Below are 461,373 nucleotides of genomic sequence, written 5' to 3'. Positions count from 1 at the left end.
TTACGAAAGAAACGTGTTTCGGGACACGGTGGTGACGCCTCTAAACTGACCGGGTGACCGAGAACGCTCAGCAGCAGCCAACAGCGCCCATCACCGAACTGCCGACCCAGTACGCGCCGGCCGAGGTAGAGGGGAAGCTGTACGAGCGCTGGGTGGACCGGGGATACTTCGCCGCCGACGCGAAGAGCGACAAGCCCGCCTATACCATCGTCATCCCGCCGCCGAACGTCACGGGCTCCCTCCACCTGGGCCACGCCTTCCAGCACACGCTCATGGACGCCCTGACCCGCCGCAAGCGCATGCAGGGCTACGAGTCGCTCTGGCTCCCCGGCATGGACCACGCCGGCATCGCCACCCAGAACAAGGTCGAGCAGCAGCTTGCCGAGGAGGGCAAGTCGCGCCACGACCTCGGGCGCGAGGAGTTCGTCGAGCGGGTCTGGCAGTGGAAGGAGGAGTACGGCGGCCGGATCCTGGGCCAGATGCGACGCCTCGGCGACGGCGTCGACTGGTCGCGCGAGCGCTTCACCATGGACGAGGGGCTGTCCAAGGCCGTCCAGACGATCTTCAAGCGGCTCTTCGACGACGAGCTGATCTACCGCGCCGAGCGCATCATCAACTGGTGTCCGCGCTGTCTGACGGCCATCTCGGACATCGAGGTGGAGTATCAGGACGACGCGGGCGAGCTCGTTTCGATCCGGTACGGCGAGGGCGAGGACAGCCTGGTCGTCGCCACCACCCGCGCCGAGACGATGCTCGGTGACACCGCCGTCGCCGTCCACCCCGACGACGAGCGCTACAAGCACCTCGTCGGCAAGCAGATCAAACTGCCGCTGACGGACCGCACCATCCCCGTCGTCGCCGACACGCATGTCGACCCGGAGTTCGGCACCGGCGCGGTCAAGGTGACGCCGGCCCACGACCCGAACGACTTCGCCATCGGGCAGCGCCACAACCTGCCCAACATGACGATCATGGACGAGCACGGTGTCATCACCGTCCACGGCCCCTTCCTCGGCCTGGACCGCTTCGAGGCGCGCTCCGCCGTCGTCGGCGCCCTGCGCGGACAGGGCCGGATCGTCGCCGAGAAGCGCCCGTACACGCACTCGGTCGGGCACTGCTCCCGTTGCTCCACCACCATCGAGCCGCGTCTGTCCCTCCAGTGGTGGGTCAAGGTCGAGACGCTCGCCAAGGCCGCCGGTGACGCGGTCCGCGACGGCCGGGTCTCGATCCACCCCGAGGAGATGTCCAAGCGCTACTTCGACTGGGTCGACAACCTCAACGACTGGTGCATCTCACGCCAGTTGTGGTGGGGGCACCGCATCCCGGTCTGGTACGGCCCGGACGGCGAGGTCGTCTGCGTCGGCCCGGACGACGAGACGCCGACCGGCGAGGGCTGGACCCAGGACACCGATGTCCTCGACACCTGGTTCTCCTCCGGCCTGTGGCCGTTCTCCACCCTCGGCTGGCCCGAACAGACCCCGGACCTGGAGAAGTTCTACTCGACCGACGTCCTGCTGACCGGCCACGACATCATCTTCTTCTGGGTCGCCCGGATGATGATGTTCGGCCTGTACGCCATGGACGGCGAGGCTCCCTTCAAGACCATCGCGCTGACCGGCCTGGTCCGCGACGAGCGCGGCAAGAAGATGTCGAAGTCCTTCGGCAACGTCGTCGACCCGCTCGACTGGATGGACAAGTACGGCTCCGACGCCGTCCGCTTCACCCTGGCCAAGGGCGCCAACCCCGGCACCGACGTCCCGATCGGCGAGGACTGGGTCCAGGCGTCCAGCAAGTTCGCCAACAAGATCTGGAACGCCACGCGCTTCGCCCTGATGAACGGCGCGACCATCGAGGGCGATCTCCCGGCCGCCGAGCGACTGACCGCGACCGACCGCTGGATCCTCTCCCGCCTGAACAAGACGGTCGCGCAGGTCGACGCGTACTACGACGACTTCCAGTTCGCGAAGCTCAGTGACGCGCTGTACCACTTCGCGTGGGACGAGGTTTTCGACTGGTACGTGGAACTGTCGAAGACGACCTTCTTCGCGGGCGGCGAGCAGGCAAAGGTCTCCGGCCGGGTCCTCGGCGAGGTCATCGACGTCATGCTGCGGCTGCTCCACCCGGTCGTCCCCTTCGTCACCGAGACGCTGTGGACGACACTGACCGGCCGCGAGTCCCTCGTCATCGCCGAGTGGCCCAAGGACAGTGGCTTCCGCGACGAGGCCGCCGAGGCCGAGATCGGTACCGTCCAGGCCGTCGTCACCGAGGTCCGCCGCTTCCGTAAGGAGCAGGGACTGCAGGACGGCCAGAAGGTCCCGGCCCGCCTCACCCTCGACGGCACGGCCCTGGCCGCGCACGAGGCGGCCATCCGCCAGCTGCTCCGCCTTCAGCCGGAGGAGGACGGCTTCCACGCCACCGCGACCCTCCCGGTCGCCGGTGCCACGGTCGCCCTCGACCTCTCCGGCACGATCGACGTCGCCGCGGAGCGGAAGCGGCTGGCGAAGGATCTCGCCGCCGCGGAGAAGGAGAAGGCCCAGGCGCTGGCCAAGCTCGGCAACGAGGCGTTCCTGGCGAAGGCCCCGGACAACGTCGTGGACAAGATCCGAGGCCGCCTCACCAAGGCGGACGAGGACATCACCCGCATCCAGACCCAGCTGGACGGCTTGCCGCAGGCGTAGCCGGCCGGTTTTCTCGCCCCCGCCGCCCCTACCCGTCCCATCCTCGGGGGCGCTACCCCCGAACCCCCGCTCCTCAAACGCCGGAGGGGCTGATTTTCAGCCCGTCCGGCGTTTGAGGACGAGGCCCCTTCAGGGCCGTAGCGGGGGTCTGGGGGCGCAGCCCCCAGGGATGGGACGGGTAGGGGCGGCGGGGGCGAGGCTGCTCCGTAGACTGGACCCGTGAGTGACCCCTTCGACGAGATCGTCGCGACCGAGACCGACCGAGACCCCGACCTCGCGGTGATCGAGGCCGGCAGCCGTACCCTGCGCACCCAGGGCGGAGCCCCGGACGGGGATCTGCCGGGCCGGCCCCGGGACCCCGAGGTCGACAAGGCCCTCCGCGCGGTCGAGGCGGACCTCGCCACCCGCTGGGGCGAGACCAAGCTGGAGCCGTCCGTCAGCCGTATCGCCGCGCTGATGGACGTCCTCGGGGAGCCGCAGCGCGCGTACCCCTCGATCCACATCACCGGCACCAACGGCAAGACCTCCACCGCCCGCATGATCGAGACCCTCCTCGGCGCCTTCGACCTGCGCACCGGGCGGTACACCTCGCCCCACGTCCAGTCGATCACCGAGCGGATCACTCTCGACGGGGCGCCGATCTCCGCCGAGCGGTTCGTCGAGACGTACGACGACATCAAGGCGTACGTCGAGATGGTCGACGCCCAGCAGGACTACCGGCTCTCCTTCTTCGAGGTCCTGACCGGCATGGCGTACGCCGCCTTCGCGGACGCCCCGGTCGATGTCGCCGTCGTCGAGGTCGGGATGGGGGGCAGCTGGGACGCCACCAACGTCATCGACGGTGACGTGGCCGTCGTGACGCCCATCGACCTCGACCACACCGACCGGCTCGGCGAGACCCCTGGTGAGATCGCCGTCGAGAAGGGCGGGATCATCAAGCAGGACGCGACCGTCATCCTCGCCCAGCAGCCCGTCGACGCGGCCCAGGTGCTGCTGAAGAAGGCCGTCGAGGTGGACGCCACGGTGGCCAGGGAAGGGCTGGAGTTCGGCGTCGTCAGCAGGCAGGTCGCCGTCGGCGGGCAGATGCTGACGCTGCGCGGGCTCGGCGGGGAGTACGAGGAGATCTTCCTGCCCCTGCACGGCGGCTACCAGGCCCACAACGCGGCCGTCGCCCTCGCCGCCGTCGAGGCGTTCTTCGGCGTGGGCACCCAGCGGCCCGAGCCCCTGGACGTCGACACCGTGCGCAAGGCGTTCGCCGCGGTGACGTCCCCGGGGCGGCTGGAGATCGTACGGCGCTCTCCCACCGTCGTACTCGACGCCGCGCACAACCCGGCGGGCGCCCGGGCCACGGCCGAGGCCGTGGGCGAGGCCTTCGACTTCAGCCGGCTCATCGGGGTGGTCGGGGCGAGCGGCGACAAGAACGTGCGCGGGGTCCTCGAGGCCTTCGAGCCGGTCTTCGCCGAGGTCGTGATCACCCAGAACACCAGCCATCGCGCCATGGGCGCCGACGAACTGGCCGCCGTCGCCGTCGAGGTCTTCGGCGACGACCGGGTCCAGGTCGAGCCGCGGCTCGACGACGCCCTGGAGGCCGCCATCACCCTCGCCGAGGAGGACGGGGAGTTCTCGGGCGGCGGTGTGCTCGTCACCGGCTCCGTCATCACCGTCGGCGAGGCCCGACTGCTTCTGGGAAGGGGCTGACCTTCCGTGCGTACGCTCTGCGCTTCGACCCTGATCGGCGAGGTCTTCCTGATCGGCTTCGCCGGTCTCGTCGCCATGAAGGACCCCGACCTGTCCATGTCGACGGTGTGGACGGTCAGCGGCATCGCCATGCTGCTGTGCGTGCTGCTCTGCGGTGTGATCACCCGGCCCGGCGGGGTGCAGCTCGGCTGGGCCCTGCAGATCGCGCTCATCGCGTCCGGCTTCATCATGCCGACCATGTTCTTCATGGGCGCGATGTTCGCCGCGCTGTGGTGGGCGTCCGTGCACTACGGCCGGAAGATCGACGAGGCGAAGGCCCGCTTCGCGGCGCAGGCCGCGGGGACCAGTCCTGACGCTGCGTGACACCCGCCCGGACCGGCCCTGTAGCCTCTGACCACCGCACACACGTGACCCGAATGGAGCCACCCTCGTGACTCAGCGCACCCTCGTCCTGCTCAAGCCCGACGCCGTCCGTCGCGGCCTGACCGGCGAGATCATCGGCCGGATCGAGCGCAAGGCCGGCTGGCGGATCACCGCGCTGGAGCTGCGTACGCTGGACCAGGACACGCTGGAGCAGCACTACGGCGAGCACAAGGGCAAGGTCTTCTACGAGCCGCTCGTCGAGTTCATGGCCTCCGGCCCCGTCGTCGCGCTCGTCGTCGAGGGCGAGCGGGTCATCGAGGGTGTCCGCGCGCTCGCCGGACCCACCGACCCGATCGCCGCCGCCCCCGGTTCCATCCGCGGCGACTACGGCGTGATCGTGCGCGAGAACCTCATCCACGCCTCCGACTCCGAGGAGTCCGCCGAGCGCGAGCTGAAGATCTTCTTCCCCGGCCGCGACTGAGCCGTCGTCCCGATCACCGGCTGAGGGATCGTCACCTCACCCGGATGTCGACCGATGCTGACCTGGGACGGCCGCGGAAAACCGGTCGTCCTGCGGCATATGCGCGCCGATCGGGGGAACGCCTACCCCCGAACGCTCGTCTCCAGAAGCGAGACGGCACATCGCATGCTGACAATGGCGAAGACCCTCGCGTGGTGTTCGTGCAGGCGCGACTACGATGTAAGCCTTGCAAGCCTGTTCGTCACCGCACCCACTTCGCCGTCCCGAACCAGAGCCATCACACGCTTCACTTGGGAAGGCCAGTCGAATCCTGATGGGGAACTCAATGTCGTTCATCGGCCGTGACATGGCTGTCGACCTCGGGACCGCCAACACGCTGGTGTACGTCAGGGGTCGCGGGATCGTACTCAACGAGCCGTCCGTCGTCGCGATCAACACCAACACCGGTGGCATTCTCGCGGTCGGATCGGAAGCGAAGAAGATGATCGGTCGGACGCCCGGCAACATCGTTGCCGTGCGCCCGCTCAAGGACGGCGTCATCGCCGACTTCGAGATCACCGAGCGGATGCTCCGCTACTTCATTCTGAAGATTCACAAGCGGCGGTATCTCGCCCGTCCCCGTGTCGTCGTCTGTGTGCCCTCGGGCATCACGGGCGTCGAGCGCCGCGCCGTCATCGAGGCCTCGTCCCAGGCCGGCGCGCGCCAGGTGCACATCATCGAGGAGCCCATGGCCGCGGCCATCGGCTCCGGCCTGCCGGTCCACGAGGCCACGGGCAACATGGTGGTGGACATCGGCGGCGGCACCACGGAGGTCGCGGTCATCTCCCTCGGCGGCATCGTCACCGCCCAGTCCATCCGTGTCGCTGGTGACGAGCTGGACAGCTCGATCATCCAGCACATCAAGAAGGAGTACTCGCTCCTGCTGGGTGAGCGGACTGCCGAACAGATCAAGATCACGATCGGTTCGGCGTACGACCTCGACAATGACGAACACACCGAAATCCGAGGCCGGGACCTTGTCTCCGGCCTGCCCAAGACCGTCGTGATCTCCGCGGCCGAAGTGCGCAAGGCGATCGAAGAACCCGTCAACGCGATCGTCGACGCCGTGAAGACCACCCTCGACAAGTGCCCGCCCGAGCTGTCCGGCGACATCATGGACCGCGGAATCGTTCTGACCGGTGGCGGGGCCCTGCTCCGCGGACTCGACGAACGGCTGCGCCGTGAGACCGGCATGCCCATCCACATCGCCGAGGACCCGCTGGACAGCGTGGCGCTCGGCTCCGGCAAGTGCGTGGAGGAGTTCGAGGCGCTCCAGCAGGTGCTGGACGCCTCGCCGCGCAGATGACGTAACTCTTCGATTCCGCCGTACGAGATGATCCCCTCTCGTGCGGCGGATCGTTGGTATAGAGGCATAAGCTCCCACAAACAACTCTTCTTGGCTCAACTCCCTTCTTTAACTCCTTTCTTTCCCAACTCTTCTGCCCCGAAAAAACTCTCTTGAGGAAGGCACGCCGCCGCACGTGAGGGACACACGAGAGAGCCGGCTGCTCCTGGTGCTGCTGATCGCCATCGCGTTCGCGCTGATCACGGTGGACATCCGCGGTGGGGAGGACTCACCGGTCGACGGTGCCCGGCAGGCCGCGGCAGCCGTCTTCGGCCCGGTCGAGGACGGGGTGGCCACCGTGGTCGACCCGGTCGGCGATGCCGTCTCGGCGGTACGCGACTCCGGTGACCGCCACGACCGGCTCGCCACGCTGGAGAAGGAGAACGCGGCGCTCAAGGCCCGCCTCGGCAGCGACGACCGCAACCGCAGCCGCCTCGGCCAGCTCAACAGGATGCTGAAGACGGCCGGCGCCGGCCAGTACGGCATCAAGGGCGCCGAGGTCATCGCCATAGGAGCGGCCCAGGGCTTCTCCTGGACGGTCACCATCGACATCGGCGCGGGCGACGGCGTCAAGCGCGACATGACCGTCCTCAACGGCGACGGACTCGTCGGCCGCGTCACCACCGTGGGCCCCGGCACCTCGACCGTGCTGCTCGCCAACGACCCGGACTTCACCGTGGGGACGCGGATGGAGGGCAGCGACGAACTGGGCTTCGCCTCCGGGCAGGGCGACCGGCCGCTGCGCGTCCAGCTCCTCAACGGCAAGGCCAAGGTCAGCAAGGGCGACCGGCTGGTCACCTTCGGCTCGCAGGCCGACAAGCCGTTCGTGCCCGGCGTACCCGTCGGCTTCGTGTCCCGGGTCGACCCCTCGGGCGGCGACCTGACCCGCACGATCTACGTCACGCCGTTCGTCGGCTTCACCAAGCTCGACATCGTCGGTGTCGTCGTCGAGGCCCCGCGCACCGACCCGCGCGACACCGTCCTCCCGGCCAAGCCGAAGCCGACGCCCACGCCGACGGTCACCGTGACGGTGACACCGTCCCCGTCCGCATCCGACGGCCAGTACCAGCAATAGCAGTAGGAGCTGAACTCCCCCATGCCTTTCAACCGGATGCTCCTCTCCACCGCCCTGGTGGTCGTCGCCATGGTGATCCAGGTGAGTGTCCTCGCCCGCCTCCACCTCCCGGGCGCCGTCCCCGACCTGCTGCTGCTGACCGTCCTCGGCCTCGCCCTGGTGTACGGCCATGTCGGCGGCGCCCTCGTCGGCTTCGGCGCCGGACTCCTCGCCGACCTCGCCCCGCCCGCCGACCACGCGGCCGGCCGCTACGCCCTGGTGCTGTGTCTCATCGGCTATCTGGCCGGTCTCGTCAAACCCGAGAACGGCCGGCTCAGGTCGGCCACCGGCCCGATGGCCGTCGTGGTCGCCGCTGCCGTCGGCACGACCCTCCTCTACGCCGGTGTCGGCGCCCTCGTCGGCGACACCGCGGCCCGCCATGTCGGCCTCCCCAGCCTGCTGTTCACGGCGGCGCTGTACGACCTGCTGCTGGCGCCCTTCGTGGTGCCCGGCATCATGTTCCTGGCCCGCAGAGCGGAGAACGACCCGCTCGCCGAGGCCAACTCCGCGGCCAAGAAGACCGACATCTCCTCCGGCTGGCTGTCCTCCGGCACCGGCCTGCGCATCGGCAGCCAGCGCGGCGGCCTCAAGGTGAAGGCGGCCCGCTCGAAGGCCGCCCGCGCCGGCCGCATCAAGGGGGTCAAGCGCCTGTGAACGCCCACGAGTCGAACCCCGACACCCACGCCCACAGCTTGCTCGTGTACTCGTATGCCTCGTACGTCCGCGTCCCGCACGCGCACTGAGAGGCGGAGGCAGCACCAGTGACCAACATTCCCGAGACCGGCCGGACGCCACGCGTCCAGATCCGTCTCGTCGTCATCCAGATCCTCGTCCTCTCCCTCCTCGGCACCCTCGGGGGCCGGCTGTGGTACCTCCAGATCCGCGAGGGGGACGCCTACGCCAAGGAGGCGTCCGGCAACCACGTACAGCAGGTCGTGCAGCCCGCCGTACGCGGCTCGATCCTCGACGCGCGCGGGGTGCCGATCGCGGACAACGAGACGCGTCTCGTCGTCTCCGCCTCCCGCACCGACCTGCTGAAGATGAAGGACGACGGTGACGCCGTCCTCACCAAGCTCGCCGGGGTCCTGGGCCTGAAGCCCAAGGAGGTCAAGGACAAGGTCCGGCTGTGTGACGCCAAGACGCCGCAGCCCTGCTGGAACGGCTCGCCGTACCAGCCGATCCCCATCACCGACGAGGCCACCGCCCGCCAGGCGCTCCAGATCCGCGAGCGCTCCGAGGACTTCCCCGGCATCACCGCCGAACCCGCCGCCGTGCGCCGCTACGCGGGCCCCGGCGGGTCCAACACCGCCCAGGTCCTCGGCTACCTCTCCCCGGTCACCGACGAGGAGATCACCAAGGCGCGGGACACCGACTCGCCCTACCTCCGCTCCGACCAGGTCGGCCGGTCCGGCCTCGAGCGGGAGTACGACAAGGAACTGCGCGGCAAGGCCGGCGTCACCCGCTACGAGGTCGACAACCTCGGCCGCGTCATCGGCACCGCCGAGGCGGACCCCGCCCAGTCCGGCTCCAACCTCGTCACCAGCATCGACGCGCGCGTCCAGCGGGTCGCCGAGTACGAGCTGAACAACGCGATGAAGCTGGCCCGCAAGGAGCACGACGACAACACCGGCGAGAACTACAAGGCCGACGCGGGCGCGGTCGTCGTCATGGAGGCCAAGACGGGCCGGGTCGTCGCCATGGCGTCCAACCCGACCTACGACCCGAACGCCTGGGTCGGCGGCATCTCCGCCAAGGACTACGCCAAGCTGACCGGCAAGAACTCCAACTACCCGCTGCTCAACCGGGCGATCCAGGGCCAGGCGGCCCCCGGCTCGATCTTCAAGGCCATCTCCACCGCGGCCGCCGTCGACGCCGGCTACCCCTTCGACGGAAACTACGACTGCTCCAGCTCGTACTCCATCGGCGGCCAGGTCTTCAAGAACTACGAGTCCAAGGGGTACGGCCCGATCAGCCTCGGCCGCGCCATCGAGGTCTCCTGCGACACCGTCTTCTACCGTCTCGCCCACCAGGAGTGGGTGAAGGACGGCGGCCTCAAGCCGAAGAAGACCGCGAAGAACTGGTTCTACACCACCGCCCACAAGTTCGGCCTCGGCGCCGTGACCGGCATCGACCTGCCCAACGAGGTCTCCGGCCGCGTCCCCGACCGCAAGTGGAAGCAGGACTACTGGAAGGCCAACAAGGCCTCCTGGTGCAAGTACGGCAAGAAGGGCGGCTCGTACGCCCAGCAGATCGCGTACGAGAACTGCCTCGAAGGCAACCTGATGCGCGCCGGTGACTCCGTCAACTACTCGATCGGACAGGGCGACATCCTCGTCACGCCGATACAGATGGCGACGATCTACTCGGCGGTCTCCAACGGCGGCACCCTCTACGACCCGACCGTCGGCAAGGCGATCGTCAGCGCCGACGGCAAGTCCGTGCAGGCGATCGCGCCCAGGTCGCACGGCAGACTGCCGGTCACCCCGGCGACGCTGAAGGACATGAACGCCGCCTTCGAGGGCGTCGTCACCCGCGGTTCGGCGGCCTGGCGGTTCGGCGGCTGGCCGCAGGACAAGATCCAGATGCACGCCAAGACGGGTACGGCCGAGGTCTACGGCAAGCAGACCACCTCGTGGTTCGCGACGTACACCAAGGACTACACGATCGTCATGACGATCTCCCAGGGTGGTACGGGCTCCGGAGCCTCCGGCCCGGCCGTCCGCAAGATATACGAGGCTCTGTACGGCGTCTCCCCGGACGGCAAGATCGACAACAGGAAGGCGCTGCTGCCCACCCCGCAGAAGGGCCTCCCGAAGATCGAGGCGGACGGCTCGATCGACGCCCCGAAGATCAAGCCGTACGTGCCGCCGAAGGAGGCCACCGAGGAGACGCTCGCCCTCGCGGGCGGCCAGCTCCCGCCGGCCACCGTCGCGACCGAACGGACGGGCACCAACCGGGCCCACCGCAGGCGCAGGCCCGGTAAGCGCAGTACGCGAAGGACGACGACATGACCGGCGCGAACACCTTCTCCGTCTCCGGCTACGGCCCCGAACGCTCGTCCATGTCCCGTCTGCTGGCCCGCGACTCGCTGGCCCGCAGGCTGGACTGGCCGATACTGCTGTCCGCGCTCGCGCTGTCCTTCATGGGTGCGATCCTGGTCTACTCGGCGACCCGCAACCGCACCGAGATCAACCAGGGCGACCAGTACTACTTCCTGATCCGGCACCTCATGAACACCGGCATCGGGTTCTGTCTGATGATCGGCACGGTCTGGCTCGGCCACCGCAACCTGCGCACCGCGGTGCCGATCCTGTACGGCCTCTCCGTCCTCCTGATCCTCATGGTGCTGACCCCGCTCGGCGCGACCGTCAACGGCGCCCACGCGTGGATCGTGTTCGGCGGCGGCTTCTCGCTCCAGCCCTCGGAGTTCGTGAAGATCACGATCATCCTGGGCATGGCCATGCTCCTGGCCGCCCGGGTCGACGCGGGCGACAAGCCCTACCCCGACCACCGCACGGTCCTCCAGGCACTGGGCCTGGCCGCCGTACCGATGATGGTCGTCATGCTGATGCCCGACCTCGGGTCGGTCATGGTCATGGTCATCATCGTGCTCGGCGTGCTGCTCGCCTCCGGCGCCTCCAACCGCTGGATCTTCGGCCTGCTCGGCACGGGCGCCCTCGGCGCCGTCCTGATCTGGCAGCTCGGCGTCCTGGACGAGTACCAGATCAACCGCTTCGCCGCCTTCGCCAACCCCGAACTCGACCCGTCCGGCGTCGGCTACAACACCAACCAGGCGCGCATCGCGATCGGTTCCGGCGGCCTCACCGGCACCGGCCTGTTCCACGGCTCCCAGACCACGGGCCAGTTCGTCCCGGAGCAGCAGACCGACTTCGTGTTCACGGTCGCGGGGGAGGAACTGGGCTTCGTCGGCGCGGGCCTGATCATCCTGCTCCTGGGCGTCGTCCTGTGGCGCGCCTGCCGCATCGCCCGCGAGACGACCGAGCTGTACGGCACGATCGTCGCCGCCGGCATCATCGCGTGGTTCGCCTTCCAGGCGTTCGAGAACATCGGGATGACCCTGGGGATCATGCCGGTCGCCGGTCTGCCACTGCCCTTCGTGTCGTACGGAGGATCGTCGATGTTCGCCGTGTGGGTGGCGGTGGGGCTGTTGCAGTCGATCAGGGTGGAGCGGCCGATGTCGGCGTAGCGCTCCGCTGGACGGGGGGTTCTATGGCCGCGGGCCCGGTGGGGGCTGGTCGCGCAGTTCCCCGCGCCCCTGGCCTGGGGCGCGGTTGGGCACCGGGATGACCTGCGGGGGTTGTTCCGGTGAACGGGGAATGTGTCCCGGATGACCAATAAGCACCCTTGAGGGCTGCCGTCGACGCCGGATCGTGACTAGATTCGATTCATGGCGGACACAAAGCGGGAAATCGAGCGGAAGTATGAATCCGACGACAGCGGACTGCCCGACCTGACCGGCGTCGCCGGGGTCGCGGACATCCTCGACAAGGGCACCGCCGAACTCGACGCGACCTACTACGACACCTCGGACCTGCGGCTGGCCGCGGCCTCGATCACGCTGCGCCGCCGCACCGGCGGCTCGGACGCCGGCTGGCACCTGAAACTCCCGGTCGCCCCAGGCGTGCGGGACGAGATCCAGGTCCCGCTCTCCGACACCGTCCCCGACGAACTGACCGGCCTGGTCCGCGCCCGAGTCCGCGAGGGCCAGCTCGTGCCGGTCGTGCGGCTGCGCTCCACCCGCGACCTGCGCGACCTCGTCGGCACCGACGGCCGCCGGCTCGCCGAGGTCGGCGTGGACACCGTACGGGCGGAGCGGCTGTTCGGGGGTGAGGGCACCGCCCAGTGGACCGAGATCGAGGTGGAGCTCGCCGACGGCGACGACCAGCGCTTCCTGGACAAGGTGGAGAAACGCCTGCGCAAGTCGGGCGTACGGCCTTCGAAGTCCACGTCGAAGCTGGCCCGGGCGCTGGCGGAGACCAAGGGCGGGCAGCCCCGGCCGAAGGACGAACCCGCCGAACCCGTCACCGCCGGCGACCACGTCCTCGCCTACGTCCGCGCCCAGCGGGACGCCGTCCTCGACCTCGACCCGGCCGTGCGCCAGGACGCCGAGGAGGCGGTGCACGACATGCGGGTCGCCACCCGCCGACTGCGCAGCACGTTCAAGTCCTTCCCCGAGATCCTCGACCGGAAGGTCACCGACCCGATCGGTGACGAGCTGAAGTGGCTCGCCGGCGAACTGGGCGTCGGCCGAGACCAGGAGGTCCTGGCCGAACGGCTGAGCGAGGCCCTCGACGAACTGGCCCCCACTCTCCTCCACGGGCCCGTCCGGGACCGGCTGGGCGCCTGGTCCAGGGCCGAGCACGGCGGAGCGCGGCGCCGACTGCTCGGCGTGCTGGACTCCCCGCGCTATCTGACGCTCCTCGACACCCTGGACGCCGTGGTCGCCGACCCGCCGGTCCTCAAGGCGGCGGCGAAGAAGCCGGACAAGGGGCTCGCCAAGGCCGTACGCAAGGACTTCGCGAAGGTGTCCGCGCTGGTCGAGGAGGCTCTGGAACAGCCGCCCGGCGCCGACCGCGACCTCGGGCTGCACGAGGCCCGCAAGAAGGCCAAGCGCACCCGCTACGCCGCCGAGGCGGCCACCCCCGCCCTGGGCGGTCCGGCCAAGGCGCTCACCAAGTCGATGAAGTCCCTCCAGAGCCTGCTCGGCGACCACCAGGACAGCGTCATGGTCCGCACCACGCTGGGCGAGCTGTCCGCCGTGGCGCACGCGGCGGGGGAGAACACCTTCACGTACGGGCTGCTGTACGGGCGCGAGGAGCGGCGGGCCACGAGGGTGGAGGAGGCGCTGCCCGGCGAGTGGCGGGCAATTCGGGGCGCGATGGAGGTCTAGCACCCGGTTTCACACCGGTTTCGCCCCGCTTCGGCGCCGGTTTTCACGCGGGCGGGGGAGTCCTCCGGGCGGGTTACGCTTGGTGGTCATCCCCGTCAGCTCACGAAGGTAACGCCGCGATGTCTGCCGAGTCGGTTTTCCCGCAGCTCGAAGCCCTGCTCCCGCATGTGCAGAAGCCGATCCAGTACGTGGGCGGCGAGCTCAACTCCACGGTCAAGCCCTGGGAGGACTGTGACGTCCGCTGGGCGCTCATGTACCCGGACGCGTACGAGGTCGGGCTGCCCAACCAGGGCGTCATGATCCTCTACGAGGTGCTGAACGAACGCGAGGGCGTCCTCGCCGAGCGCACGTACAGCGTCTGGCCCGACCTCGAGGCGCTGATGCGGGAGCACGGCGTCCCGCAGTTCACCGTGGACAGCCACCGGCCCGTGAAGGGCTTCGACGTGTTCGGGCTGTCCTTCTCCACGGAGCTGGGCTACACGAACATGCTGACGGCCCTGGACCTGGCGGGCATCCCGCTGGAGTCCAAGGACCGCGGCCTGGACGACCCGATCGTGCTGGCCGGCGGCCACGCGGCCTTCAACCCCGAGCCGATCGCGGACTTCATCGACGCGGTGATCATCGGCGACGGCGAGCAGGCCGTCCTCGACATGACGGACATCATCCGCGCCTGGAAGGCGGAGGGCCGTCCGGGCGGACGCGAGGAGGTCCTGCTCCGCCTCGCGAAGACCGGCAGCGTCTACATCCCGGGGTTCTACGACGTCGAGTACCTGGCGGACGGTCGGATCGCCCGCGTCGTACCCAACAGGTCGGGTGTCCCGTGGCGGGTGTCCAAGCACACGGTCATGGACCTGGACGAGTGGCCCTATCCCAAGCAGCCCCTGGTCCCGCTCGCGGAGACCGTCCACGAGCGCATGTCGGTCGAGATCTTCCGCGGCTGCACACGCGGCTGCCGCTTCTGCCAGGCCGGCATGATCACCCGCCCGGTCCGTGAACGCTCCATCACGGGCATCGGCGAGATGGTCGAGAAGGGCCTGAAGGCGACCGGCTTCGAGGAGGTCGGCCTGCTCTCCCTGTCCTCGGCGGACCACTCGGAGATCGGCGACATCGCGAAGGGCCTCGCGGACCGCTACACCGACGACAAGATCGGCCTGTCGCTCCCCTCCACCCGCGTGGACGCCTTCAACGTGGACCTCGCCAACGAGCTGACCAGGAACGGCCGCAGGTCGGGTCTGACCTTCGCGCCCGAGGGCGGCTCGGAACGCATGCGCAAGGTCATCAACAAGATGGTGTCCGAGGAGGACCTCATCCGGACCGTCTCCACGGCGTACGGCAACGGCTGGCGCCAGGTGAAGCTGTACTTCATGGTCGGCCTGCCGACGGAGACCGACGAGGACGTCCTCCAGATCGCCGACATGGCGACGAACGTGATCGCCGAGGGCCGCAGGGTCTCCGGCCAGAACGACATCCGCTGTACGGTCTCGATCGGCGGCTTCGTACCCAAGCCGCACACCCCGTTCCAGTGGGCCCCGCAGCTCTCCGCCGAGGAGACGGACGCGCGCCTGACGAAGCTCCGGGACAAGATCCGCGGCGACAAGAAGTACGGCCGCTCGATCGGCTTCCGCTACCACGACGGCAAGCCCGGCATCGTCGAGGGCCTGCTGTCCCGAGGTGACCGGCGCATCGGCGCGGTCATCCGCGCGGTGTACGAGGACGGCGGCCGCTTCGACGGCTGGCGCGAGCACTTCTCGTACGACCGCTGGATGGCCTGCGCGGAGAAGACGCTGCCCGACTTCGGCGTCGACGTCGCCTGGTACACGACCCGTGAGCGCACCTACGAGGAGGTCCTCCCGTGGGACCACCTCGACTCGGGCCTCGACAAGGACTGGCTGTGGGAGGACTGGCAGGACTCCCTCGACGAGACAGAGGTCGAGGACTGCCGGTGGACTCCGTGCTTCGACTGTGGGGTGTGTCCTCAGATGGACACTAGTATTCAAATCGGACCAACGGGCAAGAAGTTGCTGCCGCTGACGGTCAAGCAGGACGCTGCGGCCGGCGGACATGTGCACTGACTGACGTGAGTGAGGCGTCGGGGGCGCAGGCCCCCGCGCCTGGCAGGGGGTCAGGTCGTGAGGTGGTGGGTCCTGGCGGCCGGGGTGGTGTTCTTGCGCAGTTTGGCGCGGGCGAAGTCCCTGTTCGCGAGGGTTCGTTGGCGGTGCTCCTCGGGGAGCGCTGTTCCGTCCAGCAGTTTTTCGCAGCACTCCAGTGACTCGCGGTACTCGCCCATCCAGTACGACGACACGGCCAGCTCGTCCAGCGCCCGCCAGTCGTACCAGCCGTCCTCGACGAACAGGATGTCGTTCGGCCGCGGGATCTCCGCCGCGCGTCGCGCGAACATGTAGGCGAGCGGCCAGCGCTCCCCGTTCACCCTGTACAGGTGTGCGAGCTCGCCGAGCGGTTCGGCGCGGGTGGGGCGGTACTCGTGCGCGTCCAGGAACCGGGCCGTGACCTCGGGCATCCGGCGTCTGGTCGCCGATGCGAGCCGCGCCGCGTAGAGGCGCGCGCAGAACGCCTCCTCCTCGAAGCCGCCCATGGCCGCACGCCGGTCGTACGCGGCGAGTGCCTTCGCGGGTTCGTCGGCGTCGCGCCAGCTCTGGGCCAGGTAGAAGGCGTAGCGGGCGTTGCCCGGTTCTTTCGCGAGCCCTTCCTTGAGGACGGCGGCGTCGCGCAGGTACTTCTTCCGCTCGCTGCCCTGGAGGCGTCCGCCGCCGCCCATGATGACCATGCGCGCGCCCTCGAAGGTCGCCCGGCTGAAGGCCGTGCCGCACTCCAGGTACTCGTGCAGTACTCCGACGTACCGCCAGGGGAGGCGGGTCGACACCATCGTCGGGCGCCAGTGGACGACGGGGCCGTGGCGCACCTCGAAGTCGTAGCAGTCGTGGGTCGGTTCCGGCATCGTGAACCCGGGGCCGGTCTCCATCACGTCGTCCGCGTCGATGAAGAGGAGGTAGTCCGCGTGGTCCCGTGCGAGGTCGATGGCCTCGGTGCGGCTCAGGTCGAAGCCCTTCCAGGGGCTCTCGTGCAGCACGCCGGGCAGGTCGGCGAGAGTTTCACGGATGACGTCCTGGGTGCCGTCGGTGGAGCCCGTATCGAGGATCACCCAGGTGTTGACAAGGGGACGCACGGATTCGAGACAGCGGCGAATCACATGCGCCTCGTTCTTGACGATCATATTGAGGCAGACCGTTTTCATGACTTTTGAATTTAGTGAGTTGTAGAACCCCGTGCAAGAACCGCCACCGGTATAAGTGGGCAGTCCTGCTGCATGGCATGGGAGATTTTCATGGTATTCACCGCGCCGCTTCCCCTTCCACGCGAAGAAACCCGGACGGCTGAGACGGCCGATCCCGGAAACCGTCGGCCGGGGCTCTGGCTGTGGCCGTTCGTCCTTGCCGTCGGCCTGGTCGGCTACGGTATGACGGACCCTCTGCTCGGCCGCGACGAGCTGGTCACCTGGGACATGGTGAACCGGAGCACCGGCCAGATCCTCGCCACTCTCCAGAATGTCGACGCCGTGCACGGCGCGTATTATCTGCTGATGCACATGTGGGTGGGGATCTTCGGTGATTCCGTCTTTTCCCTGCGGCTCCCCACCGTATTGTCCATGGCTGCAGCGGCGTCCGTGGTGAGCCTCATCGGCAACCGGCTCTTCGGATACCGCGCGGGAATGTGCGCCGGAATTCTCTTCGCGCTGGTGCCGGCGGTGAGCCGTTATGGCCAGGAAGCCCGCAGCTACGCTCTGGTGGTTCTCGCCGTCGCTGTCGCGTCGCTGCTGCTGCTCCGGGTGCTGGACGATCCCCGCAGCTTCCGGCGATGGGCCGCGTACTCGCTCACGCTGACGTTCGTCGGACTTCTCCACCTGATCGCGCTGTCCGTCGTGCTCGCCCATGTCTGTGTGTTCGTGGCCCGTGCGCGGCAGCACCGCTCCCTGTGGTGGAAGTCCGCCCTCGCCCTCCTGGCCACCGCCGCCTGTGTCACCCCGGTCGCCCTGCTCGGCCGTTCACAGGCCCGACGGCAGCTGTACTGGGTTCCGGAACCCGACGGCTGGGCGCTGCTGTCCCTTGTGCGTGACGTGTTCGCCTCCACCCTGTGCGCCGGGGCGTTGGTCACGCTCGCGCTGCTGGCCCGCTCGCCACGCAGGGTGCCCCTGTTGCTGTGCGGCGTCTGGGCGCTTGTGCCACCCGTCCTGGTCTGGCTCGCCTCGCACGGCGAGGTCTCGTACTTCCGCCTCGTCTACGTCCTGTTCACGCTGCCTGCCTGGGCTCTCCTGGCCGGCGCGGGCCTCGACGCGGTCTCCCGTTCCCGGAAGGCCACCGCCGTGCTGCTGGCGGCGCTGGTCGTGCTCGTGCTGCCCGACCAGAAGCAGCTGCGGCAGCCGTTCGAGCACGATGTGCCGGTGCCTCTCGACTACGCGGCGGCGGCCGATGTGATCAGGCAGCACCACCGGCCCGGAGACGCCGTCGTCTACGACCGCGAGAACACGTGGAAGCTGGACAGCGGGGTGCAGTACTACCTGCCCCGCGCGTTGAGGATGCGGGACGTGTTCCTGGCCGAGGACCCCGTCGGGATCGATGACCTCTACCCGCTGCAGTGCGCTGTTCCGGATCTCTGCCTCGACCGGGAGCGGCGGCTCTGGCTGGTGACCCAGGGGCCCGACCTCCCCTTCGACGCGATCGATCGGCAGCAGGTGAACGCGCTGCGAAGCCGGTACGACATGTCCTCGAGCGAGTCGGTGACGGGGATGACCGTGAGCCTGCTCGTACGCAGGGGGGAACGTTGACGGCCCGAGTTCCCTCCGGGCGGGGAGGGAACTCGGGCCGGGCGTCACCGGGGGCCGGTCATCCCGCCGGGGCACCGCCGTTGGCGGCGCCGGTGACGGGCTGGAGCGTCACCTGGCTCCAGGGGTAGGGATTGCCGTTGGCGTCGTTGCAGTTCAGCGTCGCCGGGTTGGTGCTGTTGACCTCGTTGCACCGGGTCTCGTAGACACGACCGGTGTCGGTGATGACGTCGAACCTGACGCCGAGTGAGGTCTGGTGCTCGGCGATGGCGACCCCGCACGGGGTGCCGATCGGGCGGTTCTGTCCGTCCGTGCCGCCTGCCGGGTAGCCGGGGTGGGTGGTGAGGTCCGTCCACAGGAAGGAGGGGTTGGGGTTGTTCCCGCTGTAGTCGCGGATGCCCGCGTACGTCCGTCCGGCGGCCAGCGCGACCCGGAACTCCAGGTTGCCCTGGGGGTGGAAGGCGTCGATGTCGGCGCACACCCCGGTCGCGCCCGTGGCGCCCGTGGCGCCGGTGGCACCCGTCGCGCCTGTTGCACCGGTTGCCCCGTCGGAGGGGCCGGTCGCGCCAGGCGCGCCCGTGGCTCCGGTCGAGCCCGTTGCCCCGGTCGCACCCGTCCCGGTGGCACCTGTTGCCCCGGTCGCGCCCGTGGCGCCGGTCGCGCCCTTCGGCCCGGTCGCCCCGGTGGCGCCCTTGCACTCGTTCTTGTTCGTCTTGTGGGGTTTGCCCTGCTTCTTACACTTGTCGTTTCCGCCGGAGAGCCTTGTCGTGGCCTCGTGGTCGCTCACGCTGCGCGCTGTCGCGGCGGCGGGGCCGACCACGCCGGTCGCCAGGACCAGGGTGAGCGAGGCCAGCATTCCGGCCTTCTTGAACCCGTCCCGCGCCAGCGGCCCGAGAAGTGAACGCGTCCTGTACTCAGGACTCATGGATGTGCTCCTTGCGTCGACTTGCCTTGACCTGTTCTTGACCTGCTTCGACCGGTTCGGGTGATGGCTCGAACCTGAGCGCGAGCTTGACCTGAGTGCGATACGTAAAGCGGTAACAAGTCCGGCAAGGCGTGTGTTTATCAACGCATAGGACTAATCAGTACATTCGGATGGGCTACGGGTACACCCGGTCACCCTTCCGGGTGGGCGCTGAGCCGGCACGGGTGTGCGAGGAGGTTGCCCAGCAGGCCTTCCGTGTCGCCACCGGGCTTGTGGGCCCGTGCCACGCCTCTGAGGCTGCCGTTGTCGTGGTGGAGGTGGAGTGACAGGGACGGGCTGTTGAGCCGGGCGTCCGCCGTGGGGAGTTGCAGAGGGAAAGCCGCCTGGAAGGCATAGGTCTGCGACGCGCTCGCCGGAGCTTCCGCACTCTCGCCGTTCAGGTGCAGACGGGCCCGGTCGTTCTCCGGGGAGAGCGTCAGCGACACCGGGATGTCTCCCTCGGGGGTGCTGATCGTGCCGCGCCAGTCGGTTGCCGGGAGGTTCGTGGGGCGTGCCGGGTCGGCGGTGAAGGGGGAGATCGACTCGGAGGTGAAGCCGGGGACGAGGGTGGCGAGGATGTGGTGGGTGATCCGGTCGCGGGCTGTCTTGTCGGTGCTGTTGGTCAGTACCGACACCGACAGGCGCTGTTCGGGCACGGTCACGACGATCGCCGCCACTCCGCCCATGCCGCCACCGTGGCTCTGCACCAGCGGGCCGGCACCGCGTGACAGGCACCAGCCGAGCCCGTATCCGAGGCCCGGGTTGACCGGGCGGGCCTCGCGGACGGCCGCCGCCGTCTCCGGTTTCAGCAGACGGTCGTACGACTGGGCGAAGAGCGCCAGTTGGGCGGCCGGGGCCCAGCCGAGGGTCGCGCCGGGGTGACTGGTGTCGCAGTACGGCGGGTAGGGGCGGCCGTCGGGGGTGTAGCGCGTCGCCCGGGGAGCAGGGCCGGGGTAGGTGGGGCCCAGGTGGAGGGCGGCGAGACCCAGCGGCTCGAACACCTGCTCCCGTACGAAGTCCGCGAGGCTCTGGCCCGTCGCCTCCTCCAGCAGGTTGCCCAGGGCTCGGTAGCCGAGGTTGGCGTACTCGAAGGCGGTGTCCGGGGCGCGGTGCGGTACGGCGTACGGGGTCGCGTCGATGCGTTCGCCGTCCCCGGGGTCGCCGTAGTGGAAGTCGTAGTGGGCGCCGAACCCGCCTCGGTGCCGAAGGAGATGGCGGGCGGTCGGGGCAGGCCATCCCTGGTCGCACGCTGTGAACGCGGAGACGGGGGCGTCCAGGTCCAGCAGGCCCTGGTCGGCCGCGACGCAGATCGCCGTCGCCGTCATCGGCTTGGTGATCGAGGCGAGCGCGTAGGCCGTCTCGGGGGTGGCCGGGCGGCCCGAGGCGATGTCCGCGAGGCCGTGGGCCTCGGCCAGAACCACTTCGCCGTGCTCCACGACCGCCGTCGAGACCGAGGGGCAGTGGTGCTCCTCGATGGTCGAAGCGCAGTACTCGGCCAGCCCGTTCAACCCGTTCAGCCCGTTCAACCCGCTCAGCGCGCTCGGTGCGTTCGGCATCCACGCATTCTGGCAGGGGCCAAAGTCGTATGTTTACGGCCGATGTCCCTCGTCCTGGTCACTTTTCGGATACACCGCATCCGGACGGGGGGTTGGCGCGTCTACGTCGGTATGGATCTGGAGAAACCGGCCGCCGAGGCACGGCGGCCCGAGCGGCAGCCCGAAGGGTGTCTCGTCGTTGCGATTCGCCTCCCTGTGCGGATCGTCGTGCTTGTGCTGGTCGTGCCGGTACGGATGGTGTGGGACGCGCTGGTCGCCGGCTGGCGCCTCCTCACGGACACGGTGCTGCGGCCCCTCGGGCGGGCGCTGGCCTGGGTCGCGCGGGCCGTCCTGATCTGGCCGTTCGTCGGGCTGTGGCGGTACGTCGTCGTGCCCCTGGGCACGGCGCTCGGCTGGCTCGGGAAGGTGCTCGTCGTCCTGCCGCTGGTGTGGCTCTTCCGGCACGTGCTGACGCCTCTGGGGCAGGGGATCGTCTGGGTGCTCCGGGGGATCGGCGCCGGGCTCGTATGGGTCTACGCACGCGTGCTCACGCCTGTGGGACACGGCGTGCTGTGGGTGTTCCGGGGGATCGGCGCAGGGTTCGCGTGGGTCTACGCGCGCGTGCTCACGCCCGGCGGACACGGGCTGCTGTGGGCGCTCAGGGGGATCGGGGCGGGCATCGCCGCCGTCGGGCTCGGCCTGTACGCCGTCGTCGCGTGGCTCGCGCGGTACCTGGTCGTCGTACCCGCGAAGTGGCTGTACGAGTGGGTCCTCACGCCGGTCGGCAGGGCCGTCGCCTGGTGTGCCCAGGGGCTTCAGTGGCTCGTGAGCATGGGGTTCATGGGGATCGGGTTCGTCCTCCACTGGGTGCTGCGGCTGCTCCTGGTGCTGCCCGCGCTCGCCCTGTGGCGCTGGGTCCTGGCACCTCTCGGGCGCGCCCTCGCCGTGATCGGGCGCGAGGTCGGGACCGCGCTCGGACATGCCTGGCGCATCGCCGGGCACATCTCGCTCGCCGTCGGACGGTTCCTGGGGACCCTCCTTCGGTGGATCTTCGTGGAGCCCGTGCGCTGGGCCTACCAGGTGGTGCTGACGCCCGTCGGACACTTCGTCCGGGACGCCGTTCTGCGGCCCGCCGCCGAGGCCGCGCGCAGTGTGGGCCGGGTCACCCGGCAGGCGCTGGCCACGGCGCGCGACTCGGCCCGGCAGGCACGCGCCGACTTCCGCCGGATGCTCTTCGGGGAGTCGAAGGAGGAACGCCCGCAGGCGGTCCCCGCGCCCCGGCGGGAACCAGGAAGCGCCGACGGACGTACTCTAGGTAGCAGTACGACCGCACTCACGAAGGACTGAACGACACTGGGCAAGCGACAGCCCGAAGGCCCGCCGCCCGCACTCGCGGTGCAGCGCATCCGACTGCGCTACACCAAGCGTGGCCGCCTCCGGTTCACCAGCCACCGTGATTTCCAGCGCGCTTTCGAGCGTGCGCTGCGCCGTGCCGAGGTGCCGATGGCCTACTCGGCGGGGTTCACGCCGCATCCGAAGGTGTCGTACGCCAATGCCGCACCCACCGGCACGGGCAGTGAGGCGGAGTATCTGGAGATCGCGCTCGCCGAAGCGCGCGATCCCGGCAAGCTGCGTGAGCTGCTCGACGAGTCGCTGCCCACCGGCCTCGACATCGTCGACGCGGTCGAGGCCCGGACCTCCGGGCTCGCCGACCGGCTCACGGCTTCCGTATGGGAGCTGCGACTGGAGGGTGTGGCGCCCGACGACGCGCGCCGCGCCGTCGACACCTTCAACGCCGCCGAGACCGTCGAGGTCCAGCGCCTCGCCAAGAACGGCATGCGAACCTTCGACGCCCGAGGCTCGGTAGCGCACCTCGAGGTACGCGAAGCGGGCGTCGGGGCACGTGTCGAAACCCATTTTGAGACGTACAGTCCACAAGCTGATAGGCCGACCGACCAGCCCTGTGCGATACTGCGGCTGGTTGTTCGGCACGTGACGCCTGCTGTTCGACCCGACGACGTCCTGTCCGGTCTTCGCGCCGTGGCCGACCTCGCGCCGCCGGTCCCCGCTGAGGTGACCAGGCTGGCGCAGGGGCTGTTCGATGAAGAGACCGGCACGGTGACCGACCCGCTCGCGCCCGACCGCGAGGCAGCGGTGGCCCTCTCCATGGCCACTCCGACTGCCGCCGCGTCGCAGGCGCCGGCGTAAGGAAGGTCCCGCGAAGGGACGCACGTCGTAGCGTCGCCCTCGTACTCGGGAGCCACCTGGGTCGGGCAGCGCACAGACCACAAGACTTTCGCCAGGCCGTACGCAACATGGCGTACGGAACCGGCGAGACAGGACACAGAGAGCTCCCGTGCGGCGCCCGCGCCCCGGACGGCGGCACCGCGCACTGCGCGAGCCGCGGACGTCACCGGCACCCAAGCCGGACCGGGCGCGGCGCCCGGGAGCCTGACGGGAGAACTGCCCGCATGCTCGAACCGACCGAACCCGCTTCGGAGCCCACCGAGGGTTCCGCACACGACACCCCCAGCGACACACTGCCGCCGCGCCGACGGCGCCGCGCAGCGTCCCGCCCCGCGGGACCGCCTGTCGCCGGAACCGAGGCCGCCGCCGCGGCCGAGACCACCGCGCCGGCCATACCGGCCGCGGAGGTCGACCAGGTCGCCGTGGCCGATCAGGCCGCCGAGACCGAGCGAGCCGCGGAGGAAGAGGCCGCGCCCGCTCCTCGTGCGCGTCGTCGGGCCACCCGGCGCGCGTCAGCGCCCGCCAAGGCTGCTGAGGCTGCCGTTGACGAACCGGCCGTGACCGCCGTATCCGCCCCGACTGCCGAGGAGAGCGGCGAGCAGGGCGAGAAGAGTGACGAGGAGAGCGCGGCCGTCGAGGCGCCCCCCGTCGTGGAGGAGGCCGCCCCCGCTCCACGTACGCGTCGTCGGGCCACGCGCCGCGTCTCCGCGCCCGCCGCCGTCGAGACCGAGGAAGCAGCCGCCCCGGAAGCTCCCGCGGCAGCGGCGCCCGCAGTAGTCGCCGAGGCTCCGGCCGAGGTGGAGGCCCAGCCCGAGACGCAGCCCGAGACCGAGCCCGCCGCTGAGGACGCCGCGCCGCGTCGTGGGCGTCGTCGGGTCGCCCGCAAGGCCGCTGTCGGGTTCTCCGCGCCCGCGCCCGCCGTCAAGAACGGCGAGAGCGAGGGCGGACGGCGTCCCGCGCGTCCCGCGGTCGCCGTGTTCCAGGCGCCCGTCTTCACCGAGCCGATGTTCCAGACGCCCGAGCGGGCCGCCGCAGCGGCTGCCGCCGAGGCGGCCGAAGACGTCGAGGAAATCGCGGTCGAGGAAGAGGTCGTCGAGGCCGCTCCGGCCGCCGAGGCCGTCGAGGAGCACGCACCGCGCCGCCGGCGCCGTCGTCGCGGTGGCGACGAGGAGCCCGTGGCCGCCGCGCCCGTCGTGGTCGAGGAGCCGGAGTCCCCGGAGTACACGGAAAGCGTCGACGACGCCGACGAGTCCGCCGAGGACAGCGTCGACCAGGACGACGACGGCGACGACGAAGGCGCCGGTTCGCGTCGGCGCCGCCGCCGCGGTGGCCGTCGTAGGCGCCGTGGTGAGTCCGCCGACTCCGAGGGCGAGTCCGGTGACGACGACTACGCCGCCGAGCAGGCCGCGCGTGGCGACGAGGACGCTGCGGACACCGCCGACCAGGTGGACGAGGACGCCGAGGAGGACGAGCGCGACGAGCCGGGCGGTTCCGGTTCCGCCAGCAGCCGTCGCCGGCGCCGTCGGCGTCGTCGTGCCGGTGACTCCTCCGGCGAGAGCGAGCCGGTGCTGGGTGACAGCGACCCCGAGCGCACGGTCGTCAAGGTCCGTGAGCCGCGCCCCAAGAGGGACGAGCACCCGAGCGACGAGGTGCAGTCCATCAAGGGCTCGACGCGCCTGGAAGCCAAGAAGCAGCGCCGCCGGGAAGGCCGTGAGCAGGGACGCCGACGCGTTCCGATCATCACCGAGGCCGAGTTCCTGGCCCGCCGCGAGGCCGTCGAACGCGTGATGGTCGTACGCCAGTACGGCGACCGCACGCAGATCGGTGTCCTTGAGGACAACGTGCTCGTCGAGCACTACGTCAACAAGGAGCAGTCGACCTCGTACGTCGGCAACGTGTACCTGGGCAAGGTCCAGAACGTGCTGCCCTCCATGGAGGCCGCGTTCATCGACATCGGCAAGGGGCGCAACGCCGTCCTGTACGCCGGTGAGGTCAACTTCGAGGCGCTGGGCATGGCCCACGGGCCGCGGCGCATCGAGAGCGCGCTGAAGTCCGGCCAGTCGGTGCTCGTGCAGGTCACGAAGGACCCGATCGGCCACAAGGGTGCCCGTCTGACGAGCCAGGTCTCGCTGCCGGGCCGCTACCTGGTCTACGTCCCCGAGGGGTCGATGACCGGCATCAGCCGCAAGCTGCCCGACACCGAGCGCGCGCGTCTGAAGACCATCCTCAAGAAGATCGTCCCCGAGGACGCGGGCGTCATCGTGCGCACCGCCGCGGAGGGCGCGAGCGAGGACGAGCTGCGCCGTGACGTCGAGCGGCTCCAGGCGCAGTGGGAGGACATCGAGAAGAAGTCGAAGGGCGGCAACGCGCCGACCCTGCTGTACGGCGAGCCGGACATGACCGTCCGCGTCGTGCGCGACATCTTCAACGAGGACTTCACCAAGGTCATCGTCAGCGGAGACGAGGCCTGGCAGACCATCCACGGTTACGTGTCCCACGTGGCCCCGGACCTGGTCGACCGGCTGTCGAAGTGGACCTCCGAGGTCGACGTCTTCGCGACGTACCGCATCGACGAGCAGCTCGCCAAGGCGCTCGACCGCAAGGTGTGGCTGCCCAGCGGGGGCTCGCTGGTGATCGACAAGACCGAGGCGATGATCGTCGTCGACGTCAACACCGGCAAGTTCACCGGCCAGGGCGGCAACCTGGAGGAGACGGTCACCAGGAACAACCTGGAGGCGGCCGAGGAGATCGTGCGCCAGCTGCGGCTGCGCGACCTGGGCGGCATCGTCGTCATCGACTTCATCGACATGGTCCTGGAGTCGAACCGGGATCTGGTGCTGCGGCGTCTGCTGGAGTGCCTGGGCCGTGACCGTACGAAGCACCAGGTGGCCGAGGTCACGTCGCTGGGGCTCGTGCAGATGACCCGTAAGCGGGTCGGGCAGGGCCTCCTGGAGTCGTTCTCCGAGACCTGCGTCCACTGCAACGGCCGCGGTGTCATCGTGCACATGGAGCAGCCGACCTCCGCCGGAGGCGGCGGCAAGCGCAGGAAGCGCGGCCGTGGCGGTGCCGAGGGCGAGCACACCCACGAGCACGATGTGCTGGTCGACGGGGCCGAGGAAGAGGCCGACGCCTTCGAGGAGACGGAGGCGGAGGTCGCCGCCGAGGTCGCGGCTCCCGTCGCGCTGTCGGCGCCCGCCTTCGTGCCCGACGAGGAGCTGTACAACAGCGCTGCCGAGGCGGAGGCCGCGGCCGGCCGCGGCGGCCGTTCGAGGCGGCGCGCGAGCAGGCGGGCCTCGGCTCCGGCCGGAGCGCCGCGGGCGGAGACCCGCCGTGCCGACGGGCGTTCGTCGCAGGGACGTGGCTCGGACGCTGTCACGGCCGAGTCCGTCGTCGCCGAGGCTCCGGTGGAAGCGGACGTGGTGCCGGAGGTGACCCCGGTCGTGGTTCCCGAGGCCGTGGCTCACGCCGAGCCCGTGGCCGTCGAGGACCCGGTGGTCGAGGCGCCGGTCGCCGAAACGCCGGTCGCGGTGCAGGACGACGCGGCTCCCAGGGGCCGTACGCGTCGGCGGGCCACCCGCAAGGTGTCGGCGCCGGCCGGTTCGCCGAAGGCGGCCGACGAGGCCGCTGCCGAGACCGTGGTGACGGCCGTCGTCGAGGCGGTCGCGGAGCCCGTGGCGGCTCCGGCTCCGGTCGAGGCTCCCGTGGTGACCGAGAGCGCTGCTCCGGCCCGGCCGCGGCGACGTGCCGTGCGCAAGGCCACCGCGCCCACCTCCTCCGCGGAGGCGGCCGTCATGGTCGTCCCGGCGGCGGTCACCGAGCCTTCGGCGCCCGCTGACGCAGCCGAGGCCGAGGATGCGGTTCCCGCCAAGAAGACGGCGCGCAAGACCGCCGCCAAGAAGGCGACCACGGCCAAGAAGGCCGCCGTGAAGAAGACCGCGGCGGTGAAGAAGACGGCCGCCAAGAAGACGACGACGGCCGCCAAGAAGGCCACGGCGAAGAAGACGGTGTCGAAGAGGACGGCTGCCGCGACCGAGCAGTCGGCCGAGGCGTCCGTCTCGGCGACCACGGAGGACTGACTTCCTGAGTCAGTGGTACGAGCGGTAGTGGTACGGCGGTCCGTCCGGGTTCCTCCGGGCGGGCCGCCGTCGTCGTCGGGGGGTTTGCGAGCCTCGTGAGCGGGGAAATGGGGCTCAGTTTGACCCGTTCAGGTCGGGCCCGTAATCTTGAGCGTCGGCGTGTCCATAGTTTGTCCATGGCGCGCTACATCCCCGTAAACCTCATCCTCCTGAACACCGGGCATTTTCGGTGCGGCGGGAGAGGCCGTTCGCCTCTGTCGGGCGGCTGGACTGCGGGGGTGCCGTTCCCGAGCGAGAGAGTGAGATCCGCGTGTACGCCATCGTGCGCAGCGGTGGTCGCCAGCACAAGGTTGCTGTCGGCGACATCGTTGAGGTTGACAAGATTTCCACTGCCAAGGTTGGCGACACGGTCGAGCTCTCGACCCTGCTCGTTGTCGACGGCGACGCCGTGACCAGCGACCCCTGGGTGCTGGCCGGGATCAAGGTCCAGGCCGAGATCGTGGACCACCACAAGGGCGTCAAGATCGACATCCTTCGCTACAAGAACAAGACCGGTTACCGCCGTCGTCAGGGCCACCGCCAGCAGTACACGGCGATCAAGGTCACTGAGATCCCCGCGGCTGCGAAGTAAGGGACTGAGGAGAGATGGCACACAAGAAGGGCGCATCGTCCACCCGGAACGGTCGCGACTCCAATGCTCAGCGGCTCGGCGTGAAGCGCTTCGGCGGTCAGGTCGTCAACGCCGGTGAGATCCTGGTCCGCCAGCGTGGCACCCACTTCCACCCCGGCGCGAGCGTCGGCCGTGGCAAGGACGACACGCTGTTCGCGCTGGCCGCCGGTGCGGTGGAGTTCGGTACCCACCGTGGTCGCAAGGTCGTGAACATCGTTCCGGTCGCCTGATCGGTTCTTTCGCGAGGCGGACCTCACTTCCCCTACGGGAAGCGGGTCCGCCTTTCGCGTGTTTTACCTGTGCGGAGAACTCGTGGTTCTCTGCCCGAAGACTTTCGTACGTAACTGGAGGCACATCCCATGACCACCTTCGTGGACCGCGTCGAGCTGCATGTCGCCGCGGGTAGCGGAGGTCACGGCTGTGCCTCCGTCCACCGTGAGAAGTTCAAGCCGCTCGGCGGGCCCGACGGCGGCAACGGCGGACACGGCGGTGACGTGATCCTCACCGTCGACCAGTCCGTCACCACGCTGATCGACTACCACCACTCCCCGCACCGCAAGGCCACCAGTGGCAAGCCCGGCGAGGGCGGTAACCGGTCCGGCAAGGACGGGCAGGACCTGGTGCTGGCGGTGCCCGACGGGACCGTCGTCCTCGACAAGGAGGGCAACGTGCTCGCCGACCTGGTCGGGCACGGGACCTCGTACGTCGCCGCCGAGGGCGGGCGCGGTGGGCTCGGCAACGCCGCGCTGTCCTCGGCCCGGCGCAAGGCGCCCGGTTTCGCGCTGCTCGGCGTACCCGGAGGGCTGCGGGACATCGTCCTGGAGCTGAAGACCGTCGCCGACGTGGCGCTGGTGGGATACCCGAGCGCCGGCAAGTCGTCGCTGATCTCGGTGCTCAGCGCCGCCAAGCCGAAGATCGCCGACTACCCGTTCACGACGCTGGTGCCCAACCTGGGTGTCGTCACGGCCGGGGCCACTGTCTACACCATCGCCGACGTGCCCGGGCTCATCCCCGGTGCCAGTCAGGGCAAGGGACTTGGGCTGGAGTTCCTGCGGCACGTGGAGCGGTGCAGTGTGCTCGTGCACGTGCTCGACACGGCGACGCTGGAGTCCGAGCGGGATCCCGTCTCCGACCTCGACATGATCGAGGAGGAGCTGAAGCAGTACGGGGGGCTGGGGAACCGGCCGCGCATCGTGGTCCTGAACAAGGTCGACGTGCCGGACGGTCTGGACCTCGCCGAGATGGTGCGGCCCGAGCTCGAGGCCCGCGGATACAAGGTGTACGAGGTGTCCGCCGTCGCCCATATCGGGCTGAAGGAGCTGTCGTTCGCGCTCGCCGAGGTCGTCGGGCAGGCGCGGGCCGCCAAGCCCAAGGACGAGGAGACCCGGATCGTCATCCGGCCGAAGGCCGTCGACGACGCGGGCTTCACCGTCGTCCAGGAGGAGGACGGACTCTTCCGCGTGCGGGGCGAGAAGCCCGAACGCTGGGTGCGCCAGACCGACTTCAGCAACGACGAGGCGGTCGGCTATCTCGCGGACCGGCTCAACCGGCTGGGTGTCGAGGAGAAGCTGATGAAGGCGGGTGCCCGGGCCGGGGACGGCGTTGCCATCGGTCCCGAGGACAACGCGGTGGTGTTCGACTGGGAGCCGACGGTCATGGCCGGGGCGGAGATGCTCGGGCGGCGTGGGGAGGACCATCGGCTGGAGGAGCCGAGGCCTGCTGCGCAGCGGCGGCGGGATCGGCAGGCGGAGCGGGACGAAGCGCAGCAGGAGTTTGACGACTTCGAGCCGTTCTAAGGGTGCGGTGGGGGTGGGTGGGGTGTTTTCGCCCCCGCCGCCCCTACCCGTCCCATCCTGTTCCTGGGGGCTGCGCCCCCAGACCCCCCTCCGGCCCTGAACGGGCCTTGTCCTCAAGCGCCGGACGGGCTGGGGGGTGCGGGCCTGCGGTGAAGAGGTGCCGCTGAGGCGGTGGGGGGCGGGTCCTCAAGCGCCTGACGGGCTGGAACTACGGGCCGGTGTCGAGAGGTGCTGTAAGCGCACCCCGCCTGTGGGTTCGTAAAAGTCGTTTTCTATGATCACCCCCTGTTCATTTCTCAGGGGTCTCCTGTTTGTCCGTGTACTCGCGCTGCCATGGGAGCTTCCGTAGGTCCAAGAGGCCTTCCAGGCAACGGAGTTCGACGATGAGTGGAGTCGTTTCGCCCGGCAGACGCCGGTTTCTGACCGTCGGTGCAGCCGCTGTCGGGGCCGCCGCGTCCGGGCAGCTGTTGCTGGCCGGGACCGCCCGGGCCGCGCAGACCCCGTTGCCTGCCGGGGTGTTCAGCCTCGGGGTCGCCTCCGGGGATCCTCTGCCCGACGGCGTCGTCCTGTGGACCCGGCTCGCTCCCGACTCGCTCAACGGTGGCGGAATGCCCGACCGGGCCGTGGTCGTGGAGTGGCAGATCTCCGAGGACTCCCGGTTCCGGCGCAAGGTGAAGCGCGGATACGCCTGGGCGAGGCCCGAGTTGGGGCACAGCGTGCACGCCGACGTACGGGGACTGCTCCCCGACCGGCACTACTGGTACCGGTTCCGGACCAGTGGGCAGCTCTCGCCGGTGGGCCGTACTCGTACCGCTCCCCGGCAGCTCGTCTCCGGCAGCCATCTGCGGCTCGCGCTCGCCTCCTGCCAGAACTGGCAGCACGGCTACTTCACTCCGTACGCCGACATGCTCGCCCAGGACCCGGACGTCGTCGTCTTCGTCGGCGACTACATCTACGAGTCCACATCCGCGATCACCGGCGTACGCCAGCACGAGGGCACCGGTGAGCCGTTCAGCCTCGTCCAGTACCGGAACAGGTACGCCCAGTACCACAGCGACCCGCACCTCAAGGCGATGCACGCCGCCGCGCCCTTCGTCGTCACCTTCGACGACCACGAGGTGGACAACGACTTCGCCGGTGACGTGCCGCAGGACCCCGACAAGCAGTCCCCCGAGGCGTTCGCCGCGCGGCTCACCGCCGCCTACCAGGCCTACTACGAGCACATGCCCGTGCGCGCCACGGCCGTGCCCAACGGCCCCCACATACGGATGCACCGGCGGCTCGACTTCGGGCGGCTCGTGCGCCTCAACATCCTCGACACCCGGCAGTTCCGCAGCGACCAGGCCACCAGTCAGGCCGGCGCCCAGGACCCGGCGATGACCATGCTCGGCGCCGCGCAGAAGCAGTGGCTGCTCAGCAGCCTGCACGGGTCGCAGGCGCGCTGGAACCTCATCGCCTCGCAGATCATGATGGCCGAGACCGACCTCAAGATCGGTGACGGCAAGCTCTGGTACTACGACGCCTGGGACGGCTACCAGGTCGAACGCAACGCGCTGCTCGCCGAGTTCGGACACGTGCGTAACCCCGTCGTCCTCTCCGGCGACCGTCACCTCACCATGATCAGCGACCTGAAGCGTGACTTCGCCGACCCGGGCTCGGCGGTCGTCGGTTCCGAGTTCGTCGGTACGTCGATATCGAGCGGCGGGGACCAGGACCCCGTCGCCTTCCACAAGGAGTGGGACGCGCGGCTGGGTGACAATCCGCACTGGAAGGTCATCGACAACCACCGCGGCTATCACCTCTTCGACATCCGGCGCGCGGGTATCGACGCCCAGGTCCGGATCGCGGACACCGTGACCAGCTCCACCTCCGCCTCCCGGACTCTCGCGAAGCTTCATGTGGAGTCCGGAAAGCCGGGGGTACAGAAGGTCTGACGGGGAAAGGGCCACGGGCGGCCGTCCGCGGAATCGCCGACGCAATTTCTGTGCCATTACTCACAGCCATTCGGGTGGTGCCGGATGAATGACAGGTTGCGCGCGCATATGCGGCGGAGGGCGCTCACCTTGCACTGCGGTAACGGCAGGTGGGACGATTTCAGGGTTCTCCGTTGCCCCGAGGTAGGTCGCCCGTGTCCCAGCACAAAGCCAAGCCCCGCACCACCGCCGTCGTCCTCGCGGGCGGCACCGGTCAGCGGGTGGGTCTGTCGATTCCGAAGCAGTTGCTGAAGATCGCGGGCAAGGCGGTCATCGAGCACACCCTCAGCACCTTCGAGCACGCGGACTCGATCGACGACGTGATCGTCCTGATGGCCCCGGGCTATGTGCCGGACGTCGAGAAGATCGTCGCCAAGGCCGGATTCAAGAAGGTCACCCGGATCATCGAGGGTGGTGCCACCCGCAACGACACCACCGAGGCCGCCATCGCGGCCCTGGGGGAGGGGCTCGCCGAGGGTGAGGACCGCAACGTCCTGTTCCACGACGCCGTACGGCCGCTGCTGTCCCAGCGGGTCATCAACGACTGTGTGATCGCCCTGGAGCGTTACCAGGCCGTCGACGTCGCCATTCCCTCCGCCGACACGATCATCGTCACGCGCACGCACGGCGAGGACGGTGAGTTCATCACCGAGATTCCCGACCGCTCACGGCTGCGGCGCGGTCAGACGCCCCAGGCGTTCAAGCTGTCGACCATCCGGCGGGCCTACGAGGTCGCGGCCGGCGACCCCAACTTCCAGGCCACGGACGACTGTTCGGTCGTACTCCGGTATCTGCCGGACGTACCGATCCATGTCGTCGCGGGCGACGAGTACAACATGAAGGTCACCCAGCCCGTCGACGTCTTCATCGCCGACAAGCTCTTCCAGCTCGCCTCCGCCGCCACGCCTGAACAGATGAGCGAGGAGGCCTACCGTGAGCTGCTCACCGGCAGGACGCTCGTCGTCTTCGGCGGGTCCTACGGCATCGGCAAGGACATCGCCGTGCTGGCCGAGGGGTACGGGGCCAAGGTGTACGCCCTCGGGCGCTCCACCACGGGCACGCACGTCGAGAACCCGGAGGAGGTCGACGACGCGCTGTCCAAGGCGTACTCCGAGACCGGGCGCATCGACTACGTCATCAACACGGCCGGCGTGCTGCGGATCGGCAAGCTCGCCGAGACCGACAACGCGACCATCGAGGAAGCGCTGAAGGTCAACTACCTCGCCCCCGTGCAGATCGCCCGTTCGGCCTACAAGTACCTCGCCGAGACCAAGGGGCAGCTGCTGCTCTACACCTCCAGCAGCTACACGCGCGGCCGGGCCGAGTACAGCCTCTACTCCTCCACCAAGGCCGCGATGGTGAACCTCACCCAGGCCCTGTCCGACGAATGGGCAGGTGATGGGGTCCGCGTCAACTGCGTCAACCCGGAGCGCACGGCCACGCCGATGCGCACCAAGGCCTTCGGCCAGGAGCCCGCGGGTTCGCTGCTGTCCTCCGAGGCGGTGGCCCGTACCTCGCTGGACGTGCTGCTGTCCGAGCTGACCGGGCATGTCATCGACGTCCGCCAGCAGGACCCGACAGCCGCGGCCGGCCGGGCCTCCGGCTTCGAACAGGCACTCGCCGGCGTCCTCGACCGGCAGAACGACGACCTGGCGTAAATTCCACACCGTATTCACAACAACCGCCGGACCGTCACCCAGCAAATTCCTGATTACTTCCCGAGCAATTCCCAGATTTTCCCGGGACTTTCCCAGATACAGGTTCTCCTTGATCTCCACTGCTATTCGCGTCGCCCGGGTGGGCAGCCCGGCCGAGTTGGCCGCGGCGGTCCTCATGATGCTGGGCTTCCCCTGTCTCATGCTGGCCGCGCTCCTCCCGAGCGTGCCCGCCTTCGCCGTCGCCGCCGCAGTGACCTATCTGGCGGACCACTATCTCCACCGTCGGGGCAGCTATCTGGTCAACCGCCTCAGCAAGGTGCGGGCGGGAGTCTCCATCCGGTTCCTGCTACGGGAACTGCTGGTGCTGTTGCTGCTGGCCCGCGCGGACCTCTCGCGAAGCATGATCTTCTACGCGGCGATCGCCTGCTTCATCGCCTTCTACGGCTTCCAGGCCCCGCACGGCGCCCTGATCACGCTGATCCGCAACCGCCGCCGGATGCCGGTCGCCACCCGCAACGTCGACCTGGCCTCGCGCATCGCCATCCCCGACGCCCCGCCGCGCTTCCTGCTGGACCGTTCCACCGAGAAGATGCTCCACCTCGACCTGGCCGCGCTGACCGGCATCCTCATCACCACCGAGACCGGCTCGACGGTGTTCGGCATGACCGGCGTCGGCGTCACCCTCGGACTGGCGTTCCTGTACGTCGTCGCCCTCGCACCCTACGTCCGGGGGCGCCGCATCCCGCCGGACGCGGAGACGGTGCTGGCGGCGACGGACGCGTGGCTGCGCGAGTACCGGCCGCAGACGGTGCTGTACTTCTCCGGCTCCAAGGACTCGGCGTACCAGGTCAACATGTGGCTGGAGACGATGGAGCAGCTGGACACCCGGCCGCTGATCGTCCTCAGGGAACGCGTCATACTGCAGAACCTCGCGCCCACGACCGTCCCCGTCATCTGTGTGCCCGGCGGCATCCATCTGATGAACCTGGACCTGCGCACGGTCCGGGTCGCGCTCTACGCGGCGAACGTCGGCAAGAACATCCACCTGCTGCGCGTACCGACCATGAAGCACGTCTTCATCGGGCACGGCGACAGCGACAAGATCGCCAGCGTGAACCCGTTCAGCAAGGCCTACGACGAGGTGTGGGTCGCCGGGCGAGCCGGGCGCGACCGGTACGCGATCGCCGACGTGGGGGTCAGGGACGAGGACATCGTCGAGGTCGGGCGACCCCAACTGGCGCCCATCCGCGGGTCGCAGGGGGCGCCCGGAGCCCGTATCCCGACCGTCCTGTACGCGCCCACCTGGGAGGGCTGGGACGACGATCCCGGCAACACCTCCCTCCTGCTCGCCGGTGAGAACATCGTGCGCGAGCTGGTGTGGGCGGACCCGCCGGTCCGGGTGCTGTACAAGCCGCACCCCTTCACCGGCACCCGCAGCGACGAGGCCAGGGCCGCGCACGAGCGGATCACCGCGCTCGTCGAGAAGGCCGCGGTGGAGCGGGCCGCCGACCCGCGCTTCCTGGGCGACCTCGGCGAGCAGACGGGCGCCAAGGCCGACCTCGCCCGTATCGAGGCACGGCTCGCCGAGCTGGCCGGGCCCGCCGGTGAGAAGGGCGACGAGGCGGAGGCGACCCGGGACGGGGTGGTCGACGTGGAGCGGCACGAGGAGATCGCGAAGCTGCGCACCGAGTGGAACGACGCGTACTGGCGTTCGTTCGGCGCCGGGGAGCACCGGGTCGTCACGGGCGCCGAGCCACGGCTGTACGACTGCTTCAACGTGTCCGACGCGATGGTCTCCGACATCTCCAGCGTGGTCTCCGACTTCATCGCCAGCGGCAAGCCGTACGCCGTGTCGGACTCGGCGGCGCTGGGCGCGGAGGAGTTCAAGCGGCAGAACACCGCCGTACGAGCCGCCGTGATCCTCTCCAACAGCGCCGCGGAACTGGGGCAGTTGCTGGACGCGGTGCGCGACCCGGCGGCCGATCCGCTGGCCGGTGAGCGGGCGGAGCTCAAGCGGTATCTGCTCGGGCCCGACGAGCCGCCGTCCATCGAGCAGTTCAACACCGCGACGGCGGACCTCGCGGTGAAGGCCGAGACACGCAACGCGGGGCAGAAGCGGCAGGCGGCGGCGACCGCGCGCACCTGAGGGGGCGCGAGCGCCGGGGCGCGGCCCCTGCGCGCGCGGGCCGGCAGGGCGCGCAGGCCCACGGCGCCCGGTCGGGTGGGCGGGCTCCGGTCCACGCTCGGGCCGCCGATGTCCCCGCAGGCACTGCGACCGGGGGTGATGCGGGGAGATGCCCTCCGCGGACGGGGCCCCGGCAGGCGCGGATCGGCGGTGAGATCCGCCGTCCGCCCACTGGACCGACGCACACCCCCGCTCCTGTTCGCGTAAATTGCGCGTCAGCGCAGCCGGACGATCCGCGCCGGACGACCGAGGGGACAGCACGCAGGTGGCAGGGGCAAGGCAGGCCGTCGCAGGGGCTCACAGGATTGTCGTCAAGGTGGGTTCCTCGTCGTTGACCACGGCGGCCGGCGGCCTCGACGCCGACCGGGTCGACGCGCTCGTCGACGTCCTCGCCACCAGCCGCAGCGGCGGTGAGAAGGAGATCGTTCTCGTCTCCTCCGGCGCCATCGCCGCCGGCCTCGCCCCGCTCGGTCTGCGTCGGCGCCCCAAGGACCTGGCCCGTCAGCAGGCCGCCGCCAGCGTCGGGCAGGGGCTCCTCATCGCCCGCTACACCGCCTCCTGCGCCCGGCACGGCATCCGGGTCGGCCAGGTGCTCCTGACCTCCGACGACACCAGCCGCCGCGCCCACCACCGCAACGCCTCGCGCACCCTCGACAAGCTCCTCGCGATGGGCGCCCTCCCGGTCGTCAACGAGAACGACACCGTCGCCACGGACGAGATCCGCTTCGGCGACAACGACCGCCTCGCGGCCCTTGTCGCCCACCTCGTACGGGCCGACCTTCTCGTGCTGCTGTCCGACATCGACGGTGTGTACGACGGCGACCCCAGCAAACCCGGCACGTCACGGATCGCCGAGGTGCGGAGCCCGGCGGACCTCGCCCAGGTCGACATCGGCAGTGCGGGCAAGGCCGGCGTCGGCACCGGCGGCATGGTCACCAAGGTCGAGGCCGCCCGGATCGCCGCCGCCGCCGGTATCCCGGTGGTCCTGACCAGCGCGGTGCACGCCGCCGACGCCCTCGCCGGCCGGGACACGGGCACCTACTTCCACGCCACCGGCAGGCGCTCCGCCGACCGGTTGCTCTGGCTCCAGCACGCCTCCACCCCGCAGGGCTCGCTCAGCCTCGACGACGGCGCCGTGCGCGCGGTCGTCCAGGGGCGGAAGTCGCTGCTGCCGGCCGGGATCGCCGCCGTCGAGGGCGAGTTCGTCGCCGGTGACCCGGTCGAGCTGTGCGACAGCGCGGGCCGCGCCGTCGCACGCGGGCTCGTCAACTTCGACGCCAAGGAGATCCCGCAGCTGATCGGCCGCTCGACGCGCGAACTGGCCCGCGAACTGGGCCCCGCGTACGAGCGCGAGGTCGTGCACCGGGACGACCTGGTCATCCTGAACCCCTGAGCCCTGCAGCCCTGCAGCCCTGCAGCCCTGGGGCGCGTCGGCCGTCTCCTTTCACCTCCTTTTACTTCAGTCCCGCAAAGGCCGAAAACAGGGGGAACGCCCCGCAAATCCGCCCGCCGTGAGGTGGACGTTCCGCAAAAGTGCCCCATGAAGCGTGCGCACCTGCTTCTCTCTGTTTCAGGGAGATTCCGCACGACCATCGGGTAAAGGAGGCCGCCGTGAGACGAGTGCGCCCTGGGGCGGCGACGTCCCGCGGTGGAAGCGCCTCCCGCAAGGTGGGCGAGGAGCGCGCCCTGACCAGCGTCGCGGCGGGCGCCCACTTCGAGGAGGCGTTCGAGGAGCCGAAGGACATGCCGCGTCTGTGGCATGTGACGCTCAGCGTCTCCGGCGCCGAGGCTCCGCTGAAGGAGGTCCGGCGCGGTCTGGAACAGCTCGCCCACGACCACCCCTTCCTGCTGACCAGCAGATACGCCAACGACCACGCGGAGATCCGCTACTGGGAGGAGGCCCGCGATCTGCACGACGCCGCGGCCGTCGCCCTGCGGCTGTGGGGCGAGCACCGCCAGACCGCGAAGCTGCCGCCCTGGGAGATCGTCGGCCTGGAAGTCATCGACCGTGAGACCTACCACTACCGCATCGCCGAGGGCTTCGGCCCCCTGCCGGCGACCCCGGTGGGCGTCCACCCCTTCTAGGGGCCGTCCGGCGGATTTGAGGGGTCTCCTTGCGGGGTCTCGGGGGCCTGTCTCGGGGTTTGGGATAGCCGCTGGACGGTTCCGCCCGGCGCACTACGCTTTCCTCATGCCCACGCTTTCGCCGTACGACTCGATGTCCCCGGTCACACAGGCCGCCTACCGTGCCAAGTCCGCCGCCGCTGACCTCGCCCCCCTGCCGCGGGCCGAGAAGGACGACGCGCTCCTCGCCGTCGCGGACGCGCTGGAGGTCCGTACGAGCGAAATCGTCGAGGCCAACGCCAAGGACATCGCCCGCGCGCGGGAGGCCGGCACCAGCGAGACGGTCATCGACCGGCTGACGCTCACCCCGGAGCGGGTGCGCGCGATCGCCTCCGACGTCCGGGACGTGGTGGCGCTGCCCGACCCGGTCGGCGAGGTCGTCCGCGGGTCCACGCTCCCCAACGGCATCGACCTGCGCCAGGTCCGCGTCCCGCTGGGCGTCGTCGGCATCATCTACGAGGCCCGCCCGAACGTGACGGTCGACGCCGCCGCCCTCTGCCTGAAGTCCGGCAACGCGGTGCTGCTGCGCGGCTCGTCCTCGGCGCACGAGTCGAACACCGCCCTGGTCCGGGTGCTGCGCGACGCCGTCGGCGGAGCCGGCCTGCCCGCCGACGCCGTGCAGCTCGTACCCGGCGAGGGCCGCGAATCCGTACGGGAACTGATGCGCGCCCGTGGCCTGGTCGACGTACTCATCCCGCGCGGCGGCGCCTCCCTGATCCGGACCGTCGTCCAGGAGTCGACCGTCCCCGTCATCGAGACCGGCACGGGCAACTGCCATGTGTACGTGGACGCGCAGGCCGACATCGACATGGCGATCGAGATCCTGATCAACTCCAAGGCCCAGCGCCCGAGCGTCTGCAACTCCGCCGAGACCCTCCTCGTCCACCAGGACATCGCCCCCGAGTTCCTGCCGCGCGCCCTGGACGCGCTGGCGGAGGCCGGGGTCACCGTGCACGCCGACGAGCGGGTGCTGGCGTACGCGAAGGACTCGAAGGCCACGGTGGTCGAGGCGACCCTGGAGGACTGGGAGACCGAGTACCTGTCGTACGACATCGCCGCAGCCGTCGTCGACTCGCTGGAGCGGGCCGTCGACCACATCCGGCTGTGGACCTCCGGGCACACCGAGGCGATCGTGACGACCTCGCAGCAGGCCGCCCGCCGCTTCACCCAGCTGGTCGACTCGACGACGGTCGCCGTCAACGCCTCGACGCGCTTCACCGACGGCGGTCAGTTCGGTTTCGGCGCGGAGATCGGCATCTCGACGCAGAAGCTGCACGCGCGCGGCCCGATGGGGCTGCCGGAGCTGACCAGCACCAAGTACATCGTCACCGGCGACGGGCATATCCGCCGCTGAGAGGCATGGTCGCGGGTCGTCCGCCGGGGCGCCCGGCGGACGGCGGGCGTACGCCCGGCGCTGTGCCCCGGCGGGCCGGCGCGGGCGACGGCGGCCGACGACGAATGAAACGCATCTCATCCAGTAGCTGAATTTCCCTACCGTCTGCCCAAATTGACACCCCCGGTCTACTCTGGATCCGTGCCGGAGGACGTGGGGGGCACGCCGTTCTTCCCTGACGGCTGGGAGCCCGACGACGACCACGACCGCGGGGTGTCGGACGAAGAGTTCGCCTCCGTGGTCTTCGACGAGGCCTTCGTACAGGCGGCCGTGGTGCACGAGCCGACCGCCGTCGAACGCCTCCTTGCCGCCGCGCAGGCGAGAGCGGAGGCCTCCGAGGCCGAGGCCCGCCGGGCGCACGCCAGAGGCCTCAGAGACGAGCGCCACGACGACTCCTTCGGGCCCGACGACCCCGCCTACTACGGCCACGGCCGGGATCTCCACGACCTGGACGACGCCGACATCCTGGAGGGCCGCTACGGCGCTCCGGGCACGCACGGCAAACAGGTCTCCCGCTGGCACCGCCCCGTGGCCTGGATGCTCGCCCTCGTGATGGGGATCGGCATGGTCGCGCTGGCCTTCACGGCGGTCTACCGGGGGGCGTCCTCCAGCCGCGAGGAGCAGGTGCCGCCGCCCGCCTCGACCAATCTCGAGCAGGGCGGAAAGACGACACCTTCGGCCTCGGCCGACTACTCCCGGCCGGCCGTGTCCGCGTTCCCCCGCACTCCCTGACCCGAATGCACCCGCGCCCTGTCCCTTCCTGGTGGGAACCTGTCAGAACTGTCGAGCAGCGGCGCGTTTACCGAGGCTTCGGGAGACCTACTCTGAAGGTATGGGCGGACCAGGAGACCCACCTGAGGGGACACCCGAGGCTGCCCCTGGTGGCGGCGAGGACGAGTACCGATCCGTCGTCTTCGACGAGTCGTTCGTCCGCGCTGCCCGGCTCCAGGAGTTCTCCGCGCAGGAGCGTCTGGACGACCACGCACCGGCCGTACGCCGTCGCCAGCCCCGGCACCGGGGGCTGTCCTGGCAGGCGCTGACCCTCGTGCTGTTGATCGCCGTCGCCTTCGGCACCGCGATCTACATGGGCGTACGGAATCCTTACCAGAGCCCGGTCGCCGAGTCGGCCCCGGAGCCGCTGCGGATGACCGTCATCCCCCTCGCGCCGCAGGGCGCCGTGCCCGGCGCCACCGATCCTGAACAACTGTTCGAGCACAGTCCGGCGGCCCAGTTCGGCATAGGCGCCGAGGGCATCTCACTGCCCGCCACGCGACGCACCGAGCACTTCTCGGACAGTCAGGTCGTGACCGCCCTGACCGCCGCCAAGGACTATCTGGTCGAGTCCTCGCTCTATCCGGAGGTGCTCGCCGGCGGCGAGGTCCGAGCCGTGCGGGTGATGCTCGATCCCGACCAACTCGACCAGTTCGACCAGAGTTTCGATCAGCCGACCGCCGACGGCAGGCACGCGCCCACCGGCTGGCTGGTCCGCTTCGACCCCTCCCGCGCCCAGCTGGCCGACGACAGGATCCGCGTACGGGGCACCCTGCGGGCCACCGAGACCGACTCGGCGACCCTGGAGGTCGTGGCCGACCACACCTTCGTGTACGCGGTGCGCCCGACCGGCGCCGGGGAGCGGGCGAAGGCGTCCCTGTTCACCGTCCGGCGCGAGCTGCACTTCAGCTTCGACCGCGACGACCTGCGCATGCACCAGGTCCGGCTGGTCGTCTCCTACGTCCAGGCCGGACCGCTGTCCTGCGCCGAGGACTCCTCGAACCACTTCCGCCCGCTGCTGGCCGGCCAGACCGCCAAGGCGGGCGGGCCCGCCGGCACGGATCCGTACGCGACGGGCGGTGCGACGGCGCTGTGCGGCTCACTGGCGGCAGGAGCGCAGCCGAAGGTGTGACCGGTCAGGCCGGCGGCCGGCGAGCCTCCTGGAGCGCTTGTCAGGCGTCGTCGCGAGGGGGCTGGTCGTTGGGCGGGGTGGAGTCGCCGGGCGCCGGGTTGCCTTGTCCGCCGAAGCCGCGCCGGACCCGCCCGCCGAGGTCGCCCGCCCCGCCGGCGATGTCGGAGACCAGCTTCATCAGCGGGTCCTTCGAGTTCTTGACGTTGCTCGCGTAGCTCGCCGCCGACTCACGGAAGGAGCCGGACACCGAGGTGTCCTTGTCCTCCGTGCGGCGCGGGTAGTGGCCGTCCATGATCCGCTGGAAGTCGCGGGACTCCGCCCACTTCTTCAACTCGGCGGCGCGCACGGTGGTGAAGGGATGAGTACGGGGCAGGACGTTGAGGATCTTCAGCACGGAGTCGCGCAGGTCGCCCCCCGCCTCGTACTCCTCCGCCTGGGCGAGGAACGCGTCCACGTTCATCTCGTGCAGATGGTTGCCGCCGGCGATCTTCATCAGGCCGCGCATGGACGCCTTGAGGTCCTGGCCGACGAGCAGTCCCGCGCGGTCGGCGGACAGCTCCGACTTGCGGAACCACTCGCGCAGAGCGGTGACGATCGCCATGATCGCGAGGTTGCCGAGCGGGATCCAGGCGACGCGGACGGCCAGGTTGGTCAGGAAGAGCAGGATGGTCCGGTAGACGGAGTGCCCGGAGAGGGCGTGTCCGACCTCGTGCCCGATGACCGCCCGCATCTCCTCCTCGTCGAGCAGTTCGACGAGGCCGGTCGTGACGACGATGATCGGATCGTCCAGACCGATGCACATCGCGTTGGGCTGCGGGTCCTGGTTGACGTACATCGGCGGGACCTTCTCCAGGTCCAGGATCTGGCAGGCATCCCGCAGCATGGCGTCGAGATGGACGAACTGCTGGTCCGAGACGCGCACGGAGTCGGACAGGAACAGCAGCCGCAGACTGCGCTCCGGAAGCAGCGCGCTGAGCGCCTTGAAGACGGTGTCGAACCCGCTCAGCTTGCGCAGGGCGACCAGGGCGGAGCGGTCGGCCGGGTGTTCGTAGGCCCGCGAGGAGATCCCCGGGAAGCGGGTGCGCTGTCTCCCGGGCACGTTCTCGTGGCCCTCGGGCCCCTGACTGTTGCTGTCACGGCTGTCGTCGGACATGTGTTCCCCCACGCGTCTGATTGCCCTATGTGCCCCCCGAAGCGGAGTCCAGCCTAGGCGGAGATACCGTGGCGGGGCAGCACACCCTAAGGAGCGATCCGATGGACCACACCCCCGTAACCGACTGGATCACCGAGGCCGCGAGCGCCGCCGAGAAGCAGGGATCCGGCGATCTGCTCCGGGTCGTGCTGATCGTGATGTTCTTCGGCTGCATCCTGACCGCGTGGTTCCTGCTGCGGGGGTACAGGCAGAAGGACGACTGAGACGGGCCGGAAGTTCCCCCGCCGGCCCCTCCCCGGGCCTGTCGGCGGAGTCGGCGTGATCCTCGTCGCAGGGCACGCTTACCATGAGCCGACGTCGTTATCCCGCCCTCACCGGATAGGTCCTGCCGAAGATGAGCCTCCACAGCACCGCAGCCCAGTTGGTCACCCTCGCAGCCGAGGGCGAGGAGCACGGCGGCAACCACGAGAGCCTCAGCCCCTACCTCACCGGTGGCGGCGCCCTCTTCATCCTGCTGCTCCTGCTGTGGGTCACCACCCGCTTCAACCGCGACCGCTGAGTCGGTTCCGGGAGGGTTCGGACACCGCGGCCGGTGCCCTCGGGCCGGGCCGGTAGGGTCTGCCGCATGGGAGAGCAGGACATGCCTACCGGTCCGGCGGACAACGCCGGCGACCGTCCGGCGCACGACGCGAAGAGCCGTCCGGGGCTCCGGCGCGTGCTCGGCAACGGTCCGTCGAGCCCCGGCAAGCGCCGCCTCGGTGTCATGGGCGGGACATTCGATCCGATCCACCACGGACACCTCGTGGCGGCCAGTGAGGTCGCCGCGCAGTTCCACCTCGACGAGGTGGTGTTCGTACCGACCGGACAGCCGTGGCAGAAGACCGACCGCAGTGTGTCGCCGGCCGAGGACCGCTATCTGATGACGGTCATCGCGACCGCCGAGAACCCGCAGTTCTCGGTCAGCCGCATCGACCTCGACCGCGGTGGGCCGACGTACACCACGGACACCCTGCGCGACCTGCGCGCGCTCAACCCCGAGTCGGACTTGTTCTTCATCACGGGCGCCGACGCGCTCGGCCAGATCCTCACCTGGCGCGATGCCGACGAACTGTTCTCCCTCGCGCACTTCATCGGAGTCACCCGGCCCGGCCACACCCTGACCGACCCCGGACTCCCGGAGGGCGGTGTCTCGCTCGTCGAGGTTCCCGCCCTGGCCATCTCGTCCACAGACTGCCGTGCGAGGGTCGCCAAGGGCGACCCGGTCTGGTATCTGGTTCCGGACGGTGTGGTGCGCTACATCGACAAGCGCGAGCTGTACCGCGGCGACTGAGCCGAGAGGGGCACCGGTGAACGACCGACACGACTCGGGGTACGACGGCGACCAGCAGTACGAGCTCGCCGGCTACGACGACTACGGCCGGCCTGTGTACCAGCAGGTGCCGCCACCCCAGCAGCAGTACCAGCAACAGCAGCAGGCACAGCCGAACCCGCAGCCGTACGACCCGTACGCGCAGCCGACCCCACAGCAGCAGGGATACGAGGGGTACGGCTACGACCCGTACGCGACCGGGCAGCAGCAGCCCACCCCGTCCTACGACCCGTACGGCGCCGGGAACCCGGCCACGGCCACCGGGTACGACCCCTACGGGCAGCCGGCGAACAGCGGGCAGCAGCCCCGGGTCGCCGAGCAGGCACCGCCGTCGGTGCCGACGGCCCGGACCGCGCAGGCAGCACCGACCGCCTACGTCCCGCAGCAGGGCGGTCCGGCGGACGGGGACCTGCCACGGGTCCAGGGGGCCCAGGACGCCTCGCAGGACCAGGGTGAAGGCGCCTACAGCACCCAGCAGTTCGCCTTCGTCGAGGAGCCCACCGGTGACTCCGAGGACGTCATCGATTGGCTGGACTTCACCGAGAACCGCAGCGAGCGCCGCGAGGAGGCCAAGCGCCGCGCCCGCGGTCGCGCCATCGCCCTGATCGTCGTCCTCGCCCTGGTGGCGGTGGGCGGGGTCGGCTACCTCTGGTACGCCGGGAAGCTGCCGGGGGCATCGTCCACGGACAGCGGGACCGGCGGGGCCACCACCGCGGGGCCCCAGAAACGGGACGTCGTCGTCGTCCACCTGCACAACACCAAGAAGGGCGGCACCTCCACGGTGCTGCTCGTCGACAACGCCACCACCAAGCAGGGCACCACGGTCCTGCTGCCCAACTCGCTCGCTCTGACCGACGACGACGGCACCACGACGACGCTCGCCAAGTCCGTCGACGACGACGGCTCCTCCGGGACACGCGACGCGCTCGACACCGTCCTCGGCACCGACATCGAGGGCACCTGGCGGCTCGACACCCCCTACCTGCAGAACCTCGTCGAACTGGTCGGCAACATCGACATCGACACCAACACGGACGTACCCGACCCGGCTGCCAAGAAGGGCGAGGCGCCCCTGGTGAAGAAGGGCGAGGCCCAGACCCTCAGCGGCAAGATGGCCGTCGCCTACGCCACCTACCTCGCCCCCGGCGAGGCCCAGGACGCCCAACTGGAGCGGTTCGGGCAGGTCATACAGGGAGTGCTGCGCAAGCTCTCCTCCGACGCGCAGGCGGCGACGGTCACCGTGCAGACGCTGGCGCAGATCCTCGACCCCTCGCTGACCGACAAGGACCTCGGCAGCTTCCTCGCCAGGCTCGCCGACCTCGCCAAGGGCGGCGACTACAAGACAGCGCTGCTGCCGGTCAAGGGCGACGGCACCCTGAGCGCCCAGGCCGACTCCTCGGTCGTGAAGACCGTGCTCGGCGGCACCGCCAAGAGCCCCGACAAGGACGCCGCGGTCCGGGTCTCCGTCCAGAACGCCACCGGCGACAAGGGCGACACCGAGAAGGCCCGCGTGATCCTCCTGAACGGTGGCTTCACCTTCCTGGAGGCCGGTACGGCCGACACCGCGCGCGCCACCTCCCTGGTCACCTATGGCGACGCCGCCGACAAGGAGAACGCCGTCGAGACCGCCAAGACCCTGGGGCTGCCCACGAGCGCGGTCAAGAAGGGCACCGTCTCCTCGAACGCGGACGTCTCCGTGATCCTCGGCCAGGACTACAAGCCGACCTCGTGACCGCGCACACCCCGGGCCCTCATTGGGTGCCCGGGGTGTGATCCCGTAATGACGTGGGGTGGCGTCGGCGGTCCGTGAGACCCTTGGGTAAACCCGTACGGGTTCCCGACCGCCGACCGAAAGCCTTGTAGTGACCGCCACTGACCGTTCCATCGAGCTCATCTCCGCCGCCGCGCAGGCGGCTGCCGACAAGCTCGCGCACGACATCATCGCCTACGACGTCAGCGACGTGCTGTCGATCACGGACGCCTTCCTGCTGGCCTCCGCACCCAACGACCGCCAGGTCAAGTCGATCGTCGACGAGATCGAGGAGCGGCTCGGCAAGGAACTCGGCATCAAGCCGGTCCGCCGCGAGGGTGACCGCGAGGCCCGCTGGGTGCTCCTGGACTACGTCGACATCGTCGTCCACGTCCAGCACAGCGAGGAGCGCGTCTTCTACGCCCTGGAGCGGCTCTGGAAGGACTGCCCCGAGCTGGAACTGCCCGCCGACGCCAAGGCCACCCGCGGCAAGGCCGCCGAGCACGCCAAGCTCCAGGCCGAGGAGGACCCCGCCGACTTCGGAGGTCTGCGGTGACCGCACCCTCGTCCACTGGGACCGGCCGCAAGCCGGGCCAGGGCCGACGCCTCATCCTGTGGCGCCACGGCCAGACGTCGTGGAACGTGGAGCGGCGCTTCCAGGGCACCACCGACGTCGAGCTCACCGAGACCGGCATCGGTCAGGCGCGCCGCGCCGCCCGGCTGCTCGCCTCCCTGAAGCCCGACGCGATCGTCGCCTCCGACCTCCGGCGCGCGGCCGACACGGCGCGCGAACTCGCCGAGCTCACCGACCTCACGGTGACGCACGACGAGGGCCTGCGGGAGACGTACGCGGGCGTCTGGCAGGGGCTGACGCACGAGGAGATCATCGGCCGCCACGGCGACGAGTACGCCGCGTGGAAGCGTGGTGAGCCGATCCGCCGAGGCGGCGGTGAACTGGAGACCGAGGTCGCCGACCGTGCCGCCCCCGTGGTGCTGCGGCACGCCGAGAAAATCCCCGAGAACGGCACCCTTGTGGTCGTCAGTCACGGTGGCACCATCCGGACCACCATTGGGCGCCTGCTCGGCCTGGAATCCCGCCATTGGGAGAGCCTCGGCGGTCTCTCCAACTGCTGCTGGTCCGTCCTCGGCGAGGGCGCCCGCGGCTGGCGTCTGCTCGAGCACAACGCCGGCACACTGCCCGAGCCGGTGCTCGGTGACGACGACTGACCCGGATTTCACTTTCCGGCAGGCCGCAGGCTAAAGTTCTTCTTGTTCGCCCCGCCGGGCGGGAAGAACAGACGGGGCTATAGCTCAGTTGGTAGAGCGCCTGCATGGCATGCAGGAGGTCAGGAGTTCAATTCTCCTTAGCTCCACAGTAGATGGTCGGTTGATCAAGGTCCCGCCCCCTCCGGGGGGCGGGATTTTTCGTTCGCCCTGCTTGAGTCACTTGGGGGCCCGGAGGCGTATACCTCTCCGGAAGCTCTACTTGTGTGCGCGTTCGCACCGGCTCCGACGGCCTCGGTGGGTGCCGTGTCCGGACTGGTACGAAGGCGTCGCTGACCGTATTGGCCCGGCCGTGGCAGAATCAAACGGCCGGAAGGGGGCGCGGCCCGACGGGAGGGAGTTGCGATGCCTGCGAGCATCCTCAGGGAGGTCGGTCACCTCCCTGATGCGGCGGTCATACGGGGCAGAAGAACCCGTCTCAGCTGTCCTTCCTGCGGTTCCGGCCATGTCGCCCAGGTGCTCGGTGACAACGGTGGCGTTTCCTACGTGTGCACGGCCTGCGGCCACAGCTGGAGCTGATCGATGGGTGCACACAGGAGGAAATGCGACTGGTGCGGCAGTGGTACGCCCATCGTCCGTGACATGGAGCCGGTGAACCACGACTACCAGTACTGGTGCGAGGAATGCGCGCGGGCGCTGATCATAAAAGGCGACCCGATCGAGACCTACCGTGAGCTGGAGGGCGAGCCGATCTACGGGCGGCTCCTCGAGGAGCACTGCACCCTCAAACGGTTCTACTCGTTCGTCACGGCCTGACCCCCGGCACCCCTGCCGGGGGACGACGGGGGGGCGACGGAAACGATTTGGTGCTGCACCGGGGGACCGGTAATGTTGGCGTCGCCGCCGGGGAAACCTGGCGGAACACCGCGAGGGGCTATAGCTCAGTTGGTAGAGCGCCTGCATGGCATGCAGGAGGTCAGGAGTTCAATTCTCCTTAGCTCCACAGAAGTCGAAGGCGGGTCATCCGAACAGGATGGCCCGCCTTCGTCGTTGTGCGTACGCAGAGTGCACGGGGAACTCGAACGGCGGGCGACTCGACCGATCCGAGTGGCCCGCCGTGGTTGCTCTCGCGTGTCTCCGGGTGTCTCCCGCGTGTCTCAGCGACCGCTGCCGAGGGCGCGGCGGCCCCTGCCACCGCGCTGGGAGAGGACCGGCAGCCGGTCCGGGGCCGAGGCCTTGGTGTCCTCCTCAAGACGCAGCGCCAGCGCCGGGCAGCGACGCACGGCGCGGAGCGCCTTCGCCTCCGCGTACCGGGGCACCTTCGCCTGCGCGACGGTCGGGAAGCCGTCGGCGCCCAGTTCGAAGACCTCCGGGAGGATGTCGGCGCACAGGCCGTGGCCCCGGCAGAGGGTCCAGTCGACGTAGATCTTCTGACGGCTGGGGCCGCTCTCCTCCTCCGCCTGGCCGCCCGGGATGCCCGTGGGGGTCTGACCGCCCTCGAAGAGCGGCAGAACGCCCTCTACGGGCCTTCCGCAGCCGTTTCCGAGGACATGGGCGGCGAGGTCGTCCGTGAACGCCTTGATGGTCGATTCCAGGAACATCGCCGAGCCGTCCGGATGCGAGCACGCGCCGCGCCGCTTCACGGACTTGGCGACCTGCTTGACGGCCTCCAGGGCGGCCGGGCCGCCGCCGTTGAGGATGTCCGCCATACCGCGCGCCGCGGCGGGCAGACCGAGGTAGCAGGGGCCGCACTGCCCGGCGCTCTCCTCGGCCAGCCACTGGGCCACGCGCAGGGACTCGCCCAGCGGGCAGGTGTCCTGGCTGATCGGCAGGATCGCGCCGGCGCCGAGCGCACCGCCCACCGCGTCCAGGGAGTTGCGCGAGACGATCGCCTCGTTGACCGTCGCTGCGTCGATCCACTTGCCGTGGTAGCCGCCGGTCAGCACCCCCTGCGGGACCGGCGGGGCGCCGGCGAGCTGGAGGACGTAGCGCAGCGGGACGCCCGTCGGCACCTCGATCACCATGGGGCGGGCGACCGCTCCGGAGACCGTGAGCATGACCGTGCCCGGCTCGTCGTACAGGCCGGTGTTGCAGTAGCGCTCGGCCCCCATGCGGGCGGCGATCGCCAGCTGGGCGTACGTCTCGGCGTTGGACAGCAGGGTGGGTGCGCCGCCGACGCCGCTCTGCGAGGCGCTGATCTTGCGGCCGGGCGGGATCGCCGGGCCGCCGTCGATGGAACGGATCAGTGAGGCGGCGGCGCCGGTGACCATGCGGATGGGATTGCGCTGCACGCGCGCGCGGAGGGCCGATCGGCGGCCGTTGTTCAGGCCGCGCTCGGCGAGCGCGGCCTCCATGGAACGCTGGGTGGATTCACGTGTCACCCCGATGACGAGGGTGCGGGCGCCCATGGCTTCCGCGCACAGCAGGGCGCCGTCCAGGATCAGGTGCGGGGCACGGTTGACCAGCACCGTGTCCTTGCGGCAGGCGGGCTCGTCCTCGCTCGCGTTGACGACGACGACCGGCCGCACACCGCGGCGGATCGCCGTCTCGGCGACCGACCGCAGCTTCTTGTGGAAGGGGAAACCCGCGCCGCCGCGGCCCTTGAGGGAAATACGTTCGGCGAGCTGCGCGAGCTGCTCGCCGCCCATCGGTTCGAGCGGCCCATGCACCTTGAGGTGCATGGGCAGGTCAAGTCTCTCGACAAGGTCGAAACCCGACGTGAGCTGGGGAAGCCCGACCACGCGGACTTCGGGTACGTCGGGCAGAGCCTCGTTCACTTAAAGCCTCCGGAAGGCGCGTTCCAAGGTTCGCCCGAACCCGGTGCGTCGAAGTCATAGGAAGCACCGGGGTTTGCATCAGTGGCGGGACCGCTGTTGTACGTGTCGTTCGCGTTGTACGTGCCATAGGCGGCATTCGACTCACCGGTGTTGTACATATCACTCGTGCCGTACGCGGCCGTGCCCGGATTGCCGTAGGCCGGGATGTTGTATCCGGTGTCGGCCATGGGGTCGTACGCCGACACGGGAGCCTCGCCGACGGGCGGCGGGGACGGGATCGGCCAGCTGCCCGACGTACTGCCGTCCATCCGCGGCATCGCCTCGGTGGCCTGGATGTCCATGCGCGCGGTCTGGTCCATGTACGAGTCCTGCGCGCTCGGGGGCGTCTGGGTGCGGTAGGCCGCCGCGAACCCGTCCTGCGAGGGTTCGGGGGTCATGGTGCGGCTGGTCGGAGCGTCGTAGAACGGCGACGCGGCGGGGGGCGCGCTGCGCTGCGGGGGCACCCCGGAGTCCCCGCGCGCGGGCCTCCCGGCGGACTGGTTCTCGTAGCCCGCCAGGGTGGACTCCCCGAGGCGAGCCCGGCTCGCGTCCAGGCCCTCGCGGCCCGGTCGCTCCTGGGAACCCAGGATCGCCATGATCTGGGCGGCCACCCTGCGCTTGAACGGGCGGGGCGCCGAGCGCAGTGCCAGGGCCGCGATGACCGCCAGCAGGCACAGGCCGTAGAGGATCGTGAAGATCGGCTTCGCCTGGCGTCCCGCGTACAGCCCGTGGACCAGCGCGAAGCACCAGGCCGGGTAGGCCAGCATGTGCATCGCGCGCCAGCGGGCCGCGACCGGTGCCGGGGAGGCGAACCGGCTGCGCAGGGCGCCGGTGACGGCCGTGAAGATCATGAGCAGGCCGGCCATCGAGCCCATGCCGATGAGACCTGAGGTGCCGGTGACGCCCAGGCTGAAGGGGATCAGCGCGGCGATCAGGGTGACGTGGTCGAGTGCCAGCTTGACCGAGACGTGCAGCAGGAGGAAGGCGACCGAGGAGACGGCGGTCGTCCGGTGCACGGCCTGTGCGATCAGTCGCTGACGGGTGTTCAGGAATACCCGGTCGGTTGCGACCAGGCCCCAGATCACCGAGCAGGAGAGGGCGACCAGCGACAGGACGCCGGCACCGAAGTTGAGGAAGTCCTGGACCGAGTCACCGCCGACCAGCACGATCACCGGTATGAGCAGCAGCATGGCAGCCGTCGCCATCCCGGAGACCGAACGGCCGGTCGCGGGAAGCGAACTGTTACTACGAGGGTTCATGGGGGCAACTCCGAGCGGTTCGGGAAGGCGGTCCCGCGTCGAACTCTAAGTCGAGACATACCGAGGAGTACGAGGTTTGAGTTATTGCGCTGTTACCAAAGGGCTACGAGGCCGTTGTGATGTCCCATAGGGGTTGTTACGCGAAGTAATTTTTGAACCTGGTTCAGGTATTGCTGTGTGGCGACTCACGTTTCCCACTGAGGCACGCGGGTGAGGTGTGGGGGTCCTGTGGGGACTTCCGGGACTCGTTCCAGGTATGGCACCCGGTGCCACGCACCCGGTGAACTCCGTCGCGGCACGCTCGACGGCTGCGGTACCCTGACGCCATGCGTGCCGTACGCCTTCTGCTTAGTGAGCCGCGCTGATCAGTCCCGACCACTGAAGAATCGTGGTCGGCATCGGCGCGGCGTCCCCTCCTGTGCGAGGGGATTTTTCATTTCCAGCCGCTGGCAGAGACGATCGATGGAGCTTTGAACACCATGAGCGAGACGAACCCCGCTGCCGCCGAGGTCGCAGCGCCGCACCGCTACACGGCTGCCATGGCGGCCGACATCGAGGCACGCTGGCAGGACTTCTGGGACGCCGAGGGCACGTACTCCGCCCCGAACCCGAGCGGAGATCTGGCGGACGACCCGGAACTGGCCGCCAGGCCCAAGAAGTTCATCATGGACATGTTCCCGTACCCCTCCGGTGCGGGTCTGCACGTCGGCCATCCGCTGGGCTACATCGCGACCGACGTGTACGCCCGCTTCCAGCGCATGACCGGCCACAACGTCCTGCACACCCTGGGTTTCGACGCCTTCGGCCTGCCCGCCGAGCAGTACGCCGTGCAGACCGGCACGCACCCTCGGGTGTCCACCGAAGCCAACATCGAGAACATGAAGGTCCAGCTGCGCCGGCTGGGTCTGGGCCACGACAAGCGCCGGTCCTTCGCCACGATCGACCCGGACTACTACAAGTGGACCCAGTGGATCTTCCTGCAGATCTTCAACTCCTGGTACGACGAGGAGGCGGACAGTGCCCGTCCCGTCGCCGACCTGATCGCCCAGTTCGAGAGCGGCGAGCGCGCCGTACCGGGTGACCACGCGCGCGCGTGGAACGAGCTGACCGCCGCCGAGCGCGCGGACGTCCTGAGCGAGTACCGCCTGGCGTACGCCTCGGAGGCGCCCGTCAACTGGTGTCCGGGACTGGGCACCGTACTGGCGAACGAGGAGGTCACCGCCGACGGCCGTTCCGAGCGGGGCAACTTCCCCGTCTTCAAGGCCAAGCTGCGCCAGTGGAACATGCGCATCACCGCCTACGCCGACCGGCTGCTGAACGACCTGGACGCGCTGGACTGGCCCGAGGCCATCAAGCTGCAGCAGCGCAACTGGATCGGCCGCTCCGAGGGCGCCCGCGTCGACTTCCCCGCGGGCGCCGAGGCCATCACGGTCTTCACCACCCGCCCGGACACCCTGTTCGGCGCCAGCTACATGGTCCTGGCACCCGAGCACCCGCTGGTCGAGAAGCTGACCCCGGCCGCCTGGCCCGAGGGCACCCACGACGTCTGGACGGGCGGCCACGCGACGCCCACCGAGGCCGTCGCCGCCTACCGCGCCCAGGCCGCCTCGAAGTCGGACGTCGAGCGGCAGGCCGAGGCCAAGGACAAGACCGGTGTCTTCATCGGCTCGTACGCGACCAACCCGGTCAACGGCGAGAAGGTCCCCGTCTTCATCGCCGACTACGTCCTGATGGGGTACGGCACCGGCGCGATCATGGCCGTACCGGCGGGCGACCAGCGCGACTTCGAGTTCGCACGCGCCTTCGAGCTGCCGATCCCCTGCATCGTCGAGCCGACCGACGGACGCGGCACCGAAACCTCGACGTGGGACAACGCCTTCGGCGCGTACGACGCGAAGATCATCAACTCGGCCAACGACGACATCTCGCTGGACGGGCTGGCCGTCGCCGACGCCAAGGCGCGCATCACCGAGTGGCTGGAGAGCAAGGGGATCGGTCGCGGGACCGTCAACTTCCGGCTGCGCGACTGGCTGTTCAGCCGCCAGCGCTACTGGGGCGAGCCCTTCCCCATCGTCTACGACGAGGACGGCGTCGCCCACTCGCTGCCCGAGTCGATGCTGCCCCTGGAACTGCCCGAGGTCGAGGACTACTCGCCGCGCACCTTCGACGCCGACGACGCGAACACCTCTCCGGAGACCCCGCTGTCCCGCGACGCGGACTGGGTCAACGTCACCCTGGACCTGGGTGACGGCCGCGGCCCGCGGAAGTACCGCCGCGAGACCAACACCATGCCCAACTGGGCCGGTTCCTGCTGGTACGAGCTGCGCTACCTGGATCCGCACAACAGCGAGAAGCTGGTCGACCCGGCCATCGAGCAGTACTGGATGGGCCCCCGGGAGGGGCAGCCCCACGGCGGCGTCGACCTGTACGTCGGCGGCGCCGAGCACGCCGTGCTGCATCTGCTGTACGCGCGCTTCTGGTCCAAGGTCCTGTTCGACCTGGGGCACGTCTCCTCGGTCGAGCCGTTCCACCGGCTGTTCAACCAGGGCATGATCCAGGCCTTCGTGTACCGCGACAGCCGTGGCATCGCCGTCCCGGCCGCCGAGGTGGAGGAGCGCGACGGCGCCTTCTTCCACAACGGCGAGAAGGTCTCCCGGCTGCTGGGCAAGATGGGCAAGTCCCTGAAGAACGCGGTCACTCCGGACGAGGTCAGCGCCGAGTACGGGGCCGACACGCTGCGCCTGTACGAGATGGCCATGGGTCCCCTGGACGTGTCGCGGCCGTGGGACACGCGCGCGGTGGTGGGCCAGTACCGGCTGCTGCAGCGGCTGTGGCGCAACGTCGTCGACGAGGAGAGCGGCGAGGTCACCGTCGTCGACACCGAGGCCGACGAGACGACCCTGCGTGCCCTGCACAAGGCGATCGACGGCGTCCGCCAGGACCTGGAGGGCCTGCGGTTCAACACCGCAATCGCCAAGGTCACCGAGCTGAACAACCACCTGACCAAGGTGGGCGGTCCGGTCGCGCGCCCCGTGGCCGAGGCCCTGGTGCTGCTGGTCGCGCCGCTGGCCCCGCACATCGCCGAGGAACTGTGGCGCAGGCTGGGCCACCACGACTCGGTCGTCCACCAGGACTTCCCGGTCGCGGACCCCGCGTACGTCGTGGACGAGAGCGTGACCTGCGTCGTGCAGATCAAGGGCAAGGTCAAGGCCCGCCTGGAGGTCTCGCCGTCGATCACCGACGACGAGCTGGAGAAGGTGGCGCTGAGTGACGACAAGGTCGTCGAGGCGCTGGCCGGAGCGGGGATCCGCAAGGTGATCGTGCGGGCGCCGAAGCTGGTCAACATCGTCACGGCGTAGGCGCAGGTGTTGGTGCGGGCATCGGCGCAGACGTCGGCGTGAGTGCGGGTGGCTCGTCCGGCTCTTCCGGGTAGTCCCCTACGGGCAGGTTCGGGGTTCTTTTGGAACTCCGGACCTGCCCTTTGCGTTTACCGTTGAAGAGCGGCTCGAAGGCCGCGACCGGTAGGAGGAGGAGCGTCGTGGAAGCCGCTGTCGCAGTTGTCGCCCTGCTCTTTCTGCTGTTCGTGGTGCTGGGCGTGTACGCGACCGTGAAGGTGGTCGGCGCGGCCAAGAGAGGCGTGGACCGGACGATCTCGCAGGCCCGCCGCACGGTCGAGGACACCACGCTGCGCGCCAAGACCTACGCCCAGCCCGGCCCGGCCGGCGAGCTGGCCCAGCTCAGGCTGAAGCTGCGCACCTCGATGCGGGCCACACAGGACGCGCTGCACGCCGGAGTCGGCGAGGACGAGTCCCTCAAGGAGTCGCTCGGCCTCTTCGAGCGGCTCAGCTCGCACGGCCACGAGCTGGACGCGGAACTCAAGAGGCTGGAGTCCGAGCCCGACCGGGCGAGGCTCGTCGCGCGACTGCCCGCCCTGCGCGAGCGCACCGATCAGATCACGCAGGCGGCCGACTCGCTGCGCTGGGCGGCCCGGGACCGGGCGACGCGTTTCGCGGACGACGACCTGGACGCCCTGAGGACCCAGATAGACGTCGAGGCGGGCGCCCTGCGGCACTGGACGACGGCGGAGCCCACGCCTGCCGCGCCCCCTGCACAGACCCCCACCCCTGCCTCCGCTCCGGCGCCGTGGCCAGAGGCCCCGGCCCCCGACGGCGTGACGGCGCAACAGACCTGGCCGGACAACCCCGACGCGCGCCGGGCCACCGAACCGACCCGGCCGGCGATCACCCCGCCGGTCCAGCAGCCCGTCTACCCCTGGCAGAAGAAACCCCGTCCCGAGAGCACGACTTGATCCTGCGGCACGACTCCGGTCCCGCCGCAGGTGAAAGGGGCGGGCTGCCGCCCACCACCTACGGCAGGTAACCTCCAGATCATGTCCCGCCATGTCGCGATCGTCACCGATTCAACGGCCTACCTGCCGCCGCTGACGATGGAGCGCCACGGCATCATCGCGGTGCCGCTGACCGTGGTCCTCGGTGACCAGGCCCTCGAAGAGGGCACCGAGATCTCGGCCCGTTCCCTGGCCCAGGCACTCCAGAAGCGCCGGCCCGTCACCACCTCCCGTCCCAGCCCGCAGCTCTTCGCGGAGACCTATCGCAAGCTCGCCGAGTCCGGCGCCACCGGCATCGTCTCGCTGCACCTCTCCGCCGAGTTCTCGGGCACGTACGACGCCGCGGTGCTGGCGGCCCGTGAGGCGCCGGTGCCCGTGCGGGTGGTGGACACCGGCGTGGTCGCGATGGCCCTCGGGTTCTGCGCACTTTCGGCGGCCGAGGTGGCGGAAGCGGGCGGCACGGTGGACGAGGCAGTCGCCGCCGCGGAGAAGCGGGCCGCCGGTACGTCCGCGTACTTCTACGTCGACACGCTCGACTATCTGCGCCGCGGCGGTCGGATAGGCGCCGCGCAGGCACTCCTCGGCTCCGCCCTCGCCGTGAAGCCGCTGCTGCAGCTGGACGGGGGCCGCATCGAGCTGCGGGAGAAGGTCCGGACGGCGTCCAAGGCGATCGCCCGGCTGGAGGAGATCGCCGCCGATCAGGCGGGCAGCGCGCAGGTCGACATCGCCGTTCACCATCTGGCTGCCCCCGACAGGGCGGCGGCCCTCGCGGACCGATTGCGGCTACGGGTGCCGGGGCTGGCCGAGTTGCATGTGAGCGAGGTCGGGGCGGTGATCGGGGCGCATACGGGGCCCGGGTTGCTGGGAGTGGTCGTCTCGCCTCGGTAAGGGGTGTCGCAGGCTCTGATGACAGGGTTTTGCCTGTGCGCGGGACCCGTGTGGGTGACGGAGTTATCCACAACCGGCGGGTAATCCACCGAAATTGAGCAAGATCATCGCGAGTCGGAGGATTCCTCCATCCTCGGCGCATGGCACTTCGATCACGTTCACACGCAACCACTCCGACCAGTGGCCCGGGCCGCGGCCCGATGTCCGACGGCCGCGTCCGGCACAGCCATCGACGACGTCCGCACGGCCGGTCCCGGCAGCGGCAGGCCTCTGCCGACGAGATCCGCCGCCGGGCGGAGGTGCTCTTCGGCGAACAGGCGCTGCGACGAAGGGAGTCGGGGAACGGGCCGCCGGGCGGTGAGCGGGATGCGGAGGCGGGGGACCACGAGGAGAGGGTGCGGGGCGTCACTCCGACGGTGCGTCTTGACACCCCGGTTCACATCCCAGCCGATGTTCCGGTCGCAGTTCCGGCGGCTGATGTGCCGGTCGCGTTTCCTCGTGGACGGGCGGGCGTCACCAGGGACGCGCCTCGTGCGGCGGAAGTGCCGGAAACCGCGGAAATTCCGGTAGCGGTGGGCAGTGGTGTCGGTGGCCGTGCTGTGGGTGGTCGGGCTGTCGGGGCCTGGCAGGAGCGGGCCGGGCTCGCGATGCGGGAGCGGATGCCTGTCTGGTTGCAGGTGCGGTGCGGTCTGGAGCGGCGGAGCGTGCTGGCGCTCACGGTGGTGCTGGTCGCTGCCGCGGTGCTCGCCACGCAGCACTTCTGGACGGGGCGTGCCCAGTCCGTTCGGGCGCCGGAGGTCGTGCGGGCGGCGGCGCCGGTGGGGGCGGTGCGGGCGGGGGCGGGTGGTACGGCCGTGCCCCGGGGTGTCGCGGGGGCGGCAGGGGCCCAGATCGTGGTGGACGTCAGCGGCAAGGTGCGTGAGCCGGGAGTGCATCGGCTGCCGGCCGGGTCCAGGGTCACCGACGCCCTGCGAGCCGCAGGTGGGGTGCGTCCGGGTACGAAGACGGACGGGCTCAACCGCGCGCGCTTCCTGGTGGACGGCGAACAGGTGGTGGTCGGTGGGCCTGCGCCCGTACCGGGAGCCGTCTTGAGCGGTACGGGTGGCTCGGGTGGTGGGGGAGCGGGCGGTGCCATGGGCGGTCCGGCGGTTGGACCGGCGGCGCCTGTCCCGTTGAACACGGCCACGGTGGATCAGCTCGACACCTTGCCGGGGGTCGGCCCTGTGCTGGCCCAGCACATCATCGACTACCGCACCCAGCACGGCGGATACCGGTCCGTGGACGAACTGCGCGACGTGAACGGCATCGGTGACCGGCGCTTCGCCGACCTGCGAAATCTCGTGCAGCCATGAACCGGGTACCGCCTGTCTCGGAGCCCGAAGGGCCGCCCGGTCGTGCGGTGGCCGGGGCCGCGCACGAGGAGCCCCGCCCACACGATGACCCGGGCGCCCCCGCTCAGCGAACACCCCGCGCACGTGGGTCCGTGCACGCGGCCTCGGGGAAACGCCTGGGGGCGGCCAATCCCCGACAGGAAGGGCCGACGGACCTGCGGTTGGTGCCGCCCGCACTGGCGGCCTGGGCGACGGCGGCACTGGCGCTGGACGTCCCGCCCGGCTGGGTCACCGGCGGTGCGGTCGTCTGTTCGGTCGTGGCGGGTCTGCTCCTGCTGGCCCGACGCACTTCCGGGGAGCCCGGTCTCCCGTCGGCCGGACAGCCCCGGCGGGGCAGCTGGTCGCGGGTCTCCGTGGCCGCTGTGCTGCTCTGTGTCGCCGCCGCCGCGGTCTCCGCCGGGCTGCACGGGGCCGATCTGCGGCGGGGACCGGTGCCAGGGCTGGCTCGGCAGTATGCCGGTGTGACGGCCGAGTTGGAGGTCACCTCGGATCCGCGACTCACCCGGCCCCGTGTCCAGGGCGCCCATGCCCTGCCGTCCGCCGTACTGATCGAGGCCGACGTCCGGCGAGTCGAGAAGGCGGACGGGAGTGTGGTGGCGACGCGGACGCCGGTGCTGGTGACCGTCGACATGGGCGGGAAGCCGAGGAGGACGGGACCGTTCCGCCGGGCGGCGAACGCGGTGAACGCGGTGAACGCGGCGGAGTCGGTGAACGTGGGTAACGCGGCGGGCGCGGGTAAGTCGGCGGACGGGCCGGAGAGTTCGCCCTGGCTCGGGCTGCTGCCGTCCACACGGTTGCGGGTGACCGGGCGGCTCGTGCCCGCGCTGACGGGAGGCGACCGGGTCGCGGCCGTGCTGAGGGTACGGGACAGGGCCGCACCGGAGGTGGTGGGGCAGCCGTCGGCGGCGCAGCGGTTCGCGGGGCGACTGCGCGCGGGGCTGCGGGACGCCACCGAGGACCTGCCGGAGGACGCCCGGGCGCTGCTGCCCGGGCTGGTGGTCGGAGACACCTCCCGTGTCACACCCGAGCTGGACGAGGCGTTCAAGGAGACCGACCTCACGCACCTTATGGCTGTCAGCGGTGCGAACTTCACGATTCTGCTCGCCCTGCTCATCGGCCCGCCCGCCCTTGCCCAGCAGGTCGAACGGCGGGGCCTCGCACCGCGCCTGGGCCTCTCCCTCAGGGCGACCGCGCTGCTCGGCGGCGCGCTCACCCTGGGATTCGTCGTCGTGTGCCGACCCGACCCGAGTGTGCTGCGGGCCGCGGCCTGCGGATCCGTCGCGCTGCTCGCTCTCGCGACCGGGCGTCGCCGGTCACTGATCCCGGCGCTGGCGACAGCGGTTCTGCTCCTGGTGCTGTACGACCCCTGGCTGGCGCGGAGTTACGGCTTCCTGCTCTCCGTCCTGGCCACCGGAGCGCTCCTCACCATCGCGCCCCGCTGGAGCCCGGCGTTGCGCAGGCGCGGGGTGCCGCCACGGCTGGCGGAGGCGCTGGCCGCGGCCGGTGCGGCGCAGGCCTTGTGCGCGCCGGTTGTGGCCGTGCTGTCGGCAAGGGTGAGCCTGGTGGCGGTGCCGTGCAACCTGCTCGCGGAGTTCGCCGTCGCCCCGGCCACCGTGCTGGGCTTCGCGGCACTGGCCTCGGCGCAGGTCGCGATGCCGGTGGCCAGGATGCTGGCCTGGGGTGCGAGTTGGCCCGCGGGATGGATCGTCGACATCGCCCGTACGGGAGCGGCCCTGCCCGGCGGGGGAGTGGACTGGCCGGGGAGCTGGACGGGCGCGCTGCTGCTGGGGCTGTGCATGGTGCTCGTGGTGTTCGCCGGCGCGCGACTGCTCAGGCATCCGTGGTGGTGCGCGGCCTGCGGTGTGCTGTTGCTCCTGGTCGTGGTCCGGCCGGCACCGCTGACCAGGGTGATCACGGGGTGGCCGCCGCCGGGGTGGCGGTTCGTCATGTGCGACGTGGGGCAGGGGGACGCGACCGTGCTCGCGGCGGGGGAAGGCACCGGTGTGGTCGTGGACGCCGGACCCGACCCGGTACTGGTCGACCACTGTCTGCGCGAACTCGGCATCACCAAGGTGCCCCTCGTGATCCTCACCCACTTCCATGCCGACCATGTCGCGGGGCTGCCCGGCGTACTGCGCGGGCGCTCGGTGGGCGCGATCGAGACGACAGGGTTCGAGGAGCCCGAGGACCAGGCCGAGTTCGTGCTCAGAGAGGCGGTGGCCCGGGGCGTCCCGGTGACGCGTGCCGTCGCCGGTGAGCGGCGGCGGACGGGGGACCTCGACTGGGAGGTGCTGTGGCCGAGACCGGCGCCGGCCCCTGAACCGGAGGGCGCCAACGACGCCAGTGTCACCCTGCTCGTACGGTCGGCCGGACTGCGCCTGCTGCTCCTCGGGGACCTCGAACCTCCGGCCCAGCGCGCGCTGTTGAGTTCACCGGCCGCCGCTCAGGTGCGTGCCGTGGACGTCCTCAAGGTCGCCCATCACGGGTCGGCCTATCAGGACCCGGACCTCATACGGGCGGCTGCTCCACGGCTGGCGCTCATCTCGTGCGGCGCGGAGAACACGTACGGGCATCCGGCTCCCAGCACGGTGGCGGCGCTCAGGGAGGGTGGTGCTGTGGTGCTGCGGACGGACGAGGACGGGGCCCTGGCGGTCGTCGGTGCGGGCCGGGAGCTGCGGGTGGCGGGAAACTGAGGCCATGTATTCCGAACAGGCTGATGCCTACCTCCGCCGGTTGGGCGCCGAGCGTCCCGCGTCGCCCAGCTTCGACGTGTTGCGCGAGCTGCAACTGCGGCACCTGGTGTCGGTGCCCTTCGAGAACCTCTCGATCCATCTGGGCGAGGACATCGTTCTGGACGAGAACCGGCTGTTCGACAAGGTGGTGAACGCCCGTCGGGGCGGGTTCTGCTACGAACTCAACGGTCTCTTCGGAGCGTTGCTCACGGCACTGGGCTTCGACGTCACATTGCTGGCGGCGCGGGTGTACGGCGACGAGGACCGGCTCGGCATTCCCTACGACCATCTCGCGCTGCGGGTGCGGACGGCGGACGGCGGCGACTGGCTGGTCGACGTGGGCTTCGGGGCGCACAGCCACTGGCCGCTGGCCATCGGACGTCGGCAGGAACAGGAGGATCCGGGCGGTACGTTCCGGGTCGTCGAGGCGGGGCCGGACGCGGCGGGAGCACGAGGGGGCGGGGCCGACGCGGGCCTGGGTGACCTGGACGTGGTCCGGGACGGCGTGCGCCGGTACCGGCTGGAGCTGCGGCCCCGTGTGCTCGGGGACTTCGTCGCCGGGGCCTGGTGGCACAGCACCTCGCCGGAGTCGCACTTCACGCGCTCCCTGGTCTGTTCGCGGGTCACGGAGGAAGGAGGGAGGATCACGCTCAGCGGCCGGAGTCTCACGGTGACGGCGCCGGGCGGGGAACGGGAGGTGCGGGAGCTGGAGACGGACAGCGAGGTGCTCTCCGTGTACCGGGAGCGGTTCGGGATCGAGGTGTCGGGTGTGCCGACGGTAGGGGGAACCGGTGGGGCGGCTGAGGCCACCGGGGTGGCTGGGTGACTGGGCGACTGGGGGAGGCCGGGATGAGCGTAGCGAGGGGATCGGGGCTCGGGGTGGCGGAAAATGTATCCGTGAACGATGTGAGACATGTGCTGGTGCTGCCCGACCGTGATGCTGCCGAGGACGTGGTGGAGGCGCTGCGTGACCGGTTCGGTATCGGTGAGGAGCCGCAGCTCGTACGGGATGCCCTGGCCGGTGAGGACGACGCCGAGGACGCGCAGTGGCTCGTGGTGCTGCGGGACGAGGCGGGGCGGCTGGATCCGAAGGAGCTGGACGATTTCGCGGGGGAGTGGGAAGGGTGGCGGGAGGAGCCGTAGCCGGTGAGCGGGAGGGCGGGGCTGCGGGCGGGCCGCGTTGTCAGTGGCTCGTGGGATGCTTTCCCCGATGGCCAAGAAGACCGCACATGACGACCCTCTCGCCCCTGTCACGCTTGCCGTGGGCCAGGAGGACCTCCTGCTCGACCGTGCCGTGCAGGAGGTGGTGGCCGCCGCTCGGGCCGCCGACGCCGACACGGACGTACGAGACCTGACCTCGGACCAGTTGCAGCCGGGCACGCTGGCTGAGCTGACCAGTCCGTCGCTCTTCTCTGAGCGCAAGGTCGTGGTCGTACGCAACGCGCAGGATCTCTCGGCCGACACGGTCAAGGATGTGAAGGCGTACTTCGGGGCGCCCGCGGAGGAGATCACCCTCGTGCTGCTGCACGCGGGGGGAGTCAAGGGCAAGGGGTTGCTCGACGCGGCGCGCAAGGCGGGGGCGCGGGAGGTGGCGTGTCCCAAGATGACCAAGCCGGCGGATCGGCTGGCGTTCGTGCGGTCGGAGTTCCGGGTGACAGGGAGATCGGCCACACCGGAGGCGTGCCAGGCGCTCGTCGACTCGATCGGCAGTGATCTGCGGGAGCTGGCGTCCGCGGTGACTCAGCTCGTCGCGGATGTCGAGGGGACGATCGACGGGGCGGTGGTCGGGCGGTACTACACGGGGCGGGCCGAGGCGTCGAGCTTCGAGGTCGCCGACCGGGCTGTCGAGGGGCGGGCGGCGGAGGCGCTGGAGGCGTTGCGGTGGTCGTTGTCCACCGGGGTGGCGCCGGTGCTGATCACCAGTGCGTTGGCGCAGGGGGTGCGGGCGATCGGGAAGCTGTCCTCCGCGCGGGGGGGCGGTCGGCCGGCGGATCTCGCGCGGGAGCTGGGGATGCCGCCGTGGAAGATCGACCGGGTGCGGCAGCAGATGCGGGGGTGGACTCCGGATGGGGTTGCTGAGGCGTTGCGGGCGGTGGCTGAGGCTGATGCGGGGGTGAAGGGGGGCGGGGATGATCCCGAGTACGCGTTGGAGAAGGCGGTTGTGGTGATTGCCCGGGCGGCTCGGTCTCGGGGGCGCGGGTAGGGGGTGGGGTGGTTTCGCCCCCGCCGCCCTTACCCGTCCCATCCTGTTCCTGGGGGCTGCGCCCCCAGACCCCCCTGTCGGCCCTGAAGAGGCCTCGTCCTCAAACTCCCCCAGAGGGGGGACCCCCAACGGGCTGAGGGCGCGGGCCTGCGTTGGAAAGGTGCGGCCGGGGCTGGTTAGGCCTTGTCCTCGAGCGCCGGACGGGCTGAGGGTGCGGGCCTGGGCTGGAAAGGTGCGGCCGGGGCTGGAGGGTGATGCCTGGCTCTGGAGAGGTGCCGGTCGCGCTGGAGCGGTACCGCCCGTGCCGGAGAGGTATCGGTATCGCCTCGCTGTTGAAGCGTTGTCGTTCATGCCGAAGGCCCCGGCAGTCGTCCTGGGGAGGACGGTGGTCGGGGCCTTCGGGGCAATCGTCTTCTGGTGCTGCTGGTGGCCTCACGCCCGCGTGGCGAACGCAGATCGTGCGTGGGGCCGGGGTGCCGGGTGGGGGCGGGAGAGAGGGCCCGCTCTGGTCCTCCGGCGGTTGGATCAGATCAAGGAAAGAGAGGTTCAGCCCTTGAGGGTGGCGACCTTGGAAGCAAGCGCCGACTTCTTGTTGGCGGCCTGGTTCTTGTGGATGACGCCCTTCGAGACGGCCTTGTCGAGCTGGCGCGCGGCAGCGCGCTGAGCCTCGGTCGCCTTCGCGACGTCACCCGCGGCAGCGGCCTCGCGGGCCTTGCGGATCGCGGTCTTCAGGGAGGACTTGACGGCCTTGTTGCGCAGCCGGGCCTTCTCGTTGGTCTTGATCCGCTTGATCTGGGACTTGATGTTCGCCACGAATGAGCCTTTTCAGGTTCAGGCGCACGAGGACATGCCTCACGCGCCGTTTGATTGCTTCTTGGTTTTCACTGCACGTGTGTCTCCTGCTGAGAGGGCATGAGACACAACGGCCCAGGCTACCAGTCACCCTCAGGACAGCCCAATCCGGTAGCCGGGGCCCGGCGAACCCGCCCAAACCGGTCCCCGCTCCCCGCCCGTGGGACCATGAAGCCTACGTATAGATCCGACCCGAGACCGCAGACACTGCGGACGCCTCAAGAATCAGGACCCTGCGTGCCCGCGATCCCTAGCCATGTGCCCGAGCCGAGCCGTACCGACCCGGCTCTGATCCGCAACTTCTGCATCATCGCGCACATCGACCACGGCAAGTCCACCCTCGCCGACCGGATGCTCCAGCTGACCGGAGTGGTCGACCAGCGGCAGATGCGCGCCCAGTACCTCGACCGCATGGACATCGAGCGCGAGCGCGGCATCACGATCAAGTCCCAGGCGGTGCGTCTGCCATGGGCCCCGACCGACGGTGACGGGGGCGGTCAGGGCAGGACTCACATCCTGAACATGATCGACACCCCGGGACACGTCGACTTCACGTACGAGGTCTCGCGGTCGCTCGCGGCCTGTGAGGGGACCGTCCTCCTCGTCGACGCCGCCCAGGGCATCGAGGCCCAGACCCTCGCCAACCTGTACCTGGCGATGGAGAACGAGCTCACCATCGTTCCGGTGCTGAACAAGATCGACCTGCCGGCCGCACAGCCGGAGAAGTTCTCCGAGGAACTCGCCAACCTCATCGGCTGCCAGCCCGAGGACGTGCTCAAGGTCTCGGCGAAGACCGGCGTCGGTGTGGACGCGCTCCTGGACCGGGTCGTCCGCGACGTTCCGGCCCCGGTCGGCGTCAAGGACGCCCCCGCCCGCGCGATGATCTTCGACTCGGTCTACGACTCCTACCGGGGCGTGGTCACGTACGTCCGTGTCATCGACGGCCAGCTCAACAAGCGCGAGCGCATCAAGATGATGTCGACCGGCGCCACCCACGAGCTCCTTGAGATCGGCGTCTCCTCTCCTGAGATGACACCGGCCGACGGCATCGGCGTCGGCGAGGTGGGCTACATCATCACCGGCGTGAAGGACGTCCGTCAGTCCAAGGTCGGTGACACCATCACCAGCAAGGAGAAGGGCGCCACCGAGGCCCTCGGCGGGTACAAGGACCCCAAGCCGATGGTCTTCTCGGGCCTCTACCCCCTGGACGGCTCGGACTACCCCGACCTCCGCGAGGCGCTGGACAAGCTCCAGCTCAACGACGCCGCCCTGGTCTACGAGCCGGAGACCTCCGCGGCCCTCGGTTTCGGCTTCCGTGTCGGCTTCCTCGGCCTGCTGCACCTCGACGTCATCCGTGAGCGCCTGGAGCGCGAGTTCAACCTCGAACTCATCGCCACCGCGCCCAACGTGGTCTACCGCGTGATCATGGAGGACGGGAAGGAGCACACGGTCACCAACCCGAGCGAGTTCCCCGAGGGCAAGATCGACAAGGTCTTCGAGCCGGTCGTCCGGGCCACGATCCTCGCTCCCAGCGAGTTCATCGGCTCGATCATGGAGCTCTGCCAGACCCGCCGGGGCACCCTTCTCGGCATGGACTACCTCTCCGAGGACCGGGTGGAGATCCGTTACACGCTCCCCCTCGCCGAGATCGTCTTCGACTTCTTCGACAACCTGAAGTCCAAGACCCGCGGCTACGCCTCCCTGGACTACGAGCCCACCGGAGAGCAGGACGCCCAGCTGGTCAAGGTCGACATCCTGCTGCACGGCGACCGCGTCGACGCCTTCTCCGCCGTCACCCACAAGGACGCGGCCTACGCGTACGGCGTACGGCTCGTCGCCAAGCTGCGCGAGCTGATCCCGCGCCAGGCCTTCGAGATCCCGATCCAGGCCGCCATCGGGTCGCGGGTCATCGCCCGCGAGACCATCCGCGCGATTCGCAAGGACGTTCTCGCCAAGTGCTACGGCGGTGACATCTCGCGAAAGCGGAAGCTGCTGGAGAAGCAGAAGGAGGGCAAGAAGCGGATGAAGATGGTGGGCTCTGTGGAGGTTCCGCAGGAGGCCTTCATCGCCGTCTTGTCGAGCGACGACAACGCCGGGTCGGGCAAGGGCAAGAAGTAGCCGACACCGATCCGTGGGAACCGGGAGAATGGGGGCTCGTCGCGTAGGAACGCGGTGGGCCCCCGTCGCGTACGTACCGTCGAGCCTGTAGGAAGCGAACAGTCGCTCTCTGCGGGAAGTGACAGGCCGTCGCCCCTTACGCGTCGGGCGGTCGCGCCTTACTCTGATCTCTGCTCGGTAGTTACTCGCGAGTCACTCAGGTTTCGCCTCGTGATGTGCAGGCCGGTCAAGCCCTGCTGACCTGCTTGTCTGCTGGGGGTCTGGGGGCCGTCCCCCGATAAGACGCGAAGACGCAGTAACAACAGCCGCAAATGAGCCAGCCGCCGCACTGCCGCGGGCCCCGGAGGATGTCGTGAGCGACACACAGACCTTGATCGAGAACCGTCCGCCGTCCGTCGCCGGTCTTTTCCTGGACCGCGTGGCCGCCACGCCGGACGCCGAGGCCTACCGCTACCCGGTGCCCCCGGCCGCCGGTGAGGGCCCCGACGACTGGAAGTCACTGACCTGGGCGCAGGCCGCCGAGCGGGTCTACGCCATCGCGGCCGGTCTGATCGAACTGGGGGTAGAGCCGGAGCAGCGCGTCGCGCTCGCCTCCGCCACCCGCGTCGAGTGGATCCTCGGTGACCTGGGCATCATGTGCGCCGGCGCCGCCACGACCACGGTGTACCCGCAGACCAACGCCGACGAGTCGGCCTTCATCCTCGCCGACTCCGCCAGCAAGGTGCTGATCGCCGAGGACGCGGCCCAGCTCGCCAAGGCCCAGGAGAAGCGCGCCGACCTCCCCGAACTCACCCATGTCGTGGTCATCGACCCGGCCGGCGTCGAGAGCGGCGAGGGGGTGCTCACCCTCGCCGAGCTGGAGAAACGCGGTGCCGCGTACCTGGAGGAGCACCCGAACCTGATCAAGGAGCGGGTCGGGGCCATCACCAAGGACCAGCTCGCGACCCTCATCTACACGTCCGGCACGACGGGCCGCCCCAAGGGGGTCCGGCTGCCGCACGACAACTGGGCGTACATGGCGAAGGCGACCGCCGCGACCGGCCTGATCAGCGCCGACGACGTCCAGTACCTGTGGCTGCCGCTTGCGCACGTCTTCGGCAAGGTGCTCACCTCCGGCCAGATCGAGGTCGGGCACGTCACCGCCGTCGACGGCCGGGTCGACAAGATCATCGAGAATCTGCCGGTCGTCGAGCCGACGTACATGGCCGCCGTGCCGCGCATCTTCGAGAAGGTCTACAACGGGGTCGCGGCCAAGGCGCGGGCCGGTGGCAGCGCCAAGTACAAGATCTTCCAGTGGGCCTCCGAGGTCGCCCGCGAGTACGCCAAGGCCAGCCAGGACAACTTCCGGCGCACCGGTACCGCCTCCGTGCCCTTCGGTCTCGCCGCGAAGCACAAGGTCGCCGACGCGCTCGTCTTCTCGAAGATCCGCGAGGCCTTCGGCGGCAACCTGCGCGCGTGTGTCTCCGGATCGGCCGCCCTCGCCCCAGAGATCGGCTTCTTCTTCTCCGGCGTCGGCATCCACATCCTGGAGGGCTACGGCCTCACCGAGTCCTCCGCCGCCTCCTTCGTCAACCCCGGCGAGGCCTACCGCACCGGCACGGTCGGCAAGCCGCTGCCCGGCACGGAGGTGCGCATCGCGGACGACGGCGAGATCCTGCTGCGCGGGCCCGGGATCATGGAGGGGTACCACGGGCTGCCCGAGAAGACCGCCGAGGTGCTGGAGTCCGACGGCTGGTTCCACACCGGTGACATCGGTGAGCTGTCGCCCGACGGGTATCTGCGCATCACCGACCGCAAGAAGGACCTCATCAAAACGTCCGGCGGCAAGTACATCGCGCCCGCCGAGGTCGAGGGACAGTTCAAGGCGGTCTGCCCGTACGTCTCGAACATCCTGGTGCACGGCGCCGACCGGAACTTCTGCACCGCCCTCATCGCGCTCGACGAGCCGTCGATCCTGGGCTGGGCGAAGGACAACGGGCTCGACGGGAAGTCGTACGCGGAGGTGGTGGCCGCGCCGGCGACGGTGGCTCTCATCGAGGGGTACGTCAAGGAGCTCAACGGGGGGCTTCAGCGGTGGCAGACCATCAAGAAGTTCCGGTTGCTGCCGCGGGATCTCGATGTTGAGCACGGGGAGATCACGCCGAGCCTGAAGTTGAAGCGGCCGGTTGTCGAGCGGGAGTACAAGCACTTGATCGACGAGATGTATGCGGGGTCTCGGGAGGCGTAGCGCGGGAGGGGAGGGGCGGGGGACCGGCTGCGGCTGCGGCTGCGGGCGCGGGTGCGTTGTGGCTGGTCGCGCCCGCGCGGCGGAGCCGTACATCGACGCAGCCCCCGCGCTCGCTCCTGGGCTAGAACTCATGGCCCTTGTTCAGTAGTTGGCGGAGTCCTCGGATCCGCCTCAGCAGCGCCTCGGTGCTCGGAGGGCTGTCGCCTGACAACTGGTACTCCAGCTCTGCCGGTTGGGCGCTGACCTGGCTGTCGTTGGCGTGCTCGCGGGTCAGTACGCGTTCCAGTCGCTGGTCGAGGTCGTCGCGGCGAGTAGCGGACGCGGATCGGATTGACGCAGATCGGATTGACGCGGATCGGATGCCCGAATCTGTCCGTCTCTGAGCACTTGCGTAGCACTGTTCTCACTCATGGTGGCCCACTTCGGTAACTCGGCGCTTATGGGCGTGGTCGGTCTGTCACTCTGTCCGCGTCCACTGAGGTGTATTCGTACGATCTGCTCGGGAGCTGCTGATGGGGGCCATTCCGACGCAACGGGAGACCGTGCCCCGTGTGCCGTCCCGTGCGCCCGGCGCGCCAGGTGTGCCCGCGCGCCGGGGTGCGGGTCGGCGTGCGGTGGCCCACGCCACGCTCGGCGGCGGCCCTCTCGCGCCCGGCGCCGCACGTGGACTCGTCCGCGGCGCCCTGGCCGAATGGGCCCAACTCGGCCTGACCGGCGCCGCGTCACTGCCCGACCGGCTCATCGACGACGCCATGGTGGTCGTCAGTGAACTCGTCACCAACGCCGTCGTCCACGCGGGAACGGACGTGGAGCTGCAGTGCCGCCTGGAGACGCCGGGGGAGTGGGGGGAACCGGGCGAGCTGGGCGAGTCGGAGGGCGACGGGCGTGACGAAGGGGAGGAGGAGGGGGAGGGGGTGGCCGGCGTCGCGCTTGTCGTCGAGGTGTCCGATCACCATCCCTCCCGCGCACCTCGGGACGGCGGTGCCGAACTCCCGTACGACATACCGGAGTACGGGCGTGGCCTGCGCCTAGTCTCCGTGCTCTCCGAGGCCTGGGGGGTCACCTACCGCACCGGCATCAAGACCGTGTGGGCGCGGATCCCCGCCGACGGCATGACGGTCGACGACGACCTCGACCCGTACGCCGGTACTCAGACGCTCGGGCAGGGGTTACGGGTCGCCGAGATCCTCGCCCCCGAGCCGCAGCGCGACCCGCACGACCAGGAGTGGCTCAACCACGGCGCCCTCTCCTTCCTTGCCGAGGCCTCCGACCTGCTCGCCGGACAGCTCGACGAGGACCTCGTCGCCGCGCTCACCGGACAGCTCCTCGTGCCGCGCCTCGCCGACTGGTGCGCGGTGTGGCTGGAGGACGAGTCCATGGGGCGCGGGAGCTGGGGCGACGGAGGCGGAGGTGGCGACGGGGACGGTGGTTACACCGGGCCCGGGCCACGGCTCGCCGGGGTCTGGCACGGCAGCGAGGACTCTATCGAGGAGCTGCGCCGCGCCCTGGAGAAGGACCCGCCGCGCCCGCCCGACACCACCAGAACGGGGCCGGTCACCGTGCCCTGGCCCGGCGAGGCGCTCGACGGGCACGGGGAGATCGGCTCCGCGCTCGCCTACCGGCTGGTTGCGGGCGGCCGACCGCTGGGCACGCTGGTCATCGGGCGGGCCGGGACGATCCGCTTCCCCGACGAGGTCACCGGCCTCGTCGAGGATCTCAGCCGCCGCGTGGCCCTCGCCATCGGCGCCGCCCGCCAGTACGCCCGCCAGGCCACCATCAGCCGCATCCTCCAGCGCGGGCTGCTGCCCGGCGCCGTCGCCGAGATCCCCGGCGTCAGCAGCGCCCTCGTCTACGAACCCTGCGACAAGGGCGGCCCCAGCGGCGACTTCTACGACCTCTTCCCGGCCGGCGACGGCCGCTGGTGCTTCGCCGTCGGCGACGTCCAGGGGAAGGGGCCGGAGGCGGCCGTGGTGATCGGGCTGGCACGGCCGTGGCTGCGGCTGCTCGCCCGTGAGGGGTATCGGGTCGCCGATGTCCTCGACCGGCTCAACCAACTGCTCCTCGACGACGCCACCGAGACGGCGGACGCGGCGGCCCGCGCGCTGGTCGCGGCGGACGGGCGGGCTGCGGCGCCAGTGGGTTCGGGCGGTTCGGTGGGTTCGGGCGGTTCAGGGGGGTCGGGGGGGTCGGGGGGTTCCGGCGGTCCCCTCGAACCGGCCGCGGTACGGCAGGGCGAGGGTCCGCAGACCCGTTTCCTCTCGCTTCTCTACGGTGAGCTCGCGCCCTTCGACGGGGGCGTGCGCTGCACCCTCGCCTCGGCCGGGCATCCGCTGCCGCTGGTGCTCCGGGCGAGCGGTGAGGTCCTTACGGCCGCCGAGCCGCAGACCCTGCTCGGGGTCGTCGAGGACGAGACGTACACGAGCGGAAGCTTCGAGCTGTGGCCGGGTGACAGCCTGCTGTGTGTCACCGACGGGGTCACCGAGCGGCGCTGCGGGCCCCGACAGTTCGACGACGGCGACGGGCTGGCGAGCGCCCTCGCCGGCTGCGCCGGGCTGGACGCGCAGCTGATCGCGGAACGTATCCGCCGACTCGTGCACGAGTTCGGGGAGAAGCCGCCCGAGGACGATCTGGCGCTGCTGGTGCTGCAGACCGACTGACGCGCCGGGGTGGTGAGCGGGACTTACGTGCCTGGATGGCCGCGCCCCGGTAGTGCCCATGTCATCTGTGGGGCGGGTTGTCGTGGCGGTGCTGGACAATGGAAGGCATGCCCTCCGCACTCCCCGACGGCGAACCCGTCCCCGACGACGGCGCCCTGCCCGCCCCCGCTCTCGCCGGGGCCGCGGACCGTCCCCTCGGGTTCTACCTCCACGTCCCGTACTGCGCGACCCGCTGCGGCTACTGCGACTTCAACACCTACACGGCGACCGAGCTGCGCGGCACGGGCGGTGTCCTGGCCTCCCGCGACAACTACGCGGACACGCTCATCGACGAGGTCCGGCTCGCGCGGAAGGTGCTGGGCGACGACCCCCGCGAGGTTCGCACGGTGTTCGTGGGAGGCGGTACGCCGACGCTTCTGGCCGCCGACGATCTTGTACGGATGCTGCGCTCGATCCGTGACGAGTTCGGCCTCGCGGCGGACGCGGAGGTGACGACGGAGGCGAACCCGGAATCGGTGGACGAGCGGTATCTGGCCACCCTGCGCGAGGGCGGCTTCAACCGGATCTCGTTCGGGATGCAGAGCGCGAAGCAGCACGTGCTGAAGGTGCTGGACCGTACGCACACGCCGGGGCGGCCCGAGGCGTGTGTCGCGGAGGCGCGGGCGGTGGGGTTCGACCATGTGAACCTCGACCTGATCTACGGCACGCCCGGTGAGTCGGACGACGACTGGCGGGCCTCGCTGGACGCCGTGCTCGGCGCGGGGCCGGACCATGTGAGCGCCTACGCGCTGATCGTGGAGGAGGGTACGCAGCTGGCTCGGCGTATCCGCCGGGGCGAGGTTCCGATGACCGACGACGATGTGCACGCGGACCGGTATCTGATCGCCGACGAGGTGCTGGGGGCGGCGGGCTACGACTGGTACGAGGTGTCCAACTGGGCGACCTCTGAGGCTGCCCGGTGCCTGCACAACGAGCTGTACTGGCGCGGCGCCGACTGGTGGGGCGCGGGGCCCGGGGCGCACAGCCATGTGGGGGGCGTGCGGTGGTGGAACGTCAAGCATCCCGGGGCGTACGCGGGGGCGCTGGCGGCGGGGCGGTCGCCGGGGGCGGGGCGTGAGGTGCTGTCGGAGGAGGATCGGCGGGTCGAGCGGATTCTGCTGGAGCTGAGGTTGCGGGAGGGGGTGCCGTTGGCGTTGCTGCGGGAGGAGGGGCTGGGGGCTGCGGGGCGGGCGTTGGGGGAGGGGTTGTTGGAGGCGGGGCCGTATGGGGAGGGGCGGGCGGTGTTGACGTTGCGGGGGCGGTTGTTGGCCGATGCGGTGGTTCGGGACCTGGTGGACTGAGGTGGGGGTGGGGTGTTTTCGCCCCCGCCGCCCCTACCCGTCCCATCCTGTTCCTGGGGGCTGCGCCCCCAGACCCCCGCTCCGGCCCTGAACGGGCCTTGTCCTCAAGCGCCGGACGGGCTGGGGGTGCGGGCCGGGGCTGGAGGGGTGCGGCCTGGGCTGTAGAAGCGGTGGGGGCGGGTGGGTGGGAAAGAAGTCGGCCCTGAACGGGCCTTGTCCTCAAACGCCGGACGGGCTGGGGGTGCGGGCCTGGGCTGGAGGCGTGGCCCGGCTCTGGAGGGGTGCGGCCTGGGCTGTAGATGCGGTAAGGGCGGGTGGGTGGGAGAGGAAGGTTGCGCTTAACCGGCTCTCACGTGTCCGTCGGTGCTGTGACGAAGTCGATCAGTTCCTCCACGCGGCCCAGGAGCTCCGGCTCCAGGTCCCTGTACGTTCGTACGCGGGCCAGGATCGCCTGCCACACCGCCCCCGTGTTCTCCGGCCAGCCCAGTTCCCGGCACACGCCCGTCTTCCAGTCCTGTCCGTGGGGGATCCGGGGCCAGCCGGGGATGCCCAGTGACGCGGGCTTCACCGCCTCCCACACGTCGATGTACGGGTGCCCGACCACCAGCGCGTGTTCGCTCGTCACCGACCGCGCGATCCGGAACTCCTTGGTGCCCGGGACCAGGTGGTCCACCAGGATGCCCAGGCGGGCGTCCGGGCCCGGGGCGAACTCGGTCACGATCGCGGGGAGGTCGTTGATGCCCTCCAGGTACTCGACGACCACGCCCTCGACCCGCAGGTCGTCTCCCCACACCTTCTCGACCAGTTCGGCGTCGTGCCGGCCCTCCACGTAGATCCGCCCCGCCCGGGCCACCCGCGCGCGGGCACCGGGAACCGCCACCGAACCGGAAGCGGTACGGGACGGACGTACCGCAGACGCGGCCGGTGACCCGGTGGGGCGGACCAGGGTCACCACCTTGCCCTCCAGCAGGAAGCCGCTCGGCTCCAGCGGGAACACCCGGTGTTTGCCGAAGCGGTCCTCCAGGGTGACCGTGCCCGCCTCGCAGCGGATCACCGCGCCGCAGAAGCCCGTACTCGGCTCCTCGACCACCAGGCCGGGGTCCGCCGGGACCTGCGGTACGGGCTTGGGCTTCTTCCACGGTGGGGTCAGGTCCGGAGAGTACTGGCGCATTCGGATGACGATAGGAGAAGCGGTCGCGCCGTCAGGCCACCGGCTCCCGCGACACGCCGAAACGCCTTGCCAGGGCGTCCCGTTGGGCCCGTACGAACGCCGCGTCCACCACCGCGCCGTGGCCGGGTACGTACAGCGCGTCCTCGCCGCCCAGGGCGAGGAGGCGGTCGAGGGCCGCCGGCCAGTGCGACGGTACGGCGTCGGGGCCCGCCTGCGGTTCGCCCGACTCCTCGACCAGGTCGCCGCAGAAGACGATCGTCGGGTTGGTGGTGGGGGTGGTGGGTACTACGACCGCCAGGTCGGTTCGGGTGTGGCCCGGGCCCACGTTCCAGAGGGTGGCTTGAGGGCCGCCGGGCAGTTCTATGGTGAGGCTTTTTTGGATCTGCTGACGTGGAACGACCAGGGTGTCCGCCGCCTCCTCCGCCGCGCGGACGTCCAGACCGTTGCGTACCGCGTCCGCGCGCAACGCCTCGCGCCCCAATGGCCCGAATTCGCTTCCTGAGCCGTCCTCGCCCCCTGCCGCCAGGACATGCGCACCCGCGAACGCCGCCGCCCCGAAAACGTGATCGAAATGGGGGTGCGTCAGTGCGAGAAAGTCCACACGGCGACCGGCTAGCGACTGGGCCTCCAGGCGCAGCCGTGCGCCCTCCGCGAGGCTTGATCCGGCGTCGATCAGCAGCGCGCCGCCCGGGCCGGTCACCAGTCCCACCGTGCAGTCCCAGACCGGCAGGCGGCACCGCCCCACCCCGGGGGCCAGGCGCTCCCAACCCAGGTCGCCCCACCTCGGCTCTTCCCAAGTCACCTTCATGCGGCGACGCTAGCCGCAGCAGGCGGAAGCGGGCGGAAGCAGAGGGAAGTCGTGGCGCCGAGCGGTTGCCGCGGACACGACATCGCAGGACAGGTCGGTACAGGTCGGCAGGTCGGCGCGGGCCGCCCTTGCCGGGGGTGTACCCGGCAGCCGTACACTGGGCCGGGGAAGTCTGGCACTCGGGCACGAAGAGTGCCAGGGAAGGCCAATGGAGAGCCGAAGAGACGTGCAGGTCGGTGCGGAAGCCCGGTTACCGGGGTAGGCACTCAGGGGACGACAGCTGGAGGTGTGCGCGATGCTCAGTGAACGCAGGCTCGAAGTGCTGCGCGCCATCGTCCAGGACTATGTCGGCACCGAGGAGCCGGTCGGGTCCAAGGCGCTCACCGAGCGGCACAACCTCGGGGTCTCACCGGCGACCGTCCGTAACGACATGGCGGCGCTGGAGGACGAGGGCTTCATCGCCCAACCTCACACCAGTGCCGGGCGTATCCCGACCGAGAAGGGCTACCGGCTCTTCGTCGACAGGCTCGCCGGCGTCAAGCCGATGACCGCGCCCGAGCGGCGTGCCATCCAGAACTTCCTGGACGGCGCCGTCGATCTCGACGATGTGGTGGGGCGTACGGTTCGGCTGCTTGCCCAGCTCACGCGGCAGGTCGCCGTCGTGCAGTATCCGTCGCTCACCCGGTCCACCGTGCGGCACGTGGAGCTGCTCTCGCTCGCTCCCGCGCGCCTGATGCTCGTGCTGATCACGGACACGGGCCGGGTGGAGCAGCGGATGATCGACTGCCCGGCGCCCTTCGGGGAGACCTCGCTGGCGGATCTGCGCGCGCGGCTCAACAGCCGGGTCGCGGGCCGCCGGTTCGCGGACGTGCCGCAGCTTGTGCAGGACCTCCCGGACGCCTTCGAGGTGGAGGACCGGGGCACGGTCACGACGGTGCTCTCCACCCTTCTGGAGACGCTTGTCGAGGAGGCCGAGGAGCGGCTGATGATCGGCGGAACCGCCAATCTGACCCGCTTCGGGCATGACTTTCCCCTCACTATCCGACCCGTTCTGGAAGCCCTGGAGGAACAGGTCGTACTTCTCAAACTCCTTGGTGAGGCCGGGGATTCGAGCATGACCGTACGAATCGGTCACGAAAACAAATACGAGGGACTCAACTCCACGTCCGTCGTGTCGGTCGGTTACGGTTCGGGCGGCGAGGCAGTGGCCAAGCTCGGCGTGGTCGGACCGACCCGCATGGACTACCCGGGAACGATGGGAGCGGTACGCGCAGTGGCACGGTACGTCGGACAGATCCTGGCGGAGTCTTAAGTGGCCACGGACTACTACGCCGTACTCGGCGTGCGCCGCGACGCGTCCCAGGACGAGATCAAGAAGGCGTTCAGGAGGCTCGCCCGCGAGCTGCACCCGGACGTCAACCCCGATCCGAAGACGCAGGAGCGGTTCAAGGAGATCAACGCCGCGTACGAGGTGTTGTCGGACCCGCAGAAGAAGCAGGTCTACGACCTCGGTGGCGACCCCCTCTCGCAGGCGGGCGGCGGAGGCGCGGGCGGCTTCGGCGCCGGTGGCTTCGGGAACTTCTCGGACATCATGGACGCGTTCTTCGGAACGGCGTCCCAGCGGGGGCCGAGGTCGCGTACGCGGCGCGGCCAGGACGCGATGATCCGGCTCGACATCGAGCTGGACGAGGCCGCCTTCGGGACCACCAAGGACATCCAGGTCGACACGGCCGTGGTGTGCGCCACCTGCAGTGGTGAGGGCGCGGCGCCCGGGACCTCCGCCCAGACCTGCGACATGTGTCGCGGCCGGGGCGAGGTGTCCCAGGTGACGCGGTCCTTCCTGGGCCAGGTCATGACGTCACGGCCCTGCCCGCAGTGCCAGGGGTTCGGGACGGTCGTTCCGACCCCGTGCCCCGAGTGCGCCGGTGACGGGCGGGTGCGGTCGCGTCGGACGCTGACCGTGAAGATCCCCGCGGGTGTCGACAACGGTACGAGGATCCAGCTCGCCGGAGAGGGCGAGGTGGGGCCCGGTGGCGGTCCCGCCGGTGACCTGTACGTCGAGATCCATGAGCTGCCGCACTCGCAGTTCCAGCGGCGCGGCGACGATCTGCACTGCACGGTGACTCTGCCGATGACGGCGGCGTCGCTGGGCACGAAGGTGCCGCTGGAGACTCTCGACGGGCTGGAGGAGGTCGACATCCGTCCGGGCACGCAGTCCGGGCAGTCGATTCCGCTGCACGGGCGCGGTGTCACGCACCTGCGGGGCGGGGGACGCGGTGACCTCATCGTCCATGTCGAGGTCATGACTCCTTCGAAGCTTGATCCCGAGCAGGAGAGGTTGCTGCGCGAGCTGGCGCTGCTGCGGGGCGAGGAGCGGCCCACAGGGCAGTTCCAGCCTGGGCAGCAGGGGCTGTTCTCGCGGTTGAAGGACGCGTTCAACGGTCGCTGAGCGAAGGTTCCGGCAAGGGTTCCGGCCTGATTCGGACTTGTGCGGAGGACGTGACAACATGCCGTCATGTCCTCCGCACTGACCGATCTTTTCCCTCACCCGATCGTGCAGGCACCCATGGCGGGCGGCGTCTCCGTCCCGCGGCTCGCCGGTGCCGTCGCCGATGCGGGCGGGCTCGGGTTCCTCGCCGGCGGGTACAAGACCGCGGACGGCATGTACCAGGAGATCAAGCAGCTGCGCGGGCTCACCGGACGCCCCTTCGGCGTGAACCTCTTCATGCCGCAGCCCGAGTATGCCGACCCCGCCGCCGTCGAGGTCTACGCCCATCAGCTCGCCGGTGAGGCGACCTGGTACGACACCGAGCTGGGCGACCCGGACAGCGGACGTGACGACGGCTACGACGCCAAGCTCGCAGTGCTCCTCGACAACCCGGTCCCGGTCGTCTCCTTCCACTTCGGGTTGCCCAGCAGCGACGTACTGGACTCCCTGCGGCGAGCAGGCACCCTCACCCTGGTCACCGCGACCACCGCCGAAGAGGCTCTCGCCGTGCAGCGGGCCGGTGCCGACGCGGTGATCGTGCAGGGCGTCGAGGCCGGTGGCCATCAGGGCACCCATCGTGACAACCCCGAGGCGGACGGGTCCGCCGTCGGGCTGCTCTCCCTCGTCGCCCAGGTCCGCGAGACCGTCGACCTCCCCCTCGTCGCCGCCGGCGGGCTCATGCGCGGCAGCCAGATCGCCGCCGTCCTCGCCGCGGGCGCGAGCGCCGCCCAGCTCGGCACCGCCTTCCTCGCCACCCCGGAGTCCGGCGCCCACGCCCTGCACAAGCAGGCGCTGACCAACCCGCTCTTCGTCCGTACGGAGCTGACGCGCGCGTTCTCCGGCCGGCCCGCCCGGGGTCTGGTGAACCGTTTCCTGCGCGAGCACGGCCCGTACGCGCCCGCCGCCTATCCCGAGGTCCACCACCTCACCTCGCCAGTCCGCAAGAAGGCCGCCGCGGCCGACGACGCGCAGGGCATGGCGCTGTGGGCGGGACAGGGGCACCGGCTGGCCCGTGAGCTTCCGGCCGGGGAACTGGTGAGGGTGCTGGTGGACGAGATCGAGTCCGCGCGGGCCGCGCTGCTGGGCGGGGGTGAGCGTTCGTGACCGCTCCCGTGTTCGTCGTCGAGCAGTTGCCCGATGTCCGCCAGTACGTTCTCGACGGGCCCGAGGGGCGCCACGCCGTCTCCGTGAAGCGGCTGCGGGCCGGTGAGAGCGTCGTCCTCACCGACGGCGCCGGGCGCTGGGCCGAGGGCGAGGTCGTCGCCGCCGAGGGCAAGGACCAGCTGGTGCTGCGGCTCGGGCCGGTCGTCGAGGAGGCCGCCCAGTCTCCTCGTATCACCGTCGTCCAGGCTCTTCCCAAGGGCGACCGGGGCGAGTTGGCCGTCGAGACGATGACCGAGACCGGCGTCGATGCCATCGTTCCCTGGGCCGCCTCGCGGTGCGTCACGCAGTGGCGGGGGGATCGTGGGCTGAAGGCGCTCGCCAAGTGGCGGGCCACCGCCCGGGAATCCGGCAAGCAGTCGCGCCGGGTGCGGTTCCCGGAGGTCGCGGACGCCGCGTCGAGCAAGCAGGTCGCCGCGCTGCTCGCCGAAGCCGACTTCGCCGCCGTACTGCACGAGGACCGCGAGTACGGCAGCGCCGCGCTGGCGACCGCCGAACTCCCCTCCACCGGTGACATCGTGCTGGTCGTCGGGCCCGAAGGCGGCGTCTCCCCCGAGGAGTTGGCCCTCTTCGAGGAGGCGGGGGCAAAGGCGTACCGGCTCGGGGCCAGTGTGCTGCGTACCTCCACCGCCGGGACCGCCGCGACGGCGCTGCTGCTCGGCCGCACCGGACGCTGGTCCTAGGGCCTTAGCGTCCTGGTTGTTGGGGGCGGAGGCCGACGCCTGTCCGTATCCGCTCTTCCGTGTCGGCGACTGCGGTGGCAGGCTGCCTTTCATGGGGGCATTGAGGCGGATTTGGCATCGGCCGAGCAGACACCGCAGGGTGGTCGCGGTGGCCGGACTCGTGGTGGCCGTCGGGGGTGGAGTCGTCGCCTGTGATCCCGGTGGGCTCAGCTCGGCCTCCGTGGCCTTCACCACCGACCGGACGGCGACCAAGGAGCTGGAGCGGCGGGACGTCGACGTCCAGTGGCTCACCTGCACGGCCTCGGTCGGCGGCGGCAACGGCAACAAGGCGTCCACGTCCAGGAGTTCGCCTTCGCCGAGTGAGGCCACCGTCGCCGACGTCGACTGCCGGGGCAGGACCACGGACGGCAAGGACATCACCGTCACCGGCAAGGTGACACGCGCCGTCGACGGCAGGTGCGTACGCGGGAACCTCGTCGCCAAGGTCGCCGGCAAGCAGCGGTTCCGCGTCAGCGGCCTCGGCGACTGCGACGCGCCCAGCACCCCGACGCGCACCACACCCGCCACCTGGCAGCCGCCGGACAACGGGCGGCCCGCGCCGACCGTCACTGTCACCGTGACGAGGACCATCTGGTGCCAGAAGGACCCGAACTGCCAGCCCGTCGAGGGCAAATGAAGAGGCGAAGAGAGCGCCGGGGTCGTGGTGGATTGCGTATGAAGTGATCCAAGCCCCTGTCAGCGGGCGTGATCGTTGCCTAGGGTGATCGGGTGACTCAGCCCTCTTCGCCTGCGTATCTCCGGTTTCCGCATCTGCACGGCGACTCGGTCGCCTTCACCGCCGAGGACGACGTCTGGGTCGCCCCGCTCGACGGCGGCCGGGCCTGGCGCGTCAGCGCCGACAACGTGCCGGTGAACCATCCCCGTTTCTCCCCGGACGGCACCCGTCTCGCCTGGACCTCCACCCGCGACGGCGCACCCGAGGTGCATGTCGCCCCGATCGACGGCGGGTCGACCAGGCGGCTCACCTACTGGGGCAGTTGGCGGACCCAGGTGCGCGGCTGGACCCCGGACGGGCTGGTCCTCGCCATCAGCACCCAGGGGCAGGCCAGCCTGCGCCGCTCCTGGGCGAGGGCCGTGCCGCTCGACGGCGGACCGGCAACCGTGCTGCCGTACGGGCCCGTTGGTGATGTCGCCCAGGGTCCGGCGACCGTTCTCCTCTCCGCTCCCATGGGACGCGAGGCCGCCTGGTGGAAGCGTTACCGGGGCGGTACGGCGGGCAAGCTGTGGATCGACCGGGACAGTCAAGAGGGCGAAGGCGCCGGGGAGTTCGTCCGGCTCCATGCCGACCTCGACGGGAACATCGAGTATCCGGTGTGGGTGGGGGAGCGCATCGCGTTCCTCTCCGATCACGAGGGTGTCGGGGCGCTGTACTCCTCCCTGGCCGACGGCTCCGACCTGCGACGGCACACCCCGGGTGGGGGCACCTCCCGTTCGAGCGAAGCCGAGAATGGGGGAGGTTTCTACGCCCGGCACGCCGCGAGCGACGGCAGCCGTGTCGTCTACTCCTCCGCCGGTGAACTGTGGCTCCTGGACGACCTGGACGGGTCCGAGCCGCGGCGGCTCGACATCCGGCTCGGCGGGCAGCGCGCCGATCTCCAGCCCCGTCCGGTGAGCGCCTCGCGCTGGTTCGGGTCCGGAGCGCCCGACCACACCGGGCGTGGCAGCGCCATCGGTGTGCGCGGCTCCGTGCACTGGGTCACCCACCGGTCCGGTCCGGCCCGGGTGCTCGCCTCGGGGCACGGTGTACGGGCCCGGCTGCCCCGCGCCTTCCGCGTGGACGGCGAGGAGTGGGCCGTGTGGGTGACGGACGCGGAGGGCGACGACGCACTGGAGTTCGCCCCGGCGACCGGCACCGCACCGGGGGCCACACCGCGCCGGCTCGCCGCCGGACAGCTCGGCCGGGTTCTCGGCCTGGCCATGGCGCCCGACGGCAGCCGGGCCGCCGTCGCCTCCCACGACGGGCGCGTGCTGCTCGTCGAGCGTGAGTCGGGGGAGGTGCGCGAGGTGGACAGCAGCGGCGACGGTGATGCGTCCGGGCTCGTCTTCTCGCCCGACTCCGCCTGGCTCGCCTGGTCCCACCCCGGGCCGAGTCCGCTGCGTCAGCTCAAGCTCGCCAACACCACCGACCTGTCGGTGACCGAGGCGACTCCGCTGCGGTTCCGGGACTACTCACCCGCGTTCACCGCCGACGGCAAGCACCTGGTGTTCCTGTCGGCGCGGTCCTTCGACCCCGTCTATGACGAGCACGTGTTCGACCTGGCCTTCGTCGGCGGCTCGCGCCCCCACCTCATCACCCTCGCCGCGACCACGCCCTCGCCCTTCGGGCCCCAGCGGCACGGGCGGCCCTTCGAGGCACCGGACAAGGACGAGACGCCCGACAGCGAGGGGGCGCCGGCGACCCGTATCGACCTCGACGGGCTGGCCGACCGTATCGTCCCGTTCCCCGTCGAGGCCGCCCGCTACTCCAACCTGCGGGCCGCCAAGGACGGCGTGCTGTGGCTGCGCCACCCCGTGCGGGGGGTTCTGGGCTCCTCCCGGGCCACGCCGGACGACCCCGACCCGAAGACCGAACTGGAGCGGTACGACCTCGCCCAGAACCGTATCGAGCACCTCGCCGGGGACGCCGACCACTTCGCCGTCAGCGGCGACGGCAAGCGCGTCCTGCTGTGGACCGACGGCAAACTGAAGGTCGTACCCAGCGACCGGCGCGCCTCGAACGACGACGAGAGCGACACCAACATCACCGTCGACCTTTCGCGCGTACGGCAGAGCGTCGACCCGGTCGTCGAATGGCGGCAGATGTACGCCGAGAACGGCCGCATCATGCGCGACAACTTCTGGCGCGCGGACATGAACGGCACCGACTGGGACGGCGTCCTCGACCGCTACCGCCCCCTCCTCGAACGCGTCGCCACCCATGACGACCTCGTCGACCTTCTCTGGGAGGTCCAGGGCGAGTTGGGCACCTCGCACGCCTACGTCACCCCGAGAGGCGGGTACGGCAGCGGCGAACGGCAGGGGCTGCTCGGCGCCGACATCTCCCGTCACACGGACGGCCCCCAGGACACCCCGCTCTGGCGCGTCGACCGCATCCTGCCCGCCGAGACCTCCGACCCCGACGGCGTCTCCCCGCTCGCCGCACCCGGCGTCGCGGTGCGCCCGGGCGACGCGATCCTGGCGATCGCCGGACAGCCCGTCGACCCGGTGACCGGCCCCGGCCCCCTGCTCGTCGGTACGGCGGGCAAGCCCATCGAGCTGACCGTCTCGCCGTCCGGCGGCGGCGACGCGCGGCACGTGGTCGTCGTACCGCTGGCCGACGAGGAGCCGCTGCGCTACCACGCGTGGGTCAACGACCGTCGGGCGTACGTCACCGAGAGGTCCGGCGGGCGGCTCGGCTATCTGCATGTTCCCGACATGCAGGCGCCCGGCTGGGCCCAGATCCACCGCGACCTGCGGATCGAGGTCGCGAAGGAGGGCCTGATCGTCGACGTCCGCGAGAACCGGGGCGGCCACACGTCCCAGCTGATCGTCGAGAAGCTGGCGCGCCGGATCGCCGGCTGGAACCTGCCGCGCGGGCTACGGCCGTACAGCTACCCGGAGGACGCGCCGCGCGGGCCCGTCGTCGCCGTCGCCAACGAGTTCTCCGGCTCGGACGGGGACATCGTCAACGCGGCGATCAAGGCGCTGGGCATCGGCCCCGTGGTCGGTACGCGCACGTGGGGCGGCGTCATCGGCATCGACAACCGCTACCGGCTCGTCGACGGGACCCGGGTCACGCAGCCCAAGTACGCCTTCTGGCTGGAGGGTTACGGCTGGGACGTCGAGAACCACGGCGTCGATCCGGATGTCGAGGTCGTGCAGACCCCGCAGGACCACGCGGCCGGGCGGGACGTCCAGCTGGACGAGGCGATCCGGCTGGCGCTGGAGTCGCTGGCGGAACGGCCGGCGAAGACGGCGCCGGGGTTGCCGGAGGTGTAAGGGGCCTTGAATCGAAGCCCAGTTGACTAGGCGGTCCTCGCTGCGACGCGTTGCAGAGAGGACCGCGAGGGGTATCGGCTAAGGGTGGGTGATCGTGGTCACGCCGATGAAGACCACCACTGCCCACACGGTCACGAGCGCAGTGGTGAAGGCGACCGACTTCCACTGCTTCCGGCGGGCCGGGAAACAAGCTGAGACGCCGTCACGGGATTTCACGTGCTTGCCTCCCTGCATACTGGTCGGCGCGGGCAGTGGCAGACACACGCGCACACCAGGTATCGCAGACCCGCTACGCCGCTTTCACGGTGTTCGCCGTCTCGGCACCGGTCGTGGGTGCCGATGGTGCAGGAGCCGGACAGGTAAGAGGGGTCCGGCGCCCAGGCCTGGTCGTGGGCGTTGCTCACTCGACTGTCTCCCCGACGGTGTTGGTCGCCGGGTAGAGCGGGATCAGGTTCCATGCGCCGCCCCGCGAGCCCCGGTGGTCACCAGCGTGCTCTTTGACAAGCACGCACGCGCCGCTCTCGCTGAAGATCGGTGCGCGGTACAGCAGCGAGGCGCGGACTGTGCCGCACGTGTCTGTGTTCGTCCCCGGCGTGGTCATCGGACCCCGCTCGCGAACGGAACCGTGTTGCTGTTGCGGTTGTCGAGGTGGAAGTGGGCAGCCAGGACTAGAACGTGCCGCCGCCTCCATCGCAGCACGCGTTCGCGTGCTGTCCAGCCGGGCCGTACCCGCGCGGTACGCGGTGCTGCAATCGTCTCTGGAATTTGGTCGTCGAGAGCGGGCAAGTACGGCCGTGACAGACGGGATGCGGAACCGTCCAGCGTTCCCCGGTCCGTGCTGTACGGCGACCGGCGCAGGGCCGGTACTTGCGCCGCCAGGTGCGCCCGATCTCTTGCCTTTCTGTCTGCGTGATTGCTGGACATGCCAGTTCGGTTCGGTTCTGGGTGCGTCTGCCGCCGCTTACCGGTGGCTGGGAGCACCCAGCGCAACAGGGGCAGCAGCGCCGCCCCGATCAATACAGCCGCGCTACGCTCGCGCATGTCGTCAACCTCCCAGGGTTGGTGGCCATGCCCCGGGGGTCCTGACCGACTCGCCGGGGTCTTCTGGTGGCAGCTGACTGTACGCCAACTTGGCACGTCTTGGTACGTCTCTACTCGTGATATGTCGACCTATGCTGACCCGAGTTGACCTCTTACGCTCCAACCATGATCGAGATCGACCGGGAGAGCATCACCCCGATGTACTTGCAGTTGGCATCCGTCCTGCGCGAACGCATCCGACGCGGCGTCATTCCGGTCGGCCGACGCATCCCCTCTCACTATGAGTTGGAACAGGAGACGGGTGGGGCGGTAAGTCGCCGCACCATCAAGTCGGCTATCGAAGTGCTTGCGGCAGAGGGGGTCGTTCGAGGTGTCCAAGGTAAAGGCGTGTTTGTCATCGCGAAGCCCGGGCCGCCCCGGTCGGTCGGTGGATCCGAGGGAGGGGAGTCCATCGGTTGACCTCCTGACGGCCAGCTGAAGTCGGTGCTTCAGTGCCCCAGTTGTGAGTCGTCGAGGCGGTCCATGATTCCGCCATATGAGATGTGGCGTCTCGAATCATGTATCGCAGCCGCATTATGTAGCGAAATTGAGAAAGTGATCAAAGTCACATTTGCTTGACGTGAAGGTTTGGGAAAATTCAAGATCGCCCCTTGTCTGTGAAAAATAAGTGAGACTCGGGGGTGGGGGCGGTGTCGGCTGAGGTGTGGCGTCGAATACGTCACAGCGTTTACGGAGCGGCGGTCGTGGCGTCGCTCATCACAGCCGTCCCGGTTCTCGGGGGACCGGCTTCAGCGCATGCGCCAGCTGGTTTGACTGCGCCATCCGAAGAGCTCTCTCCGGAGTCCAGAGCCGCTGAGTTGGCAGCCGAATCCGGTGAGCGGGTAGAGATCGCCCCGGAAACTACCGAGGTCTCTCAGATTTTCGCGAATCCTGACGGCACTTTCACCCAGGAGACGAGCGCCGCACCGGTACGTGCGAAGCAAGGTGACGGTTCCTGGGCTGACATCGATACCACCCTCGTGCGCGCCGTAGACGGCACGATCAGGCCCCGCTCCACAGCGACTCAGGTCGAGTTCTCTGGCGGCGGCGCTGGCAGCGAGATGGTTACCTTGGACAACCATGGCCGTGAACTGGCCTTTGGCTGGCCGACAGCGCTTCCGGAACCGCAACTTGACGGCAGTGTTGCGACGTACGCCGAAGTGCTCCCTGGTGTGGACCTCAAGCTGACTGCCGTCAGCAGAGGGTTCACCCTAGGTTCTGGTCGTCAAGAATGCTGAGGCCGCGACCAATCCCGCGTTGACGAATCTTCAAATCACCACTGAGGGCGAGGGCTTGAGCCTGGTGCCGGGAGCTGACGGTGGGTTTGTCGCACGCGACGAGAACGGGGCGAAAGTCTTCGAAGGCCCCGCCGGGCGTATGTGGGACTCCGCCGGGGACGCAGCGCAACGCACGGCTCCTGCCGTCACGCGCATGCGTGCGGCTGCAGTGTCAACTAGCCCTGAACCGCGGGGAGACGGCGGCCCGAACGATCCCGCAGCCGGGCCGGGGCCAGGGGACACGAGCGCGGACGTTGCGCTGAAGATCAAGGGTGACACCCTGGAACTCGCCCCGGACCTGTCGCTCCTCCGGGGCAAGGACACCGTCTACCCCCTGTATGTAGATCCGCCGACAAAGGGCGTCGTGCGGGGTGACTGGACCGCTCTCTCCTCTGACGGGGACAAGTTCTGGGAGTGGGACGGGGACAAGGGAACCGGCCGCTGCTCCAACTACGACGGTTATCTCTGCTCTTCCTCCCCGTACACCCAGCGTCTCTACTTCGAGTACCCGCTTTCCTCGCTCTACGGCAAGAAGGTTCTTGACGTCACGTTCTCGGCCTATCAGACGTGGACCTTCACGTGTGATCCGCGGTGGTACGACCTGAGTCTTGTCAACAAGGACATCTCTTCTTCCACCACGTGGTCGGGCCGTCCGGTTGCCAGCGACCTCATGGGTGATCGCAATGTCTCCTACGGCCGTGGTGGGCTGTGCAGCCCGTCGCAGCCGGCGAACTGGGTGCGTTTCAGCGACAACGTGGCCGATGAAGCGGACGAGAACCTCACCTTGAAGGTCCGCGAGTACGTGGAAGCGAAGAAGGCTGCCATCACGTTCTCCCTGACCGCTCACGACGAGTCGAACGCCGCCGCCTGGGCACGTTTTCGGGACGACGCCCAGCTCTCGGTGACCTATGTCTCGTATCCGGGCAAGCCGACGACGGTCGGTGTCCAGCAGGGCAATGCGGGCCAGGCCTGCAACACGTCCACGCTTCCGCTCGCCACGAGTGACACCACGCCGAAGATGATCGCCACCGTGCAGTCGGCGGACGGCTCCAATTCCCAGCTCCGTGCGGCGTTCGAGGTATGGAAGGCGGACGGCTCCAGCCGCGCCTGGTCTGCGGCTTCTCCCAGTGAGGCGTGGGTGGCCGATAACGCCAAACGCGATGCCTCCCCGACAACCGCGCTGGCTCCGCAGTCCGACTACCGGATGCGCGTGAAGACCCAGGCGTACTTCAAGTCGGACCGTGGCAGCACCGGCGTTCTGGATTCGGCTTGGTCCTCCTGGTGTTACTTCCGGGTGGACACCGACCAGCCGCCACCGCCCATCGTGACCAGCGCGGACGGTCTTTACCAGCCGAGCGAAACCAATCCGGCGTCAGGAGCGGTGGGCACCGCTGGCAGGTTCACGTTCACCCCGGCCGACACGAACGCGAGCACGGCCGGTATCCAGTCCGATGTCGTGACGTACAAGTGGCGCCTGAACAGCGGCGCTGTCTCCAGCCCGATCAACGTGGCCAAGGGCGCATCGACGACGGTCTCGATCACTCCGAACCAGGCCGGTGAGAGCACCATCCAGGTATGGGGATACGACGCCGCCATGCACAGCTCGGATACCGGCTCCTACAGTTTCCTGGTCAACGATGCGGAGAAACCCACGGGAATCTGGCACCTGGACAACAGCGGTGCGGACAGTACGACGGCGACGCAGCACCCACTCACTCTGTCCTCGGCCTCTTCTGGATCCGGGTACTCACTTCTGGAACGGGGTGGAACACGCTCGCTGAGGATCGACGGTTCCACGAGTTTCGCCCAGACGCCGACGGCTGTCCTGGACACGTCGAAGTCGTTCTCCGCCTCGGTCTGGGTGCGTCTGCAGGACACCGCGCGCAACTACACCGTGCTGACCCAGGCGGGCACGAATGCTTCTGGTTTCCAGCTGTCGTATTCGTCGGCGCACAACGCCTGGGTCTTCAGTCGGCACGGAAGCGACATCAGTAGCGCGACGGTCACTCGTTCCATTGCCACCAAGCCGCCGGTGTTGAACGCATGGACCCATCTCACCGGGGTCTACGACGCCGCCGATCACACCATTCAGCTCTACGTCAACGGGCGCGCGCAGGGTGAGCCGGTCAAGTTCACCACCCCGTGGACGGCGAGCGGGGCGCTCCAGGTAGGCAGGCTCCGTTACGACGGCACCTGGGGTGAGTACTTCAACGGCCGCATCGACGAGGTCAAGGTCTGGGCCCGTGCCTTGGCCGACACCGAGGTTGTTCAGGATGCCCGTCTGGAGGACGAGGACATCAGCGACGACACGGCAGGCGACCCGATCACCACGCTGCTCGGGGAATGGGACGCGACCGACACCACCCGCGCTCAGGGAACGACGATCACCGACCGTTCCGAATACATCCGCCCCATGACCCTGAGCGGCACGACTCTGGGCATTGACCCGGACACGGCCGACAACGCGGACCTGGGACTGCCCACCCGTCAGGTGATGACCCTGAACGGAACGAGTTCCTACGCCACGACCGACGGCCCCCTGGTCGACGACACGGGCTCCTTCACCGCCACGGCCTGGGTCCGGCTCGACGGCACCAAGCTGTCCGACACCACCAAGGCCTACTCGCTCCAGGTCTTCGGCCAGCCGGGAGCCACCCAGTCCTCCTGGGGCCTGTGGTACGAGCAGCCAGCAGGAGATAGCGCCGGCAGGTGGAAGTTCGGCCGTCCCAGCAAGGACGGCACGGGGGCCACCTGGACCACCCAGGACTCGGCTGTCGCACAGAAGAACACGTGGGTCCGGCTGACCGTCGTGTACGACGCGCAGTACGCCAGCGATGACGACGCGGATTCCACGAAACGTGGCGCGATCCTGCTCTATGTCGACAGCGGGCGAGTGGCCAGCGAGGACGGCAGCGCCTACATCGCCCCATGGCAGGGGACAGGAAAGTTCGAAGTGGGACGTGGCCGGATCGACGGCGCCGCATCCCGCTACTTCCCTGGCCATATCGCCAACGTGCGGGTCTGGGCCGGGGCGATGGACGACGGCACGATCGCCGATCTCTACAACGCCGAGCAGTGACCAGCGGCGGTGTCCGGGCGTCCGCCCGGGCACCGATCGGCTCCCCACCTCTTCATCCATTCCGCCAGGGATACCTCCCACGTCCGGAAACGGAAACCCACCGTGTCTGCCTCATCCCTCTCCCGCGTGCGGAGACCGAGCCCTCCGCTGTCGCGCTGGCTCGGCCGTGGCGCGCTCGTAGTCTCCCTCTCCGTCCTTCCCCAAGTCGTCGTTCCCTCGGGCTACGACGTGGCCGCTCAGGCCCAATCCCAATCAGCGCGTAGGCAGTTGGAGGACCAGGCCGAGGCGAAGATCGACAAGGTGGGCGTGCTTAAGCCCGGCACGTCCAAGGCCCCGAAGGACAAAGCCCCACCGGCGTCCCGCGAGACCCTTGAGCGGTTGAAGAAGGCCGCCTGGCCAGAGGCTGGGACGGTCACTGCTGAGGTGGAGGCGACCCGCGAGGCCGCTGTCACCGTCGGCGGGCTCAGCGTGAAGTTGGCCCAACAGCCCGCCACCGTTGGGGCCAAGGCACCGAAGAGCAAGGCAGCGGCGAAGGGCACCGGCCCGACCGAGAAGGTGGGGCTCCGCCTCCACTCTCAGGCAGCGGCGAAGAAGGCAGGCGTCAACGGCGTCCTACTCACCGTCGCCCCGGCGGGAACCGCATCCGGAAAGCCCTCCACTGACACCGACAAGCTCCGGGTCTCCTTGGACTACTCCTCCTTCAAGGATGTCTACGGCGGCAACTTCGGCCCCCGCCTGCGCCTGGTGACACTCCCGGCCTGTGCGCTGACCACCCCGGAGAAGAAGTCCTGCCGTACCCAGCGACCAGTGACGGGCGCGGACAACGACGCGAAGTCCCAGACGCTCACAGGCACCGTCTCCGCCCGTACCCTCGCGGCCGGCACCCCGATGGTGCTGGCGGCAGCGGCCGACAGCTCGGGCGGCGGCGGTGACTACGGCGCCACTCCGCTGTCCCCGACCGCGACCTGGGAGGCCGGCGGCAGTACGGGCGACTTCACATGGAACTACCCGCTACGGGTCCCCCCGGCCACAGCCGGTCCGGCCCCGAATCTTTCGATCTCCTACAACTCCGCCTCGGTGGACGGACGTACAGCCGGAGAGAACAACCAGACCTCCGTGATCGGCGAAGGCTTCTCGATCACCGAGTCCTACATCGAACGCAAGTACGGCTCCTGCAAGGACGACGGCCAGTCCGGCAAGGGAGACCTGTGCTGGAAGTACGCCAACGCCACCCTGGTCCTCAACGGCAAGGCGGTCGAACTGGTCAACGCTTGCACCGACAAGACGGCCTGTGACACCGCGGCCCTGTCGCAGGCGTCCGGTGGTTCGTGGAAGGTGAAGAACGAGGACGGCACCCGCGTCGAGCACCTGACCGGAGCCACCGGCAACGGCGACGACAACACCGAGTACTGGAAGGTCACGGACGCCTCCGGCATTCAGTACTTCTTCGGCAAGCACCGGATGCCCGCTTGGAGCGACAACGGCACCGCCGCCGACGACGCGGTCACCAACTCCGTGTGGACCGTGCCGGTCTTTGGCGATGACTCCGGCGAGCCCTGCTACAAGTCCACCGGCTTCGCCGACTCCTCCTGCGCCCAGGCCTGGCGCTGGAACCTGGACTACGCCGTAGACCCTCACGGCAACGCTTCCACCTACTGGTACACCAGGGACCCGAACTACTACTCCAAGAACGCTGACACCACCGTCAACGGCACGCTCTACTACCGGGGCGGCTACCTCAACCGCATCGACTACGGCCTGCGCAGCGACCTGATCTACAGCAAGCCCGCAGCCCAGCAGGTCAGCTTCGCTTACGCCGAACGCTGTGTTGTCTCGGGCGGCTGCTCCAGCCTTACGGCAGATACCAAGGCCAACTGGCCCGACGTGCCCTTCGACATGATCTGCGCGGCCAACACCAAGTGCACCACCCAGATCGGCCCGGCCTTCTTCACCCGCAAGCGCCTCACCGACATCACCACCTCTGTGTGGACCGGCACCGGCACCACCCAGCGGGACGTGGACACCTGGCACCTGGAGCAGAGCTTCCCCGACCCCGGTGATGCCTCTTCGGCGAGCCTGTGGCTGAAGTCCATCCAGAACACAGGCAAGGCCAACACCACCACGGCTGCCATGCCGCCGATCATCTTCGGCGGTATCCAGCTGTCCAACCACGTCGAGGGCAGCGGCCCGGACACCCTTCGCTACATCAAGTGGCGGGTGCGCACCATCAAGTCCGAGACTGGCTCCACCCTCACCGCCAATTATTCCGACCCAGACTGCATCTGGGGCACCAGCATGCCGACTGTCGTCGACAAGAACACGCGCCGCTGCTTTCCGGTCAAGTGGTCCCAGTCCGGGGCAACTCCGGTCACCGACTGGTTCCATAAGTATGTCGTCACGTCCGTCTTCCAGGACGACCCCTACGGTCACGGCGACACCGGCGAGAAGTACTACGACTACCAGGGCGGCGCAGGCTGGGCGTATGCCGACGACGAGGGCCTGACCAAGCCGTCCAACCGAACATGGTCGCAGTGGCGCGGCTACGGCAAGGTCGTGGAGACCTCCGGCGACTCGGAGGGCCCGCGCAGCAAGAAGTCGACGCTCTACATGCGCGGCCTGAACGGCGAGAAGGAACTCGACGGCACAGCCCGGGTGGAGAAGGTCACTGATTCCACCGGCACCGCCATCGACGACTCCCGCCAGTACGCCGGCTTCGTCCGCGAGACCATCGTCTACAACGGCACCGAAGAGCTCAGCGGAACCATCAACACCCCCTGGTCCTACAAGACCGGCAGCCACACCTACAGCTGGGGTACCACCGAGTCCCGGATCGTCCAGGCCGACGAGACCACCACCCGCACCAAGACCTCCACCGGTACTCGCACGGTCAAGCAGAAGACCACGTACGACACCACGTACGGCATGCCGATGACGGTTGAGGACAGCGGCGACGCCACCAAGACCGGCGACGAGTCGTGCGTGCGCACCAGCTACGCCCGCAACACCTCGGCCTGGCTGGTCAACACGGTCTCACGCACCGAGACCTACTCGGTTCCCTGCACGACCACCCCGGCGATCCCCGACAACGTCGTCTCCGACATCACCACGGCCTACGACAACCAAGCTGTCGGGGTGGCACCCACCAAGGGTGAGATCACCGCGTCCTACCGGGTGTCCGACTACAACGCAGTGGACAAGACCCCCGTCTACCAACAGGTCTCCAGCTCCACCTTCGACAAGCTGGGCCGCCCGCTCACCGCGACCGACGCCCTCAACCACACGATCAAGACCACCTACATCCCTGACGACACCGGCTACGGCCCCCTGACGTCCAAGATGTCCGTCAACCCTGACCCCAAGCTCTTCACCTACACCACCGAGGTGGATCCGGCCTGGGGTACGGCCACCAAGACCACCGACCCCAACGGCAATGTCACCGAGTGGTCCTTCGACGCGCTCGGCCGCCTCCAGTCGGTCTGGATGCCGAATCGTTCCCGAGGGCTCGGTGATGTTGCCAGCATCGTCTACGCCTACAGCATCAACGACAACAAGGAGACCTGGGTCCGCACTGATGCCCTCAAGGCGGACGGGAAAATGTACAACAGCTCCTATGAGATCTTCGACGGCCTGCTGCGGTCCCGTCAGAAGCAGGCTCCCGCCCCGAACGGCGGCCGGGTGATCTCCGAAACCCTCTATGACGACCGCGGCTTGGCTTACATCTCCAATGGCCAGATCCACGACAACAACGCGCCCTCGGGCACCCTAGCCAATACCTTCCAAGGCTCCGTCCCCGCCTCCACCGAGACTGTCTTCGACGCCGCCGGCCGAGCCACCGAATCGATCTTCAGGGTCTACGACCAAGAGAAGTGGCGGACCAAGACCGACGAGCAGGGTGACCGCACCGCTGCCACCGCCGCCGCAGGCGGTACCGGTACCCTGACGATGATCGACGCCCGTGGTCGGATCACCGAGCGCCGTGAATACGGCGGCCCCGTCCCGACCGGCACGGACTACACCCGCACGTTGTACGACTACACCCCCGGCGGCCAGCTCAAGAAGATGACCGGACCGGACGGGGCGGTCTGGACGTACGGATACGACCTGCGCGGCCGCAAGATCACCTCGACCGATCCCGACAAGGGCAAAGTCGACACCACCTACAACGATCTCGACCAGCCTCTGACGGCCACCACAACTCTCGACGGAGTCTCCCGCACACTGATAACCGATTACGACGAACTCGGCCGCAAGACCGGAACCTGGGACGGGGCGAAGGACAACACCCACCAGCTGACCAAGTTCACCTACGACTCGCTGGCCAAGGGACAGCCGACAGCCTCGATCCGGTACGTCGGAGGTACCACCGGCAAGATCTATTACCAGATCGTCACCGGCTACGACACCCTCGGCCGTCCCAAGGGCACCAGGACCGGCATCGCCGCCGCCGACGACCTGGTTGTCAACGCTGGCGCACCGCAGACGTTCACCACGTCCACCGCCTACAACATCGACGGCACTGTCCAGTCCACCTCGATGCCTGAAGTGGCTGGCCTGCCGGCCGAGACCGTCACCAACAGCTACAACAACCTCGGCATGCTCACCGGCACTGACGGCATGACCGACTACGTCCAGAACATCGGCTACTCCCCGTACGGCGAGATCGAGGAGACCCGCCTGGGCACCTCCACCGGTGCCAAGCAGCTCCAGATCCTCAACCGCTACGAAGACGGCACCCGCCGCCTGGCCAACACGCACACCGTCGACCAGACCAACACCGGCTACACCAGCGACCTCGACTACATCTACGACACCACCGGCAACGTCAAGTCGATCACCGACAACGCCAACGGCAAGGACACCCAGTGCTTCGCCTACGACGGCTACCGTCGCCTGACCGAAGCCTGGACCCCGTCTTCCAACGACTGTGCTACCGCCCGCTCGGCGAGCACTCTCGGCGGGCCGGCTCCGTACTGGACCAGCTGGACCTTCAAGCCCGGCGGCCTGCGCGACACCCAGACCGAACACAAGGCCATCAGTGACATCACGACTGGCTATGGCTACCCCCCCGTCAACGCCGTCGGCGCAGGCCAGCCTCACACTCTGACCTCAGTCACTGTTAACGGCGGCACCGCCAAGGCGTACACCTACGACGAGCAGGGCAACACCACCGAACGCTACGGCACCACCGGCACCGCGCAGAGTCTCGTGTGGGACATCGAAGGGGAACTCAGCCGCCTCACCGAAGGTACCAAGACCACCGACTACCTTTATGACGCCAACGGGGAACTCCTGATCCGCCGCAGCCCCGGCAAGACTGTCCTCTACCTGGCAGGTCAGGAACTCCACTACGACACGGCGGCCAAAAAGTTCACCGCCCAACGTTACTACCCGGCCGGTGACGCCACCGCAGTCCGGACTGAGTCCAGCCTGTCCTGGATGGTCGACGACCACCACGGCACCGCCTCGATGACGGTGGACGCAACCACCCAGGCCGTCACCCGCCGCTACACCAAGCCCTTCGGTGAGGCTCGTGGCGTCACCCCGTCTGCCTGGCCCGACGACAAGGGTTTCCTTGGTAAACCCGCCGACGCCGATACCGGACTCACCCACGTGGGGGCCCGCGAGTACGACCCGGCCACCGGACGCTTCCTGTCCGTCGACCCCGTCCTCGCCCCCGAAGACCACGAATCCCTCAACGGCTACGCCTACGCCAACAACACCCCCGTCACCATGTCCGACCCCACCGGCTTGCGGCCAATCACGGACTGCGAGCGCGGGTGCAGCGACGGCAAGGGGGGCCGATACCACGACTACATGACGATGGGCTCCAACGGCACCTGGGTCTACCACTCCACCCAGACCTACACGCAGACCGTCCAATACCAGAAGCCGGGTGGTGGCACCGGCAGTGGCACTATGACGATCACCATCCGCACGGACGGGGGCCACAAATCGGCGCAGATCGCATTCAAGAAGGGTCCTGACCCGAAGCCCGAGCGACGAGACGGATCGCAGTGCAGATCTTGCTGGGCCATGGGAACGAATCCCTATTACGACCGAAATGCAGACGATCTGCCAGATACGCCGAAGCATGCAACCTGGGTGAATGTCGTGGTGGGCGTCGTCGTGGGCGTGGCGGCGGCGATAGTCGCCGCCCCGGTCATTGCAGCTGTCGCTCCAGAAATCAGCGCAGCGTGCCTGGCGAACCCTGCAGGTTGCACTGAGGTCATAGCCGAAATGGGAACAGGTGGCGCCGCAGGTGGAAGCATGCCATCTGGTGCAGCATATGGGGGCGCAGCGAATTACTCTAATGGCGCCCGGCTTGCAAAGCAGCTAGAGTATGAGGTCGACGCTGCTGCAGCGGCCAAGATGTTCACCACGAACGGCGACCTTACCGCGGAAACCATCGCACGTTCCACGAAAATTCAAGAGGGCTCCAAGATGAAGAACGCCCACCTGAAGGAATACTTCGCGGCACACGGTGGTGCTGCTCAGTGGGGCAAGTATGCAACTCCGCGAAGCAACATCCCGGGCGGCGAGGGAACTCTGGAGGTTCATTTCTATAGAAATGAAGTGAGTGGAGAAGTTTACTACTATGACTACAAGGTGAAGCTGGGCGGAGGTCAGAGAAAGTGAGAGTTCGTTATCTGGGCGCCCCGGAAGCGTCTCCCAGCCCTGTTGATGGCAGATACCATTTCAGTCCAGGGCAGGAGTGCGTCGTACTCGAACTGCATGTACGGAGTGACGGTTCTTCTTCCCTGCGAATTGAGCACTCGGCTGGGGAACTCGCCGGGCTGTACAGCGGGAAGTGCTTTGAGCAGGTGTCTGATTTCGTCCCTTCCCAGTGGAGTGTGGAGATCTATCGGCGAGGCGGACTGAGCATGGGGCCGAAAGAATGGATCGCAGGAGATTTCTGGGAGCGCATGATGGAGCGTGATCCGGAAGCGGAAGCTGCCTTCGAGGTGACACGCGACGCGATCATGGCCGAGGATCCTGTGGCCTGATCCAGGTTGTGTCGTCAATCTGAAAAGATCCGTGGCACTCGCTGAAAACGAAGGCCCTGGCGTGGCGGGCGACGGATGTGAGTGCCCAGGCAGCCCGAGGTATCCGGTGCGAACCTCCCTTTCCCGGGCAGTGCTCGCGCCGGGCGCACGGGTATTTTCTGTCTTCTTGGGGTGGGCGGAGACAAACCATTGCCAGGAAAGGCAGCGTCAGCCTGACGGAGGCGGGGCGGCCGTGGGGTGCAGGCCGTCGGGTTCGACGACTCTGGTGGCGCAGGCAGTCGGTGTCGAGACCTCGACCGGGCGGGCACGAAGCTGAGGGCGCAAACGCGGTATCCGCGGCGAACGACAAGGGAAGGGAGGCGTGGGTGCACAGCGTTGAGGCACTCGACGTCGAAGCGGGGGCAGGCGGTAGTGCGCGCTGGACGCTCAGCGCCAAATCGTATCTGTCGGGGGCCGATACGATGCCGACGTACTGATCGGCAAGCGTGAGGAGGCACACGCATGCGAGACGAGAGCGAGAGCGGGACACCGCAGGACGACTGTCTGTTCTGCAAGATTGTCGCGAAGCTCATCCCGGCGACGATCGTCCAGGAGACGGACACCACCGTCGCCTTCCGGGACATCAACCCCCAGGCGCCGACGCACATCCTGGTGATCCCCAAGGTCCACCACCCCGACGCGGCCTCCCTCGCCGCCGCCGAACCCGGCATCACCGCCGATGTGCTGCGCCACGCCGGTGAGATCGCGGCCGAGGAGAAGCTGGACAGCTACCGCATCGTCTTCAACACGGGCAGCGGCGCCGGCCAGACCGTCTTCCACGCCCACGCGCACATCCTCGGCGGGCGTGGCCTGCAGTGGCCCCCGGGATAGCCGGGCCGAGCGAACCGAGAACGGTAACTTCCCTTGTCCGCACGTGAACTGGTGGTCCTCGGCACCGCCAGCCAGGTACCCACCCGGCACCGCAACCACAACGGCTACCTCCTCCACTGGGACGGCGAGGGCCTCCTCTTCGATCCCGGCGAGGGCACGCAGCGCCAGATGCTGCGTGCCGGGGTCGCCGCCCACGACATCAACCGGATCTGCGTCACGCACTTCCACGGGGACCACTCGCTCGGGCTCGCCGGGGTCGTCCAGCGCATCAACCTCGACCGCGTCCCGCACGAGGTGACCGCGCACTACCCGCGCTCCGGGCAGAAGTTCTTCGACCGGCTGCGGTACGCCACCGCCTACCGCGAGACCGTCCAGATCGGTCAGGTGCCGGTGTCGGGGGAGGGCGGGGTGCTGGCGGCCACGGCCGGTTACCGCCTCGAAGCCCGCAGGCTCTCCCATCCCGTCGAGTCGTACGGCTATCTCCTCGTCGAGCCCGACGGACGCCGCATGCTGCCCGAGCTGCTCGCCGAGCACGGCATCAAGGGGCCGGACGTCGGGCGGCTGCAGCGGGAGGGTTCTCTCGGTTCCGTCACCCTCGACGAGGTCAGCGAGGTGCGGCACGGACAGCGGTTCGCCTTTGTGATGGACACCCGGTTGTGCGACGGCGTGCACGCGCTCGCCGAGGGGTGCGACCTGCTCGTTATCGAGTCGACCTTCCTTGACGAGGATCTCCAACTCGCCGTCGACCATGGGCACTTGACCGCAGGGCAGGCGGGGGCGGTCGCCCGGGACGCCGGTGTGCGGCATCTCGTCCTCACCCACTTCAGCCAGCGCTACTCCGACCCGGCCGAGTTCGAGCGGCAGGCGCGGGCCGCCGGGTACGAGGGCGAGCTGACCGTCGCGTACGACCTGCTGAGGGTGCCGGTTCCGAAACGGCGGTAAACCGGTCGTACGATTCTTTGATGTCCCTCCCCAAAGCCGAACTGCACCTCCACATCGAAGGCACCCTCGAACCCGAGCTGGCCTTCGCGCTCGCCGCGCGCAACGGCGTGTCGCTGCCGTACGCCGACACCGAAGAGCTGCGGAAGGCGTATCTCTTCGACGACCTGCAGTCCTTCCTGAACCTGTACTACGAGCTCATGGCCGTCCTGCGCACCGAACAGGACTTCGAGGACCTCGCCATCGCCTATCTCGCGCGGGCCGCCGCGCAGGGCGTGCGGCACGCGGAGATCTTCTTCGATCCGCAGGCCCACCTCGCCCGGGGCGTGAGCATGGGGACGGTCGTCGAGGGGCTGTGGCGGGCGCTCGGCGACAGCGAGGCGGCGCACGGCGTCTCCACGCAGCTCATCATGTGCTTCCTGCGCGACGAGTCCGCCGAGTCGGCCATGGAGACGCTGGAGGCGGCGAAACCGTACCTCGACCGGATCGCCGGAGTCGGGCTCGACTCCGCCGAGGTCGGGCATCCGCCGGTCAAGTTCCGCGAGGTGTACGAGGCCGCCGCCGGGCTGGGGCTGCGGCGCGTCGCGCACGCGGGCGAGGAGGGGCCGCCCGAGTACATCACCGAGGCCCTCGACGTCCTCGGCGTCGAGCGGATCGACCACGGGCTGCGCTGCATGGAGGACCCGGAACTGGTCGCGCGGCTCGTCCGGGACCGGGTGCCGCTGACCCTGTGCCCGCTGTCCAACGTACGGCTGCGGGCTGTGGACGTACTGGCCGAGCACCCGCTGCCGGCGATGCTCGACGCGGGACTTCTCTGCACCGTCAACTCCGACGACCCCGCGTACTTCGGCGGCTACGTCGGTGACAACTTCGGGGCGGTGCGCGAAGCCCTGGGGCTGGGTGAGGAGCGGCTGCGGGAGCTGGCGCGGAACTCGTTCCTCGCGTCGTTCCTGGACCACGACGAGGAGCGGCGGGCCCGGTATCTCGCCGAGGTGGAGGCGTACGAGTTCACGCGGTGACCCGAGGTCTCCGCAGAGGTTCCGGGGGCGTACCCGGAGTGGAGTGACGGCCCGTTGTCAGTGGTGTGGTGCAGACTGGCCTGAATCCGCACCATCGTCAGGGAGCGCACCGTGATCGCGTCCACCGCGTCCACCGGAGAGGGATCGTCCGACCGTCAGGCCCAGGTCGATCCCCTGGCCGCCCTGCGCGCGCCCGACGAACCTCCGTGGGACGTGTATCTGACGGGCACCGTCTTCCTCGACATCATCTTCACCGGCCTCGACAGCGCCCCGGTGCGCGGCACCGAGTCCTGGGCGCGCGGGATGGGGTCCAGCCCCGGCGGGGTCGCCAACATGGCCACCGCGCTCGCCCGGCTCGGCCTGCGGACCTCCCTCGCCGCCGCGTTCGGCGACGACCACTACGGCGAGTACTGCTGGGACGCCCTCGAACAGGGCGAGCACATCGACCTCTCCACGTCACGCACGGTCCCCGGCTGGCACTCCCCGGTCACCGTCTCCATGGCGTACGAGGGCGAGCGCACGATGGTCTCCCACGGCCACGAGGCACCCCCGGAGGAACCGACCCCCGAGTGCCCGCCGCACTCCCGCGCCGCCGTCGCCTCCCTCACCCCGGGCGTCCGCGCCCCCTGGATCGCCCAGGCCGCCCGCAAGGGTGCCCGTATCTTCGGCGACGTCGGCTGGGACGACACCGGCCGCTGGGACCTCGCCGGCCTCGCCGACCTGGAGCACTGCGAGGCCTTCCTGCCCAACGCCGAGGAGGCGATGCGCTACACGCGCACCGACTGCCCCCGCCAGGCCGCCCACGCCCTCACCGACCACGTACCGCTCGCCGTCGTCACCCTCGGCGCCGAGGGTGCGTACGCGGTGGACGGGCGTACGGGGGAGACGGCGGAGGTGCCGGCCATCGCCGTCGAGGCCCTCGACCCGACCGGCGCCGGTGATGTCTTCGTCGCGGGCTTCGTCACCGGCACCCTCGCGAACTGGCCGCTCGCCGACCGCCTCGCCTTCGCCGGCCTCACCGCCGCCCTTTCCGTCCAGGACTTCGGCGGCTCCCTCTCCGCCCCCGGCTGGTCCGAGATCGGGGCCTGGTGGCGCGAGATCCAGTCGTACGAGCACCAGGACCCGGCGGCCCTCCGGCGGTACGCGTTCCTCGCGGACCTGGTGCCCAGGAGCGCCAGACCGCGCCCGTGGCCGCTGCGGCGGGCCGTTCCGACGATCGGTTTCCGCAGATCCGCCTGAGCGTGTGCGGCGGGCCTTGCGGTACGTACACCGGACCGTGAGCTAAAAGCCCTACGGCGTTGTCAGTGCACCGTCGTAGGCTTGGAGTGGAAGGCTACCCACGTGGTTAGCGTGCCCCATTGAGGAGGTCGTGCAGGCCTACAGGGCCGGCCCATGACTCAGACACCCACAGCTCAGCCCCCTGCGCGGGGGCAGGCACGAGCGCAGTTCACCGTTCCGGCCGCGCACCCCATGGTGACCGTGCTGGGTTCCAGCGACAGTCTGCTGCGCGCGATCGAGAAGGCCTTCCCGGCGGTCGACATCCATGTCCGGGGCAATGAAGTCAGCGCCGTGGGCGAAGCGGTCGAGGTCGCCCTCGTCCAGCGCCTGTTCGACGAGATGATGCTGGTGCTCCGCACCGGACAGCCGATGACGGAGGACGCAGTGGAACGCTCGATCGCCATGCTCAGAGCGAGCGGGAACGGGGAGGGCGACGGCCAGGAGACCCCGGCCGAGGTCCTCACGCAGAACATCCTGTCCTCGCGGGGCCGCACCATCCGTCCCAAGACCCTCAACCAGAAGCGCTACGTCGACGCCATCGACAAGAACACCATCGTCTTCGGCATCGGCCCGGCCGGTACCGGCAAGACGTATCTCGCCATGGCGAAGGCCGTCCAGGCCCTCCAGTCCAAGCAGGTCAGCCGGATCATCCTGACCCGCCCGGCGGTGGAGGCGGGCGAGCGGCTCGGCTTCCTCCCGGGCACGCTGTACGAGAAGATCGACCCGTATCTGCGCCCGCTGTACGACGCGCTGCACGACATGCTCGACCCCGACTCGATCCCGAAGCTGATGGCCTCGGGGGTCATCGAGGTGGCGCCGCTGGCGTACATGCGCGGCAGGACCCTCAACGACGCCTTCATCATCCTGGACGAGGCGCAGAACACCAGCGCCGAGCAGATGAAGATGTTCCTCACCCGCCTCGGCTTCGAGTCGAAGATCGTGATCACGGGTGACGTGACGCAGGTCGACCTCCCGTCCGGGACGAAGTCCGGTCTGCGGCAGGTGCAGGACATCCTCGAAGGCCTCGAAGACGTCCACTTCTCGCGGCTCACCTCCCACGATGTCGTCCGGCACAAGCTGGTCGGCCGTATCGTCGACGCGTACGAGAAGTACGACAACGAGAACGGCACGGAGAACGGCACCCACAAGGGTGTCCGGGACAGCCGCAACAAACGGAAGTAGACAGACCAGCACCATGTCGATCGACGTCAACAACGAGTCCGGAACCGAGGTCGACGAGCAGGCGATCCTCGACATCGCCCGCTACGCGCTCGCGCGGATGCGCATCCACCCGCTCTCCGAGCTCTCGGTGATCGTCGTGGACGCCGACGCCATGGAGCAACTGCACATCCAGTGGATGGACCTGCCCGGTCCGACCGACGTCATGTCCTTCCCCATGGACGAGCTGCGCCCGCCGTCGAAGGACGACGACGAGCCGCCGCAGGGGCTTCTCGGTGACATCGTGCTCTGCCCCGAGGTCGCCGAGAAGCAGGGCAAGGAGGCCGAGACGCAGCACTCCATGGACGAGGAACTCCAACTCCTCACCGTCCACGGCGTGTTGCACCTCCTCGGCTACGACCACGAGGAAGCGGACGAGAAGGCCGAGATGTTCGGCCTCCAGGCCGCCATCGTCGACGGCTGGCGCGGCGAGCAGGGGATGACCGGCCCGTCGCCCGCCCCGACGGTGTCATGACCCCCCAACTCGTCACCGGTGCCATAGCGCTGGTCGTCGTCGCCTGGCTCGCCGCCTGCGCGGAGGCGGGCCTCGCGCGTGTCTCCAGCTTCCGCGCCGAGGAGGCCGTCCGCAGCGGCCGGCGCGGCAGCGCCAAGCTCGCGCAGATCGCCGCCGACCCGACCCGCTATCTCAACGTGGCACTGCTGGTGCGCGTGGTCTGCGAGATGGCCGCCGCCGCGCTCGTCACCTACGCCTGCCTGCAGAAGTTCGACCGGACCTGGCAGGCTCTCGCCGTCGCCATCGGCGTGATGGTGCTCGTCAGTTACGTCGCGGTCGGCGTCTCGCCGCGCACGATCGGGCGTCAGCACCCCCTCAACACGGCCACGGCAGCCGCGTACGTCCTGCTGCCACTGGCCCGCGTCATGGGGCCGATCCCCTCCCTCCTCATCCTCATCGGCAACGCCCTCACCCCCGGAAAGGGCTTCAGGCGCGGCCCGTTCGCCTCCGAGGCGGAGCTGCGCGCGCTGGTCGACCTGGCCGAGAAGGAGTCCCTGATCGAGGACGACGAGCGCCGCATGGTGCACTCCGTCTTCGAGTTGGGCGACACCCTCGTACGGGAGGTCATGGTCCCTCGTACGGATCTGGTGGTCATCGAGCGGTACAAGACGATCCGGCAGGCCCTCACCCTCGCGCTGCGCTCCGGGTTCTCGCGCATTCCGGTCACCGGGGAGAACGAGGACGACGTCGTCGGGATCGTGTATCTGAAGGACCTCGTCCGCAAGACGCACATCAGCCGGGACGCGGAGAGCGAGCTCGTCTCGACGGCGATGCGGGCCGCCGCCTTCGTGCCCGACACGAAGAACGCCGGTGACCTGCTCCGCGAGATGCAGCGCGACCGCAACCACGTCGCCGTCGTCATCGACGAGTACGGCGGCACGGCCGGCATCGTGACCATCGAGGACATCCTCGAGGAGATCGTCGGCGAGATCACCGACGAGTACGACCGTGAACTCCCGCCCGTCGAGGAGCTGGGCGACGAACGTCACCGGGTCACGGCCCGCCTCGACATCACCGACCTCGGCGAGCTGTACGGCCTGGAGGAGTACGACGACGAGGACGTGGAGACGGTGGGCGGCCTGCTGGCGAAGGCGCTGGGCAGGGTACCGATCGCCGGGGCCTCAGCTGTCGTCGAACTGCCCGACGGACGCGAACTGCGGCTCACGGCCGAGGCCGCGGCCGGACGCCGGAACAAGATCGTGACGGTGCTCGTGGAGCCGCTCGACCACACCGGGGCACTGGAGAAGGAGAAGGAGGGGAACGAGGCGTGACTCCGCAGGAGCTGCGTGCCTTCTGTCTGTCCTTCAACGCGGCTGTCGAGGACTTCCCCTTCAGCCCGGAGGTCTCGGTCTTCAAGGTGCTGGGCAAGCTCTTCGCCCTGTCCTGGCTGGACAACCAGCCCCTGACGGTCAACCTGAAGTGCGTCCCGGAGGACGCGATCCGGCTGCGCGCCGATCATCCGGGGCTGATCATCCCCGGCTACCACATGAACAAGCGGCACTGGAACACCGTGACGGTCGACGGGGAGTTGCCTGATCAGCTTGTACGGGAGCTGATCGAGGACTCGTACGACCTGGTGGTGGCCGGTCTGCCGCGCGCGGAGCGGTTGCGGCTCGACCGGCCTTGACACTTACTGCGAACGAGTGCTGCGAACAGGCCTCAGTACGGCAGGATGCGGCCCGACGGGGTCCTGCGGTCGATGGGGAGGTCGCGGGGGGAAGGAGCGCTGGGCCGACGGATGACGCGGATGCGGGTCTGGCGGTTCATAACGCCTCCTCAGGGCTCGCGGTTCCTGGGTCATGCCCTGATCGCCCGTACCTGATACCTGTTCTTGTGTGACTTCCTTGTGTCATGAAGCCTCAGGTGGCCTCAGCAGGGGACAAACCGCGTAAGTATGCTCTTGGCATGACCGACAGCAACGCGCTCGACCTCGATCCCGAGGACCGCAAGATCGTCACCCTGGCCCGCTCCGCCCGGGCCCGCAACGGGGTCCCCGAGGGGGCGGCGGTACGGGACGAGACGGGACGTACGTATGTCGCCGGCACGGTCTCCCTCGACTCGCTGAAACTGAGCGCACTGCAAACGGCGGTGGCCATGGCGGTGGCGTCGGGCGCGAGTTCGCTGGAGGCGGCGGCGGTCGTGACCGGCGCGGAGGCGGTATCCGCGGCCGACCTGGCGGCCGTACGGGATCTGGGCGGGCCCGCGACCCCGGTGCACGTGGCCGCGCCGGACGGGGTGGTCCGGCTGACGGTGTCCGCCGGTTGAGGTGAGTCCGGGAGCCCGTGCGAGGTGAAACCGGGGAGCCCCTGCGAGGGTTGGTCTTCGGCCACTTTCGTGGTCTCCCGGAGATTTCGCAAAGTGTCTCTTGTAATCGCGAGCAACCCACGCATCAATGGAACCCGCTCTTCCGACGGACCGTCAGATTCCCCCGCGCGGCGCCCCGCACCCGCCCCGCGGCTGACCGCACCCGGCCGCCGTACCCCCCACATCGCAATTCCCCACATGGCAATTCCCGTACCAGGGAAGGGAATCCGATCGATGAGAAGCACGTCAGTACGCCTGCCTGAAGGCAGGCGACTTGGTATCGGTGCGGTACTCGCGGCGGGCACGCTCGCCGTCACCGGTCTGGCCTTCGCGCCGGCCGCTGCGGCCGTCGCCCCCACCAGCGCGACAGTCTCCTACAACTGCGGTCTGTTCGGCGGAGGTTCGACCGTACTCACCGCGACGCAGTCCGGCACCTCGGCCACCATCACGGTCACCTCGAACATCAACGCCCCCCTCGCCCTCGCCGCCGACTCGATAGCCTCCACGCTGACCTTGGGCAAGGCCGGCGGCGGGACCACCGCCTTCACCGGCACCAAGAACCCGGCCACGGCCAGCGGAACCCCGGTCGTCGTCGGTCCACTGTCCGGCACCGTCGCCTCCGGTGACAGCCTGGACGCCGGCGGTGGCACCCTCAAGATGGTGCTCTTCGGCATCACCGTGACCTGTACCCCGACCGGAAACCAGTCCCCGGGACCGTTCGTCTACGAGTGACGGTCCGCCTCCCCGCACCCTTCTGAAGTGCGGCCGGCGTCGCTCCCTTCGCAGCGGCGCCGGCCGTTTCCGTCCGGAAAGCCGGGAAGTGACAGGAACTGATGGACCGTCAGTTCACTTTGGGCGAGGCCCCGTTATTTGGTGAGATGGCATTGACTTCTCACACAACCTGCACATCAATGGCCCCCTGTCGGCGCAGACGAGCCGCTGCGCCCGCATCCCTCAGAGGGGGCAACCATGGCCAATTCGGCATCCATGGGTTCGACCGGTCGAAGACGACGACGCCTGGCCGCGCTGCTCGGGGCGACCGCACTCGCGGTCACCGCGGGCGGTGCGCTGGCCGTCCCGGCCGGAGCGGCCGCCACGGCGTCCGTCGCCGTCGACTTCGCCACGCACTGCGTACCGCCGCCGATCGCGGGCCTCCCGCCCATCGACGGCACCACCACCGCGCAGATCACGGTGGACAACGCCACACCCAAGGTCGGCGACACCGTCACCGCGACGTACACGGTGGTCAAGCCGGCCGCGAGCAATCCCACCGATCTCGCCCTGCCCGCCGACATCATGACGCCCACCGGAAAGGTCAGCCTGAGCGGAGCGCAGACCGGCGACTTCACCGTCGCGGGGCCCAAGAAGAACGACCCTGTGCCCGGCAAGGGCGTTTTCCCGTCCTTCTCGATGACCGGCACCTTCACGGTCACCGCGCCCGGCGAGATCACCCTCTCGCCCGGCGACTACAACATCCACACCAGCTACATCCTTGAGCTGGACACCCCGTGCACGGTCATCACCCCGCCCGCGCCCGGATCCGTGACGATCACGGCGACGGACGGGACCCAGACCAACACCCGTGCCATCACGCTGGGTTCGGCCTCCGGAGCACCTGGGGCCGGGGTCACCGTGAACGGCGCACACTTCACGCCCGGTGCGACGGTCACACTCGCCGGCCGGTCCGGGGCCACCCAGACCGCCGACAACGCGACCGTGACGGCCGACGCCCAGGGCGCCTTCAGCGGCACCCTCGCCGTCAGCGACAAGACGACGACCGGGGTCGTGGCGTACGAGGGCAGCGCGTGGAGCGACAGCAAGGGGGCCGGTCCGGCCGCCTATGTCGTCATCGACGACACGCCCATTCCCGACAACAGCCAGAAGATCACCACCACGGTCAAGGCCGGTGATCTGTCGATGACCCAGGCGGGGGACTCCGTCCAGCTGTCGACGGTCGACTTCGGCAAGGGCGGCGCCTCGAAGGGCCCGCTGCAGACGGTGACCGTCAAGGACTTCCGCGGCGGACCCGCGGGCTGGTCCCTGACGGGCAAGGTCACCGACTTCAGCGGGCCCGGCGCCAAGATCGGTGCCGACAAGCTCAGTTGGACCCCGGCCTGCACCACCAAGGCCGGCAGCCCCAGCACCTGCCGGCCCGGGTCCCCGGGTGTGGTGGGCGGTACGGGAGCCACCCTGGCCTCCACACCTGACGGAGCGGTCACCGGCGGCGAGTTCACCGTCGACGCCGGACTGTCGCTGGACGTACCGGCGTTCACCCCGCCGGGCACCTACTCCGGCGTACTCACCCTCACCCTCACCTGAGCGACGTCCACCCGGACAACGCTCAGCCGATCAACCGGCAGTTGAACTACCAGCACACGAACCACCAGTACCTGAACGGCCGTTCGTCATCCGGTGGCCGGGCGCGCACCCGCCCGCCACCTACCTCGTCCGTGGGGGTCCGCACCCATGCGTAAGCCGTACGTCCTTCTCGCGCTCCCCATGTTCCTGCTGGCAGCGCTCGGCACGTCACTCCTGACGTCCGCCCCCGCCCGAGCCGCCGACAACGGCAGCTGGTCGGTCTTCCCCGTCGCCTCCGCGGTGGCGCAGCGCCCGTACTTCTACCTCTCCGCCGATCCCGGTACGTCCGTCAAGGACAAGGTGGCAGTCACCAACAAGACCGGCAAGCCGCTCACCTTCCGGCTGTACGCGGCCGACGCCTACAACACCGTCCGCGACGGCGGGTTCGCCGTACGCACCCGCACCGAGAAGCAGCGCGGCGTCGGCGCCTGGGCGCGGCCCGTGAAGTCCCGGGTCATCGTGCCCCCGCACAGGTCGATCACCGTGCCGTTCACCCTCAAGGTGCCCGAGGGCGCCGAACCCGGAGACCACGTGGGTGCGTTGGTCGCCCTCGACGAACGGATCGACACCGGCGACGGTTCCCTCGCACTCGGGGTGCAGCGGGCGGTCGGGGCGCGGATCTACCTGCGGGTGAACGGGCCGGCCGTCTCCGCGATCGCCGTCGAGGGGGTCAGGATCAGCCACCACCAGCCCCTCGTGCCCGGCCTCGGCGACAGCACCGCGACGATCTCCTACACCCTCCACAACACCGGGAACGTCACCCTCGACCCCCGGGTGGAGGTGCGGGCACAGGGCCTGTTCGGCCGTACGCTGCTCGCCCGCGACCTCACGAGAATCCCCTCCGAGCTGCTGCCCGGCCAACGCGTCAGACTCACCGAACCCTGGCGCGACGCCCCCCAACTCGACTGGGGCGACGTCACGTTGACGGCGTCGGCCAAGGACACCCGCGAGTCGGCGAGCGTGTCCTTCTTCGCGCTGCCGTGGCTCATGGCGGTGGTCGTGGTGGTGTTCGGTGCGCTGGGGTCGGTGCTGGGGGTCAGATGGTTCAGAGGGCGTCGGGACCGCGCTCGCCCGTCCGAACCCGGACCACCGTCTCCACCGGAAGAACCCACACCTTCCCGTCCCCGATCTTTCCCGTTCGCGCGGCCTTGACGACGGCGTCCAGCGCGGCGTCGGCGTCCCCGTCGTCGACGACGACCTCGATACGGACCTTCGGGACCAGGTCGACCTGGTACTCGGCGCCGCGGTACACCTCGGTGTGGCCGCGCTGACGGCCGTAGCCGCTGGCCTCGGTGACGGTCAGACCCTGTACGCCGAGTTCCTGGAGCGCGGTCTTGACCTCGTCGAGGCGGTACGGCTTGACGATCGCGGTGATGAGCTTCATGCCTGGCTCTTGACCTTCTGCGCGGAGGAGTGGGAGGAGTGGGACGCGTGTGCGGCGGAGGAGACCGGGGCGCCGTGGCCCAGGACGCCGTGATCGTATGCCGTCTCGGCGTGCACCGTAAGGTCGAGACCGGTGTGCTCCTCGTCCTCGCTCGCCCGGAACCCCATGATCCTGTCGATCGCCTTTCCGATGCCGTACGTGACGGCGAAGGCGTACGCGCCCACGGTCACCACGGCGACGGCCTGCCTGCCCAGCTGCCCGAGCCCGCCCCCGTACAGCAGCCCCTCGGCCCCGCCGGTCATGGACTCGGTGGCGAACACGCCGATCAGTAGTGTGCCGATGACTCCGCCGACCAGGTGCACGCCGACGACGTCGAGGGAGTCGTCGTAGTTCAGCCGGAACTTCCATCCGACGGCGTACGAGCAGACGACACCGGCGGCGAGCCCGACGACCAGCGCGCCGAGGAGGGAGACCGATCCGCAGGAGGGCGTGACGGCCACCAGACCGGCGACCGCGCCGGAGGCCGCGCCCAGGGTCGTGGGGTGACCGGCACGGCGCTGTTCGACGAAGAGCCAGCCGAGGAGGCCGGTGCAGCCGGCGGTGAGGGTGTTGAGGAAGGCGGCGGCGGCCAGCCAGTTGGCGCCGAGCGCGGAACCCGCGTTGAACCCGAACCAGCCGAACCAGAGCAGACCGGCGCCCAGCATGACCATGGGTAGGTTGTGCGGTCGCATGGCATCCCGCTTGAAGCCGAGGCGCGGGCCGAGGACCAGGCAGAGGGCGAGTCCGGAGGCGCCGGAGGTGATCTCGACGGGCAGGCCGCCGGCGAAGTCGAGGGCGCCCAGGTGGTCGAGAATCCAGCCGCCCGGGCCCCACACCCAGTGCGCGACGGGAACGTATACGAGCAGCGCCCACACGGGTACGAAGACCAGCCACGCCCCGAACTTCGCCCGGTCGGCGACCGCGCCGCTGACCAGGGCGGCGGTGATGACCGCGAAGGTGAGCTGGAAGGTGGCGAAGAGGAGGGTGGGCACGGTGCCCTGCACACTGTCGGGCCCGAGCCCGGCCATCCCCGCGTGCTTCAGCCCACCGATCAGCCCGCCGCCGACGTCGTCCCCGAAGGCGAGGGAGTAGCCGGCGGCCAGCCACACCACCGTGACCAGGGCGATCGACACGAAACTCATCATCAGCATGTTGAGAACGCTCTTCGTACGGACCATGCCGCCGTAGAAGAGCGCCAGGCCCGGGGTCATGAGGAGCACGAGGGCGGTGGCGGCGAGCAGCCAGGCGGTGTCGCCGGTGTCGATCCGGGCAGCGGCCAGGTTCACGGTGGTCTCGGTGGGCACAGTGTCTCCGGTCTCTCCAACGGGGGCGGGGGCTCGTCAGAGGGTCACCGGTGTGCGTTTCGAGTTCCGTACGGGGGTGTTTCCGGCGCGTTTCGTGTTGCGTGGGGGTTTCCGGAAGCTCACCGGTCACTCCGGCGGGCCGGCCCCGCCGGGTGTCCTGGAGGTGCCCTGGAGGTGCCTGGCGGGGCCCGGCGGGGCCTCGGCGTGCGGTGTGTCTCCGTGGATCAGGGACAATGGGCGCCATGAGTGTCCGTACCCCGTCATCCGAGCCGTCCGAGCAGTCCGTCGCGTCGCAGTCCTCGGCCGCGCACCGCGCCGGTTTCGCCTGCTTCGTGGGCCGCCCCAACGCGGGCAAGTCCACCCTCACGAACGCTCTGGTCGGCCAGAAGGTGGCGATCACCGCGGACCAGCCGCAGACCACGCGGCACACGGTACGGGGCATCGTGCACCGGCCGGACGCGCAGCTGATCCTGGTCGACACCCCCGGGCTGCACAAGCCGCGCACACTGCTGGGCGAGCGCCTGAACGACGTGGTGCGGACGACGTGGGCCGAGGTCGACGTCATCGGCTTCTGCCTCCCGGCGAACGAGAAGCTCGGCCCCGGTGACCGGTTCATCGCCAAGGAACTCGCGGCGATCAAGAAGACGCCGAAGATCGCGATCGTGACGAAGACCGACCTGGTCGAGGGCAAGGCGCTGGCTGAGCAGCTCATCGCGATCGACCAGCTCGGCCGGGAGCTGGGGTTCGAGTGGGCGGAGATCGTGCCGGTCTCGGCGGTCGCCGACAAGCAGGTGGACCTGCTGGCCGACCTGCTCGTCCCGCTGCTGCCCGAGGGGCCGGCGCTGTATCCGGAGGGTGACCTCACGGACGAGCCGGAGCAGGTCATGATCGCGGAGCTGATCCGGGAGGCGGCGCTGGAGGGGGTACGCGACGAGCTTCCCCACTCGATCGCGGTCGTGGTCGAGGAGATGATCCCTCGCGAGGACCGGCCCGCCGACAAGCCGCTGCTCGACATCCACGCGTTCGTCTACATCGAGCGGCCCAGCCAGAAGGGCATCATCATCGGGCCGAAGGGCAAGCGGCTCAAGGATGTCGGCATCAAGAGCCGCAAGCAGATCGAGGCGCTGCTGGGTACGCCGGTCTTCCTGGACCTTCACGTGAAGGTCGCGAAGGACTGGCAGCGGGATCCTCGTCAGCTGCGGAAGCTGGGGTTCTGAGCGCGGGGTCATCTGGGCCGGTGTTTTCGGGGTACCGCTGCTGCCGCTCGGGCCCTTTTTCCCACCCACCCACCCGTTTACCGCCTGATATCCACTTCACCTTCCGTGGGGTGACAAGTCCTGGGTTCCCACCACCCTCAGCAGTCGCAGGCGCTCGTACGACTCCGTGCCCGGGCGGGCTGTGTGGACGATCAGCAGCTGGCGGTGGTCGTGGGCCAGCATGATCTCGCAGTCGAGTTCCAGCACCCCCACCACGGGATGCACGAACCGCTTCGTCGCAGACCGCCGCACCTCCACCTCGTGCGCCTCCCACAGGCGCGCGAACTCCTCGCTCCCCGCCCGCAGTTCGGCCACCAGCGCCCTCGGCACCGGATCGTCGGGCCGGGCCGCGGCGACCGCCCGCAGGTTCGCCACGTGGGCGCGGGCGTGCTCGGCGAAGTCCTCCGGCGGGAACAGTGTCCGGGCCGCCGGGTCCAGGAAGAACCGGCGCAGCAGGTTCCGCTCCCGTGGCGGGCGGGCCGACACGTCCCCCGTCAACGCGCTCGCCATCGCGTTCTGCGCCAGCACCTCCCCGCAGTCGGTGACCACCTGGGCCGGGGTGTCGTGCAGCCGGTCGAGGATCAGCAGCAGCCCCGGCCGCACATGCTGTGGCACGCTCTCGCGCCGGGGCGGCTCCTCGCCCGCCAGGTGGAAGAGGTGGTCCCGTTCGTCGTCGGTGAGGCGCAGGGCCCTGGCCAGGGCGGTCAGCATCTGGCGGGACGGGCGCGGACCCCGGGACTGCTCCAGACGCGTGTAGTAGTCCACCGACATGCCGGCCAGCGACGCCACCTCCTCGCGGCGCAGACCGGGCGTACGGCGGCGGGCGCCGGGCGCGAGTCCCACCGCCGAGGGCTCCAGACGGGAGCGGCCATGACGCAGGAAGTCGGCGAGTTCGGCTCGGTTCACCCGTCCAGGATGTCGCCGCCCGCCCGGCTTATCCAGGGACTGCCGATCCCCTGATCCACGGGTCTCTCCCGCCGACCCCTCCACCGTCCGACGCTGGTGTCACCACTTGGACAAGTCGAACCAAGTCGAACGATGAGGAGCGGATCATGCTGACACTGGTGACGGGTACGACAGGGCAGGTCGGCCGGCGCTTCGTGCCGAGGCTGCTGGCGCAGAGCAGGCCGGGGGAGCGGGTACGGATCCTGGTGCGGGACGCGGCGCGGGCGGAGCGGTTCGCCGAGCTGGGCGCCGAGGTCGTGGTCGGGGACCTGCGCGACCCGGAGGCGCTCGGCAAGGCGGTCGCCGGGGTGGACTCGGTCGTGAACGTCGCCGCGTCCTTCCGGGGGGTACCGGACGAGGATGCGTGGGCCGTCAACCGGGACGCGGCGGTGGAGCTGGGCCGCGCCGCGCTGGCTTCGGGGGTGGGGCGGTTCGTGCAGGTCAGCACGCAGCTGGTGTACGGCACCGGACGGGGGCGCCCGTTGACCGAGGAGGACGAGAGCCGGCCCGGCGGCGAGATGTGGGGCGCCTACTGCGAGTCGAAGGTGGCCGCCGAACGGGAACTGCTCGCGCTGGAGGGCATGGACGTGCTCGTCGGCCGGCTCCCCTTCGTCTACGGCGAGGGCGATCCGCATCTCGCCCAGTCACTGATGTGGGCCCGGAACTGGGCGCCGGCCCAGCGGCTGCAGCTGGCCCACCACGCGGACGTCGCCCAGGGCCTGCTGCGCCTCCTGCACGCGCCGGGCGTCGCCGGCCGGATCTACAACATCGGCGACGACGCCCCCGTCACGGCGGTCGAGCTGCACCAGCTCAACGGGGCCGAGGTCCCCGCCGAACTCCACGAACACACCGACCCCGACCCGTGGTTCGGGATCGTCTCCACCGAGCGGATCCGCCGCGAACTCGGCTACCGCCCCCTCTACCCGACCGTCTGGGCGGCCCGGGACGCGGGCGCCCTGTAAGGCTGGCCCTGAGCTAGTCGACCCCCTTGATCCGCCCCACCAGCACCGCCCCCGCCAGTCCGATCACCGCGGACACCAGATACAGCACCGGGTAACCGCCCAGGTACGTCACGATCGGCGCCGCGAGGACCGGTGCCGTGACCTGGGGCAGGGCGTTGGCCACGTTGATGACGCCCAGGTCCTTGCCCCGGTCCAGCGCCTTCGGCAGCACGTCCGTCATCAGGGCGAAGTCGACCGACGTGAAGACGCCGAACCCGACGCCGAGCACCGCCGACGCGACGATCGCCCCCGGCCAGGTCTGCCACACCGCCAGCGCGGCCGTCGCCACCGCCATCAGCACCCCCGACCAGATCACGAACGGTTTGCGTCGGCCCACCCGGTCCGACCAGACCCCGCCGACGACCACCGTGGCGACCAGCGTCACGCTGTTCACCGCCGTCAGGATCAGGACTCCGCCCTCGGGGTCGGCGTAGTCGAGGCGGTCGCGCAGGTAGTACAGCAGGTACAGCAGCACCAGCGCGTTGCTCAGATTGATCAGGAAACGGGTCAGCCACGCCCACCCGAGGTCCGGATACCGGCGCGGGCTCAGCCAGAACCCGGCCAGGAAGGTCCGCCAGGACCACACCGGCCGGTCCTGGGCCGCGAGCCGCAGATCCTTGTGCCGCAGCACGTACGGCAGCACGCCCAGCAGCGTGAACGCGGCGCACGCCGCATATCCCGCGCCCACCCCGCCCGCCACCGTCGCCAGACCCGTCCCGCCGACCACACCGACAATCTGCGCGGCGCCCAACCAGCCGCCCACAGAGCCCCGTTGAAGCCTCGGAACGCGGTCGGGCACGGCCGCCGTGACGGCGGCGAAAGCAGCGTTCAGGGTCAGCTGGACCAGGCACCACCCCGCCACCATCGTCCACAGCCCACTCGCCCCCGCCAGCAGCAGCAGCGACAGCGCACCGCCCGCCGCGCCGGCCACGATCCACGGCGTACGGCGCCCCCACCGCGACGTCGTACGGTCCGACAGCGCGCCGAAGAACGGGTTCGCCGCCAGCGACACCAGGGCGCCCGCGGCCGCCACCCAGGCCAGCAGGGTCTCCTTCGACATCCCGGTGCCGGGCGCGAAGTCCTCGGCCTGGGAGGCGAGCAGGATCTGCAGCGGCCCGAACCAGCCCACCCAGATCGCCCCGTTGGCGAGCGAGAGCGAGGCGGTCCACCCCCGCCCGACCCGCTCCACGGGCTCGGCGAGCGCCGCCGGGGAAGGGCGGGACACGTCAGTCATCGCTGGTCCCTAGTCTCTCTGCGCCCGGAGCAGGTCCCTGAACCAGCCGTACGAGGCCTTGGGTGTCCGCTTGAGGGTCGTGCCGTCCTCGAAGTCCACGTGGACCAGCCCGAACCGTCGCGCGTACCCCTCCGCCCACTCGAAGTTGTCCAGCAGCGACCACACGAAGTAGCCGCGGACGTCCACCCCCGCCTCCACCGCCCGGTGCAGCGCCCGGACATGACCGTCCAGGTAGGTGATCCGGTCCTGGTCGTCGAGCCCCTCGTACGAGCAGCCGTTCTCGGTGATGACGACGGGCGGCAGCCGGTCGCCGTAGCGGCCCTGGAAGGTGGTGAGCAGCTCCGTGAGGCCCTCCGGTACGACGGGCCAGCCGAAGTCCGTCACCGGCACGCCCTCGATCTCCTGGACGGAGAAGGGGAGTTCGGCCGGGATCGTCAGTCCGCCGAACTCGATGTCGGCGCCCTGCGGCGCGCCCACCTTCGTCGGGGAGTAGTAGTTGACGCCGTAGAAGTCGAGGGGCTCCCCGATCACCTTCAGGTCGGCCTCCACGTCGCCCGGCATCAACTCGCCGAGCCCGTCGGGGTATTCGCCCAGCAGGATCGGGTCGGCGAACAGCCGGTTGAGGAGGAGGTCGTAGAAGCCGGCCGCCTCCAGGTCCGCCGGTTCCTGCGACGCCGGCCAGGTCGGTCCGTGGGAGTTGGCGATCCCGATGTCCGTGGCACCGGCGGCGCGCAGGGCCCGAACGGCCAGTCCGTGGCCGAGGAGTTGGTGGTGGGCGGCCGGGAGCGCGTCGAACATCAGCTGCTTGCCGGGTGCGTGCGCGCCCAACGCATGCCCGAACAGGGTGTGTTCGGCGGGCTCGTTGAGCGTGATCCACTTCTGTACGCGGTCGCCGAGCCGCTCGGCCACGACGGCCACGTACTCGGCGAACCGGGACGCCGTGTCCCGCTCCAGCCAGCCGCCCTTCTCCTGGAGGCGGGCCGGCAGGTCCCAGTGGAAGAGGGTCGGGACGGGACGTACGCCCGCCGAGCACAGCTCGTCCACCAGCCGGTCGTAGAAGTCGAGGCCGCCGGGGGAGTTCACGCGGGGCCAGGAGACGGAGAAGCGGTACGCGTCGACGCCGAGGCCGGCCAGCAGGGCCACGTCCTCGGGGTAGCGGTGGAAGTGGTCGCAGGCCACCTCGGCCGTCGAGCCGTCCTTCACGCGCCCGGGCTCGGCCGTGAAGGTGTCCCATACGGATGCTTCGCGCTGGTCCACCGCGCCCTCGATCTGGTGCGCCGAGGTGGACACGCCCCACAGGAAGCCGGCCGGGAACTGGGGTATCGGGTTGGTCGCCATGCGCCGGATCATGGGTACCGGGGGTAACGGGTGTCAACGGGCCGCTGTGAAATAGCCGTTACGCGCTGCTCGTCGGCACCCGCGGTATCCGCAATACCCGTTACGCCCCCTCCTTCAACACCCTTGAGATCAGCTTCCGTTGCTCGTCGGTGAGTCGGGGATCGGCGCAGTACACCGTCTTCCCGTCCACCGTGATCTCGTAGCCGAAGCCGTCCGGAACCCCGTTCGGAGGGGTGCCCTGGCCGCCGGCCACTGCCTGGTCGGCCAGGGCGTGCCACTCGGGGGCGTCGGGCCGCCCCGAGGTGTCCACCTCGGCGTGCCGCTCGATGCCCGCGAATCCGCCCGTACGTGTCACCTGAATACGCATGGGTCCCTGTCTAGTACGAGAACGGCTCCAGTACGAGTGTCACGTGACGGGCGCGGCCCGTACCGCTACAGGCCGTACCCCTGCAAGCCGTACCGCTACAGGCGGGGCCGGGGCGTGACGGGTACGCCGACGCGCTCCCACGCCTTCAGTACGGCCTGGAGCTCCTCGCCGTCGCCGTAGCGTTCGCTCGCGGTGGCGACGGTCAGCTGGGCGAAGTCGTCGAAGAACGCCCTCTCCTTCAGGTCGCCGCCGGTCAGCACGTCGTACCAGATCTGCCCGGCCCGCTCCCAGGCGTTGCCGCCGAGGGCGGTGGCGACGAGGTAGAAGGCGTGGTTGGGGATGCCGCTGTTGATGTGGACGCCGCCGTTGTCGCGGCCGGTGCGGACATAGCCGTCCATGGTCGCGGGCTGCGGGTCCTTGCCGAGCACGTCGTCGTCGTACGCGGTGCCCGGTTCCTTCATGGAACGCAGGGCGGAGCCGGTGACGCTCGGGGCGAGCAGGCCCGCGCCGATCAGCCAGTCGGCCTCGGCGGCGGTCTGGCCGAGCGAGTACTGCTTGATGAGCGAGCCGAAGACGTCCGACATCGACTCGTTGAGCGCGCCCGGCTGCCCGTAGTACGTGAGGTTCGCGGTGTGCTGGGTGACACCGTGCGTGAGCTCGTGGCCGATGACGTCGACGGAGTTGGTGAAGTCGACGAAGATCTCGCCGTCACCGTCGCCGAACACCATCTGCTTGCCGTCCCAGAAGGCGTTGTTGTAGCCCTCGTCGTAGTGGACGCTCGCGTCGAGGGGCAGGCCGTCGCCGTCGATCGAGTGGCGCTGGTAGGCCTTGAGGTAGAGGTCGAAGGTGGCGCCGAGGCCGGCGTAGGCGCGGTTGACGGTGGCGTCCTGGCCGGGTTCCGAGCCCTCGGCGCGCACCTTCGTGCCGGGCAGCGTGGTGCGGTGCTCGGCGTCGTAGATCGTGCGCAGCGGCTGGTCGGAGGGCGCCTTCACGGCTGCGGCGGCGGCCAGGCCGAACTCGGCGGTGATGCTGCGTTCGGCTCGTTTCCCGGCGTCGAGCAGCAGGGTGTGCTGTGCGGGGCCGGAGATGGCCGGGTCCTCGTGACGGGCGAGCGTGTGGAGGATGTGCGGTGGGACGATGGTGCAGAAGACGGGCTCAAAGCCCCCGTTTGTCGTCATGCCCGGCACCCTTGCACCGAGTCATTCGGCTGTCACTACACGCAACCATGATTGGTGAAATACCGGGACAAGGACCCCTCGCTCGGTGACTGAGTGGTATGAGCCGAGTCGAGCTGGGTGACGTCGAGTGGGATGGCGCACTTTTTGCCCCTTTTGCTCTCCCGCTCTCGCATACTGGTGGTCCCGCATAGTGATACAGACCCGCGCGTCCGGCGCGGCTCGGCTACAGTGCGGAGCATCATGCGTATCGGGCTGCTCCTCCTTAGCTGCCGCGGCGAGGGCCTGTAAGTAGAGGCCGACCCCCTCCCCGCGGAGTCTGGCGTTGCGCCGTCGGCCGTCCTTCAGGACACCACGAGGAGCCCACGCATCATGGCCCACAGCGCCAATCGCCAGCAGCCCAGTTCCATGCCGATCCACAAGTACGGCCAGTACGAGCAGGTCGACATCGCCGACCGCACCTGGCCCGGAAACCGGATCACCACCGCTCCCCGCTGGCTCTCCACGGACCTGCGTGACGGCAACCAGTCCCTGATCGACCCGATGTCCCCCGCCCGCAAGCGCGCGATGTTCGACCTGCTGGTGAAGATGGGCTACAAGGAGATCGAGGTCGGCTTCCCGGCCTCCGGGCAGACGGACTTCGACTTCGTCCGCTCGATCATCGAGGAGCCGGGCGCGATCCCGGACGACGTCACCATCTCCGTGCTGACCCAGGCCCGCGAGGACCTGATCGAGCGCACGGTGGAGTCCCTGAAGGGTGCCAAGCGGGCCACCGTGCACCTGTACAACGCCACCGCGCCCGTCTTCCGCCGGGTCGTCTTCCGCGGCTCCAAGGACCAGATCAAGCAGATCGCCGTCGACGGCACCCGGCTGGTCATGGAGTACGCCGAGAAGCTGCTGGGCCCGGAGACCGAGTTCGGGTACCAGTACTCGCCCGAGATCTTCACGGACACCGAGCTGGACTTCGCCCTGGAGGTCTGCGAGGCGGTCATGGACGTCTGGCAGCCCGGCCCGGGCCGCGAGATCATCCTCAACCTGCCTGCCACGGTGGAGCGTTCGACCCCGTCGACGCACGCGGACCGCTTCGAGTGGATGGGCCGCAACCTGACCCGCCGCGAGCACGTCGTCCTCTCCATCCACCCCCACAACGACCGTGGCACGGCCGTCGCCGCCGCCGAACTGGCGCTGATGGCCGGCGCCGACCGCGTCGAGGGCTGTCTGTTCGGCCAGGGCGAGCGCACTGGCAACGTCGACCTGGTCACCCTGGGCATGAACCTGTTCTCGCAGGGCGTCGACCCGCAGATCGACTTCTCCGACATCGACGAGATCCGTCGTACGTGGGAGTACTGCAACCAGATGGAGGTCCACCCGCGCCACCCGTACGTGGGCGACCTGGTCTACACGTCCTTCTCCGGCTCCCACCAGGACGCCATCAAGAAGGGCTTCGACGCCATGGAGGCCGACGCGGCCGCCAAGGGCGTCACCGTCGACGACATCGAGTGGGCGGTCCCGTACCTGCCCATCGACCCGAAGGACGTCGGCCGGTCCTACGAGGCCGTCATCCGGGTCAACTCGCAGTCCGGCAAGGGCGGAATCGCGTACGTCCTGAAGAACGACCACAAGCTGGACCTGCCGCGCCGGATGCAGATCGAGTTCTCCAAGCTGATCCAGGCGAAGACGGACGCCGAGGGCGGCGAGGTCACCCCGAAGGACATCTGGGCGGCCTTCCGGGACGAGTACCTGCCGAACCCCGAGAACCCCTGGGGGCGGATCCAGGTCAGTACCGGCCAGTCGACCACCGACAAGGACGGCGTGGACACCCTCACCGTCGAGGCCGAGGTCGACGGCGTCGAGACCACCCTGGTCGGCTCCGGCAACGGCCCGATCTCGGCGTTCTTCGACGCCCTGCAGGGGCTGGACATCGACGCCCGTCTCCTGGACTACACCGAGCACACGATGAGCGAGGGTGCCTCCGCGCAGGCCGCCTCCTACATCGAGGTCGCCATCGGTGACAAGGTCCTGTGGGGCATCGGCATCGACGCCAACACCACCCGCGCCTCCCTGAAGGCGGTCGTCTCCGCCGTCAACCGCGCGGGCCGCTGACTCACCCGACCGACTGGTTTCACGCCCCGTCCGCCCTCTGTGGCGGACGGGGCGGCCGTCGTTTACCGGCCAAACCAAGGTCCGGTCACCGGTAGGTCTGGTCCTGGGTACTGACTCCGCATCAACAATGTGGCTAACATCACGCCAGCGCGGCAGTGTTGCCGGTGGGGGTAACTCTCGCGCCCTGCAACAGGCAGTGGGGGAGTTACCGGAGGTGCTACGTGCTCTCAGGACAGGGGCGAGACAGCCGAGACGGCCGAGTCGTGCGCGGAGGCCGGACGGCACGCGTCCTGGGCTCCCGTACGGTCTGGGCCGGGGTCGGTGACGGCGAGTTCTTCTGCCCGAGCTGCGGCGGAGACCGCAACTACCAGCGCCTGACGGGCCGCCGCCGCTTCACGTTTCTCGGCCTACCGATTCTGCCGCGCGGCGAGACCGGCCCCGTCGTCGAATGCGCTGCCTGCCAGAGCCACTTCGGCATGGACGTCCTCGACCACCCCACCACCACCCGCTTCTCCGCGATGCTCCGCGACGCGGTCCACACGGTCGCCCTCGCGGTCCTCGCCGCCGGCGGCACCCACGCCCGCCTCACCCTGGAGACGGCGGCGACCGGCGTCCGCGCGGCAGGCTTCGACGACTGTACGGAGGACCAGCTGGAGGCCCTGGTGGAGGCCCTGGCCGCCGACACGGGCCGTCTCTTCGGCCCGCCGTGCGGCCCCGGCCTCGCCATAGAGCTCCACGAGGCACTGGACCCGCTGGCCCCCCACCTCGCCGCCCCCGGCCGCGAATCGATCCTGCTCCAGGGCGCCCGCATCGCGCTGGCCGACGGCCCGTACACACCGGCGGAACGCGATGTGCTCGCGACGGTCGGCGCGGCGCTGACGATCTGCGGGGACGACGTGACCCGGCTGCTGGCGGCCGCGCGTGCACATTCCTAGGTTCCTCTGCATCCCGTCGGTACTCCCCGGGGAGTAGTCCGGCCCCCGGGTCACCCCCGGGAGTAACCCCGAACTCGCCCTCCCGCGCGACGAATTGGCCCCTGCCCGACGGAATTCTGGTGAGCGTCATCCATCCATCCACCAGACATCCGGACGAGGGGAGGGCCTCAGCATGGAGGCCAAGGGGGCCAAAGGGGCCGACAGGTCCAAGGGGGCCGAGAGGACAGCGGCGGGCGCACGGCGTCGCAGACGAGCCGTGCCCTGGCTCGTGCTCGGGCTGTGGGTCGGGGTGCTCGCGATCGTGGGACCGTTCGCGGCGAAGCTCTCCGAGGTCCAGCACGACCGGATCACCGACTATCTGCCCGCGAACGCCGACTCGACCCAAGTAGCCCGCATCCAGGACCAGTTGCCCGGCGGCGAGACCACCCAGCTGGTCCTCGTCTACCACCGCGACGGCGGACTCACCCCAACGGACAAGGTGACGGCCGCCGAACAGGTCGACCGGATCGCCGGCGCGCACGTCCTGACCGCCGCCCCGAAGGGCGTACCCTCCGCCGACGGCGCCACCCTCATGTACCCGGTGAGCAGCAACGAGCCCGGCACCGACGAGAAGAAACGGGACGCCCTCGTCCACGACGTCCGCGAAGTCGCCCACAGCGACGGCGGGTTGAGCGTCGAGGTCGGCGGCCCGGGAGCGCTGGCCACCGACGCCGCCGAGGTCTACGACTCACTCGGCGGCCCCCTGCTCTACACCACCGTCGCCGTGGTCGCCGTCCTGCTGATCCTCATCTACCGCAGCCCGGTGCTGTGGCTGCTCCCGCTCGTCGTCGCGGGTATCGCCGACTACCTGTCGATGGGAGTCGCCTACGGCCTCAACCACGCCTTCGGCACCACGGTCTCGGGCCAGAGCTCGGCCATCATGACGATCCTCGTCTTCGGCGCCGGCACGGACTACGCCCTGCTCCTCGTCTCCCGCTACCGCGAGGAACTGCGGCACGTCGAGCGGCCGTACGACGCCATGGCCGCCGCCCTGCGCGGCTGCGGACCCGCCGTCCTCGCCTCCTCCGGCACGGTCGCCGTCGGGGTGCTGTGCCTGCTCGCCGCCGACCTCAACTCCAGCCGCAGCATGGGCCCGTTGGGCACGGTGGGCGTGCTGTGCGCGCTCGTCGCCATGCTCACGCTGCTCCCCGCGATCCTCGTCCTCCTCGGCCGCCGGGTGTTCTGGCCGCTCGTCCCCGCGTACGGCAGTACGCCCAAGGTGCGCCGGCTGTCGCTGTTCGCCGCGATGGGCAGCTCCGCCGGCCGCCGCCCCCTGGTGGTCCTCGCCGGCGGCGCCGTCCTGCTCGGCGTCCTCGCCCTGGGCGTGCTGAACCTGCCCGGGCCGGTCAAGGAGGAGGACGCCTTCGTCAAGAAGCCGGAAGCCGTCACCGCGATGCAGACCCTGGCCAGGGCCTACCCCGACCAGGGCACCCAGCCCATCACCGTCATCACCCCGGCCGGACAGGCGGACCGGACGCTCACGACGATCCGGGCCACCGACGGGGTCGGCGACGCGCAGAAGGGACGTACGGGCAAGGGAAGCACGGGAGCGGGCTGGACCGAGATCGACGTCTTCGCGAAGGACGCGCCCCAGTCGGCCGCCGAGACCGCGACCATCGAGCGGCTCAGGACGGAGCTGAAGGGCTCCTACGTCGGCGGCCCGAGCGCCCAGCAGATCGACCTCGTCGACACCAACGCGCGGGACGTGTGGGTCGTCGTCCCGATCGTGCTCCTCTCCGTGCTGCTGATCCTGATCGCGCTGCTGCGCTCGCTGGTCGCACCGCTGATGCTGGTGGTCGCCGTGATCGCGGTGTGGGGGGCCTCGCTCGGCATCGGCGGACTGGTGTTCGGCCCGCTGTTCGGCTTCGAGGGCACCGACCCCGGACTCGGCCTGCTGTCCTTCGTGTTCCTCGTCGCGCTCGGCGTCGACTACGGCATCTTCCTCATGCACCGGATGCGCGAGGAGGCGCTCCGGGGCGCGGAACCGGTGGCGGCGGCTCTCACGGCGCTGCGCACGACGGGCGGGGTCATCGCCTCCGCCGGGCTGGTCCTCGCCGCGACCTTCGCGGTGCTGACGAACATGGGCCTCGTCCAACTCGTCGAACTGGGCTTCGTGATCGCCGTCGGCGTGCTCCTGGACACGTTCCTCGTCCGGACGTACCTGGTGACGAGCGCGAGCGTGGCGCTGGGCCGGCGGGTCTGGTGGCCGGGCGCCCTGTCCCGCGGGTCGGACCCGGACGCCGTACGACCGGAACGGCAGCCGGAAACCGTATGACCTCCGTCGCACCAGTGAGCGGGCGTCGCGCCAAGCAGGCGCGGCGCCCGCCGACGGACAATGGTCGCGTGCAGTCGACGACAACCACCGGAAGAGCCAAGCCCGTTGGCTGGGGCGAGCGGATCATGGCGGCGATCACCCGTGACCCGCGCAGCGCCCCGCACGGGCTCCGCAACGACGTGCTGCTCGCGCTGGCCGGCGCCGCGATCGCCGTCGCCCTCGTCCTGTCCACCGACGGGGACGGCGGTTGGCCGGACACCCTCGACGACGGCGGGCGGCCGGGCGCGCTCGGCTGGGTGCTGCTGCTCGGCGCGTACGTGCCGATCGTGTGGCGGCGGCGCCGTCCGATGCCGGTGCTCGTCGCGGTGGTGGCGCTCGTCGTGCCGTACCACGCGCTCGACTACAACCACGGCGCGCCGACCCCGGCCGCGTACGTCGCGCTGTACACGGTCGCCGTCACCGGGCGCCCCCTGCGTACGATCGTGACCGGGGTCGTGGTCCTCGGCATCGCCATGAGCGTGATGCTCACCGTGAGCATGCACCAGGCCGTCGAGCTGCTGCAGACCTCCGGCTGGATCGTCGCGGTGCTCTTCCTCGGCATCGACGTCCGCTTCTACCGCCAGTACGTCTCGGCCATCGTCGAACGCGCCGAACGGGCCGAACGCACGCGCGAGGAGGAGGCCCGCCGCCGTGTCGCCGAGGAACGGCTGCGCGTCGCCCGCGACCTGCACGACCTGCTGGCCCACACCATCACCCTCGTCGGCGTCCAGACCTCCGTGGCCGCACACGTCCTGGCCGCCGACCCGGACCGCCTGGACCGCGCGGCGGTGGCCAGATCCCTGGACGACATCGCCGACACCTGCCGCACGGCACGCGCCGAACTGCGGACGACGCTGGAGGTGCTGCGGGAGGGCCAGGGGACGTCGACGGCCGACGGGCGCGGCCCCCTCCCCGGCCTGGCCGGCCTGCCCGACCTCGCGGAGACGGCGCGCGCGTCGGGCGCGAGGGTCGAACTGACCGTACGTGATCCCCAAGCGGCGGAAACGGTCCCCCCAGCCGTGGGCGCGGCCGCCTACCGGATCGTCCAGGAGGCGCTCACGAACGCCGTACGGCACGGGGGACGGAAGGATCTGACGGTACGGGTGCTGCTGTACGGGGGTGCGGGCGCGCTGCGGGTCGAGGTGGCGGACGACGGCGTCGGGGAGTGCGCCGCCGGCGCGTCCGACACGTCCGACGGCGGCTTCGGGCTGGTCGGGATGCGGGAACGGGCGCGGAGCGTCGGCGGCACACTGGACGCCGGACCGGGGGAGGACGGGGGGTTCACGGTGAGCGCGGTGCTTCCGTTGCCGGCCGCCCGGAAAGGGGAGGAGACCAGGTGACCGCCATTCGTGTGCTGCTGGCCGACGACCAGACGCTGGTACGGGAGGCGTTCGCGATGCTCGTCGAATCGGCGCCGGGGATGGAGGTGGTGGGGCAGGCGGGTACGGGCCGTCAGGCCGTCGAACTGGCCCGGAGCGCCCGTGCCGACCTGGTCGTCATGGACCTCCGCATGCCCGACCTGGACGGCATCGAGGCCACCCGGCTGATCGCCGCCGACGAGGATCTGGCAGGCGTGAAGGTGCTGGTCCTGACGACGTACGACACGGACGAGCACGTGGTGGAGGCGCTGCGCGCGGGCGCCTCCGGGTTCCTGGTCAAGGACACGAGGCCCGCGGAACTCCTGGACGCGATCCGCACGGTGGCGGCGGGCGAGGCCCTGCTGTCCCCCGGCCCGACGGCCCGCCTGATCGCCCGTCTGCTGCGCAGCGCCGAGGCCCCGGCGCCGACGGGCGGGCCCGAATGCCTGTCGGAACGGGAGCGCGGGGTGCTGAGACTGGTCGCGCGGGGCCTCAACAACACGGAGATCGCGGAGACGCTGGGCCTGAGCCCGCTGACCGCGAAGACCTACGTCAGCCGGATCATGGGGAAGCTGGGGGCGCGGGACCGGGCGCAACTGGTGATCGTGGCGTACGAGTCGGGGTTGGTGACGCCGGGGTCGGGGTGAGGGGTGGGGTGAGGCCGGGGGGAACGGCGCAACGGGGGTGGTGGTCGCGCGGGCACGTATGTTCCGTACGCACCCCGTGTGGTGACAATCCGTCAACGGAGTTACTGTCACCTCCTGTCACGTCATGCTCCCGTTGTACCGGCACCCTGGCGCCCTGGCACCCGCACGTCCCTACCCCCACTCCGCAAGGGAGAGCGATGACGCCCCTGAGCCGTATCCTGCTCGCCGCCACCACCGGCGCGGCCCTGATCACCGGCACCGGTATCGGCACCGACCTCACCGCGACGAAGGCCCAGGCGTCCACCGCCCGTTCGTACTGCACCTCGTCCGTCCCGTACACCGCGGGCAAGGGCGGCTACGACACCTATCGCATCCCCGCCACCGTCCGGACCCGCAAGGGCACCCTCCTGGCCTTCGCCGAGGGCAGACATGGCGGTACTGGGGACAGCGGCAACATCGACGTGGTCCTGCGCCGCTCCACGGACGGCGGCTGCACCTGGGGCCCGCTGTCGGTGGTCGCGGCCGGGCGCGGTGACACGCGGGGCAATCCGGCGCCGGTGGTGGACGAGAGGACGGGCGGCATCGTCCTGGTGACGTCGTACAACGACGGCGCGGTGACAGAGGCCCAGATCATGCGCGGCGAGGCGACGCCGCAACAGAGTCGCCGGGTCTTCGTCCAGACCAGCTCCGGCACGAACGACGGCCGCCGCTTCACGCCCCCGCGCGACATCACGGCCCAGGTGAAACTCCCGAACTGGCGCTGGTACGCGACGGGTCCGGGGCACGCCGTCTATCTGTCACGGGGTCCGCACGCCGGCCGGATCGTGATCCCGTCCAACCACTCGACGGCCCCACCCGTGGGCTCACCGGACACCGGCCAGGAGTCCAGGTACTACGGCGGCCACGCGATCTACAGCGACAACGGGGGCCGCACCTGGCACCTGGGCTTCGTGGACGACTCGTACGACGGCATCGAGAACGCCAATGAGACGAGCGCCGCCCAACTCCCGGACGGCAGACTGTACTTCTCGTCCAGAGACCAGAACGGCCTGATGCCCGGCAACCGGCTGGACGCGTACTCGAGCGACGGCGCGAAGTCCCTGGACCGCCCGTACGCCATCCAGCCGACGCTGAACGACGTCCCGGTGGTGCAGGGCAGCGTGCTCCAACTGTCGGGCATCTCGGACGCGTTGCTGTTCTCGGGTCCCTCGGAACCCACGGCGCGACGGTCGATGGCGATCTGGCGGAGCGAGGACGGTGGACAGACGTTCACGAAGGCCCTGACGCTGTCGAACCGGAGGGCGGCGTACTCGGACTTGGTGCGGGTGGACCGGCGGGTGGTGGGGGTGCTGTACGAGACGGGGACTGCGGGGACTTACGAGTCGATCGAGTTTCGGCGGTTGGGGCCGGTGGATCAGGGCTAGGTGGCGGGGACGCCACCTTCCTTGTGATGGCCGCTTTCCAAACGTCGATGGTATTGCCGCCGAGCTCGAAGACTCATCGCATGGTGAGAGCTACGTGCCTCCGCCTCGAAATCGGCGCCAGGCATCACGTACTCGCCCAGCGGATTCGATCACGTCGGGCATCTGATCCAGGAGCCCCTTCAAGGCGAAGAGGAGTACAGAGATCACGCCAGCCATGGCGAGAACTAAGAGGATGGCTGTGCCGTCCACCGATCCGCACCTTCCATGTCATGGCTCGGACCGAATGAGCAGCAGCCTCGACCGAACCCCCGCGTTGCCAACCAGGCTTCTGCGCATCAGATCTGATGGACCGACTCGTACTTGTCCAGGATCTTTTCCGCTTGGCCCAACATCCGGTCCTTGGCCCGATTTTGGGCGATCTCCGCGATCTCGGCCGGAGAGAACCCCAGCTTGCGCAGCGTGTTGAGCGCAATGCTGACCACGTCCACCATCTCGCGTGCTGCCGCCTCGCGATCCCCTGCGTCGAGGTGATCTCTGAGCTCGGAGAACTGGATCTGGACGGCCTGCTCGAAGTGGGAGATCGGTTTGCGTTCGATCTGTTCCTGGACTTCCACCCAGGCGTCCCAGACACCTTGAAACGGCCCCAGTTCGTCCGGCATTTCGCGACCTCCCGGCCATCCCGTGTCCCAGGTGACTCCGCACCGGCTTTCGCCCCCTGGGGCAGGCCGTGGCAGCACCGCCGCCGCACCGCGCTAGCGAAGGACACCTATGTGTAATAATACGCATAAGAGAGCGAGAGTCTACTGCTACTCAGATGCAAGAATGCGCAGTCCCTCCAGGTTCAACACGGTCAACCTCTGCCGACCTGTCGCGACCAGTCCTTGTTCACGCAACTTGCGCAGAGCGAGGGCGGCTGCTTCCCGAGAGGCGCCGACTCGGCTGCCCAGCTCCTGCTGGGACAGCGCCAAGTCGATCTCCCAGTGGCCGTCGACTTCTTTGCCGGTCTCCTGGGCCAGGTCGAGCAGCATGCGGGCAAAACGGCGGGTGATCGTGAGGCGAGCGAGCGAGGCTCGCTCATCGTCCGACTCGCGCCGACGGTGGATCGCGCTTCGGTAAATTTGCGGCCACAGGTGATTACGGTCAATGAATCCCAAGAGGTCTTCTGCCGTGACGTCCAGGCCTGCGACATCGCTCACGGCCCTGACAGTGGCTGACCTCGGCTCCCCCATCAAGGCGCCCTCGTCGCCCATCAACTCGCCGGGACCGCGGACAGCGAGTAGCACCTCCGAGTCGTCTGGTGCCGTCTGCATCACCGCAACGTTCCCTTCGTGAATGATCAGGACGGAACGCGACGGCTGTCCCTCCCAGAAGATCACGTGGTTGGAGGGGAACCGCACCCGGGTTCCCAGAGCCTCCAACTCCTGCCGCTGCTCCGCCGTCATTGCGGCCATCACGTCGCTCTGCATGTAGCTGAGTGTAGTTCTACGCAGAGAAACGTGCTGAAATGCTCAGCGTGATCGGAAGTCGAGGCGAGCGGCGATCCTCACCGGAAGCGTCGCTTGTCTATCCCCCTACAGCAACCCCGCCCCCGCCAAGAACTTCCCCACCCGCTCCACCTCGTCCTCCGACAGCGGGATCTGCGGATCGGCCGTGACTGGGCAGTCGATCACGCCCCGCAGGTACAGCGCCGCCTTGAACGCCCCCAGCCCCGCCGAACTGCCCCCCATTCGCATCGGATCCCCCGCCGCCACCATCCCGAACAGCACGCACAACCGTTCCTGCTCGGCTCGGGCCCGCCCCCAGTCGCCCGCGCGGCAGAAACGGTCCAGCCGTACGTAGCCGGCCGGGTCGACGTTCGCGAGGCCGGGTACCGCGCCGTCCGCGCCCAGGGCCAGTGCCGAGTCGACCAGCAGTTCGCTTCCCGTCAGGACGCTGAACCCGCTGATCCCGGGGTGTTCCCGCGCCCCCGTCACCACCGACCGGAACGACGCGAGGTCGCCGCTGGAGTCCTTCAGGCCTGCCAGGACGCCGTCCGCCGCCAGTTCCAGGACCAGGCCGGGGGGCAGCTTGCTGTGGACGGAGGCCGGGAGGTCGTACGCGACCACCGGGACCGGGCTGCCCGAGGACACGAGGCGGAAGTGGCGGGCGATCTCCGAGGGGTGGGTGCGGGTGTAGAAGGGGGCCGTGACCACGACCGCGTCCGCGCCCGCCGCCGAGACCGACCGTACGTGGTCCAGGACCCGCGGGGTCGTCATGTCGATCGCGCCCGCCAGGACAGGTAGCTGGCCGGCTACGTGGCCCACCACCGTCTCCACCACCAGCCTGCGCTGGTCGTCCGTCAGATACGCCGCCTCCGACGACGAACCGAGCACGAACAGGCCGTCCACGCCCGCCTCCACCAGGTGGTCGACCAGCCTGACGAGCGAGCGTACGTCCACCCCGCGGTCCGGTGTCAGCGGAGTGCAGACGGGAGGGACGACACCGGTCAGCGGGGTGGGGAAGGTCATCAGGGCTCCCTGGGGTCTTTCGGGGTGTGCGGTGGTGCGGGTGCGGCCGTTGCGGGGGGTTTTTGCAGGTCGGAGGGCATCTCGGGCGCGGCAGTGGACGCCTGGGCGACCAGGTCCCGCGTCGCCCGGCCCTCCTCCACAGGGTGATGGCAGCGGAAACGTTGACCCGGCATTGACGCGGCCGTGAACTCCGGCATCACCTCCGCGCACACCTCGGTCGCCTTCCAGCAGCGGGTGCGGAACGGGCAGCCGGAGGGTGGACGCGTCGCCGACGGGACCGGGCCGACCAACGGGATCGGGTCGATCGGGTCCAGCAGGCCCGGCGTCGCCGAGAACAGCGCCCGGGTGTACGGGTGACGCGCCCTGTCCGTCACCTCGTCCGCCGGGGACTCCTCCACGATCCGGCCCAGGTACATCGTGATCACCCGGTCGCTCATCCGCCGTACCGTCTGGATGTCGTGCGAGACGAAGACCAGGGCCAGGTTCAGGCGCTCCTTGAGGTCCAGGAGGAGGTTCAGGATCTGGGCGCGGACCGAGACGTCCAGGGCGCTGGTCGGCTCGTCCGCCACCACCAGGTCGGGGTCAAGGGCCAACGCCCGGGCAATCGCGACTCGTTGGCGCTGGCCGCCCGACAACTGGCCCGGCAGGCCGTCCGCCAGGGCTCGTGGGAGGCCCACCAGGGACATCAACTCCCTTACCCGTTCCTCCCGTTCCTTTGTCGTGCCGCGCCGGTGCACGTCCAGTGGGTCGCGGAGAATCTGGCGGATCGTGAGGCGACGGTTGAGGGCCGTCGACGGGTCCTGGAAGATCATGCCGGTGCCCGTGCCGATGGCCGACCGACGCTCCGCCGGCTTCATAGTCCACAAGTCGTCGCCACGGAACGACACTTGGCCCGACGTCGGTGGCTGTACGCCCACCAGCACCTTCGCCAGCGTCGACTTGCCGCAGCCCGACTCGCCCACCACGCCCACCGTCTCACCGGGCGCCACCGTGAAGTCGGCGGCTGTCAGGGCGTACACGCGGTCACGGGTGAACAGACCGCCGCTGCGGGCCTTGTGCACCACGTGTGTGTCGGACAGTTCGACGATCGGGCCCGGCACGGGAGTTGAGGTACTGCTCACTTCGCGATCTCGCTTCCCGTCGGCTCCGGCGTCGTCAGGTCGATCGCCGGGTGGTGGCAGGCCGCCAAGTGGGTTGCGGCGCCCAGGAGATCGGGGGCCGTCGAACGGCACACCTCCGCCGCCATCGGGCAACGGTCCGCGAAGCGGCAGCCCTTGGGGAAGTCGGCGGGGGAGGGGACGGTGCCCTTGATCTGGGTCATGCGGCTCGCCGCCGACTCCAGGGACAGCACGCTGCCCAGCAGGCCTCGGGTGTAGTGGTGGGACGGGGCGCCGACCAGGTCCGCCGTGACTCCCGTCTCGACGATCTGCCCGCCGTACATCACCACCACGCGGTCCGTCACGGCCGCCACCAACGCCAGGTCGTGTGACACCAGGATCAGGGCGAAGTCCAGCTCCTCGCGCAGGCGGAGGAGGAGTTCGATGATCTGGGCCTGGACCGTGACGTCCAGGGCCGTCGTCGGCTCGTCCGCGACGATCAGTTTCGGGTCACGGGACAGGGCCATGGCGATGAGGACGCGTTGGCGCTGGCCGCCCGACAGTTCGTGCGGGTAGCTGCGCAGGGTGCGGTCCGGGTCCAGGCCCACCAGGCCCAGGAGTTCCTCCGGTGTGCGGTGGCCTCCGCGGCGTACCACCTGCTTCAGCTGCGAGCGGATCGTCATCGCCGGGTTCAGGGACGACAGTGCGTCCTGGTAGATCATCGCCATCTCGTGGCCCAGCAGCCTGCGGCGTACGCGCATCGGTTCCGTGAGCAGGTTCCGCTGGTGGAAGCGGACTTGGCCGGTCACCCGGGCGCCCTTCGGTTCCAGGCCCATCACCGTCAGTGCCGTGAGCGACTTGCCGCAGCCCGACTCGCCCACCAGGCCCAGGACTTCGCCCGGGTGAACCTCGAAGCTGATGCCGTCGACGATGTTCACGCCCGAGTGGCGCGCGGCGAAGCCGATCGTCAGGTTCTCGACCGCCAGGACCGGTAGGCCCGTGGGGACCGGGCGAGCCCTCGCCCGCAGGCGCTCGGCCGCCTCCGTCAGGCCCGGCAGGGCCAGCACCTCGCCCGTCCCCGGCTCGGGCGCCTCCAGACGGTCCTCGTCCTCCCGTACCTCCACGTCCCGCGCGGCCGGTGCCGCCCAGGCGTCCGACACGCCCTCGGAGAGGACGTTCAGGGAGAGGACCGTGATCAGCATCAGCAGGCCGGGGAACACCGTCGCCCACCAACCGCCCGTCAGGACCATGTTCTTGCCGTCCGCGATGACGCTTCCCCAGGACGGGTCCGGCGGTCGTACGCCCGCGCCGATGAACGACAGCGACGCCTCGAAGACGATCGCCTCCGCCACCTGCACCGTGCAGAACACCAGCACAGGCGCCGCGCAGTTGATCGCGACGTGGCGAAGGACGATGTGGGGCGTGCGGGCGCCGATCACCCGTTCCGCCGTCACGTAGTCCTCGCCGTACTGGTCCAGGACGTTCGCCCGCACCACCCGCGCCACCGGCGGGGTGAACAGGAAGGCGATCGCGCAGATCAGGACGGTGATGCCGCCGCCGAAGACCGCTACGAGTACGGCGGCCAGCGCGATGCCCGGGAACGCCATCACGACGTCCAGGCAGCGCATGAGCGTCTCGTCGAGCGCCTTGCGCGAGGTCGCCGCGACCGCGCCGATCAGCGCGCCGACGGTGAGGGCGAGTGCGGTGGCGCCCAGGCCGATCATCAGCGACCAGCGGGCTCCGTACATCAGCCGGCTCATGATGTCGCGGCCCAGGCTGTCCTGGCCCATCCAGTGCTCGGCGGAGGGGGCTCCCGTGCCGCCGATCAGGGGCTGTTGGTCCAGGGGGTCGTGGGGGGAGACGAGGGGGGCGAAGACGGCCACGAACACCACCAGCGCCAGGAAGCAGACCGCGATCCGGGAGAGGACCGGGAGCCGGCGCCACCCGCGCAGGCGGATGCCCGGGCGGGACAGGAGGGCGGCCAGGCGCCCCCGTTCGAACATCATGAACATCAGGCCGCATCCCTCAGTCGCGGGTTGACCAGGAGGTAGAGGATGTCGATGACCAGGTTCACGACCACGAAGCCGGTCGCCGTCGTCAGGACCACTCCCTGGACGACCGCCGGGTCGCCGTTCTTCACGGCGTCGATCATCAGCTTGCCCATGCCGGGGAGCGAGAAGATCGTCTCGATCACGACCGCGCCGCCGAGCAGGTAACCGACGCGCAGGCCGAGCACCGTGAGCGGGTTGATGAGCGCGTTGCGCAGCACGTTGCGGCCCACCACCACTCTCGGTGGCAGGCCGCTGCCGATCGCCGTACGGACGTAGTCCTTGTCCAGCTCCTCGACCACCGCCGTACGGACGATGCGCGTGAGCTGCGCCGCGACCGGGAGGGAGAGTGCGAGGGCCGGGAGCGTCATCGTCTTCAGCCAGCCGGTGAAGGAGTCGGCCGGGTTGATGTAGCCGCCGGTCGGGAACCAGCCCAGGTCGACGGCCAGGTACTGGATCATCAGCAGCGCCAGCCAGAAGCCCGGCGCCGCGACACCCGTCAGCGACACGACGCGGATGATCTGGTCGGGGAGACGGTCCCGGTAGATGGCCGCGGTGACGCCGCCCAGCAGGGACAGGACCACCGCGATGGCCAGGCCCAGGAAGGTGAGTTGGAGGGTGAGCGGCAGCGCGGTGGCGATCTGGTCGAGCACCGGCGCGCGGGTCAGCGCGCTGATGCCCATGTCGCCGTGGAGCAGGTCGCCGATGAAGTGGAAGTAGCGGACGACGAACGGATCGAGCAGGCCGTTCTGTTCGCGGAAGTCGTGCAGTTGCTGCGGGGTCGGGTTGGCGCCCTGGAAGAACGCGGAGGCCGGGTCGACGTCCGAGAACCGCATGACGAGGAACACGAACATCACGATGCCGAGCATCAGCGGGATGAGCAGGATGATCCTGCGGGCCAGGATCCTGGCGATGGCGACCACGTACGTACTCCCGAACTCCCGTACGGCTAGGGCTGTTTGGTGGCGACCAGACCCACGCCTAGACCCACTTGGCCTGGAGGAGGTTGATGCCCGGGTACGGCTGTGCCCTTATGCCGGTGAGCTTCTTCGGGTCCCAGGCCGTCATCAGCTCGTTGTGGACGACCGGGTAGAGCACGGCCTCCTCGGCGACGATGTCGATGTAGTCCTGGATCATCGCCTTCTTCTTGTCCGGGTCGGGCTCCTGTGTCGCCTGGTCCATGTCCTTGAAGAGCTGCTTGGCCACGGAGTTGTCGGCCCAACGGGCGTAGCCCATCCAGAGGTTCTGCGGCCCGTAGTTGTAGTGCATGATCAGGTCCGCGTCGAGGCCGAACTGGTTGGGGTTCGAGGCCGCCGACACGACCTGGTAGTCCTGCTTCTGGTCCATCTTCGTGAACACCGCGGTGGTTTCCTGCGGGTTCAGGGTCGTGTCGACGCCGATCGCGTCCCAGGACGCCTTGATGGTGGGCAGGCAGTCGACGATCCAGCTGACGTTCACCGAGAGGATCTCGATCTTCAGCCCGCTGACCCCGGCCTCCTTCAGGAGCGCCTTCGCCTTCTCCGGGTCGTAGTCGTAGACCGTCTTCGCGGGCCGGTAGCTGGGGTTGCCTTCGTTGAGGAAGGACGAGGACGGCTTGCCGTGGCCCTTGAGAGCCACTTCGACCATCTTCTCCGTGTCGATGGCGTAGTGCAGCGCCTGGCGGACCCGTACGTCGTCGAAGGGCTTGCGCTTGGTGTTGAACATCAGGAACAGGTTGTTCATCCCCGCCCCGCCCTGGACGTCCATCCCTCCGCTCTTGAGCTGCTGGATGTTCGCGTACGGGATGTTGTCGGCGATCTGCGCGCCGGCACTGGACCCCGAGATCTTGGCGACGCGGGGCGCGGCATCCACTATCGTCATCCAGTTCATCTTCTTGAACGCGGCTTTGCGCGGCCCGTTGTAGGCGGCGAACGCCTCGAACGTCGTGTTCGACTTCGGGTGGTGCGCGGTCTGTCGGTACGGCCCCGAGCCGATCGCCTTTCCCTTGATCGCGTCGTCCCAGCCGCCCGGCAGCGAGAAGACGTGCTTAGGCATGATCTTCGCCAGGGTGAGCCGGGAAACCCCTTCGGGGAAGGGGAACTTCAGCACCAGCTCGACATTCTGCGCGTCGACTTTTTTCACTTCTTTCAGCCAACTGGCGAAAAACCCCTTGGCGAGTGTCTGCGTGTTCGGATCGAGGATTCGATCGAATACGAAGACCACGTCGTCGGCGGTGACCGGCTTTCCGTCGTGGAAGGTCGCCCCGGCCCGCAACGAGAACTTCCACGAGGTACTGCTGAGATCGCCGGGGACCGCTGTGGCGAGCGCGGCGTACGGCTCGCGGGAGATCGGGTCGGTGTCGAGCAGGCCCTCGTAGATGTGGTTGTTGGCCGCCATGGAGAAGGCGGAGGCCGTCTGTGTGGGGTCCCAGCTGCCGTCGTTGCCGTAGCCGATCACGGCCGTGAGCGTGCTGTTCGCGCCTCCGCCGCCGCCCCCGGTGTCATTGGTGGACTCGGGCCCGGACGAGCAGGCCGACAGCGAGGAGGAAATGGCGGCGGCGGCACCCAGCGCGCCGGTGTACTTCAGAAACGACCGGCGGTGCGGGGCGGTCGATACAGCGGCGGTTACGTCGCGGGTCACGTCGCGCACGATTCCTCCAGCGGGGTGGGGTCCGAAAAGGTGAGGAGATACGACGTCCTACGTCATAGGGGGCAGCGCGACCATAAGAGGGGCGGTGGGGCCGGTCAAGAGATCGCACACGAATGGCGTATCTGCCAGAGGTGCGACCAATGACGATATGAAATTCGACCAGCCTGTCGTCAGGTGTCGTCAGGGTTCGTTGAATTCACGGCAGTTGGATTCTGATATGCCTGGAGGTGGGACGTGGGATGTCCGGCGAGCGTACGATGCGCCGCATGTCTCAGGAGTCCGGGAAGCGACGCCGGCCCGAGCGGCGGGTGAGCGGCCAGGTCCAGCGCGAGGTCATGCAGCTGATCCTCGACCGCAAACTCCGGGCGGGCGCACCGCTGCCCACCGAGGTCGAACTGATGCGGGCCCTCGGCGTCAGCCGCAACTCCGTCCGGGAGGCCCTCAAGGCGCTCCAGGCCCTCGACATCGTGGAGATCAGGCACGGCTACGGCACATACGTCGGACAGGCGTCGTTGACGCCGCTGGTTGACGGACTGACGTTCCGTACGCTCGCCCGGCACGACGGGGACGGAGCCGCGCTCGCCGAGATCCTCCAGGTCAGAGAGGTGCTGGAGGACGGGCTCATCCGGCGGGTCGCGGCCGTGCTGTCCGACGCGGAGTTGACCCGGCTGGAGTCGGTTGTCACCCGGATGGAGGAGGCGGGACGCGCGGGCCGGCGCTTTCCCGAGCTCGACCGCGATTTCCACGAGGCGCTGTACGGCCCCCTCGGCAACGCCCTCGTGCCGCAGCTGCTCGGCGCCTTCTGGACGGTGTTCCGCCGCGTCTCGGGCGCCCGGGGCTGGCACGACGACCCCGAGCCGGAGCTGACGGCCCGTAGGCACCGGGACATCGTGACGGCGCTGCGCGCCCACGACGTCGAGGGCGCGCAGCGTGCGCTGGCCGTCCACTTCCGGGGGATCGAGGCGCGGGCGGCGCAGGAGTCACGGGGCGTGGGGTGAGTGACCGGGGGCGCCGACCCCTGTGCGGCGCCCCCGGTCACTTCCCCGTCGCCCCGCCGCCCCGCCGCCCCGTCTCTCAGTGGCTGCGGCTGCGGCTGCGGCTGTGGTTTCGGCCTACGGGAGCGTCTTCTCGTACCCCGCGTCGTCGTCCGAGTCGTAGACGACCTTGCCCGTGTTGTCGTAGCCCTTGACGTGCGGAGCGAGGGTGACCTGCTGGTTGAGGGTGCCGGAGGCGACGAACCAGCCGTGGTCCAGGGCGGCCTCGCTGGTGCTGCCGCCGTAGGAGACGGTCACGCGGGTCACGTTGGACTCGACCCGGCCGATGGAGCCCCAGCGGAAGGGTAGCTTCCAGTTGCCCTTGTCCATGAACGACTGCCGGTCGAGCTTGCCGTTGTCGTCGGGCATGACCGGGCCGCCGTTGTCGAACTTCAGGCCGCCGGAACTGCTGTTGAGGCCACTCGCCTTGCCGTCCTTGATGTTGCAGACCAACCGGACCAGTTGCGGCTGCTTCCTCTGCTGCTTGACGGCGACGACGAAGTAGCCGTCGCCGACGGCGTTGGAGTCGCCCGTGCTGTTCATGGCCAGGATGATCCGGTAGTCGGCGGCGTCGCCCAGATCGCTCCCCCGCATCTTGGGGGGCAGGGTCTTCTCGCTCTCACGGTTGTCCGCGAGGCACTTCTCCAGGCCGTCCGACGCCTGCGCCAGCGTGATCCCGTCGAGGAGTTGCCCCGGCGTCGCCGGTCCGGCCGGTCCGGTCGGTGCAACGGGCTTGGACTGTACGGGGGTTGGTGCTGCCCCCTGCGAGGAGCTGGTCGAGGGCAGTGGTGCAGCCGTGTTGACGGTGTCGTCGCTGCCGCCGTTCCCGTTCAGCGCGTACGCACCCACAGGCGCCGCGGCCAGCGCGACCAGGACCGCGCCGGCCGCCGCCACCCGCCGGCGCCGCTCGATCAGGCCCTTGCGGCGGATCGCCGGATACGGCGCCGACGAGGGCCGGATGGTGTAGGCGTCCTCCGCCATCATCTCGCGCACCTGTGCCTCGAAGTCCTTCCCCTGTTCGTTTCCCACGTGCTGTCCTGCTTCTCGTGACCGTTCCGCCCGCTCAGGCTGTTCCGGCTGCTCCGGCAGCTGTTTCTCGTTCACCGGACGCCTTCCCGCGCGGGTGACGCGTGACTTTGCTCGGGGCGGCCCACGACCTGTGCCAGCCCCGGATATGTACGCAACTTCGCCAGCCCCTTGGACGCCTGGCTCTTGACCGTGCCCTGGGAGCAGCCGAGGGTGTCGGCGACCTCGCCCTCGGACAGGTCCTCCCAGTAGCGCAGGACCACCACCGCCCGTTGCTTCGGCGGAAGTTGGGCGAGAGCACCAAGCAGGGCGCTGCGTTCGTCGGCCCACGAGACGGCCTCGTCGCGGCCCACCACGTCGGGCGGGGCGTCGGTCAGAGCCTCGCGTACGCGCCGCTTGCGGAACCGGTCACTGTTGCAAGTGACCAGCATCCGGCGGACGTACGCCTCCGGACTGTCGGTGCGCGAGACCCGCCGCCAGGAGCGGTACGCCTTCGCCAGCGCCGTCTGCGTCAGATCCTCGGCGTGATGGGCGTCGCCGGTCAGCAGATACGCGGTGCGCACCAGGTGGGACCACCGCGCTCTGACGAATTCATGGAACTGGGCCTCTTGTTCGGCCTGCATCGAGTACCCCCTCGCCCACCAGACCACCGTTTCACCGGAATCGGTTGCCCGGGTTCCTGGCCTGCGTTCGAATGTACGGATGGGCGAGCAGGGAGACGTGAGGATGGGGGAGCGGGCCGACGGGGGATGGGGTGAGGGAGACGCGGGTGTCCTGAGGCTGCCGTCCGGCCGCCTGGTCAGAGGGCGCGGCCTGCGCCACCCTCTCGATCCGACGGCGCCGGTCCCCTCGTACGCCCTCTACCTCCTCGGCAGCCAACCCCCAGCGGTTTCCTGGGAGTTCCGCTGGCTGCGGTGGCCCGACTTCCGGCTCCCGAAGGATCACGCGGACGCCCGCGCGGCCCTGGTCGAGGCGTGGGAGCGGGCGGCGGACGAGCGGGTGGAGGTCGCCTGCGGTGGCGGGCGGGGGCGTACGGGGACGGCGCTCGCGTGTCTCGCGGTGCTGGACGGGGTGCCGGCGGGGGAGGCGGTGGCGTTCGTGCGCGCCCACTACGACCGGCATGCGGTGGAGACGCCCTGGCAGCGGCGGTACGTGCGGCGGTTCGGGTGAGGTGGCCGACAGGGGCGTCTCACAGATGCAGCGTCATGACGAGGCGGTCGGCATTCGGCCCGAAATAGTCCTTGCGTGGGGCGGATTCAGCCGCGAAGCCGAGTGACTTGTACAGCTCTATCGCGGTGATGTTGCTCGGCTCGACCGTTAACAGCACCTCGCGCACGGCGTCGTCGCGCAGCTGGCGCAGCACGGCCGCCATCAGCTGCCGGCCGTACCCGCGCCCGCGCCGGTCTCGGGTGACTCCGAGGCTCAGTATCCAGCAGCGGTGGGCGTCCCGCGGCATGCCGACCAGGACGTAACCGTGCAGGCCGTTCTCGCCGCCGTCGAGGACGAGCATGTGGTCGGGGTACAGGTCGAAGAGCTGGCGGAGCGTGAAGAAGGGGTACGGGCCTTCGGGGAACGCCTCCTCGTCCAGCCGGACCAGTTCGGGCAGGTCGGTCTCCTCGACCTGGCGGATGAGCGACGATCCGTTCGCGGTGGGTGTCCGGAAATCATCTGCCGGAAGAGTGCTCATGCTTCCCCCTGTGGCGCGAAGTAAAGACACGTTGACACCCGTACGGGTGGTACGGGTGGGACGGTGCGTTCTCTGCGGTTCGCCTGCGTTTCGCCTACGTTCGGCAGGTGATCGATGGATTCCGACCAGCATTACGCGATCTGATCCGGTCGCTCAAGGCGCATTCAGGTCCAACGTAAGGTCACAGTTATATCGAGGGTCGTTCACGTTCTGTCAGAGGGGATCCGTAGTGCCCGTGATGTTGATAGCGTGAACCATGGACTTGGGAACGCCGGGCGAAAAAGACGAGCCAGTGGTGCTCAATGAGCAGGCTCCTTGGTCAGAATTTGACTCGGATGCCTACGTCGCCGGCAACTACCACGAGTTGCAGCCCGCGGACGCCGAGATCATCTCGATCATGCGTGATCACTTCGGTGGCTACTTCCGTGAGCATGCCGATCCGGTGATCGGCATCGACGTGGGAGCGGGTGCGAACCTCTACCCCGCGCTCGCCATGCTGCCGTGGTGCAAGGAGATCACTCTCTTCGAGCGCTCGCCCCGGAACCTGACCTATCTGAGAAGACAGCTGAAGGCGAAGTCGTACGACGGGAACTGGGACCAGTTCTGGGAAGCGCTGTGCAAGAACTCGGAATACGGCGAGTTCAAGGGGGACCCGAGGGAGAGGTTCCGCGAGGTCGTCCGGGTCGCGCCCGGCAACATCCTCGCCTCCGACCTCGGTGAACAGCTTGGCGAGAAGCGGGACTCCTGGTCGATCGGGACCATGTTCTTCGTCGCCGAGTCGATGACCACCTCGGAGGAGGAGTTCCAGCGCGGCGTGGCGTGCTTCATGCGTGCGCTCGCGCCCGGAGCTCCTTTCTTCGCGGCGTTCATGGAACATTCTGAGGGGTATCACGTGGGTGATGCGTTCTTCCCCGCGTACGACGTGGGCAGGTCTGAGGTGCTGGAAAGTCTGGAACCGTTCGCCGGTAAGAGTGGCACACTCCGGGTCGAGCGCCTCAAGACTCCGGTAAAAGTGCGGGCCGGATATTCGGGCATGATCGTTGCCTATGGCTGCCGAAATTCGGAAGACGATATTCCTGGATTCCAGGCAGGTAGCCGTACCTGAGCACGGCCTGTAGTAACTCCCAACAAAACATGGCAGCGCGGCCTGGTGAGGGGCAGGGGCATGCAGATCAAGCCACGCCAGCATCTGCTGGATGTCTGGCAGGCGGTTGGCCGGTACTCGTTCGACAGTGACGGCTGGGCCTGGGGCAAGTGGGGTGGGCAGAGCAGTGTGGCCGATGCCGAACGGCTGCTGTGTCTGCTCTACCCGGCCACCGAGATTCCGGCGTTCCGGATCGACGACCCGGACACGACACAGGACGACGTCCAGAAGGCGCTCCGGAAGGCCGGAGGCCGGCTGGAGATCCCGGTGAACATGCTGACGGCGACGGCCGAGTTCATGCGCAACCACACCGGGGACGACAAGAGACCGACCTTCGCGGGCGGTTACTACTTCCACTCCCGCGACAGCGCCCAGGACCTCACTCCCGAACAGCGTGAACTCGGCGTGGTGGACAGCTACTCGATGTCGGTCACCCTCTGCCTCGCCACCCTCGGCTTCCTCAAGATCTACGAGACGAAGACGCGCCGCACCGAGGTGCTGGAACTCATCCAGGAACTTCGGACGGCCACCAGTGTCAGGCTGACGGCGGCCATGGTGAGTCTGCTGCGTTCGTTCACCGTCAACGTCTTCGACATGGACTCCTCGCAGGGCCGAACGCTCTCCGAACTCCTCGGCCAGGGGCGGCTGTCCCAGCGGATGGTCCTGCAGAAGTTCCAGCGCCGCTTCGAGGCCCTGCGCGCCATCGTCAGCGAGAGCCTCGTCCTCGGTGTCGACGTCGAGGAAGGCCTCGCGGACCAGAACCAGCTCTTCGAGTGCGGCTGGGCCTGGAGCCTCGTCAAGGACGCGCCCGAGGTCGAGACCGAGGAAGAGATCGGTCCCCAGCCGGCCGGGGTGGCCAACGCCGTGCCCTACCTCTATTTCACCGTCGTCGCCCTCGACGGCATCGCGGACCTCTTCTCCGACCGCACCCTGACCCTGGGCCTGCTCAACGCCGAACAGCAGAAGCTCGCCGAGGCGTTACGACTGCGCTGGGAGATCACCCAGCAGTACTGGTCTGCCATCGCCCGCTTCGACGCCGACAACTGGCCCCTGGAGGACATCCCCTGGCGTACGACAGGGCAGAAGCTGGAGTCCGAGTACTTCTCGCTCTCCGTCGCCGCCATCCTCGTACACGACCTGGTCCGCCGCCGTGCCACCGACGACGATCTGACCCGCACGGTCGGCATCATGGAGCGGCTCGCAGAGCGCGGGCGCATCACCAGCCGGATGACCGGTACCGACAAGGCCGTTGAACTGCACAACCCGGGAATCATCCTGCCGCTCCAGGGCAGTGAACGCATAGGGCCGCCCATGCAGTGGCGGATGAACGACTTCTCCGCTCAACTCCTCAAGCGGACCATTCAGTTGTGCGCGCTCTCCCGCAACCTCGTCTCGCACGACCGGCTGCTGCGGCTGGCCGAGGACATCTTCGGGCACATGTGGAAGCGCCGGATCGGCGACGGCGACGGCGTCGACCTCTGGGACAACGTGCATGCCGTCTATCCCGGATCGCCCGCCTCCGACCGCCCGGTGTCCTGGAGCGTCACCGAGCGCGTCACCGAATGCCTGGTCAGCGCCCACCAGTTGTACCGGCAGCCGCCGATTCGCAGCGCCGAACTCGGTGTCCTGGCACGGGCGTTGCTCAGCGAGTCGACCCATCTGCTGGGCAACGAACAGATGGAGCCGGCGCCCGCCGCAGACGGCAGGCGTGGCATGGACCTCAAGGGCATCGAGGTCAAACTGCGCCGCGCCCGGCAGCTCATCGACGAACAGCCCGGCACCGCCTGCGCGTTGACCCTCGACGTGCTCGGACAGCTCGACGCCCTCGCCCGGGCCCGCGACGCGGCGACCCAGGGGGCGTGAAGCATGCTCATCTTCGCCGCCTCCGACAAGGGAGGCACGGGCCGCTCGGTCACCAGCGCCAACCTCGCCTACCACCGGGCGATCGCCGGTGACGACGTCTGCTACCTGGACTTCGACTTCGGCTCACCCACCGCAGCCGCCGTCTTCGACGTCGACACAGCGCAGCGCGAGGCGGGGAACCGGGGCCTGCACTCCTATCTGGAGGGCGACGTCGGTGAACCCGCACGCGTCGACGTCTGGGCGGAGACCGAACACCGGGTGCTGACCAACCGGCCGCCCGGCTCGGGCCGCCTCGTGCTCATGCCCGGTGACCTGGGCGGCGGCGAGTTCTCCACCACCGGCGAGAACCTGCGCCGCTGCGTCGACCTGCTGCTGCGGCTCAACAGCGAGTTCGACCTGATCATCGTCGACCTGAGCGCCGGCCGTAGCTACGCCGTCGAAATGGCCCTCAAAGCCACCGCGGAACCGCAGTTACGCGGCATAGAGGCCCGCTGGCTGGTCTTCCACCGCTGGACCCGCCAGCATGTGATGGCCGCCGCCGGACTGGTCTTCGGCCCGCGCGGCATCATGGCCGGAGGTATCGCCCGTGGCCACACGGAAGAGGCGCTGCGCGGCGCCATCCGCTTCGTACGGGCCGCCGTACCCGACCCGGAGTCGTCCCTGTGGTCGCAGGTGGCGCCCACCCAGTCGGCGTGGATGCGCGAGTGCGACGCCGACCTCCAGTCGCTCGCCTCCAACCGCGGTATCGGATACACGCAAGTGCTGGGCTCCGTACCGCTGGAGCCCGTCCTGCAGTGGCGCGAGCAGCTCATCACCGACGAGGACGTCCTCGACAGCCAGATCGCCAACATGGAGACCTGGCAGGCGATGAGCGACCTCGCCGGCCGGCTCACCGACGACAAGTACTGGGGGCAGCCGTGACCGGCCCGGTGTTCCGCGAGACCGCGGCCGAACCCCGTACCCAGTCCCTACCGCTGTCCCATCTCTCCCTGGAACTGGGCCACTTGTACATGGAGGACTTCGCGTCCGGCCCCGAGCGGCTGCGTGAGCACTTCGCGGAGGTACGGATCTGGGTGGACGCCGCCAAAGCGTCCGCGGCTCGGCGGCTGGGCGGCAGACGGCCCCGGATCAGCACCTGTTTCCTCATCGACGACTACTTCACCCGCTTCTCCACCCCCGCCGAACTGATCCCGCAGGTCCTCGCCGAGGCCGACCGGGCCGGACTCGCCATCGACTACCTGGCCCGCGAGTCGGGCTGCGCCGTCGCCGACAAGGTCGAGCTGGCCGAGTCCGTGATGCACCGCCTCGTCGAGTCCCCGCCGCCGGGCACCTACGGCTCCCGCCCGCCGGTCGGTGACACCGGCTGGCTCGCCAACGGACATCGCTCCCCCGGCTCGCGCACCGCCATGGCCGAAGTCACCGAGTGGCAGCCGCCGCACGAGACCGCGGCCCGTGTCCACTCCGTCTTCATGGACGTCGAGTTGTGGTCGGAGCGGAACGGCGGGCGCCTGTGGTCCTGCCCGTTCCTCGCCGCCGTCTGGCAGCTGGCCCGCCTCGGGCTGCTGCGCCACGGCGGGGAACCCGTGCTGGTCCCGCGCACCCGGCCCACCGGAGGCTTCCCCCACGACTGGGACGAACTGCCGCCGCTGCTCCAACTCACCGACTCCGCGCCGCCGTTCAGCGCGTACCGCACCTGCACGCTGGTGGGCAACCGGTTCCTGCCAGTCGAGGACGCCGTCCGGCTCATCCTCGACCAGGTCGAGGTGGACGCCGGCGCCCTGGCCCAGGCCGACGAGCGCTCCGCCCGTGAGGGCACGCCGGTGCCGGAGGCGGTCGCCCAGCGTGTCACGTACGTCTTCTACGAGGAGCCCTGACATGCGGCCCCGTACGGAGACCGCGACCCCCGTCCTCGCCTGCGGCGAGGTGCGCACCTGTCTGCTGCCCGCCTTCCAGGCCCTGGACAGCCGCACCGCCGCCCAACTGCTCCGGCTGCGCGCCGACGAACGCGTCCTCGTCTCCGAGCGACCCAACCTGTACGCGCTCTCACCGGACGTGCTGACCGGCGTCGACTGCCCGCTGCCCACCGCCAACGGTGCCAGGGTCCGGGCCGTCGGTACGGTGGCCACCCGCGCCGCGCTCACCGAGGGCCGGGTCCTGCAGGCCACGGCCTATTTCCGGATCCCGGCCACGGGACCCGACGTACGCCGGCCGTGGGGGCACTACCTCGTACGGCCCGGCGTGCTCGAGCCCTTCGGAAAACTGCCTGAACAGGCCGTCGTGGAAGGAGTTCTGAGAGACAGTCAGCGTGGCGCCCTGGACCTTGGGATGATCGCCGAGAGCCTGCTCGCCCAACTGCTGAGGCACCCGCTGCTCGACCAGAAGGCTCCTTTCAAGTCCCGGCGAACACACCTGCGTTGGGCGGCACTGCGGGCTCCGGGCGGCGCGGGGGCGTCGATCGAGAGCTTCGTGGTGTCCGAAGAGGGCCTGCGGACCGTGCGGTTGCGGGTGCCGGACGGTACGGAGGCGGCCGCGGTAGCAGGACTCTGCGAGGACTTCGCGCTGCACGACTGGCTGCTCACGACCGTGGTCCGCATGCTCGACCGCAGCCGGACCGGACCGGTGGACGGGCCGGAGGCGATCCTCGCGCTCCGTCCCGCCGTCGATCATCTGCTGCACGTGTGGATGCCGCGCGCGCGAGTGGATCGGGACCTCGGCCACCTGTGGGACGTACTCGAACAGGAGCCGGGTTTCACCCGCCAGTGGCAGACCCTGGTCCAGCGCATCCGCGATCAACTTGCTGTCCAGGCAATTCCGTTACTGCACAAGGCGTTGGCCATGAGCTGACGCTGACACATTGGAACACCCGACGGGGGAGGTTGAGGTGAACGGAGCACAGCAGGCACGACTAGCACAGCAGGCCCAGCAAGCACAGCAGGCGCAACAGGCACAGTTACAGGCCGTGGCAGGGCGACAGGAGCGCAACTCCAAGATGCTGCGCAAGACCCTGATCACGGCCCTGGTGTCCGCGAGCACCTACGTACTCACCAACGTGCTCAACCGGAACGCGGACGAACTCTGGAAGCTGACCGTGACCTTCCTCATCGGCAGCGCGGCCCTGATCGTCCAGTACCTGGTGGACTTCGAGGAGCGGCTCAACTCGATGGAGCAGAGCCTCTCCGCGCACCACGGAGAACTGCGGGCCGCGGTCGAGAAGAGCTTCGCGGGGATCAACGAGGCGACCGAACTCTTCAGCCAGGTGGACCGTTCGGTGCTCCGCTCCGACGGGGTAACCCGACTGGCGCGCGCCTACACGCAGTTGGGGCACCAGGAGTCCCAACTGGTGAAGACCTTCTCGCAGGAGGAGATCGGCCGTCTCGCCACCCAGATGGAGAGCCTCAGTTCCGGCAGCGTGACCTGTATGGGCGAGAACAACGACTGGCTGATCGACCTCACCACCTGTGTAGGGACGTCGATCTACGCCACCAGCACGGACGTCGACCGGCAGTTCTGGTACAGCGAGGCAGCGACCCGCTATCTGAAGGCGCAGGAGGACGCGCACCGGCACCGGAACGTGACGGTGCGGCGGCTGTTCCTCGTACGGACCCAGGCGGAGGTCACCGAGGAACTGGAACATCTCTGTGAGAGCCACCGGGCCCTGGGGATCGAGACGCGCATCGCCGTCCGGGAGTCGCTGGCGCCCAGTGCCCGGCTCCGTATGACGAACGACTTCATCGTCTTCGACGGTGAACTCTGCTACGAAACGACGCCGGACATGGACCAGAAGCCGGCCGAGACCACCCTCAAGACCGACAAGGAGCACATAGAGGAGCGGGTCAACCGGTTCGACGTCATCTGGGACGCCACGGAACCGGTCAGCCCGCCCGGCACGGCCCCCAGCGCCTCAGGGTCCGGCTCGAGCGCCTAGGAACCCACCGGGCTGAGGGCTGCGAGCTGTACGGTCCTCAGCCCAGCGCGTCCGCCAGCACAGCCGCCGTCTCCGCGACCAACGGATGGTCGGCGGCCGCGTCCTGGGCGGGCTTCGTCGTCTGGACGGCGAGGACGAGTGGGGTGCCGTTCTGGGTCCAGGCAATGCCCACGTTGTTGTTGGTGCCGTAGGCGCCGGCGCCCGTCTTGTCGGCGATCGTCCAGGTCGGGGGCAGGATCAGGCGGAAACGGTTGCCGCTGGTCGTGTTGGTCAGCAGCCAGTGGGTGAGGAGTTCACGGTCCGGACGGTTCAGCACGTCGCCGAGGACCAGCCGGGCGTACGTCCGGCCGATGGCGTACGGCGTCGTCGTGTCCGTGTGGCGCCACGGTTCCGCCGAGTTGAGCTCGGTCTCCCAGCGGTCGAGGCGGGTTGCCCGGTCGCCGACGGAGCGGGCGAAGCGGGTGATCGCGGTGGGGCCGCCCAGTTCGCGCAGGAGCAGGTTGCCGGCCGTGTTGTCGCTGAACCGGATGGCCACGTCGGCGAGTTCGGCCACCGTCATGCCCTCGGCGAGGTGCTTCTCGGTCTCTGCCGAGCCGTCGACCAGGTCATCGGCCGTGTAGTGCACGCGCTTTGACAGGACTTCGCCGCCGAGGTCCAGGTCGCGCAGTACGGCTGCCGCCGCGAGGGTCTTGAACAGCGAGCAGACCGGGAAGCGTTCGTCGGCGCGGTGGCGGATCGTCTGCCTCGTGCCCAGGTTGTGCGCGAACACGCCTACTCGGGCGCCGTGTTGGACCTCAAGGGCCCGCAGTCGGGCGGTGATGTCGGGGTGGTGGCCGGTGGCCGAGGCGTGCGAGGGTGCGGCCGAAGTCAGCACGGCTGTGGCGGTCGCGGCGCCGGCGGTGAGGAGGGTGCGGCGCGTCGGCCGGGAGTTCGCGGGGCCCAAGATCTCGGTTCTCCTTCGGTCGGGTTCGGATGACGATCCATCCATGTAGTGATCGACCCATGTAGTGATCGACGTGCCCTTCTCATACCTTGGTTGCGGTGCCGTAGACCTTCGGGGGACGGCGGGTTCTTCCCGGGCTCGACACAGTGAGGGCATGGAGAAGACCAGGAGCACAGAGGTCAGCGGGGGCAGCGGAATCAGCCGGGCGCGGTTTCTGGCCGGTAGCGCGGCTGTTGGGCTCACCGGAGCGTTGCTTCCGGCGGCCGGAGCGCGGGCGGCGGAGTTGCCCGGCACGGCAACCAGCCGTCGCGGCCGGGGTGGTGGCCTGACCCGTCACGGTGTCGTCTACACCCTCGTCGACGGCGAGACCCCCGCCACCGGCTTCAGTCCCGCCCGTATGCGCGCCGACATCCGCACGATCCGCAGGGATCTGCACGCCGACACCGTCGAGGTCACCGGCGACGGGGTCGAGCGGCTGAACGCGACCGCCGCCGAGGTCGCCGAACGCGGCATGCACGTCTGGCTGCAACCCACCCTCGGGGACGTGCCGGAACGGGACATCCTCGAACACCTCGCGGAGACCGGGCGGCACGCGGAGCGGTTGCGACGGCAGGGGGCGAGTGTCGAGTTCAGCGTGGGCTGCGAGTTCTGGCTGTTCGTGCCGGGCATCGTCCCCGGAGAGACCGTCATGGAGCGGATCGAGAACCTGCTCAACGGCACTGTGGACTGGGAGAAGATGCAGCGCCGGCTCGACCGGTTCACCGCCAAGGCGGCGGCCGTCGGGCGGTCGGTCTTCCATGGTCGGCTGAGTTACGCCGCCGGCCAGGACGACAAGGTCGACTGGAACCTCTTCGACGTCGTAGGCATCGACTACTACTCCTACTTCCCCAACCGGCGCGACTACGTACGTGAGTTGAGGAGGTACCTGCGCTGGGGCAAGCCGCTGGCCATCACCGAGTTCGGCACCTGTACGTACGAGGGGGCGCCCCAGGCGGGCGGTATGGGATGGAACGTCGTCGACTACGGCAAGGTCCCGCCGGAGATCAAGGGCGACCTCGTACGCAGCGAGCGCACCCAAGCCGCCTATCTGACCGACCTGTTGGGCGCCTTCGAGTCCATGGGGCTGTACGCGGCCATGGCCTTCGAGTTCGGAACCGCCGACGCCGAACACCGCCCCGACAACCCCCTCTACGACATCGACATGGCGAGCTACGGCATCGAGAAGGCCGTCAAGGACCGTCCGGGCGACCCCAGTTCGCCCTGGCACTGGGAGCCCAAGGAGGCGTTCCACGCGCTCGCCCGACGGTATGCCTGCCGGTAGGAGGAGATCCCGGCAGGCGCCTCCCGGCGGAGTCGACGGGCAGGGCAACCGATGGGGCGGAATCCGCTCGTCAGACGTCCCGCCGGTCCACGACCACCACCGCCACGATCCCCGCGACCACCGCCCACGCCCCGAAAGCCACCCAACTGCCCGTCACGGTCTCCGGATAGAAGCGGGGATAGATGATGTGCGCGTTGTGCCCGTACGACATGTCCACCAGGCGGGCCCACGCGTTGAACGGCAGCACGTCACGGACGGCGGCCGCCCAGCGGTAGCGGTCGGTGATGAAGGCGGGCAGGAGCAGCAGCAGGCCGGTGATGGCCACCATCGTCGTCGCGCTGTGCCGGATCACCGCGCCCAGGCACATACCGGCCAGCGCGCAGACCGGAGCCAGCAGGGCCGATGCGACGACCACCCGCCAGGCGCCCGGGTACGAGAGGGGCACGTCCGCGTTCCGGCCGGACAGGATGGCCTGCGTCGCCGCGAACGAGGCCCCGGCGACGAACGCTCCGTACACCGTCATGACCGCCGTCACGACCGTCAGTTTCGCCGTCACCAGTGCACGGCGGGCCGGCACCGCCGCGAACGTCGTACGGATCAGGCCCGTCCCGTACTCGCCGACGAGCGTGATCGCGCCGATGCTCGCCGCCGCTAGGATGAGGACCATCGCGGAGCCCGAGGTGAAGGCGTCCCGCAGGGCCAGATCGGCATTGGCATCCCGCATCACGGGCGTCATGCGCTCATAGTTGGCGAAGTGGACGCGGGCCGAGTTGGCGTTGAAGGCGATGATGGCGAGGGCGCTGGCGCCGAGTGCCCAGTAGGTCGAGCGCAGCGACCAGAGTTTGATCCACTCGGCGCCGAGCAGGTCCCTGAAACGGGCGTCCGCCCTGGTCGTCATCGACATGGTGCTCCGGTTCATCGGTGGTCTCCGGCCAGGAACTCGGCGCTTTCGGCGGTCAGTTCCATGAAGGCGGCCTCCAAGGAGGCGTTCTGCGGGGTCAGTTCGTGGATCGGCAGGCGGTGGCGCAGAGCCAGGTCGCCGATGAGTTCAGGGCCGACCCCCGACACGGCGAGGCCCTGTTCGCCGTACGACGTCACCTCGGCGCCCTCCGCGACGAGCACCTTCTCCAGTGCCCCGGGGTCGGGTGTCCGGACGTGCACGGATGTGCGGGTGCCGCGTGCCGCGAACGTCTTCAGGGGCTCGGCGGCGATCAGGCGACCTCGGCCGATCACCACCAACTCGTCGGCGGTGTGCTCCATCTCGGACATGAGGTGGCTGGAGACGAAGACGGTGCGCCCTTCCGAGGCGAGGCGCCGGAACAGTCGGCGCACCCACAACACGCCTTCCGGATCAAGGCCGTTGAGGGGTTCGTCGAACAGCAGGACCGACGGGTCGCCGAGCAGGGCGGTGGCGATGCCGAGGCGTTGTCGCATGCCCAGCGAGTAGCCGCCGACCCGGCGCCGGGCCGCCGAACCAGCCAGTCCCACCTCCTCCAGAACCTCCTCGACCCGCCCCCGTGGGATGCGGTTGCCGCGTGCGAGGGACGCCAGATGGGCCCGCGCTGTGCGTCCGCCGTGCACATCGCCCGCGTCGAGGAGCGCGCCGACGTGACGCAGCCCGCGCGGATGCCGGCGGAAGGGCTCCCCGCCCACGGTGGCGGTTCCGCCGCTCGGCTCGATCAGGCCCAGCAGCATGCGCAGGGTCGTGGTCTTGCCGGCGCCGTTCGGGCCGAGGAAGCCCGTGACGTGCCCCGGACGGACGGTGAAGGAGAGGTGGTCGACGGCGGTCGTCGTCCCGTAACGCTTCGTGAGTTCTTCGACTTCGATCACCGGAACAACGTCCCGCAGCCGTCCCCCTCACGGCATCGCTCCGGGGCCGACACTCCAGCTCGACCGCTGTCGACCCAGGTTGTACGTCCACGGTCCGATGCCCGGCCCCGACCACGCGCCTACGATCGACACATGCCCGCCGACTCGCCGCCGCCCCTTCTCAAACGCGTCCCACCGAGCGCCTGGACGGCGTTCGCCTGGTGCGCGGGCACGCTGTTCACGCACCTCACGCGCGTCCGGCTGCCCGGCGAGTTGGAGCCCGATCACTTGCCGGCCGCCCAGCTCTACCGCTGGGACGGTCTGGTGCTCCTGGTCCTGGCCACCGCCCTCGCGCTCGTCGGCGCCGCCCTTCTGCCCCGCCGTCCGCTGACGGCCGTGTGCCTGCTCCTGACCGCGGCTGTCTTCGAGACGACCAACCTGGGGGTGGGGGAGATTCCGCTGGCCCAGTTCCTGGCCGTGCAGACCGCCGTGTACTTCATCGCCGCCGGCCGCCCCCGCCGTACCGGAGCCGTCGCCGTCACCCTCTCGGTCGGTCTGCTCGTGGTCTATCTGGCCATACGCGTCAGCGCGGGCTGGGTCGTCGGTACCTCGGCCGAACTGGCCGTCGCCCTGGTGACGTTGATCGCCTGGCTGCTCGGCGACGCGGCTCACCGCAGCCGCGCGCACGCCGAACAGCTCGCCGCCCGCACCGCCGAGCAGGCGGTGACCGCCGAACGCCTGCGCATAGCGAGGGAGATGCACGACACAGTTGCCCACAGCATCGGCATCATCGCCCTCCAGGCCGGCGCGGCGGCGCGGGTGGTGGCGACCCGGCCCGAGGCCGCGCGGGAGGCGATGTCGGCGGTCGAGCGCGAGGGCCGGGACACCCTGGCGGGCCTGCGCCGCATGCTGGTCGCACTGCGGCACGCCGATCAGGAGGACGGCGGCGGTCAGCAGGCCTTGCCGGCAGCCGGGTTGGCCGACGTCGAGCGGCTCGCCGCAGTGACGAGCGCCGCCGGTGTGCGCGTACACCTGCGGTGGGAGGGTGAACGGCGTGAACTGCCCCCGGACGTCGACCTGTCGGCGTTCCGTATCGTGCAGGAGTCGGTGACCAACGTCGTACGCCATGCCGATGCCCGGTCCTGCCGGGTCACCCTCGACTACCGGGCCGACGACGCCCTCGCCATCGACGTCACCGACGACGGACGGGGCCGGGGGAGCGCCACCGACACCGGGTTCGGGCTGGCCGGTATGCGTGAGCGAGTCGCCTTGCTGGACGGGGAGTTCGAGGCCGGACCGCGCCCCGAGGGTGGCTTCCGGGTGGCCGCCCGGCTGCCGGTTCCCCGCACCGTCACGCTTCAGGCGGCGGGCCGATGACCATCCGGGTTCTGCTCGCCGACGACCAGCAGCTGATCCGTACAGCGCTGAGCATGGTCATCGCCGACCTGCCGGACATCGAGGTGGTGGGCGAGGCCGCCGACGGCGAGGAAGCGGTCGCGCTCGTCGGCCAACTCGCCCCGGACGTGGTGGTGATGGACCTCCGTATGCCGGGCATGGACGGCATCGAGGCGACCCGCCGCATCACCCGGGGGGCCGGGACGGAAGGCACCCGGATCGTCGTCCTCACCACCTTCGACGACGACGATCACGTCTACGGGGCGCTGCGCGCGGGCGCGTCCGGGTTCCTGGTCAAGGACATGGCCCTGGACGACATCCTCGCGGCGATCCGCTGCGTGGCCGCCGGGGACGCCCTGATCGCGCCCAGCGTGACCCGCCGCCTGATCCAGGACTTTGTCGCGAGTCGTCAACAGTCCATCCAGCAGGCAGAGTTGAGGGCGATCACCGACCGCGAACGTGAGGTGCTCACGCTCGTCGGCAGGGGACTGTCCAACACGGAGATCGCCGCCGAGCTGTGCATCAGCGTGGCCACGGCGAAGACGTACATCACCCGCCTGCTCGCCAAGCTGGACGCCCGCGACCGCGTCCAGCTGGTGATCATCGCCTACGAGGCGGGGCTGGTGTCCGCCACCGAGCGCAGGTAGGCGCCCAGTCGGGCGATCGCCGACGGATTGCGCGGGCTTTCGACGAGGTCGGCGTAGTCGAGGACGAAGACGCGCTTGTGTTTGACGGCGGAGACGTTCTTCAAGGGGCCGTAGGAGAGCAGGAACTCGCGCTTCTGCTCCGCGCTGACGTCCCCGTAGTCGCAGATGACGATGACGTCGGGGTCGCGCTCGACCACCGTCTCCCAGCCCACCGTCGTCCAGGAGTCGTCGAGGTCGTTCATGATGTTGACGCCACCGGCCTTGCTGATGACCTCCTCGGGAGCGGCGTAACGCCCGCTGGTGAAGGGCGAGTCCGTGCCGCTGTCGTAGAGGAACACCTTGGGCTTCTTCGCGGGCGCCTCGGCCTGCACGGCCGCGACCTGCTTCCTGAAGCCCGCGATCAGGGTGGCAGCGCGCTGCTCGACGCCGAAGAGCTTTCCGAGGTTGGTGAGGTCGGTGTAGAGGGCGTCCAGCGGTGGCATGATGCCGCGCGAGGTCTTCGTACGGCCGTTGCGGCAGGACTCGGTGAGGATGTACGACGGGATGCCGAGCTTCTTCAACGCGTCGGGCGTGAAGCCGTTGTCGTCGCGGAAACCGTAGTTCCAGCCGGCGAAGACCCAGTCGCCACGGGCGTCGAGGACGTTCTCCTTGGTGAGTTGCTGCTTGGACAGCCACTTCACCCTGTCGTAGCCGTCCTTCCAGGGCACGCCGGTCAGATCGCCCTTGTCGTCGGGCATGGCGAACCCTGCCATCCGGTCCTCCAGGCCGAGCGCGAACATCAGCTCGGTGATCCCGACGTCGTTCGTGACAACCCGCTCCGGAACCCTGTCGTAGGTCACCGGCCGGCCGCAGTTGGTGAGGGTGACGGCGGACGAGGACGCCTTCGCCGACGACTGCTTCTCCACGGTGGCGCCGCATCCGGTGGCGAGAAGAGAGAGGAGGGCGGCGGCCGCAACTGGCTTGCGCATACAGGTGGTTCCTTACCGGGAGGTCTCGCGCGAGGCGGGAAGCAGATCGAAGAGCAGCTGTACGGCGCCCGTCTCCGGATGCCGTACGGGATGGGCGCGCACCCCGAACACCGACGCCAGCAGCTCGGGTTGGAGCACCTCGTGCGGCGGACCCGACGCGACGACCCGGCCCCCGGCGATCACGTACAGCAGATCGCAGTGGGCGGCGGCGAGGTTGAGGTCGTGCAGGGCGGCCAGCGCGGTCAGGCCGCTGGCCCGGACCAGGGACAGGACGTCCAACTGGTGGGCGATGTCGAGGTGGTTGGTCGGCTCGTCGAGGACCAGGACGCGCGGCTGCTGGGCCAACGCCCTCGCGATGAGCACGCGTTGCCTCTCGCCGCCGGACAGGGCGAGGAAGCCGCGGTCGGCGAGGTGCGTGACGCCGGTGCGTTCCATCGCGGTGGAGCAGATGTCCCGGTCCCCGGCCGCCGTACGCCCCCGGTGCGGCAGCCGCCCCATCGCGACCACCTCCGCGACGGTGAAGTCGAACTCGGCGGACGACTCCTGGGGCAGCGCGGCCAGCACCCGGGCGGCGGCCCGGGGTTCCATGCCGTGGACCTCCACCCCGTCCAGCAGCACCGCGCCCTCCGTCGGCCGCAGCGCCCGGTACACGCACCGCAACAGGGTCGACTTTCCGCTCCCGTTGGGCCCGACGAGCCCCACGAACGCTCCGCTGTCCACCCGCATGGTGATGTCCTCGACGAGCCGTGCGGCCCCGGCGTCGACCGACACACCCTCCACATCGAGCCGCATCGCTCACCGCCCCCCGAAGGCGTAGCCGCCGCGTCGCATCAGCAGCAGGAACGCAGGCACGCCGACCACTGCGGTGATCACCCCGACGGGCAGCTCGGCCGGCGCGAGCAGCAGCCGGGACAGTACGTCCGCCCACACCAGCAGCACGGCCCCGGCGAGCGGCGCGACCGCCAGTACCCGCCGGTGATCCGCGCCCACGAGCATCCGTACGACATGCGGGACCATGAGCCCGACGAAGCCGATGGCCCCGCTGACGGCGACGACGGTGCCGGTCACGGCGGCGGTGACCAGGAACAACTCCCGTCGCAGCCCGGTCGGTCGGACCCCGAGGGCGGCGGCCGTCTCGTCCCCCATGGCGAGCGCGTTGAGCGACTCCGCGCGCCGGGCGAGCCACGCCCACCCGGCGAGGACGGTCACGGCGGCGATCGGCACCTGCGCCCAGGTGGCCCCGCCCAGACTCCCCAGCAGCCACATCATCGCCGACCTGGCCGCCTCACCCCGGGCCGCCCCGAACACCATCACCGTCGTGACGGCCTCGAAGCCGTACGCCAGCGCGGTCCCGGTGAGGATCAGCCGCAGCGGGGTGAGCCCGTGATCGGCGGACCGGGCAACCGCGTAGACGAGCACCATGGCGGCGAGCGCCGAGGCGAAGGCGGACACGGACAGCGCCCACACCCCGAGCCCGGCGAACGCCCCCAGCAGGATCACGGCGTTGGCCCCCACGGCGGCACCGGACGAGATCCCCAGGACGAACGGATCGGCGAGCGCGTTGCGCACCATGGCCTGCACGGCCACCCCGACGGCCGCGAGCCCCGCCCCGACGACGGCGGCGAGCACCACCCGGGGCAGCCGCAGTTCCCAGATGATCGTGTAGGAGGCGACATCCTTGGCCCGGATGGTCCCTCCGGTGATCCCGGCCCACAGGAACCGGAACACCTGCCCCCAGCCGATCCCGGACGCACCCAGCCCGACCCCGCACAGCAGGGAGAGGAAGAGGAGCAGAGTGAGCCAGGCAGCCAGCGGCAGGACGGGTATTCGGCGCACGGTCGGCGATCCTTCGCCTCGGCTCGCAGTCCGCGGCGAGCGGTCACAGGGGCACGCGCACCGTGGGTAATCGGGCTCGCACGCCGCAGTCCTGGCCGGACAGGGGGCGTGCATACCGTTGCGGGCCAGCGCCGGAGTCTCACCGGACTTCCCCCATGGGACGCGCCGCGAGCGTAGCAAACGCACCCGGACCGGCCGATTCCCGGGCGCCTTCGTGGGCGGCGGGGAAACTTTTGGCAACCGACCGGTGTGGATCACAACCGTTCGAGCGGCCCGACCGTCTGTGATGAGCGTGAAGACGCGAACAGGCATGCGAGTACTTACGCGGCCGACCACGGAACCGCCCACGCCACCGAGCACGCAACCGCCCACGCAACCGACCGGAGGTCCCGCGCCACGGCTCGACATCCAGGGGCTGCGTGCCGTGGCCGTGTCGCTCGTCGTCCTCAGCCATGCGGGCATGCGCGGGTTCGGTGGCGGCTATGTCGGCGTCGACGTCTTCTTCGTCATCTCGGGATTCCTCATCACCTCCCTGCTGATACGGGAGTTGGCCAAGAGCAGCGGACTGTCGATCCGCAGGTTCTACGCCCGCCGCGCGCTCCGGCTCCTCCCCGCGTCCACGCTCGTCGTCGTCACCACCCTCATCGGCTCCTGGCTGTTCCTGTCGAGGGTCCGCTTCGAGGAGTACGCCGGAGACGCGCTGAGCAGCGCGCTCTACGCGGTGAACCTCCGGCTGGCCGCGGGCGGCACGGACTACCTGGCGGAGGGGAGCCCACCGTCCCCCTTCCAGCACTTCTGGTCGCTGGCGGTGGAGGAGCAGTTCTATCTGCTGTGGCCGCTGCTGCTCCTCCTCACCTGGCGGCTGGTGCGCGGCAGGCGCCGGCTGGTGGCGATCCCCCTCGCCGCGCTCTGTCTGCTGTCCTTCGGCCTGAGCGTCGAGGTGACGCGGAGCAGCCCGTCCTGGGCGTACTTCGGCTCGCACACCCGGTTCTGGGAACTCGGCGCCGGCGCCCTCCTCGCCCTGTCCGCCGAGCGACTCCACGCACTGCCCGCCAGACTGGCGGCGCCGATGACCTGGACCGGCCTGGCCTGCATAGCCGTCTCGGCGACCAGCTACGGCAACGACACCCCGTTCCCCGGGTACTACGCGCTGCTGCCGGTGCTCGGAGCGGTCCTGGTCCTGGCGGGCGGCTGCGCTCCCTCGCGCCTTGGCGCCCAACTGCTCCTGTCCAGGCGGCCGTTGGTCTGGCTGGGCGGCCTGTCGTACGGCTGGTATCTGTGGCACTGGCCGCTGCTGCTCATCGGCCCCGTGGCACTGGGCAGACTCCCCGAGACGACCAGCGTGCGGCTCTCCCTGCTGTTCTGCGCGATCGCCCTCCTGCCGGCCTGGGCGACCCTGCGCCTGGTGGAGAACCCCGTACGCTTCCACCCCGCGTTCCGTGGCCGCCCCGGCCGCGCGCTGCGGCTCGGGGCGGCGCTGTCGGCGAGCGCGGCGCTGATCGCCGTAACGGGGTACGCGTTCCCGCCGGCGATCGACTCCGGCAGCCCCGCACTCCGGCTGCGGCAGGAGATGGCCACCGCGCCGGACCCCCAACTCCGGCTGAGCCGGCTCCTGGAGACCTCGGGCACCAGCCTGCCCAGCAATCTCGCCCCGCCCCTCCCCGAGATCAAGTCGACACGGTCGGCGGTCTACCGGGACGGCTGCCATGTGGCGTACGAGAGCACGAGCGCCCCGCCGTGCGAGTACGGGAACCCGGCCTCGGACAAGGTCGTCGTCCTGTTCGGCGACTCCCACGCGGCCCAGTGGTTCCCGGCGCTCAACCGCCTTGCCCGGGAGCGTGGTTGGAAGCTGGTGTCGCTGACGAAGGCGTCGTGCAAGGCGGCGGAGGTGACCCTGCGCCGGTCCGGCGGTCCGTACGCGGCCTGCGACACCTGGCGGGCCAGGGCGATCACCAGGATCACCGCACTGCGCCCCGACCTGGTGATCGTCTCGTCCTCGGACGCGGGCGACCCGATGTATCCGGAGTCCGACCTCGTCCAGCAGTGGACCGACGGCTTCCGCAAGACCTTCGGCACCCTCGCGCGATCCGGTGCCCGGGTGGCCGCCCTGCTCGACACCCCCTGGCCCAAGACGGACGCCGTGGACTGCGCCGCGCTCTACTCCCTGCGCCTGGACCGGTGCGCGAATCACCTTCCCGACGCGGTCCGGGACCCGTCCAGGCGCCAGTCGATCAAGGCCGCGGCGAAGGCCTCCGGCCCCTCCGTCTCGGTGATCGACCCCACCCCCTGGCTGTGCACCGGCACCGGCGACTGCCCCGTCCTCGTGGCGGACACCGTGGTCTACCGCGACAACAGCCACCTCGCCGAGGCGTACGCCGAGAGCATCGCGCCGGTGTTCGGGGACCGGCTGGACGAGGTCATGGCCGGGGAGTACCAGCCACGAGGCTGACGGGGCATGAGGTCCTCGGATTCGCAAGGGGGATCTCGCAGTACCTGGATCATCAGGGTCTCCCAGGCGTCCCAAACGCCTGTCAGCCTGTTCGAGTCGTAAGCGCCGACAGCACTGCATGGACGCGCATTCTTCCGCGACAGAAAAGACGGAGACCAATGACGGACAATCAATTCACCACTCATAAAGAGCTTTTCGATCTGAGTGGGAAGTACGCCCTTGTCACTGGCGGCACCAGGGGAATTGGAATGATGATCGCGCGCGGCCTTCTCCAGGCGGGCGCCCGCGTCGTCATCAGCTCACGCAAGGCAGACGCGTGCGCGGAGGCACAGCATCTACTGTCCGAATTCGGCGACGTTCGAGCAATTCCCGCCGACCTGTCCAGGCGCGACGAGTGTCAGCGCCTCGCTGATCTTGTCAACGTCGACTCGGAACGCCTGGACATCCTCGTCAACAACGCGGGAGCGATGTGGCGCGAGCCGCTGGCGACGTTCCCGGACGAGGCCTGGGACACAGTGATCGACCTCAACCTCAAGTCGCCGTTCTGGCTCGTGCAGGCGCTGCTCCCCGCACTTCGCAGGGCGGGCACCGCCGATGATCCCGCGCGGATCATCAACATCGGCAGTATCGCCGCCATCCACGTCGCCCAGTCGCCCAACTACTCGTACGCCAGCAGCAAGGCGGCACTCCATCAACTCACCCGAGTGCTTGCCAGGGAGCTGGGCCCACAGCACGTCACGGTGAACGCGGTGGCACCGGGGGTGTTCCCGTCGCAGATGATGGCGTCCACGCTCGATGCCATCGGCGACACGATCGCGGCGGCGGCCCCTCTGCGCCGGCTCGGCCGCGACGACGACATGGCGTGTATCGCCGTGTTTCTCGCCAGCAGGGCTGGGTCCTACCTCACGGGCGCCATCGTCCCGGTGGACGGCGGCGTTGCGACAACCGCGACGGGTACCCCTTAGGCAGCGGGACAGGCTTACGGTGAGGGGATGGTCATGATGGATCCACGCACCGAGATCCGGGAGTTCCTCAGCTCGCGTCGGGCCCGCATCGCACCCGAGCGGGCGGGCCTGCCCGCTTACGGCGGCAACCGTAGGGTCAAAGGTCTGCGCCGCGAGGAGGTGGCGCTACTGGCGGGAGTATCGGTCGACTACTACGTGCGCATGGAGCGTGGCAGTCTCGCCGGTGCCTCCGACAGCGTGCTCGACGCGTTGGCCTCCGCCTTGCAACTCGACGAGGCCGAGCGCGACCACCTGTTCCACCTCGCGCGCCAGTCCAGAGCGCCCAGCGGCCCACGCCGGCGCAGGTCTGCCGTGACGGTGCGCTCGACACTGCAGCAGGTGCTCGACGCGATCTCCGATGCGCCGGCCTGGGTCGGCAGCGGCCGTTATGACGTGCTCGCCATGAATCACCTTGCTCGCGCGCTGTATTCACCGGTGCTGGCCGACCCGCGACGGCCCGCGAACACAGCGCGGTTCGTCTATCTGAATCCCGAGGCGGCCAGGGATTTCTTTGTCGACTACGACCGGATCGCCGGTGACGTGGCCGCGAAGCTACGCATGGAAGCCGGCCGCAATCCGCATGACGAGGAGCTGATCGCCCTGGTCGGCGAACTGTCGACGTGCAGTGAGCTGTTTCGGCAGCGGTGGGCATCGCAGGACGTGCGGCTGCGCCGGTCCGGCCGCAAGCGTCTGCGCCATCCGATCGTGGGCCGGCTCGACCTGGACGTCGAGTCCCTGGCACTGCCCGCCGAACCCGGCCTGCACCTCAACATCTACACCGCACCCGCGGCCACACCGACCGCCGACAATTTGGCGCTCCTGGCGTCGTGGGTGGCCACCCAACAGACCCTGGCGACCGAGCTCGAAGCAGACAACGGATAGTGCGACCGTTCCTGTGGGCTGAGCGGGGGTGAGTCCGTTCAGCCGCGCGCCCCGAACGGTCTTGGGCGAGCTGGTCCCCGGCGTACTCGACCCGAGGCGGCGACACGCATCGTGTGCGTGGTCCGGGCCCTCCGATCATGAGACCTCGGTCACAGCCTCCACCTGGGGCCTATGGTCCGATGGATACTGTTAAGTAGCTTAGAGGTGGCTGTGTCTGTTCCATCGCCCTGAGTGCCGCATGCCGGAGTTGTCGCCGACGACCACTTCGTGTCAGTTGCGGACGGAGAGTGACATGACCGCACCCCAACGGCCCGCGACAACCGCGCTGTCAGCGAAGACAGACGTCTTTGATGATTCAGCACGGCTGCGAGCCGTTGGAAGGCGACAAGACGCGTGACCATCGAGATATCAGAGGTGGGGAATCTGCCCGCCGCCCTGACCACGTTCGTGGGCAGGCACCGGGAACTGGCCGAGGTGCGCCGAGGTCTGGGGACGACGCGGCTGCTGACGCTCACCGGTGCGGGCGGGATGGGCAAGACCCGGCTCGCGCTGGAGGTGGCCGCCGCGTCGGCGACGGACTTCGCGGACGGGGTCTGGCTGGTGGATCTGGCACCGGTGACGGACCCCTCGTTGACGGCGAACGCCATGGCGACCGCGCTGGGCGTGCCGGACCTGGGCACCAGACCGGTCATCGACCAGCTCGCCGCCTTTCTCGCCCACCGCGCTCCACTGGTCGTGCTGGACAACTGCGAGCACCTCGTCGACGCCTGCGCCGAGCTGGCACACACGCTGCTGTCGGCCTCCCCCGGGCTGCGCATCCTGGCGACCAGCCGCCGTACGCTGGGAATCCCCAGCGAGCGAGTCTTCACCGTCCCTCCGCTGGCACCGGACGACGCGGTGGCGCTGCTGCTGGACCGGACCACCGCCGTGCGCCCGGAGTTCCGGATCACCGACGGCAACCGCGCCCAGGTCCGCCAGTTGTGCGACGGCCTGGACAGGCTGCCGCTCGCCATCAAACTGGCCGCGTCCCGGCTGCGAACCCTCACCGTCGACGAGGCGTTGCACCGGCTGGAGGACCGCTTCAGGCTGCTCACGAGCGGCAGCCCGGTCGCCCGCCCGCACCAGCGGACGCTGCGTGCGTTGATCGACTGGAGCCATGAGCTGTGCACCCCGGCCGAGCGGCTGCTGTGGCACCGGCTGTCGGTCTTCGCCGGCGGCTTCGGCCTGGACGCGGCCGAGGCCGTCTGCGCGGGCGACGGCATCGACGGGGACGAGGTGCTCGATCTCCTGGACCGGCTGGTGGTCCAGTCCGTCGTGCTGGCCACCGAGCACGAGGGCCGGCCGCGCTATCGGCTGCTGGAGACGATCCGCCAGTACGGACGGGAGCGGCTCGCCGAGTCGGGTGAGGAGGAAGGGCTGCTGCGGCGGCACCGTGACTTCTTCCTCGCCCTCGCCGAGCGCCTCGCCGACCGCTGGTTCGGCCCCGGCCAGCAGGAGGGCCTGGTCCGGCTGCGGGTCGAACACGCCAATCTGCGAGCCGCACTGGACTGCGGCGGTGATCCGCAGGCCGCGCTGGCGCTGGCTGCGGCGCTGCGCTACCACTGGTGCGTCGGCGGGTTCCTCGGGGAGGGGCGCCGCCAGTTCGACCGGGTGCTCGCCGCCGCACCCGAGCCCACCCCGGCTAGGGCCAGGGCGCTGTGGGCCGCCGCCTGGGTGGCGGGGCTGCAGGGCGACCTGGGGGCTGTCCACCGCTGGCTGGACGAGGCCGGAGAGCTGGGAGAGCGGCTGGACGACCCGGTGGTACGCGCGTATGTCCAGAGCCTGCGCGGCACCTCCGCGTACTTCCGGGGGCAGATGGAGGAAGCCGTGCCGATGTTCGAGGGCGCGGTGACCGCCCACGCGGCGCTGGACGAGGGAGCCGGAACGGTCTTCACGCTGTTCCTGCTGACCGCCGCCCACACGGCCAACGGGGACCCGCGGGCCGCGGAGACCGGCAGGCAGGCGGTCGCCCTCGCCGAGGCGCACGGGGAGCGGTGGGGCCGCGCGCAGGCATTGTGGGCGCTGGGTCACGCTGCCTGGGCACGCGGCGACGGGGAAGAGGCAATTGCGCTGACCCGGCTCGCACTCGAGGCTCAGCGGGGCTTCAACGAATACGTCGGGACCGCGCTGGCCCTTGAGCTGCTCGCCTGGCCCACCGCCGCCGGCGGTGACCACCAGCGGGCCGGACGGCTGTTGGGCGCCGTGCGCTCTCTGTTTCGGGACATCGGGACGAGCCTGGAGGCGTTCGGTCCGTATGGGGCCGAACAGCACGCGCGCTGCGAGGAAGCCGTCGTACGGGCCCTGGGCCCGGCAGCGTACGAGAACGCCCTCGCGGAGGGCGGCAGCCACCGCGGTCCCGACGAGGCCATCGCCTTCGCCCTGCGCACCGAGCCCGAGCCGATCGCCGCGATCCCGGCGCCCGCGCCCGCACCGAGCCCGCTGACCCTCCGGGAGCGGGAAGTGGCCGAGCTGGTGGCCAAAGGCATGAGCAACCGGCAGATCGCCTCCGCGCTCGGACGCTCCCCGCGCACGGTCGACGGCCATGTCGAGAACATCCTGGCCAAGTTCGGCTTCGTCTGCCGCGCCCAGATCGCGGCCTGGTGGACAGCGAACCAGGCACCCACCGCGTAGCACAACCCCGTAGAACCACCCGGGTACCGGGCAGTGCCCGACCCCGTAGAACCACCCATGGTCCCTGGGCGGACCCCGCGGCGATCCTTCCGGCATGACGCACGACATGGCTTGCCCTCCTGCGCCGCGGGTCTCGTATCCGCGGCGCAGGAACGCGCCCGACCGATGTCAGTCACCGCTTCCGTGCCCCGTCGCGAACGGCACCCGGAAGCTACAGCCGGCCGGGGCCGCCAGCAGTGCGTGAGCGCCCCCATGCCGGCATGAAGGACACCGTCAAGATCGGCAACCGCCGCACGCCGCAATCCAGCCAATGGGTCGCTTACAAGAAGGAACTCAAGTGACGAACACAGAGCGGGGCCTTTCCCGTAGATCATTCCTGTCCGCTGCGACGGCCGTTGCGGCCGCCGGCGCTCTGGCCGGCGGCGTGGTGATGGCCGGCGCCTCCAGCGCCGGCGCCGCGACCGGCGCTGACGTCGAGTGGCGGATCAGCATGGTTGCAGGCAGCGGCCCGGGCACCGCTCAGCAGGGCTACGCCGCCATGCTCAACGGGATCAGGACGGCGATGGGCGCCAGGATCCCCATCGAGGGTGCTCTCCCGATCGACGTCACCGACATCAACGGGGCCCGCCGGTACATCGCCGTCGACCTGCACGCCTATGACAGTTCCCAGTTCATCCGGGTGTTCCTGCGCCGGTCGGACGCCTACTTCATGGGATGGCGGGCGGGCAACGAGAACGGTGGTGCTGTCACCTGGGGCCGCTTCTTCACACTGGAGGACACGGCGGAGGCAGGCGGGGCCTCGGCGCTGCCGGATGCCACGATCGCGAACACGGACACGCAGTACAACGGGCAGGCGGGCTACGACTCCCTGAGAGGACAGGGCGCATCCCGCGAGACCATGCAGATCTCTCCCGTCAGGCTCAACCAAGCCGTGCTGGACCTCCATAACGGTGCCGGGATCGACTCCAGGACCGCGGCAGGGTCAATCCTGCAGATCATCGTGGCGGTCGCCGAAGCCACCCGGATGCGGCAGCAAGCGAGGGACACCGCGAGGGCGTTCTACCTCGGCCAGGCGTTCGCCCTCACCACGGCACACATAGCGTTCCACAACAACTGGGGCAGGCTCAGCAGGGCGATGCTGCTGGCGGTCATGGCGGGCACCGCCGTCTTGGCGGCTCCTGTCGAGATCGCCGGCATCGTCATCGCGACCGTGGCGGTTGGCGCGACGTACCTCATGACGGTCCACCACTCGGACCAGGACACCAGCGGCAAACACCTGCTCGAGGGCAGCCTGCTGGCCGTCTCGCCGTACGGCGACGGCGATCACTGGACCGTGCAGGCCGCGATCGACCACGTTCCCAGCAGCGGGGCGAACACCATCGTCATCGAGAAGGGTGTCTACCACGAGGTCATCAGCGTCCCGAAGAGCAAGAGCTGGCTGACGATCAAGGGCGTCACCGGCAACCGCGCGGACGTCGTCATCTACAACACCAGATGCCACGGGATGATCAACCCGGCGACCGGCGCGCAGTGGGGCACCCAGGGCAGTGCCGTGGCCACCTTCAGGCCGCCCAACCTGACCGTCCAGGACCTCACGATCTCCAACACGTTCGACCGCGCTGCCCACCCGGAGATCAGCCCGTACGAGACACAGGCCGTCGCTGTCGCCGCCATGGGCGACCGGCAGACGTACCGCAACGTGGCGATCTGGAGCCATCAGGACACCCTGCTCGTCAAGGGGGAGACGCCCACGACCCAGGCCCGGCAGTGGTTCGTCAACTGCCACATCCGGGGCGACGTGGACTTCATCTTCGGCAGCGCCACCGCGGTGATCGACCGATCCACGATCCAGTGTCTCCCGTGGCCCAACGGCACGGTACTGGCGCCGAACACCGACCAGAGCAATGGTGACGGGATCCTGATCTCCAGTTGCACGATCAAGACCGACGGTGTGCCGAACGGCACGATGCACCTCGGCCGACCGTGGCTCAGCACCGCGGAGGCATATCCCCGGGCGACAGTGCGCAACTGCGATATCGGCCCGGGCATCGACGCCAACTCACCCTGGGTCGACATGATCCCCGGCCAACCTTGGACGTACAGGACAAACTTTCAGCAATACCAGAACTTCGGCCCTGGAACCAACAACTCACCGCCACTGTATGAAGGCTATGCGAACGTTTACACCGTCCAGAAGTTCCTGGCCGGCACCGACGGATGGAACCCGACCTGATGACCACAGCCGAGGTGACAGGCCCAGTGTCCGTCGGCACACTCACCGCCCTCGCGGCGCGGTGAACCACGGCGGGGCCGGGACGGCACGACGTCCCGGCCCCGCCGCCGCGTCAGGCCCGCGTCAGCCGAAGTAGTGCCCCGCCGCCAAGTCCGTTACCAGTCCGGGCTCTACGGGGTTCCAGTCGAGGCCCTCGCGGGTCAGAGCGCTGCTCGCCGGAAGGTCGAGGGCGAAGAAGGTGCCCAGCCAGCCGAAGTGGTCCTCGGTCTCCTCGGCCGGAACCGACCTCACCGGCACCCCCAGCCCCCGCCCGATCGCCTCGGCGATCTCACGCACCGGGACGCCCTCCTCGGCGACCGCGTGCAGCCGGGTGCCCGCCGGCGCCGACTCCAGCGCCAGCCGGAACAGCCGGGCGACGTCGAAACGGTGGGCGGTGGCCCAGCGGTTGGTGCCGTCGCCCGGGTAGGCCGAGACGCCCTTGTCGCGGGCGATGTCGACGAGGCGCGGTACGAAGCCGCCGTCCCCCTCGCCGTGCACGGACGGCGGCAGCCGCACGATCGACGTCCGCACCCCACGCTCGGCGAGCCGCATCATCGCCGTCTCGGAGGCGAGCCGGTACATGTGGGACTTCGTGGGGTCGCCCGGGTTGTCCTCCGTCGCGAGGACGCCCGGCGAGAAGGCGGTTCCGGAGCAGATGAGAAGGGGCCGGCCGGAGTCCACCAGCGCCTCGCCCAGCGTCTCCACGGCCCGCAGGTCGGTCCGGGCGGCGTCCGCCATGTCCTTGAAGTCATGGACGTACGCGGTGTGGATCACGCCCTCCGAGTCCGCCGCCCCCGCCCGCAGACTGTCGAGGTCGGCCAGGTCACCCCGGTAGACCTCGGCCCCGGTCTCCTTCAGCAAGGCGGCGGACTTGTCCGAGCGGACCATCCCGACCACCTCGTGCCCCGCGCCGAGCAACTCCCGTACGACGGCGGACCCGACGAACCCGCCCGCGCCGGTGACGAACACACGCATGATGAACTCCCCTTGACTGCCGACCTGTTGATGTCGGCCGGTGTGCTTTCAGCGTGCGCGCGGGGTCCGTTCGGTGTCCAAGACCTGTTCCGGAACGCGCAATGCGTATCAGGCATCACGGCAGCTCAGAGTGTTCGTACGGGGCTACGGTGCCCAACTACCCGATTACGCTGGGCACATGACCGACTCGCCGCCCGCACAACCGCCCGCCCCACCACCCGCCTCGCCGCCCGGAGGGCAAGGCCCCGATCTCGATCTGCGCCTCGTGCGCTACTTCACCGTGGTCGCCGAGCACCTGCACTTCGGACGCGCCGCCGAGGCCCTGCGCATCGCCCAGCCGTCCCTGAGCCGCCAAATCCGGAGCTTGGAGAAGGAGTTGGGCGCCCGGCTCCTGGACCGCACCCCGCAGGGCAGCCGTCTCACCGAGGCCGGTGAGGTGTTCCTGCCGCATGCCAGGGCGCTGCTCCGTACGGCCACCCGGGCCGCCTCCCAGACCCGCGCCGCCGCGCAGCCCAGCCGGCTCGTCGTCGGCTACACGTCGAACCTGATCGTCACCCCGGCCGTACGGGAGCTGCGGCGCCGGCATCCGGACGCCGACGTACGGGCCCTGCACCTGAACTGGGACGAGCCGAGCACCGCGCTGCTGGACCACAGGGTCGACGTCGTGATCACCCGACTCCCGCTCTCCACAGCCGAGTTGGAGGTGACCGTCCTCTACGAGGAAGCCCGGGTCCTGGTCGTCCCGCTCGACCATCGTCTCGTGGGCAAGGAGTCCGTCACCCTCGACGACATCGCCGACGAGCCGATGCCCCGGGTGCGGGAGGACGGGGCCTGGAACGCCTTCTGGCGTATCGATCCGCGTCCGGACGGCAGCCGGGCACCGGACGGGCCGCTGGTCGGGGCACTGGAGGACAAGTTCGAACTCATCGCGTCCGGGCAGGCGGTGGCCATCGTTCCGGGAGGTCTGGGCATGGAGCGGCTCCGCCCCGACCTCACCACGGTCCCGCTGGACGGCATCGACCCGAGCCATGTCGTCCTCGCCACCAGGGCGGACGACCGCAGCCGTCTGCTCGCCGCCTTCCGGAAGGTGGCGCGGGCCCTGCTGACCGGCGGCGCCACCTGAACTCAGGCCGCCGGCCACCCCGGTACCGTCGGCAGCACCTGATCGGCGAGCCAGACCAGTACGTCGCCGTTGGGGGGCAGGTCGTCCTGGCGCCAGATGGAGATCTCGTACGTACCGCCGCCGTCCTTGGGGTCCTTGGCGACCATGAGGTTGCGGGAGACGCCGCCGGGGCCCGAGGAGCCCTTGCCGTCCTTGAAGACGATTCCGAGGGTTCGGCCCGAGTAGAGGAACGCGGGGTGGCCCCGGACCTTTGTCCGCTCGCCCGATATGGACAGGAACTCGGAGTCGACCATGTCGGAGACCGAGATGTCCTCGGACTCCGTGAGCTTGATCGAGTAGCCCTCCAGCTGGACGGTGGCCTCGGGGTCGGTCGTCATGACGTCGGGATCCTTGCTGACCCGGCGTTCGTTGCTGTAGGCGCCCAGCGCGTGGTCGTTGGGTGTGGCGAGAAGCGCCGGCAGGTCCGGGCGGTTGAGCGCCTCGCACAGTTGCACACCTGAGACGGGCTTCGAGAGCGGCTCGTCGTCGTCCGAGCGGGAGCATGAAACCGGCGTCTTGTCGTCGGAGTCGGGCTGGTACTTCGCCATCACCCAGAAGCCCACCGCGAGGCATGCGACCACGATCAGAGCCGCCGCGACCTGCGCGCCCTCACGCATGCCCTTCTCGGCCCCGGCCGGTCCAGCCCCCGCTCCGGCCGCGGCTTCAGCCGACTTGGCCGATTCGCCCGATCCAGCCGATTCGGCGGATCTGGGTACGTCGATGTCGTTGGTCATGTTCCCCACCCCGTATGTCCCCCACCCCACGCGTTCGCGCCCGATGCGGCGCGCGCCGGGGGAGCCTAACCGTGCGATCTCCGGTTTTGGAAGCTCCGGAAGCGCTCCCGCGGCCGAAAACATGCGCTCGACCGGATGGATCCCAGCTGAGCATGACCATTTCAAGCCGTTGTTTTGGCATTCTCATGACAATGCGAGGCACGCAGTGCCACGCTTCTGCGCAAGTTCACCATTCCTTCACACCCGCACCTCCTTGCACCCGCCTGTCGTGCAGCGCTCCGGACCGGCCTCATCCCGTCGGTCCGACCCCCCACGTCGGTCCCCACCACAGGCCGACCGTCGCACAGAAGGAGAACCCGTTGCCCCGGCGACACCACCCCACCCTCGGGCGCAGACGCGCCACCGCCGCCCTCGCGATGACGACCATCGGGACCCTGCTCGCCCTGGGAGCTCCCGCCGGCTCCGCGACCGCGGCCCCGGCCCCGGTCGGCAAGGGCCCGGCCAAGATCATCGCCGTGCCTCGCGCAGGAGCCGCCGCCACGCCACTCTCGGCGGCCCGCCGTGCCTCGCTGATCAAGACCGCGCAGACCACCTCAGGCGCCACGGCCCGTCAACTCGCCCTCGGCGCCCAGGAGAAGCTCGTCGTCAAGGACGTCGTCCAGGACGTCGACGGCACCACCCACACCCGCTACGAACGCACCTACGCGGGGCTGCCCGTCCTCGGCGGCGACCTGGTCGTCCACCTCAAGAGCAACCGGACCACCGTCTCCAAGGCGAGCGGGGCGACCCTCACGCTGCCGACCCTCACCCCGAAGCTCTCCGCGGCCAACGCCGGCGGCAAGGCTCTCGCGGCCGCGAAGGGCGCCGACGTCACCGGCACCGCGGCCGAGCGCGCGCCCCGCCTCGTCGTCTGGGCCGGCACCACCAAGCCCGTCCTGGCCTGGGAGACCGTGGTCAAGGGTACGCAGCCGGACGGCACGCCCAGCGAACTCCAGGTCGTCACCGACGCGAGCACCGGCAAGCAGATCCTTGCGGCCGAGAAGGTGCACACCGGCGAAGGCACCGGCCAGTACGTCGGCACGGTTCCCGTCGGCAGCACCCTCTCGGGGACGACGTACCAGCTCACCGACGGCGGCCGCGCCGGGCACAAGACGTACGACCTGAACCAGGGCACCTCCGGCACCGGCACCCTCTTCACGGACGACAACGATGTCTGGGGCAACGGTCTGCCGTCCAACCGCCAGACGGCCGGTGTCGACGTGGCCTACGGTGCGGCAGCGACCTGGGACTACTACAAGGACGTGTACGGCCGCAACGGCATCCGCAACGACGGTGTCGCCGCCTACAGCCGGGCCCACTACGGCAGCAGCTACGTGAACGCCTTCTGGCAGGACAGCTGCTTCTGCATGACCTACGGCGACGGCTCGGGCAACACGCACCCGCTGACCGCCCTCGACGTGGCCGCCCACGAGATGAGCCACGGCGTCACCGCCGCCACCGCCAACCTGACCTACTCGGGCGAGTCCGGCGGTCTCAACGAGGCGACCTCCGACATCTTCGCCGCGGCCGTCGAGTTCCACTCGAACCTCGCCGCCGACCCCGGTGACTACTTCGTCGGCGAGAAGATCGACATCAACGGCAACGGCACCCCGCTGCGTTACATGGACAAGCCCTCCAAGGACGGCGCCTCCCGCGACAGTTGGAGCTCGACCCTGGGTGGCCTCGACGTCCACTACTCCTCGGGTCCCGCCAACCACTTCTTCTACCTGCTCTCCGAGGGCAGCGGCGCCAAGACCGTCAACGGTGTCGCCTACGACAGCCCGACCTCCGACGGTCAGGCCGTCACCGGCATCGGCATCGAGAACGCCGCCGCCGTCTGGTACCGGGCGCTGACGACGTACATGACCTCGTCGACCAACTACGCGGGCGCCCGTACCGCCACCCTCCAGGCGGCCGGTGACCTGTTCGGCGCCTACAGCCCCACCTACCTCGCGGTCGCCGACGCCTGGGCCGGCATCAACGTCGGCGGCCGGATAGCCCTCGGCGTCAACGTCGCCCCGATCGCCGACCAGACCAGCGGCGTCGGCCAGGCGGTCAGCCTCCAGGTGGACGCGTACACCACCAACTCCGGTTCGGATCTGACCTATGCGGCCACCGGCCTGCCCGACGGCCTCACCCTCAGCCCGAGCGGTCTGATCTCCGGGACACCGACCACCGTCGGCTCCAGTGACGTCGCCATCACGGTCACCGACGCCACGGGTGCGACGGTCACGGACACCTTCACCTGGCGGATCGCGTACATCTACGCCACCAGCACCCGCGTCGACATTCCTGACAACGGTCCCGCCGTGGAGTCCCCCATCACCATCGCGGGCCGCGACGGCAACGCGTCGGCCACCACCTCGGTCTACGTCAACATCGTCCACACCTACCGCGGTGACCTGACCGTCGACCTGGTCGGCCCCAACGGCACCGTCTACTCGCTCCTCAACCAGAGCGGCGGCTCCGCCGACAACGTCGACCAGACCTTCACGATCAACGCCTCGGCCCAGCCCATCAACGGCACGTGGAAGCTGCGCGTGCAGGACCGGGCGTCGATCGACGTCGGGTACATCCAGAACTGGCAGCTCACTCCCTGACCAGATCACTGCCTGACTTACGGCAGGCCGGTACCAGCATCAGCGCTGGTACCGGCCTGCTGCCGTCAGACGACGGCGCCGACGAACTCGGCCCAGGCGAGCGCCCCGACGAGGAGCACGGGGCCGTCCGTGACCTTGCTGTCCCGGACGGGCACGATGCCGGGGACTCCGTCGGCCCGGACGTAACGCCCAGTCCGATCGAGGGCGTCCTCGCGGAGATGGCCGCGGAGCATGCCCGGTCCGTGCGCTGAAGACCCGACTGCGCACTCGTCTCACGACGGGACCAGGTGGTCGTCACCGCCGATCAGGGCGAGGCCCAGCTCGGTGAGAGTGTGCAGAGTCGCGTTGCGATGCCGGTGGCTGGAGATCAGGGCCGCGTCGCGCAGTGCGGTGATGTGCCGGCTGGCGTTGGGTGCGGTGGTGCCGGCCCGGCGGGCGAGTTCGCCGGTTGTCGCGGTCCCGTCGGCGGCGGCGTGCAACAGGATGGCCCTGGTCGGACCGACGAGTGCGGCGAGGGCCCGGCCGTCGGCCGGACCGGCCTGTGGTGACGCCCAGTTGACCTGGTGCTCGATCGGATAGACCAGGACCGGAGGCAACGCCGGGTCGGCGAAGGCGGTCGGCGCGCGGCGGCAGAAGAAGGACGGCTGGAGCAGCAGACCACGTCCCTCGAGACGCAGCTCCTGGTCGACGGGGTAGTCGACCTGGAGCACCGGGTACTCCCAGCGTGCCGACGGATGCAGTGTGCTGAGTACGGCGTCCCAGCCCCCGCCCGCGAGCGTCGTGGACCGGCGCGACCGGTCCCGGCTCACTTGGGCCCGTATACGGTCCCAGTACGGTGCGAGGACGGCGCCGAAGTAGTCGGCCGAGGCGTCGGCCAGCCGACCGAGCGCCGACGCCTCGCCGGCCACCAGTTCGCGGCACCACGACGGAAGCCGCCGGGTGGGGTTGCGTCTGCCGAACTCCCGTAGATCCGTGTGGATCTGAGGAGCGGAGTGGCGCGCAGGGCTTCGATCCGTCCCTCGACGCCGCCACTGCCCACGGCGGGTGTGAGGAAGTCCACCGAGTAGCCGACGGGTGGCGCCAGCGCGGTCAGAAGCCGGGTCGTGGCCGGTACGCGGGGCAGCGTGTCCCGCATCCAGGAGCCGTAGACCACTCCCGCGTCCCGTCTGCGCAGCCGGTTCAGGCTGATCAGCAGCTCCCAGAGCGGGTCGGGCTCAGCGGCGATCCGGATGCGGGCCAGATCCTCGCCCGTGAAGTGGATTCGCAGCATCTCAGGCCACCTGAGCTGGGCAATTGCGTGCCAGCGCACACAAGTTCATGAAACTTCCCCCGTACTCGCAGACTCAGGACATCGGGTTCCTGGTCGAGTCCTGACCAGGTCATTTCCATGCGGAGTCCCAGTTGTGCAACCCGATGATGATATGTCATGTCCCCGTAATTACGTAAAGGTTGTCCTTTCATGCAGATGTCCGTCGTCAAGAAGTCGCTCGCCGTGGTGACCGCTTCGATCGCCCTCGCCGTCGGATTCTCCGGGAGCGCCGGCGCTGCCGCCTACGACAACCAGGACCCGATCGCCAGCGGCTGTGCGAACACCGCCATCACCGCGAGGTCGACCGCGATCTACGTCGGCAGCACCCGGGTCGGCACGATCGAGCTGCGCTACAGCACCGCCTGCCGCACCGTGTGGGGCCGGGTGCTCTCGACCGGTCCCTACGGCACCGCCAAGGTCAGCCGTACCTCGGACTGGGAGTGGAACGACTGCGCCAGCCTGTCGTGGAACTCCTCCCTGGGCCAGTACACCTGCTACACCGCGATGCTGAACGACGCGGGCGTCGAGTCCTACGCCATGGGCTCCGCCTCGGCGTCCAACGGCTTCAACTCGGACAACTTCGAGACCGGCCGCTACTGAGCCCGGCCGGGCTCCCGCTCCCGCGACTCCATCGACTCCCGCGTGCGCACGCGACCAACACGAGAAGGACATCAGGGATGAACCTCAAGAAGATCGCCGGCGCTGCCCTCGGCGTGGCCATGTTCGCAAGCCTCGGCACCGTGGCCATCGCCCCGACCGCGTCGGCGAACAGTAATTGCTACTTCATCCAGTACCACAACTCGGACCTCGCCCCGCACAGCTACTGGGTCCCCGACCACAACCTCTCCTACTCCCCCAGCAATCATGACGGCTGCGTCGTCATCCTGCAGCAGGAGCTGAACCAGGCCTACGGGGCCGGCCTCGCGACTGACGGCTACTTCGGCCGGAAGACCCTGGACTGGGTCAACAGGTTCCAGGGCGACTTCCACTGTGCCGGTGGTGTCGACGGCATCGTCGGGGCGAACACCTTCAGCTGCCTGAACTGGGTCACCGACAATTACCAGGCTTCCTAGGCTCGACCCGGAGTAGTGCCGTGTCGTCGGGGGGGGGCGGGAGTCAGCGCACGGCCGTGACGAACTCCGCCCAGGCGCCCGCCCCGACGAGCAGCACGGGCCCGTCCGAGACCTTGCTGTCCCGGACAGGCACGATGCCAGGGACTCCGTCGGCCACTTCGACGCAGTTTCCGCCGTTGCCGTCGCTGTAGGTGCTTTTGCGCCAGTGGGCGTTGCTCAGGTCGTACTCGCGCATCGTCTGTGATCCTCCGCCGCCGATTCGATCAGGGCCAGGGACGCCTCCGGCGACAGCGCGGCGGCCCTGATCAGATCGTATGACGCCTGCGCGCGCTTCACCACAGCCGGATCGTCCAGCAGATTCCCCGAATACACGGCTTCTGTATAGGCGGTTGGGGGAGCGTCCGCGAACTCCATGAGCCGCAGGTCTCCGGTCATGATGGCGTACGCCCCAGCTGAGTACGGCAGCACCTGGACCAGCACTGTCCGCTCCCGTGCGAGTGCCGCGATGTGCTCCAGCTGCTCGGCCATGACGGCGTGCCCGCCGACCGGAATCCGCAGCGTGTTCTCGTGCAGGATCGCCCAATACACGGGCCGTGTAGCGTCCTTGAGGATCTTCGCGCGCTCCAGTCGGCCGGACACCTTTTCCTCGATGTACTCGTCCGGCGCGAGCGGGTTCATGGCGATCGTGACCGCGCGTGCGTACGCGGCGGTCTGCAACAGCCCTGGCACCAGCGCGGGCGCGAACTCGGAGATCTCCGTCGCCAGCGCCTCAAGCTCCGCAGCCTTCGCGAAGTAATCCGCGTAGCGCTTGTCGTCGATGAGCTTGCGCCACGTGCGCTCGAAAATACCGTCGGTTTGCAGTACGTCGTCGAGCCGCATCGCCACATCCAACTGCGGCTTCCGAATCGCCTGCTCGAACTGTCCGATGTAGCCCCCGGAGACGAAAACCAGCGCCCCCAACTCCACTTGGGTTAATCCGGCCTCCTCCCTCCGCCGCTTCAACTCCGTCCCGAAGAACTCCCAAGCCGCCTGTCGCTGTGAACCATTGGCCATAACCGAACCGAACCCCCTTCGACTGCACCGCCGTTGCTGCGCCCAGAGCCTTCCGAGTGTAGGCACAGCACGTCATCGTAGAAGTGCGAAGAGTGAAACTCGATAAGTCAGGGGAGCACGGTGACGGCACGACAGACGGCACACTCGGCGGGCTGCGTCGAAGAGGCGGAGGAAATTGTGAAGGAATTGCGGATGGCGTTGAAAAACGCCGGGATTACCTTGCCGTCGCTCCGATTGGACGCGGCGAGTGTGGCCCGGGAAGCGCCCTGTCCGCTCATCGAATTGGGGCGCTGCAACGTCGAGACGGCGGCCCGGATCGCGGCGGCGCTGCGATGAACGACATGAAGCCGGCGGCACGGTCGGGGAAACCGGGGCAGCCGGAGATCGGGGAGTACGTCATGGACGGCCACACCGGGAAGGTCGGCGTCGTCATGGGGCACGAGGGGCCCTACGTCCAGCTCAGATCGTACGGCGGCGGCCGGGAGTGGGACGCGGCCCCGGACGGACTCCGGCCCGCCACCCCGGCGGAACGCCTCAGCGCGGCCACGGCGTACGCGAACGCCCGCAGCCGCGGTGAGGTTCCCTGACGGGGCCTGGCGGGTGAGGCCGGTCACCTCAGGACGTAGGACTCGTCCCCGAAGTCGGCGACGATCTTCAACCGTCCGCCGAGGGCCTGTACGTAGGCTGCGAGCGTATCCACCTCACTCCGCTCCAGCTCACCGCGCTCGATACGGGACACGAGGTGCTGGGTGACGCCCATGATCTGGGCGACCTCGGCTGCGGCCAGGCCGGCCCTGATCTTCGCAGCGCGTTCAGGGGTCGTACGTTCGGGGTCCATACCCAGAGCCTCGTCTGCGGGCAGCCCGCCGCCAGGCGAATCCGACCACGTTCACTGCCAAGGAGTACGGCCCCGTCCGAGGCCGCCGTTCCGTACGCGACAATGACCCCATGAGCCTGTTCCGTGACGACGGTGTCGTGCTGCGTACCCAGAAGCTGGGGGAAGCCGACCGGATCATCACGCTGCTCACACGCGGTCACGGGCGGGTACGGGCCGTGGCCCGGGGGGTCCGGCGGACCAAGTCGAAGTTCGGGGCCCGGCTCGAACCGTTCTCCCATGTCGACGTGCAGTTCTTCTCGCGGGGGAGTGAGCTGGTCGGGCGCGGGCTGCCCCTCTGCACCCAGAGCGAGACCATCGCTCCGTACGGTGGCGGGATCGTCACCGACTACGCCCGGTACACCGCCGGGACGGCCATGCTGGAGACGGCGGAACGGTTCACCGACCACGAGGGTGAGCCCGCTGTGCAGCAGTATCTGCTGCTCGTCGGCGGCCTGCGCACCCTCGCCCGCGCCGAGCACGAGCCCCACCTCATCCTCGACGCCTTCCTCCTGCGCTCCCTCGCCGTCAACGGGTACGCGCCCTCCTTCGGCGACTGCGCGAAGTGCGGCATGGCAGGGCCGAACCGCTTCTTCTCGGTGGCCGCCGGAGGCTCCGTCTGCGTCGACTGCCGGGTGGCCGGCAGCGTCGTACCCTCTCCTCAGGCCCTCGAACTGCTCGGCGCGCTGCTGACGGGCGACTGGGCGACCGCGGACGCGTGCGAGCCGCGGCACGTCAGGGAGGGAAGCGGACTGGTGTCCGCCTATCTGCACTGGCACCTGGAGCGCGGGCTGCGCTCCCTGCGCTATGTAGAGAAGCAGTAGCTAGCAATCACCGTAGGAAAGAGACGAGAGACTCATGGCCGTACGCGGAATCCTGGGGCGCCAGCGCCGCGAGTACAAGACGCCGGAACCGCACCCCTCCGGCGCCACCGCGCCGAAGCTCCCCGGCGAGCTCGTACCCAACCATGTGGCGATCGTCATGGACGGCAACGGGCGGTGGGCCAAAGAGCGCGGGCTGCCGCGTACCGAGGGTCACAAGGTCGGCGAAGGCACCGTCCTCGACGTCCTCAAGGGCTGCCTGGAACTCGGCGTCAGGAATCTCTCCCTCTACGCCTTCTCCACCGAGAACTGGAAGCGGTCACCGGAAGAGGTCCGCTTCCTCATGAACTTCAACCGTGACGTCATCCGGCGCAGGCGCGACGAGATGGACGAACTCGGTATCCGCATTCGCTGGGTCGGGCGTATGCCCAAGATGTGGAAGTCCGTCGTACAGGAACTCCAGGTCGCCCAGGAGCAGACCAAGAACAACGACGCCATGACGCTCTACTTCTGCGTCAATTACGGCGGCCGAGCCGAACTCGCCGACGCCGCAAAGGCGATGGCCCGGGATGTGGCACTCGGCAAGCTCGACCCCGACAAGGTCTCCGAGAAGACCATCCAGAAGTACCTCTACTACCCGGACATGCCGGACGTCGACCTTTTCCTCCGGCCCAGTGGAGAACAACGCACCTCCAACTACCTGATCTGGCAGTCGAGTTACGCCGAGATGGTGTTCCAGGACGTTCTCTGGCCGGACTTCGACCGCCGCGACCTGTGGCGCGCCTGCGTCGAATTCGCCTCCCGCGACCGGCGGTTCGGCGGCGCCGTCCCGAATGAACAACTGCTGGAAATGCAGCGGGACATGAAGGGCAACACGGGGGTCTGAACGTTCGGTGGGTCAGGGGATGAGCGTGAAACTCGCCCGGTAGACATAGCCCGGCATGGGGGTGCCCCACGCGAACCCGTGCCCCATGGTGAGGGTGCCTGTGTATCCGTCGGGATGGTCCACGCCGTTCATGACGTAACTGATGGTGTACGAGACCGTGGCCGGTGTCGAGCCGGACCACTCGTAGCAGGTGAGGATCTCCGGGAGCTCGTTGAAGTCCCTGGTGCCCGTGGGATTGTCCGCGTTGAGGAAGATGTGGCGGATGTACTGCGGGTACGCGGACCAGTCCTGGCACATGACCTCGGTTGTCGGGACGGCGGCCGAGGCGGCGGGGGTCGGCGCCGTTAGCGGAATGCCGAGGGCGGCGGCAACGGCCAGCAGGGCGGCGGATCTACGCATGGTCAGCTCCATGGGCAGGTTGGGTTGACGGGCCACTCATTGTGACAACGGCCGTCACCTTCCACAGGGCGGATTCGAGCCCTCTCGACAACGCCCGACAACGCCCAGCGGCACCCGGCGCCGAGAAAGGCGCCGGGTGCCGCTGTCGTACCCGTGGGGGGTTGGTCGGTGCGGGGTGGTCAGCTGGTCGTGACCGCCGTGTCGTCGATCACGAAGCTCGTCTGGAGGGACGTGTCCTCGACGCCCGTGAACTTCAGGGCGACCGTCGTGCCGGCGTAGGCCGACAGGCTGATCGTCTTCAGGACGTAACCGCTGGCCGCGTTCAGGTTGGAGTAGGTCGCCAGGGTCGTCGAACCGGCGGTGACCGTCAGCTTGTCGTACTGCGAGCTGGTGGTGGTCTCAGCCGTGTCGATGTGGACGTAGAAGGTGAGCTTGGTGCCCGTGCAGCCGCTGGGGATCGTCACCGACTGGGACAGGGTGTCGGTGTGGGTGGCGCCGTAGCCGTCGAGCCAGGCCTTGTAGGAGCCGGTGCGGGCCGCCTGGCTGGTCGAGTTGGTGATGACGCCGCTGGACGCGGTCCAGGTCGTGTTGCCGGACTCGAAGCCCGCGTTGCCCAGCAGTTGCGCCGAGGTGCAGGAGCCGCCGCCGGTCGCGCTGACCGTCCAGGTGAAGGACGCCGTACCGGTGGCGCCCGTGCTGTCGGTCACCGTGACCACGCTGCTGTAGGTGCCCGCTGTCGTCGGGGTGCCGGAGATGGCGCCCGTCGAGCTGCTGATCGACAGGCCGGTCGGCAGACCGGTCGCCGCGTAGGTCAGCGAGCCGCTGTTGGTGCTGCTGGCCGTGATCGCCAGGCTCACCGCCGTACCGACCGTCGACGACTGGCTGCCCGGGTTGGTGACCGAGACACCCGCGGTCGGCGGGGTGATGTGGCTGCCGACGGCGATGCCGGCGAAGGCGTTGCCCACACCCGCGTACTGGGTGGAGCTGGCGCCGTAGAGCGACGATGCGGCGTTCAGCGCGGCGGTGCGCGCCTGGGCGTACGTGGTGCTGGACGTCATGTACGTCGTCAGCGCCTTGTACCAGATCTGCAGCGCGGCGGCCCGGCCGATGCCCGCGACGGCGACACCGTCGGACGTCGAGCTGTTGTACGTGACGCCGTTGATGGTCTTGGAGCCGCTGCCCTCCGACAGCAGGTAGAACATGTGGTTCGCCGGGCCGGACGAGTAGTGCACGTCCAGGTTGCCGACGCCCGAGTACCAACTGTCCGCCGAGCCGCCGTCCTTGCTCGGCTTGTCCATGTAACGCAGCGGCGTACCGTCGCCGTTGATGTCGATCTTCTCGCCGATGAGGTAGTCACCGACGTCGGTGGAGTTGTTCGCGTAGAACTCGACACCCGTGCCGAAGATGTCGGAGGTCGCCTCGTTCAACCCGCCTGACTCGCCGGAGTAGGTGAGGTTCGCGGTGTTGGAGGTGACGCCGTGCGTCATCTCGTGCCCGGCCACGTCCAGCGAGGTGAGCGCGTGCGTGCTGCTCGTGCCGTCGCCGTACGTCATGCAGAAGCAGGAGTCGTCCCAGAACGCGTTCACGTACGCCGTGCTGTAGTGCACGCGCGAGTAGGCGGCGACCCCGTCGTTCTTGATGCCGCTGCGCCCGAACGTGTTCTTGTAGAAGTCCCACGTCATCTGGGCGCCGTAGTGCGCGTCCACGCCGGCGGTCTGCGTGTTGGACCCGGCGCCGGTGCCCCAGGTGTCGTCGGCGTCCGTCATCAGGGTGCCGGTGCCCGACGTGCCGTTGGCGAGCGTGTACGTCTTGTGGGTGCCGCGTGTGGTGTCGTTCAACTGGTACGTCGAACCGGACAGCGTCGTCCCGATGGTGACCGTGCCGCTGTACTGGCTGTTGCCGGTGCCGGTCTTGATCGCCTGGAACTGGTACAGCTTGGCGCCGGTCTGCGCGTCTGTGATGACGTGCAGCTGGCTCGGCGTGCCGTCGTCCTGGAAGCCGCCGATCACCGTCTCCCAGGCCAGCTTCGGCGTACCGCTGCCGGCCCAGATCACCTTGCGGGCGCTGTCGGTGGTGGCCTTCTCGGCGTCCAGCGCCTTGGCCGCGCCGAGCGCCTTCGTCTCGGCGGCCGACTTGGCGAACGTGGGGGTCGTGGACGCGACCGAGATGGTCCGCCGCGAGTTGAACGTGCTGCTCACCGTGCCCGAGGCCTTGGAGGCGGGCGGGGTGTGCACGACGAGGTCGCCGCCGAGAACCGGCAGACCGGCGTAGGTGCGCTCGTAGCGGGTGTGCAGGGTGCCGTCGGCGTCCTTGCTGACGTCCTTGACGACCAGCTTCTCCTTGGCGCCGAGGCCCAGGGTGCCGGCGGTCTGCGTGGTGTGCTGCGCCGCGGTCCTGATCAGCGCCGTGCGCTGGGCGGGGGTGAGCTTCGCCGGGACGGCGCCCGCGCGCAGCGGGCTGGGGGCCGGTGCGGCGGGCTTGGCGGCGGCGGGGACCGTCTGCACGCCGACGGCCAGGAGTGTGGCGGTGGCGAGCAGTGCGCCGGCCGCGGTGGCCTTGTTGGTGCGGCCGGATCTGTGGGGGGTGGTGCTGGACTTTCGTCTCACTCGAGACTCCTCCTGCGACGGCCGCGCCTTCTGCGGCCGGAAACAGAACCGGGCGAACGGGGGTGTGCGGCCCGGGATGAGCTGAGCAGTGCGTGATGTGCGCGATGTGCACGAGACGTGGGGGATGACTGCCGGAAGAGTGGCAGCATTGAGGAGTGCATGTCAGCAAAAAATAAGAGGTCGAGGGTTATCCCTGTGCGTGAGAACGCCCCTCAGTCCCGAGTGCGGGGCAGCAGCAGCGGAGTCGCGAGGATCAGGACGCCCGCGGCGCCGACGGCCGTCAGGGGAGTGGTGAGCGCCGCGAGCAGTCCCCACAGCGCGGTCAGCGCGGCGATCGTCAGCTTGCTGGACACCGACCAGGCGGAGAGGGTGCGGGCGACCCGGTCGGCCGGAGTGTGCTGGAGCCGGTAGGTGGCGTACACCGGGTTGAACACCCCCATGCTGGTGATCAGCCCGAGTTGCACGACCATCACCAGGACGAGCCCTGACGTGCCGCCGTGCAGGAACACCATTCCGACCGGCCAGCACACCCGCAGTGTTCCGAAGACGCGCATGATCCCGCGCTGCCCGTACCGCGCCACGAGCGGCCGGGACAGGCGCGAACCGATGAGGCCGCCGGTGCAGGGCACGGCGAAGGCGAGGGCGTACTGCCAGGGCGCGAACCCGAACCGCCCGAGCATGAGGACGGCGACCAGGGGAGCCGTCGCCATGATCAGCCCGCTGACCAGCACGGTGTTGAGGAACAGGGGCCGTAGTGCCGGATCGGCCAGGATGAACCGCCACCCGTCGACCAGATCACCGGCGCGCACCCGTGTCCGGGGTCCCCTTTCCGGACGGGCTTCCGGTGGGCCGCCCATCGCGCGGATACCGGCCGCCGACAGCAGAAAGCTCACCGCGTTCGCGACGACGGTGGTCACCGGGCCGAGCAGCGCGATGGCGGCCCCGCCCAGCGGCGGCCCGAGCACGCTCGCCGTCCACATGGTCGACTCGAACCGCCCGTTGGCGACGAGGAGTTGGGACGGCGGGAGAAGCGCCTTGAGGCAGGCCCCGCTGGCGGCGGTGAAGGTGATGTCGGCGGCGGCGACCACGACGGCCACCACCACGAGCTGCCCGAACGAGAGCGCGCCGAGCGCGTAGGCGAGGGGAACGGTGAGGAGCGCCCCGAACCGGACGAGATCCATCGCGACCATCACCGGCCGCTTGCGCCTGAACTCCACCCAGGGCCCGAGCGGCACCGCCACCACCGCCCCGACGGCCAGCCCGGCCGCCGCCAGCAACGACACCTGCGCGGGCCCCACATGCAGCACCAGAACGGCGATCAACGGAAACGAGTCGAACGCCAGCCAGGTCCCGGCCAGACTGGTGGCATAAGCAGCCCACAACCACCGAAACCCCCGCCCCAGAGAGGCAGAGCTCAACTGATCATCTTTTTCCCTGAGATCGCCCACCGCGAGAAGCTATCGGACCCAGGGGTAGCGGGCGCTTGCAGGGGCGCGGGGAACTGCGCGACAAGCCACAGCGAGCCGGCAGCCGAAGTACCGCCGAACCTACTCCCGCGAAACCGCAGAGCACTCCGCACAGGTACCGAAGATCTCCACCGTATGAGCGACGTTCACAAACCCGTGCTCGGCGGCGATCGCCTCCGCCCACTTCTCCACCGCGGGCCCCTCGACCTCCACCGCCTTGCCGCAGACACGGCAGACAAGGTGGTGATGGTGATCGCCCGTCGAGCACCGGCGATACACCGACTCGCCGTCCGACGTCCGCAGGACATCGACCTCGCCCGCGTCCGCCAGGGTCTGCAGCGTGCGGTAGACGGTGGTCAGCCCCACCGAGTCGCCCTTGTGCTTGAGCATGTCGTGGAGTTCCTGGGCACTGCGGAACTCGTCGACCTCGTCCAGCGCCGCCGCCACAGCGGCACGCTGGCGGGTGGATCGTCCCTTAACGGGCGGACCGGCCGTCGTCACCGTTGTTCTCCTCACGTCTGCGCTTGCCGGGCCATTGTGCCAGCCCGGACCGTGCGCGGTCAGACGCCCGCCTTGCCGGCGGCCTCTCTGCTGGCCGGAATCACACACTCCGCCGGGTCCCCGGCCGCCTGCGCGGCGGTCGCGGCACGGGCTCGGCGACGGGCCAGCGGGGTCGCCAGAGCGGTCAGCGCGATGAACGCGCCGATGGTCAGCAGGACGATCGTCGCACCGGGCGGGACATCCTGGTAGTACGACGTCACGGTCCCGCCGATCGTCACGGAAACCCCGATCGCCACCGCGATGGCGAACGTCGCCGCGAAGCTCCGGCTGAGCTGCTGGGCCGCCGCCACCGGCACCACCATCAGGGCGCTGACCAGCAGCAACCCGACCACCCGCATGGCGACCGTCACCGTGACGGCGGCCGTGATCGCCGTGAGGAGGTTGAGCGCGCGGACCGGCAGCCCCGTCACCCGGGCGAACTCCTCGTCCTGGCTGACCGCGAAGAGCTGCCGGCGCAGACCGACGGTGACCAGCACCACGAACGCCGCGAGCACACAGATCGCCGTCACGTCGGACTCGCTGACCGTCGAGAGCGAGCCGAACAGATACGAGGTCAGGTTGGCGTTCGAGCCCGTCGGCGCGAGGTTGATGAACATCACGCCGCCGGCCATACCGCCGTAGAACAGCATCGCGAGGGCGATGTCGCCGCGGGTCTTGCCGTACCAGCGGATGAGTTCCATCATCACCGCGCCGACGACCGAGACGCCCGTAGCCATCCACACCGGTGAGGTGTTCAGCAGGAAACCGAGGCCGACGCCGGTCATGGCGACATGGCCGATACCGTCGCCCATCAGCGCCTGACGCCGCTGGACCAGGTAGATGCCGATCGCGGGGGCCGTGATGCCGACGAGTACGGCGGCCAGCAGGGCCCGCTGCATGAAGGCGTAGTCGAGGAAGTCCATCAGCTCAGCAGTCCCGTCCGGATCGGTTCGGCGTCGTGAGCCGCGTGCGGGTGTACGTGGTCGTGGCCGGGCAGGGCGTGCTGTCCGACCGCCTGCGGGGGCGGCCCGTCGTGCATCACGCAGCCGTCGCGCAGCACCACCGCCCGGTCGATCAGCGGTTCCAGCGGCCCGAGTTCATGCAGCACGAGCAGCACCGTCGTACCGGCCGCGACCTGCTCCCGCAGGGTCCGCGCCAGCACCTCCTGGCTCGCCAGGTCGACGCCGGCCATCGGCTCGTCCATGATCAGCAGCTCGGGTTCGGAGGCAAGGGCGCGGGCGATCAGTACACGCTGGTGCTGGCCGCCCGACAGCGCGTTCACCGAGTCCTTGGCCCGGTCCGCGAGCCCCACGAGGCCGATGGCCCGCCGTACGGCCTCGTGGTCGGCCTTGCGCAGCACGCCGAAGCGGGCGCGGGAGAGCCGGCCCGACGCGACGATCTCCGTGATCGTCGCGGGCACACCACCGGCCGCGGTCGTCCGCTGCGGTACGTAGCCCACGCGCCGCCAGTCCGTGAAGCGGCGGCGCGGGATGCCGAAGAGCTCGATCTCGCCCGCGCTGACCGGGACCTGGCCGATGACCGTACGGATCGCGGTCGACTTGCCCGAGCCGTTGGCGCCGAGCAGCGCGACGACCTCACCGCGGCCCACGGTGAGGTCGATTCCGCGCAGGACCGGGCGTGAGCCCAGCTCGGCGCGTACACCGCGCAGCGAAATGACGGGCTCGCCCATGCCTGCATCCTCCGTGACGATCATCGGTTACCGCTCACTCGTACCGCTCACCTGGCGCCCAGAGCCGTCCGCAGGGCCTTGAGGTTGGACTCCATGACCGCGATGTAGTCGCTGCCCCGGGACTTCTCGGTGATGCCCTCCAGCGGATCGAGGACGTCCGTCGTGAGGTTCGCGTCCTCGGCGAGGGTCTTCGCGGTCTTGTCGGAGACGAGTGTCTCGTAGAAGACGGTGGTCACTCCGTCCGCCTTCGCCTCCTGCTGCAGTTCCTTCATCCGCGCGGCACTCGGCTCGCTCTCCGGGTCGACACCGGTGATGGCCTCCTGGGTCAGGCCGTAGCGCTCGGCGAGGTAGCCGAAGGCCGCGTGGTTGGTGAAGAACACCTTGGTCGCCGTGTTCTTCAGGCCGGCCTCGAACGAGGTGTTGAGCGAGGTCAGCTTCGCGGTCAACGCCCCGGTGTTCTTCTTGTATTCCGCCGCGTTGGCCGGATCGGCCTTCTGGAAGGCGGCGCTCACACCGTCGGCGATCTGGGCGTACCTCACCGGATCGAGCCAGACGTGCGGGTCGAGGCCGGAGGAGTCCTCCCCGGACTTCTCGGAGTGCGCTTCCTCACCCTCGTGGCTGTGCCCGGTGCCGGTGTGCTTCTCGAGGGTGGTGAGGGCCGCCGCGTCGATCTTCGTCTTCGCCTCGGACTGCGCCACCGCCTCGTCGACGGCGGGCTGGAGGCCCTTGAGGTACAGGACCGCGTCGGCCTTCTGCAGGTCCACGGTCTGCTTGGCGCTGATCTCCAGGTCGTGCGGCTCCTGGCCGGGCTCGGTCAGTGTGCTGACGGAGACGTGGGTGCCGCCTATCTGCTCGGCGAGGTACTGCATCGGATAGAACGACGCCACGACGTCGAGCTTCCCGCCGCTGTTCCCGTCGGCGGCGCTCGAATCCGAGGAACAGGCGGACAGGGCGCCGAGGCCGAGCGCGGTGGCCGCCGCGATCGCGGTGCCCGATATGAGTCGTCGTACGTTCATGACAGTCATTTTCAATGATTCTGGAAACGATTGTCAACAAGCGGGCTTTTGGGGCATGAGCGCGGCCCTCTACCCGGCCCTCTACCGGAACCGATTTGATTGGGGGGCGGGCCCCGCCGGTAACCTGAGTCATTCGCTCTGAAGCGCGTCCGCGTCCGCCCGTCCGAACGCGTCCGCTTCATCGCCCGTCGTCGTAAATCGTCGTAATGAAGAGAGCACCGTGGCCGCCGACAAGATCGACACCATCGTCAGCCTGAGCAAGCGCCGTGGCTTCGTATTCCCCTGCAGTGAGATCTACGGAGGCCAGAAGGCCGCCTGGGACTACGGGCCGCTGGGTGTCGAGCTCAAGGAGAACCTCAAGCGCCAGTGGTGGCGCTACATGGTGACGTCGCGCGAGGACGTCGTCGGTCTCGACTCGTCCGTGATCCTCGCGCCCGAGGTCTGGGTGGCCTCCGGCCATGTCGCGACCTTCTCCGACCCGCTCACCGAGTGCACCTCCTGTCACAAGCGCTACCGCGCCGACCACCTGGAGGAGGCGTACGAGGCCAAGCATGGCCGTACGCCGGCCAACGGCCTGGCCGACATCAACTGCCCGAACTGTGGCAACAAGGGCCAGTTCACCGAGCCCAAGCAGTTCTCCGGTCTGCTCTCGACGCACCTCGGCCCGACCCAGGACTCCGGTTCGGTCGCCTACCTGCGCCCCGAGACCGCCCAGGGCATCTTCACCAACTTCGCCCAGGTGCAGACCACTTCGCGCCGCAAGCCGCCGTTCGGCATCGCCCAGATGGGCAAGTCGTTCCGCAACGAGATCACGCCCGGCAACTTCATCTTCCGCACCCGCGAGTTCGAGCAGATGGAGATGGAGTTCTTCGTCAAGCCGGGCGAGGACGAGAAGTGGCAGGAGTACTGGATGCAGGAGCGCTGGAACTGGTACACCGGCCTCGGTCTCCGCGAGGAGAACATGCGCTGGTACGACCACCCGGCCGAGAAGCTCTCGCACTACTCGAAGCGCACCGCCGACATCGAGTACCGCTTCCAGTTCGGTGGCAACGAGTGGGGTGAGCTGGAGGGCGTCGCCAACCGCACCGACTACGACCTCAACGCCCACTCCAAGGCCTCCGGCCAGGACCTCTCCTTCTTCGACCAGGAGGCCGGCGAGCGCTGGACGCCGTACGTCATCGAGCCCGCCGCCGGTGTCGGCCGCGCGATGCTGGCGTTCCTCCTCGACGCGTACATCGAGGACGAGGCGCCCAACGCCAAGGGCAAGATGGAGAAGCGCACGGTGCTGCGCCTCGACCCGCGCCTGGCGCCGGTCAAGGTCGCGGTCCTGCCGCTGTCCCGCAACCCCGAGCTGTCCCCGAAGGCCAAGGGGTTGGCGACCGCCCTGCGCCAGAACTGGAACATCGAGTTCGACGACGCGGGCGCGATCGGCCGCCGCTACCGGCGCCAGGACGAGATCGGTACGCCGTTCTGCGTGACGGTCGACTTCGACACGCTCGACGACAACGCGGTGACGGTGCGCGAGCGCGACACGATGAAGCAGGAGCGCGTGTCGCTGGACCAGATCGAGGGGTACCTGGCTCAGCGTCTCGTCGGCTGCTGAGGTAGGTATGTACCGGTGCCGGGTCCCCTCGGAGGGGGCCCGGCATTGTCGTACCCGTTTCGGCGGCGGTTACAGGTCGACGTCCGCGTACAGCGCCGCGTGGTCGGAGGCCTCGTCCGCCTTCGACGTCACCGTGTCGAAGGACTTGAACGAATTCGGCGCCCACACCCCGCGCCGCTCCACGTCCACGTGCTGGATCTTGCTGAACAGCTCCGGCGAGAAGAGCAGGTAGTCGATCTTCTGGTCCAGTGAGTGGCCCGTCCCGTACGTGCCGGGGTCGCCCGTGTACGAGGGGTGGCTCATCGCGTCCCGAGCGCCGGTGACCAGCAGTTTCTTGACCGCTTCGCTGTCCGGCGAGTCGTTGAGGTCGCCGGCGACAAGGACGTGCGGGGAGCGTTCGAGGGCGGCGTCGTAGAGCTCCGCCGTCCGCTTGCCCTGAGCCAGACGCCGGGGGCCGCCGCCGCCCCGCTTGCTCTTGAAGTGGTTGCCGAGGACCCACAGGGGTGTGCCGTTCAGCTCGATCTCGTACTCGGGGCAGTCCCGGCTGTACAGCGGCTTGCCGTCGGCGCCCAGGTCCGCGATGTGCGACCGGATGGAACGGATCGGGTGGCGGCTGAGGATGCCGACGTCGATGCCGCGGCTGTCGTTGCCGTCGATCAGCAGGTTGTACCGGTACGGCTCCATGCCCCAGGCACCGCCCAGGACCTGGGTGTTGAACCGGTCCAGGGTGAGCCGGTCCTCGACCTCGACCGTGAGCAGGATGTCGGCGTTGATCTCTTTGATCACCCGGCCGGTGTTCCGCACCACGTCCCGGTCCAGGTCGCCGCGCACCAGCTCGGCCCAACCGGTCCACTTCTTACGGCCCTTGGCGACGACCTTGATCTCGGGATCGTTCTCCGACCCGTGCGTTTCGAAGAGGTCGGCGGAGCCGCCGCGGGTCTGGTTGATGAAGAACGGCGGGGGCTCGTGCGCCGGATTGGTGTCGTAGGCCCGGTGCTCCTTGATGAGCTGGGCGATCCGCGCCTGGTCCGTGGCGTCGTAGACCGGCTTGTCGAGCAGTGAGATCAGCTCGTTGAAGTGCTCGAGGACCAGCTCCCGCTCGGCGTCCGGGAGTTCGAAGACCCCGGGCCGGCGGAACAGGTTCTCCGTGTTGTAGGTGGCTATACGGACACTCATGGCGGCCTCCATGGGCGGCGCGGGAATGCCGCTGGGCCGGTGGCAGGCGCCGCCGAGGTGACTGCACGCCGACATATCTCATTGTCCTCGGGGTGCCCGGCCTGTCGACCGGAGGATGGCGGCACCACCGGCCCCCAGGTCTCCGCCCTCGGCCTCGGCTGCATGGGCATGTCCCCGATGTACGGCGACGTGGACCGGGCCGAGTCGATCGCGACGATCCACGCGGCCCTGAAAGCAGGCGTGACCCTGCTGGACACCGGCGACTTCTACGGCATGGGCCACAACGAGCTGCGGCTTGCTCGGCGTGAACCGATCTCTGAAACCCCGGCTCCGTTACGTCCGTAACGGAGCCGGGGTTTTTCAGCCCGCCGTCGGGTCCACCGTCGCCTGGTGTTCCTCGGCGAGGTGTTCCTCCGCCTTCAGCCAGGGCAGGAACTGCACCTTCTTCTTCCAGCCGCACGTGTCGCAGCTCATGACGCGGTGCGCGCCGGTGCGCTGGACATGGACCACGTGCTCGCGACCGTGCTGGTCCCAGCGGCTCACCTTGCTCGTGTTGATCTGCAACATGACCTCTCCGCCGTCCAGGGGATGCGTGCGGGCGTGCAGCTAGGAGTGTGCAGCAAGAGCAACATCAACAGGGGGCGACTGTGTGAAGAGTTGAGACATCCGCCGGGTGCTCAGGCGCCGCTCCCGCCCCAGGGGCGCGAGGGACTGCGCGACAAGCCCTGGCAGACCCGCACTCGCAGTCGATGGGTAGGCCCCGAGCGCTGGGGCGCTCTTTTCAGGGGCGCGGGGAACTGCGCGACAGGCCACGACGGACCGGCACCCGCTCTTTCAGGGGCGCGGGGAACTGCGCGACAAGCCACAACGCACCCGCACCCACAAGCGAACCCTCAGCCAATCCTCCGCGGCAACCGCAGGCTAAGCACCGTCGTCAGCGCGACACCCCCCAGCTGCACCACCAACGTCGTCACCAACGCATCCCGCATACCCATCCCAGGCGTCAACGAGAGAAACAGCGTGCCCAACGTCGCCACCCCCAGCGCCAGCGCCGACTGCTGCGTGGTGACCATGACACCGCCGCCCACACCCGCCCGCGCCGGCTCGATCTCCGAGAGGATGATCCGGAAGAGAACGGGAAGCTGAAGCGCCTGCCCCGCCCCCGCGACCGCCGCTCCCGGCAGCAACTGCACCAGACCCAGGTCCGGCCAGGAACGCCACACCGCGACGGCGATGAGCCCCACGCCCACCCCCTGGATCAGGCCCCCGACGGTCACGACCCGGGTGCCGTACCGGGCGACCAGGCGCGGCCCGGCGAGAGAGACGGCGAAGAACGCCACGGCCATCGGGGCCAGCGCCATCCCCGCCTGCACGGGCCCCAGACCCGCACCCCGCTGCAGGGCCACCGCGATCACGAACATGAACCCGCTGAAGCCGATCGAGAACGGCACGATCATCACCAGACCGCGTCGCAGTGACGTCAGCGCGAAAAGGGTCGGCGGTACGAGCGGAGTGCGCCCCTTGCGGTCCGCGCCACGCTCGGTCGCCCAGAACGCCGCCGCCGCGAAGGGGAACGCGGCCAGCGACAGCCACGTCCACAGCGGCCAGCCCGCCGCCCGGCCCTCGGTGAGCGGGGCCAGCAGCGTGATCAGGGAGACCCCCAGCAGGACCGTCCCGGGGACGTCCACCGGCTCCGGGTGCTGCGAGCGGGTCTCCGGGACCGAACGGGCGGCCAGGATCAGGCCGAGCAGCACCACCGGCACGTTCACCAGGAACACCGAGCGCCAGCCCGTGCCCGCGATGTCGGCGGCCACCAGTACGCCGCCGAGGATCTGGCCCGCCACCATCGACAGGCCCGCCGTCGCGCCGTACAGGCCCATCGCCCTCGCGCGGCGCGGTCCCGCCGTCGCCGACTGGATCGTCGCGAGCACCTGCGGCAGCATCGCCGCCGACGCCGCGCCCTGCGCGATACGGGCCACCACCAGCGTCCACGCCGTCGGCGCCAGACCGCAGGCCAGCGAGGTGACGGCGAAGGCCGCCATGCCGCCCAGGAAGAGCCGGCGCCGGCCGAAGAGGTCGCCGAGCCGCCCACCGAGGACGAGCAGGACGGCGTACGAGACCCCGTACCCGGCGACCACCAGTTCGAGGACGGCCTCGCTCGCCGAGAGATCCCGGCCGATGGTGGGCAGGGCGACGTTGACGATGAAGAAGTCGATGAGCGGGAGCGCCGCCCCGAGCAGCACGGTGAACAGGCCGAGCCCGCCGAGTACGGGTGGGTCGGCGGGGGAGCGGACGGTGGCGGTGGGTGGGGTGCTTGTGTTGGTCACGTCGACCAGCCTGCGCCGTCTCTGAGGGGGGTACCAGAGTGTCTTTATCCTGGTAGTAGGAGTACCTGGAAACAGGGTCGGGACGGACGACAAGTGGAGAGAGAGTGGGGACTGTGACCACCACCGCCCAGGAAACCACGGCCCAGCAAAGGCAGCAGGACCAGCCGGGCTCGCAGCAGCGAGAACCGCTGCAGCGAGAACCGCAGCGGCCCGGCGGGCGCGGCTCGGAGATCAGGCGCCACGAGCTCGCCGTCTTCCTGCGCAGCCGCCGCGAGCGCATCACCCCCGAGCAGGTCGGGCTGCCGCGCGGCCGACGCCGCCGTACGCCGGGTCTGCGCCGGGAGGAGGTCGCCCAGCTCTCCGCCGTGGGCGTCACCTGGTACACCTGGCTCGAACAGGCCCGCGCGATCCAGGTGTCCGAACAGGTGCTGGACGCCCTCGCCCGCACCCTCCTGCTCGACCCGAGCGAACGCACCCACCTCTTCCAGCTGGCCGGAGCCGTCGACCCCACCCCCGCCGCCAGCTGCCCGACGATCACCCCGGCCATCCGCGAACTGCTGCGCGCCCTCGACCCCGTTCCGGCCTGTATCCAGAACAGCCGGTACGACATCCAGGCGTACAACCGCACGTACAGCCGTCTCATGGGCGACCTGGACGCCGTACCGCCCGAGGACCGCAACCTCATGCTCCTCGTCTACACGAACGAGGAGTGGCGCTCGTCGGTCGTGCTGCTCGAAGAGACGATGCGGGTGATGGCGGCCAAACTCCGGGTTCAGCAGGCCGCCCATCTCGGCGACCCCGCCTGGAAGTTGATGCTCAAGCGGCTGCGTACCCGGTCCCCGGAGTTCTGTGCGATCTGGGAGCGGTACGAGGTGGTCGCCGCCCGCGGCAAGACCAAGCAGTTCCGCAATCCGTACGTCGGCCTGCTCACCGTCGACCACACCGACCTGTGGCTCGCCCCGGAACTGGGCACCCGCCTGGTGACGCTCGTCCCGACGGACGAGGAGACCCGCGAGCGCCTGGAGAAGCTGTACGCGATGGCCTTGAGCGAAGGTTGGGGAGAAGGCGCAGGGGAGTAGGGGAGTAGTCGGGAAGGGTCGACAGCCGGTCGAGTTCGGGTCGGGTTCGGTCGGAAGGCCAACCACTGTTGGTCAATTCTGCTCTCCGTGAGGGGTGTTGGGGGTGGCGGCAACGCCTGGCCGCAGTCGGTTCCCTAACGTCGTCGGGAGTTGATCATCAACGCCCGGAAAGGCGCCCTCGATGACCGAACACGCACCTGAGCATGCCCAAGGGCATACGCAAGGGCACGCGGACTCGACAGCCCGAAGCGTTCCCGTTCAGGCGCTGCGCCCCGGCGACCACGCCTGCCTGGACGTGCCCGACGCCCACGCCCACTGGCAGGTACTGACCGCCTACACCCGCACCGGACTGACCCGTGGCGAGAAGGTGATGGTCGTCCTCGACCCGGCCGACGTGGGCGACGACGACGCCCTCGCCCGTCTCGACACCGGCACCGGACAGGCCGAAGCCGCATGGCGCAGTGGCCAGTTGGAGATCGTACGCAACAGCGCTGTCTACGTCCCTGATGGCAGCTTCTCCATGGAGCGCCAATTCCGCCTCTACTCCGACGAGTTGGAGCGGACGCGAACCGACGGCTGGACCGGGCTGCGGGTCGGGGCGGACATGGCCTGGGGGCAGCGGGCCGGCGTCAGCGACGACCGACTCCTCGACTACGAGGCGTTCATGCGACCGCTCTTCGTGGATCCGCGCCTCACCGCGATGTGCTGGTACAGCCGTCACCAGTACACCGACCACCTGGTGGCCGCGATGCGGACGGTCCACCCGCTGCGGGTGATGACCCATCTCGACGCCCTCGAAGTGATCCGTACCGACGGCTCCGGCCCCTTCCGGTACGCACTTGACCTGACCGGCCTGTTCTACATGGAGGCGCACGCCGCCTGGCAGCTCATCGGCTTCGCCCGGGAACTGCCCGACGGCGACACCCTCGACGTCCGCTGCGACCCGATCCTCGAAGCGGTCCTCCGAGGCCTGGGCTCCGACGACGTAAGGCAGTTGAGGCTCCGCACGGAATCAGAGCCAGAGCCAGAGCCAGAGGTATAGGTGGGGGGAGAGCGGACCGGTCAGCGGGGCAATCCGCTGAACCAGGCCGCCACCTGGCTCCGGGCCGCGAAACCCAGCTTGGCGAGGATGCGTTCGGCATGTCCCTCGGCCGTGCGCCGGGAGATCACCAGCCGCTCCGCGATCTGCCGGTTCGTCAGGCCCGACGCGATCAGCGCGGCCACCTCCAACTCGCGCCGGGTGAGCCCGGTGTCGGGCACCGGCGGTGCGGGCCGCGCGGCGCGCCCGGCGGCGGTGCGCGGGTCGCCCAGCGCGTAGGCGAGGGCCTCGTGTGCCGACAGTTCGTAACCGCGCCGATGGGCCTCGCCGCACGGGCCGTCGACGGCCGTCGGGACGTGGCCGAGGTCGCGGCGGATACGGTGCGCCGCACCCCGCAGCACGGCCGCCCGCTCGGTGTCGCCCCGGGCGGCGGTGACGACGGCCAGTATCTCCAGGGCGCCGCAGACGGCGTGCGGCTCGCCGCTGACGTACGGCAGCCGCAGACAGTGCCGGGCACTCTCGGCGGCTGCCTCGTGCTCACCCAGTGCCCAGCGGGCGGTGGCGAGCGTGCCCAGGACGTATGAGCGGACCCACTGCTCGCCGTATGTCTCACACACAGCGAGGGCGTCCACGCAGAGCGGCACGGCACGTTCGGGGCGGCCGTGGAAGGTGAGCGTGGCCGCCAACTCGACGCGGCTGAGGAGGTGGAAGGCGAGCAGCCGCCTCTCGTCGTCGTGGTCGCCGTCGTCGCCGCGTCCCGATTGCCGGCGCAGGACGTCGGCCAGCGGTCTGACGTCCGGTATCTCGTGCGGGGCCAGTGTCGGGGGGTGCGGGGCGCCGGTCAGGAGCACGGCGTTCGTCCGGCTGCGGACCAGCGGGATCAGGGCGGCGGCCCAGTGCGCGCGGGTCAGTTCGGGTGCGGGACGGCGTCGGCCGCCGCGCAGGAGGAGCCGTTGCCACCAGTGCCGCAGTTCCGCCCAGGCGCCGCGCGCGATCCAGTAGAACCACAGGCTGCCGATCAGCCGCAGCCCGCGCGGGGTCTCGCCGGGGGTGGTGAGACAGAAGTCGAGCACCGCGCGCAGATTGTCGTGTTCGGCGCGCAGCCCGGCCAGAGTGCCCGGCTGATCCGGCCCGAACCAGCTCCGCTCATGCTCCTCCGCGACCCGCACGAAGTGCGCGCACAACCGCCGCCGGGTGTCCCCGGCCACCCCGAGCGCCTCCAGCTTCTCCAGCCCGTACTCGCGAAGAAGCCCGAGCATCCGATACCGCGCGCCACCCCCGCTTCCCGCCCCGTTTCCGGTCCCACTGTCGGTCTCGCATCCCTCCCTCACCAGCACGGACTTCTCCACGAGGCCGACCACGGCATCCAGCACGGCGACTCGGAGGGAGCCGAAGGCGTCGCCGCACACCGCCTCCGCGCCCCCCAGGTCGAAGCTGCCGGTGAACACCGACAGGTGGGCCCAGGCGAGTTGCTCCGCAGGGGTGCACAGGTCGTGGCTCCAGTCCACGGCCGAGCGGAGGGTCTGGTGGCGGGGTGGGGCGGCCGGGCTGCCACAGGTCAGGAGGCGGAAGCGGTCGCCCAGCCGGTCGCCGAGGCGTTCGTCGAGTTGCTCCACTCCCAGGGCGTGTATCCGTACGGCCGCCAGCTCGATGGCCAGCGGGAGGCCGTCCAGGCGGTGACAGAGACGGGCCACGGCCGCCCGGTTGTGGTCGGTGATCGCGAAGCCGGGCACCACGGCCGCCGCCCGGTCGGCGAACAGTCGCAGCGCGGGGAACTCCGCCCCGGGGCGGCCCTCGCCGGGGGACGGGGTGGCCAGCGGGGCCACCGGGAGCAGCTGTTCCTCGGTGAGGCCGAGCCGGTGGCGGCTGGTGGCCAGTACGCGGACCCCCTCGGTCGCCCCGAGCACCGAGGCCACCAGTGAGGCGCAGGCGTCCGCCAGGTGCTCGCAGTTGTCCAGGACCAGAAGCAACCGCCTGCCGCGCAGCTGCTCGACGACCGCGTCCAGCGGTGCCCGGCCCGTCTCGTCCCGGATACCGAGCGCGTCCGCCACCGCGTGCGGCACCAGCGCGCCGTCCCGCACGGCGGCCAGCGGCACCAGCCGGACCCCGTCCGGGAACCTCCGTACGGCTCCCTCCGCCACCCGCGCCGCGAGCCGGGTCTTGCCGACCCCGCCGGGGCCGGTGAGCGTCAGCAGCCGGGTGGTGGTCAACAGCCGTCTGGCCCGCGTCAGTTCATGGCGTCGGCCGACGAAACTCGTCCCCGGCACGGGGAATCCGACCGTCCGCCGAGACCCGGCTGCCCCCACGATCAGCCACACCCTCTTCGCGTTCGACGAGTTGATGGTGCCCTTGCGTCATCCCAACGGTGATCATCGGCAATGGGTTACACCAACGGCTCACTTCGCGGTACGCGCCCCCGCCGCACCTCGCGCGCCGGTCTCCCCGCCCCCACGCCCGTCGCGGTCGCCGTCGGCACGCGAGTCACCCGCACTCTCACTCCCGCCGACCCCGCCCCCGCCGGCTTCGTCCTCCAGGCGCCCGGCGGCCCGCTCCGCCGTCTTCCGGGCCCAGCCGCCGGTCGTGACGGCACCCAGCACCAGTACGGCCAGCCCGCAGCCCGCGATGATCCACCAGCCGGGCCGCGACGCGGAGACGAACACCTCCTTGTACGGGCCCGCCCCGATGCCCGACGCCAGCACCGCGCCGATCACCGCGACCCCCAGCGTGCCGCCGGTCTGGCGGCTGGTGGAGGCGACCGCGGCGGCCACCCCGGCCTGGGCCCGGGGCATGCCCGAGACGGCCGTGTTGGTGATGGGCGCGTTGACGAAGCCGAAGCCGAGGCCGAACAGGAAGTACCCGATGACCAGCGTCACGTTCGACGACTCCGCGTCGAACCCGGCGAACAGGACGCCGCTCGCGGTGATCGCCACCCCGGCCGTCAGGAGCGGGACGCGCGGGCCCCGGCTGCCGACCAGGCGCCCCGAGATCGGCGCGCAGACGAAGCACATCACCGCCATCGGCAGCATCCACAGCCCCGCGTGCAGCGCTGACAGCCCCCGCACGTTCTGCAGGTACAGCGTCGACAGGAACAGGAACCCGCTCAGCGCAGCGAACGCGCTGACCGCGACCACGGTCGCCCCGCTGAACGGCACCGACCGGAAGAACCGCAGGTCGATGAGGGGTTCGGTGCGCCGGGGCTCGTAGTACAGCAGTCCGAGCAGCGCGGCCAGGGCGACCGCACCGAAGGCGAGCGTGTGCGAGACCGGCGAATCGGGCGCCTCGATGATCGCGTACGTCAGTGAGCCCAGCAGCGCGATGACCAGGACCTGGCCGACCGGGTCCGGACGGCGGGCCTTCGGCGCCCGGGACTCCGGGACGTACCGCAGGGTCAGCAGGAGCGCGGCGAGGCCCACCGGCAGGTTGATCCAGAAGATCGAGCGCCAGCCGACGGAGTCCACGAGCGCGCCGCCGACGATCGGGCCGGCGGCCATGGATATGCCGACCACCGCACCCCACACACCGATCGCCCGGGCCCGCTCGCGCGGGTCGGTGAAGGTGTTGGTGATGATCGACATGGCGACCGGGTTGAGCATCGAACCGCCGACCGCCTGGATCATGCGGAACACGATGAGCGAGTCGAGGTTCGGGGCGAGCGAACAGAGCACCGAGCCGAGGGTGAACAGCACCAGCCCGGTCAGGAAGACCTTGCGGCGGCCGATCCGGTCGGCGGTCGAACCCGCCAGCATCAGCAGCGAGGCCAGCACGAGTGTGTACGCGTCGAGCGCCCACTGCATACCGGCCACACTCGCGCCCAGGTCCTTCTCCATGGCGGGCAGCGCGACATTGAGCACGGTGACGTCGAGGCTCACGATCAGCAGGCTCATACAGCAGATCGCGAGCACCAGCATGCGGCGGCGGGGACTCAGCTCGGACATGCGGTCCATAGTACGCCTAACTAACGACTTTGGCTGTACTCCGTTCGGTGCGCGAGAATGGCCGGATGTCCACGCCCGTCGCCACGCCCGTCGCCGCCCCCGCGAGCCTCCTCCGGATCGGCCCGCACGCCGTCCAGCCGCCCGTCGTCCTCGCCCCCATGGCGGGGATCACGAACGCGCCCTTCCGCACCCTGTGCAGGGAGTTCAGCGGAGGTAAAGGCCTGTTCGTCAGCGAGATGATCACGACCCGGGCGCTGGTCGAACGCAACGAGAAGACCATGCAGCTGATCCGCTTCGACGCGACCGAGAAGCCGCGCTCGATCCAGCTGTACGGCGTCGACCCGGCGACCGTCGGCAAGGCCGTCCGCATGATCGCGGAGGAGGGCCTCGCCGACCACATCGACCTCAACTTCGGGTGCCCCGTCCCGAAGGTGACGAGGAAGGGCGGCGGCTCGGCCCTCCCGTACAAGCGGCACCTGCTGCGCGCGATCCTGCGTGAGGCGGTCTCCGGCGCCGGGGACCTCCCCGTCACGATGAAGATGCGCAAGGGCATCGACGACGACCACATCACCTACCTCGACGCCGGCCGTATCGCGGTGGAGGAGGGCGTGACAGCCATCGCGCTGCACGGCCGCACCGCCGCCCAGCACTACGGCGGCACGGCCGACTGGGAGGCGATCGCCCGTCTCAAGGAGCACGTGCCGGAGATCCCCGTCCTTGGCAACGGCGACATCTGGTCGGCCGAGGACGCGCTGCGGATGGTCCGGGAGACCGGCTGCGACGGGGTCGTGGTCGGCCGCGGCTGCCTCGGCCGGCCGTGGCTGTTCGCGGACCTCGTGGCCGCCTTCGAGGGGCGTACGGAGGATCTCGCGCGTCCGTCACTCCGTGAGGTCGCCGATGTCATGGTCCGGCACGCCACGCTGCTGGGTGAGTGGATCGGGGACGAGGCGCGTGGGGTCATCGACTTCCGTAAGCATGTCGCCTGGTACCTGAAGGGTTTCGCGGTGGGCTCCGAGATGCGGAAGCGCCTTGCGATCACGTCGTCACTGGTCGAACTCCGTTCCGGGCTGGACGAGTTGGACCTCGACCAGGCGTGGCCCGTCGGTGCCGACGGGCCACGGGGGCGTACGTCCGGCAACAACCGGGTGGTGTTGCCGGAGGGGTGGTTGAAGGATCCGTACGACTGTGCGGGTGTGAGTGAGGACGCGGAGTTGGATACCTCTGGGGGCTGAGTTTTCGGCTGCGGGTTCGTTGTGGCTGGTCGCGCAGTTCCCCGCGCCCCTGATTGTCGGGGCTTCGCCCCTGACAATCAGCGGTCCCGATCGTTTACGGGTGAGGCGTTGAGCCGTAGGCCGTGAGGAACTTGTCGCGGAAGGCGCTCATCTTCCAGACCGGGGCGTTGTGGGCGGGGCGCAGGCCGTCCGTCCAGTTCCAGTCGGCGATCTTGTCGAGGATCTTCGGGTCCTTGGCCACCACCGACACCGGAACGTCACGGCTGGCATTGCTGCCGCTGACCCGGGACATGGGCTGGTGGTCGCCGAGGAAGACGAGGACGGTGTCGTCGGTGCCGTACCGGGTGAGCCAGTCGATGAGACTGGTGACCGAGTACTGGATCGACTTGCCGTACTCCGCCTTGGCCTCGGGGCCGTTGTAGAGGACGTCCTTGGGGTCCTTGCCCGCCTTCTGGATCGCGTCGAACACCGTGCCGTCGCCGAGCTGGTCCTGCGGGACCGTCTTCGGAAGCGGCGCCCAGGGCTGGTGGCTCGACGTCAGGATGATCTCCGACATCAGAGGCTTGGCCTGCTTCTTCCCGTGCTCCATGCGCTGGTAGGCCTCCAGCGTGTACTGGTCCGGCATGGTCGACCAGCTGAACTTCGGCCCCTTGTAACCGAGATCCTTCGACGAGTAGTTCTTCTCCAGGCCGTAGAACTTCGACTCGGGCCAGCTCTTCTGCACGCCCGGCATGACCCCGACCGTCCGCCAGTCGCCGGTGCGCCGGAACACCTCGGGGAGCGTGAGGCGGTCGCTGTTGACGAGGGTGCGGTAGCGCTGCTGGTTGTTGATCCACAGGCCCGACAGGAACGTGGAGTGACCGAGCCAGCTGTTGCCGCCGTACGTCGCCGAGGTCAGCCAGCCGCTCTTCGCGGCGAACCCGGCGTCCGTCAGGGCCTGGGTCTTGTCGGCAAGCGTCTGGTCCACGCCGGGCGACATGATCGGGTCCTCGATCGCGCTGCGGCCGTAGCTCTCGATGAACGTGAAGATGACGTCCTTGCCGCGCAGGTCGGGCACCAGCTGGTCACCGGGCGTCTTCGCGAACGGGTCGTTCTTCGCCAGCTCCTTGAACGCCGCCTCGTCGTGCAGCGTGTCGCTCACCCGCCGCGCGTGCACCTTGACGACCCCGGCGGTGTGGTCGGAGGCGATCGGCACCCCGGCGATCGTCAGGCCGAGGGACATGCAGGTGATCCAGACGGTGCCGGCGATGAGCGTCGCCTTGGTGGCGACCGCGTTGTGCCGGGCGAGCAGGTTGCTGAGCCGCACGGTCGCGAAGGCCGTCGCGACGAGCAGGAACAGCACGAGGAGGATCACCGCGAGGGTGGCGGCGAGCGAACCGGCCGTGCCGAAGGAGTCGGTGAGGTACGACTGCGCGTCGCTCAGCAGCACCCAGTCGAGCAGGATGTTGAAGTGCCGGCCGAGGAACTCGACGAACCCCATGTCCAGCAGGTTCACGATGGTGACCGCACCGAGGAAGGCGCCGATGGCCGCCGACGTGATCACCCGCGGCCGGCGCGGCATCGAGAGCAGCACGACCGACGCGACGATCGCCTCCGCCGGGAGCCGGAGGAACTCGGAGATCCGCAGGTTGCCGAAGGTGTTCGGCATCTGCAGCGAGACGAGTACGAGGAGCACGGAGAGGGCGGTCGCCGCCCAGCTGACGTTACGGGCGGCGATGGGCCGCCGGGCACGCCAGTCGACCTTGGGAGCCGCAGCAGCATCCTCGGCCTCGGTGGCCTCGGTGGCCTCGGTGGCCTCGGTGGCCTCGGTGGCCTTGGTGGGTGCTTCTGGCGCTTCAGGCGCCTCGGTGGGCTTGTCGGGTGCTTCGGTGGCCGTGGCCGGCTCGTGGGCGGGCTCGGCGTCCTCGGCGGGACTCTCGGCGGATGCGGTCGGGGTTTCGGCCGCCGGTTCACCCCCCGCCTTCGGCGCCGGTTCGGTGCGGGGCGACGGTGTCACGGCCGCCGTATCCGCCGCAGCCGCAGCCGTGTCCGGAGGCGCAGTCTCCGCCGAAGACACCTCCGCCGACACCTCTGATGGCGCGTCGGACGGTGCCTCGGAAGGTCCCTCGGGGGTGGCGTCCGTCGATGGGTTGGTGCTGGTGAACTGAGGCACCCCGGAGGTCCTTCCGTGTGAAGCCGTGCAGGAAGCGGCGGACCCGGCGCGGGAGCCGAGGTCCGCCGCCATCCGGTACGGCGGGCCCTCGGCCTCCGTTCACCCTTCGCGTCCAAGCACCCGGCAAACACCCGGCAAACGCCTCACCAAGCTGCCGGTCACACGCCCCCCGCACCTGCGGTCAGGCGCCCCCGACCGCCGTGAGCAGCGCCAGGGGGGCCGCCGCCGACCGGGATTCCCGTACGCACGCGTGCGGGTAGGGCACCGGTTCGCCGTGGGTGTCGCGGCCGTAGCCGGCGAGGACCTCGGGGAGGCGGTGGCCGGTGGCGGTCGCCGCGTCGACGAGGGCGTGGGCGACCGTACGGGCCTCGTCATGCAGGCCGTACCGGGCGAGGCCCAGGGTGATCAGGGCGTTGTCGTGGGGCCAGACCGAGCCCCGGTGGTAGGAGAGGGGATGGTAGGCGGGCTGGCCCGACGCCAGCGTCCGTACGCCCCAGCCGGAGAAGAAGTCCGGTTCGACCAGGCGCCGGCCGACCTTCTCGCCGTACTCCTTGTCGAGCAGCCCCGACCAGAGAAGGTGTCCCGCGTCGGAGGCCAGCGCGTCGACCTGGTTGCCCTCGCCGTCGAGAGCGAGAGCCGGGAAGGAGTGCTCCGGCATCCAGAAGTCCCGCTGGAAACGGTCCCGGAGGTCGGCCGCCGCCTGTTCGAGGAGAGCGGCGTACACCTCGTCGTCCCATACCGTGCGGGCGAGGTGGGCGGTACGGCGCAGGGCGTCGTACGCGTAGCCCTGGGCCCCCGCCGCCATCACCGGGCCGCTTGCGCGGGTGCCGTCGGCCGAGCAGATGGCGCCGGGGGAGTCCTTCCAGTTCTGGTTGGCGAGGCCGCCCTCGTCGGCCCGGTAGACCAGATAGCCGCGGGACGTCAGCCCGCTGTGGTCCAGCATCCAGCCGATCGCCGCGCGGGCGTTGGCTTCGAGGCGGCGGGCCAGAGCCGTGTCGCCGGTCTGCTCGACGTACGCGCCGAGGAGCACCAGGAACAGCGGTGTCGCGTCGACAGAGCCGTAGTAACGCCCGAACGGCACCTGCCCGAAGTGCGCCAGCTCGCCGTGCCGCACCTCGTGCACGATCTTGCCCGGCTGGGCCACGGAGTCGGGGCCCACCTCGGTCGCCTGGGTCGCGGCGAGCGCCGGGAGGGTGGCGGCGGCGAGTTGGGGGCGGTAGGGGAGCGCGAAGAGGGAGGTGAGGAGTGCGTCGCGGCCGAGAAGGGTGAGGAACCAGGGTGCGCCGGCGGCCGGTACGCGCAGCTCCTCGCCGTCCGGTCCCGTCGCGGGGACCTGCAGCGACGCCAGGTCGCAGAGGCCGCGCGCGCAGGCCGCCGCCAGCTCCGGCCAGCCGGTGGGGAAGGCGACACCCTCGACGAACTCCCCTTCCAGAGCGAGGAGTTGATCGTTCGCGGCGGTGGGGGAGGAGGGAACCAGGGGTTCCTTCGGCGCGCCGTGCGGACGGGCGGCGACGCGCAGCGTCAGTTCCGCCGAACCGTGCGCTTCGAGGTCCAGGGTCCATACGAGGCGCCGGGCGCCGGTGCCGGTCTCCTCGACACCGTCGGGGGCGGGCTCGGCGGTGACTCTCGTGGAGGACCGCCATTCACCGCGCCGGTAGCTGAACTCGACGCCGTCGTCGAGGACTTCACGTTTGCGGACGACGCCGGGCTTGACGTACGTACGGTGGTCGGAGCGCAGCTCGAACTGGTCGGTGAAGTCGGCGTCGGCGGTGACCGCGATCCGGACCGTCACCGGTACCGGACGGTTGCTGGTCACCCGCAGCGACTCGACGAACGCGCCGTCCCCGAGGGCCTGTTCACGGAAGAGCGTGTAGGCGGGCGGCTCCTGACGGCCCCCGCGCGGGACGAGAACACAGCGTGCGGTGTCCCCGTCGGCGACCGGGCTGAGCGTCTCGGGCAGGGCGCCGTCGACGGTGAGCTGCCAGCGGCTCAAGTGCCGTGCGTCGCGCACGAACAACCCGTCGGGCTGGCTGCCCCCGCGTACCCCGCTGATGTCCCCGCCGTCACCCACGGCCGCGAACGTCCCGCCGTGCACGAGCAGATGATGCCGGTCCGTCATCGCCGTTCCCCTCCCTGGTCACTCATGCCGAACACGTTGCTGATGTCATGGTCGTCAAAGGGCTGTTGGTGGAGCAGGTCGAGCGTGAGCGCGGCGGTCCAGCCGAAGCCGAGCGCCCCGCAGGCCTCGCCGGTGTACGGGTCCACGTACTCCGCGAAGTCGGTCGCGTCGGCGGTCTCCAGCAGTGCCGTGCGCAGGGTGTCGGCGTGCGCCCGCTCGCCGTGCTGCCGCAGCCCGCGCTCCACCAGCCACCCCGTGTTGAACCAGGCCGGCCCGCGCCAGTAGCGGTGCGGGTCGAAGGCCTCGCCGAGCAGGTCGTAGGACGGTACGAGACGGGCGGCTCCGCCCACCTCGAAGTGCGGTCCGCGCGCGGTACGGACGAGGGTGGCGGCGATGTCACGGGGGAGCGTGGGCAGGAGCAGGGGGATGAGCCCGGAGACGCTCCGCTCGGGGACGAGGGCGCCCGCGCGGACATCGCGGCAGAAGAACATCCCCTCCGCCGGGTCCCACAGCCGCTCCACCAGCGCCGCCGTCAGCCGTTCCGCGCGGGCGTTCCTCGCCGTCGCCGTCGCGCCCAGCTCCTGGGCGATCCGGGCCAGGGCGTGCTCCGACGCGATCAGCAGCGCGTTGAAGGAGGGGTCCTCGACGGCGAACTCGCCGGTGCCGTCCGCGTAGTCGCCGTCCCGGTAGTCCGTGGCCAGCCGGACGTACCGCCCGTAGTCCAGGTCGGTCGGCCGGTCCTCGGCGGCTCCGTGGTCGAGGTCGGCGCGGCGGAAGGAGCGGGCCGGGGCCGGGGTGACGCGGCTGAGCGGGGCGTCCCAGGTGGGGCTGTTGTCCATACCCTGTTCCCAGGGGTGCACGACCGACGCGAGGCCGCCCCCGCCCAGGTCGCGGCGGTGCAGCAGATAGCGGTGCCAGGCGGCGAGCCGGGGGTAGGCACGGGCGAGGAAGCCCCGGGAGCGGGACAGGCCGGGGTCAGCCTGGTGCACCAGCCAGACGGCCAGCGCGTGCACCGGTGGCTGCACGATGCCGGACGTCTGTACGGTGCGCGGGGCGCCCGCAGCGCGCCCCGCGGTCGAGGAGCGCCAGAAGTCGGGGCTCGGGAAGTACGCGTCGAGCGGGACGGAAGGGTTGAACACGATGTGCGGGATCCGGCCGTCGCCCCACTGGGCGGAGAGCAGCGTCTCCAGCTCCGTCTGGGCGCGCAGGGGCGACAGATGGCGCAGGCCGATCGCGATGAACGCGGAGTCCCAGGACCACTGGTGCGGATACAGGCCGCGCGAGGGAACCGTCGACGTGCCGGTCCAGTTGGCCGCCAGCACGTCGGCCGCCCTGGTGTGGAGGGCCTGGCCGGCATGTGGGGCGCGCAGGGTGCGCTGGACCTGCTGGGAATGTGTCGGCATGTCCGGTTCGTATACGACGGAGTACGCCGTGGCGTGTGCACGGGAGGTCAGCTGGGCACTGCGATCCACTCGGTCTCCCCGAAGACGTTCGGCCCGACCGGTTCGGTCGAGCCACCTTAGAGTTACGTCTATTTAACACGCATAACTCAATATGTAATGCAAGCTTGAGAAACACAAGGGGGTGCGCATGGGCGGTCGTACGAGTGGTCGCGCTCAGGCGAGCGCCGGAGATCTGCTCGAACTGGTACGCAGTGGACGCGCCACGACACGTGGTGCCCTGCAACAGGTGACGGGTCTCTCACGCGCGACGGTCGGCCACCGCCTGGACCGGCTGTTCCGCGCGGGCTGGCTGCGCGAGGGGGCCTCGGGCCCGGTCGACTCGCCGCTCGGCGGGCGCCCGTCGATCACTCTGGAGTTCGACGACGCCCATGCCGTCGTCCTCGCCGCCGACCTCGACACCCGTCATGCCCGCGCCGCCGTTCTCACCCTCACGGGTGAACTTCTCGCGGAACACTCGGGCACGCTGGCGGTGGACGACGGTCCCGACGCCGTGCTCGGCGAGCTCGGCCGCTGGTTGGCGGAGCTTCTGACGAAGGCCGGCCACAGCCCGTCCGAGGTGTGCGGCATAGGCCTCGCGGTACCGGGCCCGGTCGACATGGACACCGGCCGCGTCGTCCAGCCGCCGATCATGCCCGGCTGGGACGGCTACGACATCAGAACCCGTCTGGCCCGAGCCCTTGCCGAACACACGGACGAGCCGACCGCGGCGCTGATCCCGGTGCTGGTGGACAACGACGCCAACCTCATGGCGTACGGCGAACAGCGCACCGGACACCCTGACTGCTCGGCCTTCGTCCTGGTGAAGGTCTCGACAGGTATCGGCGCGGGCGTGGTGGTCGGCGGCTCGGTCTTCCGGGGCATCGACGGCGGCGCCGGGGACATCGGGCACATCCGCGTCCCGCAGGGCGCCGAGGCGCTGTGCCGGTGCGGGTCGTACGGCTGTCTCGCCGCCGTCGCGAGCGGGGGCGCCGTCGCCCGCCGCCTCGCCGAGACCGGGGTGCCGGCGGCGTCCGGCTCGGACGTACGGGACCTGCTCGCGGCCGGGCACCCGGAGGCGCTCGCGCTCGCGCGGGAGGCGGGCCGGAGCGTGGGGGACGTACTGGCGACGGTGGTGACGCTGCTCAACCCGGGCGTGCTGATGATCGCGGGAGACCTGGCGGGCACGCCGTTCCTGACCGGCGTACGGGAACTGCTGTACCAGCGGGCGCTGCCGCGCTCGACCGCTCATCTGGACGTGGTGACGTCGAGGCTGGGGGAGCGGGCGGGGCTGGTGGGAGCCGGGGCGATGGTCGTCGAGTACCTGTACGCGCCGGAGCGGGTGGAGGAACGGTTGTCGGCGCTCGGGGTGTGAGCGTGTGACACGGGTGTTTCCCCCCGTTGTCGGCGTCCGCATGCTGAAATCCCGGCGCCCGTGAGTGCGTGATTCTCGCCACCCTTGATAGGGGTTGCGCTCAGATGAGCGAATCGACGGCGACTGCATTTCTCAAAGGGTGGCACTCAGTGCCACCCTTTGATCGTTCATCGATAGAACTCAGGCGTGTTGCGTGCCGCTCAAGTGAGCGACAAAATGGACGTGGAGTCATGGTTGTCTTCAAGAAGTGAAAACACGCCACTCCTGCTGCTTGCCAAGCTTTGACTTTGGATCTGGTGGCGGACGGCTGGTTACAGGCACATGACGCGCAAGTGGACGTACCCAGACGCCTTCGATCTGGGTATGTTCCTGGCCGTCAGGGCAGCCACCGCGTCCCGAGGGAGTCGAGACCCGTGTCGGAAAACAAAGAGTCCCACGTAGCCAAGTTCGTTTACGACTTCACCGAGGGAAACAAGGACCTCAAGGATCTCCTCGGTGGCAAGGGCGCGAACCTCGCCGAGATGACCAACCTGGGACTCCCCGTTCCCCCCGGCTTCACCATCACGACGGAGGCCTGCAAGGTCTACCTCGACAGTGGCGACGAGCCGGCGGCACTGCGTGACGAGGTGAGTGCGCACCTCGACGCCCTCGAAGCGACCATGGGCAAGAAGCTCGGCCAGGCCGACGACCCCCTCCTGGTGTCCGTCCGCTCCGGGGCGAAGTTCTCGATGCCCGGCATGATGGACACGGTGCTGAACATCGGCCTCTCCGACAAGTCGGTCCAGGGCCTCGCCAAGCAGGCCGGCGACGAGCGCTTCGCCTGGGACTCGTACCGCCGCCTCATCCAGATGTTCGGCAAGACGGTGCTCGGCGTCGAGGGCGAGCTGTTCGAGGACGCGCTGGAGGCGGCGAAGACGGCCAAGAAGGTCGCGGTCGACACGGAGCTGGAGGCCGCCGACCTCAAGAAGCTGGTCACCAAGTTCAAGAAGATCGTCAAGACCGAGGCCGGCCGCGACTTCCCGCAGGACCCGCGCGAGCAGATGGACCTCGCGATCCACGCGGTCTTCGACTCCTGGAACACCGACCGGGCGAAGCTCTACCGCCGCCAGGAACGCATCCCCGGCGACCTCGGCACGGCGGTCAACGTCTGTTCGATGGTCTTCGGCAACCTCGGGCCCGACTCGGGCACGGGTGTGGCATTCACGCGCGACCCCGCCTCCGGCCACCAGGGCGTGTACGGCGACTACCTGCAGAACGCCCAGGGCGAGGACGTCGTGGCGGGCATCCGCAACACGGTCCCGCTCGCCGAGCTGGAGCAGATCGACAAGAAGTCGTACGACCAGCTGATGCAGATCATGTCGACCCTGGAGAACCACTACAAGGATCTCTGCGACATCGAGTTCACCATCGAGCGCGGCCAGTTGTGGATGCTCCAGACACGCGTCGGCAAGCGCACGGCGGGCGCGGCCTTCCGTATCGCCACCCAGCTCGTCGACCAGGGCCTCATCGACGAGGCCGAGGCGCTCCAGCGCGTCACCGGCGCCCAGCTCGCCCAGCTGATGTTCCCCAAGTTCGACGAGGACACGAAGGTCGCCACGGTCGGCCGTGGCATCGCCGCCTCACCGGGCGCGGCGGTCGGCAAGGCGGTCTTCGACTCGTACACCGCGGTGAAGTGGTCGCGGTCGGGGGAGAAGGTCATCCTGGTCCGCCGGGAGACCAACCCCGACGACCTCGACGGCATGATCGCCGCCGAGGGCATCCTGACCTCGCGGGGCGGCAAGACGTCCCACGCGGCCGTCGTGGCACGCGGCATGGGCAAGACGTGCGTGTGCGGCGCCGAGGAGCTCGAGGTCGACACCAAGCGGCGCCGGATGACGGTGCCGGGCGGGCACGTGGTGGAGGAGGGCGACCTCATCTCCATCGACGGTTCGAGCGGCAAGGTGTACCTGGGCGAGGTCCCGGTCGTGCCGTCACCGGTCGTGGAGTACTTCGAGGGCCGGATGCACGCGGGAGCCAACGACGCCGACGAACTGGTCGAGGCCGTCCACCGCATCATGGCGTTCGCCGACCGCAAGCGCCGCCTCCGGGTCCGCGCCAACGCGGACAACGCCGAGGACGCGCTGCGCGCACGCCGCTTCGGCGCCCAGGGCATCGGGCTGTGCCGTACGGAGCACATGTTCCTCGGCGACCGCCGTGAGCTGGTCGAGCGGCTGATCCTGGCCGACACGGAGACCGAGCGCGAGGAGTCGCTCAAGGGGCTGCTCCCCCTCCAGCGGCAGGACTTCGTCGAGCTGTTCTCGGCGATGGACGGCCTGCCGGTGACAGTCCGCCTCCTCGACCCGCCGCTGCACGAGTTCCTGCCGGACATCACCGAGCTGTCGGTCCGCGTCGCCTTGGCGGAGTCCCGCCAGGAGCCGCACGAGAACGAACTGCGGCTGCTCCAGGCCGTCCACCGGCTGCACGAGCAGAACCCGATGCTGGGCCTGCGCGGCGTACGTCTCGGCCTGGTCATCCCCGGTCTGTTCACGATGCAGGTCCGCGCCATCGCGGAGGCCGCGGCGGAGCGCAAGAACGCCAAGTGCGACCCGCGCGCCGAGATCATGATCCCGCTGGTCGGTACGGTCCAGGAGCTGGAGATCGTCCGCGAGGAGGCCGACCAGGTCATCGCGGAGGTCGAGGCCGCGACCGGCACGTCGCTCAAGCTGTCGATCGGCACGATGATCGAGCTCCCGCGCGCCGCCCTCACGGCCGGTCAGATCGCGGAGGCGGCGGAGTTCTTCTCGTTCGGCACGAACGACCTCACCCAGACGGTGTGGGGCTTCAGCCGGGACGACGTCGAAGCCTCGTTCTTCACCGCGTACCTCGAGAAGGGCATCTTCGGCGTCTCCCCGTTCGAGACGATCGACAAGGACGGCGTCGGCTCCCTGGTGAAGCTCGCCGCCGAGGCCGGCCGCGCCACCCGCCCCGACCTCAAGCTCGGTGTCTGCGGCGAACACGGCGGCGACCCTGAGTCGGTGCACTTCTTCCACGAGGTGGGCCTGGACTACGTCAGCTGCTCGCCGTTCCGCATCCCGGTGGCCAGGCTGGAGGCGGGGCGGGCGGCTTCGTCGGCGGCGGGGAGCGATCACCGGTAGCCGACGTGAACACCGCCAGGCCGTAGGCCTGTTGATCTCCGGAGCCGCCGTCGGTCACCCCGACCCTCAACGACCTGACGGCGACTCCGGTGCACGAGAAGAGGCGGCACCCCTGTGCGGGGGGTGCCGCCTCTTCGCTCGGCTTGGTGGCTTCGTTCACTCCTGGGCACAGGTCCCGAGAACTGGTCGCAGGACGGTAGTCGCCGGAGGTGCTCTCCGATAGCGTACCGACCAGACGGTACGAACGGGTGTGCCCCGCGCGCCGTCGTGTGCTCGATGAACAGCGGCACTTCATCCACCACAGGACGGCGAACCTCTGATGACACAGAACACGGACCACGACAGCCTGGTCTTCGCGCGCCAGACCTGGAGGACTCTCGAGCCCTACCACGGGGCTGTCTACTTCTCGCCCGAAGCCGCAAGCCAGTACGCCGAGTTGGGCGTGGACGCCAGGACGGGATACTTCGCGTCCCGCTCCGCCGCGCTCGGCACCGCTCCCGCGGGTCTGGTCATCGCCACGTTCAACAACTTCAATCCCCGACTCGTGCGCCGAGCCATACCCGCCGCATGGGAAGTCGCCACGCCGCAGCAGTTCACCGCCGCCCGCCTCGCCGGGATCGACGCCACGCTCCGCCGCATCCTCGGCGAGGACATCTCCTCACCGGCGCTGGCCCGCGCGGCGGAACTGGCCCGCACCGCCGCTGAAGTGACTGTGAGTCATCTACACGGCCGCCCCCTCTTCGCCGCGCACGCCGCGCTGCCGTGGCCGGACGCACCCCACCTCGTGCTCTGGCACGCGCAGACCCTGTTGCGGGAGTTCCGTGGCGACGGCCACGTGGCGGCACTGCTGACTGCCGGACTCAGCGGGCTCGAGGCCCTCGTCACGCACGCCGCCACCGGCGAGATCAGTGCGGCGGCGCTGCGCGACTCGCGGGCATGGACGGAGGAGCAGTGGGAGCAGGCCGTGCGGGACCTGCGTGAGCGCGGATGGCTCGACGAGGGACCCCAGCCGGCCCTGACCGAGGACGGTACGCGGCGCAGGGCGGAGATCGAGCACAACACCGACAGGCTGGCCGCCCTCCCTTACGTCACGCTCGGTCCTGCCGCTTGCGCCGAACTCCGTTCATTGGTGAGGCCGTTCAGCCTCGCGGTGGCCAAAGAGCTCATGCCGTGGGCGGTCGACCGGCTCAGCGAAGAGAGCACAGGAGTGAGGGGTACGACAGGCTTCAGCAGTAGGTGACCGGGCACCCCCGTCGCAGCGAGTGCTGTGCCGCGCGCAGGTAGAGGGCGACATAGAAGGACGCGTCGAGATCCTCGCTCCACGGGCCCGGCGCGGTGGTCGCCACCTTCTCCGCCTCGCCGTCCAGGAACCACATGGTCAGGTCCAGGTTGTCGCACATCTCCGGGACCCCGGGCGGCAGTTCGACCGCGGCCGCCAGCTTCTCGGCGATCGAGAGGACTTGCGGGGCGCCTGCGATCACCGTCACGTCGGAGTACGAGGACTCCACCGGCAACTCGATCTCCTCGGCCAGGGAAACCGGCACCAGGACCGACCAGCCGAGGAGCGTCTCCGTCGCCGCCGCCGAGAGATGCGCCCGGCACAGCGCCATCAGGCCGTCCATCGGCGGGACCAGTTTCTCCTCGAAGGACCGGCCGGAACCGCGCACGAAGCCCGCTGCCTCGGGCACGGTCTCGTACGGGGGCAGGCCACGCCGTGCCAGTACCGCGTTCAGGCCGGCCGCGATCTCCGCCCTCCCCTCCTCGCCCTCACCGAACCACCCCTCCGTATCGACATCGACCAGATATACGCCCATGACCGCAACGTACTGCGCACCACTGACATCGACGCCGGTGCGCAGTACGGACGTATGACGGGGCTGTGCGGGAAACGGCCCGGCACTCCCCGGTGGCCGTTCGAATGGCCGGAATGCTCTGGTGCCTGGTCGTGGATCTTCCCAACTTCCCCTTGGATACGACGAGTTCACCTACGTTGGTGCGCAAATGATCAGCACCGAACACACAGGAGGCTCCGCCGTGCCGTACGACGACCCCACCCCCTCGGTCGGTACCGGCGCCCGCGCGCGGGTGCACATCGACACCTCCAAGCCGCACTCGGCCCGCTTCTGGAACTACTTCGTCGGCGGCAAGGACAACTACGAGGTCGACCGGGAGATCGGGGACCACATCAAGGAGATCTTCCCCGGCCTCGTCGACGTGGCCGTCACGAGCCGGCACTTCTTAGGACGCGCCGTCCGCCACCTGGCCGACGAGCAGGGCGTACGCCAGTTCCTGGACGTCGGCACCGGGCTCCCGACCGCCGACAACACCCACGAGGTCGCACAGCGCGCCGCCCCGGACGCCCGGATCGTGTACGTCGACAACGACCCCGTCGTGCTGGCCCACGCGGACGCCCTGCTCGGCAGCACCCCCGAAGGCCGGACCGTCTATCTGAACGCCGACCTGTACGCCCCCGAGACCATCCTCGAAGCCGCGGCCGACACCCTCGACCTCTCCCAACCGGTCGCCCTGATGATCCTCAACACGCTCGGCCATGTCGCCGACCACGACCAGGCGCGCGACCTGGTGAGCCGGCTGATGGCGGGCCTGCCGTCGGGCAGTCACCTCGTGGTCAGCGACAGCACCGCCACCAGCGAGGGCATGATCGCCGCGTCGGACGCCTACAACTCGAGCGGCGCCGTCCCGTACTACGTACGGAGCCTCGGAGAGATCGCCGCCTTCTTCGACGGCCTCGACCTGCTGGACCCGGGCGTGGTCCAGGTGCCGCAGTGGCGCCCCGACCTCCGGGGCCCGGCCGGTCCCGCCACGGCCGTCGACGCGTACTGCGGGGTGGGCCGCAAGCCCTGACACGCGGCGCCGCAGAGCGTAGAACTGGCCATGGGGGCCGATCCGGCGCAGTCCGGACGCGGATCCGGACACCCGCCCGGATCCGCCGGAGCCGCCCGACTCGTCGCCCATGGAGGTCACCCGAACATGCCCGGCTGGAACACGCAGGACATCCCCGACCAGAGCGGCCGTATCGCCGTCGTCACCGGTGCCAACAGCGGTCTCGGGTACGTCACCGCGCGGGAGTTGGCGCGCAAGGGGGCGCGGGTGGTGCTCGCCTGCCGGAGCGAGGCGCGCGGGAACGAGGCCGTCGGGCGGCTGCTGGCCGAAGTGCCGGACGCCATCGCCGAGTTCTGGCCGTTGGACCTCGGAGACCTGGGCTCCGTAAGGGAGTTCGCAGACGAGCTGCCGTACGAGCGGATCGACCTCCTCGTCAACAACGCGGGCGTGATGGCGATGCCGTACGGCACGACGGCGGACGGGTTCGAGACGCAGTTCGGGGTCAACCACCTCGGCCACTTCGCGCTCACCGGGCTGCTGTTCCCGGCGCTGCTCGGTACGCCCGGCGCCCGGATCGTGAACCTCTCCAGCGGGGCCCACGCTCTCGGCAACATCGACATCGACGACCTCAACAGCGAGCGCAACTACCGGCGTTGGATCGCGTACGGCCGTTCCAAGACCGCCAACCTGCTGTTCACGCACGAGCTGGCGCGCAGGCTGGCCGCCGTCGGCTCCGGTGTCGTGGCCGCCGCCGCGCACCCCGGGTACGCCGCCACCAACCTGCAGACCGCCGCCGCGAAGATGCAGGGCCGCAGGGGCGCCGAGCGGTTCATGGAGATCGGCAACCGCGTCTTCGCCCAGTCCGCCGACGCGGGCGCCCTGCCCACCCTGTACGCGGCCACCGCTACCGACGTACGGCCCGACGCGTTCATCGGCCCGAGGATCCTGGGCTGGCGCGGTGCGCCCGCCAAGTCGTGGCGGGCTTCCTGGACGCTCAACGACCAAGCGGGAGACCGGCTTTGGGCCGCCTCCGAGCAGCTCACCGGAGTGACGTACGAGGGTCTCAAGGCGTGAACGCGAGCGGCGCCCCGGACGACGGTGTCCGGGGCGCCGCTCACGATCGGCATCATCGGTGGGTGGGTGCGTCAGGCGGCGGTACGCACCTCGTAGGCCGTCACAGCGACCGTCTCGTCGTCCAGGCAGCGGCCCGACTCCAGGTCGAAGCGCTGCTTGAGGAGCGGGGAGGCGACGTAGGGGCGGCCCTGGTGGGTGCCGGTCAGGCCGCGGGAGAGGACCGCCGCGCCGCCGAACGGATCGCGGTTGTCGATGGCGTACAGGTTGCCGGCGCGGTCGCGGAAGACGGCGGCCTGGCGGCCGTCCGGCAGCAGGGCCGCCACCCCGCGGCCGGGCAGCAGGACGCTCAGGTCGCAGACCGTGAACCAACTGTCGTCCGTGTCCGTGCTGTTGTCGATGCGCAGCTGGATCTTCAGGTCGGTCGTCTCGGGTGCCAGGGTCATCGCTGGGCACTTCCTTCCAGGACGTCGTCGGCGGGGCGCAGGCCGATGGACAGCAGCGGCAGGTCGGGCTTGATCTGGTCGCGCTCGGGGACGAAGCCGACGACCGGGTCCGGGGTGTCCGGCGCGTTCACGAAGGACACGAACCGGGCGAGCTTCTCGGGGTCGTTGATGGTGTCGGCCCACTCGTCGCGGTAGTGGGCTACGTGATCGGTCATCAGCGACTCCAGCTCCTCGCAGATGCCGAGGGAGTCCTCCACGACCACATCGCGTACGTGGTCCAGGCCGCCGGGGATCCGCTCCAGCCAGGTCGACGTACGCTCAAGCCGGTCCGCCGTGCGGATGTAGAACATCAGGAACCGGTCGATCAGCTTGATGAGTTCGGCGTCGTTCAGGTCCTGGGCCAGCAGGTCCGCGTGGCGCGGGGTGGCGCCGCCGTTGCCGCCGACGTACAGGTTCCAGCCGCCCGAGGTGGCGATGATGCCGAAGTCCTTGGACTGGGCCTCGGCGCACTCGCGGGCACAGCCGGAGACGGCGGACTTGAGCTTGTGCGGGGACCGCAGTCCCCGGTAGCGCAGCTCCAGGTCGATCGCCATCCGGACGGAGTCCTGGACGCCGTAACGGCACCAGGTCTGGCCGACACAGGACTTCACCGTACGCAGCGACTTGCCGTACGCGTGGCCGGACTCGAAGCCGGCGTCCACCAACCGGGTCCAGATCAGCGGGAGTTGCTCGACCCGCGCACCGAACATATCGATCCGCTGACCGCCGGTGATCTTCGTGTAGAGACCGAAGTCGCGGGCGATCTCCCCGATGACGATCAGGCCCTCGGGGGTGATCTCACCGCCGGGGATGCGGGGGACGACCGAGTACGAGCCGTTCTTCTGCAGGTTGGCGAGGAAGTGGTCGTTGGTCTCCTGCAGCGCCGCCTGCTCGCCGTCGAGGACGTAGCCGCTCGCGCCGATGGTCGGGGCGAGGGACGCGATGATCGAGGCGACCGCCGGCTTGCAGACGTCGCAGCCGTCACCGCCCTTGGCGTGGTCGCGGCCGTAGCGGTCCAGCAGATCCTGGTAGGTGTTGACGCGCAGGGCGAGGACGATCTCGTACAGCTCCTCGCGGGTCTGCGAGAAGCAGCCGCACAGGCCCTTGTCGACGACTACACCGCTCGCCTCCAGCTCGGCGGTGACGAGCTGGCCGAGGACCTTGACGCAACTCCCGCACGTCGTACCGGCCTTGGTGCACTTCTTCACCTCGGGCACGGTGGTGCAGTTGTGCTCGGTGACCGCGCCGCGGATCGTGCCCTTGGTGACGTTGTTGCAGGAGCAGATGATCGCGGCGTCCGGCAGCGCGGTCGGGCCGAGCTGGACCGGGCCGCCCGCGCCGGCCGGGAGCACCAGCGACTCGGGGGAGACCGGCGGGACCGTACCGGTGAACGCGCGCAGCGTGCCGTAGGCCTCCGCGTCGCCGACGAGGATGCCGCCGAGCAGCTTGCCGTCGCGGCCGATGACGAGCTTCTTGTACAGGCCCGAGCGGGAGTCGGAGTAGACGACGTCGAGGGAGTCGGCGGTGGCGCCGTGCGCGTCGCCGAAGGACGCGACGTCCACGCCGAGCAGCTTCAGCTTGGTGGAGAGGTCGGCGCCGGTGAACGTCAGCTCCTCGGCCTCCTCGTCCGCCGCGATGGCGGCGGCGGCGGTCTCCGCCTGCTCGTAACCGGGGGCGACCAGGCCGTACACCCGGCCGTCGGAGGCCAGCGCGCACTCGCCGATCGCGAAGACATGCGGGTCGTTGACCGTACGGCACTGCTCGTCGACCGCGATGCCGCCGCGCTCACCGACCGTGAGGCCGGACTCGCGGGCCAGCTGGTCCCTCGGCCGGACACCGGCACTGAACACCACCAGGTCGGTGGCGAGTTCGCTGCCGTCGGACAGCTTCATCCCGGTGACCGCGCCGTCCTCACCGACGACGATCTCCTGCGTACCCACACCCGTGTGGACTGACAGGCCCATGTCCTCGATGGTGCGCAGCAGCGCCGCGCCGCCGCCGTCGTCGACCTGCACCGGCATCAGGCGCGGCGCGAACTCGACGATGTGAGAGGTGAGTCCGAGGCCCTTGAGCGCACCGGCCGCCTCAAGTCCGAGCAGACCACCGCCGACCACGGCACCCGTCGTACGGGTACTCGCGTACTCCTCGATGGCGAGGAGGTCCTCGATGGTGCGGTAGACGAAGCAGCCCTGGGCGTCCTTGTTGGGGACCGGCGGGACGAACGGGTAGGAGCCGGTGGCCAGGACCAGGACGTCGTAGTCGACGACCAGACCCGAGCGGGCGGTCACCCGCTTCGCCTCCCGGTCGATGGTCTCGGCCGGGTCACCGATGTGCAGCTCGATGCCCTCCTTCTCGATGAACGCCATGTCCGTCATCGAGAGGTCCTCGGGCGTCTTGCCCGAGAAGTACGAGGTCAGCGCGACGCGGTCGTACGCCGGACGTGGCTCCTCGCACAGCACGACCACGCGGTGCGCGGCGGTCAGGCCGCGCTCGGCGAGCGCTTCGAGGAAGCGCTGGCCGACCATGCCGTGGCCGACGAGGACGATCGTGGGGGTGGCCCCATCAGTGGCGGTCATTAGGAGCCTCCATCGTTGGTGAGCAGGTGGAGCAGCGGGCCGCCGTCAGTGGGGAGCGGCTCTGCTCCCTCCCAGGCGCGCGCGAGGGCGCCGACGGTGCCGAGTTCGCCGACGAGCACCCCGCCGACCAGCCGGTCGTCACGGACGACGACCTTGCGATACGTGCCCCGGGTGGCGTCGGCGAGCTGGATGACGTCGTCGCCGGGGCGGGCGGTCGGCTCGCCGAACGCGGCGAGATCGAAGGGGTTGCCGGTGTCGGCGGTGAAGTCGGTGAGCGTGAGCCGGGTGAGGGCACGGGTGCCGGTGTAACGGACGCCCGCCGTCCCTTCCTTGTCGGCGATCAACTCGGCCAGTACGTCGGCCTGTTCGAGGGCGGGGGTGGCCAGACCGTAGATCGTCCCCTGGTGCTGGGAGCAGTCCCCGAGGGCCCTGATGTGCGGGTCGGAGGTGCGCAGTTCGTCGTCGACGAGGATGCCCTTGTGCACGGCGAGCCCCGCGTCGCGCGCGAGCCCCACCTTCGGGTGGACACCGCAGGCCAGTACGACGAGGTCCGCGTCGAGGGCGTAGTGGTCGGCCAGCTCGACCGACCGGACCCTGCCACCCACGCAGCGCACGTCCCGCACCCGGCACTCGGTGTGCACCTCGACGCCCAGGTCGTTGAGGTGCCGCAGCACCAAAGCCGAGGCACCCGGGTCAAGTTGACGTTCCATCAGGCGCTCGGCCTGCTGGGCGAGAACGACCTGCGCACCGCGTACGGCCAGCGCGCGGGCGGCGGACACACCGAGCAGCCCGCCGCCGATGACGACGGCCTTCGCTCCGGGACGCACCGCCTTGGACAGGCCGAGGCAGTCGTCCATGGTGCGGAACGCGTGGACGCCTTCGGGGAGTTCGTGATCCGGGGTGAACAGCCCACGCAGGGGCGGGAGTACGGGGTTGGAGCCCGTCGCCAGCACCAGCGTTTCGTACGCGATCGAGGAACCGTCGGAGCAGTGCACGATCCGCTCGGCCCGGTCGATCCGCTCGGCCCGCGCCCGGACCAGCCGGTCCGGCGTCGGCAGGGCGATCACCTCGGGGGCGTACCGCCCGGCGAGGACCTCGGCGAGCAGCACCCTGTTGTACGGGCGGTGCTCCTCCTCGCCGACGAGCACGACGTCCGAGGCGGACAGGCCGAGCTCGCCGAGCCGCCGGGCGAGCCGTACGCCCGCGAGCCCGGCGCCGATCACCACCACACGCGCATTCGAGGTCATGTACTGCAGCGTGCGTTGCCGGTGTTACCCGACCGCATCACGTCTGTTTCCCGGGAGGCACGCTTCCCTCAGCGGAGACCTGGATGAGGTGTGAGGGTTCAGTGGGGGCGAGCCGGGCGGCTGTGAGGTGCAGGAACGATACGGCAACAACTTAGGATCGCGACCATGCCCGAGATAACCCTGCCCATGATCGCCGCCCTCTGCGCCGCCGCTCTCGCGGCCGGCTGGATCGACGCGGTGGTGGGCGGGGGCGGCCTGCTCATGATGCCCGTACTGCTGCTCGGCCTCCCGGACACCTCCTCGGCGGCGCAGTACGCGCTCGGCACCAACAAGGCCATGGCGATCGTCGGCACCACGGGCGCGGCCGTGACGTATACACGCAAGGCGCCGGTGGACGTACGCCTCGCGGTACGCATCGGGCTCGCGGCGGTCGCCGGCTCGACGGCCGGGGCGTTCGTCGCGGCCGGCATGAGCACGGACACCCTGAAGCCGGTCATCATGGTCGTCCTGCTCGGCGTGGGCGCCTTCGTGATCTTCAGGCCCGCCTTCGGTACGGCCCCGGCGACCACCCCGGTCTCCGCGCGCCGCGTCCTCGCCGCGATCGGACTCGCGGGCCTGGGCATCGGCTTCTACGACGGCCTCATCGGCCCCGGCACGGGCACGTTCCTCGTCCTCGCGCTCACCGCGCTGCTCCACCTCGACCTGGTGACCGCCTCCGCCACGGCCAAGGTCGTCAACTGCTGTACCAACGCGGGCGCCCTCGCGATCTTCGCCTGGCAGGGCACGGTCTACTGGGAGCTGGGCGCGCTGCTGGCCGCGTTCAACCTGGTCGGCGGGATGCTGGGGGCGCATACGGCGCTGAAGAAGGGGAGCGGCTTCGTACGGGGGGTGCTGCTCGTGGTCGTGTTCACGCTGGTGGCGAATCTGGCGTACCAGCAGTGGATCGCGTAAGGACACTCGGCGGGCGTCGGCTGCTGCTTCTGCTGCTGCCGGTCAGGTGGGCGAAGACGACGACGTTCCCCTGATAGCCCGTACGGGGTGAGTAGCCGCCGCCGCAGGTGATGACGCGCAGCTCGGGCCGGGGTGCGGCGCCGTACACCTTGTCGTCCGGGAAGCGGTCCTTGTCGTACACCTCGACGGCGTCGACGGTGAAGAGGGCGGTGGTCCCGTCACCCCGCTCGACCCCTATGCCGTTGCCCTTCCGCAGGGCGCCGAGGCGGTAGAAGACGGAGGGTCCGTCGGCGTTGTCGACATGCCCGGCGACGATCGCGGTGCCCGTCTCACCGGGCACGGTGCCGTCCTCGTACCAGCCGGCCAGGTCCTCACGCTCGGCGGGCGGTACGTCCAGACTGCCGGTGGCGGTGAGGCCGAGGCCCATCAGCGGGGCGTTCACGCGGATGGCGGGGATGCGGATACGGAGGGGCGGGGAGGGCGGGAGTACGGGCGATTCCGGGTTGGCGGACTCCGGGTGGGTGGGCTGCGTACGGGCCTGGGCGGCGGACGGCTGCGGCGGGGCGTGGGTCTCGCCGCCGCTGCGGACCAGCCAGGCGCCGGAGCAGAGGGCGGCGACGGTGAGGGCGGCTATGAGGATGTCGGTGAATCTGCGCACGTGAACCACCTCCTGGACACCCTTGTTTCCCCCTGACGGTTCACCCCGGCCCCCCTCCGGGCCGCGAGGGGCGTCGGGCCCGGAGGGGAGGGGGACATGCGGTACCGGCCGACGGACGGCGGAGGGTGTCCGTCAGATCCCGTCGCCTCTCGCCCGGCGATGCAGGAGCCAGGTACCGCCCACGGCGGCGACGGCGAGAGCCGCCACACCGGCCGTGGTCTGCACGGGGTCGGGACCGAGCGCGCCACCGACCCCCGTCTTCACACTCCCCCTGGGCTGCACAGGAGGCTGCACGGGCGGTCGGGTCGAGGTCAGCGTGACGACGAGATCGCCACTGACCTGCCGCGCATCCGCCTTGCCGGCGCACCGGGCGACGATCTCGTACGTCCCGGGCTGCGCACCCGGCGGCACCCGGAACTGTCCGACGGCGACTTCCTTGTGCGTGGTCGGCGCGAGCACGAAGCTCCCGGCGCCCACCGCACTGGCGTCCCCGGCGGCCGTACCACCGCTTCCGCAGGCGGTCGTGTTGACGGTGACCCGGGTGCCGGGGGTGACGGTCGCCGGGTACACCTCCAGCGTCCCGCCGCCGCTTGCGTGGGCGGGCGCGGCGAGGGCGACGGTGAGGACCACTGCCGGTCCGGCGAGGGCGAGGGCGAGCGCGGTACCGGTCAGCGGACGGGCGGCGGCGGTACGTCGCATCGGACTTGCTCCTCCGGGATCCGAGAACTTGCGAACGAGGTGGTCTGCTACCGAGGTAAGTGGCAGGGGCCGGGACGCGCTCTCTGATGGTCCGTCAGAAATACGGTGAACGGGTGGCGCGGAACGCCCGAACGGCAGCCCCGTGTCGACGTTCCGGCAGGTCATCGCCGTACTGCGGACGCGTCGGGCAAGAGAACCCGACAGGCGGAGGCGGGGGGTGTGAACGGGTGACCCGGAGGGAGGGGGCAGTCGGCTTGACCTCAAGAGAGCTTGAGGTACGAGGCTGTGACGCATGCAGACACCGACTGAATCTGTCGAGCCCGTACGTGTCACCGTCGTCGTGGGCAGCAACCGTGAAGGCCGCTTCGGCCCGGTCGTGGCCGCCTGGCTACTGGACCGGATCGGCGAACGCGACGACCTGACGGCGGAGGTCGTGGACGTCGCGGACACCGCCCTCCCGACGACGTTCGCGACCGACGCCGACGCGAAGGCCCAGCTGGCGGGGATCACCCCGAAACTCTCGTCCGCCGACGCGTTCGTCGTCCTGACCCCCGAGTACAACCACTCCTACCCGGCCGGCCTCAAGAACCTCATCGACTGGCACTACACGGAATGGCAGGCCAAGCCGGTCGCCTTCGTCTCCTACGGCGGCGTCTCCGGAGGCCTCCGCGCGGTCGAACACCTCCGCCAGGTCTTCGCGGAACTCCACGCGACGACGGTCCGGGACACGGTCTCCTTCCACAACGCCGGCGCCGCCTTCGACGACGAGGGCCGCCTGAAGGACGCGGGCGGCCCGGACGGGGCGGCGAAGGTGATGCTGGACCAACTGGTGTGGTGGGGCCAGGCGTTGAGGGAGGGACGGGCGGTACGGGCGTACGGGGGGTAACGCGGACTGGGGTAGCGCATACAGGGGGTAACGCGGACGCGGAGGTTTCGGGACGCCACCGCATCCGACGCCGCGTACCCGACGGCCTGACCAGCGACAATGCCGGTCAGGCACACCATCGTCGAGATTCACGTACCTCTCCAGGAGTCCTCCGGCGGGCCCGAGGGCTCCTACCCCTTCCCCTTTATCGACCGAATCGAGGACTTCCTGGCCGACCTGGAGGAAACGGGTGATGCAGGGGGGAGCGCTCGCGGTGGTGCCGGACGAGGGGGTGGAGGAGATCGGGGTGGGGCGGCGGGTGGAGCTGAACACGCGCAGGTAGCCCCCGGGTTCAGCTCTACGACGTGGATGGCAGCGTGGGCGGGAGCGGAGGCGCCGTCGCAGGATCGGCGGAACGCTTGCACTTGCCTGATGCTCCGAAGGCGAGGGCTCCGGTGTAAGGGGCCGACTGTTCCTTGGCCTGGTCGGGCACGGCCCCGACTCCCAGGATGACCGACCACTCGCCCGATTCGAGGTAGGTTCCCTCCGCCATGGATATGGGGCCGTCCAGACGCCATCCACGCTTTTCCAACTTGCTTACAGTGGCCACCAGTTCACCTTTCCCGGGGATACCTGTGGACAGGGCGGTGGCGTAGACGACACAGTCACGCTTGTAGGGGTCCTTCGCGAGTCTCAGGCCCCCGTCGAAGCCCGTTGTTGCGAACCGGGCGTCACTCACCACGTCTGCCTGAGTCTTTCCGACGGCCGCAGACGATGCCGCCGGCCGCGCCGACACGGCTGCCTCGGGTGATGCCGACGCGGCCACATCGCCGCTCCCCTGGCAGCCCGAGATCAGCGGGACTGCGACAACAGCCGCTGTGGCAACAAGGCGTCTGAGCCTGGTCATTTGGATCTGTCCTCCCCGAAACGAACCCGGCGTTGAGGGCCGGGTCTGTGCGCGGAGTCTGTCATGACCGTGCCCGAGTGAGTGGGGGAGGGCAATCAGTCGCCGGAGTGGACTCGGCGTACAGCCGGAGGTATCCGTCGCCGTATCGATGCGCTGTCCTCGTCTGCCCACGGTGTGGAAGACAGGAAGACAGGAAGGCAGGGTGGCCGACCTGGGGTGGAGAAGGGCAGGGGGTGCGCGAGGCCCCGACCTGATGGCCGGGGCCTCGTCGAAATGATTCCTATCGACCCGTACTACTTGCCGTCGCCGGATTCCCGCTCACGTAGGTATTCCTCGACGACGTCAGGGTGTCGGCGCATGGCGGCGAGCAGTTGAGTCCGCCGATACCGATTCCGCCCCTCCTCCAGCTTTTTCTCCCAGCCTTCGCGGCCCTCGGCGAGCCGCTCCGTGATCAAGAACTCGATGACGTCCTCAATGCAGGGACGAAATCGCTTCCCGCCCACCGGGATGTGGAGTTTCTCCAGCGGGCGCTTTCGGTCGTCGCCCTCGTTCAGTGACTCCAGGGCCGGTGAAGTGCCGTAGACCTGGACGTGGGCGCTCGGGTAGCGATCCTTCTCGCGTTCAAAATCCCAGTGACACAGGCACGTCTTCAATTCCTCGTCTGTAAAGATCCCGCAGTACGACGAATGGACCGTGAGGAATTTGTTTTCGGTGTCCATTCGTACCTGGAATGAAAGATTCATCCAGGCGCGGGGCTTCTTCGGGCTGATGCTCAGCGGAAATGGTTTCGGCTGAGTGGGGTTCTGTCTTGTCAGGCCGTGGCCAACGGTGAACACGACGCCCGCTGTGGAATACGGGCGGAGTGCGGCTCGCATGCGGACATGCTGGGTCACTGTCCCGTTGAGGGTGTCGGTGAGCTCTTGAGCTAACTTGCCGGCCTGACTGGGCAGGTCAGAGGTCAACCGTGCTGCCGATGGAAACCCAGAGCGCGTGGGCCTGCGATGAGGTGAAGTCGCCGTCGTGGGCCTGCTCTTCGAGCTCGGCGTAGGTGAGTCCGAGCTCGTCGAGCGCGCGCTGGGCGGCATGCTGGAAGTCGTCGGCGGACATGACGATCACGGTGTCGTCTTCGTGATCTGTCGTTGCGTGTTCGCTGAAGGTCACACTCATCGTCTACCCCCTGGACGGTGCATGGTGTGGTTCGTACCACCACAGCATTGCGTAATCATCCGCTCGCGTGTAGTGACATACCCCAAATGGCTGATCCCTTACCGTCCAACCAGTGACCAGCCGCAACCCTGACCGAAATTGACGGCCCGTAACCAACTAGACGCGGCCGAGTCGTCCATGGTTCAACGAATAACACGATCCAGTCCGTGAGCTTTGCCACTCCGCCAGTCGTCGCCCCCGCGCCTGGCGATCTGGGTGTCACCGGGCCCTCCTGTCCCGCCGGTCCCCGCGAGCCTTGGGTTTCCCACGTCGGTGAGCAGTAGGTGGGCGTCATCTGCTGGCCGTATCGAGGCGCGCTCGGTCCGAAGTGGTTGCCGTGGTCCCTGGCTGCGGCTTACAGCGTCAGGGGAACGGCGGTGTCGTTGGGGCGTCTCGTCTCGGCAGTGGCCACAGCCTTCCTGGAGCTGTTCAATTTCTTTTACGACGGCGACAGTTGGCCTCGACCGTGGCAGCCCAGCTGGCGGGATTGCTGCTGCGGCTGCTACAGCCCGCTCCGGCTACAAGGCCACAACAAGGGCGCAACGGGTGGGTGGCGGCACCGACGCTCGACCCGGAGCGTCCCTACCCTCTGGCGTACAGGGGTACGAATAGTGACCCCGGCTCAGGGGGCACCGTGCACTCGACAGTTTCGTGGCCGTTGGTCCGGCGCTTCGTCGGCGCCCTCGCGGCCTGCGCCGCCCTGGCCGCAACCTCGGGGTGCATGGTCCCGGTTGACGCCGTCGCCGGCATCTCGGTGACCGACGACGGTCAGCTGGTCGGCGTCATGCTGGTCTGCGGACATCACATCGATGGCGCGACTCTCTACGTGGACAGCGATGACGCCGACAAGCAGGTGAACGTCGGCTCATGGACCGCCGCGCAACCGCTCAAGGCCGGCCTCTCCACGTGGACCCTAGACACTCCTGCCACCGGCTGGACCGCGACCACACCGCTCAAACCGCTCACCGCCAAGACCGCCTACACGCTCTACGGCTGGACGAAGGACAACTCGTGGTCGTCGAGCAGCGTTTCCTTCACCCTGCCCGACCGGGACCGACTCACCCCGGGAGTGGTCCGCTACGAGGGTGACGAATCCGCGGTCACTGTCCCCGTGGCGCAGTTCAAAGCCAAGGCTTGCGAGGGCGGTTGACGCCGGACAGCTCGCTCGCGCCACGACCGTGTCACCGGCGTCGCGCCCGGTGGAACAGGCTGGACACCGGCTACCAGCGCCCTTGACCGGGCTCGCTCTCGCTAGAAGAGGCCCGCGCGTATGTACTGGGTGAGGTTCTCGGGGCTCTCGCGCAGCCAGGGACTGCGGACGTCCGGCAGCCGCACCAGGGTGTGCTGAAATACGCGCAGATCGGCCTGGAACAAGGAATGGGGGCGGGGTGCGGGCGGGTCGTCGCGGAGGACGCCGTCGGGCAGGCCGCCCGACGCGGGAACCGGCAGGTGCGGTTTGGGGAAGGCCAGGCCCAGCCGCACTCCGAACGGCAGCGGCACCGGGTGGGCCGTGCTGGCCGAGCCGACCGGTGTCCAGGTTTCTCCGGTCTGCGGATGGGTCGGCACGAGGACGATGTCGGTGTCCGGCTCGGGGACGGGCTGTCCGGGTCCGGCGAGAACGGCGTGCTGTGTCGGTGGACCCGTGGGCAGCATGGCGTCGAGGGCGCGTTGGAACACTCGTTTGCTCAGACCGTCCGGGACGGTCACCGGCCGGCCCTGCGAGGCTGCCAGCAGGTGAGCGAGCGCCCGGCCGACCGCGGCCTCCCACTGCGGGCTCCAGGACCAGAAGTGGCTTGTCCCCAGCAGCGATCCCCATGTGGCAATCGGCTCGAACAGAGGCGTGGACCTCCCTTCCTTCACCAGCTCTGCCCAGGAGAGCGGTGCGGGGTCCGGATCACCGACGATCAGGCGGCGCACGGCGTCGGGCGCGAGCCGTACCGCCTGCCAGAGTGAGCAGTCGTCGATCCGGCTCGCCACGGGCAGGCCGCACGCCTCGCAGGCCATGTTGGGGCCGTCTGCTCCGTCGACGCCGCAACAGCAACCGGCGGCCCTATCCGGGATCAGCAGGGTGCCGCGAGCGTCACCGGGTGCGATGACGATCGATCCGGGCGCGCCGTCGGACAGGGCGTGGACCGGCGCGTGGACACCGCGGGCCACCGCCTCGTCCGGAGGGATCTCCTCCCAGCTGCGCCACGGCGGCCCCCAGGGCTCCGGGTCCTCGGCGAAAGTGCCCGACTCCATGAGCGCCGGGAGCTGCAGCCCGTTCCCGTACTCCTGACGAGCGTGCACCGGCAGAGCGACCCGGGACAGCGGGGCGGTCAACTCGGCGCCGCATCCCCCACACACGAAAACGAACAAATGCCCTCCGTCAGAGAATCGGAGGGCATCGTCGCAGCTCCGCCACCACCGGCCAACTGGTTTCGGATCAGGGGGCGTCGAGAACGCCATCCTCTTGGACGGGCACGTCAATCGCCTGCGGTGTCTCGGCCTCCCAGCGCAGCAGGTCGCCCGGCTGGCACTCGAGCACCTCGCAGAGCGCGGCGAGCGTCGCGAAGCGCACCGCCTTGGCGCGGCCGTTCTTGAGTACCGCCAGGTTGGCGGGGGTGATCCCCACGCGATCCGCGAGCTCGCCCACGGACATCTTCCGCCGGGCCAGCATCACGTCGATGTCGACGGCGATCGGCATCAGATCACCTCGTCCAACTCGGCCTGCATCCGCGCCGCTTCGACGTCGCGCGCGACGGCCTGGGTGAGCAGCATCCGCAGCACGAGCACGATGAGGGCGACCCCCAGGATGGCCAGGCCGACCCCGCCCATGATGACGGTGACGCCCGGGTCGTCCCGCTGGCCCGGCGCGTTGACGGCCGTGACCGTGAACCACAGGAGGGCAGCCGCCACGATCGCGCCGATCACGCCGTCCACGTACCGGAAGGCGGCGTGGGAGAAGACGGTGCCGCGTCGCACCATCGTCACCAGCCGCCATACGCAGACCAGAGCGACCTGGGCCGACAGCATGCCCAGGATCGTGATCACGCGCAGCGCGGTCAGGGGGAGCGAGCCGTCCTCCGGGTCGCGCCCGCTGACCAGAGTCCACACCATCAATGCCTGCACGAACACGGTGCCGACGAGCACCACCACGAGCAGGGCGCGCAGCGCACGCACGGCCAGCTTTCCCATGGCCCATCCTTCCATCGAATCGCGATGGGAATCTATCGAAATTCGATAGATGAGGCAAGGTTGGAGATGGAGACGGGGGTGTGGGGGTGGGTGTGGGGATGGACGTCGTTACGCGGCGCGGGTCAGGCGACGAGCCGGCGGGAATCGCGCCCCGGCCCCACCGCCGCCCTCACGCGAACCGCACACCCCCCTGCGGCAAGATGGACCGCATGAGCATCGTGAAGATCAACGTCCTCGAGGTCCCCGAAGAGCAGCGCGAGACGCTCGAGAAGCGGTTCGCGTCGCGGGCCGGTGCTGTCGAGGGGTCGGACGGGTTCGAGTGGTTCGAGCTGCTTCGGCCTGTCGAGGGCACCGACAGCTACCTGGTGTACACGCGGTGGCGCAGCGAGGAGGACTTCCAGGCCTGGATGGCGGGCCCGATGCAGTCGGCGCACCGCCCCGCGTCCCCGGGCGGGGAGCGGCCCAAGCCCGCCTCCTCCGCATCGACGCTCTGGTCGTTCGAAGTGGTCCAGCAGGCAGCCCCCAAGCAGGGCTGAGCCCGCCGTTCTGGCGCGCCGAGCAGCAGCCGCAGCAGCAGCCGAACTCGGCGCGCCGTAACGCGTACGGACCCTGGGTCAGGGCTTGCGCCCCACCCCGCCGTGCTGCCCGATCGCCGGCGCCGCCACCCCGGACGCGCTCGCCTCCGGCCGCCACAGGGGCACCGAGACCACCCCGGGCGCCACCAGGTCGAGCCCCTCGAAGTACGCCTCGATCTGCTCCACCGGCCGCAGGAAATACGGCACCGCGCCCGTCTCGTTGTACGCGTCCTGCGCCTGTTCGTAGGCGGGGTCGGTGCCGCGCGAGCCTTCGTTCAGCGACAGGTAACTGCCGGACGGCAGGCCCGCCATCAGGTCGCGGACGATTCCGCGCGCCGTCTCGAACTCCGTCACGTGCCCCAGGATGCCGCTCAGGATCAGCGCCGTCGGGCGGGTGAGGTCCAGCGTCTTCGCCGCCGCCTCCAGGATGCGCTCCGTGTCGTACAACTCGGCGTCCACGTAGTCCGTCGCGCCCTCGGGAGTCGACGTCAGCAGGGCCCGGGCGTGGGTCAGGACCAGCGGGTCGTGGTCCACGTAGACGATGCGCGCGTCGGGGGCCACCGACTGGGCCACCTCGTGCGTGTTGTCCACCGTCGGCAGGCCCGTGCCGACGTCCAGGAACTGGCGGATGCCCGCCTCGCCGGCCAGGTGGCGGATCGTACGGCCGAGGAACGCCCGGCTGCTGCGCGCGATCGTGACGATGCCGGGGAACACGGCCGTGTACGCGTCACCGGCCGCCTCGTCGACGGGGTAGTTGTCCTTGCCGCCCAGCCAGTAGTTCCAGATGCGGGCGGAGTGCGGTACCGAAGTGTCGATCTTCTGTTCGGATTTGGGCATGCCGACATCGTCTCCTCGGCTGTAACGGACGCCTTCGTGCAAGGTTCAACTTAACGCCCGAGCACCCGAGTCAACGATACGTATGCCGCCTCGTACGTGTCACCGCTGCGTCCGTGTCACCGAGTCCGCGAGCGACGCGGTGGCCACCCCGGGTCCTTCCGGGGTGGCCACCGGTCACACGCCCTGGACTACGGCCGTCAGCCCACCGACACCGCACTCCACGCCGCGCCCACCGCGGCGTACTCCGTGCTGCCCGCCCCGTACAGGTCCCGCGCCGCGTTCAGCGTGGCCGTGCGCGCGCCCGCGTAGTTCGTCGAGGACGTCATGTACGTGGTCAGGGCCTTGTACCAGATCGCGCCCAGCTTGGCCTGGCCGATGCCCGCGACCGTCGAGCCGTTGCACGTAGGGGAGTTGTAGTCGACGCCGTTCAGCGACTTGGCGCCGCTGCCCTCCGCGAGGAGGTATGCGAAGTGGTTCGCCACGCCCGAGGAGTAGTGGACGTCCAGGTTCCCGACCCCCGAACTCCAGCAGTTGGCCGAGTTCCCGTCCTTCGACGGCTGGTCCATGTAGCGAAGCGCCGTACGGCCGAAGCCCGACTTGACGATCTTCTCGCCGATCAAGTAGTCCCCGAGATCAGTGGAGTTGGCCGCGCTGAACTCCACCAGGGTGCCGAAGATGTCCGACGTCGCCTCGTTGAGGCCGCCCGACTCGCCCGAGTACGTCAGATTGGCCGTCGACGCCGTCACGCCGTGCGTCATCTCGTGGCCGGCCACGTCCAGCGCGACCAGCGGGCCGAACGTCGTGCCGTCGCCGTCGCCGTACGTCATGCAGAAGCAGGTGTTGTCCCAGAAGGCGTTGTTGTAGTTGCTGCCGTAGTGCACACGGTTGTACGAGCCGACCCCGTTGCCCTTGATGCCGCTGCGCCCGAACGTGTTCTTGTAGTAGTCCCAGGTCTTGTCGGTGCCGTACTGCGCGTCCACCGCCGCCGAGGCCCGGTCCGCCGTCGCGCCCGTGCCCCAGTGGTTGTCCGCGTCCGTGAAGAGCGTGGCGGGGGCGCGGACGATGCAGATGCCGAAGATGCACAGGTCGGTGCCGTTCGCGGCGTCGCCCGTGTACGTGTTGCCGCGCGTCGGGTCCTTCAGCTGGTACGTCGATCCGGAGAGCGTCGTCTCCAGCGGGACGGTGCCGCCGTACAGGGACTTGCCGTCGCCCGTCGCCGTCTCGATGCTGTCCCAGGCGTCGAGCTGGGCGCCCGTGCGCGCGTCGGTCACCACGGTGCGGGCGACCGGGTTGCCGGCCGAGTCCAGCGCCGCCACGTTCGTCTGCCAGGCGAGCTTGGGGGTGCCGTGCAGGGCGTCAACCACCAACTGGGGCTTGGAGGTTGCCTTCTTCAGCGCCTCGCCCCGGTTGGCCGCGCGCAGCGCCGACACCGCGAGGTCTGCGGCCTTCGGGGCCGACACCGCCGGGCTGATCGTGCTCAGGGATATCGGGCGGGTCGTGGCGCGGCTCGCGCTGCGGTAGGTGCCACTTGGGGTCAGGTGGACCACGAAATCGCCGCCGAGGACGGGGAGTTGGCGGTAGGTCCGGTCGTAACGGACGTGCTGGCTGCCGTCCTTGTCGACGATGACGTCCCGGACTTTGGCGCTCTGCAGGGAGGTCAGGCCCAGATGGGTGGCCTGGTCGGCGAGTGCCGTGGCCGCGTTCTTGATCGCGGTGTTCCTGGTCGGTCTGTCGGCCGCGTCGGCGGCGGGGGAGAGCGCGGCGGCCAACAGGGCCGCGACGCCGACCGTGGTGCCCGCCGCGGCGAGACGGGAACCTCGGATGCGCTGAACGTGGGGGGTGCGCTGTGTCCGACTCATCGGTCTCCTCGGGCTTGTTCGAGCGGGTGGGAGGACGCGCGACAGGACGTGGAGGGAGGCTGGGCAGGGACCGGTGACGTCCAACGCGCGTTGGGGACGCGGATGTTGTCTGAGATTTAAGTGTCCATGACATGGCGTGTCCATAGCGCCTTGTGTGTTCCCTGTGCGCTCTCCGCATGTGTCCGGATGTATCCGGCCAGGTCTTCCGCCGGTTGTGGCTGCCTGTCGCCGAACTGTGAAGTCCCTGTCAATGCCGTGCTGTTGTCACGTTCGTCACAAGAATCAACATCCACTTACGCCATTGGCTTTCACGCAATTTCGGCAATGATGTAGCCATGAGTGACCGGAAATCATTCCCCCCCGCCGGTTCCCTAGAACCCTCACCAGCCCTGCACATGGTCAAATCCCAACCACCCACACTTTCCGATCTGTTGAGCCTTGTCCGAGCTCCGGCCGCGCTCAGTGTCCCCGGCGACATCCTGGCGGGCGCGACAGCGGCAGGTCGCCCCCTCGGCGCTCGGACGGTCGGCGCGATGGCCTCCTCCGTCTGTCTCTACTGGGCCGGCATGGCCCTCAACGACTACGCCGACGCCGCCGTCGACTCGGTCGAGCGGCCCGCCCGTCCGGTGCCCTCCGGCCGCGTACCCCGCCGGACCGCGCTGACCGTCGCCACCGGCCTGACCGGCGCCGGCCTCGGCCTCGCCGCGGTGTCGGGCGGCCGACGCGGACTCGCCGTCGCCCTGCCGCTGACGGCGCTGATCTGGGCGTACGACCTGAAGTTGAAGTCCACTCCGGCCGGTCCGGCGGCGATGGCGGGCGCCCGTGCGCTCGACGTGCTGGCCGGTGCGGTCGCGGGCGGCGGCAGCCCACCGGCACACGGGTCCCGTGGCGGCGGCACGGCCGTCGCGCTAGCTCGCGGCGCCGTCCCCGCCCTTCTCACCGGGGTGCACACCTACACACTCACCGCCCTCAGCCGCCACGAGATCTCCGGCGCGCCCGCGCGGCTGCCCGCCACGACGCTCGCCGTGTCGTCGGCCACGGCACTGTCGACGGTGCTGCCTTCCGTACTCCCGGCGATCCTGCCGCGCCGGCGAGCCGTGCCCCGCGAGGAGATCGCCCGAACCGCCGTCGCCTCCGCCGGAGTTGTCGCCTACCTGGGGACGTACGGCTGGGCGCAGGCGCGTGCCGTACGCGACCCGAGCGGGAGTTCCGTACGGCGTGCGGTGGGGGCGGGCATCCTCGCCATGGTCCCCCTGCAGGCAGCGCTCACGGCGCGTGCGGGGGCGCCTGTCGCCGCCGCGCTCCTGGGTGCCGTGCACCCGGTGGCGCAGCGCCTGGCGAGACGGGTGTCCCCGACATGAGCAACTCGACGAAGGCGAAGGGCGCACCATGGGCCTGAGATTCGGCTACGGCACCAACGGGTTCACCCATCACCGCCTCTCCGACGTCCTCGGGATCCTCGCCGACCTGGGCTACGACGGCGTCGCCCTCACCCTCGACCACAACCACCTCGACCCGTACGCCGACGACCTGAACCACCAGGTCGACCGAGTGCGCACGCAGTTGGCGCAGCTCGGGCTGACCGTCACCGTTGAGACCGGGGCGCCCTACTTCCTCGACCCCTGGGCCAAGCACCAGCCGACGCTGATGTCCGGCCAACCGGACCGCCGTGTCGACCTGTTGCGGCGTGCCGTACGCATCGCCGCCGAACTCGGCTCGCCCACCGTCCAGTTGTGCAGCGGACCGGCCCCGGACGACATACCGGAGACGGAGGCCTGGCGGCGGCTGGCCGCCGGCGTCGGGGCGGCGCTGGAGACGGCGGAGGCGTACGGGGTCGCGCTGGCCTTCGAACCCGAGCCGCACATGTTCGTCGACACGGTCGCGAAGTGTCTGAGACTGCGTGAACTGCTCGGCGGGCACGAGCTGTTGGGCGTGACCCTCGACCTGGGACACGCCCACTGCGTGGAGGAGCCGTCGCTGCTCGACTGCGTCGGCCTGGCCGCGCCGCACCTGCTGAACGTCCAGATCGAGGACATGGTCCGTGGGGTCCACCGGCATCTGGAGTTCGGTGCGGGCGAGATCGACTTCCCGCCGGTCCTGGCGGCGCTGACCGATCTGGGCCACCGTGGTCTGGTGTCCGTCGAGATCCAGGGCGGCGCTCTGGACGCCCCCGACATCGCCCGCAGCTCCCTGGAATTCCTGCGCAGAGCCGAGGCCCGGAGCCTGCTCCCTTCCTGAGCGGTCAACCGACCGGCTGTTCACCAGCGTTCGGCATCACCTTTCCGACATTCCCGGGTACCCCTTTCTCTCTTCGCTCCCCACTACCTGGAAAGCCGTATGCCTCTTTCCGACACAGACCCCCTCGCCCTCACCCCCGAGGCCCGCGCCTGGCTCGACACGGCCCTGGCCGCAGTCGCCGCCGACCCCACCACCGTCCGAGCCCTCTTCCCCGCCGTCCGCCGCAACTGCGGCCGGGCCTTGCTTCCCGACGGCCGGACCGTCGACGAGACCGCCCGTGCCCTGCTCCTGGCCGCCCTGCCTCTGCACGGCCAGGCACTCGTCGACGAGGTGACAGCGCTCCACCGCTACGGCGACCCCGCTGAACAACGGGCCGTCCTACGGGCGTTGCCCCAGCTCGACCGGGAAGGGACCGGCGGGTTCCTGGACCTCGTACGACAGACCCTGCGTGGCAACGACACCACGCTGATCGAGGCCGCCCTCGGCCCGTACGCGGCGGTTCACCTCCCCGCGGACGAGTACCGCCAGGCCGTCCTGAAGTGCGTGTTCTGCGAGATCCCGCTGGCCCGCGTCGCCGGACTCGACGCCCGAGCCGACGCCGAACTCGCCCGCATGCTCACCGACTTCGCCCGCGAGCGGACAGCGGCCGGACGCCCCGTACCCGAGGACATCGGCCCGCTCGTACGCCCCTTCGCCACCACTGCCCGCAGCGCCAGTGACCCCACCACCACCGACTTCACCGCCCTCGCCTTCGACCCCACCGACGAAACCGTGTGAGCATGCGCATCTTCGACCCCCACATCCACATGTCCTCCCGCACCACCGACGACTACGAGGCGATGTACTCGGCCGGGGTCCGGGCCGTGGTCGAGCCCGCCTTCTGGCTCGGCCAGCCCCGCACCTCGCCCGACACCTTCTACGACTACTTCGACTCGCTGCTCGGCTGGGAGCCGTACCGGGCAGCCCAGTTCGGCATCCAGCACTTCTGCACGATCGCGCTCAACCCGAAGGAGGCGAACGACCCACGCTGCCTTCCCGTCCTCGATGAACTGCCCCGCTACCTCGCCAAGGACCGGGTCGTCGCCGTCGGTGAGATCGGCTACGACTCGATGACGAAGGAGGAGGACGAAGTCCTCGCCCGTCAGCTCCAACTCGCCGTCGAGCACGGCCTGCCCGCCCTCGTCCACACCCCGCACCGAGACAAGGCGGCCGGGACCAGGCGGACCCTGGACGTCGTACGGGAGTCGGGCATCGCCCCCGAACTCGTCGTCCTGGACCATCTGAACGAGCTGACGGTAGGCATGGTCCTCGACAGCGGCTGCTGGGCGGGGTTCTCCGTCTACCCGAGGACGAAGATGAGCGAGGACCGCATGGTCCGCATACTCCAGGAGCACGGGCTTGACCGGGTCATGGTCAACTCGGCTGCGGACTGGGGGAGTTCGGACCCGCTGAAGACCCGCAAGACCGGCGACGCCATGCTCGCCGACGGCTTCACGGACGACGACGTCGACCGCGTCCTGTGGCGCAACCCCTTCGCCTTCTACGGCCAGAGCGGACGCCTCGACCTGGACGACACCGACGGTGTGGCGAAGCCCGACGAGACGTCGTCGTTCGAGGGCAACTCCATCCGGCGCGGGGGAGAGTGAGCCGCCCGTGCGCTTCCGCCACCCCGACGGCACCCCCGTCCACCTCGCGTACTGCAGCAACGTCCACCAGGCCGAGGACCTCGCCGGGATCATCGCCCAGCTCGGCGCCCACGCCGAACCCGTACGGGAACGGCTCGGCGTCGGCCGGCTCGGCATCGGCCTGTGGCTGGCCCGTACCGCGGTCACCGAACTCGCCTCCGACGAGCGGGCGTTGACGTCCCTCAAGGCCGAACTCGCGGCGCGCGGCCTGGAGACGGTCACCCTCAACGCCTTCCCGTACGAGGGGTTCCACCGCGAGGTCGTCAAGAAGGACGTCTACCTCCCGGACTGGGCCGACCCGGCTCGCCTGGCCTACACCCTCGACTGCGCCCGGGTCCTCGCGGCCCTCCTCCCCGACGACGCCCGACGCGGCAGCGTCTCCACCCTCCCGCTCGGCTGGCGCACCCCGTGGCCGACGGGGCGCGCGGACACGGCACGTTATGCGCTGGACCAACTGGCGGCAGGACTGGCCGAGTTGGAGTCGAGCACCGGGCGCCGTATCCGAGTCGGCTTCGAACCGGAACCGGGGTGCGTCGTGGAGACCACCACCCAGGCGGTACGGGAGTTCGCCGACGTCGACCACGACTACCTCGGCGTCTGTCTGGACGCCTGCCATCTCGCCGTCCAGTTCGAGGAGCCCGGTGAGGCCCTCGGGCGGCTCGCCGACGCCGGTCTGCCGGTCGTCAAGCTCCAGGCGTCCTGCGCGGTCGAGGCCCCCGACCCCACCGACCCGCGCGCCCGCGCCGCCCTGCGTGAACTGGCCGAACGACGGTTCCTGCACCAGACCCGAACGGTCGTCGAGGGCACGGTGGTCGGTGTCGACGACCTGCCGGACGCCCTGGACGGCGACACGCTTCCGGCCTCGGGCGCCGACAACCCCAACCCTTGGCGCACCCACTTCCACGCCCCGCTGCACGCGGATCCCGAGCCACCCCTCCGTACCACCGCCGACCAACTCACCACCGTCCTGGACGGACTGCTCGGCGGTCCGAGCGCCGTGTGTGACCACATCGAGGTCGAGACCTACACCTGGTCCGTCCTGCCCCGCCCACCCGCCGACCTCGCCGCCGGCATAGCCGCCGAACTCGCCTGGGCCCGCGACCGGTTGACCGGCCTCGGCCTAAAGGAGGAGCACTCATGACCGTCTCAAGGAACTGCTCATGACCGAGATCCCGAACACCAACCGACTCGTCGTCCTCGACATCGTCGGCCTCACCCCCGCCCTCCTGCGGCACATGCCCGCTGTCGCCGCGCTCGGCGACCGCGGCTTCCAGGCGCCCCTCGGCACCACACTCCCGGCCGTCACCTGCACCGCCCAGTCGACCTTCCTCACCGGCGAACTCCCCTCCACGCACGGCGCGGTGGCCAACGGGTGGTACTTCCGCGACCTCGGCGAAGTCCTCCTCTGGCGGCAGCACAACGCGCTGGTCGGCGGCGAGAAGATCTGGGACGCGGCCCGAAAGCGGTCGCCCGGCTACAAGGTCGCCAACATCTGCTGGTGGTACGCCATGGGCGCCGACGTCGACTGGACGGTGACCCCGCGCCCGATCTACTACTCCGACGGCCGCAAGGAACCCGACTGCTACACCTGGCCGCCCTCCCTGCACGACGAACTCACCGAACGCCTCGGCCCCTTCCCCCTGTTCACCTTCTGGGGCCCGAACGCCGGCATGCCGTCCACCCAGTGGATCCTGGGCGCCGCCCGCCAGGTATTCGACGAACACGAGCCCGACCTGACCCTGGTCTACATCCCGCAGATGGACTACGAACCCCAGCGATCCGGCCCCCAGTCCGACGAATCCATCCGCGCCGCCCGCCAACTCGACGACGCTCTGCGCCCGTTGATCGAACACTTCCTGGCCGCCGGCGCCACGGTGGTGGCCCTGAGCGAGTACGGCATCACCCCGGTGTCCCGCCCCGTGGACATCAACCGGGCCCTGCGCCGGGCCGGACTGCTGGAGGTGCACACCCAGGACGGTATGGAGTACCTCGACCCCTGGACCTCCCGCGCCTTCGCGGTCGCCGACCACCAGGTGGCCCATGTCTATGTCCGGGACCCGGCCGACATACGCGAAGTCGCCAAGATCGTCGGTGAACTCGACGGTGTGGAGGAGGTGTTGGGCGAAATGGGCAAAGCGGCGCAGGGCCTGGACCATGAGCGCTCGGGGGAGCTGGTCGCGGTGGCGGACGCCGACGCCTGGTTCACGTACTACTACTGGCTCGACGACGACCGGGCTCCCGACTTCGCCCGCCAGGTCGAGATCCACCGCAAGCCCGGCTACGATCCGGCCGAACTGCTGTGGGACGACACCGTCCCGACGGTGAAACTGAAAGCAGCCGGTCAACTCGCCCGCAAGAAGCTCGGGTTCCGCTACCGCCTGCAGACGGTTCCGCTGGACCCCTCGGGCGTCCGCGGCAGCCACGGCCGCCTCCCGAGCGACCCCGACCACGGCCCCGTATTCCTGTGCTCCGAACCCGAGCACAGCACCGAGGCCGTCGCGGCGACCGAGGTCAAGGGCCTCCTTCTGAAACTCGCCGGCCTGCCACCGACCACACCCACCGACGACGCCTAGGGACGGTCGGCGCCTGCGCAAGGGCCTCACCGCAGGCACAGGCACAGGCGCAGACACGGGAGCGGGCACAGGCGCAGCCACAGGCGCGGGCGCAGGCACAGCCAGTTGCCCTGCGCCCGACGGCAGCGCCCCGCACGGGCACCACCCCACGCCTCCACCCCCCTTCCCCTCTGCCGCACCCCCAGCCCCCAGTTCCCAGCCCCCGGCCCCCGACCCCCACCACGCGGAGACCCCCACCATGTCCGAGACCCCCACCACGTCTGAGACCACCTACCCCCCGCTGCCCATGCGGCGCACGGCCCTGCTCGATCCCCCCGCCGAATACGCCCTGTTGCGCGAGCAGAGCCGGCTCAGCCGTATCACGCTCTGGGGCGGGAACACCCCCTGGCTGGTCACCCGGCACGAGGACGCGCGTGCCGTTCTGGCGGACGCCCGTTTCAGCTCGGAGAACCACCGGGAGGGTTTCCCCGGCCTGCAGCCGACTCCGCCGCCGCCCACCCCCGGCCAGCTCTTCGCCATGGACGCGCCCGACCACACCCGGCTGCGCCGACTGCTGATCCCGGACTTCACCTTCCGCCGCGCGGAGGAACTGCGGCCGTCGATCCAGCAGTTGACGGACCGGCTCATCGACGACCTGGTGACCAAGGGGCCGGACGTCGATCTGGTGGAGCAGTTCACCCTGCCGCTCCCGCTGCTCGTCATCTGTGAACTCCTCGGAGTGCCGTACGCGGACCGGGAGTTCATCCATCGCCATGCTGCCGCCTTCGCCACCGTGACCGACGGACCCGAGGCAATGCGGGCGGGCTGGGGCGCGCTCTTCGGCTACCTCATGGAGCTGCTCGCGACCAAGACCGCCGACCCCGGCGACGACCTGCTCAGCAGGCTCGCGTCCGAACGTGTCGCCACCGGCGAGGCAGCCCCCGCCGAGGCGGCCGGACTTGCGGTGATGCTGCTCATCGCGGGACACGAGACGACGGCGAGCATGCTGTCGCTCGGCGCGGTGACTCTGCTGTCCCACCCCACCCAACTCGCCGCCCTGCAGGCCGATCCGGAGCTGGTTCCGGGGGCGATCGAGGAACTCCTGCGCTACCTCGCGGTCGTTCACATCGGGATACGGCGCATCGCCACCCAAGACGTGGAGATCGGCGGTGTCACCGTACGGGCCGGTGAAGGTGTCGTCGTCTCGCTCCAGGCGGCCAATCGCGATCCGCGCGCCTTCGCCGACCCGGACACCTTCGACATCACCCGGGACACCCAGCACCACCTGACGTTCGGCCACGGCCTGCACAACTGCCTCGGCCAGGCCCTGGCCCGCGCCGAACTCCAGATCGCCCTGCCCACCCTGTTCCGCCGCCTGCCGACCCTACGGCTGGCGGCCCCGGCGGAGGAGAACTCCCACGAGGGACGCGCGGTCCACGGCGTACGCAGCCTCCCGGTCACCTGGTAGCACGCCGCCCCAACTCACCTGCCGTTCAAGGCCGTACGGTCTCCAGCCGTACCGCGCACGCCTTGAACTCCGGCATCCGTGAAGTCGGGTCGAGGGCCGGATTGGTCAGCGTGTTGGCCCGGCCCTCGCCCGGCCAGTGGAAGGGCATGAAGACGGTGTCGGGGCGGATCGAGGTGGTGATCCGCGCCGGCGCGACGGCCCGCCCACGCCGGGACACGACGGCGATGGCGTCCCCCTCGCCGGCCCCCAACCGCGCGGCGAGCCGGGGATGCAGCTCCACGAACGGCCCGGGCGCGGCGGCGTTCAGCTCGTCGACACGCCGAGTCTGGGCCCCGGACTGGTACTGAGCGACGACCCGCCCGGTGGTCAGCAGCACCGGGTACTCGGCGTCCGGCTCCTCGGCGATCGCCCGGTACGTCACGGGCGCGAACCGGGCCCGCCCGTCCTCGGTGGCGAACCGGTCGAGGAAGAGACGAGGAGAACCGGGATGCGGCGCCGCCGACGCCCGGTCGTTCCGCTCCTGAGGCTGACCGTCCCGCCCGTCCGGCTGCTCGTCCAGCGCCGGGCACGGCCAGAAGACGCCGTTATCCTCGGCGAGCCGCCGGTAGGTGATCCCCGAGTAGTCGGCGATCCCGCCCGCGCTGGCCCGGCGCAACTCCTCGAAAACCTCCTCGGGGTCGACCGGGAACCCCTTCTCCACCCCGGCGCGGGCGGCGAGTTGGTGCAGGACGTACAGGTCGCTGCGGACACCGTCCGGGGGAGAGACGGCCTGTCGGCGCAGCAGCACCCGACCCTCCAGACTGGTGGTCGTCCCCGTCTCCTCCGCCCACTGGGTCACGGGCAGGACGACATCGGCGAGCGCGGCCGTCTCGGACAGCACGACATCCGCGACGGCGAGGAAGTCCAGCGATTCCAGGCGCTGTTGGATGTGCGCGGCCCGGGGCGCGGACACCACCGGGTTGGACCCCATCAGCAGCAGCGAGCGAATGTCGGAGCCGAGTGCGTCGAGCAGCTCGTACGCGCTCAGCCCGGGCCCGGGCAACGAGTCGGGGTCGACGCCCCACACGCCGGCCACATGGCGCCGCGCCTCCGGGTCGGTCAGCTTGCGATAGCCGGGCAACTGGTCGGCCTTCTGGCCGTGTTCACGCCCGCCCTGCCCGTTGCCCTGCCCGGTCAGGCATCCGTAGCCGGAGTACGGTCGCCCCGCGCGCCCGGTCGCCAGGCACAGGTTGATCCACGCGCCGACCGTGTCAGTCCCCTTGGACTGCTGCTCGGGCCCACGCGCCGTGAGCACCATCGCAGTGGCAGGCTCGCAGAACATCCGTACGGCGTCCCGGAGTTGGGGCACGGGCACGCCGGTGATCCGTTCCACGTACTCGGGCCAGTGGGCCATCGCGGCAGCCCGAGTCTCCTCCCACCCGCTGGTCCGTGCCTCGATGAACGCCTCGTCGGTGCGCCCTTGCGAGACGACCAAGTGCAACAGACCCAGGGCGAGGGCGAGATCGGTGCCGGGACGCGGTGCGAGATGCAGATCGGCCTGCTCTGCGGTACGGGTCCGACGCGGATCGATGACGATGAACGTGCCCCCGTTCTCCTTGAGTTCGGTGAAGTAGCGGAGGGCGGGAGGCATGGTCTCGGCGAGGTTGGAGCCGACGAGGATGACACAGCCTGTCCTGGGAATGTCCTCCATCGGGAAGGGCAGCCCACGGTCGATCCCGAACGCCTTGTTCCCGGCGGCGGCAGCGGACGACATGCAGAAACGCCCGTTGTAGTCGATCTGGGAGGTCCCGAGAACGACCCGCGCGAACTTGCCGAGCGCGTAGGCCTTCTCGTTCGTCAGCCCACCCCCGCCGAAGACACCGCACGCGTCCGGACCATGTTCCGTACGCGTGCGGGTCAGTCCTTCGGCGACCCGGTCCAGCGCCTCCTCCCAGGAGGCGGGCACGAGGACCCCGTCCCGCCGGACGAGCGGCTCGGTCAGCCGCAGCGCCGGCGACAGCAGCGCGGGCGCGGTGCGTCCCTTGCCGCACAGCGCGCCCCGGTTCACCGGAAAGTCGACGCGCTCGGTGACCGTGACGCCCCCGCCCGCGACCGGCGTGAGGTTCATACCGCACTGCAGGGCGCAGTACGGGCAGTGCGTGGGCGTCACGGAGGTCTCCATACCGCCCAGCGTGCGGCGCCCGTGTTACACCCCGGAACGCCCCCCGTTACACAGCAGGCACGGGGACCTCCCGGGGGACCGGGAGGGCCGGTGAGGTTGCCCGCACCCTCCAGCCCGTCCGCCGCTTGAGGACGAGCGTGCTCAACACGGGGCGTCACGTATTCAGCGCAGGCCCGCACCTCCAGCCCGTCCGGCGTTTGAGGACGAGGCCCCTTCAGGGCCGGAGGGGGGTCTGGGGGCGCAGCCCCCAGGTACAGGATGGGACGGGTAGGGGCGGCGGGGGCGAAACCCTCACCCGGCATCCCCCCGCAACGCCCGCTGAACCCCCACCTCCACCGGCCCCAGGAAATGCGGATCAGGCTCGAACACCGCGTCCAACGCCGCCTTACCCGCCGCGAGGATCTCCCGAGCCCCGCCGTAGTACCAGGTCACATCATGCTTGGCCTCGACCCCGACCCCGTACGACTCCACCCCCGCCGCCTCGCACAAAGCGACCGCACGACGAATATGAAACCCCTGACTGATCAGCACAGCCCGGTCGACCCCGAAGATCTTCTTCGCCCGGACACACGAGTCCCAGGTGTCGAACCCGGCATAGTCGCTCACGATCCGCCCGTCCGGCACCCCGTGCCGCGTCAGATACGCCCGCATGGCGTCCGGCTCGTCGTAGTCCTCCCGGCTGTTGTCCCCGGTGACGAGGACCACCCTGATCCGCCCGGCCCGGTACAGCTCCGCCGCCGCGTCCAACCGATGCGCGAGATACGGAGACGGCTCCCCGTCCCACAACCCGGCACCGAATACGACGGCGACATCGGTACGCGGCGCGTCCGACACCTCGCGCAGCCGGTCACCGGTGGCGACGAACATCCACGTGGACGGGAGCAACGCCAGCACGCACAGCGACGCCACGACCTGCACGGCCCGCCGCTGACCGGCCCGCGTACGAGGCACCCGAACCCGCACGCGAACCCGACCCCACACAAGCCGCGCCCAGGCAGGCGACAACCACGATCTGCGCGCCTTAGGACTGCTCACCGAACTGCTCGGCGGACTGCTCATCGGACGGGTCCTCCCAGGTGGCCTTCGATCAAGGAAGACGCCCCCGACCCCGCCCCGGTTCGCCGCCCACGGCGTGACCAGCTTCACTCGCCCGCAGGAAACCGCAGGTCAATCCACCTCACACACCCCTTGCCCCGCACCGTGAACCCCCGGAAAAGACCCGTCATCACTGCGCAACGGCGTGGCAACCTCGTACCGTCACGATCGGTACATGACGGCCTCGCTCCCTCCACACGACGAGTCCCAGCAGCTCCCGCAGAGCCTCCGGCACCCCGGAGGCGTCCACCTCGACAGTTCGGCGCACACCATGGACCGGATCACCAGCCGGCTCGGCGGCCGACTCAGCTTCGTGCCGCTCGACGGCAGCCGTCGCCCCGCCCCGCCCGCCCTCGTCCTCGTGGGCCACGGCAGCCGCGACCCGCGCGCCCTGAGCACCGTCGGCGCGCTCGCCGAACGCGTCCGCGCGCTGCGCCCCGACCTGCCCGTGCACCTGGGGCACATCGAGCTGAACGCGCCCCTGCTCCCGGACACGCTCGCGGGACTCGGCACCGCTCAGGCCGTTCTCGTACCGCTGCTGCTCAGCCGCGGCTACCACGTCAAGCAGGACATCCCGGAGATGGCCGCGGCGGCATCGGCACGCACGCGCGTGGCCACCCCCCTCGGTCCGCACCCCCTCCTCGTCGAGACCCTGCACGCCCGTCTCGTCGAGGCAGGCTGGCGCACCCGGATGAGCAAGGAGCAGCGCCGGTCGAGCGCGGTCGTCCTCGCCGCCGCTGGTTCCCGCGACCCCGACTCGGACATCGACACCCACCGCACCGCCCGGCTCCTCGCCGAGCGCCTGGGCGTGCCCGTCGTACCCGCGTACGCCACCACGGCCGCACCGAACGTCCCCGCCGCCGTACGCGCCCTGGCCGCCCGAGGCCGCCACCGGGTCGCCGTGGCCTCGTACTTCACGGCTCCGGGCCGCTTCGCCACGGAGTGCGCGGAGGCCGCCCCCTGGATCGCCGCGGCCCCCTTGGGCGCCCACCCGGCCATGGCCGACCTCATCCTCCACCGCTACGACCAGACAGTGGCGACCCCGGAAACACCCACAACGAGAGAACTGGCCGCGGCACTATAGGGGCGCGGGGAACGGCGCGACAAGCCACAACGGACCCGCACCCGCAAACGAATCAGCACCCGGCAGACGCGCAGGCGCACACACGCCCAATAGGGGCGCGGGGCTGTATCGATTTGCGGCTCCGCCGCGTGGGCGCGACAAGCCACAACGGACCCGCACCCGCAAACGAATCAGCACCCGGCAGACGCGCAGGCGCACACACACGCCCAAATTGTCAGTACCTGCGCTTACTGTCGAACCATGGAAGGCACACGCACCAACACGACCCACACCCCCCAACCCCCCGATAACGACACCACCCCCACCGCCTACGCCCCGACGGCAGTCGCCCGCTGGGCTGCCGAGCCCGACAAGCGCCCGGGCCGCACCGCCTTCCAGCGTGACCGCGCCCGCGTACTGCACTCCTCCGCCCTACGACGGCTCGCCGGCAAGACCCAGGTGGTGACCCCCGGCACCCGCAGCCAGATCTGGGACGCCAGCCCCCGCACCCGCCTCACGCACTCCCTGGAATGCGCCCAGGTCGGTCGCGAACTGGGCGCCGCCCTCGGCTGCGATCCCGACCTCGTCGAAGCGGCCTGTCTCTCGCACGACCTCGGCCACCCGCCCTTCGGGCACAACGGCGAACAGGCGCTCAACGAGTTCGCGGCGGACTGCGGCGGCTTCGAGGGCAACGCCCAGTCGCTCAGACTCCTCACCCGGATCGAACCGAAACGCTTCGTGAACCGCGAACGGCTCGAAACCACGGGCGAATCCGGAACCACCGGTGACCTGGTCAGCGTGGGCCTCAACCTCACCCGGGCCACCCTCGACGCCGCCACCAAGTACCCCTGGCCGCGCGGCGCGCACCCCACCGACCCGGCGTCCCCGAAGTTCGGTGTCTACGACGACGACCGGCCGGTCTTCGACTGGGTCCGCCAGGGTGCCCCCGGTACGCGTACGACCTTCGAGGCCCAGGTCATGGACTGGGCGGACGACGTGGCGTACTCGGTGCACGACGTCGAGGACGGCCTCCACGCCGGGCACATCGACCCCAACTGCCTGCACGCGGAGCCCGAACGCCAGGAGATCTTCCGGGTCGCCACCGGCCGGTACGTGGCCGCCGACACCGACCCCGCCGAACTCGCCGAGGCCCTCGACCGCCTCCTCGACCAGGAGTGGTGGCCGCACGGCTACGACGGCACGGCCGTCGCCCAGGCCCGGCTGAAGGACGCCACCAGCCAGCTCATCGGCCGCTTCTGCCTGGCCGCGGAGGGCGCCACGCGCGCGGCGTACGGTGGCGGCAGGCTCACGCGGTACGCGGCGGAACTGGCCGTCCCGCGCGCGGCGCGGTTGGAGTGCGCCGTCCTCAAGGCGGTCGCCGACCGCTATGTGATGCAGCGCGCCGAACAGGAACTGCTCCGCGCGGACCAGCGTGTCGTCGTCGCCGAACTCGCCGAGGCCCTCACCGCCCGCGCCCCGGAAGGCCTGGACCCCCAGTTCCGCGCGCTGTTCGACGACGCGGCCGACGACCGGGCGCGCAAGCGGGTGATCGTCGACCAGATCGCGTCCCTCACCGACGCGTCGGCGCGTTCGCTGCACGCGCATCTGAAAGGCCGGGGCCGCATATGACCCGCATATGACCAATATGCGTGCCATATGCGGGTCATATGACACGAATGTGACCCTCCGTGGCCTGATCGGGCCACACCCTCTTCCCCCATCACACTGCGTGCGGGACGCTCGCACATGGCGGCATCGTTACAAGGAGGAATCAAGTGGTCGACGCGGATCAGACATTCGTCATCGTCGGAGGCGGACTGGCCGGCGCCAAGGCGGCCGAGACGCTTCGGACGGAGGGCTTCACCGGCCGCGTGATACTGATCTGCGACGAACGCGACCACCCGTACGAGCGGCCCCCGCTCTCCAAGGGCTACCTCCTCGGCAAGGAGGAGCGCGACAGCGTCTTCGTCCACGAACCCGCCTGGTACGCGCGCAACGACATCGAACTCCACCTCGGCCAGACCGTCGACGCCATCGACCGTACGGCGAAGACGGTCCGGTTCGGAGACGACGGCACCCTCGTCCACTACGACAAACTGCTCATCGCCACCGGCGCCGAGCCGCGCCGCCTCGACATCCCCGGGACGGACCTGGCCGGCGTCCACCATCTGCGCCGCCTCGCGCACGCCGAGCGCCTCAAGGGCGTCCTGGCCGCCCTGGGCCGCGACAACGGCCACATCGTGATCGCCGGCGCCGGCTGGATCGGCCTGGAGGTCGCGGCGGCGGCGCGGGAGTACGGCGCAGAGGTGACCGTCGTCGAGCCGTCCTCGACCCCGCTGCACTCGGTCCTCGGCCCCGAGCTGGGCAACATCTTCGCCGAGCTGCACCGCGAGCACGGGGTCCGATTCCACTTCGGCGCCCGCCTCACGGAGATCGTCGGCCAGGACGGCATGGTCCTCGCGGCCCGTACCGACGACGGCGAGGAGCACCCGGCCCACGACGTCCTGGCGGCCATCGGGGCGGCGCCCCGCACGGGACTGGCGGAGGCGGCCGGCCTGACCCTCGCCGACCGCGCGTACGGCGGCGGCATCGAGGTCGACGAACACCTGGGCACCTCCGACCCCGACATCTACGCGGCCGGTGACGTGGCCGCCTTCCACCACACCCTGTTCGACACCAGGCTGCGGGTCGAGCACTGGGCCAACGCCCTCAACGGCGGCCCGGCGGCGGCCCGCTCGATGCTGGGCCGCGAATCGACGTACGACCGCGTGCCCTATTTCTTCTCCGACCAGTACGACATGGGCATGGAGTACTCGGGCTGGGCGCCCCCGGGCTCGTACGACCAGGTGGTGATCCGGGGAGACGCGGGCAAGCGCGAGTTCATCGCCTTCTGGGTGAAGGACGGCCGGGTGCTTGCCGGGATGAACGTGAACGTGTGGGACGTCACAGAGCCCATCCAGCAGCTCATCCGATCCCGGGCCCAGGTGGACACGGAGGCCCTCGCGGACCCGCGCGTACCGCTGGACACCCTCGTCCCGTAGCCGTGGCGGGGCCCGGGACTGTCACGGGACTGTCGGTCCGCCACCGTAGAATCACTGCGTGGCCGGAAGGATCAACGACGAGGACGTGAAGGCGGTTCGGGACGCGGTCCCGATCGACGCCGTGGTGTCCGAGTACCTCCAGCTGCGCAACGCGGGCGGCGGCAACCTCAAGGGCCTGTGCCCCTTCCACGACGAGAAGTCACCGTCCTTCCAGGTCAGCCCGAGCAAGGGACTGTTCCACTGCTTCGGCTGCCAGGAAGGCGGCGACACCATCACGTTCGTGATGAAGGTCGACCACCTCTCCTTCTCCGAGTCGGTCGAGCGCCTGGCCGGCCAGGCCGGCATCACCCTGCGGTACGAGGAGGGTGGCTACAACCCCACCCACCAGCGCGGCGAGCGCATCCGCCTGGTCGAGGCCCACAAGATCGCCGCGCAGTGGTACGCGGAGCAGCTGGCCACCAGCTCCGAGGCTGACGCGGGCCGCAAGTTCCTCGCCGAGCGGGGCTTCGACCAGTCGGCCGCCGAGCACTTCTCCGTCGGCTACAGCCCCCAGGGCTGGGACCACCTCACCCGCTACCTCCGCGGCAAGGGCTTCTCGGACAAGGAACTCCTGCTGTCCGGCATCGCCCAGGAAGGCCGCCGCGGCCCCATCGACCGCTTCCGAGGCCGTCTGATGTGGCCGATCCGCGACATCGGCGGCGAGGTCGTCGGCTTCGGCGCGCGAAAGCTGTACGAGGCGGACACGGGCCCCAAGTACCTGAACACACCCGACACGGCGATCTACCGCAAATCCCAGGTCCTGTACGGCATCGACCTCGCCAAGAAGGACATCGCGAAGACGAGCCGCGCGGTCGTCGTCGAGGGCTACACGGACGTCATGGCCTGCCACCTGGCCGGCGTGACGACGGCGATCGCGACCTGCGGTACGGCCTTCGGCACCGACCACATCAAGATCCTCCGCCGGCTGCTGATGGACAACGGCTCGGCCCGTGTGATCTTCACCTTCGACGGCGACGCGGCCGGCCAGAAGGCCGCGCTGCGCGCCTTCGAGGACGACCAGAAGTTCGCCGCCGAGACCTACATCGCGATCGCGCCCGACGGTATGGACCCCTGCGACCTGCGCCTCGCCAAGGGCGACCAGGCCGTCGCCGACCTCGCCGAACCCCGCACCCCCCTCTTCGAGTTCGCCCTGCGCCAGATCGCCGTGCGCTACGACCTGGAGACCCCGGCGGGCCGCGCGGCGGCGCTGGACGAGGCGGCCCCGATCGTTGCCCGCATCAAGAACACCGGCGCACAGCACGAGGTGGCCGTCCAGCTCGCCGGCATGCTCGGCATCCTGGATACCCAGTTCGTCGTCAAAAGGGTGGCCCAGCTGGCCCGTTGGGCCCGGGACCGCGGCGGCAAGGGCCCGGCCCCCACCGGCGGGCAACGCCAGTCCCAGCCGTACGAGCAGACCTCCGCACGATCCGGCGGCCCCTCCGGCCCCGCCCTGAACCTCCGCAACCCGGTCTACGCCACCGAACGCGAACTCCTCAAACTGGCCCTCCAGCGCCCCGACCTGGTCTCCCCGGCCTTCGACGCCTACGGCATCGACGAGTTCACGGCAGCCCCCTACGCGGCCGTACGCCAGGCGATCATGGAAGCGGGCGGCGCGGAGTACGGCGCCGCCGACCCGCAGGAGTACCTGGTCCGCGTCCGTGAGATTGCCCCGGACAACACGGTCCGTGCCATGGTGACGGAGCTGGCGGTCGAGGCGATCATGCGCCGAACCGTCGACGACGTGTACGCGAGCGACCAGTTGGTCATGGTCCGCCGCAGAGCGGTGGAACGCCGCATCCAGGAGGTCCAGGTCACCCACACCCGCCTGGCCACCCACGGCGACCCGGCCGAACTGGCCGCCGTACAGAACGAGTTGTGGGTACTCCAGCAGTACGACCAGGCCCTGCGGGAGAGGGGCGCGGCAGCGCTCTGAGCCTCGGCAGCGGTTTCGCGGCGGACGGTGACACGCTTTCCGTACACGTGAGTTGAGCAGCGGGACCCGAGACGCACCGATCGTGCCAGGTCGGACCCCGAACGGGCACTCGACTTCGCGGCGACGGTAACCACTCGGTCACACACCGGACGCAGAAAGTCCTCGCACGCCCCTCGTGGCAGCGATGTGTCGTACTCCACACTGGGTTCCGGTGCCTGAGTCCTCGGAGCGCGGCCGACCCGTCCCCAACGGGTCCGACACCCCCGCGATTCCGCTCAACGCGTACGGGACGGACAGCGGCGAGGCCGCCCCCTCCGCCCCCCGAGTACCGCTGCCGTACGCCTCAGCAGCGATCATCCTGGAGGTCGCCCCCGTGCAGACCCAGACCCTCACCCAGACCGACAGCAGTACCGCCGAGGCGGAGTCCGGCGCCGCCGAGACAGAGACCGGCCCCGAGAGCGCGAACGTCACCGACGTCATCGGGGCCGTGCCTCCGCAGAGCCGCGCCGCGCACCACCCGGAGACGGCCGAGCCGGACGAACCCCCGGCGGACGTGGTGGAGCCGGCGGAACCGGTCGAGCTCGCCGAACCAGTCGAGCTCGCCGAACCGGTCGAGCCCGTTGAACTGCTCGATCCGGTCGATCCGGTCGATCCCGTCGAGCCGGCCGAACGGCTCCGCGCCCGCGCCCCGGCCCGCGGTCCCTCCCGCGCCGACACCAGCGGACCCTCCTCCGACCTGTTCCGCCAGTATCTGCGCGAGATCGGCCGCATCCCGCTGCTCACCGCCGCCGAGGAGGTGGACCTCGCCCGCCGGGTCGAGGCCGGCCTGTTCGCCGAGGAGAAACTCCGGCTCGCCTCCGACCTGGACAGCCAACTGGCCCTGGACCTCGACCGGTTGGTCGTCATGGGCCGGATGGCCAAGCGCCGTCTGATCGAGGCGAACCTCCGCCTGGTCGTGTCGGTGGCGAAACGGTACGTGGGCCGCGGCCTGACCATGCTGGACCTCGTCCAGGAGGGAAACCTGGGCCTGATCCGCGCCGTCGAGAAGTTCGACTACGCGCGCGGCTACAAGTTCTCGACGTACGCGACCTGGTGGATCCGCCAGGCCATGTCCCGCGCCCTCGCCGACCAGGCCCGGACGATCCGTGTCCCCGTACACGTGGTCGAACTGATCAACCGGGTCGTCCGCGTCCAGCGCCGGATGCTCCAGGAGCGCGGCTACGAGCCGACGCCCGAGGAGGTCGCCGCCCACCTGGACCTGCTGCCCGAACGCGTCAGCGAGGTGCTGCGCCTGGCCCAGGAACCGGTGTCGCTGCACGCACCGGTGGGCGAGGAGGACGATGTGGCCCTCGGTGACCTCATCGAGGACGGCGACGCCGCGTCACCGGTCGAGTCGGCGGCGTTCCTGCTGCTGCGGGAGCACCTGGAGGCGGTCCTGTCGACGCTGGGGGAGCGGGAGCGGAAGGTCGTCCAACTCCGCTACGGCCTGGCGGACGGACGCCCGCGCACGCTGGAGGAGATCGGCCGGATCTTCGGCGTCACCCGGGAGCGCATCCGCCAGATCGAGTCCAAGACCCTGAACAAACTCCGCGACCACGCCTTCGCGGACCAGCTGAGGGGCTACCTGGACTGAACCCCCGCTCCTCAAACGCCGGACGGGCTGACATACCAGCCCGTCCGGCGTTTGAGGACGAGGCCCCTTCAGGGCCGATAGCGGGGGTCTGGGGGCAGAGCCCCCAGGGATGGGACGGGTAAGGGCGGCGGGGGCGAGATCAATCCACCTCGGCCACCGCCTCCGCGAACTGCGCCTTGTACAGCCGCGCATAGGCCCCGTCCGCCCCCAACAGCTCCCCGTGGGCCCCCTGTTCGACGATCGCCCCGTTCTCCATCACCAGAATCGTGTCCGCGTCCCGAATCGTCGACAGCCGATGCGCGATCACGAACGACGTCCGCCCGTGCGCCAGTTTGGCCATCGCCTTCTGGATGAGAACCTCCGTCCGCGTGTCCACGGAACTCGTCGCCTCGTCCAGCACCAGGATCACCGGATCGGACAGAAACGCCCGCGCGATGGTGATCAGCTGCTTCTCACCCGCGCTGACCCCCGTCCCCTCGTCGTCGATCACGGTGTCGTACCCGTCCGGCAAGGTACGGATGAACCGGTCGGCGTGCGCGGCCCGCGCAGCCTCCTCGATCTCCCCGCGCGTCACCTCGCGCTCCCGTGCCGCCCCGTACGCGATGTTCTCCGCGATGGACCCACCGAACAGCCAGGTGTCCTGGAGGACCATCCCGATCCCGGCCCGGAGCTCGTCCCGGGACATCGACGCGATGTCCACCCCGTCGAGAGTGATCCGCCCCCCGGAAACCTCGTAGAACCGCATCAGCAGATTCACCAGGGTCGTCTTCCCCGCCCCCGTGGGCCCGACGATCGCGACCGTGTGCCCCGGCTCCACCGACAGCGACAGATCCTCGATCAGCGGCTTCTCCGGCTCGTACCGGAACGACACATGCTCCAGCGAGACCAGCCCACGCAGCTCGTCCGGCCGTACCCCCGGCACCGGATCGGCCTGCTGCTCCTCCGCGTCCAGCAGTTCGAAGATCCGCTCGGCCGAGGCCACCCCGGACTGCACCAGGTTCGCCATCGACGCGACCTGCGTCAGCGGCATGGAGAACTGACGCGAATACTGGATGAAAGCCTGCACATCCCCGATCGACAGCGCGCCCGAGGCGACCCGCAGCCCGCCCACGACGGCCACCAGCACGTAGTTGATGTTCGACACGAACATCATCAGCGGCTGCATGATCCCGCTGTTGAACTGGGCCTTGAACCCGGCCTCGTACAGCGCGTCGTTCTGCTCGGCGAACTGCTGCGCCGACTCGTCCTGCCGCCCGAACACCTTCACCAGGGTGTGCCCGGTGTACATCTCCTCGATGTGGGCGTTCAGCTTGCCGGTGGTCCGCCACTGCTGCACGAAGTGCGGCTGCGACCGCTTGCCGACGCGCGTGGCGATGTAGAACGACAGCGGAACGGTCACCAGCGCGACCAGCGCCAGCAGCCAGGACACCCAGAACATCATCGCCAGCACGCCGATGATCGTGAGGAGGGAGTTGATGAGCTGCCCCATCGACTGCTGGAGCGTCTGCCCGATGTTGTCGATGTCGTTCGTCGCGCGGGACAGCACCTCACCACGCTGCCGCTTGTCGAAGTACGACAGCGGCAGCCGCGACAGCTTCGCCTGAAGATCCGCGCGCATCCGGTACACGGTCCGGTTGACCGACCGGTTCACCAGCCGCGTGGCCACCAGCATCAGCAGCCCCGCGAACACGAACACCACCAGGGCGAGCCCCAGCACCTCGCCCACCGCGCCGAAGTCGATGCCCTTGCCCGGTGTGAAGTCCGTACCGGAGAGCATGTCGGCCATGCCGTCCTCGCCGCGCTTCCGCATACCGGCGAGAACCTCGGCCTTCGTACTGCCACTCTCGAACTGCCGTCCGATGATGCCGGAGAAGACCAGGTCGGTCGCCCGCCCCAGGATCTTCGGGCCCACCACCGACAGGCCCACGCTCACGAACACCGCGCACAGCATCACGTACATCGTGGCCCGTTCGGGCCTGAACTGGGAGAGGAGCCGTTTGCCGGACTCCTTGAAGTCCAGCGACTGCTGGTCGGGGCCGCCCCCGGCCATCATGCGCCCCATGGGCCCGGCCATCAGGCGGCCTCCGCTTCCGTGAGCTGGGAGAGCACGATCTCCCGATAGGTCTGGTTGTCCGCCATCAGCTCGTGATGGCGGCCGGTGCCGACGACCCGGCCCTCGTCGAGGACGATGATCCGGTCGGCCTCCCTGATCGTCGACACCCGCTGGGCGACGATCACGACGGTCGCCTCGGCGGTCTCGCGCGCGAGCGCCGTCCGCAGGGCCGCGTCCGTGGCGTAGTCGAGCGCGGAGAAGGAGTCGTCGAAGAGGTAGATCTCGGGCCGCTGGACCAGCGTCCGCGCGATCGCGAGCCGCTGCCGCTGACCGCCCGACACATTCGTCCCGCCCTGCGCGATCGGCGCGTCGAGCCCGCCCTCCAGCCGCTCGACGAACCCCTTGCCCTGCGCGACCTCCAGCGCCCGCCACAGCTCCTCGTCGGTGGCGTCCGGATTGCCGTAGCGCAGATTGCTCGCCACGGTCCCGGCGAACAGATACGGCTTCTGCGGCACCAGCCCCACCGTCCTGGCCAGCAGCCTCGGCTCCACCGTCGCCACGTCCACGCCGTCGACGAGCACCTCTCCGGCGGTCGCGTCGAACAGCCGCGGTACGAGCCCGAGCAGCGTCGACTTCCCGCTGCCCGTGGACCCGATCACCGCGGTCACCTCACCGGGCCGCGCCACCAGGTCGACGGCCTTCAGCACCGGCTCCTCGGCACCCGGGTAGTGGAACCCGGCCCCGCGGATCTCCAGATGCCCGTGCCGCCGCAGCTCCACCACGGGAGCGGTCGGCGGGACGACGCTCGACGACGTCGCGAGGACCTCCTCGATGCGCTCGGCGCACACCTCCGCGCGCGGCACCATCATGAACATGAAGGTGGCCATCATCACGGACATGACGATCTGCATCAGATAGGCGAGGAACGCGGTCAGCGCGCCGATCTCCATACCGCCGCTGTCGATGCGATGCGCGCCGAACCACACCACGGCGATCGACGAGATGTTGACGACGGTCATGACGATCGGGAACATCAGTGCGAGCAGCCGCCCGGTGCCCAGCGACACCTCGGTCAGCTCGTGGTTCGCCTTCCCGAACCGCTCCTTCTCGTACTCGTCCCGCACGAAGGCACGGATCACCCGGTTGCCGGTGATCTGCTCGCGCAGCACCCGGTTGACCGTGTCGAGCCGTACCTGCATCGTCCGGAACAGCGGCCGCAGCCGCCGCACGATCAACGTCACGCAGATGCCCAGCACCGGGACGACGGCGACGAGCACGCCCGACAGCGGCACATCCAGCCCCAGCGCGAGCACGATGCCGCCCACGCACATGATCGGCGCCGACACCATCAGCGTGAACGTCATCAGCGCGAGCATCTGCACCTGCTGGACGTCATTGGTCGTACGCGTGATCAGCGAGGGCGCGCCGAACTGCCCGACCTCGCGCGCCGAGAACGACTGCACGCGGTCGAAGACGGCGGCACGTACGTCCCGGCCGAGCGCCGACGCCGTACGGGCGCCGTAGTACACGGCGCCGATGTTGCAGACGACCTGCACCAGCGAGATACCGATCATCACGGCACCGGAGAGCAGGATGTAGCCGGTGTCGCCCTTCACCACACCCTTGTCGATGATGTCCGCGTTGAGCGTGGGCAGGTACAGGGTGGCGCAGGTCTGCAGGAGCTGCAGCAGCACCAGCAGCCCGATGGGTTTCTTGTAGGGCCTCAGATAAGTGCGCAGAAGTCGTATGAGCACGCTGAATCTCTCGGAGTCGGCGGTTTGTCCGTGACGGACGATGGGGAGTGCCCCACGCACCCATCGTCTGACACTCCACCCGTGTTACTTCAAGCGATTAATCCAACAGCGGACGAAGAAACCGACCCGCGCGAGGGCCACCCCGGACTCCACGGTCCCGAATCAGCCACACACCGGTCGGCCGTCAGCCACGCGTCAGCCAGGCTTGAGCCACGCGCGTAGCTCAAGCGTCAGCCACGCATCGCTAGCTGCGAAATGCCCCAGGATGCGTCTGCTCCCGCACGGACACGTACTGCTGCCGCACCGCCTGTCCCACCGCCAGCTCCTCGCCGGGCTCCAGCACCTGGGCGGATGCCCCCTGCCAGGCCGGCGGGGTCCGCGGGTCGAGCGTGCCCTGCGACACCCCGAGCGCCCAGGCGGCCTGCCGCGCGGCGCCGATCGCCGCGTAGTCGGCGGGCTGCGGTACGACGACCTGCGCCCCGAACAGCGGCGGCGCCGCGGCCTGTACGGCGGGCAGCTCGGCGGCGGACCCGAGCAGGAAGACGCGCTGTACGTCGACCCCGCGCCCCCGCAGCACGTCCAGCGCGTCGGCGAGCCCGCACAGCATCCCCTCGAAGGCGGCCCGCGCCAGATGCTCGGCCTTCATGGACTCCCGCCGCAGCCCGGCGAGCGTCCCGGCGGTGTGCGGCAGATTGGGCGTCCGCTCACCTTCCAGATAGGGCAGCATGACCAGCCCGTGCGCACCCGGGGTCGACTTCATCGCGAGATCGGACAGGCTCTCCAGATCACTGAGCCCCAGCAGCTCCGCCGTCCCCCGCAGCGTCCGTACGGCGTTCAGCGTCGTGACGACGGGCAGGTGCAGCCCGGTCGCGTCGGCCAGCGAGGTGATCATCCCGGTCGAGTCGAAGAGCGCCTCGGGGTGTACGGCCATCACGGACCCGGAGGCCCCGAGCGACACCACGACGTCCCCGAGCCCCAGCCCGAGCCCGAAGGCGGCGGCCATGGTCTCCCCGGTCCCGGCGGAGATGAGCAGCCCCTCGGGCGTCGTACCGGCGGCGTCGGACGGACCGAGCACCTCGGGCAGCATCGCCTGCCGCCCGAGCGCGAGTTCGACGAGGTCGCCGCGATAGGCGCCCATGGCGGCGGACCAGTACCCGGTCCCGGAAGCCCCGCCCCGGTCGGTGGTCCGTCTGACCGGCCGCCCGAGGAGCTGCCACACCAGCCAGTCGTGCGCCTGCATCAGTACGGCGGTCCGCTGCGCCGCGTCCGGCTCGTTCCGGGCCAGCCAGCGCAGCTTGGTCACCGGCTGCGCGGCCTGCGGCACACACCCCACGGCCTGCGCCCACGCCTCACGTCCGCCGAGCGCGTCGATCAGATCGGCCGCCGCGACCTGCGCCCGCTTGTCCCCGCCGACCATCGCCGGTCGCACGGTGTTGCCCTGCGCGTCGACCGGCACGAGGGCGTTCTGCTGCGCGGACACCCCGATGGCCTGCACACCTTCGAGCAGGCCGCCGCCGGCCGCCTCACCGAGGGAGAGCAGCCAGGCCTGCGGATCGACATCGGAGGGCCGTCCGCCGCCCCCGCCCTCGGGGCCTTCCACCGGATGCGGCGCATAGCCCTGCCGCAGCACGGACCCCGTGTCCGCGTCGCAGACGACGATACGAGTGAAATCGGGCGAACTGTCCAACCCGGCGACTATCCCCATGGCCAAAATTCTGCCGTACGCGGAGAGGTGAACGCGCCGGGTCGGACTTCCGTTGGTGAAGAGCCGCGCGTTGTCCGTGACCAGGGGCGTGCGGGTGCCGCAGATGTGTCCATGCCGACACCCTGTCTCTCAGGTGTTACTGGTGCCCCAGTCGTCCTCACCACCTCCCGAGCCGTTGCGCTCACGCAGGGAGCGAACCCGGCCGGCCACGGAGTCCGGAACCCGGTCGCCGACCTTCTCGCTCACGGTGTGGAACGCCTTGCCGGCGAACTCCCGCCCCTGCAGCGCGGCGGACTCGGCGGTGTTGCGGACGGCGGGGTTCCGCGCGATCCGCTGCCCGGACTTCTTCAACTGTTCGTAGCGCTCGCGCCCGGCCCGTGTGCCCAGCACGTAACCCAGGGCCAGTCCGGCGACGAACGTGAGCCGGTAACGCATGACGGCCACCTTTCCTTGACGTGTGTCGTGTGTCGAGTGAGGAGCGACGGGCGGTGAGTGAGGCGACGGACGGGCGACGGCTGGTGGACGAGGGGTGCCGGGTGCACCGGGTGCGAGGCACGCGGAACCGATTGGCGGAGCACCCCCCTGCTTGCGCTAATGTATGTGTCGCAGCGACCGCACGCCCCCTGGCGAATACCCAGGGAGGTACGTTCGATGCAACGAGGCAATCCCCTGTAGCTCAATTGGCAGAGCAGCCGACTGTTAATCGGCAGGTTACTGGTTCAAGTCCAGTCGGGGGAGCTTCGATCTTCCGTAGCTCAATTGGCAGAGCAGCCGGCTGTTAACCGGCAGGTTACTGGTTCGAGTCCAGTCGGGAGAGCGCTTGAACGAGGACCCCGTTGGGGTCCTTTTTCATGCCCGGGGGAACCGCGCGATCCGCGCCGATGTCCTCATGGTCATGCGAAGTCGACCATCCGAAGCAGGAGATCGTATGAGCGGCTATGCTGCGGCAGACGGCGCGCACAAATGTGCGCGACGCGCCGTAATGGGGCGGTAGCTCAGCCGGTTAGAGCAGCGGACTCATAATCCGTCGGCCGTGGGTTCGAGTCCCACCCGCCCCACCTGCGCAGGTTTCTGACCTGCGGAAACGTTCATTTTGTCCTGTCGGGGTGTCAACTTTCCCTGAACGGACTGAATCCGCTGCTCGTGAGTTTGATGCCACGTTGGTCTGCTTCGGCTGATGACTCTCTGACCTGCATGGACGTGCAATCGCTGAGACGGGTTCTGCTCGGCTCTGCTGCGGCAAAGCATGTATTGAGGCCCTCCTGAGGCCGGAGGTGCCCGTGAAGTGCGCCGGATGCGTTGTCCGACAAGTCGTCTGCGGGTGACTCAGGGCGTTTTGTGTGACGGCCGGGGCCTGCGGCTTCCGGGCAGTAGGTCTGGCGAGGGTCCAAGGAAACTGCCCCAACAGGAAACGGCCCGGAACGCAGGTGTAGCGGCCTTAGCCTCGATCTTGCATGACGGTCCGTCGGTTTCTCCGGCGGGCCGTTTCTCTGTTGTCGGTTGGTCGTGGGCAGGTTGATGGCCCGGCTGTCGCGTCGGGGGGCGCCGGGTTCCACTGCTCCGGTGGGGTGATGCTGTCCGCCGGGTTGATCTTGCTACGTTCGCCTACAACTCAAACGTCAGCTGCCCGCCGTTTCGAGCGCGGTATGCCGGGTCTGGGCCCGGATGCGGGCGTGGTGGTTACAGTCGTAGTGCAGGTGGCAGCCCTGGCATGGCTTTGAGGTTGGCCGGGTGACAGTTCTCCGGCGTGTAGTCGAGGTGCGCGCTCTCGTCGTCAGGATGGCCCGCGAACCGGTGCCGTACACGGGCTGTCCGGGCCGGTTGGGACACCGGCCGGGGTGACTGCCGCGTCCGCACTCGCCTTCACACTCGCACCGCCAGCCGGCGCGTTCGTTGATGGCGTTGGAGATGTCCGGCCAGTCGGCGGGACAACGCTCGCGGTCCTAGGGACGGATCGGCACGTGGGGTCACCGTTCCGCAGCGTCGAGCTGGTGGGGGACGGCGGAGGCGCGCAGGTCTTGGAGGTCGGGGATGTGGTTGTAGAGGGTGCCCGGGGAGATGCCCAGCATTTTGGCGATCGAGGTGATGGAGCGGCCGGGGTCGGGCAGCAGGTCGCGGGCGGCGCGGATGACTTCCTCGGTAGCGACGGTGGGGCGCCCTCCGACCCGGCCGCGGGCGCGGGCAGCGGCCAGGCCCTCGCGAGTGCCCTGGACGATGAGTTCGCGGATGAACTCCGCCAGAGCGGCGAAGACGTGGAAGACGAGTCGGCCGCCGGGGGTGGTGGTGTCGAGGTTCTCGTGCAGCGAGGTGAAGCCGATCCCGCGCGTCCGGAGTTCGGCGACCATGTTGATGAGGTCCTGGAGGCTGCGGCCGTAGCGGTCGAGCGACGGGACGACGAGGGTGTCGCCAGCGTCGAGAAAGGCGTGGCACGCCTTCAATTCCGGGCGGAGGGCGTTCTTTCCGGACTTCTTGTCCGAGAAGATCTTCCGGCATCCGGCGGTGGTGAGGGCGTCGATCTGCCGGTCGAGCTTCTGTCCGCCGCTGGACACCCGGGCGTACCCGATCTTGATCTCGGTGCAGACAAGCGGTTCGGCAACGAGGAGTTCGGGGTGGCCGGACGGCTCCGGAGTGTCACTCATGACCCCGGATCATGTCAGAAAACGGTGGTCGAGGGTTCTTGAATGACCCAGGTTTTTGAAGGGTTTTTTGAAGAGGCTGCGGGGTGTGCGGACCCCCGCACGGTGATCTTCAGAAAACGTTCGTTTTTTGAAGGCGAGGCTCGTCGACCCGCATCGTCTTCTTTGTTGGATGGGAGTGTCGCAGTAAGGGCGGTTGGTGCGATGCCGGGCCCTCATCAGCACCCCGGGCGAGACTATGACGGCACGGTCGGCGGCAGCCCGGCGGGGACGCAATGGGTCATCCCGGTTTCTGATCGATCTCGGCGAGTTGCGCCTCCACCTGGTCTCCCAATTCGATCAGCAGGTCCATCTGCGCAGGGGTCACGTGGTCGATCAGCACATTGCGCACGTCAGCCAGGTGGAGCGGGGCGGCTGCCTCGACGAGGGTGCGGCCCTGTTCGGTGATGACCACGACGGCCCCTCGCTGGTCGGTCGCGCATCGCTCGCGGCGGATGAGGTTGCGGTTCTGCATGCGGGTCAGATGCTGCGACAGACGGCTCTTCTCCCATTGCAGCGCATCTCCGAGTGCGAACGACCGCAGGCGTCCCTCGGGCGCCTCAGACAGGTGCGCCAGCACCTGGTAGTCGGCGGTGGACAGCCCGCTGTGGGTGCGCAGCTGCCGCTCGATGTATTCGGACAGGCCGGCCTGCATCTTCATGAGGCTGCGCCAAGCCCGCTGTTCACGCTCGTCCAGCCATCGCGGTTCGTCCATGAAGCCCATCCTACCGCTTTGGTTGACATGTTAACCAGTCCGTCGTACGGTTTGGTTAACACCTCAACCAAATGGACTTGCGGAGGTCGGAGCCGCCTACAGAAACGCGGCGACGACAGGCCGGACGACGAAGCCGCTCTGCCGCCTCGACAGCCTTCAGCAATTACTGGAACAGGGAGCACTCATGTCTGCAGACACCCGCTACGCCATCGTGGGCACCGGAAACATCGGTTCGGCGCTGGCGCGTCTCTTCGCCCGGGCCGGAGTCGAGGTCAGCATCGCCAACACCCGCGGACCGGGCTCGATCAGCGAACTCGCCGCCTCCTGGGGTTCCACGGTCCGGGCCGTGACGCTCACCGAGGCACTGGCGAGCGACGTCATCTTCATGGCCATCCCGTTCGGCGCAGTCGAGACGTTCGGCAACGCCCTGCCCGACTGGAACGGGAAGATCGTCGTCGACACCACCAACGCGCACTACGCGCCCAACGCGGGCGACATCCTCAAGGGTCGGCTCTCCTCGCAGTACGCGGCCGAGGTCCTGCCCGGCGCCCAGATCGTGAAGGGCTTCAACCACCTTCCCGCCCAGACGCTCGCCGCCGAAGTGCCCTCCGGCCAGGGCAAGCGCGTGGTCTTCGTCTCCAGCGACTCCGGGGAGGCTAGCTCCCAGATCGCCGAGCTCGCCCGCACGCTCGGCCTGTCGCCGGTGGAACTCGGCAGGATCGACGAAGGCGGACGCCTCATCGAGGTTCCCGGCGCACTGGTGCTCAGGAACTTCACCGAACAGCCCCTCACCTGATCGGCCGCGTTCCGCCTTCCACAGGCGGTGCGGCCGGCGCCGACGAGCCGTCCTGCCTCAGCGTCTGCCGTCACCGGCCGCACCGCGGCGGCCGGCGCCCGGCCCGCGGCCGGGTTGCCGCGCAGCAGCGCTCTCCATCGATGAGACCGCACTTCAGCAACGCTCACGCGTGAGCAGCAAAACCCGCCGGCACACCCATCCTCCACGGATGCCGGTCCCTCACAGCTCGGGCGGTCCGAATCACTCTCCAGAAAGGCATGACCCGTGTTTGTCTTCGCCGCCGTACTGAGCGTTCTGCTCGCCGTTGTCGGGCTGGCCGCCGGACTACCGAAAGCCCTGCTCAAGGGCAGCATTCCAGCCCAGTTGCAGTCTCCCGGAGGCTTCAGCGCCCCGCTGGTCCGGTTCATCGGGCTGGCCGAGCTGGCCGCAGCCGCAGGGCTCATCGCCGGTCTCTTCTGGCAGCCCATCGGCGTTGCCGCCGCCCTGGGATTCGCAGTCCTGCTCGTCGGAGCCGTCGGCTTCCACGCCAAGTCCGGCGACTACGCCAACCCCGAGACCCGCGGCAACGCGATGGCACCCATCATCCTCACCGTCATCGCGATCGCTGCCGCCGCCACGCTCGTCCTCGCCTCCTGACCAGCGCCTGAATCCGAGGCGCCACAGCTCACCTTCCGCCCGGCAAACCCGCCGGGTGATCGCGAGACGCCCTCGCCACGCGGACCGTCACCGATCATCCGCATTCCCGACCACTGCTACACCTGAGGAACATCCCATGGCCACTCTTCTGCATCTCGATTCCTCGCTGTTTTCCGGCGACGCCTCCTCCTCCCGCGCCGTGACCGCCGCCTTCCGCCGGACCTGGCAGGAGCACCACCCCGAGGGCACGGTCATCTACCGTGACCTCGCCACGAACCCCGTACCGCACCTCACCGCCGACGCCCACACCGCCGGCCAGACCGACCCGGCCACGCACACCCCCGCCCAGGCCGCCGCCCTCGCCCACCGGCTGACGCTGATCGACGAGCTGGAGAACGCCGACGCCATACTGATCGGCGCTCCGATGTACAACTACTCGATTCCTTCGACCCTCAAGGCGTGGCTCGACAACATCGTCCTCGTCGGCCGCACCGCCGGCGTGGAAAGCTCCAGGCTCAAGGGCACCCCCGTCACCGTCGTCGCCAGCCGCGGCGGCTCCTACGCCCCGGGCACGCCCCGCGAGGGCTACGAATACGTGCAGAACTACCTCACGGCCGTTCTGGCCGACGCGCTCGCCCTGGACGTGAACTTCATCGTCCCGGAACTCACGATGGCCGTACACAACCCGGCGATGTCCCAGCTGATCCCCCTCTTCGAAGCCTCCCGCCAGCAGGCACTGGACGACGCAGCCTCCACGGCCAAGGCGATAGCCCACCGCATCGCCGCCTAGAAACAGCGCCCTCCGGACGGCGGCCGTGAAGCACGCTTCACGGCCGCCGTGGGCGAACTCCAGCGGGGACAGGCGGCTGGCTGCCCTCGAAGGAATTTCTCGCCCCGGAGGAGCTGGACGACGCGAACCGGCGAATCGGCGAGGCGGCCGGCGCTGCCGGGCGGGACCCGAGCCGGACCAACCGGGTCTACAACCTGGTCGGTGACCGTTCGACTACGCAGCGGGTCGACCTGCTGACGAGCTGGCCGGTCGAGCACGGCATGAACGGCTACATCTTCAGCGGCCCGGTCGACGAGTCCGCGCTGCGCCCCATCATCGAGAAGGTCGCGCCCGCCGTGCGCGAGGCAGTCGCAAAGGAGCATCGATGATGACACAGCCGCAGGCGGGAACTGTCGCCGGCCGCCAGATGATGCAGCAGCTGCTGATGGCGCATGCGCCGCTGCGCAGCGACGTCGCCGCCCTGCGCAAGGGGCTTGAGGTGCTCGATGCGGCGACCACACGCGCAGAGGACATTGAGGAGCTGCTAAGGGATCAGAAGCAGGACCGGCCAGGCTCATTCTCCCAGGCGGTCACCCCGAGCGCGATGTGCAACCGCAGCTCTCACCCTCAGATCCTTGGAGGACGTTGCTATCGTGGGATTGGGTAGTCCGGCTTCGAGAGGGATTCGCTGATGGAGCCATCCCACACCCGGATCCTGGTCGAGGCGGCCTACGCAGCCGGAGCCGGTGACCGGCGCGAGGCCGCGATGACGGTGCTGAGCCTGCTTGAGCCGGTGACCCATCACGACGCCGGCGCCCTCATGCTCTGGGACCCGATGGCCCGTGCGCACCGCGCACTCGCTGTGGTCGCCTACGGTGATGAAACGGTTGCCGCACTGGGTGACCGCTATGCGGCAAGTACCGAGAACCGGCTGGTCCGGGAGCGGCGCCTGCCGATGCGGATCGACGACGTGCCGGGCGACTACCGACGGTCCCCGATGTACCGAGAGGTGCTCGGACCTGCCGGCTTCGCAGACGGCATGACCACCTGCCTCTTCTCGGACAGCGGTGTGTACACGGGCATGCTGCACTTCTCCGCGGCGGGGCGCGGCGCGTTCCGTGATGATGCGGCCGAACTCCTCAAGGCCCTGGTGCCCGCGCTGGCGCGGATGTGCGACGTGGCTCGGCGGCAGACCACCGGATGCGCCATACCGCCGGGAGCGAACGCCACCCTGATCGACTACACCGGCCGTGCCTGGGCCGTCGAGTCGTGCGCCCCGGCGCTCGCGCCCACGCAGCCCGAGTTCACCGGCTTTCTGCGTCGCTTCATGGCCTCGGCGCAGGTTGCCGCGACCGGGCTGCAGGCGTCGAGCGAAGGGTGGCTCGCGCTGCAGGTCCTGAAGGTGGCCGATCCGCTGGGACGGCCGGAACCGGCCGCACTGGTGCAGGAGCTTCCGACGGTCGGCCTGCCCTATTCACTCTCGCCGCGCGAGTACGACATCCTGAACGGGATGGCGGCGGGGTTCTCGAACCAGCAGCTGGCATCGCAGCGAGACGTCTCCCTGCGCACGGTGACCACGCACGTGGAGCGGATCCTCCACAAGATGGAGCAGCCGTCGCGAGCCGGCGCGGTGGCGTCGGCGCTGCGCGACGGGATTCTCAGCTTGAACCGCTGACCGCCGCTGTCGGTAGGAATGCGTATTGAGGCGCAAGGTGGCCGAGCGCCATATTCGAGGTGAAGACAAGCCCGCGCTGTAGGCGGTCCTCACCCGCCGAGCCGGCTGTTGCCGACCCCGCGTCTTCCCCTGCTGTCGCCGCTCACGGCACCGACAGCCGACCGGGGCTCGTTCATCCCTCAGGAGGCCCGGCCATGAACGTTCCAGAAGCTCGCCAAACAGTGCCCGAAAGACCTGGCGGCGCGGACGACCACCGCGACCGGCTGCACGAGCTCGGTTATGAGCAGGAGCTCGCCCGCACGCTCAGCCTGGCCGACGTCGTCATTTACGGCCTGATCTACATGGTGCCGCTCGCCCCCGTCGCGGTGTTCGGCATCGTCTACAACATGTCCGCCGGCGCCGTCGCCGCGGTGTACGTGGTGGCCGCCATCGCGATGCTGTTCAGTGCCATCAGCTACAAGGAGATGGCAGTCCGGTTCCCGGTCGCCGGCTCCGTGTACAGCTACGTGCGGCTAGGCAGCAACCGCTTCCTCGGGTTCGTCTCCGGGTGGGCCATCCTGCTCGACTACCTGCTGCTGCCCGCGCTGCTGTGCGTCTTCGCGGCCAGCGCGATGACCGGAGTGGTCTCCTGGGTGCCCGCCTGGATCTGGGTGGTGATCTTCGTCGCCGCGACCGCCCTGATCAACATCATGGGCATCAGCGTCACCGCGACGATGAACAAGATCTTCCTCTACATCCAGCTGGTCGTGCTGGCCGTGTTCCTGGTCTGGGCGGCCGTGCTCCTCCTCCAGGGTCGGGCCCATCTGTCGCTCAGCCCGTTCGTCCCCGCCGACGGCGGCTCCTGGTCCCTGGTCCTCGGTGCAGTTCCGGTCGCCGCGCTGAGTTTCATCGGGTTCGACGCGATCTCGACACTGAACGAGGAAGCCGAGGGCGGGGGCAGGACCGTCTCCAAGGCCACCATGATTGTCCTCTACCAGGTGACCGCGCTGTTCGTCGTACAGGTCTTCGTGGCGGGCATCCTGGTCCCGAGCGGGACGGAATTCGCCGACGGTGACCCGGTCAACAACGCCTTCTACAACGTGGTGGGCACGGCCATGGCGGGCTGGTTCAAGACGGTCCTCCTGCTGACCGCTGCCCTGATCGCGATCTTCGCCAACACCATCGCCTCCAACGCCACCTCCGCCCGCCTGGTCTTCAGCATGGCCCGCGACGGGCAGCTGCCGAAGTTCCTGTCGCGGGTCAGCGACAGACACCAGGTCCCCCTCAACGCGATGATCTTCATCGCAGTCCTGTCGGTGGGGGTCGGCATCCTCGGAGTGGAGCAGTCGGGACTGCTGACCACCCTGGTGACCTTCGGCGCGATCACCGCGTACGTCCTCCTCCACGTCAGCGTCTTCACCCACTTCGTCGTCCGAGGCGGCAGCTGCCGCTTCTTTGTCCACTGGGTCTCCCCGATCCTCGGCGGCGCACTCCTCCTGGTCGCGCTGTGGAACGCGGACTCCAACGCCAAGATCGTCGGCTCGTGCTGGCTCGTCATCGGCCTCGGCGTGGCGGCGTACTTCAAGCTCACCGGCCGTTCGCTCGCCAGCTCCGACGCCTGACCGCGCTCCCGCACACCGCCGGGCAGCACTCGGCATCGGCCCGAGACACCGTCGCCTGAGGCACAGTCCCCAGCCGCCGCCCGGCGCTCGCGAGCCCCTTCAACATGAGAGAGGCACCCTCCCGTGAGCCCATCGCCCTTGCCCCGCCGCACCGCAACGGTGTCCCAGCAGCAAGAGGTGCACTGATGCGCACCAGTGCAGACCGCTCATCCGAGCTGCTCGAAGTGTTCCGTCTGCGCAGCGAAGAACGCCTGCGCAAGGAGTGCACCGACGAGGTCGTCGCTGCCCATGACGCGGCTCCGCTGGGACTGCACGACGACCGCACTCAACGCGTGCTGCGGGCGCTGCGCAGCCTGCCCGTCTCGGGCAAGCACATCATCTTCTCCGAAGGACCCGACGGCCCCTGGCGCGTGGCGCAGATCGCCCTGGGCATGCCGGGCAACCTGCTCCTGACCGAGCAGTCCTTCGAGGACTACGAAGACGCCATGCGGCACATCTTCACCGCGCGCCGTGCGCAACTGCTGCAGAACTAGTAAGAAACGAGGAGCTCATGGCACTCTCGAGCGGCCGCACGACGACCCAGAACGTCTTCGGCTACACCGATCGCTTCTCCGCCCGCCCCGGCGAGCAACTGTCGTTCCACATCAGCTGTGAAGGCCCACCGGCCTACGACGCCGCCCTGGTGCGCCTGCGACACGGCTACGACGGGCAGGCGGGGCCGGGCTTCCTGGAGGACGAAGTCCCCTCCGCCATCGACGGGACGTATCCGGGGCAGTACCACACCTGCCAGCCTGGCTCGTACGTCGAAGTCCCCGACCCAAAGGGCCTGCTGGCGAACCCTGACGCGCTGGTCATCCGCGCCGCCGTCTTCCCGACCCTTCCGCGCGACAACCGCTCGGGGAGCCTGGGCGCCTATCGGGTCAGCCAGAGCTCGGTCGGCTTCACCGGCGAGCGCCAGGCGGTCATGGGTACCTGGGACGCGGCGACCATGACCGGCTGGGCCCTGCTGCTCGATGACGGCAAGCCGTCCTTCGTATGGAGCGAGGGCGGTCAGCGGCGGACCCTCACCCTGGAACAGGAGCTGACGGCCCACCAGTGGTACCGGCTCGAGGTCGAACTGCCACGGTCGGCGGGGCAGATCACCCTGCGGCAGGCCCCGCTGGACCACTGCGCGGACCGGGTGGCCCCGGCCGCCGCAGCCGCCGTACCCGAGCAGGCGAGCGCAACCGCCTCGGCGGTCTGGACGGCTTCCTCGATGCCGTTCCGTATCGGCGCGCTGGCTCGCAGAGCCGATGACCGGCTGCTCGCGGCAACCGCGTTCAACGGGAAGATCGGTGGCATCCGTATCGAACGGGCCATCGACGACGTCTCCACGGCGCGCGAGCCGGTGGCTGCCTGGCACTTCGGCCGTAGTCGGCGCCCCGACGGGCTGCTGCTGTGGGATGTGGTCGACGAGGGGCCTCACATGCTGCACGGCCGCTGCGTCAACGCGCCCGTCCGGGGCGTCACCGGGCCCGAGTTCCAAGGTGTCGTGGAGGACTTCCGGCTTGCGCCCGACGAGTTCGACGCCATCCACTTCCACGACGACGACATCGCTGATGCTCAGTGGCCTGCGGCGTTCACCTTCGAGGTGCCCGAGGACCTGCCCAGTGGCGTCTACGCGGTGCGGCTGCGGGCCGAGGGCATCGAGCAGCACGTGCCCTTCCTCGTTGGGCCGGGCCGTCGGCGCAAGGACGTCGCTGTCCTGTTCCCCACGGCGACCTACTTGGCGTATGCCAACGACCGGATCGCGTTCGAGGCGGACGGCATGGAGATGCTCCTCGGGCACACGCCCATCGTCCACAAGGAAGACCTGGTCCTGCAGGACCACCCCGAGTTCGGCCGCTCCCTGTACGAAATCCACAACGACGGGTCCGGCGTGGTGTTCGGGAGCGTCCGCCGCCCGCTGATCAGCCTGCAGCCGCGTTACCGCGCCTCGTTCATGAGCGAAGGCCCCTGGGGTCTGCCCGCCGACCTGTCCCTCGTGCACTGGCTGGAGACCGCTGAGTGCGAGTTCGACGCCCTCACCGACGAGGATCTCGATCGGGAAGGCCATGACCTGCTGCGCGACTACCGTGTCGTGATCACCGGAAGCCACCCCGAATACGTCACGCGGCGCGAGCTCGACGCCCTCGAGGAGTTCACCGCGAACGGCGGCCGGCTGATGTACCTGGGCGGCAACGGATTCTTCGCGACCGTCTCCTACGACCCCGACGCCCCGCACCTGATGGAACTGCGCCGGGCCGACGGCGGCACCCGCCCCCACCAGTCACCCTTCGCCGAACGCCGCCACACCACCTCGGGCGAGGCCAGTGGCCTGTGGCGCAACAAGGGCAAAGCACCACAGCGTCTGGTGGGAGTCGGCATGGTGGCCCAGGGCTTCGACCGCTGCACCTACTACGAGCGCCTTGCGGACAGCCAGGATCCGCGGGCGGCCTTCATCTTCGAAGGCGTCGGCGAGAACGAGCTCCTGGGCGACTTCGGCATCATCGGCGGCGCGGCCGGTGCCGAGATCGACTGCTGGAACCCGGCGCTCGGCTCGCCGCCCGGAACCCTGGTCCTGGCCACCTCCGGACCGTTCTCCGACAACTACCTGCTGGTGACCGAGGAGATCTTCGAAATGCTCCCGGGGATGGGCGGAACCGAGCAGCCGGCGGTCCGCGCGGACATGGTCTACTGCGCGCTGGAGGGCGGCGGCGGATTCTTCTCGGTCGGATCCATCGCCTGGACCGGGTCGCTGTCCCACAACGGGTACGACAACAACATCGCGAAGATCACCGGCAACGTGCTGCGGCGCTTCCGCGACGAGAAGCCGCTGGACTAGGCCACCCCCTGTTGCCCAAGGCGAGCAGCTCTGCCGGCGGAGCAGCTCGCCTTACGCCATCCGGCTGCGCAGACCGGCACTTGGCCCAGGGGCGTAGTCCCCGCTCTGCGGCGGCTTCCGCGCACCCCGGTACCCGGCACCGAGTCGGTGCCCGATCGGAGTCGGGGCACGTGGGAATTCACGGCACTGGCACCTGGTCCATGTCGGCACCGTGCTGGTGCTGCTGCTGTCCTCATCCCTGTCCACGTGGCCCAGCGGCTGCCGTCCGACATCACCCTCGACAACCGGACCCGAAATAACACGCGAGGAACCACCTATGTGCCAACTGGAGACCCAGTGACCACCGTTCTGCGCACGCTGCGAAACTACATCGGCGGCGAGTCCCTGGACGCCGCCGACGGGCAGACCATCGAGATCGTCAACCCGGTGACTGGCGAGTCCTACGCGACCTCGCCGCTGTCCGGCCGGGAGGACGTCGACGCCGCCATGGGCGCCGCCGCGGCCGCGTTCCCGGCGTGGCGCGACACCACCCCGGCCGAGCGACAGCGCCTGCTACTGAAGATCGCGGACGCTTTCGAGGCGAGGACCGGGGAACTCGTCGCCGTCGAGTCCGAGAACACCGGCAAGCCCCTGGAGCTGACGGCGAGCGAAGAGGTGCCACCGATGGTGGACCAGATCCGCTTTTTCGCCGGCGCCGCGCGCCTGCTCGAGGGCCGATCGGCCGGTGAGTACATGGACGGCATGACCTCCATCGTCAGGCGTGAGCCCGTCGGGGTCTGCGCGCAGGTCGCACCGTGGAACTACCCGATGCTGATGGCGGTCTGGAAGTTCGCCCCGGCGCTGGCCGCGGGCAACACCGTGGTCCTGAAGCCGTCGGACACCACCCCGGCCTCCACCCTGCTGATGGCCGCGATCATTGGGTCCATCCTTCCCAAGGGCGTTTTCAACGTCATCTGCGGTGACCGCGACACCGGGCGCCTGATGGTCGAACACCCCACTCCGGCGATGGCCTCCATCACCGGCTCCGTACGGGCTGGCAAGCAAGTCGCCGGGTCCGCGGCCAAAGACGTCAAGCGCGTCCACCTGGAGTTGGGCGGCAAGGCCCCCGTCGTCGTCTTCGCCGACGCTGACATAACCCAGGCCGTCGAGGGCATCTCGGTGGCCGGTTTCTTCAACGCCGGCCAGGACTGCACGGCCGCGACCCGCGTCCTCGTACAGGAGTCGGTCCACGACGAGTTCGTGACGGCGCTGGCGAGGGCCGCCACAGGCACGAAGACCGGTCGGCCCGACGATCCGGATGTGCTGTATGGACCGCTCAATAATGCCAACCAGCTCACGCAGGTCTCCGGCTTCATCGAGCGGCTGCCCGCCCACGCCAAGATCGAGGCAGGCGGCCACCGCGTCGGCGAGAAGGGCTACTTCTACGCCCCCACCGTCGTCTCCGGCCTCAAGCAGGACGACGAGATCATCCAGAACGAGGTGTTCGGCCCGGTCATCACCGTCCAGTCCTTCACGGACGAGGAGCAGGCCGTGGAGTGGGCCAACGGCGTGGACTACGCCCTGGCCTCGTCGGTGTGGACCAAGGACCACGCACGCGCGATGCGCATGTCCAAGAAGCTGGACTTCGGCTGCGTGTGGATCAACACCCACATCCCACTGGTCGCCGAGATGCCCCACGGCGGCTTCAAACAATCCGGCTACGGCAAGGATCTGTCCGCGTACGGCTTCGAGGACTACACCCGTATCAAGCACGTCATGACGTCACTGGACGCGTGACGCTCGCGCCGACGCCAGTGCCAGTGGGATCGCCCCGCAGGGGCCCCGACATCCGCCCGAAGTGAGGAAGGGATCCGCTGCGGAGGAGTTCGAGAACCCCTCTGAACTGGAGCAGTATCCGGGGAGTCGGGTTCTCCTCGTCCATCCTGGACGCGTTCGGGACGCAAGGATAGAAGCAGACCGATCTCCAGCCAGATCTGGTTCGGGGAGAAGTCGTGCAGGGGGAGGTTGCGCAGGCCGGTGGCACGGGCGTTGCGGATGCGGTCCTCACAGCGGGCGCGCGGACGGTGGCTCAGTTTGAGGCCGGCATCGCCCCGGGGATGTTGGTAGCAACAGGCGAAACGCATACGCTTGGCTGCAGCGGCACCCCGTCGAAGCGGCCGAGCTGGACGCGGACTGATTCCGGTCCTGTAGCTCGGGCTCTGTGTATACGCGTTGCTCGGTGAAAGTGCTCCCAGAGGCTCCGCCCTGGCGCCCTGGGGTGGAGTCTCTGTGCGTTGGAAGGGGAATCCGCTGCGGGCGAGTTCGAGGCGCACTTCTGAGCTGGGGCGATCGTCTCGGAATCCGGTTGGGCTGTCCTCCAGGACGCGTTCTGGACGCAGGTTGGACACAAGGATCGGAAAGACTGAGAGCGTTGTGGTGAACCGCGCTGCTGATCGATGACCTGTGCGTTTCTCCATTCGGTGGTTCTGCCGGGCAGCCAGCTGACGCATGGTGTTTCGTCTACTGGTTGGTTTGCTTGGTGTTGGGTCGCCGCCGCCCGCGGGTAGTGCGCGGTCCGGCAAAACAATGCGGCCGGAAGTGTTACCCGGCCGCCGCGCAGCCGTCACCTATACATCGAGGCGGACCGGGCGCGCGCGGGCGCCCGGCCGGTGAGCGAAGGAGTGCGGATGCGGGTTGCAGAGCGGGACGGGCGTGCAGATCAGGACTTGGTGGTGGCGGCGCAGGGCGGGGACCGCCAAGCCCTGGACGAGTTGATGGCCGCGTATCTGCCGCTGGTCTACAACATCGTCGGGCGGGCGCTGGACGGACACGTCGATGTGGACGACGTGGTCCAGGAGACGCTGATGCGCGCGGTGGACCGGATCGGGGATTTGCGCGACCCTACGGCGTTCCGAGCCTGGGTGGTGGCGATCGCGGTGCGCCAGGTGCGCGACCGGTGGCGGCGCCACCAGACGCAGCCCTCGGCGGCGCACGGCTGGGGCTTCGAGCTCGCGCCGGACGCGGCCGATCCCGGCGCGGACTTCGTGGACCTGACGATCCTTCAACTGGAGCTGTCGGGCCAGAGGCGCGAGACGGCTCTGGCGACGCGCTGGCTGGAGGAGGGTGACCGCGAACTGCTGGCGCTGTGGTGGCTGGAGGCGGCGGGCGAGCTGGACCGGGCGGAGCTGGCCGGGGCGCTGGGCATCGAGCCGGGACACGCGGCGGTGCGGGTGCAGCGGCTCAAGGCCAGGCTGGACGCCGCCCGCACGGTGGTGCGGGCGCTGGACGCCGCGCCCCGGTGCGCTGAGCTCTCCCAGATAGCGACCCGGTGGGACGGGTGGGCGGCCCCGTCGTGGCGCAAGCAGTTCGCGCGGCACGTACGCGAATGCGTAGCCTGCGTCGCGTCCTGGCAGGACCTGGTGCCCGCCGAGCGGCTGCTGGCGGGCTCGGCCCTGGTACCGGTACCCGCACTGCTCGCGGCCACATGGCTGCGGCACGCCCTGCCCCCGTCCGCGCCGAGCGCGCAGGCCGCCGCGGCGAAAGGGGTCGCGGGGAAAGGCAAGGCCGCGAAGCGGTTGCGCCACGGCAGCCACGGCAGCAGATCGGGCGGGCTGGCCGCGCACGTGTCCGCGAAACTCGTCGCGGCCGCGGTAGCTGCCGCCGTAGCCGTCGGCGCGGGCGTCGTCTACGCGGCCACCAGCCACCAGCCACAGGGTTCCCCTTCCGCCACGGCGGGGGCGCCGGGCGCTGCGGATGTCGCGGCGACCGTGGCGAGCGGTTCGGCCTCAGCCTCGGTGAGCGCGTCGGCGTCGGTGAGCGCGTCGGCGTCGGCGAGCGCCAAGGCAGCAGCGTCGTCGGCGTCGTCTCCTGCGGCCGATGGCGCCAGCTCGACGATACGTTTCATGGGCAAGAGCACGGTGTTGATCGGAAGAATATCGAATGATAAACCTTCGGTTGCCGCACCATTCGACGCTCAGTACCAATACGTCGTCAGTCCGCCTGCACCGTCGAGCAACGTGTACACGGCGAAGTCCTGCCCGAATGGGACGAACTGGTGGGGATGCGTATGGGGTGGGCGCGGAGGGCTCGTCCCCCATATGCAAGCCCGCGCTGCACAGGCCACCTATAAGGGTCAACCGCATCCGCAGACGATGATGTGGTCGTGGTTTGAACTCCCCCACCTCACCCCCAATGCGACGTGGCAGGACGAGGTGAAGGCGGTCAACCGGGTCGACCTCCTCACCAGGTACCTGAACGACTACCGTTTCTTCGTCCAGAAGATCGGCACCTCGCACGACATGATCGATCTCGAAGCTGATTTCTGGGGATTCGCCCGAGGGATGGGCGATGTGAACAAGGTCCCGGCGCAGGTGACTGCGGCGGCTCCGCACGAATGCGGAAATCAGGCGAACACTGTGGCGGGTCTGGCCCGCTGCCTGATCTCAATGACCCGCAAGTACGCTCCTAACGCGACCGTCGGCCTGCACCTCACCTGCTGGGACTGGCCGGGCAACGAGAAGAAATGCGCCAAGGATTACGTGGCCCTCGGGGCAAAAAATGCGGACTTCCTGGTCGGGGAGGTCGAAGCTGTGGACGCCGGCCTCAATGCCTTGCCGGAGAATGGCGGACACAACTCATTCTGGAGCGAAAAGAAGTGGACCGCGCAGCTCGCGTATTGGAAGACGATGGCGGACGCGTCCGGCAAACCGATCGTGGTCTGGCAGATCCCGGTCGGCAACATGCGACAGAACAACACCCCGTACCACTACAAGGACGACAAGGTGGACTGGCTGTTCTCGCACATGGACCAGGTCGCGAGCGCCCATGTCGCGGCTCTGATGTTCGGCCAAGGATCGGACAAGTCGACCACGATTGAAACCGACGGCGGCAACCTGTTCGCGAAGACGATCGCCTACCGAAACTCGGGTGGCACGCCGCTCAAATAGCGTGAGAAGGCTGCTGCCTTCACGGTCGGCATGTCGTTCAGCACGATCGGCCCGGTCCTGCGCGGCGTGATCCTGGCCGCCCGCGGGACGTCGGTGACGTCCGCGAGCTGCTGCCGTCGATGATGTCGGGTAGCCGGAGCACATTGCTGTGCCCCGGCTACCCGACCGTGGGCAATGTGAGCAAGGTCCAGGCGCAGGTGACTGCTGCGGCCCCGAACGACTGCGCAAATCAGGCGAACAGTGTGGCGGGTCTGGCCCACTGCCTGATCGCAATGACCCGCAAGTACGCTCCTCACGCGGCCGTCGGTATGCACCTCACCTGCTGGGACTGGCAGGGCAACACGCAGGCCTGCGCCAAGGATTACGCGATCCTCGGGGCGCAGAACGCCGACTTCCTGGTCGCCGACGTGTCGGACCGCGACGCGGGCTGGTACGCCGAGCCGGCGCACGGGAGCCGCGACATGTTCTGGACGGACCAGAAGGCCGCCGCCGAGCTGGGGGTCTGGAAGACGATGGCCGAGTCCGTGGGCAAGCCGGTGGTCCTGTGGCAGATCCCTGTGGGCAACATGGCGCAGAACAACACCCTCAACCACTACCAGGACGACAAGGTGGACTGGCTCTTCGCGCACATGGACCAGGTGGCGAACGCGCACATCGCCGGCCTGCTGTTCGGCGCGGGGCAGCAGGAACTGTGAGCGGTCGCGCAATTCGGCTCTGTCGACGATCTTGTGATGCTGTCCGGCTGAGCTGGGCATCTACTGGGTGTGCGGTTCAGGGGTTTTGGGGCGATTGCTGCCGCATTTAGCTGGTGTGGTCGTGGAGTCCGTCGAGCGGGTGGCCGGGGCGGTCACGTTTCGTACATCATGCCGGACGCTCCCAGCGAGATGTACGTCCTGTGCGATGCCTTCCTGGCGGGTGCACGGGCGATACCGGCGCCGCCTCGTTGACGCACCCATCGGTGCGGCCCCCGTTGTGATCGAGTTCTCGGTGCGGCGCTTCAAGTGCGTCAACTCCCGTTGCCCGGCGGTGACATTCGTCGTGCAGATTCAAGGGCTGACCAGCCCGCACGCCCGCTACACCCCACTGCTTCGAACGGTGCTCACCTCGATCGCCCTGACGCTGGCGAGCCGTCCCGGGGCGCGTCTTGCCGGCGCGTTGAGCATCAGCGTTGCGAAGGACACCCTCCTGCATCTCCTTCGCGCTGTCCTCAAGTCGCCTCCGGCCCAGGTCAGAGTGCTGGGCGTGGACGATTTCGCTTTACGCAAGGGCGATTCGTACGCCACCATCCTCATCGACCTGGAGGCCCGCCGGCCGCTCGATGTGCTGCCCGGCCGGGACGCCGCACCGCTGGCCGACTGGCTGCGCGGTCACCCCGAGGTGGAGATCATCTGCCGGGACCGGTCCGGCGCCTACGCCGAGGGCGCCCGTACCGGCGCCCCGCAGGAGACGCAGATCGCGGACGGGTGGCATCTGTGGCGGAACCTTGCCGAGGCCCTGGAGAGGACGGTCGGCGCCCACCACAGCTGCATCCGGGCCGCATTCGCGACCCTCCCTGGTCACCAAGGTGGACGCCGCCGGGGATCTGGTCACCGAGGAGCCGTCCACTGCGGAGAGCATCCCGTTCGTTCCGCCGGACGGGACGCTCGACTTCGCGGGCCGCCCGCGGTGCCTGGTGGCCCGCACCACCGAACGCTACGAGGCGGTGCAGGAGCGGCTGCCCGAGGGCAAGATCCTGGCCGTGATCCGCTGTGAACTGCGGCTAGGCCACTCCACCGTGCGCCGCTTCGCCCGCGCCCGCAGCCTCGACGAACTCCTGGTCAAAGCCACCAACCGCGCCACCCTCCTCGACGAGTACAAGCCCTACCTGCACCAGCGGTGGACCGACGGCTGCCACAGCATTCCCCAACGGGTGTGGCTCGCCTGAAGTGACCTGCTGATCTGCTGACCTGTCAAGCCGTCCTTAACGTCCGCGCCATGCGCAACAACGGCGACTTCGACACCCACTTGCGTTACCACCTCACTCGCGAACTTGAACGCCTCTACCAACCAGCTGGCCAGAGCGAATACACCCCCAGTGCCTGACCAGCACCCCACTCAAGACGAGCCGCACCCATCCCAATCCGCCTGTGGACAAGGCGATTTCCAGCAGTTCGTACCGCTCGCCCTCGAACGCGTTGAGGATGCGCCATTCTTCGCTGCTGAGATCCGCCGGGGCTGCACAGGGTGCCGAACGGCAGATGCTCCTGTCGAAGGTGCAGGCCGCCGAAGACGCCGCCGGCCGAATCGACTGGGATGTGTCCGTGGACTCCACCGCGGTCCGTGCCCACCAGCACGCCGCGGGCGCACGCCAGACAGCACCCGCCGCGGCCCTGCAAAAAAGGGGGGTGCCGCTGTCAGCGCGATCAAGGCAGGTAGATCGTTCTATCTCTGTGCCGGGATCGTTTGACCGTTGTGTCGGAGGTCGGGGGGCTTGTTGATCCAGGCGGCCCCGGGGAGTTTCGGTGGTTCGGGTGCCCCGCGGACGAATCGTTCGGGGTGCTGGCGGTAGACGCTCGTGAGGACGTCGGCGTGCATCTCGCGGAGCTGGTCGGCGAGGCCGAAGTGCACGTCGAAGGGGGTATGCATGGCTATTCCGGAGTGCCGGTGGGCGACGTTGTACCAGTCAGCCGCAGCCTGCCCGTTCCCATCAACCCGCTCTGGAAGAAGGCGACTGAGCCGGATAAGCTCACGAGGCGGCGTCTGGCCTATGAAAACAGCCACAGAGGCTTCTGCCCCGAGCAGAGGGCGGAGCCTCTCCGTGTTGGAAGGAGAATCCGCTGCGCGCGGGTTCGATCCCCGTCCTTGAGCTGGCGCGATCGTCTCCTGTGTCTTCAGCGCGTTTCTGTCGGGCCTCATTGAGGCCGAGTTGAGGCCGCAAGGACAGGAACAGACTGACAAGGGCTGACTAACCTCCACACGGATTACCGCATCTGACCTGCGAAAACGTCAAAGATGAGCGTGGATCGGCAAGGACCGCCAAGATCCTCAAAGGACTCATAATCCGTCGGCCGTGGGTTCGAGTCCCACCCGCCCCACCTGTGCAGGCTCTTGACCTGCGGAAACGTTCGTTTTTGGGTGTCGGGGCGTCAACTTCGCTTGGACGGACTGGATCCGCTGCTCGCGGGTTTGGAGTCGGGCGGTGTTCGGGGGAGCTCCCACCCCTCTGACCTGCGGCTGAGTGGATGGTCGAGGGTGTCGCTCGCGGTCGGGGTGACTGCTCTGAGGGTCGATGCCAAGACCCAGGGGCCGTACAGGGGCCGGGGCGGCGCAGACGTGTCCAGGCCGGCGGTGTCTCGGGGTCGATCCGTTGTCCCATTTGGTGGTGGCGCTGCTGGCGCAGCCATCCACGGGACGGCCGGTTGAGCACCGGGCCGGTGGCGGAGGCGGTGCTGATACCGGCGCGGCCAGTGCGCGGACGCGGGTGGGGCGACGTCGGCTGGTATCTGCGCTGTGGAGAGCCTGTCGCTGCTGAGGAAGTGTCCCGGCGACGGCCGAGGGGCAAGGAAACGGCCCGAAGAGGAAACGGCCCCGATGGGGTTATTCGACCCTCTCTCGTATGGCCCCCTAGCCCCAATGCCGTTGCGTTACGGGATTGCGGGTTGGGGTCGTTGAATGGTGATGGCCCGGGTGCCGGTGCGGGTGGGTTGGGGCCACGTGTGGTGTTCGGCCCGTTTGAGCCGGTAGTTGGACATCTTGCGTTTGACGACGCGGGGCTGGCTGCGCAGGCGTCTGAGCGGCAGGAGTCGTTCCAGCAGGTCCTGCTGGAGCAGGACGAGGGTTCTGACCAGGAGGTCAGGGGGAAAAACTGCCCGGCGTGACAGTCACACTGCGTCGGGCGGAGCGCAGGGTCTCGGTGAAGGAGATCCGGTCGGGGTCCAGGCACCGGGTCGCGGCCGTTCTCACCATCAGCTCGCGCAGGGCGCGGTGGACCAGCAGGTGGGCCCAGATCTGCTGCAGGACGCCGTCGGGGGTCTTGCTGCTGAGGACGACGTGGGCTCCGCGTTGATGGGTCTTGATCTCCGCGAAGACGCTCTCCACTTCCCATCGCTCCTGGTAGAGCGCGGCCAGCTGGCGGGCGGGATATCGGCGGGCATCCAGCAGGCTGGTCACCAGCCGGTAGCCCTCGGCGGCATGACCGGTGCCGTCCAGCTGGTAGGCCATCACCCGCACGGTGACCGGGTCGGTGTGGGCGGGATCGGTGTGGGCGTGGATGCGGGAGAGCCAGGATCCGTCCCGCAACTGTCGGTCGACGGGCAGGATCCGGTTGGCGGGCACCCGCCACAGCAGGTGGGCGCCGGTGGCGGTGAAGGACCGCCACAACGGCACACCGAGGAACTCACGGTCGGCCAGGACCAGTTGACCGGGGCCGCAGGAACGGGGCAGACGGCTCACCAACGTCACTTCCCCGGTGCGGCAGCCGGCGAGTTCCGCGTCGAGTACGAGGTGCGTGCCGACCTCCACCAGGCAGGCCATCCGCACCTGGGGAAAGCTGGACTTGTCGGGGCCGCGGCTGTTTCCGGGGCGTGCGAAGGCAGCCTCATTGGCCGGGCTGTCGGCGACGTCCCAGCAGGTCCCGTCCACCGCCAGCAGCCGCAGCCCGCGCCAGAAGGAGCCCGGGGTGGCTTCGGTACCCATCGGTTTCGCGGTCGTCGTGAACAGCACCCGCAGCGGCTCCGGGCCCAGCCGCTGCCTGGCCCTGAACAGCGACGACTTCGCCGGGACATGCCAGGCGCCCAACAGCCCCAGGCCCCGCAGCCCCTCGACCAGATGCCGCATCACGTCCAGATACGGAGCCGGCGAGAACAAGGCCAGCCCCAGCACGAAATACACCACCAGCCGGGCCGGAAGCAGGCGCTTGCGTTGCTCCGCACGACCGCACGCCGCCACCACCCGATCCACCAGACCCGGCGGATACACCCAGGTCAGCAGGCCCAAACCTGATAACTCAGAGACACTTGCAGCCACCCGAACCACCCCCGGGACACTGCACAGCAGCGTACGCCCGCAAGCTAACGCAACGGCATTGCCCCTAGCCCCGGGCGGCGGGACCGGCATGCGGGCCCGTCACCGGTGCTGCGCCATGCCCAGCTCGTCGGTGTACCGGCCGAGGCCGTCCTCGGCGGTGAGAGCGGGGGCGAACAGCTGCTCCTGGCGGCGGGGGTCGGCGACGTAGCGGCCGATGTCGAACCAGCTGAACATCGAGTCCCTGCCGGTGTACGTCGATGTCTTCGCCGGTCATCGAGGACTACAGCCAGACCGGTTTCGGGGCACGGTCGCCGGGCAGGCGATCAGCCTTCAGCCGGATCAACGTGCCGTGGATCAGCGGAGTTCGCCGCCGTGCTGGAGCCAGGGGCCGTGTGCCGCCAGGCGCGGGTGCATCCGGTGCTGGGACACGCCGTCCATGGACGGTCCTGTGCCCGAGACCTGGCTAGTGCTGTGACCGCATAGGTTCGCCGGGTCGGCGGTCGTGGCGGTTGCATGTGCGGTGACATCCGATCCGACCGCTGCAGGCGCGGTGGCCGAGCCCGTCCGTGTGCGCAGACTGACCGACCACGAGGGGCAGAAGCTGCAGCAGATCGTGCGCCGGGGCAGCACGAGTTCGGTGCGCTACCGGCGGGCGATGATGCTGATGGCCTCCGCTGGAGGGGGCCCGGCAGCGGATGCTCAGGCGGAGCCTGGCCGACTCGCGGAGCGGGTATGTGCGGCGCTGATGTGTCCTCAGACGCCCGCTTCCACCAGGTCATCGGTATGGAAGGTGCGGCGGTAGGAGGCGGGTGAGACACCGAAGGCGGTGCGCATGTGGGCGCGCAGGGAGTTGGCGGAGCCGAAGCCGCAGCGGTGGGCGACCAGGTCGATGGACAGGTCGGTGGTCTCCAGCAACTGCTTGGCCAGTTCCAGGCGTTGCGCGGTGAGCCACTGCACGGGGGTCATGCCGACCTCGTCGCGGAAGCGGCGGGTGAAGGAGCGCAGGCTCATCCGGGCGTGTTCGGCCAGGCGGTTCAGGGAGAGGGGTTCGCCGAGGTGTTCCAGGGCCCAGGCGCGGGTGGCGGTGGTGGTGGCGACGGTGGGTTCGGGCACCGGGCGGTCGATGTACTGGGCCTGGCCGCCGTCCCGCCAGGGCGGGACGACGCACGCGCGGGCGGCGCGGTTGGCGGCGGCGGCGCCGTGGTCGCGGCGGATCATGTGCAGGCACAGGTCGATGCCGGCGGCGACGCCCGCGGAGGTCAGGACGTCGCCGTCGTCGACGAAGAGGACCTCCTCGTCGACCTTGACGCGGGGGTAGGCGCGGCGGAACTCGGGGGCGAGGTGCCAGTGGGTGGTGGCGGGCCGGCCGTCGAGGAGGCCCGCGGCGGCCAGGACGTAGGAGCCGGCGCAGATGGACACCAGGCGGGTGCCGGGCCGGATGCCGGCGATGGCCGCGGTGACCTCGGGCGGCAGCGGGCCGCCGCGGCCCAGCTCGGGCATGGCGTGCGTGGGCGGGACGATCACGGTGTCCGCGGCGGCCAGGGCCTCGGGACCGGCCGCGGGCTGCACGGTGAACCCGGCGTCGCTGAGGACCGGGGCGCCGTCGGCGGTGCAGATGGTGACCTCGTACAGCGGGCGTGAGTCGGCGTCCATGACGCTGCCGAAGACGCGGGAGGGGATGCCGAGCTCGAAGGGCGGGACGCCGGGCAGGGCGAGGACGGCGATGCGGTGCCGCCCGGCCGCGTCGGCGCTCGGGTCGGTGTATGGCCACGGCATCTCACTCATGGCCAGATCCTGTCACATAGTGGCCAGACGGCCAACGCCATGGTGGGGGCGGATGCCGGATCGTGGACTGCGTCGCGCCGGGAAGGGCCCGGGCGGCCGGTATCCGATCAAGACAAGAAAGAGTGAGGCGGACAACATGCGTGCGGTAGTCGTGGAGCAGTGGGGCGGACCGGAAGTGCTCGTGGAGCGTGAGGTCGCCCGGCCCGAGCCGGGAGTGAACGAGGTCCTGGTGCGGGTCCACGCGGCCGGTGTGAACCCGGTGGACTTCAAGACCCGGGCCAGCGGGGCCATGGTCGCGTGGGGCGAGATCCCGGTGGTCGGCTGGGACGTCTCCGGCACCGTGGAGGCCGTCGGACCGGGCGTGGGGATGTTCCGCCCCGGGGACGAGGTGTACGGCATGCCGCTGTTCCCGCGGCAGGCCGGCGCCTACGCCGAGTACGTCGTCGCCCCGGCCCGCCACCTCGCGCCCAAGCCGGCGAACCTCACCCACGTGCAGGCGGCGGCGCTGCCGCTGGCCGGACTGACCGCCTGGCAGGCCCTGGTGGACACCGCCGAGGTGCGCGCCGGTGAGCGGGTGCTGGTGCACGCGGCGGCCGGCGGGGTCGGCCACCTGGCCGTGCAGATCGCCAAGGCCCGCGGCGCGTACGTAATCGGCACGGCCAGCGCCGGCAAGCACGACCTGCTGCGGCAGCTGGGCGCGGACGAGGTGATCGACTACCGCACGGTCCGCTTCGAGGACGCCGTCGGGGACGTGGACGTGGTGCTGGACGGGCTCGGCGGCCAGAACGCCGAGCGGTCCCTGACGGTGCTGCGCCCGGGCGGCCGGCTGATCACCCTGCCCGGCCCCGCCGACGTCCCCGCCGACGTCCCCGGCCACGTGCGGGCGGTGTGGATTCTGGTCGAGCCCGACCACCTGGGTCTGCGCGAGATCGCCGCCCTGGCCGAGCAGGGTGCGCTCACGCCCGTGGTCGAGACCGTCGTCCCGCTGGCCGAGGCCGCGAAGGCGCACGAGATCGGCGAGCAGGGCCGCACCACCGGGAAGATCGTCCTGAGCGTCGCCTGACGCCGGCCGCCCCGGCCGGGTCGGCTGCGGGCAGGTGGAGCGGGACTGGAGCCCCGGGACCGACCGGTCCTGATCTGACCTCACACCTGGATAAATCGGATGAAGACAAGGAGTAGTGCCCCATGAGAGCGTTCGTCGTCACCAAGTACAAGGAGCCGCTGCGGGAGGCGGACGTCCCCGAGCCCACCGTGGGGGAGCACGACGTGCTCATCCGGGTGGAGGCTGCCGGGCTGAATCAGCTGGATGAGAAGATCCGCGCCGGTGAGTTGAAGCAGATCCTGCCCTACAAGCTGCCGCTGATCCTGGGCAACGATGTCGCGGGCACCGTCATCAGCGTCGGGACGGCGGTTCGCGGCTTCAAGCCCGGAGACGAGGTCTACGGTCGGCCCGACCAGGACCGCATCGGCACCTTCGCCGAGCGCATCGCCGTCGCGGAGGGCGACCTGGCGCTCAAGCCCGCCTCGATCAGCATGGAAGAGGCGGGCTCGCTGCCGCTGGTGGCGCTCACGGCGTGGCAGGCGCTGGTGGAGCGCGGGAAGGTGCGGCCCGGGCACAAGGTTCTCATCCACGCCGGGGCCGGCGGGCTCGGTTCGATCGCGATCCAGCTCGCCGCACACCTCGGCGCGAGCGTCGCCACGACCGCCAGCGGTTCCAACGCGGACTTCGTGCGCGCGCTCGGCGCGGACACGGTGATCGATTACCGCAGCCAGGACTTCGAGCAGCTCCTGACCGGCTACGACCTGGTGTTGGACAGCCTCGGTGGGGAGACTCTCGAGAAGTCCCTGCGGGTGCTCAAGCCCGGCGGCAAGGCCATCGAGATCGCTGGTCCCCCGGAGCCCACTTTCGCGCGCGAGGCCAGCCTCAACCCGCTGCTGCGCCTGGGGGTCGCCGTCCTGAGCCGCAAGATCCGCAGGCAGGCGAAGAAGCTCGGCGTGACGTACGAGTTCATGCTCATGCACGCCAGCGGCGACCAGCTCCGCCAGATCACCACCCTCGTCGACCAGGGCGTGGTGCGTCCGGTCGTGGGAAAGGTGGTCGGCTTCGACCAGACTCCGCAGACGCTGCAGTCCCTGTCCCAGGGCGGCATCCGCGGCAAGGCCGTCATCGGCAGCAGCTGACCCGCCGCAACCGCGACGGGCGACACAGAACGTACGAGACACCACCCATGTCTGTCGCCTCCCGGTCGGTCGGACGGCGCGAGCGGAACAAGCAGGAGAAACTCGACCGCATCGTCGCTGCCGCCAGTGAACTGTTCGCCGAACACGGCGTCGATGAGGTCACGACCCAGCAGATCGCCGACAAGGCCGACATCGGCACCGGGACGCTGTTCCTCTATGCCAAGACCAAGGGCGAACTCCTCCTCCTTGTCCAGAACGCCAAGTACGTCGAAGCACTTGAGCAGGGCCGGGCGGACGCCGAGACCGTCCCGGGCGTGCTGGACGCGGTGCTGGCGATCGTCCGGCCGATCGTCGAGTGCAACCGCGTCCAGATCGACAACGGACGCACCTACCTGCGAGAGATGGTCTTCGGCGACCCCGAGGAGCCCCGGCACGGCGCAGCACTCGCCATCGTCGCGCAGACCGAGGAGGCCGTCGCCGCCGTGCTGCGCCGAGACGAACGGGTCGCAGAGGGCGACGCCGCGACGCTGGCACACATCGTGTCCGCCGTGATGTTCCTCAGCATGGCGGTGAGCGTGAACATCGCCTTGAGCGTCGAGGAGATCGTGCAGGACATCCGGAGGCAGGTCGAGGTCCTGCTGCCTCGCTGAAGCGCGGCCAGCCTCAGGCCCAGGCGACCATCCGGGTAGTCCTCGGCTGCGGCATGGCCCGAATCCCCAAATGACAGGTCATCCGGCCGTTGCTGCCCATACCGGCATGACTGGGCGGGTGGGGCGGCCGGCCGGAGGGCTACCGCCACCGCGTGCTGCTGGGATTCCGGAGATTGCCCACCTACGTGGCGTCGAGTCCCCCGTCGCACAGTCCCTGTCCGCAGGATTCCGGGTCGGGGCCCGTGTGGTGCGGTCAGGGCTTTGTGGGTCGATTCAGCAGTTCTAGGGCGCCCTGATGTGGTCGATGGGCGCGCCCAATGTTGGTGATGTATCTTGGGTACATACATTGTGGATGTTGGAGGTGTCCGATGTCCGTCACGCAGATTGATCTCGATGACGAGGCGCTGGCCGAGGCCATGCGGCTGATGGGTGTCACGACGAAGAAGGAGACCGTGAACGCGGCCCTTCGGGACTACGTGGCGCGGATCAAGCGGCTTGAGGCTGCGGAGAAGTTGGCCGCGCGGGGTGCGCGTGGTGAGTTCGAGCAAGCCGCGGCGGCGCATGACGCGGAGAAGCGTGCGCGGCGCGAGGCCTTCGAGTGATCACGTATCTGGTGGACACCTCGGCTCTGTGGCACCTGTTTCGCACCCCAGGTGCGTTGCGTCCCTGGGAGGGACACATTGCCGCCGGGGTGTTCCACCTCTGCGAGCCGACGCGTGCCGAATTTCTCTACTCGGCAACCAGCCCGTCCCATCGGGATGAGCTCGCAGAGGAACTGGATGCGCTCTGCTTGCTCTCGCCGGTTCCGAAGAACGCCTGGCGTTGGGTCGACACCGCCCAGTACAAACTGACCCAGCGGGGCCAGCATCGCGCGGCTGGAGCGATCGACCTGTTGGTGTGTGCGACAGCTGTACACCACGGGCACACCGTTCTCCACGTGGACAACGACTTCGCGACGGTGGCCGGAGTGCTCAAGGAAGTTCAGCAGCGGGACGTACGAGCCTGATCTTCTGGAGCAGCCGGTTCACGTTGTCGGTCCGTTGGCTTCTGGATGACCGATGCCCAAGTCACTGCCCTAGAATTGTGAACCTGGTCCGTCCTCTGAGCGCGGCCGCCGCACCGTCCAGATCCGCGAGCCGTGCGGCGAGGGTGGCCTCCGCGAGCCGGGTCGGCAGTGCCGCGCTGAACTTGAGGCCGTTCAGCGCACGCGCGTCCACTGTGGGAAGGCACAGTTGATCTGTTGCTTCCGCGATGGCCTTCCTCCATTCTGCGGGCGCCACGTCCTCGCGAAGTCGGATGCAGGTGTCTGTCGGCCTCTGGAGGGGATTGGCGATCGTGGTGAGTGCGGCGGCCGGGGTGGCGTTGGCCCGGTAGCCGGCCCAGGTCCACACCAGACCCGTGACCAGCAACTTCAGCTTGCACACCGCTCAGTGGTGCGGTGAGGTGAGGATGCCCTGGGAGAGAGCGAGGGTGACCGCTGCGGTGCGGTCGTTGACGCTCAGCTTGACGAACGTTCGCAGTAGGTGTGTCTTCACCGTCGCTTCGCCGATGTACAACTGCCGACCGATCTCGCTGTTGGACAGACCGCGCGCGACGAGGCCGAGTACCTGAACCTCGCGGGGGGTCAACTGCTCCCCGGACGGCGCCTGCATGTGGGTCACCAGCCGGGTGGCCACCGGCGGGGCGAGGACGGTTTCGCCGCGGGCGGCCGCCCGGATGGCGTCGGTCAGGGTGCCGATCGGGGTGTCCTTGAGCAGGTACCCGGTGGCGCCGGCCTCGATCGCCGGCAGGATGTCGGCGTCGCCTTCGTAGGTGGTCAGCACGAGCACGCGAATGCCGGGGTGGTCCTGGCGGATGCGCGCCGTCGCGGTGGCGCCGTCGGTACCCGGCATCCGCAGGTCCATCAGGACGACGTGCGGGCGCGTTGCGGCGGCGAGGACGATCGCCTCGTCGCCGGAGCCGGCCTCGCCGACGACCCGCAGGTCGTCGTAGGCCTCAAGCATGCCGCGGAGGCCGAAGCGTACGACGGGATGGTCGTCGACGATCAGGATGTGGACAGTCATCGAGCTGGTTCCGCCCGCTCAGTGGTCGGGTGTGGGGCCGAGATCATGTAGTAGCTGCAGGCTACGCGCCGCCTGCTCGGCCGGGGTCAGCGGCAGCTCGACCCGCACTGTGGTGCCTTGGCCAGGAGTCGATTGCACCGTGCAGGTTCCGCCGAGGCTGGAGGCGCGGGTGCGAATGCCGAGCAGGCCGTATCCACCCCCGATGACGGCCGGTGCGAAGCCCTGGCCGTCATCGGTCACTGCCAGTGCCACGAGGCCGTGGTAATGGCGTAGTTCGATCCGTACTTTCGTGGCGTCGGCATGCTTGCCGACGTTGGTCAGGGCCTCCTGCGCAGTGCGCAGCAGGGCGATGTCGGTGCCGGTGGGCGCGCCGGACCGCTCGCCGACGATCGACACCTCGACGTGCGTCCCCGTGTCGCGGGTGTGCCGGGCGGCGAGCCGGTCCAGGGCATCCGCGAGGCCGCGGCCGGTCAGATCGACCGGGGCCAACGCGGCGATCAGCGAACGTGCTTCCGCGAGGTTCTCGCGGGCGGTTTTCTCCAGGATGTCGAGCTGACCGTCCGCGGCTGTCGCATCACGGAACAGGGTCGTCCGCGCGGCCTGGGCGAGCATGAGGACGCTGGTGAAGCCCTGTGCCAGGGTGTCGTGGATCTCGGCGGCCAGGCGTTCACGTTCGGCATGGACGCCGGCCTCGTGGCCCGCGCGTTCCAGTGCGGCCCGGGTCCGGGTCAGTTCCTCGATCAGCTCGGCCCGTTTGCGGTTCTGCTCGCGGATGCCGGTCAGATAGGCGCCCGCGAGGATCGTCACGGTCATGGGTACGAGAACGGTCACGCCGGCCATCGCCAGCGTGTAGCGGCTGATGCCGACCCTCGCCAGCATGGCCCAGGCGAGTTCGGCGTAGAGGATCGACAGCAGTGGCAGGCGTACGCGCCACCTCGCGACCATCACGAACAGCTGCGGGCAGAGCGCGAACAGCAGTGCGCCACCGATCGGGGCGATGGCGAGCAGGAGCGGGAACGCGACCGCCAGGGCAGCGAAATAGACCGCGCCCCAACGCTCGTCGCGGTTCTCCATGGCATGCGGAGCGACCAGGGCGTACCAGGCGACGATGACGGCGAGCGTGATGAGAGCGAGCATGCGTTGCCCGAGCGCCACGGTGACGTCGGCCGCGATGGCGACGGCAAGAGGTATCGCGACGGCGCCGACGAGGACATGCCATCCGACGCGGTAGCGGAACCCGAAGTCGACGATATTGCGCACTGCCACCTCCTGCCCACCTTCGCTCGCCGTGATCCGGCCGCCAGTCTACGAACACCCATGTTCAAGGTGCCCTGTTCGGCGCCGGGGAACGTCCACGCACCGGTGGAGCCGTGCGTACGTCGATCGGTGGACAACGGGGTCCAACCAAGCGTTGTCGCCGCGGCGGCCACAGAACCGTCACGCTCGTTGTAGAGAACCCCGGTCCGCATCTGGAGGTACCCCATGAAGAAGAACTGGCTCGTCCTCGTCCTCGGCGTCCTGCTGTTTTTTTTCGGCGTGACCTGGACCTTGCAGGGAATTGACGTCATGAAGGGCTCGGCGATGAGCGGCGTGACGCTGTGGGCGGTCGTCGGGCCGATCGTGGCGCTCGTCGGTCTGGTCGTGCTGGGTGTCGGCATCGCCCGGCGACGCCGGGTCGGCCGATGAGCGCCAAACAGCTGTCCGGCGCCGGCGCGGAGGCTCAGGAGGCAGGTCTGCCGGCCCCGGAACGACCACTCAAACAGTGGTACGGCGAGCTTGCCGGCGTCGCGGCCACCGCGCTCGCCCTGGGCGTCGGTGAGCTGGTGGCGGCCGCGACGGGTGGGCCCTCAGCGCCCCTCGTGGCGGTGGGTGGCGTCGCCGTGGACGCCGCGCCGACTCCCGTCAAGGAGTTCGCGGTCACGGTGTTCTACACGTACGACAAGCTGGCGCTGCAGGCGGGAATCGTGCTGGTGCTGGCGGTCTTCGCCGCGATCATCGGTGTCATGGCCATGCGCCGGCTCGGGTACGGGTTGGCCGGGGTCGCTGTGTTCGGGACGATCGGCGTACTCGCGTCAGCGACCCGCTCCAGCGCCACGTGGGCGTACCCGCTGCCGTCGGTGGCCGGTGCACTGGCTGCCGCCGGCCTTCTGGCACTGCTGCGTCGCACCCTGCCGCGCCGTGCGGTGGTGTCGGCGCGGGACCTGAGCGACGAGACCGGCCCGGACGGGGGCGGGGCGGCGCAGGAAGTCCCCGCCCCCGTGCAGGGCGTCCGTCTGCCGTCGTCGGATACCGGCGTCCCGGTGGTGGACGGTGTGGGACAGCCACCGGGCCGGAGACGGTTTCTCGTGCTGGCGTACGGGGCGATCGGTGCGGCTGCGGTGGCCGTACCGGGCGGACGTCGGCTCTGGGCACAGCGTGTGGCCGCGGCCCGGGCCGCGGTGGTTCTTCCGTCCCCGTCGAGCCCGGCACCGCTCTTGCCCGCCAAGGTCTCCGCCGGCGTGCCCGGAGTGACGAAGTTCGTGACCGCGAATGCGGACTTCTACCGGATCGACACCGCGTTGACGGTGCCCCAGATGGAACCGAAGGACTGGCGGCTGAGGATTCATGGCCGGGTGAAACGGCCGCTGACGTTGACGTACGAACAACTGCTGGCACGGCCGATGGTGGAGCGGTACATCACACTGTCATGTGTGTCCAATGAGGTCGGTGGCGAGTTGGTCGGCAACGCGCGGTGGTTGGGGGTGTCGATCAAGGATCTGCTGGACGAAGTCGAGCCGGATGACGGGGCGGACCAGGTGGTGAGCCGTTCCGTGGACGGCTATACGGCCGGTACGCCGACGGCGGCGTTGCGTGACGGGCGGGACGCGTTGCTGGCGGTCGGGATGAACGGGGAGCCACTGCCCGTCGAACACGGGTTTCCGGTCCGGATGGTGGTGCCCGGGCTGTACGGATACGTATCGGCGACGAAGTGGCTGACGGAGCTGGAGCTGAGCAGCTTCTCGGACTTCAGCGCCTATTGGGTACGGCGGGATTACGCGGCGCTGGCTCCGGTGAAGACACAGTCGCGGATCGACACACCGACCGCGGGCAAGCGGCTGGAGCGGGGTCCGGCAATGGTGGCCGGAGTGGCGTGGGCGCAGCATCATGGCGTGAGCGCGGTGGAGGTCCGTGTGGATGACGGGCCATGGCAGCAAGCAATGCTCGCAGCCGTGCCGTCGGTGGACACCTGGCGGCAGTGGAGCTGGCCGTGGCAGGCGACGCCCGGCAAGCATCGGCTGCAAGTACGCGCCATCGACCACACCGGCCAGGTGCAGACAGGGCAGGCACACAAGCCGCTTCCCGACGGGGCAACCGGCTGGCACACGATCAAGGTCACGGTCACCTGAGCAAGGTCCGCCGACGAACCTGCCGGATAGATCGCGAAACCAGACTGGAGTATTGGTACTGCGTGGGGCTTCACCATTCCCGCTGGTCAGGAGCGTAGTTTCGAGCCTGGCGGGCTGACGGGGCGTCAGGGGGCAGTTCGGGTAGGGCGGCCGGTACGGCTGCAGAGGTCGCACACGATCGCCAGGATCTTGCGACAGCCGCCGGGCGGCGCGCCCTCGTCGGCCGCGTCGCTGCGGTGCGGGATGAGCAGGACTGCCCGCCCCGGAGGCGGACCGCCTGCTGCGCGCGCTGCTCGTCTTCGCGGAGAGTTTCATCAACGGACCTGAGCAGGCCGACAGCGAGATGACGCTGGCCGACGCAGTTCAAGGTCTTGTAGCCGTTGTCGGCCCAGGTTTTGGTGATGGTGGGGTGGTGCTCGCGGACTTTGCTCAGGAATGGGTGCCGGCGGCGGAGTCGTGGACCCTGGCGGCGGTGACGGTGACGGTGACGGTGACGGTGACGGTGACGGCGACGGCGACGGCGAGGAGGAAACCGAGCGTGTCGCCGAAGCACCTCTGCACATCAACCCGTACGCACCTCTGCACCTGAGCCCGTACGCCGACACCAAGCCCTCCTTCGGCGACGGACGCTAGTTCAGCACGATGCGCCAGCGGTTGTCGGTGGTGCCGTCGTCCGCGTCCTGGACCGCGAACGCGCCGACCGCGGTGGAGTTGCCCGCGATGGCGAGCAGCTTGCCGCTGTTCACGTTGCGGATCTTGTAGGTCCCGTCGCCCTGGTCGAGGAGGGTCCATTTGTGATCGGCGGTGCCGCTGTCCGACCACTGCAGAACGGTCGCGCCGTCTGCCGTGTCCATGTTCAGGACGCCGAGCATCTTGCCGCTGTTGGCGTTGCGGAAGCGGACCGCGCTTCCATCAGTGATCATTTCCCAGTTGTGGTCGGCGGTGCCGTTGTCCGTCCATTGCAGAGCGCGGCCGCCGTTGGACGTGGACATGTTCTGAATGCCCAGCAGGAGACCGCTGCTCGCGTTGACGAGACGGACGGTATTGCCGGTGGTGTTCCAGTAGACGGTGTAGTTGAAGCCGTGCGCGTCGTAGAACGGGCCCAGGTTGATGGTGGAGCCGCTGGAGGTGGCGGTGAAGGCGAGTGAACTGCTGCTGGTCCGTTTGATCGAGGACGTGGTCAGCGCAGGGAGGGAGCTGAGCGTGGAGTCACCGTAGTTGCCTGACAGGACCACCGGGCCGTAGGTGATCGCGGCGACGTTCGCGTTGTCGTTGGCCGGTCGGATGCCGATCCGCATGGGCAGGCGGACGGTGATCGTGTCGCCGGAGGTCCACGAGCGGTTCAGGGTGGCGTAACTGCCGGGCGTGGTGGTGATGTTCTGCGCGACTCCGTTGACGCTGATGGTGGCCCCGGTGGTCCAGCTCGGTATACGGATGCGCATGGCCCACGTTCCGCTGACGCTGCCGGTGACCTGAAGGGTCGTCGTGTCGCTGACAGGGTAGGTCGTCGTCTGGGTGACGGTGATACCGCGCTCCGTCCAGGTGAGCACCGACGGCACGAACATGTTCACGGTCAGCGTGGTGTCGTTGTGGAAGTAGATGGAGTCCATCAGCCGGGTGTGCATCTCCAGGCCGGTGCCCTGGCAGCACCAGAAGGTGCCGTAGTCGGTGCTCCAGGTGCCGCCGCCCAGCGCCGGGCCGACACCGCGGCGGCCCCCCGGCTTGAGGGGGGTGAAGTAGGTGACGTGGCCGTGGTCGTCGTCCGGGTTCTGCTGGCCGATGATCTGGTTCAGCCACGCCTGCTCGTAGTAGTCGAACAGTGCGACGCGGTTCGGGTCGAGTGTGAACAGCTCCCGGGTGAGGGTGAGCATGTTGATGGTGTTGCAGCTTTCGCACGTGTCGTTGGTCAGATAGCCGGCGATGGCGTTCGGGGCGCGGAAGTGCTCCGCCTGGCTGTTGCCGCCGATGGCGTAGGTGTGCGCGTTAAGGGTGATGTTCCAGGCGTTGGTGGCGATGTCCCGGTAGCGGGTGGTGCCGGTGGCCTTGTACTCCCGGGCGGCCCCGATCCACTTGGGGACCTGGGTGTTGGCGTGAATTCCGTTGAGCTGGTCCTGGTTGGCCGCCAGCGGGTCGAACACCGCGGCGTGGTCGAACCGCTGGGCGGCGGTGAGCCACCGCGCGTCGCCTGTCTGCTGGTAGAGATCGGTCAGCACGGCGTTCATGCCGCCGAACTCGACGCGCAGCATGGTCTGCATCTGTTGGGTGGTCAGCCGGCCGGTGCGCCAGTCGACCCATCCGGCCAGGGCGAGGAGCACGTCCCGGGCTTGTGTGCTGCCGATGTGGCGCCATACGTCCAGCAGGCCGGTGAGGGTCTTGTGGATGGTGTAGTACAGCACCTCGCCACTGGTTCCCTGCTCGAGAGCAGTGAAGTTGGACTCGGGGTAGCCGGAGAGGTATCCGGGGTTGAAACCGGCGGCGCTGTTGTTGGCCTGGCACTTGGCCAGTTCCGCGACCATGTAGGTGGCCTTGTCCCGGCAGGTGGTGTCCCCGGTCACGGCGTACGACTGTGACCATGCTGTGAGGAAGTGCCCCTGGATGTGGGTGCGGAAGCCGAAGTTCGGCGCGTCCCAGCCGCCGTTGGCGGTCGCGCCGTTGGTGGACAGCTTGTGGGTGGCGCGGAAGTTGTACAGCAGCCGGTCGACATCGATGAACCGCAGGTAGTTCTGGGTGCGGTTCTGGTTGTCCAGCCACCGGCTCGCACTGAGTCGGACCTGGCCGAGTGCGAAGGGGTGCGCCAAGACCCCGATGTCGGTCCTCGCGGGGACCACGGCCGCTTGGGCGGAAGACGCGCCGATGAAGGATCCGGTGGCAGAGCCGGCCACGGTGGCCCCGGCCAGTTGCAGGAGACGACGCCTGCTGACGGAGGAAGACATCTTGAGCCTTTCGATACGGCAGAGCGACTGCTTGGACTCCTGACGTGCCGGCTCACACGTCCGACGGTCGGGCGTGGCGCGTCACGGACTTGTGTGCTTCCGACGTGGCGCCCTATGGCCGACAGGCCGACCACACCTTCCTCACGTGGTTCGACTTTTCAAACGTCGTCCGAAATATGGAACGGATCTTCGCTGACACATGGGATGGATTAACGGATATGGACGCTGCTTGTGTCTAGCCGTGTGACACAAATTCTTACCGGCTGTCGGTTCGTCCCGTAGTCCTGCGGCTACGTGCTGCGGGGGCGCAGTTCCGTGCCCCGGTACACGATGACCTGCGGACGGGCCATGTACCGCTCTGCGAATGCGGGTTGGCGGCCGTCGTCCTCCCGGAAGCGGACGGGGTGTATCTCGTATGAACCGGGCCAGGGGGCTGGGGGAGTGCCGGATCGCTCATCTGTGCGTTCGGTGGATCGGATGTGTCGGATGTATTGACGCGCCCTCTTTTTCGGATTTAGCCTCTGCCCGATTTCACGAACAGTGTTCGATATGTCGTTCAACGTGCCTGATTGGACAGTGAGTCGGTCATGAAGCCTTCCGGTCGAAGCGCCGCCCACCTGAAACGCCTTCACGGGCGCTGAGAAGCACAGACACCCGGCCATGTCGCAACCCCCCCACCTGGGTGGACGCACGGCTCGCACGGCCTGACCCGCCGTCACCACGGCGTCCTGGGCGAAACGGTGAAACACCGCCGTTTGGATCCCCCCTTCCGGCCGGCGCGGTGTCCGGGTCCTGTCCCGTCCACTCCGAGACCAAGTTCCCCCCCGTCACCCCGCTCCCCCTTCGCCCGGCGGTGGCGCCCGCACATGACAGGAGATCCGATGTCTGCGCTCCGCGCCCGGCTGACGGTGATATTGCTCGCCGTCTGCCTCCTCTTCACGGGCCAAGCCCTCACCACACCCCAGCGTGCGGCCGCCGCCGATCCCGGCTACCTGATGGTGCACTTCACCGGCGACTCCGCGACCGGTCAGCAGCTCTACGTCGCGCACAGCGCGGACGGCCTGCACTGGAACGACCTCAACGGCGGACAGCCGGTCCTCAACTCGAAGATCGGCACGAAGGGCGTGCGCGACCCCGCACTGGTGCGCTCCCAGGACGGCAGCAAGTACTGGATCATCGCCACCGACCTGTGCATCAACTGCGGCTCGACGTACGCCAACGGCAGCCCCAACTTCGTGGTGTGGGAGTCGACCGACCTGGTGAACTGGTCGGACCCGTGGCTGCTCCCCGCCGCCTCACTGGTCCCCGGCGGAAAGAACGCGTGGGCGCCGGAGGCGATCTGGAACCCCGAGACCAATGACTACGTCCTGTACTGGGCGACGAACGCCACGCTGAACGGCATCAACAAGTACCGCATCTACGCCGCCCGCACCACGGACTTCCACACCCTCACCACCACCCCGCAGATCTGGATCGACCCGCCCGGCACCACCGCGGTCGTCGACACCCAGATGACCGAGGTGCCCGCAGGTACCGGCCCCTACCGCTACCTGAGGGCCTCCGGCGACGGCAAGAACAACATCGAGGGCAGCAACTCGATCCTCGGGACGTGGACCAACCTCGCCAGCATCGGCCTCACCGGCAACGTGGTCGAAGGCCCGGTCTGGATGAAGTTCCAGAACACCAATCAGTGGGCCCTCTACATCGACTACAACAGCCCCCAGGGCGTACGCGAATACCGGCCGATCCTGACGACCAACCCGTTCGACGTCAGCACCTACCAGCTCCAGCCGGCGGCCAACTACGACATGGGCGGCACCGCCAAGCGCCACGGCGCGATCATGGCCCTCACCTCCGCCGAGGAGAGCCGCGTCCTCGCACGCTGGCCCAACACCCCGGCACAGCGGCTCCAGTCGTACAACTTCCAGGACCGGTACGTGCGCCAGACCAACTTCGACGTGCGCATCGACCCGAACGTCACCCCCGTTCAGGACTCCCAGTTCCGGCCGCGGCCCGGCCTGGTAGGCACCGGCACCGTCTCCTTCGAGTCGGTGAACTACCCCGGCTACTACCTGCGCCACCAGAACTACGACTTCCAGCTCGTCCGCAACGACGGCTCCGCCCAGTTCGCCGCCGACGCCACCTTCAACAAGGTCGCCGGCCTCGCCGACCCGACCTGGTCGTCCTTCGAGTCGTACAACCACCCCGGCTACTACATCCGCCACTACGCCTTCCAGCTCCGCCTCGACCCGATCACCACCGCGACGGGACGCGGCGACGCCACCTTCCGCGTGACGAGCTGACCCGACCGTCTCACAGAGCGCTCTGCGGAATCCGCCGCTCCTCCGACGGACCCAACGCACTCCGGCGACGGCGCCCGCCGCCCTGGCCGGCCCCCGGAGCTAGCAGCCGGGCCGGGCTGCCGCCGTGATGGCGGCACCCGGGAGTTCCACTCACCTTCCGCTCCACTCTGCGTAGGAGTTCTTCATGATCAAGAATCAGTGGATACGAGGCGCCAGACGCGCGCTGCTGGCGGCAGGAGCCACCGCCGCCCTCACCGCCGGCCTGCTCACCGCCACTGCCGCCCCCTCGCAGGCCGCCACCCAGGGACCGTGCGACATCTACGCCGCGGGCAACACCCCCTGCGTCGCCGCGCACAGCACCACCCGCGCCCTGTACGGGGCGTACAACGGCCCGCTTTACCAGGTCAAGCGCGCCTCCGACAACGCGACCAAGGACATCGGCCTGCTGAGCGCGGGCGGATACGCCGACGCCGCGCAGCAGGACTCCTTCTGCGCGAACACCAGTTGCGTCATCACCGTCATCTACGACCAGTCGCCCAAGGGCAACAACCTCACCCAGGCACCCGGGGGCGGAGCCGCCGGCGGGCCGGACAACCTCGCCAACGCCGTAGAGGCGCCGGTCACCGTCGGCGGACACAAGGCGTACGGCGTCTACATCGCCCCCGGCACCGGCTACCGCAACAACAACACCAACGGCATCGCCACCGGCGACCAGCCCGAGGGCATGTACGCGATCTTCAACGGCAAGCACTTCAACGACGGCTGCTGCTTCGATTACGGCAACGCCGAGACCAACAACCTGGACACCGGCAACGGCCACATGGAGGCCCTCTACTTCGGCAACAACAAGGGCTGGGGCTGGGGCAGCGGCAACGGCCCCTGGGTCATGGCCGACCTGGAGAACGGTCTCTTCTCCGGGGTCAACCGCGGATTCAACGCCAATAACCCGAGCGTCGACCACCGGTTCCTGACTGCCATGCTCAAGGGCGGCGCGAACCAGTGGGCCCTGCGCGGCGGCGACGCCCAGTCGGGCGGCCTGTCCACCTTCTACAACGGAATACGCCCCACCGCCTCCGGCTACAACCCGATGCACAAGGAAGGCGCGATCATCCTCGGCATCGGAGGTGACAACAGCAAGTGGGCCCAAGGCACCTTCTACGAAGGCGTCATGACCCAGGGCTACCCCTCGGACACCACCGAGAACGCCGTCCAGGCCAACATCACCGCGGCCGGCTACAACAGCGGCTCGACCAGCACCGGCTCACTGACCCCCGGCTCCCGGATCTCCCTGCAGGCCACGACCTCGCCCTGCTGCACCTCGCACTACCTGCGTCACAACGACGCCGACACCAAGGTCGTCATCTCCAACATCACCGCCGGCAGCTCGGCCACCGACAAGGCTGACGCCACCTGGATCGTCCGCGCCGGCCTGGCCAACACCTCCTGCCTGTCGTTCGAGTCCGTCGACAAGCCCGGCCAGTTCCTGCGCCACTACAACTACCAGCTCAACCTGAACTTCGACGACGGCGGCAGCGCGTTCGCCAAGGACGCCACCTTCTGCCCCACCGCGGGCAACAGCGGCGTCGGCACCTCCTTCCAGTCCGCCAACTTCCCGACGAAGTACCTCCGCCACTACAACTACACGGTCTACATCGCCGGCAACGGCGGCTCCAACGCCTGGGACTCCACGACGTCATGGGCCCAGGACACCAGCTGGCTCACCGCGGCTCCCTGGAGCTGACGAGGGACCGAACCCGTGGGCGGCTCCGGGCCGGGGCCGCCCACGGGTTCTCCGTCCGCCCGCACCTTCCTGCGCCCCGGAGGCACCAGATGAGCGCAACCCCCCTCCCGTCGCGCCGGCTGTTCCTCGGCATGGCCGCGGCCGTGCCGCTGTCCACGACCGGCTTGCTGACCCTCGGCAGCGAGTCCGCGAGCGCCGCGACGACGTCCCCGTACGTGATGGCCTACTTCACCCAGTCACCGAGAAACCTCGGTACGGACTACGGCCTGCACCTCGCCGTCAGCACCGACGCGCTGCAGTGGATGCCGCTGAACCAGAACAACCCCGTCGTCACCCCGACCGCAGGCGACGGCGGTCTGCGCGACCCCGTCATCCTGCCCAAGCAGGACGGCACTTACGTCGTCATGGCGACCAATCTGAAGGGCCGACTGGACCAAGAAGAGCCCGTACATCCACGTCTGGGACTCCGCCGACCTGCGCTCCTTCGACAACTACCGCCTGCTGAAACTGCACGACATGGCCACTCACACCTGGGCGCCCGACGCCTTCTGGGACCCCTCCCGCGGCCAGTACGCCATCATCTACTCGGCCGTCAACAGCAGCGGCCACAACGTGATCATGGTGAACTACACGACGGACTTCCAGACCGTGACGGCACCGCAGGTCTTCTTCGACCCCGGTTACGACATCATCGACGCCACCCTGGCGAAGGACGTGAACGGCGTCAACTACCTGTACTACAAAGGCCACAACAGCCTCACGGGTGCGAAGTCCACCTCGCTCGATCCCGGCAGCTTCACCCAGTTCACCTCGGGCCTGGCACCTCAGGGAGGCATCGAGGGCCCGATCCTCGCCGAGGCCGCCGGCACCTGGTACCTGTGGGGCGACGCCAACGCGCTGTTCTACACCTGGCAGACCAGCGACCTCTCCACCGGCACCTGGACCGCCACCGACCGGCGCGTCTACACCCAGCCGCTGAACTCCAAGCACGCCGACATCAAGCCGATCCCCCAGACGGTGTACGACAACATGGTCGCCAAGTGGGGAAAGCCGGCCTGGAACCGGCTGAAGTCCTACAACTTCCCGGACCGATACTGGCGGCAGGTCGACTCCCTCGGCCGCATCGACCCGTACCCCTTCGACCCCTACACCGACTCGCAATGGAAGTTGGTGCCCGGACTGGCCGACTCCTCCGGCGTCTCCTTCCAGTCCGTCACCGACCCGACCCGCTACCTGCGGCACGCCTACTTCCAGCTGCGACTGGACGCCAACGACGGCACCGCGAAGTTCGCCCAGGACGCCACCTTCCACAAGACCGCTGGGCTCGCCGACCCGTCCTGGTCCTCGTTCCGCTCCCACAACTACCCGGACCGCTACATCCGGCACTACGACTACGTGCTGCGCATCGACCCGATCTCCAACGCCACCGGCAGAGCCGACGCCACGTTCTCCGTCTGGTACTGAGCTTGGCGGGTGTGTCACGTTGGTGATCTCCAGGTGCTCAAGTCTCGGCAGAGTTGCCGGAATTTGCTGACTGGCCCGGCTCGAGCCGATGGTTCACTGTCAGGCCAGCTGGACTGGCTGAGTCTGATGATGTTGGCTCCGGTGGCGGACCTACTGCCACGTGGCCTTGCCGTGGAGCCCGAGCCTTGTGATCGTGCGGCGGAGTGCGGTGCGGATCGCCTGCGTCGTCGACGGGTCGAGTGGGGTGGAGAGGTGGTCGAGTTCCAGCCCCGCCATGACCGAGAGGATGATGTCCGCGTCCGTCTCGGGATCGTCCGAGCCGAGTCGGCTCTGCCGTGCCGAGGACCGTGCTGCTCTTACCAGCCGTCACCGGGGCGGTAGGGAGATGTCGCGGGGAGGGCGTGGGTATGCAGGAGCTGGAGCGGATCACAAGCTCGCCGGACTGAACTGGACATGCTGGCAGAGGAGTTGGCCATGCAGCTGCAGGAGGTCCAGGCCGAGTGGAGGAACTGGTGATCGCGGAGTGGGTGCTGAACCGGTTGGCCGAGTACCTCACCTGCCAGCTCTGCCCGGCGAGGAGCAGCCGCCGAGGCCCCACCACCTCTTCGGTCAGCAGCGTGGATTGGTTGTGCCGATCTCGGTACGTCCCGAGAGCACCGTGAATTCCGGAGCCGTGGTGAACACCGCGGTGAGGTCCATGAAGTGCCGGTAGCCGAAGCGGCGTTCCGTCTCGGGGCCGATGAACAGCATCCCTCCGTCCTGGTCCAGGAATCCCTCCTCGACCAGCGGCGGCGTTTCGTGATCACAGGCCGGACGGCGGGAGTTCATCAGTCATCCGAATCTGCGCCCTGTGTCGTCCGAGAACAAGGCGTGCCGTAGAGGCCATGGCCTCGTCGACCATCTCGCCTTGGAAGGTCACAGCGCCCCTCCCGTCCTCCTGTGCCGCCTCGACGGCCGCTATCAGCTCTGCGCAGCGGTCCAGTTCGTCGGGGCTGGGAGAGAACACCTGGTTGATCACGGGGACATGGGAAGGGTGGATCGCCATCATCCCCTCGTAGCCGAGGGAGCGGTTCTGTTCGGCGAAGGCGCGGAGCCCCGGCAGGTCGGTGATGCGCGTCCACAGTCCGCTGACCGGGCACGGTACCTCGGCCGCCCGGGCGTCCAGCAGAACGCGGGAGCGCAGTGCCACCGTTTCGGTTCCCCCAGGGCTCCAGCGGTAACCGACGGCGCGTTCCACGTCGCCGCCGGGTGGGGTGAGAGCGCCCAAGTAGGCGATACGCGGGACGGCTCGGGCGATGTCGTAGGCCTCACGCAATCCACGGGCCGTCTCCAGCAGGGGCACCAGGGCGACCTGTCCCGGGGACAGGCCCTGTTCCTGTTCGCACCAGCCCAGCAGCCGGTCGGCAAGCTTCACGTCCTGGGCGGAGCGGACTTTGGGGAGCACGATACCGGCGAGCCCGCGCCGTACGACCGCCCGCAGTTCCTCGGCCCCCGCCCAACCGTCCAGGGGGTTGACACGGACGAACAGCGCCATCCGTCCCGCCTGATCCGCCGGCGCGGCGGCGGCCCGCGCGATGGCGTCGGCCACCTGTGCACGGGCGGCGAGCTTGCCGGTGGCGGGCACCGCGTCCTCCAGGTCGAGGATGGCCGCGTCGGCGCCCGCCGCCCGGGCCTTGGGCAGCCAGTCGGTTCTGGTGCCGGGGACGAAGAGCAGGGAGCGCAGCGGGGGCCGGTCGACCGCTGCCGCGTCCACCCCGGCAAACCTCTTCGAAGACGCTTCAGATGACATCGCTCTTCTCCAGGTCGGCCAGCTCGTTCTCGCTGAGTCCGAGCCACTGCCCGTAGACGAGGTGGTTGTCCTGCCCGAGGGCGGGACCCGTCCGCCAGACCCGGCCGGGCCGCTGCCGGAAGTGCGGGATCACCGCCTGCATGCGCACCGGACCGAGGTCGGGGTCGTCGACGGTGATGATGTCTTCGCGTTCGGCGTACACGGGGTCGGCGGCGATGTCCGCGGCGTCGAACACCCGTGAGGCCACGACTTCGGCGCGGGCGAACTCCTCGAGGCACTGGCCGGTGCCTCGCTCCGCCACCCAGTTGCGCAGGTTCTCGTCCAACTGCTCGCGTCGGTCGTACTGTTGCTGAGCTGTGGCGAACTCCTCCTCGGGGAGATCCAGCAGGCGGGCGATGTTGCGGACCGAGCGCAGCGTCGCGGAGGTCACTGTGATCCAATCGCCGTCTCGGGAGAGGTAGGTGTTGATCACGGCCGCGGGGGCGACCGCCAGCTGGTTGCCGGAGCGTTCGGGCACTCGTCCCAACTGGTCGTGGACGATGACCTGCCACTCGACGAGACGGAACAGGGACTCGAAGAGAGCGAGGTCGATCCACTCGCCGTCGAAATCGGGGTCGTGGTCACGGCGGTGCAGGGCGGCCAGGACGGCGTAGGCGCCCATCAGGCCGGTCACGGCGTCGCCGTGCGAGAAGCCGGTGTGGACGGGCGGGCCGTCGGGAAAGCCGGTCAGGTGGACGACTCCGCTGCGCGCCTCACCCATCTTGCCGAAGCCTGGGGCGTCCGCCTGTGATGAGGTGGCGCCGAAGCCGGAGATCTGCAGTAGTACGGCCCGGGGGTTGATCCGGTGCACGGAGTCCCAGTCGAGTCCCCAGCTGCGCAGGCGTCCGGCGCGCAGGGTGACGATGACGACGTCAGCCCAGGCGACGAGTCGGCGGGCGACGGTCCGGCCGGCCTCGTGATGCAGATCGAGGGTGACCGAGCGTTTGTTACGGCCGGCGACCTTGAACCACAGGGGGACACCGTCACGTTGCGGCCCCATGGCGCGGGCCGCGTCTCCGGTGCCGGGGGGTTCCACGTGTACGACGTCGGCCCCTTGGTCGGCGAGCATCGAGCCCGCCAGCGGCCCGGCCACCACATGGGCGAACTCGACCACTTTCAGCCCGCGCAACTGGCCGCTTCCGGTGGTGTTCCGCTCGTCGTCCGACACTGCTGAACTCCCTTGCCCTGCCGTTCGCGTGGGTTCCCGACAGCTCGGTCCGCGTCGGTGCGGCGCGGCCGTCGGCGTCTTCAGACTGCCGGAGCGCGGAAATGCCTGTCGAGCAATAAATGGCCATCAATCGATGCGAAAAACGCATGAATCACGGAAGGCCGGTACCGGTACCGGTACGCGGCCTCACGCCCACGAAACCCCGGGCGGAAGTGGACGCGCCTGGAGACGGAACTCCTCGAGCGTCTCCAGGAACCGCTCCGTCACGGTCGGGAGCGTTCGCCGAGCGCGCAGCGCGATGTCCAGGCGCCGGTGCACCACGGGGTCCACCAGAGGACGGCAGACGACGGGCCCGGCACCCATCAGCGGGAGCACGAGGGCGGGCATCGCCGACACCCCCAGGCCGGCGGCCACCAGTCCGCCCACCGTCGCGATACTGCCCGCCTCGGCCGCCGGTACCGCATGTACGTCGATCTGGGCGAACGCCGCATCGGTGAGGCGACGCACGCTGGAGTCGCGCCCGACGGCCAGGAACGGCTGACGAGCCAGGTCGTCCCAGGCGATCTCGGGACGGTCGGCGAGCGGGTGGTCTTCCGGCAGCACCGCGACGAAGCGGTCCCTGACCAGGGGGCGGTGCTCCAACTGCTCGGGCGGGTCTCCGACGGTGGTGATCGCGAAGTCGGCGTCACCGGACAGGACCCGGTCCAGTACCAGCCGCTCCAGGCCGTCGAGGAGGCGTACCGCCACCTGCGGCCGACGCTCGCGGAAGTCGGAGATCACCTGCGGCAGGAGTACCGCGGCAACCGAGGGAAGGGTCGCCACGGCGACTGTTCCCGACTCGCCGAGCAGGAATCGCCTGAGCTCCTTCATGCCCGCCCGGTGAGCGTTGACGATCTGCTCGGCGATACGCAGGGCTTCGACGCCCGCCGCGGTCAACTGCACGTTACGGGTGTCCCGTTCGAGGAGTTGGACGCCGAGCAGTCGCTCCAGGTCCGCGACCGCGCGGCTGAGCGAGGACTGGGACACGTGCATCTCCGCGGCTGCCGCGGTGAAGCTCGCGGCCCGGGCGACGGCCGTGTACGCCGCCAGTTGACGCAGGGTGGTGGACTCCATGGCCCACGAGCGTAGGGCGCACCCGCTTGAATTGATGCGCTTATCGCATGAACAGATCTCGGTTTGATGCTGGACACCGAGTCGTCAGTGCTTCGAAACTCTCGCGTAACACCTCGGTCTGTCCCCGCCCAGCCCCGCCCACCGCCGCCGAGGGCCGTCCCCGAGAAAGCGAGCGCCGCCATGCTGGCAGCCCTGGGCTTCGCCACGATCGCCGTCATACTGCTGCTCACCATGACCAAACGCGCCTCGGTACTGGTCGCTCTGATCCTGCTTCCGGTGCTGGCGGCGCTCATCGGCGGCTTCGCGGGCGATCTGGGCGAGCTGGTTCTCGGCGGGCTGTCCAAGGTGGCCCCCACCGGCATCATGATCGCCTTCGCGGTCCTGTACTTCAGCCTGATGGTGGACGCCGGGCTCTTCGATCCCCTGATCCGCGGTCTGCTGCGCGTGGCGCGGGGCGACCCGTTGCGGATCACCGTCGCCACGGCCGTCCTCACGCTGTGCGTGGCCCTGGACGGAGACGGCGCCTCCACCTTCCTCATCACCGTTTCCGCGCTGCTGCCGGTCTACAAGAGACTCGGTATGAACCCCCTGGTGCTGTCCGGAGTGGTCTGCCTGGGCGCGGGCGTGATGAACATGATCCCCTGGGGTGGCCCGACCGTACGCGCCATGGCGGCGCTGAAGCTGGACAGTTCCGAGGTCTTCAACCCCGTGCTGCCCGCGATGGGCTTCGGCGTCGCCTGGGTGCTGGTGGCCTCCTACCTGCTCGGCCGCCGGGAGCGCAACCGGCTCGGCGCGCTGTCCCCGCGGGGTCCGGTCACGGACGTGCGCAAGGACGAGGACGAGTGGGACGACCGTGAACCCGCCGCTTCGACGGCTGCCACGACTGCCGCGGCTGCCGAGTCGAGGGGGCAGGCCACTCCCACGACGGCCGAGGGGCACGAGCGGCAGGCCCTCCGATCCCCCGGGGACGGGCCCGGCACCGTCCGGGTCCCGCCGCTGCCGCGTACCTGGCTGAACATCTTCAATCTCCTGCTCACCATCGCCCTCGTGGTCTGCCTGATTCAGGAAGTGCTGCCGCTTCCGGTGCTGTTCGTCCTCGGGTTCGCCATCGCGGTGCTGGTCAACCACCCCACCTGGGAACAGCAACAGGCGCTGCTCGACAAGCACGCCAAGAGCGTGGTCCTGGTCACCACGATGATCTTCGCGGCCGGCGTCCTCACCGGGATCCTCAGCGGCACCAAGATGCTCGACGAGATGGCCGAGGCGCTCGTCTCCGTCGTCCCCGACTCCTTCGGGTCGCACCTGCCTGTCGCGGTGGCCGTCACCGGCATGCCGCTGAGCCTGCTCTTCACCCCGGACGCCTACTACTTCGGCGTACTGCCCGTACTCGCCGAGACCGCGAACGGGTTCGGCACGGACCCGGCCGAGGTAGCCCGGGCCGCCATCCTCGGCCAGATGACCACGGGGTTCCCGCTCAGCCCGCTCACCGCGTCCACGTTCATCCTGGTCGGCATGAGCGGTGTGTCCCTCGGCGAACATCAGCGCTTCATCTTCCGCTGGGCCTTCGCCACCACCCTCGTCATGACTGTCGGCGCCCTGATAACCGGCGCCTTCTCCCTGTGACCGGCGTCCCGGGCCCGAGCGGAGCCGCCGCCGGCCGCGGACTCCCGGCAGCCACCGCACATGCAGCTCAGGCCCACAACATGCCGCCCGCTTCCGGGAGTCCGGAGCCGGGCGACCGGATCCACACAGAGGCACCTGGTCCGGGTGCCCCACCGACTGAGACGAGGACCCATGAGAGGGATCACCAGACGCACGGTGCTCACCGCCACGGCAGGTGCGGTCACGGCGCCGGCCGTGAGCACGGCGACCGCCGCGGCCGCCGACACCACGACAGCCACATCCGAAGGACGACAGGCGGCCTCCGGACTCAATCCGGTCGTGCGAACGGATCTCGTCACGCGGGTGACGCCGAGGAACAACTGGCTGGTGACAGCCGTCGCCATCCAGTACGCGCATCGCATCGACTTACGCGGCGGGGTGATCCCGCCCTCCGCCTTCCAGGTGAAGGCCACTGTGGGCGGGCAGACAGCGGCTCGCACGGTGACCCGGGTCTACTCCAACACCGCCGCCGAAGTGGACGACCGATCCGATCCCGGACGGCCGGGGGACCGTCTGATCGTCGAGCTCGACCCGAACGACTCCAATGCGCGGGCCGCCGGCACCGATCCCCTTCCGCTCGACCGCGCCTACTCCGTCAGACAGGTCGCGGACGTGCGCACACCGGGAGGTGAACCGGTGCTCAAGGCCAGCCCGTTCGCGAGCCGGAACAACGACATCATCACTCCCGTGGTCGACGACTTCGCCGCCGGTTCCTTCACCGACTCCGCGGGTTTCGAACTGGACTTCCGGCTGTACCAGCCCGAGGGATTCGTACGCAATCCTCAGACGCACACGCGGTACCCGCTCGTCGTCACCCTGCACGGCGGTGGCGAAGTCGCGGACAACAACATGACCCAGCTCACTGCCAGCCGGATCGCGGTCACGTTCGCCAAACCGGAACGACAGCGCCGCAACCCCGCGTTCGTCCTCTCCCCGCAGATCCCCCTGCCCCGTCCCATGGACGGACCCGACGGCACGGACTGGACCGACGTCAAGGTCCAGGCCGCGCTGATCGAACTCATCGACACCTTCGTGAGCGAGCACTTCCGCAACGTGGACACAGACCGGCTCTACGTCGTCGGCCTGTCCTCAGGCGGGCGTGGCATCTACAGCCTGCTGGCGAAGCGACCCGAGGTGTTCGCGGCCGCCCTGCCCACGGCCGGCTGGGGCGACGCGGCCACCATGGAGAGGATCACGCACATTCCGATGTGGGCCGACCACTCCGTCGACGACCCGGTCGTCCCTTACCGGGAGGGCCGGTTCGGCAAACCCGGCACCTGGACACTGATGAACGCGCTGGAGACCGCCGGTGCACCGGTCAGCCGCGGAGAGTGGGCCAACGATCTGCCGAAGGCGCAATTCGAGGCCCGGTCGCGGGAGCTCCTACGGCAGGCCCGGGCCGCGCGCAGTCACGTCCTGTTCACGAGCTACACGCCCGGAACGACACCGGTGAGCCCCCACTTCGCATGGGCCCAGACGTACGAGAACGACGTGGTCATCGACTGGCTCTTCGAACAGTCCCGGTAGCCGGCCGCACGCGGCGGTCACCCGGTCCACCACCGTGGCGGACACAACCCGGTCACGTCCTCCCACGCCTGGGTGTTCGGCACCGGGCACCGGGAGGTGTGGGTCGGCTCCTCGTCGCGGACGCTCCCCCTGCACGGCGGCGTCGACGTCACCCGCTGACCGCCCGGCTCGCACCATCGGCCGGGTGACGAGCCGCGTCTGATGCCGGGCCGGCCCCGGCCCGGCTCCATCCCCCCACCACCAAGGGCGTCGGCCGCACTGCCGCGGCCGGCACCCGACCAGAGAGGTTCCCATCCATGACTGCCAGCAGAATCCGTACTGTCCTGGGCGGCGCGTTGGTCATGTCCCTCGCCGTCGTCGGGCTGCTGCCCGCGACGGCGTCCGCGACTGCGCCGACCGTGGTGCCCACCGACAAGGGCGCTGTGGGCGGCGCCACCTCGAAGGGCGTCGAGAGGTTCCTCGGCATCCCGTACGCGGCGGCACCCACCGGCTCCCTGCGCTGGAAGCCGCCGCGGCCCGCGGCGCGGTGGACCGGCGTTCGCGAGGCGGCCGACTTCGGCAATCCCTGCCCCGTACTGCCCAGCGGCAACGGACCACGCAGCGAGACCGAGGACTGCCTCGACGTCAACGTGTGGCGGCCGTCGGGCGTGCGGGCCGGCGCCCGTCTTCCGGTGCACGTCTTCATCCACGGCGGTGGCCTGACCAACGGCAGCGGCTCACAGAACGACGAGTCGAAGCTCGTCAAGGAGACGGGTGTCATCGGCGTCTCGCTCAACTACCGACTCGGCGCCTTCGGTTTCCTCGGCCTGCCCGCCCTCACCGAGGAGGGCGGCGAGTCCGGCAACTACGGGTTCATGGACCAGCAGGCCGCGCTGCGCTGGGTGCAGCGCAACATCGCCGCCTTCGGCGGGAACCCCGGTGAGGTCACCATCGACGGCGAGTCCGCGGGCGGCTGGTCCGTCTGCGGTCATCTGGTGTCGCCCGGCTCGCGCGGGCTGTTCGCCCGCGCCATGATCCAGAGCGGTTCCTGTCCCAGCGGGCCGCAGGCCCGGGCGGAGGCCGCCGGGACGGCGTTCGCCCGGCAGGCGGGCTGCGACGGCACGGCTCAGGCGGCCGTCCTCGACTGTCTGCGCTCATCTTCGGTGGGTACGCTCCTCGACGCGAGCCGGACCTTCTCGGCCGGCTTCGTCGACGGGACTCCGACGTTCCCGACGGGAGCGAGCGAGGCGCTGGACAGCGGGAGGTTCGCCCGTGTGCCCGTGGTCGTCGGTGCCACCCGTGACGAGGGCCGCACCTTCGCCGCGGGCTACATAGGCGCGGGCAAGGAGGCCTACCTCGCCTTCGTCCAGGGCACCGCCGGCGCCCGCGCCGACGAGGTCCTCGCCCGTTACCCCTGGCCCGATACGTCCGACCGGTACACCGCGGCGTACCTCATCGGCGGGATCATGACCGACTCGGGGATGATCTCGGGGATCGGAGGGTGCGGGCTCCGCACGCTCGCCCGGACCCTCGAGCGGTACACCCCCACCTATGCGTACGAGTTCGACCACCGGACCGGCCCTGGCCTGACGCAGATCCCCGGCTACGTCTGGGGGGCCGGCCACGCCGCGGAACTCGCCTACATCTGGCCCAGCTTCCACAACGGCACACCCATCGCCCCGCTGTTCAACGCCGACGAGCGCCGGCTCGCCCGCGAGATGACGCGGTACTGGGGCGCGTTCACGAAGACCGGCCGGCCGGCCGTCGCCGGGCAGACGGTCTGGCCCGGCTATCACAGGGGCAAGGGCCTGACGCTGTCGCTGCGGGCGGGGGGCAGGAGTGCCCTGATTGACGACGACCGGTACTCGACGGAACACCAGTGCGCGTTCTGGGACACGATGCCGGGCACACAGCACTCCTGAGTAGCTACAACCTGCCGCCCGTCACCGCCTACGACGTGCAGGTGTACGACAGCAGCGACAACCTGGTGCGCACGACCCCGGAGTCGCTGTGGGCCATGATCCCGCCGCGCCGCGAACAGTGGGGCGAGACCCAGTACGGCCTGACCGCCGAGGCGATCGAGCTGCGCGGCAAGGGAGTCATCACCGCCGAGGAGGCCCCCGGCATCGTGATCATCCTGCAAGATCCCGAGCACGGCCCGATCCGACTGGAAGCGGGGGAGGAGGTTCCCGAGCGGCTCGCCCCGCTCATTCCGAACTCGGTCGCATGGTCAGGGGAGGTTCACTCTGCGGCGGAGGAGAAGGACGCCCCTGGCTCGATCGGCACGGACAGGGAGGCGGAAGACACACCGACCGTGGCGGATCCTGCCTCGGAGCCGGAGCCGGAGCCGGAGCCGGAGCCGGAGCCGGAGCCGGAGCCGGAGCCGGAGCCGGAGCCGCGACGACGCGCCGCGAAGACGGCGGGCGCAGGTGTGTAGGTAGCGGCACATCACCAGTGAGGCTCGGCACCGCCACGGTGTCGGGCCTCACTTCGTACGACAGGAGCATCTTGTGGACGTTGCTGTACGCGCCTGGCTGCTGGCTCAGTTGGGCCCCACCACTGACCCCTCTGACCTGGATGCACGCTACGCGCGGCTGGACTCCGCCCGCGCTGTCGCGAACGAGGTCCTGGCCGAGCGGCGCGCGAAGCTGCTCGCCGAACCGCTCCGCATGACCGTGGACGGCGTCGTCACCGTCGACCAGTCCAACAACCTGACCGGCCTGGAGAGACAGATCGCCCATGGAGGACGTGCCCGCGCTTGACGATCCAACTGGCGGGGACACGCTGGTTATTGCCCCGCTGAAGCCCGCTCATCTCCGGTACCACCACGGGCGGCGGTAGTGGCCTACGCTTTCCCGCCGCTGCCCCCTGGGGACGTGGCCACCGTGGCGGCGCGTGTGTCGCCGCAGTGCTGGAAGATGCCTGGCAGCGCCTCGCCGCCGAGCAGACCGCCGTGATCGACGCGATAGGTAACAACGCCACTCCCGGATGGTCACGGCCCTCCTCGCCCAGTTCCAGGTCGCCATCACGGACTTCCAGCGGCGCGTCGATGCCGAGGCGAGAGCGTTCGTTGCCGGGCAGTTGTCCCACCTGTACGAGGAGGGGGCGCGCGCTGCGGCCCGCGCCGTCGGCGGGGACTTCTCGTGGACGCTCATCCACCGTGAGGCCCTGCAGTCGCTGGCCTCGGACTCCTACGCAGATTTCCTGCGCCGCTCCGAGGAGGAGCAGCGCAGGGCCACCCAGTTCTTCGGGCAGTCGGGAGGCGATGGACGTGTAAATCGCGCCCAAATGCGACCTGCGGACCCGCCCAAGATCGGCAAAAGACTATCCCAAGGCGTATGAGTCTGATTGCGGCTATTACATCGAGTATGCGACTACCTCTTTGTCATGCGACAGCAAAGTAAACATGGAGCCGATCGCGGAATGGAGGGACAAATAGGTATATAAGAAAAGCATCATTGTTCAAGTGTCGACCATGGAAAGGGTCATGACAGATTGTGATTTGCGTGTGAAGATCGCCGACTGGCGAGGCGATTGCGCCGGAAAGGACTTCACATGCCATCCCTGTTTCACAGACCCACGCGGCACAGGGCCGCAGGGTCTGAGCAGCCCTACCTGCAGGTATCCCCCTTGCAACGTCTGCGCCCGATCGCTGCGGCGCTGACTTTGCTGATGGCCGTCGAGGCTGCCGTGGTCATCGAATCGACGGGCCAAGCCGTCGCTCTGCCGCAGCAAACGAACGTCAAGAGCGCAACGGCCTCCGGTAAGAAACCGAAGAAGCTGGGTCCCGCCACTGCGGCCTCCGTTGCCGCTGCGCGGCTGAAGGCCAAGATTCAGAACCGCCGTATCGAGGCCACCGACGCTCGCACGGAGACCTCGACCACCTACGTGAACCCGGACGGTACGGTCACGGAGGAGGCGTACGCCGGACCGATCCGCTTCAAGGGCGACGACGGCTCCTGGCACAGCGTCGACCCGTCGTTGGAACAGGCTAGTGACGGTTCGATCAGGGCGAAGGGACACCCCCAGGGGCTGGTTCTCGCCGGAAAGCATGCCGCGCCCAAGGGGCTGAAGGCCGCTGGCGAGAAGAGTGCATCCGCCTCGGTGCCGCTTGCCACGGTGGAGGATCGTGCCGGTCGGCAACTTCAACTTGGCTGGTACGGGGCCCTGCCGCAGCCCACCATCGAGGGGACTGATGACACGGTCGCCCGCTACAAGGACGCGCTGCCGGCCACCGACCTGCTCATCGAGTCCACGCGGACCGGCTATGAGCAGTTCCTCGAGCTCAAGAATCGATCTGCCGTCGACTCCACCGGTGACGTCACCTACAGCCTGAAGGCTGAGGGGCTGACCGCGAAAGCGCATGCGGACGGATCGGTCACCTTCACCGACGCCAAGGGCAAGAGCGCGGGGGTTTTGCCCTCTCCGGTGATGTGGGATGCCCAAACGGACAAGAACTCCGGGGAACACACCCATCAGGCGAAGGTGGGGGTGAAGGTCGCACAGGACGGCGACGCCATCACCATCACGCTGACCCCGGACGCCGGGTTCCTTGGTGATGACAAGACGCAGTTCCCGGTCACCATCGACCCGTCCATCAACGTCGGCAGCAGTTTCGACACGTTTGTCGAGCAGGGTTACACCACCGACGAGTCGGCCGCGACCGAACTGAAGATCGGCAACAACGGCTCCAGCCAGGTAGCCCGTTCGTTCCTGTCGTTCCCGATGAAGAACATCACTGGGAAGCAGATCACCGCGGCGAAGCTGAACCTGTACGAGTTCCACTCCTGGTCGTGCACGGCCAAGGGCTGGGACGTGTACGGCACGGGGGCGGCCTCCACGAGCACCCGCTGGACGAGCCAGCCGAGTTGGGGCTCGAAGTACGCCACGAGCACGCAGACCAAGGGCTTCTCCAGCTCCTGCAACGACGGCTGGGTCAACGCGGATGTGACCTCGCTGGTGAAGGTGTGGGCCGGCAACGGCAACAGCACCAACAACCTGGGGCTGCAAGCCTCGGACGAAACTGACCCGTATGGCTGGAAGCGGTTCAACTCCGGCAACGCCGCCTCCAACACGCCCTACGTGTCAGTGACCTACAACTCCATCCCTGACGTCCCCACCCTGATATCGCCGGCCGACAAGGGGGCCACCAACGACACCACGCCGACCCTGTCGGCGAAGGCGCTCGACGGTGACGGCTCGCAGGTCACGCTGGATTACGAGGTCTGGGCGTCCAACGGCACCTCGGCGCTGCAGTCCGGCTCCAGCAGCAGCGTCGCCTCGGGCGCGACGGCCACCTGGACGCCGGCGGCTCTGGCGCAGGGCACCTACAAGTGGCGGGCACGATCCGGGGACGGCTCGGCGAACAGCGCCTGGTCAGCCTTCCGCACCCTCACGGTCGACACGACGGCGCCGGCGACGACCACGGCCTCCTCCACCGACTTCCCGGCCGGTCAGTGGTCGGGTACAGCGGACGCCAACGGCGACTTCACCGGCTCGTTCACCTTCACCCCGCCGACCAGCGATGTGAAGGAAGCCCAGTGGAACCTGGACGGCGGCACCTGGCAGTCGGTGGCCACCACCGGCGGCGCGGTCACCGCCAAGCCGGTCTTCCGCGCGGGCAAGCACACCCTGACTGTGCGCACCAAGGACGCGGCGGGCAACGTGTCCACGGGGAGTGCTTATATCTTCTATGCCGGTTCCGGCGCTGCCCTGCTGACCCCCGGCGCCGGGGACCGTCCCGCGCGGCGTACCGACCTGACAGGTCAGGGGAAGACGAGCGACACCGGAGTGCGCTACCAGTACCGGCGGGGCGAGACCGATACCTGGCAGGACATCCCCACAGCGGACATCCGCCGCAAGAGTGACGGCTCGACCCCGACTGCCTGGCCGGCGACCGTCACCGGCGGCAATGCCGAGGCCCTGGTCTGGAACATCACCGACACCCTCAGTGAAGACGGACCGGTCGACGTCCGCGCGGTGTTCACCGACGGCACGACCACAGACGTCTCCCCGGCCACCCGGATCACGGTGGACCGCAACGCAGGCCAAGCACCCAATGAGAAGGTCGGTCCGGGCAGTGTGAACACGCTGACCGGTGACTTCGGCCTGTCGGTCACCGATGCCTCTGCGTTCGACCTGTCGGTGACCCGGTCCTCCTCTTCTCGGCGCCCCGCCAACGGCACCCAGCAGGAGGGGCAGGTCGCGATCTTCGGACCGCAGTGGACTGCCGGCACGATCGCGGAGATCTCCGACAGCGACTGGGCATACGTGCGCAAGACGTCGGCCTCTTCGGTGGCGGTAGTGGACGTGGACGGCGACGAGACCGGCTTCACCGCGACCAGCAGTGGCGGCTGGAAGCCGGAGACAGGGGCGGAGGACCTGACGCTGACCGGCTCGCTGACGGGCTCCTTCACCCTGAAGGACACCGAGGGCACCACGTCGGTGTTCAGCAAGGTCGACTCCACCGCCACCACCTGGCAGTTGGCCACCACGTTCCTGCCGACGGACCAGTCAACCACCACGGTGATCTCGGAGAAGACCACGGTGGGCGGCAAGACGCTGGCCCGGCCGAAGTACGTGATCGCTCCCACCTCGGCGGTGTCGGCCGGCACCTGTGCGGCCACGCCGTCGACCAAGGGTTGCCGGATGCTGGAGTACGTGTACGCGACCTCCACCACCGCCACGAGTTCCGCTTTCGGCGACTACAACGGACAGGTGAAGCAGGTCCGTCTGTGGGCCACCGACCCCGGTGCCTCGGCCGCGACGGCCACGGTCGTCTCCCAGTACACCTACGACACCCAGGGGTTCCTGCGTGAGCAGTGGGACCCGCGCATCTCCCCAGTACTGAAGACGGCCTACGGCTACGACTCCGCTGGGCGTGTCACGGCGCTCACCTCTCCAGGTGAGCTGCCGTGGACCTTCGAGTACGGCAAGGCGGGCAGCAGTTCAGTGGCCGGCGACGGGATGCTGCTGTCGGCTTCCCGCCCGACCTTGAAGGCGGGCAGCAAGGACGAGCAGGACGGCGGCAAGGCTACGACCTCCGTCGTCTACGAGGTGCCGCTGTCCGGCGACAAGGCCCCCAACCAGGTCTCGCCCGGCGACGCCACCACGTGGGGCCAGACGGACGCACCCACGGACGCCGCTGCCATTTTCCCCGCCGACCAGGTTCCCTCCTCGCATACCGGAAGCGATCTGGGCGCGGCCGACTACGACAAGGCGACCGTCACCTACACCGATGCCTCCGGGCGCGAGGTCAACACCGGCCTGCCAGGCCGGCATCTGACCACCAAGCAGTACGACCGGTTCGGCAACACCGTCTTCGACCTGACCGCAACCAACCGTGAACTGGCCCTGGGCAGCGCGGACTACCAGGTCAGCACACAGAGCGAACTCGGCATCCTGTCCGACTCCACATCTGAGCGGGCCCGCCAGCTGGGCACCGTCTCGGTCTACTCGACCGACGGCAAGCGGCAGCTGGAGGAGTCCGGGCCACTGCACCTGGCCACTCTCACCAAGGCCCTCACCGGCGACGCGGACAGCCCCGACCTCCCGGCCGGAGTCCAGGTCGCGGCGCGTGAGCACACCGTCAACAGCTACGACGAAGGCCGCCCCACCGACGGCACCGCCACGGTGACCGACCAGGTGACCACCACCAATGTGGGCGCCACGATCGACGGCTACCCGACGGACGGCGACGTACGCACCACGGCCACCGGCTACGACTGGGTCAAGGGACTGACCACCAGTGTCGACACCGATCCCAACGGGCTGAAGCTGACCAAGACCACCAGCTACGACGCCCAGGGACGGGTCACCAAGACCACACTGCCCAAGTCCACCGGCACCGACGCCGGCGCCACGGTGACCAGCTACTGGTCAGCCACCGGAACCGGCACATGCGCCGGCCGCCCGGAATGGGCGGACCTCGTCTGCTCCACGGGCCCAGTCGCCGCAATCACCGGCGGCGGCTCCAACCCCACCGAACTGCCGGTCAAGACCACGGAGTACGACCGCTGGGGCAACCCTGCCAAGGTAAGCGAAACGGCCAACAGCGTCACCCGCACCACGACCAACACCTACGATGCCGCAGGCCGCTTGAAGCAAACACAGGTCACTGGCGGAGTCGGAACCGCGGTTCCGACCCAGACGACCACATACGACTCGACGAGCGGTGACGTAGCAACCGTCTCCAATGGCACGGCCACCATCACCCACACCACCGACCAACTCGGTCGGGAGATCGCCTACGACGACGGCGCGGGCAACGTCACCCGGACCGAGTACGACACCCGCGACCGCAGGACCCGGGTCACCGACTCGGCGCCTTCGACCGTCACCTACGACTACGACAACCCCGCCGGCCTGCCCAGCCGTATCCACGACTCGGTGATGGGCACCATCGGTGACGTCACCGGCTCCTACGACTCCGACGGCCGCCTGTACAAGGAAGTGTTGCCGTGGAACATGAACGTCGAGTTCGACCTCGACCCCACCGGCAATGAAACCTCCCGCTACTGGCACTGGGAATCCGGCTGGACCGTCCAGGGCGAATCCACCAGTGAGAACATCCACGACCAGGTCGTCAGCCGCACCGTCTACACCGGCGGAGGCGCCTACCAGGACTACGGCTACGACGCGGCGGGTCGCCTGACCAAGGTCGACGACTCCGAAGGCGGCGTCACCACCCATCGGGCCTACGCGTTCGACGACAACACCAACCGCAACTCGCTGACCACGACGGTCGACGACGTCGACGGCGGCACTCCCACCACCAACACCGTCAATTACACCTACGACAGCGCCGACCGGCTGATCGCCTCCGGCACCGTGTACGACGCCTTCGGCCGTACCACCGCACAAGCCAGCGGCGCCCAGAACGCCTACTACGCCAACGACCTCGTCCGCCAGATCACCGCGAGCGACAAGCGCACGACCTGGAACCTGGACGCGTCCGGACGACTCGCCTCCTCAACCACCGAAAGGCAGGCTGAAGACGGCACCTGGAGCACGGACACCACCCAGACCAGTCACTACGGCCGCGACGGCGACAGTCCGGACTGGACGGAGGAGGGCAACGGCGCCATCAGCCGAAGCCTGGAGGACCTGACCGGCAGCCTGATCGCCACCACCAGCGCGACCGGTGACGCCGTCCTGCAACTCGCCAACCTCCACGGCGACATCGCCACCCAGATCCCGCTCGTGGACAACACCACACCGGTCGTCAACACCTACGACGAATACGGCAACCTGCTACCCGGCACCGACCCCACTCGCTACGGCTGGCTCGGCGGCAAACAACGTTCCACGGAAACCCCCGACAACGTGACCCTCATGGGCGTCCGCCTCTACGACGCAACCACCGGACGTTTCCTGTCCGTCGACCCCGTCCCTGGCGGCAGCGCCAACGCCTACGACTACGGCTACGGCGACCCGCTCAACCACTACGACCTCGACGGACGCTGGTGGTGGGGGCACCACTATTGGCACCGTGTACACCGACGGATCAGTCACTGGGCGAGACGCCACCCGTTCGTGCGTCACACCTATTATGCTCTCCGGCACTGGGGCGGCCGCGTGTTGCGCAATCACTATGTCAGACAGTGCGGGTGGTGGGGCGGAGGCGCAGGTGGAGCGACTCTCGCGTATGGCTGGTGGGCTGGGCCGGTCGACTGGGCCGCGGCCGGGTTCAACGGCGCCTTCGGCTGCGTAGCCGGAATGGGCAGTTACCGATGGGGCTGAAAAGGAGCACAAATGCAATCCCCGGATCGTAAACCCGACCGTATCGGGTCTATCATCGCGGCCGTCGCAAGTGTGAGCAGTATCTACCTGGCTCATCTCGCAGCACCAAAGTTGCCACTCGGGTTCCTGGTCATCCCTGGAATCATCGTCGGGACAGCTATAGCAATCGCTGTACGCAAACCACGTCGAACGAGATAGTCGACGACTGCACGATAGCTGCGTAGCAAAGGGCACCCACCCGGAGAATCCATAATTTGGGAGCAGGATCTTCTCGGCCCCGCCAAGCTTAGGCTCGGCGGGGCCGAGAACTGCGAGCGAACAGTTGCGGGCACCTGTAACTCGCTGCACCCGGCGGAGGCAGAACACACCGCCGCAGAGGTGCGTCGATCATCATGGGCGCAACGTGAGGCACTTGATCGGACAGTCTCAAAAGCAGGGTCTGCGTCGGCATTGCTGATGGCAAAAATAAGGCATGGTGAAGTAAAGCGTCGCTGAGCAGGTCGACATGGAAAGGGCTTTCGTCGATACTTCAAGTATCGAGTTTGCGGGGCCGAGAGGCGCTGGAATATGGGCTTCGGGATCCTGGGCGAGTCCGTCGCGAATAGCAGGTGCTTTTCGGGAGCGATGTCAAGGTGTCCGCGATTATCGGTGTGCAACCCTATATCGTCAGTCTCCTGCGGCAAGGGGGATTTGAATGAGACTTCAGTGACCCGCCGCAGGCCCTTCCGGGAGTACCTTTTGATACGTCGTAGGAAACGCGATGAATCTCAGTCGCCATCGAATTCTCCGACCCCCGTGAAGGCTATTCAGATTGCCATTCCAGAGTTGATTTCCCTTGTTGGGGTTATTGAGCATGCTCAAGAAAGAATTGCCCAACTGAGCGATGCTGACGGCGGCACTATCGCCCGCGCCAGCGGAACCGCACTCGTGCCATCACTGTATGCGCGAGCGGGGTTGGCCTTGGTGAAAGGTGTTGACAGCATCCCCTTGCTTGCCGACGAGGTCGGCCTTCTTGAGGCCGCAGTAATCAATCTGGAGTCGTATCAGGGAAATGAAGTCGTCTTGTGTGCTGGCTATCAATTGTTGAATGATTTCGCGAATCGAGATGATGACTCCTATCCGTTGTGCTCCGTGCATGGAATCCTGATCTTCGCCGGAGATGCAGAGGATCCTGCCAGCGACCCGGCGAAACCTTCCCTGATGTGAGACGGGATTGATGCGCCGGTAAACGGGAACGTGGCGTCGTTACTGACCTTTTCGGCTTGCCTTCGGGTGGTGACGTTGGGTGATCCCTGCGGTGTGCCGGTGTTGTGCGGTACGCGGATGGTGGGGGCCTGACTGCTGAGAGGCGGGCCGTGCGTGAAGGGATCCGGCTGGGGGCCGGGCAGAGGTTCGCATGTGGCGACAGGACGTCGGACATCGCCAAGGACCTGCGGGTGAGTGAGCGTTCGGTGGAGCAATGGCGCCGGGCCTGGCGTGAGGGCGGCGTGGAGGGTCTGAAGTCGAAGGGGCCCGCGAAGCTGCCGAAGCTGTCGGACGTACGGTTCGCCCTGCTGGAACAGGAGCTGGCCAAAGGGCCGGCCGCGCATGGCTGGGAAGATCAGCGGTGGACGCTGGAACGCGTCAGAGTACTGATCGGCCGCCAGTTCGAGGTCAGTTGCTCGATCGCGGGAGTGTGGCGGCTCCTGCACCGCCACGGCTGGTCCTGGCAGAGCCCGGCCCGTCGCGCACTGGAACGCGACGACCATGCGGTCGAGCTCTGGAAGAAGGACGTGTGGCCGCAGGTGGAAGGACCGCGGCGGCGCTCGATGCCTGGGTCGTCTTCGAGGACGAGGCCGGGTTCGCGATGACGCCGCCACGGGCCCGCACGTGGGGCCGGCGCGGGCAGACTCCTGTGGTGAGAGTGCGGGGACGGTCCCGGCGACGGATCTCGGTCGCCGCGATGTGCTGCTGCCGGCCTGGCGAAAGGTCCCGGCTGATCTACCGGCCCCGCTTCCACTCGCTCCTCAAAGGAGCACGCAAGAGCTTCGCCTGGCAGGACTACCGCGACCTCCTGGTCCGCGCGCACCTGCAACTCGGCGCCCCGATCATCGTCGTCTGGGACAATCTGAACACTCATCGCACCGCCGGACTGCGCGCCTACGCCGCTGGCCATAACTGGCTCACGGTCAGTCAACTTCCTTCCTACAGCCTGGACTTGAATCCGGTGGAAGGCGTCTGGTCCCCTGTTACAGCGAGGGCCGACGGCCAACACCGCATTCACCGATCCCGACCACCTCCCCCGCACCCTCCGCCGAGGCCTCGCCCACATCCAGCGGCATCCCGGACTCGTCGACGGCTGCCTCACCGAGACCGGGCTGGCCCTCACTCCAGACCACCCGAAGCTAATGAGACAAGGTCAGTAGGTGTAGCGGGCCCAATGCGCTCGCCGAGCGTGCGTCCGGATGAACCACGCAAGTAAGTACCCGACGATTCACAGGAGATGACATGAGTCCCCGCATCGAGCACAGCACGAAGGCGACCCAGCTGGAACGCGCGGCCGAATTTTCGTGCACGAGCTGACCGGAATTTCCTGGGTGTCAGTCGCCACGCGATGCGAGAGATGGGGCCGATTATGGGTCCCAACTTCGTAAACCTGGGTCAGTGAGCGATGGCCTTGGCGATTGACGTCATTCGATTCGGGCTGCACCGGGACCTGCGGAAGATGCGCCAGGACTTCAAGCGGGCGATGCCGCGCTCGACTGGCGCTCGTGCAGCGGCCAGTGCCCGGTTGAGGGTCTTCTCTGTGGGGGTGAGTTCCTGCAGGGGCTTGCGTTTGATGCCGGTGGTCAGCCACGGGCCGGCGCCCTGGTAGGCGAGATCGGCCAGGATGGGAACGCCCTGGCGCTCGCAGATACGGATGATCCGGTGAGTGCGGGCCGCGGTCAGGTCGTGAGTGCGGCCCGGCAGAGCGGGCGAAAGCCACAGCAGCCGGCCGCCGGGGTCGGTGACGACCTGCACGTTCACGCCGTGGCGCCGGTGTTTGTGGGAATAGTCGGCCCGGCCGTCGCCGACCCGGTCGCACTCCGCGAGGGTTCCGTCCAGCAGGACGAAGTCCGCCTCGGTCTCGCGCAGGACCTTCAGCAGGCCCGGTGCTCGTTCGGCGAGCAGGTCGACGACCGCGCTGGTGTAGGCGTGGGCGGTGGACTCGCTGATCCCGAACCCGGCGGCGATCTTCGCCAGGGTGGTGTGCTCGCGCAGGTACACCAGTGCCACCATCGCGCGTTGGGACGGGCGGAGCTTGCAGCGGCGGTCACCTTCACGGGTGACGATCAGCATGGTGACCCACTCCACGAGTGCATGCGGCAGGTCGAGTGCGGCAGGATGGACGACCAACGAGGCCCCCGAGCAACGTGATTGAGACGTCAGACATCTCGATCAACAGCCCGGGGGCCTCGCTCGTTGCGCTTCACGCCCCAGCAGCCGAAGCACGGTAGTTGTCACCGGTAAGGCTGGCTGAACTGGTGAATACGACCGATCGAAGCAGCCTGGTTGTCACCTGCGAGGCATACGGCTTGTCACTTGTCACCAGTAAGCAAGATCGAAAGTGCCTGGCCGTCTGAGGCGGGATCCATCCGGTGACACTTCACAACCGTGGCGACCTCCCGAGCGTCCAAGTACTGAGCGCGTCGGCAGGAGCCGGCCACGGGGGGAACGGAACGCGAGTCATGCGGAAATACGCGGTCGATCCGCGCGTCACACGGTTTTTCTGGATTCCGCGAGGTGTAAGACGACAGCCACCCACGCCCGTCAGGCGGTTGGTAGGACTCTGGCTGGCGATGTTTGCTCTCGGCGCCGGATTCACCGCATTCGGCTGGGACGATGAACTAGGGGGCTCCCACCCCATGGCGGTGATGCTCCTTTTCCATGTCGTCGACGACATCATCGAAGGGGTACGGCACCGCTGGCCGGCCGCACTGGCGGCAGTGGCGCTCATGTGGGGAGCGAGCCGACTCACCAACATGGTCCTGCCCGGCTCCCTCGACGCGGCTTGGGCGGCAACCCTCGCCGCCGCCGTCGGTGTCACGCTCGGGTTGGCTGTGGCTGCAATGATCACACGGTTCCCGGAGCGTCGACTGCGTTGGCCCGTCAAAGGCCACTCCCGATTTGATGGCGGGCGCTCTTAGTAGACAAGACGTGCGGAACATAACGAACTTAAGTTCGCGCTGAGCCCGGTCGAAGACCGTCGCTCATGTACCGGGGAGGAACCATGGCCGAAGGCCAGAGCGACCAAGGAACGAACCATGCGGAAGCCTCTGACAATGTCGTGGATGAACGGACCGTAGTTGAACTGGCGTATCGACCCCAGTCCGCCGACACTCTGGTCGGCCTGCAGGTCCGTGAGCGGATCAAGAGGACCGGGCTACTACTGCGGGGAGCATCTTTCCTCCTGGGAGTAGGCCAATGGTTGGTCTCCACCGTCGTCCGCGGCAGTGTCGACGTGTTCTCGACGGCTGTGCTCCTGCTGGTCGTCTTGATGCTGTGGGGTTATCCGCGGCTGCAAGCCGCCCAGGTGCAGCGGCTCGTCGGATGGCAGGGCGAGTACCGTGTCACCGTGTCTCCGGCCGGGATCACCTGCCGTAACGACCACGCCACACTGATCCAGAAATGGCCCTTTTTCCAGGGTTACCGGGAAACGTCAGGTCACTTTGTCCTGCTCAGCCGGGATCCCAACATCATGTGCCTCGATGTCTTGCCCAAGCGGGGCGCCCATGACGCTAGGGACCTTGAGCGGCTACGGGCGATCCTGGACCAGTACACCCCTCGCGTGTGACAGATGTCCGCCGTGGTGACGACAGGCGCGTCTATGCGGTAACCGTTGTGCTTGGGCTCGCCCCTTGTGCCGACGCACGATAGTCGTCACTCCTAATTTGGGCCCCATGCGGAGGATGCGCGGTTGTGTATCGACGACTCTCAAGACCCCTTCGGCGTCGGGGGCGGTGACTTGGGTACTGAGATGTTGGAGTTCAGGGGCCATGGTGCCCTCAGCCCTCAGGCGTGCCCGCGGGACGAAGTAGAGCGACGCACCATGATCTTGGTGATAGCCGGCCTGCTTATGTGACAACTATCGTGCTTAGGCTCACCCCATCACCTGATCGGTGGCCAACTCGAAGAAGCTCAGTCAAAGAGGGCAACGACTCCATTTACCCAGATCGCGAGGAACGCAAGAACCCCAACCAGGCAGCCGACCCCCGCCAGCACACCGACGACCGTCCACGGCTCGGAGGGTGCTTCCTCGTACGCCTCCTCAAGGCCGTCCCGGTAGGAGGCGGGGTCGTCCCAGTCGACGGGGTGCCCCAGTTCCTCGCCGCAGGCGGTCCGTACCGCGACCAGCTGCGCCTCCGCGAAGGAATTGGCAGCCATCGTCTCGGGGCCGCACCAGGCGAGGGCCTTCATGCGCCACCCGGGAGACCCGTACCGCGCCTCGAAGGCGGCGGTCTCGTCGGCGTTGCGGTCCTCTTCGAGGTACATCCAGCGTCCGGCCTCGGCGGAGTCGCCGTAGAGTCGGTACACCTCGGCCAGACGTCGACGGAGCGTCAGGTCGTACGGGAAGGACGAGACGAGACCGCGCAAACGCTGACGCGCGACGGGAACCCGGCCGGCGGCCAGGTCCGCATCGACTCGGGCAAGGGTCTCTCTCAGAGGCATGAACGCATGATCGGTTACCGCACCGATCCGCGTCGACCTGGTTTCTCGCTCAGTGCTCACTCGCTCTCAACGGCATCGACCGAACCGCACTGAGACGGGACGCGCGAGAACAATCGAGATCAGGACGGCGCTTCATCTGTATCAGTGGGCGCATCGACTTGACTGAGTCCGAGCATAGCTGCTTCGTAGTACTGGGACATCCCTTGCAGAGCGAGGTAAAGAGCTTCCCGCGGAGGGGCTGGGGCGCTCAGTTCGCCTACAGAACCGACAGGCTCAACGGAGTATCCGACCCGTTTCGCTCCACCTTGTTGCTGCTGTTCTTTTCCGCTCTGCCGCAACTGGCTGCGTTCATGGAACCATCGAGTGACAGAGCCGATCAGTTTTTCCTCCCCGGCGACCTTCGGAGATTTTTTTTCTGGCTCTCCTTCTGCGGTTTCGTTGTTCCCTGCCATAACTTTTGCTCCTTGTTTCACATTCACTGTCCCCCCATGGCTCGCGCGAAGTGACTTGCTTTTTTACTGTTCCCTTTCAGCGAGGAATTTAAACGTCGCCGTATGCATGAGCCACTTGTAGATGATCCATGCGGCGTTGATGACCGATACAGCCACCAAGAACATCCACGGGAGGCGGCTAACTCCCAGGAACTCGAACCCCCATGTGTTCGGGTGTATCGGGAGCCTAACGTTTGAAACATTGATCATATATAGGCCGCTAGCAGCCATTGATACGGCTGTGGTGACGAAAAGAGAGACACGCGCCGTCAACGTTCCCTCGAAGAGCCTATTTGGCCTCGAATCGAATCCCAGCCAACTTGCCGCCACGCCAGGGAAAACCAGCAAGAATGCGGGAGCGTCTGTGCCAGGATCCCCCTTGATTGATATGACAAGGCCGATTGCCCATACAAGCCAGAAGCATGTGGCTGCCGCGATGGCAGCTCGGAATGAAGACCCTGGTGGAGTCTCGAAGAAGTGGAACGTGAGTGTCGGGGCTTGTTCTGGATTTTTCGGCTCAGGGAAGAACCGGCCATAGAAGTGAGCGTACGGCTGTCCGAGCCTGCGTCGAAACCTGTAATGAGGTGGGGTAGGGGCGTTGTATTGCACTTTGGTGAGATATTCCTCCCCTTCTTTGCCTGGAAGGAATTCCTGATGGGCAAGGTAGAGCCCCTCTGGACTTTGCACGCGGAGGTGGAAACTCTGGCAGGTACTCGCATTGTCGAGGGGTATCTTCAGGCTGACCGGTCGCGTACCCAGAAGGGCACGCAGCAACGCCTTGAGGCGTCTCTTGATGCCCACTCCCCAATCGCCGAATATGCTCGTGATCTTTTCTGGCACGAGATCGAGTTTGGGGATGGTGGTTTCCTCGTACCGGATGACGAAGCGTCCGTCTTGTGGAAGAGGGACGGACGCGATGAGTGCGTAGTTCTTGGCGAGTTTCTCTACCAGGCGAACGGCCAGATCGCGGTAGGCCGGATTGTGAATACCTTGCATCTTTAGCAGTTCTTCGCGTCCGCGTAGGGCTGCCTCGCTCTCATCGGAATTAGCGGCCCGGGGGATATCAGGATTATTGCGCTCGATAATCGACACAAGGGCGAGACGCTCGGCTTCGGCGACTTTCGGGCTCAATTTCTGCTCTTTTGACTGTAGTGCGCCGAGTATGAGAACGCGTAATACGGCGGCGCTGATAATCAAGGATTCTCGGTATGACAGAACTCCGAGCTTCTTGCCGCTCCCGTCGGTAACCTCGAGGTTGTCCAGGTACTTTCCTTTGCTGGCAAAGACGAAAGGTATGAAGACTCGCTGCTCTTTCGAGCTGGTTTTGCCGGGATCGGGCAATAGCTCAGGAGGAATTTGAAATTCGACAGTGACCGCTCGTTGAAGTGTACGCTTTTTGGGTATGTAAACTTCATCCACTCTTTGTCTCAGCTCGACTGGCTGCGTAACCGCGAGGGTGAAGATCTCGGACTGGAATACGTCAGTGTATCGGCCGGTCCCTGCGAGTTTCTGAAGTGTCTTTGCCCGGCTTTCAGGGACGGATTCATAGAACTTTCGCGCCTTAATTGAATTCTTAAGTTTCTTCACCTGATACCGCTGTCCTGCCCGGCAGACGCAGATGAAGATGGCTGCCGCGGCAAGGCTGCGTATGGCTGGTGCGTCCCAGGTCCACCCCAGTGCGCTGAGGGGGAAAAACGCGACTAGGGCGAAAGCGAGCAATGTGAGGATCAGAGTTTTCATGTCGTCCCCCTGCTGTGCTATGCCGTGGCGAGCGCCTCAGTATGCGGGTGGTCGCAGCAGCGCCGCTGGCACTTTGCCACCCCTTGGAAGAGGGTGCCGCGTTTCCGTCTGGTCGAACGCGAGATCCTCACCGACATTTATGAAGGGCACGGCGGGATCTTCCCCAAAGGTGATCCACGTATCGTCCTGCACCTGGAAAGCTAGGCGTACGTCGACGACTCCACCTCGAAGTACAAGCTGATCACGCCGCTAGACGCCCCGGTGGCTTCGCGCGAGGACACGGTGGGCGTCGTCAACGCCGCCGACCCGGCAGTGACCGTCACGACCTCATGGTCGGTCGCCCGCACGAGCTGACCCGCGCCATGCTCGCCCTGCTCCGGGAATGGGCCCTCGGCCAGTGGGGCGAGCCAGAGCCGGAAGACGGTGCATCCGCGCCAGTTCCGCGACCTCCTGCCGGTCCCACTGCGCGAACTGACTGACGTACCGCGCCCGCCGCGCCTCCCGCATCCTGCCGACCCGGCTGCGCCCCTCCTCCGTGAGGTGGACCAGCCAGGCCCGCCCGTCGGCGGGGTCCGGTTCGCGGGCGACCAGACCCGGTCCTCCAGCGCACGCAGCTGACGGGACATGGTGGCCTGCCGATGCCGATGCCGATGTAGACGGCGAGGTCGGTGGCGCTCCTGCGGCAGCCGGGGTGTCCACGCCGTGGCCGGACGGGGGTGACAGGCCGACGGTCTGTGAAGTCCGGTTGAGCAGTGCCGTGAACGGCGTGTGGTCCGGGACGACTGGCTGGTCAGCCCCTCGGGAGCCGATGGGCCTCTTTCGTCTCCGGTGATCGTTAGCGCAGTCGAAGTTAGGCCGATGGGATCGTCGCTGAACTCGTGTCCGAAGTGGACGGTCAGGTGTTGGGGACCCGTAGCTTGTCCCAACTGGTTTTACCGGGGATGCCGTTGGCGTCGTTGCCTTTAAAGCCGAGCTTTTGCTGCCAGGCGGCGAAGGACTTCACGTCGCCCGGGCCCCATACGTCGGCGTTGGCGCTCGACTCGTACCGGTTGCAGCCTTCGGTGACGAGTCGGTGGTGCATTGCGGCGATGATCGGTGACTTCTTTCCGGTGTGGAAGAACGACGCACCGGGGAACGGCTCGAATTTGGCGGGGCCGGCGGGCCCGCCATCCATGAACTGCTTGTAGGCCCCGTTCACGAACGTGGACCACTGCTTCCAGTTGTGTGCGTCCTTGATGGCCTTTGCCGTCTTGGCGTTGTAGACCGGGTCCTTGAGCTTTGCCGCAACCCTGAGTGTGTCCGGCTGGGAGAACTGCCCTGGATGCTTGAGGGAGCGTATCTGGAAGAGACCAATGGACGGCCCCCACTTGTGGTCGACCACATCCTGGTCTCCGATGATCCCTGGGTCGCCTTTGGACTCTGCCATGGCCACGGCCGCCGCGATTTTGACGTCATTGCCGGTGAACCCTGCCTGTGTGGCGAGGGCGCGCAGCTCGGTCAGGCTCATCTTCATTTTCCGACACCCCTCTAACGACCGGGAGGGTAAGGGATATCGCAGATCCTCTTAGCTGCACCTCCGTGGAATGCGAGGCGGCTTTGTGAGGCGCGAAGGATAAGTGATTTCCAGCGTATGGCGAGGTCAGGGATCGTGCAAACGGAGCGCCGACAAGCTCCAGCTCGTGCACAAACATGCGGCTTCAGTCGTTCTGGAGGCATCGACTGACAGTTGTGGCACCGAAGTTGACGGCGGACTCTACTGGAGAGCGGTTGCGAAGTCCGTCTGAATGCCCAGGTGCCCGTACGGCCCCTCCCTGCCGAACTCGTGGAACAGGAGGACTCGGTGAGGGCGTGGCTGGAGGAGCGCGTCCAGGGCATCGAGCGGTCGGTAGGTGTGTGATGTACCGAACGGTCCCCCAACTTGACTCGCTGACCCCGCTGCTCGCCACGTGGTTCCCGCAACTCTGCACGAGGACCCGACTACCCGAGGTCTCTGTCCAGGGTCACCCGGTGTTCGCCCTGCGGTTGCGGGGTCGGCTTGGCGCTGAAGAGCCCGGCATGCGGGCGGCATTTTGATGACTTAGCATGGAATTGCATGCTTGGTCAGTCGATTACTGCTCGGGCGGGAAAGCAGGGTCACATCATGTACATGCTTCGCGAGGTATACCAAGCTGAGCGCGGGAAGGCGCCGGAGATCGTGGCGGCGTTCAAGACCCTCACCAAGGTGTTTGAAGAGGCCGGGTTCGCGAATCGGCGAATCTACGTCGATTACGCAGGTCCCATGGATACGGTCGTCGGTCAATGGGAATTCGACAGCCTCGACCAGTACCTCACCATGGAGCGAGCGTTCTTCGTGAATCCGGATGAGAACGCCCAGTCACTGATCGACGCGTTCAACAGCAACGCGGTATCCGGCTACAAGGAGATCTACGAGGTCATCCAGTAGCGGATCACCTGGGCGACAGAGGCCGCCACCGTCACCCGCGCGTTCCCGGACCACGACCGGCTGCACCACTCAGCGGGACACCATCCTCAAGGCGGTTTATGCTCCGTGTAGACGTCTTGACCAACGACACCGGTCTAAAAGGCTCCACCCCAACTGCCGGGGTGGAGCCTTCGTGCGTTGGAAGGGGAATCCGCTATGAGGTCGTAACACGATCTTGTTGAAGTGGCCTGGTTGGGCGCGACCAACTGCACCGCATCCTGCTCGCCGAACTCAACGCGGCCGGCGAACTCCGGTCGCCGGTCGACCGGCGGAAATCCGGCAGCAAACACCATCTGATCTGCGACGGCCGCGGCACCCCGCTCAAAGGCATCACTACTGCGGGCCGACGTCAACGACGTCACCCAGACCCTCGCTCTCGTCGATGGCATCCCGCCCGTGGCCGAACGGCCCGGCCGCCCGCGCCGCCGTGCCCGACTCACTTCTCGGCGACAAGGGCTACGACTCCAACCCCAACCGGCGTGAGCTGCGCAAGCGGCGGATTCTGCCCGTCATCTCACGCAAGAGCGCCCCGAACATCAAGGGCCTGGGCAAACCCCGCTACGTCGTCGAGCAGACCTTCGCCCTGCTCCACCAGTTCAAGCGCCTCGCCGTCCGCTGGGAACACCGAACCGAACTCCGCGACCCCTTCGTCTCGTTGGCCTGCATCCTCATCTGCTGCAGACGTCTCACGAAGGCCCGCAGCATTTCAGAAGGGCAGCGGCTCGGAACTGAGTGACTCGGTGTACCCCAGGGACCACCGCCCGGGAACGGCGGCGCAGATCGCATCCAAATCGGCGCGGGTCCGGCCCCGGACGTGAAGCCAGCTGTGGACGCCCAGGCCGTCCTGGCGCAGCAACCTGCCCGGGGCAGAGAACCAACGCACCGGGAATTCCTCCGGACCCGTCCACATCGGGTAGTCCGGCAGTGGGACCCGCTGAAAGTGTTCGGGCACCGCACCAAGCAGGTCCGCGGGCAGCTCGCACGCGTTGTACAGCCGTCCCCCGCCGCCGAACAGCGCCTCACTCAGGACGAGTTCCACACAGGCCAAGGACACCCGGTCCAAGAACGGCACCCAGCCGTGCCGCGCCTGAACGAGCACCGGAGGATCGTCCCGGTCAAGGTCGGCAAGGCGCACCCCCCCCAGAAGGCACAGCCCTGGTTCTCACTGCGGAAGACGAGGACGCCGCCGCACTCGTCATGCACGAACACCTCGTGAGGCGGCAGCAGCGGATCCTGGTTGGCGACCAGGTCGGGCCGGCCACCCACGAGCGTATAGAACTCGTGCAGCGCAGTCGGCAGGGAGCAGCCGAGCATCGCCTCAGCCTGGGCCAACTCTGGACTGGGCGTGCCGTCATCCTCGGCCAGCGCATCGCCCCAAGCAGCAGCAAAGCCGCGGATAAATGTCCAGGCCCGCTCCCGATCAGGAATGCCGCCCTCCAGGGCGCGGGCCACGTCGAAGCTGCCACTCATGCCACGAAACGTATCGGAAGCCCGAACCGCATCACCAAGAGACCATCAAGCCGCCAGAGAGAGCCGCCCTCCAGGACCAGTCCGCAGTTTCGGCAACTCGCTAGAGGCCCAGCAGGGATCCAACAAACGCCATGCCTCGATGACACCACCACGATCGTGTTACGAGCTCTTAGTGGGATTTTTGTGAACCACGCGCACGGTCATGCTTTCCCACGGGGAGGGCGGTTGCGAGTCGATGCCCAAGGGCAGGGAAAGGCCCAACCCCGCCTCTCCCTGCCCTTCACATGAACCTGCCCTTCATATGAACAGCGGGTCGACCGGCGGCCATGGGTAGCCCAGTTGCTCAGCGTCATGCGAACCTCCCCAGACCTCGGCGGTGGCACGGGGATCGCCTGAGGTCAGCCGCGCTTCAAGGCGCTCGGCTTGATCCGATGGGGCGTCCGCGTCGATCGGGAGGGTCATCCCGAACTGGAGCCAGGGCAGATCTGCGTCGGCCCCGTTACGGGGATGCCTCAGGACGACGTGGATTCGATCGGGTTCCTTGCGGGAGGCCCAGACGCCTTCCAACTCGCAGTCCCACCTCACGAGCCAGTCCCCGTGTCCCCTCAGCGCCGTCTCGAGCAGCCGCGCAACCGCTCCTGCCGGCCACTCCCAGCTGCGGTCCTCTCCCGCTCGCAGGACCTCGGCCTCGTACTGACCTGCGGTGAACCTGAACCGTAGCTCCGGCAGGTCGAGGTCCTGATTGGCCAGGTCGCGCCAGCCTGCCCAGACAACGTGATCCCTGTTGCGCGTGACCGTCATGTACAGCGCGCCACAGCACTCCTCCACCCCGCACCCGGACCAAGCGAGACGAACCTCGTGGGGCGTCGCCGTGGCATGCAACGGCCCGTCCTGGCCCAGCAGATCCCTGGGGTCCACTCCCAGGTACCGGGAGCCTCCCACGCCACGGGGGAGCACCTCGGCCAGAAGATCCCGGCCATTGACGATCGGGCGGACCTCCACACTGCCCTCGTCGGGTGGAGGGCACGCGATGCTCAGACTGAGAAAGTCCGGTCTCGTGGTCATCGGCCGATGAGCGCTGAGCTGGCTCGCAACTGTCATGTGAATTCGCGTGGCCTCCGCTCAGGGCGGTAGTTCGGGCCGCTCTCCGGCACGCTGGCCTCGAATACCCATCCGGAACGACAGAATGGCAGCCTGGGGAATCACGGGCTCTGTCGAGGATCTTGTGACGGGCGGGGTGCTCAAAAAAAGAGGTGGACGCCCCCGGGATACTGGTTGCCATGGCCGTCACGCAGCAGCTTGCCCGAGTCTCTGCGGAGTATCTCGCCGCCTGCCGGACACGCGCCGAGGAGTCCTCCGATGGCTTTCACCAGTGGGATCCGCCGGAGGCTGACTGCCTCGACCTGGACTGGGCCCCAGCCTTGCTTGAACGTGCGTGCGAGATAGCCGGAGTCAGCGAAGTGCACCTCGCCGCGCTCGGGCAGGCCACGGAAGGCGGTGTGGCGATGGATGTCCGTTTCCTCAACGCTCATCCCCATGCCATCGGGCCCTTCGGGCCTGCACCAGCGGCACTTGAACCGTTGGCAGTCAGGCAGGTCTCCGGTCTGCTCGGGGAGATCGACGTCCAGGCCGTTCTGGCGGTGCTGCCACTCGACGTCCGTGAGGCAGGAACGCTGATCGGCCACGGAGCCGAAGGACTCGTCGACGGGCCCAGAACGTATCTGATGGGCCATTTCGAGGCCTTGCGAGGGTTCTATGCGGAAGCCTCGCAGCGGGGCTTTGCTGTCGTCTCATGGTGGGACTGACGTCCCGAGGCGGGCTGTTGGTCGCCGTGGCGGACTCGGGTGTGGGTAAGGGTTGGGCAGTCGTCTTCGCGGCGCTTTCGATCTCGGTCACCGGGGCAACCTTGTCGAGGCGGGGGCGGTCGACCGTCCGTCGGGCTTCAGGAGGTCCCTCGCCGGTCGTCCGGCGTGGCCCCCTCCGATCGGCGGCGGCCCGGTCTTGGTCGTACAGGAGCGCCCGACGGCGGGCTGACGTCCGAACTCGCGTCGGAACGGCATCCGTGGGAAGTGACCCAGCCCGGTGCGTCCTATCGGATGCGGTGGGCCAGTTCGGTCGCCCCGCCCATCAGCCATTCGAGCGGCCCTCGCTGGAAGAAGCGGGACCAGAGGGTGGCGAGGACGGTGACCGACGCGATGAAGCCGAGCAGGATGTGCAGGGGCGGGACGGCCGATGTCTCGGGGTCCAGGAGCCAGATGGCGGCGATGTGGTAGACGTACGCCGTCAGTGACATCGAGCCGACCGCGATGACGGGCCCTGCCAGGCGGCGCAGCCTGGGGAAGGCGTCCGTGGCGGCCAGGCACGCGGTGATCACCAGGATCGCCACACCCGTGGCGGCCACGATGGACAGGGTCGCCTCGCTGTGCGGGGCTGAGGCCAGCATCCCGGCGGGCGTGTCGCCGAAGATGCCGATGCTGTCGGGTGATACGGACGACATGGACGCCACGGACGACGTGCCCGGCCCCTGTTCGGCTTTCCGGACTGCTTCGGCCGCACCGGGTATGAGCCGCACCGCAAGCCAGGAGCCGCCGTAGCCGGTGATGGCGAGGGCGACGCCGGTGAGCGCGAGGCGTATCCGGACGGACGTGGCAGCCAGGTCGCAGCGGGCGACAGCCATACCGGCGATCACGAACGGGACCCAGGTCAGGGCCGGATAACCGCCGGTGAAGAACAGTGAGACGGGGCCGTCGGCCTGGCCGTAGGAGAGGAACACGCGGCCGCCGAACACCGGCTTCAGCGCGTACAGCAGCTGCGGGCCCACCAGGGCCCAGCCCACCGCGATCAGCGCCAGTGGCTTGGCGCCCAGCCGGTACAGCGGCAGCACGAGCAGGAAGAACAGTCCGTAGAAGGCGAGGATCGGCACGACCGGGGTTCCGGTCAGGGTCAGGGCCGTGCCCAGGGCCAGGAGGATCGCCGCCCGGATGACCACCTTGGCGACGGCCTGGCGGCCGGCCACGCCGGTCTTCGGTGTGCGGCGGCCGGTGATGAGGGCGACCGCGAAGCCGGCCAGGACGGCGAACAGGGCGGATGAGCGGCCTTGCGCCAGTTCCATGAGGAAGCCGATGACCCCGCCCTGGCCGGGGGCGGGGCCTACGTGGACCGCGTACATGCCGAAGACGGCCAGGCCGCGGGCCAGGTCCAGCCCGATCAGCCGCCCCACGCCGGGCGTGCCGGGCGTGCCCGGCGGGGGCTCACTGCGCTCGGGGTCGGGGGACGGCGCGTCGGCCGTAAGCGGCGGGGAGTCCGGGTGATGGGTCATGGCCCTCAGAGTGGAGACCCGGGCCGATCATGGGCTATCCGGCAGAAGGCTGCCGTGTCCCTGCCGAGTGGTGGGTGCTACCCCGCCGTGTGGCTGGAGCTGCCGTCCGCCGGGTGGCAAGAGCTCTACGTGGCTCTATGGTCGAGTCGGCATGGGCCGGAGACGGCATGAACAAAGGTGAGGCGGAGCGCGTGATCCGGGTAGTGGTGGTCGACGACGAGGCACTGGTCCGCTCGGGCTTCGAACTCATTCTGGGCGCGTCCGAGGACATCGAGGTCGTCGCGACCGCGAGCGGCGGCGACGCGGTGGAGACCGTCCGGCGGGAGCGGCCGGACGTGGTGCTGCTGGACATCCGGATGCCGGACGTCGACGGGCTCACCGTCCTGCGCGAGCTGCGGATGATGCCTGACGCTCCGGTGGTGGCGATGCTGACGACGTTCGACGCCGACGAGTACATCCTGACCGCGCTGAACTCCGGTGCGGCCGGTTTCCTGCTCAAGGACACCGAGCCGGAGCAGCTTGCCCACCTGGTGCGGACCCTGGTCGCGGGCGGTGTGGTGCTGTCGCCCAAGGCGTCGCGGACGCTGCTGCACGGCCACCCCGGCACCGAGGTGGCCGTCGACGAGGAGGCCGCGCGGGTCCGGCTGCTCACCGCGCGGGAGCGTGATGTCCTCGTCCTGGTGGCGGAGGGGCTGTCGAACGCCGACATCGGGGCGCGCATCCACCTGGGGGCGGGCACGGTGAAGGACCACGTCAGCGCGATCCTCACGAAGCTGCGGGTGACGAGCCGGGTGCAGGCCGCGCTGCTGGCGCAGCGGGCCGGGCTGCTCGACGAGCCCCCGCGGTCCGAGGCCGGCCGATGAGCCGTGCACGTGCCGTGTGGCAGCGGGTTCCCGAGCCGGTCGTCGACATCGTCGTGGTGGCGGTGGCGGCCATGGACGTGCTGGTGGTGAACATGGGGGAGTACACGCGCCCCGGGGCCGCGCTGGCCGCGGTCGGCTGCGCCGCGCTGGCGTTCCGGCGCCGGTTCCCGCTCGGCGTCTTCCTGCTCACCCTGCCCATCGTGCTGATGCAGGATGTCGCCGTCGCCATGCTCGCGGCGCTGTTCACGCTGGCCGAACGCTCCCGCGACCGCCGTCTCCTCGCGGTGTGCGTCGTCCTGGCCGCCGTCGCGAGCAGCGTGCCGTGGCCCCTGGCCGCCGAGGACCGGACCATGACGCTGGTCTTCTTCGTGTACGGCCTGGCAACCAGCGTCACCCCGGTCCTGTTCGGCCAGCTCGTCCAGGCACGACGGGACCTGGCGCGGCGGCTGGCCGAGGTCGAGGAGGCCAGGGAGCACGAACGGACCCTGCACGCCCAGGCCGTGCTCGCCCGTGAACGCGCCCAGCTGGCCCGCGAGATGCACGACGTGGTCTCCCACCAGGTCAGCCTGATCGCCGTACGGGCCGGGGCGTTGCAGGTCGCCGCCAAGGACGAGGACGCCAAGGAGGCCGCCCGCACGATCCGTTCGCTGAGCGTCACCACCCTCGACGAGCTGCGCACCATGGTCACCCTGCTGCGCGCCTCCGGCGGCAACGCCACCGAGCTGACTCCGCAGCCCACCCTGGCCGACCTGCGCAAACTGGTGGAGTCCAGCGGCACTCACGCGGAGCTGACGGGTGAGCTGCCGCCCACCGTGGGCACACCCGCCCAACGCGCCCTCTACCGCACGGTTCAGGAGGCGCTGACCAACGTCCGCAAGCACGCCCCCGGTGCCGACGCGCGCGTCGAGCTGTGGCAGGACGGGGACGGTGTCGGAGTGACCGTCACCAACACCCCTCCCACGCGCCCCTCCCTCTCCTTGCCCGGTTCGCAGCAGGGCCTGGTCGGTCTGCGGGAACGGGCCGAGATCCTGCACGGCACCCTGGACGCGGGCCCGACCGCGCAGGGCGGCTACCGGGTGCGGCTGAGGGTTCCCCTCAGCGCGGACTGACGTTCTGTTCCGTCGGCTTGCGGCTCACGAGGCTCACACGTGAGCCTCGGCCGGCGGGCGCCGACGCCCCTGGTGCCGTGTCAGCCCGGTGAGGATCCCGAACCCGTGGACCGGGCCCGCGCTGGCCGTGTTCGGCATGTACGTCGTGCACATCGGCCCCCCGCTGTCCGCCACGACCGGCGTCGCCGGCTGGATCGGGTACCTGGCGGACGGCCACTCGTCGGTCCTGTTCGCCACCCTCGCCGCTGCCGCCTACGGCATGTCCCAGCTGCTCGCCGGCTCGGGTGCGTTGCGGAGCACGGCGGAAGGTGGGCCGTCGTCCGGCGGCTCCGGTTCGATGCCACTCGACAGCGTATGACCGCCGGCGAGAGGGCGGCGAGCACGATGCCGGGCATCGAGTGTTCGGCTTTGCCTGTCCCGGTCAGCGCACGGACGGAGTCGACCGTGACGAACGCGGCGAGGGCAAAGAAGTCGACAGCGATGATCCGTAGCGTGCGCTTTTCCCGGGCCTCTCGGGTGGCGTGGTCGCGGGCGGAGAAACTGCCAGGCGACGGCTGCGGCGGAGGAGACCTCGATGCCTGAGTCGAGGCCGAAGCCGATCAGCGCCGTGGAGGAGGCGAGGGTGCCCGCGGTGAGGGCGACGATCGCTTCGATGGTGTTGCAGGCGATGGTCGCGGCAACCAGCAGGGATATCCGGCGGGTCAGTTCAGAAATTTATGGATTATGGGTGGGCGGGGGCGAGCCGGTGTTCTTCGCTCGCCCCCGCCCCTGGACTGGTTCGGTCAGACCACGGCAGGTTCGGGGTCAGCGGCGACGGGTGCCAGACGGCCGCCACGGTGCAGCCCGTACAGGGATCCGGCGCAGGCCATCCCCAGGACGAGCAGCGCCAGCCACGGCAGTGCGGACATGCCGGCCGCCCGGGCGGTGTCCAGGGCCGCTCCGGTGGCCAGGTTGCCCAACGTGATGCCGATGCCGCAGATGGTGTTGTAGAGCCCGTAGTGGGTGGCGACGAGGCGGTCGCCGGAGAGCCGGACGATCGTGTCCATCTCGAACGGGTACGCGATCATCGTGCCCAGCGCCAGCAGCAGTGCGGCCAGGATCGGCGGCACGGCGGCGAGCAGCCGGCGCCCGATTCCCTCATCCGGTACGGGCAGGGCCGTCACCGCGAGCAGCGGCACGAACGCGAGGCCCATGCTCAACAGCCCCCAGGCCAGGGCCTGTCCGGGTTCCAGCCGCGCCTTGCACCACGCGGTCACCCGGGTCTGGCCGAAGATCGTGGCAAGCCCTGAGGCGGCGAACAGCAGCGCCACGGCCGCGGTCCCGAACTCCCCGTCGCCGCCGAGGCGCCGCACCTCCAGCGGAAGCGCCAGATAGACCTGGAAGGTCAGGACGTACGAGCCGATCATGGCCGTGGCGAAGAGCAGGAACGCGCGGTTGCGCAGGATGCCCCGCCACTGCGTCAGCACACTCTTCTTCTCACCCGTTTCCGTGTCCTTGGTCCGGTCCGCCCGGCGGGCCGGCAGCGACCGGATCTGTACGACGCTCAGCAGCGCGAAGATCGCCGCTGAGACGAGGCAGGTGATGCGGAAGTCGAAGCCGGTCAGCAGCATCCCCACCAGTGGGCCGAGCAGGATGCCCGCCTGGTAGAAGACGTTGAACAGGGCGAAGGCCTCGACGCGGCGCTCTCCGGCGTCGGCCGCGAGGTAGGCCCGTACGGCCGGGTTGAACAGTGCTCCCGCGAAGCCGGTGGCAGCTGAGGCGGCGAGCAGCCCCGGGACCGAGTCGACCAGGCCGAGCGCGGCGAAGCCGACGGTGCGCAGGACGCATCCGGCGACGATCAGCGGCTTGTAGCCGAGCCGGTCGGCGAGGGTGCCGCCGACGAGGAACATGCCCTGCTGGCTGAAGTTCCGTACGCCCAGGACGAGTCCGACCAGCCAGCCGGCCAGGCCGAGGGTGCCGGACAGGTGGGCGGCCAGGTACGGCATGAGCATGTAGAAGCCGAGGTTGATGGTGAACTGGTTCACCAGGAGCAGTTGGACGCTCCGCTCGTAGGAGCGGATCTGCGTGAGCATCGCCTTCACTTCTCGCTGCCCTCCGCACCGGCTGTCTCGGCCATCAGGGAGAGCGGGTCGCTCACCGTCGCGCAGCGGGTCCAGCGGGTGACCTCCTTCTCGTCGGGGCGGCCGACGACCTCCGGCTCGGCTGCCGGTGTCATGCCCAGCAGCCCGTGTTCGGCGCAGTACTGGTCGTCGTACACGGTCTCCAGATATCGCTGCGGTCCGTCGGGGAAGATCGCCAGGATGCGGGTGCTCACGGGGTTCGTACGGGCGAGCCAGCCGGCCACGAGCGCGACCGCGCCGACGCTCCAGCCGCCCGTGGCGTAGTGCGAAGCGGCCAACTGCCTGCAGGCCCAGACCGATTCGCCGGGTGCCACCCAGTGCACCTCGCTGAAGTTCTCGTAGGCGACGTTGCGTGGGTAGATGCTGGAGCCGAGGCCGCGCATGAGGCGGGGCCGGGCGGGCTGGCCGAAGATGGTCGAGCCGACGGTGTCGACGCCCACCAGCCGCATGCCGGGGTACAGCTGGCGCAGGACGCGCGAGATGCCGGCCGAGTGGCCTCCGGTGCCGACGCTGCAGACGAGGACGTCGATGTGGCCCAGCTGGGAGGCGAGTTCGAGGGCGAGCGGGGTGTAGGCGGCGACGTTGTCGGGGTTGTTGTACTGGTCGGGGCACCAGGCACCGGGGCTCCGAGCCAGCAGTTCGGCGACACGCTCGCGGCGCGCCTCCTGCCAGCCCCCGGTCGGATGCGGCTCGGTCACCATGTCGACGGTCGCCCCGTAGGCGGCGAGCAGACGGTTCATCGACGGTTCGAGGCCCGGGTCGGTGACGAGCGTGACGGGGTGGCCGTAGACCATCCCGGCCAGGGCGAGGCCGAGGCCGAGAGTGCCGCTGGTCGATTCGACGATCGGACGGCCGGGCTGCAACTCACCGCGGGTCCGGGCCCGTTCGACCATGTGCAGGGCCGGGCGATCCTTGATTCCGCCGGGGTTGAAGCCTTCGAGCTTGGCCCAGAACCCGCGCTCGGGCGGAGTGAAGGGCTGGGAGACGTGCAGGACGGGGGTGTTGCCGACGAGCCCTTGGAGGGTGGAGCCGGCGGGGGTGAAGTCACTCGTGGTCAGGGAGTGCATGTCTTTTCTTCGCTCTCGTTCGGTAGGGACGCGTGCGGATGCTCGTCGCGTGCGGCGCACAAGGCGCGACGCGCGGCAGGTCGGCCGAGGCCGACCTGCGGGCGGCACCTATATGCGCCACCGGCAGAGGGCGGCGAGAGCGGACCGGCCGCCGCTTTGCGGCAGTCTTCGCGCGGCATCGGCGAGTTCGGTCGAGGAGCTGTCCGTCGTGTCCGTCGGTGGCGACGTGGTGACGGCGGGCGGCGGGACATGAGCCGACGACTGCGGGAGCGCGACGGTCACGCCGCGGAAGCCGAAGCAGCGGTCCGGGGACTCGGGTGCGCCGAGGATCTCGCCGTCGGGATTGCCCTCGGGACTGCCTTCGGGCAGGGGCGCTTCACTCGACGTGACGGCTAAACGGCCGTATGGCTGCTCCGGGCCGTGGAGCCGGTCGCCGAGACACGCCAGCAGCAGGAACAGCAGGGCGTACAGCGTGCTCCGGGCAAGCCGGCTCCTGCGGAGCGAACGCACCCGTGAGACACGGGCGCTGGGGATGAAAAGGGTAGGCGGCACACGTCCTCCGCGCGGCTGCTGCCCTCGCCGGAACACTCTCTCGGCAGGGACAGAGATCAGTGGGGGGTGATGGGAGAAGTCGTCGACCATCGCCGCGCCGCACTGTGGAACGCCGTGCGCAGGGGGTCAGACGCCGTGAACCGGTCGCGGAGGGGAAGGACGGCCACGGCCTTGGGCCGAGTCCGAGAAGTCCTCTGGAGACGTCAACCGGTCCGGGAAGCCTGACCTAGATTCGAAGAACCGCCGAGTCCGCCGCATGCGCTGTCGGGGCCATCGCATCTCGTGCCGCGGAGTGGCGGGGCTGCACCCGCCGGGGCGCGGCGCCGCCGTCACCTGTCTTCGCATACAGCGGAGACAGGCAGGGCACAGCCACAGCGGGGCCCTGGGGAGGTTGTCCGAGCGCGCAGTCCTCGCCGGTGTGCTGCTGCCCATGGCCGTCGTGATGGCCGGCCGGTCGCTCGTCCGCGGGCTGCGCCGAGGTGGCACTCGCAACGCGTTCGACTTCGGCAGTGGGCTCGAAATGAGCGCCGGAAGCCGAGACACTCCCGTCGGCCGCGAGATGACTCACCGTCGCATCGGGGCTGACGGCATGCGTATACAGCAGACCGCAGAGGAACAGGCCCAGCCCCAGCACGCGCCACAGAACCGCTGATGAGCGGTTCCACTGCGCGCCGGAAGGAGACCAGGCCGTAATCACGCCGTGATCCTAACCCTGCGCGGCAGCCCTGGCATTCCGGGCTGAGGCAACAGCGCGTGAACAAGCCACATGCCGACACCGCCACCACCCCATAGGCCCAATCCCATGGAAAGGCCGGGCACTTCACGGATCGCAAACGGTCCGATCCGCCCTCTGCGGGGACATGGAAAACGGTGTGGCCGACGGCGATCCATCCTGGGCACGGACCATCAGCCTCTTGCCTCTCAGGCACGGAAGAACCCGGTGGCCCGTAGCCGGACAGGGCAGGCGCCTACTATGGCCTTGCGTATTCGGCGGCGAAAAGGGAGTCGGGGCCATGCGGCGGCTGGGGGAACTCGAGGCAGAGATCATGGATCGTTTCTGGACGTGGAACCGTCCGGCGACGGTGCGCGAGATAGTGGACGACATCAACAGGATCCGCCCCGTCGCGTACACCACGGTGATGACCGTCACCAACATCCTTTACGGCAAGGGCTGGCTGCTGCGCGGCAAGCACGGCCGGGCCTGGCTGTACTCGCCGGTCCGCAGCCGCGAGGCGTACGCCGCCGCACTCATGGAGGACGGTTTGGGACAGAGCAAGGACCGCCCGACCGCACTCGTCCACTTCGTCGAGAACATGTCCGAGGAAGAGGTGGCCGCCCTGCGCAGGGCCCTGCGGAATGTGAACCGGCAGGCGAAGGCGGAGTCGTGAACGCGGCTCCGGCGCTGGTCGGATACACGGCAGCAGTCGGCTTCGTCGCTCCCCGACTCCTGCTGCGCAGCGGCTGGCCGCACCGGGCTCCGGCGCTGGCGGCGGCGGTGTGGCACGCCCTGGCGGTTTCGTTCTCCATCGGAGTCGCGCTCTCCGCGGCCAGCCTGGCCGCGCCGACGGAGCACCTGCACGCGGGACTGGTGGGCCTGCTGCACACCTGCGGGCTGACCGTCGGCGCGGGGCAGCCCGACGCCGATCTGGCGGATCGCCTGGCCGTCGGCCTCCCCGCCGTGATCGGGGTCGCCCTCGTCGCGAGCTTCGCCTTTCACGTCGTTCGCGCCCATCGAGCGCGCGCAGAGCACCGGGAAGCTGTTGACCTGGTCGGTCGCCGCTCGGCCCGGTTGTGCGCCACCGTGCTGCCGTACGACACTCCCGCCGCCTACTGTCTCCCCGGCCGCCACGCCCGGATCGTGATCAGCGACGCGGCCGTACGCCGGCTGACCCCGGAGCAGCTCGGCGCCGTACTGGAGCATGAGCAGGCCCATATCGCGGGTCGGCACCACCTGGTCCTGGCCACCGCGGAGGCGTTCCACTCGGTCTTCCGGCGGGTGCCACTGGCCCGCCACGCGCGGGAGCAGACCGCGTTGCTGCTGGAGATGGTCGCGGACGACCGGGCGCTGCGCAGCCACTCCCACGAGGCCCTGGCCACCGCGATGTACGAGATGGCCGCGGCCCGCACCCCGAAGGGCGCGCTGGCGGCGGGCGGTCCGAACGCTCTCATCCGCCTGAAGCGGGTCCTCGGTCCGCGCAAGGCTCCGCACCCCGCCCTGTGGGGCTCGGTCGCCGCGGCTGCCCTGGCGGTGCCTTTGCTGCCGCTCCTGGTCGCCTGCCCGCCCGGCCTCGGCTGAACATTCCCGGTGAGGCCCGCGTAGTCGGGACTCGCTTGCGAGGAGATCTACGAATCTACTAAGTTTTTACTCGCCTGCCCCGGCCGTTGCCGCGGCACTGATCCGACGGTCACAGCCCGTCGCTCGGTCCACAGACGCGCTAAGGAGTCCCCCCACGATGGGAACGCACCGCCGGCCGAAGCCGCCCAGCCGCGCCCGGATAGCCACCCTCGGCATGGCGGCCGGCGCGGTCGGTCTCCTTCCGGCGCAGAGCCAGGCGGCGCCGAACCCCTCGGTTGACGGGGTGCGCGAGCAGGTGGAGGAGCTCTACGAGGAGGCCGAGGCCCCCACCGAGGAGTACAACAGCGTCCTGGAGAAGCAGCGGAAGCTGCAGCGCGAAGTCGACAGCGCGCAGGACCGACTGGCCCGCAAGCAGCAGGAGATCAACGAACTGCGCGAGAAGATGGGCCCGTTGGCAGCTGAGCAGTATCGCACCGGCGCCATTGACCCCACTGTGCGGCTGTTCCTCTCCAGTGATCCGGACGACTACCTCGACAAGGCGCAGACGCTCGGCCGCACCAGTGACCGGCAGGCCGCCGCTCTACGGGCGTTGGAGGGCAAGCAGCGGGAGCTCGCCCAGGAACGCGCCGGCGCCGCGGAGCGGCTGAAGTCCCTGCGAGAGACGCGCATGAAGGCCAAGGAGAAGAAGGACGAGGTCCAGGCCAAACTCACCGAGGCGCGCGAGCTCCTGAACAGCCTGACCGCCGCGCAGCGAGCCCGGATGGAAGCCGCCCAGGAGCGCGAGGACGCCGCCGCCGGCTCCAGTGACGCACCCTCGAGCTACAACGGTCCGGCCAGCGGTCGCGCGAAGGCGGCCATCGAGTTCGCGTACGCCCAGCTCGGCAAACCGTACGAATGGGGTTCGACCGGCCCCGACTCCTACGACTGCTCGGGCCTGGTGGGCGCGGCCTGGCGCTCGGCGGGCGTCTCCCTGCCCCGCACCGTCAAGCAGATGTACGACGCCGGGCGCAAGGTTTCCCAGGCGGACCTGCAGCCCGGCGACATCATCTACTGGTACAACGACACCCAGCACAACGGCATCTACATCGGCGACGGCAAGGCCATCCACGCCCCGCGCACCGGCAAGAACATCGAGATCACCCAGGTGAGCTACATGCCGTTCTACACCGCGAGCAGGCCCTGAGCGTCGAGGCCCTGGCGAGCGACCTGAGCTGAGCCGGTTCGGCGGTGCCTCGCCGACGTGAGCGCCGCCGATGGTCAAGACTCTGTCATGTGCCACCAGTGGCTGAACGGGCCCGACGCTACCCGACGTACTAAGGAAGTAAGTAGAACGACTTCCGCCGAAGGGAAACTCCGTGTTCCGGCAACGCATCGTCCTCACTGCGGCCGCAGGGCTCGCCTCCACGCTCCTGCTGGCCGCCTGCGGCTCCTCGACGGACACCGCCTCCGACACGAGCCCCGGGAACGCCGCTCCCGTGGCCACGGCCAGCTCGGATCCCGCGACGTCCGCACCGGCTGACGGTGGTGACTCCGGCAGCGGGGACATGGCCACGACCACCATGCTGATGGCCAAGGAGATTCAGGGCATGGGGAGCGTCGTCACCGACGACAAGGGAATGACGCTCTACCGCTCCGACATGGACCAGGCAACCCCGTCCATGTCGATGTGTACCGGCGACTGCGCGAAGACCTGGATGCCGGTCATGGCGCAGGACTCCGTTCAGGCCATGGGTGTCGAGGAGAGCCTCCTCGGCTCGGTCGACCGCTCGGACGGCATGAAGCAGCTCACGCTCGGCGGCTGGCCGCTGTATCGGTACATGGGCGACACGAAGGCCGGGCAGATGAACGGCCAGGCCAAGGAAAAGATGTGGTACGCCGTCACCCCGTCCGGCAAGAAGTCCACCATGGCGGGCTGAGCGGAGTTTCGCGGCCGTCGGCGCCGTCGGCGCCGTCGCAGGGCGGTGTCAGCGACCGTCGGGCCGGGACGGCGGGGACCGCCTTGACTGCGTGGCGATGCCGTGTCCGCGACTCGCGCTGCCTGACAGTCACGAGTACTACTAGGCACCTAAGAGTCTTAGGGGGCGAGGTCGGGGCGTTCGGGACACCGCTCACGGACGTGCCCACCGAAACCGGCGGGCCCGTCCGTGAGGCGTACGGAACCTCAGGCCTTGTAGGCGACGTTCGCCATCATCCCGGCCTCGCCGTGGTACGCGTTGTGGCAGTGCAGCATCCACTGGCCCGGGTTGTCGGCGTCGAAGAAGACGGACAGCCTCTTCTTCGGCAGCACGATCGCGGTGTCCTTGCGCGGCCCCGAGTCACCGAGCTGGTACGTGTGACCGTGCAGGTGCATCGGGTGCCACATGTCGGTGTCGTTGAAGAAGTCCAGCCGCACGCGCCGGCCCTCTTCGACGACGATGGGGCTCGCCTCGGGATTCCTCATGTCGAACGGCGTGCCGTTGATGGCCCAGTTGTACTTGCCCATGCCGCCGGTCAGCCTGATCTGGTGCGTGATGTCGGTCCTGGCCGACTTCAGACGCACGCCGTCGGTGGCGCGCAGCTGGGACGCCGCCATGATCATGCCGTTGAGTTCCTCCGGGCGGACCGTCGCGGACGGCTTGCCGCCCGAGCCCGTGCGTACCAGAGCCAGGCCGTTCGCGTTCTTGCCCTCGGCCAGGGCGACCAGCGGGAAGACCCCGTCGCCCAGGGTGACGAGGACGTCGTACCGTTCGCCCATGCCGACGAGCAGGGCGTCCACCTCTTCGTGCTGGACCGGGAAGCCGTCGGTGTGGGTGATGGTCAACTTGTGTCCGCCGAGGGCGACCCGGTAGGCGGTGTCGCCACCCGCGTTGATGATGCGCAGCCGCACCTTGTCGCCTGGCTTGCCGGTGTAGACGTCCGGGTCGGTGGCGACCCGGCCGTTGATCAGGTGGTGCGGGTACCTCACGTCGCCTGCGTCGCCGCCGAGCAGTTCGCTCTCGGAGCCCGTGAGCATGAACTGCGTCGGCATTCCGTCGGACGAGGCGGAGGCGGAGGCGGAGGCGGACGGGGACGCCGAGTCGCCACCCATGTCCATCCCGCCCATGTCTCCCATGTCGTCACTGTCCGAGCTGCCGGAGCTTGAGCCGGTGCCCATGTGCATGCCGCCCATGCCCTGCTTGAGCTCGGCGAAGACCTCGTCAGGGGTGCCGGTGACGCCATCGACCCAGTCGTCGAGCAGGACGACCCACTCGCTGTCGTAGTCGAGGGTCTCCTTGGGGTCTTCGACGATCAGCGGTGCGTACAGGCCGCGGTCGAGCTGGACGCCGACGTGCGGGTGGAAGAAGTACGTGCCGGGGGTGTCGGCGATGAATTCGTAGGTGTAGGTGGAGCCGGCCCGGACGGCGGTCTGGACCGCAGGCGGTACGCCGTCCATGTCGTTGCGCAGTGCGATGCCGTGCCAGTGGATGGACGTGGTGGTCTTGTTCGGGAGCTGGTTGGACAGTTCGGCGACCAGGGTGTCCCCGACGGAGAGGCGGACCTCCTTGCCCGGGGTGCGGCCGTCGAAGGCCCAGGTCCTGGGCATGACGCCGCCGCCCAGGTCGATCATGGCGGGCGCCGCGGTCAGGGTGAGTTTCTGCTGCCGTCCCGTGCTCTTGCGCTTCTTCTCGGCGGCGGCGACCGCCGAGCCGGAGGGGTTGATCAGAGCGTTGGCGCTGCCGGAGCCGCTCTCACTGCTGCACGCGGCGAGCGCGCCGACGCCGGCGGCTCCCAGTCCGGCGAGCAGGACGGAGCGACGGTTGATGCTGGGCATGGGGTTGTGTCCTCTGGTCTCGTAACTGCCGATGTGGTCACGGAGGGACGGCACATCACGCGCCGTCCGGCGCGGCCTATCTGCGCAGTTGCGAGAGGACGTACAGGTCGGGCGGGGCGCGGCCGACAGTACTGGCGGGTGCGCGACCTGCCGCGGCCTCACGAAGATCCGCGAACAGCTTGGACTCGTTCTCGGCGGGGACGGCGAGCTGTACGGAGTCCACACTCGCCGCTGCGCAGTGCTGCATGCCCGGTGTCGCACAACCGCCGATGTCGACGGTGTTCGGCGAGGAGGGTTCCCAGGAGGCAGGCGTCCCCTTATCCGGTATGACGTGGCCGGTATGCGCGGCACCCGTCATGAGTGAGGCGCCCATGGCGGACATGGACGAGGCGTCCATCGTGGACGAAGCACCCGGCACAGGGGCAGTGCGCATCGCGGCAGTCTCGTGATGGACGAGCACGGCCAGCGCGGCGCACAGGGCGACGAACACCCCGTACACCCAGCGGACGGTCGTACCGCCGCCGCGAGCTGTCCGTATCGTCATGGGCTCACCTGTCATGTGCCTTCGCCGAAGTCGCCACTATACCCCCGATGGGTATGTGGGGGTCGGCCGACTGATGCGGTGCCTACCTGGCCGGCAGCCCTCCGCACGAGTGCGGACCTGTGAGGCGGATGTTGACGCCGGCCAAGTGGTTCTACGACCAGGTCAACCTCGGCGACCCGGTCACAGTCGTCGACTCCGTCGACACCGTGGCCACCAACAACGGCTACGGGGACTGGAACGTCGACTGGGCCGCATGGAAGAAGGGCAGCGCCCTGGACTGACCACACCGGTTTCCCTATACCCCTAGGGGGTATATTCTCGCCGCATCGGCCATCACCGACCATGAAGGCAGGCGGGACCATGAACCGGCTCATCACCGCGGCGGCCGGCGGGCTGCTGGCGCTGTTCGCGATGTACTGGGACGACTCGCTCCACACGGCCCTCTACTCCCGAAGCTGACGCGAAGTGACAAGTAGCTCTCTGTAGCCGATGTGACGGCCTGTTGTCCCGGTTTCCATGGATGTGACACAGGGCGCCGACCGCCGGAACTGGATCAGGTTCCCGCAGGTCGCCCTGTCTCAGAAGCTGGTGTCATAAGTCTTGGTCAAAACCCTCGTCACGGCGTCAAGTTATGGGACAGTCGCGGGATGGATCTTGCGTACTGCCGTGTGAGCACGACCGCTCAGGACCTCGACCGGCAGATCGACGCGGTCCGAGATGCGGGCGTCGCCGAGGAACACATCTACGTCGACAAGCGCACCGGCGCGAACATGGACCGCGAGGGACTGAAAGCCATCCTCGGCTTCGCCCGCCCTGGGGACCGGATCAACGTCCTCACCCTGGACCGGCTGGGCCGCAACATGCGCGAAACCCTCAACCTCGTGCACGACCTCACCGAGCGCGGCGTCTTCCTGCGCACGCTCGGCGACAAACTCGCCGTCGACACCAGCGAACCGGGGCCAGGAACGGACATGGCCATCGCGCTGCTGGCGATGTTCGCGCAGATGGAACGGATCTACATGCTGGAGCGCGCCGCCGGCGCCCGCGCCTCCAAAGAGGCCCGCGGTCTGCCGACCGGCCGCCCCGCGAAACTCAACGCGACCACCCGCGCCGGAGCCGCCCAACGGATCAAGGACGGCGCGATCCCCGAACAAGTCGCCGCCGAACTCGGCGTCAGCCGCTCCACGCTCTACCGGGAACTGCGCAAGCACCGCGAAGGAGCCACTGCCGAACCCGTCGGGCAGGAAGGCTGATCAGCGAGCCAGACGACATCCGCGCAGGCCAGCGATATTCGTTGTTTTTTCGGCGATTACTACGGGGACCCCTACAAGGCAGCCAAGTTGGCCGCCGGTGCCGCCCCGGGAGGACCGGCGTTCCTGCCCGTCGACCAGTGGGGCAACCAGGGCATCGCGCGCCTGTCTCCGGACGGCGTCGGCCGGGCGCTCGCACGCTGCGCGAAGTACGCAGGCCTGACCGGGCGCCGGATCACCGGGCACTCCGCCCGTCGCGGTCTGGTCACCACCGGGCGCAAGAGGGGCAAGCGCGCCGAGAAGCTGCGCCTCCAGGGCGGCTGGTCGCCCAACAGCCCGGTGTTCTGGGAGTACGTGGACGAGGGTGAGGCGTTCGAGGACGCCGTGACCGAGGGGCTCGGCCTGTGACCGCGACGCCCGCCACGAAGGAGAGGACCGGAAACCAATGACCGACCCCGCCAAGCCCGCCGCGTCCGGCGAGCCGACCCCCGCTGAGCTCCGCGCCCTGCTGGCCGAGGCGACTGTCCTCCAAGGGCGCATCAATGACATCCAGCAGCGGCTGAGAGCCAGCGAGGAGACCCAGTACACCGCCTTCCGCCTGGACGACGCCGCCGGATGGGTCGCGCAGGCCGGACGGGCACTCGGCGCCACCGCAAGCGACCTCGCCCGTACGCGGGCCGCCCGCGACCCGATCCTGTGCGACATCCCCTGGGGGGTGTGCCCGGTGCACGGCAACACGCTGCGCGGAACCGGCGGCCGCACCTGGTGCACCGACCCGACCTGCGGCAGGTCCTGGGGCCGCGGGTGGCCGTCAGTCGACGGAAGCCATGACGTTGAGCATCCTGCGGTTGATCTCCTGCGCGTGGTCGATCCGCGGTCCATGGCCCGTGCTGGAGAGGTTCGGGGAGCGGGTCTCCGCCCGTGTGCGGACCGCCGGGGACGGCGCCGGTCCGTGAAACGACGGTGGAGGCGCTGCTGATGGCGGCCCTGCCGACGGACGACGAGAGCCGCACCTTCCACCACCTCTACACCTCGTACGCCGTTCTGGCCGTGACCGACCGGGCGCTCGCGGACCAGCCCTTCATCAGGCGGAAGAAGCAGGTCATCTGAACCGAATCCTCCGCGCCGGTGACGCGGCTGGTGACGGACGGCCGCACACCCCGGTCGAGCCGATCTCATCACCGAGGCGTAGCCATCATGCATGCGCGTGGCCACCGCCGGCGGCTTGTCGGCCCTAAAAGTCCAAGCCCCGTGACAACAACGGCAGATGACGCTCATACAGGGCCGCGAGGTCCTCCTTTCCATCGCCCTCCACCCAGTGCCGTACGAGCGTGGTGAACACGGCGATGATGGCCGCTGCCGCACATCTGACCTCGAGGTCGGTCGGCTCACGACCGGTGCGTTCGGCGATGATGGCGGCGATGGCGTCCTCGCTGCGCTGCTGTTCGGCGACGTTGCGGGCCCGGATCGCGGGATCGTTGAAGGTGAGGCGGCTGCGCAGCAGAAGGTCTTCTCGGTCCTGCTGGAGCATCTGGCCCATAGGGCCCTTCAGGCAGTTGACGATCGCGTCCACGATGGGCTCGTCGGCCGGTCTGCCGCGCAGGGCCTCGGCGAGTGCGGGGTCGTACTCGTCCTGGATGACCACGTCCTCCTTGGTCGGGAAGTACCGGAAGAACGTGCTCGACGAGACCTCTGCCGCCTCCGCGATCTGGTCGACCGTGGTCGCCTCGTACCCGTGCTCGGCGAAGAGGCGGTAGGCCTCGCGCCGGATGCGCTCGCGGGTCTTCTGCTTCTTGCGCTCCCGCAGACCGAGGGGCGCGGCGGAGGTCTCGTGCATCGTCATGCCACCGATTCTGCGTGCTGGGCGGTGGACCGGGCCACCGTCCGGGAGCAGGTGGAGCGGCCCGGCATGAAGAGCGCGGCCAGGACGGCGGCCAGCAGGGCGATCACCCCGCAGGCCACGAGCACCAGGTCCATGCCGTGTACGAAGGCCTGGTGGGCGTGGGCCGCAAGGCCCGGGTCGTGCAGTCGGGCGGCTACCGCGTCGGCGCCGGAGACCGAGTCGCGGGCCGCGTGCGCCGCGGGGCCGGGCAGGCCGTCGGTGTGCACGCGGGCCAGATAGCCGTAGCCCAGCAGGCTGCCGAGGCCGGCGACGCCGAGGACCGAGCCGAGCTGCGGGACGGTCTCCAGAAGGCTGGTTCCCGAGCCTGTGTTGCCCTCGGGCAGTGAGCCCATCACGAGGCTGGTCGCCGGTACGACCGCGAGGCCGAAGCCGAGGCCGGTCAGCGCGAGCCACAGCGCGGTGAAGGCGTAGCCGTCGGAGGTGTCGGTGGTGGCGCCGAGCAGAACGCCCGCGGCCATCACCAGCATGCCCAACGGAACGACCGTACGGGCGCCGAGGCGCGGTACGACCGATTCGCTCGCCGTGGCCGCCGCCATCAGGCCGCCGATCAGGGGCAGGACGCGGATGCCGGTGCCGAAGGAGTCGTTGCCGAGGACGGCCTCGAGGTACTGCGGGACGACGAACAGGATGCCCATCACCGCGAAGTTGACGAAGACTGCGATCAACGTGCCCCACAGGAAACGCCGGTCGGCGAAGAGCTTCAGGTCGACGATCGGGTGCGCGGTACGGCGCTCGCGCAGGACGAAGCCGGTCAGCAGGACGACTGCCGCGACGAGGGAGGCAAGGGCCGGGGCGGACGTCCAGCCGTCTGCGGGGATCACGATCGTGCCGTAGACGAGCGCGACGATTCCGAGGCCGCCGAGGACGGTGCCGAGGGCGTCGAACGGGGCGGTGGTCGTGCGGTGTTCGTCGCGCGGCAGCAGCCACAGGCCGGCGAGCAGGGCCAGGACGGCGACCGGCAGGTTGAACAGGAACACCGAGCCCCACCAGAAGTGGTCGAGCAGCCAGCCGCCGACGACCGGCCCGACCGGCATGCCGAGCGCGGTGGCCGCGGTCCAGACGGCGATCGCCTTGGGCAGTTCGTCCTTGGCGAAGACGCGCGGAAGGATCGCCATCGACAGCGGCATGATCGCGGCGGCCCCGAGGCCCAGGACGGCCCGGGCCGCGATGACCTGGGCGGGTGAGCCGGCGAGCGCGCCGCCCAGCGAGGCGAGCCCGAAGAGGGTGATGCCCGACAGCAGCAGGCGCTTGTGGCCGTAGCGGTCGCCGAGCAGGCCGACCGGGAGCATCGCGACGGACAGGGCGAGCAGGTAGCCACCGCCGATCCACTGCAACTGGGAGCTGTCGGCGCCGAGTTGGCCCGCGATGGTGGGCAGGGCGACGTTGATGACGGTGCCGTCGAGGCCGACGATCAGCACGCTCAGGGTGAGCGCGGCAAGGGCGAGCCAGCGGCGGGGGGACGGGCTCGGAGCGAGTGCGGTCATGTGGACCTCCACTAGGAAGCAGCCTATAGCGAGAGACTACTCCCAAATGGGAGTGCACTGTCAATATATAACTGGCTAGCGAATGGGAGTCGACTGTCATAATGTGCCGTCCGGGCATGACTGCGAGGCGAGCGAGCCGAAAGGAGGGCCGACCACCGGGTACAGGAGGCGAGTGTCGACGGCGTCTGAACTCCCGTGCGGGGACAGGGCGTTCGCGCGGACCACACCTCGTGGAGGGGCCCCGGGTCGTGTTGTACCGGGCAGTCAGCGCAGCCCGCATCGCGATGGCCGCCGAGTCCTCGCCCTCCGGCACAAGCGAAACCACCAGCGCGGCCGCACTCATCACCGCGGCCCGGGGCGCGACCTCCTCCACCGCCCGCCACAGTGCCGCCGCGTCCAGATCCGCGCCGTGGCTCTCGACCAGCTCCAGTTCCTCGAACAGCACCTTCGCCGCCCGCGCCAGGGTCCGCGACGCCTTCTCCAACTGGGGCAGCGTCGAGAGCCGTTCCTTGTCGGTGGCCCTCTTCGCCGTGCTGATCAGCCTCGTCGCCATCAGCACCGAGAACAGGTCTAGCGCCTCATCGATCGCCTTGGCCTCAAGGTGGCGCATCACCGCGGTGAGCATCGCCGTGCGCTTGGGCTCCGCGGCCCGCCCCAGACTCGCGGCCTTGGACCCCAGCCCGTACCGGGCCAGCACCGCCAGCCGGTTCGGCGGGATCTGGGACAGCTTCAACCGACCCAGCTGGAACGCACCGATCTCATCGACTCGCTCCAGCGACCGCGCGAACGCCGTACCCGTCGTCCTCGTCGGCGGCCGGCGCAGCCGCTCCAACTCCGAGTACCGGCCGCCCTCAGGAGTCACCAGCGTGGCCACCAGGTCCGCGGGCAGCGCCGGGTCCGCGCGGTGAGCCGCCCTGGCCACGGTGGCGTACAGCCGCTTCTCCGCGGTCGTGCGAACCTCCGATACCTGCCGGGCCAGCACCGAGACACCCGGCAGCAGCACCCGGTTCCGCCGCAACCAGCCCACCGCCTGGTTGAACAGTGCGACCGGCCCCTCCGCGTGCGTCCACGCCCGGCCGTGCAGAAATGTCCGGAACTTCCGCCCCCACTCCGCGTCTTCGTACGGGTGGTAGCCGTAGGCGTCCCGGATCTCCCACGCGTGCTCATATGCCGTCTTCGGCCGCTCGGTGCACCGCTTCGCGCACGAGGGGTCCTCGATGCCGAGTTGTACGGCCAAGGCCTCCTTGCGGGAGAGCGCGAACTCCTTGAGTGCCTCGACCGTGAGGGTCGTCAGCGGCACCGGATGCAGGCTGTGGCCGTCGAGCGAGCCGTCCTCCAGTGGAGAGGCGGTGTACCCGACCTTCCGCATCGCCCGTTCGGTGAACTCGTCCGTGTCGACGATGATCTCCGCGCCGCGCGGCACATCGGCGATGTTCGCCTTCAAAGCGGCCGGGTTCATGGCCACGAGCACGTTCGGCGCGTCGCCCGGAGTGAGGATGTCGTGGTCGGCGAAGTGCAGTTGGAAGGACGAAACACCTGGCAGGGTTCCGGCGGGGGCCCGGATCTCGGCGGGGAAGTTCGGCAGTGTCGACAGGTCGTTCCCGAAGGATGCCGTCTCCGAGGTGAAGCGGTCACCGGTGAGCTGCATACCGTCGCCGGAGTCTCCCGCGAACCTGATGACCACCCGGTCCAGACGCACGCTCTCCTTGGTGTTCGTCACTGAGCCCCGCCTCCCCTGTGCGTCGGCCCCGGTGCGGAGTCGGCGTACGGGCAGTGGCCGCGTCCACGTTCTCGGGCCTCGGAGTCGAGGTAGAAGTTGGGGCGCTGGTCGGCCTGGTCGTAGTAGCGGTGGAAGACCGGGGTGATGCCGCCGGAGACCGGGGGCACGATCCAGCTCCAGTCGGCCGGGACGGACCGGCCGGCGCGCTCCTCCTTCGCCACGTGCGTCAGGAAGCGGCGGGATTCGGTGTGGTGGTCGCTGATCTTCACGTCCGCCTCGGTGAAGGAGTGCAGGACGGCGACGTTGAGTTCGACCAGGGCGCGGTCGCGCCACAGAGTGGTCTCGCTGCCGGTGTCCAGCCCGAGGCGGGCGGCGATCAGCGGCAGCAGGTCGTACCGGTCCGCGTCGACGAAGTTGCGGGCGCCGATCTCGGTGCCCATGTACCAGCCGTTGAAGGGGGCCAGCGGGTAGTCGATGCCGCCGATGCGCAGCCGCATGTTGGAGATGGCGGGGACAGCGTGCCAGCGCAGTCCCAGGTCGGCGAACCACTCGTGTTCGGGGTGGCGCAGCGGGACTTCGAGCACGGCGTCGGTGGGAACGTCGAAGAGCTGGGGTTTGGTGTCGTGGGTGCTGATGACCAGGGGCAGGACGTCGAAGGGGCCGCCTGGGGCGTTCCAGCCCATCGTGCGGACGAGTTCGGTGAAGTCCACGTATGCGGGGTCGCCGACCGCGCTGCCGTCGCTCTGTCGGTATCCGGCGTACCGGATGAGCTGTTCGTTCCAGACCCGGGGGCCGGGGCCGGTGGGGTTGTCGGGGGCGAAGACGGAGATGGTGGGGCGGATGCGGCCGCCGTTGGTGGCCTCGCGCAGGTGCGCGATCAGGTGTTGGTGGATCCCCTCGGGTGTGGTGGCGTCGCGCCGGTCCAGGACGCGGAGGCTGTTCCAGTACAGGCGGCCGATGCAGCGGCTGCTGTTGCGCCAGGCCACGCGGGCGCCGAAGGCGAGTTCCTCGGAGGTGTGCCGGTAGGTGCCGGTCTCATGGATCTGCCGGCGGATCTCCAGCAGGCGGGTGAGGAGGGACTGCGGCTGGTCGGGGTGTTCACGGTGATGAAGGCGTACGAAGTCCTCGGCCTCGGCGAGGTCGGCCCGGCCCGTGTCGGTGGCGACGGGAGGCGGGGCAGGGCGGTCGTACAGGGATGTGGTGGCGGAACGGAGCTGCGCGAGGGGCTCCGTCAGGGTGTCGGAAGTGTTCATGGCCTCGTCCTCGGAAGGGGCAGGCGCAGCCCGGGGCGACGATGGGGAAGCGCGGCGGCGGACGGCCGACTCGCAGGGGTGTTGCGTGGGCGCCCGCGCCCCGTGACCGGATCCGGGGCACCGACGACAGGTCGCGGTTCCGGCACGAGGGTGGGCGCCCACGCGGCTGGAAGGGGCGGGCGGTCTCAGGCGGCGCGGCCGGAGGCGGCTGCCCTGTCGGACTGCCCGCCGCGGGGCAGGCGGGCGATGGAGGTACCGAACAGCTCGTCCCAGTACGGGGCGCTGATGCCGAACCCCCTGGTGTCGTCCCGGAAGTGATGGCGCATGTGGTACTCGCGCAGGGTGCGCAGCAGCCGGTTCCTGGGCTTGCCGTGGTGCAGGTAGAGATGGAACAGGTCGTAGGCGAGGTAGCCGACCGTGTAGCCGGCGCCGAAGGCCAGCGGCAGGCCGCCCAGCACGCTGGAGAGGTAGAAGGTCCCGCCGACCATGGGGATGCTGAGCAGCGGGCTGAGGATGGAACGGCGGGCGTCCTGGGGGTAGTCGTGGTGGACGCCGTGCAGGATGTAGTGGAGTTTGGCGCCGAAGCCGCGCTCGGGTTCGTAGTGCAGGATGATCCGGTGGCCCCAGTACTCCGAGAGGGTCCAGGCCGCGTATCCGGCCAGGCCCCAGCCGGCGAGCGACCAGCCGCCTCCGCTCGTGACAGCGAGCGCGGTGGCCGCCGCGGCGACCGGCGTGAAGAGGACGGACGTGGTGACCGGGTGGACGTGGATGAGCCGGTCCAGCAGGGCGCTGCCGGTGACGGAGGGGGCGTTGCCGCGTCGGACCGCGCCCTTGGCGGCCGAGGACTGCCCGGTGGTGGACCGCTTGGAGCGTCGAGGCCCGTTGGTGAAGGATCGTCGGGTCGGGGTGGTCACAGGGCCGCCTCCCGGCGCTTCGTGCTGTGGCCGAGCCGGGCCTCGTAGCCGGTGCGGGCCTGGAAGTCGGTGGTGCGCAGCAGCTGGTCGGCCTTGAGGAGACGGCCCATGGCGTCGCGCCACGACTGGGGCAGCAGGAAGAGGGAGCGGGTGACGGGGTTGGTCCAGCCGGGCACGTAGCGGTTGTAGACGGGGCGGCGTGCGGTGCGTACGACGGCCTTGGCGATGTCCTGCACGGTGAGCAGGGGGACGAAGCGGCCCTTGCCGACGCCCGAGGTCAGCTCCGTCTGGGCGGGAATGGGCAGGACGATCGACAGGTCCACGCCGGTGCCGCGCAGTTCGGCGCGTACGGCTTCGGAGAGGCCGACGACGCCGTGCTTGGCGGCCGAGTAGGTGGCGCAGCCGGGCAGGCCGACCATGCCGACGGCGGAGACCATGTTGATGATGTGGCCGTGGCCGCGCTCGCTCATCGGGGCGATGGCGGCCTTCATGCCGTTGAGGGTGCCGAGCAGGTTGACCTGGATCTGGTGGAGCGTGGCCTCGTCGGACTCGTGCTCCAGCCTGCTGACGATCATTTCGCCCGCGTTGTTGACGAGGATGTCGATCGGGCCGAGTTCTGCTTCGACCATCTTCCAGAACTGCTGGACGGAGGCCGGGACGGTCACGTCGAGCTGGTAGGCGCGAGCGCCGATGGCGTCGGCGACCTTGGCGGCGAAGTCGAGGTTGCGGGCGCCGATAGCGACCTTGGCGCCCTGGTGGATGAACAGTTCGGCGGTGGCGCGGCCGATGCCGCGGCTGCCGCCGGTGATGGCGACGACCTTGCCGGTGAGATTCCGGGACACGTGTCCTCCTGTGGTGGAACGGGGGTTGTTCTCGGTTTCTGAGCGTGCTGAGCGGGGCGGTTGGTGGTCAGGCCAGGCTGTGGAAGCGGCGCGCGTACCAGATCAGGGGCCGGCTGTGGGCGTGGGCGAGGTCCTGGACGCGTCCGGTGACGATCGTGTGGTCGCCGCCGGGGTAGGTCTCCTGGACCGCACAGGAGAGCCAGGCCAGCGCGTCGTCGAGGATGAGCGCCCCGTCCGCCTCACGCCGGTGGGACACCCCGGCGAATCGGTTGTGCTGACCGGTGTCGGGATCGGCGAAGGCACTGGCGATGTCCGCCTGGTCCTGGCGCAGCACGTTGACGGCGAACGTGCCATGGTCCAGCAGACGGGCCAGCGTGCGGCTGCGATTGGCGACGCAGACCAGCACCAGGGGCGGGTCCATGGACAGGGAGCACACAGCGCTGGCGGTCATGCCGGCGGGGCCGTGGGGACCGTCCGTGGTGATGACGCTGACACCCGCCGGAAGGTGGGCCAGCACGTCCCGGAACGCCTGCGCGGTCGGGCGGGGGCAGACAGCTGTGGGCGCGTCGGTCAGGCCGGGGAGTGCGGGCAGGCCGACTGGGACACGCCAGGTCATGGCCGGCCGCCTGCACCGCCGGCGCCCACGGCGAGGGGCTCCGGCTCGTGCAGGGTGACACCGGCGCCGAACAGCCCGCGCGCGATCAGCCCGATCGTGTCGAGGAGCGTGGCGGCGGCGATGGGGTCGATGAGGGCGGCGAGGCTGGGGATGCCCAGGTCGAACACGGCGGTGAACCGGATCGTGGTGGCGATGCCGTCCTGCCGGACGTACCAGCCGCCGTCGAACTGTTCGAAGTCGCCGTCGGTCTGGGTGAACTCGATGGTGAGGCCGACGGGGTCGATGCGGTCGCGTTCGCTCCAGCACAGCACGCCGTTGCGGAAGTTGGCCGTCCACTTCGAGTCGATCGTGTTCTCGTCCACCTCGGTGACGCGGACCTCACGGATGGCGTCGGTGTACTCGGGGTAGGCGGCGAAGTCGCGCAGCCGGTCGAAGACCTTGTCGGCCGGGCTGTCGGGCACATGGATGTCGAGGGTCACTTCGGGCATGTCGGTCCCTTCGCGATGGCGTTGGCCGCGGTGGCGAACGCCGTGGAGATCTGGGCCAGGTCGAACGGGGTGAGGACGGCCGGAGGGGTCAGGCGCACGACCCTGTGGGCGTTGAGGGAGTGGTTGACGAGCAGTCCGGCCTCCAGCAGGTGGAGGACGAGTTCGCCGGCGAGGCGCTCGTCGCGCATCTCGATGCCGATGAGCAGGCCGCGACCGCGGATGTCGGTGACCGCGTCACCCAGGGGTGCGAGCGTTTCCCGGACGCGGTCGAGGATGTCCGCTCCCAGCAGGCGGGCCCGTTCCACGAGGCCTTCTTCGGCGATGGTCTGTACGGCGGCGCGTGCGGCGGCCATGGCGACGGGGGCGCCGGCGAAGGTGGAGGTGTGCAGGTAGGGGTCGCGGTCGAAGGGCGCGTACGCCTCGGCGGTGGCGACCGCGGCCGCGACGGGGATCACGCCGCCGCTGAGGTTCTTGCCGACGAGGAGGACGTCCGGCCGTACGTCCTCGGGGTCGGCGCCCCACCAGGTGCCCAGGCGGCCGAGGCCGGTCTGGATCTCGTCGAGGACGAAGAACGCTCCGTACTGGACGCAGAGCAGCTGGACGTCGCGGAGGTAGCCCGCAGGCGGCAGGACGACTCCGCCCTCGCCCTGGACGGGTTCGATGACGACGCAGGCCGGGGGCCCGGCGGCGAGGGCCGAAGCCAGGGCTTCGGCGTCTCCGTAGGGGATGTGTTCGGCCGGCAGCAGCGGGCGGAAGGGGTCCTGGTAGAACGGCTTGGCGGTCAGCGCGAGGGCACCGGTGGTCTTGCCGTGGTAGCCGCCGACGGTGGAGATGAGCCGCTTCAGTCCATGGGCGCGGGCCAGCTTGATGGCCGTCTCGGTCGCCTCCGCGCCGGAGTTGACGAAGTGGACGTAGTCCAGACCCGGCGGGGTCACCTCGGCCAGTGCCGAGGCCGCGCCGGCCGCGACCGGTTCCAGCAGCAGGCGGGTGGCCAGCGGGTGACGGCACACCTGCTCGGTGACGGCCTCGACGACCCGGGGGTGGCAGTGGCCGAGCAGGAAGACGCCGTAGCCGCCGCAGTCGACGTACTCCTTGCCGTCGGCGTCGAAGACCCGGGCACCATAGGAGGCGATCTCCATCACCCCGCCGGTCAGCGAGGCCAGCCGGGCTCGGCCGCGGCCGAGGTGCTTGCGGTAGGCGGCGAGGACGTCGGCCGCCATCTCCTGCGATGTCGCACGGCGCAGGGTCGGGGCGGTCATGCGGGCACCCCCTCGGGTACGGGCCCCAGTGGCGCGCGGCTGGAGGCGGTGCCCAGGCGCTTGGTCCGCGCGAGATGGCGGATGGTCTGGCGCAGCGCGTCCTCCAGCTGCGCGCGGGTCAGCGGGGGCGGACCCTCGGACACCTGGCCCAGCGAGGTGGGGAAGACGGGGGCGTCGGCGAACAGGGCCGTCATGGCGAGCATGTCGTCGAAGCGGCGCAGGGTGCGCTCGGGCAGTCCGTCGGCCAGGAAGGCCGGGCGGATGAGCCGGTCGACCATGTCGGGACCGACGAACCGGGGCCGGGCCGGGCTCAGTCCGAGTTCCGCGCACTCGTCGAAGACCGTCTCCATGACCTGGTCCGCGCGCAGTGCCTCGGGCCCCGAGGTCACCCACACCTCGCCCTCGCGCCGGCCCTCGAAGATCAGTGCGGCGATCGTGCGGGCCACCACGTCCTGCGGCACGAAGTCGATGAGGGAGCCGCGGGGCAGCGGGACCAGTGGCATCATCCCGCGCATCAGCATCTGCAGGATGCTGTGCAGCCCCTGGAAGGCGGAGATCTCCCCGGTGCGGGAGTCGCCGATGACGATCGACGGCCGGACGATCACCGAGGGCAGACCGGAGGAGCGGACGACGTTCTCGGCGGCCCGTTTGGAGTCCAGGTAGTCCTCCGGACGGGCACCGGCCGAACCGCTGTCGCGGCCCAGCCGTGAGCGGGTCAGCTCGTTGCGGGCGACGAACGCGGTGGACACGTGGTAGAGGGTGGCCCCGGCGTCGGCGGCGAACTCGGCCACGGCACGGGTGCCGGCCTCGTTCGTCGCGTGGGCGGCCTCCGGGCCGCTGGTGAAGTCGGTGACCGCGGCGCAGTGCACGACGGCGTCCACATTGCGGGCCAGGGCGCGGTACGTCTCGCGGTCCAGTCCCAGCCCGGGAGCGGTGAGATCGCCGCGGAGCTGGTCGTCGGCCGCCTGGCAGGGGCAGCGGTGGATCAGGGCGGTCACCCAGCAGCTGGCGGAGAGTTCGGCCAGGAGGGCGGTGCCGAGCACGCCCGAGGCTCCGGTGAGCAGGACGGTGGGAGGGGAAGAAGACACGATGGTGCACCTCGGGAGTCGGTCGACAGGGACGAAGCGCGACGAGGGCGCCGTGCGAGCGGATGCGGCATCACGTCGGGATGCGACGGCCGGCACTCCGCGGAGACAGCAACTGCGTGGACGCAGCGGGGTCGTTCGTTGTGGGCGTTGCTTCGGAAGCGCAACTGCCTTGTGCGGCGGGGCTGTTCAGGAAGAGCAATTGTCAATAGTTGTGGATCAGTTCGCTTCTTGACCATTCGTAGGACTGGTGGCCTCCAGCTGTTGGCGCAGACGCCTGATTTCGGCGACGAGGCGGGGGACGGTGCCGCGGGTGGCCGCGATGAAGTGCGCGTTCTCGTCCCATCGCTCATCGACGGCATCGACGTAGCGGGGTTGTTGGATGAGGGTCGCCGCCACGATTTCGCGGTGGTCGAAGCCCGGCCACCGCTCGCCGAGGCCGGTGTCGGGCACTGTGCTCACGGCGACAAGGCTCATGGCGTCGGCATCGTCGAGGCTGCGGACGAACCACGGGCCCGGAGTCGCGGCCCCTGCCAGCTCGTCGAGTTCGTCCAGTTCCTCGTCGGTGAGGGGATCCAGGGCGGTCATCAGGCCGCGACCTCGTTTCGCTCCACGAGCTGGCCATTCTCGAACCTCGCGCCCGCGCGGACCAGCGGGACCAGGTGTGCGCCGGTGATCGCCCGCCAGCGGGCCTGGGCGGACTCCACGAGCTTGAACACCATGGCGAGGGCCGCGGCTGGGCTGCCAGCGCCGCGAGTGACCTTGGTGCGGAGCTTGACCGTGGAGAACGTGGACTCGATCGGATTTGTGGTCCGCAGATGGATCCAGTGCTCGGCCGGGAAGTCGTAGAACGCCAGCAGTTCCTCCCGGTCGTCGAGGATCTTCGCGACGGCCTTGGGCCACTTCTGCCCGTAGGTCTTCGCGAACGCGTCGATTGCCTTCTCGGCGTGCGTGCGGTCCTCGGCGTTGTAGATCTCCTGCATCGCCTTCGTCGCGCCCGGCTGCGCGGACTTCGGCAGGGCGTTCGTGACATTTCGAGCCTTGTGAACCCAGCACCTCTGATGCCTGGCTGCGGGGAAGACCTCGGCCAGGGCCCGCCACAGCCCCATCGCGCCGTCACCGACCACCAGCTCCGGGTCGCGCATGCCGCGCCGGCGGCAATCGCGCAGCAGGTCGGCCCACGACTCCGTGGACTCACGCAGCCCCTCCGCGATCGCGATCAGCTCCTTCGTGCCGTCGACGCGCACCCCGAGCAGGACCAGGACGCATGAGTGCGCCTGCCCGAGCCGGACCTTGGGGTGCACCCCGTCAGCCCACACGTAGACGAAGTCCCGGTCGGACAGGTCACGGGCCTGGAAGGCGGCGTGGTCGTCGCCCCACTGCTTCGTCAGCCGGGTCACGGTGGCCGACGACAGTCCGGCGGCCGAGCCGAGGAACTGCTCCAGCGCCGGCACGAAGTCCCCAGAGGACAGTCCGTGCAGGTAGAGCAGCGGCAGCACCTCGCTGACCTTGGGCGACTTGCGGCACCACGGCGCAAGGATCTTCGACGAGAACCGCTTGCGCTCACCGGTGGCCTCGTCCACTCGACGGTCGTTCACCCGAGGCGCGGTGACCTCGACCGGCCCGGCTGCGGTGACCACGGTCCGGGGCCGGTGATGACCGTTGCGGACCACGAGCCGACGCCCCCGCTCGTCGGTCTCGGTCGTCAACTCGGCTATGTACTGGTTGACTTCGGCCTCCAAGGCGGCGGCCAGCATCCGGCGGGCGCCCTCGCGGACGATCTCGTCGATCAGGGAGCCGGTCTCGGTCGAGCCATCGGCGTTCACTACGCTGAGCACGGGCGTGCCTTCCCGACCCGCGCTGCGAACGCGGGCCTACTCGGTGACCATCAAAGGATCATTCGGGAAGGTACGCCCTTCGCACGCCCTCCCGGAACCGATCCACAAGTCCTGAGCATTGCTCGTTCAGGAAGGGATGCGGAGCGGTTCGCCGGTGAAGTACGCGGCCAGCGGTTCCGCCATGCGGGTACGGGACGGCGGATGGAAGGACAGTGCGCGACAGGCCGAGTTCAGGTAGGCGATGTCGCCGGAGGAGACGAAGGCCATGCCTCCGAGTGCCTCGACACACAGCTCCAGTACGCGGACGATCGCGTCCTGGGCGGCGTACCGGCAGACCAGGGCGCGGGCGAGGACGTCGTCCCCGATCTGTCCCTCGGCCGCCTCCGCGGCCAGTCCTTCGAGCATCAGGGCCACGGATTCCACGGCGGTGACGGCCTGGGCACGGACCGACGGTGCCGTCCGCGGGTCGGCCAGGGTCCGTTCGACGAGAGCGGAGGCGGCACCCAGGTAGCTCGCGGTCATCAGCGCCTCGAACCAGACGAACCCGACCGTGTTGAGGTGGTCGAGCCCGCCATCGGCGGTGACGTCGGTGCGGACGAGCAGGTCGGCGGGTACCTCGACGTCGGACAGCACCACCTCGTCGCTCTCCGCGCCGGCCAGGACGGGGCTCTTCCAGAAGGGCCGCCGTTCCAGCCCGGGGGCGTCGGCCGGGACGACCGCGACGGCCAGCCGCAGTGTGCCGTCCTCGTCCGGGAGGGCGACAGACGTGGTGAGCAGGTTCATGGACCAGGCGAGGCTGCAGGGCTTCTTCGAACCCGTCAGCCAGACCTTGTCGCCTTCCACCCGTGCGGTGATCGCGGGATCGAGGATGCCCTGGCCGGTGCGGCCCTCGGCGAAGCCCGAGGCGAGCAGCAGGTTCTCCTCGGCGATCGCCGCCAGGAGCATCCACTCCATGCCGTTGCCGTGGGCGGCGGTCTCCACCAGGGAGGCCGTGGAGAAGTGGTGCATGGTGGTGGCGACCGCCAGGGAGGGCGAGCGCGAGCCCACCGCCCGCTGTACGCGGACCGCGGTCAGCAGGTTCGCTCCTTTGCCGCCGTGTTCGGCGGGTACCAGCAGAGCGGGCCCGCCGGCCTTCCGGAATTCCTCGATTCCCGGATTCCCGGGCGTCTCCCATGTTTGCAGGGGGGACGAGGCCAGAGTCTTGTCGAGCCCCGGAAGGAGATCATCGAGGACTGTGCGTTCGTGTTCCAGGAATGTCATGTCCGCGAGTCCTCACATCATGTAGGCAAGATCGCAGGATCTCTCTGAACGCTGGGCGATGAGGAGAACGTCTCCTGCGCCGTTGCGACGAACCACACGCTATGTATCCGTGGTGCAGCGGCAGTGCAGACGAACGGCAGGAAGATGTCAGGGCATGTCTTATGGGGATTGCACTTGCCTGAGGTCTTCTTGAAGATGCAGGCAGCAGTTCTGCAGGACGCGGACAGGAGAAGAAGACACCGCGCGCGGCACACAGCCGCAGCGGGGCGGGCACCGAGGCCACGGCTTGCGGACAGACGGGTGACGTCGCGAAACGACGGCGAACTCAGCCTGACTGCGCCGGCTTTTCCGCCGCTGACTTGAGCTGCATCAGGGTGAGATCGATGTTGCGCCGGTTGCGCGTGTCACGGTCGACGACCCCTGTGACCGCGACGGAGAGCAGACACATGGCCTTGCCTCGCATGTCGCGCGTGCTCTCGGTGACGCGGCTGCCGCGTTCGGTGGGAACGATGTCGTAGCGCCAGGCGGAGACCGGCCTGCCGAAGCTCTTCACCTCGAAGGCGAGCGTCCGGAACGGCTCGGCGTGCAGCACCGTGGTGGTCGTACGCCACATCCACAGACCGTTGCGGTTCCACGCGTGGAACGTCGTCCCGGGAACGAGTTCACGGGGAAGGGCACCGCGCGGTATCCGTGTCTCGACGACGAAACTGTGCCAGGAGGAGAGATCCGTGATCAGGCCGTACACCGTGGCCGGCAAGGCCGCGATCTCGATGCTCCTCACGATTGCCGACTGGCGCATGCCGCTCCTTCCGAGGCCGGTCACTCGCCTTGCCGCCCGAAGACCCGGGCTCAGGATTCCGTGGGGCGACACCGCGTCGGAAAAACCCCTTGGGCACGGTCCGTGCTCCCGGTCGCAGAGCACCACTGCGGCCACCGACCCGGCCGGCGCTGCCCGGAATGGACCGACCCCCTTTGAATCGAAGTCAGCGCGTGCGGTGGTCGGAGGGAACTCTACTGACCTGAAATGCAGGGAATTTGCAGCTCGAGTTCAAGCGCACGACAGGTAACTTTCAGTGTGTGTCGCGCAGTTGTACGACTATGCTCGCCCCCGTCGGGTTCCGCGCTTCGCCAACCCTTCATGGGGGGTTCCATGCGTGTACTGCTGGTCGAGGACGACGAGCATGTGGCCGATGCGCTGGGCACGGCACTGCGCCAACAGGGCCACGACATCGTGCCCGTGTGCACCGGGGCTGCCGCACTGGCCGGGATGGAGGGCATCGAGCTGGTTCTCCTGGATCTGGGGCTGCCCGATCTCGACGGCCTTGAGGTGTGCAAGCGGATCCGGGCCATGAGTCCCGTGCCGATCATCGTCCTCACGGCGAGGACCGATGAGATCGACCGGGTGCTGGGCCTGCACGCGGGTGCCGACGACTACGTGCTCAAACCGTATTCGGTGCACGAACTACGTGCGCGGATGGAGGCCGTGACCCGCCGGGTCTGCCGGTGCGGGATCGCCTCCTCCGGTCACCAGGCGTCCTGCCACGGCACCCAGGAGATCGTCGCCTTCGGCCCTCTATCTATTAATCTACGTAGCAGAGACGTATTGCTGAGGGACCGGCCGCTCCAGCTGACGCGCAAGGAGTTCGACCTGCTCGCGATGCTGATGGAGGAGCCCGAGAAGGTGCACACCCGCGAGGACATCATCTCCCGGGTGTGGGACGAGAACTGGTTCGGTTCGACGCGCACGCTGGACGTCCACATCGGTGCGCTGCGGCAGAAGCTCGGGGCGTACGAGTGGATCGAGACCTCACGCGGGGTCGGCTTCCGCCTCGGCACCCCGCCGGAGGAGTCATGACCGTACCCGCCGGGAGACGCCTGTCGTGCGCCGCCGTCTACTGATCACCTACCTGGCCTTCACCGCGGTGTTGCTGCTGGGCACGGAGATCCCGCTCGGCTTCAACCTGGCCATGAACGACTACCACCACCTGGTGATCCGCCAGGTCTCGGAGACGTCCGCGCTCGCCTCCGCCGCGGAGGTCGACTCGCCCGCGGAGGATCTCCAGGTGAGTGCGGCGTGGCGGACCAGGGCCGACGCCTACGGCCGGAAGGGCAACGCGACGGTAGTGCTGTTCGACGCCCGAGGCCGGCAGGTGTACAGCACGCGCCCCGGCACACGGGCGGACCAGGAGACGGAGTGGAAGACGGTCCTGGAGCAGGCCCTGGCGGGCGAGAGCAGCGTGCCGCTGGACTACCCGTTCAACGTCAGCGCACGGCCGCTGTTCGTGGCCGAGCCGGTCCTGCAGCACGGGAAGGCGGTCGGAGCGTTGGCCACCATCACTCCGACCCGGTCCCTGCGCTCGCAGGTGGCGTCCGACGCGCTGCTCCTCCTGGCGGTCGGTCTGGCCGCCCTGCTCACGTCCGCCCTCATCGGAATCCCTCTCGTGCGGTGGTCGCTCGGCCCGGCCCATCAGCTTCAGGCCGCCGTCCGCAAGATCTCCCGGGGCGAGTACTCGGTGCGTGCCCCGGCCGACCGCGGACCAGTCGAACTGCGTGAACTCGCCAATGCCGTCAATGGGATGACGGACCGTCTGGTTTCGGTCCTGGAGGCACAGCGCAGCTTCGTCGCCGACGCCTCCCACCAGATGCGCAATCCTCTGACCGCGCTGCGCGTACGCGTGGAGGGTCTGGAGGCCGTCGTGCCGCCCGAGGGGCAGGAGAACCTGGCGGTGGCCCTCGCCGAGGCCGACCGCCTCAGCCGCATCCTCGATGAACTCCTGACGCTTGCCAACGCCTCGGCCGGCGACTCCGACACCGCCACCGTGGAGGTCCGCTCCGTGGTGGAGGCACGTGCCCAGGCGTGGAGCGACCAAGCGGCCCGGGCCGACGTCACCATCGCGGTCCAGGGCAGGCGGGCCGCCGCGACCTCCCTGCCCGGCGCCCTGGACCAGGTCCTCGATGTTCTGCTGGACAACGCCATCGGCTTCTCTCCGCCCGGTGGACGCGTCACCGTACGGACCCGCTCCGACGACACATGGGTCTATGTGGAGGTCGAGGACGAAGGCCCCGGCCTGCCGGACGCTGAAAAGGACCGGGCGACCGACAGGTTCTGGCAGGGACGGCAGCCCGCCGGCCGGAAGGGGTCCGGTCTCGGACTGGCCATCGCCACGGCCCTGTTGACCGCCGGCGGCGCCCGGCTGGAGATGGAGGACGCCCAGCCCCACGGCCTGATAGCGCGTACGGTGCTGCCCCGGCTCGTGCCGGCCTCGGCGACCGCGCGCGGCACCGAGGCCGGTCGGGAGCCCGGCGATCGTCCTTCGGAGGGCCCCGATGTCACTGCCGCCGGTCGGCGGCACCAGGGTTGACGGCGGCTCCCGCCGCCAGCAGTTCCTCCAACTCGGCGGCCGCCGCTTCGGCGCCGCCCGCACTGAGCAGCCGGGCCGCGACGCGCTCGGCCTCCGGCTTCTTCACGACCGCCGCACGCACCGCCTGACGCAGCCGTGCGGCATTCAGCCGCCCGGCGAGCAGTCGCGTTCCGGCCCCGGCGAGCTCGACCCGGCGCGCGACCTCCAACTGGTCCCGGCCGAAGGGCACGATGCACACGGGCACCCCGGCCAGCAGTGACTTCTGAGTGATCCCCATACCGCCGTGGCACACCACGGCGGCGGCCTTCCGCAGCACCTGGCTGTGCGGAACGAACCGGAACAGGTGGGCGTTGGCCGGTGCACGGAAGCTCGTGGGGTCGATCGACGCCGTGGTGACGACGACGTCGTACGGCTCGTCGGCCAGCGCGTCAAGGGCGACCTGGATGAGCTTGGCGTCGTCCTGGAACACCGTGGAGACCGTCACCAGGAGGATCGGCCGCTCGATACGGGCCAGCCACTCCGGCTCGTCCTCGTCCTGGGCGGGGTCCCAGCTGCTCGGGCCGACGAAGCGTACCGACGGCGGGAGTTCGGTGCGCGGGTACTCCAGCGGTTCCGCGGTGTACGACAGGACCAGCGGCGCCGTCATGTACAGATCCGGTACGTGCTTCACCTTCGGCAGCCCCAGACCCCTCCGCAGCCTGTTCACCGGCGGGAGCGCTATGTCGAACAGCGGGACCGCGCCCTGCCGCAGCACCTCGTCCCGCAGCCTGCCCGGCCAGCCGGCCGCGGGCTTCAGCCCCAGCCCGAACGGCGGCGCGTCCCGGGTGGTCAACGGCAGCAGGAAGGTGGCCAGTTGCGCCCAGGGCAGGCCTGACGCCGCGGCGGCGGCGGCCGCTCCCCAGCAGTTGTTGTCCAGGGCGATGATGTCCGGCCGTACCTCCGCGATCGCGGCCTGTACGTCGGTGACCTCGTGCCGCGCCCGGTCGACGTACATCGCCACCGAGCGCCGCAGCGCACCGATGGGGGTCCTGGCCTTCCAGGTGTCGTCCTCGCGCCGCTCGATCTCCTTGTGGATGGGCAGCGCCGTGAAGCCCTGCTTCCGCAGGGTCTCCAGCAGTGGCTCCTCGGCGCAGACGACGGCCTCGTGGCCGCGGCGCCGCAGTTCGTGGAGCGTGGGGATCAGCGGGTACACGTGGCCGCTGCCTGGTGCGGTGTAGAAGAGAAAACGGCTCATTGCGGGAGACCTCTCTGTGCGTCGCTCGTGGTCCGACGGGCTGGTGTGTTCCACCCCGGCCGGGCGTACTCGTTCACCGGTTCCGGCAGCGGGGTCCGGCTCAGTGCGCGGGCACCTGTACGGCGGGCTGGTCCGGGTCCGGGTTCTCCTTGGGGAAGTCGCGCCGGCGCATGAGGGCGAAGCCGAGTGCGCCGCCCACGATCGCGACGATCCCGCCGACGCGCATCACGAGGTCGAGGCCCGCCACGAAGGCGTCGTTGGCGGTGGCGGCCACCACGGCACGCTGGGCGGGAGGCACCGCGCCCGCCACCTCGGTCAGCCGACCCGCGGACACCATCGAGGCGAGCCGGTCCGCGGCGTCGCCGGAGAACTGTCCCGAGGCGGTCACCGCGGCCGAGAAGTCCTCGCTCATCCTGCTGTGCGCCACCGAGCCGAGCGCGGCGACCCCCAGGACGACGCCACCCTGCTGGAAGGTCTCGCTCATGCCGGAGGACATCCCCGCCTTCGACACCGGCACCAGCGCCACGGCGGCAGCAGCCCGTACGGGGTTGAACACGCCCATGCCGAACCCCGCGAGCAGCATGCCCGGAAGGAGGTCGGTCCACGGGGAGTCGGCGGTGACACTGTCGGCGGCGAGCATGCCCAGGCCCAACGCCGCACAGCCGACGCCGACGAGCAGTCTGGCGGGGATACGGTCCCCGAAGGTGCCCGAGACCGCGGCTGCGACGAACACCGCGAGGGTGAGCGGGAGATAGCGCAGCCCGGTGCCGTACGCGGAGAAGCCCAGGACGTACTGCATGTACAGAACCTGGAACAGGATCGCCGTCATCAGGGCCGCGTTGGCCGCCACGGTCGCGATGGCCAGACCGTTGAAGGAGCGGATGCGGAACAGACCGAGGTCGAGCATCGGGTCGCGCCGCTTCCGCTCGATCAGCACGAAGACAGGCAGCAGCACACCGGCACCGGCGAACAGCCCCAGGATGAGCGGATCGGTCCAGCCCTGCGCCTCGCCGCGAATGAGCGCGAAGACGAGCATGCTCAGCGCGGCCGAGAACACGGCGAGACCGGGCCAGTCGGTGCGCCTGCGCACCGGGTCCCGGGACTCGGCGACCCGGGTGAGCATGACGACGGTGACCAGGATGCCGATCGGTACGTTCAGCAGGAAGATCCACCGCCAGCTCACGGCGGTGAGGGCACCTCCCAGCAGCGGCCCGACCGCGACGGCCAGACCGGTGACACCGCCGGAGATGCCGAAGGCGACGGCGCGCTGCCTGCCGTGGAAGTCGTTGGCGATCAGCGCGGGTGCGACGGCGTACATCACCGCGCCACCGACCCCTTCCACTCCGCGCGCGAGATTCAGCATCAGGGGTGTGGTCGCCAGGCCGCAGAGCATCGACGCGACCGTGAAGACCGCGAGCCCGACGACGAAGACACGCCGTCGGCCGAGCTGGTCGGCGAGGGTACCGGCGGCGAGCAGGAAGACGGCGAGGGTCAGGGCGTAGGAGTCGATGACCCACTGCAGGTCGAAGAAGCTGGAGTCCAGCGACTGCTGGATGTCCGGGAGAGCCACGTTCACCACGGTGACGTCGAGCAGCAGCATGAACGTGGCCACCGACACGGCGCCGAGCATCCACCACTTGTCGGGGCGTACACGGGACTTCGGCACGGAGCCGGGCGGGGCTTGCTGGGCAGTGTCGTGGTCGACCATCTCTGGCACTCCGAGGGGGGTGAGGTGAGCAACTCGTTCGCGGCGAAGGCACGTTCGCGTTGTCGAACCTAGGGAGACGACCGGCAGCGGCAGCCAAAGCTGGTTGCAGGAGAGTGTTAAGAATCCCGCTGTGACGAGGCCGCCCGCTTTCCCGTCCCGATGTGGGCCGTACCGCTCTGTCCGGGAGAGATCCGATGAGCGGCGGGCGGTGTACACAGAACACGGCAAGGCCGCAGAGCCGGTGCCACGTTGTGTCGTGCGTCTGTCCGGCCCGGGGCGGAGGCTGTGCGCATGAGCGGGGGGTCTCAGCGGTGGACCGGAGCGGCCATCGTAGAAGCCCTCGCGCCGGCCGGTAATGGCGGCTGGTGCCGTGGTGCCGATCGCGGCCCTGCGCCGGCTCGCCGAGCGGGCTCGGTCGCCCAGCCCGCGGCAGTGGCAGACCAGCCGTCCCGCGGCGGTCGACAAGGTCATCGGCTTCGGCCGGGACGGGGCCCGTCGGCAGACGATCGGTGCTGCCCTACGGCTCGTCACAAAGACCACGGGGCGCATCCCCCACCAGCCACATGAACATCATCAGCACCCGCAACGTACTAAGGGCACTAGCAGTTGAGCCTACGAGGCGCCGCCATGGCGCTCGTACGACGCGGCGACGTCGACCACACGGACCCGCCGCGCTCGGACGATCGGAAAGGTGAAGATGGGAACCCTGACGCTCACTTGGACCGTAGCGCTGGTCGCTGCCCTGGTGGCCGCCGTCAGCGCGGTCCGGGTCGCGACCACCAGCGGTGAGGCCCGGTTCGCGGCGGGCGGCGACCTGCTGATGGGCCTGTGCATGGCCGCCATGGCACTCCCGGCGACGGTCGGCTGGTACGCGGGCTACGGCATGTGGTGGGCGGTGGCGTTCGGCACCCTCGGGCTCGGGGGCGTGGCGATGTCGGTCAAGCACACGCGCGAGCACGGGTGGAAGCACGGCCGCCACTGGGTGCACCTCATCGTCGGCAGCGCCGGCATGGTGGTCATGACCCTCGCTATGACGAGCACGTCGTCCGGACCCGTGCTCGCCCTCGGAGACGGGCACTCCATGGCGGGCATGCCAGGCATGGAGAACACGGCGAGCACGTCAAGCACGCATCAGACGGCCGGAACGGATTCCATGGAGGGGATGGAGGGGATGGAGGGCATGGGCTCCATGCCCGGGATGGACATGCCGGGCATGGCGAACGTCGCGGCCGGTGCGGGTTCCTCAGGGGGATCCGGTTCGGTGTGGCGGTGGTTGATCGCGGTGCTCGCCGTGTATTTCGTGCTGTCGATCGGCGCCTCCGTGTGGGCGAGGGTCCAAGGCACCGGCAGGCGCGGCCGGGTTACCGGCTCACGGGGTGTGAGCCGGTGGCTGCTCGCCATGCCGGACACGGTGTTCGTCTTCCTTGCGTCGCTGACGATCTCGGTGTGGGACAAGAGCAGGACGGCGCAACGACCCGGCCGGGGCGGGCGCGGCAAACTGGGAGCCGCGCCGGACGCGGCGCTGGCTGCTCACATCGGCATGGGCGCGACCATGTCGGCGATGCTGCTGATGATGACCGCGTGAGCGCCGGGCATGACTGACCGGCGCGGGGACGGCGTCGCCCACCAGGGCGGGACCGCGCAGGGGGCCGGCATCACCACGGAGCGGACCCGACCCGGCCCCGAAGCCTCGTATCCGGCGCCCGGGACGGAGTACGAACACAAGCGCGAACAGTGACGCCGACGCGGCAAGGACGATCGCTGTCACGGCGCGCCCCGCTGCTCCCAGGTCCGAAGGCTGAACTCGCACCACCGGCCCAGGAGACAGGGAACGGGCGTCCGGTTTCGACGCGCTCCGGCTCCGTGATTCCGGGAACCCGCGCGCTTCGGCCCGATCGCCGCTCGCAGTGGCAGGGGCGCCGAGGTGGGGCCGGCCGTCGTGGGCGAACTCGTGGACGTGGTCGGCGATGCCGCGATCCTGCCCGGCACCGGCGACAGCAGCGGGCCCTGGTCAGGAAGTCCGCGTCCGGAGCGACCAGGGCGAGGATCACCGCCGCGATGGCGATCAGGCCGCCCTGTTCACCGTCGCCTCGATGCGAAGTTGTCCTCGCAGGCCAGACTCCTACTAAGTGAATTAGCGGGATGAGCGGCTTTCGGAATACCCCTGGGGGGTATACCGTTGTCATCGGTCGAGAGGGTGAACAAACATCCCTTCCGCCGACGAGCGATCCCACGTACCCACACCGGAGGAAGAGGCCATGACCACCGAGACGAACACCAGCACGAGCTCCTGCTGCGGGTCCGGCGGCTGCGGGTCCGGCACCACGTCCGACGTCCAGATCGATGGCGCTGGTGCCACCACCAGCGTCTACAAGGTGTCCGGCATGACCTGCGGCCACTGCGAAGGCGCGGTCTCCCAGGAGATCTCCGCCCTGGACGGCGTCAGCGCGGTGACGGCCGTCGCCAAGACGGGCGAGGTCACCGTCACCTCCGCCGCCCCGCTCGACGAGGAGGCCGTCCGCGCCGCCGTCGACGAGGCCGGCTACAAGCTCGTCGGCCGCGCCTGACAGCTCCGCCGGGGCCCACGGCCCCGGATACGCGAATCCCTCCCCGCGCCGGGACGTACCGCTCCGCTGATACGGACGCCGTACGTCCCGGCCTCCCCCTGGAGATACGCATGACCAGCACGGCTCCCGAGAAGGCAGTCTCCGACACAGCGCCCGCGCCCGCCTCCGATGTCGAGCTCGCGATCGGCGGGATGACCTGCGCCTCGTGCGCGGCCCGCATCGAGAAGAAGCTCAACCGGATGGACGGCGTCACGGCGACCGTCAACTACGCCACCGAGAAGGCGAAGGTCTCGTACCCGGCGGGCATCGAGGTCGCCGACCTCATCGCCACCGTCGAGAAGACCGGCTACACCGCCGAGGAGCCGCCCCCGCCGGCCGCCGCCGACGAGAGCGGCGGTGAGACCGCCCCGGCGGCCGACGGCGAACTGCTGTCCCTGCGCGAACGCCTGTACGTGTCGCTGGTGCTCACCGTGCCCGTCGTGGCGATGGCGATGGTGCCGGCCCTGCAGTTCGACAACTGGCAGTGGCTTTCGCTGACGCTGGCCGCTCCGGTCGTGGTCTGGGGCGCCTACCCCTTCCACAAGGCCGCGTGGACCAACGCCCGGCACGGCGCCGCGACCATGGACACGCTGGTGTCCATCGGCACGCTCGCCGCGTTCGGCTGGTCGGTGTGGGCGCTGTTCTGGGGACACGCCGGGATGCCAGGGATGCGGCACGGCTTCGATTTCACGATCTCCCGTGGTGACGGATCGTCCTCGATCTATCTGGAGGCCGCTGCCGGGGTGACCACGTTCATCCTCGCCGGACGGTATCTGGAGGCTCGTGCCAAGAGGAAGTCGGGCGCGGCACTGCGGGCCCTGCTGGACCTGGGAGCCAAAGACGTTTCCGTACTGCGAGCACGTCGGGAAGTACGCATCCCTGTCGCGCAGTTGGCCGTCGGCGACCGCTTCGTCGTACGCCCCGGCGAGAAGATCGCGACCGACGGCACCGTCGTCGAGGGCGCGTCCGCGGTCGACGCGTCCATGCTGACCGGCGAGTCCGTACCGGTCGACGTGACCGTCGGCGACGCCGTGACCGGCGCGACCGTCAACGCGGGCGGCCGACTGGTCGTCGAGGCGACCCGCGTCGGCACCGATACACAGCTCGCCCGGATGGCGAGGCTGGTCGAGGACGCGCAGAACGGCAAGGCCGAGGTGCAGCGGCTCGCCGACCGGATCTCCGGGATCTTCGTCCCGGTGGTCATCTTCATCGCGATCGCCACGTTCGGGGTGTGGTTCGGGGCCACCGGCGACACCGTGGCCGCCTTCACCGCCGCCATCTCCGTCCTGATCATCGCCTGCCCCTGCGCCCTCGGGCTCGCAACCCCGACCGCGCTCATGGTCGGCACCGGGCGCGGCGCGCAGCTCGGCATCCTCATCAAGGGCCCCGAGGTCCTGGAGTCCACCCGCCGCGTCGACACGATCCTCCTCGACAAGACCGGCACCGTCACCACAGGCCGCATGCGGCTGCGGGACGTCTTCACCGCAACCGGTGTGGACAAGGACGAACTGCTGCGGCTGGCGGGCGCGTTGGAGTACGCCTCGGAGCACCCGATCGCCCAGGCCATCGCGGCCGGTGCCGCTGAGAGGGTCGGCAGCCTGCCAGTGCCGGAGAACTTCGAGAACATCGCCGGCCTCGGCGTCCAGGGCGTCGTCGACGGGCACGCGGTGCTCGTCGGGCGGGAGAAGCTCCTCAAGACGGGGGTCCTCCCGCTCGAGCGAAGCCGAGAGTGGGGGAGGGCCATCGAACTGCCCCAGGAGCTGGCCGAGGCCAAGGCCGCAGCGGAGGCCGAGGGGCGTACGGCGGTCGCCGTCGCCTGGGACGGCGAGGCACGCGGCGTCCTCACCGTCGCCGACGTGGTCAAGGACACCAGTGCGGAGGCAGTGGCCGAGCTGCGCCGCCTGGGCCTGAAGCCGATCCTGCTGACCGGCGACAACCAGCGCGTCGCCGAGTCCGTGGCCAGGGCCGTCGGCATCGACGAGGTCATCGCCGAAGTCCTCCCGCAGGACAAGGTTGCCGTGGTCAAGCGGCTGCAGAGCGAGGGCCGTACGGTCGCGATGGTCGGCGACGGCGTCAACGACGCCGCAGCCCTCGCCACCGCCGACCTCGGCCTGGCCATGGGCACCGGCACCGACGCGGCCATCGAGGCGGGCGACCTCACCCTCGTACGCGGCGACCTGCGCGTGACCGCCGACGCGATCCGCCTCTCCCGCAGGACCCTCGCCACCATCAAGGGCAACCTGTTCTGGGCCTTCGGCTACAACGTCGCCGCCCTGCCACTGGCCGCGTTCGGCATGCTCAACCCGATGATCGCCGGCGCCGCGATGGCGTTCTCCTCGGTGTTCGTCGTGACCAACAGCCTGCGCCTGCGGTCCTTCAGGTAAGGGCGCGCACCGTTCTGGCTCCGATCCGGTTCCGGCCGGCCATCGCGGCGTGACACGGAACCGCCTCCGACCTCTGCAGCCGAGGTCGGAGGCGGTTCCGTGGTCGCGAACGGCGGAAGCTCGGCAGGTCGAGGGCGATCACACGGCCCCGGCGGGCGAGGTCGGGAAGTTGTCTCCGGCCGGCGCTGCCACCCCCGCCCATCCCGTGCACAAGGACGAACATCTCTCCGCCCGAGCCGTGGTCGACGTAGCGGAGACGGCGGCCCTACGGGGAGAAAGTCCCTCACTCACGCCGCCCGGTCCGCGTCCCGCCAGAACGAGAGAGGCCGACCCGGCGTGGTCGTCCGCCCAAGGGACGGCGCGCGGGGGAGCTGACACTGAGCATCTTCCCGCCGGAGGGCGGAAGGTGCGCGCACGGGCAGTTCGTTCAGGAGGTTGCGCTCTCCTCTGCCCGTGCACGCGGCTGATGGGGCTACTTCAGGCAAGGGCCCTGCCGTCTACGGCCGCGCCCACCAACGCCAGGTGTCGCGGACGGCCTCGGCAGTCGCGTACTGGGCGCGAACCGCGCCCGCGCCCAGCCAGAGGGCGGGCGCCGGGTCGCGGCGCCGGGTCAGTAGACGAAGAGGCTCTTGCGGGCCAGCTGCTCGGACTCCATCGCCGCGATGGCGTCACGGCAGGCGTTGGTGAACTTCCAGAACTCGTCGTTGGCGGTGGCCGCACGGTTGCTCGCACCGGAGTAGTTGCCGAAGAAGCTCTGGCGGAGCTCGGTGGTGATCTCCAGCTGACCGCCGCCTTCGCCCGTCAGGGTGCGGTTGCAGATGTTCTCCGACACGTCGCCGTTGAGGTCCTCCGGGTCACCGCCGAGGACCTGGAAGCCCGCGCTGCTCAGTTTTGTGGACAGCAGCTCGCGGAAGCGGGCGTTCAGGCCGCCGACCACGACCGCCTTGGGCTGGCCCGCGGGGGTGCCCGCCTGGGCTGCGGTGCAGCCGTGCAGGCTGAGGACGTTGGCGCTGCCGGCGGCCATGGACCGGGCGACCGGGTCGTCGCAGTGCGACGAGGTGACGTGCAGGTCGCCGTTGTTGGAAGTGCGGATGCCCTCGAGCATCCAGTAGTCGTACACCGGGGCGCCCGCTGTGACCGCGGCGAGCGTGTCGGGCTTGTAACCCGCTATGGCGAGGCAGAGTTCGGAGGTGCCTATCTCGATTCCGCCTCCGTGGATGGCCAGCACAGTGGTCAGGCGGGGGAGAGGGGTGAGGGTCTTGTCGTTGTCGAACGCCTCGTGCCGTTTGAACCGGCGGGCGAAGTCCTGGCCCTCGATCGCCTTCGTGTACAGGTCCGAGTTCGAGGTGTAGAGGTCACTGCTGACGGCGGCGGCCGGAGTCGCGGCAACGCCGGTCAGGAGTGGGCCACCCGCGGCTGCGGCCACGAGAGAGGCGAGGATGGTCCTGCGGCCGGCGTGAAGCTGGGACATCATGATTCCTTCAGTGCTGTGTGGGCCGATCCGCGGATGCATGCGACCCAGGGTTCCTGGAACGGAAGCGGGAAGGACGGCGCATGCCGCACAGTGGCGCGACTGAAGAATCGGTCCCCCCTCCGATGGCGGGATTGTAGCGGCTGCTTCGAGGCGGCGTCCGCGGCCGCTCACGCGGGCAGCCGAGCCAGTCCATGGCCACATACCGGGTGACGTCCGCCAGGCCTCGGGTGGTCCCGTAGCGGGGGTTGCCGATGATGCCGAGGCAGCGACGTCTTCGGCGTCCGTGGCGATCGTTCGTCGGGGGAACGGCCCTCGTCCGCAGCGGCGGCTACGAGAGGATGTCGTCGTTGGAGTCGAACTGGTGGCTCTCGACGGGGAGGTCGGGGAAGTACTCGGTCTCCGCCTCGCCTGTCAGGACGGACAGGAGGAAGGCGGCGCACTGGTCGGCGTGGTGTTCCCATTCGGGGCCGCGGCCTTCGTTGAGCATGACCGTCCACTCGCTCGGCTTCTGCGCCGGCCGCCGCAGCCAGTACAGGTATGCGCCGCTCTCCTCGACGTAGGCCCAGGGAAGGACCTGAGCCTCGGCATCGTGCTGAAGCTCCGCCGGCCTGGCCTCGGTCTGCCACAGATCGGCGAGGATCTCGGCGCGTGCCGTCGCCTGGGCGAGGAGGTTGTAGTCCTCGTCGGGGCAGTCCGGGTCCAGCAGCCAGACGGTCTCGTCGAAGACGCCGCCTCCGTAGGTCTCGACGAGTTCCTTGTAGTCCTCCGGCAGAGGCGTGCCGAGCTGCTGCTCGGCGGTCGCCCAGTCGCGTGGGCGGCGCGGAGCGGCAGGCGGAATGATCTCGGTCAGGCGTTCCACCGCGGGGTGCATGGCGGCCGGATCCCTTCTGCAGCGGTTGCTGGTGCCGTGCTTCAGTGCTTCGGGACGTTCAGGATAGTGACGGAGTTCGTCGTGCCGCCGCTTTCGTAGGGGGTGAAGGCGAAGCCGTTGTTGCCCCGGGCGTTCACGGTGAGCCCCAGTGGTACGACGTCGCTCGGATCCTCGGACCGGTAGACGGGGGTGACGGAGTACTCGATGGTCTCGCCCCGGTCGACCGCCGCTCTGATCTGGTCCTCGATCTTCCGCATGACCGGCGAGTTGGCGAACCGGTGCATGGTGACGAAATTGCGTACGTCCTTGTTCGAGCCGCCGATCTGGGCGCCGAGCAGGTGCGTCTTGTTGAGCTTCATGTACTTCTGGTAGCCCGGCACGTTGACCTGGGGGTTGGTCTTTCCGCCGGTCATGTCCGACTCGATGGTGGCTTCCATGCCGGTGGCGCGTCCGCCCGGGCCGGGCGCACCGTAGCGGACGCGACCGCCCCAGGTGACGTCGGCCTCGTCGCAGGGCGTGAGCCCGAGCGGGTCGCACAGGGTGTGCGGGTTGTCGACGTAGGCGACGGGATTCGGCGCCGGGTCGAGGCCGAGTGGGTCCAGGGTGAGGTAGCGGGCGGTTTCCGGGTCGTAGTGGCGGAAGTAGTTGTGGTGCAGACCGGTTTCGGGGTCGTGGTACTGGCCCGGGAAGCGCAGCGGGGTGTAGGCGGTGGCATCCCGGTTCCACGTCGTCGTGCCCCAGAGAGTGGAGCGAGTACGCCAGGCGATGTCGCCGTTCTCGTCGACGAGTTCGGTGGGAGTGCCGATCTGGTCCGTGACGATGGCGAAGAACCGCTGGTCGATGATCTCTTGTGGGGCCGAGGCCGATGACCTGGTCTCCGTCTGCGCGAGGGGCGCGAGCCCGTCGTGGTCCCAGGTCAGCGTGACGAGTTCCGCCGCCCCGGTGACGCGGGTCGTCTGCTCCGTGAGGGTGCTGCCGTCCCAGGCGAAACGGGTCTCCTCGGCCACGGCTCCGTCCGCGGTGAGACGCTGCTTGGCGATACGGCGGCCGAGCGGGTCGTACACGTAGTTCCAGACGGTGCCGTCGGGTGTGGTGACCGAAGTGAGGCGGTCCTCGGCGTCCCAGGTGTAGCGCCAGGTGTCGGGTCTGCGTGACAGGCGCGTCTTCTGGCGCAGGATCGTGCGGCCCGCCGCGTCGTACTCGTAGCGGGTGCCGCCGGTGCTGGTCAGCCGGGTGCCCGTGTAGGTTCGCGGGCCGCGGGCCTCGCCGCCCGGATGCTGGTCCGGCCACGAGGCGTGGGTCTGGTTGCCCGCTTTGTCGTAGGCGTAGGACTCCTCCCAGTCCGCGGCGCGAACGGCGGTGACGCGGCCGGCCCGGTCGAGGGTGAAGGTACGGCTGCCGGTGTGCTCGTCGGTGACGGAGGTGAGGTGTCCGTCGGCCCGGTAGGCGTACGTCCGGTGGATGCGCGCCTGGTCGGTGCCGGGGAGGGTGAGGCTCTGGCCGGTGAAGCGGCCCTGATCGTTCCAGTCGAAGGCGAGAGTGAACCGGTCGCCCAGGGTGCGCTGGATCTCACGGCCCGCCGCGTCGTGGGTGAAGGAGAGCGTGCGGCCCGACAGAGTGAGGGCTTCGTAGTTTCCGCCGGGGCGGTAGGAGTACGTCGTCGTGACGCCGGCCGGGGTGGTGCGCCGGGTGCGGCGTCCCACGACGTCACAGGAGGTGGCGAGGACACGGCCGTCGACGGTCTCGGCCACGACGCGTCCCACCGCGTCGTACCGGTACTCCAGCGTCGAGTCGGGGCCGACGGCACGCAGCAGGCGGCCGGCCGGGTCGTTCTCGAAGCGGGTGGTGCGGCCGTCGGCGGCCTTCTCGACGAGCTGCCCCGTGGAGTCGTACCCGTAGGTGACGGTCTGACCGGCGGAGTTGGTCCGCCGCACCAGAAGGCCTCCCGCGTTGTACTCGTAGGTCATGGTGTGACCGTTGAAGTCGGTCTCCTCGACGAGCCGCCCGACAGGGTCGTAGCGGTAGGCCCAGGTGAGCCCCTGAGGGTCGGTGACCGTCGTCAGGCGTCGTGCGCTGTCGTAGGAGAACGCGTGACGTGTCCCGTCGGGATCCACCCGGGCCGTCAGCAGGTCGAAGACGTCGTACTCCCAGCGAACCGTCGCGCCGAGCGGATCCGTGTGGCTCGTGCAGTTCCCCTCGCCGTCGTACACCCACCTCTCCACCGAACCGTCCGGGCCCGTACGGGAGGTGAGCCGGCCCTCCACGGACCACGTCAGGCGGGTCGTCGCTCCGCCGGGACCCGCGACCAGCACCGGTCGTCCGAAAGCGTCGTACGTGTACCGCTTGAGCACCCGGGAGGCGCCGGAGACCGTCAGTGGGAGCCCGGCCGCGTTGGAGGTGATCTCGACGCGCTCACCGAGCGGGTTCGTGACACCCCTGATCGCGCCGTTGCGCCCGACGGTGTAGCGGGTTGCCTCGCCGGAGGGGTCGATGACGGCGGTGCGGTTGCCGCGTTCGTCGTGTTCATAGCGCCAGACGGCGCCGTCGGGTTCCGTCACGGCCGTGGGCAGATCGAGGTCGTCGTACTCCGTGTTGATCCGGCTGCCGTCGGGGCGGATGACGCCGCTGAGGCGTCCGAGGCCGTCGTGGACCGGGCGGGTTGTCTGCCCCAGGGGGTCGGTGACGGCCACCAGCCGGTGCTTCGCGTCCCACTCCTGGCGGGTGACGTGCCCGAGCGGGTCGGTGGTGCGGATGAGGCGGAACGCCTCGTTGTGCTCGTAGCGGGTGACGTTTCCCAGCGCGTCGGTGGTGGTCGTGGTGCGGGTGGCGTCGTCGTAGGTGAGCGTCCCGGACAGATAGCCGCCGCTGCCCTCGGCCCGTACGACGCGGCCGCGCTGGTCGTACGCGTAGGTGTACGACGTGTCGTTGCGGTCGGTCCAGGAGGTGATCCTCCCCTCGGCGTCGTAGGTGAACCGCAGGGGCAGACCGGAGGAGTTGGTGACCTCGGTGAGCTGGCCGGCCTCGTTGTATCCGTACGTCAGGAGGGTGGTCCCGTGGCTGCCCGCGTTCTCCGCGTCGTCGGGGTTACCGGTGTTGTCGGGGTTCAGGAGGCGCAGGGCGGTTATGCGGGGCAGTTCGCGGTGCCGGTCGATCGCGATGCGGTAGCCGCCGGAGTGCGTGATGCCCACGGGCGTGCCCATGCGATCGTACTGGATCGTGATGCGCTGTCCGTTGCGGTCCACGATGAACTGGAGCGGCAGTTCTATCGCGTTGCCGTCATCGGCGGGCCCGGGCGTGTGGAAGACGTAGGAGACACCGGTGCCGGGGTCGAGCAGACGCAGAGCGCCGTCGACCTCGGTGTCCCAGGACAGCGGCATCCGGGGACCGGCCCCTGGGTAGACGGGCTCATCGGTGTCGGACTCCAGGAGCGGATAGACGAGCCGGGAGCCGTCCGGCGCCGCATAGGTGATGGAGTCGTCGTCCGCCTGCAGACGCTGGTCGAGCGTGGACGCCCAGGACGGGCCGAACCAACCGCCCCACCGGTAGGAGGAAACGTGGGTGCGCCGCAGCAGCAGCGGCAGGACGCCGGGCAGTTCGACGTCGGTCTGGGGCAGCAGCATGTCGCCGGTGGCCACGTCGATCGGGTCGAGCTTGCACTCCTTCTCCGCCGCCTGAATGGCGGCTTCGAGCTCCTCGGCCTCACCGGGCCGCAGCCTGAGCCCTGACAGATCGTTTCCGCCGAGCTTCAACGCCTTGGCCAGCTTGGCGAGTTCGCTGGGCTTGAGTGCCTTCAGGCCCTTCCCGAGAGTCTTGCCGAGGACACCGAATCCGATGCCGACCAGTGCGCCCTCGGTCAGGATCCCCGCCAGTTTCTCCGGGTCCCTGAACGCCGCCGGGTCTTTGAGTAGCGTCTCGAACGCGGAGAACTTCGCCCCGTCCATCGCCATCTTCCCGGCCGCCGCCACGCCCCGGATCTCCTTCAGCGCCTTCAGGGCCCGCTCGACGTTCCGGATGACCTCCATGACCCCGCGCACGACGGAGCCGAGGGCGGTGCCCTCCTCCTCGATCCGGCCGACCAGCGCGATCACCTTCAGCGCCCGCTCGCCCGCGATCAGCGTCGAGGCCACCTCCGACGCGCCCGCGGTCAGGATGGACAGCGCCAGGCCGGCGATCTCGAACTCGACGATCTCCGCGAGGATCACACCGATCTCGGTCAGCAGCTCATGCGCCTTGTCCGCGAAGTCGTCCAGCGCCTTCGCACCCTCCCGCAGCGAGTGCGCCATCTCCGTCGCGCTCTTGCCGGCAGCCCTGGACCGCTTGTGGAAGGCCTTGGCCGCCTTTCCCTCCCACACCACGTCCGCCAACGCCCGGTCGGCGGCAGCCGAGGCGTCTTCCAGGCCGGTGGCCAGTTGGCGCCACTTCTTCGCGATCTCCCGTACGCCGTCCGGATCCACGGCCGGATCCGAGATCCCCAGGAACTCCAGACCACTGGCGACCGAGTCGCCGAACATGTGGTTGAACTTGTTGATGTAGTGCAGCGGGTTGAGGTCCACCATGAGCCGGCCGCTCAGCCCTTCTTCGCCCGGGCCTGCGCCGCCAGCAGCAGATCCAGCAGATCGAAGGCGTCGGACACGTCACCGATCAGCTTCGCCTCCGCCTCCCACTCCTCCTCCAGCTGTCCGGTCAGCTCGGACAGGGTGGTCATGCCCTTCTCGATCTCGGCCTTCGCACCCAGCAACGACCCGAGCGCCCCCAACGCGTCCAGGGCGTACGAGGCCGCCGTGAACTCCTGCAAGGGCTTGGCCGTGTGATGTCCCACTGTCCGAAGTCCCGCCGCCGCCCTGTGCATCGACGTGGCTTCCTTCGCCAGATCCGACATATGGCCAACCCCCGTAGGACTACCTCGTGCACCTCTTTATGCACATGCCAATCGACACGATCGACACTAGGGAGAGCGCTTATGCGGCAGGTATGCGCGGCGCCAAGCGGTAGCAAAGATCGCCGCAGTGGGGCCCCGATCGGGGATCAGGGCCGGACTCCGAGATCCAGGGGCGGACTCCAAGGTCGTCCCCGGCGAACCGGAGTCGGCACCCTAGCGTCGACTGCGCAGCAGTGATCCGAGGGCCAGGCCGGCGCCCAGCCCGGCCAGGGCACCGAGCGATGCCTGCCAGGCGGGCGACGCCCCCGCGACGGGCACGGCAGGCGGACGGGAGGCGACGGGCGAGCGAGTCGGCGGTCCGGAAGCGACAGCGCGAGCGTGCTCCTCACCCACGATGGCCAGGAAGCGACGGCCGACACGGCTCCCGGACGAACCGGCGATCCACGAGGTGTGAGCCCTGCTCCAGTAGTGCCGCCCAGCCTCATCGGCGACGACGCCTTCACCCGGTTCCCCGAGGTCGTCCCGGCCCTCGCCGCGAGGACCGCTCTCGGCCGGGTCGGCGAACCCGCCGACATCGGCGCGATGATCGCCACCCTGGTCTCCGACGAAAGCCGCTGGGTCACCGCTCAGAACATCGAGGTGTCGGGCGGCTACAACCTCTAGCCCGGGCGGCGATCCCAGGGGAGCGGCCCGCGTCCCTTCGTCAGATCCCGTGGGTCGCGAAGGCGATGAACTGCGTCACCTGGCGTGCGGCGAAGTTGTCGTCGGAGACCAGGACGACGGTGCGGCGGCCGTCGGGGAGGCGGGGGCCGAGGGTGATGCCCTCGACGTTGTCGACTCGGGGCAGCCCGGGGACGTCGGACAGGTCGGCCACCAGGGTCTTGCGGACCGGGCGGACGGGTCGTGTGGACGGGTCGGTGAGGGAGTCGCGGCCGAGGACGTCGGTGGCGTCGTGGAGGTCGACCAGGTAGATCCGGGCCTTCCAGTTGTTGTCGGCGAAGATCGAGGCGCGTTCCAGGACCAGGAAGCGGTCGTGGCCGAGGGCCACGATGTCGCTGACGCCGTTGGTGTCGGTGCTGCCCGCCGGAGGCGTGGCGAACAGCGGATCCAGGGGGTAGGCGTACTGGGCCAGCGGCTGTCCGGTGTGTGCGTCGTGGACGGTGATGCGGGTGAGCGCGCTGTGCTCGGGGGTGGGGTCGGCGCCGTCCTGGTAGAGGGGGTCCTCCATGGCGGTGACGATCCGCCGTCCGTCCGGGGTGAAGGTGACTCCTTCGAGGGTCTGGTTCTTGCGGGGGCCGAACTCCTGGGAGTTCATGTGCAGTTGAGGGGGCAGCGGAAGCTGGCCGGTGTAGGCGCCGGTCGTGGTGGCGCGGCGGATCCAGGGGTCGCCGAGGAGGGCCGGGCCGTCGGACGGGACGATGCGTTCGCCCTCGCTCGTCCAGACCAGGCTGCCGTCGTGCGGGTCGACGGCGATGCCCTCCGGGTCGGGCGCCACGGTGGAGGTGGTGGTCGACGTGGGCGGGACGGTGGTGGCGTCCGGGCGGAGCCAGGGGTGGGTGCCGGTGAGTTCGACGTCCTTGAGGGTGCCGCCGGTGAAGTCGATGCGAGCGGTGTAGAAGCGGGCCGGGCCGGTCCCTGACCGGTCGTCGCTGATCAGGTAGTACGTGCCCGTCTTCGCGTCGTAGCTGACGGCGGACAGCCCGCCGACGGTGGTGCCCTCGATGGCCGTCGCGTTCGGTAGTTCCCGCTCGCCCAGGAAGTCCAGCCGTACGCCGCTGTCGTGGGCGGCGGCCGGGGTGCCGGAGAGGGCGGGAAGCGCGGCGAGGACGACGGCGGTGGCGATGATCCGGGCGCGGGCGGCGCGGACGCTCATGGGGTCTCCAAGGTGGGCAGGCCGGGGGCAGGGGCGGGAGCGGTACGTGCCGCGCGGCGGCGGCGCCAGGCGAAGTACGCGAGGGCGAGCAGGGTGAAGGCGTACGGGATGGCGGAGACGAGCTGGGACGGGATGTCGAGGTTGCCGAGCTGGACGGCGAGGGCCTCGGCGGTGCCGAAGCCGAGGGCGGCGAGGAAGACGCCCCAGGGGCGCAGGGCGCCGAGGAAGACGGCGGCCAGGGCGATGTAGCCGCGGCCGGCGGTCATGCCGGTGACGAAGAAGGACACGGCGCCCATGCTCAGGAACACTCCGGCCGCTCCGGCCAGGGCGCCGCTGAGCGCCAGTGCGCGGAACTGGACCCGGTGGACGTGGATGCCGACCGAGCGGGCCGCCTCGGGATGCTCGCCGACGGCGCGCAGATGGAAGCCGAACCGGGCCCGGTACAGCAGCCAGGCGACCGCGGGGGCGGCGGCGAGGGCGGCCCAGGTCAGCACGTTCTGCCCGCTGAGTACCGCGCCGAGGCCGGGAACGTCCTCGACCAGGGGCAGCCGGACCGAGGGCAGCGCCCCGCTGTGCAGCCGGCTGGTGCCACCCTTGTCGCCGAGGAGGGCGTACACGGTGTACGCGGTCGCGCCGGCCGCAAGGAGGTTGAGGCCGATGCCCGCGATGATGGGATCCGCGCCCAGGTACAGGTGCAGCACGCCGAGCAGCAGCGCGAGCAGCGCGCCCCCGGCGATCCCGCAGACGGCACCGGCCCACACCGAGCCGCTGTACCCGGCAACCAGCGCACCCGTGCAGGCGGCGGTCAGCATCGAGCCCTCCAGGGCGATGTTGGGCACACCGGCCCGCTCGGCCAGCAGACCGCCGAGGGCGGCGAGGACGTACGGCGTGGACACACCGAGGATCGCCGCGAGGAATCCGGTGCTGAGCACGACGTCGAGCACGGGGCCCATCAGCGGGCCTCCCTTCGGGCGAGGTACCGCTTGACGAGTTCGGGCAGCGCCCGGGCGGTCACGAGCAGCACGATGACCGCCTGGATGATGGTCACGGCCTCGGAGCCGACGTCGGTCTGCTGCTCCATCACATCGCCGCCGACCCGCAGATACGAGTAGAGGAGCGCGGCGGCGACCACACCGACCGGGTTGTTGCGGCCCAGCAGGGCGACGACGATGCCCTCGAAGGCCAGGCCGCCGGCCATGTCGGGCTGCAGCCCGCCGTAGATCCCGAGCGCGAGGTGGGCTCCGGCGAGACCGGCCAGGGCGCCGCCGATGACGAAGCTCCACTCGATGGTGCGCGGCACGTCGAGGCCGCCGTAGCGGGCGAAGTCCGGGTTGGAGCCGGTGATGCGGATGCGGTAGCCGAGCGGTGTCCTGGCGAGCAGGAACCAGACGGCCGCCGCCACCGCGAGCATCCCGAAGAGGCCGACGTTCGCCTGGTCCAGGGGGACGCCGAAGAAGTCCGAGAGAAGTGGCAGCGCCGAGTCGGGGCGCACCGGGGCGGACTGTACGGCGCTGCTGTCGGGCGCCTTGAGATGGTCGGTGAGGAGATAGTCGAAGACCCGTACGACGACGGCGTTCAGCATCAGCGTGGCGACGATCTCGTTGGCGCCGAGCCGGGCCTTCATCACCCCCGGCACCGCGCCCAGCGCGCCCCCGGCGAGGGCGGCGACGACGAGCGGCACCACCACGGCGGCGACGGGCGGCAGGTGGAGGTTGATCGCCACCAGGGCGCTGGCCAGGGCACCGGCGTAGACCTGGCCCTCCGCGCCGAGGCTGATCTGCCGGGCCCGGAAGGGGATCGAGACCGACAGGCCGAGCAGTGCGAGGGTGGTGGCGTCGGCGAGCCAGCGGCCGATCCGGGGGGTGCGCTCCAGCGGGCCGGTGAGCAGGGCGTTCAGCGCGCCGGTGGCGTCCTTGCCGGTGGCCAGGACCACCAGGAAGGCGATGAGGACGGCGACGGCGACGGTCAGCACCGTCATCGTCAGCTCGACGACCGCCGTACGGCGCCGGGTGGCGAGGAACTCCCGCCGCCCCTGCGACTCGGGCCGGCCCTGTGCTTCCGCCGCCGGTTCCATGATCGAGGTCATCGGACACCTGCCGTGATCCGCTCGTCGGAATGCCGTTCCACACCGAGCATGTACAGGCCGGTGGCCTCCTCGGTGAGCCCGGCGGGATCGTCGAAGCGGGCGACGAGCCGGCCGTCCTTGACGACCAGCAACCGGTCGGAGAGCGCGAGCAGTTCACCGAGGTCGGCGGAGACCAGCAGTACCGCCGCGCCCGCGTCACGGGCCTCGACGAGCCGCTCGTACATGAAGTGCATGGCGCCGATGTCGACGCCCCGGGTGAGCTGTGCGGCGAGCAACAGGCGTGGCCGGGCGGAGAGTTCGCGGGCGACGACGACCTTCTGCAGGTTGCCGCCGGAGAGTGAACCGGCCGTCGCGTCGGGGTGGGGGGCGCGGATCGCGTAGCGGCCGATCAGCTCCTCGGCCAGTTCACGGATGCGGCGGGTGCGCAGGATGCCGCGGCGGGCGACGGGGGGCCGGTCGTGGCGGTCGACGATCAGGTTGTCGGCGATGGAGCGGTCCAGGGCCGCCCCGTTGGAGAGCCGGTCCTCGGGCACATGGGCGACACCGGCCCGGCGGTGGCCCGCCGCGTCGAGGTGGGTGACGTCGGTGTCGTCCACGGTGACCGTTCCGGCGGTGGGGCGGCGCAGTCCGGCGAGCAGTTCGACCAGTTCGGTCTGGCCGTTGCCCTCGACACCCGCGAGGCCGACGATCTCACCGGCCGCGATGTCCAGGGACACGTCGTGCACCGCAGGGCCCGAGAGTCCGCGCACCCGCAGGACGTTCGCCCCGGGCCGTGCCGGGGGCTTGCTCACGTCCAGGGACATCTCCCGGCCGACCATCATGGACGCGAGCTGCGCGGGCGTGGCCTCCTCGGTGCGTACGGTGCCGATCACCGACCCGGCGCGCATGACGGTGACGCGGTCGCTGATCTCCCGTACCTCCTTGAGCTTGTGCGAGATGAACAGCACGGTCATGCCCGAGTCGCGCAGCCTGCGGACCGCGCTGAACAGGTCGGTGGTCTCCTGGGGGGTGAGTACGGCGGTGGGCTCGTCGAGGATCAGGATGCGGGCGCCGCGGTGCAGGGCCTTGAGGATCTCGGCGCGCTGGCGCATGCCCACCGACACGGCGTCGACCCTGGCCTCCGGGTCGACGGCGAGCCCCGCCTCCTCGGCCAGCGCGGCGGTACGTGTCGCGGCGGCCGCCCGGTCGACCCGGCCGCGCGGGCCGGGCTCGACGCCGAGGACGACGTTCTCGGCGATGGTGAACGACGGCACCAGCATGAGGTTCTGGTGGACCATGCCCACCCCGAGGGCGATGGCGTCCTGCGGCCTGGAGAACCTGACCGGCCTGCCGTGCACGCTGAGTTGACCGGCCGACGGCTGTTCGAGTCCGTACAGCAGCTTCATCAGGGTGGACTTGCCGGCGCCGTTCTGCCCGACGATCGCCCTGATCTCGCCGGCGGGCACCGACAGGTCGACGTCGATCACGGCGCGGGTGCCGTTGGGGTAGGTCTTGCCCAGCCCCGTGGCCGCCAGGGCGGGCGGGGCCTGCTGCGCGGCATTTGGCACGGCCGCGTCGGATTCCTCGATGGGTTCCACCAGTGTTCCTCGGAGGTCGGAGGGCGGAGGTCAGAAGGCCGAAGGGACCTTGACAGCACCGGACTTGACCTTCGCGGCCTGCGTCTGGAGTTCGGCGCGTACGGCGGCGGGGACGAGCTTGTCGAAGTTGGCGTTGTCCACGTAGCCCACGCCGTCCTCGGCCAGGCCGACGGAGGCGGGCTTCCCGTAGGCGAGCGTGCCGGCGGTGTTCGCCTTGGCCGCCAGATAGAGGGCGTTGCCGGCGTTCTTGAGGATGGAGGTGACGACCGTCTGCCGCTGGTCGGCGTCGGTGAGCGTCTTGTACTGGTCGGAGTCGACGCCGAAGGCGTACCGCTTGGCGGCGACGGCCGACTCGAACACCCCGAGCCCGGAGGAGCCGGCGACGGGCCACACCAGTTCGGCGCCCTGTCCGTACATCGCCGAGGCGATCTGCTTGCCCTTCGCCGGGTCGCCGAACGGGTTGTCGCCGCCGACGTACTGCACGAGAACACCGGAGGACGGATTTCCGCCCGCCGCCTCGAAGCCCGCCTTGAAGCCGACGACGAAATCCTCGATGACCGGGATCTTCACTCCGCCGATCACGCCCACCTTCCCGTTTCCGGCGCTGCCGGGAAGGGACTTGGCGGCGACGAGTTTGTCGGCGAGGAATCCGGCCAGATAGGCGGCCTCGTTCTGCTTGAAGGTGACGGAGTAGACGTTCGCGCACTTGTTGGAACAGCCGCTCTTGCCCGTGTAGTCGACGGATCCGTCGAAGAGCCAGAACTTCTTGTCCGGGTATTCCGGGGCCAGTTTCGAGACGAAGTCGACGGTGTCGACGGTGCCAGCCGCGAGCACGTCGTAGTCGTCCCCGGCGGCGGCGTCCTCGAAGCCCGAGGCCCACTTGGTGCGGTCGCTGCCCAGTTCGACGACCTTCAGGCTGTAGCCGAGGTCCTTCTCGGTCTTCTGCAGGCCCGCGTACGCCGAGTCGAAGAAGGAACGGTCGCCGAGGTTTCCGTTGATGACGAACTTGATTCTCGGCTTGCCGGATTTCCCGGACGAGGCGGAGTCCGTGGAGGTCGAGGCACCGCATCCGGCGAGGGTGAGGGAGAGCGCCGCGACGGCCCCCAGAACTCTGATCTTGTTCATTGTTTTGATCTCTTTCTCGAGCGGGGACTGTTCTTTTCCATTGGCCGAAAGCTATGCAATGCAAAACGTTTTGGCTACGGCCGTCGTGTTAGGAAATTGTTTCCGCGAGGAGTGCGGTGGCCGCGATGGTGACGGCGCGGTCGAAGTCCGTCTCGCGTTCGGCGGGGGTGAGCGCCTCCGTGTGGCGCACATGGTCGCTGACCGTCAGCACGGCGAGCGCGTGGCCGCCCTCGGCGGCGGCGGTCGCGTAGAGGCCCGCGGCCTCCATCTCCACGGCCAGCGTGCCGTGGGCCTCCAGCCCCTCGAACAGCGCCGGGCGCTCCAGGTAGAAGTGGTCGGTGGTGAACACGGGCCCGACATGGACGTGCCGTCCGGGCCCGGCGGCCCGTGCGGCTGCCGCGGCCAGGCCGAAGGAGGCGGCGTGGCTGAGGTGCACACCGTCGATACGGCGGCTGCCCATCGCCGAGTCGGTGTGGGCGGCCGTCGCCACGACGACGTCCCGCAGCCCCACCGAGGCGGGGATGCCGCCCGCGGTGCCCACCCGCACGATGCGTCGCACGCCGTAGAAGCGGAACAGCTCGGTCGCGTAGATCGTGACGGACGGCATGCCCATACCGGAGGCCATCACGGACAGGGGCACCCCTCGGTATGTGCCGGTGTATCCCTCGATACCGCGTACGTCGGTGACCAGCCGGGCATCCTGAAGGATCGTTTCCGCGATCCGGCGGGCCCGACGCGGGTCACCGGGCATCAGCACGTCCGGCGCGAAGTCGCCGGGGGCGGCCGAGATGTGGGCGGTGACCATCAGACCTCCTCCTGCGTCGAGGCGCCGGCCAGCCAGCGGACCAGCCTGTCCCACAGCTCGGGGTAGCCCTCCCAGGCCAGGAAGGCGGGCGGCGCCCAGTGCGGTGCCAGGTCGGACGTGAAGGCCGCGGACCTGCCCGCGCCGTAACCGCCCACCGCCAGCAGCGGATGGCCCGCGCACTCGACGAGCAGGTCGGCGCCGTCCCGTACCGCCACCTCGTTGAGGCCGAGCAGGTCCGGCCAGGTCGCGTCCAGCCCGTCGACCACCGGGTGCCGGGCGAGAACCCGGGGCGCGGCCCCGGCGGGCAGTTCCACCCGGTCGTCCCGGTCGTACAGGGCGACCGGCAGCGCGGCGGCCAGCGGGGTGCGGCCCCAGCGGGCCTTGGCGTCGATGCCGGTGAAGGTGAGGTAGCCCCCGACCATCAGCAGCCCGCCGCCGCGCTCGACGTAGCCCCGGAGCAGTTCCGTACGGTCCGGCGCGGGGACCGAGTGGGCGAAGGTCTGCGGGGTGAGCTGGAAGCTGTTGGCCCCGACGTCGCTGATCACGACGACGTCGTAGGCCTCCAACTCCTCGGCGGTGGCGGGCACTCTGCTCGCTATCTCGTGCGCCGGGACATACGTCACCGTGTGGCCGCGGTCGCGCAGCGCGTCGAGGAAGACCTGGGCGCCCTCGACGTACTCGGAGGTGAAGAAGGAGTCGAACCCCTTCTGGTGGACGGAGTGGGTGAACCATGACTCACCCACGACGAGGACATGGGGCATCGCGATAGGACCTTTCCTGTGATGTGCGCGGTGGTTGATGTGCGCGGTGGTTGATGTGCGCGGTGGTTTTCGTGCGCGGGGGTTTCGTGTGCGGTGGTCAGGGGGCCGGGCGTACGGGGGCCGTGCTGGCGCGGATCTTCAGCTGGACCGGCAGGATGTGCCGGGAGGCGGGGGGCACCTCGTCCCGGTGGACGTAGCTCAGGAGCTGGGCGCCGGCCGTGCGGCCGATGTCGTAGGCGGGCTGGTGGACCGTCGTGAGGCGGGGGTGGACCCGGGAGGCGAGCATGATGTCGTCGAAGCCCGCCACCGAGACGTCGTCCGGAACGCGCAGGCCCGCGTCCTCCAGGGCCGCGACCGCGCCGAGCGCCATCAGGTCGTTCGCGGCGAACACCGCGGTGAAGCGACGCGGTCCGCCGTCCTCGAGGGCCGCGGCGACCAGGTTGTAGCCCGACCGCTCGACGAAGGCGCCCTCGACCTCGGTGACCCCCGCGTCCCCGAACGCCTCCCGGAAACCGGCGATCCGCTCCAGGCTGCTCACCAGATCCCCCGGGCCGCTGAGCGCCAGCACCCGGCGATGGCCCAGCTCCCGCAGGTGCTGCCCGATCAGCCGGCCGCCCGCTCGGTGGTCGGCGGTGACCAGGATGGTCTGCTCCAGCAGCCCGGGGACGACCTCGTCGGCCAGGGCGATGGGGAACCGCCCGAGCAGTGAGGCCAGCCGGCCACGGGAGGGCGGCGAGCCGGAGGCGTACACCATGCCGTCGATGAACCGGCCGCGGAGCATTTCCAGATAGCGGTCCTCGCGGTCGGGGTCGAACTCGGTGTTGCACAGGATGACCCCGTAGCCCAGGTCGTGGGCGGCGTCGTCGACACCCTTGGCGAGTTCGGCGAAGAACTGGTTGGTGATGTCGGGCACCAGCAGACCTATGACGTTCGTCGAACCGGCCTGCAGGTTGCGGGCCGTCGACGCAGGCACGTAGCCGAGCCGGGCGACGACCGCACGGACCCGCTCGGCGGTCTCCTCCGCGACCGGCCGGTTGCCGGTCAGCACGTGCGACACCGTGGTCGGGCTGACCCGGGCGGCCGCCGCCACGTCCTTGATCGACGCGGGCCGCCGCATCCGCCGACGGCCCGCGTCCTCGCCCTGCTCACGGGTCATAGTGCTGCACCGCTCTGCCGTGCGAGGTGTCCAGCAGCGCGGGCACCCGTGCCTCGACCTCGGCCAGCAGCCCCGGCAGGTCGACCGTCAGCAGCTGCCCGTCCCGGACCACGACCCGCCCGTCCACCACGACCGTGCGCACATCGCTCGCCCGCGCGCTGTAGACCAGGGCCGCCACCGGGTCGTGCACCGGGCGGCAGTGGACTCCGCCCAGGTCGACCAGCACGATGTCACCGGCTCGGCCCGGCTCCAGCGCGCCGATCCGGTCCCCGAGCCCGAGTGCGCGGGCCCCGCCGCGCGTGGCCAGCCGGACCGTGTCGGAGACCGTCATCCAGGTGGCGTCCCGCTCCGCCTGCTTCTGGGTCAGCGCGACCAGCCGCATCGCCTCCCACACGTCCAGCGTGTTGTGCCCTGCCGCCCCGTCCGTCCCGGCCCCGACGGCGACACCGGCGTCCAGCAGGCTCCGTACCGGAGTGAGCGGACTCAGCGCGTGCTTCAGATAGACCTTGGGGCAGCAGGCGACTCCGGTACGGTCCCGGTGCGCCGCCAGCGTCGGCAGGTCCTCGGGGACGATGCCGCAGCCGTGCGCGATCAGCGCGCCCGCGTCCAGCACCCCGGTCCGCTCCAGCACGGTGATGGGGGTGATGCCGCGCCGGGCGAGACTCGACTCGGTCTGCTCCAGGTGCTCGGCGGCGTGGATGTGGATGCGCAGGCCCGCCTCCCGGGCCAGCTCCGCGAGCCGGACCAGGTCCGCGTCCTCCACGGTGTACGGCGCGTGCGGGCCCAGCGACGCGGTGACCCGCCCGTCGCCGGTGCCGTGCAGGGCGGCGGCCGTCTCGGCGCTCTCCTCAAGGGCCGCGCGACCCCGGCTGCTGAAGCAGGTCGGCGCGATGTCGGCCCGGATGCCGGTACGTACGACGGCGTCGGCGATCCGCTCGGCGTGGAAGTAGTGGTCGGCGAACGTCGTCACCCCGCTGAGCAGCATCTCCGCACAGGCCAGCTCCGCACCGAGGCCGACGTCGGCGGGGGTGAGATTGACCTCCATGGGCCACACCCGCTCGTTGAACCAGGCCTCGACGCTCACGTCCTCGGCGGCGCCGCGCATCAGCGTCATCGGGCCGTGCGTGTGGGCGTTCACCAGCCCGGGTACGGCGACCAGTCCCGTACCGTCGACGGTCTCCGCCCCGGCGGCGTCCGGACCGGTGCCCGCCGGGCCCAGCCAGGCGATCACCCCGTCCTCGACCAGGATGTCCTGGTCCGTCTCCACTCGGCAGGCGCCCTGCCCGGGCACCAGCAGCACCGAGCAGGACGTCACGATCAGTCGGTGCGTCATGCGGATCCTTCCGTCCGAACCGGACGTTAAGGATCCAAAACGTTTTGCACAACCCCCGGTCGTGCCGAGTCACTCAGTCTGTGTGCGGCTCTCGGCAAGAGGAGAGGGCCTGACGGTGCCGGGCCGAGAACCGCCGCTTCAGACGCGGGCGGGCCGGTGCGGTCGTCAGGTGCCCTCGCGCAGGCGGTCGCTCGCTCTGCGCCCGTCCACCGGGGTCAGTCCGCGTCGGCGACGACGGAGCCGACGCGTTCGGCCAGGGTCGGGTCGCGGAGGACCAGGAGGGACGCGTAGCCGACGGCGGCGAGCAGGATGGCGACCGCCACGTAGGGGAACCAGTTGTAGGGCGCGGGCTGGCCCGGCTTGGCGAGGTAGTAGAGCGGGACCAGGATGGCCAGCGCGCCGAGCGCGGGCAGTACCAGATGTCGGACCAGCCGGAACTCCTGTGGCCGGTACCTGCGGTAGTACAGCGGCAGGGCGATGTTGGAGGCCAGGTAGACAAGCAGGATCAGGATGGCGCCGAGAGTCGATGACTCGGTGAAGAAGACGACCGGGTTCATCGAGCCGCCGGAGGACCCCAGCAGGTGGCCCAGGCCCCAGCCACCGATGATCAGCAGGGCGATGGCGGTGAAGGTGACGATCGCGTTGTTCGGCGTGCGGCGGATGGGGTGCACATAGCCGAAGAACGAGGGGAGCAGCCCCTCGCGTCCGGCACTGAACACCAGGCGGGCCTGGGAGTTGATGCCGGCGATCAGCACACCGAGGGTGGAGGTCAGTCCGCCGAGGTAGGCGAGGAACGCCAGCACGCCGAGGGTGTTGTCGGCCACCTCGATGAACGGGATCCGGGAGGCGCCGAGCCGGGCCACGTCGTAGCCGAAGCCGGTCACCGTGGCGTAGGCGAAGAGGATGTAACTCACCGTCATGATCGTGACGGAGGAGAACACCGCGCGCCCTACGTTGTGCCGCGGATTCTCCGTCTCCTCGGCGAGTGCCGCCGAGTTCTCCCAGCCGATGAACAGGTACACCGCCAGCGGGAAGCCGGTCGCCAGCCCCTTGAAGCCGTCGCTGATGTGACTGGGCAGGAACGGGTCGAAGGACAGCCCGCCGCGGTGTTCCACGAGCGCGGCGACCGAGACCACGACCAGCACCAGCATCTCCGCGCCGAAGAAGTAGCCGGCCCACTTGGTGGAGACCACCACCCCGCGCAGCATCAGCGCCACGGCCAGCCCGGTCAGCAGCAGCGTCCAGATGATCCACGGCAGGTCCACGCCGGTGTAGTGGTGCAGGGTGATCTGCACGAACCCGCCGGAGATCGAGATGACGCCGGCCATCGCGATGATGTAGCCCAACGCCGCCAGCAGTGCCGTGGTCACCGCGCTGACCGGCCCGAAGGTCTTCCCGACGAAGGTGATGAAGCTGCCCGCCGAGGGGTGGGCCCGGGAGAACTCCGCCAGCGTGTTGCCGAGGAGCGCCACCGCGATGCCCGCGGCCAGGATGGTCAGCGGTGACCCCACGCCCGCTGTGGTGGCCAGGAAGGCGAAACCGAAGAAGAAGCTCATGGCCGGGCCGACGTTGGCCATCGTGGCGGCGGCGATGTCCGCCATGCCGAGGACGCCGCCGCGCAGCCGCTGAGGCGCGCCGTCGACGGGCCCCGGCGGGGACAGCGGGCCGGCTCCGGGGTCGGGCATGGCGGCAACTCCTCCTGCAGTGTGGCGGCGTGATGAATGCGCGGGTTCTCGACGGCGGGGCCGGCCCCGACCGGGCGTCAGTGGTGCCGGGAACGGTGGTGTGCCTTCACCGCCCGTACAGCGGGATCGGTCGCACCCCGCCCGAGTTCGGCGAGCAGTTCGGCGTGCCAGTGGTTCTGCGCCCGCACGACCGCGGGTTCCGGCGCGGGCAGCAGCAGGCACAGTCGGCCGAGCAGGTCGGCGGCGAACTCGTGGATTCCGGCGCCGCCGAGCACCACCGCGAGGTCCAGATGGAATCGGGCCTCCAACTCGGCCAGGCGTGCCGGGTCGTCGGTCTGTTCCATCTCCTCGACCAGCGCCCGCAGCCCGTCCAGCCGTTCGGCCGGGACCTCACCCGAACCGTGTGCCACAAGACCGCATTCGATCAGGAGCTGGAAGGCTTCCAGCGAAGCGGCCTCTTCGGGGTCGTGGGTCAGAGCCACGACGGTGTCCCAGTCCTGCGCGACGAAGGTTCCGCCCGCCCGTCCGCGTCGGCGGTCGAGCAGGCCGTCCTGGCACATGCCCTCCAGCGCGCGGCGCACGGTGATCTCGCCGATTCCCAGCTCCTCGGCGAGGACTCCGGCGTCCGGCAGCCGGTCGCCGGGCCGCACGGATCGCAGGCGTACCCGCAGTGCTATCCGTGACCGGACGAGATCGGATCCGCTCTGGCCCCCGCCGGGCAGGGCGCGGGCGTGTCCCACACCGGTGACCGACGTCGTCCGGGCCGGGCCTGCCTGGTTGTAAGGCCCGAACTTGCCCGCTGCATTCGCCACGACGTCACCCTAACGGCCTGGCCATCGCGGTCGCGGCCGGCGACGGCCGACGCCACAGTGTGATGCACGGGGACCTCCCGGAGGTTTCGAACCGGCCCCGAACAGCCGGGGCGCGGCATGGCGCGGCACAGTACGGGCGTCGCGACGGGAGGAGCGGGTCACGACGCAGGAAAAATTAGAGCAAGGTGAACAGTTAAACAAGACCCTGCTGCGACCGGTCGGGAAGGCGGGGGACAGACAGGGGCAGAGGTAGGGGGGCGGCTGGTTCGCCATGCCCCGACCAGCGGATTCGCGCCCGGACGCAGCCGTCGCCGACGTCCGTCCCCGGCACGCGAGGGGGCGGGTGCGGGGCATTTGTGCCCGGGGATGCGGCGCGTCGACGCCATGGGCGGACGACGCGACCCCTTGTTTTATTCGATCGTCCTGAACTATTTTCCTGAACGCCACCGGTTCGCCCGGTTCCCCAGGCACCCGACCCGGTGGCCACGGTCCACCATGCCGTTCCGCCGGCCGTGATCGCCACCCCCACCGCTGTTCGGCGCTCCCCTGCATCCCCGCCATCCCGCCCGGGCGGGATCCACAAGGTCACCCCGCCCGATCCCGCTGGAACCCTCCTTCGTCCCCACCTGACTCCTGGATGTCCAGATGACCACACAAGCCTCCCCTCCCGCACCTGATCAGGTCACCACCACCGAGAGCGCATCAGAAGGATCCGGCCTGCAAGCCGGGCTGAAGAGCCGTCACCTGTCGATGATCGCGATCGGTGGCGTCATCGGTGCCGGCCTGTTCGTCGGCTCCGGCTCCGGCATCGCCGCCGCCGGTCCCGGCATCCTGATCTCCTACCTGCTCGTCGGCACCCTCGTCGTCCTCGTGATGAGGATGCTCGGCGAGATGGCCGCGGCCAACCCCAGTTCCGGCTCGTTCTCCGCCTACGCGGACCGTGCGCTGGGCCGCTGGGCCGGCTTCACCATCGGCTGGCTGTACTGGTTCTTCTGGGTCGTGGTGCTCGCCGTCGAGGCGACCGCCGGCGCCAAGATCCTGGCCGGGTGGATCCCCGCGGTCCCGCAGTGGGGCTGGGCCCTGCTCGTCATGGTCGTCCTCACCGCCAGCAACCTCGTCTCCGTCAGCTCCTACGGCGAGTTCGAGTTCTGGTTCGCCGGCATCAAGGTCGTCGCCATCGCCGCGTTCATCGTGGTCGGCGGACTCGCGATCTTCGGTCTGCTGCCCGGCTCGGACCACCCCGCATCCGGCTTCTCCAACCTCACCGCGCACGGCGGGTTCCTGCCCAACGGGCCCGGAGCGATCCTCACCGGCATCCTGATGGTCGTCTTCTCCTTCATGGGCAGCGAGATCGTCACCCTGGCCGCCGGTGAGACCGCCGACCCGCGCGCCGCCGTCACCAAGGCCACCAACAGCGTGATCTGGCGGATCGCGGTGTTCTACCTGGGCTCGATCCTGGTCGTGGTGTCGCTGCTGCGCTGGGACGACCCGGCCATCCTCAAGGACGGCTCGTACGTCGCCGCGCTGAACTCCGTCGGCATCCCGCACGCCGGCCAGATCATGAACGCCGTCGTGCTGACCTCCGTGCTGTCCTGTCTCAACTCCGGCCTCTACACCGCCTCCCGGATGGCGTTCTCGCTCGGCCGTCGCAGCGACGCCCCGGCCGCCCTCGCCCGCACCACCGGACGCGGAGTCCCGCAGGCGGCCATCCTGGCCTCGGTGGTCTTCGGCTTCGTCGCCGTCGCCTTCAACTACCTCTGGCCGGACACGGTGTTCCAGTTCCTGCTGAACTCCTCCGGCGCGATCGCCCTCTTCGTCTGGCTGGTGATCTGCTTCTCCCAGTTGCGGATGCGCAAGATCATCCAGCGGGAGTCGCCGGACAAACTGGTCGTGAAGATGTGGCTCTACCCCTACCTGACCTGGGCCACCATCGCGATGATCACGTTCGTCCTGGTCTACATGCTGACCGACACCGCCGACGGCGGTGGCCGCGACCAGGTCGTCCTGTCCACCCTGGTGGCCGGGGCCGTGGTGGCCTTCGCGCTGGTCCGCGAGCGGCTGGCACGCAACGCCCGACAGGACAAGGTCATCCCCTCGTAGCAGCCGGGGCCCGTTGTACGGCCGTCCCGACCCGCCGGTGACGCGGCCCTCCCGCCGCGTCACCGGCTTCACGGCCGCACCCGTCGTACCGCGTCGGTATGTCCTGCGGGGACGGACCGGTGCTCCGGTCGGGCCGCACGTGGTGCTGCAGATCGGATCGGATCACATCAGAGGCAGCCACCGAGCAGCACCTCTGACGGTCGGGCCCCTGGCTGCCTGATGTCACGGTGCACGTCACTTCCTCGGCACCGGATGCGGTTCGTCCAGGAGGAAGGCTCGCAGCAGTGCGGTGTAGCGGCCGGGCTGTTCGCCCGAGAGGGAGTGTCCGGCTCCCCTGACGGTCACCAACTCGGAGCCTGCGAGGGTGTGTTGGTACTCGGCGGTCACTGCGGGCTTGATGAAGTCGCACTCCCCTCGCATGATCAGCGAGGGGACGCGCAGGGTGCGCAGACGGGGCCGGGGGTCGGGGAGCCGCTCGAAGTCCCTGACGGTCAGCTGGTTGCCGTAGAAGCCCTGAGGGTTGTTGTGCGCCTTGGCGGGCGGAGCGTCCTCGCAGGAGGTGCTGTCCTTTCCCTGGAGGGCGACTTCGTGCATCCAGTGGTCGACCTCGCGGTCGCCGACCAGCGCGTGCGCGGCGCCGGGGTTGATCTGGAGGAGCAGGCTCGCCGCGATGATGCGGGGGGCGCTGTTCAGCCGGTCGAGCCGGGCCTTCTTGGCGGGGGAGAGGCGGTGCCATGGTTCCCCGGCCCCGGCGCCGGGGTACTGACGGCCCCACAGCGCGCCCGGCGAGGTGAAGACCGCCTTGGCGACGTGCTCGCCGTGGGCGGCCAGGTACTGGGCGGTGAGTGATCCGCCCCAGGACTGGCCGACCAGGATGATCCGGTCGGCGCCGAGTGTGCGCCGGATCGCTTCCAGGTCGGCGACCTGGCGGGCGACGGTGTAGCCGGTGACGTCCCGCAGCCGGGTGGAGCGGCCGGCGCCGAGCTGGTCGTAGGAGTAGACGTCGAAGCCGTCCGCCGCGAGTTCACGGCCCCCGGTGGGGACGCCCTCGCCGGGGGTGCCGGGACCGCCGTGCAGGAAGATCACCGGGGTCGGTCTGGCCCTGCCGGTGGCGGGGGCGTGGACGTAGGCGATGCGTGAACCGGTCGGCAGCTTCCAGAACCGCACACCGGGCGGGGCGGGGGCGGCGGTCGTGACGGGCATCGGACGCAGGACGGTGACGGCGGCGAGGAGGGCTACGGCCGCGGTCAGTCCGACCGTGAGGAACGCGGACGCCCGCAGGGCCGGGCGGCAGTCGAGGCCGAACAGGGCGAACGCCGCCCGGCCCAGCAGTCCGCCGGCCAGGGCGCCGCAGCCGAGACCGACGACGACCAGGACCGGCACGCTCGCGGTGACGAACGCCGAGGCGAGGAAACCGGCCACCGCCACGCCGGGGGTCAGCAGGAGCGCAAGGAACAGCAGGACGCCGCCGGCGACACGGCGGAGAAGTATGCGTGACATGCCTTTGAGGCTAGGAAGCAGACGCGGGCGATCCGTCCAGCTCAGGGACGGTTTTGTCGCGCGCGAGGGCCGCCCCGCGGCGGGGTGTCACCCCCACCTCACGGCGGGGTGCCCACTCACCTCACGGCCCACTGCCGGGCCTGATCAGCCCCGTTTCGTACGCGGCGATCGTCGCCTGCACCCGGTCGCGTACGCCGAGCTTGCCGAGGAGGACGGAGACGTGGTCCTTCACGGTGGGCGGACTCACCCCCAGCACCGCCGCGATCTCCGCGTTGGACAGCCCCCGCGCGACCTGCCGCAGCACCTCCGTCTCGCGCGGGGTGAGCGGGGAGAGGCGGGAGGGGTCCAGTGGGCCGGGCGTGTCCGTGAAGCGGTCGATCAGTCTGCGCGTGACCGCCGGGTCGAGCAGCGCGGCGCCCCCGTGGACCACCCGTACCGCGTCGATCACCCGCTCCGGCTCGGCGTCCTTGAGGAGGAAACCGGCGGCCCCGGCGCGCAGCGCGGCGAACAGGTACTCGTCGAGACCGAAGGTGGTGAGCACCAGAACCCGGGTCGCGGGGCTGCGTTCGGTGATCGCGGCGGTCGCCGCGAGCCCGCCGATCCCCGGCATACGGACATCCATCAGCGCGACGTCCGGCCGCGCCGACAGGGCGAGTTCGACCGCCGAGTCGCCGTCCGCCGCCTGCCCGACGACGCACAGGTCGGGTTCCGCGTCGAGGATCGCCGCGATCCCGGCCCGTACGACGGCCTGGTCGTCCGCGACGGTCACTCTGATCGCCATGGGAACGCCTCCGGGAGCCACACGCGTACCGCACCGCGGTCGGTCGTCGAGAGGGTACCGCCGGCGGCGTCCGCGAGGGCGCGCAGCCGCCGCTCCACCGAGGGAACGGCGGGTGCCGGACCGGAGACCTCCACGCCGTCGGGGAGCGTGCGCACGGTGAGGGTGACTCCTACGGCCATGAGCGCGGACGCGGTCCGGTACGCGAAGACCTCCACGGCGGCGGGCAGCGGACGGCGTGCTCCGGCGTACCGGACGACGGCGCCGTAGCGCGCGGCCAGCGCGGTGATCCCGGAGACGGTCGGCGGCGGGGCGTCGTCGGCGGCGTCCCCCGCGTGCAGCCCGGACAACAGGTCCCGCAGAGCGGTCAGTCCGGCGCGGGCCTCTTCCCGTACGCCCCGCAGGTCGCCGTCCTCCGCCGCGGCGACGACCGCCCGCGCGTGCCCCAGGGCCGTGTCCCGCAGCCCGGTGGCGAACAGCAGACGCTGCGCCGACACCGCCGCGTCGGCGTCTCCGTCGAGCAGGACCCGCCGCCGGGCGTCCGCGGCTCGCAGCCGCTCATGCTGCCGCGCGGTCCGGCGCCCCCACGCCCAGACGGCGAGGGCGGGAAGGGCCAGCACGCCCGCCAGTACGGCCCAGGCCCCCGTACGGCTGCCGGTGATGCCGCTGCCGCTCGCCAGCGCGAGCCCGCCCACGGCGGCCACGGCGAGCGGCGCGAACAGGCCCCGGCGCCACGGCAGCCGCACTCCGACGCTGTGGACGAGCGTCAGCTCGACCCATCCGTACACCAGGAAGATGTCGCTCACCGGCGGCTGGGTCCAGCCCGTCCGGTCGCAGGCCCACCACAGCAGCAGCGCCGACAGCACCGCCGCGAGCGCGCGGCCGGGCGCCCGTGAGCGCCAGGCCAGCGGTACGGCGTGCAGGCCCGACAGCACGACGGTCACCAGTGCGGGCAGCAGGCCGCCGAACGGGGCCGGGACATCGGCCGACAGCAGGCTCGCACCGAGCGACAGCGCGATCGCCAGGGCCACCAGCGCGTAGTCGAGCGCGACCGTCCCACGCCACAGGGGCCACCGGCGGAGGGGAAGAGCCGGCGCCGCGGGCAGCGCGGCCCGCACGCGCCAGCCCGCTCCCTCGCCATGAGGTCCGGCACGGAACGTCCCACCCGTTGCCGTGACCGTGGCCGCCAGCCCCGCGAGACCCCGCCCGGTCCCGAGGCCCGGCTCGACGGCCGTACCGCCGTCGTCCGTGACGGTGACGGTGAAGAGGCGCTCGCCGCCGCCCTGTTCGGACTTGTCCTCGTCGTCCGTCGGCTCGATCCGGACGCGCACTGTCGCGCCCTCGGCGTACCGGGCCGCGTTGGTCAACGCCTCCCGAACGACCCGGTACGTCGCTTCCGTACTGCCCGCCGGTGCCTTGTCGACCGTGCGCCGGTAGTCAACCGCGTGCGCGGCGGCCAGCGCGTCGACCTCGGCGAAGCCGGCCGCTGTCGCGTCCAGCTCGGTGAGGCGCTCCAGTTCGCGGACGGCCTCCCGGCCCGCCTCGTCGGCGTGCCGCAGCGCGTCACCGGTCCGGTCCCGGTCGGCGAGCCTGAGCGCGGCGCCCGCGGCCACCACGATCCCGGTCAGCCGATGCGCGGCCACGTCGTGCAACTCGGCCGCCAGCCGGTCCCGTTCCGCCAGCGCTGCGAACAGCGGGACCGCCGCCGTGCCGGCCTCGTAGTCCGCCAGCGCGGACCGGCGGGCCGACCGGTGCCGGCGGGAGCGACCCGTCGCCCAGACGACCGCCACCACCCCACCGGCCGTCAGCGCGACCCCCGCCACATAGTGCGGCGGTTCACCGCGCACGGCGGGGATCGCGGCGACGGCCAGCGTGAGCACGACGGCTCCCGTGAGGGAGGAACCGGCGGTCCTGCGTACTGCCAGCAGCCGGACCATGACCAGCGCGCAGACCGCCGCGCCGAGGGAGAGGACCCACACCTGCCCCGTGAAGCCGTTCATCGCCCCACGCCGACGGCGAGCGACCGCTCGACGATCTCCATTCCGGCAGGCTAACCCGGCTCATTCGGCTGGGTGACGAGACGTCGTCGGAACGGTGCTAGCCGAGCCAGGCCTTGACCTTGTCCGGGTTCGCCTCGATCCATTTCTTCGCCGCCGCCTCCGGTGTCATCCTGTCGAGCGCGATGTACTTGGCGACGGTGTTCTGGTCGGTGTTGGTCCACTCGAAGTTCTTCACGAGGTCGTAGGCCGGGCTGCCGGACTTCGCGAACCGGGAACTGACGACCTTGTTGAGGTCGAACACGGGGTAGTCGCAGGCGACCTTCGCGGGATCCGCGTCGCAGCCGTCCGTGTGCTGGGGCAGCTTGACGTGGACCAGCGGGATCTCCGAGAAGAACCACTGCGGCTCGTAGAAGTAGCCGATCACCCACTTCTTGTTCTTCTCGGCGTCCCGGAAGGCCTGGATGAGCGCGGTCTCGCTGCCCGCGAAGACCACCTTGAAGTTCAGCTTCAGGTTCTTGACCAGGGCCTCGTCGTTGGTCTGGTACGACGCGTCGCCGTCGAGGAACTGGCCCTTGCCGCCGGATTCCGAGGTCCTGAAGTTCGAGGCGTACTTGTTGAGGTTCTTCCAGTCGGTGATGTCCGGGTACTTCTTCGCGATCCACGGGGGGATGTACCAGCCGATGATGCCCTTGTTGCCGGTCGCGCCCAGGTCGACGGCGGTCTTCCGCTGGGTGATGTACGTCTTCTCCAGGTCGGGGTGTCCCCAGTTCTCGAGGATGGCGTCGACCTCGCCGGTCTCGAAGCCCTGCCAGCCGATCTCGGCCTTGAGGTCCTTCTTGACGACCTTGCAGCCGAGGTCGTTCTCCGCCACGGAGGCGACGACCGCCGCGTCCGCCTCGTAGCCCACCCAGGGGTTGACGGCGAGGTTGAAGGTGCCGCACTTGCCGGAACCGCCGGAATCGCCGGAACTCGCGCTGCTGTCACCGACCTTCGCCCCGCCGCAAGCGGTCAGGGTGAGGCCGAGTACCGCCGTGCCGGCCGCAACGGCGCGCCACTGTCCTGCCTGTCTGGCCATGGTTCTGCTCCTTGTGCGTGGCGCGGCGCGCCGACGCATGAGTGATCGCACGAGTGATCGGTGGTCGAAGTCAGGTGATGTCGAGGTCAGGTGATGTCGAGGGCGCAGCGGAAACCGACGTTGCCGGTGGCCGAGTCGGGGAGGAGGCCCTGCCGTGCGGCGACCCGGTAGCGACGGCAGTAGGAGGCGTGGCACAGGTACGAGCCGCCCTTGGTGACACGCTGTTCACCGCCGGGGGTGCGGGAGAAGGCGTCGTCGCACCACTCCCAGACGTTGCCGGTGGTGTTGTAGAGGCCGAAGCCGTTGGGCTCGTAGGCGTCGGCGGGACAGGTGCCGTACCAGGCGCCGGCCGTCGGGTGCCGGTGGGGGAAGTCGCCCTGCCACACGTTCATCCGGGGACGGCCGCCCGGCTCGAACTCGTCGCCCCAGGGGAACGTCTTCGCGTGCAGCCCTCCCCGGGCGGCGCGTTCCCACTCGGCCTCGGTCGGCAGCCGCTTGCCGGCCCAGGCGCAGTAGGCGCGGGCGTCGTCCCAGTCGATGTGGACGACCGGATGATCCGGCCGGTCCTCCCAGGTGGAGTGCGGCCCGTCGGGGTGGCGCCAGTCGGCGCCCTCGACCTGCCGCCACCAGGGCGCCGCCGCCACGCCTCGGGTGGGCGGGAAGTCGTCCGGAAGCAGCCCGGCGAACACGAACGACCAGCCGATGCCCTCGGTCGAGGTGCGGTACCCGGTGTCGTCGGCGAACCGCGCGAACCGCTCGTTGGACACCGTGCGGGCGTCGATCCAGAACGCCTCGACGTGCACCGTGCGCACCGGTCCTTCCCCGTCGGCCGGGTAGGACAGCGCGTCCTGGCTGCCCATGAGGAACTCGCCGGCGGGGACGGCCACCATGCCTTCGGGCGTCGCCCGGCGGACGACGGACGGCGAGGGCGATGCCGTGCGGTCCGCGCCCCGGCCACCGGACGGCGCACAGCAGCTCATTGCGCCCCCATGACACGCCGGTGCAGCCCACCGTCGAACTCGGACGACTCGGCGCTCAGGGCGCCCAGATCGATGCGTACGGTGTGGATGGTCCCGGTGAACTCGTTGTCGAGGACGGGGTATTCGTCGGTCACCGGGGTGCCGAGGTCCACGCCGACGCCGAGGGTCTCGTCGAAGGAGAAGTAGTACGGGATGGTCTGCTCGACCCGCGCGCCCGCCTGCTTCTCGCCGTCCACCAGGAGCGTGACGGTGCCGCCCTTTCCGAGCCCGCCGCCGTCGTAGCCGAACTCGAGCCGGATCTCGTGCCGTCCGGGCGCCACCGGCTCGCCGCCACGCACGCAGTACACGTTCATGCCGAAGTAGTTGTAGGCGTAGGCGGGCCTGCCCTCGACGAAGTACAGGGTCCAGCCGCCGAATCGGCCGCCCTGCGCGATGATCACGCCCGCGGTCCCGGTGTCCGGGAGCTCGACGTCGGCGGTGATGCTGTGGGACCGGTTCTTGACGTTGGGGGTGGTCTCCTCGGTGAACCGCCGCATTCCCGCGCGGTAGGTGACGGAGGTGCGGTCGCCGAGCAGGTCGACACGGCCGGCCATGACCGGGTTCTCCCGCTCGGTGACCCGGTCGTCCAGCGGAAAGACCTGGTACTTCGCCGCCTCGATCAGGAACAGGTCCTGCAGGCCGCGCAGCTTCTCGGGGTGCGCGGCGGCCAGGTCGTTGGCCTGACTCCAGTCCGTGGTCAGGTCGTAGAGCTCCCACACGTCGTCGGTGAACCTCCGGTGCCCCTCCGACACCATCTCCCAGGGGATGCCGTGCCGGGTGACCGCCATCCAGCCCTCGTGGTAGATGCCCCGGTTGCCGCACATCTCGAAGTACTGGGTACGGCGGTGCTCCGGCGCCCGAGGGTCGGCGAGCGTCGGCTGCATGCTCGTACCCTCGATCGGCTGCTGCGGTACGCCGTCCACGCTGAACGGCGCCGGGACTCCCACGCAGTCCAGGATCGTCGGCAGCACGTCGATCACGTGCGAGAACTGGTGACGGAGTCCGCCGCGCTCGGCGATCCCCCGGGGCCAGTGCAGGATCATGCCGTCCCGGGTGCCGCCGAAGTGCGAGGCGACCTGTTTGGTCCACTGGTACGGGGTGTTGAGGGCCAGCGCCCAGCCCGCCGGGGCGATCGGGTAGCTGCGCGGACCGCCGATCTCGTCGAGGTGCCCGATCATCTCGTCCGGGTCGTCCACGACGCCGTGGCCCAGCCGGTGCTCGACGATCGTTCCCTCGATACCGCCCTCGCCCGAGGCGCCGTTGTCGCCCAGGACGTACAGGACGACGGTGTTGTCGAGTTCGCCGAGTTCCTCCAGCGCGTCGAGGAACCTGCCGACCTGTACGTCGGCGTGCTCGGTGAAGCCGGCGAACGTCTCCATGAACCGTGCCGACAACCGGCGCTGGTTGTCGGTGAGTTCGTCCCAGTGGGGAACGCCCTCGGCCCATTTCGCGAGTTCCGTCTCCGCCGGCACGACACCGAGTTCCTTCTGCCGTACGAGGGTCAGCTCGCGCTGCCGGTCCCAGCCGTGGTCGAACTTCCCGCGGTACTTCTCCTGCCACTCGGGGCCGATGTGCAGAGGCGCGTGCGCGGCGCCCAGGGCGAGGTACGTGAAGAACGGCCGGCCGGGAGTCAGTGTGCGCTGGGTGCGCACCCAGTCGATCGCGTGGTCGACGAGGTCCTCGGACAGGTGGTAGCCGTCCTCGGGCCGACGGTCCGGCTCGACCGGGGTGGTGCCCTGGTACAGCAGCGGGTACCAGTGGTTCATCTCGGCGCCCATGAACCCGTAGAAGGTGTCGAACCCTTCCCCCGTGGGCCAGCGGTCGAACGGGCCGACCGCGCTGATCTCCCGCGGCGGGGTCTGGTGCCACTTGCCGAAGGCGGCCGTGCTGTAGCCGTTGCCCTGCAGGATCTGGGCCATCGTCGCCGCGCTGCGCGGCCGGAACCCGTTGTAGCCGGGGGCCGCGGTGGTCATCTCGGTGGTGCCGCCCATGCCCACCGAGTGGTGGTTGCGTCCGGTCAGCAGGGCCTGCCGGGTCGGCGAGCACAGGGCCGTCACATGGAAGCGGGTGTAGCGCAGTCCGTTGTCCGCGAGGCGTTCCGCGGCCGGCATCTCGCACGGTCCCCCGAAGGCACTGGAGGTGCCGAACCCGAGGTCGTCGACGAGCACGATCACCACGTTCGGCGCACCCTCCGGCGGCGGGACCGGGCCGATGGGGCTGAAGGCGGTCACCTGGTCGTGGATGTCCACCGCGGTCGTCAGCGGCCGACGGGTGTCGGGTCGGGGAAGTATGTGACGTCCGCCGGTGAACTCATTCATGTATTTCTCCGAAATTCCCCTGACCTGCGATTCGGTAAAAGTGTCAGTCGTTGCTCAGTCCGGTCAACAAAGAACCTTGCATTTCCGCGAACCGGTTTTGAATGAAGGCGATAGAAATCTTCTATACCTGCAGGAGTATCAGTTCTCGGCGGGTGAGGACGCCAGGTCCACGAACGCCTCGGCGGCGGGGGAGAGCGGACCCGACCGCCACACCAGCCGGCCGTGGCGCAGCAAGCGCGGCCGGTGAGCCAGCATCCGGGCCCCGCGCAGCGCAGCGTCCCGGGCCATGGAGGCGGGCAGCAGGGAGGCGCCGACGCCGGAGAGGACCAGCGGCACGATCATCGCGCGGTGCGCGGTCTCCACCGCGATCCGCGGTGCGATGCCCAGCGCGGCGCACAGGTCGTCCACCGCGGCCCGGGTCTCGGTGCCCGGCGGTGTCACGATCAGATCCAGCGCGGCCAGCTCACGCGAGGTGATGGTGTCGCCCACCGGATGCGGGTGGTCCGCGGGCAGCACGACGTGCATCTCCTGCGCCGGCAGGTCGATCCCGTTGAGGTCCGCGGTGCTCACCGAGGCGTCCACCAGGCCGAGTTCACACTGCCCGGCGGCGACCATGAGTGCCACGGCGGGTCCCTGCTCCGGGTCGACCACGCGTACGGAGACCTTCGGATGCGCGCGATGGAAGCGGCCCAGCATGTCGGCCAGGGGGTCGACCGACAGGGTCGTCTGGGAAACGATGTCGAGCCGGCCGCCGCTGAGTCCGAGGACCTCCCGGACCAGGGAGCCGGCCGTGGACAGGTCGCGCAGGACCTGTCGGGCGGGCCGGACCAGCACCTCACCGGCCGCTGTGAGGGCGACACCGTGCGGGAGCCGGTGAAAGAGCCTGCCGCCGAACTCGCGTTCCAGGGAACGGATCGCATGCGACAGCGAGGGCTGCGTGACATGGAGGGCGACGGCCGCGGCTGTGAATCCGCCGTGCTCGACCACGGCGAGGAAATACTCCAGCTGGCGTCGTTCCATCGGGTCTCCATCGGTTCTTCCGCACATCCCGGGGCCGCCGCACGCCCCGCTCGGGGGAGTGACGGGAACAGTGTCACCCGGGCGGCCCGAGGGTTCCGGCAGTGGCGTCAGTCGCGGGCGGGCCGTTGTGTCACGGTTGCCGGGGGGCCGCCGATGTCGTGTTGGGGGCGTCGAGCAGGCCTGCCAGCAGCTGGAGTCGTTCGTCGTCCGGGCCTCCCGGCTCGGCGGTGCAGGTGATGAGCACCGGACCGGGAGCACCGGGCATCGGGTAGGCGTCCCAGTCCAGGCTCAGCTCGCCGACCAGTGGGTGGTTGACACGCATCCGGCCGCGGGTGACCTCCTCGACGTCGTGGCGTGCCCACAGCGCAGCGAACTCGTCGCTGCGGACGGCGAGTTCACCCACGAGTTCCACGGCGCGCGGGTTCCCCGGATCGGCGACCACCTGTGTGCGCAGCATCGCGGTCAGTTCGGCGACGGTCGCCGCCCGGTCCGGGCACGCCTGGTCGGCTTCGGGGTGCAGCAGCAGTCCCAGCAGGTTCCGCTCGGTCTGGGGGAGTCGGGTGAACTCGCCCAGCAGCACACCTGCCAGCGGGTTCCATGCCAGGACGTCGAGGAAACGGCCGACGACCAGCGTGGGCGAGGTCATGGTGCGCAGCAGCCGCAGGGTGGTGGGCGGTACCTCCTCCGGCTCCGGGGCGTGCCGGCGTGGACCGCGGGTGGGTGTGCGCGCGGCGCCGGCGAGGCTGTGCAGGTGCCGGGACTCCTCGGCGGAGAAGTTGAGGGCGCGGGCGAGGGCGTCCAGGACCTGGTCGGAGGGCCGGACGTCGCGGCCCTGCTCCATACGCTGGTAGTAGTCCGCGCTCACCCCGGCGAGCAGGGCCAGTTCCTCCCGCCGCAGTCCGGCGACGCGTCGCCTCGGGCCGGGTTCCAGGCCGACTTCCTGCGGCAGCACCCGAGTTCGGCGGGTTCGCAGAAAGTCGGCGAGTTCGCGTCGGGGATCGTCACTCATGGCGAGGGGGTCGTCGGTCACAGCGCCAGTATGCCGTCGGCGCGGCCCGCGAGGGTGGGTCTGGCGGACCCAGGAAAAGGAGAACGACCACGATCCCGAGCGCGTGACCCAGTATCGGATCCACCACAGCGGGCCACGGAAGGACAGCGACATGAAGGCCGTTCAGATCACGAACTACGGTGCGGCGGATGTCCTACGGGTCAATGACGTGGACCGCCCCGAACCCGGTGCGGGCGAGGTGCTGGTGGCGGTCGAGGCGTCCAGCGTGAACGGGCACGACGTGATCGTCCGCGCGGGTGGGTTGAAGATGGTGTCCGGGCGCCGGTTCCCGATCGGTGTGGGGCTGGACTTCGCGGGCACCGTCGCCGCGACCGGCCCCGAGGTCGCGGGACATCGGGTCGGCGACCGGGTGTGGGGCATGGTGCACCCCCGGCAACGGCACGTCGTCGCCGGGGCGGCCGAGTACGTCGTGGTCTCGGCGGACCGGATCGCGCCGGCCCCGGCGAACCTCTCGTCGGTCGAGGCGGCCTCCCTGGTCGTCGCGGGCTCCACGGCGCTGATCGCGCTGCGCGACAGCGTGCACCTCACCGGCGGGGAACGGGTCCTGGTCCGGGGTGCGGCCGGCGGAGTCGGCACGGCCGCCGTGCAGTTGGCCCATGCGATGGGCGCCCATGTGACCGCGCTGGCCCGCGACCGCCACGCCCGGCTCCTTACCGACATGGGCGCCGACGAGGTCCTCGACTACGGCTCCACCACCTCGGAGGGGATCGGACCCTTCGACGTCATCGTCGACACCGTCGGCTCGGAACTGAACTGCTACCGGAGCCGGTTGGCCAAGGGCGGCCGGATGGTCACCGTGGGACTCTCCGCTCCGGCCCTGGCCGCGATCGCCGCGTCGAGTGTGTACGGTGCCCGCCGCATCCGCACGTTCAGCGCCAACCCCGATACCGCCGTGCTCCGCGAGCTGGCCGGCCACGTCACGTCACACGCGCTGCGCCCGGTGGTCGACAGCGTCTATCCGCTCGCGGACATCGCCGCCGCGCACCAGGCGTTCGAGCGCGGCGGAGTCGTGGGCAAACAGGTGGTCGCGGTCGCGGCGACCGCGTAGCCCAGTCCGCCCAGTCGCCCGGTCACTCCCGTGAGCAACGTCCTCAGCGGTCGGCGAGCAGACCCGCGTCGTGCGCCAGGACGGCGGCCTGTACGCGGTTGGCGCAGCCGGTGCGGGTCAGGATCCTGCTGATGTGCGCCTTGACCGTGCCGGCGCTCAGATACAACTGCCCGGCGATCTCCGCGTTGGACAGACCGGTGCCGAGCAACCGCAGGACGTCCCGTTCGGCCGGGGTCAGTTCCTCGGTCCTGCGCAGGGCGGTCTCGGTGTCACGGCCGGACCGTACGTGCCGTTCCAACAGTTGGCGGGTGATGCGCGGTGCCAGGACCGGTTCACCGCTCGCGGCCAGTCGCACGGCGCGGATCAGTTCGTTGGGGCCGGTGTCCTTGAGCAGGAACCCGCTCGCCCCGGCCCGCAGGGCGCGCGTCACGCTCGCCTCCTCGCCGAACGCCGTGAGCATCACGACGCAGGTGCGGGGCGAGAGACGGCCGATTTCCTCGGCGGCGGCGATCCCGTCCGTGCCCGGCATCCGGATGTCGAGCAACGCCACATCGATCTCCCGGGTGCGGCACGCCGCGACGGCTTCCAGACCGTCGCCCGCCTCGGCCACCACCTCGATGTCGTCGGCGTTCTCCAGGATCAGCCGGATCCCGACGCGCATCAACGCCTCGTCGTCGGCAACCAGAACTCGGATCACCGGCTCATCCTAGGGGCTCGGCACGCTCATCCCAGGCTCGCCGCCAGCAGCAGGAACACGAGGTACCCCACCGTCGGCAGGACCACCAGTACCGCCGCGCAGCCCGCTCCCAGGACACGCGGCCAGGTCAGGATCTCGTCCGAAAGCGGGGACCGGCTGCCTCCCTGTCCGGGCTGTCCCTTCTGCCCGGCGGCCGTTCCCGCAGGCACCGGCACATATGCCCGCGTGTGCTCCTGTGCCGGAGTCGGTGTGTGTGGCGGCAGCCATGCCGCCACACGGAAGCCGCCGCCCGGCACCGCACCCGCCTCGAACGCGCCGCCGAGCAACGAGATCCGCTCTTGAAGACCGGCCAGCCCGCTGCGGGTTCCGCCCTGGGAGTGGCCGTCCGTACGCGGTACGCCGTTGGTGACGGACACCTCTGTGCCGCCGCCCGCGCTCCTGACCTCCACCCGGGTGGACGCGCCGGACGCGTGCTTCAGTACGTTCGTCAGTCCTTCGCGGACCACCCGGTGGATCGCCTGCCGGGTGCGGTCACCCAGGACCGCCGAGTCGGCCACGGACCAGTCGAGTTCGATCGCGCCGCCCGTCCGGCGGGACTCCGTCACCAGAGCGGTGATGTCCGCACGTGTACCCCGGTCGCTCACGGACCCGTCCGCCGGTTCCGTGTGGCGCAGCACTCCGAGGATCTCGCGCAGCTCCTCCATGGCCGTACCGGCGGTCGTGCGCAGCAGCTCCGCCTGCCCGGCGAGGGGAGGTGCCTGGCGCCCTGCGGCGAGTTCCAGTGCCCCGGCGTGCACGGAGATCAGGCTCAGCCGGTGTCCCAGCAGGTCGTGCATCTCGCCCGCGATCCGGTTCCGCTCCTCCAGCCGGGCGGTCGAGACGCTCAGCGAACGGGCCTGTTCCAGATAGGAGTTGCGCTCCCGCAGCAGATTGACCAGGAGCCGTCGCCGTCCCAGCAGGGTGCCGGCGAGAGCGGGAAGCAGCAGGAGCAGGACCACGGAGACCGCGTTGCCGGCCAGTTCCACCGGCAGGTCCTCCCACCGGGGAGCCACCCGCACGACGGTCAGGGGGGCCACGGCGGCGCAGGCCGCCCCGACGACCTGCCAGGCACGCCGAGTCGGGGCGATACGTCGGGTGGCGGACAGTACGACCAGCGCCACCGCCGCCAGCGTCCATATGTTGTGACCGACGAGCAGCGGAGAGACACCGAGGACCGCGACGACCGGCCGGTACCGCCGCGCGGCGACGAGCAGCGTCGCCCACAGCGCCTCGAGTACCGCCAGAACGGGCCGGTCCGGCCGCACCAGCAGCAGGGGTATCAGCCCGAAGGACGCCACCAGGGCGCACAGCAGCAGCTCGGCGACGACCGTACGGCGCGGAGCCGTACGCAGCGCGGCCCAGCGTCGCCCCGAGTCTTCGAGCACCTGACTCATACTCACTTCTGCTCCAACTCCTGTTCCTACGACCTGTCTTGCAACCGGAGATGCAGCTCCGCCAGCAGGCCGGCCGTGTCCACCTGACCGGACGCCCGCAGCAGTCGTACGACCGAGACCGCGCCCTCGGTTCCCGGGCCCGCCTCCGCATCCGCATCCGCGGCGGGTACGCCGAGCAGCGCGGCCAGCAGATGGACCGTACCGGCCGTGGGGGAGCCGTGCTCGGCCGCGGTGAGCCGTGCGACAGCCATCGCCTGGTCGGCGGCGGCGGACAGCCGTACCCGAGTGACATCGGTGATGTCGGGCACTGGCTCGGAGGCAACCGCCGCGAGGGTCAGGGAAGCCTGCCGGACACCGTGCCGACGCAGCAGGGTCCCGGCGGAGTTGGCCGTCGCGAGGCTCTCGGGAAGCGACCGGCCGGCGACAGTGAGGGCCCGGTCCAGGGCCAGCACTCCCAGCAGGAGATCCACGGGTTCGGCCTCGGTGCGCCCGCGCCGGACCGCCTGCCGTACGGCCTCGACGGACACCGCGAACAGCACCGGCGAGCCGTTCTGGGCGGCCCCCGAGGTCCATGACGCGATCGCCCGGGTCAGCCGGTTGCCGCTCCTGCCCAGGGTTCCGGCCCGGCGGAGCAGGGTGACGCCACGGGACTCCGGGCCGTGGCTCCGGGCCGAGGCGTCCGCGTTCAGCGCGTCGAGCGCGGTTGCCGCCGCGGCAGGATCCAGCCCCCGCAGCAGCAGCGCCTCGCGGGCCCTGCCGCAGGGCAGGTCCACCAGGGCCCGGGCCACGTGCCGGCAGCGCACCGAGATCGTCCCTTCGGCGCGGGCCGACGCGAGCGCGAGCAGCAGGCACGTACGCAGCGCCCCGGTCATCCGGGGCCGGGCCCGGTCGCTCCGCGGGGCGGACCCGCGTGAGCCGATGCCGAGTCGCCACTGCGCATCGCGCCAGGCGGCGTCGACCTCCAGCGCGTCGGCGTCGGTCGCGGCCGGCGCGGCGCCGCCCTCGTCGTCGTCCGCCCAACCGCGGCCTGCCCGGCCGGAGATCAGGCCACTGAGCCCACCGGACACCCGTATACCCGGTGCTGTCGCCGCACCGGCGTCCGTGTCCCCCATGACGAGCGCGGCCAGCACCGTGTCCGTACCCACGGCCGGCGACTCGCGCTCGACCGCGCCGCGCAGCGCTTCCACCAGCAGGTCCATGACGTCGGGCTCGAACTCCGTGGTCGCACCGTCCACGGTCTTGGCGTCGGTGTGCGTTCCGGTCGTCGATCGCTGATCCATCGAACGTTCCCCTCGGGATCGGGTGTCGTGCCGCGGTGGCCCGACGAGAACGACGCTAGGCGCGCGCCCCGCGACACCGCGTCGGCCGACCGTCCAGGCTCCCGGTCCGATCGTCCGGATCCCCGGTCCACCCGGCTCGGCCGGGGATCGGTCAGTCCGCGCCGAGCGGGATCCGACCGCTCGTCCCCCGCCGCACGGAAGAAGGCCCACGCCTGGTGGCGTGGGCCTTCGACCTCTTGGGAACACCTGGCCGGTCAAGCCGTGACGAACCGGCAGGGGCCCGTGGCGGCGGTGCGGGTCAGTGCAGGGCGCCGACCTCGGTCGCCGACAGTGTGCGCGGGTAGACGTGGACGTCCGCCACGGAGCCGGGGAACGCCAGGTACGGGGTGGTGGCGGAGGCGCTGTTGACGCAGCCGCCGACCGTCAGAGGGAGTGAGGAGTCGTACTGGGGGCTGAGGTTGGTGGCGGTCCCCATCAGGGTGCCGTTCTGGTACAGGGCCATGTTGCCCGTGTTGGCGCTGCCGGCGACCGGTGCGCGGAAGGCGGCGACGAGATGGGTCCAGGTGCCGACCGGCGCGGTGTTGTTGTCTCCTTCGGCGGTGGGGAAGTCGGCGTTGTCGTCGTTGGTGGTGCTGGTCTGGAACATCCAGGCGCCACTGGGTTTGTCGTACGAGAGGTAGAAGGCCTGGTGCTGGGTGGTGCCCTGGCAGACGGCGGTGGTGCCGAGGGCTGAGTTGATCTTCACCCAGGCGGAGACGGTGTAGTCGCCGAGGGTGTTCACCGCGCTCTGCTTGCTCTTCAGGAGGCCGGTGCTGCCGTCGAAGGCGACACTGCCGGACAGCCCGCTCGGCGCGCCCGTGCCGAAGGTGGCGCTGCCGGAGGCGGTGAGCGGGTTGAGGGAGGCGGTGTCGGTGCCGTTGGCGGCGAGCTTCCACTCGTCCTCGGGCATGCCGTTCTGCCAGCCGCTGGGCACGATCACGCTGGCCGCGTCGGCGTCGCCGGCGGCCATGGCGTACGGGTAGACGTGGACGCCCGCCACGGAGCCGGGGAACGCGTTGTACGGGGTGGTGTCGTCGGGGCTGTTGACGCAGCCGCCGATGGTCAGGGGGAGTGAGGAGTCGTACTGCGGGGTGAGGTTGGTGGCGGTCCCCATCAGGGTGCCGTTCTGGTAGATCGACATGAGGCCGGTGGCGGCGTCGCCGTCCACGGGTGCGGTGTAGGTGACCAGGAGGTGGGTCCAGGTGCCTACGGCCCCGGTGTTGGCGGCTCCTTCGGCGGTGGGGAAGTCGGCGTTGTCGTCGTTGGTGGTCGTGGTCTGGAACATCCAGCCCTTGTTGCCTCGGTCGTAGCCCAGGTAGAACGCCTGGTGCTGGCTGGTTCCCTCGCAGATGGCGGTGGCGGGGTTGTCCGTGGAGTTGATCTTCACCCAGGCGGAGACGGTGTAGTCGGCGAGGGTGTTGACGGCGGTGTGGTCGCTCTCCAGGAATCCGGTGCTGCCGTCGAAGGAGGTGGCGGTGGCCGGGGCGTTGACCGCGTCGGGTCCGGCCGAGCCGAAGGTCGCGCCGCCGACCGCGGTGAACGGGTTGTCCCCGTCGTCGTCGGTGCCGTCGGCGGCCAGCTCCCACGCGTTCTCGGGAGTGTCGCTGCCCGTGGCGAGCGGGACGACCAGGTTCGGCGCGATGTTGACGAGGCCGTTGTCGGTGGTGGTGAGGTACTGGGCGGCGAGGTCGGCGTAGTACGAGTCGGCCGGGTTGCCGTTGTACAGGTCGGCCGTCTTCACGGTCGACGAGGTGGCCGTGCCGTCGGTCGAGACCGCCGCGGCGAAGTCGATGACCTGGCCCGGGTAGTTGGCGAGGAGGTCGTTGTTCACCAGCTCGCGCGCGGCCTCCTGGGCCGCCGTGCCCGGGTGGACGGCCGTGAACGGAGGGATGGTGGTGAGGTAGACGGTGATGTTGGAGTTCTGGGTGATGGGCCGGCCGTAGACGTCGTACGCCTGGCTGTCATCGGTGTAGTACGAGCTCAACTCGCTGTTCAGCGCGGCCAGTCCGTTCTCCACGCCGGTGGCGCACACGTCGGCGGTGCCGGTGCAGTTGAGCAGGTCGGTGGCGCCGGTGGAGACGAGGACCGTGCGTACGTTGGCCTGGGCCAGCACGTTGCGGTCCACCGGGTTGAGCGCGTTGATCGGTGTGGTGCTGTTGGTGATCTGCGGAAGCAGGTTGTTGCTCAGGTTGTAGCTGTTGGTGCCGGCGTTGAGTACGCCGTATTCCACGGAGTTGTCGCCGACGGGGTCGTTGACCAGGGCGTCGCTGAAGGCGTCGCTGAGGTGGTGCTTGCCGTCGCCGTTCGCGCTGTCGCTGTTGACGCTCTGGTCGCCGTAGAGGACCAGCGAGCCGGTGGGGGCGTCGGCGGGGGTGGTGACGTCGATGCCGGTGAGATACGGCAGACCGGTGAAGGCGGACGGCGTGTAGTTGCCGGCGGCGGTGTCACCGGTGCGGTTGGCCGCGTCGCTGACCCAGCTGGGGGACTGGGCCGCGCCGTGGCCCGCCATCGCGGACACGGAGCCGTGTACCTGCACGCTGACCAGGACGGTCGTCTGCTGCGCGACGGCCAGGGTCACCGGATCGCTGGTGACGTCGCCGCCCGCCGGGATCGTGACCGTGGCGGCGCCGCCGAAGGTCAGCGGTACCGGTGCCGCGGCTGCCGTGGCGCCGCCCGCCGTGCCGTCCTGCGCCGCGACGGAGGCCGCGTCGAAGGTCACCGGGGCGGTTCCCCGGGCGTTGGACAGATGGACGCGTACCCCGTTGCCGTCGTCGGTGCCGATGCTGATGTGGGCCGGGATGCGGATGGTCTGCCCGTTGACGGTCGCGGTGGTGCCGCTGGACCGCTGCACCGTGGCGGTGTCCTGGACGGCGGACCAGGTGCCGACCCAGTGCTTGGCGCTCGATCCGGTACCGGTGACGGCCAGCGGCCGTACACCCAGTCCGAGCACGTGCAGGGTGGGCTGGCCGGCCTGGACGCCGTTGGTGAACAGGGGCAGTGAGACGCTGCTGACGACCGAGCCGGGGCAGGCCAGCGGGACGCTGACGGCGTAGATCTTCGGGCCGGGGCTCGGGCTGGTCTGGGTGTTGTTGCTGTGGTTCTGGTGGACGAGGGTCAGCGTGGCCGCGGAGGCGGGGCCGCTCAGCCAGTCGGGCACGGTGTCCAGGGTGTACGGCTGGTCGGCGGAGGCGCCGTTCGGGTCCAGGCAGTTGTTCTTGGCGTAGGTGATGGTGCCGGTGGCGTCCTTTGCGGCGCCTCCGGTGGCGAACGCGAGGAAGACCACGGCACCGCCGGTGTTCACCACGCCGGTCCCCGGCAGGGTGACCGTCTGGCCGGAGGCCAGCATGTTGTCGTAGGTGCCGGTGCCGAACTTCGGCAGGGCGATGCTCGTACCGTCGACGGTCACCGTCTTGCCGCTCTGCCAGCCCGAAGTGCTCGTCAGGTCGGCGGAGTTGATGCTGTTGCCGGAGCCGTCGGCGTCGGCCGCGCTGGTCGTGGTGGTGAAGGTGCTGGTCGCGGTGTTGTTCAGGCAGCTGCTGGTGCTGTTCAGCGCGCAGGTCAGCGCGGGCGCGAGGCGCAGTACGTCGATGCCTGCCTGGTAGCCGGTGGAGCTGGGGTTCTTGCCGGTCAGGGTGAGGGTCAGGGTGTGCACGCCCTGCTTGAGGGTGAGCAGTTGACCGTTCGCGTCCTTGGGGATGCCGAGGTTGACGAACCGGGTGGTGTTGTACGAGTTGTAGGCGTCGAAGCCGCTGATCAGCGTGGCCTGGGTGGGCTTGCCCGCGTCCAGGACCAGACCGTAGATGCCGTAGTCCTTCGCCTTGGTCAGGTTGACCCCGAAGCTCCAGGGACCGTCCTTGGGAATGTCGAAGCTCAGCGTCGCGCTGTCTCCGCTGACCACCTTCGAGGTGGTGCTCTTGTTGGCGAGCATGGCCTGGTAGCCGTCGGCGAACTCGTAGCCGCTGTAGGCGATCTGGCTGATCAGCTGGCCGCCCTTGGACGTGGTGGTCGCCTTGGGCACGGCGGTGGTGGTGCCGTCGGTGTTGGTCGCCGTCCAGCCGGCGATCATCTTGTCGCCGTAGGCGTACGTCGGGGTGCTGGTCCCGGCGTAGAAGGCGTAGGCCGTCTGGGAGATGGACGTCGAGCCGGCCTGGTCCACCGCCTTCGCGTACAGCGTGTGCGGTCCCGCCTTGGCGGGGGCGAAAGCGGGGGAGGCGCTGCCGTTGATCGCCGAGGTGCCGGTGCCGGGGCCGTTGTCCGAGGTGGCGTAGTAGACGTGGCCCGGCACGATCGTCGTACCCACCACCCATTTGGTGACGCCGCTGCTGTAGACCGTGTTGCCGAGTGTGGCGTCCAGGGCGAACAGGTAGCCGGTGATGTTGTTGGTGTGGTTGTTGCTGAGCGTGAAGGTGCCCTTGTCGCCGAAGGCGGCGCCGATCTGCTTGGCCGGGAACTGACTTGAGGTCACCGTGGGTGCGGGTGGCGCGCTGGTGTCGACGGTGAAGCTCTGGGTCTTGGTCCAGGTGCTCGAGCCGGCGACGAGGGCCCAGTAGCCGGCCGCGTTCTGTGCGGTGGCGTTCCAGGTGTAGGTGCCGTCGGGCAGGCTCGGGGTGGTCCAGTCGCTGCCGTTGGTGTTGTAGCGGGCGCGCTTCTTGGAGTCCAGGTTGGGGCCGAAGCCCTGGTGGATCAGGGTGCCGGAGGAGTTGTGGACGTGGTAGTCGATGCGCACCAGTTCGCTGCCGCCGGCCAGGTCCGGGTTCACCGCGCGGGCCGACAGTGTCGGGGTGTGGGTGGTGGTCATCGTCTTGCCCATGCTCACGATGGACGGCTTGATGGCGGGGGTGCCGGTGCCGTTCTTGAGCTTGGGGCGGTAGCTGTAGGTGACCGACATGGTGGCGCCGCCGCCGTAGGCGAGCTGCTTCCACTGGGTGGCGTCGTTCATGTTGGGCGACTGGACCATCAGCGTCATGCTCTTCCAGCCGCCGGCCGCCGCACTCTGGGCCCGGGAGGTCACGTCGAACTCCAGTGACGGCGGGCTGACCCAGGAGTTCGCACCGTCGGTGACCGGGCAGGTGCCGGCCTCGTGGCTCTTGGGGTTGGTGCTGCCCAGGGAGCCGGTGCGTCCGCCGGGCTCATGGCCCCAGTACAGCGACGAGGAACTCCACCCGGCGGGGCGGTCGGTGCCGTAGACGGCGGCCGGGGTGTCCGCGCAGGACGCGGCGGAGAGCTGCTTCACGTACAGCGAGGCATGCGTGACCACGGCGCCCTTGATGCCGCTGGTGTTCATCTGGTAGTAGGTGCGGGCCCGTTCACCGTTGCCGGGAGTGTTGTTGTCCCAGCCCTCACGCGCGTTGGTCGCACCCGAGGTGGACGTCGAGTTGTAGACGTTCCACCCGTTGTCGGAGATCCGCGCCCAGTCCAGCTGGGAGGGCCTGCCGCTCCACTCGGGGTCGACGTAGACCGGGTAGGTGGTGCTCTTGGCGGTGAGCAACTTCTGGTCCAGGCCCAGCAGTTGACGGCCGTTTCGCAGACTCACCCGCACCTGGGCGCGGTGTGCGCCGACCTTGGCGGCAGCCTTCTGTTCGGCACGGGCCAGGGGGACGGTCGCCGTGCGGACCGAGGAGATGCCGGAGGGCTTCTGGCCGGCGCTGTCCCACATCAGCGCGGTGTCGCTGTGGAACACCGTCTCGCCGGTGCGCCTGTCGGTGGCCCGGGCCCCGCCGTCACGTGTGGGGGTCACCTCGACCTGGGAGGAGGTGGTGTTCAGGGCGAGGCTCCGCAGGCGCGGATCGGCCGCCGCCTTACGTGACTTGACCACGAGGATCGAGGAGTAGCCGGAGGCGTCCGCGGTCAGCTGCAGGTCCACCTGCGGCAGCACTTCGGGGTAGGTCGCGGTGGCTCCGGAGATCACCGGCTCGGGCAGCTTGCCCGGCCAGGAGAAGCCCAGCCGGTGACTGCCGCTGCGCATCGTGACCAGCGCACCCGAACCACCGCCGGAGAACAGCACGTTGGTGACGGCGGCCCTGGGTGCCCAGGTTCCGTTCGCCTGCCGCACCAGCTTCGTGTCGATCGGCACCCACTTCCCGTGCTGCAGCGTGCGCTGCGGCATCGAGGAGTCGGTGCGGGTGAAAGTGCCGTCCGGGTTGGCCACCACCAGCGTTCCCGTGTCGGTGAGTTGGTCGATCGTCACCGGCTCGCCGGTGGCCTTCGCTCGCGAGGACGCCGCCTCCGTCGGATTGAGACGCCGGGTGGCGGAGGGCGAACCGCCGCTCTTCGGCGTGGCCTTGTGCGAGGCGTCGGGCGCGGCCCCCGCGGGTGTCGCCGCGGCCAGTGAAGCCGCGGTCAGGGCTGTGACGACGACGCCGGCGATCGGTCTCGACAGCAGGAGTCTGGACATGCGCAAGGAACTGCGATGGACGGACATGAAGGTTGGGGTCCTCCGCTTTCCGGCGGTTCCCCCCGTGGGCCCCGCGCCGGAGTGCATTCTGTGGGGCCGATGTGAGCGGGGTCCATCGTCAATCGATCACTTGGTGACCGTATGAGGTCCATTTTTGACGTATAGCAGTCAATTTGAGTTCGAGCTTAAGCGATTCCTTTGCTTTCCATGTGCATGCGCTTTGCATGCCGTGTTGATCTCAGGCCCTAGCGTGAAGTTTCCGTGGGGGCTTGATCAACTGTGCCTCTCCTTTGGCGTGCGCCCAACCGGCCTGTTCCGAAGGAAAGTTGCCTGGGCGCCCGCAGCAACACCCGGGGGCGGCTTCCGCGTGCCCCGGGACGGGAACGGGGGAGGGCTCACGATGACGCGAACAACCGGGCTGGGGAGACGGATGCGACGGGGTGCCGGACGGCTCCGTGGCCTCAGCCTCCCGACCACAGGTGTCCTCCTGGTGAGCATGCTCGTCCCCGCCGCGGACGCGATGGCCGCGCCGGATTCGCACCGGCACATCCCCGCCCCCGCGGTGGTCAAGGACAAGCGGATTCCCTTCACCCACGCGAAGCCGAAGGCGGTCGCGGCTTCGAAGAGGTTCACACGGTTCGATCCCGCGAAGCACGCGTCGTTGCCGGGTGCCGGGAGCTCGACGGTGTCGCTGACCGTTCCGCCCACCGGTGGGCGTTCCGCGCACGCGGCGGCGGGCCCGGCGTCCTCGCGGCGGACGGTGTCGCGAGTGCGGGCGGGGTCGTCGCCGGTGCTGCTGTCGGCGGCACGTTCGGGTGCCTCGGCGCGCAGCGTCCAGGTGACCACGTTCGACCAGAAGACCGCACAGGCCGCCGGTGTGCACGGCGTGCTGTTCACACTGCGCAGCAAGGGCGGCTCCGGCAGCGTCGGGGTCGACGTGGACGACTCGGCCTTCCGGAACGCCTTCGGCGGCGACTACGCCGCACGGTTGCACCTGGTGCGGCTGCCGGCCTGCGTACTGACGACCCCCCGACTGCCACGGTGCCAGTCGCAGACACCGCTGCGCACCAGCGCCGGCACACCGTTGTCGGCCCAGGTCTCCCTGCCGGCGACGACTTCCAGGACGCTGACCGCGCAGACCGCCGCGGCTTCCGGCGGCATGGTGGCGCTGGCCGCGACCTCGGGGACCAGCGGCTCCTCCGGCGACTACGCGGCGACCAGCCTGACGGCCGGCGGCACCTGGTCCACCTCCGGCAACACCGGTGCCTTCACCTACAACTACCCGATCTCCGTGCCCGGAGCCATCGGCGGTTCGGCACCCACGCTGAACCTGAGCTACAACTCGGCGACCCAGGACTCACGTACCGAGGGCACCAACAACCAGTCCTCGTGGCTGGGCGACGGCTGGTCGACCTCGGACAACTACATCGAGCGGACCTACAAGTCCTGCAAGGACGACTCGTCGTCGGACGCGCCGAAGAACGACGGCGACGAGTGCTGGGCGGGCCAGATCCTGACCCTGTCGCTGGACGGGAAGTCCACGGCACTCGTCTACGACGACAGCACCAAGACGTTCCGCCCCGCACAGGACGACTCCACCACGAAGATCGAGGACCTGACCGGTGCTACCAACGGCACCGACAACGGTGAGTACTTCAAGGTCACCGAGAACGGCGTCCAGTACTACTTCGGCCGGAACCGTCTGCCGGGCTGGAGTTCGGGCAAGGACGAGACCAAGTCGGCCTGGACGATGCCCGTCTACAAGGCCCACAGCGGGGTGTCGGACTGCCCGGCGGGCACCGACTTCGCGTCCAGCTCCTGCACCCTGGGCTACCGGTTCAACCTGGACTACGTCGTGGACCGCCACAGCAACGCGATGGCGTACTACTACGCGCCGGAGACGGGCTACTACGGCCCGAACATGAAGAACACCGCGGTGGGCTACACCCGCGGCGGGACGCTGAAGCGCATCGACTACGGCATGACCTCGTCCACGGTCTACTCGGGTACCGCGCCGGAGCAGATCCTGTTCGACACGACGGCGGAGCGGTGCTTCTCGGGCACGCCCGCGGGCAACACGTGCTCGGACTCCCAGTTCACCAAGTCCAATCCGGAGTACTGGCCGGATGTGCCGATCGACCTGAACTGCGCCAAGGACGCGACGGACTGCACCAACCACGGTCCCAGCTTCTGGTCGCGCAAGCGGCTGACCTCGATCACCACTCAGGTGCAGGTCGGCGGGGCGACCAAGCAGGTGGACCGCTACGACTTCACCCAGTCCTTCCCCGACGGCGGGGACCATGCCCCGACCCTGTGGCTGGACGGCATCAAGCACACCGGCCTGGACCGGCTCGGCGGTGCCACAGCCGACGCCTCCACCCCGTCGGTCAGCTTCGATCCGCCGCTGCAACTGGCGAACCGGGTCGGGACGATCCCGCAGATGCCGCTGATGTACCACGACCGGATCCAGACGGTCACCACGGAGACCGGCGCGCAGACCACGGTCGCCTACGAGACCCCGGACTGCTCCAGCGCCCCGGCAAGTGATCCGGCCGACCCGGCGGACGCGGCGGCGAAGGGGTTCGCCTCGACGAACAAGCTGCGGTGCTTCCCGGTGTACTGGACGCCGGAGGGACAGCCCGCGCCGATGCTGGACTGGTTCTCCCTGCACCCGGTCAGATCGGTGACCACCCTCGACCCGCACAACAGCTACCAGGACGGCACCGAGCCGGAGTTGCTGACGGAGTACTCCTACAAGGGGAACCCGGGCTGGCACTACGACGACAACGAGACGGTCAAGAGCAAGAACCGCACCTGGGGTCAGTTCCGTGGCTTCCCGGAAGTCGACGTCACCACCGGTGACCCGAACGTCTTCCACTACACCGACGGGGCCAAGGTCTACGACCGCAAGACCCTCACCAAGACCTACTACTTCCTGGGCATGAACGGCGACACCATGCCGTCGGGGACACGCAGCGTGCCCGCGCTCACCAGCCAGGACGGCAGTGTCAGCGTCGCCGACGACAACGCGCTGGCCGGGCAGGTCTTCGAGACCGACACCTACACCGGGGTGAACGGCGCCATCGACAAGGCCGTCCTCAACGTTCCCAAGATCATCGGCCCCACCGCCACGCGGTCCCGGACCGGAGTCGCGGACCTGACGGCCAACATGGTCCGCCCCGCCAGAACACTGACCCGTCAGGCCGTCTCCTACGGCTGGCGGAAGACCGAGACCGACACCTTCTACAACACGACCCTGGGCCGGACAACCACCGGCATGGCCGTCCAGAGCGACGACCGCGGTGAGACGGGCGCCACCGGCAACACCGCCAAGTGCACCTTCACCCGCTATCTCGACGGCACCCCCGCGACCGTGGTGGTCACCGCCGAGAGCATCGTCACCGACCAGGACTGCAACAGCTCCGGGGCCACCCCCTCCGGGAACCTGGTCTCCGACACCCGCACCTCGTACGACGGGCACACCTTCGCCTACAACGGCGACGGCCAGACCAGCCCGGACCTGCCGAGCACGGGCGACGCCACTCTCGTCCAGAAGGCGTCGGCGTCCAGCGGGGCGACCGCCACCAGGTTCGTCGACCAGACCCAGAGCACGTACGACTCCTACGGCCGAGTGGTACTGGCCACCCGTACGCCCCGTGCAACCGCCCCGGACGGCAGCAGCCTGGCCCAGACGGTGGCGACCTCGTACACACCGGCCGCCGGTGCGCTGCCGACCAGCACCACCACCGCCACGCAGGTCACCCCGGGTGCGAGCTGCACACCGGCCACCACGTCGTCCAAGGACTGCCAGGTGGCGACCTCCGCACTGGACGCCGCCCGTGGCGTGCCCCTCACCAAGACCGACGTCGCCGGTCTGGTCACGTCGCTGTCCTACGACGCGCTCGGCCGGCTGACCGGTGTCTGGCTGCCCAACGCGAACAAAGGCGCCGGCGCCCCCGCCAGCATGACCTACGGCTACGCGCTCTCCGCCACCGCTCCTTCGGTGGTGACCACGGGCACCTTGCTGGACAACGGCAGCTACAGCGTCAACGAGACGCTGTACGACGCCATGCTGCGCAGCCTGCAGACCCAGGTGACGGCGGAGAACGGCAGCACCACGGTCTCGGACACCCAGTACGACTCGCACGGCTGGACCGTGGTCACCAACAACAGCTACGCGATCTCCGGGGACCCGCGCTCCAGTCTGGTGTCGGTCTCCCAGGTGAGCATCCCCGCCACCACCGTCACCGACCACGACGGTACGGGCCGGACCACCAGGAGCACCGAGGAGCGCGACGGGGTTCAGACCCGGAACACCCGCACCGCCTACACCGGGGACAGAACCACCGTCATCCCGCCCACCGGTGCGGTGGCCACCACCACGGTGACCGACGCTCGCGGTCAGAACACCGAACTCGACCAGTTCACCGCGGCACCGACCGTGAGCGGCAACGCGACCGACGGCTTCACCGTCACCGGCGGGACGTCCCACGCCACCCGTTACGGCTACGACGCGGCCGGCCGGCAGAACAAGGTGACCGGCCCCGACAACGCGGTCTGGTCCTTCGGCTACGACCTGCTGGGCCGCAAGACCTCGCAGGCGGACCCGGACGCCGGCTCGAGCCGTTACACCTTCGACGACGCCGGCAACCTCGTCTCCACCACCGACTCCCGCAACAACGAGCTGGACTTCACCTTCGACCTGCTCGGCCGCAAACTCACCGAGACGGACAAGGCGAAGAACTTCAAGGTCGCCTCCTGGCTGTACGACACCCTGCGGATCGGCCAGCAGACCTCGTCCACCAGCTATGCGCAGGGCGTGACGGGCGGATACACGGTCGCGACGACCGGCTACACCACCCTGGGCAAGTCGACCGGCACGAAGATCACGCTGCCCGCGAGCGAAGCCCCGCTGCCGGCCAGCTACCAGACCACCTACACCTACAGCGTCAAGGCGCAGCTGCTCGCCACGCAGACCGACCCGCGCACCCAGGGCCTGATCGGCGAGACCATCACCTACGGGCACGACGTGCTCGGCAACCCGACCACCACCGCGAGCAGCGCCCAGACCTACGTCGGCGGCACCGTCTACACCAGCTACGGCGAGCCCTCCCAGCTCACTCTGGGGGCGTCGACCAACCCCGCCTGGATCACCTACTCCTACGACGACCAGACCCGCAGGCCCACCGAGCGGCTCATCTCGCGTACGCAGGCGCCGGGGCCGGATGTCGACGACACCAAGTACACCTACGACGCCGCCGGCAACCCGCTGTCCGCCGTGGACCAGCAGTCCGAGACCGGCAACACGACCGGCGACACCCAGTGCTACCAGTACGACGCACTGGCCCGGCTGTCCCAGGCCTGGACCGCGAAGGCCGCCTGCCCGGCGCAGGGCACCGACCCCACCGCCGCGACCGTCGCCGGCACGGCCGGGTCGTACTGGCAGTCCTACGGCTACAACGCCGTCGGTGACCGCACCCAGGTGATCGATCACTCCACCACCGGTGGGACGGACACCACCACCGGCTACGTCGAAGGCTGCACCACCGGTTGCAACGCCACCGGCGCTCAGCCGCACACCCTCACCAGGACCACCGGCGGCACCGGCCCGACAGACTTCGTCTACGACGCCGCGGGCAACCTGCTCACCCGCACACCCACCGGCGGCGGCACGGGCCAGAACCTGACCTGGGACGACGAAGGCCATCTGGCCCAGGTCGACACCACCGGAAGCAGCCCCACCACCACCAAGTACGTCTACGACGCCGACGGCAACCAGCTGATACGCCGCGATCCCGGGAAGACCACGCTGTTCGCGGGCGACACCGAGATCGTCGTCAACACCGCTGTCACTCCGAACGTCCTGCTCGGCGCCGTACGCACCTACGCGCACGGCGGCGCCGGCAGCTCGGTGGCGGTCCGCTCCAGCCTGCCCGGCGGCGGCATCGACTACCTCTTCGGCGACGCGCACGGCACCGGCACCATGGCCATGGACACCACCACGCAGAAGGTGTCCCGTCAGCAGTACACGCCGTACGGGCAGCAACGGGCCAACGCCAACGGCACCGCGTGGCCCGACCCCACCCACTCGTACCTCGGCAAGTCCCAGGAATCCGCCACCGGTTACACCGATGTCGGCGTCCGCAAGTACGACCCGGCGCTGGGACGTTTCATCAGCGTCGACCCCAAGTTCGAGGCCACCGACCCGCAGCAGCTCGGCGGCTACGCCTACTCCGGTGACAACCCCGTCACCAACGCCGACCCCAGCGGCCAGATGTACCCGGCGGACATGGGCCCCGGCCCGTCCTACCGCCCGCCGACAGACGCGACGGACTGGCTGTTCCGCGGCTCCACCGTCGGTTTCGGCGGTTCGGAGAACATCCAGTCCACCGGGTTCACACCGACGTCCTCGGACCCCGGTGTCTCCACCCACTTCGCCACCCAGGCCGCGAACGACTATCACGGGCAGGGCGTGCTCCACATCCTGAACCGGCAGGACCTCACCGACCTGGAGATCATGGACAACTACTACCTGTCCCTCCCGCACGAGAGCGAGGTCTGGGTCGGGGCGTCCGCCACCGACGTCGCCGAGCGAGCCCGGGTGACGATTCCGGTCGAGCAGGCGCGGAGCATGCTGTCCAAGATGGGTGTCGACGTCGATCCGTCCACGAGACAGGTCGACCTGGACGACAGCCTCAAGATGACCCCCAAAATGACCCCGGGTCAGATCGAGGAGTTCGCCAAGAGTGCCGGGGCCACCGGTGGTTCGGGCAGCGGTGCCGCCTCGACCGCGAGCAAGCTGGCGGGCTCGGCGGGCGGCGACGCGGGCTTCATCACGGTAGGCGGCGCACTGAAGGGCAGCCTCTTCGTCGGAGCGGTGGCGCTCTCCGCCTACGACGTCGCCAAGGCACCGCCGGCGCAGCGGCTCCACACCGCCACCCGGGACGCCGCCGGCCTCGCGGGCGGCCTCGCGGGCGCCGCCTACGGCGCGGAGGTGGGGGCGGCCATCGGCTCGGCCATACCCGGAGCGGGTACCGTCGTGGGCGGTGTCGTGGGTGGTGTCGTCGGAGGCATCATCGGCAGCGGTGTGGCGTCCGAGGTGGCCGACAAGGTCATGAATTGGTTCTGAACCCGGATGGAGGCATCCTCAGCGTGAGCGGTACCGAGCCCGTCGGGCTACTGAGGGTTCTGATCGTGTACGAGCGGCCCTCGCCGAACAAGGTGGTCTGTCACGCCCGCTGTGTCAGCGTGGGGCGGAGCGTCTTCCCCGGGGATGCGGTCCTTCCGGAGGACGCCCCACCGGATGCCGGGACCTCCCCGGCCCGGGTGCTCCGGATGTACCGGCCGCCGGTGGGGGAGTTCACCGAACTGACGCCCGGCTGGAGCGCCGCCGTCGAACTGGAGGCGCCCGAGGGGACGGACCTGTCGTGGGTGCAGCCCGACGCGAACCTCAGAGTGGTATCGCCGACGACCGGCACGGAGCAGGGACAGGCGGGTTGAGTATGGAGGCATCCTCGGCATGAGTGGCACCGAGCCTGTCGGACTGCTGCAAGTGGAGATCGTGTACGAGCGGCTCTCGGCGCACAGGGTGGTCTGTCACGCCCGCTGTGTCAGCGTGGGGCGGAGCGTCCTCCCCGGCGATGCGGTCCTTCCGGAGGACGCCCCACCGGATGCCGGGACCTCCCCGGCCCGGGTGCTCCGGATGTACCGGCCGCCGTTCGGCGAGTTCACCGAACTGACGCCCGGCTGGAGCGCCGCCGTCGAACTCGAGGCGCCCGAGGGGACGGACCTGTCCTGGGTGCAGCCCATGGCGAGCCTCCGAGTGGTCCCGCCGGCAACCGGCGCGGAGCAGGGACAGGCGGGTTGAGCACCGTCTTCGGCGGCAGCCGACCGGTAGCTGTACCGCGGTGACCGGCCCGAGGCTGAGGACCTCCAGTCCGAGATCCTCAGCCTCGGGCCGCAGGGACGGGACGCCGAGCGCGCCGCGCTCGGCCAGGGCGTGACTGCGCGACGCGGCCAGGGCTACACCCTGCGGCGTGACCAGGTCACCCTGGAAACCGATCGGTTTTCTTTTGGGTCGTTTCGAGTTAATCTCGCGATATGACCACCGAAGTGAAACCAAGCCCCAGGGAGCGGCTGCTGGCGGCGGCGGCCGCGCTCACCTATCGAGACGGTGTCGGCATCGGCGTCGAGGCCCTGTGTAAGGCGGCGGGAGTGTCGAAGCGCTCCATGTACCAGCTGTTCGAGAGCAAGGACGAACTGCTGGCGGCAAGCCTGAAGGGGCACGCCTCTGCCTATGTGGCGACACTCCTCCCTGCGGCGGACGACGACCGATCGCCCCGTCAGCGGATCCTGCACGTCTTCGAGCAGGTGGAATCACAGGCGGATGCACCCGAGTTCCGGGGCTGTCGGTATCTGGCCGTACAGATCGAGCTCAAGGATCAGGGTCATCCCGCCAGCCGGGTTGCCCACCAGGTCAAGGCGAACCTGACCGCCTTCTTCCGTTCCGAGGCCGAGCGGGGCGGGGCGGGCGATCCCGACCTGCTGACCCGTCAGCTCGGCCTGGTCTTCGACGGGGCCAGCGCCCGCGCGGGAATCGGAGCCGACATTCTGACGGGGCTCATCGTGCCCACGGCGACCACCCTGCTCGACGCGGCAGGCGTGCACTGACGCATCACCCTTCTTGCATGCGAAAACCGATCGGTTTACTGTGGAGGAAAACCGATCAGTTTCCAAGAGGTGTGGGAGTCATGATGACGACGAACCGGCCAGTGGCACTCGTGACGGGTGCGTCATCCGGCATCGGCAGGGAAACCGCGCTCGCGCTGGTCGCGGCGGGTTTCGACGTGGTCGGAACAAGCCGGGACGCCGCACGCGTCGCCCCACTCGACGGTGTGACGTTCGTCGACCTGGACGTCGCCAGTGACGCCTCGGTCACCGCCGCGGTCCAGGAGACGATCGACCGGTTCGGCCGGATCGACGTCCTGGTCAACAACGCCGGCGTCGGCTCGACAGGTGCGGCCGAGGAGACCTCCGTCGCGCAGGCCCAAGCGGTCTTCGACACCAACGTGTTCGGGGTCATGCGCATGGTGACGGAGGTCCTGCCGCACATGCGCGCCCAGCGGCACGGGCGCATCATCAACATCTCGTCCGTCCTCGGCTTCATACCTCAGCCCTACATGGCCGTCTACGCGGCCTCCAAGCACGCGATCGAGGGCTACTCCGAGTCCCTGGACCACGAGGTCCGTGAGCACGGCGTCCGCTCGCTTCTCGTCCAACCCGCCTACACCAGGACCGGGTTCGAGGCCAACAGCACGAAGCCCGACTTGCCGCTGCACGCCTACGCCAGCCAGCGCCTCACCGTCGACCGCGTGATGGCGGAGGCGGTCAGGGACGGTGACGCCCCCGCCGTCGTCGCCAAGGCGATCGTCGCGGCGGCGACCGACGCCAAGCCGAAGCTGCGCTACACCGCCGGCCCCACGGCCGGACGCGTGAGCACACTGCGTCGCGTCGTTCCCGCCCGGGCCTTCGACAAGCAGATCCGCAAGATCAACCGTCTGGCCGGCTGACACACAGCCTCACGGGCTTTCCGAACGGCTGATCCACTCCACACAGACGAAGGACGTTTTGATGTCAGAGCGCAATCCCATCCTGGTCACCGGTGCCGCCGGCGAAATCGGCGGCGTGAGCCGGACGATGGTCGACATGCTGCTTGAACAAGGGCATCCGGTACGGGCGTTCGTGCGCCAGGACGACGAGCGCGCCCAGTCGCTGCGCCAGGCCGGGGCCGAGGTCATCGTCGGTGACCTGCTCACCATCGCCGACGTGACCGCCGCCCTGAAGGGTGTCCTGCGCGTCTACTTCAGCATGGGCCTGTCGCCGTACTACACCGACGCCGTGAGCCTGATGGCCGCGGCGGCGCGGGCCCAGGGCGACATCGAGGCGTTCGTCAACATCTCCGAGTACGAGCAGTCGTTCATGACCTTCGACAAGATGACCGCGCCGGAGGAGGAACGGTGTGCGCATCTCGGCGGACTCGTTGCCGACTGGTCGCCGCAGCAGCGGGCCCACTGGGTCGCCGAGCAGGTGCTGGAGTGGTCCGGCCTGCCGACCGTCAACATCCGGGGCGCCATGTTCGTCGAGAACCCCCTGATGACCTGGCTGGCCCTGGAGCCGCTGAGCAGGGGCGAACTGCGTCTGCCCTTCGGCGACCACCGCCTCGCGCCCATCGCCGGCTACGACGTGGCGGAACTGTGCGTGAAGATCCTGACCGACCCGGCGCCGCACATCGGCAGGTCCTACGACCTCAACGGCCCGGAGCTCAAGGACATGCACGGGTTCGCGCAGGACTACGCGGCCGTGCTGGGACGCCCGGTCACCTACGTCCCCGAAGACGTGGAGACCTGGAACAGGACCTACATAGACCCCGCCCTGGCCGCGATCCCGCACACCGCGGAACACCTCCGGACCCTGACCCGCCTGATGGGCGGCGGCGGATACCGAGGCACCACCGACCAGCTGGAAATCCTGCTCGGACGCCCCCCGAAGACCGTGCGCTGGGCACTGGAGAACCGCCCGCGCATCCGGAAACTGGCGGCTGCCTGAGCGGCAGAGCCGCCTCGAACTCGTCCGAGTAGTCCTTCATCGCCTTCATTGCGATCGGCGGTGTTCTCGCTTCCTCCGGATCAAGCAGATCCAGTATCAGCGTGTCCACCCCTCAGGGGGAGGCCCCGGTAGCGCACCCGGGAAGCCCAGACGCAAGAGACGGCTGGTTGCCGTTCTACTCCACCGGCTCGCGCCAGGCGGCGACGAGATTGTGGAAGTGCGGGAAACGGCTACCCGGAACAGTCTCGCCATTGACCGTCTCGCCGTTGAGCCAGCAGATGTCGAAGACGCCGGTCTCGGTGTCGAGCAGGCAACACACCCCACCGGCAGCGGCGGTGAGGTCGGAGAACACCTTCCTGACGCTCGCGGACTGCTCGAACATCCGACTCATGTCCGAGGTGGCCGCCGTGAACTGCAGTGACGCAAAGTTCGGGTGCCATGCGGACGAGAACCGGACGGTCAAGTAGATGTACCCGACTGACACTCTTCCCAGCTCGTCGACCCCGTCGACATCCCGGAGGTGGAACTCACGGATCGCGTCGTCGACGCCAACCATGATTGAGGTGTCCAGTTCGAGCGTGCCGCCTGCTGAAGAGTCGACTGGCTCGCTCTTGAACTTGGAGGTGAACGGTACGGTCAGTTGCTCGCCGCCCGGCAGAGTGACCGGAAGCGGCGGAGTGTCGCGGCCTTGGGGCGCGAGTTCGGCCAGCCGGGTCAGTGCTCGCGCAACGTTCCGAGGGGGCACGAAGATCTCGTAGCTGTAGTCCAGCCCCATGCTCGCCCCGCCTCCCCTGTCCTGAGCGGGCAGCCTTTCACGGTGTGGACCGATAGCCCAGCCGCTTTCTGGGGCGGCCGCGTTGATCTTGCGCGGTCGGGGATTCGAGCCAAGGACTACGCCGGCGACTGGAACAACCCCGAGAACCCGCCCGGGTGGACCGACGACTACGGGAACACCCCCACCTTCTGGCCCGACTTCACGCGCGGGATCAGTCATCTGTTCACGATCAGCGACCTCTACGCCCTCGAAGACGCGGTCACCGCTCAGGTGCAGCGCACGGCGACAGCGGTCACCGGGCATCCGGCACAGTACGTCGACACCGACCTGGACACGTATTGGAGCAGTCCGGACCTGGTGGGACTCGTCGATTCCCCGGCCGGATACAACGCCGATCCCAACGACAAAAGCACCATGAGCTTCCGCGACAACTTCACGGGCTTCTGGAACGTGTGGAAGCACGGAATCATCACCAGGGACTACGCCCTGCTCGACGAAATCCACCCCGACCGGATCAAGAGCGCCGAGGAATGGTTCCGTCGGGAGGACCAGGCGGGCAGGGAATCCGGCAAGGGAAGTCTCTGGGAGAGGGTCCAGCCGGAGAACTGGACCATGGAATCCGCGGTCCTCAAGAGCAGTGCGGATTTCAGGACGGGCAAGCTGTAGACGGTCGGCGGGGGTGGTGTCGGCGTACACCCGAACATGGTCGATCGGTCAGCCTGGTCAGGCCGTCGCCGTCGCAGGTCCGTAGTCACCTCAGGCCGCAGGTGGTCCCACGGCACCGGCCGGCCCCGCCCGACCGGTGGCCCCGCCATATGGCGGGGCCACCGGCGACGGTTCCAGCCACCTGCCGGTAGCCCTGCGGGCATCGGAACCGGAGAGTGGATTTCACCCGCTTCCCGTCGTCGTTCCCGAAGGAGAGAACAGATGGCAGCCCAGACAGCAGCAGACTTTTTCGGTGCCCCGACCATCCGGCCCCCGTTGGACCCGGAGCTCGCGCCCGTCGAGGAGGCGATGCGCGCTGCTTTTCCGACCGTGTCGGACGAGACCCTCGCAGAGACCCGACGGCTGCTGGTCGAGGGTCCCCCCGGGATGGAGCCGGTGGATCTGACGGCGGGCGGCAGGGTGCGGGTGGAGGAGCGTCAGGTACCCGGCCCGGACGGCGCGCCGGACATCACTCTGCTGATTCTCAGCCCCGTCGAGGACCGGGGCCCCAAGGGAGCCATCTTCCACATCCACGCCGGCGGGATGGTCGCGGGGGACCGCCGGACGGGCGTGAGCCTTTTCCTCCCCCATGTGATCGACGGGAGTGCGGTCGTCGTGTCTGTCGAGTACCGGCTGGCGCCGGAGCACCCCGACCCCGCGCCGCTCGACGACTGCTACGCGGGGCTGGTGTGGACGGCGAAGAACGCGGCCGAGCTCGGTGTCGACCCCGAACGGCTCCTGATCGCCGGCTCCAGTGCCGGCGGCGGCCTCGCGGCGGGGACCGCACTGCTCGCCCGCGACCGCGCCTTCCCCAGGCTCAGCCACCAGGTGCTGATCTGCCCCATGCTCGACGACCGCTTCCAGACGCACAGCAGTCGCATGGTGGACCGCGGGTGCGGATGGGACCGCCGCAGCAACCTGTACGGGTGGACCTCTCTGCTGGGCGAGCGGCGCGGCGGCCCGGACGTGTCGCCGTACGCCGCGCCGGCCCGTGCCGAGGACCTCAGCCGGCTGCCGCGCACCTACATCGACACCGGCTCGGTGGAGACCTTCCGCGACGAGATCCTGGCCTACGCCGGCCGCCTGTCCGAGGCGGGCGTGAGCGTCGATTTCCACATGTGGGGCGGAGGCTTCCACGGGTTCGACATGACGGCGGGCCATGCGGCTGTGTCGCGCGCCTCCAACGCGACCCGTGAGGAGTTCATCCGGCGGGCCCTTGAAGGGTGAGCGGTCGAAGGGCGAGCGGTGTGACAATGGCCGTGGAGGCTTCTGTGCGTGATCTCATCGTCAAGCTGGAAGTCGTCGACGACACGGCGGCCAGTGCGCTGCGCGTCGTCGACCACTTCGACCGCCTGATCGTGGAACACGCCTCGGCCGCGGCCATGGTCCGGGCAGTGGCCGCACTGGCGGGCTGCCCCGCCGGTCTGCACGACGCAGGCCGGGGCATCAGCCCTCGGTACGACTCCGGAGGGCGCTCCCTGCCCGAGGCGCAGAGCGGTTCATGGGCGCGCGTGGCGGTGCCCGACCGCCCCGGTTCCTGGGTATGGCTGGAGCGGACCGGCGAGGCGAGGCCGCTGGACGCCCTCATCCTGGAGCGCTCGGCCAAAGCGATCCAGGCAGTCACGGGAGCCTCCGTCGATCGCTCCGCCGACGCCGCGGTGCGGATCGCCTGCGACCCCGACGCCCCCGAGAACGACCGCCGCGACGCCGTCAAGCGGCTCGGGCTCGCCGGCCCGGTGACCGTCATCGTCATCGCCTCCCCCCAGCCACCGTCGCCCCACTCCACGCGGGTCGGCCGGCACGCGGTCACCCTGGTCGCCGGGACAGCGGTCCCGCCGTCGGACCTGCGGGCCGGGACAGCCGTAGCCCAGGAGCCGGCACACCTGCCGGCCGCCCTGGAACGTGCCCGTCTCGCGCTCCGGCTGACCGACCGGGTGAACGGCCCCGGCCCGTCCCTGGTGGCGTACGACGATCTCGGAGCCCTCGCCGTCCTCGCCGAGCGGACCACGCCCCAGGAGGCGGCCGGCATCGCCGACGTGCGCCGGCTGGACCAGACCCTGGTCACCCATCCCTGGGTGATCGACACTCTCCAGGCAGTGCTCGACCACGCCAGCCTGCGGCAAGCGGCGACCGGCCTCCACCTGCACCACTCGACACTCCAGGAGCGCCTGGTCTGGCTCGCCACCCAGCTCGGCTACACGGTCACGAAGCCGGGCGGGCGTCAACGCGCCACCGTCGCCGTCGCGTTCTGGCGGATCGCCCACAGCGAGGACGAACTCGCCGCCGACGGCGGCTGAAAGCGCCCACGCGCCTGCCTTCCAGGCAACTCGCAGCAACTCGCAGGACACCGCGGCAGACCGCAGCAGACGACCGGGACCGACCGAGGTCTGTCCACCGGTCTGTCACGCCCCCGCACACGCCTGCCCTCAATTGCCTTCAATTGCCCTCAATCTTTCAACGCTTAGGGACAACGCACATGACCACCGAGCCGCTCTCCAACCTGCTGAGAGAAGACCGCAGGTTCCCGCCCCCGCCCGGCTTCGCCGCGACGGCGAACGTGACGGCCCAGGCCTACCGGGCCGCCGAAGAGGACAGGCTCGGCTTCTGGGCCGAGCAGGCCCGTCGGCTGAACTGGGCCGAGCCGCCCCACCAGGTGCTGGACTGGTCGCAGGCGCCGTTCGCCCGATGGTTCGACGGCGGCAGGATCAACGCGGCGTACAACTGCGTGGACCGGCACGTGGAAGCCGGCCTCGGCGAGCGGGTGGCCATCCACTTCGAGGGCGAACCCGGCGACACCCGCACCCTTACCTACGGCGAACTGCTCCGCGAGGTGTCCCGGGCCGCGAACGCGCTCACCTCACTCGGGATCGAGGCGGGTGACCGGGTGGCCCTCTACCTGCCGATGATCCCCGAGACCCTGATAGCCATGCTGGCCTGCGCCCGCATCGGCGCCGTCCACTCGGTCGTCTTCGGCGGGTTCTCCGCGGACGCGGTCGCGAGCCGCATCCAGGACACGGAGGCGAAGCTGCTCATCACGGCCGACGGCTCCTACCGGCGCGGCAAGCCCACGCCCCTCAAGCCGGCCGCCGACCGGGCCCTGGAGTCCTGCCCGAGCGTGGAGAACGTCCTGGTCGTGCGCCGCACGGGCGAGGAGGTCGCCCTCACCCCCGGTCGGGACCTGTGGTGGCACGACGTGGTCCAGGCACAGAGCGACCGGCACATCCCGGAGGCCTTCGACGCCCAGCACCCGCTGTTCATCATGTACACCTCCGGTACGACGGGTAAGCCGAAGGGCATCGTGCACACCACCGGCGGCTACCTCACCCAGGCCGCCTACACCCATCACGCCGTCTTCGACCTCAAGCCGGAGACCGACGTGTACTGGTGCACCGCCGACGTCGGCTGGGTCACCGGCCACTCGTACATCGTCTACGGCCCGCTCGCGAACGCCGCCACCCAGGTGATCTACGAGGGCACGCCGGACACCCCGCACACCGGACGCTGGTGGGAGATCGTGGAAAGGTACGGCGTCACCCTCCTCTACACCGCGCCCACCGCGATCCGCACGTGCATGAAGTGGGGCGACGACATCCCCGCCCAGTACGACCTGTCCAGCCTGCGCCTGCTGGGATCGGTCGGTGAGCCGATCAACCCCGAGGCATGGATGTGGTACCGCGAGAAGATCGGCGGAGGCCGCTGCCCGATCGTGGACACCTGGTGGCAGACCGAGACCGGCGCCATGATGATCGCGCCGCTCCCCGGGGTCACCGCGACCAAACCGGGATCGGCCATGACCCCGCTGCCCGGCATCCGCGCCGAGGTCGTGGACGACACCGGAAAGCCGGTTCCCGACGGCAGCGGCGGCTACCTGGTCCTCACCGAACCGTGGCCGTCCATGCCCCGCTCCATCTGGCGCGACGACGACCGCTACGTCGAGACCTACTGGTCACGCTTCACCCGTACAACGGTGCTGCCCCCCGGCGAGGAAACAGAGACTCCCCTGTACTTCGCGGGGGACGGCGCCAAGAAGGACGCGGACGGCCACATCTGGCTCCTCGGACGCGTCGACGACGTCATGCTCGTCTCCGGGCACAACATCTCCACCACCGAGGTCGAGTCCGCACTCGTCTCCCACCCGTCCGTCGCCGAGGCCGCCGTCGTCGGCGTCACCGATCCGCAGACCACCCAGGCCATCGTCGCCTTCGTCATCCTGCGCGACAGCGACAGCGACAGCGACAGCGACAGCGACAGCGACAGCGGCGACGGCGACTCCGGCGTGGACGACGCAGCCGTCAGCGACGCACTCCGCGCACACGTGGGAGCTACCTTGGGCCCCATCGCCAAACCGCGCCGGATCGTCCTCGTACCCGAACTGCCGAAGACCCGCTCAGGGAAGATCACCCGCCGACTGCTCCGTGACATCGCCGAGAACCGCCGATCCGGCGACACCACCACGCTCGCCGATCCCTCCGTCATCGAGCGCATCACGGAACAGTTGTCCATCGCGCCCGCACCACAGCTGGGAGAAACGAACCCGTGCGCATCGTCCTGATCGGCCCGCCCGGAGCAGGCAAGGGAACCCAGGCCCGGGTCCTCGCCGAGCACCTGTCCATTCCGGCGATCTCCACCGGAGACCTCTTCCGCGCCCATGTCGAGCGAGGAACCCCGCTCGGCCGCCAGGCCCGGACATACATGAACGCCGGCGGTCTTGTGCCGGACGAAGTCACTACGGCGATGACAGCCGACCGCCTCCGGGAGGCCGACGCCGCCTCCGGCTACCTCCTCGACGGCTTTCCCCGCACGGTGCGACAGGGCGAACTGCTCGACGAGGTCCTGGCAGCACACAACGCGACGCTGGACCGCGTACTCGCCTTCGACGTCCCCGACGACGATCTCGTACGGCGTCTGGCCGGCCGGCGCACCTGCGGCGACTGCGGACTGGCACAGCACGCCACCGCTGCCTCCGGCGACGAGCCAGGCGCGTGTCAGCAGTGCGGAGGGGCCCTGCAACGTCGGAAGGACGACCAGGAGGAGACGGTCCGCAACCGCCTGGCCGTCTACACCGAGCAGACCGAGCCACTGCTCGACTGGTACAAGGCCCGAGGACTGCTGACCCGGGTGAACGCCACCGGCTCCGTCGACGAGGTGACCCGCCGGACCCTCGCAGCCGTCCTGCCCAGCACCTCACGTTCTGTCTGAAGAGGGCCGGTCAGCGGACCGCAGCGCGCGGTCTCCGACTGAGCCATGGCGGCGGCAAGGGAACATACGTACATGGAATACGTATTCCTACCGAGGTGTCCCTGACACGCGTGCCGTTTTCTTGTGTTCATGACGACACCGAGCGTGAAAGCGCAGATGCCGAAGAGCGTCCGGCAGGCGTTGGTGGGGGTGTGGATCCAGGCCGTACTGAACCTGGTGGTGGGATTCCTGTTGGTGGCCCTGGTGAGCGACGGGGCGGACCACGGTCGGGAGGACGGGGCCGGGCTGATCCGGTTCCTGGCGGTGGTGTCGCTGGTGATCGCCGGGGTGCTTCTGCTGTGCGGTGTCTTCGCGGAGAGGCGGTTGAAGGGGATACGTGTCACGGTCATCGTCATCGAGGCGCTGGGCGTGCTGATCGGTGTGGTGGGCGTGTTCCAGGGGGGAGTATCGGTTCTCCCGGGCATCGTCCTCGCCCTCGTCGTGCTGCGGGGCCTGAGCACCGCGGAGGCCAGGAACTGGTTCGACCGATGAGGTGCGTACCGAGGTACGTACGGAGGCGCGGACCCGGGCGGAAAGACTCCGTCGTGGCTGGCGTTGTGCCTGTCGTCGCGGCCCTCGCCGTGGCCGTCCTGTTCACCGGGGGGTGTTCGAGCGCCCACGGCACCGCCCTCTCCGGGGATCCGTCCGAGAGCGCGACGGGTGTGTCCGAGTCGCCGAGCCCTTCGCCGACCCCGTCCCTCACCCCTCCGTACCCGACCGGGGCGTCCGGCTGCCACGACAACAGGCGGTGGACGGTCGGGGAATCCACGGACTGGGTCGGGCTCGTCGTCGAGACGCCCAAGCAGAACTACGTGGACGACGGCAAGGGGCTGAGGGTTGTCAGCCTGCCGGGGTACAACGGACCGCTCTGCCGGAAGATCACCGTGCAGGTCGAGTTCTGGAAGCTGGTGTACGGAGTCGCGACCGGCACCGACGGCGAACGTCTCTCGGACGGGACGCGACCCGCCTACTACTTCGACATCCGCCGGGCGAAACGCGTCGAACTGCATACGGACGCGCGCGTCGAGCAGAAGATCGCCCTGCCCGCGTCCCTCTACGCGACGGACCGCAGTCCCTGCGTGGGTGCCCTCGTCTCGGTCACCGTGGGCAAGCCGCTGACGAGCAGGGAACTGCCCGAGGAGGTCAAGGTCGGCGGCGAAAAGGATGCCTGGGGGAGCACCTCCGTGGAGTTCCGGTCGCGGCGGGTCGCCGACTACGAGCTGTCCGAGCCCTCGGCACCGCAGGTGTGCAGCCAGGACGGCAAGCCCACCGCCGACCCGGCCGACGTACCCCCGCCGGGCTCCCAGCCGACGGACCTGTACCCGACGGACTTGTACCCGACGGATCTCTACCCGACTCCCGAGCGCAGTTTCGACCTCGACGACATCTTCGGCACGGCCTCACCCTGAGCCACCTGTTGGCCATTTGACCTTGTCACCTCACCTTGGGGGAATCACATGCGTATACACATGCACACAGCGGCCACCGTCGTTTCCGGCGCCCTCGTCCTCACGGCGCTCGTTCTTCCGGGCGCCGCCCAGGGAGCCGAGCGCCCCGGGACGGCGGCGGAGCTCAGAACCTTCGCCTCGCGGGGCGCCGTCCAGCCGAAGGACGCGCTGGGCGGCACCACGTTCAAGAACGGGGTCGTCAACAAGGGCAAGGACATCGTGCTCGGCGTGACGGGCAAGAAGGCCGTTCCCGTCACGTTCACCGCCTTCGACGAGGAAGGCGTAGCCCTCACCATGGCGTTCCTGTGGCAGGGCACCGACAGTTCGAGCACGGACACCATCACCGGCGCCCTGGGGACGGACGACAACCCCGTCTGCACGGAGACGCCGGTCGAGGGCGGCTACAGCTACAGCTGCAAGGCGGTCTTCAACATCGACCCCGCGGTCGACTTCAAGGACGGCAACGGCGTCGCGGGGGTCTGGAAGGTCTTCCTGGGCGCCTACGACCTCTACGCGAACGCCAGTTACAACGACGACGTCGCCAGGACCAGCATCAAGCGTGCCGCCAAGCTGACCGTCAACGCCACCCCGGAGCCGGTGAAGAAGGGCAAGACCATCACGGTCACCGGCAAGCTGACCCGCGCCGACTGGAGCACGGGCAAGACCACGGGATACGCGACCCAGCCGGTGAAGCTGCAGTTCCGCAAGAAGGGCAGCACCACCTACACCACCCTCAAGACGATCAAGACCAGCCGCACCGGCGCCCTGAGCACCACCACCAAGGCCGGCGTCGACGGCGACTACCGCTTCGTCTTCGCGGGCACCGCCACGACCGGCTCCGCGACGGTGCCCGGCGACTTCGTCGACGTCAAGTAGGCGGCTTCCCGGCCGAGTTGGCGAGACGGGGCGGTGACGGTGGCCGGTTCGCGGAGGCTCGCCGGTCACCGCCCCGAGGGCACTAGGACCAGGACCAAGGCCAGGGTCGGTCCGTCAGTCCTGTTCCGTGCGGGCGTCCCCGAAACGGCTCCCGGCGCGGCGGCGGGCCATCAGCGTGGCCAGGGCGGTGCGTGAGGAGACCCCGGTCTTGCGGAAGGCGCGGGAGACATGGGTGTCGACGGTACGCCGGCTGACGTAGAGCCGGTCCGCGATGGCCTGGCTGGTGAGCCCCTGCGCCACCAGCTCGGCTATCTCCAGCTCCCGGGCGGTCAGGGTGGCCAGTCGCCGGGTGAGTTCCGTGCGGTCCGGGGAACCGTACGGGGCCTCGGAGTCGACGCCGGGCGGTCGGGTGGCGTCGGCGAGGCCGACGAGCATGCCGCTGCCGCCCGCCTCGGCGAGCCGGCGCCCCCTGAGCCAGGCGCGCGCGCCGCCCCGGTCATGGCCCGCCGCCGCTTCCAGCGGGGCGCCGAGCAGCAGGGAGTGGGCCTCCCAGAAGACCGCGCCGCAGCGGGCGCTCTCCGCCGCGGCCTCCGCGAACAGGTCCGCCGCAGCCGCGGTGTCCCCCTGCGCCAGCGGCAGATGGGCGCTGCTGCGCAGCGCGGACGCCCGCTGCATCGACAGCCCCAGTTGTTCCGCCTCCTTGCGCGCCCGCTCGGCCCAGCCGCGGGCCTCCTCGGGCCGGCCCGTCACCAGCGCGGACGTGACCAGGATCTCCAGGTAGAGCGGCCGCATCGAGGGCTGGATCCGCTGCAGTTCGGGGCCGCCCGCCTGGAGCATCGCGTCCCGGGCCCGGACCGGATCGCCGGCCATGAGTGCGGCCCAGCCGAAGATGCACCAGGCCGTGGAGGCCCACCAGTCGACCCCGGTGCCGGCCGCGGCCACCGCCTCCTCGGCGACGGCGAGAGGGCGCGGATCGCCCGGCGGACAGCCGGCGACGAGTGCCGACGCCTTGCTCGCCAGTACGAACGCGAGCAACTGGTCGCTGCCGATCCCGCGGGCGATGTCCTCGGCCTGGTCGGCGAGTTCCAGCGCCGAGGAGACCCGGCAGGTCTGGACCCGGACATGGGACAGGCACAGCAGCAGATGGGGCACGACATAGAGCTGGCCGCTGCGGCGGGCGATGTCGAGGCCGCGCTCCGCGTGCCGTTCCGCGTCCGGGTAGTGCTCCAGGAAGGCCTCCGCCCAGCCCAGCCGGGCCAGGGGTTCGCACAGCGCGGTGAGGTCGTTGTCGGGCAGGGAGTCGACCAGGGCGGCGGCCTGCCGGGCCAGTCCGTGCGCGGCGGTCATGTTGCCCTCGTACGCCTCTCCCAGGGCGGCGACGGCGAGGACGCCCGCCTCCCCGACCTCGTCCCCCGTGGACCGGGCCGCCTCGAGTGCCATGTCCACGTCCGTGCGCACCTGGGCGTACGAGGTGTCGCTGTCCTGGGGCGCGGCCGAGCCCAGCTCCAGGCCGAGCCGGACGACGTCGGCCGGGGCGTGGCCGCGAGCCAGCTCGCGGCGTAACAGCGCGACCGCCTCGGTGCAGCGCCCCAGATGACGTTCCACCAGCGCGCACAGGACGACCGCGCGCACTCTGAGTCGGCTCTGGCTCTGACCGAAGCCCTGATTCTCACCGAGGTCCTGGTTCTCGCCGGTGGCCGGGGCGCCGGGTGTCCGCCGTGGGGTGGCGATCAGCTCCTGGAGCAGGTCGCGGCTCTCGCGCAGACCACCGCACGCGGCCAGGGCGCGGGCCCGCCTCAGCACCAACTCACGCCGCCGGGCGGTGTGTTCGGGCGTGTGCGGCAGGTGGCGGAGGGCCACGTCGAGCCAGTGGGCGCAGCTCGCCGGGGCGGTCCGGGCGGTTCGTGCGGCGGCCTCTTCGAGTACGGCCACCGCTGCCGGGTCCCAGGCGGTCAGCGACTGTTCGACATGGTGGGCCCGCTCGGCGGCGGAGACGCCCGCGTGGGCCAGTTCCCGCGCGGCGAGCCGGTGGATCTCGACGCGCCTCAGGAGGGGCGTGCTTTCGTGGACGAGGGTGCGTACGACCGGATGCCGCAGGGTCAGCAGGCCCTGCGGGGTGGGGCGCAGCAGGTCGCGTCGGGTGAGCGCGTGGACGTCGGCGGTGAACGCGGTGCCGGAGTGGCCGGTCACCCGGCTGACCATCGCCGGGGTGGCGTGCTCGCCCAGTACCGCCACGGCGTCGACGATGGCGCGCCGCGAGGGGGCGAGCACGGTCAGTTCGTCCAGCAGCAGGGTGCCGAGGCCGGGCGGCGCCGAGGACTCGGGCGCCGAACCTCCGCGGTGGGCCTGAAGGAGGGTCAGGAAGTAGAAGGGGTTGCCCTCGCTCGCGGCGTACAGCGCGGCGGTGTCGGCGGGCGGCAGGCCGGGGCCGGCCAGTTCGGCGCAGTCGCGTGCGCTCAGCGGTCTCAGAGCGAGTCTGACGACCGTGCCGGTGTCGACTTCCCGGGTGAGCCTGGCGGCGAGGGACTCGGGGCTCTGGCGGTCACGGCGGGTCACGGCCAGGACGACGGGCGCGTGCACGGGATGGCGTACGAGATGGTCGAGCAGCTCCAGTGACGCCGGGTCCGCCCAGTGCAGGTCGTCGAGGGCCAGCAGCAGTCCGGACGGGGCGGCGAGCCGGGCGAGCAGGACGGCCGTGGACCGGTGCAGTCCGAAACGGTCGACCGTGCCGCTCCGCTGGAGCAGGGGCGCCACCGCGTCGGTCTCCTCGAAGCCGTCCAGGGCGTGCGGGTCTAGGTGGGCGAGCGCGTCGGTGAACACCTGGAACGGCACCTGCCGTTCGTACTCCGTGGCTCTGCCGCGCAGTACGGTCATTCCGCGTCGCCGCGCCCGCGCGCAGACCTCGCCGAGCAGCCGGCTCTTGCCGATGCCGGCCTCACCGGTGATGTCGACGAGCCGGGAACCCCCGCTGTCACGGAACTCCCCGCCCCGTGCCATGTCGCGTGCGCTGTCTGCCGCACGGTCGAGCAGTGCGTCGAACCGGGCCAGTTCGACGGAACGGCCCAGTAAGAGAGCTCCGTTCCCGCCGTCCCCAACTACGTTGTCCGCCCCCACAGTTGCCCCCTGTCTTTACATTCCCCTCACATATCATTCTCTCCTGCTGATCGCCGTAACCACCGGGTCAGTGAATGACGGTCATGACGGCGAGTCGGGCCGCGCACGCCGCCCGAGGGGGGACCGGCACCTCAGATGCGCTGGTACTGGCGCCTGGACCCGCTGGCTCCCGAGCCGAAGATTGCCGGACATCGGCAATGCGCAGAGATCCCGCAGGGATGGTCCCCGAAGGCGTACCGATCGTGCTCGGCCTGCTGTCCGTGATCGCCGGCTCCGTCCTCGTACCCGCGCCGCGAAAAGACTGCACCTCACAAACACAGAGTCCCCGTCAGCACACCCACGAGGACTCTTGAACGATCGAGGACAACTTCAACAACGAGGCGCCAGAACATTGAGAGTGTTGAGAACGAGCGAGGTGGCATGGGCGGGTTCATTGTCCATGAACTGGGGGTTCCTGTTACTCCAGGATCCGTCGGGACGCTGCAGTGAGCGCAAGTGGGAAGCCATCTCGTTGGCCCAGGAATGCTCGCGGTCGTCGGCGGTGAGCAGTGTCTCGATCTCCAATTCATTTAGGCATTCCGCCATGAGCCACAGGTATAGGTACAGGCCCGCCTGACTCGGGTCGCCATGCCGGTCGGGAACGATTTCCACCGTATCGCCGCGATCGACGAAATGAAAACCTCTGGAGGACTTTAGTCGGGTCGCGGGCACGCTAGAACCCCGCGTTTCGGGATCATCGGTGACCGTCAAGCCGGGATGCCCCTCAGGCCAGTGCAGTGACTGGTCAAAATCAAATTTGAGTGCGTCGGCGTATCGCGCGTGTTCGCTGACGGTGTAGTACTGACGGAGCCAGTCGAGAGTGGTCGTCACCTCCGGTGAGGAATGGGACAGTCCCGCCCCGAGATAGATAAACATTCCCTGCAGTGTGGCGAGTCCGGTGGATATGATTGGGGTCAGGTTCTGACCCAGCGCTTCCCGCGCCTCGGGCCGCCGCCGGAAGCGGTCCAGGGTTAGAAAAATTCCTCCATCGCCGGAAAGGCGGAACCTGTTGTCGGCGAGATACTCCTGGATGTCTGGACGATTGTTGATCAAGGGAGTGTTGTGACAGCAATGGACGTAGTTCACCATCTCCCTCCAGAGAGGGTCGCTGGGTGCGACCTCCGCGTACCGCAGAGCCGTCGCAGAAAACATGGTATCGGTTATCGAGGGCCCACCCATGGTGACTTCTCGGTTCGGGTGGCTAGGAGTACTGAACACCCCTGTTCTCCCCTCGCCGAAACCACCGCGCTGCATTCCCTCCTTCTCCTGGCACCCCCTCAAGTAATCGACCGCCTTGGCGATCTGGGCGGCGTATCGTTCCCTGTCCACGGCGCACAGTAGCCGCGTCCCCATACCGGTGGCCGCAGGACGGTACAGGCGCCCGCTGGCTCCCTCACCGAATGCCCCATCCTCCAGCTGCTCGCCCGCCAGCCACTCGGCGGCCCGTTCGGCGGCCGCCCGATCAATGTTCAATAGCGCCAATCCGGACAACGAGGTGACGAAAACGCTCGGATCCGGCCCGTCGGCTTTAAGGCGCAACCCCCACGCTCCGGATGAGCCTTGATGCCTCAGCAGCCAGTCGCCGGCCCTTTTCCTCATCTCCAGGATTGACGCGGAACCCACTGAATTCACCCCATCTAGTGTCACTAATCGATCCCTTTGTCTTGTCGTTGTCGGTGAGGTTGGCGGACCTCGGTGTGAACCCAGCGGTCAAATTGTGTAGAGCATTCCCGGTCGGGCCATACCAGGTGGCGAGCCGAATTTGGCGAGGCTCTACCGCTCCGTCCACTGTCGCTGACAGATGTCTTGGACCCTGTCAAGAAGTGCTCGGGCATGGGTTTCCATCCGTTGCAATTCCGCACCCAGGAACTCTGAGCGTTCGCTCGCGAATGCGATACCGACGATGGCCGCGACGTCCCCGTTCTCGTCGCGTACCGGTAGCGCCACGGCGGCCTTAGCATTCACCGCCCGCGCCCCCGGTCGGACATCACCGCTGTCATCCGTCTGGATATTGCAGGACTGCACCGCCACCCCCCGCTCCAGGGCCAGCCCCGCCATGCCCTTGCCTCGAGGCACAAACGCTGTAACCTCCCGTACCTTCGGCGGCAGGTTGACGGCGGCAGCCAGCGCAACGCCTTCGCCTTGGCGCACATGAACAGAGCCAGCCACGCCGTCGTACGTTCCGATGAATTCCCGGAGCCAACTCTCCACCCCAGTTTCATCTGTGATCATGGTGGCCTCTTTCTGTCTGTGCCCGGAAGGGTATATGCCGGCGATCGGTTCAGGAACTCGTTGAGTGGGCCGGTTCCAATTCGAGGGGAGGACTTCTCTGGAATTCAGAGTTGCACAAGTAAAGCCGAAGTTCCAGGGGTTCCTTGAAGTTTTCAGATCTTATATCGACCGTTTCTGCACGATTCGCCCCACCTGGCCGCCCCGCCTGAAGGGCATGCGGGAATCCCGAGGTCTAAATTAAGCCAAAAGAATGATTTTGAGCCATGCCCATATATCTATCCACCCGTGACCCGGGAGGCGGCCTGCCCCTGTACGGCGTGGCCCTGCGGGACGCGATCCGGCGCCGGAGATCTTCCAGCAACTCGTGCGCTGCGTCACTCGACCTCGTGGCCGATGCCCGCGTCGTCGACGTAGGCGCGCTCGGCGCGGTACAGGCACCGGCCTGCGCGTACGAGGGTGTTCGCGGGTCTCGCCGCCCATTCCGGCCGGGCTGGGCATCAGGTGGAGAACGGCGGCAGTTCCGGCCCGGTCCCGACCACCTTCTCCAGCGCGATGTTGATCAGATCGGCCGGGCGGTTCTTAGCCGTGGCCTCCTTACGGACCGACTCCTCGGCGATCCGGCGGGCCCGCGCCTGGTGGTACGTCACGCCCACCCGCCCGCGCACCTCCGTACGCTGCCGCTCCGCCGTCGGCCCGTCGCCCACAACGCTGTGTGCCCTCCGGCAGCTCCACCGCACGACGGACGAAGTCGACCACCATCCCCGGGTACTCGTCCGCCTTCGGGAACCGCCCCATCCGCTGGTACGACTTCAGCGCCGGCAGCACCGTGAGCTGGTGGCCGTCAGCGTCCATCCGCTCAGCGGCCCGCGCCGCCTCCTCTCGCGTCGTCGAGAAGATCAGGTGCAGCTCATGCGCGGTGATCAGCCGCTTGAACCGCGGGTAAGCGGTCCGCTCGATCGAGGGCAGGATCCCCCCCGCCCACGACGAAAGCCCACCATCACACCGACGACACTGAGCGCTTTCCAACCTCACGCTGATGCGTGGTGAAGGACGACTAGGTTCTGTCTTGCCGATCTTGGGCTGTGGGAGAATGTCATCCATGACTTGCATCCGAAGGGGCCGTGCCTCGTAGAACACCAGCTTCGCTTCGGCCGCGGGAACTCGGCTGGGGTAGACCGTGGGTGCGGTATCGAGATGTCCCAGGTCTGGGACCATCCACGCGGGTGCGGGTGCGGCGACGACGTTCCGCGCCTGCCCGACGGTGGTGCGCCAGGTCGCAAAGGGTCAGGGCGGCCTGAACCACTACCAGGTCCGCAGCTGGATCGCCGGGCACAAGCACGTCACTCTGGCTATGTTCGCCCTGCCGTTCCTGGCCGTGGCCGCTGACGACGCGAGGGTGACCAGACCCTCCCGCGATGCGCCGAGTATCGAGGCGATTCGGTGATTGCTCCGGGCGAGGAGAAGTATCGGGCGGACGTGGTGCGACCGGTCCGGGTAGCGTGCGTAGGTGCTCTTCACGCAGATACCGCCGCGCCGTGTGCCTCCGAGGGAGGCACCGGGTGCGTTCCTTGTTCAGGACATGTGGGACGACTTCGGGTTCAAGACCAGTTTCACACTGTGGTGTTTCAACGGCTCACGGCAGATCGAGATCGGTATCTGCAAGGTTGCCTGCTACGGGATGGAACCGGGCAGGGTCGACCTCCCGCAGACGTTCGAGCGTCTCACCGACCGGTACTTCTCGCTGGGGGTCGACGAAAGCTACTACACCCAGTTGCGTGACGAGTTCGACTCCAGCACGCGCGAGTCCATCCTCAGGACGTTGAAGGACGCCGCGTTCGATCCCCACCTCTTCGAGGTCGCTTCCGAAGAGGCGGCGATGACAACTTCGCTCTTGCGAGGCACGGAACCCGAGACGGTGACCGGCCAGTTCCACCGCATCGCGACCGGAGGGCCGACACGCTCCAAATTCGACATCGACTACCGGCAGCGCGTCTCGGAGCCCGATCGGTCGTGGATCCGCCTGGGCCTTGAAGTCGACCCCGATGCCATGCCGCCGACCAACGTGCACGCACTGATCGGCAGCAACGGTGTCGGCAAGACCCACGTCTTGGACACACTCGCCCGCACAGTGCTTGGCGCGCGTCTTCAGCCGATTGATGGAAGTCGGCTCACCGACCGTGCGGGGAACTATGCCCATCCGTTCGCGAACCTGGTTTCTGTCGGGTTCAGCGCCTTCGACGCCCTTGAGCCGCTCGCCCCGACCCGGCATGTCGGCTACCAGTACGTCGGCCTGAAGAAACGCGGGGAAAGCAGCCTGAAAGGGCCATCCGAGCTCGGGCAGGAGTTCGCCGACAGCGCGAGCGCCTGCGTGTCCCAAGGCCCCGTACGCGAACAGCGCTGGCGTGAGGCCCTGGAGCGTTTGGAGGAGACCGACCCAATCTTCCAGGACCAGCGAATCGCTCTCCTCGCAGCCCCCGACGGCGAACGGCCCGACGCGAAGAGCGTCTTTGCCCCGTTGAGCTCGGGGCACAAGATTGTCCTTCTCACCCTGGCCAGACTGGTCGAGCACTGCACCGAGCGGACCCTGGTCCTGGTCGACGAGCCCGAGGCACACCTGCACCCGCCGCTGCTGTCGACTTTCATCCGGGTGCTGTCCGCACTGCTCCTGGACACCAACGGGGTCGCGCTCATCGCTACGCACTCGCCGGTGGTCCTCCAGGAGACACCGCGCCGCGCGGTGTGGGCGCTGCGCCGGGCGGGGAGCGACGTGGCGGTGGATCACCCCGAGATCGAGACGTTCGGGGAGAACGTGGGGGTCATCACCCGGGAGATCTTTGGTCTGGAAGTCACCCGCACCGGATTCCACGCCATGATCGAGCAGTTCGCGAGGGAGGGGTACACCTACGAGGACATTCTGGACGCCTTCGACGACGCGCTGGGGGCAGAGGGCCGTGGGCTGGCCCGTGTGGCCGCTCGCCGCCACCGGGACGGGACGCGCTGATGCTGCACATCGACCGCCCGGTGCAGGAATCCGGCCGTGAAGTCTTCCAGCTCTGCACCAGCACCAAGGTCGGCAAGGTGCAGGGAAAGATTCTGTCGGGATACGAGGAGTCCATAGTCAAGGCGGCAGAGACCTTCGACGCGGCGTGCACCGCGTCTGCGCTGCACTCACTGGACCGCGGGGCGTTCGGCCCGAACCCGCCCGATAAGAATCACACCAAGGCGCTGATAAGGCTTTACGACCGGCGGCTGCGGGACAAGGAATACCCCGGGCGCCCGCTCTACGACCGGATCAGGAACGCTCCGGGCAAGTGCCCGTTGTGCGGGATCGGCCGCATCAAGCAGGTGGACCATCACCTGCCGAAAGCCCACTACCCCTTCCTGGCGGTGGCGCCCAACAATCTCATCCCTGTCTGCGCCGACTGCAATACCGTCAAGCTCGATCGCTTCCCGGCCACAGGGGGAGAGCAGAGCCTCCACCCCTATTACGACGACATCGAAGACCAGCTCTGGCTGCGCGCCGAACTCCTCGTCCAACCTGTCCCGGGGCCGCTCGATTGGCGGGTCCGCTACTTCGTGGACCCGCACCCCGCCTGGGGTGAGGACCTCGCCGACCGCGTGCGGTTCCACTTCGATGCCTTCGAGCTCGACACGCTCTTCGCGAAGCAGTGCGCCGACGAACTCGTCACTGTCGGCGCGGCTCTGGAGGAGGTGTTCCTTGCTGGTGGGGCGGGGGACGTCCGGGCCGAGCTCGCAAGCTTGATGCGCTTTCGCAGCAAGCCCCGGCAGAACAACTGGATGGCGGCCCTGTACCGCGCGCTCGCCGACAGCCCCTGGTACTGCGAGGGCGGGTTCCGGGACATCGCTGCGGGGTGAAGACCGGTGCGGCACGGGCGCTCCGCGGTGAACGAGCCTGTTCCACTGCCGGACTGGCTTACTCGTTGGGCTGACAGCGCCAAGAAGCCCCTGGTAGATGGGTTTTCGACCAAGAGAACCAGATCCACCAAAGGCTTCGCGTGCTTATCTACCGCTCCGGCATCGACCTGTCCAGCTTCACCTTGCGCTTCCTGGCCGGCCAACTGCGCTCGCGGCATCGACGGCAGGGCACGCGGTGGCGGCGCCTGCCGCCGGGCCACCAGGCACTGCTGGTCCTGGCCCACCTGCGCAAGGGCGATACCTACGCCCAGCTCGCCGCAGGGTTCGGCATCGGCACCGCCACGGCCTACCGCTACATACGCGAGGCGATCGAAGTCCTGTCCGTCCTCGCCCCGACGCTCCAGCAGGCCATGGACGAGGCCCGACGCAAGGCGTTCCTGATCCTGGACGGCACGCTCCTGCCGATCGACCGGATCGCTGCCGACCGCCCGTACTACTCCGGGAAACACAAACGCCATGGAATGAACGTGCAGCTCATCGCCGATCCGCACGGCAAACTGCTGTGGGCCTCGCCTGCGTTGCCCGGTGCCACCCACGACCTGACCGCCGCCCGCACCCACGGGATCGTGGAGGCCCTGAGCACCACCGGGCTGACGACCTGGGCCGACCGCGCATACCAGGCGGCGGGGCGACACATCCGGGTGCCGATCCGCGGCCGGAAACTCAAGCGGTGGCAGCGCCACCACAACACAACCCACGCCAAGATCCGCTGCGTCGGCGAACAAGCCGTCGCCACGCTGAAGGGCTGGCGAGTCCTCCGCAAGATCCGATGCAGCACCAACCGGATCACCGACCTTGTCCGAGCCGTCCTCACCCTTCATCTGGCCAGGTCAACGCCAAGATGAAATGCGCTCACTGAACTGACCGGGTGATGGCTCCGCCAACGGGGACCCCGAGATCAACTACCCCAGGTTCTGCGTCCTGTCAGACGGACATGTGATGCGGTCCGGGTAACCTCGGTCAATCGAAATCCATCGGGAATTGCGGTAACCCTGCCGACATCCTTCCCGGGCGACCATGAGGGTGATGTTCGCGGCAGGTAGGAGATCACCTGATCAATCATTCCTGCTGAAGCAAGTCGAGAAAATTGATCGGCTGCACCGAATAGCAGAACAGACCGCGTTCCTGAGGTATTGAGTGCTTTCACCATCTCGTCGACATCGTCAACATCGTCGCCCAGTGCTCCAATCGGAAGATGGAATGCGTCCTTGCCATGACCCCCTGGCACTCCTTCTTCGATACCACCGTCCCGGCCAATCACGAGATCGTAAGATTCCCGAATTGAATCCATTTCTTCAAGGATGAAATCCTGTGCGAGATTGCGGTCTGGTTTCCCGTCCGTGCCCGCTTCGTAGATCCATGAAATGAATGGGCGGCCATCATTCAGGGAAGCTTGCCAAGTTCCTAGAACTAGAAGTGCCTCATCTCTCAGGAAGTCCAGTTCGACTTCCACTCCAGCTCTCCGTAGGAGCGCTGCCCCGCCCTCACCGCGAGATGTTGGGTCCATTATCGCAATGAGTACTCTCGCTACGTTCGCATTGATCAAGGCTTCGCGGCACGGTGGTGTGCGTCCATAATGATTACATGGTTCCAGTGTGACGACGGCGGTTCCACCCTCTGCCTGTTTTCCAGCGGCTGTAAGTGCATTGACTTCCGCGTGCGATTCACCTTTGCGTACGTGATACCCCTCGCCGGCCGTTCGCCCCTCGCTGTCGAGAATGACACAGCCAACAGGCGGGTTCGGGCTAGTCGACCCCAACCCCTGAGCCGAAATTGCGATTGCGCGACGCATAGCCGCTACCTCGTACGCATTCGCCACTTCAGGAATTCCCCTCTTCCTTAATGGCATCAAAAAGTTGAGACACTGACTGTGACGTGTGAACTTCCCCAAGTGCGTTAACTGCGAACACCGTCTCGTGCATCGTGCGCAATGAACCGGAACTGCGTGCGATGCTCAGTGCCGAGGTGGCTTGTGCTGCCGCCGAGTCGTACTCTCGTACTCCCGCGTATGCCAGTGCCAGGCGCGCCTGTGCAAGACCTCTGTCACGCTGGTAGGCGTCGGGAAGCTCGTCGAGTGCGGTTTCAAAAAGCGGCACGGCCAGATCGGGCCGCCCGAGGGTGAGCCAGCAATTAGCGCGCTGAATTTCGATGTAACTTGCAGTGCAGAAATCTCCGTGCCCGGTGCGGGCGTCTCCTTTTGTGTCCGGCGAGGCCGCAAATTCGTGGGCATCGTCCAGGCGTGAATGGCAGGAAACCTCGTCTGCGTCCAGAGCGTATCCGTGCGCTTCTTGCTGTATGGCCGCCGCCCGCATGGGTCGCGTAAGGTCGGAGCTGTTTCGCTGGGCGGCTTGAGCAAGACTAATAGCCTGTGCCGCATTTTTCTTCGTGGTGGCTTGTTGACTCTTGCGGAAGAGTGTCCATGTCACCATAGCCTGATCGCCGGACTCGGTTGCCCATTCCATGGATTGGCTGGTCCATCTTGTGGCGTTCGGGATATCTGCCGAGTCTTCATAAAGCCATGCGGCTGACTCGGCGTATTGTGCGGCAAGCCTCAGCAACTCGGAGCGCTGTGGACCTCTGGCGTATTCCAGAAGTGATTCAAGGATGGATAGTTGTTGGTGTACTGACGTAAGAGCGTGCCGTGGACCGAAGAGGTTGTCTGCTTGGACAAGGGAATGCCACATGTCTCGGAGGTGCTCTGTAGCTGCTTCGATACGGGTTGCGTCGAGTTTCGGCAACGCTGGGGGAACCGGACTGAATTCCTTGGCGGGTTCAGGAAGTCGCGCTGAGTCCGCTGCTTGCAGAGCGGCGCTGATCGCACCAGTGATCAGGGTTCGCCGGCTGACAGGCACGATGTGTTTCCTCCCTTCGATCCATACGGAGACAAGAAGTACATCGGAGTCAGCGACAGCGGTAATTTCTTCGTCGCTCTGTGGCAAGAGATATGCCGTTTCCGCCGCCTCTCGACTTGAGCCAGAGTAAGGCGAGGGTTGGGGCAGGTGTGCTTTCGCCGGGGAACCCTCCCACGGTCGTTGCGGTAATCCAAACATTTCGCCGGGGATGCCGAACCCGTCAGCTACGCGTTCGATCACTTCCTGCCCGCGAATTCTCCGTACACCACGGATCACATCACTCACGCGTGAGCTGGTCATCCTGCCGACTGCGGCAGCCATCACCGCGTAACTGGAACCCGTACGCCTGTTGACGAGACGGAAGATCTCCTGAAAGTCGCGGATCGCGCAGGCTCCGCGCATGGCGTCGCTCTGTAGCAGCGTGTCGGGGATCGTCAGCGAGTATCCGATGCGCCGTGTCTCGCGGTCGTCCATGAGCGCCACCACCTTGCAGGGACGGAAGTGATCTCGTCCAAGGGTAGTCCTGGCACTCCAGAGGGGTTCCCCAAATGGGCTTGCGGGGTTCCCCGTTCGCGGTTCCCGGAGGTGTCCCGTCGGGCTGAAGCTTTTCAGGCGGCGCGACCTACGTGCCGAACGGTCAGACCCCCGCGACGCGGCGAACGTCCGGGGGCGTGGCCACCAACCGGTAGGAGGTTGACGGCAGTGCCCAAAGCTACAACCAGAGTTCACGGAAGTCCCCAGCGCGCTGAGGATGACACCGACGCGAGACAGGGCGAGTACACGACCTATGCGCCACCGGGGGAGACGTGCCCCAACTGCCAGCAGCGGATCAAGACACTTGAAGCGTGCCGCCGGGTTGAGCTTGGGCAGGACTCACGCCGTCCGGCCGTTCGGTACCGGCACTTGGAGTGCCCCAGGTGACCGCCCCCGTGAAGCGGGCCCGCGTCCGCGTGAGCGCGTTACCCGCCCCTGAGCTGATCAGTCTCGTAGACGATCCAGTCGGACCGTACGCGGGTTCTCCCGAGGGCTGGTGGACGGAGTACGGCGGGGCGCTCGACACAGCGTCCGGGGTCGTGTACCTCCCCGGGCCCAACTCCCCTCCCTGCCCGCTCCTCTGTCCCCGGCACCAGGTGGTGAGCAACAGGTGAACGAACCGCCGCTCCTGCTCCTGGGCGCAGATCTGAGAATCCCTCGCGCTGACCGAGTGGACCCCGACACGTGCCCGGTGTGCGCCCGGCTACGCACAAGCCTGATTGCCGCCATCACGATGAACAGCCCTGTGATGGCTCGCCGAGTCGTGATCGACATGCACACTCACACCTTCTCCGGCCACCCGAACGACCCCCGCAACGTCACCAGGGAGACCAGCCAGTGACCAGGACCGACGACCGGGACCTCCCGGCGCCCACCGCCGAACTCACGGGCACGGTCGGGGACGACGTGCTGACCGTCCACAAGCTCAGCGAGGGAAACCCGGTATGCGGCGCAACCGGCAGGGTGACTGAGTGGCAGCGAGCCGCCACGTGCCCTGCCTGCCTGGATACGGACGAGAAACTGACGCCCTGAGGTTCTCGCGGCACACGCCCCGTCCGTGCACATGAAAACTCCCCGTGCGGCCCAAATGCCGTGCGGGGCTTCTGTTTTGCCTGATCTGCTCGAACCGAGTCCCGCCGCCTTCAGGCGGGTCCCGGGAACGGGGGGACGCGGTTCGGCCCGCGCCGCGCAGGGGGACCGGGCGGGGGTCGTCGAGGAACTCGCCGTACGTCGCCGTACGTCGCCGTGCATTGCACCGGCCGGGCCTCCGCCGGACGTCCGCCGGGCCGTCAACGCCCCACGTCGCTCTCGGCCTTCGTGAGTTCCGGGGACCCCGCCGGCGATGAACCGGAAGCGGATTCCGGGTGTCGGGGCGTCAACTTCCCCCGAGCGGGACGCATCCGCCGCACGGCGCCGAACCGGCTCCGGCACGGCGAAAGGGTCCGGCGTGTTTCGGAAACGTCACGAGTCTTGTCACGGGGGCGGGCGGCGTGTCACTGTCCGGCCATGGTTACGTAACCATGGCCGGTTTGCACGGGTCCGAGTAGCTGTTTCCGGACCCGTGGTTCCTCACCGAGTCGGCTCAGGTGACGAACCCGCACTCCGACCTCCGCGATTTCCGTCACTGGAGACGAAATGACCAAGACCCCGACGAGGTCGAGAAGACTGGCCAGTGTGCTCATGGCCGGCCTCGGCGCGACCCTCATGTTCCTGACCGCCCCGGCGCCCGCCCTCGCCCAGTCGGCCCCCGCGCACGCGCCGGCGAAGCCCGCGTCGAAGGGCGGTACCAGTGACTTCCGCGGGGTGAACTGGGCAGACCCGCGGGACAACTACGCCAGTGACGCCGTCGTGCCCAGCGGACTGTCGGTCACCGACAACTACCGCACGGTGTACCGCACCACGGATCACATGGTGCGCGGCTTCAGGAAGAACCTGGGCGCCAACACCCTGCGGCTGCCGATCAACCCGGCGAGCGTCGGCACCACCTGGTGGAAGTCGTACCGGGCGACGATCGACGCGGCCACGGCCTACGGCGACAAGGTCATCGTCAGCTACTGGGAGGCCGACACCAGCAAGGACGGGCTGGTCGACGACACGGCCGCCTGGAAGACGATGTGGAACACCGTTGTGCGGGAGTACAAGCACAACCCGCGTGTCTACTTCGAGCCCATGAACGAGCCGCACGGCTACACCCTGGACCAGTGGGTGTCCGTCACCAGCGGCTGGCTGGACCAGCACAAGGACGTCCCGCGCGGCCGTGTCGTGATCAGCGGCACCGGCTACAACGACAACGTCACCGGTGTCGGCGCGGCACCCGCCCTGCGGGGAACGCTGCTGTCGCTGCACTTCTACGGCTACTGGGCCAGCTACACGCAGCAGTCGGACTGGACCGCCGACCTGGGCGCCCGCCTCGGCAAGTACACCGGCCGGACCATCATCGACGAGGCCGGCTCCCCGATGACCATCGGTCTGAACTACGGCGCGTGGAACGGCAACGTCTACACCTCGTACCTCGCGGCCGTGGCCAACACCGCCCGCAGCAAGGGGATGGGCCTGGTCTACTGGCCGGGGCTGCGCAACGGCGACGCCTACTCGATCGAGTCGCTGGACGCCAACGGCAACCTGGTGGACAACAGCGACACCGGAGTCGCGCTGCTGCGCTGGGGCTACGGCTTCGGCAAGACCCCGCCCGTCAACAACCTGCCGCCCGCGCCTCCCGGTGAGGTCCTGCGCGGAGTCGGCTCCACCCGCTGCGTCGACGTGCCCGGCTTCAGCACGACCAACGGCACCCAGCTCGACCTCTGGGACTGCAACGCCGGCGGCAACCAGATCTGGAACTGGACCGCGGACAAGCAGCTCACCGTGTACGGCAACAAGTGCATGACGGTAGGAGGCACCGGTGCCACGGCGGGAGACCCCGTGGTCATCACCGACTGCACCGGCGCGGCGGCACAGCAGTGGAACGTGAACGCGGACCTCTCGGTGACCAGCGTCGCCAACCCGGCGCTCTGCCTGGACGCGGCCGGAGCGGGCACCGGCAACGGCACGTCGGTCGATGTCTGGTACTGCAACGGAAGCACCAACCAGCAGTGGGCCAGAAGCTGATCCCGGGCCGTTCAGCTGTTCGCCCGGATCACTGCCCCGAGCACTGATCCGGGTCGGGTCGAACCGAGCCGCTCCGGTCCGATCCGAACCGGCCCGTACGGGTCAGCGCCGCCGTTCTTCGCCTTCCGGCGAGGGCGGCGGTGCTTCCGTGCTCGCGCGGACCACCAGTTGGGTCGGGACCAGGGTCTTGTCGATCAGGTCGGGCCCCGTGCGTCCGATCTTGCCCAGCAGCTTCTGCAGGCTGAGCCGGCCGACCGCGGCGAAGTCCTGCCGGACGGTGGTCAGCGGTGGCCAGAAGGCATGGGCCTCCTCCACGTCGTCGAACCCCACCACGCTGACGTCCTCGGGAATCCGGCGGCCGAGCTCGTGCAGGGCACGCATGACACCGAGCGCCATGTGGTCGTTCGCGGCGAAGATCGCCGTGACCTCCGGCCTCCGCCCCAGAGCCAACCCGTGCTGGTATCCGGACCGGGTGGTCCAGTCGCCGTACAGCACCGGGGGCGGCACGATCCCGGCGTCCTCCAGGGTGCGCCGCCAGGACTCGACCCGGTGGGCCGCGGAGAACGAGGCCGGGGGGCCAGCGATGTGCCACACCTGCCGGTGGCCGAGTTCCAGCAGGTGTTCCGTCGCCTGCCGGGCGCCCTGTGCCTGATCGGTGTCCACCACGGTGTATCCGGGGCCGGTGTCTGAGTCGACGACCACCATCGGGACCCCTGGGGGAAGGCTGAACTCCGCGTCGTCCAGGAAACGCGCCTCGAAGACGAGGATCACTCCGTCCACGGCCGCCTCGCTGAGCCGGTCGTAGGCACCGGAAACCCTGCCCATGGTCGGGTCCGGCACGGGGATGAGGGTGACGGCGTACTTGGCGCGCGCGGCCTCGCTGGTGATGGCGTCGAGCGTGCGCGTGTTCCCGTACGTCCTGAGCGTGAACGTGATGACACCGATCGTGTTGAACCGCCCGCTTCTGAGCGCGCGTGCGGCTCCGTTCGGCCGGTAGCCCAGTGCCTGCATGGACTCCACGACCCGCTGCCTCGTCGCGGGGTCGACGTTGGTGTGGCCGTTGGACACGCGTGACACCGTCTGCGGCGCGACGCCGGCGTGCCGGGCGACGTCCGCCATCGACGGCCGGGGCCGTCCGGACATGGGCTTTTCCCCAATCGCCATGATTCCTTGTTCCCTGTTTCCCTTGTTTCCCCTGTTTGTCGGGTCCTGACAACAGCCTAGGCCCACCTGACGGGCGTCCGCGTGACGGAAGGAGTGCCGGGGCCCCGCATCCACCGGCCGCCGCCGGTCACTAGGCTGCGGGCGTGAACTACAGCGAAGTAGAGGCGGAGATCCTCCGGTTGATCAGTGGGGCCACCGAGGCGAACCTCCGGGCCTTCGGGGAGGAGACGGTCACCCGTCTCGTACGGCCGGAACTGCTTCGTGACGCCACCGACGACGAACTCACCGAGGACGCCCGGGCGGCACTCACCACCGCCGGCGCGGACATCCTGACGATCAGCGCCGCCGAACTGGACGACAAGCTCGCGACGATCTACGAGGGCATCCTGGCCGAGGACGGTCTGGACACCGGAGTCCTCACCGTCGTCGCGGCGCTGGCGCACTGGCACACCTACCTGCGGCAGCACCAGCGCGGGGAGCTCTACGAACTCGCCATCCGTTCCGTAGAGGACGTCGACCACCAGGTCTCCGCCGACCTCGACGACTTCCTCGCGACACCGGAGATGGCCGCCGAGTACGAGCGCATACGCCGACTGCTCGACCCCGGCACAGGCCGGGAACAGGAGACCCGCTCCACCTAGCCGCCCGCCCAACCGGTGCCGAACCGGTCTGCCGTCAGCCGTCAGCCGTCTGCCGTCTGCCGTCTGCCGTCTGCCGTCTGCCGTCAGCCGTCAGCCGTCAGTCGTGTTCGCCCAGCCCCGCGTCGCGGGCCAGCAGGGCGGCCTGGACGCGGTTGCCGGCGCCCAGCGCGCTGAGGATCCGGCTGACGTGTGCCTTGACGGTGCTCTCCCGCATTCCCAGTGCTCCGGCGATCTCCGCGTTGGAGTCGCCCTGCGCGAGCCGTGCCAGGACGTCCGTCTCACGGGGGGTCAGACCCGCGACACGGGACCGCGCTTCCGGTGCTCCGGGGCGCGCGGTGCGGTGGAAGCGGTCGATCAGTCGACGGGCGGCGGCCGGATGCAGCATGCCCTGGCCGTCCGCCACCACATGGACCGCGCGGATGATCTCGCGAGGCTCGGTGTCCTTGAGGAGGAAGCCGTCCGCGCCGGCGGCGAGCGCGTCGTAGACGTACTCGTCCAGGTCGAAGGTGGTCAGAGTGATCACTCGCGGCGGGTTCGGGAGCGCGCGCAGCCGACGGGTCGCGGTGATGCCGTCCATCCGGGGCATGCGTACGTCGACGAGGGCGACGTCGACCCGGTGCAGGCTCGCCCGCTCGACGGCGGCCAGGCCGTCCGACGCCTCGGCCACGACGGTCAGTTCCGGGTCGGTGGACAGCAGGTCGACGAGTCCGAGCCGGACCAGGGCGTCGTCGTCGACCACCAGGACGTTGATCATGGGACGCGCGCCGGAGGAGAGGCGGGGGAAGACACCGGCAGCCGGGCGGAGAGCCGCCAACCGCCGCCGGAGGCCCCGGTGTGCAGCTGACCGCCGAGCGCCGTGACCCGCTCCGCCAGACCGATCAGGCCATAACCACCACCGGCAGCCGCGGAACCCCCGGAGACCGGGGACCGGCCGGCGTGCTCGGCCTGCCCGGCGCGCTCTGCAGGGCCGTTGACCACCTCCACCGTCGTGACCGGCGGCCCGTAGTGCACGCTCACCGCGACGGGCGCGTCATGGGCGTGTCTGCGGGCGTTGGTCAGGGCCTCGCGTACGAGCCGGTGCACTGCCAGCCGGTGGCTGGTCGACGTGTTCTCCACATCACCGGAGACCACCGACTCGATCACCTGGCCGGCGGCCCGCGCCTCGGCGAGCAACTCGTCCAGGTCCCGCACGGCGGGCTCCGGAACGGGTGCCGTGCCCTCCGCCCCGGCGGGCCGGTCGGAGCGCAGTACTCCCAGCACCTCGCGCAGGTCGTCCAGCGCCCGCCCGGCCGTGTCCCGCAACAGGCCCAGCCGCTCCAGGCCGGCCGGTGACATTCCCTCCTCGCGCAGCTGAAGCACCCCCGCGTGCAGCGTCAGCAGGCTCAGCCGGTGGGCGAGCACATCGTGCATCTCGCGGGCGATCCGGGCCCGCTCCGCCAACCGCTCCTGCTCGGCGCGCAGTTCGCGCTCCACCCGCAGCTGTTCCACCTGGTCGCGCAGCGCGCCCAGCAGTCTGCGCCGACTGCCCGCCCACATCCCGAGAGCCAGGGCCAGGGCCACCAGCACGGCGTTCCCGACACCGGAACCGACCCAGGTCTGCAGCCGTACCCAGGAGAGAGGACGGTCCGACGCCAGCGCGACCGCCAGCCAGGGGAGTCCGGCGCCCGCCGCGATTCCCAGGCACACCCACACCGCCCGCAACCTGCCCCGCGACGCGAAGTGATACAGCGTGACCAGCAACGGGAGCAGCGAGCCCAGCGCGACCGAGACCAACGCCAGGGCCGCCACCGCCCGGGGGAACCGGTGCCGGCCGAGCGCCCCTGCCGCCGCGACCGCCGCGACCCATGGAGCGGGATCGGCCAGGGTGTCACCGGCCAGCCGGAAGCCTTCCAACGTCGACAGCAGCGCGAGCAGTACCGCCGACGGCACCTCCACCCACAGCGGCACACCACGTTCCGGCCCGGAAGTCACCCGGTCATCCTAAGGACGCTCCCGCCCCCGGACCCCCGACGAAGGGACATCGCGGCCCCCTACCTTCGTAGGGGGCCGACGCGGTCGGCGGCGTCAGACCGTGCCGCTCTCCCACCACCAGTCACGGCCGAGGTCGGCCCTGCTGTCGACGTGCTGGTGGTCGACGGTGTACCTCTCCAGCCCGGAGAACCCGCAGGTCTCCGCCTTCTGGTAGACGGTCTTGGTGGCCACGCCGGGCACGTCGAGGTCGGCCGCCGTGCCGTACAGGTGCATGCTGTCGCTGGCCCCGCCGATGTCGGCGTTGTGGGCGATGCTCCGGAAGCCGGAGTTCACCGTGATCGGCTTGTCGCCCAGCTTCTTGCGCAGTGCCTCCAGCTTGTACATGCAGCGGCGGGCGTTCTCCTTCACCGTGGCCGCGCTCACCTTGCCGCCGTTGAAGTTGCCGCTCGCCTGGTCGTAGAACTCGCTCCAGTTGAAGTGGAGTGTGGAGCCGTCCGACTGCTCCAGCGCGTTGAGCTTCGCCTGGGTATTGGGCCCGGCGCTGCCGTCGGCGGTGAGACCGTACGCCGCCTGGAACCGCTTGACGGCGGCCTCCGTACCGGGGCCGAAGTCGCCGTCTATGCCGACCCGGGTGTGGCTCGCGCTGTCGGCCGCCCAGCCCGCGACCCGGATCTGCAGCTCCAGCACGTCGGCGCCGTTGTCGCCCTGGTTCATGGTGCGCGGCCAGGAGTAGGCCTGGGCGACGCCCGAGAACAGCAGCTGCCCGAAGGCGGCGCCGGCGCCGACGGCCAGCGTGCCGCGCAGCATGCTGCGGCGGTCGAGCGAGCGGCTGCCGGCGGAACGGAAGAGGAAGGTCATCGTCGTCCTTTCGGAACGGTGGTGCGAGAAGGAGCGGAGAGAGGTCAGTAGGCGAGCTGGAAGTTCACGTTCTGCGCGTCGGTGTCATAGGGGCCGACGCGCAGGACGAAGCGGGTGCCGTCCTTGACGTCGGTGGCGACCGTCGCCCACGGGGTGCCGTGGAGCGAGTACGTGTTGTCGTGGTTGCACTTGTCGGTGTGGTCGACGAACACCACGCAGGCGTACAGGAAGCTCTGGTCGTCCGTGGTGAGCCGCATGTTGATGTCACCGCACCGCGAGGACGTGGTGAAGGGGCCGTACTCCTTGGGGCCCACCTGGTAGCGGTAGTTCAGGTTCTTCGCGCCGCCGTAGCAGCTGGTCGCCGCGGCCGAGGCCTGTGCGGCGGCGGGCGCGGCACCCGCTCCCAGCAGTGCGGCCACGGTGACGAGAGCCGAGGCGAGCATCCTGGTCCTGATCATGGTGGTCTCCGTTCGGTGAAGTGGGTGAGCGGGTCAGAAGGCGATCTGGAAGGTGGCTGAACTGCCTTCCAGATCGACGCCGTTGGGCACGGTGAACTTGGTTCCGTTCAGGACGTCGGTGGCGATGGTCGTCCAGCTCCGGCCGATCTTGGTCCAGTAGTTGCAGGCGCCGACTTTCGTGAACTGCACGCAGGCCCAGCCGAACTCGGCGTCGCCGCCGGTCATGCGCATGTTGATGTCCGTGCAGCGGCTCGTGGTCGTGTACGGGCCGAAGTCGCGCACCTCCCCGTAGTGCACCGTGACCGCCCCGCCGTAACAGCTCGTGGCGGCGGCGGCCGAGGCGGGCGCCGGAACGGTGAAGCCCAGGGTGACAAGCAGGGCGACGAGGGACGCGCGGGTGAACCGGTCGATCATGGGGATCCTCCTCGGTACGGCGGGGTTCACCGGTTGGCCAGCCGGTCCAGGTCGGCCTGGGTGCCGTTGAACACGTCCGCGGTCGCCGGTGCCTGGATGCCCGGGAAGAGCGCGGCGTCCGTGTACTGCCACATCGCCCAGGTCGTCGAGCCGTTCGGCAGCGGCGGCTGGGTGATCGACTGGCGGTAGTCCGCGAGTTGCAGCGGATACCGGGCGAAGGCGGTGGTCGAACCGAAACAGTCGTCCAGGACGGACTTCTGGGTGTAGATGATCGGCGTACGGCCGAAGGCCGCCTCCACCCGGTCGAGCCAGGCTCTGGTGTCTTCCACCGTGCCGTAGGTGGGACAGCGTCCGCTGCCGTCGTCCATGCGTTCCAGGTCGAAGACCGGCGGCAGGTCGCCCGGCCGCTTCCCGGTGTAGCCGGTCGCGCGTACGGCGGCGATGAACCGGTCGGCCTGGGCGCCACCCGTGTCCGCCGCCGAGCCCGTGTAGAAGTGGTACGGCGCGACGGCCAGCCCCGCCGCCCGCGCTCCCTGGAGGTCGGCGGTGAGGTACTCGTCGGTGACGTTCGTGCCCCGGGTGGCCTTGACCGTCGCGAACTCGACGCCCGAGGCCCGTACGGCCTTCCAGTCGATCGGCGCGCCGCCGGGGTGCTGGTACTTGGCGGTGTCGAGGCCGTCGATCGCGTACCCGGCGGGGCGCGGTGGCGTGCAATACGTGTTACGGCTGGACCAGTCCACCAGCTTCGCCCAGGTGTTCGGGCCAACGGTGCCGTCGGCACTGAGGTTGGCGCAGTGCTGGAACTCGACGACCCGGGACTCCGTACCGCCCCCGAAGTCGCCGTCGATCGTCAGCGGCGGATAGTGGAACGCCTCCATGGCGAGGTTCAGCCGGCACTGCGCCTCCTCGACCTCGGTGCTCTTCGCACCCCGCTTCAGCGTCGGCCGGGTGTCGGTGTGGCCGCACACGGTCGCCTGCGCCGTGCTGGACGTGCCCGGGGTCGCGCAGGTGTGCGGCTGTGCGGCCCAGGTGTTCAACGCCGCCCAGGTCTGGGGGCCGAGCACACCGTCCACCCCCAGCCCGGCACACCGCTGGAACTCCTTGACCCGCGTCTCCGTCGCCGGCCCGAACGAGCCGTCGGCCGCGATCGGCGTGTACCGGCTGGGCTTCGTCGCCAGACTCAGCTCGCACTGGGCCTCGACGATCGCCGGGTCCCCCGTCGCTCCCCGCTCCAGCGTGGGCTGCGCGCTCGTATGCCCGCAGACCGCGACCGCGGTCGCCCCCGCCTGCGCCGCCTGTACCGCCGTGGGCCCGTACAGGGGCAGGACCGCTGCCACGGCGAGGGTCAGGCCGCGCAGAAGCGTCCTTGGTCCCATCAGGATTTCCCCCTACCTGTCTTACGTATGGCTGGTGAATGCCTTTCGAGTGGCCGGTGGTCCCCGGCTGCCGGTCATGCTGGCAGCGGCCGTCCCGCAGCGGATCTTCCCGCTTCGGATCGGGACGCCGGGACAGTCGCACGCCTGTGACCTGCGAGGACGGACCGCTGTTGGGACGGACCTGGGATACGGAGGGGGTGAATTTCATCGAATCCGCGAAACCGCGGCAACCTTTTCGGCCGCGGTGGAGACTGAGGGCCGGAAGCTGCCTCAACCGGAGCCTCGCATCGAGCACTTGTACTTATCGAGCACCTGTACTTCCGGACCAGTTAAGGACCATAGCCGTGGCGTCCCGTTCCACACGACGTGCCCAGCGCCGTTCTCCCCGTCGCCGGCGCGGCGCTCTTGTCTGCGCCGCCGTGGCGGCCGTCGCGATCGTCATATCCCTGGTCATGGCTCTACGGCCCGACCACCAGACCGACGACGGGAGCGGATCGGTCGAGTCCGCCGCCGGCGTCCGGGTGATCGTCCCGCCCACCACGCCGGAGCCGTCGCCGTCCCCGACGCCCTCGGCCACCCGCTCCCCGGCCCCGAAGGCCACGCCGACGGTCTCGGCCGCCAAGCCGAAGCCGAAGGCCACGCCCAAGCCCCCGGCCACGGGTGGCGGCAGTGGCAGTAGCAGCGGCAGCGGTGGCGTTGCCGCCCGCCCGGCCTCCGGTTCGGCGCCGTTGGCGGGGCGGATCCAGCCCGGCACCACCTACAAGGGCGTCGCCACCTTCTACGACACCGGAAGCGGCGACGGCGCCTGTCTGTTCGGGCCGACCAGCGACGTGATGACCGCCGCGATGAACACCGCCGACTACGAGACGTCCAAGGCGTGCGGGGCGTACATCCTGGTCCGCGCGGCGAGCGGGGCCTCCGTCACGGTACGGATCACCAACGAGTGCCCCGGAGACTGCCTCCCCGGGCAACTCGACCTCAGTCCCCAGGCGTTCGCCAAGCTCGCCGCCCCCGTGACCGGCCGGATCCCGATCACCTGGAGTCTGCTGAGCCCCTCCGCGGCGGACCCGATCTCGATCCGCTACAAGACCGGGTCCAGCCAGTACTGGTGCGGCATCCAGGTGATCGGCCACCGCAATCCCGTGGCACGCCTCGAAGTCCGTACCGGCAGCGGCTGGGTCCGTCTCGCGCGCACCAGCTACAACTACTTCCTCTCCGAGAACGGCAGCGGGTGCGGCGGCTCGATCAGGATCAGCGACATCTACGGGGAGCAGCTGACCGTCGACGGGATCACGGTACGGCCGGACGTCGTCCAGCCCACCCGCGTCCAGTTCGCCGCGCACTGACCCTCCGGTCAGCGACGCCCCAAGGCCCCCAGTACGGCTTCGAGTTGGCGCAGCGGCTCGGCACCGACGATCCGGAGTACGACGGTGTCCGCGCCGGCCGCCGCCAGCGCGGCGATGTCCTCGGCGGCCTCCGGGGCGCTGCCGGACACGGTGAAGACGTCCTCCTGCGGGCGGCCCAGCCACTCACCGTGGCCCTGCGTGTGCGGGTGCAGGGTCCGCGCCACCTCGCCGGGGTCGTCGCCCACGGAGCAGAAGGCCAGCACCGTGAGGGTGTGGTCGGGGCCGGCGCCGCCCTTCGCGGTCAGCGCCCGGGTGTTCTCCAGGTCGCGCGGGCCGTGGCCCTCGGCGATCAGGGTGCCGTCGGCGACCCGGCCGGACAGCTCCAGCGAGAGAGGGCGCACCACACCCGCGACCACCGGCGGCGGTTCGGTGGCCGGGTGTACCAACTGGATGCCGTCCAGGCGCACTTCGCGCCCCGCCAGCTCGACCCGCTCGCCGCGCAGCAGGGCCCGCACGGAGGTGATCGTCTCCTCCAGCAGGGCCAGCGGTGAACGGGGGGCGACGCCGACCGAGGCCATCCACTCCCGTACTCCGTGCCCGATCCCGGCGACGAGCCGGTCCGGGAAGACCCGGGCCAGCGTGGCCAGTTCCATCGCCAGCAGCGCCGGGCTGCGCAACGGAGCCGGGGTGATCCCGATGCCCACCCGCAACCGCTGAGTCGCGCCGAGCGCCACGGCGGCCGCGGACACGCCGCCGTTCCAGCCGAGGTCCTCGACCACCCACAGGTCGTCCACACCGAGGGCCTCGGCCTGCCGCGCGAACTCGGGCAGCCCTTCCGGGGCCCAGTCGCGGTCGTACATCACACCGATCCGAAGGTTCGTCATACGCCCGAACCTATGATCCGGACCGGCGCCGATCAACGAGGTATCAGCCGAACGCCGAGCACCGAACCCCGGTGGTCGCTCAGCCCTTGACCGGCTTGCCGCGGCCCCAGCCCCAGGCGAGGCGGTCGGCGCCGGACTGGTTGGTGGTGGCCAGCCAGGGGCGGTTGGGATCGCCGACCAGCTTCTGGATCGAGTACATGTCGTCGGTGCGCAGGCCGGGCCAGTAGACGGAGCCCATCTTCAGCTCGCGGAAGGTGTCGGTGACGGCCTGCATGAAGTTGACGAAGTTGTTGTCCGGGGTCTTCTTGTTGTAGTCGAGGCCCGTGGTCATGAAGGCCCCGAACTCGTCCGCGACGGTCCGGTTGGCGCAGTCGCCGATACGTACTTTCAGGTCGGCCACCCACTGGTCGTAGGTCGCGTAGTCCTTCCAGAAGCCGTAGTGGTGCAGCGACAGGTAGGTGCCCTTCAGGCGCGGGTCGGCGCAGACGGACGTGACGTGGTCGTTGTAGCCGGCGCCGCTGACGAACACCTGGTTGCGCGGAACCGACTTGTAGGTCGCGAGCCACTTCGCCGCGATGTCGGCCCACTCGGTGTCGGTGTAGCCGTGCGGCTCGTTCATCGGCTCGAAGTAGACGTGCCGGTCGTTCTTGTAGGCCTTGACGACCCGGTCCCACATGGGCCAGTAGGTGGCCGTGTCGTCGATGAAGCCGTCCTTCTGGGCGCCGGTGCCCTCCCAGTAGGAGACGATCACCTTGAATCCCTGGTCGGACGCCGCGTCGATGACCGCGCGGTACGACTTCCAGTAGGAGCCGTTGACGGTGTACGGGTTGATCGGTAGCCGCACGGTGTTGGCACCGAGGTTCGCGCGGAAGGCGGCGATGATCCGGGTCGACTTGGCGTAGGTGCGGGCGTAGTTGTCGGAGGTCGACAGACCGGACAGCTGGAGCAGGTCGTCGGCGAAGTTGTCGCGCGGGTCCGCCCAGTTGACGCCCTTGAACTGGGTCGTGTCCTTGCTCGGCGCGCCGTCTGCGAGGGCGGCGGCAGGGGTGGAGGCGGAGGCGGGGCTCACGGCGACCGCCGTACCGCTGGTCGCGGCGATCGCGAGCGCCACGAGGGCGGCGCGCAGTCTGGGGGAGGGGCGGGTGGCGCCGAGGATGTTGCGCATCAACTTGCCCTTTCGCATGCCGGTCGGAGACCGAGGGGGGCGATGTTTACGTAAACATCGCGGCGCCGAAATCGTGGCACCCGCCACAGAGATCGTCAAGGTTTCCGGCACGTAACACGTCCGCCGGACAGAACGGATGCCGACGGGTCGAACGTCACGGAGTCCGGCGAGGGCGAGGGCGAGGGCGTGGACGTGTGCGTGGTGCCTTCACGCCGACAGCCTGCGGGCCCCGTCCCCGTTCCGGTTCTGCCAGTCGGCGCGGTGGGCGCGGGCCGCCGACTCGGCGTGGTGCAGGGCCGGGGCGGGCACCGGCAGGCGGCGCAGGGTGTCCAGGGTGGTCAGCATGTGCTGGGCGAAGCGGTGCCCGAGGGGGGTGAGACGGCCTGAGGACAGGGCGACGGTGGTCGCCTCGTGGGCGGCCAGACGCCAGCGGGCGAACTGGGCGTGCGCGGTGGCGCGCAGCGCCGGGTCGGGTTCCGTCTCCCGGCGGCGCTCCCAGAAGAGGGCGACGCCCAGATGCGCGTACGCCCCGTGGAACAGGCCGGGCAGCGGGCGGGGGTCGGGGCGCCAAGGGGCGTAGAAGCGGTCGGGGCCGCCCGGTTCGAACAGGTCGAAGAGGTGGAGCAGCGCCGCCAGTTTGTTGTGCTGTGTCTCGTGTGTGAGGGTCACCGCGAGGCCCGTCACCGAGGTCGGCGGGGACAGCGCCATGCAGCCGAACGTCTCCGCACTGCTGCCGCTCCTGTTGCCGTGGCCGGGACGGGTCAGCGGCACCAACAGGTGTGGTCCGGTGGCCAGTTCGGCGTAGGTCTCGGGATGGTCGGCGCGCAGGAGCCGGCAGGCGGCCCGGGCCGGGCCCGCCCACCGGTATGTCTCGGCGGTGGAGATGCCGTCGGGATGGCGGGCGGAGTGCGGGAAACAGGGCGGGTCGAGGGTGTCCAGCAGCAGCGGGGCGCCGCCGTCGAGGACGGCGAGCAGCCGCGCGCCGTGCCAGCGGCCGGTGTTGCCGTGGAAGCCGTCGGTGTCGCCGTCGGAGCCGACGGGTTCGTGGGCCGGGCCGCCCAACGGGCCGCCGGGGTACGGGAGTCCGGGCACCGTGACCGTCTCGCCCGCCGCTGTGACGCGGCAGCGGCCCGTCCCGTCGACACGCACCTCGGCACGGTCGCCGGGGCGGGCGCCGGGAAAGTGGGCCCGGCCCAGGGACGGCAGGGCCGCCCAGGAACCGGTGAGGGGCAGCTCGACCCGGGTCGGCAGCCCCGCACGGGCCGCCGCCGACACCGCCAGGGCCGTGAACCAGTGCACGGGCGGCGGGAGTTGACTGCTCGGGTGGCGCAGCTGAGCCAGCAGGCCGAACAGGGCGGGGCCCGCCGATGGGTGGGTCAGTACGGCCGACACCGCCTCGGGCGAGGCACGCGTGGCGTCGGTGAACAGCGCCCAGGCGTGCTCGGCCGCCTCGCCGACCGGGCCCCCGGTCTCCCGGGCCGCCACGGTCACGGCGTACGCACAGGCCAGCCGCCTGCTGTGCTCGGCGCGGCCCAGCAGCCGCAGGGCCGCCGCCCCGCCGCCGCCCCCGGCGATCGCGTCGAACAGCGCCCCCGGCATCCGGTACGGCGACGGGTTCATGCCGCTCCCGAGGGCAGCGGCACGCCGTGCCCGCCCAGGTCCGCGGCCACCCGGCGCCGTACGCGGCCGATCAGTTCGGTCAGGTCGGCGCAGTACACGCTCGGGTTGGCGAAGCCCGTGGCGCGGTCGTAGCGGGTGGCGTAGTGGCCGCCTCCGCAGACCCGGTGCAGGGGGCACGCGAGGCAGGCGGCGGACAGGGCGGCGGTGCCCCACTGGCGGGCCGCGATGCCCGGGTGGAGCAGCAGGGTGTCGAAGGAGTGGCGGTGGATGTCCAGGCCGGTGCGGACGGCGCCGTCGTACGCGGTGCGCAGCGTGTCGTCCTGGGTGAGGGAACCGTCCGTGTCGACCACGGCGTACCGCACCGGGGACAGCCCGAGTGCCTCGGTGCGCGGGGTGGCGCCGAGCAGCAGGGCGAGGAGGTTGTCGAGGAGGCGGACCGAGGTCTCCTTGGTCCGGGCGCCGTACCAGCGCTCGAAGACCGCCCACAGCCAGTCCGCGTACGGGGTGCGCCGGCCGCTCGGGTCGAGACCGGGCGGCGGGGTCTGCCAGTTGCCCAGCGGGAGAAGGAAGTCGACGGCCGGGGGACCGTGGGTCAGCAGGGCCTCGTAGGTGCGTACCGGGTCGTTGCGCAGGTCGATCGTGCACAGCAGCGCGCCGAACAGCGGTCGGTGGCGCTCGCTCGCCAGGCGGCGCAGCGAAGCCTCGACCCGGGCGTGGCTGCCGCGGCCGTCGGCGCCCCGCCGGTGCAGGTCGTGGGCGGCCCGGCCGCCGTCGGTGCTCACCCCGACCGTCACGCCCAACTCGCCGAGCAGGTCGAGGCGTTGCTCGGTGAGGCGGATGCCGTTGGTCTGCAGGCTCAGATACAGGCGTACCCCGTCGCCGATCACCGTGCGCAGGGTGCGGACCGTCCGTGCGAGCGCCTTGTCGCCGATCAGCAGCGGCTCGCCGCCGTGCAGGACCACGCCGGCCTCGGGGACCGCGTGCGTGGACAGGTGCTCGGCGATCCGCTCGGCGGTGCGGGTGAGGGTCGCCGGGGTCATCGTGCGGGGCTGGGCGCGCCAACTCTGGTCGTGCGAGCGGTACATGTAGCAGTAGTCGCAGGTCAGGTCGCAGCGGCTGTGCACCTTGAGGACGAAGGAGTCGAGCGGAACCGGCTGCCAGCCCGCCGCCCGGCGCGCGGCCACGTCGGCGGTCGTCGGCCAGGGCGGTTCGGCCCGGCCCAGTGGCGGTCGACTCATCCGCTTCCCCCCGAAGCCGTACGTCGCGGACCCAGGGCCTGTCCTGCGCCTGTCCGGTGCCCGTCCGGGCGTTGCCGACGGCGCACTCTGTTCGACGTGCGACCAGTATTCGGGCGGGTCAACTTCAGCGTCAACATCATGAATGAGCCAACGAAGGTCGACTGCGGGGAAGTTGAGCGACGATCATCCTCTCCGGCTTCTGCCGGAAGGGCAGTTGGCGGCGCTACGCTGGACAGCCCCTCCGTGTTCCTCCCACACCCCATGGAGTGACCCGCATGGCAGTCGCCGACGGCACCGCCCCCGCCGGGGCGTGTACAGGAGCGGGCCCGGGCGAAGGCCCGGACCCCGAGGTCGAGTCGGTCGTCCTCGACCTCGTGGCCCTGTCGCCCGAGGACATCGGTGCCCTGCCCGGCTCGGTGCTCGGCGCGCTGCTGCGCCAGGTGTACGACAGCTGCGCCGAGGGCAATCCCTTCGTCACCGGGCACAGCGAGAGCGTATGAGACACGGGGCACGCGGGAACGTTCCGGACGCCGTGCGTCAGGTGCGGTGCGTCCTATACTGGCGCTCCTCGGCCGCCCTTTTTGTCCCCCTTGTTCACCGCCGCGCCGAGCGGAGACGTGCCGAGCGGAGAAGCCATGCCAGACGCCAACACCCCTGACCGGCCAGGGCCGTTCGCGGTCTTCCTCACGACCTCCGAGAACCTCGGCCTCAGTACGACGCTGCGCAACGTGGCCGACATCCTCGCCGACACCAACCGCAGCGTCCTCCTCGTCGACGGCCGCTCCGGCGAACCCGACGCGAGCGAGCCCCTGCCCCGCCCCGAACCCGGCCGGGTGCACACCGCGACCGTCCCCGGCGGCCCCGCCCTGGCCGCACTCGCCGAGGACCCCGTCGCCGCCGCGTACGACCATCTCCTCGTCGAGGCCCCCGTACCGGACGCCTCCGAGGAGACGGAACCGGTGCGTTTCGCCGCGGACGCCGACACGCTCGTCGTCTGTTTCGCGATGACCGCCTGGTCCATCGACGGGGCCGCCGCACTCGCCGAGGACCTGATCGACCGCCGGGGCGGCCGGCCCGTACGGCTGCTCACCCTCGGCCTCAAGAGCGACATCGCCGTCCACGACCGGCTGCGCGAATCCCGCGAGCGGGTGCGCCGGAAGTTCGCCCCGGTCGCCGCCGCGCTCGGCAGGACCGACGTCGCCTTCCTCGAAATCCCGTACAACCCGCTCTACATGGACAGCCGCGACCTCGCCGTCGACGCGGAGGACGTCGGCACGATCAGCGGACTGCGCCCCTACTACGAGCAGCTCGCCGACTGGCTGCGCGCCCGCCGCGCCACCCGCCTCACCGACGTCACCGTCGTCCACTCGGCCCGGCACGCCCTGTGGGCCGCGTGGCTGCGCGACCGGCTCGCCGTCAAGGGAGTGCGCACCGAGCTGCGCCGCGCCGACACCTACGCCGGTGAACGCCCCGACCCCGGCGCCGCGTTGCTCTTCCTGTCGCCCGACGACGCCGACGACACGCTCCTCGAACAGATCGGCTCCCTCTCCCACGCCGACGTCCGCGTCCTCCTCGTCGACGAGCCGTTCCCGCACATCGAAGCCGCCCACCACGAGCGGATCGACCTGCGCGACACCACCGAGGACCAGGCGCTGCGGCTGCTGTACACCGGTCTCGGCCTCGGCGCGTCCGAACCCGGTGACAGCGGCGACGGGGCCGGGGCCGGGTTCCCGCGGTTGCCGGAGACCACCAACGTGGGGGCGCGCAACAACGCCTTCGTGGACCGCGCCGCACTCCTCGGCACGCTGCACGAGGAGCTGCGGGGCGCCGCCCGCGAGGGCGCGTGCCTGGTGCTGCACGGCCCCAGCGGCTGGGGCAAGAGCGACACCGCGTACGAACTGTGCCACCGGGTCGGCGCCTCGTACGACGTGGTGTGGTGGGTGCGCGCCTGGGAACGCGGCCGCGTCGAGCGCGGCCTCGGCCGGCTCGCCGGGCGCCTGGGCACACCCGAGGACCGGCTCGGCACCGACGAGGACGGCATCTCCCGGCTGCTGTCCCGGCTCTCCCGCACCGGCGCCGACGCGGACAGCTGGCTCATCGTCTACGACGGTGTCACCGACCCCGCCGAGCTGCACGGCCTGCTGCCCGTACCGCACGAGCGCGGGCACGTCCTCATCACCGCCCGGACCGCGCCGGCCGGGAGCGACCCCGCCGAGGACGTACGGCCGCCGTATCTGCGGCCCCTCGCCATCGCCCCGATGGACGCCGAGGAGAGCCGCGCGCTGCTCGCCGAGAAGGTGCCGGAGATCAGCGAGCGGCAGGCCCGGCAGATCGGCAGCGTCGTCGACTCCGTCCCGCAGGCCCTGCACCTCGCCGCCCACTGCCTCGCCGAGCGGACCGCCGCGCACCGCCGCGACGACCACATGAACCAGGACGCCGCGGTCCGCGCCGCCGTCGGTGACGTCCTCGCCGAGTACCGCGCCGGCAAGACCGAACTGCTGCGCACCACCGACGCGGTGTCCCCGGTGGCCGTGATGGTGCGGGTCGCCCAGCGTGTCGTACGGACCACGCCGGGCGCGCTCGCCTGGGGCGCCGAGAGCCCCGAACGCGACGCCGTGGGCTGGCTGTTGGGGGCCGCCTCCCTGCTCACCGGCCGGGGCATGGGCCTGGAGCTGCTGCGTTCGCGCCGCATCCTGTCCGAACTCGCCCGTGACGACGAGTCGTCGACGCCCGCACCCGCCGGCACCGAGGTCCTGCTGCCCGACGAGCACATGGTGAGCGTCGCCCTGTGGGCCCTGGCCCAAGTGGGCCTGCTGGACGTCGACTTCGACCGCACCCGGCAGCCGCTCGTCCAGCACCACGGGCTGCGCGACCTGATCCGGGCCGGCATGGACCCCGCCGAACGCGCGCACATCGAGTCCGTGCTGCGCAGCGTCCTGTCCGAACACGCCTCGCAAGGGGCGGACCTGCCCCCCGACTGGGCCCGCGAGGTGTTCTCACTGCGCCTGTGGGAGGACCCCCGGCCACGGGTGCGCCGTTCGCTGCTGCGGCACCTGGGCGCGCTCAGCCAGCGCGCCGAGGCCGCCGACCTCGACCGCCTCCTCGACATCGCCGACCGGGCCCGTGAGCAGTGGCGAGTCGACGACAGCGACGCCAGTGAAGGCAGTGACGACGGCGACGGCAGCAACGCCAACGACGCCGGCAACAACGGTGACGAGCAGTCACCCGAGTACCTGCGGCTGCTCAACTTCGTCGCCCGCGCCCACCGGCTGCGCGGCGACTACGACCTCTCCCGGCAGATCGCCCAGGACGCCCTGCGCGGCCACCGCCGACTCCTCGGCATCACCCACCCGCGCACCCTGCTCTCCGCCGACTCCTACGCCGCCACCCTGCGCGCGCTGGGCCGCTTCGACGACGCCCTGCTGCAACTGCGGCCCGTCCTCGCGGGCCTCACCCTGCTGCTCGGCCCGCAGCACCCGGCCACCATCCAGGCCGAGCACAACCTCGCCCTCACCGAGGCGCTCACCGGCCGGGTCGCCCCCGCCCTGGCCGCGATCCAGGACCGCTTCCGCTACCGCCAGGCCGTCGGCGGCACGGACGACCCCGTCGCCTGGAACGCCGCCGAACTGCTCGCCTACCTGTACCGCGCCGCCGGACGCGACGGTGAGGCCCGTGACCTGCTGCGCCAGAAACTGCGCCGGCACGGCGACAGCTGGGACCTCGTCCGGCTCCGTACCGAGGTCGGCCTCGCGGTCAGCGAACGCCGGCTCGCCGACGGCTTCCCCGCCTTCAAGGACCCCCTCTACAGCTACGAACTCGCCCACGAACGCGACCTGCGGGCTCTCGGCCTGTACGTCGACAGGTTCGGCCCCGACCGCTTCGACACCGTGCGCTGCAGGTTCAGCTACGCCGCCGACCTGCACGCCCTCGGCAAGGCGGAGGAGGCCGAACAGCAGGCCCGGCAGTGCGTGGACACCCTGGCCCGCTGGTTCGGCCCTGGGCACCCCTACACGGGCGTGGCCCAGGTACGCCACGGGGTCTATCTGCGGGCCGGCGGCGAACTGCGGCTGGCCGAGGAGGTCGGCCGGGGCACGCTCAACCTCCTCACCCACAAGCTGGGCCGGGCCCATCCCTGGGTCGCCGTAGCGGAGAACTCCCTTGCCGCCACGCTCGCTTCGGCGGGCAACGACGAGGAGGCCGTCGAACTCGCCCGCACCGCCCTGGCCCGCCTCGGCGACCTGGGCATCGCCCACCGCGTAGGCGGCCGCCGGGTCGCCGCCCACCTGGACCGCCTCACCGGCACCGACCCCACCCGCCCCACCCCACCCTCGGGCTACGACATCGACCTGGAACTCCCCGACGTGTAACCCCACCCACACACCAACCCCCGCCCATCGCCCGGCAAGCCCCCGCTCCGGCAGCCCCCGACCCGCAGGGCGCCGACCCGGCAAGCCCCCGATCCGGCAGCCGCCGACCAGCACGGCACCGAACGGCAAGCTCCCGCCCGAGCAAGCCCAATACCCGCACCGCACCCACCAGCGAGAGGTGAGCACCCGTGGCAGCCCCCGTACCGTTCCGGAGCACCACGCTGAAGGAGTCCCACTGGACTTCCAAGCGCCACGGACTGATAACCGCGCTGTGCGAGGAGACCGTCGCGCGGACGCCCGCGATCCGCTCCCTGGCCCACTACAGCAACGGCATCCTCGACTTCGCCGTGCTGAGAGCGGACCGCGCCCCGCTCTCCAGCCTGATCACGGAGATCGGTGACGACGCGCAGAACGAGTCGCTGCCCGGCTCCAGGCTGCTGCTCTGCGTCCAGGACCTCGGCGCCGTCCTGCGCCCGCTGAAGACCGGCGAGCTGATGCGCACGGTCCTCGCGGGCACGCGCGCCGGGCTGTGGGGCGGCCGGGCCCGGCCCGACGAGTTCCTGGCGGCGGTGACGGACGTACCCGACGCCGTGCCCGACATGGACGAGGCGATGAACGACCTCGTCACCCGTATCCGCACCGAAGTCCACGGACTGCCCGACGAGTTGCTCGGCGGTGACGTGCAGGCCAAGGCCCATCTCCAGAGCGGGGAGGCGCCGGCGGTCCCCCATGTCGACTTCGGTACGGCCGCCGCCCCCGACCCCGTGTACGAACAGCGACTGCGCGACCTGTGGCGCGTCCATGTGAACACCACGGACCTCCAGTACGCGGGCTACTACCGGGACTGGACCCTGGTCTGTGTCGGTGACGTCTTCGACAGCCAGGAACTCGGCCCGCGCTTCATGGACGTCAGTGTGCGCACCCGGCGGACCGCCTACCGCGACCTCTCGCGCAGCCTGCGCGGCCATCTGATCCGCCTCAAGGACGCGCTCGACCTGATCGCCCCGCCCCCGGGCGGCGGCGCCTCCGTCGAACGGCTCGTCCTCGACGTCCAGGAGGGGGCGGTGTACGTCCACTGGACCTCGCCCCGCGCCTTCCTCCTCGGCGTCACCCTCGACCAGCGGCAGGTGGGCAACGCCGAACGGCGGCTCGCGGACCTCGCCCGGACCACGGGCGGCGTGACCGTACCGCCGCCCCGCTGAACACCCGTACCAGGGAACAGCTAGGGCACAGCCGGAGCGCTCAGCGTCCCCCACACCTCCTCCGCCAGCACCTCCACCGTGCGGGCCGGCGTCAACGGGTGCTGGTGCTCGGCGGTGCCCAGCAGATGCACCGGCAGCACCTCGACCGCGCTCTCGTACTCCCGGCAGATCCGGCGCAGTTCGCTCAGCTGGACCTCGGTCGGCGTACCCGGCGTCGCCGCCCGGGCCCAGGTCGCGACAGCGCCCCGGAAGTCCTCCGTCAGCGCCCGCACCAGCGTCGCGCAGCCCAGCACGCTCAGCTCCGCCGCGCTCGCCGCCGTCCGCCGGTTCATGGTCCGGCCGGCCACCCGCCGGGTCACCGACTCCAGCATCGCCAGCGCGTCCCGGAACCGGCGCCACACCGGGCCCGGCAGCTCCTCGGTCGGCGGCGAGTCGGGCGCCGCGTGAACGGTTTGTGCGGCCCCGCCGGGCGCCCCCGTCGCGCCCGGACGCACCTCCAGCGTCATCGCGGCCAGGTTGCGCCGCATCTCGTCCAGATGGGCCGTCTGCTGCGCCAGGTTCCGGCGCATCCGCTCGCCCAGTTCGGCGAGATCCTCCTCCCGGCCCTCCTCCACGAGCCGCCGCTCCAACTGCAGCAGCGCCTCGTTCACCTTCTTCGGGAACCCGCCCTGCCGGTACACCAGCGGGCGGGAGCCGATCGACCGGCCGAGCCGGTCCTGCATCGCGTGCGACACCAGCCCGTTGACCACCAGCAGCGCCTCGAACCGCCCCGGGCGCACCGCCCCGCGCAGCCCGTTCACCTGCGTGACGATCCGTTCGACGTCGTCGGCGAGGAGCAGGGAGCGGGCGTAGACCACCGCGATGTAGGCGTTCGGCGCCGGCGACAGCCAGTACAGGACCTCCTCCCGGCCGCCCGCCGAGCGCGTGAGCCTCGCCGGCACCGGATCACGCGAGGCGATCCGCCACTGGCCCAGGTCCAGGGCGTCGTGCACATCGCCCCTGACCCGCTGGTAGGACACCCGCTCGTGCAGCTCCCGGACCGCCCTGAGCATCGTCGCACCGGGCACCCGGCGCACCACGGGCTCCCTGTTCGTTTCGTCGGCGTTCGTGTCATCGGCCGCCGCGGGTTCCTCGCTGAGCTGCCAGGCGAGCCGGGAGGTCTTGAGCACCTCGCGGGGCACGCCCTCGGTCAACTCGTGGAGCAGGCGCATGGCTTCGTCGTCGAAGGGCCCGGTGGGCGGCGGCTCATCGCCGGTCGTTGTGCCGGTCGCCTCGTCGCCGGTGGCCAGATAGCCGGCCACCAGTTCCCTCGTACGGTTCTCGTCGAGCCCCGTCGGCCACAACTGCACCACCCGCTCGTGCACGCTCTGGCGCAGCGCCCGCAGTCCGTCGGGCGAGGTGCAGAACACCAGCAGACCGCCGAGGCTCGTGTAGATGTTGATGAGGCGTTCGAAGGCGTCCATGAACGCCCGCCGGTTGGCGTCCGGCCAGTCCAGCACCTTCTCCAGCGAGTCGAGAAGCAGGACGTACGGCCGTGAGACCCGGCCGTGCAGAAAGCCCTGCACGGCCAGCGCGTCGAAGACCCGGTCGATGCCGGCCGCGAGGTCCGGGTGCTCGCCCGCGGGGCCGATCGCCTCGATGATGCCGCGCTCACGCAGTGGTTCGGCGGGCTCCGCGCCGTTCAGCCAGTTCCACACCATCCGGTTGAACGGCGGTTCGAGGAGCAGGGCGAGCGCGGTGGAGAACCTGCGGTGCTCGGTGACGTCGCCCAGCCTGCCGCGCAGATCGGCGTGGATCACCTCGGGGTCGTAGCGCAGCGCGGAGACGACCTTGTCCGGGTCGAGCTCACGGCGCAGCAGCCCGGCCGCGATGTCCTCCAGGGTGCCGCGACGCGGGTCGTCGTCATCGGTGCCCACCCAGCCGGCCGTCACATACGCGTAGTAGTCCCGCACCAGCTCCTCGAAGGACCGTTTGCCCTGCTCGGTGTCGCCGGGTCCGCGCAGCCGGTCGCGGTAGAGCCGCCCCATGTCCTGCGCCGGTTCGTCCACGATCCAGGTAGCCGCCTCGGGGTGCCGCGTCTGCATCGTCTGGTACGTCCGGCGCAGGGCATGACTCTTGCCGAGGCCGAACTCACCCACCAGGGCGATCGCCCGGCCCCGGCGGCCACCGGCGGCGGGCGGCGCGAAGTAGTCGTCGACCAGCGCCTCGATGTCCGTGATCAGCGGGGTGTCGATGTGGGCGTTGCCCGAGTTGGCGGCCCGGACCTGCGCCTCCCCCAGGTCGGACGAGGGCCCCAGGCGCACGACAGGGATCAGCGGGAAGGGGTTCCGGTGCCAGGTGTGTCCACTGGTCGGCGTCACGTCGGCACTCCTCTTGTGTCCGGTGTCGGCCTTGGGAGCGGCTAGCGGGGAATCGGGGACATCTGTTCGGTTCCTGTCTACGTTCCTGTGTACGGGTGGAACGCGCGCGTCGGGAGTCCTGCGGCTAGTCGGGTCTGAAGTCGTCGCGGGTCAGCCCCGCGATGTCGAGGCCGGGCGGAGTGAGATGACGGGCGGTCACCCGCACCCGGCCGTCCGCGAGCCGCTGCCGCTCGGCGATCCGGAAACACTGCTGGCGCAGATACCGTACGTCGGCGTCGCGCCACGGGTCGGAGTCCGGCTTCGGGCCCCGGACCTGCCCCGGAATCGCGGGCGGCGGCTCGTCCTCGCGGTCGGGATGGCCGCCGCGGGCGGCCTCGGTGAACTTCACGGTGTCCTCCGTGGCGAGTGAACCGAGCGAGAGAAGGGTGACCGCCGTTTCCCGGGGCAGTCCCGCGATCACCTCGCGCGCCGTACTCCGGTCCTGGTGACTCATCTCCACGAACAGTACGATCCGGCTCTGTGCGTGGCTCAGCCAGGTCTTGAGGAAGTTCGTCCGCACCTCGCCACCGGCGTCCCGCCAGTCGATGTGCGGGAGGATGGCGAACAGCAGACTGTTGTGCTGGACGAGCAGTCTGCTGATGCCCCTGAACGCCACGCGGATGTCGTCCCCGGTGATCGACGAGTCGAGCGGTGTTCCCCGAAACTCGTCCCTCAGGGTCTCGACGAGCTTGTCGCGTATGGCCGCGTTGATGTTCCTGGTGCTGGCGAAGTGGCCGCTGCCGTCCCAGCTGACGTCCTTACCGCCGTTCACGTATCCCCCGGCCATCGCCACGATGGGACGTGGTGCGAGGTGGGGCCGCTGCTCTTCCGTGAACCTCTCCGCGAGTTCCAGGAAGTAGTCGCGCGCCCGGTGCACACACCGGTGGATGAGGGTGGTCTTGCCCATGCCCACCGGCCCGGTCACCACGACCAGGTGCCCGCCCACGTCCGGCAGCAGCAGTCCGGTCAGCCGGGCCCGGAGACATTCCTCGAACAGGTCGAGCTGCTCCCGGGCGTGGTCGACGTCCACCCACTGGTGGGCATGACTCTTGTCCTTCCACGGCACCAGCGGATGGTCGTCCTGCGGCCGGGCGTGCCCCGCGGGCAGCAGGTCCCTGATCTCCGGCAGGAAGACGCCGAACGGGTTCTCGTCGTACTCGTCCTGCGCCACGGTCATTCCGCGTCCCCCGTTCCCGCTGTCCCGGCGGGCACCGGCCGGTTTCGGACCGTGCGCCAACGCCAGTACAGGGAAGCGCGGTTGAGCTCGGCCAGGGAGCGCAGCCAGCGGTCCACGGACTCCTGTTCGCTGTCGGCGGTACGAGTGCGGGTCTGCGGGACGGTCAGGTACGGGCCGTTGGCCTGTGGCAACGGCTCGGCCAGCGGCAGCCCGCCGGCGAGCCGCTCGGCCGCCGCACGCCGGGCCGGGGGATCGGGCACCCGGGCCAGCGCGAGGGCCAGCGCGTCCCGTGCGGCACGCACCGCCGTGTGGTCCGCCCGGTCGGTCTGCCGGTAGTGAGCGAGGTACTCCCGTACGGCCGCCCGGTAGGCGCTTTCCGTGGTCCCCAACTCCTGCCGTATTGCACGCCGTTCGGACTGGCCGCGTTCGTAGGACTGGCCGAACAGGGTGAGCACCGCACCCGCCAGGAGCAGGGGCAGCTGTTTCAGCAGGGCCACGAACCAGCCGTCCTCGCCGCCGCCCCCGTCCTTCTGCGCGGCCGACGCGGGGGTGTCCGACTCGGCGGCCATGAGCGCGGTGCAGGCCCGCCCGAAGTCCTCGTCGTGGACCTTGGCCCACCGCTCCGGCGAAACCTTCGCGTCGTCCTTCAACAG

At 69.4% G+C, this 461,373-nt stretch carries 374 protein-coding genes, 5 tRNA genes, 13 pseudogenes and 1 riboswitch (1 of these 393 running past the window's edge); of the genes and pseudogenes, 217 read left to right on the top strand and 175 right to left on the bottom strand.

From position 1 onward, the window contains the following. Positions 1 to 53: 53 nt before the first annotated feature. The 11 genes from OG241_RS19410 (at position 54) to OG241_RS19360 (ending at position 15,701) form a co-directional block, all read left to right on the top strand. Complete coding sequence (locus OG241_RS19410) at positions 54 to 2,678, top strand: valine--tRNA ligase (protein ID WP_405816802.1); 2,625 nt, start codon at positions 54 to 56, stop codon at positions 2,676 to 2,678. 219 nt (positions 2,679 to 2,897) lie between these two features. Then, positions 2,898 to 4,376 (top strand): bifunctional folylpolyglutamate synthase/dihydrofolate synthase, encoded by a 1,479-nt coding sequence (locus tag OG241_RS19405; RefSeq protein WP_405816801.1) that lies wholly within the window; start codon positions 2,898 to 2,900, stop codon positions 4,374 to 4,376. A 6-nt stretch (positions 4,377 to 4,382) separates the two neighbouring features. Next, the gene (locus tag OG241_RS19400) at positions 4,383 to 4,739 is read left to right on the top strand and encodes a DUF4233 domain-containing protein (protein ID WP_405816800.1); all 357 of its coding nucleotides are present in this window, start codon (positions 4,383 to 4,385) and stop codon (positions 4,737 to 4,739) included. A gap of 67 nt (positions 4,740 to 4,806) precedes the next feature. Then, entirely contained in the window at positions 4,807 to 5,220 is a 414-nt protein-coding gene (ndk, locus tag OG241_RS19395; RefSeq protein WP_366880135.1) for a nucleoside-diphosphate kinase, read from the top strand. Between the two features lie 325 nt (positions 5,221 to 5,545). Next, complete coding sequence (locus OG241_RS19390) at positions 5,546 to 6,565, top strand: rod shape-determining protein (protein WP_405816799.1); 1,020 nt, start codon at positions 5,546 to 5,548, stop codon at positions 6,563 to 6,565. Positions 6,566 to 6,740: 175 nt separating this feature from the next. After that, positions 6,741 to 7,679: a rod shape-determining protein MreC gene (mreC, locus tag OG241_RS19385; protein ID WP_405816798.1), complete on the top strand. Its 939-nt coding sequence runs from the start codon at positions 6,741 to 6,743 to the stop codon at positions 7,677 to 7,679. Positions 7,680 to 7,700: 21 nt separating this feature from the next. Next, positions 7,701 to 8,372, top strand: coding sequence for a rod shape-determining protein MreD (mreD, locus tag OG241_RS19380; RefSeq protein ID WP_405816797.1), 672 nt, complete (start codon positions 7,701 to 7,703; stop codon positions 8,370 to 8,372). A 107-nt stretch (positions 8,373 to 8,479) separates the two neighbouring features. Continuing rightward, positions 8,480 to 10,729 carry a penicillin-binding protein 2 gene (gene mrdA / locus OG241_RS19375; RefSeq protein ID WP_405816796.1) on the top strand — a complete coding sequence of 750 codons (2,250 nt, stop codon included), beginning with the start codon at positions 8,480 to 8,482 and terminating at the stop codon, positions 10,727 to 10,729. After that, positions 10,726 to 11,925, top strand: a complete 1,200-nt coding sequence (gene rodA / locus OG241_RS19370; RefSeq protein ID WP_405816795.1) for a rod shape-determining protein RodA — start codon at positions 10,726 to 10,728, stop codon at positions 11,923 to 11,925. Before mrdA ends, rodA begins: the two co-directional genes overlap by 4 nt. 201 nt (positions 11,926 to 12,126) lie before the next feature. After that, on the top strand, positions 12,127 to 13,629 hold the full coding sequence (locus OG241_RS19365; protein ID WP_405816794.1) for a CHAD domain-containing protein: 1,503 nt from the start codon (positions 12,127 to 12,129) through the stop codon (positions 13,627 to 13,629). Between the two features lie 119 nt (positions 13,630 to 13,748). Continuing rightward, positions 13,749 to 15,701, top strand: coding sequence for a TIGR03960 family B12-binding radical SAM protein (locus OG241_RS19360; RefSeq protein ID WP_405816792.1), 1,953 nt, complete (start codon positions 13,749 to 13,751; stop codon positions 15,699 to 15,701). A gap of 50 nt (positions 15,702 to 15,751) precedes the next feature. Here the strand turns inward: OG241_RS19360 and OG241_RS19355 are convergent, their stop codons facing one another. After that, positions 15,752 to 16,861 (bottom strand): glycosyltransferase, encoded by a 1,110-nt coding sequence (locus OG241_RS19355; RefSeq protein WP_405816790.1) that lies wholly within the window; start codon positions 16,859 to 16,861, stop codon positions 15,752 to 15,754. A gap of 111 nt (positions 16,862 to 16,972) precedes the next feature. Between OG241_RS19355 and OG241_RS19350 the strand changes: the two genes are divergently transcribed. Beyond that, positions 16,973 to 18,469: a glycosyltransferase family 39 protein gene (locus OG241_RS19350; RefSeq protein WP_405816789.1), complete on the top strand. Its 1,497-nt coding sequence runs from the start codon at positions 16,973 to 16,975 to the stop codon at positions 18,467 to 18,469. Positions 18,470 to 18,527: 58 nt separating this feature from the next. On the opposite strand, the gene OG241_RS19345 is transcribed toward OG241_RS19350, so the two are convergent. After that, positions 18,528 to 19,391, bottom strand: a complete 864-nt coding sequence (locus tag OG241_RS19345) for a hypothetical protein (RefSeq protein WP_405816788.1) — start codon at positions 19,389 to 19,391, stop codon at positions 18,528 to 18,530. A gap of 191 nt (positions 19,392 to 19,582) precedes the next feature. Further along, on the bottom strand, positions 19,583 to 20,986 hold the full coding sequence (locus tag OG241_RS19340; RefSeq protein WP_405816786.1) for a serine hydrolase domain-containing protein: 1,404 nt from the start codon (positions 20,984 to 20,986) through the stop codon (positions 19,583 to 19,585). 111 nt (positions 20,987 to 21,097) lie between these two features. Between OG241_RS19340 and OG241_RS19335 the strand changes: the two genes are divergently transcribed. The 14 genes from OG241_RS19335 to OG241_RS19270 all read left to right on the top strand — a co-directional run bounded on the left by OG241_RS19335 (position 21,098) and on the right by OG241_RS19270 (position 40,990). Then, the gene (locus tag OG241_RS19335) at positions 21,098 to 22,312 is read left to right on the top strand and encodes a hypothetical protein (protein WP_405826309.1); all 1,215 of its coding nucleotides are present in this window, start codon (positions 21,098 to 21,100) and stop codon (positions 22,310 to 22,312) included. 48 nt (positions 22,313 to 22,360) lie between these two features. Continuing rightward, positions 22,361 to 23,173 (top strand): TIGR03936 family radical SAM-associated protein, encoded by an 813-nt coding sequence (locus OG241_RS19330; protein ID WP_405816785.1) that lies wholly within the window; start codon positions 22,361 to 22,363, stop codon positions 23,171 to 23,173. Positions 23,174 to 23,436: 263 nt separating this feature from the next. Further along, complete coding sequence (locus OG241_RS19325) at positions 23,437 to 27,288, top strand: ribonuclease E/G (RefSeq protein ID WP_405816784.1); 3,852 nt, start codon at positions 23,437 to 23,439, stop codon at positions 27,286 to 27,288. A gap of 310 nt (positions 27,289 to 27,598) precedes the next feature. Continuing rightward, complete coding sequence (rplU, locus tag OG241_RS19320) at positions 27,599 to 27,919, top strand: 50S ribosomal protein L21 (RefSeq protein WP_006374708.1); 321 nt, start codon at positions 27,599 to 27,601, stop codon at positions 27,917 to 27,919. Between the two features lie 14 nt (positions 27,920 to 27,933). Then, positions 27,934 to 28,188: a 50S ribosomal protein L27 gene (gene rpmA / locus OG241_RS19315; RefSeq protein ID WP_006374707.1), complete on the top strand. Its 255-nt coding sequence runs from the start codon at positions 27,934 to 27,936 to the stop codon at positions 28,186 to 28,188. A gap of 129 nt (positions 28,189 to 28,317) precedes the next feature. Next, positions 28,318 to 29,754, top strand: coding sequence for a GTPase ObgE (gene obgE, locus OG241_RS19310; RefSeq protein ID WP_405816782.1), 1,437 nt, complete (start codon positions 28,318 to 28,320; stop codon positions 29,752 to 29,754). A 383-nt stretch (positions 29,755 to 30,137) separates the two neighbouring features. Next, entirely contained in the window at positions 30,138 to 31,688 is a 1,551-nt protein-coding gene (locus OG241_RS19305; RefSeq protein ID WP_405816781.1) for an alkaline phosphatase D family protein, read from the top strand. 194 nt (positions 31,689 to 31,882) lie between these two features. Continuing rightward, positions 31,883 to 33,385: an SDR family NAD(P)-dependent oxidoreductase gene (locus tag OG241_RS19300; protein ID WP_405816779.1), complete on the top strand. Its 1,503-nt coding sequence runs from the start codon at positions 31,883 to 31,885 to the stop codon at positions 33,383 to 33,385. Between the two features lie 109 nt (positions 33,386 to 33,494). Next, the gene (locus tag OG241_RS19295; protein ID WP_405816778.1) at positions 33,495 to 35,531 is read left to right on the top strand and encodes a hypothetical protein; all 2,037 of its coding nucleotides are present in this window, start codon (positions 33,495 to 33,497) and stop codon (positions 35,529 to 35,531) included. Positions 35,532 to 35,835: 304 nt separating this feature from the next. After that, positions 35,836 to 36,963 (top strand): glutamate 5-kinase, encoded by a 1,128-nt coding sequence (gene proB / locus OG241_RS19290; protein WP_405816777.1) that lies wholly within the window; start codon positions 35,836 to 35,838, stop codon positions 36,961 to 36,963. A 227-nt stretch (positions 36,964 to 37,190) separates the two neighbouring features. Next, complete coding sequence (locus OG241_RS19285; protein ID WP_405826307.1) at positions 37,191 to 37,655, top strand: hypothetical protein; 465 nt, start codon at positions 37,191 to 37,193, stop codon at positions 37,653 to 37,655. A gap of 106 nt (positions 37,656 to 37,761) precedes the next feature. Next, positions 37,762 to 39,048, top strand: a complete 1,287-nt coding sequence (locus OG241_RS19280) for a glutamate-5-semialdehyde dehydrogenase (protein ID WP_405816776.1) — start codon at positions 37,762 to 37,764, stop codon at positions 39,046 to 39,048. A 153-nt stretch (positions 39,049 to 39,201) separates the two neighbouring features. Then, positions 39,202 to 39,819 (top strand): hypothetical protein, encoded by a 618-nt coding sequence (locus tag OG241_RS19275; RefSeq protein ID WP_405816774.1) that lies wholly within the window; start codon positions 39,202 to 39,204, stop codon positions 39,817 to 39,819. Between the two features lie 100 nt (positions 39,820 to 39,919). After that, positions 39,920 to 40,990 (top strand): hypothetical protein, encoded by a 1,071-nt coding sequence (locus tag OG241_RS19270; protein WP_405816772.1) that lies wholly within the window; start codon positions 39,920 to 39,922, stop codon positions 40,988 to 40,990. Between the two features lie 40 nt (positions 40,991 to 41,030). Here OG241_RS19270 and OG241_RS19265 read toward each other — a convergent pair whose 3' ends face one another. Beyond that, positions 41,031 to 42,143: a M48 family metallopeptidase gene (locus OG241_RS19265; RefSeq protein WP_405816771.1), complete on the bottom strand. Its 1,113-nt coding sequence runs from the start codon at positions 42,141 to 42,143 to the stop codon at positions 41,031 to 41,033. A gap of 101 nt (positions 42,144 to 42,244) precedes the next feature. Between OG241_RS19265 and OG241_RS19260 the strand changes: the two genes are divergently transcribed. From OG241_RS19260 to OG241_RS19220, 9 genes are all read left to right on the top strand, one after another. Further along, positions 42,245 to 42,406 (top strand): hypothetical protein, encoded by a 162-nt coding sequence (locus OG241_RS19260; protein ID WP_006376179.1) that lies wholly within the window; start codon positions 42,245 to 42,247, stop codon positions 42,404 to 42,406. 131 nt (positions 42,407 to 42,537) lie between these two features. After that, positions 42,538 to 42,702, top strand: a complete 165-nt coding sequence (locus tag OG241_RS19255; protein ID WP_405816770.1) for a hypothetical protein — start codon at positions 42,538 to 42,540, stop codon at positions 42,700 to 42,702. Between the two features lie 66 nt (positions 42,703 to 42,768). Continuing rightward, complete coding sequence (gene nadD, locus OG241_RS19250) at positions 42,769 to 43,473, top strand: nicotinate-nucleotide adenylyltransferase (protein ID WP_405816769.1); 705 nt, start codon at positions 42,769 to 42,771, stop codon at positions 43,471 to 43,473. Between the two features lie 16 nt (positions 43,474 to 43,489). Next, positions 43,490 to 45,244: a LytR C-terminal domain-containing protein gene (locus OG241_RS19245; protein ID WP_405816768.1), complete on the top strand. Its 1,755-nt coding sequence runs from the start codon at positions 43,490 to 43,492 to the stop codon at positions 45,242 to 45,244. 130 nt (positions 45,245 to 45,374) lie between these two features. Beyond that, positions 45,375 to 45,818, top strand: a complete 444-nt coding sequence (gene rsfS, locus OG241_RS19240; protein WP_006376171.1) for a ribosome silencing factor — start codon at positions 45,375 to 45,377, stop codon at positions 45,816 to 45,818. Next, on the top strand, positions 45,815 to 46,489 hold the full coding sequence (locus OG241_RS19235) for a histidine phosphatase family protein (RefSeq protein ID WP_405816766.1): 675 nt from the start codon (positions 45,815 to 45,817) through the stop codon (positions 46,487 to 46,489). Before rsfS ends, OG241_RS19235 begins: the two co-directional genes overlap by 4 nt. Positions 46,490 to 46,562: 73 nt before the next feature. Beyond that, positions 46,563 to 46,635 (top strand) — tRNA-Ala (locus OG241_RS19230). A 433-nt stretch (positions 46,636 to 47,068) separates the two neighbouring features. Continuing rightward, positions 47,069 to 47,302, top strand: coding sequence for a hypothetical protein (locus tag OG241_RS19225; RefSeq protein ID WP_044472114.1), 234 nt, complete (start codon positions 47,069 to 47,071; stop codon positions 47,300 to 47,302). 114 nt (positions 47,303 to 47,416) lie between these two features. Then, positions 47,417 to 47,489, top strand: a tRNA-Ala gene (locus OG241_RS19220). A gap of 154 nt (positions 47,490 to 47,643) precedes the next feature. On the opposite strand, the gene OG241_RS19215 is transcribed toward OG241_RS19220, so the two are convergent. Both OG241_RS19215 and OG241_RS19210 read right to left on the bottom strand, forming a co-directional pair. Continuing rightward, positions 47,644 to 49,263: an NADH-ubiquinone oxidoreductase-F iron-sulfur binding region domain-containing protein gene (locus OG241_RS19215; RefSeq protein WP_405816764.1), complete on the bottom strand. Its 1,620-nt coding sequence runs from the start codon at positions 49,261 to 49,263 to the stop codon at positions 47,644 to 47,646. Continuing rightward, complete coding sequence (locus OG241_RS19210) at positions 49,260 to 50,561, bottom strand: cytochrome b/b6 domain-containing protein (protein WP_405816763.1); 1,302 nt, start codon at positions 50,559 to 50,561, stop codon at positions 49,260 to 49,262. Before OG241_RS19210 ends, OG241_RS19215 begins: the two co-directional genes overlap by 4 nt. A 479-nt stretch (positions 50,562 to 51,040) precedes the next feature. Between OG241_RS19210 and leuS the strand changes: the two genes are divergently transcribed. The 8 genes from leuS (at position 51,041) to holA (ending at position 62,123) form a co-directional block, all read left to right on the top strand. After that, positions 51,041 to 53,920, top strand: coding sequence for a leucine--tRNA ligase (leuS, locus tag OG241_RS19205; RefSeq protein ID WP_405816762.1), 2,880 nt, complete (start codon positions 51,041 to 51,043; stop codon positions 53,918 to 53,920). A 179-nt stretch (positions 53,921 to 54,099) separates the two neighbouring features. Further along, positions 54,100 to 54,870: a hypothetical protein gene (locus OG241_RS19200; RefSeq protein WP_405816760.1), complete on the top strand. Its 771-nt coding sequence runs from the start codon at positions 54,100 to 54,102 to the stop codon at positions 54,868 to 54,870. Between the two features lie 81 nt (positions 54,871 to 54,951). Further along, a complete protein-coding gene (locus tag OG241_RS19195) occupies positions 54,952 to 55,797 on the top strand; it encodes a DegV family protein (protein ID WP_405816759.1) in 846 nt (281 codons plus the stop codon). A 140-nt stretch (positions 55,798 to 55,937) separates the two neighbouring features. Then, positions 55,938 to 57,149: a helix-hairpin-helix domain-containing protein gene (locus OG241_RS19190; protein WP_405816757.1), complete on the top strand. Its 1,212-nt coding sequence runs from the start codon at positions 55,938 to 55,940 to the stop codon at positions 57,147 to 57,149. 131 nt (positions 57,150 to 57,280) lie between these two features. After that, positions 57,281 to 59,881: a ComEC/Rec2 family competence protein gene (locus OG241_RS19185; RefSeq protein WP_405816755.1), complete on the top strand. Its 2,601-nt coding sequence runs from the start codon at positions 57,281 to 57,283 to the stop codon at positions 59,879 to 59,881. Between the two features lie 4 nt (positions 59,882 to 59,885). Then, a complete protein-coding gene (locus OG241_RS19180; protein WP_405816753.1) occupies positions 59,886 to 60,746 on the top strand; it encodes an arylamine N-acetyltransferase in 861 nt (286 codons plus the stop codon). A 71-nt stretch (positions 60,747 to 60,817) separates the two neighbouring features. Next, positions 60,818 to 61,063 carry a hypothetical protein gene (locus tag OG241_RS19175; RefSeq protein WP_405816752.1) on the top strand — a complete coding sequence of 82 codons (246 nt, stop codon included), beginning with the start codon at positions 60,818 to 60,820 and terminating at the stop codon, positions 61,061 to 61,063. 67 nt (positions 61,064 to 61,130) lie between these two features. Beyond that, positions 61,131 to 62,123 carry a DNA polymerase III subunit delta gene (holA, locus tag OG241_RS19170; protein ID WP_405816750.1) on the top strand — a complete coding sequence of 331 codons (993 nt, stop codon included), beginning with the start codon at positions 61,131 to 61,133 and terminating at the stop codon, positions 62,121 to 62,123. 546 nt (positions 62,124 to 62,669) lie between these two features. Here the strand turns inward: holA and rpsT are convergent. Then, positions 62,670 to 62,936 carry a 30S ribosomal protein S20 gene (gene rpsT / locus OG241_RS19165; protein ID WP_006377997.1) on the bottom strand — a complete coding sequence of 89 codons (267 nt, stop codon included), beginning with the start codon at positions 62,934 to 62,936 and terminating at the stop codon, positions 62,670 to 62,672. A 276-nt stretch (positions 62,937 to 63,212) separates the two neighbouring features. On the opposite strand from rpsT, the gene lepA reads away from it, so the two are divergent. The 4 genes from lepA to hemW all read left to right on the top strand — a co-directional run bounded on the left by lepA (position 63,213) and on the right by hemW (position 71,317). Next, complete coding sequence (gene lepA / locus OG241_RS19160) at positions 63,213 to 65,093, top strand: translation elongation factor 4 (protein ID WP_405816748.1); 1,881 nt, start codon at positions 63,213 to 63,215, stop codon at positions 65,091 to 65,093. Between the two features lie 352 nt (positions 65,094 to 65,445). Further along, positions 65,446 to 67,320 carry an AMP-dependent synthetase/ligase gene (locus OG241_RS19155; protein WP_405816747.1) on the top strand — a complete coding sequence of 625 codons (1,875 nt, stop codon included), beginning with the start codon at positions 65,446 to 65,448 and terminating at the stop codon, positions 67,318 to 67,320. Between the two features lie 512 nt (positions 67,321 to 67,832). After that, positions 67,833 to 69,977, top strand: a complete 2,145-nt coding sequence (locus tag OG241_RS19150; RefSeq protein WP_405816746.1) for a SpoIIE family protein phosphatase — start codon at positions 67,833 to 67,835, stop codon at positions 69,975 to 69,977. A gap of 107 nt (positions 69,978 to 70,084) precedes the next feature. Then, a complete protein-coding gene (gene hemW / locus OG241_RS19145) occupies positions 70,085 to 71,317 on the top strand; it encodes a radical SAM family heme chaperone HemW (protein WP_405816745.1) in 1,233 nt (410 codons plus the stop codon). A gap of 349 nt (positions 71,318 to 71,666) precedes the next feature. Here hemW and OG241_RS19140 read toward each other — a convergent pair whose 3' ends face one another. Further along, positions 71,667 to 72,488, bottom strand: coding sequence for a DUF3097 domain-containing protein (locus OG241_RS19140; RefSeq protein ID WP_405816744.1), 822 nt, complete (start codon positions 72,486 to 72,488; stop codon positions 71,667 to 71,669). 31 nt (positions 72,489 to 72,519) lie between these two features. Beyond that, a complete protein-coding gene (locus tag OG241_RS19135; RefSeq protein ID WP_405816743.1) occupies positions 72,520 to 73,296 on the bottom strand; it encodes an MBL fold metallo-hydrolase in 777 nt (258 codons plus the stop codon). A 295-nt stretch (positions 73,297 to 73,591) separates the two neighbouring features. On the opposite strand from OG241_RS19135, the gene hrcA reads away from it, so the two are divergent. The 6 genes from hrcA to OG241_RS19105 all read left to right on the top strand — a co-directional run bounded on the left by hrcA (position 73,592) and on the right by OG241_RS19105 (position 81,666). Continuing rightward, positions 73,592 to 74,608: a heat-inducible transcriptional repressor HrcA gene (gene hrcA / locus OG241_RS19130; protein ID WP_405816742.1), complete on the top strand. Its 1,017-nt coding sequence runs from the start codon at positions 73,592 to 73,594 to the stop codon at positions 74,606 to 74,608. Then, the gene (gene dnaJ / locus OG241_RS19125; protein WP_006376132.1) at positions 74,609 to 75,745 is read left to right on the top strand and encodes a molecular chaperone DnaJ; all 1,137 of its coding nucleotides are present in this window, start codon (positions 74,609 to 74,611) and stop codon (positions 75,743 to 75,745) included. Positions 75,746 to 75,811: 66 nt separating this feature from the next. Beyond that, positions 75,812 to 76,888 (top strand): nitronate monooxygenase, encoded by a 1,077-nt coding sequence (locus OG241_RS19120; protein ID WP_405816741.1) that lies wholly within the window; start codon positions 75,812 to 75,814, stop codon positions 76,886 to 76,888. Continuing rightward, positions 76,885 to 77,628 carry a 16S rRNA (uracil(1498)-N(3))-methyltransferase gene (locus OG241_RS19115; RefSeq protein ID WP_405816740.1) on the top strand — a complete coding sequence of 248 codons (744 nt, stop codon included), beginning with the start codon at positions 76,885 to 76,887 and terminating at the stop codon, positions 77,626 to 77,628. The genes OG241_RS19120 and OG241_RS19115 overlap by 4 nt, the downstream gene beginning before the upstream one ends. Before the next feature lie 91 nt (positions 77,629 to 77,719). Beyond that, positions 77,720 to 78,304 carry a hypothetical protein gene (locus tag OG241_RS19110; protein WP_405816739.1) on the top strand — a complete coding sequence of 195 codons (585 nt, stop codon included), beginning with the start codon at positions 77,720 to 77,722 and terminating at the stop codon, positions 78,302 to 78,304. Positions 78,305 to 78,396: 92 nt separating this feature from the next. Further along, positions 78,397 to 81,666 (top strand): S41 family peptidase, encoded by a 3,270-nt coding sequence (locus OG241_RS19105; protein WP_405816738.1) that lies wholly within the window; start codon positions 78,397 to 78,399, stop codon positions 81,664 to 81,666. Positions 81,667 to 81,744: 78 nt separating this feature from the next. Here OG241_RS19105 and OG241_RS19100 read toward each other — a convergent pair whose 3' ends face one another. Beyond that, the gene (locus OG241_RS19100) at positions 81,745 to 81,882 is read right to left on the bottom strand and encodes a hypothetical protein (RefSeq protein ID WP_405816737.1); all 138 of its coding nucleotides are present in this window, start codon (positions 81,880 to 81,882) and stop codon (positions 81,745 to 81,747) included. Positions 81,883 to 82,872: 990 nt separating this feature from the next. Between OG241_RS19100 and OG241_RS19095 the strand changes: the two genes are divergently transcribed. From OG241_RS19095 to OG241_RS19015, 17 genes are all read left to right on the top strand, one after another. After that, complete coding sequence (locus tag OG241_RS19095) at positions 82,873 to 83,166, top strand: GntR family transcriptional regulator (RefSeq protein ID WP_405816736.1); 294 nt, start codon at positions 82,873 to 82,875, stop codon at positions 83,164 to 83,166. Between the two features lie 284 nt (positions 83,167 to 83,450). Further along, positions 83,451 to 83,984, top strand: coding sequence for a hypothetical protein (locus tag OG241_RS19090; protein ID WP_405816735.1), 534 nt, complete (start codon positions 83,451 to 83,453; stop codon positions 83,982 to 83,984). Between the two features lie 193 nt (positions 83,985 to 84,177). Beyond that, a complete protein-coding gene (locus OG241_RS19085) occupies positions 84,178 to 87,102 on the top strand; it encodes a LamG domain-containing protein (RefSeq protein ID WP_405816734.1) in 2,925 nt (974 codons plus the stop codon). Positions 87,103 to 87,249: 147 nt separating this feature from the next. After that, the gene (locus OG241_RS19080) at positions 87,250 to 93,738 is read left to right on the top strand and encodes an RHS repeat-associated core domain-containing protein (RefSeq protein ID WP_405826305.1); all 6,489 of its coding nucleotides are present in this window, start codon (positions 87,250 to 87,252) and stop codon (positions 93,736 to 93,738) included. 185 nt (positions 93,739 to 93,923) lie between these two features. Beyond that, entirely contained in the window at positions 93,924 to 94,106 is a 183-nt protein-coding gene (locus tag OG241_RS19075) for a hypothetical protein (protein ID WP_405816733.1), read from the top strand. Between the two features lie 501 nt (positions 94,107 to 94,607). Beyond that, positions 94,608 to 94,976 (top strand): histidine triad nucleotide-binding protein, encoded by a 369-nt coding sequence (locus OG241_RS19070; protein ID WP_405816732.1) that lies wholly within the window; start codon positions 94,608 to 94,610, stop codon positions 94,974 to 94,976. Between the two features lie 33 nt (positions 94,977 to 95,009). Then, the gene (locus OG241_RS19065) at positions 95,010 to 95,918 is read left to right on the top strand and encodes a ribonuclease Z (protein ID WP_405816731.1); all 909 of its coding nucleotides are present in this window, start codon (positions 95,010 to 95,012) and stop codon (positions 95,916 to 95,918) included. Between the two features lie 20 nt (positions 95,919 to 95,938). Beyond that, positions 95,939 to 96,934, top strand: coding sequence for an adenosine deaminase (locus OG241_RS19060; RefSeq protein WP_405816730.1), 996 nt, complete (start codon positions 95,939 to 95,941; stop codon positions 96,932 to 96,934). A gap of 111 nt (positions 96,935 to 97,045) precedes the next feature. Further along, complete coding sequence (locus OG241_RS19055) at positions 97,046 to 98,173, top strand: carbohydrate kinase family protein (protein ID WP_405816729.1); 1,128 nt, start codon at positions 97,046 to 97,048, stop codon at positions 98,171 to 98,173. Between the two features lie 153 nt (positions 98,174 to 98,326). Then, complete coding sequence (locus tag OG241_RS19050; protein WP_405816728.1) at positions 98,327 to 99,394, top strand: PhoH family protein; 1,068 nt, start codon at positions 98,327 to 98,329, stop codon at positions 99,392 to 99,394. 13 nt (positions 99,395 to 99,407) lie between these two features. Further along, a complete protein-coding gene (gene ybeY, locus OG241_RS19045) occupies positions 99,408 to 99,905 on the top strand; it encodes an rRNA maturation RNase YbeY (RefSeq protein ID WP_389360881.1) in 498 nt (165 codons plus the stop codon). Next, positions 99,902 to 101,215, top strand: coding sequence for a hemolysin family protein (locus OG241_RS19040; protein WP_405816727.1), 1,314 nt, complete (start codon positions 99,902 to 99,904; stop codon positions 101,213 to 101,215). Before ybeY ends, OG241_RS19040 begins: the two co-directional genes overlap by 4 nt. Further along, positions 101,212 to 101,571 carry an MmcQ/YjbR family DNA-binding protein gene (locus OG241_RS19035; protein WP_405816726.1) on the top strand — a complete coding sequence of 120 codons (360 nt, stop codon included), beginning with the start codon at positions 101,212 to 101,214 and terminating at the stop codon, positions 101,569 to 101,571. The genes OG241_RS19040 and OG241_RS19035 overlap by 4 nt, the downstream gene beginning before the upstream one ends. A 278-nt stretch (positions 101,572 to 101,849) precedes the next feature. Then, positions 101,850 to 102,209: a cytidine deaminase gene (locus OG241_RS19030; protein WP_405816725.1), complete on the top strand. Its 360-nt coding sequence runs from the start codon at positions 101,850 to 101,852 to the stop codon at positions 102,207 to 102,209. Between the two features lie 273 nt (positions 102,210 to 102,482). Beyond that, a complete protein-coding gene (locus tag OG241_RS19025) occupies positions 102,483 to 102,980 on the top strand; it encodes a hypothetical protein (RefSeq protein ID WP_405816724.1) in 498 nt (165 codons plus the stop codon). A 255-nt stretch (positions 102,981 to 103,235) separates the two neighbouring features. Beyond that, positions 103,236 to 104,567 carry a beta-xylosidase gene (locus OG241_RS19020; RefSeq protein WP_405826303.1) on the top strand — a complete coding sequence of 444 codons (1,332 nt, stop codon included), beginning with the start codon at positions 103,236 to 103,238 and terminating at the stop codon, positions 104,565 to 104,567. Positions 104,568 to 104,714: 147 nt separating this feature from the next. Further along, on the top strand, positions 104,715 to 105,758 hold the full coding sequence (locus OG241_RS19015; protein ID WP_405816723.1) for a WxL protein peptidoglycan domain-containing protein: 1,044 nt from the start codon (positions 104,715 to 104,717) through the stop codon (positions 105,756 to 105,758). On the opposite strand, the gene OG241_RS19010 is transcribed toward OG241_RS19015, so the two are convergent. Further along, the gene (locus tag OG241_RS19010) at positions 105,652 to 105,990 is read right to left on the bottom strand and encodes a P-II family nitrogen regulator (protein ID WP_405816722.1); all 339 of its coding nucleotides are present in this window, start codon (positions 105,988 to 105,990) and stop codon (positions 105,652 to 105,654) included. The genes OG241_RS19015 and OG241_RS19010 overlap by 107 nt on opposite strands. After that, positions 105,987 to 107,315 (bottom strand): ammonium transporter, encoded by a 1,329-nt coding sequence (locus tag OG241_RS19005; protein ID WP_405826301.1) that lies wholly within the window; start codon positions 107,313 to 107,315, stop codon positions 105,987 to 105,989. The genes OG241_RS19010 and OG241_RS19005 overlap by 4 nt, the downstream gene beginning before the upstream one ends. Before the next feature lie 251 nt (positions 107,316 to 107,566). On the opposite strand from OG241_RS19005, the gene era reads away from it, so the two are divergent. Next, positions 107,567 to 108,550 carry a GTPase Era gene (era, locus tag OG241_RS19000; RefSeq protein WP_405816721.1) on the top strand — a complete coding sequence of 328 codons (984 nt, stop codon included), beginning with the start codon at positions 107,567 to 107,569 and terminating at the stop codon, positions 108,548 to 108,550. Between the two features lie 96 nt (positions 108,551 to 108,646). Here the strand turns inward: era and OG241_RS18995 are convergent, their stop codons facing one another. Then, positions 108,647 to 109,495: a helix-turn-helix transcriptional regulator gene (locus OG241_RS18995; RefSeq protein WP_405816720.1), complete on the bottom strand. Its 849-nt coding sequence runs from the start codon at positions 109,493 to 109,495 to the stop codon at positions 108,647 to 108,649. A gap of 146 nt (positions 109,496 to 109,641) precedes the next feature. Between OG241_RS18995 and OG241_RS18990 the strand changes: the two genes are divergently transcribed. After that, on the top strand, positions 109,642 to 110,496 hold the full coding sequence (locus OG241_RS18990) for an NAD-dependent epimerase/dehydratase family protein (RefSeq protein WP_405816719.1): 855 nt from the start codon (positions 109,642 to 109,644) through the stop codon (positions 110,494 to 110,496). Positions 110,497 to 110,509: 13 nt separating this feature from the next. Here the strand turns inward: OG241_RS18990 and OG241_RS18985 are convergent, their stop codons facing one another. The 4 genes from OG241_RS18985 to OG241_RS18970 form a co-directional block, all read right to left on the bottom strand. Beyond that, on the bottom strand, positions 110,510 to 111,769 hold the full coding sequence (locus OG241_RS18985; protein ID WP_405816718.1) for an MFS transporter: 1,260 nt from the start codon (positions 111,767 to 111,769) through the stop codon (positions 110,510 to 110,512). A gap of 9 nt (positions 111,770 to 111,778) precedes the next feature. Further along, positions 111,779 to 113,119 carry a GH1 family beta-glucosidase gene (locus OG241_RS18980; RefSeq protein ID WP_405816716.1) on the bottom strand — a complete coding sequence of 447 codons (1,341 nt, stop codon included), beginning with the start codon at positions 113,117 to 113,119 and terminating at the stop codon, positions 111,779 to 111,781. A gap of 88 nt (positions 113,120 to 113,207) precedes the next feature. Continuing rightward, positions 113,208 to 113,474, bottom strand: a complete 267-nt coding sequence (locus OG241_RS18975) for a protealysin inhibitor emfourin (protein WP_405816715.1) — start codon at positions 113,472 to 113,474, stop codon at positions 113,208 to 113,210. Positions 113,475 to 113,569: 95 nt separating this feature from the next. Beyond that, on the bottom strand, positions 113,570 to 114,652 hold the full coding sequence (locus OG241_RS18970; protein WP_405816714.1) for a M4 family metallopeptidase: 1,083 nt from the start codon (positions 114,650 to 114,652) through the stop codon (positions 113,570 to 113,572). A gap of 369 nt (positions 114,653 to 115,021) precedes the next feature. Between OG241_RS18970 and leuA the strand changes: the two genes are divergently transcribed. From leuA to OG241_RS18940, 6 genes are all read left to right on the top strand, one after another. Then, the gene (leuA, locus tag OG241_RS18965) at positions 115,022 to 116,752 is read left to right on the top strand and encodes a 2-isopropylmalate synthase (RefSeq protein WP_405816713.1); all 1,731 of its coding nucleotides are present in this window, start codon (positions 115,022 to 115,024) and stop codon (positions 116,750 to 116,752) included. 221 nt (positions 116,753 to 116,973) lie between these two features. Next, entirely contained in the window at positions 116,974 to 117,687 is a 714-nt protein-coding gene (locus tag OG241_RS18960; RefSeq protein WP_405816711.1) for a TerB family tellurite resistance protein, read from the top strand. Between the two features lie 256 nt (positions 117,688 to 117,943). Beyond that, positions 117,944 to 120,001, top strand: a complete 2,058-nt coding sequence (locus OG241_RS18955; protein WP_405826299.1) for an MMPL family transporter — start codon at positions 117,944 to 117,946, stop codon at positions 119,999 to 120,001. A 125-nt stretch (positions 120,002 to 120,126) separates the two neighbouring features. Continuing rightward, positions 120,127 to 121,380 (top strand): sensor histidine kinase, encoded by a 1,254-nt coding sequence (locus OG241_RS18950; protein WP_405826297.1) that lies wholly within the window; start codon positions 120,127 to 120,129, stop codon positions 121,378 to 121,380. Further along, positions 121,377 to 122,045 (top strand): response regulator, encoded by a 669-nt coding sequence (locus OG241_RS18945; RefSeq protein ID WP_405816709.1) that lies wholly within the window; start codon positions 121,377 to 121,379, stop codon positions 122,043 to 122,045. The genes OG241_RS18950 and OG241_RS18945 overlap by 4 nt, the downstream gene beginning before the upstream one ends. Positions 122,046 to 122,242: 197 nt before the next feature. After that, a complete protein-coding gene (locus tag OG241_RS18940; protein WP_405816707.1) occupies positions 122,243 to 123,469 on the top strand; it encodes an exo-alpha-sialidase in 1,227 nt (408 codons plus the stop codon). A gap of 335 nt (positions 123,470 to 123,804) precedes the next feature. Here OG241_RS18940 and OG241_RS18935 read toward each other — a convergent pair whose 3' ends face one another. The 7 genes from OG241_RS18935 to OG241_RS18905 form a co-directional block, all read right to left on the bottom strand. Next, positions 123,805 to 124,128 (bottom strand): hypothetical protein, encoded by a 324-nt coding sequence (locus OG241_RS18935; RefSeq protein WP_405816705.1) that lies wholly within the window; start codon positions 124,126 to 124,128, stop codon positions 123,805 to 123,807. 147 nt (positions 124,129 to 124,275) lie between these two features. Beyond that, positions 124,276 to 124,935 carry a Crp/Fnr family transcriptional regulator gene (locus OG241_RS18930; protein ID WP_405816703.1) on the bottom strand — a complete coding sequence of 220 codons (660 nt, stop codon included), beginning with the start codon at positions 124,933 to 124,935 and terminating at the stop codon, positions 124,276 to 124,278. 105 nt (positions 124,936 to 125,040) lie between these two features. Beyond that, a complete protein-coding gene (locus tag OG241_RS18925) occupies positions 125,041 to 125,976 on the bottom strand; it encodes a dihydrodipicolinate synthase family protein (protein WP_405816702.1) in 936 nt (311 codons plus the stop codon). Beyond that, positions 125,976 to 127,097: an oligopeptide/dipeptide ABC transporter ATP-binding protein gene (locus tag OG241_RS18920; RefSeq protein WP_405816701.1), complete on the bottom strand. Its 1,122-nt coding sequence runs from the start codon at positions 127,095 to 127,097 to the stop codon at positions 125,976 to 125,978. Before OG241_RS18920 ends, OG241_RS18925 begins: the two co-directional genes overlap by 1 nt. Next, the gene (locus OG241_RS18915) at positions 127,094 to 129,076 is read right to left on the bottom strand and encodes a dipeptide/oligopeptide/nickel ABC transporter permease/ATP-binding protein (protein ID WP_405826295.1); all 1,983 of its coding nucleotides are present in this window, start codon (positions 129,074 to 129,076) and stop codon (positions 127,094 to 127,096) included. Before OG241_RS18915 ends, OG241_RS18920 begins: the two co-directional genes overlap by 4 nt. 8 nt (positions 129,077 to 129,084) lie before the next feature. After that, positions 129,085 to 130,044, bottom strand: coding sequence for an ABC transporter permease (locus OG241_RS18910; protein WP_405816699.1), 960 nt, complete (start codon positions 130,042 to 130,044; stop codon positions 129,085 to 129,087). A 58-nt stretch (positions 130,045 to 130,102) separates the two neighbouring features. After that, positions 130,103 to 131,749 carry an ABC transporter substrate-binding protein gene (locus OG241_RS18905; RefSeq protein ID WP_405816698.1) on the bottom strand — a complete coding sequence of 549 codons (1,647 nt, stop codon included), beginning with the start codon at positions 131,747 to 131,749 and terminating at the stop codon, positions 130,103 to 130,105. 266 nt (positions 131,750 to 132,015) lie between these two features. Between OG241_RS18905 and OG241_RS18900 the strand changes: the two genes are divergently transcribed. Next, entirely contained in the window at positions 132,016 to 132,747 is a 732-nt protein-coding gene (locus OG241_RS18900) for a FadR/GntR family transcriptional regulator (RefSeq protein ID WP_405816696.1), read from the top strand. A 114-nt stretch (positions 132,748 to 132,861) separates the two neighbouring features. On the opposite strand, the gene OG241_RS18895 is transcribed toward OG241_RS18900, so the two are convergent. Beyond that, the gene (locus OG241_RS18895) at positions 132,862 to 133,812 is read right to left on the bottom strand and encodes a hypothetical protein (protein WP_405816694.1); all 951 of its coding nucleotides are present in this window, start codon (positions 133,810 to 133,812) and stop codon (positions 132,862 to 132,864) included. Between the two features lie 71 nt (positions 133,813 to 133,883). Next, entirely contained in the window at positions 133,884 to 134,432 is a 549-nt protein-coding gene (locus OG241_RS18890; RefSeq protein ID WP_405816692.1) for a SigE family RNA polymerase sigma factor, read from the bottom strand. Between the two features lie 79 nt (positions 134,433 to 134,511). Between OG241_RS18890 and OG241_RS18885 the strand changes: the two genes are divergently transcribed. After that, on the top strand, positions 134,512 to 134,979 hold the full coding sequence (locus OG241_RS18885) for a protein-tyrosine phosphatase family protein (protein WP_405816690.1): 468 nt from the start codon (positions 134,512 to 134,514) through the stop codon (positions 134,977 to 134,979). Between the two features lie 19 nt (positions 134,980 to 134,998). Here OG241_RS18885 and OG241_RS18880 read toward each other — a convergent pair whose 3' ends face one another. Continuing rightward, positions 134,999 to 135,496: a GNAT family N-acetyltransferase gene (locus OG241_RS18880; RefSeq protein WP_405816689.1), complete on the bottom strand. Its 498-nt coding sequence runs from the start codon at positions 135,494 to 135,496 to the stop codon at positions 134,999 to 135,001. Between the two features lie 256 nt (positions 135,497 to 135,752). Between OG241_RS18880 and OG241_RS18875 the strand changes: the two genes are divergently transcribed. The 6 genes from OG241_RS18875 to OG241_RS18850 all read left to right on the top strand — a co-directional run bounded on the left by OG241_RS18875 (position 135,753) and on the right by OG241_RS18850 (position 142,428). Further along, on the top strand, positions 135,753 to 136,601 hold the full coding sequence (locus OG241_RS18875; RefSeq protein WP_405816688.1) for an SCO2525 family SAM-dependent methyltransferase: 849 nt from the start codon (positions 135,753 to 135,755) through the stop codon (positions 136,599 to 136,601). 60 nt (positions 136,602 to 136,661) lie between these two features. After that, positions 136,662 to 138,503, top strand: coding sequence for an SCO2524 family protein (locus OG241_RS18870; RefSeq protein WP_405816686.1), 1,842 nt, complete (start codon positions 136,662 to 136,664; stop codon positions 138,501 to 138,503). 3 nt (positions 138,504 to 138,506) lie between these two features. Further along, a complete protein-coding gene (locus OG241_RS18865; protein ID WP_405816684.1) occupies positions 138,507 to 139,424 on the top strand; it encodes an SCO2523 family variant P-loop protein in 918 nt (305 codons plus the stop codon). Then, on the top strand, positions 139,421 to 140,377 hold the full coding sequence (locus tag OG241_RS18860; RefSeq protein ID WP_405816683.1) for an SCO2522 family protein: 957 nt from the start codon (positions 139,421 to 139,423) through the stop codon (positions 140,375 to 140,377). The genes OG241_RS18865 and OG241_RS18860 overlap by 4 nt, the downstream gene beginning before the upstream one ends. Position 140,378: 1 nt before the next feature. Next, complete coding sequence (locus OG241_RS18855; RefSeq protein WP_405816682.1) at positions 140,379 to 141,347, top strand: SCO2521 family protein; 969 nt, start codon at positions 140,379 to 140,381, stop codon at positions 141,345 to 141,347. Positions 141,348 to 141,462: 115 nt separating this feature from the next. Then, positions 141,463 to 142,428 (top strand): DUF6879 family protein, encoded by a 966-nt coding sequence (locus OG241_RS18850; protein ID WP_405816681.1) that lies wholly within the window; start codon positions 141,463 to 141,465, stop codon positions 142,426 to 142,428. A 37-nt stretch (positions 142,429 to 142,465) separates the two neighbouring features. On the opposite strand, the gene bla is transcribed toward OG241_RS18850, so the two are convergent. After that, complete coding sequence (gene bla, locus OG241_RS18845) at positions 142,466 to 143,416, bottom strand: class A beta-lactamase (RefSeq protein WP_405816680.1); 951 nt, start codon at positions 143,414 to 143,416, stop codon at positions 142,466 to 142,468. Positions 143,417 to 143,525: 109 nt separating this feature from the next. Here bla and OG241_RS18840 point away from each other — a divergent pair, with 109 nt between their 5' ends. After that, positions 143,526 to 144,692: an abortive phage infection protein gene (locus OG241_RS18840; protein WP_405816678.1), complete on the top strand. Its 1,167-nt coding sequence runs from the start codon at positions 143,526 to 143,528 to the stop codon at positions 144,690 to 144,692. 70 nt (positions 144,693 to 144,762) lie between these two features. Here OG241_RS18840 and OG241_RS18835 read toward each other — a convergent pair whose 3' ends face one another. Both OG241_RS18835 and OG241_RS18830 read right to left on the bottom strand, forming a co-directional pair. Beyond that, entirely contained in the window at positions 144,763 to 145,611 is an 849-nt protein-coding gene (locus OG241_RS18835; protein ID WP_405816677.1) for an ABC transporter permease, read from the bottom strand. After that, a complete protein-coding gene (locus OG241_RS18830) occupies positions 145,608 to 146,522 on the bottom strand; it encodes an ABC transporter ATP-binding protein (protein WP_405816675.1) in 915 nt (304 codons plus the stop codon). The genes OG241_RS18835 and OG241_RS18830 overlap by 4 nt, the downstream gene beginning before the upstream one ends. Before the next feature lie 132 nt (positions 146,523 to 146,654). Between OG241_RS18830 and OG241_RS18825 the strand changes: the two genes are divergently transcribed. Continuing rightward, positions 146,655 to 147,878 carry a sensor histidine kinase gene (locus OG241_RS18825; protein WP_405816674.1) on the top strand — a complete coding sequence of 408 codons (1,224 nt, stop codon included), beginning with the start codon at positions 146,655 to 146,657 and terminating at the stop codon, positions 147,876 to 147,878. Continuing rightward, the gene (locus OG241_RS18820) at positions 147,875 to 148,543 is read left to right on the top strand and encodes a response regulator (RefSeq protein ID WP_405816673.1); all 669 of its coding nucleotides are present in this window, start codon (positions 147,875 to 147,877) and stop codon (positions 148,541 to 148,543) included. Before OG241_RS18825 ends, OG241_RS18820 begins: the two co-directional genes overlap by 4 nt. Here OG241_RS18820 and OG241_RS18815 read toward each other — a convergent pair. The 3 genes from OG241_RS18815 to OG241_RS18805 are packed head-to-tail and all read right to left on the bottom strand — an operon-like array spanning position 148,504 to position 151,347. Next, positions 148,504 to 149,511 (bottom strand): ABC transporter substrate-binding protein, encoded by a 1,008-nt coding sequence (locus tag OG241_RS18815; protein WP_405816672.1) that lies wholly within the window; start codon positions 149,509 to 149,511, stop codon positions 148,504 to 148,506. The two genes, OG241_RS18820 and OG241_RS18815, sit on opposite strands and share 40 nt — an antisense overlap. A gap of 12 nt (positions 149,512 to 149,523) precedes the next feature. Then, on the bottom strand, positions 149,524 to 150,303 hold the full coding sequence (locus OG241_RS18810; protein ID WP_405816670.1) for an ABC transporter ATP-binding protein: 780 nt from the start codon (positions 150,301 to 150,303) through the stop codon (positions 149,524 to 149,526). Between the two features lie 3 nt (positions 150,304 to 150,306). Further along, a complete protein-coding gene (locus OG241_RS18805) occupies positions 150,307 to 151,347 on the bottom strand; it encodes a FecCD family ABC transporter permease (RefSeq protein ID WP_405816668.1) in 1,041 nt (346 codons plus the stop codon). Between the two features lie 64 nt (positions 151,348 to 151,411). Beyond that, positions 151,412 to 151,501: riboswitch (cobalamin riboswitch) on the bottom strand. A gap of 132 nt (positions 151,502 to 151,633) precedes the next feature. Here OG241_RS18805 and OG241_RS18800 point away from each other — a divergent pair. From OG241_RS18800 to OG241_RS18780, 5 genes are all read left to right on the top strand, one after another. Continuing rightward, positions 151,634 to 153,796, top strand: a complete 2,163-nt coding sequence (locus OG241_RS18800; protein WP_405816667.1) for an acyltransferase family protein — start codon at positions 151,634 to 151,636, stop codon at positions 153,794 to 153,796. A gap of 158 nt (positions 153,797 to 153,954) precedes the next feature. Then, the gene (locus OG241_RS18795; RefSeq protein WP_405816665.1) at positions 153,955 to 154,761 is read left to right on the top strand and encodes an SDR family oxidoreductase; all 807 of its coding nucleotides are present in this window, start codon (positions 153,955 to 153,957) and stop codon (positions 154,759 to 154,761) included. 27 nt (positions 154,762 to 154,788) lie between these two features. Further along, entirely contained in the window at positions 154,789 to 155,682 is an 894-nt protein-coding gene (locus OG241_RS18790; RefSeq protein ID WP_405816664.1) for a helix-turn-helix transcriptional regulator, read from the top strand. 393 nt (positions 155,683 to 156,075) lie between these two features. Next, positions 156,076 to 158,352: a LuxR C-terminal-related transcriptional regulator gene (locus OG241_RS18785; protein WP_405816663.1), complete on the top strand. Its 2,277-nt coding sequence runs from the start codon at positions 156,076 to 156,078 to the stop codon at positions 158,350 to 158,352. A gap of 337 nt (positions 158,353 to 158,689) precedes the next feature. After that, positions 158,690 to 160,585, top strand: coding sequence for a pectinesterase family protein (locus OG241_RS18780; RefSeq protein ID WP_405816662.1), 1,896 nt, complete (start codon positions 158,690 to 158,692; stop codon positions 160,583 to 160,585). 123 nt (positions 160,586 to 160,708) lie between these two features. Here OG241_RS18780 and OG241_RS18775 read toward each other — a convergent pair whose 3' ends face one another. Then, the gene (locus OG241_RS18775) at positions 160,709 to 161,599 is read right to left on the bottom strand and encodes an SDR family oxidoreductase (protein WP_405816661.1); all 891 of its coding nucleotides are present in this window, start codon (positions 161,597 to 161,599) and stop codon (positions 160,709 to 160,711) included. A gap of 178 nt (positions 161,600 to 161,777) precedes the next feature. On the opposite strand from OG241_RS18775, the gene OG241_RS18770 reads away from it, so the two are divergent. After that, the gene (locus OG241_RS18770; RefSeq protein WP_405816660.1) at positions 161,778 to 162,722 is read left to right on the top strand and encodes a LysR family transcriptional regulator; all 945 of its coding nucleotides are present in this window, start codon (positions 161,778 to 161,780) and stop codon (positions 162,720 to 162,722) included. A gap of 2 nt (positions 162,723 to 162,724) precedes the next feature. On the opposite strand, the gene OG241_RS18765 is transcribed toward OG241_RS18770, so the two are convergent. After that, on the bottom strand, positions 162,725 to 163,495 hold the full coding sequence (locus OG241_RS18765; protein WP_405816659.1) for a DUF6215 domain-containing protein: 771 nt from the start codon (positions 163,493 to 163,495) through the stop codon (positions 162,725 to 162,727). Between the two features lie 416 nt (positions 163,496 to 163,911). Between OG241_RS18765 and OG241_RS18760 the strand changes: the two genes are divergently transcribed. Continuing rightward, on the top strand, positions 163,912 to 166,134 hold the full coding sequence (locus tag OG241_RS18760) for a M4 family metallopeptidase (RefSeq protein WP_405826294.1): 2,223 nt from the start codon (positions 163,912 to 163,914) through the stop codon (positions 166,132 to 166,134). A 65-nt stretch (positions 166,135 to 166,199) separates the two neighbouring features. Here the strand turns inward: OG241_RS18760 and OG241_RS18755 are convergent, their stop codons facing one another. Genes OG241_RS18755 through OG241_RS18745 form a run of 3 tightly spaced genes read right to left on the bottom strand, consistent with a single transcriptional unit; the run spans position 166,200 to position 167,404 of the window. Further along, positions 166,200 to 166,367, bottom strand: coding sequence for a DUF397 domain-containing protein (locus tag OG241_RS18755; protein ID WP_405816658.1), 168 nt, complete (start codon positions 166,365 to 166,367; stop codon positions 166,200 to 166,202). A 39-nt stretch (positions 166,368 to 166,406) separates the two neighbouring features. After that, positions 166,407 to 167,042: an ArsR/SmtB family transcription factor gene (locus tag OG241_RS18750; protein ID WP_405816656.1), complete on the bottom strand. Its 636-nt coding sequence runs from the start codon at positions 167,040 to 167,042 to the stop codon at positions 166,407 to 166,409. Further along, complete coding sequence (locus OG241_RS18745; RefSeq protein WP_405816655.1) at positions 166,940 to 167,404, bottom strand: hypothetical protein; 465 nt, start codon at positions 167,402 to 167,404, stop codon at positions 166,940 to 166,942. Before OG241_RS18745 ends, OG241_RS18750 begins: the two co-directional genes overlap by 103 nt. A gap of 189 nt (positions 167,405 to 167,593) precedes the next feature. On the opposite strand from OG241_RS18745, the gene OG241_RS18740 reads away from it, so the two are divergent. Both OG241_RS18740 and OG241_RS18735 read left to right on the top strand, forming a co-directional pair. After that, positions 167,594 to 168,043 carry a DUF2690 domain-containing protein gene (locus OG241_RS18740; RefSeq protein WP_405816654.1) on the top strand — a complete coding sequence of 150 codons (450 nt, stop codon included), beginning with the start codon at positions 167,594 to 167,596 and terminating at the stop codon, positions 168,041 to 168,043. Positions 168,044 to 168,120: 77 nt separating this feature from the next. Continuing rightward, entirely contained in the window at positions 168,121 to 168,516 is a 396-nt protein-coding gene (locus tag OG241_RS18735; protein ID WP_405816652.1) for a peptidoglycan-binding domain-containing protein, read from the top strand. Positions 168,517 to 168,559: 43 nt separating this feature from the next. On the opposite strand, the gene OG241_RS18730 is transcribed toward OG241_RS18735, so the two are convergent. Together OG241_RS18730 and OG241_RS18725 are read right to left on the bottom strand one after the other, a co-directional pair. After that, a complete protein-coding gene (locus tag OG241_RS18730; protein WP_405816651.1) occupies positions 168,560 to 168,751 on the bottom strand; it encodes a DUF397 domain-containing protein in 192 nt (63 codons plus the stop codon). Beyond that, complete coding sequence (locus OG241_RS18725; RefSeq protein ID WP_405816650.1) at positions 168,733 to 169,569, bottom strand: helix-turn-helix domain-containing protein; 837 nt, start codon at positions 169,567 to 169,569, stop codon at positions 168,733 to 168,735. Before OG241_RS18725 ends, OG241_RS18730 begins: the two co-directional genes overlap by 19 nt. A 120-nt stretch (positions 169,570 to 169,689) precedes the next feature. Here OG241_RS18725 and OG241_RS18720 point away from each other — a divergent pair, with 120 nt between their 5' ends. Together OG241_RS18720 and OG241_RS18715 are read left to right on the top strand one after the other, a co-directional pair. Further along, positions 169,690 to 169,905, top strand: a complete 216-nt coding sequence (locus tag OG241_RS18720) for a hypothetical protein (protein ID WP_405816649.1) — start codon at positions 169,690 to 169,692, stop codon at positions 169,903 to 169,905. A 62-nt stretch (positions 169,906 to 169,967) separates the two neighbouring features. Next, positions 169,968 to 170,156, top strand: coding sequence for a hypothetical protein (locus tag OG241_RS18715; protein WP_405826292.1), 189 nt, complete (start codon positions 169,968 to 169,970; stop codon positions 170,154 to 170,156). Between the two features lie 23 nt (positions 170,157 to 170,179). On the opposite strand, the gene OG241_RS18710 is transcribed toward OG241_RS18715, so the two are convergent. Next, entirely contained in the window at positions 170,180 to 170,407 is a 228-nt protein-coding gene (locus OG241_RS18710; RefSeq protein WP_405816647.1) for an XRE family transcriptional regulator, read from the bottom strand. 110 nt (positions 170,408 to 170,517) lie between these two features. Here OG241_RS18710 and recO point away from each other — a divergent pair, with 110 nt between their 5' ends. Together recO and OG241_RS18700 are read left to right on the top strand one after the other, a co-directional pair. Beyond that, positions 170,518 to 171,267, top strand: coding sequence for a DNA repair protein RecO (gene recO / locus OG241_RS18705; protein ID WP_405816646.1), 750 nt, complete (start codon positions 170,518 to 170,520; stop codon positions 171,265 to 171,267). Positions 171,268 to 171,301: 34 nt separating this feature from the next. Then, entirely contained in the window at positions 171,302 to 172,150 is an 849-nt protein-coding gene (locus tag OG241_RS18700; protein WP_405816644.1) for an isoprenyl transferase, read from the top strand. 12 nt (positions 172,151 to 172,162) lie between these two features. Here the strand turns inward: OG241_RS18700 and OG241_RS18695 are convergent, their stop codons facing one another. From OG241_RS18695 to OG241_RS18665, 7 genes are all read right to left on the bottom strand, one after another. Continuing rightward, positions 172,163 to 172,549 (bottom strand): hypothetical protein, encoded by a 387-nt coding sequence (locus OG241_RS18695; RefSeq protein ID WP_405816643.1) that lies wholly within the window; start codon positions 172,547 to 172,549, stop codon positions 172,163 to 172,165. Between the two features lie 179 nt (positions 172,550 to 172,728). Then, a complete protein-coding gene (locus OG241_RS18690; protein ID WP_405816642.1) occupies positions 172,729 to 175,155 on the bottom strand; it encodes a M4 family metallopeptidase in 2,427 nt (808 codons plus the stop codon). A 212-nt stretch (positions 175,156 to 175,367) separates the two neighbouring features. Next, the gene (locus tag OG241_RS18685) at positions 175,368 to 176,573 is read right to left on the bottom strand and encodes an MFS transporter (RefSeq protein ID WP_405816641.1); all 1,206 of its coding nucleotides are present in this window, start codon (positions 176,571 to 176,573) and stop codon (positions 175,368 to 175,370) included. Between the two features lie 129 nt (positions 176,574 to 176,702). After that, positions 176,703 to 177,122, bottom strand: a complete 420-nt coding sequence (locus OG241_RS18680; protein WP_405816640.1) for a Fur family transcriptional regulator — start codon at positions 177,120 to 177,122, stop codon at positions 176,703 to 176,705. Between the two features lie 59 nt (positions 177,123 to 177,181). Beyond that, positions 177,182 to 178,084 (bottom strand): metal ABC transporter permease, encoded by a 903-nt coding sequence (locus OG241_RS18675; RefSeq protein WP_405816639.1) that lies wholly within the window; start codon positions 178,082 to 178,084, stop codon positions 177,182 to 177,184. Then, positions 178,084 to 178,851, bottom strand: a complete 768-nt coding sequence (locus OG241_RS18670) for a metal ABC transporter ATP-binding protein (protein WP_405816638.1) — start codon at positions 178,849 to 178,851, stop codon at positions 178,084 to 178,086. Before OG241_RS18670 ends, OG241_RS18675 begins: the two co-directional genes overlap by 1 nt. Before the next feature lie 47 nt (positions 178,852 to 178,898). Beyond that, a complete protein-coding gene (locus OG241_RS18665; RefSeq protein WP_405816637.1) occupies positions 178,899 to 179,867 on the bottom strand; it encodes a metal ABC transporter substrate-binding protein in 969 nt (322 codons plus the stop codon). 220 nt (positions 179,868 to 180,087) lie between these two features. Here OG241_RS18665 and OG241_RS18660 point away from each other — a divergent pair, with 220 nt between their 5' ends. Further along, positions 180,088 to 181,470: a glycine--tRNA ligase gene (locus tag OG241_RS18660; protein ID WP_405816635.1), complete on the top strand. Its 1,383-nt coding sequence runs from the start codon at positions 180,088 to 180,090 to the stop codon at positions 181,468 to 181,470. Between the two features lie 69 nt (positions 181,471 to 181,539). On the opposite strand, the gene OG241_RS18655 is transcribed toward OG241_RS18660, so the two are convergent. Beyond that, complete coding sequence (locus OG241_RS18655) at positions 181,540 to 182,646, bottom strand: endonuclease/exonuclease/phosphatase family protein (RefSeq protein ID WP_405816634.1); 1,107 nt, start codon at positions 182,644 to 182,646, stop codon at positions 181,540 to 181,542. 81 nt (positions 182,647 to 182,727) lie between these two features. Here OG241_RS18655 and OG241_RS18650 point away from each other — a divergent pair. Next, a pseudogene (locus OG241_RS18650) lies at positions 182,728 to 182,985 on the top strand (aldo/keto reductase); the annotation flags it as partial. 21 nt (positions 182,986 to 183,006) lie between these two features. Here the strand turns inward: OG241_RS18650 and OG241_RS18645 are convergent. Together OG241_RS18645 and OG241_RS18640 are read right to left on the bottom strand one after the other, a co-directional pair. Further along, positions 183,007 to 183,213: a hypothetical protein gene (locus tag OG241_RS18645; RefSeq protein WP_405816633.1), complete on the bottom strand. Its 207-nt coding sequence runs from the start codon at positions 183,211 to 183,213 to the stop codon at positions 183,007 to 183,009. 326 nt (positions 183,214 to 183,539) lie between these two features. Continuing rightward, on the bottom strand, positions 183,540 to 184,973 hold the full coding sequence (locus OG241_RS18640) for an MFS transporter (protein ID WP_405816631.1): 1,434 nt from the start codon (positions 184,971 to 184,973) through the stop codon (positions 183,540 to 183,542). 188 nt (positions 184,974 to 185,161) lie between these two features. Here OG241_RS18640 and OG241_RS18635 point away from each other — a divergent pair, with 188 nt between their 5' ends. Together OG241_RS18635 and OG241_RS18630 are read left to right on the top strand one after the other, a co-directional pair. Further along, on the top strand, positions 185,162 to 186,052 hold the full coding sequence (locus OG241_RS18635) for a helix-turn-helix transcriptional regulator (protein ID WP_405826290.1): 891 nt from the start codon (positions 185,162 to 185,164) through the stop codon (positions 186,050 to 186,052). Between the two features lie 181 nt (positions 186,053 to 186,233). Then, a complete protein-coding gene (locus OG241_RS18630) occupies positions 186,234 to 187,094 on the top strand; it encodes an MEDS domain-containing protein (RefSeq protein WP_405816630.1) in 861 nt (286 codons plus the stop codon). A 20-nt stretch (positions 187,095 to 187,114) separates the two neighbouring features. On the opposite strand, the gene OG241_RS18625 is transcribed toward OG241_RS18630, so the two are convergent. Then, positions 187,115 to 189,358, bottom strand: coding sequence for an ATP-binding protein (locus OG241_RS18625; RefSeq protein ID WP_405816629.1), 2,244 nt, complete (start codon positions 189,356 to 189,358; stop codon positions 187,115 to 187,117). Between the two features lie 129 nt (positions 189,359 to 189,487). Beyond that, complete coding sequence (locus tag OG241_RS18620; RefSeq protein WP_405816628.1) at positions 189,488 to 191,026, bottom strand: MFS transporter; 1,539 nt, start codon at positions 191,024 to 191,026, stop codon at positions 189,488 to 189,490. A 65-nt stretch (positions 191,027 to 191,091) separates the two neighbouring features. On the opposite strand from OG241_RS18620, the gene dusB reads away from it, so the two are divergent. Continuing rightward, positions 191,092 to 192,258 (top strand): tRNA dihydrouridine synthase DusB, encoded by a 1,167-nt coding sequence (dusB, locus tag OG241_RS18615; RefSeq protein WP_405816627.1) that lies wholly within the window; start codon positions 191,092 to 191,094, stop codon positions 192,256 to 192,258. 94 nt (positions 192,259 to 192,352) lie between these two features. On the opposite strand, the gene OG241_RS18610 is transcribed toward dusB, so the two are convergent. The 3 genes from OG241_RS18610 to OG241_RS18600 all read right to left on the bottom strand — a co-directional run bounded on the left by OG241_RS18610 (position 192,353) and on the right by OG241_RS18600 (position 197,932). Next, entirely contained in the window at positions 192,353 to 194,410 is a 2,058-nt protein-coding gene (locus OG241_RS18610) for a CDP-alcohol phosphatidyltransferase (RefSeq protein WP_405816626.1), read from the bottom strand. 181 nt (positions 194,411 to 194,591) lie between these two features. Further along, complete coding sequence (locus OG241_RS18605) at positions 194,592 to 196,529, bottom strand: glycogen debranching N-terminal domain-containing protein (RefSeq protein WP_405816625.1); 1,938 nt, start codon at positions 196,527 to 196,529, stop codon at positions 194,592 to 194,594. Beyond that, entirely contained in the window at positions 196,526 to 197,932 is a 1,407-nt protein-coding gene (locus OG241_RS18600; RefSeq protein ID WP_405816624.1) for an MGH1-like glycoside hydrolase domain-containing protein, read from the bottom strand. Before OG241_RS18600 ends, OG241_RS18605 begins: the two co-directional genes overlap by 4 nt. A 187-nt stretch (positions 197,933 to 198,119) precedes the next feature. Between OG241_RS18600 and OG241_RS18595 the strand changes: the two genes are divergently transcribed. The 3 genes from OG241_RS18595 (at position 198,120) to OG241_RS18585 (ending at position 203,717) form a co-directional block, all read left to right on the top strand. Then, entirely contained in the window at positions 198,120 to 199,343 is a 1,224-nt protein-coding gene (locus OG241_RS18595; RefSeq protein ID WP_405816623.1) for an ROK family protein, read from the top strand. 413 nt (positions 199,344 to 199,756) lie between these two features. Further along, positions 199,757 to 202,477 carry a pyruvate, phosphate dikinase gene (gene ppdK, locus OG241_RS18590; protein WP_405816622.1) on the top strand — a complete coding sequence of 907 codons (2,721 nt, stop codon included), beginning with the start codon at positions 199,757 to 199,759 and terminating at the stop codon, positions 202,475 to 202,477. 319 nt (positions 202,478 to 202,796) lie between these two features. Beyond that, positions 202,797 to 203,717: an SCO6745 family protein gene (locus OG241_RS18585; RefSeq protein ID WP_405816620.1), complete on the top strand. Its 921-nt coding sequence runs from the start codon at positions 202,797 to 202,799 to the stop codon at positions 203,715 to 203,717. Here the strand turns inward: OG241_RS18585 and OG241_RS18580 are convergent. Continuing rightward, positions 203,704 to 204,291 carry a hypothetical protein gene (locus tag OG241_RS18580; protein ID WP_405816619.1) on the bottom strand — a complete coding sequence of 196 codons (588 nt, stop codon included), beginning with the start codon at positions 204,289 to 204,291 and terminating at the stop codon, positions 203,704 to 203,706. The genes OG241_RS18585 and OG241_RS18580 overlap by 14 nt on opposite strands. Before the next feature lie 187 nt (positions 204,292 to 204,478). On the opposite strand from OG241_RS18580, the gene OG241_RS18575 reads away from it, so the two are divergent. Then, the gene (locus OG241_RS18575; RefSeq protein WP_405816618.1) at positions 204,479 to 205,342 is read left to right on the top strand and encodes an SAM-dependent methyltransferase; all 864 of its coding nucleotides are present in this window, start codon (positions 204,479 to 204,481) and stop codon (positions 205,340 to 205,342) included. Positions 205,343 to 205,468: 126 nt separating this feature from the next. Further along, positions 205,469 to 206,395 carry an oxidoreductase gene (locus OG241_RS18570; protein WP_405816617.1) on the top strand — a complete coding sequence of 309 codons (927 nt, stop codon included), beginning with the start codon at positions 205,469 to 205,471 and terminating at the stop codon, positions 206,393 to 206,395. Positions 206,396 to 206,466: 71 nt separating this feature from the next. Here the strand turns inward: OG241_RS18570 and nirD are convergent, their stop codons facing one another. Genes nirD through OG241_RS18555 form a run of 3 tightly spaced genes read right to left on the bottom strand, consistent with a single transcriptional unit; the run spans position 206,467 to position 210,700 of the window. Continuing rightward, positions 206,467 to 206,838 carry a nitrite reductase small subunit NirD gene (gene nirD / locus OG241_RS18565; protein ID WP_405816616.1) on the bottom strand — a complete coding sequence of 124 codons (372 nt, stop codon included), beginning with the start codon at positions 206,836 to 206,838 and terminating at the stop codon, positions 206,467 to 206,469. After that, a complete protein-coding gene (gene nirB / locus OG241_RS18560) occupies positions 206,835 to 209,453 on the bottom strand; it encodes a nitrite reductase large subunit NirB (protein ID WP_405816614.1) in 2,619 nt (872 codons plus the stop codon). The genes nirD and nirB overlap by 4 nt, the downstream gene beginning before the upstream one ends. Further along, positions 209,453 to 210,700 carry an NAD(P)/FAD-dependent oxidoreductase gene (locus tag OG241_RS18555; protein WP_405816613.1) on the bottom strand — a complete coding sequence of 416 codons (1,248 nt, stop codon included), beginning with the start codon at positions 210,698 to 210,700 and terminating at the stop codon, positions 209,453 to 209,455. Before OG241_RS18555 ends, nirB begins: the two co-directional genes overlap by 1 nt. A gap of 165 nt (positions 210,701 to 210,865) precedes the next feature. Between OG241_RS18555 and OG241_RS18550 the strand changes: the two genes are divergently transcribed. Beyond that, entirely contained in the window at positions 210,866 to 211,651 is a 786-nt protein-coding gene (locus OG241_RS18550) for a sulfite exporter TauE/SafE family protein (protein ID WP_405816612.1), read from the top strand. On the opposite strand, the gene OG241_RS18545 is transcribed toward OG241_RS18550, so the two are convergent. Continuing rightward, positions 211,608 to 212,309, bottom strand: coding sequence for a class F sortase (locus tag OG241_RS18545; protein ID WP_405816611.1), 702 nt, complete (start codon positions 212,307 to 212,309; stop codon positions 211,608 to 211,610). The genes OG241_RS18550 and OG241_RS18545 overlap by 44 nt on opposite strands. A gap of 132 nt (positions 212,310 to 212,441) precedes the next feature. Then, positions 212,442 to 213,008: a hypothetical protein gene (locus OG241_RS18540; RefSeq protein WP_405816610.1), complete on the bottom strand. Its 567-nt coding sequence runs from the start codon at positions 213,006 to 213,008 to the stop codon at positions 212,442 to 212,444. A 292-nt stretch (positions 213,009 to 213,300) separates the two neighbouring features. On the opposite strand from OG241_RS18540, the gene OG241_RS18535 reads away from it, so the two are divergent. After that, on the top strand, positions 213,301 to 213,894 hold the full coding sequence (locus OG241_RS18535) for an NADPH-dependent FMN reductase (protein ID WP_405816608.1): 594 nt from the start codon (positions 213,301 to 213,303) through the stop codon (positions 213,892 to 213,894). Between the two features lie 337 nt (positions 213,895 to 214,231). On the opposite strand, the gene OG241_RS18530 is transcribed toward OG241_RS18535, so the two are convergent. The 3 genes from OG241_RS18530 to OG241_RS18520 form a co-directional block, all read right to left on the bottom strand. Further along, positions 214,232 to 214,780, bottom strand: a complete 549-nt coding sequence (locus OG241_RS18530; RefSeq protein ID WP_405816607.1) for a hypothetical protein — start codon at positions 214,778 to 214,780, stop codon at positions 214,232 to 214,234. A gap of 293 nt (positions 214,781 to 215,073) precedes the next feature. After that, entirely contained in the window at positions 215,074 to 215,655 is a 582-nt protein-coding gene (locus OG241_RS18525; protein WP_405816605.1) for a hypothetical protein, read from the bottom strand. A 76-nt stretch (positions 215,656 to 215,731) separates the two neighbouring features. Further along, entirely contained in the window at positions 215,732 to 215,947 is a 216-nt protein-coding gene (locus tag OG241_RS18520; protein WP_405816604.1) for a hypothetical protein, read from the bottom strand. A gap of 673 nt (positions 215,948 to 216,620) precedes the next feature. Here OG241_RS18520 and OG241_RS18515 point away from each other — a divergent pair. Next, on the top strand, positions 216,621 to 217,136 hold the full coding sequence (locus OG241_RS18515; RefSeq protein ID WP_405816603.1) for a hypothetical protein: 516 nt from the start codon (positions 216,621 to 216,623) through the stop codon (positions 217,134 to 217,136). A gap of 101 nt (positions 217,137 to 217,237) precedes the next feature. Here OG241_RS18515 and OG241_RS18510 read toward each other — a convergent pair whose 3' ends face one another. The 3 genes from OG241_RS18510 to OG241_RS18500 all read right to left on the bottom strand — a co-directional run bounded on the left by OG241_RS18510 (position 217,238) and on the right by OG241_RS18500 (position 219,163). Next, complete coding sequence (locus tag OG241_RS18510; protein ID WP_405816601.1) at positions 217,238 to 218,344, bottom strand: hypothetical protein; 1,107 nt, start codon at positions 218,342 to 218,344, stop codon at positions 217,238 to 217,240. A gap of 67 nt (positions 218,345 to 218,411) precedes the next feature. Then, positions 218,412 to 218,672 carry a helix-turn-helix domain-containing protein gene (locus OG241_RS18505; protein WP_405816600.1) on the bottom strand — a complete coding sequence of 87 codons (261 nt, stop codon included), beginning with the start codon at positions 218,670 to 218,672 and terminating at the stop codon, positions 218,412 to 218,414. Further along, complete coding sequence (locus OG241_RS18500) at positions 218,672 to 219,163, bottom strand: DUF2975 domain-containing protein (protein WP_405816599.1); 492 nt, start codon at positions 219,161 to 219,163, stop codon at positions 218,672 to 218,674. Before OG241_RS18500 ends, OG241_RS18505 begins: the two co-directional genes overlap by 1 nt. 209 nt (positions 219,164 to 219,372) lie before the next feature. Between OG241_RS18500 and OG241_RS18495 the strand changes: the two genes are divergently transcribed. Then, entirely contained in the window at positions 219,373 to 219,699 is a 327-nt protein-coding gene (locus OG241_RS18495) for an antibiotic biosynthesis monooxygenase family protein (RefSeq protein WP_405816597.1), read from the top strand. A gap of 78 nt (positions 219,700 to 219,777) precedes the next feature. On the opposite strand, the gene OG241_RS18490 is transcribed toward OG241_RS18495, so the two are convergent. Next, positions 219,778 to 220,575 carry an SAM-dependent methyltransferase gene (locus OG241_RS18490; RefSeq protein ID WP_405816596.1) on the bottom strand — a complete coding sequence of 266 codons (798 nt, stop codon included), beginning with the start codon at positions 220,573 to 220,575 and terminating at the stop codon, positions 219,778 to 219,780. Between the two features lie 197 nt (positions 220,576 to 220,772). Next, positions 220,773 to 222,434, bottom strand: a complete 1,662-nt coding sequence (locus OG241_RS18485) for a M4 family metallopeptidase (RefSeq protein WP_405816594.1) — start codon at positions 222,432 to 222,434, stop codon at positions 220,773 to 220,775. 431 nt (positions 222,435 to 222,865) lie between these two features. Here OG241_RS18485 and OG241_RS18480 point away from each other — a divergent pair, with 431 nt between their 5' ends. The 7 genes from OG241_RS18480 to OG241_RS18450 all read left to right on the top strand — a co-directional run bounded on the left by OG241_RS18480 (position 222,866) and on the right by OG241_RS18450 (position 230,377). Further along, positions 222,866 to 223,795, top strand: coding sequence for an SCO3242 family prenyltransferase (locus OG241_RS18480; protein WP_405816593.1), 930 nt, complete (start codon positions 222,866 to 222,868; stop codon positions 223,793 to 223,795). A 28-nt stretch (positions 223,796 to 223,823) separates the two neighbouring features. Beyond that, entirely contained in the window at positions 223,824 to 224,672 is an 849-nt protein-coding gene (locus OG241_RS18475) for a sugar phosphate isomerase/epimerase family protein (protein ID WP_405816592.1), read from the top strand. Between the two features lie 99 nt (positions 224,673 to 224,771). After that, entirely contained in the window at positions 224,772 to 225,449 is a 678-nt protein-coding gene (locus OG241_RS18470) for an EboA domain-containing protein (protein WP_405816591.1), read from the top strand. 2 nt (positions 225,450 to 225,451) lie between these two features. Next, positions 225,452 to 226,318, top strand: a complete 867-nt coding sequence (locus OG241_RS18465) for a TatD family hydrolase (RefSeq protein ID WP_405816589.1) — start codon at positions 225,452 to 225,454, stop codon at positions 226,316 to 226,318. Between the two features lie 7 nt (positions 226,319 to 226,325). After that, positions 226,326 to 227,498 (top strand): metabolite traffic protein EboE, encoded by a 1,173-nt coding sequence (eboE, locus tag OG241_RS18460; RefSeq protein WP_405816587.1) that lies wholly within the window; start codon positions 226,326 to 226,328, stop codon positions 227,496 to 227,498. Between the two features lie 19 nt (positions 227,499 to 227,517). After that, positions 227,518 to 228,930 (top strand): alkaline phosphatase family protein, encoded by a 1,413-nt coding sequence (locus OG241_RS18455; protein ID WP_405816586.1) that lies wholly within the window; start codon positions 227,518 to 227,520, stop codon positions 228,928 to 228,930. A gap of 238 nt (positions 228,931 to 229,168) precedes the next feature. Then, a complete protein-coding gene (locus tag OG241_RS18450) occupies positions 229,169 to 230,377 on the top strand; it encodes a cytochrome P450 (RefSeq protein ID WP_405816585.1) in 1,209 nt (402 codons plus the stop codon). 25 nt (positions 230,378 to 230,402) lie between these two features. Here the strand turns inward: OG241_RS18450 and OG241_RS18445 are convergent, their stop codons facing one another. Together OG241_RS18445 and OG241_RS18440 are read right to left on the bottom strand one after the other, a co-directional pair. Next, positions 230,403 to 232,538 (bottom strand): molybdopterin oxidoreductase family protein, encoded by a 2,136-nt coding sequence (locus tag OG241_RS18445; RefSeq protein WP_405816583.1) that lies wholly within the window; start codon positions 232,536 to 232,538, stop codon positions 230,403 to 230,405. A 291-nt stretch (positions 232,539 to 232,829) separates the two neighbouring features. Beyond that, positions 232,830 to 233,597 (bottom strand): vancomycin high temperature exclusion protein, encoded by a 768-nt coding sequence (locus OG241_RS18440; protein WP_405816582.1) that lies wholly within the window; start codon positions 233,595 to 233,597, stop codon positions 232,830 to 232,832. Between the two features lie 211 nt (positions 233,598 to 233,808). On the opposite strand from OG241_RS18440, the gene OG241_RS18435 reads away from it, so the two are divergent. The 5 genes from OG241_RS18435 to OG241_RS18415 all read left to right on the top strand — a co-directional run bounded on the left by OG241_RS18435 (position 233,809) and on the right by OG241_RS18415 (position 241,342). After that, positions 233,809 to 234,717, top strand: a complete 909-nt coding sequence (locus OG241_RS18435; RefSeq protein WP_405816581.1) for a sirohydrochlorin chelatase — start codon at positions 233,809 to 233,811, stop codon at positions 234,715 to 234,717. Between the two features lie 240 nt (positions 234,718 to 234,957). After that, entirely contained in the window at positions 234,958 to 236,325 is a 1,368-nt protein-coding gene (locus OG241_RS18430) for a deoxyguanosinetriphosphate triphosphohydrolase (RefSeq protein WP_405816579.1), read from the top strand. 146 nt (positions 236,326 to 236,471) lie between these two features. After that, a complete protein-coding gene (locus OG241_RS18425) occupies positions 236,472 to 237,737 on the top strand; it encodes an NAD(P)/FAD-dependent oxidoreductase (protein WP_405816578.1) in 1,266 nt (421 codons plus the stop codon). Positions 237,738 to 237,795: 58 nt separating this feature from the next. Continuing rightward, positions 237,796 to 239,709 carry a DNA primase gene (gene dnaG / locus OG241_RS18420; protein WP_405816577.1) on the top strand — a complete coding sequence of 638 codons (1,914 nt, stop codon included), beginning with the start codon at positions 237,796 to 237,798 and terminating at the stop codon, positions 239,707 to 239,709. 211 nt (positions 239,710 to 239,920) lie between these two features. Then, positions 239,921 to 241,342 (top strand): sigma-70 family RNA polymerase sigma factor, encoded by a 1,422-nt coding sequence (locus tag OG241_RS18415; protein WP_405816576.1) that lies wholly within the window; start codon positions 239,921 to 239,923, stop codon positions 241,340 to 241,342. 139 nt (positions 241,343 to 241,481) lie between these two features. Here the strand turns inward: OG241_RS18415 and OG241_RS18410 are convergent, their stop codons facing one another. From OG241_RS18410 to OG241_RS18395, 4 genes are all read right to left on the bottom strand, one after another. Next, entirely contained in the window at positions 241,482 to 243,416 is a 1,935-nt protein-coding gene (locus OG241_RS18410; RefSeq protein WP_405816575.1) for an ABC transporter ATP-binding protein, read from the bottom strand. Then, positions 243,416 to 245,149, bottom strand: a complete 1,734-nt coding sequence (locus OG241_RS18405) for an ABC transporter ATP-binding protein (RefSeq protein ID WP_405816574.1) — start codon at positions 245,147 to 245,149, stop codon at positions 243,416 to 243,418. The genes OG241_RS18410 and OG241_RS18405 overlap by 1 nt, the downstream gene beginning before the upstream one ends. 244 nt (positions 245,150 to 245,393) lie before the next feature. Next, positions 245,394 to 246,854, bottom strand: coding sequence for an FGGY family carbohydrate kinase (locus OG241_RS18400; protein WP_405816573.1), 1,461 nt, complete (start codon positions 246,852 to 246,854; stop codon positions 245,394 to 245,396). A gap of 129 nt (positions 246,855 to 246,983) precedes the next feature. Continuing rightward, a complete protein-coding gene (locus OG241_RS18395; RefSeq protein WP_405816571.1) occupies positions 246,984 to 247,289 on the bottom strand; it encodes a YtxH domain-containing protein in 306 nt (101 codons plus the stop codon). Between the two features lie 230 nt (positions 247,290 to 247,519). Between OG241_RS18395 and OG241_RS18390 the strand changes: the two genes are divergently transcribed. The 3 genes from OG241_RS18390 (at position 247,520) to OG241_RS18380 (ending at position 247,912) form a co-directional block, all read left to right on the top strand. Next, positions 247,520 to 247,592 (top strand) — tRNA-Asn (locus tag OG241_RS18390). A gap of 6 nt (positions 247,593 to 247,598) precedes the next feature. Next, positions 247,599 to 247,671 (top strand) — tRNA-Asn (locus tag OG241_RS18385). A 167-nt stretch (positions 247,672 to 247,838) separates the two neighbouring features. Then, positions 247,839 to 247,912 (top strand) — tRNA-Ile (locus OG241_RS18380). A 909-nt stretch (positions 247,913 to 248,821) separates the two neighbouring features. On the opposite strand, the gene OG241_RS18375 is transcribed toward OG241_RS18380, so the two are convergent. Together OG241_RS18375 and OG241_RS18370 are read right to left on the bottom strand one after the other, a co-directional pair. Then, complete coding sequence (locus OG241_RS18375; RefSeq protein ID WP_143606564.1) at positions 248,822 to 249,493, bottom strand: recombinase family protein; 672 nt, start codon at positions 249,491 to 249,493, stop codon at positions 248,822 to 248,824. 277 nt (positions 249,494 to 249,770) lie between these two features. Beyond that, entirely contained in the window at positions 249,771 to 250,244 is a 474-nt protein-coding gene (locus tag OG241_RS18370) for a MarR family winged helix-turn-helix transcriptional regulator (protein WP_057582258.1), read from the bottom strand. A gap of 184 nt (positions 250,245 to 250,428) precedes the next feature. On the opposite strand from OG241_RS18370, the gene OG241_RS18365 reads away from it, so the two are divergent. From OG241_RS18365 to OG241_RS18300, 14 genes and pseudogenes are all read left to right on the top strand, one after another. Continuing rightward, a complete protein-coding gene (locus OG241_RS18365; RefSeq protein ID WP_057582124.1) occupies positions 250,429 to 251,040 on the top strand; it encodes an NADPH-dependent F420 reductase in 612 nt (203 codons plus the stop codon). Between the two features lie 264 nt (positions 251,041 to 251,304). Beyond that, positions 251,305 to 251,676: a DoxX family protein gene (locus OG241_RS18360; protein WP_057582123.1), complete on the top strand. Its 372-nt coding sequence runs from the start codon at positions 251,305 to 251,307 to the stop codon at positions 251,674 to 251,676. A 136-nt stretch (positions 251,677 to 251,812) separates the two neighbouring features. Continuing rightward, on the top strand, positions 251,813 to 252,466 hold the full coding sequence (locus tag OG241_RS18355) for an FMN-dependent NADH-azoreductase (RefSeq protein ID WP_181649890.1): 654 nt from the start codon (positions 251,813 to 251,815) through the stop codon (positions 252,464 to 252,466). A gap of 364 nt (positions 252,467 to 252,830) precedes the next feature. Then, on the top strand, positions 252,831 to 253,112 hold the full coding sequence (locus OG241_RS18350) for a hypothetical protein (protein WP_328976306.1): 282 nt from the start codon (positions 252,831 to 252,833) through the stop codon (positions 253,110 to 253,112). A gap of 99 nt (positions 253,113 to 253,211) precedes the next feature. Continuing rightward, positions 253,212 to 254,120 carry a LuxR C-terminal-related transcriptional regulator gene (locus tag OG241_RS18345; RefSeq protein WP_405816570.1) on the top strand — a complete coding sequence of 303 codons (909 nt, stop codon included), beginning with the start codon at positions 253,212 to 253,214 and terminating at the stop codon, positions 254,118 to 254,120. A 221-nt stretch (positions 254,121 to 254,341) separates the two neighbouring features. Then, complete coding sequence (locus OG241_RS18340; RefSeq protein WP_405816568.1) at positions 254,342 to 255,721, top strand: APC family permease; 1,380 nt, start codon at positions 254,342 to 254,344, stop codon at positions 255,719 to 255,721. A 185-nt stretch (positions 255,722 to 255,906) separates the two neighbouring features. Further along, entirely contained in the window at positions 255,907 to 256,254 is a 348-nt protein-coding gene (locus OG241_RS18335; RefSeq protein WP_328976303.1) for a hypothetical protein, read from the top strand. A 17-nt stretch (positions 256,255 to 256,271) separates the two neighbouring features. Beyond that, positions 256,272 to 258,584, top strand: coding sequence for a N,N-dimethylformamidase beta subunit family domain-containing protein (locus tag OG241_RS18330; protein WP_405816566.1), 2,313 nt, complete (start codon positions 256,272 to 256,274; stop codon positions 258,582 to 258,584). Positions 258,585 to 258,920: 336 nt separating this feature from the next. Beyond that, positions 258,921 to 260,360, top strand: coding sequence for a gamma-aminobutyraldehyde dehydrogenase (locus OG241_RS18325; RefSeq protein WP_405816565.1), 1,440 nt, complete (start codon positions 258,921 to 258,923; stop codon positions 260,358 to 260,360). An 890-nt stretch (positions 260,361 to 261,250) separates the two neighbouring features. Beyond that, on the top strand, positions 261,251 to 263,509 hold the full coding sequence (locus OG241_RS18320) for an RNA polymerase sigma factor (RefSeq protein WP_405816564.1): 2,259 nt from the start codon (positions 261,251 to 261,253) through the stop codon (positions 263,507 to 263,509). Positions 263,510 to 263,685: 176 nt separating this feature from the next. Further along, positions 263,686 to 264,204 (top strand): hypothetical protein, encoded by a 519-nt coding sequence (locus OG241_RS18315; RefSeq protein ID WP_405816562.1) that lies wholly within the window; start codon positions 263,686 to 263,688, stop codon positions 264,202 to 264,204. A gap of 67 nt (positions 264,205 to 264,271) precedes the next feature. Then, positions 264,272 to 264,967 (top strand): annotated as a pseudogene (locus OG241_RS18310) (ISL3 family transposase); the annotation flags it as partial. Positions 264,968 to 265,073: 106 nt separating this feature from the next. Next, complete coding sequence (locus tag OG241_RS18305) at positions 265,074 to 265,433, top strand: hypothetical protein (protein WP_405826907.1); 360 nt, start codon at positions 265,074 to 265,076, stop codon at positions 265,431 to 265,433. Positions 265,434 to 265,749: 316 nt separating this feature from the next. Further along, positions 265,750 to 265,863: pseudogene (locus tag OG241_RS18300) on the top strand (transposase); the annotation flags it as partial. A gap of 67 nt (positions 265,864 to 265,930) precedes the next feature. On the opposite strand, the gene OG241_RS18295 reads toward OG241_RS18300, so the two are convergent. The 3 genes from OG241_RS18295 to OG241_RS18285 all read right to left on the bottom strand — a co-directional run bounded on the left by OG241_RS18295 (position 265,931) and on the right by OG241_RS18285 (position 268,747). Then, positions 265,931 to 266,269, bottom strand: coding sequence for a hypothetical protein (locus tag OG241_RS18295; protein ID WP_405826906.1), 339 nt, complete (start codon positions 266,267 to 266,269; stop codon positions 265,931 to 265,933). Between the two features lie 1,071 nt (positions 266,270 to 267,340). Continuing rightward, positions 267,341 to 268,483, bottom strand: a complete 1,143-nt coding sequence (locus OG241_RS18290) for an IS4 family transposase (protein WP_405816561.1) — start codon at positions 268,481 to 268,483, stop codon at positions 267,341 to 267,343. A 129-nt stretch (positions 268,484 to 268,612) separates the two neighbouring features. After that, positions 268,613 to 268,747, bottom strand: a complete 135-nt coding sequence (locus tag OG241_RS18285; protein WP_306501734.1) for a hypothetical protein — start codon at positions 268,745 to 268,747, stop codon at positions 268,613 to 268,615. Between the two features lie 316 nt (positions 268,748 to 269,063). Here OG241_RS18285 and OG241_RS18280 point away from each other — a divergent pair. Then, a pseudogene (locus OG241_RS18280) lies at positions 269,064 to 269,195 on the top strand (IS630 family transposase); the annotation flags it as partial. A gap of 71 nt (positions 269,196 to 269,266) precedes the next feature. On the opposite strand, the gene OG241_RS18275 reads toward OG241_RS18280, so the two are convergent. Continuing rightward, positions 269,267 to 270,298, bottom strand: coding sequence for a GlxA family transcriptional regulator (locus OG241_RS18275; RefSeq protein ID WP_405816560.1), 1,032 nt, complete (start codon positions 270,296 to 270,298; stop codon positions 269,267 to 269,269). Positions 270,299 to 270,434: 136 nt separating this feature from the next. Here OG241_RS18275 and OG241_RS18270 point away from each other — a divergent pair, with 136 nt between their 5' ends. From OG241_RS18270 to OG241_RS18250, 5 genes are all read left to right on the top strand, one after another. Next, positions 270,435 to 271,361: an NADP-dependent oxidoreductase gene (locus OG241_RS18270; RefSeq protein WP_405816558.1), complete on the top strand. Its 927-nt coding sequence runs from the start codon at positions 270,435 to 270,437 to the stop codon at positions 271,359 to 271,361. 122 nt (positions 271,362 to 271,483) lie between these two features. Further along, entirely contained in the window at positions 271,484 to 272,479 is a 996-nt protein-coding gene (locus OG241_RS18265; RefSeq protein WP_405816557.1) for an NADP-dependent oxidoreductase, read from the top strand. 47 nt (positions 272,480 to 272,526) lie between these two features. Continuing rightward, positions 272,527 to 273,129: a TetR/AcrR family transcriptional regulator gene (locus tag OG241_RS18260; RefSeq protein WP_405816556.1), complete on the top strand. Its 603-nt coding sequence runs from the start codon at positions 272,527 to 272,529 to the stop codon at positions 273,127 to 273,129. A gap of 368 nt (positions 273,130 to 273,497) precedes the next feature. Then, positions 273,498 to 273,731 carry a type II toxin-antitoxin system VapB family antitoxin gene (locus OG241_RS18255; RefSeq protein ID WP_053672219.1) on the top strand — a complete coding sequence of 78 codons (234 nt, stop codon included), beginning with the start codon at positions 273,498 to 273,500 and terminating at the stop codon, positions 273,729 to 273,731. Next, positions 273,728 to 274,135, top strand: a complete 408-nt coding sequence (locus tag OG241_RS18250; protein WP_365393829.1) for a PIN domain nuclease — start codon at positions 273,728 to 273,730, stop codon at positions 274,133 to 274,135. The genes OG241_RS18255 and OG241_RS18250 overlap by 4 nt, the downstream gene beginning before the upstream one ends. A 61-nt stretch (positions 274,136 to 274,196) precedes the next feature. Here OG241_RS18250 and OG241_RS18245 read toward each other — a convergent pair whose 3' ends face one another. From OG241_RS18245 to OG241_RS18235, 3 genes are read right to left on the bottom strand one after another with little or no spacing between them, the layout of a single operon-like run. Beyond that, entirely contained in the window at positions 274,197 to 274,553 is a 357-nt protein-coding gene (locus OG241_RS18245) for a hypothetical protein (RefSeq protein ID WP_405816555.1), read from the bottom strand. 3 nt (positions 274,554 to 274,556) lie between these two features. Next, positions 274,557 to 275,192, bottom strand: coding sequence for a response regulator (locus tag OG241_RS18240; RefSeq protein WP_405816554.1), 636 nt, complete (start codon positions 275,190 to 275,192; stop codon positions 274,557 to 274,559). Positions 275,193 to 275,210: 18 nt separating this feature from the next. Beyond that, entirely contained in the window at positions 275,211 to 276,458 is a 1,248-nt protein-coding gene (locus OG241_RS18235; protein ID WP_405816552.1) for a sensor histidine kinase, read from the bottom strand. A 216-nt stretch (positions 276,459 to 276,674) separates the two neighbouring features. Here OG241_RS18235 and OG241_RS18230 point away from each other — a divergent pair, with 216 nt between their 5' ends. Both OG241_RS18230 and OG241_RS18225 read left to right on the top strand, forming a co-directional pair. Next, positions 276,675 to 276,878 carry a hypothetical protein gene (locus tag OG241_RS18230; protein ID WP_405816550.1) on the top strand — a complete coding sequence of 68 codons (204 nt, stop codon included), beginning with the start codon at positions 276,675 to 276,677 and terminating at the stop codon, positions 276,876 to 276,878. After that, complete coding sequence (locus tag OG241_RS18225; protein ID WP_405816549.1) at positions 276,875 to 278,578, top strand: molybdopterin-dependent oxidoreductase; 1,704 nt, start codon at positions 276,875 to 276,877, stop codon at positions 278,576 to 278,578. Before OG241_RS18230 ends, OG241_RS18225 begins: the two co-directional genes overlap by 4 nt. 429 nt (positions 278,579 to 279,007) lie before the next feature. On the opposite strand, the gene OG241_RS18220 is transcribed toward OG241_RS18225, so the two are convergent. Together OG241_RS18220 and OG241_RS18215 are read right to left on the bottom strand one after the other, a co-directional pair. After that, positions 279,008 to 279,139, bottom strand: a complete 132-nt coding sequence (locus OG241_RS18220; protein ID WP_405816547.1) for a hypothetical protein — start codon at positions 279,137 to 279,139, stop codon at positions 279,008 to 279,010. A 68-nt stretch (positions 279,140 to 279,207) separates the two neighbouring features. Beyond that, entirely contained in the window at positions 279,208 to 281,511 is a 2,304-nt protein-coding gene (locus OG241_RS18215) for a beta-L-arabinofuranosidase domain-containing protein (RefSeq protein ID WP_405816546.1), read from the bottom strand. Positions 281,512 to 282,392: 881 nt separating this feature from the next. Here OG241_RS18215 and OG241_RS18210 point away from each other — a divergent pair. The 3 genes and pseudogenes from OG241_RS18210 to OG241_RS18200 all read left to right on the top strand — a co-directional run bounded on the left by OG241_RS18210 (position 282,393) and on the right by OG241_RS18200 (position 287,019). Beyond that, a complete protein-coding gene (locus OG241_RS18210; RefSeq protein WP_405816545.1) occupies positions 282,393 to 283,814 on the top strand; it encodes a glycoside hydrolase family 43 protein in 1,422 nt (473 codons plus the stop codon). 184 nt (positions 283,815 to 283,998) lie between these two features. Beyond that, positions 283,999 to 285,555 carry an alpha-L-arabinofuranosidase B gene (locus OG241_RS18205; RefSeq protein WP_405816544.1) on the top strand — a complete coding sequence of 519 codons (1,557 nt, stop codon included), beginning with the start codon at positions 283,999 to 284,001 and terminating at the stop codon, positions 285,553 to 285,555. Positions 285,556 to 285,644: 89 nt separating this feature from the next. After that, positions 285,645 to 287,019 (top strand): annotated as a pseudogene (locus OG241_RS18200) (glycoside hydrolase family 43 protein). A 150-nt stretch (positions 287,020 to 287,169) separates the two neighbouring features. On the opposite strand, the gene OG241_RS18195 reads toward OG241_RS18200, so the two are convergent. The 5 genes and pseudogenes from OG241_RS18195 to OG241_RS18175 form a co-directional block, all read right to left on the bottom strand. Continuing rightward, entirely contained in the window at positions 287,170 to 287,382 is a 213-nt protein-coding gene (locus tag OG241_RS18195; RefSeq protein WP_405826289.1) for a hypothetical protein, read from the bottom strand. Between the two features lie 184 nt (positions 287,383 to 287,566). Further along, positions 287,567 to 287,805: pseudogene (locus OG241_RS18190) on the bottom strand (ATP-dependent helicase); the annotation flags it as partial. 16 nt (positions 287,806 to 287,821) lie between these two features. Next, positions 287,822 to 288,772, bottom strand: coding sequence for an HpcH/HpaI aldolase/citrate lyase family protein (locus OG241_RS18185; RefSeq protein ID WP_405816543.1), 951 nt, complete (start codon positions 288,770 to 288,772; stop codon positions 287,822 to 287,824). Positions 288,773 to 288,797: 25 nt separating this feature from the next. Next, positions 288,798 to 290,015: a CaiB/BaiF CoA transferase family protein gene (locus OG241_RS18180; RefSeq protein WP_405816542.1), complete on the bottom strand. Its 1,218-nt coding sequence runs from the start codon at positions 290,013 to 290,015 to the stop codon at positions 288,798 to 288,800. Between the two features lie 186 nt (positions 290,016 to 290,201). Next, entirely contained in the window at positions 290,202 to 291,128 is a 927-nt protein-coding gene (locus OG241_RS18175; protein WP_405816540.1) for a LysR family transcriptional regulator, read from the bottom strand. 180 nt (positions 291,129 to 291,308) lie between these two features. Here OG241_RS18175 and OG241_RS18170 point away from each other — a divergent pair, with 180 nt between their 5' ends. The 10 genes and pseudogenes from OG241_RS18170 (at position 291,309) to OG241_RS18125 (ending at position 306,442) form a co-directional block, all read left to right on the top strand. Further along, complete coding sequence (locus tag OG241_RS18170) at positions 291,309 to 292,751, top strand: CitMHS family transporter (protein ID WP_405816539.1); 1,443 nt, start codon at positions 291,309 to 291,311, stop codon at positions 292,749 to 292,751. Between the two features lie 171 nt (positions 292,752 to 292,922). Next, complete coding sequence (locus tag OG241_RS18165) at positions 292,923 to 294,317, top strand: prolyl oligopeptidase family serine peptidase (RefSeq protein ID WP_405816538.1); 1,395 nt, start codon at positions 292,923 to 292,925, stop codon at positions 294,315 to 294,317. 296 nt (positions 294,318 to 294,613) lie between these two features. Then, the gene (locus OG241_RS18160; RefSeq protein ID WP_405816537.1) at positions 294,614 to 296,218 is read left to right on the top strand and encodes a carboxylesterase/lipase family protein; all 1,605 of its coding nucleotides are present in this window, start codon (positions 294,614 to 294,616) and stop codon (positions 296,216 to 296,218) included. Continuing rightward, complete coding sequence (locus OG241_RS18155) at positions 296,176 to 296,733, top strand: hypothetical protein (protein WP_405816535.1); 558 nt, start codon at positions 296,176 to 296,178, stop codon at positions 296,731 to 296,733. The genes OG241_RS18160 and OG241_RS18155 overlap by 43 nt, the downstream gene beginning before the upstream one ends. A 73-nt stretch (positions 296,734 to 296,806) precedes the next feature. Beyond that, positions 296,807 to 297,058, top strand: a complete 252-nt coding sequence (locus OG241_RS18150; protein WP_405816534.1) for a hypothetical protein — start codon at positions 296,807 to 296,809, stop codon at positions 297,056 to 297,058. Between the two features lie 226 nt (positions 297,059 to 297,284). Further along, positions 297,285 to 297,638 carry a hypothetical protein gene (locus tag OG241_RS18145; RefSeq protein WP_405816533.1) on the top strand — a complete coding sequence of 118 codons (354 nt, stop codon included), beginning with the start codon at positions 297,285 to 297,287 and terminating at the stop codon, positions 297,636 to 297,638. Positions 297,639 to 297,926: 288 nt separating this feature from the next. Further along, entirely contained in the window at positions 297,927 to 304,037 is a 6,111-nt protein-coding gene (locus OG241_RS18140) for a DNRLRE domain-containing protein (protein ID WP_405816532.1), read from the top strand. Between the two features lie 795 nt (positions 304,038 to 304,832). After that, positions 304,833 to 305,243, top strand: coding sequence for a hypothetical protein (locus OG241_RS18135; RefSeq protein WP_405816530.1), 411 nt, complete (start codon positions 304,833 to 304,835; stop codon positions 305,241 to 305,243). Positions 305,244 to 305,347: 104 nt separating this feature from the next. Next, a complete protein-coding gene (locus OG241_RS18130) occupies positions 305,348 to 305,887 on the top strand; it encodes a winged helix-turn-helix domain-containing protein (protein WP_405816529.1) in 540 nt (179 codons plus the stop codon). Beyond that, positions 305,884 to 306,442 (top strand): annotated as a pseudogene (locus OG241_RS18125) (transposase). The gene OG241_RS18130 and the pseudogene OG241_RS18125 overlap by 4 nt, the downstream one beginning before the upstream one ends. A 235-nt stretch (positions 306,443 to 306,677) precedes the next feature. Here OG241_RS18125 and OG241_RS18120 read toward each other — a convergent pair. Beyond that, complete coding sequence (locus OG241_RS18120; RefSeq protein ID WP_405816528.1) at positions 306,678 to 307,412, bottom strand: transposase family protein; 735 nt, start codon at positions 307,410 to 307,412, stop codon at positions 306,678 to 306,680. Positions 307,413 to 307,855: 443 nt separating this feature from the next. Here OG241_RS18120 and OG241_RS18115 point away from each other — a divergent pair, with 443 nt between their 5' ends. Together OG241_RS18115 and OG241_RS18110 are read left to right on the top strand one after the other, a co-directional pair. Continuing rightward, the gene (locus OG241_RS18115) at positions 307,856 to 308,203 is read left to right on the top strand and encodes a hypothetical protein (RefSeq protein ID WP_405816527.1); all 348 of its coding nucleotides are present in this window, start codon (positions 307,856 to 307,858) and stop codon (positions 308,201 to 308,203) included. Positions 308,204 to 308,286: 83 nt separating this feature from the next. Next, positions 308,287 to 308,850 (top strand): YcxB family protein, encoded by a 564-nt coding sequence (locus OG241_RS18110; RefSeq protein ID WP_405816526.1) that lies wholly within the window; start codon positions 308,287 to 308,289, stop codon positions 308,848 to 308,850. 344 nt (positions 308,851 to 309,194) lie between these two features. Here the strand turns inward: OG241_RS18110 and OG241_RS18105 are convergent, their stop codons facing one another. From OG241_RS18105 to OG241_RS18080, 6 genes and pseudogenes are all read right to left on the bottom strand, one after another. Then, positions 309,195 to 309,725 (bottom strand): DUF6584 family protein, encoded by a 531-nt coding sequence (locus tag OG241_RS18105; protein ID WP_405816524.1) that lies wholly within the window; start codon positions 309,723 to 309,725, stop codon positions 309,195 to 309,197. A 119-nt stretch (positions 309,726 to 309,844) separates the two neighbouring features. After that, positions 309,845 to 310,177: a hypothetical protein gene (locus tag OG241_RS18100; RefSeq protein WP_405816523.1), complete on the bottom strand. Its 333-nt coding sequence runs from the start codon at positions 310,175 to 310,177 to the stop codon at positions 309,845 to 309,847. A 63-nt stretch (positions 310,178 to 310,240) separates the two neighbouring features. Further along, a complete protein-coding gene (locus tag OG241_RS18095) occupies positions 310,241 to 311,956 on the bottom strand; it encodes a hypothetical protein (protein WP_405816521.1) in 1,716 nt (571 codons plus the stop codon). A 200-nt stretch (positions 311,957 to 312,156) separates the two neighbouring features. Beyond that, entirely contained in the window at positions 312,157 to 312,279 is a 123-nt protein-coding gene (locus OG241_RS18090; protein ID WP_405816520.1) for a hypothetical protein, read from the bottom strand. Positions 312,280 to 312,283: 4 nt separating this feature from the next. Further along, a pseudogene (locus tag OG241_RS18085) lies at positions 312,284 to 312,638 on the bottom strand (MarR family transcriptional regulator); the annotation flags it as partial. Between the two features lie 213 nt (positions 312,639 to 312,851). After that, entirely contained in the window at positions 312,852 to 313,469 is a 618-nt protein-coding gene (locus tag OG241_RS18080; RefSeq protein WP_405816519.1) for a peptidoglycan-binding protein, read from the bottom strand. A 627-nt stretch (positions 313,470 to 314,096) separates the two neighbouring features. On the opposite strand from OG241_RS18080, the gene OG241_RS18075 reads away from it, so the two are divergent. Next, on the top strand, positions 314,097 to 314,399 hold the full coding sequence (locus OG241_RS18075; RefSeq protein WP_405816518.1) for a hypothetical protein: 303 nt from the start codon (positions 314,097 to 314,099) through the stop codon (positions 314,397 to 314,399). 421 nt (positions 314,400 to 314,820) lie between these two features. Next, positions 314,821 to 315,174 carry a transposase gene (locus OG241_RS18070; protein ID WP_405816516.1) on the top strand — a complete coding sequence of 118 codons (354 nt, stop codon included), beginning with the start codon at positions 314,821 to 314,823 and terminating at the stop codon, positions 315,172 to 315,174. A 287-nt stretch (positions 315,175 to 315,461) separates the two neighbouring features. Here the strand turns inward: OG241_RS18070 and OG241_RS18065 are convergent, their stop codons facing one another. Together OG241_RS18065 and OG241_RS18060 are read right to left on the bottom strand one after the other, a co-directional pair. Then, complete coding sequence (locus tag OG241_RS18065) at positions 315,462 to 315,908, bottom strand: SMI1/KNR4 family protein (protein WP_405816515.1); 447 nt, start codon at positions 315,906 to 315,908, stop codon at positions 315,462 to 315,464. Positions 315,909 to 316,205: 297 nt separating this feature from the next. Next, positions 316,206 to 316,973, bottom strand: coding sequence for a hypothetical protein (locus OG241_RS18060; RefSeq protein WP_405816513.1), 768 nt, complete (start codon positions 316,971 to 316,973; stop codon positions 316,206 to 316,208). 215 nt (positions 316,974 to 317,188) lie between these two features. Between OG241_RS18060 and OG241_RS18055 the strand changes: the two genes are divergently transcribed. Continuing rightward, a complete protein-coding gene (locus OG241_RS18055; protein WP_405816512.1) occupies positions 317,189 to 317,713 on the top strand; it encodes a DUF1877 domain-containing protein in 525 nt (174 codons plus the stop codon). 284 nt (positions 317,714 to 317,997) lie between these two features. On the opposite strand, the gene OG241_RS18050 is transcribed toward OG241_RS18055, so the two are convergent. Then, a complete protein-coding gene (locus OG241_RS18050; protein ID WP_405816511.1) occupies positions 317,998 to 319,227 on the bottom strand; it encodes a DUF418 domain-containing protein in 1,230 nt (409 codons plus the stop codon). A gap of 167 nt (positions 319,228 to 319,394) precedes the next feature. Here OG241_RS18050 and OG241_RS18045 point away from each other — a divergent pair, with 167 nt between their 5' ends. The 3 genes from OG241_RS18045 to OG241_RS18035 all read left to right on the top strand — a co-directional run bounded on the left by OG241_RS18045 (position 319,395) and on the right by OG241_RS18035 (position 321,557). Then, complete coding sequence (locus tag OG241_RS18045; protein WP_405816510.1) at positions 319,395 to 320,090, top strand: response regulator; 696 nt, start codon at positions 319,395 to 319,397, stop codon at positions 320,088 to 320,090. Next, a complete protein-coding gene (locus OG241_RS18040) occupies positions 320,087 to 321,199 on the top strand; it encodes a sensor histidine kinase (RefSeq protein ID WP_405816509.1) in 1,113 nt (370 codons plus the stop codon). Before OG241_RS18045 ends, OG241_RS18040 begins: the two co-directional genes overlap by 4 nt. 88 nt (positions 321,200 to 321,287) lie before the next feature. After that, positions 321,288 to 321,557 carry a hypothetical protein gene (locus tag OG241_RS18035; RefSeq protein ID WP_405826904.1) on the top strand — a complete coding sequence of 90 codons (270 nt, stop codon included), beginning with the start codon at positions 321,288 to 321,290 and terminating at the stop codon, positions 321,555 to 321,557. Here OG241_RS18035 and OG241_RS18030 read toward each other — a convergent pair. The 4 genes and pseudogenes from OG241_RS18030 to OG241_RS18015 all read right to left on the bottom strand — a co-directional run. Beyond that, a pseudogene (locus tag OG241_RS18030) lies at positions 321,555 to 321,913 on the bottom strand (cation transporter); the annotation flags it as partial. The gene OG241_RS18035 and the pseudogene OG241_RS18030 sit on opposite strands and share 3 nt — an antisense overlap. A 68-nt stretch (positions 321,914 to 321,981) precedes the next feature. After that, the gene (locus tag OG241_RS18025) at positions 321,982 to 323,280 is read right to left on the bottom strand and encodes an MDR family MFS transporter (RefSeq protein WP_405816507.1); all 1,299 of its coding nucleotides are present in this window, start codon (positions 323,278 to 323,280) and stop codon (positions 321,982 to 321,984) included. Beyond that, the gene (locus tag OG241_RS18020) at positions 323,277 to 324,386 is read right to left on the bottom strand and encodes a PLP-dependent cysteine synthase family protein (RefSeq protein ID WP_405816506.1); all 1,110 of its coding nucleotides are present in this window, start codon (positions 324,384 to 324,386) and stop codon (positions 323,277 to 323,279) included. The genes OG241_RS18025 and OG241_RS18020 overlap by 4 nt, the downstream gene beginning before the upstream one ends. A gap of 108 nt (positions 324,387 to 324,494) precedes the next feature. Next, a complete protein-coding gene (locus OG241_RS18015) occupies positions 324,495 to 324,938 on the bottom strand; it encodes a hypothetical protein (RefSeq protein ID WP_405816504.1) in 444 nt (147 codons plus the stop codon). Positions 324,939 to 325,329: 391 nt separating this feature from the next. Between OG241_RS18015 and OG241_RS18010 the strand changes: the two genes are divergently transcribed. From OG241_RS18010 to OG241_RS17990, 5 genes are all read left to right on the top strand, one after another. Beyond that, complete coding sequence (locus tag OG241_RS18010) at positions 325,330 to 325,590, top strand: hypothetical protein (RefSeq protein ID WP_405816503.1); 261 nt, start codon at positions 325,330 to 325,332, stop codon at positions 325,588 to 325,590. Between the two features lie 361 nt (positions 325,591 to 325,951). Beyond that, positions 325,952 to 326,326 (top strand): BlaI/MecI/CopY family transcriptional regulator, encoded by a 375-nt coding sequence (locus tag OG241_RS18005; protein ID WP_405816501.1) that lies wholly within the window; start codon positions 325,952 to 325,954, stop codon positions 326,324 to 326,326. Further along, a complete protein-coding gene (locus OG241_RS18000) occupies positions 326,323 to 327,234 on the top strand; it encodes a M56 family metallopeptidase (RefSeq protein ID WP_405816500.1) in 912 nt (303 codons plus the stop codon). Before OG241_RS18005 ends, OG241_RS18000 begins: the two co-directional genes overlap by 4 nt. Before the next feature lie 157 nt (positions 327,235 to 327,391). Continuing rightward, positions 327,392 to 328,417, top strand: coding sequence for an NlpC/P60 family protein (locus OG241_RS17995; protein ID WP_405816499.1), 1,026 nt, complete (start codon positions 327,392 to 327,394; stop codon positions 328,415 to 328,417). A 172-nt stretch (positions 328,418 to 328,589) separates the two neighbouring features. Beyond that, positions 328,590 to 329,150, top strand: a complete 561-nt coding sequence (locus OG241_RS17990; protein WP_405816498.1) for a hypothetical protein — start codon at positions 328,590 to 328,592, stop codon at positions 329,148 to 329,150. A 245-nt stretch (positions 329,151 to 329,395) separates the two neighbouring features. On the opposite strand, the gene OG241_RS17985 is transcribed toward OG241_RS17990, so the two are convergent. Together OG241_RS17985 and OG241_RS17980 are read right to left on the bottom strand one after the other, a co-directional pair. Beyond that, positions 329,396 to 331,024, bottom strand: a complete 1,629-nt coding sequence (locus OG241_RS17985) for a multicopper oxidase family protein (RefSeq protein ID WP_405816497.1) — start codon at positions 331,022 to 331,024, stop codon at positions 329,396 to 329,398. Between the two features lie 76 nt (positions 331,025 to 331,100). Beyond that, positions 331,101 to 331,568: a hypothetical protein gene (locus tag OG241_RS17980; protein ID WP_405816495.1), complete on the bottom strand. Its 468-nt coding sequence runs from the start codon at positions 331,566 to 331,568 to the stop codon at positions 331,101 to 331,103. Positions 331,569 to 331,696: 128 nt separating this feature from the next. Here OG241_RS17980 and OG241_RS17975 point away from each other — a divergent pair, with 128 nt between their 5' ends. From OG241_RS17975 to OG241_RS17960, 4 genes and pseudogenes are all read left to right on the top strand, one after another. Further along, on the top strand, positions 331,697 to 331,849 hold the full coding sequence (locus tag OG241_RS17975; RefSeq protein WP_405816493.1) for a hypothetical protein: 153 nt from the start codon (positions 331,697 to 331,699) through the stop codon (positions 331,847 to 331,849). Positions 331,850 to 332,236: 387 nt separating this feature from the next. After that, positions 332,237 to 332,821: a recombinase family protein gene (locus OG241_RS17970; RefSeq protein ID WP_405816491.1), complete on the top strand. Its 585-nt coding sequence runs from the start codon at positions 332,237 to 332,239 to the stop codon at positions 332,819 to 332,821. A gap of 87 nt (positions 332,822 to 332,908) precedes the next feature. Next, positions 332,909 to 333,226, top strand: a complete 318-nt coding sequence (locus OG241_RS17965) for a hypothetical protein (protein WP_405816489.1) — start codon at positions 332,909 to 332,911, stop codon at positions 333,224 to 333,226. A 485-nt stretch (positions 333,227 to 333,711) separates the two neighbouring features. After that, a pseudogene (locus OG241_RS17960) lies at positions 333,712 to 333,907 on the top strand (TetR/AcrR family transcriptional regulator); the annotation flags it as partial. Between the two features lie 145 nt (positions 333,908 to 334,052). On the opposite strand, the gene OG241_RS17955 reads toward OG241_RS17960, so the two are convergent. The 15 genes and pseudogenes from OG241_RS17955 to OG241_RS17885 form a co-directional block, all read right to left on the bottom strand. Continuing rightward, on the bottom strand, positions 334,053 to 334,661 hold the full coding sequence (locus OG241_RS17955; protein ID WP_405826287.1) for a TetR family transcriptional regulator: 609 nt from the start codon (positions 334,659 to 334,661) through the stop codon (positions 334,053 to 334,055). Next, entirely contained in the window at positions 334,658 to 336,205 is a 1,548-nt protein-coding gene (locus OG241_RS17950; protein WP_405816488.1) for an MFS transporter, read from the bottom strand. The genes OG241_RS17955 and OG241_RS17950 overlap by 4 nt, the downstream gene beginning before the upstream one ends. A gap of 241 nt (positions 336,206 to 336,446) precedes the next feature. Next, a pseudogene (locus OG241_RS17945) lies at positions 336,447 to 337,448 on the bottom strand (DUF4158 domain-containing protein); the annotation flags it as partial. Then, positions 337,443 to 337,925 (bottom strand): annotated as a pseudogene (locus OG241_RS17940) (2-oxoacid:acceptor oxidoreductase family protein); the annotation flags it as partial. The pseudogenes OG241_RS17945 and OG241_RS17940, both read right to left, overlap by 6 nt. Beyond that, positions 337,922 to 339,178 carry a nitric oxide synthase oxygenase gene (locus tag OG241_RS17935; protein WP_405816487.1) on the bottom strand — a complete coding sequence of 419 codons (1,257 nt, stop codon included), beginning with the start codon at positions 339,176 to 339,178 and terminating at the stop codon, positions 337,922 to 337,924. The pseudogene OG241_RS17940 and the gene OG241_RS17935, both read right to left, overlap by 4 nt. Positions 339,179 to 339,363: 185 nt before the next feature. Beyond that, the gene (locus OG241_RS17930) at positions 339,364 to 340,092 is read right to left on the bottom strand and encodes a sterol desaturase family protein (protein ID WP_405816486.1); all 729 of its coding nucleotides are present in this window, start codon (positions 340,090 to 340,092) and stop codon (positions 339,364 to 339,366) included. Continuing rightward, complete coding sequence (locus OG241_RS17925; protein ID WP_405816484.1) at positions 340,089 to 340,934, bottom strand: SDR family oxidoreductase; 846 nt, start codon at positions 340,932 to 340,934, stop codon at positions 340,089 to 340,091. The genes OG241_RS17930 and OG241_RS17925 overlap by 4 nt, the downstream gene beginning before the upstream one ends. Positions 340,935 to 341,001: 67 nt before the next feature. Continuing rightward, positions 341,002 to 341,550, bottom strand: coding sequence for a flavin reductase family protein (locus tag OG241_RS17920; RefSeq protein WP_405816483.1), 549 nt, complete (start codon positions 341,548 to 341,550; stop codon positions 341,002 to 341,004). After that, entirely contained in the window at positions 341,547 to 342,038 is a 492-nt protein-coding gene (locus OG241_RS17915; protein WP_405816481.1) for a type II toxin-antitoxin system RatA family toxin, read from the bottom strand. Before OG241_RS17915 ends, OG241_RS17920 begins: the two co-directional genes overlap by 4 nt. Further along, positions 342,026 to 343,297 carry an aspartate aminotransferase family protein gene (locus OG241_RS17910; RefSeq protein WP_405816479.1) on the bottom strand — a complete coding sequence of 424 codons (1,272 nt, stop codon included), beginning with the start codon at positions 343,295 to 343,297 and terminating at the stop codon, positions 342,026 to 342,028. The genes OG241_RS17915 and OG241_RS17910 overlap by 13 nt, the downstream gene beginning before the upstream one ends. Continuing rightward, positions 343,294 to 344,385 (bottom strand): SDR family oxidoreductase, encoded by a 1,092-nt coding sequence (locus OG241_RS17905; RefSeq protein ID WP_405816477.1) that lies wholly within the window; start codon positions 344,383 to 344,385, stop codon positions 343,294 to 343,296. Before OG241_RS17905 ends, OG241_RS17910 begins: the two co-directional genes overlap by 4 nt. A gap of 216 nt (positions 344,386 to 344,601) precedes the next feature. Then, positions 344,602 to 344,970, bottom strand: a complete 369-nt coding sequence (locus OG241_RS17900) for a hypothetical protein (RefSeq protein WP_405816476.1) — start codon at positions 344,968 to 344,970, stop codon at positions 344,602 to 344,604. After that, on the bottom strand, positions 344,970 to 346,220 hold the full coding sequence (locus tag OG241_RS17895; RefSeq protein ID WP_405816475.1) for an IS256 family transposase: 1,251 nt from the start codon (positions 346,218 to 346,220) through the stop codon (positions 344,970 to 344,972). Before OG241_RS17895 ends, OG241_RS17900 begins: the two co-directional genes overlap by 1 nt. Positions 346,221 to 346,346: 126 nt before the next feature. Then, the gene (locus tag OG241_RS17890; RefSeq protein WP_405816473.1) at positions 346,347 to 347,480 is read right to left on the bottom strand and encodes an acyl-CoA dehydrogenase; all 1,134 of its coding nucleotides are present in this window, start codon (positions 347,478 to 347,480) and stop codon (positions 346,347 to 346,349) included. 325 nt (positions 347,481 to 347,805) lie between these two features. After that, positions 347,806 to 348,279, bottom strand: a complete 474-nt coding sequence (locus OG241_RS17885) for an SRPBCC family protein (RefSeq protein WP_405816472.1) — start codon at positions 348,277 to 348,279, stop codon at positions 347,806 to 347,808. A gap of 351 nt (positions 348,280 to 348,630) precedes the next feature. Here OG241_RS17885 and OG241_RS17880 point away from each other — a divergent pair, with 351 nt between their 5' ends. Together OG241_RS17880 and OG241_RS17875 are read left to right on the top strand one after the other, a co-directional pair. Next, entirely contained in the window at positions 348,631 to 349,335 is a 705-nt protein-coding gene (locus tag OG241_RS17880) for a response regulator transcription factor (protein ID WP_405816470.1), read from the top strand. A 25-nt stretch (positions 349,336 to 349,360) separates the two neighbouring features. Further along, entirely contained in the window at positions 349,361 to 350,842 is a 1,482-nt protein-coding gene (locus tag OG241_RS17875) for a sensor histidine kinase (protein ID WP_405816468.1), read from the top strand. Here OG241_RS17875 and OG241_RS17870 read toward each other — a convergent pair. Both OG241_RS17870 and OG241_RS17865 read right to left on the bottom strand, forming a co-directional pair. Beyond that, positions 350,811 to 352,076 carry a glycosyltransferase gene (locus tag OG241_RS17870; protein WP_405816466.1) on the bottom strand — a complete coding sequence of 422 codons (1,266 nt, stop codon included), beginning with the start codon at positions 352,074 to 352,076 and terminating at the stop codon, positions 350,811 to 350,813. The genes OG241_RS17875 and OG241_RS17870 overlap by 32 nt on opposite strands. A gap of 100 nt (positions 352,077 to 352,176) precedes the next feature. Beyond that, complete coding sequence (locus tag OG241_RS17865; RefSeq protein WP_405816464.1) at positions 352,177 to 353,784, bottom strand: MFS transporter; 1,608 nt, start codon at positions 353,782 to 353,784, stop codon at positions 352,177 to 352,179. A gap of 697 nt (positions 353,785 to 354,481) precedes the next feature. On the opposite strand from OG241_RS17865, the gene OG241_RS17860 reads away from it, so the two are divergent. The 4 genes from OG241_RS17860 (at position 354,482) to OG241_RS17845 (ending at position 358,774) form a co-directional block, all read left to right on the top strand. After that, positions 354,482 to 355,369: a DUF5134 domain-containing protein gene (locus OG241_RS17860; RefSeq protein WP_405826285.1), complete on the top strand. Its 888-nt coding sequence runs from the start codon at positions 354,482 to 354,484 to the stop codon at positions 355,367 to 355,369. A 9-nt stretch (positions 355,370 to 355,378) separates the two neighbouring features. Continuing rightward, on the top strand, positions 355,379 to 355,522 hold the full coding sequence (locus tag OG241_RS17855) for a hypothetical protein (RefSeq protein WP_405816463.1): 144 nt from the start codon (positions 355,379 to 355,381) through the stop codon (positions 355,520 to 355,522). Between the two features lie 520 nt (positions 355,523 to 356,042). Beyond that, positions 356,043 to 356,351, top strand: a complete 309-nt coding sequence (locus OG241_RS17850; RefSeq protein ID WP_405816461.1) for a heavy-metal-associated domain-containing protein — start codon at positions 356,043 to 356,045, stop codon at positions 356,349 to 356,351. A gap of 110 nt (positions 356,352 to 356,461) precedes the next feature. Beyond that, positions 356,462 to 358,774, top strand: coding sequence for a heavy metal translocating P-type ATPase (locus OG241_RS17845; protein WP_405816459.1), 2,313 nt, complete (start codon positions 356,462 to 356,464; stop codon positions 358,772 to 358,774). Between the two features lie 610 nt (positions 358,775 to 359,384). Here the strand turns inward: OG241_RS17845 and OG241_RS17840 are convergent. From OG241_RS17840 to OG241_RS17820, 5 genes are all read right to left on the bottom strand, one after another. Then, on the bottom strand, positions 359,385 to 360,248 hold the full coding sequence (locus tag OG241_RS17840; RefSeq protein WP_405816457.1) for a poly-gamma-glutamate hydrolase family protein: 864 nt from the start codon (positions 360,246 to 360,248) through the stop codon (positions 359,385 to 359,387). A 328-nt stretch (positions 360,249 to 360,576) separates the two neighbouring features. Then, complete coding sequence (locus OG241_RS17835; RefSeq protein ID WP_405816455.1) at positions 360,577 to 361,119, bottom strand: SMI1/KNR4 family protein; 543 nt, start codon at positions 361,117 to 361,119, stop codon at positions 360,577 to 360,579. 41 nt (positions 361,120 to 361,160) lie between these two features. Then, positions 361,161 to 365,675: a DUF6531 domain-containing protein gene (locus tag OG241_RS17830; RefSeq protein ID WP_405816453.1), complete on the bottom strand. Its 4,515-nt coding sequence runs from the start codon at positions 365,673 to 365,675 to the stop codon at positions 361,161 to 361,163. Positions 365,676 to 365,686: 11 nt separating this feature from the next. Further along, positions 365,687 to 365,938: a hypothetical protein gene (locus OG241_RS17825; protein ID WP_405816451.1), complete on the bottom strand. Its 252-nt coding sequence runs from the start codon at positions 365,936 to 365,938 to the stop codon at positions 365,687 to 365,689. 273 nt (positions 365,939 to 366,211) lie between these two features. Next, a complete protein-coding gene (locus tag OG241_RS17820) occupies positions 366,212 to 366,439 on the bottom strand; it encodes a hypothetical protein (protein ID WP_405826283.1) in 228 nt (75 codons plus the stop codon). On the opposite strand from OG241_RS17820, the gene OG241_RS17815 reads away from it, so the two are divergent. Beyond that, the gene (locus tag OG241_RS17815) at positions 366,377 to 366,661 is read left to right on the top strand and encodes an SDR family oxidoreductase (RefSeq protein ID WP_405816449.1); all 285 of its coding nucleotides are present in this window, start codon (positions 366,377 to 366,379) and stop codon (positions 366,659 to 366,661) included. The two genes, OG241_RS17820 and OG241_RS17815, sit on opposite strands and share 63 nt — an antisense overlap. Positions 366,662 to 366,701: 40 nt before the next feature. On the opposite strand, the gene OG241_RS17810 is transcribed toward OG241_RS17815, so the two are convergent. The 11 genes from OG241_RS17810 to OG241_RS17760 form a co-directional block, all read right to left on the bottom strand. Next, the gene (locus OG241_RS17810) at positions 366,702 to 367,871 is read right to left on the bottom strand and encodes an esterase-like activity of phytase family protein (RefSeq protein ID WP_405816447.1); all 1,170 of its coding nucleotides are present in this window, start codon (positions 367,869 to 367,871) and stop codon (positions 366,702 to 366,704) included. Further along, positions 367,868 to 368,824 (bottom strand): ABC transporter permease, encoded by a 957-nt coding sequence (locus OG241_RS17805; protein WP_405816445.1) that lies wholly within the window; start codon positions 368,822 to 368,824, stop codon positions 367,868 to 367,870. Before OG241_RS17805 ends, OG241_RS17810 begins: the two co-directional genes overlap by 4 nt. Further along, positions 368,824 to 369,957 carry an ABC transporter permease gene (locus OG241_RS17800; RefSeq protein WP_405816443.1) on the bottom strand — a complete coding sequence of 378 codons (1,134 nt, stop codon included), beginning with the start codon at positions 369,955 to 369,957 and terminating at the stop codon, positions 368,824 to 368,826. Before OG241_RS17800 ends, OG241_RS17805 begins: the two co-directional genes overlap by 1 nt. Further along, entirely contained in the window at positions 369,954 to 371,534 is a 1,581-nt protein-coding gene (locus OG241_RS17795; RefSeq protein WP_405816441.1) for an ABC transporter ATP-binding protein, read from the bottom strand. The genes OG241_RS17800 and OG241_RS17795 overlap by 4 nt, the downstream gene beginning before the upstream one ends. A 30-nt stretch (positions 371,535 to 371,564) precedes the next feature. Beyond that, positions 371,565 to 372,659, bottom strand: a complete 1,095-nt coding sequence (locus tag OG241_RS17790) for a BMP family protein (RefSeq protein WP_405816439.1) — start codon at positions 372,657 to 372,659, stop codon at positions 371,565 to 371,567. Between the two features lie 88 nt (positions 372,660 to 372,747). Beyond that, complete coding sequence (deoD, locus tag OG241_RS17785; protein WP_405816437.1) at positions 372,748 to 373,464, bottom strand: purine-nucleoside phosphorylase; 717 nt, start codon at positions 373,462 to 373,464, stop codon at positions 372,748 to 372,750. Beyond that, positions 373,464 to 374,225 carry a glutamine amidotransferase gene (locus tag OG241_RS17780; protein WP_405816436.1) on the bottom strand — a complete coding sequence of 254 codons (762 nt, stop codon included), beginning with the start codon at positions 374,223 to 374,225 and terminating at the stop codon, positions 373,464 to 373,466. The genes deoD and OG241_RS17780 overlap by 1 nt, the downstream gene beginning before the upstream one ends. 97 nt (positions 374,226 to 374,322) lie before the next feature. Further along, entirely contained in the window at positions 374,323 to 375,381 is a 1,059-nt protein-coding gene (locus tag OG241_RS17775) for a LacI family DNA-binding transcriptional regulator (RefSeq protein ID WP_405816434.1), read from the bottom strand. Further along, positions 375,371 to 376,714, bottom strand: coding sequence for an amidohydrolase (locus OG241_RS17770; RefSeq protein ID WP_405816432.1), 1,344 nt, complete (start codon positions 376,712 to 376,714; stop codon positions 375,371 to 375,373). The genes OG241_RS17775 and OG241_RS17770 overlap by 11 nt, the downstream gene beginning before the upstream one ends. Before the next feature lie 215 nt (positions 376,715 to 376,929). Continuing rightward, on the bottom strand, positions 376,930 to 378,399 hold the full coding sequence (locus tag OG241_RS17765) for an APC family permease (RefSeq protein WP_405816430.1): 1,470 nt from the start codon (positions 378,397 to 378,399) through the stop codon (positions 376,930 to 376,932). Between the two features lie 77 nt (positions 378,400 to 378,476). After that, positions 378,477 to 379,211 carry a FadR/GntR family transcriptional regulator gene (locus OG241_RS17760; RefSeq protein WP_405816429.1) on the bottom strand — a complete coding sequence of 245 codons (735 nt, stop codon included), beginning with the start codon at positions 379,209 to 379,211 and terminating at the stop codon, positions 378,477 to 378,479. Positions 379,212 to 379,856: 645 nt separating this feature from the next. Here OG241_RS17760 and OG241_RS17755 point away from each other — a divergent pair. Then, entirely contained in the window at positions 379,857 to 381,311 is a 1,455-nt protein-coding gene (locus tag OG241_RS17755) for an amino acid permease (RefSeq protein ID WP_405816427.1), read from the top strand. 234 nt (positions 381,312 to 381,545) lie between these two features. On the opposite strand, the gene OG241_RS17750 is transcribed toward OG241_RS17755, so the two are convergent. The 8 genes from OG241_RS17750 to OG241_RS17715 form a co-directional block, all read right to left on the bottom strand. Then, positions 381,546 to 382,811, bottom strand: coding sequence for an alpha/beta fold hydrolase (locus OG241_RS17750; RefSeq protein ID WP_405816426.1), 1,266 nt, complete (start codon positions 382,809 to 382,811; stop codon positions 381,546 to 381,548). Positions 382,812 to 382,932: 121 nt separating this feature from the next. Continuing rightward, complete coding sequence (locus OG241_RS17745; protein ID WP_405816425.1) at positions 382,933 to 383,592, bottom strand: response regulator; 660 nt, start codon at positions 383,590 to 383,592, stop codon at positions 382,933 to 382,935. After that, on the bottom strand, positions 383,577 to 385,589 hold the full coding sequence (locus tag OG241_RS17740) for a histidine kinase (protein ID WP_405816423.1): 2,013 nt from the start codon (positions 385,587 to 385,589) through the stop codon (positions 383,577 to 383,579). Before OG241_RS17740 ends, OG241_RS17745 begins: the two co-directional genes overlap by 16 nt. Positions 385,590 to 385,686: 97 nt before the next feature. Further along, positions 385,687 to 386,664 carry an ABC transporter substrate-binding protein gene (locus OG241_RS17735; protein WP_405816422.1) on the bottom strand — a complete coding sequence of 326 codons (978 nt, stop codon included), beginning with the start codon at positions 386,662 to 386,664 and terminating at the stop codon, positions 385,687 to 385,689. 86 nt (positions 386,665 to 386,750) lie between these two features. Further along, positions 386,751 to 387,644: a formylglycine-generating enzyme family protein gene (locus OG241_RS17730; protein ID WP_405816421.1), complete on the bottom strand. Its 894-nt coding sequence runs from the start codon at positions 387,642 to 387,644 to the stop codon at positions 386,751 to 386,753. After that, positions 387,641 to 390,001, bottom strand: coding sequence for an arylsulfatase (locus tag OG241_RS17725; RefSeq protein WP_405816420.1), 2,361 nt, complete (start codon positions 389,999 to 390,001; stop codon positions 387,641 to 387,643). Before OG241_RS17725 ends, OG241_RS17730 begins: the two co-directional genes overlap by 4 nt. Before the next feature lie 138 nt (positions 390,002 to 390,139). Then, entirely contained in the window at positions 390,140 to 391,021 is an 882-nt protein-coding gene (locus tag OG241_RS17720; protein WP_405816419.1) for a LysR family transcriptional regulator, read from the bottom strand. A gap of 130 nt (positions 391,022 to 391,151) precedes the next feature. Next, positions 391,152 to 392,051 (bottom strand): helix-turn-helix transcriptional regulator, encoded by a 900-nt coding sequence (locus OG241_RS17715; protein ID WP_405816418.1) that lies wholly within the window; start codon positions 392,049 to 392,051, stop codon positions 391,152 to 391,154. Positions 392,052 to 392,181: 130 nt separating this feature from the next. Between OG241_RS17715 and OG241_RS17710 the strand changes: the two genes are divergently transcribed. Beyond that, on the top strand, positions 392,182 to 393,138 hold the full coding sequence (locus OG241_RS17710; protein WP_405816417.1) for an NADP-dependent oxidoreductase: 957 nt from the start codon (positions 392,182 to 392,184) through the stop codon (positions 393,136 to 393,138). A 43-nt stretch (positions 393,139 to 393,181) separates the two neighbouring features. Here OG241_RS17710 and OG241_RS17705 read toward each other — a convergent pair whose 3' ends face one another. The 4 genes from OG241_RS17705 to OG241_RS17690 form a co-directional block, all read right to left on the bottom strand. Beyond that, positions 393,182 to 393,835, bottom strand: a complete 654-nt coding sequence (locus tag OG241_RS17705; protein ID WP_405816416.1) for a response regulator — start codon at positions 393,833 to 393,835, stop codon at positions 393,182 to 393,184. A 26-nt stretch (positions 393,836 to 393,861) separates the two neighbouring features. Continuing rightward, on the bottom strand, positions 393,862 to 395,268 hold the full coding sequence (locus OG241_RS17700) for a sensor histidine kinase (RefSeq protein WP_405826281.1): 1,407 nt from the start codon (positions 395,266 to 395,268) through the stop codon (positions 393,862 to 393,864). A gap of 26 nt (positions 395,269 to 395,294) precedes the next feature. Then, entirely contained in the window at positions 395,295 to 396,548 is a 1,254-nt protein-coding gene (locus OG241_RS17695; protein ID WP_405816414.1) for a hypothetical protein, read from the bottom strand. Between the two features lie 298 nt (positions 396,549 to 396,846). After that, positions 396,847 to 402,981: a LamG-like jellyroll fold domain-containing protein gene (locus OG241_RS17690; RefSeq protein WP_405816413.1), complete on the bottom strand. Its 6,135-nt coding sequence runs from the start codon at positions 402,979 to 402,981 to the stop codon at positions 396,847 to 396,849. A 496-nt stretch (positions 402,982 to 403,477) separates the two neighbouring features. Here OG241_RS17690 and OG241_RS17685 point away from each other — a divergent pair, with 496 nt between their 5' ends. The 6 genes from OG241_RS17685 to OG241_RS17660 all read left to right on the top strand — a co-directional run bounded on the left by OG241_RS17685 (position 403,478) and on the right by OG241_RS17660 (position 413,586). After that, positions 403,478 to 410,110: an RHS repeat domain-containing protein gene (locus OG241_RS17685; RefSeq protein ID WP_405826279.1), complete on the top strand. Its 6,633-nt coding sequence runs from the start codon at positions 403,478 to 403,480 to the stop codon at positions 410,108 to 410,110. 23 nt (positions 410,111 to 410,133) lie between these two features. Beyond that, on the top strand, positions 410,134 to 410,481 hold the full coding sequence (locus OG241_RS17680; protein WP_405816412.1) for a hypothetical protein: 348 nt from the start codon (positions 410,134 to 410,136) through the stop codon (positions 410,479 to 410,481). Positions 410,482 to 410,500: 19 nt separating this feature from the next. Beyond that, a complete protein-coding gene (locus tag OG241_RS17675; RefSeq protein ID WP_405816411.1) occupies positions 410,501 to 410,848 on the top strand; it encodes a hypothetical protein in 348 nt (115 codons plus the stop codon). Between the two features lie 233 nt (positions 410,849 to 411,081). Further along, a complete protein-coding gene (locus OG241_RS17670) occupies positions 411,082 to 411,651 on the top strand; it encodes a TetR/AcrR family transcriptional regulator (protein WP_405816410.1) in 570 nt (189 codons plus the stop codon). 83 nt (positions 411,652 to 411,734) lie between these two features. Then, the gene (locus tag OG241_RS17665) at positions 411,735 to 412,550 is read left to right on the top strand and encodes an oxidoreductase (protein ID WP_405826277.1); all 816 of its coding nucleotides are present in this window, start codon (positions 411,735 to 411,737) and stop codon (positions 412,548 to 412,550) included. Positions 412,551 to 412,611: 61 nt separating this feature from the next. Continuing rightward, positions 412,612 to 413,586: an NmrA family NAD(P)-binding protein gene (locus OG241_RS17660; protein ID WP_405816409.1), complete on the top strand. Its 975-nt coding sequence runs from the start codon at positions 412,612 to 412,614 to the stop codon at positions 413,584 to 413,586. Between the two features lie 175 nt (positions 413,587 to 413,761). On the opposite strand, the gene OG241_RS17655 is transcribed toward OG241_RS17660, so the two are convergent. Then, complete coding sequence (locus OG241_RS17655; RefSeq protein WP_405816408.1) at positions 413,762 to 414,361, bottom strand: hypothetical protein; 600 nt, start codon at positions 414,359 to 414,361, stop codon at positions 413,762 to 413,764. Between the two features lie 42 nt (positions 414,362 to 414,403). Here OG241_RS17655 and OG241_RS17650 point away from each other — a divergent pair, with 42 nt between their 5' ends. The 8 genes from OG241_RS17650 to OG241_RS17615 all read left to right on the top strand — a co-directional run bounded on the left by OG241_RS17650 (position 414,404) and on the right by OG241_RS17615 (position 422,628). After that, positions 414,404 to 415,027, top strand: a complete 624-nt coding sequence (locus OG241_RS17650) for a hypothetical protein (RefSeq protein ID WP_405816407.1) — start codon at positions 414,404 to 414,406, stop codon at positions 415,025 to 415,027. Positions 415,028 to 415,288: 261 nt separating this feature from the next. Then, a complete protein-coding gene (locus tag OG241_RS17645; protein ID WP_405816406.1) occupies positions 415,289 to 416,293 on the top strand; it encodes an alpha/beta hydrolase fold domain-containing protein in 1,005 nt (334 codons plus the stop codon). 44 nt (positions 416,294 to 416,337) lie between these two features. Beyond that, the gene (locus OG241_RS17640) at positions 416,338 to 417,363 is read left to right on the top strand and encodes a helix-turn-helix domain-containing protein (RefSeq protein ID WP_405816405.1); all 1,026 of its coding nucleotides are present in this window, start codon (positions 416,338 to 416,340) and stop codon (positions 417,361 to 417,363) included. A gap of 179 nt (positions 417,364 to 417,542) precedes the next feature. Next, positions 417,543 to 419,618, top strand: coding sequence for an acetate--CoA ligase (acs, locus tag OG241_RS17635; protein ID WP_405816404.1), 2,076 nt, complete (start codon positions 417,543 to 417,545; stop codon positions 419,616 to 419,618). Next, positions 419,603 to 420,265, top strand: a complete 663-nt coding sequence (locus OG241_RS17630; RefSeq protein WP_405816403.1) for an adenylate kinase — start codon at positions 419,603 to 419,605, stop codon at positions 420,263 to 420,265. Before acs ends, OG241_RS17630 begins: the two co-directional genes overlap by 16 nt. 129 nt (positions 420,266 to 420,394) lie before the next feature. Further along, positions 420,395 to 420,796, top strand: a complete 402-nt coding sequence (locus OG241_RS17625) for a hypothetical protein (RefSeq protein ID WP_405816401.1) — start codon at positions 420,395 to 420,397, stop codon at positions 420,794 to 420,796. A gap of 53 nt (positions 420,797 to 420,849) precedes the next feature. Next, on the top strand, positions 420,850 to 421,713 hold the full coding sequence (locus OG241_RS17620; protein WP_405816400.1) for a hypothetical protein: 864 nt from the start codon (positions 420,850 to 420,852) through the stop codon (positions 421,711 to 421,713). A 48-nt stretch (positions 421,714 to 421,761) separates the two neighbouring features. Further along, positions 421,762 to 422,628 carry a hypothetical protein gene (locus OG241_RS17615; RefSeq protein ID WP_405816399.1) on the top strand — a complete coding sequence of 289 codons (867 nt, stop codon included), beginning with the start codon at positions 421,762 to 421,764 and terminating at the stop codon, positions 422,626 to 422,628. 114 nt (positions 422,629 to 422,742) lie between these two features. Here the strand turns inward: OG241_RS17615 and OG241_RS17610 are convergent, their stop codons facing one another. The 5 genes and pseudogenes from OG241_RS17610 to OG241_RS17590 form a co-directional block, all read right to left on the bottom strand. After that, the gene (locus tag OG241_RS17610) at positions 422,743 to 425,742 is read right to left on the bottom strand and encodes an AAA family ATPase (protein ID WP_405816398.1); all 3,000 of its coding nucleotides are present in this window, start codon (positions 425,740 to 425,742) and stop codon (positions 422,743 to 422,745) included. A gap of 369 nt (positions 425,743 to 426,111) precedes the next feature. After that, complete coding sequence (locus OG241_RS17605) at positions 426,112 to 427,320, bottom strand: prenyltransferase/squalene oxidase repeat-containing protein (protein ID WP_405816397.1); 1,209 nt, start codon at positions 427,318 to 427,320, stop codon at positions 426,112 to 426,114. A gap of 234 nt (positions 427,321 to 427,554) precedes the next feature. Beyond that, positions 427,555 to 428,013 carry a GAF domain-containing protein gene (locus tag OG241_RS17600; protein WP_405816396.1) on the bottom strand — a complete coding sequence of 153 codons (459 nt, stop codon included), beginning with the start codon at positions 428,011 to 428,013 and terminating at the stop codon, positions 427,555 to 427,557. 497 nt (positions 428,014 to 428,510) lie between these two features. Further along, positions 428,511 to 428,717: a hypothetical protein gene (locus OG241_RS17595; RefSeq protein ID WP_405826902.1), complete on the bottom strand. Its 207-nt coding sequence runs from the start codon at positions 428,715 to 428,717 to the stop codon at positions 428,511 to 428,513. Between the two features lie 49 nt (positions 428,718 to 428,766). Next, positions 428,767 to 429,114: pseudogene (locus OG241_RS17590) on the bottom strand (hypothetical protein); the annotation flags it as partial. 163 nt (positions 429,115 to 429,277) lie between these two features. Between OG241_RS17590 and OG241_RS17585 the strand changes: the two are divergent. The 4 genes from OG241_RS17585 to OG241_RS17570 all read left to right on the top strand — a co-directional run bounded on the left by OG241_RS17585 (position 429,278) and on the right by OG241_RS17570 (position 432,794). Continuing rightward, entirely contained in the window at positions 429,278 to 429,457 is a 180-nt protein-coding gene (locus OG241_RS17585; RefSeq protein WP_405826900.1) for a hypothetical protein, read from the top strand. A 63-nt stretch (positions 429,458 to 429,520) separates the two neighbouring features. Continuing rightward, positions 429,521 to 431,014: an AAA family ATPase gene (locus tag OG241_RS17580; RefSeq protein ID WP_405816394.1), complete on the top strand. Its 1,494-nt coding sequence runs from the start codon at positions 429,521 to 429,523 to the stop codon at positions 431,012 to 431,014. Continuing rightward, positions 431,014 to 431,889 (top strand): hypothetical protein, encoded by an 876-nt coding sequence (locus OG241_RS17575; RefSeq protein ID WP_405816393.1) that lies wholly within the window; start codon positions 431,014 to 431,016, stop codon positions 431,887 to 431,889. Before OG241_RS17580 ends, OG241_RS17575 begins: the two co-directional genes overlap by 1 nt. Before the next feature lie 140 nt (positions 431,890 to 432,029). Beyond that, on the top strand, positions 432,030 to 432,794 hold the full coding sequence (locus tag OG241_RS17570) for a transposase family protein (protein WP_267813647.1): 765 nt from the start codon (positions 432,030 to 432,032) through the stop codon (positions 432,792 to 432,794). 53 nt (positions 432,795 to 432,847) lie between these two features. Here the strand turns inward: OG241_RS17570 and ribD are convergent, their stop codons facing one another. Next, positions 432,848 to 433,741 carry a bifunctional diaminohydroxyphosphoribosylaminopyrimidine deaminase/5-amino-6-(5-phosphoribosylamino)uracil reductase RibD gene (gene ribD / locus OG241_RS17565; protein ID WP_405816391.1) on the bottom strand — a complete coding sequence of 298 codons (894 nt, stop codon included), beginning with the start codon at positions 433,739 to 433,741 and terminating at the stop codon, positions 432,848 to 432,850. A gap of 28 nt (positions 433,742 to 433,769) precedes the next feature. Further along, entirely contained in the window at positions 433,770 to 435,275 is a 1,506-nt protein-coding gene (locus OG241_RS17560; RefSeq protein WP_405816390.1) for a hypothetical protein, read from the bottom strand. Positions 435,276 to 436,172: 897 nt separating this feature from the next. On the opposite strand from OG241_RS17560, the gene OG241_RS17555 reads away from it, so the two are divergent. Continuing rightward, positions 436,173 to 436,367, top strand: coding sequence for a hypothetical protein (locus OG241_RS17555; protein ID WP_405816389.1), 195 nt, complete (start codon positions 436,173 to 436,175; stop codon positions 436,365 to 436,367). Positions 436,368 to 436,970: 603 nt separating this feature from the next. Next, on the top strand, positions 436,971 to 438,440 hold the full coding sequence (locus OG241_RS17550; RefSeq protein ID WP_405816388.1) for a ricin-type beta-trefoil lectin domain protein: 1,470 nt from the start codon (positions 436,971 to 436,973) through the stop codon (positions 438,438 to 438,440). Between the two features lie 102 nt (positions 438,441 to 438,542). Here OG241_RS17550 and OG241_RS17545 read toward each other — a convergent pair whose 3' ends face one another. Next, positions 438,543 to 439,604, bottom strand: a complete 1,062-nt coding sequence (locus tag OG241_RS17545) for a LacI family DNA-binding transcriptional regulator (protein WP_405816387.1) — start codon at positions 439,602 to 439,604, stop codon at positions 438,543 to 438,545. 143 nt (positions 439,605 to 439,747) lie between these two features. Here OG241_RS17545 and OG241_RS17540 point away from each other — a divergent pair, with 143 nt between their 5' ends. Beyond that, positions 439,748 to 440,245 carry a hypothetical protein gene (locus tag OG241_RS17540; protein WP_405816386.1) on the top strand — a complete coding sequence of 166 codons (498 nt, stop codon included), beginning with the start codon at positions 439,748 to 439,750 and terminating at the stop codon, positions 440,243 to 440,245. Between the two features lie 97 nt (positions 440,246 to 440,342). Here OG241_RS17540 and OG241_RS17535 read toward each other — a convergent pair whose 3' ends face one another. From OG241_RS17535 to OG241_RS17510, 6 genes are all read right to left on the bottom strand, one after another. Further along, positions 440,343 to 440,999 carry a response regulator gene (locus tag OG241_RS17535; RefSeq protein ID WP_405816385.1) on the bottom strand — a complete coding sequence of 219 codons (657 nt, stop codon included), beginning with the start codon at positions 440,997 to 440,999 and terminating at the stop codon, positions 440,343 to 440,345. Next, positions 440,996 to 442,216, bottom strand: coding sequence for a sensor histidine kinase (locus OG241_RS17530; RefSeq protein ID WP_405816383.1), 1,221 nt, complete (start codon positions 442,214 to 442,216; stop codon positions 440,996 to 440,998). Before OG241_RS17530 ends, OG241_RS17535 begins: the two co-directional genes overlap by 4 nt. 93 nt (positions 442,217 to 442,309) lie before the next feature. Then, positions 442,310 to 443,074: a D-Ala-D-Ala carboxypeptidase family metallohydrolase gene (locus OG241_RS17525; RefSeq protein WP_405816382.1), complete on the bottom strand. Its 765-nt coding sequence runs from the start codon at positions 443,072 to 443,074 to the stop codon at positions 442,310 to 442,312. A 44-nt stretch (positions 443,075 to 443,118) separates the two neighbouring features. Further along, positions 443,119 to 443,532: a hypothetical protein gene (locus OG241_RS17520; RefSeq protein ID WP_405816380.1), complete on the bottom strand. Its 414-nt coding sequence runs from the start codon at positions 443,530 to 443,532 to the stop codon at positions 443,119 to 443,121. Between the two features lie 33 nt (positions 443,533 to 443,565). Next, complete coding sequence (locus tag OG241_RS17515) at positions 443,566 to 443,946, bottom strand: hypothetical protein (protein ID WP_405816379.1); 381 nt, start codon at positions 443,944 to 443,946, stop codon at positions 443,566 to 443,568. A gap of 26 nt (positions 443,947 to 443,972) precedes the next feature. Then, positions 443,973 to 445,322 (bottom strand): GH25 family lysozyme, encoded by a 1,350-nt coding sequence (locus tag OG241_RS17510; protein ID WP_405816378.1) that lies wholly within the window; start codon positions 445,320 to 445,322, stop codon positions 443,973 to 443,975. Positions 445,323 to 445,666: 344 nt separating this feature from the next. Between OG241_RS17510 and OG241_RS17505 the strand changes: the two genes are divergently transcribed. Beyond that, a complete protein-coding gene (locus tag OG241_RS17505; protein WP_405816377.1) occupies positions 445,667 to 446,668 on the top strand; it encodes an expansin EXLX1 family cellulose-binding protein in 1,002 nt (333 codons plus the stop codon). A gap of 8 nt (positions 446,669 to 446,676) precedes the next feature. Here OG241_RS17505 and OG241_RS17500 read toward each other — a convergent pair whose 3' ends face one another. The 4 genes from OG241_RS17500 to OG241_RS17485 all read right to left on the bottom strand — a co-directional run bounded on the left by OG241_RS17500 (position 446,677) and on the right by OG241_RS17485 (position 451,575). Further along, positions 446,677 to 447,552: an LLM class flavin-dependent oxidoreductase gene (locus OG241_RS17500; RefSeq protein ID WP_405816376.1), complete on the bottom strand. Its 876-nt coding sequence runs from the start codon at positions 447,550 to 447,552 to the stop codon at positions 446,677 to 446,679. 79 nt (positions 447,553 to 447,631) lie between these two features. Beyond that, on the bottom strand, positions 447,632 to 448,717 hold the full coding sequence (locus tag OG241_RS17495; RefSeq protein WP_405816375.1) for a glycoside hydrolase family 5 protein: 1,086 nt from the start codon (positions 448,715 to 448,717) through the stop codon (positions 447,632 to 447,634). A 207-nt stretch (positions 448,718 to 448,924) separates the two neighbouring features. Further along, entirely contained in the window at positions 448,925 to 450,337 is a 1,413-nt protein-coding gene (locus tag OG241_RS17490; RefSeq protein WP_405816374.1) for an HEXXH motif domain-containing protein, read from the bottom strand. Further along, positions 450,334 to 451,575 carry an FxsB family cyclophane-forming radical SAM/SPASM peptide maturase gene (locus OG241_RS17485; protein ID WP_405816372.1) on the bottom strand — a complete coding sequence of 414 codons (1,242 nt, stop codon included), beginning with the start codon at positions 451,573 to 451,575 and terminating at the stop codon, positions 450,334 to 450,336. Before OG241_RS17485 ends, OG241_RS17490 begins: the two co-directional genes overlap by 4 nt. Before the next feature lie 275 nt (positions 451,576 to 451,850). Between OG241_RS17485 and fxsA the strand changes: the two genes are divergently transcribed. The 3 genes from fxsA to OG241_RS17470 all read left to right on the top strand — a co-directional run bounded on the left by fxsA (position 451,851) and on the right by OG241_RS17470 (position 457,144). Further along, a complete protein-coding gene (fxsA, locus tag OG241_RS17480; protein ID WP_405816371.1) occupies positions 451,851 to 452,075 on the top strand; it encodes an FxSxx-COOH cyclophane-containing RiPP peptide in 225 nt (74 codons plus the stop codon). A 135-nt stretch (positions 452,076 to 452,210) separates the two neighbouring features. Then, positions 452,211 to 455,942 (top strand): FxSxx-COOH system tetratricopeptide repeat protein, encoded by a 3,732-nt coding sequence (fxsT, locus tag OG241_RS17475; RefSeq protein WP_405816370.1) that lies wholly within the window; start codon positions 452,211 to 452,213, stop codon positions 455,940 to 455,942. A 188-nt stretch (positions 455,943 to 456,130) separates the two neighbouring features. Then, positions 456,131 to 457,144, top strand: coding sequence for a hypothetical protein (locus tag OG241_RS17470; protein ID WP_405816369.1), 1,014 nt, complete (start codon positions 456,131 to 456,133; stop codon positions 457,142 to 457,144). 20 nt (positions 457,145 to 457,164) lie between these two features. Here the strand turns inward: OG241_RS17470 and OG241_RS17465 are convergent, their stop codons facing one another. The 3 genes from OG241_RS17465 to OG241_RS17455 form a co-directional block, all read right to left on the bottom strand. Then, entirely contained in the window at positions 457,165 to 459,504 is a 2,340-nt protein-coding gene (locus OG241_RS17465; RefSeq protein WP_405816368.1) for a hypothetical protein, read from the bottom strand. A 124-nt stretch (positions 459,505 to 459,628) separates the two neighbouring features. Beyond that, positions 459,629 to 460,720 carry a hypothetical protein gene (locus tag OG241_RS17460; RefSeq protein ID WP_405816367.1) on the bottom strand — a complete coding sequence of 364 codons (1,092 nt, stop codon included), beginning with the start codon at positions 460,718 to 460,720 and terminating at the stop codon, positions 459,629 to 459,631. Then, on the bottom strand, positions 460,717 to 461,373 hold the 3' portion of the coding sequence (locus OG241_RS17455; protein WP_405816366.1) for a hypothetical protein. The gene runs 288 nt beyond the window's last position; the window shows 657 of its 945 coding nt (coding positions 289–945); its start codon lies off the right edge, out of view — the gene reads right to left on this strand; its stop codon occupies positions 460,717 to 460,719. The genes OG241_RS17460 and OG241_RS17455 overlap by 4 nt, the downstream gene beginning before the upstream one ends.

It is taken from the genome of Streptomyces sp. NBC_01390 (assembly GCF_045040105.1).
In the GTDB taxonomy this organism is placed as follows: domain Bacteria; phylum Actinomycetota; class Actinomycetes; order Streptomycetales; family Streptomycetaceae; genus Streptomyces.
This window is presented reverse-complemented; position numbering and strand designations above follow the sequence as displayed.

What these genes read in the sequence shown, in the direction of transcription:
- OG241_RS19390 (WP_405816799.1), top strand. Translation starts at nt 5,546, where the DNA reads ATGTCGTTCATCGGCCGTGACATGGCTGTCGACCTCGGGACCGCCAAC.
- mreD (WP_405816797.1), top strand. Translation starts at nt 7,701, where the DNA reads ATGCCTTTCAACCGGATGCTCCTCTCCACCGCCCTGGTGGTCGTCGCC.
- rodA (WP_405816795.1), top strand. Translation starts at nt 10,726, where the DNA reads ATGACCGGCGCGAACACCTTCTCCGTCTCCGGCTACGGCCCCGAACGC.
- OG241_RS19365 (WP_405816794.1), top strand. Translation starts at nt 12,127, where the DNA reads ATGGCGGACACAAAGCGGGAAATCGAGCGGAAGTATGAATCCGACGAC.
- OG241_RS19360 (WP_405816792.1), top strand. Translation starts at nt 13,749, where the DNA reads ATGTCTGCCGAGTCGGTTTTCCCGCAGCTCGAAGCCCTGCTCCCGCAT.
- OG241_RS19355 (WP_405816790.1), bottom strand. Translation starts at nt 16,861, where the DNA reads ATGATCGTCAAGAACGAGGCGCATGTGATTCGCCGCTGTCTCGAATCC.
- OG241_RS19350 (WP_405816789.1), top strand. Translation starts at nt 16,973, where the DNA reads ATGGTATTCACCGCGCCGCTTCCCCTTCCACGCGAAGAAACCCGGACG.
- OG241_RS19345 (WP_405816788.1), bottom strand. Translation starts at nt 19,391, where the DNA reads ATGAGTCCTGAGTACAGGACGCGTTCACTTCTCGGGCCGCTGGCGCGG.
- OG241_RS19340 (WP_405816786.1), bottom strand. Translation starts at nt 20,986, where the DNA reads ATGCCGAACGCACCGAGCGCGCTGAGCGGGTTGAACGGGCTGAACGGG.
- OG241_RS19335 (WP_405826309.1), top strand. Translation starts at nt 21,098, where the DNA reads ATGGATCTGGAGAAACCGGCCGCCGAGGCACGGCGGCCCGAGCGGCAG.
- OG241_RS19325 (WP_405816784.1), top strand. Translation starts at nt 23,437, where the DNA reads ATGCTCGAACCGACCGAACCCGCTTCGGAGCCCACCGAGGGTTCCGCA.
- rpmA (WP_006374707.1), top strand. Translation starts at nt 27,934, where the DNA reads ATGGCACACAAGAAGGGCGCATCGTCCACCCGGAACGGTCGCGACTCC.
- obgE (WP_405816782.1), top strand. Translation starts at nt 28,318, where the DNA reads ATGACCACCTTCGTGGACCGCGTCGAGCTGCATGTCGCCGCGGGTAGC.
- OG241_RS19305 (WP_405816781.1), top strand. Translation starts at nt 30,138, where the DNA reads ATGAGTGGAGTCGTTTCGCCCGGCAGACGCCGGTTTCTGACCGTCGGT.
- OG241_RS19280 (WP_405816776.1), top strand. Translation starts at nt 37,762, where the DNA reads ATGCCCACGCTTTCGCCGTACGACTCGATGTCCCCGGTCACACAGGCC.
- OG241_RS19270 (WP_405816772.1), top strand. Translation starts at nt 39,920, where the DNA reads ATGGGCGGACCAGGAGACCCACCTGAGGGGACACCCGAGGCTGCCCCT.
- OG241_RS19265 (WP_405816771.1), bottom strand. Translation starts at nt 42,143, where the DNA reads ATGTCCGACGACAGCCGTGACAGCAACAGTCAGGGGCCCGAGGGCCAC.
- OG241_RS19260 (WP_006376179.1), top strand. Translation starts at nt 42,245, where the DNA reads ATGGACCACACCCCCGTAACCGACTGGATCACCGAGGCCGCGAGCGCC.
- OG241_RS19255 (WP_405816770.1), top strand. Translation starts at nt 42,538, where the DNA reads ATGAGCCTCCACAGCACCGCAGCCCAGTTGGTCACCCTCGCAGCCGAG.
- nadD (WP_405816769.1), top strand. Translation starts at nt 42,769, where the DNA reads ATGGGAGAGCAGGACATGCCTACCGGTCCGGCGGACAACGCCGGCGAC.
- OG241_RS19225 (WP_044472114.1), top strand. Translation starts at nt 47,069, where the DNA reads ATGGGTGCACACAGGAGGAAATGCGACTGGTGCGGCAGTGGTACGCCC.
- OG241_RS19210 (WP_405816763.1), bottom strand. Translation starts at nt 50,561, where the DNA reads ATGAACCCTCGTAGTAACAGTTCGCTTCCCGCGACCGGCCGTTCGGTC.
- leuS (WP_405816762.1), top strand. Translation starts at nt 51,041, where the DNA reads ATGAGCGAGACGAACCCCGCTGCCGCCGAGGTCGCAGCGCCGCACCGC.
- OG241_RS19195 (WP_405816759.1), top strand. Translation starts at nt 54,952, where the DNA reads ATGTCCCGCCATGTCGCGATCGTCACCGATTCAACGGCCTACCTGCCG.
- OG241_RS19190 (WP_405816757.1), top strand. Translation starts at nt 55,938, where the DNA reads ATGGCACTTCGATCACGTTCACACGCAACCACTCCGACCAGTGGCCCG.
- OG241_RS19180 (WP_405816753.1), top strand. Translation starts at nt 59,886, where the DNA reads ATGTATTCCGAACAGGCTGATGCCTACCTCCGCCGGTTGGGCGCCGAG.
- holA (WP_405816750.1), top strand. Translation starts at nt 61,131, where the DNA reads ATGGCCAAGAAGACCGCACATGACGACCCTCTCGCCCCTGTCACGCTT.
- OG241_RS19150 (WP_405816746.1), top strand. Translation starts at nt 67,833, where the DNA reads ATGGGGGCCATTCCGACGCAACGGGAGACCGTGCCCCGTGTGCCGTCC.
- hemW (WP_405816745.1), top strand. Translation starts at nt 70,085, where the DNA reads ATGCCCTCCGCACTCCCCGACGGCGAACCCGTCCCCGACGACGGCGCC.
- OG241_RS19140 (WP_405816744.1), bottom strand. Translation starts at nt 72,488, where the DNA reads ATGCGCCAGTACTCTCCGGACCTGACCCCACCGTGGAAGAAGCCCAAG.
- OG241_RS19135 (WP_405816743.1), bottom strand. Translation starts at nt 73,296, where the DNA reads ATGAAGGTGACTTGGGAAGAGCCGAGGTGGGGCGACCTGGGTTGGGAG.
- hrcA (WP_405816742.1), top strand. Translation starts at nt 73,592, where the DNA reads ATGCTCAGTGAACGCAGGCTCGAAGTGCTGCGCGCCATCGTCCAGGAC.
- OG241_RS19120 (WP_405816741.1), top strand. Translation starts at nt 75,812, where the DNA reads ATGTCCTCCGCACTGACCGATCTTTTCCCTCACCCGATCGTGCAGGCA.
- OG241_RS19110 (WP_405816739.1), top strand. Translation starts at nt 77,720, where the DNA reads ATGGGGGCATTGAGGCGGATTTGGCATCGGCCGAGCAGACACCGCAGG.
- OG241_RS19095 (WP_405816736.1), top strand. Translation starts at nt 82,873, where the DNA reads ATGATCGAGATCGACCGGGAGAGCATCACCCCGATGTACTTGCAGTTG.
- OG241_RS19085 (WP_405816734.1), top strand. Translation starts at nt 84,178, where the DNA reads ATGCGTGCGGCTGCAGTGTCAACTAGCCCTGAACCGCGGGGAGACGGC.
- OG241_RS19070 (WP_405816732.1), top strand. Translation starts at nt 94,608, where the DNA reads ATGCGAGACGAGAGCGAGAGCGGGACACCGCAGGACGACTGTCTGTTC.
- OG241_RS19060 (WP_405816730.1), top strand. Translation starts at nt 95,939, where the DNA reads ATGTCCCTCCCCAAAGCCGAACTGCACCTCCACATCGAAGGCACCCTC.
- OG241_RS19050 (WP_405816728.1), top strand. Translation starts at nt 98,327, where the DNA reads ATGACTCAGACACCCACAGCTCAGCCCCCTGCGCGGGGGCAGGCACGA.
- ybeY (WP_389360881.1), top strand. Translation starts at nt 99,408, where the DNA reads ATGTCGATCGACGTCAACAACGAGTCCGGAACCGAGGTCGACGAGCAG.
- OG241_RS19040 (WP_405816727.1), top strand. Translation starts at nt 99,902, where the DNA reads ATGACCCCCCAACTCGTCACCGGTGCCATAGCGCTGGTCGTCGTCGCC.
- OG241_RS19030 (WP_405816725.1), top strand. Translation starts at nt 101,850, where the DNA reads ATGACCGACAGCAACGCGCTCGACCTCGATCCCGAGGACCGCAAGATC.
- OG241_RS19025 (WP_405816724.1), top strand. Translation starts at nt 102,483, where the DNA reads ATGAGAAGCACGTCAGTACGCCTGCCTGAAGGCAGGCGACTTGGTATC.
- OG241_RS19020 (WP_405826303.1), top strand. Translation starts at nt 103,236, where the DNA reads ATGGGTTCGACCGGTCGAAGACGACGACGCCTGGCCGCGCTGCTCGGG.
- OG241_RS19015 (WP_405816723.1), top strand. Translation starts at nt 104,715, where the DNA reads ATGCGTAAGCCGTACGTCCTTCTCGCGCTCCCCATGTTCCTGCTGGCA.
- OG241_RS19010 (WP_405816722.1), bottom strand. Translation starts at nt 105,990, where the DNA reads ATGAAGCTCATCACCGCGATCGTCAAGCCGTACCGCCTCGACGAGGTC.
- era (WP_405816721.1), top strand. Translation starts at nt 107,567, where the DNA reads ATGGGCGCCATGAGTGTCCGTACCCCGTCATCCGAGCCGTCCGAGCAG.
- OG241_RS18990 (WP_405816719.1), top strand. Translation starts at nt 109,642, where the DNA reads ATGCTGACACTGGTGACGGGTACGACAGGGCAGGTCGGCCGGCGCTTC.
- OG241_RS18985 (WP_405816718.1), bottom strand. Translation starts at nt 111,769, where the DNA reads ATGACTGACGTGTCCCGCCCTTCCCCGGCGGCGCTCGCCGAGCCCGTG.
- OG241_RS18980 (WP_405816716.1), bottom strand. Translation starts at nt 113,119, where the DNA reads ATGATCCGGCGCATGGCGACCAACCCGATACCCCAGTTCCCGGCCGGC.
- OG241_RS18975 (WP_405816715.1), bottom strand. Translation starts at nt 113,474, where the DNA reads ATGCGTATTCAGGTGACACGTACGGGCGGATTCGCGGGCATCGAGCGG.
- OG241_RS18970 (WP_405816714.1), bottom strand. Translation starts at nt 114,652, where the DNA reads ATGACGACAAACGGGGGCTTTGAGCCCGTCTTCTGCACCATCGTCCCA.
- leuA (WP_405816713.1), top strand. Translation starts at nt 115,022, where the DNA reads ATGGCCCACAGCGCCAATCGCCAGCAGCCCAGTTCCATGCCGATCCAC.
- OG241_RS18950 (WP_405826297.1), top strand. Translation starts at nt 120,127, where the DNA reads ATGGCGGCGATCACCCGTGACCCGCGCAGCGCCCCGCACGGGCTCCGC.
- OG241_RS18940 (WP_405816707.1), top strand. Translation starts at nt 122,243, where the DNA reads ATGACGCCCCTGAGCCGTATCCTGCTCGCCGCCACCACCGGCGCGGCC.
- OG241_RS18935 (WP_405816705.1), bottom strand. Translation starts at nt 124,128, where the DNA reads ATGCCGGACGAACTGGGGCCGTTTCAAGGTGTCTGGGACGCCTGGGTG.
- OG241_RS18930 (WP_405816703.1), bottom strand. Translation starts at nt 124,935, where the DNA reads ATGCAGAGCGACGTGATGGCCGCAATGACGGCGGAGCAGCGGCAGGAG.
- OG241_RS18925 (WP_405816702.1), bottom strand. Translation starts at nt 125,976, where the DNA reads ATGACCTTCCCCACCCCGCTGACCGGTGTCGTCCCTCCCGTCTGCACT.
- OG241_RS18915 (WP_405826295.1), bottom strand. Translation starts at nt 129,076, where the DNA reads ATGTTCGAACGGGGGCGCCTGGCCGCCCTCCTGTCCCGCCCGGGCATC.
- OG241_RS18900 (WP_405816696.1), top strand. Translation starts at nt 132,016, where the DNA reads ATGTCTCAGGAGTCCGGGAAGCGACGCCGGCCCGAGCGGCGGGTGAGC.
- OG241_RS18890 (WP_405816692.1), bottom strand. Translation starts at nt 134,432, where the DNA reads ATGCAGGCCGAACAAGAGGCCCAGTTCCATGAATTCGTCAGAGCGCGG.
- OG241_RS18885 (WP_405816690.1), top strand. Translation starts at nt 134,512, where the DNA reads ATGGGCGAGCAGGGAGACGTGAGGATGGGGGAGCGGGCCGACGGGGGA.
- OG241_RS18880 (WP_405816689.1), bottom strand. Translation starts at nt 135,496, where the DNA reads ATGAGCACTCTTCCGGCAGATGATTTCCGGACACCCACCGCGAACGGA.
- OG241_RS18875 (WP_405816688.1), top strand. Translation starts at nt 135,753, where the DNA reads ATGGACTTGGGAACGCCGGGCGAAAAAGACGAGCCAGTGGTGCTCAAT.
- OG241_RS18870 (WP_405816686.1), top strand. Translation starts at nt 136,662, where the DNA reads ATGCAGATCAAGCCACGCCAGCATCTGCTGGATGTCTGGCAGGCGGTT.
- OG241_RS18865 (WP_405816684.1), top strand. Translation starts at nt 138,507, where the DNA reads ATGCTCATCTTCGCCGCCTCCGACAAGGGAGGCACGGGCCGCTCGGTC.
- OG241_RS18855 (WP_405816682.1), top strand. Translation starts at nt 140,379, where the DNA reads ATGCGGCCCCGTACGGAGACCGCGACCCCCGTCCTCGCCTGCGGCGAG.
- bla (WP_405816680.1), bottom strand. Translation starts at nt 143,416, where the DNA reads ATGGATGGATCGTCATCCGAACCCGACCGAAGGAGAACCGAGATCTTG.
- OG241_RS18840 (WP_405816678.1), top strand. Translation starts at nt 143,526, where the DNA reads ATGGAGAAGACCAGGAGCACAGAGGTCAGCGGGGGCAGCGGAATCAGC.
- OG241_RS18835 (WP_405816677.1), bottom strand. Translation starts at nt 145,611, where the DNA reads ATGAACCGGAGCACCATGTCGATGACGACCAGGGCGGACGCCCGTTTC.
- OG241_RS18825 (WP_405816674.1), top strand. Translation starts at nt 146,655, where the DNA reads ATGCCCGCCGACTCGCCGCCGCCCCTTCTCAAACGCGTCCCACCGAGC.
- OG241_RS18820 (WP_405816673.1), top strand. Translation starts at nt 147,875, where the DNA reads ATGACCATCCGGGTTCTGCTCGCCGACGACCAGCAGCTGATCCGTACA.
- OG241_RS18815 (WP_405816672.1), bottom strand. Translation starts at nt 149,511, where the DNA reads ATGCGCAAGCCAGTTGCGGCCGCCGCCCTCCTCTCTCTTCTCGCCACC.
- OG241_RS18810 (WP_405816670.1), bottom strand. Translation starts at nt 150,303, where the DNA reads ATGCGGCTCGATGTGGAGGGTGTGTCGGTCGACGCCGGGGCCGCACGG.
- OG241_RS18800 (WP_405816667.1), top strand. Translation starts at nt 151,634, where the DNA reads ATGAGCGTGAAGACGCGAACAGGCATGCGAGTACTTACGCGGCCGACC.
- OG241_RS18795 (WP_405816665.1), top strand. Translation starts at nt 153,955, where the DNA reads ATGACGGACAATCAATTCACCACTCATAAAGAGCTTTTCGATCTGAGT.
- OG241_RS18790 (WP_405816664.1), top strand. Translation starts at nt 154,789, where the DNA reads ATGGTCATGATGGATCCACGCACCGAGATCCGGGAGTTCCTCAGCTCG.
- OG241_RS18775 (WP_405816661.1), bottom strand. Translation starts at nt 161,599, where the DNA reads ATGCGTGTGTTCGTCACCGGCGCGGGCGGGTTCGTCGGGTCCGCCGTC.
- OG241_RS18770 (WP_405816660.1), top strand. Translation starts at nt 161,778, where the DNA reads ATGACCGACTCGCCGCCCGCACAACCGCCCGCCCCACCACCCGCCTCG.
- OG241_RS18765 (WP_405816659.1), bottom strand. Translation starts at nt 163,495, where the DNA reads ATGACCAACGACATCGACGTACCCAGATCCGCCGAATCGGCTGGATCG.
- OG241_RS18760 (WP_405826294.1), top strand. Translation starts at nt 163,912, where the DNA reads ATGACGACCATCGGGACCCTGCTCGCCCTGGGAGCTCCCGCCGGCTCC.
- OG241_RS18755 (WP_405816658.1), bottom strand. Translation starts at nt 166,367, where the DNA reads ATGCTCCGCGGCCATCTCCGCGAGGACGCCCTCGATCGGACTGGGCGT.
- OG241_RS18745 (WP_405816655.1), bottom strand. Translation starts at nt 167,404, where the DNA reads ATGCTGCGAATCCACTTCACGGGCGAGGATCTGGCCCGCATCCGGATC.
- OG241_RS18740 (WP_405816654.1), top strand. Translation starts at nt 167,594, where the DNA reads ATGCAGATGTCCGTCGTCAAGAAGTCGCTCGCCGTGGTGACCGCTTCG.
- OG241_RS18735 (WP_405816652.1), top strand. Translation starts at nt 168,121, where the DNA reads ATGAACCTCAAGAAGATCGCCGGCGCTGCCCTCGGCGTGGCCATGTTC.
- OG241_RS18730 (WP_405816651.1), bottom strand. Translation starts at nt 168,751, where the DNA reads ATGCGCGAGTACGACCTGAGCAACGCCCACTGGCGCAAAAGCACCTAC.
- OG241_RS18725 (WP_405816650.1), bottom strand. Translation starts at nt 169,569, where the DNA reads ATGGCCAATGGTTCACAGCGACAGGCGGCTTGGGAGTTCTTCGGGACG.
- OG241_RS18715 (WP_405826292.1), top strand. Translation starts at nt 169,968, where the DNA reads ATGGACGGCCACACCGGGAAGGTCGGCGTCGTCATGGGGCACGAGGGG.
- OG241_RS18710 (WP_405816647.1), bottom strand. Translation starts at nt 170,407, where the DNA reads ATGGACCCCGAACGTACGACCCCTGAACGCGCTGCGAAGATCAGGGCC.
- recO (WP_405816646.1), top strand. Translation starts at nt 170,518, where the DNA reads ATGAGCCTGTTCCGTGACGACGGTGTCGTGCTGCGTACCCAGAAGCTG.
- OG241_RS18700 (WP_405816644.1), top strand. Translation starts at nt 171,302, where the DNA reads ATGGCCGTACGCGGAATCCTGGGGCGCCAGCGCCGCGAGTACAAGACG.
- OG241_RS18695 (WP_405816643.1), bottom strand. Translation starts at nt 172,549, where the DNA reads ATGCGTAGATCCGCCGCCCTGCTGGCCGTTGCCGCCGCCCTCGGCATT.
- OG241_RS18675 (WP_405816639.1), bottom strand. Translation starts at nt 178,084, where the DNA reads ATGGACTTCCTCGACTACGCCTTCATGCAGCGGGCCCTGCTGGCCGCC.
- OG241_RS18670 (WP_405816638.1), bottom strand. Translation starts at nt 178,851, where the DNA reads ATGGGCGAGCCCGTCATTTCGCTGCGCGGTGTACGCGCCGAGCTGGGC.
- OG241_RS18665 (WP_405816637.1), bottom strand. Translation starts at nt 179,867, where the DNA reads ATGAACGTACGACGACTCATATCGGGCACCGCGATCGCGGCGGCCACC.
- OG241_RS18655 (WP_405816634.1), bottom strand. Translation starts at nt 182,646, where the DNA reads ATGAGTGTCCGTATAGCCACCTACAACACGGAGAACCTGTTCCGCCGG.
- OG241_RS18645 (WP_405816633.1), bottom strand. Translation starts at nt 183,213, where the DNA reads ATGTTGCAGATCAACACGAGCAAGGTGAGCCGCTGGGACCAGCACGGT.
- OG241_RS18630 (WP_405816630.1), top strand. Translation starts at nt 186,234, where the DNA reads ATGACCGAACACGCACCTGAGCATGCCCAAGGGCATACGCAAGGGCAC.
- OG241_RS18620 (WP_405816628.1), bottom strand. Translation starts at nt 191,026, where the DNA reads ATGTCCGAGCTGAGTCCCCGCCGCCGCATGCTGGTGCTCGCGATCTGC.
- dusB (WP_405816627.1), top strand. Translation starts at nt 191,092, where the DNA reads ATGTCCACGCCCGTCGCCACGCCCGTCGCCGCCCCCGCGAGCCTCCTC.
- OG241_RS18605 (WP_405816625.1), bottom strand. Translation starts at nt 196,529, where the DNA reads ATGACGGACCGGCATCATCTGCTCGTGCACGGCGGGACGTTCGCGGCC.
- OG241_RS18600 (WP_405816624.1), bottom strand. Translation starts at nt 197,932, where the DNA reads ATGCCGACACATTCCCAGCAGGTCCAGCGCACCCTGCGCGCCCCACAT.
- OG241_RS18595 (WP_405816623.1), top strand. Translation starts at nt 198,120, where the DNA reads ATGGGCGGTCGTACGAGTGGTCGCGCTCAGGCGAGCGCCGGAGATCTG.
- OG241_RS18585 (WP_405816620.1), top strand. Translation starts at nt 202,797, where the DNA reads ATGACACAGAACACGGACCACGACAGCCTGGTCTTCGCGCGCCAGACC.
- OG241_RS18580 (WP_405816619.1), bottom strand. Translation starts at nt 204,291, where the DNA reads ATGGGCGTATATCTGGTCGATGTCGATACGGAGGGGTGGTTCGGTGAG.
- OG241_RS18575 (WP_405816618.1), top strand. Translation starts at nt 204,479, where the DNA reads ATGATCAGCACCGAACACACAGGAGGCTCCGCCGTGCCGTACGACGAC.
- OG241_RS18570 (WP_405816617.1), top strand. Translation starts at nt 205,469, where the DNA reads ATGCCCGGCTGGAACACGCAGGACATCCCCGACCAGAGCGGCCGTATC.
- nirD (WP_405816616.1), bottom strand. Translation starts at nt 206,838, where the DNA reads ATGACCCTGGCACCCGAGACGACCGACCTGAAGATCCAGCTGCGCATC.
- nirB (WP_405816614.1), bottom strand. Translation starts at nt 209,453, where the DNA reads ATGACCGCCACTGATGGGGCCACCCCCACGATCGTCCTCGTCGGCCAC.
- OG241_RS18555 (WP_405816613.1), bottom strand. Translation starts at nt 210,700, where the DNA reads ATGACCTCGAATGCGCGTGTGGTGGTGATCGGCGCCGGGCTCGCGGGC.
- OG241_RS18550 (WP_405816612.1), top strand. Translation starts at nt 210,866, where the DNA reads ATGCCCGAGATAACCCTGCCCATGATCGCCGCCCTCTGCGCCGCCGCT.
- OG241_RS18540 (WP_405816610.1), bottom strand. Translation starts at nt 213,008, where the DNA reads ATGCGACGTACCGCCGCCGCCCGTCCGCTGACCGGTACCGCGCTCGCC.
- OG241_RS18535 (WP_405816608.1), top strand. Translation starts at nt 213,301, where the DNA reads ATGCAGACACCGACTGAATCTGTCGAGCCCGTACGTGTCACCGTCGTC.
- OG241_RS18530 (WP_405816607.1), bottom strand. Translation starts at nt 214,780, where the DNA reads ATGACCAGGCTCAGACGCCTTGTTGCCACAGCGGCTGTTGTCGCAGTC.
- OG241_RS18525 (WP_405816605.1), bottom strand. Translation starts at nt 215,655, where the DNA reads ATGCGAGCCGCACTCCGCCCGTATTCCACAGCGGGCGTCGTGTTCACC.
- OG241_RS18520 (WP_405816604.1), bottom strand. Translation starts at nt 215,947, where the DNA reads ATGAGTGTGACCTTCAGCGAACACGCAACGACAGATCACGAAGACGAC.
- OG241_RS18505 (WP_405816600.1), bottom strand. Translation starts at nt 218,672, where the DNA reads ATGCCGATCGCCGTCGACATCGACGTGATGCTGGCCCGGCGGAAGATG.
- OG241_RS18500 (WP_405816599.1), bottom strand. Translation starts at nt 219,163, where the DNA reads ATGGGAAAGCTGGCCGTGCGTGCGCTGCGCGCCCTGCTCGTGGTGGTG.
- OG241_RS18495 (WP_405816597.1), top strand. Translation starts at nt 219,373, where the DNA reads ATGAGCATCGTGAAGATCAACGTCCTCGAGGTCCCCGAAGAGCAGCGC.
- OG241_RS18490 (WP_405816596.1), bottom strand. Translation starts at nt 220,575, where the DNA reads ATGCCCAAATCCGAACAGAAGATCGACACTTCGGTACCGCACTCCGCC.
- OG241_RS18485 (WP_405816594.1), bottom strand. Translation starts at nt 222,434, where the DNA reads ATGAGTCGGACACAGCGCACCCCCCACGTTCAGCGCATCCGAGGTTCC.
- OG241_RS18475 (WP_405816592.1), top strand. Translation starts at nt 223,824, where the DNA reads ATGGGCCTGAGATTCGGCTACGGCACCAACGGGTTCACCCATCACCGC.
- OG241_RS18470 (WP_405816591.1), top strand. Translation starts at nt 224,772, where the DNA reads ATGCCTCTTTCCGACACAGACCCCCTCGCCCTCACCCCCGAGGCCCGC.
- OG241_RS18465 (WP_405816589.1), top strand. Translation starts at nt 225,452, where the DNA reads ATGCGCATCTTCGACCCCCACATCCACATGTCCTCCCGCACCACCGAC.
- OG241_RS18455 (WP_405816586.1), top strand. Translation starts at nt 227,518, where the DNA reads ATGACCGAGATCCCGAACACCAACCGACTCGTCGTCCTCGACATCGTC.
- OG241_RS18450 (WP_405816585.1), top strand. Translation starts at nt 229,169, where the DNA reads ATGTCCGAGACCCCCACCACGTCTGAGACCACCTACCCCCCGCTGCCC.
- OG241_RS18445 (WP_405816583.1), bottom strand. Translation starts at nt 232,538, where the DNA reads ATGGAGACCTCCGTGACGCCCACGCACTGCCCGTACTGCGCCCTGCAG.
- OG241_RS18440 (WP_405816582.1), bottom strand. Translation starts at nt 233,597, where the DNA reads ATGAGCAGTCCGCCGAGCAGTTCGGTGAGCAGTCCTAAGGCGCGCAGA.
- OG241_RS18435 (WP_405816581.1), top strand. Translation starts at nt 233,809, where the DNA reads ATGACGGCCTCGCTCCCTCCACACGACGAGTCCCAGCAGCTCCCGCAG.
- OG241_RS18430 (WP_405816579.1), top strand. Translation starts at nt 234,958, where the DNA reads ATGGAAGGCACACGCACCAACACGACCCACACCCCCCAACCCCCCGAT.
- OG241_RS18410 (WP_405816575.1), bottom strand. Translation starts at nt 243,416, where the DNA reads ATGGCCGGGCCCATGGGGCGCATGATGGCCGGGGGCGGCCCCGACCAG.
- OG241_RS18400 (WP_405816573.1), bottom strand. Translation starts at nt 246,854, where the DNA reads ATGGGGATAGTCGCCGGGTTGGACAGTTCGCCCGATTTCACTCGTATC.
- OG241_RS18395 (WP_405816571.1), bottom strand. Translation starts at nt 247,289, where the DNA reads ATGCGTTACCGGCTCACGTTCGTCGCCGGACTGGCCCTGGGTTACGTG.
- OG241_RS18375 (WP_143606564.1), bottom strand. Translation starts at nt 249,493, where the DNA reads ATGAGTGACACTCCGGAGCCGTCCGGCCACCCCGAACTCCTCGTTGCC.
- OG241_RS18370 (WP_057582258.1), bottom strand. Translation starts at nt 250,244, where the DNA reads ATGGACGAACCGCGATGGCTGGACGAGCGTGAACAGCGGGCTTGGCGC.
- OG241_RS18365 (WP_057582124.1), top strand. Translation starts at nt 250,429, where the DNA reads ATGTCTGCAGACACCCGCTACGCCATCGTGGGCACCGGAAACATCGGT.
- OG241_RS18355 (WP_181649890.1), top strand. Translation starts at nt 251,813, where the DNA reads ATGGCCACTCTTCTGCATCTCGATTCCTCGCTGTTTTCCGGCGACGCC.
- OG241_RS18350 (WP_328976306.1), top strand. Translation starts at nt 252,831, where the DNA reads ATGATGACACAGCCGCAGGCGGGAACTGTCGCCGGCCGCCAGATGATG.
- OG241_RS18345 (WP_405816570.1), top strand. Translation starts at nt 253,212, where the DNA reads ATGACGGTGCTGAGCCTGCTTGAGCCGGTGACCCATCACGACGCCGGC.
- OG241_RS18335 (WP_328976303.1), top strand. Translation starts at nt 255,907, where the DNA reads ATGCGCACCAGTGCAGACCGCTCATCCGAGCTGCTCGAAGTGTTCCGT.
- OG241_RS18330 (WP_405816566.1), top strand. Translation starts at nt 256,272, where the DNA reads ATGGCACTCTCGAGCGGCCGCACGACGACCCAGAACGTCTTCGGCTAC.
- OG241_RS18320 (WP_405816564.1), top strand. Translation starts at nt 261,251, where the DNA reads ATGCGGGTTGCAGAGCGGGACGGGCGTGCAGATCAGGACTTGGTGGTG.
- OG241_RS18285 (WP_306501734.1), bottom strand. Translation starts at nt 268,747, where the DNA reads ATGTTCAGCTGGTTCGACATCGGCCGCTACGTCGCCGACCCCCGCCGC.
- OG241_RS18275 (WP_405816560.1), bottom strand. Translation starts at nt 270,298, where the DNA reads ATGAGTGAGATGCCGTGGCCATACACCGACCCGAGCGCCGACGCGGCC.
- OG241_RS18270 (WP_405816558.1), top strand. Translation starts at nt 270,435, where the DNA reads ATGCGTGCGGTAGTCGTGGAGCAGTGGGGCGGACCGGAAGTGCTCGTG.
- OG241_RS18265 (WP_405816557.1), top strand. Translation starts at nt 271,484, where the DNA reads ATGAGAGCGTTCGTCGTCACCAAGTACAAGGAGCCGCTGCGGGAGGCG.
- OG241_RS18260 (WP_405816556.1), top strand. Translation starts at nt 272,527, where the DNA reads ATGTCTGTCGCCTCCCGGTCGGTCGGACGGCGCGAGCGGAACAAGCAG.
- OG241_RS18255 (WP_053672219.1), top strand. Translation starts at nt 273,498, where the DNA reads ATGTCCGTCACGCAGATTGATCTCGATGACGAGGCGCTGGCCGAGGCC.
- OG241_RS18240 (WP_405816554.1), bottom strand. Translation starts at nt 275,192, where the DNA reads ATGACTGTCCACATCCTGATCGTCGACGACCATCCCGTCGTACGCTTC.
- OG241_RS18230 (WP_405816550.1), top strand. Translation starts at nt 276,675, where the DNA reads ATGAAGAAGAACTGGCTCGTCCTCGTCCTCGGCGTCCTGCTGTTTTTT.
- OG241_RS18225 (WP_405816549.1), top strand. Translation starts at nt 276,875, where the DNA reads ATGAGCGCCAAACAGCTGTCCGGCGCCGGCGCGGAGGCTCAGGAGGCA.
- OG241_RS18215 (WP_405816546.1), bottom strand. Translation starts at nt 281,511, where the DNA reads ATGTCTTCCTCCGTCAGCAGGCGTCGTCTCCTGCAACTGGCCGGGGCC.
- OG241_RS18210 (WP_405816545.1), top strand. Translation starts at nt 282,393, where the DNA reads ATGTCTGCGCTCCGCGCCCGGCTGACGGTGATATTGCTCGCCGTCTGC.
- OG241_RS18205 (WP_405816544.1), top strand. Translation starts at nt 283,999, where the DNA reads ATGATCAAGAATCAGTGGATACGAGGCGCCAGACGCGCGCTGCTGGCG.
- OG241_RS18175 (WP_405816540.1), bottom strand. Translation starts at nt 291,128, where the DNA reads ATGGAGTCCACCACCCTGCGTCAACTGGCGGCGTACACGGCCGTCGCC.
- OG241_RS18170 (WP_405816539.1), top strand. Translation starts at nt 291,309, where the DNA reads ATGCTGGCAGCCCTGGGCTTCGCCACGATCGCCGTCATACTGCTGCTC.
- OG241_RS18165 (WP_405816538.1), top strand. Translation starts at nt 292,923, where the DNA reads ATGAGAGGGATCACCAGACGCACGGTGCTCACCGCCACGGCAGGTGCG.
- OG241_RS18160 (WP_405816537.1), top strand. Translation starts at nt 294,614, where the DNA reads ATGACTGCCAGCAGAATCCGTACTGTCCTGGGCGGCGCGTTGGTCATG.
- OG241_RS18145 (WP_405816533.1), top strand. Translation starts at nt 297,285, where the DNA reads ATGGTCACGGCCCTCCTCGCCCAGTTCCAGGTCGCCATCACGGACTTC.
- OG241_RS18115 (WP_405816527.1), top strand. Translation starts at nt 307,856, where the DNA reads ATGTTTGCTCTCGGCGCCGGATTCACCGCATTCGGCTGGGACGATGAA.
- OG241_RS18110 (WP_405816526.1), top strand. Translation starts at nt 308,287, where the DNA reads ATGGCCGAAGGCCAGAGCGACCAAGGAACGAACCATGCGGAAGCCTCT.
- OG241_RS18105 (WP_405816524.1), bottom strand. Translation starts at nt 309,725, where the DNA reads ATGCCTCTGAGAGAGACCCTTGCCCGAGTCGATGCGGACCTGGCCGCC.
- OG241_RS18100 (WP_405816523.1), bottom strand. Translation starts at nt 310,177, where the DNA reads ATGGCAGGGAACAACGAAACCGCAGAAGGAGAGCCAGAAAAAAAATCT.
- OG241_RS18095 (WP_405816521.1), bottom strand. Translation starts at nt 311,956, where the DNA reads ATGAAAACTCTGATCCTCACATTGCTCGCTTTCGCCCTAGTCGCGTTT.
- OG241_RS18080 (WP_405816519.1), bottom strand. Translation starts at nt 313,469, where the DNA reads ATGAAGATGAGCCTGACCGAGCTGCGCGCCCTCGCCACACAGGCAGGG.
- OG241_RS18075 (WP_405816518.1), top strand. Translation starts at nt 314,097, where the DNA reads ATGTACATGCTTCGCGAGGTATACCAAGCTGAGCGCGGGAAGGCGCCG.
- OG241_RS18070 (WP_405816516.1), top strand. Translation starts at nt 314,821, where the DNA reads ATGGCATCCCGCCCGTGGCCGAACGGCCCGGCCGCCCGCGCCGCCGTG.
- OG241_RS18065 (WP_405816515.1), bottom strand. Translation starts at nt 315,908, where the DNA reads ATGAGTGGCAGCTTCGACGTGGCCCGCGCCCTGGAGGGCGGCATTCCT.
- OG241_RS18060 (WP_405816513.1), bottom strand. Translation starts at nt 316,973, where the DNA reads ATGACCACGAGACCGGACTTTCTCAGTCTGAGCATCGCGTGCCCTCCA.
- OG241_RS18055 (WP_405816512.1), top strand. Translation starts at nt 317,189, where the DNA reads ATGGCCGTCACGCAGCAGCTTGCCCGAGTCTCTGCGGAGTATCTCGCC.
- OG241_RS18050 (WP_405816511.1), bottom strand. Translation starts at nt 319,227, where the DNA reads ATGACCCATCACCCGGACTCCCCGCCGCTTACGGCCGACGCGCCGTCC.
- OG241_RS18045 (WP_405816510.1), top strand. Translation starts at nt 319,395, where the DNA reads ATGAACAAAGGTGAGGCGGAGCGCGTGATCCGGGTAGTGGTGGTCGAC.
- OG241_RS18040 (WP_405816509.1), top strand. Translation starts at nt 320,087, where the DNA reads ATGAGCCGTGCACGTGCCGTGTGGCAGCGGGTTCCCGAGCCGGTCGTC.
- OG241_RS18020 (WP_405816506.1), bottom strand. Translation starts at nt 324,386, where the DNA reads ATGCACTCCCTGACCACGAGTGACTTCACCCCCGCCGGCTCCACCCTC.
- OG241_RS18005 (WP_405816501.1), top strand. Translation starts at nt 325,952, where the DNA reads ATGCGGCGGCTGGGGGAACTCGAGGCAGAGATCATGGATCGTTTCTGG.
- OG241_RS17995 (WP_405816499.1), top strand. Translation starts at nt 327,392, where the DNA reads ATGGGAACGCACCGCCGGCCGAAGCCGCCCAGCCGCGCCCGGATAGCC.
- OG241_RS17985 (WP_405816497.1), bottom strand. Translation starts at nt 331,024, where the DNA reads ATGCCCAGCATCAACCGTCGCTCCGTCCTGCTCGCCGGACTGGGAGCC.
- OG241_RS17980 (WP_405816495.1), bottom strand. Translation starts at nt 331,568, where the DNA reads ATGACGATACGGACAGCTCGCGGCGGCGGTACGACCGTCCGCTGGGTG.
- OG241_RS17975 (WP_405816493.1), top strand. Translation starts at nt 331,697, where the DNA reads ATGTTGACGCCGGCCAAGTGGTTCTACGACCAGGTCAACCTCGGCGAC.
- OG241_RS17955 (WP_405826287.1), bottom strand. Translation starts at nt 334,661, where the DNA reads ATGACGATGCACGAGACCTCCGCCGCGCCCCTCGGTCTGCGGGAGCGC.
- OG241_RS17950 (WP_405816488.1), bottom strand. Translation starts at nt 336,205, where the DNA reads ATGACCGCACTCGCTCCGAGCCCGTCCCCCCGCCGCTGGCTCGCCCTT.
- OG241_RS17935 (WP_405816487.1), bottom strand. Translation starts at nt 339,178, where the DNA reads ATGAACACTTCCGACACCCTGACGGAGCCCCTCGCGCAGCTCCGTTCC.
- OG241_RS17920 (WP_405816483.1), bottom strand. Translation starts at nt 341,550, where the DNA reads ATGACCTGGCGTGTCCCAGTCGGCCTGCCCGCACTCCCCGGCCTGACC.
- OG241_RS17915 (WP_405816481.1), bottom strand. Translation starts at nt 342,038, where the DNA reads ATGCCCGAAGTGACCCTCGACATCCATGTGCCCGACAGCCCGGCCGAC.
- OG241_RS17910 (WP_405816479.1), bottom strand. Translation starts at nt 343,297, where the DNA reads ATGACCGCCCCGACCCTGCGCCGTGCGACATCGCAGGAGATGGCGGCC.
- OG241_RS17900 (WP_405816476.1), bottom strand. Translation starts at nt 344,970, where the DNA reads ATGACCGCCCTGGATCCCCTCACCGACGAGGAACTGGACGAACTCGAC.
- OG241_RS17890 (WP_405816473.1), bottom strand. Translation starts at nt 347,480, where the DNA reads ATGACATTCCTGGAACACGAACGCACAGTCCTCGATGATCTCCTTCCG.
- OG241_RS17885 (WP_405816472.1), bottom strand. Translation starts at nt 348,279, where the DNA reads ATGCGCCAGTCGGCAATCGTGAGGAGCATCGAGATCGCGGCCTTGCCG.
- OG241_RS17880 (WP_405816470.1), top strand. Translation starts at nt 348,631, where the DNA reads ATGCGTGTACTGCTGGTCGAGGACGACGAGCATGTGGCCGATGCGCTG.
- OG241_RS17870 (WP_405816466.1), bottom strand. Translation starts at nt 352,076, where the DNA reads ATGAGCCGTTTTCTCTTCTACACCGCACCAGGCAGCGGCCACGTGTAC.
- OG241_RS17865 (WP_405816464.1), bottom strand. Translation starts at nt 353,784, where the DNA reads ATGGTCGACCACGACACTGCCCAGCAAGCCCCGCCCGGCTCCGTGCCG.
- OG241_RS17860 (WP_405826285.1), top strand. Translation starts at nt 354,482, where the DNA reads ATGGGAACCCTGACGCTCACTTGGACCGTAGCGCTGGTCGCTGCCCTG.
- OG241_RS17855 (WP_405816463.1), top strand. Translation starts at nt 355,379, where the DNA reads ATGACTGACCGGCGCGGGGACGGCGTCGCCCACCAGGGCGGGACCGCG.
- OG241_RS17850 (WP_405816461.1), top strand. Translation starts at nt 356,043, where the DNA reads ATGACCACCGAGACGAACACCAGCACGAGCTCCTGCTGCGGGTCCGGC.
- OG241_RS17845 (WP_405816459.1), top strand. Translation starts at nt 356,462, where the DNA reads ATGACCAGCACGGCTCCCGAGAAGGCAGTCTCCGACACAGCGCCCGCG.
- OG241_RS17840 (WP_405816457.1), bottom strand. Translation starts at nt 360,248, where the DNA reads ATGATGTCCCAGCTTCACGCCGGCCGCAGGACCATCCTCGCCTCTCTC.
- OG241_RS17835 (WP_405816455.1), bottom strand. Translation starts at nt 361,119, where the DNA reads ATGCACCCCGCGGTGGAACGCCTGACCGAGATCATTCCGCCTGCCGCT.
- OG241_RS17830 (WP_405816453.1), bottom strand. Translation starts at nt 365,675, where the DNA reads ATGGTGGACCTCAACCCGCTGCACTACATCAACAAGTTCAACCACATG.
- OG241_RS17810 (WP_405816447.1), bottom strand. Translation starts at nt 367,871, where the DNA reads ATGAGCGTCCGCGCCGCCCGCGCCCGGATCATCGCCACCGCCGTCGTC.
- OG241_RS17805 (WP_405816445.1), bottom strand. Translation starts at nt 368,824, where the DNA reads ATGGGCCCCGTGCTCGACGTCGTGCTCAGCACCGGATTCCTCGCGGCG.
- OG241_RS17800 (WP_405816443.1), bottom strand. Translation starts at nt 369,957, where the DNA reads ATGACCTCGATCATGGAACCGGCGGCGGAAGCACAGGGCCGGCCCGAG.
- OG241_RS17790 (WP_405816439.1), bottom strand. Translation starts at nt 372,659, where the DNA reads ATGAACAAGATCAGAGTTCTGGGGGCCGTCGCGGCGCTCTCCCTCACC.
- deoD (WP_405816437.1), bottom strand. Translation starts at nt 373,464, where the DNA reads ATGGTCACCGCCCACATCTCGGCCGCCCCCGGCGACTTCGCGCCGGAC.
- OG241_RS17780 (WP_405816436.1), bottom strand. Translation starts at nt 374,225, where the DNA reads ATGCCCCATGTCCTCGTCGTGGGTGAGTCATGGTTCACCCACTCCGTC.
- OG241_RS17775 (WP_405816434.1), bottom strand. Translation starts at nt 375,381, where the DNA reads ATGACCCGTGAGCAGGGCGAGGACGCGGGCCGTCGGCGGATGCGGCGG.
- OG241_RS17770 (WP_405816432.1), bottom strand. Translation starts at nt 376,714, where the DNA reads ATGACGCACCGACTGATCGTGACGTCCTGCTCGGTGCTGCTGGTGCCC.
- OG241_RS17765 (WP_405816430.1), bottom strand. Translation starts at nt 378,399, where the DNA reads ATGCCCGACCCCGGAGCCGGCCCGCTGTCCCCGCCGGGGCCCGTCGAC.
- OG241_RS17755 (WP_405816427.1), top strand. Translation starts at nt 379,857, where the DNA reads ATGACCACACAAGCCTCCCCTCCCGCACCTGATCAGGTCACCACCACC.
- OG241_RS17750 (WP_405816426.1), bottom strand. Translation starts at nt 382,811, where the DNA reads ATGTCACGCATACTTCTCCGCCGTGTCGCCGGCGGCGTCCTGCTGTTC.
- OG241_RS17745 (WP_405816425.1), bottom strand. Translation starts at nt 383,592, where the DNA reads ATGGCGATCAGAGTGACCGTCGCGGACGACCAGGCCGTCGTACGGGCC.
- OG241_RS17740 (WP_405816423.1), bottom strand. Translation starts at nt 385,589, where the DNA reads ATGAACGGCTTCACGGGGCAGGTGTGGGTCCTCTCCCTCGGCGCGGCG.
- OG241_RS17735 (WP_405816422.1), bottom strand. Translation starts at nt 386,664, where the DNA reads ATGGCCAGACAGGCAGGACAGTGGCGCGCCGTTGCGGCCGGCACGGCG.
- OG241_RS17730 (WP_405816421.1), bottom strand. Translation starts at nt 387,644, where the DNA reads ATGAGCTGCTGTGCGCCGTCCGGTGGCCGGGGCGCGGACCGCACGGCA.
- OG241_RS17725 (WP_405816420.1), bottom strand. Translation starts at nt 390,001, where the DNA reads ATGAATGAGTTCACCGGCGGACGTCACATACTTCCCCGACCCGACACC.
- OG241_RS17720 (WP_405816419.1), bottom strand. Translation starts at nt 391,021, where the DNA reads ATGGAACGACGCCAGCTGGAGTATTTCCTCGCCGTGGTCGAGCACGGC.
- OG241_RS17710 (WP_405816417.1), top strand. Translation starts at nt 392,182, where the DNA reads ATGAAGGCCGTTCAGATCACGAACTACGGTGCGGCGGATGTCCTACGG.
- OG241_RS17700 (WP_405826281.1), bottom strand. Translation starts at nt 395,268, where the DNA reads ATGAGTCAGGTGCTCGAAGACTCGGGGCGACGCTGGGCCGCGCTGCGT.
- OG241_RS17695 (WP_405816414.1), bottom strand. Translation starts at nt 396,548, where the DNA reads ATGGATCAGCGATCGACGACCGGAACGCACACCGACGCCAAGACCGTG.
- OG241_RS17690 (WP_405816413.1), bottom strand. Translation starts at nt 402,981, where the DNA reads ATGTCCAGACTCCTGCTGTCGAGACCGATCGCCGGCGTCGTCGTCACA.
- OG241_RS17685 (WP_405826279.1), top strand. Translation starts at nt 403,478, where the DNA reads ATGCTCGTCCCCGCCGCGGACGCGATGGCCGCGCCGGATTCGCACCGG.
- OG241_RS17675 (WP_405816411.1), top strand. Translation starts at nt 410,501, where the DNA reads ATGAGTGGCACCGAGCCTGTCGGACTGCTGCAAGTGGAGATCGTGTAC.
- OG241_RS17670 (WP_405816410.1), top strand. Translation starts at nt 411,082, where the DNA reads ATGACCACCGAAGTGAAACCAAGCCCCAGGGAGCGGCTGCTGGCGGCG.
- OG241_RS17665 (WP_405826277.1), top strand. Translation starts at nt 411,735, where the DNA reads ATGACGACGAACCGGCCAGTGGCACTCGTGACGGGTGCGTCATCCGGC.
- OG241_RS17660 (WP_405816409.1), top strand. Translation starts at nt 412,612, where the DNA reads ATGTCAGAGCGCAATCCCATCCTGGTCACCGGTGCCGCCGGCGAAATC.
- OG241_RS17655 (WP_405816408.1), bottom strand. Translation starts at nt 414,361, where the DNA reads ATGGGGCTGGACTACAGCTACGAGATCTTCGTGCCCCCTCGGAACGTT.
- OG241_RS17645 (WP_405816406.1), top strand. Translation starts at nt 415,289, where the DNA reads ATGGCAGCCCAGACAGCAGCAGACTTTTTCGGTGCCCCGACCATCCGG.
- acs (WP_405816404.1), top strand. Translation starts at nt 417,543, where the DNA reads ATGACCACCGAGCCGCTCTCCAACCTGCTGAGAGAAGACCGCAGGTTC.
- OG241_RS17625 (WP_405816401.1), top strand. Translation starts at nt 420,395, where the DNA reads ATGACGACACCGAGCGTGAAAGCGCAGATGCCGAAGAGCGTCCGGCAG.
- OG241_RS17615 (WP_405816399.1), top strand. Translation starts at nt 421,762, where the DNA reads ATGCGTATACACATGCACACAGCGGCCACCGTCGTTTCCGGCGCCCTC.
- OG241_RS17600 (WP_405816396.1), bottom strand. Translation starts at nt 428,013, where the DNA reads ATGATCACAGATGAAACTGGGGTGGAGAGTTGGCTCCGGGAATTCATC.
- OG241_RS17575 (WP_405816393.1), top strand. Translation starts at nt 431,014, where the DNA reads ATGCTGCACATCGACCGCCCGGTGCAGGAATCCGGCCGTGAAGTCTTC.
- ribD (WP_405816391.1), bottom strand. Translation starts at nt 433,741, where the DNA reads ATGCGTCGCGCAATCGCAATTTCGGCTCAGGGGTTGGGGTCGACTAGC.
- OG241_RS17560 (WP_405816390.1), bottom strand. Translation starts at nt 435,275, where the DNA reads ATGGACGACCGCGAGACACGGCGCATCGGATACTCGCTGACGATCCCC.
- OG241_RS17550 (WP_405816388.1), top strand. Translation starts at nt 436,971, where the DNA reads ATGACCAAGACCCCGACGAGGTCGAGAAGACTGGCCAGTGTGCTCATG.
- OG241_RS17545 (WP_405816387.1), bottom strand. Translation starts at nt 439,604, where the DNA reads ATGGCGATTGGGGAAAAGCCCATGTCCGGACGGCCCCGGCCGTCGATG.
- OG241_RS17535 (WP_405816385.1), bottom strand. Translation starts at nt 440,999, where the DNA reads ATGATCAACGTCCTGGTGGTCGACGACGACGCCCTGGTCCGGCTCGGA.
- OG241_RS17525 (WP_405816382.1), bottom strand. Translation starts at nt 443,074, where the DNA reads ATGACCTTCCTCTTCCGTTCCGCCGGCAGCCGCTCGCTCGACCGCCGC.
- OG241_RS17520 (WP_405816380.1), bottom strand. Translation starts at nt 443,532, where the DNA reads ATGATCAGGACCAGGATGCTCGCCTCGGCTCTCGTCACCGTGGCCGCA.
- OG241_RS17515 (WP_405816379.1), bottom strand. Translation starts at nt 443,946, where the DNA reads ATGATCGACCGGTTCACCCGCGCGTCCCTCGTCGCCCTGCTTGTCACC.
- OG241_RS17510 (WP_405816378.1), bottom strand. Translation starts at nt 445,322, where the DNA reads ATGGGACCAAGGACGCTTCTGCGCGGCCTGACCCTCGCCGTGGCAGCG.
- OG241_RS17500 (WP_405816376.1), bottom strand. Translation starts at nt 447,552, where the DNA reads ATGACGAACCTTCGGATCGGTGTGATGTACGACCGCGACTGGGCCCCG.
- OG241_RS17495 (WP_405816375.1), bottom strand. Translation starts at nt 448,717, where the DNA reads ATGCGCAACATCCTCGGCGCCACCCGCCCCTCCCCCAGACTGCGCGCC.
- OG241_RS17490 (WP_405816374.1), bottom strand. Translation starts at nt 450,337, where the DNA reads ATGAACCCGTCGCCGTACCGGATGCCGGGGGCGCTGTTCGACGCGATC.
- OG241_RS17485 (WP_405816372.1), bottom strand. Translation starts at nt 451,575, where the DNA reads ATGAGTCGACCGCCACTGGGCCGGGCCGAACCGCCCTGGCCGACGACC.
- fxsA (WP_405816371.1), top strand. Translation starts at nt 451,851, where the DNA reads ATGGCAGTCGCCGACGGCACCGCCCCCGCCGGGGCGTGTACAGGAGCG.
- fxsT (WP_405816370.1), top strand. Translation starts at nt 452,211, where the DNA reads ATGCCAGACGCCAACACCCCTGACCGGCCAGGGCCGTTCGCGGTCTTC.
- OG241_RS17460 (WP_405816367.1), bottom strand. Translation starts at nt 460,720, where the DNA reads ATGACCGTGGCGCAGGACGAGTACGACGAGAACCCGTTCGGCGTCTTC.